This window comes from Rhodovulum sp. HP10, from assembly GCF_047553435.1.
Taxonomy (GTDB): Bacteria; Pseudomonadota; Alphaproteobacteria; order Rhodobacterales; family Rhodobacteraceae; genus Rhodovulum.
On sequence record NZ_CP180201.1, the window covers coordinates 1,689,524 to 2,085,000 of the forward strand.

Genomic DNA, 395,477 nt, shown 5'->3' on the forward strand with positions numbered 1-395,477 from the left:
CCAAGCTAATGATTAGCCAGATAACATATGCGGCAGGGACCGCAAGCAGGCCATGTTCACAAAAGCTCGACAGCCTGACCGTCTCAGCCCGTCCTGCCCCGGCCAGACGTCGTCGCCTCGCGCGCAAGCGTCGCGCGTTCGGCCGCGGCGAGCCGGGCCAGAGCCGCAGCCTCCGAGCCGGTCTCGGCTATCGCCCGGGTCCAGATCCGGGCGACCGAAACTGCACTCCAGGGCAACACCGCCCGCGCCGCCCAGGCCCGGGCCGGGGCGGGCAACCGGTCATGCGCGGCCATCGAACAGCTCCGGCGCCGTCGCCGCAGCCTGCTCGATGCGTTGCCGGTCACGCCGCTTCGCCCCATTGCGGAAACGGATCGGGCAGGCCCGACCAGAGCTCGGGACAAAATCGCGTCTCGGGCACAAGGCAGCGGTCGAGCATGGCCGAGATCCGGTGACAGTTCATGCTGCCGAGCGTGCCGATGAAGACCATCTCCTGGCGGCGGTCGCCGAATTCCCCGGCCACACGCCCGGCCATCCGCTGGCGCGCCTCGGGCGGCCAATGCGCCTCGGGCACGGCGGCCCACCAAAGCCCCAGCCCGCGGACCTCGACCATCGGCCCCGCCATCGAGACCTCGCCCGCCCAATGCGGCCGGGTCGCGATCCAGAAATGCCCCTTGGCACGGATCACGCCGGGCAACGGAGTTTCAAAGAACCCGGCCAGCCGGGCTGGATCGAACGGCCGCTCGGCGCGGTAGACGAAGCTGGTGATGCCGTATTCGGCATCTTCCGGCACATGATCGGCAAAGCCGTAAAGCTCCTTCACCCAGGTCGGGTGGCGATGCGCGGCCTCGAAGCTGAAAAGCCCGGTATCGAGAAGCCCAGAGGCGTCGACGCGACCGTAATCGGTCTCGACGATCCGGGCATCGGTATTCAGCGCACGCAAGATCCTGCGGGCGGCGGCAAGATCGGCCGGAGAGGCTGCGGAGACCTTGTTCAGGATTATCACATCGGCGAATTCGATCTGGTCGGTCAACAGGTCGACCAGGCTGCGCTCGTCCCCGGGGCCGATTTCCTCGCCGCGATCGGCCAGGAAATCGCGGGACGAGAAGTCGCGCAGCAGGTTGGCGGCATCGACCACGGTGACCATGGTGTCGAGGCGGGCGATATCCGACAGCGACCGGCCCTCATCGTCGCGAAACTCGAAGGTCGCGGCAACCGGCAGCGGCTCGGACACGCCGGTACTTTCTATCAGCAGGCTGTCGAAACGGCCCTCTTCCGCGAGCCGCCGCACCTCGACCAGCAGATCGTCGCGCAGCGTGCAGCAGATGCAGCCATTGGTCATTTCGACCAGACGCTCTTCGCCGCGGGCAAGCGTGCTGCCCGCCCGAACCAGATCGGCGTCGATATTCACCTCGGACATGTCGTTCACGATCACCGCCACCCGGCGACCCTCGCGGTTGTTCAGGACATGGTTGAGGACGGTCGTCTTTCCGGCCCCGAGAAAGCCGGACAGAACTGTGACGGGAAGTCGGGCGGACATAAAACACCTGTTATGTTATCATATAACGTCATTTTTAGAATAAAATCCTCTGCGTGGCAAGAGCCCTTCCGATCCCTGCCTCCCCGAGCGGGCTGCGCGTCGATTTTTCGCCGAAAAATCGGAACCTAGGGTCAGCCGACGCCACGCGTGCCGAAAATCGCGCTGCCGACCCGAACATGGGTCGCCCCCAGGGCAACCGCCTGTTCGAAATCGTCGCTCATCCCCATGGACAACCCGGCCAGGCCGTTTCGCGCCGCGATCTTCGCCAACAGCGCGAAATGCAGGGATGGCGTCTCCTCGACCGGCGGAATGCACATCAGCCCCCGGATCGGCAAATCCATCCCGCGGCATTCGGCAATGAAGGCATCCGTCTCGGTGGGCAGCACGCCCGCCTTCTGCGGCTCCTCGCCGGTATTCACCTGGATGAAGAGATCCGGGCAGGCCCCGCGCTCCTGCGCATGATCGGCGAGCCGCCGCGCCAGCTTCGGCCGGTCGAGCGAATGGATCGCATCGAAGAGCTCCACCGCCTGGCGCGACTTGTTGCTTTGCAGCGGTCCGATCAGATGCAGCTCGACCCCGTCGAAGCGCTCGCGGAAGGCGGGCCACTTGCCCGCCGCCTCCTGCACCTTGTTCTCGCCGAAAATGCGTTGCCCCTGCTCCAGCACCGCTTCGACCCGCGCCAGCGGCTGCACTTTCGAGACCGCGACCAATGTCACCGAACCCGGCGCACGCCCTGCCTCCCGCTCCGCCTTCGCCAGCCGCGCGCGAATATCCTCAAGCCCCATTTTCGCCTCCGATCGTATCGCCCAGCGCCTCGGTCAACTCGGCCAGCTCCCCGGCATGCCGCTGCCAGGCCTGCATCGAGCTGGCATAGATCGGCTGTCGCACCTGTGCCAGGCTGAGCGTCGCCACCCGCCGCTCGGTCTTGTGAAAATTCAGGCAGGTGTCCTGCCAGTCGAGACCGCAGGCCGCGACCAGCGCCCGGGCCTCGGCCTCCGGATCGGCAATCAGATCCTCATAGCGGATCTCGTGGAAGCCGCCGGGCAGCTTCCCGCGCCAGAACGCGATCATCTCGAGGAACATCCGGTAGTAAAGCCCCAGATCGCGCAGATTGGTCGAATAGCGATGGGTACCCTCGGCGAACATGTTCTTGTAGATCGACAGGCAGATGTCGCGCGGATCGCGATGCACCACCACGATCTTCGCCTGCGGAAGCGCCAGCCGCACCAGCCCGGCCACCATATAGGTCTGGATCGACTTGTCGCTGACAAGATCCGAGCCCGGAAACCGCCGGGCAAATTCGGCCGCGATGCGGCCGCCCAGCGCCGCGATCTCGGCATCGCCGACCCGTTCGAGCGACCGCAGACCGCCCGATCCGTCCTGCAGCAGGGCCATCGCCTCGCCCGCGACATAGCCGATCTCGCCGCCACCGGTGACCCGCGAATGGCTGGCCACGATCTGCTCGACCAGCGTCGTGCCCGAGCGTGGCATGCCGGTGACGAAGATCGGCGCGCAATCCGGGGCGCCCTCGATTTTTCGCACCGAAAAATCGGTGTCCGCGAAGGCCGTCATCACCGCGTCGATCTCGGCCCGGCGCTCGGAGATGTCATAGGGATGGCGCGCGCGCATCAGGTCGTTGGCCGGACGCAGATAGGTGAAGACCCGATCATGCGCCTTGATCTGCTCCATCGCGCGCGACAGCGCAAAGCCCAGATGCATCCGGCTCTCATCCCCCAGCGCCGGGTCCGCGAACAGGGCCTCCATCCCGGCCAGCAGCGGATCGTCGGGGGTCACCTTGTAGGTCGCCAGCATGGTCCGGTAATGCTCGCCGTTCCGGGGCTCCAGCGCGATGGCCTGCCGGAAATCGGCCTCGGCCGCCGCAAACTCGCCCAGGGTCTGCAGCAGCATGCCGCGCAGGCTGTAGGCCATGGCCAGCCCCGGCTCGGCCGCGATCGCGGCATCGTAATTCGCCTTCGCAGCCCCGGTCCTGCCCTGCTTGGCCTGCGCCTCGGCCAGACGGACGCGGATGATGGCCCGGTCATGGCCTGCACCAAGCGCGGCCTCCAGGGTCTCTTCCGCCGCTGCGGGCGCGCCCGTTTCCATCAGGTGATGCGCCAGCGCCAGACGCGCCTCGAGATAGCGTCCGTCCGCCGCCACCGCCCGGCGGAAGGCCGCCTCGGCCGCGTCCTGCCGGCCCAGCCGCGCCAGCCCCTTGCCCAGCGCCACCTGTGCGGGCGGATGCGCGGGCAGGCGCGCCAGCGCCGCCTCCAGATGGCGCACCCCTGCCGCGGTCTCGCCGGTCTCGACCAGAAGCCGCCCGAGCCCGGCCCGCAACTCGGCATAATCCGGCGCCAGCGCCAGCCCCGCCTCGAAGCTTTCACGCGCCTCGGCGGTCCGGCCCAGCTCGACCCGGGCCGTGGCCAGAAGGTTGAAGGCCAGCGCCGAATCGGGATGCGCCCGGGTCAGCGCCAGCGCCCTCGCCTCGGCCGCCGCGCTGCGCCCGGCCCGAAGCTCGGCCAGAACCGCCTCTGCCGCCTGCGGCGAGGCAGAGCCAAGCGGCGCGCGCCGGGCGCCCCTGGCCGGGGCCTTTGCGGCACCAAGCCGCGCCTCGAGCGCCGCGAGCAGGGCCGCGGGCAACCCCGCCTTGCGGGCCGCCTTCAGAAAGCGGGTAGTCCGGGGCGCATCGCCCAGCCGGGCCAGCGCCTCGGCCTCCATCTGCCAGATCGGGGCCTCGTCGGGCCTTGCCTTGCGCGCGGCTTCGAACCGGGCGGCGGCCTCTTCGACGGCGCCCCGTCCCAGCGCGATCCGGCCAAGCTGGAAGGCCGCCGCCGCAAGGCCGGGCTGGCCGTCCAGCAGGCTGCGATAGGCGGCCTCGGCGGCCTCGATCCGGCCCGCGCGCTGAAGGCGCTGCGCCGCGTCAAGCCGACGCCTCGTCTCGGTCTGGCTGAGCGGCAGCATGGTCTTGCTCCTTCCGGGTCGGTGTCGGGTCGTCGGTATCTGGCCCGGGGTAGCATGGCGCCCCGGCCTTGTCGATTTCGCGCCGGGGGCAGGACGGCGGCAACCGCGACGCCCCCCATAAATGAAAAGAGCGGGCCCAAAGGCCCGCCCTTCCCAATTCCAAGTCCGGTTGGACTTAGAAGTTCATCACGATACCCAGCGAGTAGGTTTCGTAGTCTCTGTCATCGTAGACACCGCTGTCGATGTCCGAGTCGCTGTAGGCCGCGACGACCGAGGCACCGCCGCCCAGATCGTAGGCCGCGGTCAGAGCGTAGCCGTCGGCATCGGCACCCGAGGTGTCGAACTTGCCGTAGCTGGCGCCCAGCGACAGGGCGTTGATGCTGTAGCCCAGGCCGATCGCGTAGTGATCGACGTCCGAGTTGCCAGCGCCGCTCGGGTCGAAGTTGGTGTATTCGAAACCAGCTTTGAAACCGTTGTTGAAGTCGGCCGAGACGGTCGCGGCAATGATGTCGACTTCGGTACCGGCCGCCCATTTATCGCCAGCGGCAAGGAATTTATCCAGGTTGCCCGGCGCCCAGGCAGCGCTGGTTTCCAGGTACTGGTAGCCGAGGCCGAAGCCGAGGCCCACGCCGCCCATGTCGGTTTTGTAGCTGATCGCCAGGGCGTAGCCGTTGTCGACGGTGTCGGTGTCGTCGAGTTCCATCGACGCCGAGAAGCCGAAATCGCCGAAGGCGTAGTCATAGCGCAGGATCTGGTTGTCATAGGCACCGTCACCGTAGGCGCCCTGGAAACCGGCATGCACGGTTTCGTCATCGCCGATCGAGTACTGGCCGATGGCGTTGTTGACTTCGGTCAGCTGCTTGTCGACGGCGCCGTCGATCTCACCCAGGGTCAGGGTGCCGAAGTCGCCCGAGATGAAGACCGCTTCGTTGTCGAGCGCGACGTTGCCGTTGGCGTCCGGCTCGGCTTCGGTCGAGAAGTCGACCGAGATGCCGAAGGACAGGCCGCTGTCGGTCTGGCCCGAACCGACGACGGTCAGGGTGAAGTCGTTGTTGAAGACGGTGTCGGAGCCGTAGCCGCCGGCGTTTTCACCGGTGTAGGAGCTGACGCCGGGGACGTCTTTGCCGCCGCCGACGATACCCATTTCAGCTTGACCGGAGAAGGTGATGTCAGCCGCAGCGAAGCCGGCCGAGGCAACCAGCGCGGTGGTCGCGAAGAGAACCTTTTTCATGGTTTTCCCTCATTCGTTTCTAGATGCACCTCAGACCGGAGCCCCGAACTGAGTATGATGGTGGTGTCGCTCCTCCCCCCCCGAATTGCAAGGAACACGGCCCGGGGCCTCGAACGCTTCGCCCGATTGATGCAGCGATGCCACACAGGGGGCGGCCCCGGCCCGAAGACTCGCGCGCGAGTCTCAAAGGAGCGCGGGCAAAGGGAAAAACCTTGTCGGCTTTCCATGGCTCCGGTAAAGACCCGGAAAGGACCGAAGGGGATAATGCGCATGACCATTTCGAGCTTCTCGCGCGTGGCGCTGATCGCCGTGGCAACGGCCGGGCTTTCGGGCTGCGGCGGCGGCTGGTTCGGCGGCAGCTCGGACCCCGACGCACGGCAGGCCAATCTGGACGCGCAGTACCAGAACACGCCCATGGCAGAGATGCAGCAGAAACGCCGGTCGAAATCGACGGTGTGGGACCTGTTCGACGGCGACGACCCCAATGTGAAGGTCGAGGTCAACAAGTATCTCTGGCAGGCCTCGCTGGAAGTGCTGAACTTCCTGCCGGTGCGCTCGGTCGATCCCTTCACCGGCGTCATCGTCACCGATTACGGCACGCCTCCGGGCGGCGGGCGCGCCTATCGCGCCACCGTCTATGTGCAGGACCCCGCGCTGGACGCGCGCTCGCTCAAGGTGTCGCTGCAGTCCAAGGGCGGCGCGGTCAGCCAGGAGACGGTGCGCGCCGTCGAGGATGCGATCCTGACCCGCGCCCGCCAGATCCGGGTCCGCGACAACAGGCTCTGACCCTTTCATCCCCGGCGTGACGGCGCGGCGCAGGCGACACTGGACGCCCTGCGCGCGGGCGACTATTGACATCGCCGTGCCCCGAAACGACCGCCCCGAACGAAGGACCGCAAGACATGGCGCGCTATACCCCGGCAGAGATCGAGCCGAAATGGCAATCCGCGTGGGAGGAGGGCGGCACCTTCACCGCCACCCGCGACGAGAGCCGGCCGAAATATTACGTGCTCGAGATGTTCCCCTACCCGTCTGGGCGCATCCATATGGGCCATGTGCGCAACTACACCATGGGCGACGTGGTGGCGCGCTACAAGATGTCCTGCGGCTTCAGCGTGCTGCATCCGATGGGCTGGGACGCCTTCGGCATGCCCGCCGAGAACGCGGCGATGGAGCGGGGCGGCCATCCCAAGGACTGGACCTATGGCAACATCGCCGACATGCGCGCGCAGATGAAGCCGCTGGGCCTGTCGATCGACTGGTCGCGCGAATTCGCCACCTGCGATCCGGAATATTACGGCCAGCAACAGGCGATGTTCCTCGACATGCTGGGCGCGGGGCTGGTCTATCGCAAGAACGCGACCGTCAACTGGGACCCGGTCGACATGACCGTGCTGGCCAATGAACAGGTGATCGAGGGCAAGGGCTGGCGCTCGGGCGCGCCGGTCGAGCGGCGCGAGCTGACGCAATGGTTCTTCAGGATCTCGGATTTCGCCGAGGAGCTGCTGGAGGCGCTGGACGGGCTCGACAACTGGCCCGAGAAGGTCAAGCTGATGCAGCGCAACTGGATCGGCAAGAGCCGCGGGCTGCAGATGGGGTTCGATCTGGTCGAGGCGCCCGAGGGGTTCGGGCGGATCGAGGTCTATACCACCCGGCCCGACACGCTGATGGGGGCGAGTTTTCTGGGCATCTCGCCCGATCACCCGCTGGCAAAGGCGCTCGAGGCCGACAATCCCGGGCTTGCCGCCTTCTGCGCCGAGTGCCGCCGCACCGGCACCAGCGAGGAAGATCTGGAAAAGGCCGAGAAGAAAGGATTCGATACCGGGCTGCGTGTCCGCCATCCCTTTGACGAGACATGGGAACTTCCGGTCTACATCGCCAATTTCATCCTGATGGATTACGGCACCGGCGCGATCTTCGGCTGCCCGGCGCACGACCAGCGCGACCTCGATTTCGCGCGGAAATACGGGTTGCCGGTGACCGATACCTTCGTGGCTCTGGACGGCGGCGCCCCGGTCGGAACCGAGGCCTTCACCCCGCCGAAGACCGAAAAGGTGCGCTGGCTGAAGGCCTATGCCTGGGACGAGACCGCCACCGGCGACGAGGCCGTCGAGGCCGCGATCCGGCATTGCGAGGCCAGGGGCCTGGGCGAAGGCGTGACCAAGTTCCGCCTGCGCGACTGGGGGCTGTCGCGGCAACGCTACTGGGGCTGCCCGATTCCGGTGGTGCATTGCCCCGATTGCGGCGTGGTGCCCGAGAAGAAGGAAAACCTGCCGGTCCGCCTGCCCGATGACGTGACATTCGATCAGCCCGGCAACCCGCTGGACCGGCACCCGACCTGGCGCGATTGTGCCTGCCCTTCCTGCGGCAAGCCGGCGAAGCGCGAAACCGACACGATGGACACCTTCGTCGATTCGTCCTGGTATTATGCGCGGTTCACCGCACCCCATGCGGCGACGCCGACCGAGCTGGCCGATGCCGGGTACTGGATGAATGTCGACCAGTATATCGGCGGGATCGAGCATGCGATCCTGCACCTGCTCTATTCGCGCTTCTTCGCCCGGGCGATGCAGATCACCGGCCACCTGCCGAAGAAGGCGATCGAGCCCTTCGACGCGCTCTTCACCCAGGGCATGGTCACGCATGAGATCTACATGACCCGCGACGCCAAGGGCCGTCCGGTCTATCACCTGCCCGAAGAGGTCGAGAACGGCAAACTCAAGGCCAGCGGCGAGGCGGTCGAGATCGTGCCTTCGGCCAAGATGTCGAAATCGAAGAAGAACGTCGTCGACCCGGTCAATATCATCCAGGCCTTCGGGGCAGATACCGCGCGCTGGTTCGTGCTGTCCGACAGCCCGCCCGAACGCGATGTCGAATGGACGGCGGCGGGCGCCGAGGCGGCGTTCCGGCATCTGGGCCGGGTCTGGCGCCTTGCCGAGGCCATTGCCGAAGAGATGAATGGCGGCGGAATCGCGGCTTACGAGGAAGAGGCTCCGGCCGAGGCGGCGCGGTCAGCGAACGGTCCGGGCGCGGCCGAAAGGGGGGGAGACGACCTGGCCCTCCGCCGCGCCCTGCATAAAACCATCCATGATGTGACAATGGGTATCGAGAGCTTCGGCTTCAATAGCTCGGTGGCGAAACTTTATGCCTTCACCAATACCCTGGCGAAATCCAGTGCCACCCTTGCCGCGCGGCGAGACGCCGCGATGGCGATGGCGCAGCTGATGGCGCCGATGACGCCCCACCTCGCCGAGGAGATCTGGGAGATGCTGGGCGGCGACGGGCTGGTGGCCGACAGCCCCTGGCCCGAGGCCGATCCGGCGATGCTGGTCGAGGACAGCGTGACGCTGCCGATCCAGATCAACGGCAAGCGCCGGTCCGAGATCCGGGTGGCCAAGGACCTGCCCAAGGAAGAGGTTGAAAAGCTGGTTCTGGCCGACGATGCTGTGATCAAGGCGCTGGAGGGCGGCGCCCCCAAGAAGCTGATCGTCGTACCGGGCCGCATCGTCAATGTCGTCGTCTGACCGCCGTACCTTCCTCGTTTCGGGGCTGAGCGCAGCCGGGCTGTCGCTGGCAGGCTGCGGCTTCCGCCCGGCCTACGGGCCCGGCGGCCCGGCCGAGAAGCTGCGCGGCCGGATCGCGGTCGACGCCCCGGACAGTGTCGACGACTTCACCTTGGTCGAGCAGCTCGAAACCCGGCTCGGCCGCGCCTCGGCGCCGCGCTGGCGGCTGTCCTACCGGCTCAAGACCGAGAGCGAGGGGCTCGGCGTCACCGCCGAGCAGGACACGACGCGCTACCACATCACCGGCCGCGCCGTCTTCCAGCTGCGCGACATCGACAGCGGCAGCGTGGTGCAGTCGGGCGAGGTCGCCTCCTTCACCGCCTATTCCGCCACCGGCAGCACGGTCGCGACCCGCACTGCCAAGCGGGACGCCTATCGCCGGCTGATGGTGATTCTGGCCGACGAGATGGTGACGCGGCTTCTGGCCGGCTCGGGCGCCTGGGCGGAATGAAGCTCTCTCCGAGCGATGCCGCGGGATATTTCGCCCGCCCCGATCCCGACCGCCCCGGACTTCTGATCTATGGCAATGACGCGATGCGGGTGGCGCTGAAGCGCCAGCAGGTCATCGCCGCCCTGCTGGGCCCGAATGCCGAGGAAGAGATGCGGCTGACCCGGCTTTCGGCCGCCGATCTGCGCGCCGACCCGGCGGCCCTGACCGATGCGGTCAAGGCGCGCGGCTTCTTTCCCGGCCCCCGCGTGGTCTTTCTCGAGGACGCGACCGACGCGCTTTCCGACAAGATCCTCGGGGCGCTGGCCGACTGGCAGAAGGGCGATGCGCAGATCGTTCTGACCGCGCGCCAGCTGGCGCCGAAATCGGCGCTGAGAAAGGCGTTCGAGGCCCATCCCGAGGCCTATGCCATCGGCATCTACGACGACCCGCCCGGCCGGCCCGAAATCGAATCGATGCTGGCGCAGGCCGGGCTAGGCCAGGCCGACCGGGCCGCGATGGGCACGCTTCTCGATCTGGCAACCGCGCTCGATCCCGGCGATTTCCGCCAGACCGTCGAGAAGATCTCGCTTTACAAGCTGAACGATCCCGACCCGCTGAGCCCCGAGGACATCCTGGCCTGTGCGCCCCGCTCGACCGAGGCCGAGGCGGATGCGCTGATCCATGCGGTGGCCGAGGCGAAGACCGTCGAGATCGGGCCGCTGATGCAACGCCTGCAGGCGCAAGGGATGACGCCGGTGACGCTCTGCATCTCCGCGACCCGGCATTTCCGTCAGTTGCACGCTGCCGCTGCCGATGCCGACGGCGCCGCCTCGGGCATCAACCGGCTGCGCCCGCCGGTGCATTTCAAGGCCCGCGACCGGATGGTGCGCCAGGCCCAGAGCTGGGGCATGCACCGGCTGGAACAGGCGCTGGGGATCCTGATCGACACCGACCTGAAGCTGCGCTCGGCACAGCGCGCGCCGCAGATGGCCCTGATCGAACGCAGCTTCATACGGCTTGCGGTGATGGCATCGCGCCGCACTTGACCCTGCCGCAATTTGCTGGAACCCCTGAGGCACGTATCTGGGGGGATATGGCGATGTACCGGGTCATCGGCAGCGGCAACAGCCGTGCATGGCGGGTTCTGTGGATGCTGGAAGAGCTTGGGCTTGCCTATGATCACGTCCCGGCCCTGCCGCACACGGAGGATGTGGTGGCGTTCACTCCCGGCGGCAAGGTGCCGGTTCTGATCGCCGAGGGTGTGCCCCTTCCCGATTCGACCGCGATCCTGAGCTTTCTGGCCGACCGCCACAACCGCTTCACCCATCCCGCAGGCTCGATCGAGCGGGCGCTGCAGGACAGCATGACCCAGTTCCTGCTGGACGAATTCGATTCGGCCCTGTGGATGGCCGCGCGGCACAGTTTCGTGCTGCCCGAAGAGCTGCGCCAGTCGGCGATCAAGGACAGCCTGAAATGGGAGTTCATCCGCAGCCAAGAGGTGCTGGTCGGGCGGATGGGAACCGGTCCCTTCCTGATGGGCGCCGAGATGACGGTGCCCGACATCATCCTGACCCATTGCGGTGACTGGGCGGAAACCGCGCATTTCCCGATCTCGCAGCCGCGGCTGGCCGAGTATCTGGCCCGGATGCGTGCCCGCCCCGCCTACCGGCGCGCGCAGGCAGCCTGAACGCCGGGCAACCCAAGACCCGCCTGACCCCGAAGGCCCAGCGGCCGGGGCCGGGCGACATCAGGGCTCAGTGGCCCAGCCGCGCCGCCGCCTGACGACCCGCCCAAAGCCCGGTCGCAAGGCAGGCGGTCAGCAGATAGCCCCCGGTGGGGGCCTCCCAGTCGAGCATCTCGCCTGCGGCATAGGTGCCGGGCCGCGCGGTCAGCATCAGCCCTGCGTCGAGCGCCTCCCAGCCCAGCCCGCCCGCGGTCGAGATCGCCTCGTCCAGCGGACGCGGCCCGGCATGGGCGATGGGCAGCGCCTTGATCAACGCCGCCAGCGCCGCGCCCCCGGGCAGCGGGCGACCGAATTCCATCAAGAGCGCCAGCCGCGCCGGATCGAGCCCCAGCGCCTTGCGCAGATGGTTCGAGAGGCTCGCCTTGCCGCGCGGCCGGGCCAGCCGTCCGGCGATCCAGGCCGCGTCGCGGTCGGGCAGCAGGTCGGCGAGAAGCGGCGCCCCCTCGCGCAGCGGCCGCGACAGCGCATAGATGCCGCCACCCTCGAGCCCCCGCGCCGAGATCACGAATTCGCCGCGATGCCAGGGCCCGGCGCCCGCCCGCAGCGCCACGCCCTTGACCGGCGCACCGTGATGGCGCGCCATCGGCGCCGACCAGTCGACGCGAAGCCCGACATTGGCGGGCCGGAACGGCGCCAGCGGCAACCCAGCATCGGCCAGCGGCCCCGCCCAGGCCCCGTTCGATCCTAATCTTGCCCAACTCGCCCCGCCGAAGGCCAGAATGGTGACATCGGCCTCGACGCGACGCGGGCCGTCGGGCGTGTCGAAGACCGAGGCGCCGCCCTCCCATCCGGCCCAGCGCCAGCGGCGCCTGAGATGCGCCCCCTGCCCCGCCAGCCGTCCCAGCCAGGCGCGCAACAGCGGCGAGGCCTTCATCGCCCTCGGAAAGACCCGGCCGGTGCTGCCGATGAAGACCGGCTGACCAAGCCCCCCGGCCCAGAGACAGACTTCATCCGGGCCGAAATCCGCCAGCATCGGGCGCAGGCGCGGCGCAGCCTCGGCATAGGCGGCAAGGAAGCTCTCGAACGGCTCGGCCCGGGTCAGGTTCAGCCCCGACTTGCCCGCCATCAGGAACTTGCGTGCGGGGGCTGCCATCGCCTCGGCGATCGCGACCGGCACGCCCGCCGCACCCAGCGCCTCGGCCGCCATCAACCCGGCCGGTCCCGCGCCCACGACCAGCGCCGGCAACCGCTCAGGCGCGGTCCCTTGATTGCGGGCGTCCCCCGCCCCATTCTCACCGCCCATGACCGAGCCTCCGATCTGTCCGCTCTGCGGCCGCCCGATCCCGCCCGGGGCGCGGCAAAGCCTGCATCACCTGACGCCGAAACTGCGCGGCGGCAAGGGCGGAGCGACGGTGCTTCTGCACCAGATCTGCCATGACGCGATCCATGCCCGGCTGACCGAGACCGAACTGGCCCGCGATCATGCCAGCATCGAGGCGCTGCAGGCCCATCCGGGACTTGCGAAATTTCTGGCCTGGGTGGCGAAGCGCCCGCCTGGTTTCCATGCGCGCACGCCCGGGCCGCGCCGCCGCCACTAGAACGCCACCCGGCGGCCGAGGCAGAGCGACTTGATCGCCACGCGGTGCACGGGCGCGGCCGCCAGCGCATCGGCCGTCAGTTCGGCGGTCATCGTCGCCAGATCCTCGCGCGGGACCACCCGGTCGATCAGCCCGAAGGCCAGCGCCTCGGCAGCGTCGAGCTTCGCGCCCCCCATCAGGATCAGCTTCGCCCGCGACGGCCCCACCAGCGCCGCAAGCCGCCCCGGATCCGAGGGCTGCGGCAGGAAGCCGAGCTTCATCACCGGATAGAAGAATTTCGCCTCGGGCACCGCGATCCGGAAATCGCAGGCCAGCGCCATGCCGAAGGCGCCGCCCGCCAGCGTGCCGTTCAGCACAGCCACCGTCAGCGCGTCGAGCCCGGCAATGGCCGCCGAAAGCCGTTCCCACACAGCGTCGGTCGCCAGCCCGGCCCGCGCCTCGTCGAGGTCGGCCCCGGCGGAGAACACCCTGCCCTCGCCGGTCAGAACCAGCGCGGCAACGCCCTCGGCCTGGGCCTCGAGCGCGATTTCCTCGAGCCGGACCAGCATGTCGCGGGTCAGAGAATTGGCCTTCTCGGGCCGGGTCAGGGTCACGGTCCAGAGCCCGCCCTCGCGCCGGAGCCCGATCATGTCGGCAATCCCGCCCGGCGCCGGATCGCGCGTTCGCGCAGCGATACCTGCTGGCCCAGAAACTCGTCGGCATCGGCGCTGCACATCCAGAGCAGGGCCTGCGCCGGCCAGGCCGGCGGGACATGCTCGGACCAGTCGAGCCGGCTGACCGGGTTCACGCCGCTGTCGCGGATGGTCTTCTGCATGTCGGTCGCCACCGTGCCGGGCGACAGCGCCAGCGCCCGCACGCCCTGGGCGCGCCCCTCGTGATCGGCGCATTTCGTCAGCATCGCCACCGCCGCCTTCGAGGTGCAATAGGCGCTCCAGCCCTCCTGCGGGCTGGTCGCCGCGCCCGAGCCGATGTTGAGGATGGTGCCGCCGCCCATCGCCGCCATCACCGGCAGTGCCGCGCGGATGCCATGGAAGACGCCCTTGACGTTGATGTCGATGGCCGTCGACCAATCCTCGGGATCGACCGCGTCGAGCCGCCCGATGGGCTCGATCACGGCGGCATTGTTGACCAGCACGTCGATGCGCCCGAAGGCCTGCACGGTGGCGCGCACCGCATCGGCAACCTGGGCGAATTCGGCCACGTCGCAGCCGATCGCGATGGCGCGGCGACCGGTATCGGCAATTTCCCGCGCAATGGTGGCGATCGCTTCTTCGCTCCGCGCGGCCAGCGCCACATGCGCCCCGGCCTCGGCGAAGGCCCATGCCGCGGCCGCACCAATACCGCGGCTGGCGCCTGTTATAAGCACGCTCTTGCCTGTCATTCCGGTCATCGTCCCCTCCGTCGAACGGGTCTGCGGCCTCAAGATCTAGCCCGACAGGCCGATACAGGCCAGTGGAACGTGCCGTTGACTTGCCCCGACCCAGCACCGATGTATGCCCCAGTTACGCAGACGAAAGGTTCGCCATGACGCTTCTGAAATCGGCCTCTGCCTTGGCCATCGCCACATCGTTCGGCATTGCCCTGCCTGCAGCGGCAGATGTGACAGCCGACGAGGTCTGGTCCTCGTGGCAGGCCCTCGCGGAAGGATCGGGCCAGAGCATGTCCGGCACCGAAAACCGCAGCGGCGACCGGCTGATCGTCGAAAACCTTCAGTTGAGCGCCGCGGATAATGACGGCGGCTCGGTCCGGATCGGGTTCGACCGCGTCGTCTTCGTCGAGCGGGGCGACGGCAGCGTCGCCATCGAATTCCCCAAGAGCTATCCGATGACGGTCGAGATCCGCTCGACCGAGCCCGGCAGGCCGGAGGACAAGGTCACCGAGCTCGACTTCACCGTGACCCAACGCGACTTCGAGATGATCGCCAGCGGCACCCCGAAGGCGCTGGTCCAGGAATTCGAGAGCCCCGAAGTCACGCTGACCCTCGACCGCGTGTCGGGGGAACAGCCGGCCGATATCGAGGCCAGCATGACGCTTGACGGGATGTCCGGCCGCTACACCCAGACCCACGCCGGGACCCGGCTTTTCGAAAGCGACCTGGCGATCGACCGGGTGCGGTTCGATCTCGCGATGGACGGGCGGGCCGAAGACACGCAGGTGAAACTGGTCGGCACCGTGCATGACGTGACCTCGAATTCGGACAGCCGGATGCCGACCGGCATCGACCCGAACGAGTTCGCCAGGATGCTGCGCGCCGGGTTCAATTCGCAGGGCGAACTCAAGCATGGCGCGATGGCCTACGCCTTCGACCTCGTCGAGGATGGCAACAAGACCCATGCCGAGCTTTCCGTCAATTCGGGCCGGATCGGCTTCAATCTCGGCGGCACCGGCGTGAGCTACGAGACCTCGGGCGAGGACACCCGCTTCTCGCTGTACGATCCGCAGCTCCCGGTGCCCCGGATCGAGGCGCAGATGGCCGAAAGCGGGATGCGTTTCGAGATGCCGCTGATCAAGGCCGATGAACCGTCCGATTTCGGGCTGGGGATCCGCCTCAGGGATCTGACCGTCAATGACGAGGTCTGGGCCCTGTTCGACCCGAAAGAACAGCTGCCGCGCGACCCGGCGACGCTGCTGGTCGATCTGGAGGGCAAGGCGCATTTGCTGGCCGACTTCACCGATGCCGACATGACCCAAAGCGACGGCATTCCGGCCGAGCTGGAGGCGCTGAACATCAAGGAGATGCAGCTGAAGCTGGCGGGCGCCGATCTGACCGGCTCGGGCGAATTCACCTTCGACAATTCCGACAAGGTGACCTTCGACGGCATGCCGCGCCCCGAGGGCAACCTGTCGCTGCGGCTGGCCGGGGCCAATGCGCTGATGGACAAGCTGGTCGCGATGGGGCTGGTGCCCGAGGATCAGGCCATGGGGCTGCGGATGATGATGGGCATGTTCGCGCGGCCCGGCGACGGCCCCGACACCATGGTCTCGGACATCACCGTGACCGAAGAGGGCCAGGTCCTGGCGAACGGCCAGCGCCTGCGCTGAACCGGCCAGGCGGGTCGCCCCGGGAGCCTTTCCCGGGGGGGGGGCCGGTCCTGAAGCGCCCTCCCTGGGACACCGTCCCGCAGAGACATGGCACCGCCCCCTTGCAACCTTGCGCAGGGGGGCGGTCCGTATTAGCTCAACCGACAGGCAAGCTCCGGAGGCCGCATGTCCGATGATCCGATCCCGTCGCTGACCGAAGCCCTGCTGGACGCGGCGCGACAGGCCGGGGCCGAGGCGGCCGACGTGCTGGTCACCTCGGGCACATCGCTGTCGATCGACGTCCGCAACGGACGGCTGGAACAGGCCGAACGCTCGGAAGGGATCGAGCTGGGACTGCGGGTCCTCATGGGTCAGCGCCAGGCCTGCGTCTCGGCCTCGGACAGCCGCCCCGAAACCCTGGCCGAAATGGCGATCCGGGCCGTGGCCATGGCGCGCGAGGCACCCGAGGATGCCACCGTGGGACTGGCCGATCCGTCCGAGCTGGCACGGAACCGCGATGCCGCGGCTCTCGAACTGGCCGATCCCGCGCCCGAACCCGACCCGGCCGCGCTCGAGGAGGACGCCCGCCGCGCCGAGGCCGCCGCCCTTGCCGTGCCGGGCGTCGCCCAGGTTCAGTCGGCCAGCGCGGGCTATGGCCTCCGGCGGATGATGCTGGCCGCCTCGAACGGCTTTTCCGGCAGCTATGCCCGCACCAGCCGCTCGATTTCCTGCGTCGCGATCAGCGGCGAGGGCAGCGGGATGGAGCGCGACTGGTGCGCCGAGAGCCGGACCTTCCAGGCCGAACTGCCCCCTGCCGACGAGATCGGCCGGATCGCAGGCGCGCGCGCCGCAGCGCTTGCGGGGGCGCGCCGACCGAAAAGCGGCGCCTTTCCCGTGCTTTTCGACGAACGCATCGCCGCCTCGCTGATCGGGCATCTGCTGTCGGCGATCAACGGCACCGCCATCGTACGCGGCGCGTCCTGGGCGCGCGATCTGATCGGCCGCGAGGTGCTGCCCGCCGAACTGTCGCTGATCGAGGACCCGCACCGCCCGCGGATCGCCGGGTCGCGCCCGTTCGATTCCGAAGGGCTGCCCACGACCCGCCGCGCCCTGGTCGAGAATGGCGTGCTGACCGGCTGGGTGCTCGACCTCGCCTCGGCCCGCAAGCTGGGGCTGAGCAGCACCGGCAATGCGGTGCGCCCGGTCTCGGCCCCCCCCTCTCCGGCGGCGGGCAACGTCACGCTGAGCCCCGGCGCGCTGGACCGCGACGCGCTGATCGCCGAGATGGGCACCGGGCTTCTCGTGACCTCGCTGATCGGCAGCACCATCAACCCGACGACCGGCGATTATTCGCGCGGCGCCTCGGGCTTCTGGGTCGAGAACGGCCGGATCGCCTATCCGGTCAATGAATGCACCATCGCCGGCCATCTGCCCGAGATGTTGCGCCGCCTGCAGCCCGCGAACGATGCCCGGGATCACCTGTCGCGCCGGGTGCCCAGCCTTCTGGTCGAGGGGATGACGCTTGCCGGCGCGTGATCTCGCGCTGCTGACCACGGCAGCTCTCGAGGCCGGGCAGCTCGCCCGCCGCTACTGGCGCTGCGATCCGGAAACCTGGGAAAAGCCCGGCCATCAGGGGCCGGTCTCGGAAGCCGACATCGCCATCGACCGGATGCTGCGGCATATGCTGACCGCCGCGCGACCGGGCTATGGCTGGCTTTCGGAAGAGACCGAGGACGACCCGGCCCGGCTCGGCGCCGAGCGGGTCTTCATCGTCGACCCGATCGACGGCACGCGGGCCTTTCTGCAGGGCGACCCCAGCTTCGCCCATGCGCTGGCGGTGGCCGAGGCCGGGCGGATCTTCGCCGCCGTGGTGTACCTGCCGCTGCGCGACAAGCTCTATTCGGCAATCCGTGGCAATGGCGCCTATCTCAACGGCGCAGCGATCCACGCCAGCACACGCGACAAGCTGGACGGTGCCGCGATGCTGGCGGCGCGCCCCGCGCTCGAGCCCCGGCACTGGTCAGGGCCGGTGCCGCGCCTGAACCAAGGGCTGCGGGCCTCGCTGGCCTATCGGCTGTGCCTGGTCGCCGAGGGACGCTACGACGCGATGCTGGCGCTGCGCGACAGCTGGGACTGGGACACCGCCGCGGGCAGCCTGATCCTCGAGGAAGCGGGCGCCCGCATCAGCGACCGGCTGGGCGATCCGCTGGCGTTCAACACCCCGGTGCCGCTCTCGCGCGGGGTCGTGGCCGGCGCGCCACTCCTGCATGCCGAGATCCTGTCCCGGCTGGCCTGACCCGGGCCGGGCCTGCACCCGATGTGCCCTTCCGCCGCGCCCGGGCTTGGTCTAGGCTGCGCGCGGACCGAAGCGCATCATCCGGAGGCCTACATGACCCAACGCCTGCACCTCGTCTTCGGCGGGGAACTGGTCGATCCGACCCATACCGTGTTCAAGGACGTCAACGACATCCATATCGTCGGCATGTTTCCCAATTACGAAACCGCCTACAACGCCTGGAAGGCCGAGGCCCACCGCACCGTCGACAACGCGCATATGCGTTATTTCATCGCCCATATCCATCGCCTGCGCGACGAGGAGGTCGAGGCCGGCCCGACCGAAGAGCTGGGCGCCTGACCCCGCCCTGCCCCGATGACAGCGCTTCGATGACGCCGAGCAGATGACAGCGAACCGGGCAGAGCGCGATGGCGCGCCGGAGAAGGCTTCGGACAAGGCTTCGGACGGGGGGGGGCCGCTGCTCTGGCTGCACAACCCGCCGCCGGACGAGCGGGCCGCCGCCGCCGAGCTCATCCGCGAACTGGCCCTGGAACGGCCGGATCTGCGGGTCCTTGTCACCGGCCGCGATGCGCTGCCCGGCTGGCCCGCCCATGCCACCGGCCTGTCCGGGGTGAGTGTCGATCTCGTCCCCTCTGACGGGCATCGCGCAAGCCTAGCCTTTCTCGACCGCTGGCGGCCCGAGCTGGCGCTGTTCTATCCCGACCATCTGCCCTCGACCCTGATCTCGCTGGCCGATACCCGGGGCACCGCATTGTTCCTGATCTCCCGCGACCTGCCGCGGTCCTGGCGCAGCCGCTGGCGCGTCGGCATCGCGGGCACCGGGCGGCTTTTGCGCCGGTTCGACCGGATCTTCGCCCAGACCCCCGGCACCGCCGGCGAGCTGCGCGCGCTGGGACTGCCGCGCTGGCAGATCAGCCCCTGCGGCCCGCTGTCGGAAGGCAGCGCCGCGCTGAGCTGCAGCGAGGCCGAGCGCGAGGCCCTGGCCGAGGTGATCGGCGGGCGGCCGGCCTGGCTGGCGGCCGCGACCCGGCCCGAGGAAGACGCGGCGGTGATTGCCGCGCATGCCTGGACCACACGCCATGCCCATCGCCTGCTGCTGATCCTCTGCCCCGAGCCCTTCGGGCGCGGCCGGGCCCTGGCCGCGCGGCTGCGCGCCGATGGCTGGGACGTGGCCCTGCGCTCGGACGACGAGGAACCCTCGACCGAAACCCAGATCTATGTCGCCGATACCGAAGACGAGTTCGGGCTCTGGCTGCGGCTCGCACCGGTCTGCTTCATCGGCGGCACCCTCGCCGCCAATGCCGGGCCCGACCCCTACCGGGCGGCGGCGCTCGGCTCGGCGATCCTGCATGGCCCCGCGACCGGCGCCCATCCCGAGCATTACCGGCGGCTGTCGAACGCGCTGGCGACCCGCACCGTGCAGGACGGCCCCTCGTTGTCCGAGGTCCTGGCCGATGTGCTGGCGCCCGACCGTGCCGCCGCAATGGCCCGCGCCGCCTGGGAGGTCTCGACTCAGGGCACGATGGCGACCGAGCGCGTGGTGCGCCGGATGATCGAGGCGCTCGACATGAAGGAGACGGTCTGATGCAGGCTCCGGCCTTCTGGTATGCCCCGCCCGAGCGGCCCGGCCTGATCGCCCGCGCGCTGAGCCCGCTGGGGCGGCTCTATGCCCGGGCCACGGCGCGGCGGCTGGCGAAGGGCGAGGGGGCGCGGGTGGGCGTGCCGGTGATCTGCATCGGCAACATCAATGCCGGCGGGACCGGCAAGACCCCCACGGTGATCGCGCTGGCAATGCGCCTGATCGCACGCGGCGTCGCGGTGCATGTCGTCAGCCGCGGCCATGGCGGTCGGCTGACCGGGCCCATCCGGGTCGAGGAGCGCCGCCACAGTGCCGCCGATGTCGGCGACGAGCCGTTGCTGATCGCGGCCTTCGCCCCGGTCTGGGTGGCCCGCGACCGCGCCGGGGGGGCCCGCGCCGCGGTCGCGGCCGGGGCAGAGGCGATCCTGCTCGATGACGGGTTCCAGAACCCCGCGCTGGCCCCCGACCTCTCGCTGGTGGTGGTCGATGCCGCCAAGGGCTTCGGCAATGGCCGCACGATCCCGGCCGGGCCGCTGCGCGAGCCGGTCGCTTCGGGGATGCGCCGGGCCGATCTGCTGCTGTCGATCGGCCCCGGACCCGCCCAGCACCAGTTCACCGAAAGCTGGGGCGGCGCCGTGACCGTGCCGCGGATCGCAGGCGCGCTGCAGCCGCTGCCCACCGGCATGGACTGGCAGGGGCTCCGGTCCCTGGCCTTTGCCGGGATCGGCCATCCCGAGAAGTTCTTCGCAACGCTGCGCGGCCTCGGTGCCGATCTGCTGCGGGCCGAGGCGCTGGACGATCACCAGCCGCTGAGCCCCGCGCTGATGACCCGGCTCGAGACCGAGGCGAAACTGCTGGGTGCGCAGCTTGTCACCACCGAGAAGGACGCGGTGCGCCTGCCCGCCGGGTTCCGCCAGAAGGTGCTGACCCTGCCGGTGCGGCTGGAGCTGGACGACTGGGCCGCTATCGACGCGGCACTCGACCGGCTGGGGCTGGGACCGGATCGCTGACCCCGGCCCCGATCTCGTTCCTGATCTCTGCGCCATCCTGATCGAGCCGGGGCGCGGGCCGGTCCAGCGTCAGCTCGGCCTCGGAAAAGCGGATCGGGGTGCGCACCCCCGGCAGGCCGTCATTCTCGACCACAAGGCCGCGATGGCGGATCTGCGGATCGGCAAAGACCTCATCCATGCGGTTGATGGGCCCGGCGGGCACACCCCGAGCCTCGCAGGCGGCCAGCAGATCTGCCTTGCTGCGCCTCCGCGTCGCCCGGGTCAGCGCCTCGGTCAGCGCCTCGCGATGCGCCAGCCGGTCGGCATTGCTGGCAAAGCGCGGATCCGCGGCCAGCTCGGGTAGGCCCAGAAGCCCGCAAAGCCTGCCGAATTGCGCGTCATTTCCAACCGCGACGATGGCATGGCCATCGGCACAGTCGAAGACCTGATAGGGCGCGAGATTGGGATGGGTATTGCCCTGGCGGCCGGGCGGCGTGCCGGTGGTCAGGTAGTTCATCGCCTGATTGGCGGTGATCGCGGTTGCCACATCAAACAGCGCCATGTCGACCTGCTGGCCCCGGCCGGTCTCGGCCCGCTGATGCACGGCGGCGAGAATCGCGGTCGCGGCATAGATGCCGGTGAAGACATCGGCGACCGCGACGCCGACCCTTTGCGGCTGGCCATCGGCCTCGCCGGTGACCGACATCAGCCCCGACATGCCCTGGATGATGTAGTCATAACCCGCGCGATGGGCATAGGGACCGTCCTGCCCGAAGCCGGTGATCGAGCAATAGATCAGCCGCGGATTGACCGCCGACAGCCCGGCATAGTCGAGACCGTATTTCGCAAGACCGCCGACCTTGAAATTCTCGATGACGATATCGGCCTCTGCGACCAGCCCGCGCACCAGGGCCTGGCCCTCGGGGGTGCGGAAATCGGCCGTCACGGAGCGCTTGCCGCGGTTGCAGGCGTGGAAATAGGCGGCCTCGCGGGCGCCATCCTCGCGGGTGACGAAGGGCGGGCCCCAGCGGCGGGTGTCGTCGCCCTCCGGGGCCTCGACCTTGATCACCTCGGCGCCGAGATCGGCAAGGATCTGGCCCGCCCAGGGGCCGGCCAGAATCCGTGCCAGTTCGACGACCTTCAGACCCGACAGGGGCGCAGGCATCGGCTCAGCCGGCCAGCTTCTCGTCGAGGATTTCCTTCAGGCTCTTGTAGCTCATGTTCTTGTAGAGCTGGCCGTCGATCACCAGCGAGGGCGTGCCGGTGACCCCGGCCGCATCGACCGTCTTGTCCGAGTTCTCGCTCAGCGCCTTGGCCAGCGCGGCATCGCTGAGGCACTGGTTCATGGCGTCCTCGCTCAGCCCCGCGGTCTGGCCGATCCGGCGCAGGTTTTCGGCGGTCTTCTGCGGATCCTTCGGGTCGATCCAGTCCTTCTGCTTCTCGTACAGCATCGAGACGATGCCGAAGAAGCGCATCTCGCCGCCGCAGCGCGCCAGCAGGCCGGCCCAGACCGCGTAAGGGTCCCAGTAGACCTCGCGATAGGTGAAATGAACCTTGCCGGTATCGATGTAATCGGCCTTGAGGCGCTTGAAGACGTCATGGTGGAAATTGGCGCAGTGGCCGCAGGTGAAGGAGGCGAATTCCTCCACCTCGACCGGCGCGTTCGGGTCGCCCATGGTGAAGGGCGCCACATCCGGCGTCTCATCGGCCCAGGCGGCAGAGGAAAGCAGCGGCGCCGAGGCCGGGGCAAGGCCCAGACCCAGCGTCGAGAGCGCGGCCAGGCCGAGCGACAGCGTCAGTTTGCGGATCATCGAAGCGGTCTCCTTAACGTTTCGAGCGGGACAGAACCCGTGTCCCGAGATCTTGCAGGGCGGCCCTCAGCCCCTCGTCATGGACTTCGACCGTCAGGTCCGAGGCCACGGCGACGGTGCCGGGATCGGGCGGGGGCGCGACCGGGCGCGGCGCCGGGGCGAAGGCAGCCTGACCTTCGGCAAAGCCGGTCGGCGCGGTCTGGGTCAGGCGGATGCGGGCGATGGCGCCGTAGCCGTAGCAGGCATTCACCTTCTCGCGGATCTCTTCCTTCTGCATCTCGAGCATCGGCGCATGGGCGCCGGTCGTCAGCAGGCTGAGCGTGGCGCCGAAGCCCTCCTTGCGGCCATAGCGCACCTCGACCGGGCGGCAGATCCGCGCGATCTCGTCGCCGACCACCTCGGGCCAGTGCGTCAGAAGCCGCGCGACCGCGAAGCCGCGCTTTTCGCCTACCCGCCGGATCCGTCCCGAAAGCAGCATCGAGGCCCTTTCGAACCCTCGCATGCGCCGGCTGTCCTTCTCGGCTTTTCGCTGCATCCCTGTCATTTCCCTGGCCCTCGCCTACCTTATGCGGCAGCAGGGCGGCCAGCCAGCCAAATGACCGGGGCAGGAGCATAAAGATTGCGTGACGAGACGTTGAGTGCCGAGCTTCTGACCTGGTATGACCGCCATGCCCGCGACCTGCCCTGGCGGGTCGGACCGGCCGCGCGAGCCACAGGCGCCCGGCCCGATCCCTACCGGGTCTGGCTGTCCGAGGTGATGCTGCAACAGACCACCGTCGCCGCGGTGAAGGACTATTTCCACCGCTTCACGAGGCGCTGGCCCGATGTGGGGGCACTGGCCGCGGCCGAGGATGCCGATGTCATGGGCGAATGGGCGGGGCTTGGCTATTACGCCCGGGCGCGGAACCTTCTGAAATGCGCCCGCACCGTGGCCTCGGAGCATGACGGGCGGTTCCCCGACACTCACGCCGCCCTTCTCGGCCTGCCCGGGATCGGTCCCTATACCGCGGCGGCCATCGCCGCGATTGCCTTCGACCGGCCCGAAACCGTGGTCGACGGCAATGTCGAACGGGTGATGTCGCGGCTCTACGCGGTCGAGACGCCGCTGCCCACCGCCAAGCCCGAGCTGACCGCCCATGCCGCCCGGCTGACGCCCTCCGGGCGGCCGGGCGATCATGCCCAGGCGGTGATGGATCTCGGCGCCACCATCTGCACGCCCCGTAGCCCGGCCTGCGGGATCTGCCCGTGGCAGGCGCCCTGCAAGGCGCGCGCCGCAGGGATCGCGCCCGATCTGCCCCGGAAACTGCCGAAAAAGCCCAAGCCCGTCCGCCTCGGCATCGCCTATCTCGGCCGCCGCAGCGATGGCGCATGGCTGCTGGAACGCCGCCCGGCCTCGGGGCTGCTGGGCGGCATGCTGGGCTGGCCCGGCACCGACTGGGCCGAGACCGCGCCCGCGCCCGCCCCGCCGGTCGCGGCCGACTGGCATCCGCTGGGGGCCGAAGTGCGCCATACCTTCACCCATTTCCACCTGCGCCTCGCACTTTGCGTGGCCGAGCTGAGCCCCGACTGCGCGCCCGGGCGCGGTCAGTTCCTTCCGCCCGAAGCCTTCCGCCCTTCGGACCTGCCGACGGTGATGCGCAAGGCCTTCGACCTGGCCCGGACCGCCTTCGCCGCCGCCTGACCCCGCCTGACCCCTCCGGGCCCGCGATCAGCGGGTCAGCACCGGCGCGTCGCGCAGATAGCTGCCATCCTCGGCGGCATGGACGAGGAAATGCGCGACATCGCCGCGCGAAATCAGCCCGTTATGCCAGGTCTCTGGCTCGACATTCACATCATAGGCATGGCTGGGCGCGGTCGAGGTCAGGATACCGGGCCGGACGATGGTCCAGTCGAGCCCGGAGGCACGGATCAGCCCTTCCTGCGCGGTCTTGTCGGCATAGGCCCGCGCCAGCAGCGCATTGAAGCCCAGCTTCTCGACGGTGCTCATCTTCGCCCTGCTCTCGCCCGCACCGAATCCCGTCACCGCCAGCAGACGCTGCACCCCGGCCGCCTTCATCGCGGAAAGCAGCACGCGGGTCGTGTCCGAGAACAGCGTCGTCTTCTGCATCATCGCGGGCAGGGTCTTCGGCAGGCCCAGCGCGACGATCACCGCATCGACCCCGTCGACCGCCGGCCCGACCTCGGCCGCGTTGCGCGCGTCACCGGTCCGCTTGTCCAGCTTCGCATCGTCGATCGCGATTCTATCGGCGCTCCGCGCGAAGGCGCGGACCTCATGACCACGGCCGAGCGCATAGCGCACGGTCTCGAGGCCGATCCCCTTGCTTGCTCCGATCACCAACAGTTTCATGCGTCACCTCCTGACCTACGAGATAGGCCCGGCAGGCCGGCTTCGACAGGAGGGTGGGGAAGGAACAGCGGCAATCCGCCGTCAAACGCCACAGACCGGGGGCGCAGAACGGGATCGCGCAAGCCGGTCGCGGCGGCGCCCGCCCCGATGCCCGACCCGATGAGCGGGCCGGGCGCCGGAACGGCTGTTCGTCAGTCGTGCATCTGGGCGCGGACCTGCTGGCGCAGCACGTCGATCGGCACCATCTGGCCCTCGCGGCGGTAATGCCAGTAGGTCCAGCCATTGCAACTGGGCGCGCCCTCGAAGGCGGCGCCGACCTGATGGATCGAGCCGGTCACCGCCTCGCCCACCAGCGTGCCATCGGCCCGGACCTTGGCGGTCTTGCCGCGCGGCGACATCAGCACCTCGCCCGGGCGCAGCAGCCCGCGCTCGACCAGCTGGCCGAAGGGCACCCGCGGCTCGGCGCGTTTCGAGGCCGAGACGACCAGCGCCTCACGGTCGAACTTGCGCACCTTGGCCAGGCGCCGCTCGGCAACCTTGCGATAGGCCGCCTCGCGCTCGATGCCGATGAAGTCGCGGCCCAGCATCTTGGCGACGGCGCCGGTGGTGCCGGTGCCGAAGAACGGATCGAGCACCACATCGCCGGGATTGGTCGTGGCCAGCAGCACCCGGTGCAGAAGCGATTCGGGCTTCTGGGTCGGATGCGCCTTGTCGCCCTTGTCATCCTTCAGCCGCTCATGCCCGGTGCAGATCGGCAGCACCCAGTCCGAGCGCATCTGCACGCCCTCGTTCAGCGCCTTCAGGGCCTCGTAGTTGAAGGTGTATTTCGCGCCTTCCGATTTCGAGGCCCAGATCAGCGTCTCATGGGCATTGGTCAGACGCTTGCCACGGAAATTCGGCATCGGGTTCGACTTGCGCCAGACCACGTCATTGAGAATCCAGAAGCCCAGATTCTGCAGCTCGGCCCCCATCCGGAACACGTTGTGGTAGCTGCCGATCACCCAGATCGCGCCCGTGGGTTTCAGCACCCGGCGCGCGGCCGCCAGCCAGTCATGGGTGAAGCGGTCATAGGCGGCGAAGCTGTCGAACTGGTCCCAGTGGTCGTCGACCGCATCGACCTTGGAATTGTCGGGGCGGTGGAGATCGCCCCGGAGCTGCAGGTTATAGGGCGGGTCGGCAAAGATCAGGTCGACGGAGCCTTCGGGAAGGCTGTTCATCTCCGCGATGCAATCGCCGGACAAAATCGTGTTGAGCGGGAGCTCGGGCGCCCCCTTGGTCCTGGTCATCGGTGTCACACTGCCTCTGTTCGCGCCGTTCTTCGGCGTCGTTTATGGAGATCCAATGTGAGTCAAAGGCGATTCGCCGTCAATTTCTTTTTTGAATCAGGGGTTTACGCTTTTTCCTTGCCACAAGATGTTGTGCACGGGCTTGAACGAACGCCTATGGTGTGGGCTGACACCAATATCTCGGAGCGCCTGCAGATGCTGCCTGGTGGGATAACCCGCATTCCGCTCCCAGCCATAGCCCGGCCAGTGTTGCGCAAGCTCCGCCATCACCGCGTCGCGGGCGACCTTGGCCACGATCGAGGCGGCGGCGATCGACAGGCAGCGCGCATCGCCCTTGACCACGCACAGGCCCTGGCAGGGCAGCGCCTTCGGCAGGCTGTTGCCATCGATCAGCGCGAGATCGGGCATGGCGGGCAGCGCGGCCAGCGCCCGGCACATCGCCAGGTGGCTGGCTTGCAGGATGTTCATCTCCTCGATCTCGCCGGTGCTGGCCTCGCCCAGCCCGACCATGGCGCGTTCGCGAATCTCGGCGGCCAGCACCTCGCGGCGGCGCGCGCTCAGCGCCTTCGAATCGCGCAGCCCCTCCGGGATGTCCTCGGCGACAAGACAGACGGCGGCGGCCATGACCGGCCCTGCCAGCGGACCGCGGCCGACCTCGTCGACCCCGGCGACAAGGCGCACCCCGCGGGCGAAGGCTTCGGTTTCCAGCGTGAAATCGGGACGAATGAAAGTCATGGCCGCATCATCAAGCGCCAATTGCCTGCGCGGGCAAGCCCGAATCCGGACAGCCGGAACGGGCGGAGGCATCTTGCCGCCCCCTGCCCGGGCCCGGACCGGCTGACGCTCCGCCCGGGCGAGGTCCGGGCCATGTGGCAACGCTGACGCAGGCCCCGGCCCTGCCCGAGACCGCTTGCCGGAGACCGGCGCGACGGCCCGTGACGGGCGCGCCTGACCACGCTGACGACGATGCGAAATGACGGCATGACGGCCGAGCCCCCGCAAGGTGCGAGCCATGTCGGTCCCGTCAGCGACATGGCCGGGCACCGCGCAATGCCGGGGCCTGGGCCGCCGGCATTCTTGCGGACGTCGTCTGCGCGACGCGCTTCGGGCTTGCCCCCGGCCCCTCAGGCAACGCGTTCGATCCCGACCCGACCGAGCGCGCTGTTCCACTCGCTTTCGCCCGCGATCTTTAGGCCAGTGTCGTCGCTCAGCAGGCGCCGCGGCCCCTTGGATCGCCGGGAGGGGATGTTCACCGCCAGGGTCTTCTGCCGGCGGGACAGCATGCAGAAGTCGCGCACCGTCCCGTCGGGACCGACCAGCCGCAACAGGCTTTCGAAGGCCCCGGTCCTCTGCCGGAGCGCCCTGCCGACCAGCTTGCCCCATAAAGCTCCGGGCACGAACAGGCAGAGAATGAAGCCTCCGAAGATGGTATCCGATCGGGAACGAGTCGTCGGACCTTGCCGGGTCAGAGAACGGAATGGGCGCTCAACAGACGTTTGCCCTCGGCCGCCTGCACTTCGGCAATAAGAGGTGGCCCCGAAAACCGGACATCCTGCCACGTTTTCCGTCAACGAAGACGAGGAAGAACGGCGCGGCTGTCAAACGAAAGAATGACGGGGCCGAGGTCAAGGCGATGGTGACGCTTGAAGCCATTCGTGGCGAGATGACAGTCCCGAACGGGTGGCGACGCACAGGCGTGCAGTCGCGCCTACCGAGCATGCCACAGTGGCGAGAGATTTCAGTCTCCGCTGCCCTGCGGGCAGTACACAATTGGAGCGCTCAACGACCGCAATCTGCAAAGGTTGCCATTGAATAGCGGCGCCCGCTCGACCATGCTCCGGGCCATGATGCTGCGTCCTGTCCTCGCCTGTCTCGTCCTAGCCGCGCTGAGCGGTCCCGCCGCCGCCTGCTATGCCGATTACAAGGCAAAGCAGGACAATCCGCTGAAGCTGCATTACGGCGTGATCGAATTGCCCGACAGCGCCTGCGGCAGCCGCGACGCCGCCACCCGCGAGATCGACCGCCGGATCCGCCGGGGTGGCTGGCAGCTTCTGAATGTGATGTCGATCTTCGGCGCCAGCGGACTTGACGAGCGCAAGGCCAGCGCCGGAGGCTATTTCCTGAAGTTCTGACAACGGGCGCAGGGTCGTGGCAGAGCTTCCGGCGCGTGTCGCGAACCAGCCCCAGGGGCGGCCCCGCTCTGTCTGAACCCGACCGTGCCCGAGCCCTCACCCCCAGAACCCAGAACCCAGAACCCAGAACCCAGAACCCAGAACCCAGAACCCAGAACCCAGAACCCAGAACCCAGAAGCTCTCCGTCGCGCTTTGCCCCGAGACAAGGCTCTGGGCCGGGCTCTGGCGGCGCGACCTCCCGCCGGGCACCGGGTTTCGAGGCCACGGCCGCGGATGCCCCCGGATCGGGCGGCTCTGCGGGTCGCGCAACACGCGGATCGTCAGCATGCCTCTGCTCCGGCCCCCGCAAGGCAAACCGCCCGGTCGCGACGGGGGCGGGATCGGGATGTGCCGGCCCCATGCGCTTGGCACTGGACCCGCGCGTCGGGCTTGGGCAGGATCGGCCCATGCATATCCGACCAGGTCTTCTCTGTCTTCTGCTCTGCCTCGTCCCGCTGCGGGGGGCCGCCGAGGATGTGCTGCTGCGCAGCTCGTCGCTGCTGCCTGCCGCATATGACAGCTATCTGGCGCTGAACCTCAAGCTGCCGCCCCAGGACGAGACGCTGCCGCTTGTCGGCGACCGGGGGCTGCGCTCGGGCGGGCAGGTTCTGCGCCATCTGGCCGGGCAGCAGGCGGTGAACGGCTTCGAGGGCGTGATCTACGACAATCGCGACCGCGGCCATTCCAGCCTGCCTCAGGAGCTTTTCCCCCGGCTCGACCGGCTGGTCTATGACAAGACGCTGCGCAAGGCGCGGGCCGATTACGGGCTCGCGGGCAAGATCCTGCTGCCTGCGGTGGTGTTCGGCAATTCCTCGACCTCGGTGACCACGGGCGCGGCCAAGCGCAGCCTGCCGCGGCTGGCGATGACCACGCCGGGCGGCCCCGAGCGAAGCGCACAGCTTTACGAGAACAACCACCTTTACGTCTATCCCGAGCATCGCGACCATGACGAGACCGACCGCTTTCCAGCGAACTGGCCTTATATGCTGATCAGCCAGGGCTCGTCGGGCTCGGACCAGCCGTTTCTCGCCGCGCTGGCGATGACGCTGGCGGCATTCCCGCCCGAGACCTTCGCGGCCCTGCGCGACAATCGCCTGATCGCGCCGACGCTGCAGATGATCCTGCGCCGCGGTTATGCCCCGGTACGCAGCCGCGCGGCCTATTTCACCGCCGCCGCGCATCCGGTCGTGTTCGAGGGCGATGCGCTGCGCCCCGGGCGGATGATGGGCGAGGCGGCGGCAATGCGGCACGATGCCATTCCGCCGATGGTGCGGCTGCGGGTCGAGGAGGACGGCTTCGGCGAGGCCGAGGGGCTGGCGCGGCTGTCCGAGCGGCTGTTCGACACCGAGGGCGCGATTGCGCGGATCTGGCGCAATTTCGACTGGTCGCGCGAGATCACGGTCAGTGCCGCCGCGACCCGAGACCCGAACGGCCGGCCACTGAGCTTTACCTGGGCGCTCCTGCAGGGCGATCCGGCCCGGGTCCGGATCGAGCCTCTGGACCCGGAGGGCAGCCGGGCCCGCATCAGGCTGGCCTGGCACGATCCCAGGACCGTGCTGGTCCGGGACCGGAGCGGCTATCGCAACCGCAGCCTGTCGCGGATCGAGATCGGCGTCTTCGCCTCGAACGGGGTCCATGACAGCGCGCCCGCCTTCGTGACGGTGTTCTTTCCCGATCACCAGAAGCGGGTCTATGCGACCTCGGGGGCGGGCGGCATGCGGCTGGTGTCGGTCGATTACGACGCCATCGGGCGCGACGCCTATTATGACCCGATGCTGTTCTGGTCGGCGCCCTGGACCGACCGCGCCGAGTATGACGGCGCCGGTGCCCGGACCGGCTGGACCCGGATCGGCCATGACGGCAACACCCGGACGCTTCCGCCCGACATCGGCGAGGGGGTCTACCAGATCGAACGGCTCCAGCCCGAGCGGCCCTACCTGATCATGCCCTGAGAGGGCGGCTCAGCCGTTCCAGCAGCTGGCCGGAAGCCGGAAGATGCGGATGCGCTTGCCGCGATAGGCGCCGGTCTGGGGGGCGAGATCGGCCAGCGGCGTCACCCCCTCGGCACAGGCAGGCAGGCTTCCCCCCGCGACATAGAGCACCTCTCCCCCGAGGTCGTCCGGCAGCGCATGGCGCAGCGCGTAATGGTTGGGCGCGCGCCCGACCGGTGGCGGCGCATAGATCGAGACATCCCGATCGCGCCCGGTATAGAAGAGATCGGCCAGCAGGTCGCGATTGTCGGCCAGGATCACGCCCTGCCCCTCGGCCTCGGCGATGTCGAGGATCGTGGTGCTCATATCGGCGCGGCCGAGATAGCGTTCCAGCAGCGGATGACCGCCGAGGCTCGCCACCGGGGCGAAGACCCCCAGTACCGGCAGCGCCAGCGCCACCGTTCCGTTGATCGCGAAAGAGCTGATCCGCCAGCCCCGGCCAAGGCCCGGCAGCACCGCCAGCGTCCCCGCCAGGTAGGCCGCCGCGGCCCAGTTTGCATAGGCCCCGGCGAGCAGCGCCTCGACCGAGACGATGGCCACGACCGGCAAGGCGAAGACCAGCATCAGCCGGCTCGGCGCATCCTGCCGCGCCCAGCGCAGAGCGTTCCAGAGCAGCGCCGCGAACAGCACCGGTCCGAAGACTGCGAACTGGCTGCCCAGAAACTCGGTCAGGCCCGAAATGTCGAACCCCGCCCGTTCGGAGGGCGCGCGCACCCAGTCGGCATTGTCGAGCGTATGCTCGAGCGTGGTCATGCCGTTCTGCAGGTTCCAGATCACATTGGGCGAGATCGTCGCCGCAAAAGCCAGAAGCGCCAGCCCCGCATCGCGCAGCCGGGACCGCGCGGGCGGGATCAGCAATGCCGCGAGCGCCGCGCAGAGCGGATAATAGATCGCCGCGTATTTCGAGAGAAAGGCCAGCCCCAGCGCCAGGCCCGCCGCCAGCGCCCAGCCCGGTCCCGGCCGCGACAGCAGCCTCAGCCAGAAACCCAGCGCCAGCGCCAAAAACGGGAACATGATCGTGTCGGTCGAGATCAGGATAGAGCCAACCGCCACCATCGGCAGCGTGACATAGCCCAGCGCCACCCAGATCGCCGCCCGCGCGCCCCATAGCCCGGCCGCGATCCGGCCGAGAATGAGCGCCGTCGCGGCGTGAAACAGCGGCGCCGGCAAGCGCACCCAGAACGGCGCATCGCTGCCGGCAAGCCCGGTCGTGGCCCGGATCACCCAGCCGATCATCGGCGGCTTCGAATAATAGCCGAAGGCCAGCTCGCGACCCCAGAGCCAGTACTGGGCCTCGTCGACGAAAAGATCCATCCGGTTCAGCCAGAGCAGCCAGACCCGGAGCGCGGTCACGGCCAGAACGACGGCTGCAGCCGGTCCCAGCCATCCGTGACGATCAGGTGTTGCGGCGCCGGTGTGCATGGATCAGCCAGAGATTGCGGGTATAGATGAAGACGCCGGTCACCTGCCCTAGGATGAAGACCGGGTCCTTGCGGTAGATCGCATAGGCCAGAAGGATCAGCCCGCCCGCCATCGAGAAATACCAGAAGGCCACCGGCACCACCGAGTTGCGGGCGCGTTCCGAGGCGATCCACTGCACGAGGAAGCGCGCAGTGAACATGAGCTGGCCGCCCAGTCCGACCGCGACCCACCAGAACTCGGCCCAGCTGTCGACATGCAGCCAGCCGAACAGCGTCTCAATCTGCATGCCGCGGCTCCTCGGCGGCCCGCGCCTTCTTGCGGCGGCGGATCAGCCAGGACACCCCGATCAGGTCATAGGCACCGACCAGCGCACGCTGCAGATTGCTGTAATTCGACGCCCCGGCATGGCGCTCGCGATGGCTGACATCCACCAGAGCGATCTCCCAGCCGTCGCGCCGGAACAGCGCGGGCAGATAGCGGTGCATGTGGTCGAAATAGGGCAGCGTCAGGAACAGGTCGCGCCGGAAGCCCTTGAGCCCGCAGCCGGTGTCGCGGGTGCCGTCCTTCAGCAGCCGGCCCCGGATCGCATTGGCCGCGCGCGAGGCCCATTTCTTCGAGGCCGTATCCTGCCGCCCGACGCGCTGGCCCGCCACCAGACCCAGCCGACCGGTCTCGTCGGCCAAGAGCGGCGCCCAGAGCTTCGGCAGCTCGGCGGGCGGGTTCTGGCCGTCGCCATCGAGCGTGCAGACCACCGGTGCGCGGGCAGCCAGCACACCGCTATGGACGGCCGCGCTCTGCCCGCCCGAACTCGGGTGGCGCAGCAGGCGCAGCGACGGGTCGGTCTTCATCCGCTCGGCGACGATGGCCGCGGTGGCATCGGTCGAGCCGTCATCGACGACGATCACCTCATGGCTGTCGAGCACCGCGCAGGCCTCGGCGATTTCCCCGAGAAGGAAGGCCACGTTCTCGGCCTCGTTCTTCATGGGGATGACGATGGAAACGGCTGGCATGCAGGCCTCTTTGCGGCACCGGGGCGGTTTGCCGCGCTTAAACCTGATCGCGGACGGCTTGTCCACATCTGGCAAGGTCGGCGCGCAGCGTGTCGCCCGGATCGATCCGCGGGCTCAGCGCCACCCGCTCGCCCTTGCCGGGCAGGCCCTTCCCGACGCAATCGGCGATGATCTGCGCCGCGCGACGACCGATCTCGCGGCGCTGGATGTCCATCGTGGCCGGGCGCAGCGGCAGCCCGTTCAGAAGCTCGATGCCATTGAAGCCCGCCAGCCCCAGCTTGCCCGGCACGTCGAAACCGCGCTCCAGACAGTAAAGCAGCCCGCCCGCGGCGATCATGTCGTTGGAGAAATACAGAAAATCCAAGTCGGGGTGGCGGTCCAGAAGCGCCCGCGTCATCTCGCGCCCCTTCTCGAGCCCAGAGCCGCCCGAATAGAATTCCTGGTCGACGACCTCGAGCCCCGCCCGGCCGAGCGCCCCGGTGAAGCCCTCGAAGCGTTTGCGCGCCCGGTGATCCATCGGCATCTTGGTGCCGAGAAAGCCGATCCGGCGATAGCCGGCCGCGGCGATGGCCCGCGCCATCTCGGCCCCGGCCCGGCGATGCGAGATGCCGACAACCGAGTCGATGGGCTCGCCATCGAGATCGAGGATCTCGACCACCGGAATACCCGCGGCCCGCAGCATCGCCCGGGTCGCCTCGGAATGTTCGAGCCCGGTCACGATCAGCCCCGACGGCCGCCAGGACAGCATCTCGAACAGCACCTTCTCCTCATGCGGCGGATCATAGCGCGACAGGCCGAAGACGGGCTGCAACGGCGTATCCTCGAACACCTCGTTGATGCCCGCCAGCACCTCGGGAAAGACCATGTTCGACAACGACGGGATGATCACGCCGACGAGGTTCACCCGCTGGCTGGCCAGCCCGCCCGCGATGCGGTTCGGCACATATCCCAACCGCTTGGCGGCCTCCAGCACCCGGGCACGGGTCTTTTCCGAGACATCGCCGCTTTGCCGCAGCACGCGGCTGACCGTCATCTCGCTGACGCCCGAGGCTTCGGACACGTCGCGCAGCGTCAACGGTCGGCGCGGTCTGTCGGGCGGGTCTGCGGTCACGGCGCGGCGGGTCCTTCGAGGGCTGGTCGCATCAGTTAAGCGGGAATGCCCCGGAAGTCCAAGCCGAAGCGGTCTTGCAACCGCAGCGTTTTCCGGGGAAAAGACGGGACATGGTCCCGTTGCCCGACCGGATGGGCACGCCTTTCTCAGGCGGGTGGTCGGGGCCGGAAGACGTTGAGGAGACCGACGGTCAGGAGAAGGGCAGCCTCGCGCACCCCATGTTCCGAACTGTTCGAAGGTTAAAGACAGGCCCCGTGGCTCAACTGGATAGAGCAATCCCCTCCTAAGGGATAGGTTGCAGGTTCAAGTCCTGCCGGGGTCACCATAAAATCAAAGACTTACGCGGCTTTTTGGTGTTTGCATTCTGGTTCGTCGAACCAGTTTCGGAGCTCCGAACTCCAAAGACCCGGCAGCGCGGCGCAAATGTTCCGGACTGAACCTGGCATAGGTCGAGCGCGTGATGTTCGGATTCGTGTGCCCGAGGTACTCCGCAATCTCCTCGATCGGCACCCCGGCCTCCGCCATGAAGCGGCCAGCGGTCCGGCGCAGATCGTGCGGCGTGCAGTGATCAATTCCGGCACGGGCAACGGCAGCATTGAAACCGGTCTTGATCGATCGCACAGGCCGACCGCCCCACTCCACCACGAAATCCGACACCGCAGCCCGCTCTGCGTCTTGCAACGCCGCCATCAGCGTGTCGTTGATCGGAACAGTTGCACGCCCCTTGCGCGGCCCCAGATCGTTGGCCGCCAACCGGATCGTGCGGCTTGCGAAATCGACCCGGTCCCAGGTCAATCCCAGGATCGCCCCGCTACGCCCTGCGGTCGTCAACATCAGAAGCATCGCAAGCTTGATGTGCGGATCCAGAGCGGCGGCAAGCAGCCGGTCCACCTCGTCACGCGACAAGTACCGCTCGCGCGGCGCCGGGGTCGGCGGCATCTCGATAGGGGGAACCGCGTCGATCAGCCGAGATCGCGGTGTCGAATGCCTTCCGGGCGCGCCCGGATTCCCAGCGTTCATGCAGGGCGATCAGCCGCTCGACAGTCTCGATGCCCGCGCCGTTCGCGACGGCCTGCGAAATCATCCCCATGGGGGTGATCGCGCCGAAGCTGGCCGGGGTCGCGGCGTCCTCCTGCGGGATCTTCGTCAGTTCGCCCATTGGCTCACCTCGCGTCCGTGCATGTCGTGGATCACCTGCCCGATGGCCTTTTGGGCGACGTGGCCGATCAGACCGATCGCGAGCAGGCCAACGGAGGTCCAGGCCAGCCAGCGCGCGGCCCGGGCCGCATCGCGCAAGATCGCCCGGCGGCGGTCGCGGGCCTCGGCCCGGCCCTGCGGCGTGCTGATCGGGTCCAGCGCCTCGGCGGTGCGGAGAGGGCCGATCATGCCGCCATCCCCGCGAGGCGGCCCTCGAGCCCGCGCCACGCCTCGTCCGTGACTTCGGTCATGGCCGGGGTGTTGAAGTCGAGACGGAAGACCCGGGCGGGTCGGTCCTCGTCAGCAGCGGCGGCGAGCTGGTCCAGCGCGTCGTCCCATGTCGCAGCGGGATCGGGTGCGCCGACGCCGTGGGGGCCGAAATCGGTCATCACCAGCCAGTGGGGTCCGTTCAGCGCCAGCATCACAGTGCCCCCCGCAGGGATGCGAGAAAATGGAAGGCCGCGGCGATCAGCCCGAGCTGGGTCCCGGCGATGAACAGCGCGAGGGCGAGGCCGCGCCAGGTCAGCGGATATTCGGTGTTGCTCATGGGAACCCCCTTGCTGTTGTTGCAAGAAGGTATGTAGCGATAATCGCTACCCCTGGCAATACAGTTTGTAGCTTTTTCCGCTACACCCCGCATTCACCCCATCAGTGCCGGGGTGACAGCATGAAAAACCCCGCGCGAGGCGGCGCCGGGATGGCCGCGGAGTGCGGCTTTCTGCGTGGTGGCGCCTTGCCGTTGGCCTGCAGCCGTGCGCTAGGGCGCTTGCTGCCGATAGCGGCCATTCGACGCCTTTGCCGTTGTCAGTTGGCGCATCGCATAGAAAGGTATCCGCTATGATCCATGGAGCTGCTGCCAACCAGCAACGCGGAGGTCTGAGCTACTCCCCATCGGTTGGACAGTATCTGGCGTAATTTAAGCTACTCTTTGCACCTGCTGATCGGGTTTTTTGATATCATTTCTCTGCCAATAAACCAGCGCCGGTGGCTTGCCGCCGAGGGCTGAGTGAGGACGCTGGTGGTTGTAGAAGGTCATCCATTTCCGGATAGCCCCTTTCGTCTCTGATCCGGTCTCCCAGGCATGCAGGTAGACGCATTCGTATTTCAGGGTTCGCCACAGCCGCTTGATGAAGATGTTGTCGAGGAATCGGCCTTTCCCATCCATCGAGATGCGCACACCGGATCGGCGGAGCCGGTCGGTCCAGGCGAAGAACGTGAACTGGCTGCCCTGATCCGTGTTCATGATCTCGGGCGGGCCGAACTTGTGGATGGCCTCGCTCAGTGCTTCGACGCAGAAGTCGGCCTCCAGGGTGTTCGAGATCCGCCAGGATAGAACCTTGCGCGTGTGCCAGTCCATGATCGCTATGAGGTATAGGAACCCGCGGCGCATGGGCAGGTAGGTGATGTCCGAGCACCAGACCTGGTTCGGACGATCCACGTGCAGCCCTTTCAGAAGGTAAGGATAGGTCTTGTGTCCTTTCGCCGGCCTGCTCGTGTTGGGCTTCTGGTAAATCGGCATCAGCCCCATGAGGCGCATTAGCCGGCGTATTCGCTTCTCGTTCACGAGATGCCCGTCATTGCGCAGGTGCCAGGTCATCTGGCGGACACCGAAGAACGGCGTCTCCAGGAACTGCTCGTCGATCTGCCGCATCAGGCCGAGGTTCTGTGCGGTCTCTCCCTTCGGCTCGTAGTAATAGGACGAGCGCGCAATCGACAGCAGCCTGCACTGCTGACCGATGGACAGCTGAGGATGGTCAGGCTCGATCATACCGCGCCTCACTTCCCGCCCCAGGGCTTCAGCTTTCGTTCCAAAAAAGAGTTGGCCACCGCCAACTCCCCGATCTTGGCGTGGAGCTCCTTCACCTGCTCCTCGTCGATCTCGGGTCTCTTGCGGCCACCGCGCTCGAACACGCCGGACGCGCCTTCGAGCAGGGCGCGCTTCCATTGATGGATCATCGTCGGATGCACTCCGAACCGGCTCGCCAGCTCGGCCGCCGTCTCTTCACCCTTCAGGGCTTCCAGCGCGACCTTCGCCTTGAACTCAGGCGCGTGCTGCTTGCGTTTCGACATCTCTGATCTCCTTCTCGTCGAAGATCAGCAGACTGCAAATCGTAGCTTACGTCACTGTCCGAATTTCCGGGGGGTAGCTCACCTCTAGTTGCTTCCCGACGCGCGACACTGCCATTCACGCCGATTATGATATCCGAGCTTAAGCAAGTTAGGTCCTTCGCGACCGAGCGCAGGGTTCCCAAGATATTTTCGGATCTCTCGCGAGCCGCGTTGAGCACAGAAGCCACATCGTCGCCTCCGTTCAGCTTTGAAATTTTCATAGGTCTTCTATCAACTCTTCAATAGAAATACGTTTTGTGAATTTGCTTTGCGTATAACGCGCGTCGAGCTGATCGGGCTCGTTCACCCCCTTATCCGTCCTCACGGTGAAGGCCCGGTCCTTAACTGTCACCTCTTCCTTCATCCAACTGCTCGGGAGATGATCCTTCAAGGATGTCCGTTGGGAAGCTACAAGGCCGAGTACTTCAAACAATTTTGGATGATGCTTACGTAGCGTCACATCACTACGCCCAAAATCAATCGCATCGAACTCGTCGATATTTGCCCTCATGTAGGCTTGCGCGACCGCATCTAGCAGCCGACCACGCGCACCGCAGATCAATAGAGTATAAACGTCATGCTTAAGCGTCCAGAACGCGTCGAACTCCGGAAGTGGAGCACGGCCAGTCTGGGCCCAGTGTCGAACCGCTCTCAGCATGGAGCGTGGCGCCGCACGAGGCTTCATAAATGCCCGGCTGCGCGAGATCCCGTCCAAGGTATCAAAATTGATAGAGCCAGCGAAGAGAAACGCGTCCGGTCCAGAATGATGACCGTCTATCATTGCGAGCACTTCGTCAGGATCAATGTCAGCATCACGCAAAAAAGCCTGGAGATCACGACCGTTGCGCGTTTCTCCGCGCACGATACGGCGTGTCATTGAATGGTGATCAATGTCGAATGCCTCAGCAAACACTGGCTCAAGCGTATGAGACAGCGGTCCATGCCCTACATCATGCAACAGCGCGGCAGCGAGGAGTAGGCGGCGGCGCCTCTCGCTCAGCCCTGCCTCGCGAGCATACGTTTCAGCAAAGCGGGCAACGCCCAAAGTGTGCTCGAGGCGATTATGACGGCGCCTATGTGCGGAGCGCCCTGATCCGTGGCGAATGAAGTCGATTGCACCAAGAAAACCAATGCCAGCAAGACGGCGCACAGGGGCGGACGACAACAGCTCAAGTGTGAAAGGATCATCGAAGATAATCTTCTCATCAGAACGAAACGTAACTTCGGCGGGAGCAAGAGGCATAAGTTCGGACGCATCCGACGAAACCTTGTAGGCCTGCCACCTTCCCATCTCATCCAGCATCCACGATCCTTACTGAAGCCAGTGCTTGCTTTAGGCGCGAGTTTGCACGGCACATACTGAGCTCATACACCGTCTGATCTGATGTAAGTGCTTTTTCTATCCTTGTCCAAAGTTTCAGCGATCAAATAGACGCGGTGCGCACCTTCGGCCGCACCGTATCGCAGCATTCGCGCGTCCCGTAAAGCTCCACTTCGGACCGCACGGATGGAGCGGATCAAGCATGGCTTTCCTCTAAGTCAGGCCTTCCTCTGCACGGTTCGATCGGCCCGGGGCGCTGTCGGTCTGCTTCCTGCAGATACCGTTGAAAACTCGGTTGCGGGGCCGCAGAGTACCTCCTCATAGAACATGGTTCCGTCTTTTTTGCGACCTCGCTTGACAAACAGACCTTTTCTTCCCCTTTGAAGGATAACGCTCCAAACTCAGGCGAACTCTCGTCCTCGGTCGGAGTTTTGCAACACAATCTGCGCTTTGCTGCCGTTCGTCCATGACAGCGCTAACGGCAGCAGTCCGCCCATGTGGCCAACGCCTAGACCCTGCGCGCTAGCTCGGCCGGCCAGTGCAGTTTGATCGGTGCCGCCCACTTGAGCCGGACCCCGTACATCGTCGGCGTCTGGTCGTTGAAGCTGTGAAGGTCGAAGGTGCCATGGTCTCGTCCTGGGCGAACAACCTTCACCCAGCCTAGCCCCTCTTCGCACTCGCAAACGCATCGCTTGCCTACCGCCTCGCTGGGCACGCTTCCGTCCGACCAGCGGGTGTAGAACAGCAGATCGCCGGCCGAATAGACCGGCTCCATGCTGTCGCCCTCGATTTCCACCGCCACGATGTTGTGTGGCGACAGACCCGGCGGACACTCGACCTGCGGCCCGTCTCCCTTCTCATAGGTATCGAAGACGGGCACCCGCGCGCCTGCGCCGACCTTCCCTGCGATGGCTATGGTAGCGATCCGAGCCGTATCGCTAGGAAGGTCAAAGCCAGTGATCTCAGAGATCAACAACATTTCTTCAGCCGAGATCGTTCGCTTGCCCAGTGTCATCTTGTTGATGATCGAGCGGTCGATCTTCTTCTGCACGCGCGCGTCAAGAAGTTCGGCCAAAGCCGACTGGCTCAGCCCGGAGTGATCCAGAGCTTGAATGAGCCACTCGTTAAGGGGCGCTGATATCGGGGTTCGCGGAGCCATTTCAACGAACAGCATATCCGCGACGCCAATCATCATCTGTAACGAAAATCGCTACAAGCCATATTGCGATAGGTAGCTAAAATCGCTACATCAGCTGTATGGAACCGGCTAGCACCATCATTTCGGCCCTCGGCGGCCCCTCCGCAGTAGCGAAAGTCATTGGTATTCACCGAACGCGGGTGTTGATGTGGCAGGCATCGCGCGAGCGGGGCGGCACGGACGGCCTCGTGCCATACAGGCACATTCCGAAGCTTCTTGAACTCGCCGCCGAGAGGGGCGTCCCCCTCTCCCCTGCGGACTTCATCCCCACGCCCACCGAGGACGCCGCCTGATGCCGCGCCCCCGGCCCCCCATTCCTCAAATGAACAATGAAAACGGCTTTGCTCCATGCGCCCAAGGTGCGCGCAGCGCGAGCCCCCCTCAAGGAAAAGGCGTTTCCCATGGATAAGCGGCTCTTCATGCACATGGCCCGGGCCACCATTGCCCGTGTCGGAGGTGTGGACGCCGCCTGCGCCGCCATCGAAGCCGAATATGGCGAGCCGGTTTCGCGCGGCACGATCTCGAAGATCCAGAACGGGCATCTCGACATCACGTTCGCGCAGGTGGTCGCGCTGCAGAAGGCAACGGGTGACATCGCCTTGGACAAACATCCCGAACAGCGTCATCGAAGCGGGCAAGCCGGGCCGCGCGGTCGATGGCCGGGCGCTTCGCGACAACCCCGTCGCCATCGCGGAAGGGGCTCCGGGGGCTCCCGGCGTAAGCCCCGCCGCTTTCATCGACCCGATTGCGGTGCTGGAGTGGTCGGGCAGAGCGCCTCAGACCGTACTTGGTCTAGGCGATACGAAGTGGCTGCGCTTCGAGCTGTATGGCAATTGGACGGGCACGTCGGAGGACTTGGAGATTGAATTCTCTACGGACGGAGGAGCCACTTGGTCTGGCTTCGTAGACTTGGTCAACGACCGTCGGGGCCAGATATCCTGTCGCATCATGATCAACCTTGAGACCGGGAATACCTACGCCGATGGGACGTTTTTGGCTCGGATTGACGACACGCTCTACCAGTATCACGAGGACCTGACCATTACCCTACCCGCTGGTCGGGTGGACGCGATCCGATTGAGGCACAGGGAGATGGATAACTCTTCCACCAGAATCATCATGCAGAAAGTTTGCGGGTACAAGACGGCATGACAAAAGCCGAAAGAACGCCTGCCGACCCCACGTCTCGATCCCCCCGCTTCGGCGGGTTTTTTCATGCCCGGAGATTGGCCATGACCATGATCGGCATCGCCCTCAGCCACTGCGCAGCCCGGAGCCGCCGGGCGCCCGCGGCCGACTTCTGAGCCGCCCAGGAAGGAGCCCGCCATGCAGGAGCTGACCACGCAGATCCGGGACTGGTGGGGGGTGATGCTCTCGCTGCTCGGGCTGGCCGTCTGGTCGGTCCGGCTCGAGGCGCGCGCCCGCACCAATACCGCCGCGCTCGACCGCGAGACCACCCGGCTCGCCGAGGAGATCCGCGCCCTCGAGGCCCGTTCGCAGCGTCAGCGCGCCGAGGATCTCGCCGCCCGCCAGCGCGACCGCGAGGAGACCAACGCGCTGCTGCGCGAGCTTCGCGCCGACATCAAGACCGTCCTGCAGCGCGTCCCGCGCTGAGCCATTCCCCCGAAAGGAGCCCCCCATGCACCTCGTGCCCCAGTGGCGCGCGCTGATCCGGCGTGCCTGGTCGATCCGTCTCATCCTGCTCGCGGGCCTGCTGTCAGGGCTCGAGGCCGGGCTCTCGCTGGCCTCGCCCGATCTGCTGGGGATCCCCCGCGGGCTCTTCGCCGGGCTTTCGGCGCTGGTCACCGCGGCCGCCTTGGCCGCCTGACCGGCGGCGGCATCGACGACGATTACCAGGAGAGCGATCCGGTCCTCATCAAGACCTTCGCCCCCGGCTCGCGGGTCTATGCCCTCGCGGCCGCAGGCGCCGACGCCATCGCCAAGAACGCCCTGCTGGCCTCGGCCGGGGACGGCATCCTGACGAAGACGCCAAAGGCCAAGACCCGCGACGAGATCACGCTGAACCGGATCCAGCCGGTGACTGCGGGGCTGATCCTCTATGGCGAGCGCACTCTCGGCGGCACCATCGTCGCCCGTTCGACCACCGAGGCCGGGGGCAAGCCGCACCGGCGCTATCATTCGGTCATGCCGCTGGCCTGCCACGAGATCGATGGCGCGGTCGAGATCTGGCTGGGCGAAACGCTTGTCTGGACCGAGGCGCAATACCGCCGCGATGCGGCCGCGGGCAGCGGCGATCCGTACCATTGGGGCCAGGTCGAGAGCGATTACCGGGGCCGCGTCCGGCTTCGCGTCCATGATGGCGGCGCGGATCAGGCGGCCGAGGCCCGCTATGTCGCGGCCGCCAGCGAATGGACCGAGGCCCATCGCGGCCGTGGCGTGGCCTATCTCTACTTCGAGGCCGATTACGACCGCGATCTCTTCCCCGGCGGCGCGCCCCAGATCCGCGTCCGCGCCCGCGGCAAGCGGGTGCTCGATCCGCGCGAATGGACCAGCTCGGCACTCGCTTCCGCCCGGGCCGCGCGCCCCATTCCGGTCTGGGCAGGCCATGATGTCGGGGCAATCGGCAGGACTGCGGGCGGCAGATACCCGCTGGGCGAGTCCTCCGCGCCCTGGAATGGCGGGGCCATCGCCGCGCGATTCTACTTCGACCGGCGCTATCCCGGCGGGCTTGAGCCCGAGGCCGGTCTCAGCCCGGATCTGACCGCAATCGATGGCGAAGCCCTCGAATATGAGAAAATGCGAGGGTTCGACGATCTCTTCGCAGCCTTCGATGTCACCTTGCGGATCGTGACGTTCCACCGTCAGCGCGCCCGCATCGGCATAGGCCGAGAGCAGCTCTGTCAGGATCTCGACCACGGTCTTGTTGTGAAAGATCGGCTGGTTACGCCTCAGGTTGGCAAGAAAGGCCTAGGGCCGAAGCCGAAGCCGGTAGCGATGGCCATTGTCGCCCGAGCACAGCCAGCGCGCCTCGGTGACGATGCCGTCGAAGGGGCGCGCGCCGTCGCGGGTGGTGAGGGTGATCTGCCGCTCAGCCTCCTATGTGTTCTGGCTTCGACACTCAATGGGTCTGAAGCCAGAAGGCGGGTTGCGGCAGCGCTGCTGGCAGCGTACCGGAATGCGGGCGGGGGGCGGCCGCGCCGTCGCGGCGCCGTGATCCGGTTTCCGCCAAGACCGCCAGACGATGCGACCGCCGAGGAGACCGCCCGCGATGCCGATGCCCGACAGGACCGAACCTTCCTGCCGCAGCCTTTGTGCCCTGCCGCCGGCCCTTGCGTTGCCAATCCTCTCGGTGGCCCTGGCGGCCTCGGTCTTCCTCTGGATCGGGCTTGGCGCCGGCCTGCTCTGGCTGGGCTCGGGCGGTGGCGGCCATCCGGTCCTGCCCGAACTCTGCGGGCTCGGATTGCACGGTCTGGCGATCTCGGGATCGGCGCTTGCGGCTCTGATCCTGCTCTGCCGGCGGCCGCAGGGCCGGGCCCGAGACTAGCCCCCCACGATCAGAGATCCGAGAAACGGCAGGTCGAGCCCGAAGGCCCCGGCCAGCAGAACCGCGTTCAGGCTGAGCACCATCGCCGCCCCGGCAATGGCCAGCGCGCGCAGCAGCGGCCCGGAGGCATAGGCCCCCATGACGTCACGCCGCCCGGCAAAGACGATCAGCGCGATCATCGGCACCGGCAGCGCGATCGACAGGATCACCTGGCTGACGACCAGCGCCTGGGTGGCGTTGACCCCGGCTGCGACCACCGCGAAGGCGGGCAGCATCGTCACCAGCCGCCGCAGCCAGATCGGGATGCGGATCCTGAGAAAGCCCTGCATGATCATCTGCCCCGCCATCGTGCCGACGACCGAACTGGAAATGCCCGAGGCGATCAGCGACAGCAGGAACACACCCGCCGCCGCCGCGCCCAGAAGCGGGGTCAGGGTGTGATAGGCGGTCTCGATCTCCGAGACCTCGCTATGGCCGCTGTGAAAGGCACTGGCCGCCATCATCACCATCGCGATGTTGACGATCCCGGCCACGGCCAGCGCCGCCACCACCTCGATATCGGAATAGCGCAGCACCTTGGCGCGCTCGGCCTCGCTGTGGATGACGGCGCGGGTCTGGGTCAGGCCCGAATGCAGGTAGATCGCATGCGGCATGACGGTGGCGCCGATGATGCCGACGGCGATGGTCAGAGCGGCGGCATCGGGCATGGCGGGCGTCACGAGGCCCAGCCCCGCCGCGCCCCAGTCGACCGGCGCGATCAGGATCTCGGCCAGGTAGCAAAGCCCGATCACGCCCACCAGCGCGCCGATGATCAGCTCGATCGGCCGGAAACCCCGGCCCTGGACCAGCAGGATCGCATAGGTGACAATGGCGGTGATCGCCATGCCGACGATCAGCGGCAGCTCGAGCAGCAAGGACAGCCCGATGGCCCCGCCCAGAAACTCGGCCAGATCGGTGGCCATGGCCGCGACCTCGCTGACCGCCCACATCACCCCCACCAGCGGTCGCGGAAAGTGGTCGCGGCACAGCTCGGCGAGGTTCTTGCCGGTGACGATGCCAAGCCGCGCCGACAGCCCCTGAAACAGCATCGCGATCAGGTTCGCCAGCAGCACCACCCAGAGCAGCGTATAGCCGTAGCCTGCGCCGGCCTGGATATTGGTCGCGTAATTGCCCGGGTCCATATAGGCGACCGAGGCGATCACGGCCGGCCCCACGAACAGCAGCCGGGCCCGAAGACCATGCCGCTTGCCCGAAAGAAAGTCGGACATTTCCAGGCGGGTACGGTCGCTGGGGCTCATGATATCGTCCTGAGGCAGGGTGGAAACGGATGACGAACGAAACTTAGCCAAGGCTTCATTCCGTGCAAGTGTCTTTATCGTGATGTGCTATCTTCTCTTTCATCAAGAGGCATCATCCGGCTCTGGCCTAGGCGAACCGTCCCGGCTATATATCCGGTCCTGACAGTCCGGCCGGCCGCGGCGCCGGTTCGGGAAAGGAGGCCCGATGCCGCCCGACATGCCCCCGCCCGCCGACCGCTTCCTCCGCGCCCGCGAGGCGCAGGCCGTCGCTCTGCTTGAGGATTATGTCGAGATGATCGGCGATCTGATCGCCGAACATGGCGAGGCGCGGGTGGCCGACATCGCCCAGCGCATGGGCGTTGCGCATCCGACCGCGACCAAGGCGGTCTCGCGGCTCAAGCGCGAGGGGCTGGCGGTCTCGCGGCCCTATCGGGGCGTGTTCCTGACCGAAGATGGCGCGGCGCTGGCCAACCGGGTGCGCCAGCGTCACCGCGTGGTGGTCGATATGCTGGTGGCGGTGGGCGTGCCGCGCGAGGCGGCCGAGATTGACGCCGAGGGCATCGAGCACCATGTCTCGGAGACCACGCTGCACGCCTTCGAACGCTATCTCACGAAAAGCGGCTGAGCGGGCGGCTCACTTCACCCGCAAGGGCAGGCCCGACACCACGAATTCGACCTCGTCGGCAACCTTGGCCACGCGCTGGTTGACCCAGCCCTGGGCATCGCGGAAGGCCCGGGCCAAGGCGTTTTCGGGCACGATGCCCATGCCGACCTCGTTCGAGACCAGCACCACCGGCGATTGCTGGCGCAAGAGCGCCGCGATCAGCGCCCCGGCCTCTGGCTCCCAGTCGCGCCCTGCGAACATGTGATTGGACAGCCAGAGCGTCAGGCAATCGACCAGCCGCGGCCCGGCGCCATCGCTGCGCTCAAGCGCACCGACCAGCTCGAGCGGTTCCTCGATCAATGTCCAGCCCGGCCCGCGCGCCGCCCGGTGCCGCGCCACGCGGTCGCGCATCTCGTCATCCTGCGGCTCGGAAGTGGCGATATAGACCGGCGCGCCCGGCATCGAACGGACCCGCGCTTCGGCATGGCTGCTCTTGCCCGACCGCGCCCCGCCGGTCACCAGAATGATCCGTCCCATCGCGCTCTCCTTCGGTCCCCGGCGCTGCATAGCCCGCAGGACGCCGCGCTGCAATCGCCAGGGTAGAGAAGACCCGGCACGGTTCTTGCTTGGGGTCGCGCCTGGAATTGGTATAAACTTCAGACCGGACAGGACGGCGACGACAGACACCGCCTGAACACCGCGCCGCAGGGAAGGAGACATGCGATGTGCCAGATCTTTGCCGGACAGGACCCCGAACGCTACCAGTCGACCACGAGGCGGCTGCGGCTCAACGGACAAAGCACCAGCATCCGTCTGGAAAACAGCTTCTGGGCCATCCTCGACGAGATCGCGGCCTCGGAAGGCGCAACGACGCCCGCCTTTATCTCCAAGCTTCATGCCGAGGTGCTGGAACGGCATGGCGAGCCGTCGAATTTCACCTCGCTCCTGCGCTGTACCTGCCTGATCTTCCGCGAGACCGCCCCGGCAGGAGGCCCGATGGCGATGGCCGCCGAATAGCCCCCGGCGCAAAGCCTGCATGGTAGTATCGCGCTACTACCCCGGCCCTCCCCGTCCCGCGCTAGGCTCTTTCCGAACGGAAGACCCAGCAAGAAGGGGACCATCTTGGCCAAGGCGATCCACAGCATGATCCGGGTGCTCGACGAAGAGCGGTCGGTGGCGTTCTACGACAAGGCCTTCGGGCTCAAGGTCGCGGAGCGGCTCGATTTCCCGGATTTCACGCTGATCTACATGAGCAACCCGGAAACCGAATTCGAACTCGAACTGACCGTGAACAAGGGGCGGACCGAGCCCTATGACCTGGGCGACGGCTACGGCCATCTGGCGGTGTCGGTCGAGGATCTCGATGCCGAACATGCGCGCTTCGAGGCGGAGGGCCTCGCGCCGCGCAAGCTGGTGGAATTCGCCCCGGCGGGCGAACTGGTCGGGCGGTTCTTCTTCGTCGCCGATCCGGACGGCTACCAGATCGAGGTGCTGGAACGCAGCGGCCGCTTCAAATGACCCGATAAAGAGAAAAGACCGATAACGACAAGAGACAGGGCGGCTGGACCCCGCCCGTCTGTCAAGGGAGGAGACCAGATGACAGACCAGCAAGCCGTCCGGGCACTGACCCGGCGCCAGCTTCTTGCGCGCGCCAGCGCGGCGGGGGCGACTTTGGTGGTGGGGGCAGGCTTCGTCGCAGCCCCCGACGCCGCCTGGGCCCATGAGACCGCGGCGCTGAAACCCGAAACCTTCGCGACCCTCGTGCAGATGGCGCGCGACATCTATCCCCATGACCGGATCGGCACCGAATATTACGTCGTCGCGGTCAAGGGCTACGACACGGCCGAGGCCGCCCCGGCGATCGAGGCGGGCATCGCCGCGCTGGACGAACTGGCGCGCGGTCACGGCTTTCCGACCTACCTTGGCACCGGCTGGGAACGGGACCGCGCCGAGATCCTGCGCGAGATCGAGGACAGCGTCTTCTTCCAGACCATCCGCGGCGGGCTCGTGACCGGGCTTTACAACCAGAAAGCCGTCTGGCCGCTCTTCGGCTACGAGGGCGAGAGCTATTCGAAGGGCGGCTATCTGCACCGCGGCTTCGACGACATCGTCTGGCTCTGAGCCATAGCCAGTCAGGGAGGAACGGATATGGCTGCAAACTTCGACAAGACCGACGACAGCGTGGTCGTCATCATCGGCACCGGCGCGGGCGGCGGGGTGCTGGCCAACGAACTGGCCCAGAAGGGCATCAAGGTCGTGGCACTCGAGGCCGGCGGGCGCTACCTGCCCGAGGATTACATCAACGACGAATGGGAAAGCTTCGGCCAGCTTGCCTGGACCGACCCGCGCACCACATCGGGCGACTGGCGGGTGGCGCGCGACTTCCCGGCCCTGCCCGCCTGGATCGTCAAGGCGGTGGGCGGCACCACCACTCACTGGGCCGGCGCCTCGCTGAGGTTCCAGGAACATGAATGGAAGGGCAAGACCACCTACGGTCCGGTCCAGGGCGCGAACCTTCTCGACTGGCCGATCGACGCGGCCGAAATGGAGAAATGGTACGACTTGGCCGAAAAGAAGATGGGCGTGACCCGCACCAACGGCCTGCCCGGCCTGCCGGGGAACAACAATTACAAGGTCTTCGAGGCAGGCGCGCGAGCGCTCGGCTACAAGGAGGTCAACACCGGCCGGATGGCGATCAACTCGGTCGAGCGCGACGGGCGGCTCAGCTGCCAGCAGACCGGCTTCTGCTTCCAGGGCTGCAAATGGGGCGCCAAATGGTCCACGGCCTATACCGAGATCCCGCATGGCGAAGAGACCGGCAATCTCGAGGTCCGCGAAAAGGCCCATGCCGCGCGCATCCTGCATGACGCCAAGGGCAAGGTGACCGGGGTCGAATATTTCGACGCCGAGGGCAATCTGCAGATGCAGAAGGCGCGGATCGTCTGCGTCGCCGGCAACTCGTTCGAAAGCCCGCGGCTTCTGCTCAATTCCGCCTCGTCGATGTTTCCAGACGGGCTGGCCAATTCCTCGGGCCAGGTCGGGCGCAACTACATGCGGCACATGACCGGATCGGTCTATGCCAGCTTCGAGCAGCCGGTCCGGATGTGGCGCGGCACCACCATGGCCGGCATCATCCGCGACGAGGCGCGGCACGATCCCTCGCGCGGTTTTGTCGGCGGCTACGAGTTCGAGACCCTCAGCCTCGGGCTGCCCTTCATGGCGGCCTTCCTCGATCCGGGCGGCTGGGGGCGCGAATTCACCTCGGCGCTCGATGCCTACGAGACCATGGCGGGCATGTGGATCGTCGGCGAGGACATGCCGCAGGAAACCAACCGCGTGACGCTGAACCACGATGTCACCGACCAGCATGGCCTGCCGGTGGTCGACGTGCATTTCGACGACCATCCGAACGACCGGGCGATGCGCGCCCATGCCTATGACCGGGGCCGCGCGATCTACGAGGCGGTCGGTGCGACCCGGACCTTCCCGACGCCGCCCTATCCCTCGACCCACAACCTGGGCACCAACCGGATGTCGGAAAACCCACGCGACGGGGTCGTGAACCGCTGGGGCCAGAGCCATGACGTAGCGAACCTCTTCGTCTCGGACGGCTCGCAATTCACCACCGGAGCGGCCGAGAACCCGACCCTGACGATCGTGGCGCTGGCCATTCGTCAGGCCGACCACATCGCCCGCGAGATGTCGGCCCGGACCATCTGATGCCGAGCTGACTGCCGACCGGACAGGGCCTCCGGGCGGGCCCTGCCGGAACCGGCGGGCCGGGGCGCACATCCCGGCCCGTCTCGTCATGGCACAAGGCGCCTTTCATGGCGCCGCGCTCCGACGGCATGGCCCCGCCGATGAACCGATCTTCAGCTTGATTTGGCCTGCAAATCCACCAAATTCCTCGGACGTCGCCCCAGCCGGGGCCGCCGCCAAGGAGCCCAACGTGCCGACTGTCCGTCCGACCGACCACCGCCTTGTCAAGAGTACCCTCATCGCTGCCGCCACCTGTATTGCCGCCGTTTTTGCCGCCGCCCCCTTCGCCGCGGCCGATCCGGCTTCGGTCCCGCCTGCACCGGGCCTTTCAGGTCCCGAACTCGGCGCTCCCAAAGCTTTCAGCTTCGACATGCTGGCCTCCCGCGCCGCCGCGCTGGCCGCCCGACCCTATGCGCCGACGCCGGTGCATCAGCCCGACGTGCTGGAAAAGATCGACTATGACGCGCATTGGAAGATCTTCTTCCGGCCCGAGACCTCGCTGATGATCGGCGACACCGCGGCGCAGTTCTTCCATCTCGGCACCTATTTCCGCCAGCCGGTGAAGATCTTCGCGGTCGAGGACGGCACCGCCCGCGAGCTGGTCTACAGCACCGGTTATTTCGACATGCCGGAAGACAGCCCGGCCCATGCGCTGCAACCCGATGCGGGCTTTGCCGGGTTCCGCCTGATGCGGCCCGACATGAAGACCGACTGGATCTCGTTTCTCGGCGCGGCCTATTTCCGCTCGGACGGCGCGCTGAAGCAATACGGGCTGTCGGCACGCGGCATCGCGCTCAATACCGGCATGTCGGTGCCCGAGGAATTCCCGCGCTTCACCGAATTCTACCTCGAGCCGGGTCCGGACGGCCGCACCATCGTCAACGCGCTGCTGGACGGGCCAAGCGTCGCAGGCGCCTACCGGATGGTGCTTGGCGACCAGCCCGGCCAGGGCCAGATCATGGACATCACCGCGCGGCTGTTCTTCCGCGCTCCGGTCGAGCGGCTGGGGATCGCGCCCCTGACCTCGATGTTCTGGTATTCCGAAAGCAACCGCTTCCAGTCGGCGGACTGGCGGCCCGAGGTGCATGACACCGACGGGCTGATGATCGAGACCGGCGCGGGCGAGCATATCTGGCGGCCGCTGAACAACCCCGACCGGGTCGTGACCTCCAGCTATTTCGACCAGGACATCAAGGGTTTCGGACTGATCCAGCGGGACCGCGATTTCGAGAACTACCAGGATGACGGCGTGTTCTACGACAAGCGCCCCGCGGTCTGGGTCGAGCCGACCTCGCCCTGGGGCGCGGGCGCGGTCCAGTTGATCGAGATCCCGACCGATGACGAGATCTTCGACAATATCGTCGCGTTCTGGAACCCCGAGACCAAGCCCCAGGCAGGCGACGAGATGACGTTTTCCTACCGGCTGCACTGGACCGCGACCCCGCCGGTCGAGATGAAGCTGGCCCATACCGTCGCCACCCGGATCGGCAATGGCGGCGTGCCCGGCCAGCCGCGGCCAAAGGACCAGATCAAGGTCGTCGTCGATTTCGAGGGGCCCGCGCTGAAGGGGCTGACCCGCAAGGACGGGATCCTGCCCAAGGTCTCGGCGCCCCAGGGGGTCGTGATCATCAACCCCTTCGTGCTGCCGGTGGTGGGCACCGACCGCTGGCGGATGGTGTTCGACCTCAAAGCCCCGCCCGGAACCGAGACGGTCGACCTGCGTGCCTTCCTGACCCGGAAGGGCAAGCCCCTGACCGAAACCTGGCTCGGCCAGATCCATCCCGACCAGATCGAGCGGCTGCGATAGGCCCCTGCGGCGGGGCGCTCAGACGATCTGCAGTTCGTCGATCAGCGCCCCGACCGCGCTCAGCCCCTCGATCAGGATGCCATTGCCGTCGCCGAAATCGAGAAACACGCCCGCCTCCGTCGCATAGGCCAGATCCGCCACCGCGTCGGAGCCGGGCGCGGCCCCGGCCCAAAGCGCGGCGTCCAGCCGGAGCGTGTCGATATCCTCCTCGAAATCGGCGATCCGGTCCCGGCCGCCGCCGAAGATGAAAAGATCCGCCCCGGCGCCGCCGATCATCAGGTCGGAGCCCGCGCCCCCGTCGAGAATATCCTCGCCCTCCGCGCCGTCCAGCCAGTCATTGCCATCGCCGCCCCAGAGCCGGTCCTCTCCCGCCCCCCCCAGAAGCCCGTCATCCCCGGCCGCCCCCAGCAGCGTATCGTCGCCGCCCAGACCGTAAAGCAGGTTCTGCCCGGCATTGCCCGACACAACCCGTTGCCAGTGCCGTCAAGCGCGGTCGTCCCGGTCAGGGTGAGATGTTCGAGATTGTCCCCCAGCGTCCAGTCGACCGTGGCGTGAACCCGGTCCCGCCCCGCGCCCGCCTTTTCCAGAACGGCACTTGCGGTCGAGACCACCACATAAAGATCGTCGCCCGTCCTGTCCTTCAGCAGATCACCCGCAACGCTGCCCTGCAGCTTGTCATTGCGCGCGCCGCCGCAAAGTGTATCCGAGCCGCCGCCGGTCAGATGACCGTCGCCCGCCCCGCCCAGCATCAGCTCGGCCCCGGCGCCGCCGCTCAGCAGGTCGTCGCCATCGCTGCCCGCAATCGTCGGGGGCGCAACGGGCCGCGGTCAGATCGGCGAAGACACGGCCAACCTCGGTCAGATTGCCCGCCGCGTCGCAAAGGCCGCCGTTCAGATACCAGCCATCGCCGCCCTCATAGGCCGCGAACCAGGCGTGACGCTCGACGAAATCGAGAGCATCCATCATCTCGGCCCCGGTCCGGGCGAAGGCGACCTGTTCGGCGGCGCTGAAGCTGCGCCCGCCGGTCCAGTCGGCCAGCACCCATTCGGTGACCCAAACCGGCTTGCCATACTGGTCATGGACCGCGTTCAGCCAGGCCTCGAAATCGCGAGATCGCCAGTGTCGGAATAGTAATGGACGGCCACGACATCGACCCTCAGCCCCTGCACCGCGGCGCCGTCCATGAAGCGGCCGAGCCAGCTTTCAGCCCCCAGGGTCTGTTCCTGCGAGGCGGCCGGCGAGACGAGCCGGAGCCCGGTCGCCTGGAGCGCGCCCCAGAGCGCGAGCGCCTCCGCAACCTCCCTATCCGCCTGGCGGGCCAGATCGGGTTCGTTGAAGCCAAGAAGCGTGTCGGCCCTGGCGGCAAGGATGCGGTCGAGCGCGGCCTGACCGACCATCCGCTCGTCCCGGGCCATGCCGACGAACTCGGCCGGATCGGGACTCGGGCCGGCGTCGTAAAGGGGCCAGTCGCTCCAAGTGTAGTACCACTCGAAGCCCAGATCGCCCAGCGCACTGCCGCGCGAGTCGCGGTCCCAGGTTCCAAGCCCGATCTTTTCGGGATGCGCGATGCTCATGGTTGCTTGTCACCCGGGTTGCCACCTCTCCTTGCAGCCGCGCGACTAGCAGTGCACCACGCCAAGCCGCCGCTGAAAATGCACCCAAACCATCGAAATCCCTTCGATTTTTAACAGATCCTGCGGGCAACCTCGTCACCGGCGAGGGCGGCATAGCCACAGATTGGCCTTGTCCTTCGCGGCAGGGGAGACAATTGGGAGGGCAAATCGACGACGATCAGGCAGGCTAGCCATGACTGAAAGCACCGACCCCGTGGTGTTGCGCCACCGCCACCTCGAACAGATCGCGATGACCGCGTTGCAGGCGGGCGTTCTTCTGACCGAGACCGGCGGCAAGTCGCTGGTGGTGAGGGACGGCATGCGCAAGATCGCCCTCGGGCTCGGCGCCGAGGACGTGCATGTGCGGGTCGGCTTCGCCTCTCTGGCGCTGACCGTGACCCATGGCGGGAACAGCATCACCCGGATGACCGGCACCGGCGCGCATGGGGTCAACATGCGCATGAACCACGCCATCCGCGATCTCTGCGTCGCGGTCGAACGCGACGGTGCCACTACCGGAGAGGTCAGCGACGCGCTGGCCCGGCTCCGGGCGCAGACCCCGCATCACCCGCGGCTGCTGATCGCATTTGCCGCCGGCATCGCCTGCGCCGCCTTCGGGCGGCTTCTGGGGGTCGACTGGGCCGCCTTCGGGCCGGTGCTGGCGGCCGGCACGGCCGGGCAATGGGTCCGCGTGAGCCTGATGCGCCACGGCGCCAACCCCTTCGTCCTGACCGCAATCGTCGCCTGCCTCGCGGCGACGCTGGCCGGGCTCATGGCGATACCTGCGGGCAGCCACATGGTCGAGACGGCGATGACGGCGGCGGTCCTCCTGCTGGTGCCGGGGGTGCCGGCGATGAATGCCCAGACCGACATCATGGAAGGCCACCCGACCACCGGCAGCGCCCGCTTCGTGACGGTGGGGATGATCCTCATCTTCATCACCGTCGGCATCTCGGCGGCACGGCTTCTGGTGCCCGAGATGCCCGACGCGGTGTTCGAGCCGCAGCGCTCGGTCCTGCATCAGGCGGTGTTCGGCGCGGTCGCGGCGGCGGGCTTCGGCGTCTTGTTCAACTTCGACTGGCTGCGGCTGGCCTGGGCGGCGGCGGCCGGGGCGCTGGCGCTGGCGGTACGCACCCTCGGGCTGGATATGGGCTGGAGCCTCGAGGCCGCCTCCTTCGCCGCCGCGGCCGCGGTCGCGCTGGGGGTCGAGCTCCTGTCGCTGCCCCGGCTCAGGGTGGCGCGGATGGGAACCGCGCTGGCGGTGGCGGGCTGCATCCCGATGATCCCGGGCGGCGCGGCCACGCAATGCATCATCGGCCTGCTGAACCTGACCTCGCAGGATCCGGCCACCGCCGCACAGACGCTGGGCATGACCGCCTCGGCCGGACTTCGCGTGGCTTTCACCATCGGGGCCATCGGCGCCGGGCTGACCATCGTGCGCAGCCTGTTCCGGCGGTCGGATTTCGTCTGAAAGCCGGGCCTATTCGGCCGCCAGCGGCACGTCGTCGGGACGGCCGATCGCGCTCAGCGACGCCACCACCTCGCCCAGCACGCGCCGCAGCGGGTCGAAACCGGCATTGGGACGGATCTCGGCCTCGTCCATGTAAAGCGAGCGGTCGATTTCGACCTGCACCGCATGGCGTCGCCGCGCGGGCAGGCCGTAGCGCTGGGTGATATAGGCCCCGGCGAAGGGCGCGTTGCGCACGACCCGAAGCCCCGCAGCGGAAAAGGCCTGTTCGATCCGGTCGACGATCGCGGCACCGGCCGAGGTGCCGAAACGGTCGCCAAGCACCACCTCGGGGCGCGGCCGCCCACCCGACCGCGCGGTTTCGATCGCCTCGCGCGGCATCGAATGGCAATCGATCAGGATCGACTGGCCGAATCGGGCCATCGCCTCCTCGAGCAGCGCTTCGAGCTGGCGGTGATAGGGTCGCCAGCAGGTCTCGATCCGCGTTTCGGCCTCGGCCAGGGCGATCTTGCCGCGATAGATGCCGCGACCGTTTGCCACAACGCGGGGAATCACCCCGAGCCCCGAGCTGATCCGCGGATTGTGCCCGGTCATCCGGGCCCCCGAGATCACCGCCGGATCGAGTTCCTCGGCGGCCCGGTTGAGATCGACGAAGGCGCGCGGCACCGAAGCCGCGAGCAGCGGCGCGCCCTGCCCCGGCGCATCGGAGAACAGGATATCGATGAAGGCATCCTCGGAAGAGCGGATGGTGCGTTCGTCGAGCACCGTCTGGCGCAGGAACGAACTCGGGTAATCCCGCCCGCTATGGGGCGAGGAAAACACAATGCTGGTGGCCGGCCCGTCAGGCCGGAAAAGCTTGAACGCCTGCACGCCGCCAGGTCCTCCTCCGGACATTTATAATGGCATAATAGAGAAGACCAAAAGCCCTTGCACCCTCCTCCGACTCCTTTTATATACCTGCGGACCGACGCGGTCCTGCCCGCGTCCATTTTCTTTCGGAAGGGCAGGATGGTTTCGGAAACGGGCGGTTAGCTCAGCGGTAGAGCACTACGTTGACATCGTAGGGGTCACTGGTTCGATCCCAGTACCGCCCACCATCGAATTTCTGTCCCCGCGGCGCAAGGCCCGGGGACAGCCCTTGAAACCCACGAGGCGCACGGACGCGCCGCGACATGAGGAGAAGGCCGATGAAGGTCCGCAACTCGCTCCGCTCGCTCAAGCAGCGTCATCGTGACTGCCGCGTTGTGCGCCGCAAGGGCCGGGTCTATGTGATCAACAAGACCCAGCGCCGCTTCAAAGCCCGCCAGGGCTGAGCGCCGCAACAGGATCAGGTCACGTCGTGACCCGAAACGCTCCGGATCTCGGTCCGGAGCGTTTTTACGTTGCGGCAGGATTGTCGCGCCATGGCCCGATTGTTATCGCGGTTCTGACAGGCCGTTGCATCAGACCGGCCAGGGCAGAACGATGAAGAGGCAGGCCATGACCGCACCGAACGGCCATCCGGAATCCGACCATCCCTACGAGACCGCCGACCGGGCGGGCCGCGCGATCCTGGCGCGGATGACCTCGGGCACCTCGCCCAACGCGGCCGTTGCCGCCTGGGCAGACTGGGCCAGCCATCTCGCCCGCGCCCCCGGCCGCCAGATGGAGCTGGCCGAGCGCGCGCTTCACAACGGTGCGAAACTGGCCGCCCATGCCGCGGGCTGGTCGGCCGGGGACCCGCCGTTCCGGCCGCGCGCCGAGGATCACCGCTTTACCCATCCCGCCTGGTCGCGCCCGCCCTTCTCGCTGTGGCAGCAGGCCTTTCTGGCCGCGCAGGACTGGTGGGACGCCGCCGCCGAACCGGCCCGCGGCACCGACCCGCATAGCAGCGACCGGGTCGCCTTCATGGCGCGGCAGATGCTCGATATGCTGTCGCCCTCGAACATGCTGCTGACCAATCCCGAAATCCTGCAGGAAACGCTGCGCACCGGCGGGGCCAGCCTGATGCAGGGGCTGAAACACCTGACCGAGGATCTGGGCGCACAAGCCAAGGGCGATCCCGCCCCCGCCCCGGAGGGCTATGCGGTCGGCCGCAACCTCGCCGTCACCGAAGGCGAGGTGGTGTTCCGCAACGATCTGTTCGAGCTGATCCAATACGCGCCCCGGACCGCCACCGTGCATCCCGAGCCAGTGCTGATCGTGCCGGCCTGGATCATGAAATACTACATCCTCGACCTCAGCCCGGAAAACTCGCTGATCGCCTATCTGGTCGGGCAGGGCTTCACCGTCTTCGCGATGTCCTGGGTGAACCCCACGGCCGATTATCGCGACGTGTCGCTCGACGATTACCGCCGCGAGGGCGTGATGGCCGCGCTCGAGGCGGTCGGCAAGGTCGTGCCCGGGCAGAGGATCCATGCCTGCGGCTATTGCCTCGGCGGCACCATGCTGGCCATCGCCGCCGCCACCATGGCGCGCGAGGGCGACGAGCGGCTGGGCTCGATCACGCTGCTGGCGGCGCAGACCGACTTCACCGAACCCGGCGAGCTGATGCTGTTTCTCGATGAAAGCCAGGTGGCCTTCCTCGAGGACATGATGTGGGATCAAGGCTATCTGGCACAGGAGCAGATGGCGGGCGCCTTCCGGGCGCTGCGCGACGAGGATCTGGTCTGGAGCCGCGCGGTCCGGCGCTACCTGATGGGCAAGGAGAACGAGGGCTTCGACATCTCGGCCTGGAACGCCGATGCGACGCGAATGCCCGCGCGGATGCATTCCGACTATCTGCGGGCGCTGTTTCTCGACAACCGCCTGACCTCGGGCCGGTTCGCGGTCGAGGGAAGGGTGATCGCGCTCAAGGACATCCGGGCGCCGATGTTCGTGATCGGCACCGAGAAGGACCATATCGCGCCCTGGCATTCGGTCTACAAGGTCGCGCTCTTCACCCAGAACGAGCTGACCTTCGTGCTGACCAAGGGCGGCCATAATGGCGGCATCCTGTCCGAACCGGGCCACAAGGGCCGCCATTACCGCATCGGCTGCCGGACGCCCGACACCCGCTACATGGACCCCGACAGCTGGTATGCACGCCACCCGGCACAGGAAGGATCGTGGTGGCAGGAATGGGCGAAATGGCTGGCTGCAAGGACCGGCCCGGCCGAGGCCGCGCCGCCCGGGATGGGCGCCCCCGATGCCGGCCTGCCGCCGCTCTGCCCCGCGCCCGGCACCTATGTATTCATGACCTGAAGCCATTGTTCCGGTCAGGCCTTCCGCCGAGAAGAGCCATCGACGCGGACAAGCCGTGCGCCCGGAGCCGGACAGGACGCCGCCGGGCAGGCGCGGTACAGAGGACAGGCAGACCGATTTGAACACTCTTGGAAACGCACGCGCCCTGAAACTGGCCGGACTTGCCTACCTGGCGGTTCTCTCGTTGTTCCTCGTTCTGAACTCCTACGCCCGCAGTCATCACAACTGGGATGTCATCGGTTACACCGCCGTCGCCTACAGGCTGATGGGAGAAACCGGCACCGACCACCTTTCGACCCGGACCTATGAAGATATCCGCCGCGCGACCGCACCCGAGACCTTCGAGAAGCTGACCACCGGAGGCTATCGGGCGGCTGTCTACCAGGATCCCGAGGCGCTCCGCCAGCAGCTGCCGTTCTATTCCATCCGGCCGCTCTATGTGGCTCTGTCCATCGCGGGCTCGAAGCTCACCGGGACGATCGCAGACGGAACGGCACTGGTCTCGGCCCTGTGCGGCGGGCTTCTCCTGATCCTCGGATGGGTCGCCGTCTCTCCCAGATCGATCGCGGTCGCCGCGCTTCTCCCCTTTGCCCTGTACGAGGCCGGGCTTGGCTGCCTGGCGCGGCTCTCGACCCCCGACGGGCTGGCCGCACTGATCGCGCTTGCGGCGCTTCTGCTCTGTCAAAGGTACCCGCCCCCGGCAATGCTGCTTTTCGCGCTTCTTCCGCTGGCAAGGACCGATTTCGTCATCCTGCTGCCCTTCGCGGCGCTTCTGCTTCATGGTCGGGTTCCGCGCCTGTGGATCGCCGCGATGCTGGGCGCCGGAGCCGCGACCGTGTTCGGCCTGAACGCCGTCTCGGGCAATTACGGCTATCTTCGCGTCTTCGACTTCACCCTTGTCTCGGGACCTCAACCCTATCCCGCGGAGATGGAGCGGACGCTCGGGATGACCGACATCCTGGGGGCCTATGCCAGGGGCTTGCAGCGTCTCGTCTCGAAAGATACGGGAATGGTCGCGCTGATCCTCGGAACGGCAGCCTTTCTCGCCGCGAAGGCGATGCGGGGCCGCCTCGTCCCATTCGACAAGGCGGTCCTTGCCTCCATAGGTTTCGCGCTGCTGCACTTCCTAGCCTTCCCGTCCGGCTTTGCCAGGCACTACGTCCTGGCGGCTTGCCTCTGCCTGATCCTATGGGCGCGGCTGATCGACAGATGGTCGGTACAAAGGCAGCGTCGCAGCCCGGACAACGCAGGACAGCAGGCCGCAAGCTGACAGCCCGGGGCAGGCGAGACAAGGCGGGCGGGACAGGACGGGTGGGACAGGGCTGCGGCCTCAGTCGTAGCGTCGGGTATCCTCGATCACCAGACCGTCATTGGGCAGGCTGCCTGGCGCGACCAGCTCGACCGTTCCTTTCAGCTTCAGCACCTCGGCGACGCTGGCCGCGAAAGGCACGGGGTCGGTTGCCTCGGTCTCGAGCAGCACCGTCATCGTGTCGCGCTCGCCCGCGCGACCGACCACGACCCGTGCCTTCGTCACGTCGGGATGGCGTGCGACGAGATCGGCCACCTGCTCGGGGCGGACGAACATGCCCTTGATCTTGGCGGTCTGGTCGGCCCGGCCCATCCAGCCCCGGATGCGCATGTTTGTGCGCCCGCAGGGCGATTGCCCCGGCATCACCGCGGACAGATCTCCGGTCGCGAAGCGGATCAGCGGATAGTCGGGGTTGAGCGTCGTCACCACGACCTCGCCCACCTCGCCATCGGGCAGCGGATCGCCGGTGCCGGGGCGCACGATCTCGACGATCACGCCCTCATCGACGATCATCCCCTCCATCGCCGGACTTTCATAAGCGATATTGCCGAGATCGGCGGTGGCATAGCATTGCAGGCAGGCGATGCCCCGATCGGCATAGTCCTGACGCAGCGACGGGAACAACGCGCCTCCCGACACGACGGCGCGCCGGATGCGCGACAGATCCATCCCCAATGCGTCGGCCCGGTCGAGCAGCACCTTGAGGAAATCGGGCGTCCCGGCATAGGCGGTCACGCCAACATCGCGGGCGGCGCGCACCTGCAGCTCGGTCTGGCCGGTGCCAGCGGGCAGGACCGCAGCCCCGACGGCACGTGCGCCGTTCTCGAACATCATGCCGGCGGGCGTCAGGTGATAGCCGAAGCAGTTCTGCACGATGTCGCCCTCGCCGATTCCGGCGGCATGCAGGAAGCGGCCCAGCCGCCACCAGTTGGTGTTGACGCAGCCCGGTTCGTAGATCGGTCCGGGCGACTGGAAGACATGATCGAACTGACGCGCCTCCCAGGCGGTATAGCCGCCGAAGGGCGCATCGGCCGATTGCGCGGCGACGAGGCCCGACTTGCGCAGGACAGGCAGCGTCGCCAGGGCCTCGCGCGTGGTCAGGCTCAGCGGGTTCACCTCGGCCAGCGCCCCGGCATAGCCCGGCAGCGCACGGGCGGCCGCGACCAGCGCGGGCAGACATTCGGCCAGAGAGGCGGCGCGCTCGTCTTCCGAGCGGGTCTCGAGAGCGTCGAAAGAAACGGACATCGGTACTCCTTCGGTCACAGATGACAGGCAGCGTCAGCTCAGCCAGCGCTTGCGGCGGCGGTAGGAGCGCACATCGCGAAAGCTCTTGCGGCCCTGATCGGACATGCCGAGATAGAACTCCTTCACATCCGGGTTCTCGCGCAGATCGGCAGCCGGGCCGTCCATCACGATCCGGCCGGATTCGAGGATATAGCCGTAATGGGCATAGCGGAGCGCGACATTGGTGTTCTGCTCGGCCAGAAGGAAGGTCACGCCCTCGTTCTCGTTGACCGATTTCACGATCTCGAAGATCTGTTCGACAAGCTGCGGCGCGAGCCCCATCGAGGGTTCGTCCAGCAGGATCATCTGCGGCCGGCTCATCAGCGCGCGGCCGATGGCGACCATCTGCTGCTCGCCGCCCGAGGTATAGCCCGCCTGGGACTTCCGCCGCTCCTTCAGGCGCGGGAAATAACCATAGACCATCTCGAGATCGGCCTGGATCGCGGCGCGGCCATCGGTGCGGGTATAGGCGCCGGTCAGAAGGTTCTCCTCGACGGTCAGATGCTCGAAGCAATGCCGCCCCTCCATCACCTGGATCACGCCCGCCTTGACCAGATCGGCGGGGTTCAGATCCTGCACCCTCGTCCCGCGATAGAGGATCGAGCCCTTGGTGACCTCGCCGCGTTCCGACCGCAAAAGGTTCGAGATGGCCTTGAGCGTCGTCGTCTTGCCCGCGCCGTTGCCGCCCAGAAGGGCTGTGATGCCGCCCTTCGGCACCGACAGCGACACGCCCTTCAGCACCAGGATGACGTGATTGTAGATCACCTCGATATTGTTGAGCTCAAGCAGGGCCTCGTCCTGCGGCGCGGTATCGAACATGGGCGTTTTCCTCGAAGGCAAGGCCCCCGGCCGGGTCGTGGCCGGGGGCGGCGGGACGTCAGTCGCAGCGCGGCGTGATGCCGTTCTCGGCCGCGAAGGCCGTGGAATCGGCCTCGATGAGCGGCGCGATCACCTCGGCATCGGGGGCGATGAAATCGGTCAGCGGCACCCATTCCTTGTCGCCCGCGTTCCACTGCTGGACGATGGCCATGCCCGAACCGCCGTGATCGGCGCAGCTCACGGTGAATTCGGGGCCGATCCCCGGCATGCCCAGCGCCTCCATCCTGGCGGCGGTCATCTCCAGATGCTCCATCCCCTCGCGCATCATCGCCGCGTCGATCTGGGCGGTGCCGGTCATCTCCTGCGCCGTCTTCGCCGCCTCGACCGCCAGCATCGCCGCATACATGCCGCGGGTGTAAAGCACCGAGCCCACATACGAGCCGTCGCCCGCCGCCAGCCCCTTCTCGACGACATGAGTGCGGATATCGGCGAAGACCGGGTAATCGACCACCCGGTTCATGTTCAGCGCCTTGTAGCCATCGGCGGCCATGCCCGCGGAGGCCACGTCATGCTCGGCCCCGGCCCACCAGTTGCCGATGAAATGGTCCATCGGGAAACCGATATTGGCGGCCTCCTGGATCGCGACCTGGTTCATCACGCCCCAACCCCACATCACCACGACATCGGGCCGCTCGCGCCGGATCTGCAGCCATTGCGACTTCTGTTCCTGGCCGGGGCTGTCGACCGGGATCAGCGTCAGCCTGAAGCCGTGCTTCTTCGACAGCGCCTCGAGCGTCGGGATCGGCTCCTTGCCATAGGCCGAATTGTGATAGAGCAGCGTGATCTTCTTGCCCTCGAGGCTGCCGCCGTTCTCGTCCATCAGGTACTTGATGACGACCGAGGCCCCGTCCCAGTAATTGGCGGGATAGTTGAACACCCATTCGAAGACCTTGCCATTGGCGGCCGAGGTGCGGCCATAGCCCATGGTGTGCAGCGGGATGTGATCGGCCTCGACCTTCGGGATCAGCTGATAGGTGATGCCGGTCGAGAGCGGCTGGTAGATCAGCGCGCCATCGCCCTTGGTGGCCTCGTAGCACTCGACCCCCTTCTCGGTGTTGTAGGCGGTCTCGCATTCCGGCACCCGGGCCTTGACCCCGCCGATGCCGCCATCGCGTTCGTTCACCAGGGTGAAATAGTCTTGATAGCCGTCCGAGAACGGCACGCCGCCCGCGGCGAAGGGCCCGGTGCGGTAGCTGAGATCGGGGAATACCAGATCGGCCGCGGCAGGGCCCGCGGCCAGCAGGACGCCCAGTGCAAGCGGGGCCAGTCGGTTGGTCATGTCGTCACTCCTCCCTTGAAAATGCGTGCCGGGTTGACCCGGTCGGTCGCGCCTGCCCTGCCCGTCAATGCGGGAATGGCCAGAGCCTCAGCTTTTCCTTGCCGACCCGCCAGAGCTGGGCGAGCCCGTGCGGCTCGGCGATCAAAAAGCCGATGATCAGAGCCCCCAGGATCATCAGCTGGACATGGGCGGTCAGGTCGGTGGGCCAGCCGAGGCTGCCCACCAGCACGTTCTTCAGAAGGACCGGCAGCAGCACCAGGAAGGCCGCGCCCGCGAAGCTGCCGAAGATCGAGCCGAGCCCGCCGATGATGATCATGAAGAGGATGAGAAAGCTCTTCTGGATGCCGAAGGCCTCGCCCACCTCGACCGCGCCCAGATAGACCGCGAAGAACAGCGCCCCCGCGATGCCGATATAGAAGGACGAGACCGCGAAGGCCGTCAGCTTGGCCCTGAGCGGGTTCACCCCGATGATCTCGGCCGCGATATCCATGTCGCGGATCGCCATCCAGGACCGCCCCACCGTGCCCCGCGTCAGGTTGCGCGCGGCCCAGGCCAGAACCACGGCGAAGACGAGGCAGATCATGTATTGCGCCCAGGCCTCGACCCCGGCGCCGGTGACCGGCTGGCCGAAGACGCTGCGCGCGGGCGCCGAGATCTGCCCCGAGGCCGAGTAGTTGTAGAACCACGGCACCTTGTTGAAGAGCCAGACCAGGAAGAACTGCGCCGCAAGCGTCGCGACCGCGAGATAGAAGCCCTTGATCCGAAGCGAGGGCAGCCCGAACAGCACCCCCACCGCCGCCGTCACCAGCCCGCCGCCCAGGATGCAGAAGACGATGTTGAGATCGGGAAAGGCGGTCATCAGCTTGTAGCAGGCATAGGCGCCCACCGCCATGAAGCCGCCGGTGCCAAGCGAGAGCTGTCCGCAATAGCCAACGAGGATGTTCAGCCCGATGGCGGCGATGGCATAGATCAGGAAGGGCACGAAGATCGCGCTGGCCCAGTAATCGTCGATGACGAAGGGCACGACCGCGAAGGCCAGCACCAGCACCGCGTAATAGCGGTAGCGGTCGAAGCCTATCGGGAAGGTCTGGCTGTCATCCCGGTAGGAGGTCTTGAAATCGCCGGCCTCGCGGTAGAACATTCAGTCGACCTCCATGGCATCTTTCGGAAAATCCCCTTCGGGCGGCACCAGACAGAAGCGGTGCCCGGTGGGGGCCTGCATCACCACCCAGTCCTTGATCCGCGTGACCTCGACCGCGCCGAGGCCGGTCAGCCGGGCGCATTCGGCCTCGATATCGTCGGTCTCGATATCGAGATGCACGCGCGGGTCGTGACCGACCGCCTGCAGGATCACCTGCGGCGCGGCGGGCGGACCGCTCAGCCGGGCATAGCGCCCGTCCTCGACCAGGGCGCCCTCGCGCCCCAGCGCCGCCGACCAGAAGGCCAGCGCCGGCCCCAGATCGTCGGTCCGGCAGTCGATGCAGAGCCCGCCGATCCGGGTGCGGTGGCTCATAGCGGCCTCCGGACCCGGGCGGCCCCCTTCGGCACGGTCCGGATCACCGGCCGCTTGCCGCGCACAAGCCGCACCCAAGACAGCATCCCGGCAACGAAGCCCGCGAAGGCCAGAAGCCCGTAGGCCACCGACATCCATTCGGCGTCGTTGACCGAGGCCAGCGCGAGATAGGCAAACACATAGAAGACCCCCCAACCGATCACACAGGTAATGGCATAGAGCTTTTGCATGTCAGACCCTTTCGATGATCCTCTCTCCGAACAGGCCCTGCGGCCGGAACACCAGAAACACCAGCGCCAGGACATAGGCGAACCAGTTCTCGGTCGCGCCGCCGATCATCGGACCGATGGTGTATTCGAACAGCTTCTCGCCGACCCCTATGATCAGCCCGCCGACGATGGCGCCCGGGATCGAGGTGAAACCGCCCAGCATCAGGACCGGCAGCGCCTTCAGCGCGATCAGCGACAGGCTGAACTGCACGCCGGACTTGGCGCCCCACATGATCCCCGCGACCAGCGCCACGATGCCCGCGATGGACCAGACCAGCACCCAGATGAAGCGCAGCGAGATGCCGACCGACAGCGCCGCCTGATGGTCGTCGGCCACCGCCCGCAGCGCCCGGCCCTGCTTGGAATATTGCGAGAACAGCGTCAGCGAGATCACCAGCACCGCCGCGACCAGCGTCGCCACGATATCGAGCCTGTCGATGAAGAAGCCGTAGAACTCCTCGCTGCCCCAGCCCGCGGTGGCCTGTTCGAGCCAGGCGCTGCCCCCTTGCGGCAGCCCCACATCCAGCGTCTTGATGTCGGCGCCCCACATGATGTCGCCGAACCCCTCGAGGAAATAGGCCAGGCCGATCGTGGCCATGAACAGGATGATCGGCGCCTGGTTGACCAGATGCTTGAGGATCAGCCGCTCGATGGCGATGGCCAACAGCACCATCACCCCGACCGTCAGAACGATGGCCACAACCGCCGGAAGCTGCCAGCCGAACCGGTGCAGATCGGTGCCGAAGGCCGCGTTGATCAGATGGGCGAAGGGCACCTGCCCCTCCTGCAGCCCGACCAGCGTCAGCGCCGCGAAGAGCGCCAGCACCCCTTGGGCGTAGTTGAAGATGCCGGATGCCTTGAAGATCAGGACGAAGCCCAGCGCCACCAGCGCATAAAGCACGCCTGCCATCAGCCCGTTGATCATCACCTCGACGGCGTAAAGCAGATCAGTCATGGGCCACCCCCAGATAGGCGTCGATCACGTCCTGGCTGGCGCGCACCTCCTCGGGCGGGCCGTCGCCGATCTTGCGGCCGTAATCCATCACCACCACCCGGTCGGAAAGGTCCATGACCACGCCCATGTCATGCTCGATCAGGACGATGGTGGTGCCGAATTCGTCGTTCACATCGAGGATGAAGCGCGACATGTCCTCCTTCTCCTCGACATTCATCCCGGCCATCGGCTCGTCCAGCAACAGAAGCCGCGGCTCGGCCGCCAGGGCCCGGCCCAGCTCCACCCGCTTCTGCAATCCGTAGGGCAGACGGCCCACGGGCGTCTTGCGGATATGCTGGATCTCGAGGAAATCGATGATCTTCTCGACTGCGGCGCGGTGCTCGCTTTCCTCGCGCTCGGCCGGCCCCCACCACAGCGCCTGCGCCAGCAGCGAGGACCTCATCCGGGTGATCCGGCCGGTCATGATATTGTCGAGCGTCGACATGCCGGAAAACAGCGCGATGTTCTGGAAGGTCCGGGCGATGCCCTGCCGCGCGACCCTGTAGGGCCGCATCGGCGGACGGCGCGCGCCCTCGAACCAGACCTCGCCTTCCGAGGGCCGGTAGAAGCCCGAAATCACGTTCAGCATCGAGGACTTGCCCGCGCCGTTCGGGCCGATGATGGCGCGGATCTCGCCCTCGCGGATGTCGAAGGAGATGTCCTTGATCGCGACCACGCCGCCAAAGCGCAGGGTGATGTTCCTCAGCTCCATCAGCACCGGACCGATGGCACGGCCATCCTCGGTAAGCTGACCCTCGTCCGGCTTCGGAGGTGCCATCCGGTTCATACCGCGGCCAGAAGTTTCGTCACCGCCATGCGCAGCCCCGAGCCCAGCACGGTCGCAGCGCCATAGACGAAGACCATGGTGACGAGATTGGCCAGCCCGTAGCGCAGCGCATGCGACAGCGGCGCAAGCCGGCTGCCTTCGGGCATTGCCGGTTCCTGCGGCACCCGGATCTGGGCAAAGACCGCCAGCGCCAGCGAAAAGACCGCGGCCAGCGCCCAGAACCCGGCGCCGAAGGCCACCATCGCGGTCAGCACGGCGAAGCTGATCCAGAGCACATCCTTCTGGGCCCGTCCGAACGGGATCTGCCAGTCGAGCGAAGGCATCGGGATCGTGGGTCGGTTCTCGGTCATTCCGCGGCCACCTTGTCATGGGATTGCACCGGAAAGCAGCGCGCGTCCCGGATCTTGAGGGTGGCCCGGATGCGCCCCTTGCGCCCGTCCTCGTAGGTCACCTCGGTTTCGGTGTGTTTCTCGGCCGAGCCGTCATAGAGCGCGGTCACCAGATCGGCATATTTCTCCTCGATGATGCGGCGGCGGACCTTGCGGGTGCGGGTCAGTTCGCCGTCATCGGCGTCAAGCTCCTTGTGCAGCACCAGAAACCGGCGGACCTGACAGCCCGACAGCATCTCGTCCCCGGCAAGCGAGCGGTTGACCTCCTCGACATGCGACTTGATCGTCTCAAGCACGCGCGGATGCCCGGCCAGTTCCTGGTAGGAGGCATAGGCGATGTTGTTGCGCTCGGCCCAGTTGCCGACCGCGGTGAGGTCGATGTTGATGAAGGCGGTGCAGATCCCGCGCCCGGCGCCGAAGACCACTGCCTCGAGGATGTCGGGAAAGAATTTCAGCTTGTTCTCGACATATTTCGGCGCGAACAGCGCGCCATCGGCCATCCGGCCCACATCCTTGGCGCGGTCGATGATCCTCAGATGCCCGCTGGCCTCTTCGAAGAAGCCGGCATCGCCCGTCGCGACCCAGCCTTCGGCATCCTTGGTCGAGGCGGTGCTTTCGGGGTTCTTGTAATATTCGACGAAGGTGCCGGGGCTGCGATAGAACACCTCGCCATTCTCGCCGATCCTGACCTCGACGCCGGGGCTCGGCACGCCCACGGTGTCGGACCGGACCTGCCCGTCGGGCTGCTGGGTGATGAAGACCGACGCTTCGGTCTGGCCGTAAAGCTGTTTGAGGTTGATGCCGAGCGAGCGGTAGAATTCGAAGATCTCGGGGCCGATGGCCTCGCCCGCGGTATAGGCCACCCGGATGCGCGACAGGCCCAGCGTGTTTTTGAGCGGCCCGTAGATCAGAACCTCGCCGGTGCGATACTCGAAATAATCCCGCAGCGGTTTGGGATAGAGGTTCAGCAAAGGCCCCCGCGCCCGGTAATGCTTTCGCGCCTCCAGCGGATGGCGCAGCCGCACGAGGAAGCCCCGCAGCGCGTTCTCGGCCAGAGTCTCGATCGCGAAGCCGATCCCCATCGCATAGCGATAGACCCAGCGGACGCGGCGCCGCAGCGTCGGCCGCGACTGCCTGCGGCGATAGCGCGGCATCCCGAAGCGTTCGCCGGTGCCCTTGGCGAACTCCATGAAATGCCTGAAAAGCGCGTGTTTCAGATCGCCCGCATCCTCCATCCGGATCATCACGCTGGTCAGCATGGTCTCGAAGATCCGGGGCGGCGCGAAGAAATAGGTGGGCCCGATCTCGCGCAGGTCGGTCATCATCGTGTCCGGGCTTTCGGGGCAGTTGACGCAGAAGCCCGCCACCATGGCCTGACCGATGGAGAAGATGAAATCGCCGACCCAGGCCATCGGCAGATAGGCCAGCACCTCCTCGTCCTGGCCCAGATGGTCGAAGGCGACCGAGGCCTTCGCGGTCTCGATGATGTTGCGGTTCGACAGCACCACGCCCTTGGGCTTGCCGGTGGTGCCCGAGGTGTAGAGCATGACGCAGGTCGTGTCCCAGCCCTGCTCGGCGATGCGGGCGTCAAGCTCGGGTTCAAGACGGCGATGCGCCGCGCGGCCCTCGTCGCCGATATCGTGCAGCCAGTTCAGATGGCTGTGGTCGTATTTCCGCATGCCGCGCTTGTCGTTGTAAAGCACATGCTCGACGCCTGGCGCGCGGTCGCGGATCTCGATGACCTTGTCGACCTGTTCCTGATCGCCGCAGACGACGAAGCGGGCGCCGCAATGGTCCAGCACATAGGCCATCTCTTCGGCCACCGCGTCCTGGTAAAGCGGCACCGGCACCGCGCCGCACATCTGGGCGGCCACCATCGCCCAGTAATGCGCAGGCCGGTTGCGGCCGATCACGGCGACATGGTCGCCCCGCGCCATTCCCAGCGCCAGAAAACCCAGCGCCATCGCCCGGATCTCGTCCGCCGCCTCGGCCCAGGTCCAGGCTTGCCAGATCCCGAATTCCTTCTCGCGATACGCGGGACGGTCGCCGTAGCGCGACACGTTGCGGGCAAGCAGCGCGGGAATGGAGCATAATTCATCCGTCGACGCGCCGCGTGTTGCCAAATTTCATCCTCCCCTGCGTCGGCGGCCGGTCACGCCCGCGTTGATCGCGGATCGGACCGTCTCCGGAGAGGCGGGCCCGGATCGACCGGAGCCCGCGGACCGGGCCGGATATTCCGGCCGCCTCGGCGGCGTATCATGCGCCAGGTTTCCTCATCGCGCTTCGGATAAACGGCCCCTCGGGGCCTCCTCCACACCGAAGCGTCAACGCAGAGTTGCGCATGCCCAAAGGCCGGTCAAGGGAAAGGTTATATAATTGCGCAATGTCTCGCTGCGGAGGAAATTATTCCATAGGCCGCAGCAAGATACGCAAAGGCGGCGCGCTGAGGATTCGGCGCGCCGCGTGACGGATGCCGACAGGCTCCGTCACGCCGTCAGCGCTCGAAGAACTCTTCCTCGACATCGGCCGGGCTGATCCCGATGGCTTCGAGACCGGCTTCGAGATAATCGGCAAAGAGCGGCATGTTGACGAGGTAATCCTCGGTCGGCGAGGTCGCCTCGGCCTTGGCGGTGGTGATCGCTTCTTCAAGCTCGTCCGCCTCGAAGGTCTCGCGGCCGATCCAGGTCAGCGCCACCAGGCTTGCCTTCTCGTCATCGTTCATGGCCGCGATGAAGCCGCGCAGCTCAGCCTCGCCCAGACGTTTCTCGCGGGCCTGAAAGATCACCTGCACCACCTTGCTGGGGCTGATTTCCAAGAGCTCTTGCATGGGTCGTCATACTCCTACGGCACGGGCGCTCAGTGTCGCCCGGGCCCGTCGCAGAGGCAAGGGCAAGTCTCAGCTCCTGCGCCCAAAAAGCGGAAAATAAAGCCAGTCGGGCAGAAGCTGGGCCAGACGCAGAATCCACGAGAACAGGGTCGGGAAGCTGCGCGACATCGCATCCGACATCATCAGCTCGACATATTCATGCGCGGCATCCTCGGGCGACATGATGAAGGGCATCTTGAAGTCGTTCTTGTCGGTCAGCCGGGTCTTGACGAAGCCCGGATTCGCGACCTGGACCTTGACCCCGGTGCCGCGCAGATCGACCTGCAGGCTTTCGCCCAGCGACATCAGGCCGGCCTTGGAGGCGCCATAGCCGATCGCCCCGGGCAGGCCGCGAAAACCCGCGAGGCTGCCGGTCAGAACGATGTGGCCGCGATCGCGCGCCACGAACCAGGGCACGACATGGCCCAGCACCCGGGCCGCGCCCATCAGGTTGACGTCAAGCATGGTCTCGACCTGCTCGGCATTCCAGTCCCCGGCCGTCATCGGCCAGTAGGCGCCCGAGACATAGATCACGCCGTCGATCTCTCCGACCGCCTCGACCGCGGCCTTGACCGCCGCCGCATCGGTCACGTCAAGCGGCACCACATCGGCCTTGCGCGGCAGCGATGCGGCCAGCTCCTTCAGCCGGTCCTCGCTGCGGGCGCTGAGCACGAGAGTGACCCCGAGCGCCCCCAGCCGTTCTGCCAGAGCGCGGCCGATGCCCTCGCTCGCCCCGATGATCCAGTAGCGTTTTCCGATCCAGTCCGTCGTCACGCGGCCTCCTTCGGGCGCATCGTCGCCACCAGCTCGGCAACCAGGAAGCCGAACTTGCGGAACTGGCTGCGATTAATGATCGCCCCGTTTTCCATCAGATACATCCAGTCGGTCACCGCCAGCACATGCCCGCCCGAATCCTCGGGCAGCCGGATGCGGTAGCGGAGGTGTACCCCCGATCCCTGCTGCATTCCATGCCCGGAGCCAACCAGATCGGGAGCATCGGCGGCAATCGTGCCATCATTTGCAAGTTTGAAGGACCATCTGCGACTCTGGGTAGCACCGCTGTCATACCGGAACTCCTCGGTCATCGTTCCCGAATTGCCCTCCCATCGGGCAAGGAAATCTCCGGTGAAGCGCGACACCACCCGGCCGGTCGGCCCGTAGATCACGCCCTCGCAGAGGATCGGCCCGTCCAGATGGCGGCGCAGGTCGAATTCGGGTCCCTCATCCCGGTAATCGGCGGGTTTCTGCCCCGGAAATCCGAGATAGCGGGCCTTGGCCGCGACCAGGGCCAGCGCCAGGGCCAGCCCGAGAACGAATGCGATCATCCGATCGTCTCCCTGTTGAGCGGCGTCGCGACCAGAAGGGCGACCGCCACGAGTTTGAGGACGCAGGGCAGGGCTGCGTAAAGCAGGCTCAGAAGCACCAGCGCCCGCTCCGGAGAGCTCTCCCCTCCGGGCTCGAACCCCGCCGCCTGCAGCAGCGGCAGCACCGCCACGGCCGCGAGGGCGAGGGTGAATTTCGACACGAAGGACCACAGCCCGAAGGCCTGCCCGGCATTGGGCGCGATCCGCGCCATGCGCCCGGCAAAGATCGCGGGCAGCAGGGTCATGTCGGCGCCGAGCGCCGCGCCCGAGGCGACGCAGATCGCCGCGAAGGCCAGCCCGTCGCCGGTGCCCAGGAACGTCGCGAAGCCGAAGGCCAGGATCGACAACCCCATCCCCGCCAGCAACGCGGGCTTCTCGCCGAACCGCCGTGCCGCCCGCCCCCAGCCGGGTGCCGAGGCCGCGGCCGAGAGGAAGAACAGCACCAGAAGCGGCCCCTCCCATCCGGGCAGGCCAAGACGGCTTTCGACGAAGAACAGGAACAGCGTCGAAGTCACGGCGACGGGCGTGGCATTGATCAGCGCCAGAAGCAGAAGCCGCCGCGCCACCGGATCGGCCAGAACCTCGCGCCAGCCCGATGTCTCGGGCGCGGCGGGCAGGGACCAGTCCCGCCACATCGCGACCGTGGCGATTGCCGCGAGCCCGGCAAAGCCCAGCGCGAAGCCAGCGAAGGGCGCGCCGGTCGCCGACAACAGCAGCGTCGGCGCGACGGCGGCGGCCGAAACGCCCAGAAGCCCGCCGGTCTCGCGCCAGGCCGCCAGCCGGACATGGCCGCCCGGCCCCATGCGGCCCGCCCGCGCCACGCCCTGGGCGTAGAAGGTGATGGTGAGAAAACTGAAGGCGGTGAAGAGCCCGGTCAGGCAGAGCGCGAACCACACAAGCGGCGCGACCGGCGGCACGACCGCGAACAGCGCGCCCATCGAGGCCACCAGCAGCGCCACCGCCGCCAGCACCGCGAGCGACCGCCAGCGGTGCAGACGTTCCGACAGCCAGCCCAGCGCCGGGTCCTGCACCACGTCAAGCAGCCGGAGCCCGAACAGCACGCTGCCCAGCGCCGCAAGGCTCACCCCGTACTGATCGACATAGAATTTCGGCGCGTGGATATAGATCGGCAGACCCGCCGCAGCCAGCATCGCGGCAAAGACCGCATAGCCCGGCAGCGGCGCTGCCCGCATCAGCTCAACTCTTCTGCGGGCGGTTCGGGCCGGGTCCGGTATTTCGCGCCCTTCAGGAACAGCACAAGCGCATGCCAGTGGATCAGCACCAGCACCCGGCGCGAGCCGAACGGCCGGCGCAGCGCGCTTTTCAGCATCGACCAGCGGCTGAGCGGCCGACGCGGGCCGGTCAGGGTGGCGTAGAGCCCCTCTTCGGCATCGGCGGAATAGTCGATCCAGATCCCCACCCGGTCGGGCCGGATATCGAAGCGGAAGCGGTAGCCCCCGGCAATCGGCAGGAATGGCGAGACATGCAGGATCTTGGTCGCGGTCAGGATGTCCGAGGGCGAGATCGGGCGCTGGTCGGGATGGCAGCACAGATAGCAATGCCGGTCGCCGAAGGTGTTGTTGACCTCGGCGATCACCGCGCGCAGCTGGCCCTCGGTGTCGTGACAGAGCCAGAAGCTGACCGGGTTGAATTCATGGCCCAGCACCCGCGGCAAGGTCATCAGCTCGATCTTTCCGCGGATCGCGAACAGATCGCGCGCCTTCAGCACCTCGCGCACCCAGGCCGCGCCACGGCCCTGCCCCTTGGGCCCGCCATGATCGCTGTCGAGCACCGCCATCGGCTTGCCGGGCCCCCGCCCGAACCAGCCCGGCGCCTTCAGCTCCTGCGCCTCGGCGTCGAACAGCACGTAATCGACCGTATGGCTCAGCTTGTGCCCGACCCGGCCGCGCCGCTGGTGAAAGGTCTTGCCCCGAATATGCTCTACAATTGCCGTCATGCCGCCACCGCCTCGGGCCGCCCGCCAAGCATGGCCTCGGCCACATCCACAGCGCTGGCCAGCCCGTCCTCATGAAATCCGTTCCGCATCCAGGCGCCGCAGAACCAGGTGCGGTTGGTCCCGTTCATCCGCCGCACCGCCTGTTGCGCCTCGAGCGCGCCCCGGTCATAGACCGGATGCCGGAAGGTCGCCGTGTCATAGATCAACTCGTCGCGGATCGGCCGCCGGCTGTTCAGCGTCACGAAGAGCGGATCGTCCTTCGGGATCGGCTGCAGCGAATTCATCCAGTAGGTCAGGTCGATCCGGTCGGCCCGGGCGCCGGACGCCTCGGCATAGTTCCAGCTCGACCAGACCGCGCGGCGTTTCGGCATCAGCGCCGGATCGGCATGCAGCACCGCCTCATTGGGCTGGTAGCGCACCGCCGACAACGCCGCGCGTTCCTCGGGCGTGGCATCGGACAGCATCGCCAGACTGTCATCGGAATGGGTCGCGAAGACCACCTCGTCGAACCGGTCCCATTCCCCGCCCCGGGCCCGGATCTCGGCGCCCTCGGCATCGCGGCGCACCGCCTCGACGGGCGCGGCCTTGCGGATCTCGACATCGGCTGCGGCCAGCGCCGCCTCGAGCCTGCGCACATATTCGACCGAGCCACCCTCGACGGTGTACCACTGATGCTGCCCCGAAGTGCTGAGCAGCGCGTGATTGTCGAAGAAGCGGATCAGCGCCTGGGCCGGAAAATCGAGAATGCCCTGGCTGGGCGTCGACCAGATCGCCCCCGAGAGCGGCAGCAGATAGCGGTCGCGGAACCAATCGCCGGTGCCGAGTGCGGCCAGGAAATCGCCCAGGGAGACCGACGGGTCGCGGGCCTCTTCCATGGCGCGGGCATTGAAGCGGGTGACATCGCGCAGCATGCCCCAGAAGCGCGGGTTCAGCGCATTGGCGGGCTGGGCGAAGACCGCGCGCAGGTTCTTCAGCCCGTATTCGAAGGCCCCGCCATCGAAGGAGGCGCCAAAGCTCATGTCGGATTTCGCAACCGGCACGCCGAGCTTTTCGAACAGCCGCACCATATGCGGGTAATTCACCCGGTTGAAGACGATGAAGCCGGTATCGACCGCCCGGTCGCCATGGCGCCCGGCCAGAACCGTGCGGGCATGGCCGCCCAGCCGCCCCTCGGCCTCGAACAGCGTCACCCGGGCCGTCCCGGCCAGAAGATGTGCGGCGCCCATCCCCGAGATGCCGCCTCCGATCACGGCGATCCGCCGCCGCCCGCCCGCGCTGTCGATTGGCATGTGACTGTTGCTCCTGTCTGTCCCGTCGGTCGGATATGGGCTTTGGGGCGCCCCTGTCCAGAACCTGTCCGGAACCTGGGCGGCTTTGTCCGACCCGGGGCCGGGCAAGGTGATTTCTGCGACCGGGCATTTTTCCCGCCGAAAGTGATCCGGATCGCCGCCTGCCGCGTAACAATGACATGTTGCACGGCTCGCATGCCAGCCAGAAACCGGATGAAGCCGGGGCGCTACCGCCCTATCCTGGCTTCGATGAGGGACCTGTCAGCATTGCCGAGGCAAGAGTCGTGACCGAAAGACAGACCGCCGACACCCAATGGGTGACATGTGTGGAGAGGATCGGGGCGTCGGGGGATCAGACCGCCTTTGCCCGCCTGTTCGCGCATTTCGCCCCCCGGGTGAAAGCGTTTTTGATGAAATCCGGGGCAGACGAGGCCCTGGCCGAGGAATGCGCGCAGGAGGTGATGGCCACGGTCTGGCACAAGGCGCATCTGTTCGATCCCGAACGGGCCAGCGTGGCGACATGGATCTTCACCATCGCCCGCAACCGCCGGATCGACGTGCTGCGCAAGCAGCGGCGCCCTGAGCCCGAGGATCTTACCTGGGGGCCGGATCACGCCCCCGACCAGGCCGAGACGGTCGCGCTGCAACAGGAGACGGAACAGCTCGGAGAAGCGCTGAAGGCGCTTCCCGAGGCCCAGAGGGTGCTGATCGAACGGGCCTATTTCGGCGAGCTCTCGCATCGCGAGATCGCGGCCGAGACCGGCCTGCCGCTTGGCACGATCAAATCGCGGATCCGGCTGGCGCTGGAGCGCCTGCGCCACGAAATGACATGAGGAAGACGACCCGAGCCATGACCACGCGCATCACCCATCACCTGAACGACGACCTGCTGATGTCCTATGCCGCGGGCAGCCTGCCCGAGGCCTTCTCGCTGGTCGTCGCGACCCATGTCTCGCTCTGCGACGAGTGCCGCGCGCGGCTGGCCGGATTCGAGGCAGTGGGCGGCGCGGTGCTGGAGGCCGAGGAACCGGCCGCCGCCATGGCCGGGGACAGCCTTGCCGCCACGCTCCGGCGGATCGCGGCCATGCCCGAGGACGCGCGCATCGAGGCCCCCGCACCCGCTGCGGCGGCCGGCTCCGTCTTCCCGATGCCGCTGCGCGACTATGTCGGCGGCGATGCCGGGGACGTCAACTGGCGGGCCCTCGGCGGCGGCGTGCGTCAGGCGGTACTGCCCACCGGGAAGGACGCGACCGTTCGGCTGCTCTACATTCCCGCCGGAATGGCGATGCCCGATCACGGCCATGGCGGGATGGAGCTGACGCTGGTGCTGCAGGGCGCCTTCGAGGATGCGGGCGGGCGCTACGGGCGCGGCGATGTCGAGGTCGCAGGCGAAGAGCTCGACCATACCCCGGTCGCGGCGCCGGGCCCCGACTGCATCTGCCTTGCCGCCACCGATGCGCCGCTGAAATTCCGCGGCATCCTGCCGCGCCTGGCCCAGCCCTTCATCGGGATCTGAGGCGAGAGCGGCGCTATTCCGCCGCGCCGGGCAGACGGGGCATCATCTCGCCCTGATCGGCGCCGAGTTCCTCGAAATCGAGATTGTCCAGCCGGGCCGCGCGCTTGCCCGCGCGCTCGGCGGCAAGCCCGATGCCTTCCAGATCGGCGCGCGCCTGTCCGAAATGCGTGGTCAGCCGGTCGACCCGCTCGGCCACCAGCTCGACATCGCGGTGCAGCAGTTTCAGCGTCTTGCGAATCGCCCCGGCCTGATCGCGCATCCGCGCATCCTTGAGGATCGCCCGCATCGTGTTCAGCGTCGCCATGCAGGTGGTCGGCGACACGATCCAGACCCGCGCCTCGAAGCTCTCGCGCACCAGATCGGGGAAATTGGCGTGGAGTTCGGCATAGACCGCCTCGGAAGGCAGGAACATCAGCGCCCCGTCGGCGGTCTCTTCGGCGATGATGTATTTCTGCGAGATCGCCCGGATATGCGCCCGGACCGAGGTCTTGAAGGCGCGCACGGCCTCCTGCCGGTCCCATTGGGTCTCGGCCCGGCGCAAGGCCTCATAGGCTTCCAGCGGAAATTTCGAATCGACCACGATCGGCCCGGGCGGCTTCGGCAGCCGGATCAGGCAATCGGCGCGGCGCCCGTTCGACAGCGTCGCCTGCAGCACATAGCTGTCCTTTGGCAGCGCCTTGCCGACGATATCGGCAAGCTGGATCTCGCCGAAGGCGCCCCTTGTCTGCTTGTTCGACAGGATATCCTGCAAGGATAGCACATTGCCCGAGAGCTTCTCGATATTCTCCTGCGCGCGGTCGATGGTGGCCAGCCGCTGCTGCAATTCGCCCAGCGACAGCGCGGTGCGGCGCGAGGCGCCCTCGAGATTGCGGTTCATCTGCTCGGTGACCGCGGCCAGACGGCTTTCCATCAGCCTAAGCATGTTGGCCTGCGCCGCCGCCTGCGCCTCGGAAACATGGGTCAGCCCGCCCGCCAGCCGCTGCTGCCCCTCGCCCAGCTGATCGACCCGCCGCGTCAGCCGGTCCATCTGGTAGATCAGCGGTGCGGCCATCTCGGCCGAGCGCCCGGCGCGGCGCACCGCCGAGATCAGAAGCCCCAGCACCAGCAGGATCAGCGCCGCCGCCCCGGCCGCCGCCAGCACGACGGGGTCATCCCAGGCATAGGCCGTGCCGAAGACCTCGATCATGTGCGTCCGAACAGCCGCTCGATATCGGACAGCTTCAGCTCGACATAGGTCGGGCGGCCATGATTGCACTGGCCCGAGAGCGGCGTCGCCTCCATCTCGCGCAGAAGCGCGTTCATCTCGTCCGCGCGCATCCGCCGCCCCGAGCGGATCGAGCCATGGCAGGCCACCCGGCTGAGGATCGCGTCCAGCCGCGCCTGCAGGGTCTGGCTGTCGCCCTGATCGGCCAGCTCGTCGAGGATGTCGCGGATCAGCGCCCCGGCATCGACCTCGCCCAGCAGAGCAGGCGTCTCGCGCACCGCGATGGCGCCGGGGCCGAAGGGCTCGACCGTCAGGCCCATGCGGGTCAGATCGGCCTCGTGTTCCATCAGCCGGGCGATGTCGCCCTCGGACAGCTCGACGATTTCGGGGATCAGCAGCGCCTGCGCCGCGACGCCCCGCTCGGCCATCTGGCGTTTCAGCTTCTCGTAAACCAGCCGCTCATGGGCGGCATGCTGATCGACGATGACCATGCCGCGCTCGGTCTGGGCGATGATGTAGTTCTCATGCAGCTGCGCCCGGGCGGCGCCAAGGGGCAGAGCCTCGGCCTCGGGCGCGGGCGCGACGGTCTCGAACCGGGCCGAGGGATCGGCGAAGCCCTGGGCCAATGGCGCCTCGGACGGGGCTCCGGACAGGGCGGGCGGCGTGAGCGGCGCCTGTGCGGCATAAGACATGTTCAGCGCGCGGGGCGAGGGCCGGTCCATCTGGTAGACCCGCGGCGGGCCGGACGGTTCGGGCCGCATCGCGCCCAGCGTGGCGCCCGCCACCGTGCTGGATGCCCGGTGCCCGGCCCCGGCCAGCGCATGGCGCAGCGCCGAGACGATCAGCCCGCGCACGATGCCCGGCTCGCGGAAGCGGACCTCGGCCTTGGCGGGGTGGACGTTGACATCGACCAGATGCGGATCGCAATCGATGAACAGTGCCGCCGCCGGATGCCGGTCGCGGCTGAGCACGTCCATATAGGCGGCCCTCAGCGCGCCCAGAAGCTGCTTGTCGCGCACCGGACGGCCGTTGACGAAGAAGAACTGCGCCACCGCGGCGCCGCGCGAATAGGTCGGCAGGGCGGCAAAGCCGGTCAGGCCGAAACCCTCGCGCTCGGCCTCGATCTTCAGGGCATTCTCGGCAAAGTCGCGCCCCAGGACCGAGACCACACGGCCGTAAAGCGCATCGAACAGATCGCCTGTCTGAGCATCGGCGCGGAACAGCACCCGCCCCTCGCCGCCATCGCTGACATCGCGCAGGGTGAAGCCCACCAGCGGCTCGGCCAGAGCCAGCCGTTTCACAACATCGCCGATGGCCTGGGACTCGGCGCGGTCGCTGCGCAGGAACTTGAGCCGCGCGGGCGTCGCGAAGAACAGATCTCGCAGCTCGACCACGGTGCCGCGGTTCAGCGCCGCCGGCGTCACCGGCCCGGGCGCACCGCCCGTCACCGCGATCCGCACGGCCTCGGCGCCCTCGCGGCGCGAGGTGATGGTCAGCCGCCCCACCGCCCCCAGCGAGGGCAGCGCCTCGCCGCGAAACCCGAAGCTGCGGATATCGAGAAGATCCGAGCCGTCGATCTTCGAGGTCGCATGGCGCGACAGCGCCAGCGGCAGATCCTCGGCCGCCATGCCCCAGCCATCGTCGGTAACGCGGATAAGCCCCTTGCCGCCCTGGGCATAGGCGACCTCGATCCGCCGTGCGCCGGCATCGATGGCGTTCTCGACCAGCTCCTTGACGGCCGAGGCCGGACGCTCGACCACCTCGCCCGCGGCGATGCGGTTGATGGCGGCCTCGTCAAGCTGACGAATTCTGGGGATATCACGGTGAATGTTGGGGGCGGGGGAAGTCATGCCACAATTTCTAGCACGGCCCCCGCCGATTCGACCATGGGGTCAGTTGGGGGCTCAGTTGGTGGTTTCCAGCCCCTGCGGCTGCCCAACCACGACGAATTGCAGATGCGCGGGATCGAGCAATTCGGCCGCCACCCGCCGCACATCCTCGAGCGTCACCGCCCGGATCCTGTCATTGCGGGTCCTCACGTAATCGGGCGTCAGCCCCTCCATCTGCATGCCGACGAGGATGCGCGCGATCGGGGCATTGCCGTCGAAGCGCAGCGGATAGGCGCCGGTCAGGTAGGTCTTGACCTTCTCAAGCTCCTCTTCGGTCGCACCCGCCTCGGCCATGCGCACCCATTCGTCCCGGATCACCTCGACCGCCTCGGCGATCTTGTCATTGCCCGAGGCGACCCCGCCCATGATCAGCGCGGCGTGATCCATCGGCATCAGGTAGGAATAGACGCCATAGGTCAGCCCGCGCTTGACCCGGACCTCTTCCATCAGCCGGGCACCGAAGCCGCCGCCGCCGAGGATCTGGTTCATCACGAAGGCCGCGAAGAAATCGGGATCGTCGCGCTCGAGCCCGCGCTGGCCGAACACCGCCACCGATTGCGGCGTCTCGAAGGGCACCACCTTCACCCCGCCCGCAAGGTTCAGGGGCGCGGGCCCCGGCATCGGTGCGCCGGTCTCGGGAAGGCCCTCGAACAGCCTGTCGAGCAGCCGGCCCAGATCCTCGGCCGAGATGTCGCCCGCCGCAGCCACGAACAGCCGGTCGCGGGCCATCACCCGGTCGCGGGCGGCGATCAGGTCGTCGCGGGTCAGGGCGCCCACGCTCTTTTCGGTGCCGCTGATCGGGGTGGCATAGGGATGATCTCCATAGGCGATGCGGTCGAAGGTCTCGCCCGCGATGGCATTGGGATCGGTCGCGTCCGAGCGGATGCCCGAGATCACCTGCGCCCGTACCCGATCGATGGCATCAGCGTCGAAGCGCGGCGCGACCAGCGCCTGGCGCAGCAGACCGACCGCCTGATCGCGGTTCTCGGTCAGCATCCGGGCGGAAATCGCCAGCGAATCCGCGCCGACATCGAAGCGGTAACTGGCCGCCAGCGCGTCGCGTTCGCGGGCGAAGGCACGGGCATCCATCTCGCCCGCCCCTTCATCGAGCAAACCGGTCATCAGGTTGATGGCACCGCGCTTGCCCGGGGCATCGAGGCTCGCCCCGCCCTGGAAGCGGATCTCGAGCGAGACGAAGGGCACCTCGTGGCTTTCGACCAGCCAGGCATGGAGGCCGCCGGGCGATGTCACCTCCTGGATCTCGACCTCGGCCCGCAGCGGAAGAGCGGCGAGAAGGACGAAGCCAAGGCTGCTGAAGACGGCGCGGATCATTGGGTCACCTCCTGCGAGCCCGTGGGAATCGCCCTGGGCGCGTCGGAAGGCGCGACGCCGGGCGGGGTTTCGAGCCAGCCGGTGACCGAGCTGCGCGGGTCGAGCACGGCGCGCGCGGCCGCCATCACGTCCTCGGGCGTGACCTCTTGCAGGATCTCGGGCCAGGATTGCACATCCTCGACGCTCATGCCCACCGCCAGCGCCGCGCCATAGCGCCGGGCCAGCCCCTGGATATTGTCGCGGGCATAGATTTCCGAGGCGCGCAGCTGGGTCTTGATGCTGTCGAACAGGGCCGGATCGACGCCCTGATCGAGAAACTCGGCCAGGGCCTTGTCGAGCCCGGCCTCGGCCTCGCCCAGCGAGACGCCCTCGGCCGGCATCACGACGAAGCCGAAGGTGGTCTTGTCGAGCGACAGCCCGTCATAGAAGGCCGAGCTGTAGATCGCGGTGCGGCTGTCGAATTGCAGCTTGTCGCTGAGCACCGAATTGGTGCCGGAGCCGCCGAGGATCTCGGCCAGATATGTCAGCGCGGCGGCCTGTTTCTGATCGCCCGGGTCGCGCTCGGGCGCCAGATAGGTGCGGATCACATAGGGCTGGGCGACGCGCGGGTCCTGATAGGTCAGATGCCGGGCGGCCAGCTGCGGCGGCTCCTGCGGGCGCAGCCGCGGCGGCAGGGTCTCGGAGGGCACCAGCGGGCCGTAATGGGCCTCGGCCATCGCCTTCACCGCCTCGGGATCGACATCGCCCGCGACCACCAGCACCGCGTTGTTCGGCGCGTAATAGGTGCGGTAATAGGCCAGCGCATCGGCCCGGCTCAGCCCCTCCATCTCATGGCGCCAGCCGATGATCGGAATGCCGTAAGGGTGGTTGAGATATTGCGCGGCTTTGCGCTGTTCGGAAAACAGCGCGCCGGGGTCGTTCTCGGTGCGCTGGTTGCGTTCCTCGAGGATCACGTTCCGTTCCGTCGCGACATCGTCCTCGGAAAGCTTGAGGCCGGTCATCCGGTCGGCCTCGATCTGCATCATCAGATCCAGCCGGTCGGCGGCGACGCGCTGGAAATAGGCGGTGTAATCCCAGGAGGTGAAGGCATTGTCGGACCCGCCATTCTCCTCGACGATCTTCGAGAACTCGCCGGGGCCGACCGCATCTGTGCCCTTGAACATCAGATGTTCGAGGAAATGCGCGATCCCGGATTTGCCGGGCGGTTCGTCGGCGGCACCGACCCTGTACCAGACCATCTGCACCACGACCGGGGCGCGGTGATCCTCGATCACCACCACCTCCATGCCGTTCTGCAGCGTGAAATCGGTCACCTTCTCGGCACGGGCAATCCCGACCGTCGCGATCAGGGCCAGGACGGCCAGCCGGATCGGCATCATTCGCTTGTCTCTCCTCGGGTCAGCGGTTCGAGGCAAGCTACTGCGGCGCGCCGGGTTTGCAACCGGCGCCACGCAGATGTGAGCGGGCGCTACCGCTAGTCCCTGGGCGGCGCGCTGACATTGCGCACGCCGCGCGCACGCCAGCGTTCAAGCTCGGCATACTGGTCGAGCGACTGGCGGCTGTAGGCGTTGTAATAGACGGTCACGTTGAACCAGCGTTCCAGCAGCCGACCGTCATGCTTGCGGCGATAGTCGAGATCCTCCTGCGCCAGCGTCTGGCGGATCGAGGGATCGACACCGAAGCGGGTGACCTGGGCCATCAGCCCGGGATCGCCGGGCACGCCGCGGGCGATATTGCCGCCCAGCGCGGCCACGGCATCGGCCTCGGGCGTCGGATCGACGAGATTCGAGCCCCCCGGCCTCGGCGCCGGCAGCGAAGCCATGTCCTTGGGCATTTCCAGCGGCTTGTTCGGAACGACCGAGAATTCGTCGGGGCCGCGCTCGGAACCGCGCAGGTGCATCAGTTTCGGCTGATAGTCGTCCCCACGGCTGCAGCCCGACAGCGCCGCCGTCACAGCCACCCCAAGAACCAGTATCCGTGCCGATCGCATGCGCAGTCCCCTTCGTCCGGTCTGGCCCTCTTTAACGCAGCTTGCAGGGCGCGTCACGGGGTCTTGTCCTTCCCGGTGAAAAGCACGAGCCCCAGCGCGCCCGCGAAGATCGCCACATCGGCGACATTGAAGGCATAGGGGTTGTCGATGCCGCAACAGGACATGTTCAGAAAGTCGGCCACCGCGCCGTAACGCACCCGGTCCAGAGCATTTCCCAGCGCCCCCCCGATCAGAAGCCCGGCCGAGACCAGCGCCGCCGGGCGATGCCGCCCGCGCGCCATCCAGATGGCGACGCCGGCCGAGATCGCCAGCGACACCCCGATCAGCAGCCAGCGGGCCAGATCGGCGTCATGCGCGAACAGCCCGAAATTGACGCCCCGGTTCCAGGCCATCCGGAAGGTCAGATATGGCGGCCAGACATCGATGCGCTGATCGAGCGCAAGGCCCATGTGGTGGACCACATAGACCTTGCTGAACTGGTCGAGCAGGAAGACCAGCGCCGCGACAAGCCCGAGCCGCCGCATCGCTCAGTGCCGGAAGTGGCGCATGCCGGTCATGACCATGGCCAGCCCCGCCTCGTCGGCCGCCGCGATCACATCCTCGTCGCGGATCGAGCCGCCGGGCTGGATCACCGCCGTCGCCCCCGCCTCGACCGCGGCCAAGAGCCCATCGGCGAAGGGGAAGAAGGCGTCCGAAGCCACCGCGCAGCCTTTGGTCAGCGGCTCGGAAAGGCCCAGCGCCTCGGCCATGTCCTCGGCCTTGCGCGCCGCGATGCGGCAGGAATCGACCCGGCTCATCTGGCCCGCACCGACGCCGACGGTGGCGCCGTCCCTGACATAGACGATGGCGTTCGACTTGACATGCTTGGCCACGGTCCAGGCGAACAGCATGTCGGCGATCTCGGCCTCGGTCGGCGCGCGTTTCGTCACCACCTTCAGATCCGAGGCCTCGATCCGGCCATTGTCCTTGTCCTGCACCAGCAGCCCGCCCGAGACCTGGCGATAGGTCAGCCCGGCCGCCGCCGGATTGGCCAGCCCGCCGGTGGTCAGCAGCCGCAGGTTCTTCTTGGCGGCGAAGACCTCCTTGGCAGCATCGTCGGCGCCGGGCGCGATCACGACCTCGGTGAATATCTCGCTGATCGCCTTCGCGGTCGGCTCGTCGAGCTTCATGTTCAGCGCGACGATGCCGCCGAAGGCCGAGGTACGGTCGCAGTCGAAGGCGCGCCGATAGGCCTGTTCAAGGGTCTCGCCACGGGCCACGCCGCAGGGATTGGCGTGCTTGATGATGGCGCAGGCCGGGCCGGTCGCGGGCAGGAACTCGCTGACCAGCTCGAAGGCGGCATCGGTGTCATTGATGTTGTTGTAGGACAGCTCCTTGCCCTGCCACTGCCTGGCGGTGGCAACGCCGGGCCGTTCCGATCCGTCGATGTAGAAGGCCGCCTGCTGGTGCGGGTTCTCGCCATAGCGCAGCCCCTGGGCCAGCGCGCCCGCGAAGACGCGGCGGCGCGGCTGGGCATCGCCCAGCGCCTTCGCCATCCAGGTCGAGACGGCGGCATCATAGGCGCCGGTCCGGGCATAGGCGATCTGTGCCAGCTTCTTGCGGAATTTCAGGCAGGTCGCGCCGTCATGGCGGTCGAGCTCGCCCAGCAGCCGGGTGTAATCCTCGGTATCGACGACGACGTTGACGAAGGCGTGGTTCTTGGCCGCCGCGCGGATCATCGCCGGGCCGCCGATATCGATATTCTCGATGCAATCGTCATATTCGGCGCCCTTCGCGACGGTCGCCTCGAACGGATAGAGGTTCACGACCAGCAGATCGATCGGGCCGATGCCGTGCTCCTCCATGGCCATCACATGGGCCTCGTTGTCGCGCAGCGCCAGAAGCCCGCCATGCACCATCGGATGCAGCGTCTTGACCCGGCCGTCCATCATCTCGGGAAAGCCGGTGACCTCGGACACGTCCTTGACCTCTAGCCCCGCCTCGCGGAGCGCCTTGGCGGTGCCGCCGGTCGACAGCAGTTCGACCCCCCGGGCAGCCAGCGACCGGCCAAGATCGGCAAGCCCGGTCTTGTCGGATACGGAAAGGAGCGCGCGGCGCACGGGCACGAGATCGGTCATAGGATCAGTCCTTCGTCATTGAATGGGGGCGAGTCCAGGGGGCTGCTGTATCGTCGAATTCGTCTTCGCGCTCAAGGTCCCGCGGGGCCTGCGCGCCTTCATGGGCCTTGGCCAGCGTCCAGCCGACGACGCTGGCATGATCGGTCACCCGCGCCGACAGCACGATGGCCTGACTGGCGCGGGGAGCGGCGCGGCCGGTTTCCAGATAGACGCTGGGCACCAGCGACAGGCTGGCCGCGCCATCATGGCGAAACACCCAGATCTCGCCGCTTTTCGGCGCCAGCGAGACCGCCGAGCCGCCAAGGTCGAGCGCCGCGTCGATCTCGGGATGCAGGTGGAAGCGGATCGAGAAGGCAATGCCCTCGCCGCCCGAGCGCTCCACGGCACGCTCGAAGGCCGCGCGTTCCTCGGGGGTGAAGGCCGCCAGCGTGTCCTCGCCCGACAGCGCCCGGCCGTCATAGGCCAGGTTCAGCTGGCGCACATGGATCAGCCCATGGGTGGTCGCATAGCCATCATGCCAGGCGGTCAGCGCATGGCCGCCCTGCCCGGTCTCGGCCCGCCAGTCGACTGCGCCCGGGATCTCGGCCAGCAATTGCGGCCGCCCGCGCCGCCGGGGCGCCAGGCGCGACGAGGAAAAGCCCTCGATCGCCAGAGTCGAATGCGACGAGCTCGCCCGTCCAGCCAGCCGCCAGTCCGGCCCGAAGGCGCCGCCCGCGCCGCAATTGACGATCACCGGCCGCCGTCCCGAGGTCAGCTCGAAGGCCAGCGTCGAGGCATGCGCCTCGGCCGAGGCCGGTCCCGAGGGCGGCCGGGCCGCATCGACGATCACCGTGGTGCGCCCCGAGGCCAGCCGGGCATAGCCCATCGCCAGCCCCCTCAGCGGGCGCGGCTTGACCCCGGCCGCCGCCAGCGCCTGATCGAGCCGCCCCTCGGCCCCGTGCCCGCCGCCATGGAACCGCGCCAGCCCGCCATCGGCATGGCGCAGCGCGCGCAGCACCGGCGCGATCCGCTGGATCGCCGCGCGATGCCCCTGCCAAGCGGGCTGCCTGGCCGCTGCCAGCGCCGACTCGGCCCATCCCAGAAGGGTCAGCACCTCCAGCAGCTCTTCGGGATTGCGCGAGCTCAGCGCCCCGTCATCGGCGATCTCGGTGTCGCAGGCTCGCTCGAGCGCGGTCTGGGCCCCTTGCAGATGACGCCCCATCCCCTCGAGGCAGAGCGCGCCATAGATCAGCCCGGCCAGCGCCTCGAAGCGCGCCAGCCCCGGCGGCGCGTTGCGCCAGCGCCGGGCCAGAAACGCCGTCTGCCGGGCCAGCGACAGATGCAGCCGGTCACAGCCGGCCGCGTCGAGCCCGGCCTCGATGAAGCGTGCATGATGGATCATCCGGATCGTCCTGCGCCCGGCCAGTTCGGGCGTCCAGCCCGGCCCGCCGCCGCGCCCGAACCGCTCGATCCAGCCCAGAACCCAGTCCTGGGCCGCCCTCCGCGCCTTGCCATCGGCGGCGGCCGCCAGATCGTCGAGCCAGCCGAATCCCTGCCGCGCCGCCTCGAAGCGGAGGCCCGGGCTTTCGATATCCCAGATCGGGGTGCCGGGCGCCTCGACCGCGCCGCCATCGAACAGGAAGCGGCCTGCGCAAAGCTGCCGTCCCCGCGCGAAACTGCCGACCGAGCGCGGCTCGGGCTGCAGCACCAGACGCAGGGCGGGCCGGCCGAGCGCACTCAGCCGGGCATGGAGACGGTTTCTCCATGCACCGCGCCGCAAGGGCGGGAACTCGATGTCGGTCGGGCCTGCCATGGTCGGGCTTCGTTCTGTCGGGCTCTTGCCTGCCGCCGGACCATACCGGGCCGACTGAGGGGTGTCACCGAAGAATTGCGTCCGAAACGGGGCAGACGTCAGGCAGGTTTGCGAAGCCCGGCGATGAAGAACCCGTCCATGCCGCCGCTTTCGGGCCAGAGATCGGGCCGAAGCCGCAAGGCGCCATGGGCCGCGCGCCAGCCGGGTTCGATCCAGGGCGCATCGAAGGCGATGGCGGACAGATCCGGGTGACGCTCGAGCGCCGCCGCCAGTTGCGCCTCGCCCTCCTCGGGCAGAAGCGAACAGGTGCAGTAGATCAGCCGTCCGCCGGGGGCCAGCAGGCCGAGCGCGCGGTCGATCAGTGCCGATTGCAGCGGGAAGAGCGGCTTGACCGACGCGCCGTCCTTGGCGAGGGGCAGGTCGGGATGGCGCCGGATCGTGCCGGTGGCCGAACAGGGCGCGTCCAGCAGGATCGCGTCGAAACGGGCGTCGCCGCCCCAGTCCAGCGCATCCGCGACCACCAGCTCGGCCTCAAGCTCGGTGCGGGCCAAGTTCTCCTCGACGCGCGCCATCCGCTGTTCCGAGATATCGAGCGCCGTGACCTTGGCGCCCGCCGCGGCCAGCTGCATGGTCTTGCCGCCCGGCGCGGCGCAAAGGTCCAGAACCCGCTCGCCCGGCCGCGCCGCCAGCAGCCGCGCGGGCAGGGCCGCCGCCGCGTCCTGCACCCACCACGTGCCCTCGCCATAGCCCGGCAGCGCCGAGACCTGCACCGGCCCCGCGATCCGGACCGAGCCGGTCGACAGCGCCACGCCGCCGGTGGCCTCGGCCAGCGCCACGGCATCGCCATCCTTCGGCGTCAGATCGAGCGGCGCGCCCGCGGCATGGGCGGCCTCAATCCCGACCACGGCCGCCCGGCCCCAGGCGCTGTCGAGCCGGCCGCGCAGCCAGCCCGGCAGCCGCGGCGGCGGCAGTGCCTGCCAGTCGCTGGCGGGCAGATCGGCCACCTTGCGCAAGACGGCATTCACCAGCCCCGCCAGCGCCTCGGTCTTGCGATCGGCCCGGGCCAGCACGACGGCGGCATTGACCGCGCCATGGGCCGCGGCCCCGCCCTCGAGCATCTCGACCGTCGCGAGCCTGAGGATGGCGCGGACCGGCGGCGGCGGCGACCGGCGCAGAAAGGGTTTCAGCACCGCATCGGCGCGGCCCATATGGCGCAGCGTCGACACCGCCAGCCGCCGGGCACGGGCCCGCTCCGAGGGCTCGAGCGGTTCCAGAGGCCCCTCGGGCCCGGCCAGTTCGGCGATCAGCCGCCGCTCTTCCAGCACCGCGCGGATCAGCTCCAGCGCCGCTGCCCGCGTGCGCTCGGTCCCGCGTTCCCGTGGCTCGTCCATTCCGGCCCCCGCTTGCTCCATGCCGCGCCCCCGGTATATCACCGGATCGCAACCGGCAAGGAGGCGCCCGATGTCCGACGACGCTGAAGACACCCCCCGCAAGGATCTGCCGCCCGCAGCCCGGCGCGCGCTGGCCGAGGCCGCGGAGCGCCGCAAGGCCGCCGAAGCCGCCGCGGCGGCCCGGCCCGTCGAGCTGGGCGGCCGCGACGGCCCCGACCCGGTCCGCTATGGCGACTGGGAAAAGAAGGGCATCGCCATCGATTTCTGAGCCGCGGACCGCGCGACGAGAGCCGATCCGACCGCTCGGAAGCGAACGGGCGGCGACGGATCCGATCCGGGAACCGGCCTCTCGCATCGTCCTTTCGGCAGGCCCGGCAAGCGGGACAGGGCCGTCATTCGCGGCCGTGCCGCCTACATTCTGTCGCGCTCCTGTTTCTCGTAGATGGCTTTCGCGACTTCGCCGAAGGCACCTATCAGCATCAGGAACGATCCGACGATGAACATCCATACCGCCACGGTTTCCCAGTTCGAGAGCGTCGGCAGGAAGAGAACGGAGCCGACCAGAAACAGGACATTCCCTGCCACGGCGACACTGAGATGCCAGTGGCGGTAGGCCCGTACGATCCGCTCGAGTCCTGTCATTCCAACTCCGTCGTCACATCAAGGATCCCGGCACATGGCCCAGGACAGGCCCGTGCAGGGGCTCTGGCGGTTCTATCCGACCGGGGCCGGTTGAACAAAGCGTATGTCGGGACGGGACATCCGGGGGCAGGTCCGCGTCGCGCCTCGGGGGCGGTGATGCCCTTCGCCTTGCCCGAATGGGGGTCTTGGCGACCACCACGGCGAGCGCGGCCGATGAACCTCCGGCCGCTCCGGCATTGCAATGTGATCGGGCCATCGGCCTCGGGCGGCCTGTTCCCCGCTCAGGGCGAGGACGCCCCTGAAAACGGTGCGAGGGCCCGAGGCCCCGGAACATCGGGCCCGTCGCTGTCGCCGGGCGTCGGTCTTCAGGTCTCGCTCTCGAACCGGCAACGCCACTCCCGGCTCAGGGCATCGGCAAGCTTTGCCGTCGGCGGCACGACGGACCGGGCTTGCGCCGGATCGAAATCCAGCGCCGACAGCACCTGCGCCAGGACCTGTTGCGGGCCTGTCGACAGCGCGTCATAGGTGATGCGCAGGGGGTTCAGCCCCTCCTGCCGGAACCATCCTTCCCAGGCCGCATCGAGTGCCTCCTGCGCGGCCATATGGCGCCTGATCGCGGCGGCATCGTATCGCGGCTCCTGCGGAGGGGCGAGGCGTTCCAGTTCCGAGCCGTCGGCATTGCGATGCCACAGGCCGGTCTGTTCGGCCCGCAGGCGCGAGATTGCCTGATCCAGCCGGTCGGGGCGGGACAGATGGATGAACAAGGTTGGGCCGAAGGCCGCTTCGATCCGCTCCGCATCGCTCATCTCGCCGGGCACGAGCAGCTTCAACTGCTCCATGAAGAAGTCGAAACTGCCGCGCTGCATCCGCAAGCCGAACATGGTGGTATCGCCTCTGCCCCGCATCAGGGCGGCCTCGAAGACGGCACGAACCGCGTCCCGGTCGGACGCGAAATCGGCCCGTTTCAGGTCATGATCCGTCAGCCAGCCCTCGAGCGACGGCGCGTGAAAATGCGAATCCGGGTCTCCCGCCACCCCTGTCGTCGCAAGCAATCCGCAAAGCAGCGTGCTTCCGCTGCGCGGGACAGTGCAGATGATGTAGGATCGAAACGGCTTGCCTGTCATGGCTCGATCACTCCTGAAGCGCTGCCATGTCATATCTGCGGGGCCTCTGCCCGTCAAAAGCGACGCAACATCGGCACGAGGGGCGCGCAGATGCCGGAAACGCGCCCCTGGCAGGGCGGCACCCGCGCCGAGGCCGGGGAGCGGAGGAAGCCACAGAATAGGCCCGACCCGTCCTGGCGAACGGCAGAAGAAGGGCACCGCCACCGCTTTCGGAGCGGGCGGGCAGGGGAACACCAAGCTCGGCAGGCCTTTGGCGGCCCGCCGCCAGCCCGGCCCGTCAGACAGTCCAGCCGGTCAGCCGAGCGTCGCGAGAATGCCGGACGTGTCGGTCAGCCTTGCGAAATCGGCCTCGAGATGGGCCATCGTGACATCGAAGATCACCCGGGCCGAGAGCCCGGAACCGGGAAGGTCGAAGCCGATGACCGCATCGCGAACGACGGTCATGTCGAAGCCCAGATCGGCGCCGTTCCGGACCATGCTGTCGACGCAGAAACCGGCCACGGCTCCGGTCACGACCAGTTTCGAAATGCGGTTCTCGTGCAGCCAGGCCGCCAGATCGGTCGAGGCGAAGGCCGATGAGGTCCGCTTGACGAAGACCGGCTCGCCGCCCTGCGCCTCGGCGCAAGGCATCGGGCGAGATCCCCCGGCCTCGGCGGCAAGCGGCGATCCGGGGTCGGCGTCGACGTGGCGGATGTGAACGACCGGCAGGCCTTTCCCGCGGAAGGCCGCGACAAGCGCGGCGATCCGCTCGGGCGCATCGGCGTTCACGCAGTCGCGGCCGGCCCCGATGCGATGCTGCATCTCCATCTGCATGTCGATGATGACCAGGGCTTTCAATCGTCTCTCCTGTCCCGGGGGACTGCCAGCCGCCGAAAGGATGTCGAAACGGATGTCCCGGGCAGAGCGGCAGATGCCTTCCGAGGACCGGGCATGGCCTAAAGCCCCAGCACGTCGAGCATGTCATATTCGCCGGGCTTCTGGTCCTGCCCCCAGAGCGCGGCCTTCAGTGCCCCGCGGGCGAAGATCCGGCGGTCGGTCGCGACATGGCGCAGCACGATCCGCTCGCCCTCACCGGCGAAGATCACGTCATGCTCGCCGACGATGTCGCCGCCGCGAATGGCCGAGAAGCCGATCGCGCCCTTCGCCCGTTCGCCGGTGATGCCGTCGCGGCCGCGCTCGGAGGCCTCGTCCAGCACGATCCGCCGGCCTTCCGCCGCCGCCTCGCCCAGCATCAGCGCGGTGCCCGAGGGGGCGTCGACCTTGTGGCGGTGATGCGCCTCGACGATCTCGATGTCGAAATCGTCGTCGAGCGCGGCCGCGACCCGGCGCGTCAGCTGCATCAGCAGATTGACGCCGAGGCTCATGTTGCCGGCCCGCACGATCACCGCGTGCCGGGCGGCGGCCTTGATCTTCTGCAGATGCTCGGGCGCAAGGCCGGTGGTGCCGATCACATGCACGGCACGGGCCTGCGCGGTCAGGGTCGCGGTCGCGACCGTGGCCTCCGGCGTGGTGAAGTCGATCACCGCCTGGGCCCCGGCGATCACCGCCAGCGCATCGTCGGTGACCTTCACGCCCACGGCCGCGCCCCCCATCGCCTCGCCCACGTCGCGGCCGATCCAGGGATGGCCGGGCCGTTCGACACAGCCCGCAAGCCGGGCCTTGCCGCCTTGCAGCACGGCCCCGATCAGCATCTGACCCATGCGCCCCGAAGCGCCCATCACCACGATGCCCGGCAGGCTGTCCGTCATAACTCTCTCCTTCGACCCGACTGGGCCCGATTTAGCCCATGGACAGGCGGGCGCAAAGCCCCGCTTGGCAAAGACCGTCAGGTGGCCTAGATGCAGCCCATGTCCAGATCCTCCGCCCCGTCCCAAAGACAGCTTCGCGTCGGCGAGCTTATCCGCCGCAGCCTCTCGGAAGTGCTGGCGCGCGGCGACGTGCACGACCCCGAGCTGAACACGATGTCGATCACCGTGGGCGAGGTCCGCGCCTCGCCCGACCTGAAGATCGCGACCGCCTTCGTGCTGCCGCTGGGCGGGCATCATGCCGAGGAGGCGCTGGCCGCGCTGCGCCGCAACCGCGGCGAGCTGCGCCGGGCCGTCGGCAAGAAGACCCAGCTCAAGTTCACACCCGAGCTGCGATTCACCCTCGACGAGACCTTCGACCGGATGGACGAGACCCGGCGGCTTCTGGCCGACGAGACCGTGCGCCGCGACCTGGCCGCCCCCGACGCCATCCCCGACGCCGCCCCCGACGGCGATGAGGATTAGGGCCGCCCTCCTCCTGCTGGCCGTCCTTCTTCCCCTGCCCGCCGCGGCAGAGCCCTCCTGCCATCGCCAGAGCCATGAGGGCCGCGGCTATGTCATCTGCAGTGCCGATCCGGCGAGCGACGAGCTGCGGCTGTTTCTCAGGACCGGCCAGGGCGGGATCTATGGCAGCTTCGGCCGGGTGAACCAGGCGCTGGCGGCCGGGGGCGAGACCCTGGCCTTCGCGATGAATGCCGGGATGTACCATGCCGACCGCCGCCCCGTCGGGCTTTATGTCGAGGATGGCAGGCAGGAGATGCGCGCCGTGGCCCCGGCAGGACCGGGCAATTTCGGGATGCTGCCGAACGGGGTGCTGTGCCTTGAAGACGGCCGGGCCGAGGTGATCGAGACCCGCGCCTATCTGGCCGACCCGCCCGACTGCCGCTATGCGACGCAATCCGGACCGATGCTGGTGATCGATGGCGCACTGCATCCGCGGTTCCTGCCCGACAGCTCGTCGCGCCATATCCGCAACGGCGTCGGGGTCGATGCCGGGGGACGGCTTCACTTCGCGATTTCCGACGCGCCGGTCACCTTCCACGAATTCGCCCGGCTCTTCCGCGACGTGCTGAAGACCCCGAACGCGCTTTATTTCGACGGCAAGGTGTCGAAGCTCTATGCTCCGGATCTCGGCCGCAACGATGCCGGGCTGCCGATGGGGCCGATCGTGGGCGCGGTCGTGCCCGCCCCCGATTAGGCTCTGCCTCCTAAACGGGATTCCCTGACCGCGCTGTCGATGCTTCACTCCCGAAAACGGAAGTGAGCATATCACGTCATGATCTGACCGGCGTCGACCGGCAGGCGATCCGGCCCCTTATGCCGAACAAGCCGCGGGGGGGGCAAAACGCCCTCGCCGCCACCCTCGTCGCCTGTTCACGCCTCATGGCTCGGGTTTCATGAGGACGCGTCCTGCCCCCGACGCCCGCCGGCCAACCCGCCCGGCCCCTGCCCCGCATTGACGGAACGCCCCGGCTTCGCTAGCAGGCGGACCTCGTACAAGCATCCGGGTCGTTCGGACCGCATCGCAGGAGCCAAGGCATATGGGACGCAGCCGCAAGGGACGCGACATTTCGGGCTGGCTGGTGGTGGACAAGCCCGCCGGCCTGACCTCGACCGCCGTCGTCAACAAGGTCCGCTGGGCCTTCAACGCGAAGAAGGCCGGCCATGCCGGCACGCTCGACCCGGCGGCGACCGGGGTTCTGGCGGTGGCGCTGGGCGAGGCCACGAAGACCGTGCCCTTCGTCACCGATGCGCTGAAAGCCTATCGCTTCACCATGCGCTTCGGGGCTGCGACCAATACCGACGATGCCGAGGGCGAGGTGATCGCGACCTCGGAGCAGCGGCCCTCGGATGACGAGATCCATGCCGCCCTGCCCGCCTTCGTCGGCGATATCGAGCAGGTGCCGCCGCAATTCTCGGCGGTGAAGATCGACGGCGAGCGCGCCTATGCGCTGGCCCGCGCGGGCGAGGAGGTCGAGATCGCGGCCCGCCCGCTTTATGTCGAGAGCCTCGAGATGGTCGAGCGCCCCGATGCCGATCACGCGGTCCTCGAGATGATCTGCGGCAAGGGCGGCTATGTGCGTTCGATCGCCCGCGATCTGGGGCAGGCGCTGGGCTGCCATGGCCATGTGCTCAGCCTGCGCCGGGTCTGGGCCGGGCCGTTCGAGGTCGAGGACGGCGTCAGCTTCGATCTGGTCGAGGAACTGGCCCGCAGCCCCGAGCTCGACGCCTATCTGCGCCCGCTCGAAGAGGGTCTGGCAGATCTGCCCGAGCTGCGCACCACGCCCGACGGCGCGACCAAGCTGCGCAACGGCAATCCCGGCATCGTGCTGGCCTCGGATGTGGAATATGGCGACGAGGCCTGGGCCTCGCTCGATGGCGAGGCGGTGGCGGTCGGCATCTACAAGGCGGGCGAGCTGCACCCGAGCCGGGTCTTCGTCAAGGGCTGAGCCGGGCCGCTAGAGATAGCGGCCGACGATCTCGCGCAGGTCGATCCGCGCCCGAAGCCGGCTGGCCAGCAGATACATGCCGCCGAACTTGCGCTGCATGAACAGCGTATCCATCGGCGGCACATGCCAGAAATCGCGATCCTGGCCCAGCGCCATCCCGGCATCCCGCATCCGGAGCGCGACATCGTTCTCGGCGAAATCGAAGGCGCCGGGACGGTTGAGCGGCTCCATCGACATCTCGAACATGTCGATCATCAGCTGCTGGTGGCGGGGCGCTGTGTCCTCGGCGAAGAACCCGATCTCGAGGATCGCCTGCCGGATCGCGGCACGGTCGCCCGCAAGCCCCGCCCGCATCAGGCCCCGGAAGGCCTCGGTCATCTCGGCCGGAAATTCGCGCGAGGCGCCGAAATCCAGCAGCACCACGCGGCCGGTATCGGGCTGATAGCGGTAATTGGCGAAATTCGGATCGGTCTGCATCAGCCGGAACTCGAACAGCTCGCGGAACAGGAGCGAGACCAGAAGCCCCATCACCCGGTCGCGCTCGGCCTGCGGGGCGTCGGTCAGGGTCTCGATGCCGACGCCCTCGACGAAATCCATCGCCAGCACGTTCTCGGTGGTCAGATCCCCGTGCCGCCCCGGGACCACGAAATCGGGCGCCCCGGCCAGCAGATCGGCGAAACGGCCCAGATAATGGCCCTCGCGCGCGTAATCGGCCTCTTCATGCAGCTGCCGCTTGGCCTCGTCCAGAAGCGGCGCGATGTCCATCTCCTTCGGCATCGCCCCCGACAGCCTCAGCAGCGCCGCCACATTGTCGACATCGCTGTCGATCGAGCGGCGCACGCCGGGATATTGCACCTTGATCGCCAGGTCGCGGCCGTCCTTGGTCTGGGCCCGGTGCACCTGCCCGATCGAGGCCGCCGCGACCGGGCGCACGTCGAAGCGGGCAAAGCGTTTCAGCCAGCCCTCGCCCCAATTGGCATTGAGCACCTGCTTGAGCTGGCCGCCCGGCATGTAATGGGCATCGGCCCGAAGCCGGGCCATGATCTCGGCCAGTTCGGGCGGCAGCATGTCGCCCGCATCCATCGAGACGAGCTGGCCGACCTTCATCGCGGCCCCGCGCATATGCGCGAGCCGGTCGGCGACCTTGCGCATGTTGGCGGGTGTCAGGAACAGATCGCGCGCTTTCGGCCGATGCCCCTGCGCAAGCTGCTGCATGCCGTTGAGCGCGGCCGTTCCCGCCAGGTTGGAGGCCAGCCCGCCGAACCGGGCAAGCCGGGCAATGCGGCCTGCGGGCACGGGCAGAGGGCGGGATTCGAACTTGGACTCGGACATGCGGGCAATCCTTTGCAAAACGCTTGCAGATCGCATAGCGACCCGGCCCCCGCCTGGATGTGACATAGGCACAGAGCCCGGCCCGGCAAGCCGCACAACCGCGTGATGAGCCCCCGTGCCCCGATCCACCGCGCCCCGAGCCCGCAGGCCCATTGGTCCGGCCCGATGCCCCGCCCCCATGATCAGGCCCCGTGATCCCACCACGTGATCCGGCCGCATGCCGCGCTAGGTTGAACAGGGCGGGGGCAACACAGGAGGCAGTATGAGCGTAAATGCGATGACCGTGCCGGCCGGCGAGGCACTCGATGTACTGCGTGCCGGATGGGAGGCGCAGAAGGCCGGGCATATCACGGCCTCCTACATGCTGCACGGGCGGCCCGGCGTGGGCAAGACCCAGGTGGTCGAGCAGCTCGCGCGCGAGATCGGCGCCCGGCTCTTCGATCTGCGGCTGACCACCATCGAGCCGCAGGACCTGCGCGGCCTGCCCTATTACGACCACGAGACCCGCAAGACCCGCTGGTATCGTCCCGAGGACCTGCCCGACGACCCGGCCGAGCCCTCGATCCTGTTTCTCGACGAGTTGACCGCGGCCTCGCCGATGCTGCAGCCCACGGTCTACGGGCTGTTGCAGGAACGCCGGGTCGGGCGGCATGTGCTGCCCGGGACCGTGTTCATCGTGGCGGCCGGCAATACCGTCGAGGATGGCGCCATCGCCTATCAGATGAACACCGCGCTCTCCGACCGGCTGATCCATCTGCATGTGCAGGCCGCCGCCGGCGACTGGCTCGACAATTACGCGGTGCCGAGGGGGCTCGATGCCAGTGTCGTGGCCTTCATCAAGACAAGGCCCGACCTTCTGGACACCACCGAGCGCGCGGTGGCCGAGGGCCATCTGATCGCCACCACGCCCCGCAGCTGGGAACGGGTGAGCCAGATCATGGGCGCCGTCGCCGAGCGGCGGCTGCGCAACGTGCTGATCGCGGGCACGGTCGGCGAGGCGGTCGCGGCCGAATTCGCGCTGATCGCCGATGACATCGCGGCGACGGTGCAGGTGCAAGAGATGCTCGAGGCCGACCGCAAGGCGCGGATCGCGCTCTATCCGGCCTCGATGCACGGGCTGAACGCGCTGATCTACGGGCTGATCGGGGTGCTCGATGCGCGCAATGTCCAGCAGGTGATCGACTGCATGGCCGAGATCCGGAACCTGGCCCGCCACCGCCCCGACGAGGCCTTCGCGCGGATGCCTCTGGGCGAGCTTTGCACCTATGGCTTCGAGGGGCTGATCCGGAAGGGGCTCGAGATCGGGCTGGGCGAGCATTTCCTCGGCAACGAGGCCTATCGCGCCTATGCCGCCGAGCGGAAGGCGGCGGGGCTCTGAGATGGAGCCATCGGGCCATTCCCGCCGCGCCACCCGCGCGCTGCAGAAGCTGGCCGAGCAGGACCCGGCCTTCGCCGCGCTGGCGCTGTGGTGCAGCCATCGCGACAGCGACGCGCGCGCCGACGCGGCCTGGACCGACGGCCAGGCGATCCGCTATGGGCCCGGCTTCGAGGCGCTGAGCCTGCCCGAGCAGATCGGGCTCGCGGCCCATCACATCCTGCATGTCGCCTTCCGCCATGCCGCCCGGTCGCAGGCCATGCAGGCGCGGTTCGGCGACCGCTTCGATGCCGAGCTGTTCAACCTCGCGACCGATTCCATCGTCAACGAGACGCTGATGCTGACCGGCTTTATCCTGCCGCGCCCGGCGGTCAGACTGACCGGGCTGCTGAAGACCGCCGCCCGCGAGGAGATGGGCGGCGAAGAGGCGGTGACGCGCTACGATGCCGAAAGGCTTTATCTGCGGCTCTTCGAGGCCGAGGCGCCGCCGCCGCGCAGCCGTCTGCGCCTTGTCGACCGGTCGCCGCCGGGCGACACCGGCCGGGGCGCGGGCGAAGCCGAGGGCAAGGGCCGGGGCACGGCCGGAGACAGCCGCCCCCGGCCCGGCGGCGCGGTGGCCGAGGCGGCGCGCGACTATGCCCGGCAGCAGGGCTTTGCCCCCGATATCGAGACCGCGGGCGACGAGGGCGATCAGGGCGCGGGCAGCGAGGAAGAGGCCGAATGGCGCCAGCGCGTGGCCCGGGCGATGGAGGCCGGGCGGGTCGCGGGCTTCGGGCTCGGCATGCTCGGCCACCGTCTGGCCGATCTGCCCGAGGTCCACACCCCCTGGGAGCGGCATCTGCGGGCGCTGGTCAGCCGCGCCGTGATGGTCCGGCCGGCGCCGCAGACCACCCGCCCGGCCCGGCGCTGGATCGCCCGCGACAGCGATGCCCGCGCGACCGGCGCGCCCGAACCGGCTTTCGAATTCGCCTGGTCCCGCGCCCGCGAGATCCCGCGGATCGTGGTCGGCATCGACAGCTCTGGCTCGGTCGAGCCGGTGCTGCTGGCCAAGTTCGCGGCCGAGGTGGCGGCGATTTCCAAGCGCAGCGGCGCCGAGACCCATGTGCTGGTCTTCGACACCAGGGTCCATGGCCGCCATGTCATGGGCGGCGGCATCTGGGAGGGGCGGATCACCGATGTGCTGTTCTCGCGCGCGGGCGGCACCTCCTTCATCGAGGTGATGGAAGAGGCGCTCGCGCTCGGCCCGTCGGCGGTGGTGATGCTGACCGACCTGATGGGCCCGTTCGGGCCGCCCCCTCCCCGGCGGCTGCCGGTGATCTGGGCGGTACCGGGCGAGCCCCCGCCCTCGGGGGCGCCCTTCGGCCGGGTGCTGTCGCTGGCGCGCTGAGGCTCAGAACGGCAGAAGCGGCGCGTCGTTGCGCAGGTAAAGCGGGTGCTTGGCCGAGCCGTCCTGATTGAGACCGAAGCAGTAAAGCGGCTTTCCGGTCTCGCGCAGCGCGGCGATGATGCCCCCGACCACCCCGGCATAGCGCTTGTGAAGCCGGCCATAGGCCATCACCACCAGCTCGGCCTCGCGGGCCATGGACAGGATCGCGGGCAGGTTCTCGGCGCTGCAGGCAAGGCCCGGGTCCTTCGGCAGGTCCTTCGGGTTGGTGACGCGATAATCCAGCACATTGCCCTTGAGATAGCGGGTGAAGCCCAGCGCCGCGGCGCGCCTTGTCTCCTTGGCGCAGGTATTGTCCTGCACCAGCGCATCGGCGGTCGAGGGGTTCATGCCGCAGAACAGGATGGTGCGGGGGGGCTGGCCCGCCGCCGTCCAGTCGCGCTCGAGCCGGGTCCGGTAGCGCCCGCAGGGCGAAAAGACGGCGCTGCCGCGCATGCCCGGGGGCAACGACCAGCGGGTCTTGCCGCCGGGATCGTGCAGGGTGGAAGGGTCGATCTGGGTCATGGCGCCGGTCTTAGCCGATCCGTCCCGGCAGGGGGAGCGGGTTTTCCCGGAACCGGCTTGCCCCCCGGCCCGGTTTTCCCAAGGGCGGGCCGCCGGGCCTCACCCGGCCTGGCAGCGCGCCTCGGGCGGCATCTCCGGCGGCACGGCCACCCGCCCGCCGGGGGTCAGCAGATACGCCTTGCGGCCCTCTATCGCCACGACAGAGAGCGGCCGGCCATAGCCCGCACCGGTATCGAGATTGACCCGGTTGCCGAAATGGGTGACCCGGTCGACCGGCGTATGGCCATGCACGACCAATGCGCCATGCTCGCGGGTATCGCGGTGAAACTCGCCACGGATCCAGATCAGGTCGGTGACGTTCTGTGCCTCGAGCGGCACGCCGGGCCGGATGCCGGCATGGCAGAAGAACGCCTCGCCATGGCGGAAGCAGGGCAGAAGCCCCGCGAGAAACTCCAGATGCGCAGAGGGCACCGCCGCCCGGGCCTCGGCATGGATCGCGCCGAGCGCGCGATGCGGATCCGCCTCGACACCGTAGGAGGCCAGCGTCGCCCGCCCGCCGACCGCATCCTCGAGCCAGAGCATATCGGGCCGCGCCGGTTCGGGCTCGCAGCCGGGGCGCAGGAAATGCTGCATCCAGCGATCGTGATTGCCCAGCAGGCAGATCCAGGGGCGCCCCACGGCCCGGCCCTCGATCAGCAGATCGAGCACGCCGCGGCTGTCGGGTCCGCGATCGACATAATCGCCGAGATGGATCACCGGCGCCCGGGCATCGCCGACCCGCTCCCGGTCCTCGGCGATCAGCGCATGCGCCGCCTCGAGCCGCGCCCGCTGGCCATGGATATCGCCGATGGCATAGCTGAGTGACATGAAAGCTCTCCTGAAAAGGCAAGGGGCCCGCCGCAGGGTCTGCGGCAGGCCCCCGGACTGTCAATCCGGCGCGGGTCAGCCGATCTCGAATTCCAGCGGGCGCACCTGCTGGAACAGGCCGGTCTTCTCGAGCTCCTCGACCACATGGGCGGGCATCGGCTGGTCGAGATACATCAGCGCGATGGCATCCTCGCCGACCTTGGTGCGGCCGAGCGTGAAGTTCGCGATATTGACCCCATGCGCGCCCATTGCCGCGCCCAGCGCACCGATGATGCCCGGCACGTCGCGGTTGGTGGTGTAGAGCATGTGCTCGCCGATCTCGGCATCGATATTGATGCCCTTGATCTGGATGAAGCGCGGCTTGCCGTCCGAGAACACGGTGCCGGCGATCGAACGTTCGCGCTTGGCGGTGACGACAGTCATCTTGACATAGCCGTCGAAGGTGCCCGACTTGCCCTGGGTCGTGGTCGAGATCGCGATGCCACGCTCCTTGGCGACGATCGGGGCCGAGACCATGTTCACGGTCGGATTGGCCTGCTTCATCACCCCGGCAATGGCGGCGGCGTTCAGGGCGGCGGTGTTCATCTCGGCGGCGAAGCCGTCATAGAGCACGTTGATCGCCTTGACCGGTTCGTCGGTCATCTGGCCGATGAAGGCGCCGATATGGCCCGCGAGCTTGATCCAGGGGCCCATGACCTTCGCCTCTTCGGCGGTGATCGAGGGCATGTTGATCGCATTGGTGACCGCGCCGGTCAGCAGATAGTCGGACATCTGCTCGGCGACCTGCAGGGCCACGTTTTCCTGGGCCTCGGTGGTCGAGGCGCCCAGATGCGGGGTGCAGACCACGTTGGGCAGGTTGAACAGCACGTTGTCCTTGGCCGGCTCCACGGCGAAGACGTCGAAGGCCGCGCCCGCGACATGACCCGATTGCAGCAGCTCGGCCAGCGCCGTCTCGTCGACGAGACCGCCGCGGGCACAGTTGACGATGCGCACGCCCTTCTTGGTCTTGCCGAGGTTCTCGGCCGAGAGGATGTTGGCCGTCTTCTCGGTCATCGGCACGTGCAGCGTGATGAAATCGGCCTTCGGCAACAGGTCCTCCAGCTCGACCTTGGTCACGCCCAGCTTGTCGGCGCGCTCTTCCGACAGGAAGGGGTCATAGGCCAGAACCTTCATCTTCAGGCCGACGGCGCGGTCGGCCACGATCGAGCCGATATTGCCGCAGCCGATCAGGCCGAGCGTCTTGCCGGTGAGCTCGACGCCCATGAAGCGGGATTTCTCCCATTTGCCGGCATGGGTCGAGGCATTGGCCTCGGGGATCTGCCGGGCGACGGCCATCATCATCGAGATGGCATGTTCGGCCGTGGTGATCGAGTTGCCGAAAGGCGTGTTCATCACGATCACGCCCTTCTTCGAGGCGGCCGGGATGTCGACATTGTCGACGCCGATGCCGGCACGGCCGACGACCTTGAGATTGGTGGCGGCTTCGAGGATCTTCTCGGTCACCTTGGTGGCAGAGCGGATGGCGAGGCCGTCATACTGGCCGATCACCTCGAGCAGCTTGTCCTTGTCCTTGCCGAGATCGGGCTGGAAGTCGACCTCGATGCCGCGGTCGCGGAAGATCTGGACGGCGGTTTCGGAAAGCTTGTCGGAAACGAGAACCTTGGGGGCCATCTCGGGCACTCCTCGTGGGAATGGGGGGAAGGGCCGGGCGCGTCTCGCCCGGCCTCGAATTTTCGACGAAAATTCGCGTCAGGCGGCGGCGGTCTGCGCCTCGATCTCGGCTTCGAAGGCCCATTCGATCCAGGGCATCAGCGCCGCGACATCCGCCGTCTCGACAGTGGCACCGCACCAGATCCGCAGACCCGCAGGCGCGTCGCGATAGGACCCGATGTCGAAGGCCACGCCTTCCTTGTCCAGCCGCTTGACGATGGCCTTGGCAAAGGCAGCACCGTCCCTGATCCGCGCGTCGGTGAATTTCAGGCAGACGCTGGTGTTCGAGCGGGTCGCGGGGTCAGCTGCAAGGTTCTCGATCCAGGGCTTCGTGTCGACGAAATCCTGCACCGCCTTGAAGTTCGCGGTCGAGCGTTCGATCAGCTTCGGCAGACCGCCGATCGACTTCGCCCAGTCGAGCGCGACGAGGTAATCCTCGACCGCCAGCATCGAGGGGGTGTTGATCGTCTCGCCGACGAAGATGCCCTCGTTCAGCTTGCCGCCCTTGGTCATGCGGAAGATCTTGGGCAGCGGCCAGGCGGGGCTGTAGCTTTCCAGCCGCTCCACGGCGCGGGGGCCGAGGATCAGCATCCCGTGCGCGCCCTCGCCGCCCATCACCTTCTGCCAGGAGAAGGTCACGACATCGAGCTTGTCCCAGGGCAGATCCATCGCGAAGGCGGCCGAGGTGGCGTCGCAGATCGTGAGACCCGCGCGCTCCGCCGGGATCGCATCGCCATCGGCCACGCGCACGCCCGAGGTGGTGCCGTTCCAGGTGAAGACCACGTCCTTGTCGAAATCGACCTGCGTGAAATCGACGATCTCACCATAGGGCGCCTCGCGCACGGTGGCGTCGAGCTTGAGCTGCTTGACCACATCGGTGACCCAGCCGGAGCCGAAGCTTTCCCAGGCCAGCATCTCGACGCCGCGGGCGCCCAGCATCGACCACATCACCATCTCGACGGCGCCGGTATCCGAGGCAGGCACGATGCCGATCCGGTAATCGGCGGGCACGCCGAGGATCTCGCGCGTGGTCTCGATGGCGGCCTTCAGCTTGGCCTTGCCGATCGCGGCGCGGTGCGACCGGCCGAGCGCGGCATCGGCGAGCATGTCGAGAGAGAAATCGGGGAGTTTGGCACAGGGGCCAGAGGAAAAACGCGGATTGACCGGGCGCGTTGCCGGGGTAGCGGTGACCATCGCTGGTATCCTTCCAGATATTCGCCCCTCGTTGGGGAGGGGTGTCCCGCCGCCGGACATACGCTTCCCCAGAAAAAACAGCAAGTATCAAAAGGGTCTGCCATGCAGATTCTTACGGCTTGCAGCGGAACGATGCGTGAACGGATGCCGATTGCACGTGCAAATTCGGTGCAGTTTGTTCCCCATCCGTCCCGAGACAGCGCCAAAGAAAACGCCGCTGCGGATGGTCCCCGCAACGGCGCTGAAAATGCATGTGAAGGCTTCCGACTTCCCTGCCATTCTAGCTTGAAAGCCGGTGTCTCGGCAACGCTGAAATACGCCTCTGACGCGCACGACCGCGCCTCTCGGATGCTGGCGGCGGCGCTGACGCTGGAAGACTTCGACGCGTGGGCGGCCGCTTCGGCCGTCTGGGCCGCACGGCTGACCGGCCGCGAACGGGCTGCGCTCGCATGGGCGGCCCTTCGGTCGCTGGACGAGGATCAGGCCGAAGACGTGGCCGAAACCGTGATCGGCGGGGCGGGCGCTCCGCTGCCGCCCTTCCTCAGCGTGATGGACGATGCGGCCTTCTGGGCCGCCATGGCATCGGGCCGCGAGCTGGAAGCCTATTGCCTCGCCAGCTTCATGGCCATGCCCCGCCATCGGCAAGCGGCGTTCCTCGCCCATGTGCAGGGGAGGCAAGCCGCGTGATGGCCCGCGATTTCTCCGACATGGAAATGCAGATCAGCGCGCACCGGGCCGAGTTTCCGCGCGAGCGGGCGGATCGCCTGCCCACGGCCTTTGTCTGGCGCGACCCGGCTACGATCCCGCCCCGCCCGTGGGTCTACGGGCGGCACCTGATCCGCAAACAGGTTTCGGTGACGGTCGCCCCCGGCGGCGTCGGTAAGTCGTCCCTGACGATCTGTGAGGCGCTGGCGATGGCATCCGGGCGCGAGCTTCTCGGGGATTGGACGGCCAAGGGCCTCAAGGTCTGGCTCTACAACCTCGAAGATCCGCGCGACGAAATGGAACGGCGCATCATCGCGGCGATGCAGCACCACAACGTCAGGCCCGAGGAAATCGCGGGGCGGCTCTTTGTGGACACGGGCCGCGAACGCGCCTTGAGCACGGCCATTCAGACCCGCGAGGGCGTCCAGATCATCAAGCCGGAACTCGCCGAACTGGCCCGCGAGATCGAGGCGCGCGAGATCGACGTGCTGGTGATCGATCCGTTCGTGTCCTCGCACCAAGCGTCAGAGAACGACAACGGCGCAATCGACCTGGTGGCGAAGGAATGGGCGCGGCTTGCGGATCGGTGCAACTGCGCAATCGAGCTGGTCCACCACACCCGCAAGACCAACGGCGAGGAAGCGACGACCGAAAGCGGGCGGGGAGCGTCCGCCCTGTTGGCGGCAGCGCGATCCGGCCGGGTGCTCAACAAGATGAGCGATGACCTCAAGGCCGAGGCAGGGGTTCAAGGTGACCCTGCCACCTACTTCGCCGTCACTCGCGATAAGGCGAACCTCGCCCCGGTGGGGGATCGGGTCTGGCGGCGCATGGCGTCGGTGCATCTCCCCAACGGCGATAGCGTGGGCGTGGCCGAGGTCTGGGAATGGCCCGAAACCTTCGACGGTGTGACGGTCAAGGATCTGCTGGCCGTGCAACAGGCCATCGAGGGCAAGCACCCGCGCTATTCCGACCAAGCGGGCGACGACTGGGCGGGCGTGATCGTGGCTGAGGTGCTGGGCCTGGACGCCACGAGCGACCGCAAGCGCATTAAGAAGATGATCGAGACGTGGCTCAGGTCCGGCGCGCTGGTGAAGGGCCAGAAGACCGGCCCGATCCGCAAGCCTGTTCCGACTGTGGAGGTGGGTGAATGGGCGACGGAATGATGTGCGTCACCACCCCTCAAACAGGGGTGATGCAGGGTGACGCAAACACCCACGAAAACAGGTGCGTCACCACCACCACCCCTAAAGGGGGGTGGGGTGGTGGTGATGCTGCGTCACCTGCTGCCTGTGGGGTGGCGCAACAGGGCGCCCGGAATGCTTCCAACGAAAAGAGAGCGAGCAGATGAACACAGAACGACTTACGACCCCGGACACGCTGGCCGTCAGCCTGGAAGACGCCAAGCTGCATTGCCGTGTGGATTTGTCCGAGGATGATGCGGCCATCACGCGCATGATCCGTGCGGCGACGCGCGAGGCCGAGGAGCTGGGGCAACTGGCGCTGATCAATCAGACGATCCGCGTCACGCTGACTGCCTGGCCCAAGAGCGGCCGCCTGCCGCTGCCCATCGGTCCGGTGCAAGACGGTGCGGTCGTGACCGTGAAGACCGATGGGGCTCCGCTCACCGGCTTCACGGTGCGGACCGGCCGCCGCCCTGCACTGGAGCTGACCGATTACCTGGGCTCGGCCGTGATCGAGTATCAGGCGGGCTTTGGGCATGAGGCCTCGGCCGTGCCGGAAGACCTCGCGCTTGCCATACTGGATCAGGTTGTCCTGTCCTATGACAACCGTGGCGGACTGGATGACAAGTCGCCGTCCGTCTCGCCTTCCATGGCGCGCGCTGTCGCCCGGCATCGGGGGGTGCGGCTATGATCACGCATCTGGTCCCAATGCCCCGGTTTCTGGGCGGGCGCGCAACCGAGGGTGGGAGTTATGCTTTCGCGTTGTGCCTCTGGCTGGGGTGGCTGGCATGAGCCGGGCCAAGGCATCGACCAAAGCAATCCGCTTCCTTGAGAGCCTCGAAATCCCGCAAGGCCCGATGGCCGGGCAGCGGCTCAAGCTGGCCCCGTTCCAAAAGCAATTCGTCCGGGGCGCGTTGGCCGACGATGTGAACGTGGGCGTGCTCAGCATCGGGCGTGGCAATGCCAAGACGGCCCTGTCTTCGGGGATCGCGCTGGGCGCGCTTCTGGGCGAATGGGACGACCAGCCCGCGCGGGAGATCCTGATCGCGGCCCGGACGCGGGATCAAGCCCGGATCGCCTGGGACTTCGCCGCGCAACTCGCCATGGGGCTACCCGAGGACACGCAAGGCGCGCTGACCTTCCGGCGGTCGCCCCGGCTGGAAATCGAGTACGAGGACGACAAGGGGTCGCACTTCCTGCGCGCGATTGCGGCGGATGGGAAGTCGGCCCTGGGCTCTGCGCCGACGCTGGTGCTGATGGACGAGCGCGGTCATTGGCCTGCGGATCGCGGCGACGACCTGGAACATGCGCTGCTGTCCGGTCTGGGCAAGCGGGGCGGTCGGGCGCTGATCATTTCCACGTCTGCGGCCGATGACACGCACCCGTTTTCGGTGTGGCTCGATGAGGATCAGCCGGGCGTCTACCGGCAGGAGCATCGGCCGGCGCCCGCGCTTCCGGCCGATGATCTGGAAAGCCTCAAGCTGGCAAATCCGGGCGCGTCCTATGGCATCGGGTCTTCGCTGGAATGGCTGCAATCGCAGGCCCGGCGCGCGATCGCGCGGGGTGGCTCCACGCTGACGAGCTTCCGGCTCTACAACCGCAATGAGCGGATCAGCGGCGAGACCCGCGACCTGCTGCTGACCGTGGACGAATGGCTGGCATGCGAAGCGTCCGAAATGCCGCCGCGCGAGGGGCCGTGCGTTGTCGGGATCGACCTGGGCGGCTCTGCCTCGATGACCGCAGCGGCCTTCTATTGGCCGTCGAGCGGGCGGCTGGAAGCCCTTGGCACCTTCCCCAGCGCGCCGACGCTTGCCGACCGGGGCGCGGCCGATGGCGTGGCAGGCCGGTATGTCGAGATGGCCGACCGCGGTGAGCTGTCCACGCTGGGCGACAAGACCGTGCCGGTGGCGGCTTGGCTGATCGAGGTGCTGCGGCATGTCGAGGGCGAGCAGATCGCGGCGCTGACCATGGACCGCTACAAGCAGGCCGAGCTGGGCGAGGCCCTGGACCGCGCGGGCATCCGGGCGCCGATTGTCTGGCGCGGCATGGGGTTTCGGGACGGCAACGAGGATTGCGAGCGCTTCCGGCGGGCGGTCTTCGACGGCCGGGTGCGGACGGTTCCGAGCCTCCTGCTGCGATCCGCCTTCGCGGATACCGTCTGCCTCCGAGACCCGGCGAACAACATCAAGCTGGCGAAAGCCCGGTCCAAGGGCCGGATCGACGCGGCCTGCGCGGCTGTCCTGGCCGTGGCCGAAGGTGTGCGCCAGACCGCCAGACCGCAGAAGAAGGCGAGGATGGCATGGGCATGAAGGACGGCTTCCGCCGCTTCTCGCAGCCGGTCTTGCGGACGAAAAGATGGCGCGCCCTGCGGATGCAGATCCTCGAGCGGGATGGATTCCGTTGTGTCGGCTGCGGGGCGCGCGGTCGGCTTGAGGTCGATCATATCCAGCCGGTGCGCACCCATCCCGAATTGGCCTTCGCTCCGGGCAACCTGCAAAGCCTCTGCCCGGCCTGCCACACGCGCAAGACGCGCGTCGAATGCGGGCACCCCGAGCCCGACCCGCGCCGCAAGGCGTGGGCCAACCTGGTGCGCGAGACGCACCGCAATTCCCCTATCGAGCAATAACAGGAGTACCAAATGCTTGATTCCGTGAAGATCCAACGGCGGCAATCCGAGATCCGCCAAAAGCTGGCCGAGCTGGTGGGCAAGGATACCCCCAGCGAGGACGAAACCCGGTCGATGGAAGGCCTGGACCGCGAATACCGCCAGAACGAGACCCGCTATCGGGCCGCCCTGATTGCGGAAGACACCGAACGCCGCGAGGCCGGGGCGGACCTCGAAACCCGCGCGGGCCGGGAATGGGACGATCTGGTCGCGGGCTTCGAGCTGCGGCAGGTGGCTTTGGCCCTGGACGAAGGGCGCCAGCTCGACGGCAAGACGGCCGAGATCGTGACCGAGCTGCGCAGCGCGGGCGGTTTCCGGGGCATCCCGGTGCCGTGGCAGGCGCTGGAGGTCCGGGCCGGTGAGACCGTTGCCAGCGGCACCCCGAACCCGATCCAGACGCGCCCGATCATCGACCGCCTGTTCCCTGACAGCGTGGCCGCGCGCATGGGTGCGCAGATGATCAACATCGACGCGGGCGCGGTGGAATGGCCGGTCACCACCTCGGCCGTGACGGCTGGCTGGGCTGATGGCGAGACGGCCAATGTGGCCGGGCCGACCACCTATGCCACCACCGACCGCGCCATGTCGCCGGACCACAACCTCGGCATTCAGATGCGCATCACCCGCAAGACCCTCAAGCAGTCCGGCGCGGCGCTGGAACAGGCGGTGCGCCGCGACATGAGCGGCGCCATGGGCGCGGCCATGGATCAGGCGGCCTTCCTTGGCACCGGGGCGAATGGCCAGCCCCTTGGCGTCATCACCGGCGCGGCGACCTATGGCATCACGTCCACGGCGGTGAATGCTCTGGCGAGCTGGGGCGCGTTCCGCTCGGCCGTCACCCGGTTCATGACCGCCAATGCCGCCGGTTCGCCGGACGCGGTGCGGGCGCTGATCCGGCCCGAGCTGTGGGACTTCCTGGACGGCGCGTTGATCGAGGGCACCGCCGTTTCGGAATGGGACCGCCTGGTGAAGAACATCCCTGCGGGCAACATCGCCATGACCCACAACGCCCTGGCCGCGCCCTCGGGAAATCCGCTGGCGACGGCCTCGCTTCTGACCACGGCGGCGGGCGGCGTGGCCCCGATCTTCATCGGCGCATGGGGCGCGGTGGACATGATCCGTGACCCCTACAGCGATGCGCAATCCGGCGGGCTCAGGATCACCGCCCTTGCCACGATGGATGTGACGGTGGCGCGTCCGGCCCAGCTCGAACTGCTGACCGGCCTCGAACTGGACGCCGCGTAATGCTCTGGGGCGCATCTCTCGGGGCGCTGGAGCTGAGGTCCGAGGGCGGGGCAACCCGCCTTCGGGCATTGTTCCCCTATGCGCAGGAAACCGAACTGGCGCCGGGGCGGCGGGAGATCATCGCCCCCCGTGCCTTTGCCGACCGGATCGAGCGGGGCGAGGATATTCACCTGCTGGCCGGGCATTCCTACGACCGGCCGCTGGCCTCGCGCGGCTCGGGCAGCCTGACCGTGCGGGACAGTGACGAGGGGGTCGAACTGGTGGCCGAGATCGACCCCGGCACCAGCTGGGCGCGGGACTTCCTGGCGGCCCACGCGGCCGGGCTGATCCGCGGGCTATCCCCCGGCTTCCGCGTCCAGCCCGGCGGCGAGCGGATCGAGCGGCGCGGCGCGGACCTGGTGCGCACCGTGGCCTCGGCCGCCATCTTCGAATTCTCGGCGGTGGCCCGTCCCGCCTATCCGGCCGCCCAGATCGAGGCCCGTGCCTGGGCGCTGGGCGACCCCGAGGACGCAGGGTTGGCCCGCGCCCTTAACAGATGGAGGGCGTGACCATGTGGCCATTCAAGCGCAAGGAAGAAACCCGGGCGGCGTCGAGCTTCACTGCCGAAGTGATGCGGCTGCGCGAAAACTGGATCGCCGGGGCATCGGGGGTGGCTGAGTTGACCGCGACGGTGCAGACCTGCGTTTCCCTATGGGAACAGGGCCTTTCCCTGGCGGAGGTGAAAGGCACGCCGCTGCTGGACCGCTTCACCTTGGCGATGATCGGCCGGTCTCTGGCCCTGCGTGGCGAGGTTGTGCTTTGGCTGCGCGGCGACAGGCTGGTGCCCGCCTCCGATTGGGATCTGTCCACCCGCGATGGCCGCCCGAGGGCCTATCGGCTGACGATTCCCGAAGTGGGCGGCGGTGCGACCTTCACCGCGCTGGCGGGCGAGGTGCTGCATATCCGTATCGGCGCGGATGCCGCGCAACCCTGGATCGGCTCCGCCCCTCTGCGACGGGCGCGGCTCACGGCCGGGCTTCTGCAGGCCGTCGAAACCGCGCTTTCCGAGACCTACGAAAATGCGCCCATCGGGACGCAGATCGTGCCTTTGCCGGATTCGGACTCTGACGACATGGCGGCGATGCGTGCAGCGTTCCGTGGGCGGCGCGGTTCGGTCCTGGTGGTCGAGGGCGTGGCACAGGCCACCGCCGCCGGGCAACACCCCCAGATCGGCCAGCACCCGGACGACCTTACGCCGGATCTTTCCAAGGCGATGACCAAGGAAACGCTGGACGCGGCACGCAATGCTGTCAGCGGCGCTTTCGGTGTCCTGCCTGGGCTTCTGAACCCGGCGACCACGGGGCCGATGGTTCGGGAGGCCCAGCGACATCTGGCACAGTGGATGCTGCAGCCCATCGCGGCGCTGATCGCAGAAGAGGCGTCCGAGAAGCTGGGGACGGCTGTCACCCTGGACGTGATGACGCCGCTGCAAGCCTTCGACGCGGGCGGCCGGGCGCGCGCCATGTCCGCGATCATCGGCGCGATGGTGCAAGCCAAAGAGGCCGGGATCGACCCGGCGCAGGCGCTGAAACTGGTGGACTGGAACGAATAGGGCGGTCGCGCTTGTTGGGTGGGCGGACGTTTCCTCAGATTGAGGAGAACCCAGATTTGGGGCGTCCGTCCTCCATTGGAGGGCCGATCCAGATTTGGACCGGCCCTCGCCCGGCACTGAACCCAGATTTGGGGCGAGCGAACGACCCGGATCTGGGTTGGTTGCCAATTCCCTCAAATTGAGAAACCGCAGGCTTGGGCTCACTTGTAGGTCTCGCGCTCTTCCTCGCGACCGCGTTCAGTCGGGCGGTATCCTAGCGCGCCATGGTGTCGCTTGCTCGGGCCAGCTTCGATCAAGCCAAGGGCAATCAAGCCATCGAATGTGGTCTTTCCGACACCAGTGCCCAGTTTGCCTGGGATAGCGAAATCGCCCCCGAGGAAGTCGCTCTCACGGACGATGTTCCGTAGTGCTTTTACCTGTCGCGCATTCAGCTTCACGATGCCACCTTCTTCAGCCTGACCCCCGCGCCGCCGCCGTTCTCTGCTATGAACTCAACCCCCGCCGTTTCGAGGGCGGTACAGATTGCATATGCGGTTTCAGCCCGGCCGCCAATCTCGCCGACTGCGGCTTCAAGCCTCTTGATTGTTGGAACGGAAATTCCAGACGCTTGGGCGAGGTCATTCTGAGACCATCGCAGCAATGCGCGCGCAGCTTTCACTTGCTCAATTGATACTTTTGGTATTGACACCTGTGAGGCCTCAGTGTTGATACTTTTGGCATCATAACCCCCGTTAGGAGAACCTGACAATGCCCAAAAACCGCGCCTGCGCGAACGCCTTCGCTTTGCCCAGCCTTGCCCTCTTCCGCCCCGAGCACGACTATCTGACCGGGAACAACCCCCGCGCCCTGTGGCAACGGTTCCGCCTGTGGCGCGCCTACAGCCGCCCCGTTACCTTCCGGGACCTGCGCCGGGTTGCCTATGACGCCAACCGGACCCGCCCGAGCCCCTGCGCTCAGGCCCTGTTCGACAGGATTTGCCGGGAGGCCGAGCGGTCCGTCATAGGATGAGCTTCCTGCCTCAAGCAATGCGGCGGGCTTTCGGGGCCGCCGGAGGTCTTGTGCTTGCGATCTTGGATTTTGGTTTACACATCACAAATCCCAAAATATGGTGGTCTTGCTCGAGTAGAAGGAGACGCCGATGGCCACTGTTTCTGAGATTTGCCAAGCCTTGGCGTCCGAAATCCCGATGCCCTTGGGGGAAGTGAAGAAGTATGCCCGCGCCCTGATCAACTCGGGCGACCTGCCGAAGGCCGTTGGTAGGAATATCCCCCACACCACCATGCAAGACCGCGCCAAGCTGATCCTCGCGATTGCGGCCAGCGAGCGTCCGAGCATGTGTGTCGAGGCGATGCGCGACCGCTTCAACGCCCCGCATTGCTACGATGAATACGGCACGGCGGGTGAAGTGCTGGCCGATCAGCTTCGCGAGATCGTAGAAGGCCATGTGGAGGCCCTTCAGAAGTGGTCCTATTCGGACATTGAAGTTTCCCGCACAGGCAACCCGCGCGTGAAGTTTCGTATCAACGAGCGCGTCCGTCGTTTCGAGAGATTTCAGCATGTTGAACAGCCGGAGTTCATCGGCGGCACTTTCTCCGCAGCTTCCGTCAGCGCCTTGACGGAGGCCGCGAAGGAATATTGTGAATTGGGCCTGCCGGTGTCGGCCTTCATTCCCGGCGACGTCCTGATCGTCCTGGCCTTCGGATCCAAGATGGAAGCCGCGAACGCGCTGATCCCCATCAGAAAAGAGGCGTGGCAGAGGAAGCATGAGGCGCAAGAGCGGGCGATGGAACAGGCCCGTGCCGAAGGCAAGATGGCCATTCGCGGCACCGCTTCCGACATCCGAAAATATCTCGCTGAAAGCGGGGAGAGCGACGATTGATGACTTCGCCCGTGCTCTTCCCTGACTACACCACGCCCGCCGATTTGGCGGCGCATTTCGGTGTGTCGGAGAGGACCATGAAGGGCGAGGCGCGGGCGCTTGGCGCGTTTGCCAAGCTGGGCCAAAAGATGATCCTCTTTCCGGAGCATGTCGAAAAGATCACGGAGGCTATGAAATGTCGCTCAAGCTGTTCCAGCGCAACGGCGCCTGGTACGTCCGAGGGACTGTTGCCGGAAGGAAGTTTTATCAGTCTACAAAAACGACTGACCGAAAAATCGCGGAGCGGATCAAAGCGGAAACCGAAGCCCAAGCGTGGCAACGTCGTTTCGATGGGCCGGGGGCCGGGTTGACCATGGCGCAAGTCTTCACGGCATATTTGGACGCGGATAAGCCCGCACGGTTTCTTCTCAAGCTGGCGGAGCACTGGAAAGACACTCTCGTTGAAGACGTGACACCGGAGTTGATCAGGCAAGCGGCCAAGAAAATATACCCCGATGCGAACGAGCCGACCTGGAACCGGCAGGTGATCAAGCCAACGCAGGCTGCAATAAACCACGCGGCGGGGTTCGGATGGTGCCAACGCATTTCGGTGAAACGCTACACCGAAACGCCCGAGGTGAAGACGCCAGCAACGTTGGAGTGGGTGCGCGCCTTCTCGTCACAAGCTGAGGAAGACGGGCTCGCGCATCTTGGCGCGCTCTGCCTGTTCATGTTCGGCACGGCGGCGAGGGTTGGGGAGGCATGCAACCTGACTTGGCGCTATGTTGACCTCAGCGCGGCAAGGGTGGAGTTGCACCTGTTCAAGCCGACACCTTGGAAGCGCATCGCACATCTGCCGCCCGAAGTTGTGGTCTCGCTAGCGAATATTCCCAGCAACCGGAATCCGGATGAGCCCGTGTTCGGCTACGCCGGGAGGGGCAGCGTTCGGGGGCCTTGGAACAATGTTTGCAAGCGGGCGAAGATCGAGCGCCTTACACCGCACTGCTGTCGGCACGGCTTTGCCACTTCCATGCTGCAAGCCGGTATCGACGTGAAGACCGTGGCGGATATGGGCGGATGGAAGGACGCAACAACGGTGCTGCGCACCTACGCTCACGCGATGAAAGACCCGAGCGTCACCAATGTGCTTTTCGGTGCAAAAACGGTGCAAGAAACGAGCAAGAAGCTATCAGTCATTTGACATATAAGGAGAAAATAGAAATGACAGCGCCCCTCGTTGGGAGGGGTGTCCCGCCGCCGGACATACGCTTCCACAGAGAAAACAGCAAGCCTCATTGAAGCGGATCATGCAGGATGGGGCCGCTTGCCGCGGAACGAGGCGCGGCGCGTGTCGGAAGACTGGCTCATATCCGGCACGATCCGCTCCATGCAGGGCCAACGCAGGGCCACGCCGAAAGACGCCCGGAAATACCCGTCGGGCAAAGGAAAGCGCCGCGGCGACTCACCGCCCAACAGCGCTCCGATGCCATTTCGAGCCCCGGAATTCCGCATGAAGCCAATCATCCAGGACAGGCCGAAACATACCGCGCCGCCCTGCAATCGGGCGGCGCGAATGGCGTGCCGGCCAGCCCGCCGACGGCCGGAGCGGCCGCCGGAAAACCGGCCGGCCCCCTCTGGTCAGCCCTGTTGCAGAAGCCGGGAGGGACGCGTGGACCGGCATCGGAGGCAGGTCGCTGAGGCACCGGCGCGGCGCTCGACGGCCGCGCCGCAACGGCGGCAGGAAACCCGGATGAGAAAGGGTCCGCCGTCAAGGACGTGCCGGCAGCTGGGGCAGCGATGTGCGGCCGCGCGGGGAAGCGGTGCCTTGCAGGACGGGCAGACAGGAGGAAGGGGACGGTTCATGAGAGCCTCTTTCGATGGGAGGTAAGGACGCCAGAGCATTGGCAGTCGATGTCCCGGAAGGAGCCTCCTGGCGTCGTCAACGCATCGCGCGACCCCTTCCGGGCCGGTCATGGGCCTCGGCCAGCCCTCGGGAACAGCGGATCATCCTGCCGCCAGCCCCTCGGCGACCTCTTCCGGCGCGACCCGGAGCACCGTCAGCACCCGCCGCTTTCCGTCCCTGGTATCCCAGGGCAGCGATGCCCCCTCGGCCAGGCCGATCAGCGCGATCCCGATCGGCGTCAGGACCGAGACCCGGCCACTGGAGATGTCGGCCGCCTCGGGAAAAACCGGCGTGACCGTCTTCTCCTGACCGGTCGATTCGTCGCGATAGGTGACCGCGCGGCCGATCGCCACCACGTCCGGGGGCAGTTTCGCGACGGGAACGATACGGGCCCGGCCAAGCTCGCCGAGCAGCCGGTCGGCCAGCTCGGGGTTGCGCTGGATCGCGCCCTGCGCAAGAGCTTCGAGCCTGTCCAGGCTGTCGGCAGAGATGACGACCCTGGGCCGCCGCCCGGTGCCGCGTGAGGGGGTATGTTGCTCGGTCATTGAGCTTTCCTTTCCGCCACTGAGGGCGCTGATATGTCGTGAAACGGCGATTACTCGGTACGCCGGTGGCGGAAGGGCGCTCAGGCCGCGTGGCGACCCGGCGGCAGGCCGACATCCAGCACGACGACCGTCTCGATCCGGCCGTCATCCCGCAAGAGCGGAACCTTCTGCAGCTTCCGCATCCCCATCAGGGTCGCGCCGAGAAGCGACGCAATGGAAAGATACCCCGGCCCCGGCACCGGGCTGATGGTCAGCAGGCCCGAGCGTGCGCCCTCGCCGCTGATCATGTAGGTGACATGGCAACCGGCGACGACAAGCCCGGGCGGTGCCGGCTCGGGAGCCGCGCGCGAGATCCTCAGCTTGTGGCGCAGGAACCCGTTCAGAAGCGCGGGATTTGCCGCATTCCTGGTGCCGTCATGGCGAAGCAGGCGTTCGATGCCCAGCCGGTCTGCAGCCGTGAGAAGAAAACCGGTCTCGACAGCAGAGCGCGGGAACAGCTCCCGAAAGTCACTGCCAGGAGGCAGATGCGTGATCCTGGTGATGGTCATGATGTGTCTCCGAGGGCGGCGAAGGCCGCATTCTCAATTCAAGGATGTGAGAAAGCCCCGGAAGGTCGAAGACGCGCCTAAGCGCAGACCGCCCGGGGACCCGGGCGGTTCAGAAGCAGAAACCGGAAAAAGAGCTCATGCGTGACCATGAGGAGAACCTAGCCATGGAATGCAAACTGTCAATCCTGGAGGCCGGACCCGATCCCGAACGGTGGCCTTTATGCAGCAACCGCCTGCCTGCGGCCTTAAGGCGCCGGGGCGGGATCGCAACGCCCGGCACCCGAAGGCGGTCCTGTAGCGGCGTCCGGGCCTGCTCCGGCCCGATGCTGGCGGCGACGGTCCTCGTCCCGGGTCCCGGACCGAGACACTGCCGCGCACCGGCGAAGGATGCGCGGCCGGGCGATCCGTGCTAGGCTGTATCTTCCGTCCGACCGTGCGGATCCCGGGTCCGCCCTCCGAAAGCGCGCGCATGACCGTCCCCTTCCTCCGCCCGATCCTCGCCCTGGCCTGCCTCGTCGCCGTCGCGGGGCAACCGGCTGCCGCCTGGACGCTCTGGGAGGCCAAGCCCCCCGGCACCCCGCTCGAACAGCATCTCGACCGGCTGATCGAGGGCGGCGAGAACCTCACCGAGTTGCATGACCGCATCGAGGACAGCCGCGCGCAAGGCGGCTTCCGGCTGCTGGGCCGCTCGACCAAGGGCCTCGAACGCGATGTCGACGCGCTGGTGCTCGAGATCGAGAAGGCGCTTCTGCAGGACGGCAATGTCGGCGCCATCGAGGAAATCCGGCGGCTGAGGGCCGAGATCGCCGGCCTCGGGCGCGAGATCGAGGTGCTGCGCCGCGATCTCTATCTCGCCCAGAAGGCCCCCGCCCCCGATCCCGACGAGACCGACCGGATCGAGGAGCGGATCGCCAGCCGCGAGGCCGAGGCCACCGCGCTCGACGGCGAGGTCGCCGCGCGCAAGCAGGCGCTGCAGCAGAGCTTTGCCGAGGCGGGCGCCGCCCTTGGCCCCGACGAGATCGACAGCCTGACCTCGCGCGCCGATGGCGACGACCTGCTGCGGATGTTCGCGGTCTTCGACATCACCCGCAAGATCACCGACGAGCTCAAGGCGCTGATGGCCGAGACCTCGCCCTCGCCGGCGATGCAGATCCAGTATTACGGGGTCTTCGTGGTGATGGCCGAGCTGCAGGTGATGGTGCATCGCGAATACATGCGCCGGCTCGACGAGGAATATCTGCCCGCGCTCGGGACCATCAAGGGCGAGATCGACGCCACCGTCGCCTTTGCCCGCGAGCGGATGGCCACGGCCACGCCCGAACAGCAGGACATCTACGCCAAGAACATCGCCGCCAACGCGCTCTCGCTCGATGTGATCGCACGCTACGAACGGATCCTCGACCGCCAGAAGGCACGCTCGGCCGAGGCGATGGAGAAGGCCCGGTCCTGGCTCGACGTCACCTATTCGACCTATGACACCGCGGTGAACTCGATGAACGTACTCAACTTCATCGACGAGACCGACCGGTTGTTCGGCGAGATCATGACCCGGCAACTGCCCGACCTCGAACCCTTCGACGACACGGTCCTGCGCCAGCGCTTCGAGGAAATCTCGGACCGTGTGGCGGAAATCGTCGGAAATTCCTGAACACGGAACCTGAGGGCAGGCGCGGCCCGACCGCAGGGCGGCGGCACCCCTCGGCCGATCCGGGCGGGGCAGCGCTGGCCGGTTGACCGCCCCCCCTTCGCCCACTACCTGCGCAGGGAGCCAAGGAGTGCCCCATGCCGCCAGCCCCCCAGCCACAGGACGACCGCGCAAGATCGAAACGGATCGGCGCGCTTGCCGCGCTCTGGCCCTTCGTCGCGCCCTATCGGCGGATGCTGGCGGCCGCGCTTGCCGCGCTGGTCCTGACCGCCATCGTCTATCTGGCGATGCCGGTGGCGGTGCGCCAGGTGGTCGACGCCTTCGACACCGACACCGCGGCGCTGCTTGACCGCTATTTCGGGCTGGCGCTCGCGATCGTGGTGCTGCTGGCCGTCGGCACCGCGCTGCGCTACTACCTTGTCACCCGGCTGGGCGAGCGGGTCGTGGCCGATATCCGCAGCGCCGTCTTCGACCGCATGATCGGCATGAGCCCGGCCTTCTACGAAAAGACCATGACCGGCGAGGTGCTGAGCCGGATCACCACCGACACAACGCTGATCCTGTCGGTGCTGTCCTCCTCGGCCTCCTTCGCGCTGCGCAACATCCTCGTCTTCTTCGGCGCGCTGGTGCTGATGCTGGCGACCGCGACCAAGCTGTCGGGGCTGGTGCTGCTGCTGGTGCCCGCGGTGATCGTGCCGATCGTGCTTCTGGGGCGCCGGCTGAGACGGCTCAGCCGCGAGAACCAGGACTGGATCGCGGCCTCGTCGGGCAATGCCTCCGAGGCGCTCTTGTCGGTGCAGACGGTGCAGGCCTTCACCAACGAGGCACGGGCGCGGGCGCAGTTCCGGGGCGTGACCGAGCAGAGCTTCATCGCGGCCCGCCAGCGGATCGGGACCCGGGCGGTGATGACGGTGATCGTGATCTTCCTCGTCTTCGCGGGCATCGTCGGCGTGCTCTGGGTCGGGGCCCATGACGTCCGGGCGGGCGAGATGAGCGTGGGCGAGCTGGTGCAGTTCGTGATCTATTCGGTGATGGTCGCGGGCGCGGTCGCGGCGATGACCGAGATCTGGGGCGAATTGCAGCGCGCCGCGGGCGCCACCGAGCGGCTGGTCGAGCTGCTGACCGCGCAGGACAGCGTGACCGATCCCGAGGCCCCGGCGCCCCTGCCCGAACCCGCGCAGGGCGAGATCCGCTTCGAGAATGTGCGCTTCTCCTATCCGACCCGGCCCGACAGCCCGGCGCTGAACGGCATAGACCTGACCGTCCGCCCCGGCGAGACGGTGGCGCTGGTCGGGCCCTCGGGGGCGGGCAAGACCACGGTCATGCAGATGATCCTGCGCTTCTACGACCCGCAGCAGGGCCGCGTGCTGTTCGACGGCGCCGATCTGCGCAGCCTGGGCCGCGAGGCCTTCCGCAGCCGTCTGGCGCTGGTGCCGCAGGACCCGGCGATCTTCGCTGCCAGCGCCCGCGAGAACATCCGTTTCGGCCGTCCCGGCGCCTCCGATGCCGAGGTCGAGGCCGCCGCCCGCGCTGCCGCCGCGCATGATTTCCTGAGCGCGCTGCCGCAGGGCTACGACACCGAGGTGGGCGAGCGCGGGCTGATGCTGTCGGGCGGGCAAAAACAGCGCATCGCCATCGCCCGCGCCATCCTGCGCGACGCGCCGGTGCTGCTTCTGGACGAGGCGACCTCGGCGCTCGACGCGGAATCCGAACGCGCGGTGCAGGAAGCCGTGGACCGGATGGCCGCGACCCGGACCACGATCATCATCGCCCACCGGCTGGCCACGGTGAAGAAGGCCGACCGGATCGTCGTGCTGGACCGCGGCCGGATCGTGGCCGAGGGCACCCATGACGCGCTGGTGGCCGAGGGCGGGCTTTACGCGCGCCTTGCAAGGCTTCAGTTCACCGCCGGGGTCGAGACCGCCGCCTGAGCCGGATCTCGCCGGCCCGTCCGACCCCGGGGCCGCACCTTCGGCAAGGCACCGGAGACAAGAAACAGAGCGTCGCGGACAGGCAGAATGAGGCCGCTGCCGGTCGGGCGGCCCCGGATCGGACGCCGAGTTGCCGCAGCACGGGCATCTTGCGGAGGGCGGCATTTCGCCCCATCCTTCCGGGCCATGGGAGAGCAGGCCCGATCACAACGGGCCGCATGGGAGGACGACATCTTGAACAGCATGAGCATGGAGGCCGCCAGGAGCGACTGGCTGGCCATTGCCGCCGAGGCGCCGTGGAACGAACGCGACCGGCCGAAGACCATCTATTCCTTCGTCACGCGCACCGCGGCGGCCTTTCCCGACCGCCCGGCAGTGTCCTTCCAGATCCTGTCCGGCCCGAAGGATCCGGCCGAGACGCTGACCTGGACCGAGTTCCGGGGCCGCATCACCCAGGCCGCGAACCTGTTCCGCCGCCTCGGGATCGGCCCGGATGACGTGGTGGCCTATATCCTGCCCAACTGCAACGAAACCGCGGTCTGCTTTCTGGGCGGCGCAGTGGCGGGGATCGTCAACCCGATCAACCCGCTGCTCGAGGCCGAGCAGATCGCCGCGATCCTGCGCGAGACCGGGGCCAAGGTCGTGGTCACGCTGAAATCCTTCCCCAAGACCGATGTCGCAGAGAAGGTCTCCGAGGCGGTGCGGCACGCTCCCAGGGTGCAGACCGTGCTGGAGGTCGACCTGGTCCGCTACCTGACCGGGGTCAAGCGGCTGATCGTGCCGCTGATCCGCAGGAAATCGCCCGGCCACTACCATGCCGACGTGCTGGATTTCCACCGCGCGCTGGCCGCCGAGCCCGCCGACCGGCTGACCTTCGACGACCCCGAGGAAGACCGCTTCGCCGCCTATTTCCATACCGGCGGTACCACCGGCATGCCCAAGGTCGCCCAGCATCGCGTCTCGGGCATGATCTATAACGGCTGGCTCGGCCATACGCTTCTGTTCCGCGAAAACGACACCCTGATCTGCCCGCTGCCGCTGTTTCACGTCTTCGCCGCCTATCCGGTGCTGATGTCGGTTGTCGCGGCCGGGGCGCATTTCGTGATGCCGACGCCTGCGGGCTATCGCGGCGAGGGCGTGTTCGACAATTTCTGGAAGCTCATCGAGCGTTGGGGCGTGACCTTCGTCATCACCGTGCCCACCGCCATCGCCGCGCTGATGCAGCGCAAGGTAGATGCCGATGTCTCGACGCTCCGCTATGCCTTCTCGGGCTCGGCACCGCTGCCGGTCGAGCTTTACAACCGCTTCGAGGCCGCGACCGGCGTCACCATCTGCGAGGGCTACGGGCTGACCGAGGCCACCTGCCTCGTCTCGATCAACCCGCCGGATTCGAAAAAGAAGATCGGCTCGGTCGGGTTGCCCTTCCCCTATACCGAGATCCGCATCCTGAAATGCGACGGCGACGGGACTGTGCAGCGCGAATGCGAGACCGACGAGGTCGGCGAGATCTGCATCTCCAACCCCGGGGTGGTGCCGGGCTCGACCTATACCGAAGAGGCGAAGAATCTCGGCCTGTTCGCCGATGGCTACTTCCTGCGCACCGGCGATCTGGGCCGGATCGACGAGGATGGCTATCTGTTCATCACCGGCCGCGCCAAGGACGTGATCATCCGGGGCGGGCACAATATCGACCCGGCCGAGATCGAGGAGGCGCTGCTGTCCCATCACGACGTGGCCTTCGCCGGCGCCATCGGCCAGCCCGACAGCTTTTCGGGCGAGCTGCCCTGCGCCTATGTCGAGCTCGTCGACGGGGCCAGCGTCACGCCCGAGGATCTGATGGCCCATGCCCGCGTACATATCCACGAGCGCGCCGCGATCCCGAAGCATATCGAGATCCTCGACGAATTGCCCAAGACCGCCGTCGGCAAGGTGTTCAAGCCCGGGCTGCGCAAGCGGGCGATCCAGCGGGTCTATGACGCGGCGCTGGCCGAGGCGGGCCATATGGTGCGGGTGCGCGAGGTGGTCGAGGACCGCAAGCGCGGCCTCGTCGCCCGGCTGGAACGCCAGGGGCCGGTGGAGGACGAGGCGGTCGTGCATCTTCTGGGCAATTTCACCCGCCCCTGGGAATGGACCGACGACTGAGCCCCGGGGCCCCGGCCTCGCCGTCTCCTCGGGTGCCACGCGCCGTCCGCTCCGGATTGTGTTGAAAAACTCTGCGAACCGAAAAATAACTCCAAATCTTGGAATATTGCCCCTGCAGACCGCCCCTTGGCAAAACGCATTTGCTCAGGAGGGGCTTCGCGGGAGGTTGTTCTGCTGATCTGCCCGGTCTCGCCCGTTCAGAGACTTTTTCAACAGTATCTCCGCCCTGCGGCAACAGGAGATCCGGGAGCCCGAAACCGGCCGCGCCAGTCGCCCCCGGAAAGCGCCGCGCCCGACTGGACACGGCCTCGGAGAGGGACACGGGATCCCATGCGACATGACAGATACATGGGGGCAAGATCGACCCGCAGCGCGCCCGAGGCGGGGGCCGGAGAGCCTCCCGCATTGGCCGGCGCCAATCGCCCCCCTCAACCGCCCCGGCGCATTTTCATCCGGCTGTCGCAAGACGGTGACCCGGGCGTTTCAATCTCCGCATAAGGCCGGAGCCACATCCAAATCACACCCGAAGTCATTCAACGCGACGAACAGGATCTTCGACATGAAACGCATTCTCGCGACCCTCTCCCTGGGGCTGATCTCGACCGTGCCCGCCGGGGCCGCCAGCCTTTACAACACCCTCGACGGAAACGCGCCGCTGATCATCGCCCATCGCGGCGCCAGCGGCTACCTGCCCGAACATACGCTGGGCGGCTATGAACTCGCCCTCGAAATGGGCGCCGATGTGATCGAACCCGACCTGCAGATGACCGCCGACGGCGTTCTAGTCGCCATGCATGATGCGACGCTGGCCCGCACCACCAATGTCGAAGCGCTGTTCTCTCCGCGGAACGGCGATTACCGGGTGTCGGATTTCACCCTGGCCGAAATCAAGTCGCTGACGGTCGAGCCCACCGGCGCCACCGCCTCGACCGACTATCCGGGTTTCGCGCCCTCGATGGCCGATCCCTACAAGGTGCCGACCTTTCAGGAGGTGATGGATCTGGTCGCCGCGCATAACGCCGCGACGGGCGCCCAGATCGGCATCTATCCCGAGGCCAAGACCCCCAACAGCCTGGCGATGAACCGGCAGATCCTTCAGGAGATGAAGTCCAACGGCTTCGACGGCTCGGTGCCGAACACCTTCGTGCAGACCTTCAGCCATGAGGGCGCGCGCCAGCTCGCCGCGCTTCAGACCGAGGCCGGCATGGACAATGCGATCGCCGCGCTCGGCTATGCGCTAGATCTGGGCGACGGCTTCGGTGTCTATGACGCGACCACCGGCGAGGTCACCGCGCTCGAGGATCTCGCCGGGTTCGCGGACGGGCTGGGGCTTTATCTCGGCTACGATCTCGATGCCGCCTTCATCGCCGCCGCGCATGAGCTTGGGCTGAGCGTGCATGGCTGGACCTTCCGGCCCAGGACGGACGAGGCCGCCTGGGAGATGTTCCTGCCCTGGATCGAGGCCGGGATGGACGGCTTCTTCACCGATTACACCCTGCGGGGCGTCGAAGTGCTGCAACGCTACGAAGCCGCCGAGGTGCCGGTTCCGGCGACGCTGCCGCTGATGCTGGCGGGTCTGGGCGGGCTCGCCGCCCTGCGCCGCCGCCGCGCCGCCGCCTGATCGGCGATATGGCGGGGGCCGTGCCGGACGCGGCCCCCCGCCAGACCCGGTCAGGCCGGGTGCGCCGCGTCGAGCGCGGGATAATCGATCAGCCCCTCGGCGCCGCCGCCATACATGGTCTCCCGGTTCGGCTCGGCCAGCCCGGCGCCCCGCCGCAGCCGCGCGACCAGATCGGGGTTCGAGATGAACGGACGGCCGAAGGCCACCATGTCGGCCGCACCGCTTTCGACCGCGTCGATCGCCGAGGCCCGGTCATAGCCGTTATTGGCGATATAGGGGCCTTCGAACAGCGCCCGCAGCTCGGGGATGCCGCGGCCCTCGGGCCAGTCGCGCGGCCCGCCGGTCTGGCCCTCGACCATGTGCAGGAAGGCGAGGCCAAAGCGGTTCAGGCCCGAAATCGCCTGCGAGAACACCGCGAAGGGGTCGCTGTCGGAAATGCCGTTCGCGTTCGAGAACGGGCTCAGCCGCAGCCCGGTACGGCCCGCGCCGATCTCGTCCGCCACGGTCTCGACCACCTCGAACAGGAACCTGCAGCGATTCTCGATCGGGCCGCCATAACCGTCGGTCCGGCGGTTGGTGCCGTCGCGCAGGAACTGGTCGATCAGATAGCCATTGGCGCCGTGGATCTCGACCCCGTCAAATCCCGCCGCCATCGCATTCGCGGCGGCCTTGCGGTAATCGCCGAGGATGCGGGAAATCTCGGAGGTCTCGAGCGCACGCGGCGCCGACACCCCGGTAAAGCCCTCGGCGGTGAAGGTCTTGACCCCGTCGGCCGGGACCGCGGAGGGCGCGACCGGGGCCTGACCGCCGGGCAGAAGCGAGACATGCGACACCCGCCCGACATGCCAGAGCTGGATCACGATGCGTCCGCCCGCCGCATGCACGGCGTAGGTGACCTTGCGCCAGCGCTCGACCTGCAGATCGGAATAGATGCCGGGCGTGTCGAGATAGCCCTGCCCCTCGGGCGAGATCTGCGCGCCCTCGGTCACGATCAGCCCGGCCCCGGCCCGCTGGCTGTAATAGGTGACATGAAGATCGGTCGGCGCCAGCGTCTCGCGTTCGGCACGGTTGCGGGTCAGAGGCGCCATCACGACACGGTTCGCCAGGGCGATGTCGCCGACGGCGAAGGAAGTAAAGAGCTTGGGCTGGGTCATTGAAAATGTCCTTTGACATTCGAAGGGGTTGGCTCGGACGTAGGCATCGGCCGCGACCGGGCAAGAGGGCGATGCGGGAACAGAGCCCTGCGCGCTCATGCACAGTCCCGCCTCAGGCCAGCGCCACATCCTCGCCGTCGCCCTGCCGGTCGGGGGTTCGCGCCAGATCGGTGGCGATGACGACGAAGCCCTCGATCACGGCGCCGCGATCGCTGCGCAGGGCCGCCCGGTCGAGCCGGACCGACCCGAACCCCGCCGCGGCCAGTACCGCCCGCAGATGATCGGGCGCATGGGCGAAGCGGCGGCTTTCGCGCAGCGCCAGCGGCCCCTCGCCCGGCGCAGCCGCCTCGACGGTGAAGGCCAGCACGCCCCCGGGCGCCAGCGAGCCCGCGCACCAGCCGAGGATACGCTCGAGAGCGCCGAGATAGACGAAGACATCGGCGGCAATGATCAGGTCGTAGCGCTCGGGGCCGATCTCGAGCGCGGCGAGATCGCCTTTCGCAAGCCGGTCATAGAGCCCCTTGGCCTCGGCCTGCGCCAGCATGCCGGCCGAGATGTCGATGCCTTCGAGACGCTCGCAGATGTCGCGGAACGCCGCCCCCGCCAGCCCGGTGCCGCAGCCCAGATCCATCGCCCGGCCGAAGCGCCGCCCGTCCAGCCCCCGGCGCAGGAGTTCGGGCGCGCAATAATCGAGCCGCTCGACCAGCGCCCGGTCGAAGCGCGGCGCGTAATCGTCGAACAGCGCCTCGACGAAGGCCGCCGGCATGGTCTCGGCCACCGGCGCCGCCCGCACCAGGTCGCGCTTGAGCCCGGCGCCCAGCAGGTCCTGCGGATCGGCCGCGAGCGCGCGGTCCCAAGCCTCGGCCGCCCGCTCGGGCGCGCCCGCCGCCTCATGCCATTCCCCCAGTCGAAACCAGCCGGCCGCCCAGCCGGGCACCCGCTCCATCGCTTCGCCCAGCACCTCGATCGCCGCCGGCAGATCGCCGCCGAGGGCCAACCCCTCGGCGAAATCGAACCGCCGATCCACGATCAGGTCGCCGGAGGAAAGACCTCTCGCCGCCATCATCTGCAAAGTCCAAAAAGGGGCCGTATCGCCGGGGGCAGCCATTGTGCCTCCCTCGGTTTCGGGCTCGGATTTCGGCCGGGTCGAGGCGCTTTCGGGAGGCTCTGTCCCGAAGGCGGCGCCGACCCTGCCCGCCGCTGCATTTAGGGCCGCACCCGCCCTGCGTCAACGGGCGCGTGCAGACCCGCCGACGACGCCCCGTGCGGGCTTTGCGCCGCATGGCTTCAGGGGGCTCTCGACGCGCATTGACCGGGGGCCGGCCCGGCCCCCGCGGGGGCGGAACGGGGGACCGGCTGGAGGCCACCTTCCCGACCCGCGCCCTGTTACCCCGGCCCGGAGAGGCCAGCGCCGGGGAGACAGGGCGGCATTTGCCTGAGCGGGCCGGGTGGCGTACATCCGGGCAGAGCAACCGATCCGGAGGCCTCATGCGCTGCGTTCCGCCCGTTCCGAAAGCCCGTTCCGCCGGTGGCGGGGGCGCTCCCGCCCGTCCTTGCCGCTGCCGCGGCGCCTCCGGTTGGGCCGGGCCGCGCAGCCTGCGGCCGCGCGGCGTCCGCGCGGAGCGGAGGCCGACGCGATGATCCTCGGCATCGGCACCGATCTGGCCAATATCGACCGCATCGCCGCGACGCTTGAACGATTCGGCGACCGGTTCCGGACCCGCGTCTTCACCGAGGCCGAGCAGGCAAAGGCCGAGCACCGGGCCGACGCTGCTGGAACCTATGCCAAGCGCTGGGCCGCCAAGGAGGCCTGCTCGAAGGCGCTGGGCACCGGGCTGAGAATGGGCATTTCCTGGAAGGACATGGCAGTCACCAACCTGCCGACCGGCCAGCCGGTGATGGCACTGACCGGCTGGGCGGCCGAGCGTCTGGCCGAGCTGACCCCGCCAGGCCATGAGGCGATCGTTCATGTCTCGCTGACCGACGACCACCCCTGGGCGCAGGCCTTCGTGGTGATCGAGGCGCGCGCAAAACCGCCGGCCTCCCGCAGGCGATAATCCGCCAGCGCACCGCCACCTGTGCACCGCCACTCCTGGACTGCCGCATCCGGCAGGGTCGGCGCAACAGGACCGGGCCCCGGCCTGGCGCTGACAGGGAGGTTCGAACCCCGCTCCCGGCCGGCCTCGCACTGGCGCGACCATGGCAGATGTCATCGGGCGTTCGACAGAAGGCTTCCACCGTTTTTCCGAAGCCTCCGGGCGGCAGCGGCATCGAGGTTTCCTCTGCATCCGCCGGAGCGACGGCGCCTGCATCTTGCCGGCGGTCATGGCCGGATCCGCGCGCAAGCCCTCCGGCCCCGCTGCCTTGACAGCCCGCAGCCGCGCGCCCATGAAGCGGGGGCATTTTCCGGCGCCGTCTGGCGGCGCAGCTACAAGGCAGGACCGGGCATATGGCGAAGACGGACGAAAAGGCGGGCGGCGGTCTCTGGGAGACGGTCAAGACGATCTTCTGGGCATTGCTGATCGCGGGCCTGTTCCGGACGCTGTTCTTCCAGCCGTTCTGGATTCCGTCGGGCAGCATGAAGGACACGCTGCTGATCGGCGATTTCCTCTTCGTCAACAAGATGGCCTATGGCTATTCGCGCTATTCCTGCCCCTTCGGCCTGTGTCCCTTCTCGGGCCGGCTCCTGAGCTCGGAGCCCGAGCGCGGCGATGTCGTCGTGTTCCGCCACCCGGTCAGCAATTCGGACTATATCAAGCGGCTTGTCGGCCTGCCCGGCGACACCGTGCAGATGCGCGAGGGCGTGCTTTACATCAACGGCTCCCCGGTCGAGGTCGAACCCGCCGGGATCTTCAAGGAGCCCTACGAGAAGCAGGGGCCGATGGGCTATTATCCGGAATGCGAGAACGCGCCGGTCGGCATCGGCGGCACCTGCATGAAGGCACGCTCGATCGAGACCCTGCCCAATGGCGTCAGCCATGGCATCCTGAACATCACCGACCGCGGCGCGCGCGACACCACGCCGGTCTATACCGTGCCCGAGGGCGAATATTTCGTGCTGGGCGACAACCGCGACAACAGCCGCGACAGCCGCTATGCCCAGGCCAATGGCGGCGTCGGCTTCGTGCCCGCCGAAAACCTGATCGGCCGGGCCGACCGGATTATGTTCTCGTCGGCCGGTCGGTCGCTGTTCTTCATCTGGACCTGGCGCGCCGACCGGTTCTTCAAGGCAATCGACTGAACCGTGAGACTTGCTGCAGATCTGATCGCCTTCTCGCAGCGGCTGGGCCATGACTTCGCCCGGCCCGAGCTTCTGCTGCGCGCCGTCACCCATTCCTCTCTGTCGAGCCCGACCCGGCCCGACAACCAGCGGCTGGAATTCCTCGGCGACCGGGTGCTGGGCCTCGTCATGGCCGAGGCGCTGCTGAAGGCCGACAAGGCGGCCTCGGAGGGCCAGCTCGCGCCCCGCTTCAACGCGCTGGTGCGCCGCGAGGCCTGCGCCGATGTGGCCCGCGAGATCGGGCTTGGCGACGTGCTCAAGCTCGGCCGCTCCGAGATGATGTCGGGCGGACGGCGCAAGGAGGCGCTTCTGGCCGATGCGATGGAGGCGGTGATCGCCGCAGTCTATCGCGATGCCGGTTTCGAGACCGCGCGGGACATGGTGCTGCGGCTCTGGGGCGCGCGGATCGAGCAGGTCGAGCCCGATGCCCGCGATGCCAAAACCGCGCTGCAGGAATGGGCCCAGGCCCGTGGTCAGCAGCCGCCGCGCTATGTCGAGATCGCCCGCGAAGGCCCCGATCACGCGCCCGTCTTCACCATCGCCGCGCGGCTTGAAACCGGCGAGGAAGCCACCGCCACCGCCGGCGCCAAGCGCCAGGCCGAACAGACCGCCGCGGCCGCGCTGCTGGCGTCACTGCGCCGCGCGCCGTCCTGACCCTTCCCTCATGCCGCTGCTGCACGAAAGCCGGGCAGCAGACCGGGCGACTGCCTGCCATCTGAGCGCTCGGACCGGTTCGGCCACGGTTCGAGCGGCCCTAAGCCCTGCTGCGACAACCTGCGCGGCTGCGGGCGCGCCGATCCGTCCTACATGCGTCTCGAAGGCGGGGCGCGCCCAGCCCCGGCAACCATGACAGGAAAGGCTGACCTCATGTCGAATGACCAGACCATCAAGGACCTTCAGACCGCGCTCGAGATGGAGATGACCGCAGGCCATCAGTACCAGCTGCATGCGCAGGTGCTCGACGATTGGGGGCTCGATCTGCTGGCCGCCAAGATGCGCGAGGAGATGCAGGAGGAAATCGGCCATTCCGACCTCTTCATGGAACGGATCATCTTCCTCGGCGGCACGCCCGAGATCCGGTTTCAGAAACAGCCGGTGCGGGCCGAGAGCCTCGAACAGATGTTCGAGATGGATGCCGCCGACGAGCAGGAGGCGATCGACGTCTACAGCAAGGCCGCCCAGCGTGCGATGGAGGTGGGCGATATCGGCAGCCGGACGCTGTTCGAGAAGATCGTGCTGGACGAAGAGGGCCACAAGGACTGGCTCGACACCCAGCTGGCGCTGCTCGGGCGTCTGGGTGAACCGGCCTACAGCGCCAAGCAGGTCTCGGGACCGGGCGCCGGCGAGGACTGACGCCCCCTTGCCCGCATCCGGCTGGCGCCGGGAGCACTTATCGCGTAAAGCCCGGGCCTGAGCCGGAGGTTTACACGCATGAGCACACGCAGCGGATTCGTCGCCCTGATCGGAGAACCGAATGCGGGCAAGTCCACCCTGCTGAACCGGATGGTCGGGGCCAAGGTCTCGATCGTCACCCACAAGGTGCAGACCACCCGCGCCCGGATCCGTGGCGTGGCGATGGAGGGCGAGGCACAGATCGTCTTCGTCGACACGCCAGGCCTGTTCCGCCCGCGGCGGCGGCTCGACCGGGCGATGGTCGCCGCCGCCTGGGGCGGCGCCGCCGATGCCGATATCGTGGTGCTGCTGATCGAGGCCCATCGCGGCCGCACCGAAGGCGTCGACGCCATTCTCGAGGCGCTGCACGAGCGCGCCGCCGGGGGCCAGACCGTGGCGCTCGCCATCAACAAGATCGACCGGGTCAAGGCCGAGGCGCTGCTGGCGCTGTCGGCCGATCTGAACGCGGCCTATCCCTTCGCGCGCACCTTCATGATCTCGGCCGAGAAGGGCCACGGGGTCGACGACCTGCGCGGCTGGCTGGCCGAAACCCTGCCCGAGGGGCCGTGGCTCTACCCCGAGGACCAGATCGCCGATCTGCCGATGCGGATGATCGCGGCCGAGATGACCCGCGAGAAGCTGACGCTGAGGCTGCATCAGGAACTTCCCTACGAGCTGACAGTCGAGACCGAGAACTGGGAGGACCGCAAGGACGGCTCGACCCGGATCGACCAGGTGATCTATGTCGCGCGCGACGGCCACAAGGGGATCGTTCTGGGCCACAAGGGCGAGACCGCGAAGGCCGTCGGTCAGGCCGCCCGGGCCGAGATCGCCGAGTTCCTCGGCCGTCCCGTGCATCTGTTCCTGCATGTGAAGGTGCGCCCGAACTGGCTTGAGGAATCCGAACGTTATTCCGAGATGGGCCTCGATTTCCGCGACGGCGACTGAGCGCTGCGAGACGACCGGGCCGGGCAGAAGGACCGCCGGCCATGACCAGGGACGCCCGGGCAGGCCCCGGGTCGCGCCGACGAGCTGCGGGCGGCAGGGAGGGGACATCCCGACTCTCGTCATCGCCGTGGGAACTTATCGCCGCACGGACCGACGGCCTCGGGCGCCGGGTTCGGCGGCTCCGGACTCCCGGGTCCAGGCGTCTCGCCTTCCGGCCAACGCCTTATGGCCGGAGCCCCCCGGCCGGGGGGGCACGGAACGCCGGGCAGCAACGCGGGCGCGGGGGCCGCAGATCTAGCCGCGCGCGGCCTCCATCCGGCGGCGCATCTCCGCGATCGAGTCGCCGAGCCCGAGGAAGACCGCCTCGCCGATCAGGAAATGCCCGATATTGAGCTCGCGGATCTCGGGCAGGGCCGCCACCGGGGCCACCGTCTCATAGGTCAGCCCATGGCCCGCATGCACCTCGAGGCCCAGCCCCTGCGCATGCCGCGCCATCGCCGTCAGCCGGGCAAGCTCGGCATCGCGCTCGGCCAACCTGCCCTCGTGGTGGAAATCGCAATAGGCGCCGGTATGCAGCTCGACCACCGCCGCGCCGACCTCTGCCGCGGCCTCGACCTGGGCCGGATCAGCGGCAATGAACAGCGAGACCCGGCAGCCGGCCCCGGCCAGGGGCGCGATGAAACGCGCCAGCCGCGCGGCGTCGCCTGCCACGTCGAGCCCGCCTTCGGTGGTGCGTTCATCGCGCCGTTCAGGCACAAGGCACACCGCATGCGGGCGATGCCGAAGCGCAATCGCCTGCATCTCGTCGGTCGCCGCCATCTCGAGATTGAGCGGCACCCTCAGCCCCGCCATCAGCGCGTCGATATCGGCATCCCGGATATGCCGCCGGTCCTCGCGCAGATGCGCGGTGATGCCGTCGGCCCCAGCCGCCTCGGCCAGCAAGGCCGCGCGCAGCGGATCGGGATAGGCCGTGCCGCGGGCGTTGCGCAGCGTGGCCACATGGTCGATGTTCACGCCGAGCCGAAGCCCGTTTCCGGTCGCTGTCATTCTCTCTCCTCCCAGCCCCCCAGGAGACCTCTCCGTCCCGGCTCCCTGCCACGGTCTTCAGCCCCGGCCCTGAGCAGCAGTCCTCAGCCCCGGTCCTCGGCCTTGGCCGCGGCACTGGCCCGCAGCTCGCTCAGCTTCTTCTTCAGCCGCCCGCGGCGGCGGTTCTGATAGGCGGTCAGCACCGGCACGCTGGCATAATAAGAGATCAGCCCGGCAACGATACCGAGAATGCAGCCGCCCACCATATAGGGCAGGAACACCTCGTGATAGAAGACCGACAGCCGCGCCCAGTGCGGCACCGCATCGGTGAACAGCGCAATCAGGTTGTTCTTGAGATCCGAGGCCGCCCCGGCGAATTTCGCCACCAGCGTCTCGTCGACATTCTCGTCGAAGCGCGTCCCCAGCAGGAAGTGCCCCAGCTTGAGCGAGGCCACCCCGATCGGCACATAGGTCAGCGGATTGCCGACCAGCGTCGACAGCAGCGCGGCCAGGATATTGCCGCGCATCGCCTTGGCCAGCAGCCCCGCGATCAGGAAATGCAGGCCATAGAACGGGGTAAAGACCGTGAAGACACCGGCGAAGATGCCACGCCCGATCTTGCGCGGCGTGTCCGGCAGCCGGCGCAGGCGGTGCGATATGTAATAGGCCGCCCGCCCCCATCCGCCGCGCGGATAGACGCTGTCGAGCAAGATCTTGCCGACGCTTCTCTTGTCGCGGCGCTTGAACACCAAGCCTTGGGTCCTTTCCAGCGGGTGGCCCCTTACATCGTGCGCGCGGGGTCTCGGTATCTCTCCAACTCGGCCACGTCGCTTTCAGCCTCAAGAGCTGTCATCACGGTGTGAAGATGCTCGACGTCCCGCAAATCCACTTGAACCAGCAAGCGGTAAAAATCGGGCTTCTTGTCGACGAATTCCATATCGGAAATATTGGCCTTCTGTTCGCCGATCAAGGTGCAGATCCGGCCGAGCACGCCGGCATCGTTCCGGATCGTCAGCAGGAAGCCGACATTATGCACCGCCGGATGCTTGCCCGAATGCCAGTGCAGATCGACCCAGCGCTCGGGCTGTTCCTCGAACTTCTCCAGCACCGGGCAGTCGATCGCATGCACGATCACGCCCCGGCCGCGATAGGTGATGCCGACAATGCGCTCGCCGGGCACCGGCTGGCAGCAGGGCGCCCGGGTGAAGGATTCGTCGGGCGAGAGACCGATCACCGCGCGGGTCGCGTCGATCTCGTCACCGGTGGTGTTGGCCAGCTCGGGATAGAGCGCCTCGACCACGTCCTGGGCCCGCATCTCGGCCGAGCCGAGCCGGGCCAGCAATTCGTTCGCGCCGGCCAGGCCGAAGGTCTTGGCGGCAGTGCGCAGCGCCTTGTCGGTCGCCTTCTTGCCCAGATGCTCGAACGCCACCCGTGCCAGTTCGCGGCCGAGCTTGATATAGCGTTCGCGGTCTTCCTCGCGCAGCGACTTGCGGATCGCGGCCTTGGCGCGGCCGGTGACGACGATGTCGATCCAGGTCGCCTGCGGGCGCTGGCCCTCGGCGGTGATGATCTCGACCGACTGGCCGTTCTTAAGCCGCGTCCAGAGCGGCACGCGGATGCCGTCGACCTTGGCACCGACGCAGCTGTCTCCGATCCGGGTGTGGATCGCATAGGCATAATCCAGCGGCGTCGCGCCCCGGGGCAGCTTGATCACATCGCCCTTGGGCGTGAAGCAGAACACCTGGTCGGAATACATCTCGAGCTTCACATGCTCGAGGAACTCGTCATGGTCCTCGGTCTCGAACCGCTCGGTCAGCGAGGCCAGCCATTTCGCCGGATCGACCGCGAACGGGTTCGAGGCCCTGACGCCATCGCGATAGGACCAGTGCGCGGCGACGCCCGATTCGGCCACCTCATGCATCTGCCGGGTGCGGATCTGCACCTCGACCCGCTTGCCGTCGCGCCCCGACACCGTGGTCTGGATCGAGCGGTAGCCGTTCGACTTGGGCTGGCTGATATAGTCCTTGAACCGGCCCGGTACCGCCCGCCAGCGCTGGTGGATCGCGCCCAGAACCCGGTAGCAGTCGCCCTCGCTCTGGGTGATGACGCGAAAGCCGTAGATGTCCGACAGCCGCGAGAAGCCCTGCCCCTTCTCCTCCATCTTGCGCCAGATCGAATAGGGCTTCTTGGCCCGGCCGAAGACATCGGCCTCGATCTCCTCGCGGTCCAGCTCCTTTCGGATGTCCTGGGTGATCTTCTGGATCACGTCGCCCGACTCGCGCTGCAGCGTGATGAAGCGGCGGATGATCGAGTTGCGCGCCTCGGGATTGAGCACCCGGAAGGCCAGGTCTTCCAGCTCCTCGCGCATCCACTGCATGCCCATCCGGCCCGCAAGCGGCGCGTAGATATCCATGGTCTCGTGGCTCTTGCGCACCTGCTTCTCGATCGGCAGCGACTTGATCGTGCGCATGTTGTGCAGCCGGTCCGCGAGCTTGACGAGGATCACCCGCAGATCCTTCGACATCGCCATGAAGAGCTTGCGGAAATTCTCGGCCTGCTTGGTCTCGTTCGAAGTCAGCTGCAGATTGGTCAGCTTGGTCACGCCATCGACCAGTTCGGCCACCTCGCGACCGAACAGCCGCTCGATCTCGGAGAAGGTCGACTTGGTGTCCTCGACCGTGTCATGCAAAAGCGCCGTGACGATGGCCGCATCGTCCAGCCGCTGCTCGGTCAGGATCGCGGCGACCGCGACCGGATGCATGAAATATTCCTCGCCCGACCGGCGCCGCTGCCCGGCATGCATCTCGCGCCCATAGGCATAGGCGCGGCGGATGAGATCTTCGTCCGTGCGGGGATTATAGTTGCGGACCAGCGAGATCAGGTCTTCGACGTCGATCATCTGGCCGCCATCTTGAAGGGGGCGCCACGAGCCGACAGGCCCGCCCGCGCCCCGGCCGTCCTACCTTTGACCCTGGGCTTCCATCAGCGCGCGCAGGAGCTTCTCTTCCGACATGTCGTCATCCGACGGACGGTCGGGTTCGCTGGCCGCACCGCCCATCAGCAGCGCCATCGAATCCTCTTCGGGCTCGTCGACCTCGATCTGGGTCTGATGCGCCTCGATCATCCGCTCGCGCAGATCGTCGGCCGACTGGCTCTCCTCGGCGATCTCGCGCAGGGCGACGACCGGGTTCTTGTCGTTGTCGCGATCCACGGTAAGGCTGGCACCCGAAGCCACCTCACGGGCGCGATGGGCGGCAAGCATCACCAGCTCGAACCGGTTCGGTACCTTGTCGACACAATCTTCGACCGTCACGCGGGCCATGGGTCTCTCCGCTCCATTGGAAAGTTGAACCCCCTATCTATTGGCTTGGATAGGTCTTGACAAGAGCGGATACACCTGACCATGGCCCCGAAAACGGCGAAATGCCCGCGATTTCGGCCGCAGGCAGGGCCGCCAGCATCTCCTGCGCGGTCTGTCCCGACACCGGATGGCGCCAGTCCGGCGCGATCTCGGCCAGGGGGACCAGCACGAAGGCACGATCCTGTATCCGCGGATGCGGCAGGATCGTGCGGTCGGGGACCTCGCGGGCCTGCGCCTCCGGCGTCAGCCCCATCCAGCGCGCCTGCACGGCGACATCGGGCAGCACCGCGCCATCCAGATCGAGCAGATCGAGATCGAGCGTGCGCGGCGCCCAGCGGATACGGCGTTCGCGGCCGAATCGCGCCTCGATCCCGTGCAGGCGAGCCAGCAAGGCCGTGGCGGAAAGATCGGTCGCGATCTCGACCACCGCGTTCACAAATTCGGGTCCCGACCCTTCCGGCATGCTCGGCGTATGATAAAATCTGCTGATTTTCACGATTCGGACCGATTCGGTCTCGAGCGCGGCAAGCCCCGCCGCCAGGGTCGCTTCAGGCGCGCCGGCTCCGGATCCCATATTCCCGCCGAGGGCAATCAGGCCTTTTGGCCATGCTGGTATTGATTTTTCAGGTTGCGGCATATGGCGCGATCCTTACATGTTCATTTGACGGCCCGCAGGACTAAGTTTTTCAAGAATGCCCCCCTCATCAAACCACTCTCGGCGTTCATCCGGCGGGCGCTGACCAGAAGGACCAACGATGTTTTACAGAGACGAGCGCTTGGCGCTGTTCATAGACGGATCGAATCTCTATGCCGCCGCGAAGGCGCTGGGCTTCGACATCGACTACAAGCTCCTCCGACAGGAATTCATGCGCAGAGGCAAGCTGCTCCGGGCTTTCTACTACACTGCGCTGCTCGAGAATGACGACTACTCTCCGATCCGTCCGCTTGTCGACTGGCTGAACTACAACGGCTTCACCATGGTGACGAAGCCCGCGAAGGAATACACCGACAGCCAGGGCCGCCGGAAGGTCAAGGGCAACATGGATATCGAACTGGCCGTCGATGCCATGGAGTTGGCGCCCCGCGTCGATCATGTCGTGCTGTTCTCGGGCGATGGCGACTTCAAGCCGCTGATCGAAAGCCTCCAGCGTCAGGGAGTCCGGGTCTCGGTGGTGTCGACCATCCGCAGCCAGCCCCCGATGATCGCCGACGAGCTGCGCCGCCAGGCCGACAACTTCATCGAGCTCGACGAGCTGAAAGAGGTGATCGGCCGCCCCCCGCGCGAGCCCCGCGCCGAACCGCGCTCGGAAACCGCCCAGAACGACTGAGCCCGACAAGCGCCGAGACCGGCACGGCCCGCCTCCCCCCTGCGTGCCTGAAAGCCGGTCCGACATGCTTGAAACCCGGGCATCGCACCGCATCTCAAGGAAGCGATGCCCGTCTCGCCCCTCGTTCTTCAGCTGTTCGCGCTCTTTGCCGCCGCCTTCGGCGCGGCCACCATCCTGCCGTTCCAGTCCGAACTGGTCTTTGTCGGGCTGCAGCTGGCCGGGCAGATCAGCATCGGCTGGCTGATCCTGGTGGCCAGCATCGGCAACGTGCTGGGCGCGGTCGTGAACTACCTGCTCGGCCGCGGCATCGAGCGGTTCCGCCACCGCCGCTGGTTCCCCGCCAGCGAGGCCCAGCTCGACCGGGCCCAGCACTGGTACGGGCGCTGGGGCGTCTGGACGCTCTTGCTGAGCTGGGCGCCCTTCGGCGATGCCTTCACCGTGGTCGCGGGCATGATGCGCACGCCGATCTGGCTGTTCCTGCTTCTGGTCACGCTGGCCAAGACCGGGCGATATGCCGCGCTCGCCTGGGCCACTGCGGCGGCCTCTGGCTGAGCCCCGGACTTTACGCGCGGCCCGGCCGGGTTTACCTCTGACAGTCGAACAGGAGACAGAGCCCATGACCAAGCCGCCGCTGACTCTCTTTCTCGCCGCCCCCCGGGGCTTCTGTGCCGGCGTCGACCGCGCGATCAAGATCGTCGAGGCCGCCCTCGCGAAATGGGGTGCCCCGGTCTATGTCCGCCACGAGATCGTCCACAACAAGTTCGTGGTCGACCGGCTGCGCGACATGGGCGCCGTCTTCGTCGAGGAGTTGGAGGACTGTCCGCCCGACCGGCCGGTGATCTTCTCGGCCCATGGCGTGCCGAAAGCGGTGCCCGCCGAGGCCCGGCGCCGCGAGATGGTCTATGTCGACGCCACCTGCCCGCTTGTGTCCAAGGTCCATCTCGAGGCCCAGCGCCATCACGAGAACGGCAAGCAGATGGTCATGATCGGCCATCGCGGCCATCCCGAGACCATAGGCACCATGGGCCAGCTGCCCGAGGGCGAGGTGCTGCTGATCGAGACCGCCGACGAGGTCGCGGGGCTCGAGGTGCGCGACCCCGACCGGCTGGCCTATATCACCCAGACCACGCTGTCGATCGACGACACCCAGGGCGTCGTCGCGGCGCTGAAGGCGCGCTTCCCGAATATCGAGGGGCCCCACAAGGAAGACATCTGCTACGCCACCACCAACCGCCAGGGCGCGGTCAAGACCGTGGCGCCGAAGGTGCAGGCGCTGCTGGTGGTCGGGGCGCCGAACTCGTCGAATTCGCGCCGTCTGGTCGAGGTCGCCGCCAATGCGGGCTGCGACTATGCCCAGCTGGTGCAGCGCGCCGCCGATATCGACTGGCGCGCGCTCGAGGGGGCCTCGGCCATCGGGCTGACCGCCGGAGCCTCGGCCCCCGATGTGCTGATCGAGGAAGTGATGCAGGCCTTCCGCGACCGCTTCGATCTGACCGTCGAGGAGGTCGTGACCGCCGACGAGAGCATCGAGTTCCGCCTGCCGCGCATCGTGCGCGAACTGGCCTGATGCTGTCGACGCAGTTCCTGCTGACCGCGCTGGTGGTGGTTCTGGCCCCGGGCTCCGGCGTCGTCTACACGCTGATGATGTCGCTGGGGCAGGGACACCGGGCCGTGCTGCCCGCCGCGCTCGGCTGCACCCTCGGGATCCTGCCGCATCTGGCCGCCGCCATGCTGGGGCTCGCGGCCCTTCTGCATTCCTCGGCACTGCTTTTCCAGATCGTCAAATTCGCGGGCGTCGCCTATCTGATCTATCTGGCCTGGCAGGCGGTCCGGCAGGGCGGCGCGCTGCAGATCGGCGAACGGACGGGGCGCGACGGGGTCTTCCGGATCGCCCTGCGCGGCGCGCTGATCAACATCCTCAATCCCAAGCTCTCGCTCTTCTTCCTGGCGCTCCTGCCGCCCTTCCTGTCGGGCGCCCCGGCCACCGCGACGGCCGAGATGCTGACCCTTGGCGGGGTGTTCATGGGCCTGACCCTTGCAGTCTTTCTCGGCTACGGGCTTTTTGCCGCCGCCGCCCGCGACCGCCTTCTGGCCAGCGCCCGCGCCATGGCCTGGCTCAACCGGGGCTTTGCCGCGGTCTTCGCCGGGCTGGGGCTGAAACTGGCCTTCGAGGCAGCATGACCGACATTCCACGCACACCGCTTCTTCTGGGCCTGACCGCGCTTCTGCCGCTTATCTGGGGCACGCTCAGCGCGACCGTGCCGGGCCTGTTCGACATCGGCATCCAGACCGTCGGACCCCGCTTCATGGGGATCTACCTGCTGAACTTCTACGGCACCGTGCTGCTGGTCTTCATGTCGGGCATTCTCTGGGGCTTTGCCGGCCGGGCCGACGGGCCGGTCGCGGGCCCCGCCTGCGGGCTGTCGGTGCTGCCCGCGATCTGGGCCTTCCTGATGGTGGGGGGCGGCCCCGAAGGCAGCCTCATCGCGCTGATCGCGGGCTATCTGGGGCTCTTGCTGCTCGATTTCTTCTTCTGGAAGCTCGGGCTTGCCCCGGGCTGGTGGCTGCGGCTGCGCCTGCCGCTGGCCGCCGTGGCGACCGGCTGCCTCGCGCTGCCGCTGCTGCTGTGAGCGACGCCGGAACGCTGGCCGTCTACGCGGCCCGGGCCGAGGCCTATTCGGCGATCCATCACGGCCGGGTCGCGCAGGACCGGCTGGCCGCCTTCATCGCCCGCCTGCCCGCGGGCGGTGCGGCACTCGATCTCGGCTGCGGGCCGGGCTGGGCTGCGGCCGGGATGGCGGCTGCGGGGTTGCGCGTGACGGCGCTCGATGCCTGCCCGGAAATGGCCGCCGTCGCCAGGGCCCGCCACGGGATACATGTCGAGGTCGCGGGCTTTGCCGATCTCGAGGCCGAGGCCGCCTTCGACGGGGTCTGGGCGCATTTCAGCCTGCTGCACGCCCCGCGCGCCGCCCTGCCCGCCCATCTGGGCGCCATCGCCCGGGCGCTCCGGCCCGGGGGCGTCTTCGCGGTCGCGATGAAACAGGGCGAGGGCGAGGCGCGGGACCGGCTCGGGCGGTTTTACACCTATGTCACACCAGGAGGCTTCGGCGCCGCGCTGGAGCGCGCGGGCCTCGCGATAGAGGCCGAAGAGACCGAGCCCGGCACCGGCTTCGACGGCAGCCCCTTCGCCAGCCTCTATCTGCTGGCCCGCCGCCCCGACTGAGCAGACCGGCCCGTGCCCCGGGCCGTGACCCGGGCCCGATTGACCCGGCGCGCGACGCGCCCTAAACCCGCCCGACCCTGACCTCTCCGTGGCCAGGAGATCGCCAGACGGCAGCCCAACGGAGGCCAGACGGGACCAGACCAGGAAGGACAGCATCATGGCCGAGCTTTTCGCCTATACCGACGGCGCCTGCAGCGGAAACCCGGGACCGGGCGGCTGGGGCGCGCTGTTGCAGGCTCGCGAGGGCGACAGCGTGCTCAAGCAGCGCGAGCTTTCGGGCGGCGAGGCAGCGACCACCAACAACCGGATGGAGCTTCTGGCCGCGATCAACGCGCTGGAAAGCCTGAGCCGTCCCTCGGAAATCACCGTCGTCACCGACAGCGCCTATGTGAAGAACGGCGTCACCGGCTGGATTCACGGCTGGAAGAAGAATGGCTGGAAGACGGCGGCGAAGAAACCCGTGAAGAATGTCGAGCTCTGGCAAAGGCTCGATGCGGCACAGGCCCGCCACAAGGTGACCTGGACCTGGGTCAAGGGCCATGCCGGCCATCCCGAGAACGAACGCGCCGACGAACTGGCCCGCGCCGGCATGGCTCCCTACAAGCGCTAGGTTCTGTCTGCATTCACCTCGGCAAGTCGAGAGTAGAGGCGAGACAGAGGGCACCCAAGAAGGCGGCGGGACGGATCAAAGCGCGCTGGGTGCGAAGACGGCCTCGCCCATCACTGCCAGGCGACCATCCTCGCCCCGGATCCAGTAGCGGTCGCCCGCCCGGCAAAGCTGCACCGTCTCGAAATCGAAGACCGGTGCATAGGCGCGCATGCTGAAATGCCGGATCGTGCCATGGGCATTGGCCCTCAGCATCAGGAACTGCGCCAGCAGCTGGCCCTGCACCACCAGCCCCGGATAGCCCTCGACCCGCTGGCAATAGTCGCGGTCGTAATGGATGCGGTGACCGTTCAGCGTCAGCGCCGAATAGCGGAAGAGAAGCGTCGGCGTGAAGGTCATCTCGACTGCGTCTTCCCAGGTTTCGGGCGCGGCGGGCGCGGCCGGGCGCGGCCGGGCGGGATCGGGCAGATAGACCAGATCCTCGTATTCCGTGACCCGCAGCATGCCGCCCTCGACGATATCGTGGCGCAGCGTAACGAAGGCCAGCGGCCCCGACCGGCCCTTCTTGATCTGAACCTTCTCGATGGTCGAGGTCTTCTGTGCCGGCAGCCCCTGGCGCAGCGGGCCGTAGAAGGTCAGCCGCCCCCCGGCCCACATCCGCCGCGGCAGGCCCAGATCGGGAATGAACCCGTTGCCGCCGACATGCGGAAGACCGTCCCGGCCAAGCTGGTCGGGACGGTGCACATCCCAGAAATAGACCTGGTGGAAATAGGGCGGCAGCGGATCGTAATGGCCCGGCGGCTTGCCCTCGAGACCGAGGGCGACGAACAGCGCCACGATCCGGGTGGGATCGAGCACATCCGTGGCGACCTGTGACTTCCCGACGGCCTCTTTCGGGGCGTCCGTACCGGGGCCGCTGATGTCGGCGGGCTCTGGCATTCTTCGCGGTCTCTCTTCCGGCCTCTGGACTGACAGGGGCGGTCACGACGACAGCCCGCCTGCGCAGGGACTATGCACGAGACCGATTAACGAGATATTTCCGCCTTCAGAGCCTGCATCAGCGCCTCGAGCGCCTTGAGGTTGATCTCGTTGGTCAGCCGCCCGGCCGCGTCGAACTGCTCCGGGGCCAGCCCCACCAGGACCTCGGGACCGGCCAGAACCCGCGCCCGGAACGGCACCAGACACAGCCTGAGCGCGAATTGCGTCCGTTCGCCCCCGGCCCGGCCGCCCGTCGCCGAGACGATGGCCACCGGCTTGTCGGCCCAGGGCGTGCCTCCGGTCCGGCTGACCCAGTCGAGCGCGTTCTTCAGGACGCCGGTGATGCTCTTGTTGTATTCGGGCCCCGCGATCACCACCGCATCGGCCGCGGCGATCTGATCGGCAAGGCACTGAACCCCGGGCGGAATGCCCGACGCGTCCTCCAGATCCTGATCGAACAGCGGCAGCCTGAGATCGGCCTCGACGAATTCGGCCGGGTCGAAGATCCGCGCCGCCTCGCACAGCAGCATCCGGTTATAGGACCCCTTGCGCAGAGCCCCCGCGATTCCCAACAGCTTGTGATCGGACATCTTCTTTCTCCGTTCCGGTTCCGCCCGACAGTCCTCCGACGCAGTCCTGCACGCGGCGCGCCTTGCTCCTGCCGCAGGCTTGGCGCAGGCTGCTCCCGATGGGGATCGGAGGAAAGGGAAAAACATGCGGCGTCACGGCGGAAAGATCCTGGCCGACCAACTGGCGATCCAGGGGGTCGAGCGGGTGTTCTCGGTACCCGGCGAAAGCTTTCTGGCCGCGCTCGACGGGCTTTACGATGCCGGCATCCCGAATGTGGTCTGCCGTCACGAGGGCGGCGCGGCAATGATGGCCGAGGCCCATGCCAAGCTGACCGGCCGGCCCGGCGTACTGTTCGTCACCCGCGGGCCCGGGTCCTGCAACGCGGCCAGCGGGCTGCATGTCGCACGGCAGGATTCGACGCCGATGGTGGTCTTCGTCGGCCAGATCGCGCGCAGCGACCGCGACCGCGAAGCCTTTCAGGAACTCGACTACCGGCGCTTCTTCGGGCCATTGGTCAAGTGGGTGGCCGAGGTCGACGAGACCCGTCGGCTGCCCGAATACATCTCGCGCGCCTTCCATACCGCACAATCGGGGCGCCCGGGGCCGGTGGTGCTGGCCCTGCCCGAGGACATGCTGAGCGGCATTGCCAAGGTGCCCGACATTCCGGCCCGGATCTGGCCCGAACCCGACCCGACCCCGGCACAGGTGGCCGCCGTCCTGACCGCGCTGGACGAGGCCGAACGGCCGCTGGTCGTGGTGGGCGGGCCGCACTGGTCGGCGCAGGCGGCAACCGATCTGGCGCGCTTCGCCGAAAGCCACGACCTGCCGGTCGCGGTCAGCTTCCGCCGTCAGGACCGGCTCGACAACCGCCACCCGAACTATGTCGGCGATCTCGGTGTCGGCATGAACCCGGTGCTGGGCCAGCGCCTGCGGGATTGCGATCTGGTGATCGCGCTGGGCACCCGGCTGGGCGATACCGCGACCGCGGGCTATTCGCTGATGGACCCGGCCGTGCAGGACAAGCGCGTGGTCCATGTCCATCCCGACCCGGACGAGCTTGGCCGGATCTGGCGTCCCGATCCAGGCATCGCGTTGAGCGCCCCCGACGTGGTCGCGGCCCTGGCCCGGGCGGGCGCGCCCGCAACGCCGCCGCGCTGGTCGGCCTGGACCCGGGCCGCCCGCGCCGATTACGAGGCCTGGACCACGCCCAAACCGACCCCGGGGGCGGTCCGGATGGAAGAGGTCGTCACCCACCTGTCGGAGACATTGCCCGAGACCGCGGTGCTGACCAATGGCGCTGGCAATTACGCCGCCTTCCTGCACCGCTATTTCCGCTATCGCGGCCCCGGCACCCAGCTGGCGCCGACCTCGGGCTCGATGGGCTACGGCTTTCCCGCCGCGATCGCGGCCAAGCTGGCCCGCCCCGGGCTGCCGGTAATCTGCCTCGCGGGCGACGGCTGTTTCCAGATGACCCTCAACGAGATGTCGACGGCGGTGCAACACGGCGCCAATGTGGTGGTGATCGTCGCCAATAACGGCCGCTACGGCACCATCCGCATGCATCAGGAGCGGAAATATCCCGGCCGGGTCAGCGGCACCGATCTGGTCAATCCCGATTACGCGGCGCTGGCGCGGGCCTATGGCGGCGAGGGCGAGACCGTGACCGATCAGGCCGCCTTCGCCCCCGCGCTCGAGCGGGCGCTGGCCTCCGACCGGCCCTTCGTGATCGAACTGCGACTGGACCCCGAGGCGCTGGCCACGGGGCTGACCCTGTCCGAGGCGCGGGCGCTGGGCGAGGCGGCGCAGTCGAAGGACTGAACCGCCCGGCGCCGGGTCTCAGGCGGCCAGCGCCAGGTCCAGCGCGGCCGCGCAGTGAATTTCGGTCGTGTCGAAGACCGGCAGCGGCGCGTTCGCGGCATTGAGCAGAAGCCCGACCTCGGTGCAGCCGAGGATGACGCAATCGGCCCCGCGCTTGGCCAGCCGCCCGGCGATCTCGACATAGCTCTGGCGGCTCTCCTCACGGATGGTGCCCATGCAGAGCTCGTCATAGATGATGCGATGGGTCTCGGCCCGGTCCTCGGGGCCGGGCAGCATCGGCGCGAGCCCGGCAGCGCGCAGCCGGTCGGTATAGAAGCTCTGCTCCATCGTGTAGGCCGTCGCCATCAGCCCCGGCCGCTTCAGCCCCGCCGCACCGATCTGATGCGCAGTGGCGTCGGCGATATGCAAAAACGGGATCGACACCCCTTCCAGCATCGGCTCGACCAGCTTGTGCATGGTGTTGGTGGCCAGCATCAGGAAATCGGCGCCGCCCGCCTCCAGCCGCCTGGCCTCGCGATTGAGAAGCGCGCTCGCCGCCTCCCAGTCGCCCGCCGCCTGCATTTCCTCGACCAAAGCGAAATCGAGCGAGCGGATCAGCAGATCCGCCGAATGCAGCCCGCCCAGCCGCGCCCGCGCGCCCCGGTTCAGGACCTCGTAATACAGCGCCGTCGAGGCAGCCGACATGCCGCCAAGTATGCCAATGGTCTTCATCTGCCCGCTCCTCGGTCTTTTCTCGCATGCTCGCGCCGGGCAGGCCGCGGCGCAAGACGACAGCGGGTCCGGGGCCGCGCTGGCCCGGGGACTTGGCCCGACTGTGGCGCCAATCGCACGTTTACCTTTCGTAAAGGATGTTCGGATGGGATGGGGCGATGCTTCGTATCCTGGCACTTGCCCTGAGTCTCGCCATATCGGCCTGCGACTCGCCCGGACCGGATTATGCCGGCATTCCGCCGGTCAGGGTCGAGGTCGACGGCTCGACCTTCGCCGTCCGGCGCAAGGGCCTTGAGGCTCAGGCCATCCGGCTCAATCGCGAATACCGGAAGGGCGCGATGCTGCGGGCCTTCCGCGCGATCGAGACCGCCACCGGCTGCGCGATCCGGCCCGATACGCTCAGCGGAGATCCGGCAATGGCCTATGCCAGGCTCACCTGCTCCGGGCCCTGACGCGACAACCGCTTTTCCATGAAGAGAGCCGACGCGATGTGGGGCGAACCGCCGAAGGCGCCGCACCCGGCAGAGCCGCATCGCGGCAGCCAGGTCGTGGCCAGTTCGGGACCGGTTCGGGAGCAGTTCGGCGCCGGTTTCCAGCCGCAGCCAGGTCAGCTCCCGTGCCGCCGCCTCGGTCTCGAGCGCGCCCATCAGCACGCGCCCCACGCCCCGCGACCGCGCGCCCTCCCGTCCCCACGTAAAACCGCCTGATCTCGCCATCCCCGTCCCGCTTCAGAAGCGCCACGCATCCGCCAGCCCGGCCGCCGAGGCGCGCCACGAAGACCCGCATCCCGGGGCCGGCCAGATCCCCGGCCGTCATGGGACAGCATTCCTCGGACGGACGGACCTCCGGAAGCGTCGCCGCGCTGCCCGCGATCCGCGCGCGCCTCGGCCGAGGCCGGTTTCGGATTGCGATGCTCAGCCCCATGCCCGCATTCCGCTGTCGACCCTGCCCTCTGTGCGAAGCCCGCGCCCGGCGCGTCAAGGCGCGTGGCGATCACGCAATATCTTGTGGACAACCCTTGGCCTGCCTCGATATCAGGGGCACCCGGCTTGACAGGCCCGGCCCTTGGCCGAAGGATCGCGGCACCACGCGGAATCAGGAGACCCGTTTGCATTTCACCCGGCTCAGGCTGAACGGCTTCAAGAGCTTCGTCGACCCGACCGATCTGGTGATCGCCGGCGGCCTGACCGGCGTCGTCGGGCCGAACGGGTGCGGCAAGTCGAACCTGCTCGAGGCGCTGCGCTGGGTGATGGGCGAGAGCCGTCCGACCGCGATGCGGGGCGGCGGCATGGAAGACGTGATCTTCGCCGGCACCTCGACCCGCTCGGCACGCAACTTCGCCGAGGTTAGCCTGCAGATCGACAATGCCGACCGGCTGGCGCCCGCGGGCTTCAACGACAGCGACCTGATCGAGGTGATCCGCCGCATCACCCGCGATGCGGGCTCGGCCTACAAGCTGAACGGCAAGGACGTGCGCGCCCGCGATGTGCAGATGCTGTTCGCCGATGCCTCGACCGGCGCGACCTCGCCCGCGCTGGTCAGGCAGGGCCAGATCTCGGAACTGATCAACGCCAAGCCGCGGGCCCGGCGACGTATCCTCGAGGACGCGGCCGGGATCGCCGGGCTCTATCAGCGCCGCCACGAGGCCGAGTTGCGGCTGAACGCGGCCGAACAGAACCTCGCCCGGGTCGATGACGTGCTGGAACAGCTGGCCCAGCAACTGGCGCAACTGGCGCGGCAGGCGAAACAGGCCGCGCGCTACCGCGCCATCGCCGGCGATCTGCGCCGCGCCGAGGGCATGCTGCTGTTCCGCCGCTGGCAGGAGGCCGATACCGGCCGGGCCGAGGCCGAGGCCGCGCTGACCGGACATGCCCGCGAGGCCGGCCGGGCCGAGACCGCCGCGCGCGAGGCCGACCGGCTGCGGACCGAGACCGAGACCGCCCTGCCCGCGCTTCGCGAGGAAGAGGCCATCGCCGCCGCCGTGCTGCAGCGGCTGAGCGTGCAGCGCGACGCGCTGGTGCAGGAGGAAGAGCGCGCGCGCCAGTCGATCCGCGCCCTGACCGGCCGCATCGAGCAGATGAGCCGCGATATCGAGCGCGAGGCGGCGCTGAACCGCGACGCGGGCGACACGCTGGAGCGTCTCGAGGCGGAGGCCTCCGAGCTTTCGGCCGAGCATGAGGGCCATGATGCCGGGCTCGACGAGGCGGCCGAGGCCGCCCATGCCGCGGCCGACGTGCTGCGCGACCGCGAAGAGGCGCAAAGCCAGATGACCGAGGATCTGGCCCGGCTGGTCGCCCGCCACCAGTCCGCCCAGCGCCTGCGCGAGGATGCCGCCCGCACGCTGCAGCGCAACGAGGACGAGGCCGCCAAGGCGCGCGCCACCGTCTCGGCGGCCGAGGCGAACCTGTCTGCTGCCCGGTCCGCGATGGAGGAGGCCGAGGCCCGGCAGGACGCGGCCCAGGACAGCGCCGAGGAGGCCGAGGCCCGGCTGATCGCGGCCGATGAGGCCCGGGCCGAGATCCAGTCCCGCGAGGCCGAGGCGCGGGCGCAGAAATCCTCGACCGAGGGCGAGGCCGGGGCATTGCGCGCCGAGGTCGCGGCGCTGGCCCGGCTGGTCGAACGCGACACCACCGAGAGCGGCCAGATCCTCGATCTTCTGGGCGTCGACAAGGGCTATGAAAAGGCGCTGGGGGCCGCGCTGGCCGACGATCTGCGCGCGCCGGTGGTCCGGGACGGGACCGCCTCGGGCTGGCTCGCGCTGCCGCCCTACCCGGCCGAGCCGCCCCTGCCCGAAGGCGCCGCGCCGCTTTCGGACCATGTCGCGGTGCCCGAGGCTCTGATCCGGCGGATCGGTCAGATCGGGCTGGTACCCGATGCCGGGACCGGCGCCCGGCTGCAGCCGGCACTCGGGCCCGGCCAGCGGCTGGTCAGCCCTGATGGCGATCTCTGGCGCTGGGACGGCTTGCGTGCCTCCGCCGCCGACGCGCCCAGCGCCGCCGCGCTCCGGCTGCAACAGCTCAACCGGCTGGCCGAGCTGCGCCGCGATCTCGATGAGGCCGAGATCCGGGCCGAGACCGCCTCCGAGGCCCATGAGGCGCTGTCGCGCGAGCTGCAGGCCGCGACCGAGGCCGACCGCGCCGCCCGCGAGGCCCGGCGCGAGGCCGACCGCGCCCTGGCCGAGCTGGGTCGCGCCCTGTCGCGCGCCGAAGCCGACCGCGAGATGGCCGAAAGCCGGCTTGAAACCGCGCGGATGGCCGTCGCCCGCCACGAGGACGAGGCGACCGGCGCCCGGCTGCGGCTGAGCGAAGCCGAAGGCCAGTTGGCATCGCTCGGCGATCTCGACGCGGCGCGGGCCCGGCTCGACGACGTGCGCACCACCGTCGAGGCCGCGCGGATGACCATGATCGCGCGCCGCGCCGCCCATGAAGAACTGAAGCGCGACGGCGAGGCACGGACCAAGCGGCTGACCCAGATCGCCCGCGACGCCCAGACCTGGCGCCAGCGGCTCGACACCGCCGGAACCCGGGTGGCCGAGCTCGAGGACCGCAAGGCCGCCTCGGAGGAAGAACTCGACCGCGCCGCCGCCCTGCCCGAGGAGATCGCCGAGCAACGCGAAGCGCTGGCCGCCCGGATCGAGACCGCCGAGACCCGGCGCGCCACCGCCGCCGAGACGCTGGCCGCGGCCGAGAGCCGGGCCCGCGAGGCCGATCATGCCGCCCGCGAGGCCGAGCGCCGGGCGGGCGAGCTCCGCGAGGCCCGCGCCGCCGCCCAGGCCCGGGCCGAGGCCGCGCGTGACACCGTGGCCCAGGCCGCCGCCCGCATCGCCGAAGAGCTGGAAACGACGCCCGCCGACCTGCTGGAAAAGCTCGGCGACGATCCCGACCGGATGCCCCCGGCCGAGGCGATCGAGCATGAGGTGACACGGCTCAAGCGTCAGCGCGAGGCGCTGGGCGCGGTCAACCTGCGCGCCGAGGAGGATGCCCGCGCGGTGCAGGAGGAACATGACACGCTGGTGGTCGAGAAGAGCGATCTCGACGAGGCGATTCGCACGCTGCGCGCCGGCATTGCCGGCCTCAACCGCGAGGGCCGCGACCGGCTGTTGACCGCCTTCGAGCAGGTGAACGCGAATTTCGCGCTGCTTTTCACCAATCTCTTCCGCGGCGGCGAGGCCCGGCTGGTGCTGGTCGAATCCGACGATCCGCTGGAGGCGGGGCTCGAGATCATGTGCCAGCCGCCGGGCAAGAAGCTCTCGACGCTGTCTCTGCTGTCGGGGGGCGAACAGACCCTGACCGCGCTGGCGCTGATCTTCGGCGTGTTCCTGGCCAATCCGGCGCCGATCTGCGTGCTCGACGAGGTCGACGCGCCGCTCGACGACGCCAATGTCACCCGGATGTGCGACATGCTGGACGAGATGACCCGGCGCACCGATACCCGCTTTCTCATCATCACCCACCATGCGCTGACCATGAGCCGGATGGACCGGCTGTTCGGCGTCACCATGGCCGAGCAGGGGGTGAGCCAGCTGGTGTCGGTCGACCTGAAGAAGGCCGAGGCCCTGGTCGCCTGATCGGTGCCGCCCGATCCGCCCAGCCCGATCTGCGTTCCCTGATCCGCCGCCTGTCTCGGCAGGAGATCGCCGGCCGCAAGCCCCCGGCTTGACACTTCCGGCCTGCCCCCTCACTCCCCGGCGCGTGCGAACGAACAAGGAGAGAACCGATGAAGCGCCTCGTCCATGCCCTCTGGGCCCTTCCCCTCGCCGCCCAGGCAGCCTCGGCCGATGTGATCGCGTCGGATCCCGACAGCGTGCTGAAGGCGCTTCAATCCAAGGGGCTTGCGGCGACGATGGAGACCGACGATCTCGGCGACCCCAAGATCGTCAGCCACCTGACCGGCGACTCGAATACCGAATTCATCGTTCTGTTCTATGGCTGCACCGACAATGTCGACTGCAGTTCGGTGCAGTTCTATGTCGCCTACGACATGAAGGATCCGGTGACCGCGCTGAAGATGAACCAGTGGAACCGCGAATGGCTGTTCACCAAGGCCACGCTTGACGACGAGGGCGATCCGGGGCTGGAAATGGACGTGATTCTGGCCAAGCCCGGCATCGACAAGAAGCTCTTCATGACCACGATCGACATCTGGCAGCAATCGATCGACGCCTTCGAAGACTATATCGACTGGTAACGCCCCGGCGGCCCCGGAGGCTCCGGGGCGCGCGGTCAGAGCCGGTCGAGAAGCGCCCGGGTCGGCCAGGAATCTGCGGGAAAGCCAAGCCGGATCTGTTCTTTCTGAACGGCTTCGCGGGTTTTCTCGCCGAGAATTCCATCGACGCCCCCGACATCATGGCCGCGCCGCACCAGCTTTTGCTGCAAGACCTTCATCTCGGCCCCCGCAAGCCCCGGCTCGGGCGCACGCGGATCGAAGATCGGGGCGCCCTCGAAGCGGGTCGCCAGATAGGCGGCGGTGGTGACGTAGACGAGGCTCTGGTTCCACTCGAACAGAACCCGGAAATTCGGATAGGCGAGGAAGGCCGGGCCGTTCCGGCCCATCGGCAGCAAGACCGAAGCGCGCAGGCTGGCCGGACCCAGATTGCCGCTGCGCGCCCGCACCCCCAGCCGCGCCCAGTCCGAGACGCGCTTGCCGTGGTCGAGCCCGGTCTCGGCCCAGTCGAGATTTCCGGGAATGACGATTTCCTGCAGCCAGGGCTCGTTCGCGCGCCAGCCAAGCCCCTTCAGCATCTTCCCGGCCGACATCAGCGCATCGGGCGCCGAGCTCTTCAGCCGGACATGCCCGTCGCCATCGCCGTCGACGCCGTTTTCCAGGATGTCGGCGGGCAGCATCTGGACCTGGCCGATCTCGCCCGCCCAGGCGCCGGTGGTTCTGGCCGGGTCGAAATCGCCGCGTTCGTAAAGGGTCAGGGCCGAGAAGATCTGCGGCCGGAACAACTCGGGCCTGCGGCAGTCATGGGCCAGGGTCACCAGCGCGTCCCGCGTGTTGAAGTCCCCCTGCACGGCGCCGAAATCGGTCTCCAACGCCCAGAAGGCCAGCAACACGCCGCGCGAGACGCCGTATCTGCGTTCGACCTCATCGAACACGGCGCTGTAACGGCTGGCATTGCGCTGGCCGTTATCGAGCCGCGAACGGCTGATGAGGCGGCGGGCGAAATCGATGAAATCCCGCTGGAACACCCCTTGCGCCCGGTCCGCCCGGATCACCGCCGGGTCCTGCCGCACGCCCGCGAAGAAATTCCGCACCGCCCCCGCGTCATGGCCCCGGCGCACCGCCTCGTCGCGCAGCCCGGCGACGAAACCGCCGAAATTCCCGCCGCAGGCCGCCCAGGCCCCTCCGGGCACCCCGGAGACAAGGGCCAGCGACAGCAGACAGAGGGCAGGGAGGGACGGCGAAGGGCGCATGAAGGGCTCCGGGACCATTTCAGACAAAAACGATTTACGGCCGCCACCTTACCAAGCCCCAACCGGCAGGCAAGCTGGCTCAGGCGGCTTTCAGCCGGTCGCGCCCATGCGGCCCGGTCCAGTCGATCCGCGGGTTGATCGGGATGATCCGGTTCGGATTGATGGTGTCGTGGCTGTAATGGTAGTGCCGCACGATATGGTCGAAATGCACGGTCTCGGCCACGCCCGGCCATTGATAGAGCTCGCGCGCATAGCCCCAGAGATTGGGCATGTCGATCAGCCGGTTGCGGTTGCACTTGAAATGCAGGTGATAGACCGGATCGAAGCGCAAGAGCGTGGTGAAGAGGCGCCAGTCGGCCTCGGTGAGGCGCTCGCCCATCAGGTAGCGCCGCGTCGCAAGCCGCTCTTCCAGCCAGTCGAGACTGTCGAACAGCGCCCGGACCGCCTCGTCATAGGCTTTCTGCGAGGTGGCGAAACCGGCCTTGTAGACGCCGTTGTTGACGGTGTCATAGACCCGCGCATTGACCTCGTCGATGCCCTCGCGCAGCTCTTCGGGCCAGTAATCGTCGCGATTGCCGGTGATGCCGTCGAAGGCCGAATTGAACATCCGGATGATCTCGGAGGATTCGTTCGAGACGATGGTCTCGCGCTGCCTGTCCCACAGGACCGGCACCGTGACCCGGCCCGACACGTCGGGTTTTGCCTTGGTGTAGATGTCGCGCAGGAAAGGCAGGCCGTAAAGGCCGTCGCCGGTCGTGCCGGGGAAGTCGGTGGCAAAGCTCCAGCCATCCTCGAGCATGTCGGGATGCACCACCGAGAGGCCGATATGCGGCGCGAGCCCCTTGATGGCGCGGAAGATCAGCGCCCGGTGCGCCCAGGGGCAGGCATAGGAGACGTAAAGGTGATAGCGCCCGCTTTCGGCCCTGAACCCGCCCTCGCCCTCGGGGCCGGGCGCGCCGTTTGCCGTGATCCAGTTGCGGAACCCGGAGGTCGAGCGGACGAAGCGGCCGCCATGGCTTTCGGTGTCGTACCAGCCGCTGTCCCAGCGGCCATCGATCAGTTGTCCCATGAACTCCTCCATGTGTTTGATGGAAGAGATAGCGGGATGAGCGGCGGGCGCATCGCCTCTGACCGCGCATCCCCCCTGCGTCAACGCACCGCTATTGCAGATCGGCGAAGGCCGCCTGCAGCCGCTCGACCGCCTCGACGATCCGCGCCCGCGGGGTGGCGATGTTGAAGCGCAGGAAGCTCTCGCCGCCGGTGCCGAAGCTGGCGCCGTGGTTGACCGCGATCTTTGCCTCCTTCTCGACCCGGCGGGTGAACTCGTCGGCGGCCATGCCGGTGCCCGAGAAATCGACCCAGGACAGGTAGGTTGCCTCGAGCGGCATCGAGCGCACCCCGGGGATCGCGGCGATGCCCTCGTCCAGGAGCTTCCGGTTGCCGTCGAGATAGCGCATCAGCGCGTCGATCCATTCGGCGCCGTCGGACGAATAGGCGGCGGTCGCCATGATCATGCCGAAGGAATTGGGCGACATGCCCATGGCCGCGAAACGCCCCGCGAAACGCGCCCGGAGCCCCGGATCGGGGATGATGACATTGCCGTTATGGATACCCGCGATGTTGAAGCTCTTCGTGGTGGCCGAGAGGATCACCAGCCGGTCGCGGATATTGTCATCGACCAGATCCATGACGATATGGCGGTGGCCCGGATAGACCAGGTCGTGATGGATCTCGTCCGAGATCAGCACCAGGTCGTGGCGCCTGGCGAAATCGGCGACGGCCTGAAGCTCGTCGCGGGTCCAGACCCGGCCGCCGGGATTATGCGGCGAGCAAAGGATCACGACCTTCTCGCGGCCGGTCATCTGTGCGTCATAGGCTGCGAAATCCATCTCGTAGCGGCCATCGCGCGTGACCAGCGGGCATTCCACCACCTCGCGGCCCGCGGCACGGATCACCCGGGCGAAGGCGTGATAGACCGGCGTGAACAGAACCACCCCGTCGCCCGGCGCGGTGAAGGCCTCGATGCAGAGCGCGGTTGCGTTCACAAGCCCGTGCGTGGTGAAGATCGCGGCCGGGTCCACCTCCCAGCCATGGCGGGTCTTCATCCACCAGCCGATCGCCGCCTTGTAGGCGGCGTCGTCGCCGAAATAGCCGTAGATGCCATGATCGACCATCGACTGCAGCGCCTTCGAAACGCAGGCCGGCGGGCGGAAATCCATGTCCGCCACCCACATCGCCAGCCCCTCTTCGGGAGAGACGCCATAGATCGGCTCCATCATGTCCCATTTCGAGGAATGGGTGCCGCGGCGGTCGATGATCTCGTCGAAATTCATGGCGGGTCTCCTGTGATGCGCGCGCCAAGCTAGCGTCTTGGCCGCCGGGTGCAAGACACGCCGCATTGCGCGGGCCCCCGGCTTCGCCTAAATCCATCGATCATGAGCATTCGACCGATCCTGATCCATCCCGACCCGCGCCTGAAAACGGTGGCAGATGCCGTGCCCGATATCTCGGACATGCTGCAGAAGCTTACCGAGGACATGCTGGAAACCATGTATGACGCGCCGGGCATCGGGCTTGCGGCGCCGCAGATCGGCGTGCTCTCGCGGCTGATCGTGATGGATTGCGCCAAGGACGAGGGCGCCCGGCCCCAGCCCTATGCGATGTTCAACCCCGAGGTCGTCTGGGCCTCGGAGGACAGGAACATCCACGAGGAAGGCTGCCTGTCGATCCCCGAGACCTATGCCGAGGTCACCCGTCCCGCCGAGGTGATCGTGCGCTGGACCGACCCGTCGGGCGATCCGAAGGAGGACAGGTTCACCGGGCTCTGGGCGACCTGCGTCCAGCACGAGATCGACCATCTCGACGGCAAGCTCTTCATCGACTACCTCAAGCCGCTCAAGCGCCAGTTCATCACCCGCAAGATGGTCAAGCTGAAACGCGAACGGAGCCGGTCGTGAGCGAGCTGCCGATCCTGCGCTGGCCCGATCCGCGGCTGGCGACCCGTTGCGAGCCCATCGGCCATGTGACGCCCGAGATCGCGCGGCTGGCGCAGGAAATGCTCGACACCATGTATGGGGCGCCCGGGCGCGGGCTGGCCGCGCCGCAGGTGGGCGTGCTGAAACGGCTGTTCGTGATGGATGTGAACGGCGCCGCCGGGCCGCGCAACCCGCGCATCTTCATCGATCCGGTGATAGAGGAACGCGGACCCGAAACCATGACAGGCCCCGAGGGCTGCCTGTCCCTGCCCGGCATCGTCGCCGAGGTCGAGCGCGCGATCGAGATCACGCTGCGCTGGACCGATCTCGACGGCACCCGCCGGCGCGAGGTGTTGTCGGGCATCTCGGCGGTCTGCGCCCAGCACGAGATCGACCATCTCGACGGCATCGTCACCCTGAACCGGGTCGATGCCGACCAGCGCAGCGAACTGGAAGCGGCCTACGGCGCATGATCCGGCCGATCCTGCCCTGGCCCGACCCGCGCCTTGCCACCCCGGCCGCGCCGGTCGAAACCGTCACCGACGAGATCCGCGCGATCTGGGCCGACATGATCGACACCATGGAGGCGATGCCCGGCCATGGCGTGGGCCTGGCCGCCAACCAGATCGGGGTGCTGCTGCGCCTTGCCGTGCTCGACTGCAACGAGACCCGCGGCGCGGCCATCCGGCTGGCCAATCCCGAGATCTTGGCGGTCTCGGACGATCTCTCGGCCCATGACGAGGCCAGCCCCTGCCTGCCCGGGGTCGATGCCACCATCACCCGACCCGCCCGGGTCACGCTGCGCTTCCTGAATGAGCAGGGCGAACCCGAGACGCGCGAATTTTCCGGTCTCTGGGCGACCTCGGCCCAGCACCAGCTCGACCATCTTGCGGGCCGGATGTATTTCGACAATCTTTCGAAGCTGAAACGCGACCGCCTTCTGAAGAAGGCCCGGAAACTGGGGGCAGGCCGATGCGGGTGATCTTCATGGGAACCCCCGATTTCTCGGTGCCGGTGCTCGACGCGCTGGTCGCGGCGGGTCACGAGATCGCCTGCGTCTACACCCAGCCCCCTCGTCCCGCCGGGCGCGGCAAGAAGGACCGCCCGACCCCCGTCCATGCCCGCGCCGAAGAGCTGGGGCTTATGGTCCGCCACCCGAAATCGCTGCGCGCGGCGCCGGAACAGACGGCCTTCGCGGCACTCGACCCCGATGTCGCCGTCGTGGTGGCCTATGGGCTGATCCTGCCGCGCGAGGTGCTCGAGGCGCCCTGCCGGGGCTGTCTCAACATCCATGCCTCGCTCTTGCCGCGCTGGCGCGGTGCCGCGCCCATTCACCGTGCGATCATGGCGGGCGACCCCGAGACCGGCGTCTGCATCATGGAGATGGAGGAAGGCCTCGATACCGGACCGGTGCTGTTGCGCGAGAGCACCGCCATCGGCCCCGAAGACACCACGGGCGCGCTCCATGACCAGCTGTCGGCGATGGGCGCGCGACTGGTCGTCGAGGCGCTCGAGCGGCTGCGCGACCTGCCCCGCGAACCGCAGCCCGCCGAGGGCGTGACCTATGCCGCCAAGATCGACAAGGCCGAGGCAAAGGTGGACTGGACCCGCCCTGCCCCTGAGGTCGCGCGCCATATCAACGGCCTCTCGCCCTTCCCCGGCGCCTGGTGCGATGTGGCGGGGGAAAGGCTGAAACTCCTGCGCGCCCGCGCAGTAGAGGCCCGCATGGTGGAGGACAGCGCCGCCCCCGGCACGGTTCTCGACGGGCTGACCATTGCCTGCGGCGAGGGCGCAGTCGAGATCATTGAGGCGCAGCGCCAGGGCAAGCGCCCGATGAGCGCCGCCGAGATCCTGCGCGGCTTTCCCCTGCCCGAACGGCTGGACTGACCCCCACCCCGAAAGCCTTCCCGGCTTTGCAGGTGGTGGTGTCCGCCAATCGGCCCATGCCCCGGGGCGCAGGCCCCGAACAAAACGCGGACAAGGCGCGGGGAAGGCGCCTCGTTCCGCATCCTGACGGCAGGATGGCCTCGCCCTGCCTCTGTCGGGCACCGCCTCCAACAACGTTCATGAATTCGCATCAAGAGCTTGAGCATCACCAAGCCGCGTTACCGATTGCGCGGAGCCTGCCTTGGCAAGACGACACCGCCGGCGCAGTCTTCAGAGCCTCGCCCAGCCGGTGACAGCGCGACCGGGGGCGGTCTGCTGCGACTGACGGACATCTCCCGGCCCGTGCGAGCCGCGTCAGAGCACCCGCGCACCGCCTTTGGAGATCGCGCCCCCAAGCTCCCGAGGCAGCGACGCGTCGGTGACCAGCGTCAGGCCGGGACGGAACGACGTCACCAGATCGCAGTCGGTGCGGCCGATCTTGCTTTGATCGGTCATCACCACCAGCTCGTCGCTCTGGGCCATCATCGCGCGCTTGACGGCGGCAAAGCCCGGCACCGCCTCGGTGACGCCGCTGCAACTGACCGCCGAGGCCCCGATGAAGGCGCGCCCGACATGGAAGCGCCGCAGGAAGTCGACCGTGTCCGGGCCGATCACCGCCGCCTCGCGGGCCAGGAAATCGCCCGGACACAGCCGCACCGTCGCGGCCGCGCTGCGGCCGAGGATCATCGCGACGTTCAGGCTGTTGGTCAGCACGGTGACCGGGGCGCCACCAAGCGACAGCCGCCGCGCCAGCTCCTGGGTGGTGGAGCCGGCATCAAGCATGATCGTGTCGCCGGGCGCCACCAGCGTGGCGGCCTGTCGGGCGATCTCGGCGCGCTCCTGCTGACGGTCGCGGCTGCGCGCATCCACATCCGGGCGCTGCCCCGGCCCCACCGGGATGACGCCACCGAAGGCCTTCGTGACCTGTCCGGCCGCCTGAAGCTCGGCCACGTCACGCCGGATGGTCTCGGTCGCGACATGGAAATCCCGGGCCAGATCGCTGATCCGAAGATGCGATCTCAGCTTGAGCTCCATGAGGATTCTCTCGTGCCGGTCGGCTTTGCGCAGGCGCGGGTTCGGGTCGGTCATGATCTGTCCTCTTGCGCGAGGCTATCACAGTTTGGCAACAAACATATTGCAGTTGCCACAAATTAATGCTGATCATGTGGGAGATGCCACATTTCTCCGGAGGAGCGGAGGGATGAGGACAAGGGAGGAAAACATGTTCGACATCACGTTCCGCGGCCTCGCCGCGGCATCCGCCATCGCCATGCTCGCCGGAGCGGCCCAGGCCCAGGACTGCCCGCGCGGCGATCTCGACCCGATGTATTGCGACCGGGACGGCGATCTGGTCGCCGACGCGCCCGCCGAGGGGCTGCAGGATCCGGGCACGCTGGTCTTTGCCTATACGCCGGTCGAGGACCCGGCAATCTATGCCGATATCTGGGAACCCTTCATCGAGCATCTCGAGGAGGCGACCGGCCGGGACGTCAGGTTCTTCGCCGTGCAGTCGAATTCGGCCGAGGTCGAGGCCATGCGCTCGGGGCGGTTGCATATCGCGGGCTTCTCGACCGGCCCCACGCCCTTCGCCGTCAACCTCGCGGGCGCCGTGCCCTTCGCGATCATGGGCTCGGACGAGGGCGAATTCGGCTACAAGCTGCAGGTCTATACCCGCAAGGACAGCGGCATCGACAGCATGGAGGACCTTGCCGGCAAGCGCGTCGCGCATACCTCGCCCACGTCGAATTCGGGCAATCTGGCGCCCCGCGCGCTGTTCCCCAATCTCGGGGTGACGCCGGACGAGGATTACCAGGTGGTCTATTCCGGCTCGCATGACCAGTCGATGCTGGGCGTCGTCGCCGGGGATTACGATGCCGCCCCGGTCGCCTCCGAAGTGGTCGACCGCATGGCCGAACGCGGGCTCTACGACCCCGAAGAGGTCAAGATCATCTGGGAATCGAAACCCTTCCCGACCACCTCCTTCACCTATGCCCATGATCTCGACCCGGCGCTGGTCGAGAAGATCAGGCAGGCCTTCTTCGATTTCGACTTCTCGGGCACCGCGCTTGGCGAGGAATTCGCCGGGGTCTCGAAATTCGTGCCGGTGACCTATCAGGAGGACTGGGCGGTGATCCGCGAGATCCAGGCCGCGAACGGGGTCCGCTACACCCCCGAGGGCCTTGCCGCCGAATGAGGGCATCAGCCCCCGGGCGGGCCCGCGCGGCCCGCCCGCCGTTTCCCGACCCCCGCCGTCCCGACGGAGCGCATGCATGCTGAAGATCACCGATCTCGTCAAACGATACGGCACCGGCGACCCGGTGCTGAAGAACCTCAACCTGACCATCGAGGGCGAGACCGTCGTCTCGGTGATCGGCTCCTCGGGCGCGGGCAAGAGCACGCTTCTGCGCTGCATCAACAAGCTGGTCGTGCCGAGCTCGGGCAGCATCGTGCTGAACGGCACCGAGCTGACCGGCCTGCATGGCCGCAGGCTGCGCGAGGCGCGGCGCAAGATCGGCATGGTGTTCCAGGGCTTCAACCTCGTCGACCGGCTGACGGTGATGGAGAATGTGCAGTCGGGCCGGCTGGGTTACCTCTCGACCTGGGCGGCGCTGACCCGGCGCTACCCGCGCGAGGAAATCCGCCACGCCTATGAACTGATGGAGCGCGTCGGCATCGCCCATTACGCCGACAAACGCGCCGACGAGCTGTCGGGCGGCGAGCGCCAGCGCGTGGGCGTGGTGCGCGCGCTGATGCAGCGCCCCGAGATCCTGCTGGCCGACGAACCGACCGCCTCGCTCGATCCCAAGACCTCGGAACAGATCATGCAGCTTTTGCGCGATCTGGCGGGCGAGCTGAAGCTGCCGGTGCTGATCAACATCCACAATGTCAACGAGGCCAAGGCCTATACCGACCGCATTGTCGGCATGCGCTATGGCCGGATCATCTTCGACAGCGTGCCGGCCGATCTGACCGATGACGCGATGGACGAGATCTATTCCGGTATCCCGTCGCAAGACCGGGCGCAGGACCGGGCCGCGGAGGCCGCGCCCGCCGCAGACGCGAGGCTTGCCACATGAGTGCGCCCGCCGATCCCGCATCCCTGCCCGACCGCTGGTCGAAGCCACGGATGATCCGCAACCCGCTGCTGCGCTGGGCGCTGTGGCTGGCGGTCGCCGCCTATATCCTAGGCACCATCGCCACGCTGCCGATCGACTGGGCGCGCGTATCGCAGGGCTTCGGCCGGGCCGCGCGGATCTTCGGCGGGTCGATCCCGCCGAATTTCGAGCGCAGCGGGCTGCTGATCGACGGCTTTCTCGAAAGCCTCAAGATCGCGGTTCTGGCCTCCTTCGGCGGGGTCCTGATCTCGGTTCCCGCCGCCTTCATGGCCGCGCGCAACATCGCGCCGCTGCCGGTCTTCTATCTCGGCCGGGCGCTGATCATCGTCGCGCGCAGCTTTCATCCGGTGATCGTGGCCATCCTCTTCGTCAAGGCGGTGGGCTTCGGGCCGCTGGCGGGCGTGCTGACGCTGATCGTCTATTCCATCGGCTTCGTCGCCAAGATGCTGGCCGAGCGGATCGAGGAGATCGATTTCGGCCAGGTCGAGGCGCTGCGTGCCACCGGGGCGCCCTATCTGTCGGTCCTGTTCTACGCCATCTTCCCGCAGATCCTGCCACGGCTGATCGGGCTGTCGATCTACCAGCTCGACAGCAACCTGCGCGCCTCGGCCATGATCGGCATCGTCGGCGCGGGCGGCATCGGCGCGACCCTGGCCAATGCCTTCGGACGCTACGACTACGATTTCGCCCTAGCCATCACCATCGTCATCGTCGGCGCGATCCTCCTCAGCGAGGCAATCAGCGGACAGATCAGGAAGCGGATATGACCGATCAGGACATGACCCGGCCCGCGCCGCTGCGCGAGGCCTTCCCCGAGGACTGGCACCGCTACACGCCGCGACAGCAGATCGCGCGCTATCTCGGCCTGCTTTTCGCCGCGCTGGTGATCGGCTGGTCCATCACCTCGATCGACGTGATCTGGGAATGGGTCTGGGATGCGCCGGTGCAGATGGCCGATCTCTTCGGCCGCATGGTCCCGCCCGATGCCACCAATCTCGGCACCATCCTGCTTGTGCTCTGGGAGACGGTGAACATCGCCACCATCGCCACCATCTTTGCCGTCCTGATCTCGCTGCCGGTGGCCTGGCTCGCGGCGCAGAACACCACGCCGAACCGCGCCACGCTGTGGCTCGGCCGGATCATCCTGGTGTCGTCGCGCTCGATCAACACCATCATCTGGGCGCTGCTCTTCGTGGCGATCTTCGGCCCCGGCATCGTGGCCGGCATCGTCGCGATCATGCTGCGGTCGGTCGGGTTCGTCGGCAAGCTTCTGGGCGAGGCGATCGAAGAGATCGACCCGCGCCCGGTCGAGGCGCTGGAAGCCACCGGCGCCTCGCGCGCCAAGGTGATCCTCTATGCCATCGTGCCCCAGGTCATGCCCACCTTCTGGGCGGTGGCGATCCTGCGCTGGGACATCAACCTGCGCGAATCGACCGTGCTGGGGCTGGTGGGCGCGGGCGGCATCGGCCTCATCCTGCAATCGGCCATCGACACCTTCAAATGGCAGGAGGCGGCGACGGTGCTGCTGTGCATCCTCGGGCTGGTCCTGCTGGGCGAGATCGTCTCGGCCTGGCTGCGGCGGCGCATCCTCTGATGCGGGCCGCGAACCGCCTGCTGACCGATACGCCGGAGACGGACGGCCGCGATGCGGCCTGGGCCTTCGCCGCCTATCAGGCGATCCGGCCCCGACTGCCCCAAGCCCGGGACGCGGGCGCCGCACAGCCGGTCGCCTCGCTCTCCGAGGCGGTCGGCGAGGTCGATCTGGTCCTGCTCGATGCCTATGGCGTGCTGAATGTGGGCGAGACGCCGATCCCCGGCGCCGCGGACCGGATCGGGGCCCTCAGGGCCGCGGGCAAGCGCGTCGCCGTGGTCTCGAATTCGGCCGGCTACCCCAAGCGCCACATGATGGCCCGCTGGCAGCGGCTCGGCTTCGATTTCACCGCCGCCGAGGTCACCTCGAGCCGCGAGGCGCTGCTGGCCACCCTTGCGGGCGACCGGCGGCACTGGGGCATCATGCTGGATGACGGGCATGGTCGCGAGGATCTCGGCGATCTGACGGTCAGCTTTCTCGGCGACGATCCCGAGACCTATGCCGGGGTCGACGGCTTCCTGCTGATCGGTGCCTCGGGCTGGAACGAGTCGCGCCAGAGCCTGCTGGCGCAGGCCCTTGCCGCCCGGCCGCGCCCGGTCTTCTGCGGCAATCCCGATCTGGTGGCCCCGCGCGAGACCGGGCTGTCGCTCGAACCGGGCTATTGGGCTCATCGGCTTGCCGATGCCACGGGGCAGCTGCCCGTCTTCTGCGGCAAGCCCTTCCCCTCGGTCTACGATCTGGCCCGGCTGCGCGCCGGAGCGGGCATTCCGCCGGACCGGGTGCTGATGGTGGGCGACACGCTGCATACCGATATCCTGGGCGCCCGGGCGCTTGGCTATCGCAGCGCTCTGGTGACCGATCACGGCGCGCTGAAATCCCTGTCCTGCCAGTCCTGCTGTCGCGCGGCGGGCATCCATCCGGATTTCGTGATGGCCTCGATCTGAGGCGGGACGGCACCGCTCGCGCGCGCGGTTTCGGGTGTCGGCAGCCGGAGCCTGCCACCCTCTCTCTTATTCGGGCGGAAAGCCCCCCGCGTCGGTTCTTGCGCGGGGGCGCCCCTGTAAATTGTGGCAGGCCTTCCGGAAAGCCCCGTGACGGTGGCATGATGCAGTGTGGCGATCAAAGCCGTCCGGATCTTCCCCTGCCGCAGGGCGGTGCGGTCGAAGGGAATGGCGGGCCGATCCGTCTTCGCCGCGCGTCCCGCCGCGCCGCTCCCGGATCTGCGCAAGGGCTCCGGATCTGTGGCCGGGACAGTGGGCCAGCTCAGCGCCGACAGCCCCGGCGCAGGGACCGGCGGAGGGGATCGGCGGACCGGGGGGCGCGGCCGAGAGACGAAGCGGAAAACGGCAACGCCCGCCACCCGGATGACGACAAGGCCCGGGCAGAGGCCCGATCCCTGCGGATTTTCCCGCGCTTGCGCGACGAGCGAGGGGCGAGGATGGTCTGGACCCCGGGATGGCCGCGGTTTTGCCGCCACACCTGGCCCATGCCGCAGGGCCAGAACCCCGTCTCGCCGCCCGCCTCGGCCCCGGGACCGGACGCGCCATGGCCCGAACAGGGCACGTGTCCGGCCACGCGTCCCGAGGCGCCGTTCGGCGTTCTCAGGAACCGAGGCCGGGGCAGGACGGAATGCGGCCGACCGGGCCAATGTGTCCGGTCCGGGGCGGCAGAAATCCCGCGGGTCCCTGTCCCGGGGCACGGATCGCTACGAACCGCTCTGGCAAACGCCTGGCGCGCGCCCCATATTCAGGCCATGGGCATGGTCTTTCTTCTTATCATCGGGGCTGCGGCCGGTTTCCTTGCCACCCGGATCATGCGGGTCGAGGCCGATATGCTGACGACCGTCGCGCTGGGCGTTTTCGGCGCTTTGATCGGCGGGCTGCTGATCCGCCTCCTGCTGGCGATCACCGGCGCGCTGGCCGGTCTTGTCGGGGCGGTGCTGGGCGCGATGGCCCTGATCTGGGCCTACCAGACCTATATCGGCCGGCGCTGAGGCTCAAAGACTCGCCTCGACCCGGAAACCTTCGGGGATGTCGTCCCGACCCTCCAGAACCAGCGCTGCCATCAGCTCGCCCACCTTTGGCGCCAGTCCGATCCCGATCTTGAAGCCGCCATTGGCCACGAAATGCCCCGGCCGCCCGGGCCAGGGACCCAGCATCGGCGCGATGGTCTTCGCGCGCGGGCGCACGCCCGCCCAGCGCTCGATCACCTCAGCGCCCGCAAGCGCCGGACAGACCGCCCGCGCCCGGTCGATCACCGCGTCGAGCCGCGCATCGGTGCTGTAGGGATCGTCGAACTCGCGTTCCGAGGTCGAGCCCACGGCGACCGTGCCATCGGCATGGGGCACGATCAGCACACCATCGGCATAGACCTGCGGCACCGCGCCCGCATCATGCGCAAGGATCGCCGCCTGTCCCTTGACGCCGCTGCCGACCTGACGGTCGAGATCGGCCGAGAGCGCGGCCAGCCCCGGATAGCCCGTGGCCCAGATCACCCGCCCCTCAATCGGACCCTCGGCACCGCAGGACACCTCGCCTCCCCGCACGCGGATGGCCCCGGCCAGAGCCGCGCAAGCGGCGCGCGGCGCGATCCGGGCCGACAGCGTGTCATGGACCAGCCAGCCCGAGGCCGTCTCGGGCACAAGACCCCCAGCCTCGGCCGCCCGGATCACCCGCCAGGCCGCGCGCCCCTGCCAAAGCGTTTCGGCCTCGACGGCACGGTCCCGGGCGCGGGCCAGCGCTTTTTCATCCGCGAGCGGCTGATAGCGCCCGACCCGGCCATAGCCGGTCTTCAGGCCGCTTTCGGCCTCGACCTCCGCCCAGAATGCCTCGGAGGCGATCAGGCTTTCGAACTGGAACTGCTTCTTGGGGTTCCATTGCTCGGGCACATGCGGGCTGAGTGCGCCGACCGGCGTGCCGCTCGCCCCCGCGCCGGGATGCGACCATTCGACGACGCGCACCCTTGCGCCGCGCCGCGCGCAGGCATAGGCCGAAGAGAGCCCGAACACCCCTGCCCCCATCACAGTTACATCGACCCGTGCCATCCGTTCCGCCCCCTTGCCCCGAAGAATCCGCCAGCGGTCTAGGCGATCCGCTGCCCCGTGACCAGCGCGCCAGGATCGAATGGCGCGAGGGCGGGGTGCCGGTCTCGACCCGCTTCGACGATCCCTATTTCTCGATCGCCGACGGGCTGGCCGAGACCCGCCATGTGTTTCTAGACGGCAACGGCCTGCCCGGCCGCTTCGCCCCGGGCTTTCACATCGCCGAGCTGGGCTTCGGCACCGGGCTGAACCTGCTGGCGGCGCTGATCGCCTGGCGGGCGGCCGGAACGGAAGGCCCCTTGCGCTTTACCAGCTTCGAGGCCTTCCCGATGAGCGCCGAAGAGATGGAGCGCGCGCTGTCGGCCTTTCCCGAGGCCCGTGCCGTGGCCGACCCGCTGATCGCCGCCTGGGCGGAGGGTGCGCGCCGGATCGAGACCGACGGGCTGATCGCCGAGATCGTCGAAGGCGACGCGCGCGAGACCCTGCCCGCCTGGGAGGGCCGGGCCGATGCCTGGTTTCTCGACGGCTTCTCGCCCGCCAGGAACCCCGAACTCTGGTCGCCCGGGCTGATGGCCGAGGTCGCCCGCCACACCGCCCCCGGCGGCACCGCCGCCACCTATACCGCGGCGGGCTTCGTCCGGCGTGGCCTGGCCGCGGCGGGCTTCGAGGTCAGCCGCCGCCCTGGCTTCGGGCGCAAGCGCCACATGAGCGTGGGACACCTGTCATGACCCGGCAGAACACCCGGCTGGGGATCCTTCTGATGATCGCCACGACCTTCGTCTTCTCGGCGCAGGACGTGCTCTCGCGCCATCTGGCGGATCACTACAACATCCCGATGGTGGTGATGATCCGCTACTGGTTCTTCGCGGCCTTCGTGATGGTGCTGGCGCGGCGCAACGCGGGCAGCCTGTCGGCGGCGGCACGCACCCGGATGCCGGTGCTGCAGACCCTGCGCGGGCTGGTGCTGGTGGCCGAGATCTGGGTGATGATCGCGGCCTTCACCCATCTCGGCCTGATCGAGAGCCATTCGGTCTTTGCCTCCTACCCGCTGATGATCGCGGCGCTGTCCGGCCCGGTCCTGGGCGAGAAGGTCGGCTGGCGGCGCTGGTGCGCGATCGGCGTGGGCTTCGCTGGCGTTCTGGTGATCCTCGCGCCGGGCGTGCGGGTGTTCTCGCCGCTGGCGCTGATCCCGCTGGCCGCCGCGACGCTGTTCGCCATCTACGGGCTGCTCACCCGCTATGTCGCCCGCGAGGACAGCGCCGCGACCAGCTTCTTCTGGACCGGCACCACCGGTGCGGTCGCCGCCACCCTCGTCGGGCTCTGGAGCTGGGAGCCGATGACGGCCGCCGACTGGGGCTTCATGGCCGGGCTCTGCGTCTCGGGCGCGCTGGGACATTTCCTGCTGATCAAGACCTATGAGGTGGCCGAGGCCAGCGCCGTGCAGCCCTTCGCCTATCTGCAGCTCGTCTTCGCCTCGGCCTTCGGGCTGGCGGTCTTCCACGAGACGCTGCACGCCAATGTCGTGGCGGGCGGGGCCATCGTCGTGGCGGCGGGGCTTTTCACCGCCTGGCGCGAGCGGGTGCGGGCAGGTCGGGCGGGCGGAGCCGGGCCGGTCTGAGCGCCTGAGCAGATTCGGGGCAGATCCGCGGCAGCACGAAAAACATAACGGCGCCAGCGGGCCGCCCGGCACGATTCACGGGCGATCCAGGAGGGTCTGGCCCTTGCAGCAGACGGACGCCCCCCATGAGGCCATCGTCCCGGCAACTGCGCCCGGGGGCGGCAGCGCGGACCGGGCGCGCGTCAGGCTTTCACGCGTCAGGGCGGGGCAGGGATGCAGAGCCGGCCGGGCAGGAGCGACAGCCCCGCCCGGCACCGCGCCAGACGACCGGCGCTCAGTTCGACTTCAGCTCTTTCGAGAGGCTGAGCGCTCCGGTCCGGCCCGCCAGCCGCGCCCGGTAGATCGGCAGCGATTCCGTGACCCGCATCACGTAATTGCGGGTCTCGGTGAAGGGGATCAGCTCGATCCAGTCGATCACGTCGACCCCGGCCGCGCGCGGATCGCCCTGTTCGGCGACCCAGCGATGCGCCCGGCTGGGCCCGGCATTATAGGCCGCGGCGACCAGTACCGGATTGGACCCGAACTCTTCGACCAGATGCGCCAGATAGGCCGCGCCGAGACGCGCGTTATAGGCCGGATCGGCGGTCAGGGCCGAGCTGGAATAGCGCACCGACAGCTTGTCGGCCATCGCCTTGGCCGTGGTCGGCATCAGCTGCATCAGCCCCAGAGCCCCGGCGCCGCTGGCCACCGTCGGGTCGAACTCGCTTTCGCGGCGCACGATCGACAGCACCAGCTCGGTCGGGACCGGATGGCGGCTGCGGGCGATCGTGGTGACCGGGAAATAGGCCTCGACCATGACATTGCCGGTCTCGGCCGCGGTCTTGGCGATGCGCAGCGCGACATGGTGGTCGTTCAGCTCCAGCGCCAGCCCGGCCAGCGCGCGCTGCCCGGCCGGATCGGCGGTTTCGGCAAGATGGGTCAGGAACATCTCGACGAGATTCTGCTCGCCCGCCTCATGCAGCAGCAAGGCGGCCGCGATCACCGAGCCGCGGGCAAAGGGCTGGGCGCGCCAGTCGGGGTAATGGTCTTTGCCGGTCAGCGAGGGGTCCATGGCGATGCCGCCCCGCTCGGCCGACAGAAGCCCGTAGAAGCTAGTCTGGAACTGCGCCCCCGTCGCATAGGCGGCGCGGGCCTCCTGCGGATGGCCCATCGCCTCGAGCGCGCGCCCCTCCCAGTAGCCCGCCCGGCCAAGGCTGATCGGGGTCCGGACCGCCGCCTCGAAGGCGCGGAAGTGCTTCAGCGCGGTCTCGGGCCTGTCGAGGAAGCGCAGCGCGATGAAGCCCGACAGCCATTCCAGCTCGGCATAGCTTGCCCCCGCGCTCAGATGGTGGCGCGCGGCAAGCCGATAGGCGAGCTTCGGGTTGCCCTCGCGCAGCACCTGATGGGCATAGTACCGACGCCACCCGGCCCAGCGCGCCGGACGGCCGAGGCTTTCGGCCGATCCGCTGCGCTCGTCCAGAAGCGCGATCGCATCCTCGCCCCGGCCCTTGCGGGTGCGCCACATGAAGCGCTCATAGGCCAGCCCCGGATCGTCGCGCAGCGCGGCGGGCACCGCCGCGATCAGGGCATCGACGCCGGGGCTCTGGTTGCGCAGCGCGATCCGTGCCGCGGCAAGCTTCTGCCAGCCCTCGGGCACGAGGCCCAGCATCCGACCGGCCGAAATGTCATGCCCGTCCCAGAGCAGCGTATCGAGCCGGGCCCTGTGATGGCCCGCAAGCGCCGCGCCATAGCGCGCCATAAGCGCCGCCTGCACCGGCTCGGCAAGCGGCAGCCTGCGCCAGGCCGACACCGCGACCTCCTCGGCCTTGCCCCTGCGGCCCAGCGCGGCCTCGGCCTCGGCCAGCCGCAGCGCGCCCTCGCCGGTCACCGGATCGCGGGAGCCGAAAAAGGCCACCACCGCGGCCGGATCGTCGCTGGCCGCGATGACGCCCTCGGCCGCGCTCCGGACCTTGCCGAGCCCCGGCCAGTCGGGATTGCGGGCCAGAAAGGCGCGGTAGTCGTCAAGCCGGCCCTCGCCCGCCCGCAGCCGCCGCCACTCGACGATGTCGAGCGCGACCTGACCGGCCGGGCGTGCCAGCTGACGGGCCTCGGCCCAGCGGTCGGCCCGCACCGCGACCATGGCCTTGGCCAGCGGGCCTGGATCGGCCGCGAGGACGGGAGAGGCCAGCAAGATCAGGACGGTCAGGATCAGGGCGCGCATGTCGGAACCGGTTCGGCAAGAAGGGAGGGGAAAGGTCTCACACGGTGCTCCATGCAGGCGATTCACAAACTTGGCAACGGCCCGCCGACGCTATAGGGTCCGGCGCGCTGCGCGGGCGCGCGACTCGCGCCCCGATGAAACACACAAGTGATAAGGAGCGTGTCATGATACAAGGGTCCCTTCCAGCCCTGGTGACGCCGTTCAAGGACGGCGCGGTGGATTTCGACACGCTCAAGCGTCTTGTCGACTGGCAGCTGGCCGAAGGCAGCCACGGCTTCGTGCCCGTCGGCACCACCGGCGAAAGCCCGACCCTGACCCATGCCGAACACGAGGCGGTGATCGCGGCAGTGGTGAAGACCGTCGACGGCCGGGTGCCGGTGGTGGCCGGCGCGGGCTCGAACAACACCGCCGAGGCGGTGCGCTTCATGCAATATGCCGAAGAGGTCGGGGCCGATGCCGCACTGGTGGTCACGCCCTATTACAACAAGCCGACCCAGGCCGGCATGATCCGGCATTTCACCGAGCTGCATGACTGCTGCACCCTGCCGATCATCATCTACAACATCCCCGGCCGCTCGGTCGTCGACATGACCCCCGAGACCATGGGCGAACTGGCGAAACTGCCGCGTATCATCGGCGTCAAGGACGCGACCGGCGATCTGGCCCGGGTGCCGAAACAGCGGATCACCTGCGGCCCCGATTTCGTGCAGATTTCGGGCGAGGACGGCACCGCGCTGGGCTTCAACGCCCATGGCGGGCGGGGCTGCATCTCGGTCACCGCGAATGTGGCGCCGCGGCTTTGCGCCGAGTTCCAGGAAGCGACGCTTGCGGGCGACTACGCGAAGGCACTGGAGCTGCAGGACCGGCTGATGCCGCTGCATATCGCGATCTTCCTCGAACCCGGCGTTGCCGCGGCGAAATACGCGCTGTCGCGGCTCGGCAAGTGCAGCGACGAGGTCCGCTCGCCGCTGGTCGGGCTGACCCAAGGCACGAAGGATCGGATCGACGCCGCAATGCGCCATGCCGGCCTGCTGAACTGAAGGTCTGCTGAACTGAAGGGGCCGGACGAGTTGCGCCCGGGCGAGGTGGTGGCCGGGGATCCCGGCCCCGCCGAGGGCCCGGCGCTGCGCGTCATCGGCCGGGCCCGGACCCCCTGGGGGCCAGAGGATTGCCCGAGGAATATCTGCCGGGCGCGCGAACGGGGCGCGCCCGCCACCCTCGAGATCGACCCGGCCTTCGCCCCGGCGCTGAAGGGGCTTTCCGTCGGCCAGCCGGTTATCCTGCTGTACTGGATGGACCGGGCGCGGCGTGATCTTCTGGTGCAGGCGCCCCGCCATGTCGACGGCCCGCGCGGCAGCTTCGCCCTGCGCTCGCCGAACCGGCCCAACACGATCAGCCAGTCGACGGTCAGGATCACCACGATCGACGCCGGGGCCGGTCGGGTCGAGGTCGATGCGCTTGACTGTTTCGACGGCACGCCTCTGCTCGACATCAAGCCCTGGCTGGCCTCGATCGTCCTGCCGCCCGGCGAAACCGGCTGAGCCCTATTCGACCGTCACCTCGATCGGCGCGGACATCACCGGCGGGTCATGCGGCACATGGTTCGCGTCGCCCAGAAGCAGCCAGAGGCTATGCGTGCCGGGCGCGAGCTCGACCGTGGTCTCGGTCTGGCCGCCGCCGAAATGGATGTGATGATCGTCGGCGGGGATCGCATGCACGACATCGACCTCGTCCTGCGGCAGATCGACGATCAGGTGGTGATGGCCGCTGGCGGGGGCGTCGGTGCCGGCCGGCACGACCTCCATGCCCTCGATGCCGAAGACCACCGTCACCGGCGACGAGACCGTGGCACCGTCTTCGGGGCTGATGATGAACACCCGTGCCCCCTCGGGCGAAGGCGTGCGGGGATCCTCTGCCAGCGCGGGCAGCGCAAATGCCGTCAGCGCGGCGAATGCCAGAGACGGGACAACGAATGAAACGGCGGGGCGAGCGTGCATGGGGTCCTCCCTTCCAGTGCATTCCGACGGACGATCCGGTTGGCCGGACCGGCCTCCGGACTCGAGCTAGCCCGGAACGGGAGCGGATCAATCCGAGGCGCGATTCGGAAAGGCGGGAGGAAACCCTTGGGGCGCGCCGGTCACACCAACCGTCTGCCACCATTCACATGGCGCGCCCCAAGTAACATTGCACCCGTTACAGGGCCAGATACGCGGCCCTCTACACAGGATCGGCAACACCACGTCGATCCATGACCGCCATATGGCACGTCGATTCGGACTTTGATCGGGAATAATTATGATCAAATTTGAGATGCCTTCTAAGAACCGACGGCCATGACCTTGCGTCACTTCCGGCAGCCATGCCTGCGGCTGGACAGCCGCGCGGGCCGGGGCGCCCTGTCCGGGAGGCCGGCACGCGTCGGCCCCTGAAGCGGCGCGCCCGGCCGGGATGCGGTGCCGTTCCGGCAGCGAAAGACCGCTGCCGATAGCTCCGGCCCACCCCTTCGCGAAATGCGACAGCCGCCTTGAGGACGGATGCGCGCCCTTTCAAGCCGGACCGCGATAGCCTATATCGCCTCCACCATGGCCAAAGCGAAGACAGATCCGAATTACAAGGTGATCGCCGAGAACCGGCGGGCCCGCTACGATTACGCCATCGAGGACGACCTCGAATGCGGGATCGTGCTGCAGGGTTCCGAGGTCAAGTCGCTGCGCGAGAACGGCGCCAACATCGCCGAGAGCTATGCCTCGGTCGAGGATGGCGAGCTGTGGCTGGTCAACGGCTATGTCCCGCCCTTCGAGCAGGCCCGGACCTGGGGCCATGAGGAACGCCGCAAGCGCAAGCTTCTGGTCAGCCGCAAGGATCTGGCCAGGCTCTGGTCCGATACCCAGCGCAAGGGGTTCACGCTGGTGCCGCTGGTGCTGTATTTCAACCACAAGGGGCTGGTGAAGCTGAAGATCGGCATCGCCAAGGGCAAGAAGACCCAGGACAAGCGCGAGACCGAGGCCAAGCGCGACTGGCAGCGCCAGAAGGCCCGGCTTTTGAAGGATCACGGCTGACCCGCCTTGCCTCGGCTCTGGCGCCGTTCTAAGGAAAACGGTGTCTGCGCAGCCGGAGGGGGAGGTCATGAGCTACGACGATCCGAAAACGCTGGTCTCGACCGACTGGCTTGCGGCGCATCTGAACGATCCCGATCTCAGGATCCTCGATGCCTCCTGGTATCTTCCCGGCTCGGGCCGCGATCCTCGTGCCGAGTATCAGGAGGCCCATATCCCCGGCGCGCGCTTCTTCGATATCGACGAGATTTCCGACCAGCGTTCGGACCTGCCGCATATGGTGCCGCCGCCCGAGAAGTTCATCAGCCGGATGCGCGCCATGGGCGTGGGCGATGGCCATCAGGTCGTGGTCTATGACGGCGCCGGGCTGTTCTCGGCCGCCCGGGTCTGGTGGACCTTCCGGCTGATGGGCAAGACCGACATCGCGGTGCTGGACGGGGGCCTGCCGAAATGGCGGGCAGAGGAGCGCCCGGTCGAGGACATGCCGCCGGTCGTGCGCGACCGCCACATGACGGTGCAGCGCCAGGCCGGGCTGGTCAAGGACGTGACCCAGGTCGCCGCCGCCTCGAAGCTCGGCGATTTCGAGATCATCGATGCCCGCGGGCCCTCGCGCTTCGAGGGGACCGATCCCGAGCCGCGGCCGGGGCTGCGCCCGGGCCATATTCCGGGCTCGAAGAACGTCCCCTTCGCCAGCCTGCTGAATGCCGATGGCACGATGAAAAGCCCCGAGGCACTGCGTGCGGTCTTCGAGGCCGCCGGGGTGGACCTGCGAAAGCCGGTCATCACCTCCTGCGGCTCGGGCGTGACCGCCGCCATCCTCAGCCTCGCGCTCGAGGTGATCGGGCATCGCACCCATTCGCTCTATGACGGCTCGTGGTCGGAATGGGGCATGTATGGCGATCTTCCGGTCGAGACGGGACCTGCACGATGCTGACCCGCCTTTCTCCGCAAAGCCCCGACAAGATCATCGGGCTGATGCAGCAGTTCCGCGCCGATCCGCGCGCCGAGAAGATCGACCTTGGCGTCGGCGTCTATCGCGATGCCCAGGGCCGGACCCCGGTGATGCGGGCGGTCAAGGCCGCCGAGGAAACCCTGTGGCGGACCCAGGACAGCAAGGCCTATGTGGGCATCGAGGGCGATCCGGCCTTTCTCGACGCGATCCGGACGCTGGTCCTGCGCGAGGCCGTGCCTGCGGACCGCGTCGCCGCGGTGGCGACGCCGGGCGGCACCGGCGCAGTGCGGCAGGCACTGGAGCTGGTGCGCCTCGCCGATCGCAAGGCGCGGGTCTTCATCCCGGCGCCGTCCTGGCCCAACCATGCCGCCATCGTCAATTTCCTGGGGCTCGGCGAGGCAGCCTACCGCTATTACGATGCCGAGGCCCATGCGCCCGACATCACGGGCCTGCTGGCCGATCTCGAGACCACCGGCCCGGGCGATGTGGTGATCCTGCATGGCTGCTGCCACAACCCCACCGGGGCCGAGCTGACGCCGGCGGACTGGGCCGCGATTGCCGAGATCCTCGGCCGCACCGGCGCGCTGCCGCTGGTCGATCTGGCCTATCTGGGCTTCGGGGACGGGCTAGAGGCCGATGCCGCCGGGCTGCGGCTGCTGGCCGGGGCGCTGCCCGAGATGCTGGTCTCGGTCAGCTGTTCGAAGAATTTCGGGCTTTACCGCGAACGCGTGGGAGCGGTACTGGCGCTGACGCCCGATCAGACGGCGCGCGATCTGGTGCGGGGGAACCTCTCGAACCTCAACCGCCAGAATTTCGCCTTCCCCCCCGATCACGGCGCCCGCGTGGTGACCGCGATCCTCGGCGATGCCGCTTTGCGGGCCGACTGGGCGGCCGAGCTCGAGACCATGCGCAGCCGGATCGAAACCCTGCGCCGGACGCTGGCCGACAGGTTGCGCGAAACCAGCGGGTCGGACCGCTTTGCCTTCCTTGCCGGTCAGAAGGGGCTGTTCTCGCTGATCGGTGCGACCCCTGAACAGGTCGCAATGATGCGCGAGACCCATGGCGTCTATGTGATCGGCGACGGGCGGATCAACCTCGCCGGACTGTCGGAAACCAACATCCCGAAAGTCGCCGGGGCGATGCTGGCCGCCGGGCTCTGACAGGCCCCAGAACACAGGCCCCGGAACACAGGCACCGGGCAGCAAAGGCACAAAAGGAAACGGCGGGGAACTCCCCGCCGTTCGCATTTCCACCCCAGGGCGTCCGGCTCAGCTGTGATAGGCCGCCTCGCCGTGGCTGGTGAGATCGAGGCCCTGACGTTCGCTGTCGGTATCGACCCGCAGACCCACGATCATGTCCACGATCTTGTAGGCGATCAGCGAGACGACGGCGCACCAGACGATGGTCACGAGCACGGCCTCGGCCTGGATGATGGTCTGGCCGATGGTGCCGACACCCTCGGCAAAGCCCTGGCCGCCCAGCGCCTCGCTGCCCAGCAGACCGGTGCCCAGGGCACCGACGATACCGCCCACGCCATGCACGCCGAAGACGTCGAGGCTGTCGTCATAGCCGAACTTGGTCTTCACGGTCGACACGAAGAAGTAGCAGATCGGCGACACGGCGAAGCCGAGGATGATGGCACCGACCGGGCCGAGCTGGCCACAGGCGGGCGTAATGGCGACGAGGCCCGCGACCATGCCCGAGGCAGCCCCCAGCATCGAGGCCTTGCCGCGGGTCAGGCCCTCGACGGCGGACCAGGACAGGATGGCGGCGGCGGTCGCCACGAAGGTGTTGATGAAGGGCAGGCCGGTGAAGGCATTGGCTTCGAGATTCGACCCGGCATTGAAGCCGAACCAGCCGATCCACAGCATCGAGGCACCGACCATGGTCAGGGTCATCGAATGGGGCGCCATGTTTTCCTTGCCGAGGCCGATGCGCGGCCCGATCAGGATCGCGCCGACCAGGGCCGCGATACCGGCATTGATGTGCACCACGGTGCCGCCCGCGAAATCGAGAGCGCCGAGGTTGTACAAGAGGCCCGCGCCGTCCCAGACCATGTGGGCGATCGGGAAATAGCAGAAGGTCGTCCACAGCGCGACGAACAGCAGCACGGCCGAGAATTTCATGCGTTCCGCGAAGGCACCGACGATCAGCGCGGGCGTGATGACGGCGAAGGTCATCTGGAACGCGATGAAGACATATTCGGGGATGACGACGCCATCGGTGAAGGTCGCGGCGGTCGAATCGACGGTGACGCCCGACAGGAACAGCTTGCCGAAGCCGCCCCAGAACGGCGAGGTGCCGCCGCCGAAGGCGAAGGAATAGCCCCAGAACACCCAGATCACCATCATCATGCCGGCGATCAGCGTGCTCTGCATCAGTACCGACAGCATGTTCTTCTGGCGCACGAGGCCGCCGTAGAACAGCGCGATGCCCGGCATGGTCATGAACAGGACGAGGATGGTCGCAGTCATCATCCAGGCGGTGTCGCCCTTGTCCATGATCGGTGCGGCCTCGGCGACCTCCTGAGCCAGCGCCGGAAGCGCCGCGGCCGTCGCGGTCAGCGCCGAAAGGCCGAGAATATGTTTGATATTCGCCATTTTCGTTGTCTCTCTATCCCTGATACGTCCGCGTCACACCGCGTCTTCGTTGGTTTCTCCGGTCCGGACCCGCACCGCCTGGTTCACGTCCAGAACGAAGATCTTGCCGTCGCCGATCTTGTCGGTCTTGGCGGTCTTGGCGATGGTCTCGACGACCTGATCGGCCATGGCCGAGGTCACCACGATTTCGAGCTTCACCTTGGGAACGAAATTCACGGCATATTCCGCACCGCGATAGATCTCGGTATGTCCGGACTGCGATCCGAACCCCTTTATCTCGGTCACCATCATGCCGCGCACGCCGATTGCGGTGAGAGCTTCCCTCACCTCCTCCAGCTTGAACGGCTTGATTGCAGCAATGATGAGTTTCACGTTGTGCCCCTTCCGTTGAGCAGGTCGCCCCTGCGGGTTTCCACAGAGGCAAGGAAGGGCCGCGAAACCGCCGTGAGACAAGCGGATCGAGGCCGCAAACCGGTCGCAAAACGAGAGTTGTTGCACAACTTTTGCACAGATCAGGGTAAGTGCACTTTTTTTGGGCAATTCGCGGACCGGTCACATGACGCCTTCGACCTCCACAATCCGGCGCGGCCGGGATAAGGTGCCGCGAAAAGGCAAATGAGGCAGTCGACAGTTATGGGCAGCACGGGACGCAGGCCGCCGCCCCTGGTGGCGGATCGGCGCTATCCGAAGAAGACGAAACGCAAGCCGCAGCAGCCGCGCAGCCGCAAGCCCCGATCCCGCAATGGCGGCGGGGGCGGGCGGCGCGGCGGCGCCGGGCGCGGCAATCCGATCCTGCGCGCGATCCGGGCCTTCTTTCGCGGACTGTTCCGCTCGCTCCTCGGGACCGGGATCCGGCTTGCGGTTCTGGGCGCGCTCGCGCTTGGCTGCGCGGTCTTCTATTTCTACCAGCAACTGCCCGAGATGACGGCACTTCTGGACGGGCGCAACCGCGGCTCGGTGACCCTGCTCGACCGCGACGGCAAGGTCTTCGCCTGGCGCGGCGAGCAGTTCGGCGGCCAGATCACCGCCACGACCGTCGCCCCGGCGCTGAAGAATGCCGTGGTCGCAACCGAGGACCGGCGCTTCTACGGCCATTTCGGCCTCAGCCCGCGCGGCATCGCCAGCGCGATCCGCATCAACCTCTCCGAGGGCCGCGGCCCGCTTTCGGGCAATGGCGGCTCGACCATCACCCAGCAGACCGCCAAGCTGCTCTGTCTCGGCGTGCCCTATGATTCGACGACCTGGAAGAACGAGACCGCCTACGAGGCCGACTGCCGCCGCACCACGCTGGGGCGGAAGGTCAAGGAGGCGCTCTATGCGATGGCGATGGAGGCCAAGTATACCAAGGACGAGATCCTGACGATCTACCTCAACCGCGCCTATCTGGGCGCGGGCACCCGCGGCTTCGAGGCCGCCGCCCAGCGCTATTTCGGCAAATCCGCGAACCAGGTGAACATCTCCGAGGCGGCGATGCTGGCGGGGCTGTTGAAGGCGCCCACCACCTATGCCCCGACCAACAACCTCAAGCGCTCGCGCGACCGGGCCAATCTCATCGTCGGGCTGATGCAGGAGCAGGGCTATATCACGCCCAAGCAGGCGGCCCTTGCCAGGGCCAACCCGGCGCAGCTTTCCGAAGCCGCCGAAGCCCGCGCGGGCGGGTATTTCGCCGACTGGGTTATGGGGGCGGGGCCCGACTTCCTGACCCGCGACACCACCGAGGATGTCATCATCCGCACCACTTTCGACCCACGCATCCAGAAAGCCGCCGAGAGCGCGCTGAAGGAGGTGTTCGAGACCAAGGTCAAGGAGGGCTCGAAGGCCGAGGCGGCCATCATCGTGATGTCGGCCGACGGCGCGGTCCGTGCCATGGTCGGCGGCCGCCAGACGGCGATCGGCGGGTTCAACCGGGCAACGATGGCGCTCCGGCAGACCGGGTCGGCCTTCAAGCCCTTCGTCTATGCCGCCGCGCTTGATCTCGGCTACACGCCCAATGCGACCGTGGTGGACGAGCCCTATACCATCAACGTGCCGGGTTCGGGGCCTTACTCACCCGAAAACTACGACCGCCGCTTCCGCGGCCGGGTGACCCTGACCGAGGGGTTGCAGCATTCGCTGAACATTCCGGCGGTCAAGGTTTCCGAGGCCGTGGGCCGCGAGAACGTGCGCCGGATCGCGCATGATTTCGGGCTGCAGGCCGATCTGGCCGAAGGGCCGGCCCTGGCATTGGGCGCCTCGGAATCGACGCTGATCAACATGACCGGCGCCTATGCGGGCATCCTCAACGGCGGCTCGAGCGTAACCCCCTACGGGTTGACCGAACTGAAGCTGAAAGGCGACCGCGAGCCGCTGATGGGCCAGGAGGGCGGCATGGGCGAGCGGGTGATCTCGGAGCGCGCGGCCCGCAGCCTAGTCTACATGATGTGGCGCGCCGTCGAGGCGGGCACCGGACACCGCGCCAAGCTGGCCGACCGGCAGGTCGCGGGCAAGACCGGCACCACCTCGGCCGCCCGCGACGCCTGGTTCATCGGTTTTTCGGCCGATTACGTGGCCGGGGTCTGGATGGGCTATGACGACAACACCCCGTTGCGGGGCGTGACCGGAGGCGGGCTTCCGGCCGAGATCTGGCACGAGACCATGCAACGCGTCGAGGACGGCGTGCCGCCGCATCCCCTGCCGATGCTGGTCCCGGAAGAGCCGTCTTCGGCGGTCGCGGCAAGGGGCGGCAGCGATCAGGGCGGCAATGTCGCCGAGAACATCCTGCGCAGCGTGCTGGGCGCCTTCACCGGGCGCAACTGACCCCGGTGAAGGCCGGGGAAGGCCACAAGGGTGGGGGGCAGAAGATGCTCCCTGGCAGAACGGAAAAGGCCCCGCGCACAAGCCGGGGCCTTTCCTGTCTTTCGGAAGCGGAAAGACGCGTCAGCCCGCCGAAGCCAGGTCGCGGGTCAGCGCACCGATATCGCCGCGCCGCTTGTCCAGCATGGCGCCGATCTCGGTCCGCTCGCTGGCCAGCATGTTCACGCCTTCGATGAAGATGTTGAAGAACTTGTCCTTGCCCGAACGGTCGGAGACCAGGAAGACGACCTCGACCGGCGACCGGCCGCGCAGCAGCGCGGTCGTTTTCACCTCGTAGAAGTTCTTCACCTGGCGGGCCTCGTTCACCTTGATCTCGCCGCCGATGAACTCGCGGAAACGACGGCCGTATTTGCGGGCGATATAGCCCTGGAAGGCCTGGGTGAAGGCGTTCAGCTCCGACTGGCTGGCCTGCCGGGCCGCCACGCCCAGCACGGAACGGGCAATCACCGGCACATCTGCATAGCGCGAAAAGATACGTTCGAATTCCGGGAACATCTGGGCTTCGGACTTGCCGGAATTGATCACGCGATTGATATCGCCGATCACGCGGTCGATCAGCTGCGACGCCTCGCCGGTGGTCAGCGCAAGCGCGCGTCCGGATGTCAGGCCGGTCACGGTCAGAGCAGCCCCGGCAGCCAGACCGGTCATCAGAAGACGGCGGCGGGTCGGGGCGGAGGCCTTACTCGGCGTTTGGATCTGCATAGGGGTCCTCGTAGGGGTCGAAATACTCGGTCTCTTGGTTACGGTTCAGCTTGTGCCGCCGGGAATCCAGATAGATCTGGCGCGACTGGGCGTAGCTGTCCGCGCTGTCATATAGGACCGAATCTACGAGATCCGAGTTTTCATAACGTGCATTTGCGCCGCGCAGCACACCGGTGCCCGCCATCACGTTGCGTTCTTCGGAATTGGCCAGCGGCCTGAGCGGGTTCATCGCGAAGTCGACGGCACGGCCGATCATCGCCCGTTCCGTCATCGGGCCGAGCACCGGGAACTCGACATAGGCGCCTTCGCGCATGCCCCAGACATAAAGCGTTTCGCCGAAATCGGTATTGACCTTGGTCGCCCCCATCCGCGAGGCCGGATCGAAGATCCCGCCCAGACCGATGGTGGTATTGATCAGGAACCGCGTGGTGTTCTGCGCCGCGTCGCCCGGGCGGAACTGCAACAGGCTGTTGATCACGGCGCCGGGCAGCGACAGGTTCGAGGCGAAATTGCTGACACCGCTCCGGACCGGGTGCGGCACGGATTGGCCATAGGCGGTCGAGACCGGCCGGAACACGCCACGGTCGAGCGCCTTGTTCGCCTCGTGAATCTGGCGGTTGCGCGCCTCATAGGGATCGCGGATCGTCCCGGGCGCCTCGGGGCGCGCACAGGCGGTCAGAAGAATAAATGAGGAAAGAACCGCGAGACGGCCCGTCCACAGGGTGGCTTTCCGCAAAGACGACACGAGCAGGATCCTGTCTGATATCGAGACTCTGCCAAGGAACCACGCCCGGGCCCGGATCACAAGGGCCCACGGGCCCGGAGCCTCCCGGCCATGGCCCGAATTTTACGGTCTCCGCCCGGCTTTTACGGCTTCCGCCCGGCGCGGCGGGGCGCTAGCCTCGGCCCGAACCCCTGATCCGCACCATATTTTCCTTCGGAGAGACCAAATGAGCGGCAAATACGAGGCCAGACTGGCCGAGCTTGGCGTGACCCTGCCCGACGCCCCTGCCCCTGCGGCAAATTATGTGCCCTATGTGATTTCGGGCAATCTCGTCTTCGTTTCGGGCCAGGTTTCAGCGGCGGATGGCGCGCTGATTCTGGGCAAGCTCGGGGCCGATCTCGACGTCGGGGCCGGTGCCGCGGCAGCCCGGGCCTGCGCGATCTCGCTGCTGGCCCAGCTTCGGGCGGCCTGCGGCGGCGATCTCGACCGGCTGGTCCGTGTCGTCAAGCTGACCGGCTTCGTGAATTCGACGCCCGAATTCGGCGATCAGCCCAAGGTGATCAACGGCGCCTCCGACTTTTTCGTCGAGGCGCTCGGCGATGCCGGGCGGCATTCGCGCTCGGCGGTCAGCGCGGCCTCGCTGCCCTTCGGCGTCGCGGTCGAGATCGAAGGCATCTTCGAGATCGCATGAGCCCGCTGCCCCCGGCCTTCCTGACGGCCCCCCTCGCCCATCGCGCGCTGCATGACCGCGCCGCCGGGCGGCCCGAGAATTCGGTCGAGGCGGTGCGCGCCGCCATCGCCGGGGGCTACGGCATCGAGATCGACATCCAGCCCTCGGCCGACGGCGTGCCGATGGTGTTTCACGATTACGACCTCGCCCGGCTGACGGGCGAGGCCGGCCCGGTCGCGGGCCGGAGCGCCGCCGAGCTGGGCGCGATCCCGCTGAGGGGCGGCACCTTCGGCATCCCGACGCTCGCGCAGATCCTCGAAGAGGTCGCGGGCCGGGTGCCGCTGCTGATCGAGATCAAGGATCAGGACGGGGCGATGGGCGCCGCCGTCGGCCCGCTGGAACGGGCGGTGGCCAAGGTACTCAGGGGCTATGACGGCCCGGTCGCGCTGATGTCCTTCAACCCGCACAGCGTGGCCGCACTGGCCGAGGCCGCACCCGAGCGGCCGCGTGGCCTGACCACCTGCGCATACGAGGCCAAGGACTGGCCGAGCCTGCATGCGCCGGTGCGCGAGACCCTGCGCGAGATCCCCGATTACGACCGGGTCCGCGCCTCGTTCATCTCGCATATGTGGCGCGATCTGGCCCGGCCCCGGGTGGCCGAGCTCAGGGCCGGTGGCGCCGCGATCCTGTGCTGGACGGTGCGCAGCCCGGCCGAGGAGCGTATCGCCCGCAGCGTCGCCGCGAATGTCACCTTCGAGGGCTATGCCGCAACCCGGCCCGCTTGACCCCGGTCCCGCCCGCCCCACCTCAAGGGGAAAGCCGGGGCAGGAGCGATGCGCGCGGATCACGTCGAGGCAGAACAGGTCGAAATCGCGGTATTGAGATCGATCGACCGGATCGGGGCAACCGAATGGGATGCCTGTGCCTGCCCCGAGGCGGCCGATGGCGGGCGCCCGAAAGACCCGTTCACCACCCACCGCTTTCTCGCCGCGCTCGAAGACAGCGGCTCGGTCGGGGCCGGCACCGGCTGGCAGCCGCATCATCTGGTGGCCCGCGACGAAAGCGGCATCTTCGCCGTCGCCCCGCTTTATGCCAAGTCGCACAGCCAGGGCGAATATATCTTCGACCATGGCTGGGCCGATGGCTACGAGCGCGCGGGCGGGCGCTATTATCCCAAGCTGCAGATCGCGGTGCCCTTCACCCCGGCCACCGGCCGCCGCTTCCTGACCCGCCCGGGGCAAGAGATGCGCGGGCGGGCGGCCCTGCTCGAAGGCGCGGTGCGGCTCGCCGCCGAAAACGATCTCTCTTCGGCCCATGTCACCTTCTGCACCGAGGCCGAGGCTGAGTCGGGCCGCGAGATGGGGCTCTTGCACCGCGTCACCCAGCAGTTCCACTGGGAAAACCGCGGCTATCCCGATTTCGAGACCTTCCTCGCCACGCTGTCCTCGCGCAAGCGCAAGAACATCCGCAAGGAACGCGCCACCGCCCGGACCTTCGGCGGCACCATCCGGGCGCTGAGCGGCGACGAGATCCGGCCCGGCCACTGGGACGCCTTCTGGCGCTTCTACCAGGATACCGGCGCGCGCAAATGGGGCAGGCCCTACCTGACCCGCGCCTGCTTCGACCGGCTGCACGAGACCATGCGCGACGACATGCTGCTGGTGCTGGCCGAACGCGACGGCCGCCCCGTAGCGGGGGCTCTGAACTTCATCGGCCGGTCGCGGCTTTACGGGCGCTACTGGGGCTGCGTCGAGGACCATCCCTGCCTGCATTTCGAGCTGTGCTATTATCGCGCCATCGACTTTGCCATCGCCCATGGGCTCGACACCGTCGAGGCCGGCGCGCAGGGCATGCACAAGCTCTCGCGCGGGTATCTGCCGATGCCCACGCATTCGCTGCACTGGATCGCCGATCCGGGGCTCCGCGCCGCCGTCGATCATTTCCTGCGGGCCGAGCGCGAGGCCGTCGCCGAGGAGATCGAGGTGATCACCGCCTACGGGCCGTTCCGCAAGACCGCGAAAGACCAGGAGGAGGAACAGGAATGACCGGAAAACTGACCGAGGACGAACGCAGGCTCGAACTGTCGTCTCTGTTCGCCCATGGCTGGGCCAAGACCGAAGGCCGCGACGCCATCGTCAAGACCTATGAATTCGGCGACTTCGTCTCGGCCTTCGGCTTCATGACCCGCGCCGCGCTCTGCGCCGAGAAGATGGATCACCATCCCGACTGGACGAATGTCTACAAGACCGTCGAGGTCACGCTCTCGACCCATGATGCCGGCGGGCTGACGATGAAGGATGTCGAACTGGCGCGGAAGATGGATGCGCTGGCCTGAAGGCATTGGCCTGGGATGCGGCCTCATGATGCCTCGGCCACAGGCAGGAACAGGCGATGAGCCCGGCAGCGAGGTGGTTTCGCGCAGGTCTCTCGTCGCGCGGGTCGATCTTTCCGAAATGCCTGAGCCTGTTGAAGGCCCTATCGACCAGATTGCGCTGACGACAAAGCGCAGGAATGCCCGAGCTTCCGGCCGGCCGCACCGGATGGGGATATGGCCGCGGGCGTGGTCGCGCCTCATCGCCAGGCGCGGGATCGACCGACAGATCCGCCCCCGCCGCCCTGCCCAAGGCCTGGCCCGGCAACGGTGTGATCTCCAAGGGCAGGCCGCGATGATCGGGCGTGGCGTTGATCCTGATACTCACCCCCGAGAATGGCCAGGGGTGTGATCCGCCCCGCCCTTTCGAGCCGCCGCCTGTCGGTGGGCGCGGATGACCGCGCCGTCGATCAACGACATGTTATCCGGTTGATTTTCTGAAAGAGCTTCAAAGACACTGGCCCAGCCCCTCGCTTTGGTCCGACGGTTGAGGCGGTAACAGATGGTGGTGTGGGGAAACATGCAGTCCCCGGAAATGCCGTTCGGCAGGCGCCGGTCATCCATCCGCGCCATCCCGCGCCGCTTGCCTGGAAGAAAAGCCGGATCTGCCCCCATTCGAAGCCGGTCGGATCAGTCCCCTGTCATGGCAGCCTCTTGCGCTGAAGGCCGTGAAGCGCGCGCCCAGACTACGCGAACCCCATTCAGGGGGACAGACCCCGTGTGCATTGGCCCCGATGCGCCGATCCAAACGCAGGGGCCTGACTATGCCGGATTGAGGACAGCGGGCTGCGTACCGGACCGGGGCCGTGAAAACGCCCGCCCCTGATCGGGGACGGGCGTCATGCGGCGGGCGCAGGGCCCGCCGGCCGCCAGTCTCAGATCTGCCTCAGATCTGCCTCAGATCTGGCTCAGATCTGGCTCAGATCTGCTCCAGCAGGGTCTCGCCGGCCGAGATCGAGCACTCGCCCGGACTCGCCTCGACATTGAGCTTCTTCACCACGCCGTCCTCGACCAGCATGGCGTAGCGCTTCGAGCGCGAGATCAGCCCGGCCGGCGGGGCGTCGAACTCCATGCCGATGGCCTTGGTGAAGCTCGCATCGGCATCGGCCAGCATGGAGATGCCCGCCGCATGCGCGCCGGTCGACTCGCCCCAGGCCTTCATCACGAAGGGGTCGTTCACGGCCACGCAGACGATCTCGTCGACGCCTTTCGCGGCCAGCTTGTCCTTCGCCTTGATGAAGCTCGGCATATGCGCCGAATGGCAGGTCGGCGTGAACGCGCCGGGCACTGCGAAGATCACCACCTTGCGGCCCTTCAGCTTGTCCGACAGGGACACCGCGCCGGGTCCGTCCGCGCCCATTTCGGTAAAGCTCGCCTCGGGCAGCCGGTCGCCTTCGGAAATCGCCATGACTTCTTCCTCCTGATCCATTGCATTGCGTTTCGCGGCTCAGATAGTGTGAAGGCCGCATCGTGCCAGAGCGGAACCCCAAAGCGGAACCCCCATGTCCCACATCGTCATCATCGGCGCCGGCCAGGCAGGCGCGGCGCTGGCCGCGAAACTCAGGGCGCTCGGCCATGACGGGCCGCTGACCCTGATCGGCAACGAAACCGTGCCGCCCTATCAGCGACCGCCGCTCTCGAAGAAATACCTGCTGGGCGCGATGCCGGTCGACCGGCTCTACCTGCGCCCACCGGCATTCTATGCCGAGGCCGGGATCGATCTGCGGCTGGGCGAGCGGGTGACCGGCATCGACCGTACCCGCCGCCGCCTGCACCTTGGCAAGCACGAGATCGCCTATGACATGCTGGCGCTCGCCACCGGCGCCGCGCCCCGGCGCCTGCCCGCCGGCATCGGCGGCGCGCTCGAGGGCGTCCATGTCGTGCGCAGCCTCGCCGATGTCGATGCGATGGCCCCCGACTTCAGGCCCGGCGCCCGGGCGCTGATCGTCGGCGGCGGCTATATCGGGCTCGAGGCCGCGGCAGTGGCGGCCACCCAGGGGCTGCAGGTCACCCTGATCGAGGCCGCGCCGCGCATCCTGCAGCGCGTGGCCGCGCCCCAGACCTCGGACTGGTTCCGCGCGCTCCATGCCGCCCATGGCGTCAAGATCCGCGAGGCGACGGGGCTCGTCCGCCTGCTGGGCAAGACCCGCGTCACCGGCGCCGAGCTGGCCGATGGACGCGTGATCGAGGCCGATTTCGTCATCCTCGGGATCGGCGTCGCGCCGGAAACCGCGCTGGCCGAAGCCGCCGGGCTGGCGATCGAGGCGGGCATCGCGGTCGATGCGATGGGCCGGACCGCGGATCCGGCGATCTGGGCCGCGGGCGACTGTACCAGCCTGCCCTATCGCGACAGCCGGATCCGGCTTGAAAGCGTGCAGAACGCCATCGATCAGGCCGAGGCAGTCGCGGCCAACATGCTTGGGGCCGAGGCGCCCTATGTCCCGAAACCTTGGTTCTGGTCGGATCAGTATGACGTCAAGCTGCAGATCGCGGGGCTGAACTCGGGCTATGACCGCGTGGTGGTGCGCCCTGGCGACCGCGAGGGCAGCGCCAGCCACTGGTATTACCGCGGCAGCGAACTGCTGGCGCTCGACGCGATGAACGACCCCCGCGCCTACATGACCGCCAAGCGCCTGATCGAGGCCGGGCGCTCGCCCGCCCCCGAGACGGTCGCCGCCGGCGATCTCAAGGCCTTGATGGCGGCATGAGGATCGTCGCGGGCCGGTTCCGTGGCCGGGCGCTGGCCTCGGTCGGCAAGGGCGATCCGGCAGCACATCTGCGCCCGACCACCGACCGGGTGCGCGAAAGCCTGTTCAACCTTCTCATGAACGGCGGCTATGGCGATCCGGTCGAGGGCGCGCGGGTGCTCGATCTTTTCGCGGGCACCGGCGCGCTGGGGCTCGAGGCGCTGTCGCGCGGTGCCGCGCATGTCTGCTTCGTCGAGGATGGCAGGAAGGCGCTGGCGCTGATCCACGAGAATGTGGGCCTCTGCCGGGCCGGGGCCGAGTGCACGGTCCTGCGCCGGAACGCGACCCGGCCCGGCCCCGCCCCCGATGCGCCCGCGACGCTGGTCTTTCTCGACCCGCCCTATGGCAAGGGCCTCGGCGAGAAGGCGCTGGCCGCGATGCTCGCGAATGGCTGGATCGCGCCGGGCGCGCTGATCGTCTGGGAAGAGGGCGCGGCCATCGATCCGCCCGAGGGGCTCGCGCTGCTCGACAGCCGCCGCTACGGTGAAACCGCAATTTCCATTCTCGAGGCTCTCTGAGCGGCTTGCCGAACGGATCGTTTCGCCCCATCTGATCGGCCATGACCGACGCTTTGCCCCGCGATGCCGATGCCGCGCTTGTCGAGGCCGCCCGCAGCTATTTCGCGGCGCGGCGCGCCCGCGTGCCCGACTTTGCCCGCCGCCGGTTCGGTCTGGCGGGCACGCTCGCGCTGCACCGCCACGCGCTTGGCTGGGATGTGCTGAAGGCACCGGTCAACGTGCTGCTCTCGCCGGTGCTGATCCTGACCCGGCTTGCCGCCGCGGCCGCCGCAGGAAGCCGCGCACCCAGGCTTGCCGCCTGGCTGCGCGCGCGCCGGATCCTGCTGCCGACCGATGTTGCCACCGCGGCCGAACGCGCCGTGGTGGTGGATCTGCTCGAACTGCCCTGGGAGGGCCCCGGCGGCACCAGCGGCAAGGACGCGCTGGCCCGCGCGATCCTTACCCATCCCGATCTCGCGGCCCTGGTCGAGGCCCGCAGCGATGCCCCCGCGCTCAGCGCCCGCGCTTTGGGCGATTATGGCGGGACCCGCTCGGCCGTGGCCGAAATGACCACGGCCTTCGGCACGATGGGCGCGGGCGCGCTCGCCTTCCAGTCGCTGACACCGGGCATGGTCTCCTTCGCGCCCGGGCTTGCCGCCATCGTCGCGCATCAGGCGGCGATCGCCGCCTTTCCGCTGGGCGGGCTTCTCGGCACCGCCTGGTACGGGATCTTCCCCACCGCCGCGCCCGCCTGGATGACCCTGGCGATCACGCTGCCGCTGATCGGGCTCGGCGCGCTGGTGGCAGCCTTCGCGGGCGTCATCGCCGATCCGGCGCAGGTCGCGCTGGGAATGCATCAGCGCCGCCTCACACGGCTGATCGACGCGATGGAGGATGCCTTCACCGGCAGCGGCCGCCGCGGCTTCGCCGCACGCGAGCATTATTTCGCACGGCTGCTCGATCTGTCCGATGCCGGGCTCGCCGCGATCCGGCTGATGCGGGGCTGAGCCGCTCCGGGGTCCGCGCCCCGTGACAGCTGTCGCGTCATGGGTATTTGAGCCAGGAAGAAGCACGAACGTCTCTTCTTCTTGGTAAAAATACCCCCGGCACGCTCTCCGTCCCGCGATACGGCCGGATCAGACCGCCTGGAACATCGGGAAGGTCACGCCCAGCGCCCATGCCAGGAACAGTCCAAGCCCCAGTCCGACGCCCGCGGGCCGGTTGGTGGCGCGGCCGATCCAGCCGCCCATGGTGCCGAAGAGCAGATAGAAGATCAGGATGATCGGCAGGATCAGCAACAGGAAGAACAGCCTGTGGAAGTCGAGCGCGGTGGCGATCCCGAGCGAGACCAGGAAGGCGCCGCGCGACACAAGGCTGCGCCAGGCCGGCGCGCGGCCGCCTTCGACCATCAGCGCGTCCGACAGCATGTAGGGCACCGCCCCCACCGCCATCGCCGCGATGATGAGGCCGCGGATCGGGATCGGGTAGAACGAGGTCACGTAGCGATCCATGGCGAAGCCGAAGACCCCGATGGTGTAAAGCGCCACCAGCGCCGCCAGCGCTAGGATCCGGCCGGTCTCGCGCCAGCCCGCCCAGCGCAGCTCGCCCCACCAGGCCAGAAGCGCCAGCACCATCGCGCCGTAAAGCGCGAAATGGACGGCGAGGTAATCGGCCACCAGCACCGGAAGGAACTGGGTCCGGAACGGTGCCAGGATCAGCGGCACCGCCACCGCCGGAAGCAGCGCCACGATCAGGAAGCGGCCGCGTGGCAGCGGCGCGGGCCGGGGCGCCACGGTCTGGCCGCGCATCCGCGCCAGAGGCCAAGCCAGCGCCACGATGCCAACGAGCAGAAGCGCGATCCAGCCGCCGATCCCGACCACCGGCCCGCCGCTTTTCCGCCCGAAGGTGGCGTCGAGCCAGGCCCGCGTCTCGCGAAGCGCCGTCGGCGACCAGATCACGCCGATATGCTCGACATCCGGCGCCAGCAGCGCCCGCCGCCCGGTGCCCTTCGCCGGGTCGCCCAGGGTATCGCCCAGCTGCGCCGAAGGATCGGCCAGTCGCAGCGCCTCGAGCGGGGCGTCGGCCAGCCGGGTTTCCCATTCGCCGTTGATCATCAGCAGGTTCGGCGGCTCGGTCGCGGTGATCGAGTCATTCGCGGCCGCGATCCCGATCGTGGCGGCAATGCGCGGGTCCTCGCGCGCCTCGCGGACGGCGATATAGCTGCCCATGGAATGGCCGAGGATCGCGACCCGCCCGTCGGCCCAGGGCTGGGCCAGCGCGGCATCGGTCACCCGCCGGGTCTCTGCCATCAGCAGAAGCGCCGTGCCCTCGGGACTGTCGAGATCGCCCGACATCGGCACCGGGTTGCGGCCATGCCCCTCGTAATCGAAGGCAACCGCGGCATAGCCCGCACGCGCCAGCGTCAGCGACCAGGCCTGCATCAGCTGGCGCGATCCGGCGAAGCCATGCGAGACGATCACCACCGGGGCGGGCGGGGCGTCCTTCAGCCGGTAGACCGTGGCGGGCGTCGTCCCGGTGCCCGGGACCGGCGCGATGACCACGCCCCGGCGTTCGGCCTCGAGCTGCCAGACAGAGACCGCGATCGCCAGAAGCGCCGCGATGCCGACGATCCAGCGCATCGGCGTCAGACGTGCGAACAGTTCGATCATGATCCGCCTCCCTCGCCGCCCTTCCGGCAGCAGATGTTCCGGGGTTGTGGTGCGCCGCGCCGCGCCCCGGAAGGGGGCGGCTCAGCCGAAGGTAGGGTGGAACAGCCCGCCCGGCGAGAGCGTGAAGATCTCGCAGCCATCGGCGGTGACACCGATCGAATGCTCGAACTGGGCCGAGAGCGACTTGTCGCGGGTCACGGCGGTCCAGTCATCGGCGAGGATCTTGGTCTCGGGGCGGCCCAGATTGACCATCGGCTCGATGGTGAAGAACATGCCCTCTTCGAGAACCGGGGTCGGGTCGCGGGTCGGGTTGCCCGAAATCGTGACCTTCCGGCCCTCCTCGTTCAGCCGGAACGGCGCGTAATGCAGCACGTTCGGCGGTGCGTGGAACACCCGGCCAAGCCCATGGCCGCAGAAATCGCGCACCACGCTCATGCGGTGGGATTCCACGAAGGACTGGATGGCCGCGCCGATATCGCCGAAGGTGTTGCCGGGCCGGACCGCCTCGATCCCCTTGAACAGCGAATCATGGGTGACCTGAATCAGCCGCTCGGCCTTGCGCGAGAGCTTGCCCGCCACATACATCCGGCTGGTATCGCCATACCAGCCATCGACGATCACCGTCACATCGACATTGAGGATGTCGCCATCCTTCAGCACCTTGGGTCCCGGGATCCCGTGGCAGACCACATGGTTCACCGAGATGCAGCTGGCATGCTTGTAGCCCTTGTAGCCGATGGTGGCGGACACTGCGCCCTTGGCCTCGACCAGATCGGTGATGACGCGGTCGATCTCGGCCGTTGTCTGGCCGGGGAAGACCAGAGGCGCGATCTCGTCGAGGATCTCGGCCGCGACACGTCCGGCGGCATGCATGCCGGCGAAATCCTCGGGGTCGTAGATGCGAATATTGTCTTTCGTCCGCCTGCCGCGGGTCTTCTCGTCCAATGCCCACTCCTTCATGGTCTGGCCCAGAGATACGCCCCAAGCCCGGCAAAGGCCAGAGGGCGAAGGGACGCGCGGCCAGCCCCCCGCCGCCGGACGCATGAGAGGGCTTTGAAAGCCGCAGGCAGGCTCCTATACCCTGTCCGGGGACAGGACAATCCGGGCAAGGAGAGAGCCATGAGCAATCCCACCGCGGCAATGCTGGTGATCGGCGACGAGATCCTGTCGGGGCGCACCCGCGATGCCAACATGCATTACCTCGCCGGCGAAGCCATCAAGCATGGCATCCGGCTGTCCGAGGTCCGGATCGTTCCCGACCGGCAGGACCGGATCGTGGCCGCGCTGAACGCGCTTCGGACCGATTACGACATCGTCTTCACCTCGGGCGGGATCGGACCGACCCATGACGACATCACCGCCGATGCGGTGGCGGCGGCATTCGGCGTCGGCATCGGGGTGCGCGAGGATGCCCGCGCGATTCTCGCCGATTACTGCGCGCGGATGGGGCGCGATCTGAACGAGGCGCGGCTTCGCATGGCACGCATCCCGGACGGCGCCGCTCTGATCGAGAACCCGATCTCGGCCGCTCCCGGCTTCGTGCTCGACAATGTGCATGTCATGGCCGGGGTGCCCAGCGTGTTCCAGGCGATGGTGGCCGTGGTGCTGCCCCGGCTGGCGGGGGGTGATCCGCTGATGTCGCAGACGCTTTGCGTCGAGCGGCCCGAGGGCGATATCGCGGGCGAGCTGCGCGGGCTGGCCGAGCGCTTTCCCGAGCTTTCGATCGGGTCCTACCCGTTCAGCCGCGACGGCGTCTACGGCACCAATATCGTCGTGCGCGGCACCGAGGCCCGCCGGATCGACGCTGCCATGGCCGCGCTTTGCGAGCTCTTTCCCGAGACGATGGCGTGACGGCCGACCGGCTGTTCGCGGGCCAGGAGACGACCTGGCCGCCGGCCTTCCGTCACATGACCGGGCCCTGGTGCCTGCGCGACGGACAGGGCGGCGGCAAGCGGGTCTCGGCCGCGACGCTCGAGGGCGCCTTCACCCCCGAGGCGATCCCCGAGGCCGAGACCGGCATGGTCAGGCTTGGCCAGACGCCGCTTTTCATGGTGAAACCGGGAGAGGACGCGCTGGACGCCGCGCTGAACGCGCGCGGCTATCTCAGGGTCGATCCGGTGAAGATCCTGTCGGGGTCGGCCGCCGCCATCGCCGCCGAGCCGCCCCCGCCGCTTGCGGCCTTCACGGTCTGGAAGCCGCTCGCGATCATGACCGAGCTCTGGGCAGAGAACGGCATCGGCCCGGCGCGGATGGCGGTGATGGACCGCGTGCAGGGGCCGAAAACCGCCGTGCTGGGCCGCCGCAAGGACCGCGCCGCGGGCACCGCCTTCGTGGCGCTGGAGCGCGACATGGCCTTCGTGCATGCGGTCGCGGTCTCGCCCGGGCATCGTCGGCAAGGAACCGCCGTCAACATGATGCGGGCCGCCGCCCAATGGGCCCTAGATCACGGCGCCAGCACGCTTAACGTGCTGGTCACAGAAGACAATCACGCGGCACTTGCGCTCTATGCTTCCCTGAACATGACCAATGTGGGACAGTATCATTACCGAATGATTGCGCCGCAAAAGGCCTGAGCAGTGACCCATGACATGCCGCGCCCGACGGCGCTCGATCTGCCGATGGTCGACCCGTTGCCGCCCGAGACGCAGAAATATTTCGACCTCTGTGCCGAACGGCTCGGGCTGCTGCCGAATGTGCTGGCGGCCTATGCCTTCGATATCGGCAAGCTGAACGCCTTCACGGCGATGTATAACGACCTGATGCTGGGCGAGAGCGGGCTGTCGAGGCTCGAGCGCGAGATGATCGCGGTCGTGGTCTCGTCGATCAACCGCTGCTGGTATTGCCAGGTCGCCCATGGCGCCGCTGTGCGCGCGCTGTCGGGCGATCCGGCGCTGGGCGAGGCGCTGGTGATGAATTACCGGGTCGCGCAGCTCGAGCCGCGCCAGCGCGCGATGCTTGATTTCGCGGCGAAGCTGACCGAGGCCAGCCACCGGATCGAGGAGCCCGACCGCCAGGCGCTGCGCGAGGCGGGCTTTTCCGAGCGCGAGATCTGGGACATCGCCGCCGTGACCGGGTTCTTCAACATGACCAACCGCGTCGCCTCGGCCTCGGGGATGGAGCCGAACCCCGACTATCACGGCTCGCATAGATGAGGGCCGGGTCCCCGCTGCTGGCGCTGGCGCTGCTCTGGCCGGGGATGCTCTGGCCGGGGCTGGCCGGGGCGATGGTGCCGAAACTGCCCGAGACGGCGACCGTCGTGGCCGATGAAACCGAGGCCGCGTCGAGCCTGCGCATTCCGACCGGCCCCTATGACGGCCGGATCGTGCCGAGCGAACGGGCCGAGGGCGCGATCCGGCGGCTGGTCTGGCAGGCGCCGCTCGAGGGGCGGAGCACGCTGCAGGTGATCGAGCCGCTCAAGGCCGAACTGATCGCGGGCGGCTACCGGATCGCCTTCCAATGCGCGGCAGCGGGCTGCGGCGGGTTCGAGTTCCGCTTTGCCACCGACACCCTGCCAGAGCCCGCCATGCATGTGGATCTGGGCGATTTCCGCTTTCTCGCCGCCGAAAAGACCCGGCCCGACGGCACCGATCACGTCACGCTGATGGTCAGCCGCTCCGAAGAGCGCGCCTTCGTGCAGATCACCCGGGTCGGCCGGGCCGAGCCCGCGCCCGCGGTACAGTCGACCAAATCGCCCGGAGCGGACGCCCCTCTGGGCATCGAGGCCGGGAACGGGCAGGACACCCCCGCCGAGGACGAGGCGGGGCTTGCCGAGCGTCTCGCCCGGGACGGGCATGCGGTGCTGGCCGGGATCGACTTCGCGACAGCCGAGACGACCCTCGGCACCGGCCCCTTCCCCGCGCTTGAGGCCCTCGCCGACTATCTGCGCGCCCATCCCGGCAGCAAGGTCGTGCTGGTCGGCCATACCGACACCCAGGGGGGACTGGCCGGCAATATCGCACTGTCGAGGAAACGGGCCGAAGCGGTGCGCGGCCATCTCGTGGGCAGGCTGGGCATTCCGGCCGCGCAGGTGGCGGCCGAGGGCGTGGGCTTTCTGGCCCCGCTTGCCAGCAACGCGACCGACCGGGGCCGGACCGAGAACCGCCGCGTCGAGGCGGTGCTCGACACGCCCCGGTAAGGCCGGAAACGCCGGTGGGAGCGGGCCTCCGGGCCCGGCTCAGATCATGATGTCGTCGCCCTGGAAATGCGTCAGCAGGAAGTCGATGAAGGCGCGCACCTTGGGCTGGGTGAACCGTCCCGGCGGATAGACCGCATAGATGCCCAGCCGTTCCAGCGGCAGGCCCGGGATCGCCTCCTCGACCAGCCCCTTTTCCAGCGCGTCCCGGAACAGGAAGCTCGGCAGATAGGCGATGCCGAGCCCGGAAATGGCGGCATTCAGCAGCGACTGGCCGTCATTCACCGTCAGCCATCCCGCCGTGCGCACCTGCCGCTTTTCGCCCGAAGGCGCGGTGATCTTCCAGACATTGCCGCTGGCCTGGTTGGAATAATGCAGGAGCTTGTGTTCGTTCAGATCGTCGATCTTCTGCGGACGGCCGAATTTCTCGAAATAGGCGGGTGCGCCGATCATCCGCCTGGTGGTATCGGCCAGCTTGCGGGCGCGCAGCGTGCTGTCTTCCAGCTCGCCCACCCGGATCGCCATGTCGAAGCCTTCCGAGATCAGCTCGACGAAGCGGTTGTTGAGCACCATGTTGACGGTGATGTCGGGATATTCATGCAAGAACTCGCCCAATAGCGGCGACAGGTGATTGACCCCGAAATCGGTCGCGACCGAAATGCGCAAGAGCCCCGAGGGCGCCGATTGCATCGCCGAGACCAGCGCATCGGCCTCGCCCGCATCGTTCAGCACCCGCCGCGCGCGGTCGTAATAGGCCAGACCGATCTCGGTCGGGCTGACGCGCCGGGTGGTGCGGTTCAGAAGCCGCGCGCCCAGCCGCGCCTCGAGCGACGAGACATGCTTGGAGACGGCCGATTTCGAAATGCCCATCTTCCTGGCGGCATCGGTAAAGCCGCCTTGATCCACGACGGTGGCAAAGGCCTCCATCTCGGTCAGTCTGTCCATGCTTTCTTCCTTGCTCGCGGGCCCCTCTCACCACCGTTTCGCAAGTTGCCGCCGGAATAGGGCAGGATTGGGGAAGGCTCCAGACAATACTTTGATAACAGACCGAATCGTCATCCCAATGGAAACAGGTGCCCGGGCCCTGATCAGAGCGTGGCGGCAAGCCGCGCGCCCTGGTCGATGGCCCGCTTGGCGTCAAGCTCGGCCGCCACATCCGCACCCCCGATCACATGATGCGCGATGCCCGCCGCCCCGAGTGCCGACGCAAGGCCACGCTCGGGCTCCTGTCCGGCGCAAAGCACCACGGTATCGGCCGTCACCAGCCGCCGCTCGCGCCGTTCGGGGCCGAGGCTGATCTCGATGCCCTCGGAGGTGATCCGCTCGTAGGTGACGCCCGACAGCATCGTCACCCCCTTCATCGCCAGCGCGGCACGGTGAATCCAGCCCGTGGTCTTGCCCAGCCGACGCCCCGGCTTCTCGGCCTTCCGCTGCAACAGCGTGACCGCGCGGCGCGGCGGCGCGGGCCGGGGGCCTTCGGGCGCAAGCCCGCCGCGATGGAGGGCCGGATCGGCCACCCCCCATTCGGCGCGCCAAAGCGCGGGATCGCAGGTCGGACTTTCGCCCGTCACCAGATATTCGGCAACGTCGAAGCCGATGCCGCCCGCGCCCACCACCGCGACGCGGTCCCCGGCCTCGGCCCCGCCCGCCAGAAGATCGACATAGGACAGGACATGCGGCAAATCCTGGCCCTCGATGCCCGGATCGCGCGGCGAAACGCCGGTCGCCAGCACCACCGCGTCGAAGTTCCGCAGTTCCTCGGGGCCGGGGGCCGTGCCCAGCTTCAGCGCGATGCCTTGCCGCGCGACCATGGTCGCGAACCAGTCGACCAGCCCGTCGAACTCTTCCTTGCCGGGAATGCGCCGCGCCATGTTGAGCTGCCCGCCCAGCGCCCCGGCCCTGTCATAGAGTGTCACCGCATGGCCGCGTCCGGCCGCGACCAGCGCCGCCGACAGCCCCGCAGGCCCCGCGCCCACCACCGCGATGCGGCGCGGAGTCCGGGCCGGATCGTAGCGCAGTTCCGTCTCGAAACAGGCCCGCGGATTGACGAGGCAGGTCGAGACCTTGCCGCTGAAAGTATGGTCGAGACAGGCCTGGTTGCAGGCGATGCAGGGCGCGATCTCGCGGGCCCGTCCCGTCCGCGCCTTGACCACGAAATCGGGGTCGGCAAGCAACGGGCGCGCCATCGACACCATGTCGGCCGCGCCCTCGGCCAGCAGGCGCTCGGCCGTCCCGGGGCTGTTGATCCGGTTCGAGGTCACGACCGGGATACCGACCTTGCCCATCAGCTTTTGCGTGACCCAGGCGAACCCCGCGCGCGGCACCGAGGTCGCTATGGTCGGCACCCGCGCCTCGTGCCAGCCGATGCCGGTATTGAGAATCGTGGCGCCCGCCGCCTCGACCCGCTGCGCCAGCTCGACCACCTCGTCGAAACTGGAGCCATCGGGCACGAGATCGATCATCGACAGCCGGTAGATCAGGATGAAATCGGCGCCGACCGCGGCCCGGACCCGGGCCACGACCTCCAGCGGCAGGCGCATCCGGTTCTCGTAGCTGCCGCCCCAGCCATCCTCGCGCCGATTCGTGCGGCGCACGAGGAACTGGTTCAGGAAATAACCTTCCGAGCCCATCACCTCGACCCCGTCATAGCCCGCCTCGCGGGCACGGGCGGCGGCGGTGGCGATATCGGCGATCTGCTTCTCGATGCCCGCCTCATCGAGCGCCTTCGGTGCAAAGGGCGAGATCGGCGATTTGAGCGCGCTCGGCGCGACGCAATCGGGGCCATAGGCATAGCGCCCGGCATGCAGGATCTGCATCGCGATCCGCCCGCCCTCGGCATGGACGCGGTCCGTCACCCGGCGGTGACTGGCGATGTCGCCGGGCGAATAAAGCCCGGCCGCGCCCGGAAACACGCCCCCCTCGGGGTTTGGCGCCATGCCGCCGGTCACCATCAGCCCGACGCCGCCCCGCGCCCGCAACCCGTAGAATTCGGCCACCCTTTCCCAGTCGCCGCGTTCTTCGAGCCCGGTATGCATCGAGCCCATCAGCACCCGGTTCGGCAAGATCGCGCATCCCAGATCGAGCGGCGCCAGAAGATGCGGGTAATCGGTCGTCATGTCCTCGGTCCTCCCCAAAGCCTGTCACGGGCCGTCTTTCAGGGCCTTCTTGCGGGCCTGTCGCGAAGCTGTCCTGGCATCGCCGGAACGCAGACTGTCGCGCCGCAGGGACGCTGTCACCGGGGACGCGACGTAAGCCCGGTCTCCGCGCGCCCCGGACGAGCCGCCGCCCGGGGCCCGGTTGCACCATCCTATCCCGGCCGGCGGGCGGCGGGCACCCCTCCAGGGCGGCGCGCACCCCGGGACCGGCACGCCCCTCTCCGGCGACGGGCCGAAAGCCGGACGGCCGGCCCAGGCGGGAACGTCCATGCGCGCCAGAGGGGCGGGGCCTGCAGGCCGCGGCGCCGCCTCGTGTCCCGGGACAGGACGGAAAAATCCCCTCGGCATTTCAGCCCTTTCCTGAGGTTGCGGTCGGTCGGAAGCCGGACCAATGTGGCACTCAGGGCAACGGCGGCACAGCGTGACATGGAAAAGGCACGACATCAGCCAAAGAAGGTCCCCTGCGGCCCGGTCCGGGCCCGCATCTGCGCTGGAGGCACGCGTATCTCCCAAGGCACCGCCTCGGCCGGCATCGCGTGTCGGCACAGCTCGGCGAGCGCTGCGAGGATCGCGACCGGGAAGGCGCTGCCTCCTGCCAGCACCAGGTTCCGACGCCACCGGCAGAGGCCAGATGCTCCGGCCCGACAGCGGCGCCGCCCCATCGCGACGGGGCAGCCCGGACCGGGGCGACAACGCACCGCGACCGTTTCCCGGCCGAGTTTCACGGCTCTGAGCGCGGGCGGCGGCTCAGCACCATGTCGGATAACAGGATACGGTTCATACGGGGGCCGTCGAAGAGCAGGTCCAGCCAGATCCTGTCGGCACCACCGTCATGCAGGTCGCTGGCGGCAAGGTCGAAATCGAGCGCGATCCTTGGCTCATCCGGCGATACTGCGCGCACCAGCTGGGCGAAATTCGGTCCATGGCGGATGTTGATCCGGGCGAAGATATCGAGCGGCGCCTCGGTCTCGAGCACGGCATCCAACCGGATCAGATGATGCCGCCCCAGCCCCTCGACCGCACGGGCGGGCAGTTCGAACACGACCGAAACGAAGCCGCCATCGAAGCCCGCCACCTCCAGCGTCAGGCCGAAGGGCGCCCCGTCCCCGGCAGAGCTGTTGGCGATCTGGTGAAACGCGATCTCGGCCCGGCTGGCATCGTGCAACAGCCTCACCTGCGGCCCGAGCCGAAGCCCGGTACCGATATCGGCCAACCCGCAGGGCTTGACCCGGGCCGCGAAGGGCGCGGGCCGGAAGCCCCAGTCCGACCCGAGCGGCAGTCGCGCCGTCGCGGCCGCGGCATGGAACGCCGCGCGCCGTGCATCGACGCCCCGGATCGCCCGGCCAAGCCGGTGACGCAACCGCCAGGCCCGGCCGGGCAGAGCAACGAAATCAGGGGCATCGAGCCGTTCGGCGGCCTCCCCGGCCCGCCCCCAGGCGGCCAGGGCGGCCAGAGCGGACCGAAACAGCAAACGGTCGGCAAGGGAATCGCGCTTGAGCAAGATCGGCATCGGTCCGCTTCGCTGGTTGTGACTGCGACAGCCTAGTCGCGGGCTTCATTCCGCCAGGTTAACGCAACGCCGATTCGCTGCGGAGCGCCCCCGGCTGTCTGAGCCCAGGGTTTGATGCTGCGATCCATTCGGGGGGGATGGAAGGAAGCCCATGCGGCAAGTTCGTCGCGGCTGCGCCACGATCACGCAGGCCGTCAGAGCCGCAATATGAGCCGATGGCAAGCATCGACCGTGGCCGAGAGCCGGAAGTTCGAGATCAATCGGAGGAGGGTCGACAGATAGCGGAAACACGGGACAGACGGGGCCGCAGGAACAGCGCTCACCCTGCCCGGCGAAGCGGAAGAAGCGATGGTCGTTGCTTTTCGGCGCCACATGTTGCCGGCCGCCCGACGACCGTCCTTATGCCTTGCAGCCGACGGCCCCGCACCTGACCCGGTCGACGCTGCATCGGGGCCTTCAGCGATGAGCCATGATGGCCCACCGATTCAAGCTGCAGTGCATCTCGCGCCTGCCCGAGGACGAGGGCGACAAGCCAAAGCGGCAGCGCTTCAAGCGCTATCCCATCGGGCCTCGCCTGTCTCCGAGTGACAATGGCGAGGGGCATCCGCCGAGCAGGCTCGCAACCGCAACACCGGCTATTCCCGACGGATGCGCTTCGACTTGATCTGTGAAGCCAACGGGATCGGGCATCGGCCACCCGAACCCAACCATCCGTGGAGTTTGGAGGATCAGAAGAAGCCCGGGGGGCTTTTCCTGAGCGGCAGCCATGTCGAACGGATGAACCGCACAATCAAGAACGGTGACGCGGATCAGGAGAGGCGCCAGTGGCGCGCCTCGCCGCCGAATGCCAGGCGCATCCATGACGACAGCAACCGCCAGCTCCGCCCCCGCGCAGCAGATTACAGCTTCGCGCGCAGGCTCAAGACCTTCAGCGGTCTCGCTCCCCGCGAGTAGCATTGCAAAGTCCGGACTTCAGAGCCGGACAGATTGATCGCCGATCCGCCCCGCCAGATGCCGGGACGCCCCTAGTCGCTGCGGCCGCCAGGCACCGGAGCCGCACCGGAGGCGGCAGACGGCGCCATCGTCGGATCGGGCAGGCTTGCGGTTGCGGCACGGCTGCGCCCGGCCAGATCCTGCAGGAGGGCGCGGGCGGCCTGATCGCCGATCGGACGCGACGCGAAGCCGGTGGCGGCCGCGGTCACGATCCGCCCGTTGGCCTCGAAGACCGCGCGCCAGCTATCGGGGCGCAGCCCCTCGGCCAGACCCGGCCCCCGGTCTACGGAATGCACCAGGAAAACTGCGCCGCGTGTGTCCGTCCCGAGCAGTTCGACATCGGCAGGGTCGCCGCTTCGCGCCAGCGCGGCGCGGCCGAGTTCGGAGGCGAAATAGCGGCGCAGCACCAGGGCGCGATCCTCGGGACTGCCGCCCGGACCGGGGCTCGGCGCAACGGAAACCGTCAGAATCGCATCCTCGGCCGGCACGGCGGCCTCTGCCCCCCGGGTCAGCGCGGCGCAGCTTGCCAACAGCACGAAAGCGCCATCCTCGTCGTCACGGCTGGCGCTTTCATCGACGCAGAAGCCGTAAGGCGCGACAATCGCGACACGCCCATCGGCCACGATCGTGCGATGCACGCCGCCGCCCTCGGTCACACAGCCCGGCAAGGCCAGCAACACCGCCGCACAAAGCCCGCGCCGCAGGGCCCGCGCGACGGTCCGGCGCGGGCGGAGGATCTCGCGGAGGATCTCGCGGAAGATCTCGCGGAAGATCTCGGGGGTCTGCTCTGGCATCATCTCCTCGGCCGCTTGCTTGCGCCCCGGGATAGAGATGGGCAGACCGCGAGACAAGCCATTGAAGGACAGGCTCCGGCCGGTCTAGGGTCGCGGCGGAAAGGGCCGCCCGATGCGTTACGAACCGCATGAAACGCTTGTCTCGACCGCACGCGGCCAGGCTGGCCTGTGGCGGCTCGCCGCCGGGCTGGCGGTGATCGCGGCGGTGCAGATCGGGCTGACCTACACCGTCTACGGGCTGATCTCGGCGCTGCGCGGGCCGGGCATCGCCGAAGCGGCGTTCCGCGGGGTCTTCGTCACCACCGCCACCGCCTCGGACACGCTCTGGCTGCTGGCGTCCTTCCTCTGCCTGATCTGCGGCACCGCGGTCGCAGCGCAGCTGATGCAGGGCCGCAGCTTCCGGTCGCTGACCGGCCCGCCCGGCGCGGCAATCGGCCAGTTCGTCCGGGTGCTGCGCGCGGTGGCGCTGCTTTACCTGGTGCTCTGGGCGGTTCTGCCCTCCGGCCCCGAACCGGTCCCGCATCGCCCCTTCGGTGCCTGGCTGGCGCTGCTGCCGCTGGCGCTGCCGGCGCTGGCGATCCAGACCTTCGCCGAAGAGCTGCTGTTTCGCGGCTATCTCCAGCAGCAGCTCGCCGCCCGGTTCCGAAGCCCCGTGCTCTGGATCGGGCTGCCCGCCCTGCTCTTCGCGCTGGCCCATTACAGCCCCGACACCGCGGGCGGCAATGCCCTGCCCGCCGCGCTCTGGGCCGCGGCCTTCTCGGTCGCGGCCTCGGATCTGACCGCGCGGACCGGGACGCTGGGCCCGGCGGTGGCGCTGCACTTCGTCAACAACGCCATGGCCGTGCTGATCCTCGCCCTGCCCGGACCGGTCTCGGGGCTTGCGCTTTACACTTACGGCTTCGGCGCCGACGCCCCGGCGCTCGGGCCGCTGATCGCGGTCGATCTCGCCGTGCTGGGCCTGTCCTGGCTGGCGGCGCGGGTGGCGCTGCGGGTCTGAGTTGAAGCCGCTGCCGCAAGGCACTAGCTTGAGCCCCGAAGCGGACATTGCCGACGCACCGCCCACCTTCGCGAAAAAGAAATTACCGAAAAGACATAAAGACGAGAGAGAAAGCGATGCGGTCCCCCCTGTTCGAGGCCTATATCGAGCCCGCCCGGCTCTATCCCGAAACCTGGCGCCTGATCGTCGGCCTGCTGGTGGTCCTGCTGGTCTATGTCGGCGTGTTCTCGACCATGCTGGTCGCGGCTTATCCCGCGCTTGGGCCGATGGCCTATTTCGGCTGGATCATGGGCCTTGCCGCGCCCGCGACCCCGGGCCAGACCCTGTTCGTGCTGACCAGCTTTCTCGGCATGGGCCTTGGCGTCCTGATCGCGACGCCCGCGCTTCACTACCGCGAGCCGGGGTCGCTGTTCGGACCGGCGCGCGACTGGGCACGCGGCTTTTTCGGCGCGCTGAAGGTGCTGGTTCCGGCCTATGCGCTTCTGTTCGGGCTGGCCTTTGCGACGATGCCGCTCGAGGCCAATCTCGACCCGGCCACGTGGGCGCGGGTGCTGCCGCTGGCGCTTGTGCTGATCCTGATCCAGACCGGATCCGAGGAGCTTCTGTTCCGCGGCTATCTGCAACAGCAGCTGGCCGCCCGCTTTGCCTGGCGCGCGGTCTGGATGGGTCTGCCCGCGCTGATCTTCACCGCGCTGCATTACAACCCGGCGGCGGGGCTGAACAACGCGATCAACCTGATCGGCATCCTCGCCTTCGCCCTGGCCGCGGCCGATCTGACAGAGCGCTCGGGCAGCCTCGGCACCGCGATGGGCTGGCATTTCGTCAACAATGTCAACGCGCTGCTGTTCACCTCGCTCAAGGGCACGATCACCGGGCTGGCGCTGTTCGTCACCCCCTTCGACGTCACCGATACCACGACCGCGCCCTGGGCCATGGCGCTCGACCTGATCGCGATCCTGCTGCTCTGGCGGCTGCTGCGCGCGCTGATCTGACCGGGCAGCCCGCGCGCCCCCGCGATTGCAATTCCGCCCCGCGCGGCTTATCTGACGGCCCATCCGTGCGAGAGGCCCCCGATGAACTGGATCAACAACTACGTCCGGCCCAAGATCAACTCGCTTTTCTCGCGTCGCGAGATGCCCGAGAACCTTTGGTCGAAATGCGATGCCTGCGGAACGATGCTGTTCCACCGGGAAATGTCGGACAATCTGAATGTCTGCACCTCCTGCGGCCATCACATGGCGATCCTGCCGCGCGACCGCTTCACCACCCTGTTCGATGGCGGCGTGTTCACCGAGGTCGAGGTGCCGGTGCCGGTTGCCGACCCGCTGCAGTTCCGCGACCAGAAGCGCTATCCCGACCGGATGCGCGGCGCCCAGCGGATGACCGGCGAGAAAGAGGCGATGCTGGTCGCCGAGGGCGAGATCGGCCGCACCCCGGTCGTCGCCGCGGCGCAGGATTTCAGCTTCATGGCCGGGTCGATGGGCATGTATGTCGGCAATGCCATCGTCGCGGGGGCCGAGCGCGCCGTGGCGCTGGGACGGCCCTTCATCCTGTTCTCGGCCGCGGGCGGCGCGCGGATGCAGGAGGGCATCCTCAGCCTGATGCAGATGCCGCGCACGACCGTCGCGGTGCAGATGCTGAAAGAGGCCGGCCTGCCCTATATCGTGGTGCTGACCCATCCCACCACCGGTGGCGTCACTGCCTCCTATGCCATGCTGGGCGATGTGCAGATCGCCGAGCCGAACGCGCTGATCTGCTTTGCCGGCCCGCGGGTGATCGAACAGACGATCCGCGAGAAACTGCCCGAGGGCTTCCAGCGCGCCGAGTTCCTGCTCGAGCATGGCATGCTCGACCGGGTGACGCCGCGTGGCAAGCTGCGCGAAGAGCTGGTCACCATCATCCGCATGCTGATGGGGCTGCCGCCCGCTGTGATCGCCGATTTGCCGCCGCCTGCCAGCTTCTCGCACGGGCCCACGCGGGACGATGCCGATAGCGGCGCCGAGACCCAGCCCGATCTGCCGCATCGCGCGCCCGCGCCGCCCGATGCCGTCGCTCCGGCCGGAGGCGCAAAAGCGTGACCCCGGCCTCCAGCGACGTCCTCCTCGAGCGGATGATGGCGCTGCATCCCAAGGTGATCGACCTGGTCCTGGACCGGGTCTGGCGCCTGCTGGCGGCGCTTGACCATCCCGAGAGCCGGCTTGCCCCGGTCATCCATGTCGCGGGCACCAACGGCAAGGGCTCGACTCTGGCGATGATCCGCGCCGGGCTCGAGGCCGCGGGCGCACGGGTACAGGCCTATACCTCGCCGCATCTGGCGCGGTTCCATGAACGGGTCCGGATGGCAGACGGGCCGATCGCCGAAGCCGCGCTGGCCGCGGTGCTCGAGGAGTGCGAGCGCGCCAATGGCGGCGCCCCGATCACCTATTTCGAGATCACCACCTGCGCGGCCCTTCTGGCCTTCGCCCGGGAGGCGGCCGATTACTGCCTGCTCGAGGTGGGCCTCGGCGGGCGGCTCGACGCGACCAACGTGATCGAGACGCCTCGCCTGACGGTGATCGCGCCGGTCTCGATCGACCATCAGCAATACCTGGGCGAGACCCTGGCCGAGATCGCCGGTGAAAAGGCCGGGATCCTCAAGCGCGGCGTGCCCTGCGTGGTCGGCCCGCAGGAGGAGCCGGCGATGGAGGTGATCGAGGCCCGCGCCGCCCGGCTGGGCGCGCCCCTGATCGCCCATGGCCAGCACTGGCATGTCTGGGAGGAACGCGGGCGGCTGATCTTCCAGGACGAACGCGGCTTGCTGGACCTGCCGATGCCCCGGCTGATCGGGGCGCATCAGGTCGCGAATGCGGGGGCCGCGCTGGCCGCGCTGCGCGCGCTCGGCCGGGACGAGACCGCCTGCGAGGCCGCGATGACCCGCGCCGACTGGCCCGCCCGGCTGCAGCGGCTTCGTCACGGGCCGCTGGTCGACGCCGCGGGCCGGGCCGAGCTTTGGCTCGACGGAGGTCATAACCCGGCCGCCGGAGAAGCGCTGGCAGAGGCCGTGACGCGGCTTTCACCAAGGCCGCTGCATCTCGTCTGCGGGATGCTGAACACCAAGGATGTGACGGGCTTCCTGAAACCGCTCGCGGCTGTTTCCGACAGCCTGACGGCCGTGTCGATCCCGGGCGAAACCGCCACCCTGCCCGCCGAGGCGACCCGTGCAGCGGCCGATGCCTCAGGGTTCCGGGCCGATACCGCCGCGGACGTGGCCGACGCGGTCGCCCGGATCGCCGCTGCCACGCCCGAAGCGCGCATCCTGATCTGCGGCTCTCTTTATCTCGCGGGCCGGGTCCTGCGCGAAAACGGCTGATCCCGACCCCGAATTTTCGTTGAAAATTCGCGCCCCGCGCTTAGCCGCGCGCCCAGTCCGCGCCTTGCATCTCGCGCAGACGGCTCGCCGTTCGCTCGAACTCGAAGGTCCCCTCGCCTTCGAGATAAAGCATCTCGGGCGCCGCCGCTGCCGAGGCGATCAGCCTCACCTTCCCCTCGTAAAGCGCATCGATCAGTGTCACGAAGCGCCGCGCCTCGTTGTAATTCTCCGACGACAGCCGCGGGATGTCCTCGAGGATCAAGACCCGCACCGCCTGCGCTATGGCCAGATAGTCGGCAGGCCCCAGCGGCCTTGCGCAAAGATCCCAGAAGGTCGCCCGCGCCACCCCGTTATGAAACAGCGGCAGTTCGACCGGACGCCCCTGCACCCGCAGCACCAAGGACCGACCCTCGCCATGGGTGAAATCCTCCCAGATCGCCGCCATCCGCGCCCGCGCGGCCCGGTCGGACGGGGTGAAATAGACCTCTTCCCCGGTCAGCCGGTTCTGCCGGTAATCGGTGGCCGAGCCAAGCTCCATGACCTCCAGCCGCTCTTCCAGCATCCGGATGAAGGGCAGGAACCGCTCGCGCTGCAGCCCGTCCTTGTAAAGCTCTCCCGGCACCCGGTTCGAAGTGGTCACGACCGTCACCCCGGCCGCGAAGAGAAGCTCGAACAGCCGGCCCACGATCATCGCATCGGTGATGTCGACGATCTGCATCTCGTCGAAGCAAAGCAGCGTCAGGCCCTCGGCGATTCCGGCCGCGACAGGCTTCAGCGCATCGTCCGCCCCCTTGGCCCGCGCCGCATGCAGTCCGCGATGCACCTCCTGCATGAAGGCGTGGAAATGGACCCGCCGCTTGCCCCCGATCGCGACCGCCTCGAAGAACAGATCCATCAGCATCGACTTGCCGCGCCCGACGCCGCCCCAGAGATAAAGCCCGTGCACAGGCTCGGGCGGAGGCGCCTTGCGGAAGAACCCGCCCCGGGGCGCCGGCGGCGGGTTTTCAAGCGCCTGCCGGATCCGCTCGAGCGGCGCCAGCGCCGCGATCTGGTCCGGGTCGGGGCGCAGATCGCCACGGACCGCGCGCGCATCGTAAAGGTTTCTCAGTGTCTCGCTCATGGCCCGGATCTAGAATGCCGCAACATGGAAGGAAAGCGGAACGCATCGCCTCAATGCGTGCAGGCGGCAGGAATTTCATCCAGGATCGCGTCGACATGGGTGACCGGCAGGCCATGGCCAGCCTCCGGCAACAACAGCTGACGGGCGCCGGGATTGAGCGCGGCCAGCCGCGCGCGCGCCCCCGGCGCGATGACCTCGTCCTGCCCGCCCCAGATCGCCTGGACCGGCACGGCCGCCTCCGCCAGAGCGCGATGCGCGCCCGACAGGTCCTCGGCCAGCATGTGTCGCAGGCTCGACAGCACGGCAGGCAGGAAGCCGCGAAACCGGGTCTCGGCAATCTGGGCCGCGCTCAGGGTCCCGGGCAGACCGTAGGCCCTGTCCGCCGCCCGCGCCATCCGCCGCAGCACGACCCCGCCGATCACCGCCATCAGCCAGTCGCCGATCCCGGGCAGCCGCACCGCCAGATCGGCAAGCCGGGGCGGGGTCTGGCCCAGACCGGCCGGCGCCAACAGCACCAGTCGCCGCACCCGGCCGGGATGGGCCGCGGCAAAGGCGGTCAGGATCGCGCCGCCCATCGAATAGCCGACAAGCGTCAGATCGCCGCCGAGCCCGCGCGCCTCGAGAAGCGCCTCGAGCTGGGACAGGAAAAACGCCCGGTCCTGCGCACCGCGCGGCCGGTCGGAAAAGCCCCGCCCGTAAAGATCGTAGCGCAGCACGCGGTAGCCCCTGGCAGCGAGCCCCCCGGCCAGCCGGTCTAGCATATGGCTGCCGATGGTCAGCCCGTGCAGCAGGACCACGACCGGCCCGTCTGCCGGGCCGTCCCACACAAGATGGGTCCGCCCCTCCGGCAGAGAGCAGAACTCTCCCGGGGCCTCCGAGCCGTCGCGCGCCGCGATCGGGCGGCGCAGCGCCTCGGCCAGCGGCCAGGCCGCCACCAGCAGAACAGCCGTCAGAAGCCCCCAGATCATGCGCCGTACCAGCTGTCGAGGATATGGCGCGCCGTCATCAGGTCGAGATGGGCACCGCCGCCATTCTTGAACAGCGTAATCTCGTCCCTGTCCTCGCGCCGGAACCGGCCCGCAGCCAGATCGTAGTAATCGGCCAGCACATCCTCCGGCCCGATCGCCCCCGAGGCCAGCGGGATCTTCAGCTCGCCGATATGCCCCAGCACGGTCTCGCGGCTGTCGACAAAGACCCGCGCCCGTTGCAGCGCCCGGTCGTCGGCTTCGCGCATGTCGGGCCGGAATGCGCCGATCAGATCGACATGCTGACCCGGCCGCAGCCAGTCGCCGCGGATCAGCGGCTCGGTCGCCATCGTCGCCGAGGTCACGATATCGGCCTCCCGCACCGCCGCCTCGAGATCGGTCGCGACGGCCGCACCGAGCCGCCCGGCCAGATGCCGGGCGCGCGCCTCGGTGCGGCTCCAGATCGCGAAATCCGCCTCGGGAAAGGCGCTCCGATAGGCCTCGACCAGAGACCGCGCCACATTGCCCGCACCCAGCACCAGAATCCGGCGGCTGTCGGGCCGGGCCAGCCGGGTGGCAGCCAGCAGGCTGTCGCCCGCGGTCTTCCATTTCGTCACCAGATGGAAGTCGACCATGGCCTCAAGCCTGCCATCGGCATCGGAATAAAGACAGACCCCGCCATTGACCGCAGGAATGCCACGGGCGTCGTTGCCCGGAAAGATCGTGGCCGTCTTCACCGCAAGCCCCAGCCCGTCGATCCAGGCCGCACGGTTCAAAAGCGTATCCGCTCCGCGATAAAGAAAGCTGTCGGCGATTTCGGCCCGGGGCAGGGCATGGCCCCGCGCCAGCGCGTCGCAAAGCCCCGGCCAGGTCAGGACCCGCTCCCCCTCTTCGAAGCCGATGGTCTCAGGCATCGGCCAGCACCCCCTCGGCCAGAACGGCGGCATCCAGCACGCCTTCCGAAACCAGCCGCGCGGCCCAGCCCCGCGCGCCCTCGAAAAGATGCGTCTTCCAGCCCCGGGCAGCGGCCGCGGCGATGTTCTCGGCCTTGTCATCGGTGAAGATCAGCCGCCCGGGCGCGACACCGCTGTCGGTTTCGAGGATCTCGTAGATCCGGGGAGCGGGCTTCATCGCCCGCAGCCGGGCCGAGACATAGGCCCGGTCGAAAAGATCGAAGAACGGATAGGCGGCGCGGGCGATGTCATAGGTGGCATCGCCGAAATTGGTCAGCGCAAAGACCGGCAGGCCCGCGGCCTTCACCGCCTTCAGAACGGCAACGGCGTCCGGGAAGGCCGGGCTGGCCATCTCGAGCCAGTCATCCTGCCACATCCGGATCTCGGCCTCCCAGGCAGGATGACGCGCCGCCAGCGCCGCGACCGCCTCCCCGATATCGTCGCCCCGGTCGACGCCCTCGTTCATGCCGTAGAGATCGACCTCGGCGAACAGGGCACGGCGGCGATCCGGGCCGATGCGGCCATCGTAGAAGGCTTCGGGCTGCCAGTCGATCAGCACACGACCGATATCGAAAACGACGGCGTCGATGGGCATGATGTCTCCTGTCGGCGGGATCTTGGCGGGCAGCCTAGCCCCGGAGCCCGGATTGTTGAAGCCAGCCGCCGCCGTCTAGCGCCGCGCCACCGCTGTCAGCTGGCGTTCCAGCGCATCGAGAAAACGCGAGCGGTCGGCCTTGCCGAAGCCCTTGCCGCCGCCCTGCCGGAACGGATCGGCGGCGCGCAGATCGGCCATCAGGTCGCGGGTGGCAAGCTTCTGGCCGATATTGGCCGGGGTGAAGGCCTCGCCCGTATGGTTCAGCACCCGCGCCCCCGCCGCCACGGCCTTCGCTGCCAGCGGGATATCGGCGGTGATCACCACATCGCCGGGCCCGGCGCGCTCGGCGATCCACTTGTCGGCCTCGTCGGGCCCCTCGGGCACATAGACCATGCGCGCCAGCGGGTGATCGAGGGGCCGCAGCCCGCCATTGGCGACATATAGCACCTCGGCGCCATGGCGCTCGGCCACGCGCAGCACCTCGGCCTTGACCGGGCAGGCATCGGCATCGACATAGACCGTCACGGCCGCCCCTCCGCTCCCTCAGCGATACAGCGCCTCGGCATGGAAGGCGACATGGTCCTCCATGAAGGTCGAGATGAAGAAATAGCTGTGATCATAGCCCTTCTGCATCCGGAAGACGCCCGGATGCCGGGTCTCGGTCATGGCCGCGGCCAGCGCCTCGGGCATCAGTGCATCGATGAACTGATCGCCGGTGCCCTGGTCGATCAGCATCGGACCGGCAAAGCCGTTGGCGCGCAGGGACAGGCAGGCATCGTGGCGGGTCCAGTCGACCCTGCCCTCGCCCAGATAGGCATGGATCGGCTTCTTCGCCCAGTCGGACTGGCTGGGATGGGCGATGGGGGCAAAGGCCGAGACGGCGGCATAGCGCTCGGGATAGGCCATCGCGAGGGTCAGCGCGCCATGGCCGCCCATCGAATGGCCGCAGATCGACTGTCGCTCGGCGTCAATGGCGAAATTCGCGGTCAGGACACGGGGCAGCTCCTCGGCGATGTAATCCCACATCCGGTAGTTCTTCGACCAGGGCTCTTCGGTCGCGTTGACGTAAAAGCCCGCACCGGTTCCGAGATTGTACATCGGGTCGTCGGCGATGCCCTCGCCGCGCGGCGAGGTATCGGGAAAGACCAGCCCGATCCCCTGCTCGGCCGCCCATTGCTGGGCCCCGGCCTTGGTCATCGCGTTCTCATGGGTGCAGGTCAGCCCCGAAAGATACCACAAAAGCGGCACCGGACCGGTCCCGGCCTCTTCCGGCAGGAACAGCCCGAAGGTCATGTCGCAGCCACAGGCCTCGGACGCATGGCGATAGACGCCCTGCACCCCGTTGTAACATCTGTTCTCGGAAACGGTTTCCATTCGTCATACTCCCCAGGCTCGCTGCCAACAGGGCTAGCGCGGCAGGCCATGCAGGGCAAGCGCGCCGCCGCCCTGCGGGCAAAACGCGCATCGCGGGGCCCGACTTTTCGCAGAAAAGTCGCCTGCGCTCAGCCCGAGCCGATCAGCACCCCGGCGGCGAAGACCAGCGCACCGCCCAGCACCACCTGGAAGGCCGCGCGGAAGAACGGCGTATCCATGTATTTCTTCTGGATCCAGGCGATTGCCCAGAGTTCGCAGAACACCACCGCCATGGCGATGCCGGTCGCGGTCCAGAAATGCGGAATGAGATAGGGCAGCGCATGGCCGAGCCCGCCAACCGCCGTCATCACCCCCGAGGCGATCCCGCGCTTCAGCGGCGAGCCCCGCCCCGAGATCGCGCCGTCATCCGAGGCGGCCTCGGTGAAACCCATCGAGATCCCGGCCCCGACCGAGGCCGCCAGCCCGACAAGGAAGGTCGTGCCGGTATCCTGGGTCGCGAAGGCGGTGGCGAAGATCGGCGCGAGCGTCGAGACCGAACCGTCCATCAGCCCGGCCAGCCCGGGCTGGACCCAGGTCAGCACGAACTGGCGATGGGCGGTCCGGCGCTCGCGCTCGACTGCATCGGTATCGAGCCGGGTGGTGACCAGCCGGTCGGCAACCGCCTCGTGCCCGGCTTCGGCGGCGGCCAGATCGCCCAGCAGCTTGCGCGTCGCCGCATCCGTCGCCCGCCCGGCCGCGCGCAGATAGAAGTCATGCGCCTCGCGCTCCATCCTCTCGGCCTCTTCGCGGATGCGCTCGATGCCGAGATTGCGCATCAGCCAGACCGGTCGGCGCGCATAATAGCCCGCGACATGCTCGCGCCGCAAAAGCGGGATCGCCTCGCCGAACCGGGCGCGGTGGGTGTCGATCAGGCGGCGGCGGTGGTTGTCCTCCTCCCTGGCCATGGCCTCGAAGACCTGCGCGGAGTCGGGATAATCGCCGCGCAGCTGCTCGGCATAGCTGCGATAGATGCGGGCATCATCCTCTTCGGAGGAAATCGCGAGCGCCAGGATTTCCTGTTCGTTCAGGTCTGAAAAGCGGCGGCGCTGGGAAAAGCCGGGGATCATCGGAAGGCTCCAGTTTATAATAATTCTAATCTATAGCAGCAATCCGGGCCCCCGCAAGAGCGGGAATGCCGCAGCCCGTCCATGGGGAACCAGAGCCGCACAGTCCGGCACGCGCCCGAAGGCCCAAGGCCCCATGACCGCCAGAACGGACCGGATCGGCAAGGGACGCAAAGCAGACCAGGGGCCCGAAGGCGTCCGGGAGGGGGCTGCGCGACAGCGTCGCACGCGTCCCGGCAAGGGACCATCGCGGGCAGGAACACTGTCTTGAACGCCACGCTTTACAGTGACGTCCCCGACAAGCAGTGCCTGTTCTTCACGATGCTGCGGACTGAATGCGACCGCCCGGCCGGAGCTGCGCCAGACCTGATCGAGCCGACCTCCCCGGCCGAGACCATGCTGAAGGCGGCGCCCCGGCATATCGTCCCGAACCTGCTCTCCGAGATCAGCCAGTCAGTGTTCCGGATCTGTCTGGTCGAATCGGATCGCCCCCAGGATCTCGGCATGGCCTACCGCTGCTCCGATGCGCTTGCGCAGCGAGAGCGCGTTCGACGCGGCGGGGCGGGTGAAGGCAGGGTGGCGATGATCCCCCTGCGCGCTCCGGGCACAGACCGACGCTGACGGCCGGATCTCAGTCCAGCCGACGGACCAGAAGCTGGTTGCCGACCTGTCTGGTCTCGAAGCGTTTGAGCTCGCGCACCAGGTCTGACAGCTTGCGCTTTCCATAGGTCCGGGTATCGAAATCGGGATTGTCCGCCGTGATGAACTGGCCGATCTGACCCAGCGTGAACCAGTCGTCCTCCTGGTTGATCTTGTCCATGGCGCGGACGATCAGCTCTGAAACTTCATGCGGCGGCCGTTTGCCTGCGGGCGTCGGTGCCGGTTGCGCCTTGTCGCGGGGGGCGGCGGGCGCGGGCTCTTCGACGATATTCTCGATCAGCACGAAGCGGTTGCAGACATTGCGCAGCGAAACCGGCGTCTTGGCCTCGCCGATCCCGATCACGTCCAGCCCGTGTTCCCGGATCCGGCTGGCCAGGCGGGTGAAGTCGCTGTCGGACGAGACCAGCACGAACCCGTCGAAGCGGCCCGAATGCAGAATGTCCATCGCATCGATGACCAGCCCGATATCGGAAGCGTTCTTGCCCTTGGTATTGGCGGTTTCCTGATGCGCGACCAGCCCGAGGGTCAGGACCTTGTCGGCCCAGGGCTTGAGCCGGTCCGAGGACCAGTCGCCATAGACCCGGCGCAGCGCAGGCTCGCCGAAACCGGTGATCTCCTTGAGAATCGGCTCGGCATGGCGGGCAGGGATATTGTCGGCGTCGATCAGGACGGCCAGAAGCGGCGGCTTGGTCTCGGGCATGGCTGTCTCTGGGTCGGGGTTGCGGTCCGGGCGACATATCGCCCGGACCGACCTATAGCCCAACCTGCCCGGAGACGAAAGCAGGGACCGGGTCGGTCCCGGTGCCGGCGGTCAGTTCTTGACGCGGTAATCGTCGTGGCAGGATTTGCAGGTCCTGCCGATCTCGCCGACCGAGTTCCGCAACGCGTCCAGCGAGGCCATATCGGCCGATCCGGCCGCCGCCTGCAATGCTTCGGCCTTATCGGTGAAATCGCTGAAATCTTTCCAGATCGCGGGCTTGGCTTCCGATTCCGGATCGTCGGCCTGCGTCTCGAACAGGCCGGGCACCTTGTCGGCGGTCTCGGCAATGACCGCTGCGGCCGCCCCGGCCGCCTGGGCGTCGAAGGCAGCCTTTCCCTTGGCCATGTCGGCGATGGACTTCATGTTCTTGCCGATGGTCTCCATGGCTTCCTGCCGGGCCTTCACGGTCGGGTCGGTGGCATCGGCCGCATGGGCCAGCGTGGCCGCCGCGGCAGCCAGCGCGAAGATCGTCATTCGGGTCATACGCCTTGTGGTCATTCGGATCCTCCTGATTGACCTGCCCAGCCTAAGCCGGAATTGCGACAAAATCCGGTCACAACGCCGTGGGGTCGGCCCGAAGAAGGAGGGAGAGCGCGGCGGAAGAGGCCCGAGCCTCGGGAGCCCCGACCATTCCGACCCGGCCGCAGCCGGCCGGGTGTCACCGCCCAGATCAAGGGAGGAGCACGAAGGGACCGAAAATTCTTGCAAAGAATTTTCTGCCCGCGGATCGCGATCCGGGACCTGCAAGGCGGATGCGAGGCAGCGCCCGGGATCTGACGGCATGAGGAAGAGAAGCGGTCGACCAAAGGACAAAATTCTTTGCAAGAATTTTGACTTGGCCGACCGGAGTGGGAGGTATTCCCCGGTGCCGCAGGCTGGGTGGGGGCTGTATCGCCGCGGCACCGGGTCTAGCTTTTCGCTATGCCCCTTTATGGACAGGGTTCCGGGCACCGACAGGATGCAGAGAGGCCGAAGCCCGGGTCTTTTCGGGGCAAAACCCGGGCGGCTCTTGATTTGCGCGCCGGGGGGCGGCACCTTCGGGACATGAGCGCCATTCCTCCCATGCCGGCCCCAAGCGAACGTCCCGCCGAACAGGTTGCCTTCCACCGCAGCGAACTGGGGGTCATCCTTCCCCTTTACGGCCGGATGGTTGCCGCGGGCGAATGGCGCGATTACGGCATTTCCTGCCTGCGCGACGCCGCCATCTTCTCGATCTTCCGGCGCACTGCCGAACATCCGCTCTACCGCATCGAGAAGCGCCCGCGCCTGCGCGCGCGACAGGGGATGTATTCGGTGATCGCGATGGACGGCCGGATCCTCAAGCGCGGCCATGACCTGCCCGGCGTGCTGCGGGTGCTCGAACGCAAGCTGATCCGGCCTGTCGACTAGTCCCCGCCAAAGGGCATGCGGCGATGCGCGGTCGGGCGGCCTTCGCCCTGGGCCTCGATCCGGACCACGGCATCGGCGATCCGCTCATAGGCCACCGACATCGTGTGCCCATTGGCATGGATCAGCACCTCGGCATCGACGGCCAGCGCGACATGACCGCGCCAGAACAGCAGATCGCCGCGCTGAAACGGCGTGCCTTCAGGCAAAGCCTCGCCCAATCCCCGTTCCTGCTGGTCGCTGTCGCCCGGACAGTCCAGCCCGGCGGCGCGCCAAGCGGCCTGGACGAGCCCCGAGCAGTCGATCCCCCAGACCGAATTGCCGCCCCAGAGATAGGGCACGCCGAAAAAGAGCTGCGCCACCGTCACCGGATCGCGGAACGGCACGTTCAGCGGCCGCAGATGGACCTTGGGCACGAACCAGCCTTGCGCAGTCTCGAAGAACCCGCCCGCGGCCGAGACCACGCGCAGCTCGGAACCGAAGGACAGCCCCATGAGCTCGGGCCGCTTGAGATCGGGCGCGGAATAGGCGTGGCTGGCCGGCACCGCCACCCGGTGGGTGGGCGCCGGAGCATCGGCGGCCAGCGCCCCGGCCGCGACATAGCCCACGAACCCGTCGCGCGCGGCCCAGCCGAACCCGACCCCGTCATGAACCTCGAGCAGCTCGAAGGCCTCGCCCAGCACAAGCTGGCGCTCGCGCGGGCCATTGGGCGCACGCAGCAGATCGGTCACCGGCCGGATGACCCGCCAGCGCTCGGGCTCTGCATAGCGCGGCGCCTCGACCACGCCCCTCAGCCGGGACGCCGCGACCCGGTCATTCGCGGGCGTCTCGCGCCGGTCGCGGTCCGCCGGACCGCTCACAGCCCCGGACCCTCGGCCCGCCCCCCGGGCAGAATGCCGGGCAGCGCCCCGAGGATCGCGCGCGCGCCCTGCCCGACACCCCCCTTGGGGCGGGCCGGGGCATCGGAAGGCTGCCAGCCATAGATGTCGAAATGGGTGTAGCGCGTCTCGCCGACAAAGCGGCGCAGGAACAGCGCGGCGGTGATCGACCCGGCAAAGCCGCCCTTGGGCGCATTGTCGAGATCGGCGATGCCCGGCTCGATCATCGCCTCATAGGGGGCATGAAACGGCATCCGCCAGACCGGATCGGCCCAAAGCCCCCCCGCCTGGGCAAGCGCCCCGGCCACGGTCTCGTCGCCGGTATAGAAGGGCGCGATATCAGGCCCCACGGCCACCCGCGCGGCCCCGGTCAGCGTCGCCATCGAGATCAGGGCGTCGGTCTCTTCCTCGGCGGCATAGGCCAGCGCATCGGCCAGTACCAGCCGCCCCTCGGCATCGGTATTGTTGATCTCGACCGTCAGCCCGTTGCGCGCGGTCAGGATGTCCTGCGGCCGCATCGCATTGCCCGCGATGCTGTTCTCGACCGCCGGGATCAGCACCCTCAGCCGCAGCGGCAGGCCCAGCGTCATGATCGTCGAGGCCAGACCCAGCACCGTGGCCGCGCCGCCCATGTCCTTCTTCATCAGCCCCATCGAGCTGCCGGGTTTGACGTTCAGCCCGCCGGTATCGAAACAGACCCCCTTGCCGACCAGCGTCAGCCGCGGCCCAGCCGTGCCCCAGTGCAGATCGAGCAATCGCGGTAGCTGGGCGGCGGCGCGGCCCACGGCATGGATCATCGGGAAGTTCCGCGCCAGAAGTGCCTCGCCCCGGATCGCCTCGAGCGTCGCGCCATGGGCTGCGGCCAGCGCGGCCACCGCCTCTTCCAGCGCCTCGGGGCCCATATCCGAAGCCGGGGTATTGATCAGATCGCGGGTCAGCACCTCGCCCGCCGCCATCGCCTCGAGCAGGGCCGGATCAACGCCCGCAGGCGCCTTGAAGCTGGCGCGGGGCGCGGCGGATTGCGCCCGGTAGCGGTCGAAGCGATAGCCCGAGAGCAGAAGTCCCAGCGCCTCGGCCTCGAGATCGGCGCCGGTCAGCGCCGTGTCGAGATGCCAGGCGCCCTCGGGCAGGCGCCCCGCGACCGCGGCAAGGTGGAACCGGCCGCGCGCCCGGGCCGCTGCCGTGCCATGGCCCGCGACCGCCCCCGCGACGGTACCGTCCGGACCGGGCAAGAGCTGGAACTCGCCCAGACCGGCCGCGAACCCCGTGGCGTCGAGCCAGGCCATTTCGGCCTCGGTCCGGCCGGATCGCCAGGTCTCGAGAGCCTCCTCATCGACGACAAAAAGCGGGCGCGACGGCGCGGCGGAGTCGGCAAAGCGGGGGCACATGGAGCGGTCCTTCGGGTCTGGTCGGAATGTGCCCAGAGCCTAGTCTCTTCCGCGCGGCCCGCAAGCCGGTTCAGCCCGAGCGGTGCTGAAGCGCTTCGGCCAGCCGGAACGACCGCACCGCGACCCGCTTGAGCCGCGCCAGCGTGGCGTCGATGGCAACCGGATCGCCCGACTGCGCCGCGCGCGCGACATTTCGCGCGGCCGAGGAAAGACTGATCATCCCCATCGTGTCGCCAAGGGCGCGAATTTGTCCGGTCAGATCAATGCAATCCTTCGGGCATATCTGGCCGACCGCCAGATCGAGCCCCTCGATCAGCGTCTCGAGCCGGTCGATCGACAGGACGATCAGATGAGACGCCCTTACCTCGCCCAAATCGACGAACATGTCAGCCAGGCGCTCGGAATCCAGCCGCAAGGGCTCCTCCTGGCGCATCGTTACGACGTTGGACACCTTGCGCACCCTCCGGTCACCACACCTCTGGCGGGCACCCTCGCGCAGCAGCGTCAAGAAAGCGTTGCCAGCGGCGCGGGAAATAGCTCGAATTCCCGCCAATTGCAGCTTATGCAGCCGGGTAGGAAATCGGGGAGAAGCCGCAGAGATGAAGAACGCACGCCCGCTGCCCAGCTATCTAGTCCAGCGCTATCACGGCTGGAAAGCCACCACCCATGCCGAGAACAAGGCCTGGTACCGTCGCCTCGCCGAGGAAGGTCAGCGCCCGCGCGCGATGATCATCTCCTGTTGCGACTCGCGCATCCATGTCACCTCGATCTTCGGGGCCGACGAAGGCGAATTCTTCATTCACCGCAACATCGCCGGTCTGGTGCCGCCCTGTGCGCCCGATGGCGACCACCACGGCACCTCGGCCGCGGTCGAATATGCGGTGACGGTGCTCAAGGTCGCCAACCTGCTGGTGGTCGGCCATTCCAATTGCGGCGGCGTCCGCGGCTGCCATGACATGTGCGCGGGGCTCGCGCCGCAGCTTGAGGAAAAGACCAGCTTCATCGGCCGCTGGATGGACCTTCTGCGCCCCAGCTACGAGCGTCAGGCCGGTATCGCCGACGAGGCCGAGCGGCTGCGCGCCATGGAGAAGGAAGCGGTGCTGGTCTCGATCGAGAACCTGATGACATTCCCCTTCGTCAAGGCCGCGGTCGAGGCCGAATCGCTGACCCTGCACGGGCTCTGGAACGATATCGGCGAGGGCGCGGTGGAATGCTACGACCCCGAGTCCGGGCGGTTCCTGCCGGTCTGAGCCCGGCGGAACCGGCCCTGCGGGCCTGCCTCGGTGCGGGCCTGTCCTAGTCGAGAACCTTGCCCTCGGGCCAGACCATGCGGTGGCTCAGCGTCACCTCGCGGGTCGCGCCGGGGGCAAGCTCGAAACGCCATTCCAGAATGCCGCGCCGCCCGTCGCGATCGGTCGCCGCAGGTGCCGGATCGGCCTGCCAGGTGATCTTCAGATCCTCCTGTTCCGAATAGGGCACCCGGTCGAGAAGCCGCACCGGCCAGGTCTCGCCGGTCAGGTTCTCGACCACGATCCGCACCGCCTCGGACTGTTCGTTCGACTTCTTCAGAACGCCCCGGTCGCCCTCGTTGCGCTCGCTCACGGTGCGGGTCAGCCGAAGCCCGTCGATCGGGCCGAAGGGCAGGTCGGCCTTGCCGCCCGCCGGGATCAGACCGGTCGGATGCTGGCCGACGAAGCGGCCGTCGAGATAGAACATCGCCTGCGCGCTCGGCAACACGATCTCGTCCGTGCCATTGACGATGGAGGCCACCAGATAGGCGCTTTCATCGCGTTCGGGCACCGCCTCGGCCAGCAGCTCGGCGGGCATCTCCAGATCGTCCAGCGCAAGCCGCAGAGTATCGGCCCCGGTCGCGATATCGACGGCCACCGGATAGTCGTAATGGACCGCGAGCCCGTCGAAGGCAGTCGCCTGGGCCCGCACCGGCGCCGACGCTGCTGCGATCGCCCCCCTGGCCGGTGCCACGCGCATGATGTCGCCGCCCCGAACGACCGACGCTTCGGCCTCGGCCGGATCCGAGATCCGGCGCAAGAGCGGCCAGAGTTCGCTCGGCGCGGTCCTTCCGCCGGGACGCGCGGTCGACAGGCCCAGCGCGACACCTGTCCAGTTCTCGCCGGTCTCCTGCGCCACCAGCGCCCCGCGCTCGATCGTGACCCGGCTTTCCGCGCGGTCGAGCCGGATATCGTAGACCGGGGCCCAGCGCGCCGTGTTGACGGTGTAGCCGACCGTGACCTTGCCCGCGGCCGGGCCATCGCCCGGCCCCTCCGCGGCCGTCACCGTGATCGCCAGCATCGCCCGCGCCCCATCCTCGGGCACCAGCGCGGCCAGCGCCTGCCGGGCCTCGTCCAGCGCCTCGCGAAGCGGCTCGAGGCCCCGCTCGGCCGCATCGGCGCGGCCCCGGGCGGCGATGGAGTCGGTCAGCGCCGTCTGGGTCTCGGACCCGATCATCCGCGCCAGCGCCTCCAGATCGCCGACGGTCATCGCCGCGGAGCCCTCGCCCTGGCCGAGCCGTCCGAGGAAGGCCGCGCGCGCCTCGGCGCCCTGCGCCTCTGCCCGGATCCGCGCCACCCCGGCCTCGGCCGCCTCGAGGGCCTGACGCCGGCGCTCGACCTCGGCCTCGGCCTCCGCGATCTCGGGCGGCGTTGCCGCACCGCGCGGCATCACGAAATCGCGCCGGGCCGAAACGCTGCCCAGCCTGGCGCCCTCGACCGAGACCCGGACCGTGCCCAGCGGCGTGGTTCTGGGCAGATCCGCCAGGATCAGGCGGTGGGTCCCGGCCGGAAGCTCGAAATCCGCGCTGCGCGTCACCGCCGCGCCGTCCGGAAAGAGCGTGACCGCCTCGACCCGGCTGGAAACGAGAATGTCATCGGCCCAGCTCGGAAAGGGGATGAGGATCAGGCAAAGGGCAAGGGCTCGCATCTTGTCGCTCCGAAGGCTTGGGAATCCGAAAGCTGAGGATCTTGGAGGAAGATTGCGGACCGGCGGGCGCGCGCGCAAGCGAAACCCAGGCATCGGCAACGCGCCGCCGGCAAGACGGGCCGGATCACGGCCGCGTCGCGCGCAAGACGCGCCCTCTGTCTGACGCGAGCCCCCTCACGGATGAGACCGGAGGCCTGGCCGCACCACAGGGAAAAGGGATGACACTGTAAGGCGTGGCCGGGCGAGGGCGCGGTATTGCCGGGGCTGCCACCCCGTCTCCGCCCAAGGGCACCATCCCACCAGAGCGTTTGCCGGGGCTTTCGCCCCGGATCGCTTCCTGGCCGGGGCTCCGCCCGTTCGCAGCTCAAACGCCACACAGGGGCGTTTGCCGGGGCTTTCGCCCCGGATCGCTGCTCACCCCTTCTTCAGCACCCGCTGGCCGAGGACTTCGGCGATCTGAACCGCGTTCAGCGCCGCGCCCTTGCGCAGGTTGTCCGAGACGCACCACAGGTTCAGACCGTTCTCGATGGTCGAATCCTGCCGGATCCGGCTGATGAAGGTGGCGAAATCGCCCACGCATTCGACCGGGGTCACGTAGCCGCCATCCTCGCGCTTGTCGACGACCATGATCCCGGGCGCCTCGCGCAGGATGTCGCGCGCCTCGTCCTCGTCGAGGAACTCCTCGAACTCGATATTGATCGCCTCGGCATGGCCGACGAAGACCGGCACCCGGACGCAGGTCGCGGTGACCTTGATCGCGGTATCGACGATCTTCTTGGTCTCGGCGACCATCTTCCACTCTTCCTTGGTCGAGCCGTCATCGAGGAAGACGTCGATATGCGGGATCACGTTGAAGGCGATCTGCTTGGGATAGACCGAGGGCGCGACCTCCTGGCCCGGCACATACATGCCCTTGGTCTGCAGCCACAGCTCGTCCATCGCCTCCTTGCCCGAGCCCGACACCGACTGGTAGGTCGAGACCACGACACGCTTGATCTTCGCGCGGTCATGCAGGGGCTTCAGCGCCACCACCATCTGCGCGGTCGAGCAGTTGGGGTTGGCGATGATGTTCTTCTTCGAATAGCCATGGATCGCGTCGGCATTCACCTCGGGCACGATCAGCGGCACGTCCGGATCGTAGCGGTAGAGCGAGCTGTTATCGATCACGACGCAGCCGGCCTTGGCGGCCTTGGGCGCGTATTCCTTCGTCGCATCCGAACCGATGGCGAACAGCGCGATATCCCAGCCGGTGAAGTCGAAGGTGGCCAGATCCTGGGTGGTGATCGTCTTGTCGCCAAAGCTGCATTCGGTGCCGAGCGAGCGGCGCGAGGCAAGTGCGGCGATCTCGTCCACCGGAAACTCGCGCTCGGCGAGGATGTTCAGCATTTCGCGGCCCACGTTCCCCGTGGCGCCGACGACAGCGACCTTGTAGCCCATCTCTGGCTCCCTTCAGGCAAGTCCTGATTTCAGTGCGTGGGAGCCATACAGGAAAGCCGGATGAGGCGAAAGGCCCGTTCAGGGACGCGCCGCGGCAAGGATGCGGGCCAACGCGGCCGCCTCGATGCGGACGCCCCCCCCGGGCGTCTCCTCGAGTTTCGGATAATAGACCCGGTCGAGATAGCTCATGAAGGCGGCCCGCAGCGCCGGGTCGAACCCGAGATCCCCGGGCGCGGCCAGCAGGGCAGTCAGCGCGGCCTCGCTTTCGGCCGGCGTGGTCAGCCCGGGAATGGCGAAGAAGGCCTCGCCCAGCACGATCACCGGCTTGTCGTGGAAGAAGGCCTGCAGCCCCATCGAGGAATTGATCGTGATGACGGCTTGCGCGGCGGCAAGCTGGGCGAAACTGTCGGTGGCATTGTCGATCACCAGCCTCCCCCGGGCCGCGGCCACGGCCGCGGCCAGAGGCCGGGCCAGCGAGGTCTTCGCCGAGGGATGCTCCTTCAGCCGGATATGCCAGCCGCCGGGCAGCGCCGCCGACGCGCGGGCAAGCGCCGCGATCATGCCCTCGACGCTTTGCACCCAGCCCGCGAACATCGTGATCTGGCTGTCATTGGGCACCTGCAGCGGGCAGAACAGGAACGGCCCCGCCGCGCTCAGGGCTTCGGCGCCCGCCTGCCCGACATCGGCCCGGCGCGAGGCCCGCGCCACCAGCCCCTGCCCCAGCGCGCGCCACGCCTCGCCCTGCCGCGACGGGTCGGCCGCGGCCCAGTCGAGATAGAAGCCGGGATCGCGCGGCAGGCCATTGCGCGCATTGACCCCCACCGGGTCCAGCGTCACCCGCCCCGGAAACGGCGCCAGTTCCGCGAAGATCCGCCCGGCACCGGCATCGGCCGCGCCCTCCATGAACGCCCGGCGCGAGCCGGTCAGCCCGTTCCAGCAGACCGCGAGCCGGTCGGGATGGCGGGTGAAATAGCGCCGCGACCAGTTGTATTGCGCCGCGATAAGGGCCCGCTTCAGCGCGCGGCCCAGACGGCCCTTCGGCTGGCGCTTGGCGACGGCCAGTGCCTCTCTGGTGCGGGCGCGGGTTTCGGGAAAGCCGCGAAACGACAGCCCGATCAGCGGCAGCCGGTGGCCGCCCCCGGCGGCAGCGGCAATGGCGCGGAAGATCGCGTCCTTGCGCCGGGTCCAGCCGGCCAGATAGGCGATCATCGGCCCGGCTCCGGACCTGCGCGTCTGTCGGCTGTCATCGGGGGCCCCCTTTCAGATCCTCGCGCTCCGGGCATAGACCAGCTCTGGCACGGCAGCAAAGGGTTGCGCGCCGGGGGGACGGCTCCGGCGGGACCTGGCGGGCGACGATCCGTCGAAAACGGTCGGGGGGGAATAATCGGGACAGACGATCACCGGGAGACGCAGCGCGGACGCTGGCCGAAGCCCGCGGGCGAACAGATATGCGAGCCCCGTCCCTGCCGGCGATCCAGGGCCAGAGCGGCGGCCTTGCGCGCAGCCTTGCCCGACCGCGGCGGTTCCGGTTTCGATCCCAGTTTCGGCGCGAGCCAGTGCAGGACCGACGTGCCGGCAATGGCCTTTTCCGAACGGAAGCCCTCGGCCGAAGCCGCACCGCCAGGGGCCGAGACCGCCATCCCGATCAGAAGGACCGCGCAAACCGTGAGCCGACCCGCCCTCGACCGTCCCGCCGGGCGCAGGAAAGAAGCCTATTCGCAATGCGACAGGACTCGTCCCCCTTGCCGTCTCGACACCCCTGCCCCGTGGCTTGCCCTTGCCCCCGTGCCCCCTCCGGCCCCTTGACCGTCCCCTCCGAAACAGACAGGCGCGCAGCGCTCCAGACCCGTCTCAAGGCCCAATTGAGGATCCAAGGGCGCGGCATAGACTATCCGGCAAGCGGTTCCTTTCCGTGGCATCGCGAGGGCAAAGAGCGGATCCCGACCGCATCCGCGCGGCTGCCCGGTCGGGTGCGGCGCAACGGGGCCGAACCCAACAAGGACCGACCCCGTCAGATCTTGCCGAAAACGGTGCCTGAACAGGCGGCTGACAGCAATTCAGGGCGCGATGATGCGGTCGCCGACCTTCCAGTCGGGCAGGCCATAATCATCGGGCCAGGGATAGACCTCGATCTGATTGAAATAGATCACCGCCACCAGATTGGGGAATTCGGGAAAGATCTGGCGAACCTCCGAGGTCCATGTCGCGACATAGTCCTCACGCCCCGAATAGCCGAGTTCGGCCACCACCACCGGCTGACCGAAAGGTGCGACACGGGCATGGCGCGGCGCCAGGATCGACCTAAACGACTGTTCCTCGCCGAGGATCGCGGTCTCCCAGGGCTGAAGCCCGAAGACCGAGAGCCCGACGATATCGACATAGTCATCGCCCAGCGGCGACCACATATAGGCCATCTCGGGCGCAGTCTCGCGGCAGATGTCGACCATCCGGCGATAGGCGGCCTTGTAGGTCCCGGGGTCCCAGCCCGCCCAGATAAACTGGCCGCTCGCGTCTTCCATCTCCTGCGCCCAGCGCACGGTGACCGGGCTTTCGAACAGGTTCAGAACCGCGCAGATCGAGGCCATGTAGCTGTCGTACTCGCCCGAGGCGATCCCTTCTTGCAGCATCCCGGGGGTGCTGCGCTCGGACCGGTTCCAGGTCCAGGGCTCTATCGTGGCCAGAACCGACCGGCCACGGGCCCGGGCATAGGCATCGGCATCGATCAGGCTGGGCAGGTACACGTCCTCCCAGGGCAGGAACAGATGCTCGATCGACACTTCGGGATCGTCGGCCAAGGCACCGTCGGGATCGTAGACCCCGAAGGGCATCTCGCCGGGAGGCGCCTCGACCGGGTCGGCCGGCCCGGCCGACGCCGCGACGGCAAGGCCCAGGGCGGCGATCGGGCCGCAGACGGCGATGACCGGGTCAAGTCTCATGGATGCTGCTCCTCATGGTCGGCGGGCTTTGAAGCTGCGCCCGAAATCCACAACATGAAATCCACTACATAATGCAGCCTCTTGCGTCCCCCCTGCCCCACCCCCGAGACGACATGCTGGGCCGAGGTGACCTGAAACCGGCCGAGACCGACAGTCAGGAAATGCAGACTCTCCCCCCCCCGCGCCCAGACTGCGCCCGCATTCAGCACCACCCATATGCCGGCATGGGGGCCATAGAACCGCCATCGCGTTCTCGGCCGGCCCCGGTTCTCGGCCAGGTGATGGCGGAGGATGGCGGCGACGAGGACGACATAGATCCCGCCATTGAGCAGCGACAGGAGATAGAAGCCCGCGGCCTCCTGGACATGCGGCCGCGCAAGCACCGGCTCCCCTAGCAGGAAATAAGGAGCGATCAGCCGCAGCGGCAGCCTTGCCTCGGCCGCCGTCCCCTTGGGCGTGATCCGGCAATCGACGAAGCCGCCCCATAACCGGTCGCGCAGCGCCATCAGCGCGCCCCAGGCCGCACAGGACCATTGCGCGCAGGGAAACAGGATCCTCTCCCATCCCAGCACCGGGGCATCGGCGGGCCGGGAATGCCCGTCGCGGCGCAGCATCGCGGCAATGCCGAGGAAGGTGACCAGGATCGGCAGGCTGTGGCCGAGAAAGGCGGGATAGGTCACGCCGACGAAGCGCATGTCGAAGGCCAGCGCCGCGGCCGGGATCAGGCTTCCGGCCAGCATGAAGGCGACGAGCCCCGGATAGATGCTCTGGGTGAAGAGGAATTGCAGCTTCAGCCGCGGCGGCAGGCCCGACAGGCAACGCAGCGTATGGCGCAGGAGGATCGTCACGAGGCTGCGCGACCACTGGAATTCCTGGGTCAGCATGTCGACGAAACTGGCCGGCCCCGCGCCGATGGCGATGGCGTCGATGGCATGCACGCCGCGCCAGCCCCCGGCATTCATCAGCATCGTGGTGGAATGGTCCTCGGCCAGCTCGGGCCCGAGCCCGCCGATCTGTCTCAGCGCCCGGGTCCGGACCGCGTAATGCGACCCGATGCACAGCGGCGCCCAGCCATTCGAATAGCCCGCCTGCAAGACGCCGTGAAACGCCGCCTCGGCATGAAGCCGGGCCAGGGCGGGCCAGGGCGGGCCAGCTTTCCGCGGCATTCGAGGACCAGATCGAGGGCGCGCTGACATAGCCCACGCGCGGGTCGAGGAAGGGCCGCAGCATCTCGCGCAGATAGCCCGGCTGCGGCACGTGATCGGCATCGAGCTGGGTCACGAAATCATAGCGATCATAGCCTGCGCTGTCGTAGAAGAAGGCAAGATTGCCCTCCTTGCAACGGGTCCGGCGCGGCCAGTCCGGGCGGAGATACTCGGCCCGGCCCGTGCGGGTCGAGACCTGCACGCCATGGGCCGCGCACCAGGCAAGCGTCTCGGGCGCGGGGTCCTCGTCGGCCAGCCAGGTCTCATGCGGCCAGTCCTGGGCCAGCATCGCGCTCAGCGTGTCGCGCAGGATCTCGAAGGGCTCGGAGGGGCTTTTCGTCTCCACCATGGCGACGCGGGCCCCCGCCAGCCCGGCCAGATCGCCCACCGGCCGCCAGGCCTGCAGCAGGAAGAACAGGAAATAGCCCTGCAGGAAAGTCAGCCAGCCCAGCAGCGCCGAGCAGATCGCAAAGCGGATCGCGCCGATATTATGCGCGGGCTAGCCACCAGCCCCAGAAGAAGACGGCAGCGCCCAGCCAGGCCAGCGCCGCCAGACCATAGCGACAGCGTTGCCCGCGGGGAAAGAGTGAGACCAGGAACGGCCCGCCCGGACCGGCCCCGGGCGGCGGGCCGGTCTGTCCTGCCTCAGCTCCTCCGGGCATCGGCCAGGTCCAGTCCGAAGGCCAGCGCCGCATCGCGCAGGATGCCGTCGAGATCGCGATGCCGGGCCTCGAAGCCCAGCGCCTCGCGCGCCCGGGACGGATCGGTCACCAGCGCGGGCGGATCGCCCGGCCCGCGCGGCTGCAGGCTGACCGGCACCGGGCGGCCGAGAACCCGCTCGACCTCCGCCAGCACCTCGCGGACCGACGGCCCGCGTCCCGTGCCCAGATTGAGTTGCAGATCGCCGCCGCCGCATTCCAGGCGACGCAGCGCCAGCGGGTGCCCCTCGGCCAGATCGGCGACATGGACATAGTCGCGGATGCAGGTGCCGTCGGGCGTCGGATAATCGCTGCCGTAAAGCTCGAGCGCGCGCCCCCGCCCGGCCGCCGCGAACAAGGCCAGCGGCAGCAGATGGGTCTCGGGGTCGTGGCGTTCGCAAAACCCGGCGGCCGGATCCGCACCGCAGGCGTTGAAATAGCGCAGCGCGACATGGCGCAGCCCATGGGCATGGCCGAAATCGGCCAGCATCTGCTCGCCGCTCAGCTTGGTCCGGCCATAGGGGTTGATCGGAGCCTGCGGCGTCGCCTCGGTGATCGGCAGCGCCTCGGGCAGGCCGTAGCTCGCGCAGCTCGAACTGAAGATCACACGGCAGAGCCCGGTCTCGGCGCAGGCGCAGAGAAGCCCGGTCATGCCGCCGACATTGTTGTCGTAATAGAAGCCCGGATCGCGCATCGACTGGCCGACATAGGCGGCGGCCGCGAAATGGATGACCGCGACCGGCGCATGGGCCCGGATCGCCCGCACCAGCGCCGCGCTGTCGCGGGTATCGCCCTCGACCAGCGGCCTCCAGCGCACCGCATCGGCATGGCCGGTGCTGAGATTGTCGAAGACGACAGGAAGGTATCCGGCCCCCGACAGGCACCGACAGGTGTGACTGCCGATATATCCCGCCCCACCCGTGACGAGAACGGGTATCGCCTTCGACACAGCGCGTCAGGCTCCGGCAATGGTCAGCATCATCGCTTCTGCGAAGCAGGGTATCGTGCGGTCGAGCCCCGCGTCGAGAGAAATCCTCGGCCCGCCGGTCGACGGCCGCCGACCCGACCCGAGCCTGCCCTCAGCCGCACCGGACCGCCGACCGTATCCCCGGCATGGCAGAAGGCCCGGCTCGGGCGTCCCGCTTCGGCGACAGCACCTGCGCCGCCGATGGGGATCGACCGGCCGGATGCAGACCATCGGAAGGTGCTTGCCACGAACAGATCCTGGAAGCGGCACGGCGATGGGCCGCTTTCGCCTGGGGCACAGGGGGGCGCCCGCCCGCGCGGCGGGCGGGCGATTGCAGGGATCAGGGCCAGCCCTTCATCGCCTGCCCTTCATCCGGGCTGCGACGACAGAAATCCCAGCAGCCGGGCCGTGAATTCATCCGCGGAATCCGCGTTGGAGATATGGGCGGCCCCCTCGATGACGCAGAGCGTCGCCTGCGGCGTCTTTTCCGCCATGCGCCGGCTCAGATCCGGCGGAGACATCCTGTCGAGCGCTCCGGCGATGAAGAGCACCGGCATGGCAAGCCCGGCCATCCGTCCGGAGACGTCGAAACCGGCGATGCCACGCGCGACATGCGCGAGCGAGGGGCCATGCGAGGTCGCGGCGATGCCGTGCCAGACCTGACAGGTCCGCATCCCCTCCGGGCTCTCCCGGAAGGCCTCCGAGACCGAGACCTGCCAGTTCTGCTCGAAACGCATCACCGGGCCATGCGGCTCTTCGAAGAGGCGGGCCCAGCCCTCGCTCATCGCCTTGAATTCCTCGGTGGCAGTGTTTTCGAAACTGTTGGCGACCACGAGGCGCCCTATCCTGGCCGGGTGCCGCAGCGCCAGCTCGAGCGCGACCATCCCGCCGAGCGAAAGCCCCACCACATCGAGCGTCCCGATTCCAAGCCGGGAAAGCAGGTGTTCGGTATCGTCGGCAATATCCGCGACCCCGAAGGGCGCGGTCAGGGGAGCGGAGGCCCCATGACCGGCATGATCCGGGACGATGACGCGATATCCCGCCGCGACCAGTGCCGGAATTTGCGGCCCCCAGGCGCGGCCGGAATTGCTGATCCCGTGCAACAGAAGGATCGGCCGACCTTGCCCGAACTCCATGTAGTAGTTGCTCCGCCCCTGAACCTCATAATAGGCCATAGGAAGCCTCCTCGTGGATTGTTTCAGAATGTGATGCGTTGGCCGGGCCGAAGCCGGACAGCAATCAGCCAGAGCACGAGGCAGAGCCCTGCCATCAGGCCCCAGGCCAGGGTGAGATCGGACAGGTATTCGCGCAGAAGACCCGCGATGAGCGGAAGCGCGGCCGCGACCAGGTAACCGCCGCCCTGGACGAAGCCTGCAATGGCCCCGGCAGCGCTTGCATCGTCTCCGTGATCCATGGCCACGATCAGGCTCAGGGGGAAAAGCGCGCCGATCCCGAGGCCTGCGAAGACCGCAGACGGCCAGGCGAGCGCAAGCGGAGCGAAGATCAGTCCGAGCAGGCCCGCGAACAATGCACCTATGGCGGTGAAGATGGCCGGGCGGCGGTCGGGGGAGCGACCGACCCAGTAGGAGACGGCAATCCCGGCCACGACCTCGGAAAGCGTGACCACACCCAGCATCAGCCCGGCCATTTCCGCCGACCGGCCCAGGCCGGTATAGAAGGGGGGCAACCATGCCAGCACCAGCGTATAGGCCCCTGTCCCCAGCCCGAAGAATGCCAGCAGCAGCCATGCGCGCGGCGCCCGCGAGACCGGAAGACGCGCTCGGTCCTCCGGAACGGTCTCGGCCGGGTCGGTTGCGCGCCACCAGATCAGGCATCCGATCAGGGAGGGGATAGACCAGATCCCCAAGGCCACTTGCCAGTGAGAGGCCTGGGCGATCCAGGGGCCGAAGGTTCCCGACAGGAAGGCGCCTCCCATAATCGCCGTCGAATAGACCCCCATCAGCCCGGCGGCCGCCGCGCCCGAGTGATGCTTGATCATGATCGGCAGCAAGGCCTGCACGATGGCGATGCCGATCCCGCCGAGAATGGCGGTCATCAGCAGCAGGGCGGCGCTCGACCAGTGCCAACGCAGCAGGTTGCTCAGCAGGATGAACAACAAGCCGAGGATGATGCCGTTTCGCGTACCCAGAACGCTTTTCAGCCGGGAGGTGAAAAGCAGGCAGACCCCCATCAGGGCGACCGGCAGGGTGGTCAGCAGGCTGGCCCCCGTATCGCTCAGGCCGGTATCGCGCTGGATGGCATCAAGCATCGGCCCGATGGCGGCCATCGTCGGCCGCAGATTGGCCCCGACAACGACGATGGCGGCCGAGAACAGGAGCGTCTCTGAGAATTTGGACAAGTTACCTCCTTCCGTGGCCGCTTGCCACGGAACAGAACGCCGGATATATCTCTACGTAGAGATATTTTTATCTTGATGTCAAGACAGGTGCCGGAATGGACAGAGCAAGGAAGGCTGCCGAGCAATGGGCCCGGGAGAAGCCGCATCTCGATATCGGGCCGATGGTCCTGCTTGGCCGGCTGGCAGAGGCAGCACTGGTCATATCCCGCGACCGGCTCAACCCGGTCTTTGCCGAGTTCGGCCTTCAGCCGGGAGAGTTCGATGTCCTGGCGACGTTACGGCGAAGCGGGGCGCCCTATGCCGTCACGCCGACCCGTCTTTACGAAGCGGCGATGATCTCGTCCGGAAGCATGACCAACCGGCTGAACCGGCTCGAAGAGGCCGGCCTGGTTAAACGGCAGCCAAATCCCGGGGACAGGCGGGGAACGCTTGTCGCGCTGACACCGGAGGGCCTTGCCCTGATCGAGAAGGCGGTCGACATCCATGTCGCCAATCTGAGCACCATCCTGTCCGGCCTGACGGAGCGAGAGCAGGACCAGCTCTCCGATCTGCTGGAAAAGCTTCTGGCGTCCCAGGGCACCTGACAGGTCGGTCCCCGCAGCGGGCGGCACGGGGACGGGCAGCGAAGCTGTGCCGAGGGGCCTGGCCCTGCGGGCGAGAGCGGACCAAGGCGACCGCTCCGTGGAGGACTGCCCCGACACAAGACGAGCTGCGCAGGATGGGGACGAAGCCGGCCATGGCTGCGGTCGTGGAAATGCCCGGCGAAGGCCGTCTCGATCCTCTGCCGGATCCGCTCGGCCGCCGCCCGGTCCCGTGTCAGCCGACGTCGGAAACGACCCCCGATCGGCGCGGGAAAGACGCCCCTTGCTCACGGTGGTGCACGGCCTCTGACGTGCAGGCTTTCATCTCCGGTCCCGATAATCTCGCGGCGACGGCTTGGGCTGTCGGCAACCCGACCCGACGGCAAAGGCAGCGGCCGCAGGACGGTTGCACCCGAACCGAAGGCGGCGGGACCGCGAGACCGCGGAGGGCACGGCAGCCCCCCAGAGACCGAGCAGACATAGGTGACGGGCCCGGGCGCGCACCGCCTCGAACGTCCTTCGGATCGGCCCCGGCCGGAACGCGGGCGGGGCCCCTGCCGCCATGGCCGGTCCTGTCGCAGGTAAAGACGGCAGCCCGACCGGGGATGTCGCCGGTTGGCCCCACCCGGCCCCGCGACACAGCTGCCGCCGGGTCTTCGCGACCGAAAAGCCCCGTTGCCTGCCCGCCGCCGCAGGGACGACAGACGGCTCGCATGGTCGGCCGCCCTCGACGCGGCATCCGGTGCGGTGCGGGCCTGCCCGCAACCGCGCTGAGGCTCGGCCGCGATGGCTGCGGCATCGACCTGCCCCTCAGGCAGGAAGGCCGGGACCATAGCGCCAGATAATTGACATGACCGCATCGCGGTGAAAAGAAAGTATGAAAATATTTGTCGCTTGTCATACCGGAGAAGGCCGTGCCGTCCCGTCGCTCCCTTCTGGCCTTGCCCCTTTACGGCGCCTGCCTGACCTCTCCGCTGACGGCCCTGGCCGCAGGGCGCGCCACAGATCCCGTGCTGCGCTTTGCCTGGCCGCTGAATGCCGGACCGCTGAACCCGCATCTTTATTCGCCGAACCAGATGTTCGCGCAGAACATGCTCTACGACCCGCTCGTGCGCTACAGGGCCGACGGGCGCATCATGCCCTGGCTGGCCAGCTCATGGATGGTCTCGGAGGATGGCCGGGACTATACCTTTGCGCTGCGCGAGGATGTCGTCTTCTCGAATGGCGAGCCCTTCGACGCGGCCGCGGCAAAGGCCAATTTCGACGCAGTGCTGGCCAACCGGTCTCGCCATGCCTGGCTGGAACTGGCCAACCAGATCGTCGCGACCGAGGTGCGCGCGCCCTTCACGCTGAGGCTGCGGCTGAAGGATGCCTATTACCCCACGCTGCAGGAACTGGCCCTGCCCCGCCCCTTCCGCTTCATTGCGCCCTCGCAATTCCGGGACGGCGGCACGAAGGACGGCATCCTGGCCCCGATCGGCACCGGGCCCTGGGTCCTGACCGAAACCTCGCTGGGCGAACGGGACATCTTCCGCCGCAACGACCGCTACTGGGGCCCGCGCCCGGCCTGTGCCGGGGTCGAGGTCAAGGTCATCCCCGACCCCAATACCCGCGCCATCGCGCTCCGCACCGGGCAGATCGACATGGTCTACGGCACCGACGGACCGCTCTCGCCCGACATGTTCGAGGACCTCGCCCGCTCGGGAGATTTCAGCGCCGGCCTCTCGGCGCCGATGGAGACCAGCTCGCTGGCGCTGAACACCGCGCGGGGCGCGACCCGGGATCTGTCCGTGCGCCGGGCCATCAACCATGCCGTTGACAAGGACGCCCTGATCGCGGCCGTCCTGCACGGCACCGAACAGCGCGCCGATGCGCTGTTCGCGCCCAACGTACCCTATGCCGATATCGGGCTTTCCCCCTACCGCTTCGACCCCGCCGCTGCCGCCGGGCTGCTGGAGGCCGATGGCTGGATCGCGCGCCGCGCCGGGCAGCCCCGGCAGAAGGAGGGCCGGCCGCTGATGCTGGATCTGTGCTTCGTCGGCACCGATGCCGTGGCCAAGGCCAAGGCCGAGATCCTGCAGGCCGACCTGGCCGCCGTGGGCATCGGCGTCAGCCTGATCGGCGAGGAGGAAAGCAGCGTCTATGCCCGCCAGCGCGACGGCCGCTTCCACATGATCTTCAACCGGACCTGGGGCGCGCCCTACGACCCGCATGCCTTCCTCAGCTCGATGCGGGTGCCCGCGCATGCCGATTACCAGGCGCAGTCGGGCCTGCCCGACAAGGCCGAGATCGACCGCCGGATCGGCGAGGTGCTGGTCTCGACCGACGAGGACCGGCGGCAGGCGCTCTATCGCGACCTGCTGGGACGGTTCCATGAGGCGGCGGTCTATCTGCCCCTGACCCATACCACGGCGATGGCCGTGGCCCGGCCCCGCGTCGGGCCGCTGCGCTTCGGGGCGATGTCGAGCGAGATCCCCTTCGAGATGCTGACCCCGGACGCCTGAGCCCATGAAAGCCTTCATCCTGCGACGATTGCTCTTGCTGATCCCGATGCTGTTCGGGGCCTCGCTGGTGATCTTCCTGATGCTCAGGCTGGGCCCGAGCGACCCGGCGCTGGACTATCTGCGCCTGTCGAAGGTGCCGCCGACGCCGCAGGCACTGGCCGATGCGCGCGAGATGCTGGGGCTCGACCGGCCGCTGGCGGCACAATATCTCGACTGGATCGGCCGCGCGTTCAGGGGCGATTTCGGGATCTCCTATGCCCTGCAGCGTCCCGTGCTGCCGGATATCCTGCATTTCCTGCCCGCGACGATGCAGCTGGCCGGGACGGCACTGGCCTTCACCTTGCTGGTCTCGGTCCCCTTGGGGATCTGGGCCGCGCGCTACCGCGACCGCTGGCCCGACCATGCGGTGCGGCTGGTCGCCTTCCTGGGCGTCTCGGTGCCGAATTTCTGGCTGGGCTTCCTGCTGGTGCTGGTCTTCTCGGTCCATCTGGGCTGGCTGCCGCCGATGGGCCGCGAGGGTCCGGCCAGCCTGGTCCTGCCGGTCGTTGCGGTGGCGCTGATGTCGCTGGCCGTGAATGCCCGGCTGCTGCGCGCCAGCATGCTCGAGGTCGCGGGCCAGCGCCATGTCCGCTATGCTCTGTTGCGCGGGCTGCCGCCGCGCATGGTCGAACGCCGCCATGTCCTGCGCAATGCCTGGCTACCGGTCATCACCGCGACCGGCATGCATATCGGCGAGCTTCTGGGCGGCACCCTGGTGATTGAGAGCATCTTCGGCTGGCCCGGGCTCGGGCGCTATGCGGTCACGGCAATCCTGAACCGGGACTATCCGGTGATTCAGTGCTTCACCCTGCTGATGGTGGTCATCTTCGTGTTCTGCAACCTCGTCGTCGACATCCTTTACGCCCTGGCCGATCCGCGCATCCGTCAGGCCACGGAGGCGCCGCAATGAGCCTCGCGCTGCGCCGCCGACAGGCCGGGCCGGTCTGGCGCGGGCTGCGTCTGGGCGCGGCCTGCCTGATCGTCGCGCTGCTGGTTCTGGCCGCGCTGATCGGCCCCGCGCTCGCCCCGTTCCAGCCCGACGCGGTCGACATCGCCCACCGCCTGCAACCGCCCGGCGACGGTCACCTGCTGGGGACCGACCATCTCGGGCGGGACATCTTCTCGCGGCTGATCGCGGGCACGCGGACATCGCTTGGCTGCGTCGCCGCGACGCTCGCGCTGATCCTGGTCATGGGGCTCGGACTGGGCGGGCTGGCGGGCTATGCCGGCGGGCGGATCGACCAGGCGATCATGCGTGTCGCCGACATCTTCATGACCTTCCCGACGCTGATCCTGGCGCTGTTCATGATCGGCATGCTGGGCACCGGGCTGGTCAATGTCATCATCGCCATCGCCCTGTCGCACTGGGCCTGGTATGCGCGGATCGCCCGCGGCATCGTCATGTCGATGCGCCACCGCGATTTCCTGCTGGCGGCGCGCCTGGCCGGGGCGAGCCGCGCCCGCATCTTCGCCGAGCACCTGCTGCCCGCGACCTTCTCGCAGATGATCGTCCTGGCCACGCTCGATGTCGGGCACATGATGCTGCATGTCTCGGGGCTGTCCTTCCTCGGGCTGGGCGTTCAGGCGCCGACCGCGGAATGGGGGGTGATGATCGCCGATGCCCGCCAGTTCGTCTGGACCGCGCCAATGCTGATCTTCTGGCCCGGGCTCGCGCTGTTTCTCACCGTCATGGCCTTCAACATGCTGGGCGACGCGCTGCGCGACCGGCTGGACCCCGGCCTGGTCGGGGAGGCCGCGCATTGAGCCGGGTGCTCTCGATCGAGGGGCTGAGCGTCGCAGCCGACGGCCGCCCGCTGCTGCGGGATCTGACGCTCGAGATCGCACAGGGCCGCACGCTCGCTCTGGTCGGCGCCAGCGGATCGGGCAAGTCCACCGCCTGCGCCGCGGCGCTGGGGGTTCAGGCGGCCAACCTCGCCGTCCGGGGGCGGGTCTGTCTCGATGGCAGGCCGGTGGCGCCCGGGCAGTTGCGGGGACGGGTCGTAGCCTCGATCCTGCAGAACCCGCGCAGCGGCTTCAACCCGCTCCGGAGCATGCGCGACCACATGCGCGAAACCTGCCGGGCGCTGGACCGGCCCTGGTCCGAAGCGGCCGCGCAAGACCTGCTGGCCGAGGTGGGGCTCGAAGACCCCGGGCGGGTGCTTGGCCTTTACGCCTTCGAGATGAGCGGCGGCATGCTGCAGCGCGTGGCCATAGCACTGGCCCTGCTCGGCGGGGCGCCGTTTCTCTTCGCCGACGAGCCGACGACGGATCTCGATCTGGTGGTGCAGGCGCGCATCCTCGATCTCATGGAACGAAGCCGGGACCGGGCGGGGCTGGGCCTCATGCTGATCACCCATGACATGGGCGTCGTCGCGCGGCTGGCCGATGAGGTGGCAGTGCTGGAGGCCGGTGCCCTGGTCGAGCGCGGACCGGTCGGACAGATCTTCCACGCCCCGCGCCATCCGGTGACGCGGATGCTGGTGGCGGCGCATCTCGCCCTTTACGGACAGGAGCTTCCGGCATGAGCCTGCTTGCCGCCCGCGGCCTGTCGCATTGCTATCGCAGCCGTCCGCTGCTGGGTCCGGCCAGAACGCATGCGGCGCTGTCGGAAGTGTCGCTGGAGATCGACGAAGGCGAGACCGTCGCCCTGCTCGGGCGCTCGGGCTGCGGCAAGAGCACCCTCGCGCGGCTTCTCTGCGGGCTGGAGAGGCCCACGACAGGCGAGGTGCTTTTCGAGGGCATGCCGCTGGAGGCGTGCCGCGGCGCAGCGTGGCTGAGGATGCGCCGCGCGGTGCAGATGGTGTTCCAGGATTCGCCCGATGCCACCAATCCGCGCCAGACCATCGGCCGGATCGTCGCCGAGCCGCTGCGCCATCTGACCCGGCTGGACCGCAAGGGCCGCGAGGCGCGCGTCGCCGAGCTGCTCGATCTGGTCGAGCTGCCGCCCCGGATCGCCCGGATGCGCCCCGGCCAGCTCAGCGGCGGCCAGTTGCAGCGGGTCTGCATCGCCCGCGCCCTGGCCCCCGAGCCCCGGCTGGTCATCCTCGACGAGGCGGTGTCCAATCTCGATCTGCATCTGCAGGCCAGCACGCTGGCCTTTCTGGGCGAGATCCGCCGCAAACGCGGCATCGCCTGCCTCTTCATCACCCATGACCTGCGTCTGGTAAGCCGCTTCGCCGACCGCGTGCTGGTGATGGACCGGGGCCGGATCGTCGAGGAGGCCCCTTCCGCGGAACTCGCCACGCTCTCGCATCCCGCCTCGCAGGCCCTCCGCGAGGCCATCCTGCCGCCTTTTCCCGGCCGCCCGACCGTCGGCAAGGCCGCGCCTCTGCCTGAAAACGCAGCCGAAATCCCGCCCGAGGCCCCGACAACGCCTGCCGGCATCTCCGTTATCCCCGTTCCCGGGGGGCGAACGGCCGGGGCGGAGATCCTATCCCCAGAATCTGGGGAAGAACCTGTGGGTAACCCGCGGCAAACGGCATCTTCCTTAACCCTTGCTGGCCTGCCTAAAAATTAGGCGACTTCCGGGAAGCAGCCGCCGACCGCAACCGGACCGGGCCCCTCGCGCCGGACCCTCGCGAAAATCCCGGAAATTCGCCTCGGACGGGCCTCTCTCTGCGCGCCGCAGCGGACCCGCCTCATCCGCCCGTGGGCAAGAAGCGCCCGACCGTTTCCCGACCGGGAAATACAAGTCGACCCGGCCCGCGCCGAAACCGGATATGCTTGAAACGCGGACAGGCCATCGCCATCAGGGTAGGTGAAAAGGTCAGGGCGCGGCCCCGGACCGTTCGAGCCGGAAGGCCGCCAAGATCGCGGCGACAGAAGCCGGGGCTGCGGCGTGATGGCAGAAGCGTCTCGCCCGCCGCCCGACGGTCCTTCGGAACGGCCGCGCAAGGCAGGACCGCGACCCGGCCCGCCCGGGCAGCGGGCTAGGGGGCAAGTGTCCCGGCCGGGTGCGCTCCGCTTTCATCCTTCAGCACGACGCCGGTCCGGCCCAGCTTGCGGGCAGCCGCGATCAGCCAGGCGATGCGCGCGGCCGCCGCCTCGGGCGACAGCCCACCGGTGCGGTGGATATTCGAGACGCAGTTCCGCGCACTGTCCTTTGTGCCGGGCACGGGGTTGGCGGTGAGATAGGCCCCGAGGCTGTCCGAGACGCTGAGCCCCGGGCGCTCGCCGATCAGCATCAGGCACATCGCGGCCCCCATCCGCCGGGCGATGTCATCGCCAAGCGCCACCCGCGCACCCTCGGCCAGGATGACGGGCGTGGCGTCCAGCTCGGGCAGCGCCGCGCGCAGGGCCGCGATCACCGGCGCGGCATGGGCCAGCGCCGGGGCCGAGAGCCCGTCTCCGACCACCACGACGAGCGGAGCGCCGGTGCGCGGCAGATCCACCGGCCCGGCCAGATGGCGGCCCAGATCGGGGCGCCGCAGATAGATACTGCGCGCGACCGCCTGGCTTTGCACCCGGATCGTGGCCAGCGGGGTCAGCGCCGCGGCAAGCGCGTCCCAGTCGGGCCGGGCATGGATCGCGTCGCGGGCGGCGGCATGGGCCTCCTGAAACGCCAGAAGCGCATCCAGCGGTGTCGGGCCCGCCGCCGCATCCAGCCGCACCCGGGCGGGCGTCATCGCCCGCAGCCGTCCGAACCCCGTGCTGACGCTGCCGCTCATGTCGGAATCCCCATCCGCTTGCCCAGCGCCGCCGCATCCGGCAGCGCGGCCGGGCCCGCCGCGCCCTGCGCCAGCCCCGTCTTCGCCAGCCAGGCCTCGAATTCCGGCGCGGGCCGCAGCCCGGTCACCTCGCGCAGATAGCCGACATCCTCGAAGGCGAGGCTCTGATAGCCCAGCATCACGTCATCGGCGCCGGGCACGGTGATCAGGAAGGTCACGCCCGCCCGGGTCAAGAGCGTCATCAGCACGTCCATGTCGTCCTGATCGGCCTCGACATGGTTCGTGTAGCAGACATCGACCCCCATCGGCAGGCCCAGGAGCTTGCCGCAGAAATGATCCTCGAGCCCGGCGCGGATGATCTGCTTGCCGTCATAAAGATATTCCGGCCCGATGAAGCCCACGACGGTGTTGACCAGCAGCGGCCGGAAGGCGCGGGCGACGCCATAGGCGCGGGCCTCCAGCGTCTGCTGATCGACGCCGTGATGGGCATCGGCCGAAAGCGCCGCGCCCTGCCCGGTCTCGAAATACATCAGGTTGTCGCCGACCGTGCCCCGGCCGAGACTGCGCCCGGCCTCCAGCGCCTCGGACAGCATCGCGAGGGTGACGCCGAACCCCTCATTGGCGGCCTCGGTCCCGGCGACCGACTGGAACACCAGATCGACCGGCGCGCCGCCCTCGATCAGGCGGAGCGCGTTGGTCACATGGGTCAGCACGCAGGTCTGGGTCGGGATGGCCAGAGCCGTCACCATCTCGTCCAGCGCCGCCAGCAGGCCCGCGCAATTGCCCAGGTTGTCCGAGGCCGGGTTGATGCCGATCACCGCGTCCCCTGCCCCGAACAGCAGCCCGTCCAGCGTCGAGACCGCGATGCCGCACGCGTCGTCGGCCGGGTGGTTGGGCTGCAACCGGGTCGACAGCGTCCCGGTCCTGCCGATGGTGTTGCGAAAGGCGGTCACCACCTCGACCTTGCGCGCCACCCGGATCAGGTCCTGATTGCGCATGATCTTCGACACCGCCGCGACCATCTCGGGCGTCAACCCCGCTGCGGCCGCGGCAAGGCTTTTCGCATGGGCCGCGGGCGACAGCAGCCAGTCGCGCAGATCGCCCACCGTCATCGCCGCGAAGGGGGCGAAGGCCGCAGGGTCGTGACTGTCCAGGATCAGCCGCGTGACCTCGTCGGCCTCATAGGGCACGACCGCCTCGGTGAGGAACGCGGCCAGCGGCAGATCGGCCAGCGCCCGCCGCGCCGCGACCCGTTCGGTCGCGCTTTGGGCCGCGATGCCCGCAAGCTGGTCGCCCGAGCGTTCCGGCGTCGCTGCGGCCAGGAGCCGGGCCAGACTGTCGAAGGCGAACCGCTCGCCCCCGGCGATGGCACAGTATCGGGGCATGTTTCCCGCCTTTCCCGCTCAGACCGTCCGCAGATGCCCGGGCCAGTCGGCATGGCCGGTGATCTGGCGAAACCGCATCAGCTTCCACATTCCGTATTTGTGAAAATCGAAGGCCAGTCGCGACACCTTGAGCTGCACCATCGACCACAACGCCCATTTCACGTCGGCCAGCGCCTTGTGGACGATGACCCGCGACACGATCTCGGGACGGACCGCGCCGAAATAGGCCTCGATCAACTCAAGTTCCTGCGCGGGGGTAAAGAACATCTCGCCGAACCAGATCCCCAGATCGTAGCAGCGGTCGTTCATCGAGGCATATTCGTAGTCGATCAGCAGGATCGAGCCATCCTCGCCCATCATGAAATTCCCCGGCATCGGGTCGTTGAAACAGGGCACCAGATCCAGCCCCGAGGCCGTCAGCGCCTCGCGCGCCATGGCCTCGTTCAGCATGATCCAGTCATGGTCGCGAAACCGCGGCGCGCCCAGATCGGCGGCCTGGGCGGCGTGTTCGTCGATCATGTCGAAGACGGTCTTGGTCGCGGCCAAGGGCGGCAGCGCGTGCATCCGGCGATAGGCGGCAATGGCCGCGCGGCGGTTTTCGGGAACCGCGAAATCGCTGTGGGTCGAGGGGCGGCGGTCGGCCATGAAATCGTTGATCTCGACGCCCTCGGCGGCCAGATCGTCATAGACCCGGGGGCCGAGCCCCGCCGCCGCCGCCTTCTGCGAGGCCTCGAAGGCGGCCGCGCGGTCGATGAACATCTCGGTGCCGTTGCCGGGGATCTTGACGAACCAGTCGCCACTGCCGTCGGTCGCGGTGACCCGCCAGTTCTCGTTGCTGATCCCGCCCGAGACCGGGCCATAGACCATGCCCGCCCCGCCCCGGAACAGCGGCGCCTTGGCGATCACCGCCTCGATCGCCTCTTCCATCGGATGCGCGGCCTGCCCCAGCGTCTTCATGTTCATGCCGCCCCTCCTGCCAGCCGGATCTTCTGCTCGAATTGCGGATGGTTCAGCGCCATCCGCAGCCGCATCAGCCGCCATTCGCCGTATTTCAGCCATTCGACGCCGCCCCGGACCGAGGTCCGCGCCTTCAGCCGCGCCCAAAGCGCGTGCAGCATGTCATCGACGAAGGACCAGAGCCGGGCGCGGGCAAAGCCCGCGTCGTCGACGCCCCCGGCATAGGCGGCATAGCCCGCCTGCATGTCGCGCTCGAAATCGGTGGCCTCGGCCAGCAGGACCCCCAGATCGTAAAGCGGGTCGTTCATCCCCGCGCGGTCGTAATCGACCAGCAGCACGGTGCCCCCGGGCCCCAGCATCAGATTCGAGGCCGCGCCGTCATTGCGGCAGGGCGCCAGCGTCGCGCCCGTCCGCAGCACCGGCTCGGCCGCCCCGATCAACCGGCGCAGCCAGTCGATATCGTCGGGCAGCGGCGCGCCGATCCGGCCGAATTCGGCGATCTGCGCGTCGATCTGCGCGAAGGGATCGAAGCGGGTGGCGAGCGCGGGCGTCGCGTGCAAGGCCTTCAGCGCGGCCATCGCCCCGGCCAGAACCGGCGGCTCCTGCAAGTCCTTCTGCATCGCGCGCCGCCAGCCATCGGCCTCGGTCAGGGCCTCCATGGCGATGGCGCCCTGCGCGGCGTCCGACCACAGCACCTGCGGCCCGACCCCGGCCGCGCCTGCCTGGTGTGCCAGCGTCATGGCGGCGTCGAGGTCGAACCCCTCCCTCATCTCGGGATGCATGACCTTGAGGAAGACCTCGCCCGTCAGGATCGAGGCGCTTTCCAGCGCCAGATAGCTGGGCGAGGCCAGCGGCGCAGGCCCGGGGCCGGCCCCGTCGCAGGCCAGCCCGGCAGCGGCACAGGCGGCGGCCATCATCTCGTTTGTAACAAGCGCCCCGCTCATGCATTCGCCCCGAGGGCAAGATCCAGATCGCCGCCCGCGCGGTCGATCCGGCGGACCATGTCGGTCAGCACGTCGCCGCCTGCGGCCAGATCCTCGGGGCTCGTGTATTCGTCATTGCGGTGGATCACGCCGCCAACCGAGGGCACCGCGAAAACGAGGCTCGGGAGGATCGCGTTCACCGCCACCGCGTCATGCCCGCCGATGGTGTCGAGCTGCATCCTCGGCAGCCCGAAATCGTCTGCCACCCGCTCGGTCAGCATCGCCAGCCGGGGGTCGAACTTGCCCGCCGGGCGGCGGTCGATGGACATGATCTCGGCCGTGGTCCGCGCCCGTGCCGCCAGTTCCGGCAGGGCCGCGCGCAGGCTGGCCTCGGACCAGTCCAGCATCGCCTGTTCGGGCGCGCGCAATTCGCAGAACAGGATGGCCTTCCCGGGCACGATATTGGGCGAATTGGGCGAGATATCGACCCGCGCGACCGAGGTGAACAGCGTGTCCTCGGCCACATCCGCCAGCCGCCGCACCTCGGCGATGATATGGGCCGCGCCCAGAACCGCATCCTTGCGGTCCTCCATCGGCGTCGGGCCGGTATGGTTCTGCTCGCCCGTGACCTCGATCCTGACCTTCAGCGCGCCCCAATGGCGCAGGAAGGGCGCGATGCGGGCGCCCGCCGTCTCCATCCTGGCATCGCCCTCGATATGGATCTCGAGATACAGATCGGGGCGCGGCGCCGCGTCGGTGCCCTTGTATCCGGTGCGGACCAGTTCCTCGCCCACGCTCTTGCCGTCGCGGTCGTGCCGCGCCAGCGCCCAGTCTAGGTCTAAAAGCCCCGCGAAGACCGACGAGCCCAGAAGGCTGGGCTGGAACCGCGCGCCCTCCTCGTTCATCCAGTCCGCGATGACGTAGTTGCAGCGCGGCGCCGCGCTGGCCTTGCGAAAGCTCTCGACCGCGGCCAGCGCCGCCATCACCCCATAGGCGCCGTCGAACCGCCCGCCTTTGGGCTGACTGTCGAGATGCGAGCCGATCATCACCAGGGGCGCGTCCGGCCCCGCAAGGTCGATCCGGCCGAAGAGATTGCCGATGGCATCGACCAGCACCGTATAGCCGCGCGCGGTCAGCTCGGCCCGGAACCAGTCGCGGGCGGCCTTGTGGGCATCGGTCAGCACCGGGCGGTCGACCCCGCCATCGCCGGTCGATCCGAATTCCGACACCTTTTCCATCAGCTGGTTCAGAAGATCCGCGTCGATGCGGGCAAGGCTCGGGGTCTCAGGCATGGGGCGTCTCCGTGGCGGTTTCATGCAGCGCGATGTCGGGGTCGGGGTTGAGGAAACAGGCGGCCAGCGCGTGATCGCCGCGGGCGCGGAGCGCCGGGTTCTCGGCCCGGCAGCGGTCGAAGGCCTGCGGGCAGCGGCTGGCAAAGGCGCAGCCCGGGGGCAGGTCGATGGGGCTGGGGGGTTCGCCCTCCAGCAGGCAGTCCTCGGGGCGGTAGCGGCGTTCTTCCAGCGTCGGCGCAGCCGACAGCAGCGCGCGGCTGTAGGGATGGCCCGGGTCGAAGAAGAGCCGCTCATTGGGCGCGACCTCGACGGTTTCGCCGAGATACATCACCGCGATCCGCGAACAGACCTGCCGCACCATCGTCAGGTCATGCGAGATGAAGATATAGGTGAAGCCGTGCTGGGCCTGCAGCTTGTCGAAGAGATCCAGCAGCTTGCCCTGTTCGGTCTGGTCAAGCGCCGACAGCGTCTCGTCCATGATCAGCAGCCGGGGTTCCAGGATCATCGCGCGGGCCACGTTCAACCGCTGGCGCTGGCCCGCCGACAGCCCGGTCGGCAGCGCCCGGTACAGACTGTCCGAAAGCCCGACCTCGGCCATCACCGCCCGCGCCCGGTCGCGCCGCTCGGCGGCGTTGCCGATCCGGTGGATCTTCAAGGGCTCTTCGAGGATCGCGCCGATCGCGGATTGCGGCGGCAGGCAGCCGTAAGGGTCCTGCAGCACGAGCTGGAACTTGCGGCGCAGCGCGCGCAGGCGTTTGGGGCTGGCGGCAGCGACATTCTCGCCCTCGAAGAAGACCGAGCCCGCATCGGGCCGTTCCAGCCCGGTCAGTAGCCGCATCAGCGAGGATTTCCCGCAGCCGGATTCCCCCACCACGCCGAAATTGTCGCCCGGGAAGACGTCGAATTCAACATTGCGCACGGCCTGCACCCGTGACACGCCGGCCTGGCCCCGAGCGCGGACCTCATAGGCCTTGGCCAGCCCCCGGACCGACATGATCGCGCGCCGGTTCCGATCGATCCCGCGCCCCGCGCCGGTCTCGCCCCCCTGCCAGAGCGTCGGCAGCTCGGCGATCAGATCCTTGGTGTAGGCATGTCCGGGACACGCCACCAGCGCGGCCGGGGTCTGGCGCTCGACCACCCGCCCCTCATGCAGCACCATCACCTCGTCCGAGGCATCGCAGGCCACCGGCAGCGACGAGCAGATGAACAGGATCGCGGTCGAGAAGTCATGGTTCAGCTCGCGCATCAGCTTGAGGATCTGCGCGGCCACGGTCACATCGAGCGGCTGGGTGATGTTGTCGGCGATCAGAAGCGCGGGATCCGAGATCAGCGCATCGACGATCATCGCCCGCTGCATCATGCCGCCCGAATACTGGAACGGATATTCATGAAACCGCCGCCCGGCCGAGGGGATATGCACGGCCTCTAGAAGCCGGATCGCCTTGTCCCGCGCCGCATCGGCGGACATGTCGGGCCGGACCGCGCGAAGCTTTTCCACCAGCTGTGCGCCCACCGTCATGGTCGGATCGAGCGCGCCCGCCGGGTTGCCGCCAACATAGGCGATCTCGCGCCCGGCAAGGCTGCGGGCATGGGCCGGATCGGCCACCAGATCGCGACCGCGAAACCGGATCTCGCCGCCTGTCACCCTCAGCGGCGCCGACAGCCAGCTGGCCAGCGCGCGGGCCAGTACGGTCTTGCCCGAGCCGCTTTCCCCGATCACCGACAGGATCGAGCGCGGCGCCAGATCGAAGGAGATATCGGTCAGGATCGGTTTCTCGCCCGCCGCGACGCTCAGGCCGCGCACGCAGAGAAGGGTTTCGGTAGCTCCGGTCGTGTCCAAGGCCATCTCACGCCCCTCCATAGATCGCGTTCCGGGCGCGTTCGAGCGCGGCGCCCATCAGGTTGATGCTGGTCAAGGTCAGCACCAGGAAGACGCCGGGCATGGTGGCGATCCACCAGGCGTTCATCAGGTACTTGCGCCCGTCGGCGATGACATTGCCGAAGGTGGGGGTGGGCGGCTGGACCCCGAGCCCGAGGAACCCCAGCACGCTTTCGAAGATCATCATCCGCGCGATATCGAGCACCGCGACGAAGGCCATCGGTGGCAGCACCAGCGGCAGAAGCAGAGTGAACATGATCCGAAGATCGGTCGCCCCCAACACCAGCGCGCCGCGCACATATTCCTTCTTGCGCTCGGCCATCACGGTCGAGCGCATCACCCGCGCATAGACCGGCCAGCCCGCCAGCCCCAGCACCAGGATGATCGAGGGGATGGTGGGCCGCGAGACGCCGAGGATGGTGATCGCGAGGATGATCATCGGGACCGAGAGCTGGGCATCGGTCAGCCGCATCAGCACGGTATCGGTGCGCCCGCTGAAATAACCCGCGAAAAGCCCGATCATCGCGCCCGCCAGCAGCATCAGGACCGTGGTCGAGACCCCGATCAGAAGCGAATAGCGCAGCCCCACGAGAGCCCGCGAAAGCATGTCGCGGCCGAGCTGGTCGGTGCCTAGCGGATGCGCCCAGTTCCAGCCCTCGCCCATGAACAAAGGCGGGGTCAGCTTGGCGCGGATGTTCATCTTGGTCGGGTCGATGCCGCTGAGCTCGGGGTACAAAAGCGCCGCCAGCAGCAGCAGAACGAAGACGGCCAGACCGATCCGGAACTCGACCGAGGCGAAGGCGGTCTGCCAGATCCGGGTCGAGATCCGGCGCCCGGCCTCGGGGCCGGCCGTGGCAAGGGGCATGTCGGTGCTGGTCATCAGTAATCGAGCCTCGGATCGATGGCGGTGGCCAGAAGGTCCACGGCGATGTTGATCAGGACGAAGACGGCGGCGGTGACGATGGCGATGCCCTGGATCAGCGGGAAATCGCGCTGCATCACGGCATTGATGGTCAGAAGCCCGAGCCCCGGATAGTCGAAGATGAACTCGATCACGAGAACCCCGCCCAGAAGCATCGAGAACTGCACGCCCAAGAGGTTCAGAAGCGGCACTGCCGAATTCTTCAGCGCATGGCGAAAGACGATCTGGTTGCGCGAGAGGCCGCGCACCCGGGCGATGTCGATGAAGCTCTGGCCCATCACGCCCGCGACCGAGACGGTCAGGGTGCGGATGATGAAGGGCGCGATCTCTACCGCCAGCACCAGCGCCGGCAGAATGGTGTAGGAAAAGCCCCGATAGCCGATGGCGGGCAGAAGGTTCAGCTTTACCGACAACAGGAGCGCCAGAACGATCCCCAGCCAGAAATTCGGCAGGCTCACGAACAGGGACGAGGTATAAAGCGCCAGCCGGTCGGGCAGGCGCCCCGGATAAAGCCCGCCCCAGACGCCGATCGGCACCCCGATCATCAGCGCAAAGACCATGGCCAGCAGCGCCAGTTGCAGGGTCATCGGCGCGGTCTCGGCGATCAGGTCCAGTACCTTGGCGCGCTCGCCCCGGGTGGAATCGTCGAAGCTCGCGCCTCCCACGGCCGCGCCGCTGGCGGGCCGCACGAAGGATTCGCCCAGATCGCCCTGCAGCACCTTGCCCATGTAGCGGCCGAACTGGACATGGATCGGATCGCGCAGCCCCATTTCGGCGGCGATCTCCTCGACCAGGGTGTCGGGGGCCATGCCCCCCACCATCAGCCGGACCGGATCGCCCGGCACGACGCGCAACAGCGTGAAGATCAGGGCCGAGACCAGAAAGATGATGATCGCGCCCTGCCCCAGCCGTCGCGCGAGGAATCGTAGGATGAACATCGGCAAGCTCCCGAATGCGTGGCAGTCCCGTCAATGGCCGGAGCCCCCAAGGAGGAGTGGGGTGCGGGGGCTCCGGCCGGCCAGTCAGCCGAGGGTCGTCATGGACGCATCGGACTGGCCGTCGGGATAGATGAAGAGCCCGTCCACATTGGCCCGCATCCCGTGGATCAGGACCGAGGTGAACAGGCTCAGCGCCGGGACCTTGTCGGCCAGCATCGGCATCAGGTTCGTTTGCAGGCTTTCCTTGCGCGCCTCAAGCGAGGGCGCATCGCGTTCGGCATCCAGCGCCGCGTCGATCTCGGGATCGACGATGCCGCAGATCCGCTTGGAGCTGGAATGGAAATGCGTGCGCAGGACCAGATCGGGCTCGGGCGAGCCCGTCGACCAGCCGCAATCGACCATATGGCCCGGGCCACCGCCGGGGCGGTCGTAAAGCCGCTCGTTCCAGGCCGCGACCTCCATCACGTTCAGCGTGACCGGGAAGCCCTGTTCCTGCAGCAGCACCGCGATCAGCTCGCCATATTCCTTGGTCTTGGGATAGAAGCCGGTCGAGGTGATGTATTCCAGCTCGGGCAGACCCTCGCCGCCCGGATAGCCCGCCTCGGCCAGCAGGCGCTGGCATTCCTCGGGATCGTATTCGGGGTAATTCTCCAGATCGACATAGCCGAACTTGATCGGCGAGACGAAATTCGACGAGGCCTCGCCGGCCGAGCCCATGATCTCCATGATCATGCTGCGATCGATGGCATGGCAGGCGGCCTTCCTGACGCGCCAGTCATCGAAGGGCGGCTTCGAGCAGCGGAACCACAGGTACTTGTTCTCGACCGAGACCAGCCGCGAGATCTTGATGTCGTCGCGCGCCTCCAGCGTCTCGACCTGTTCGGGCTCGAGCCGTTCGATGACATCGGCCTGCCCGTTCATCAGCGACAGCATCCGCGTCGTCGCATCGCCCACGAAAGAGAAGGTGACGCCCGTGACCTTGGGCGCGCCGCGGAAATAGCCTTCATAGGCTTCCATCACGGTGTCGTTGCCGCGCTGCTCGACAAAGCGGAAGGGGCCTGTGCCGTTCAGCCGCTGGCTGAGCACCCCCTTGGGGCCCTCGGCCACGTCCTTCGCGGACAGGATCGGCAGATAGGAGGCGAGGAAGATGAAGAGCGAGGCGCCATAGCCGCCCTTCGAGGTATCGACGATCACGGTATGGTCGTCGGGGGTCTCGACGGCGAAGGTGTCAGGGCCGCCGGGATAGACCTGCTTGGGCCGGTCGAGCTTTGCGCCGTATTCGAAGGTCGCCTTGACGTCCTCGGAGGTGAAGGGCTTGCCGTCATGGAAGGTGACGCCGTCCCGCAGCCTGATCTGCAACCGGTGGGCATCGAGTTCGGTGATCTCGGTCGCGAGTTCATAGACCACCTTTTCGGGATCATCGGGGCGCATCGGGGCCCGGGTCAGGTACCCCATGACGAAGCCCTCGATATTGGTCTGCGACAGCGTCGTGTGGGCGGTCGGGTCCCAGTTGCCGGTGATGTTCTCGGCCGAGAGAAAGACCAGCGGGCGGGCCTCCTGCGCGAAGGCCGAGCTGAAGAAGAAATCGGGGTTGATCCGCGCCGCCCCCAGCGCCGCCCCCGCCATCGCGCCGTATCGGAGAAAATTCCGCCTATCCATGGTCGTGCACTCCTTGTTGGTCTGTCTGTTGTCGTCATGACGGCAGGCCCCGGTTGATCCGGGATCGCTGCCTCAGGCCGCCTGGCCTGTCCGCAATCTTTCGATCCGCTCCAGCATCGCGCCGTGCAGCCCGGGCGTGGCCGCAGCCAGCACCTCGCCGCTCGAGCCGACGCCAAGCGGCTGTCCCTGCCAGTCGGTGATGACCCCGCCCGCGCCGCGGATGACCTGCACCAGCGGCAGGTAGTCATAGGGCTGCAGCCCGGTTTCCAGCACCAGATCGCAATGCCCCGAGGCCAGAAGCGCATAGGCATAGCAATCGCCGCCGAAGCGCAGCATCCGGACCGTCCGGCGCAGCATCTCCAGCACCTCGGCATCGGGGCCCGCAAACAGCATGGGGTCGGTCGTGTAGGCGAAGGCCTCGGCCGGATCGGTACAGCCGCTGGTGCGGCAGGGCCGGCCGTTCAGGGTGGTGGCCTGCCCCGCGACCCCGCACCAGCGTTCGCCAAGCGCGGGCATGTCGATCTGCCCCAGACAGGGCGCGCCATCCTTCAGAAGCGCCATCAGCCCGCCGAACAGCGGATTGCCGGTGACATAGCTCTTGGTGCCGTCTATCGGATCGACCACCCAAAGATGCTCGCTGTCGGGGCGCAGCGGCGCCTCTTCCTCGCCGAAGATGCCATGGGCGGGGAAGCGCGCCATGATCCGCTCGCGCATCAGCGCCTCGACGGCGCGGTCCGCGAGGGTGACGGGGCTGTCATCGGCCTTGCTCTCGACATCCAGCGCCTGACGGAAATGCTTCAGCGCGATGCGGCCCGCCTCGTCTGCCGTGTCATTCGCGAAACGCAGCGCATCGCCCAACTCGTTCATACCTGCCAACCCCGGTCCTGCAATTCGACTTGTTCCGCCTCCAGCCTCCACAAGCAGGGGCTCGAATGTCAAGAAAAACGCACATGAATCCCCAGAATTCACAAATCGCCCTAGCAGAGAGCACGTTTTACGCCCAGAAGAGCGCGAATTATGCGGCTTTACGGACAGGGAAGCGGCATTTCGCCGCCAAAACACACAAATTTCCCTCGTAAATGTGGCGAATCCCTCAGGACCTGCTAAAACCACACAACCGATACAGGAGACCCGACAGGATGCAGCCTTACGAAAGACATTCGAAGATCCTGGAACGGCTCGGCCATGACCGCCGGGTCTTCACCGCCCAGCTGGCGCGGATGTTCGACGTCTCGCATGAAACCGTGCGCCGCGACCTGCTCGAGATGGAACAGAATGGCAGCCTGACCCGCGTCCATGGCGGCGCCGTCGCGACGGAGCGCGAGATCCTGCCCGAGCCCGCCTTCTCGGAACGCCGCGTCGCCCATGCCGACAAGAAGGCCGCCATCGGCACCTTGGCCGCGACCCTGATCCCGCCGGGCTCGACCGTCTTCATCGATGCCGGCACCACGACCTGCGCCTTCGCCCGGGCGCTGGCGCGGATGGGCGAGATGCGGATCATCACCAATTCCATCGAGATCGCACAGCTCGCGGGCCCCGCCCGGGACTGCGACACGCTTCTGCTGGGCGGACGCCCCCATACAGACGTGCCCGCCACCTATGGCGAGATGACCCTCTCCGAGATCGACCGCTTCCTGGCCGATTACGCCGTGCTCTCGCCGGTCGGGCTGCATGCGGACCGGGGCGCGACCGATTACGCGCTGCACGAGGCCGAGGTCGCCCGTGCCATGATGCGGCGCTCGCGCGACTGCATCATGCTGTGCCATTCCGAGAAGATCGGCACCGAAAGCCGGGTCTCGATCTGCCGCCTCGACGAGATCGACCATCTGGTCACCGATGAGGCCGCCGACCGCGGCCTGCGTCTGCCCCGGGGCCAGGTCCATTACGCGGACACGGGGGCAGGCTTCTGAGCCCGGGCCGGTCGCACCCCCGGCAACAACGCGGAAAATGCCAGAGAGGCCAGGTTGTCGACAGCCCAGGCAGGCGCCCGGCTGTCATCGGACCCGGCCGGTCCGACCGGATACCGCCCCGTTGGCCCTTCGCCGGGTCGGTCGCGTTTCCGGGGACGGGCCGCGCCCCTTCCCAAAACGAAAGGGCCGCCCTGCGGGCGGCCCTTGAACCGTGAAAATCGGACTGAACCCGGTGGCTCAGCCGTTCACGCTGTCCTTCAGGGCCTTGGCGATGGTAACCTTCACCACCTTGTCGGCGTCCTTCTTGAACTGCTCGCCGGTGGCGGGGTTGCGCACCATGCGCTCGGGGCGCTCGCGGCAGTAGATCTTGCCCACGCTGGGCAGGGTCACCGAACCGCCGGCCGCCACCTCACGGGTGATGATCGCGGTGATCGCGTCGAGGGCGGCAGAGGCCGTTTTCTTGTCGGCCTCCATCTCCTCGGCGAGGGCCGCAACCAGCTGGGTCTTGGTCATGGGTTTGGCCATGTATGGTCTCCTCGTTCCTGCCCTCTATGGGGGCGTGTCGCGTGTATTTAACTCAGTATTGCGGACCCACACAACCATTTGTGGGGCAAACAACCGTATTTCATAGCGTTCTGCGACCGTTTTTCCGCCCATCGGCGGCAATGCGCAAGCCGAAGCCGACCGCACCGGCGCTTTTCCCCCGGTTCCCGGGCCCAAAGGCCTCACCCGAAACCGAAAACGACGGCGCATGCGCCCGGACCCGCCCCATCCCGAACCGCATCGCCCGGGCGATGCGCATGGGTCAGAGAAAGGCCGTCTCCTCGAAGCTGCGCAGCTTGCGGCTATGGATGCGTTCCAGCGGCATGTCGCGCAAAAGCTCCATCGCCCGGACTCCGATGGCCAGATGCCGCGCAACCTGGGTCTTGTAGAAATCCGAAGCCATGCCGGGCAGCTTCAGTTCGCCATGCAAGGGCCGGTCCGACACGCAAAGCAGCGTGCCATAGGGCACCCGGAAGCGGAAACCATTGGCGGCGATGGTGGCGCTTTCCATATCGAGCGCGATGGCGCGGGACTGCGACAGCCGCTGCACCGGGCCGGTCTGGTCCGACAGTTCCCAGTTGCGGTTATCGATGGTGGCCACCGTGCCGGTGCGCATGATCCGCTTGAGCCCATAGCCCTCGAGCTGCGTCACCTCCTCGACCGCATCCTCCAGCGCGACCTGGATCTCGGCCAGCGCCGGGATCGGCACCCAGAGCGGCAGATCGTTGTCGAGCACGTGATCCTCGCGCAGATAGCCATGGGCCAGCACGAAATCGCCCAGCCGCTGCGAATTCCGCAGGCCCGCGCAATGGCCCACCATCAGCCAGGCATGCGGGCGCAGCACCGCGATATGATCGGTCGCGGTCTTCGCATTCGAGGGGCCGACGCCGATATTCACCAGCGTGATGCCCTGCCCGTCGGGGCGCTTGAGGTGATAGGAGGGCATCTGCGGCAGCTTGAGCGGCACCGGCAGCTGGGTCTCGGGCGCCCGGATCTCGGCATTGCCGGGGCCGACCAGCGCGGTATAGCCGCTGTCCGGATCGGCCAGCGCCCGCCGCGCCAGCGCCTCGAATTCCTCGACATAGAACTGGTAGTTGGTGAACAGGACATGGTTCTGGAAATGCTCGGGCGCGGTCGCGGTGTAATGCGCGAGCCGGGCCAGAGAATAATCGACCCGCTGCGCGGTGAAGGGCGCCAGCGGCCGGGCCACGCCCTCGGGCATCGACCAGGTGCCGTTGACGATGTCGTCATTGGTCGTGGTCAGGTCCGGAACGTCGAAGAGATCGCGCAAAGGCACATCCAGCGCACCGTCCTGGGGCACCGTGACCCCGGCGCTGCCCATCGCGAAATGAATCGGGATCGGCGTGGTCGAGGGGCCGATCACCACCGGCTGACCGTGGTTTTCCAGAAGCAGGCCGATCTGCTGGCGCAGGTAATTGGCGAAAAGATCGGGCCGGGTGACGGTGGTGACATAGGTCCCGGGCTCGGCGACATGACCGAAGGAAAGGCGGCTGTCAACCAGGGCATGGGTGACGGTGGAAAAGCGGATCTCGGGATAGACCGCGCGGAACCGGACGCGGGGGGCCGATCCGGCCAGCACCTCGTCGAAACGAGCCCTGAGAAAGCCGATTGCGGTTTCGTAGATCTCGACCAGCCGCTCGACCGCCCGGGCCGCATCGGTGAAGCTTTCGGGGGCGGGCAGGCTGGGGCTGGAAAGCGGCAAATCGCTGTGGTCCGGCATGGGCGGGTCTCCGGTCGGCTGGGTCGGGCTCGGGCCAAGTGTCACGCTTTACCCGCGAGGCGCAAGCCTCGCTCTCTGCAAGCCCCGGGCGCAAGCCTCGCTCTCGGAAAGCCCGGGGCACAATCCTTGCCCTTCGCCGATACGGGGCGCTGCGCCGCAGACCCGACCCCGCCCCTTGCCACTGGCGCCGTCCGGGGCAATCTATGGGGCATGACAGGTACCCTTCTTTCCATCGGGCATGGATATTCCGCCCGCGAGCTTGCGCAGAGCCTCGGACCGGGCTGGCGCGTGATCGGCACCAGCCGCAGCCCCGAGGGCGTCGAGGCCCTGCGCCGAACCGGCATCGAGGCCCGGATCTGGCCCGGCGAGGATCTCGGCCCCGATCTGGCCGCAGCCACGCATCTCATGACCTCGGTGCCGCCCGGGGCCTCGGGCGACCCGGTGCTGGCAGCCCTGGGCGAGACCCTGCGCGCGGCCCGCCATCTGCGCTGGGTCGGCTATCTCTCGACCACCGGGGTCTATGGCGATCATGGCGGCGACTGGGTCGACGAGAGTGCAGAGCTGACCCCGGCAACCTCGCGCGGCGCGGCCCGGGTCGCGGCCGAGGCGGGCTGGGCCGCGCTGGACCTGCCGCTGCATATCTTCCGGCTGGCTGGGATCTACGGGCCCGGCCGCTCGCCGCTCGAGCGGGTGCGCGAGGGCCGCGCCCAGCGCATCGTCAAGGAGGGCCAGGTGTTCTCGCGCATCCATGTCGAGGATATCGCCCAGGTACTGGCCGCCTCGATGGCCGCGCCAGATCCCGGTGCGATCTACAACCTCGCTGATGACGAGCCCGCCCCGCCCGACGAGGTGATCGCCTTCGCGGCCGAGATGCTGGGCCTGCCGGTGCCGCCCGCCATCCCCTTCGAGAAGGCCGAGCTGAGCCCGATGGCCCGCAGCTTCTACGCAGAATCGAAGAGGGTCCGGAACGACCGGATCAAGACCGACCTCGGGGTCCATCTGCGCCATCCCGACTATCGTGCCGGGCTGGCAGCCTTGCTGGAGGCCGAACGCGCCGCAATGATCCGCTGATTTCAACGCTTGCATCGGCCCGGGCGCCCGCGTCTGGGCGCCCACCTTGCAAGCAAGGTCTCTGGGCCGATTTTCGCAGGGCTTACTTTCCCGGGTCCTGCTTTCGTCAGGCCCGAAGCGCGGCCTGCGCCGCAGCGCCGGCCAGAACCTGGCGCACCTTGGCCTCGATATCGGCCGCGTTCAGCCGGGCATCGGCATACATCGCCTCGGCGCTGGCATGGTCGATGAAGGTATCGGGCAGCACCATCGAGCGGAACTTGAGCCCCTCGTCGAAGACGCCCTTCTCGGCCAGAAGCTGGGCCACATGGCTGCCGAAGCCGCCGATGGCGCCCTCCTCGATGGTGATCAACGCCTCATGCTCGCGAGCCAGCTGCAGGATCAGCTCCTCGTCCAGCGGCTTGGCGAAACGGGCATCGGCGATGGTGGGCTCGATCCCTTCGGCGGACAGCGCCTTGGCAGCCTCGCGGACCTCCTTCAGCCGGGTGCCGAAGCTCAGAAGCGCGACGCGCTTGCCCTCCTGGACGATGCGGCCCTTGCCGATTTCAAGCGGCACGCCCTTTTCGGGAAGCTCGACGCCCACGCCTTCGCCGCGCGGATAGCGGAAGGCGATGGGACCTTCGTCATGGGCGACGGCGGTCGCGACCATATGCACAAGCTCGGCCTCGTCGGCGGCGGCCATCACCACCATCCCCGGCAGGTTCGCGAGGAAGGCGGTATCGAAGGCCCCGGCATGGGTCGCCCCGTCGGCGCCCACCAGCCCCGCGCGGTCGATGGCAAAGCGCACCGGCAGGCGCTGGATCGCGACGTCATGGACGATCTGGTCATAGCCGCGCTGCAGGAAGGTCGAATAGATGGCGCAGAAGGGCTTCTGCCCGCCCGCCGCCAGCCCGGCCGAGAAGGTGACGGCATGCTGCTCGGCGATGCCGACATCGAAGATGCGTTCGGGGAAGCGCTCGGCAAAGAGGTTCAACCCGGTGCCGTCGGGCATCGCCGCGGTGACGGCCACCACCTTGCGGTCGGCGCGGGCCTCGCGGATCAGCGCCTCGGCGAAGACCTTGGTATAGCTTGGCGCATTGGCGGGGGTCTTCTTCTGGACCCCGGTCTCGATGTCGAATTTCGAGACGCCATGGCCGCAATCGGGCGCGTTCTCGGCCGGGGCATAGCCCTTGCCCTTCTTGGTGATCGCATGGATCAGCATCGGGCCGGTGGCGCGGGTCTTGACGGTGCGCAGGATCGCCAGCAACTGGTCGAGATCGTGGCCGTCGACCGGGCCGACATAGGAAAAGCCCAGCTCCTCGAACAGCGTGCCGCCGACGGTGACCTGCTTGACCAGATCCTTGGCGCGCTTGGCGCCCTCCTGGAAGGGCTCGGGCAGGTGCTTGATCGCACCCTTGGCGATGGACTTGAATTCCTGGAACGGCGCGCCCGCGTAAAGCCGGTTCAGATAGCGCGACATGGCGCCGACGGGCGGCGCGATCGACATCTCGTTGTCGTTCAGGATCACGATCAGCCGCTTGCCCAGATGGCCCGCATGGTTCAGCGCCTCATAGGCCATCCCGGCCGAGAGCGAGCCATCGCCGATCACCGCGATGGCATCGCCCACGCCGGCCTCGGGCGCGGTGCCCAGATCGCGGGCGACGGCAAAGCCCAGCGCGGCCGAAATCGAGGTCGAGCTGTGGCCCGCACCGAACGGGTCGAATTCGCTTTCCGAACGCTTGCAGAAACCCGACAGCCCGCCCTGCTGGCGCAGCGTGCGGATGCGGTCGCGACGCCCGGTCAGGATCTTGTGCGGATAGCACTGATGGCTCACGTCCCAGATCAGCTTGTCGCGGGGGGTGTCGAAGACCGCATGCAGGGCCACGGTCAGCTCGACCACGCCAAGCCCCGCTCCCAGATGCCCACCGGTTTCGGAGACTGCCGAGACCACCTCCTGCCGGAGCTCCTGCGCGACCTGCGCGAGTTGGGCATCCGAGAGCCCCTTCAGATCCGAAGGGCTGGCGATCCCGTCGAGAAGCGGGGTATTCGGGCGGTTATTCACTGGGACAGCCCTCCCTGGGCGTTACCTGGATTATGACTCGCGGGAAATGACGAAACGGGCGGCGGCCTTCAGCGGATCGGCCTGCCCGCCAAAGGAAGAAAGTGCGGCCTCGGCCTCCTCGACCAGGGCGCGGGCCCGGGCGCGGGCACCGTCGAGCCCGAGAAGCGACACGAAGGTCGCCTTGCCGGCCTCGGCATCCTTGTGGACCCGCTTGCCGGTCTTGGCGGCGTCGCCCTCAACATCGAGAATGTCGTCGGCGATCTGGAAGGCAAGGCCGAGCGCGGTGGAATAGGCGGTGAGCGGGCCGGTATCGGCGCCGGCCAGACGGGCGCCCGCCTCGGCCGACCAGCGGATCAGCGCGCCGGTCTTGTTGGCCTGAAGCGCGGTGATCTCGTCCAGCGTCAGCGGCCGGCCGGCGGTCTCGGCGGCGATGTCCTGAGCCTGGCCCAGCACCATGCCGTCGATGCCCGAGGCCTTCGCCAGCGAGGCCACAAGGTCGATCCGCACCGCCGGGTCGGGATGGCAGGCGGGCGCGGCCAGCAGATCGAAGGCCAGCGTCTGCAGCGCATCGCCGGTCAGAAGCGCGGTGCCCTCATCCCATTTGACATGCACCGTGGGCTGGCCCCGGCGCAGGTCGTCATTGTCCATGCAGGGCATGTCGTCATGCACGAGGCTGTAGGCATGCAGCGCCTCGACCGCCGCCGCGGCATCGACGGCCGCCTCGGGCGCGATGCCGTAAAGTGCGGCCGACTCGAGCACCAGGAAACCGCGCAGCCGCTTGCCGCCCGAGACGGCATAGCGCATCGCATGGGTGACGGGCTGGTCGGCGGCCCCCGCAAGCGCCTCGGTCAAACGCGTCTCGATCCGCTCGGCGGCGGATTTCAGGCTGGACTGGAACATCGCTGTCAAAGACCTTCGGCCGGTTTCGTCCCTGTGGGGTTGCCCGACGCGTCAAGCGTCATCGCCTCGATCTTGGCCTCGGCATCGCGCAGCTTGGCTTCGCAATGCTGCCGCAGCTTCATCGCGCGTTCGGAGAGCGCAATCGACTCTTCCAGCGGCACGTCACCGCGTTCAAGCGCGGCGACGGCCTCTTCCAGAGCCCGCATCGCATCCTCGAAGGTCATTTCCCCGATGGGTTTTTCCGTCATGCCCCCCGCTCCATCAGCACCGCCACATGGGCCGCCGCAGAGGCCCCAAGGGCTTCAAGATCATATCCGCCCTCCAGTGTCGAGACCAGCCGCCCCCCCGAATGGGTCTCCGCGATGTCGCAGAGGCGGTGGGTGATCCAGGCGAAATCCTCGACCCGCCAGGCCAGTTCGGCCAGCGGATCGGCGGCATGGGCGTCGAACCCGGCCGAGACCAGAACAAGATCCGGGGCAAAGGCGTCGAGCCGGGGCAGCGCATGGGCCTCGAAGGCCGCGCGGAAGGCCCGCCCGTCGCTGCGGGGGGCCAGCGGCAGATTCAACACGTTCTCCGCAGTGCCGGTCTCGGCCGCCTCGCCGGTGCCGGGATAAAGCGGCATCTGATGGCTCGAGACGAAGAGCGTGCGCGGCTCGTCCCAAAGAACATCCTGGGTGCCGTTGCCGTGATGCACGTCGAAATCGACGACCGCGACGCGGCACAGCCCATGCCGGTCGAGCGCGTATTTCGCGGCGATGGCGATGTTCGAGAACAGGCAGAAGCCCATGGCGCGCGCCGGTTCGGCGTGATGGCCGGGCGGACGCATCGCGACGAAGGCATTGGCGGCCGTGCCTGCCATCACCATGTCGACCGCCCGCAACACGCCGCCCAGCGCCCGGAGCGCCGCCCGGTACGACCCGGGCGAGACATGGGTATCGGGATCGAGCGGCGCCGTGCCCCCGGCCGGGATCGCGGCCCTGACCGCGTCGATATGGGCCTGCGGATGGGCGCGCAGCAGGTCTGCCTCGTCAGCCAGCGGCGCCTCGGCGCGCAGAAGCCCCGCGAAACGCCCGGCCGACAGCGCCCCGGTCACGGCGCGCAGCCGGTCGGCACATTCGGAATGGCCGGGCGGGGTCGCGTGATCGAGCCCGTCCGGATGGGTCAGGAACGCCGTGGTCATGGCCCAAGGCTACGCGGGCACGCCGCCTGCGGGCAAGCCCCGCGCGCAAGTAGCCTCCGCCGGGCCGGAACGGACGCGGGCGGACCGGGCGCCGGGCGGGATTAGTGTCGGGATTCAGTCGGGCGCCAGCATGTAGCCCTCGCCCCGCACGGTCTGCAGATAGCGGGGCTGTTTCGGGTCGTTCTCGATCTTGCGGCGAAGCCGGGTGATCTGCACGTCGACGGCACGTTCCTGCGCCTGCCCGCCATCGCGGCCCAGCTCCTCTACCAGCCGGGTCCGGCTGACCGCCTCGCCCGGACTGGCCGAGAAGATCTTCATCAGCTGGGCCTCGGTCGCGGTCAGCCTGACCCGCTCCTCGCCCTGCCACAGCTCACCCCGGCCGACATCGTAGCGGACCGGACCCAGTTGCAGAACCTGCGGCAGCTCGTTCTCGGGGCGCAGCTGCGGCACCCGCCGCAGGATGGCGTTGATCCTGAGCAGAAGCTCTTTCGGCTCGAAGGGCTTCGGCAGATAGTCGTCCGCCCCGGCCTCGAGCCCCCGGATCCGGTCCGAGGTCTCGCCACGCGCGGTCAGCAACAGGATCGGCGTCGTGATCGCCTGCCGGAGCGCGCCGGTCAGCGCGATGCCATCCTCGCCCGGCATCATCACGTCAAGCACGATCAGATCGAATTCGAGCCCCTGCAACAGCTTGCGGGCATGATCGGCATCGCGTGCGGTGCTGACCCAGAAGCCCTGCCGCATCAGGAACTTGCGCAGCAACTCGCGAATCCGCTCATCGTCATCGACGATCAGAAGGTGAAGCTCGGCCTCGCCCATCATGACCCGCGCTCGGTGATCCGGTGGAAATGGCGGCGCATCTCGGGGTCCATCATCGCCTCGAGCACCTGGCGAAAGCCCGCCACCGCGGCAGGGCCCGCGGCGCGATAGGCATCGCGCATCCGCGCGCGCTGCGCGTCGGAGAGATGATGTTCGAGATCGAGCCCGGCCTCGGTCAGATAGAGGTGGCGTTCGCGCTTGTCGCGATGCCCGACCCGGCTTTCGACCAGCCCGTCCTCGATCAGCGACCGCAGCACACGGTTGAGCGACTGCTTGGTCACGCCGAGGATCGAGAGCAGGTTGTTGACGGTGGTCCCCGGCGCCCGGTGGATGAAATGGACCGCCCGGTGATGGGCCCGGCCATAGCCCCGTTCCTCGAGAATCCGGTCGGGATCGGCGGTGAAGCCGCGATAGGCGAAGAACATCGCCTCGATCCCCTTTCGCAACTGTTCGTCCGTCAGAAACAGCAAGCTTTCGCCGCTCTTCTGGGCAACCGCCGGGGCGATCTGGGCCATCGCAACCTCCCGTCTTTCGCATCGTGACCGAAATTTCAGCAATCTTATGTCAGCCTTGTTGACTTTCCAAGACTCAACTGGTAGCGAGCGGTGAAATTTGCGCAACATTATGTCCGATGCGGACTTAAGGTCAGCAATTTTCAGAAATCAGGACCCCGGAGGGGGAAAAGAAGAGGACGAAGGCCATGACTGGCTACGATGACCGCGACGGCGTTATCTGGATGGATGGGAAACTGGTGCCCTGGCGCGAGGCCAATGTGCACATCCTGACCCATGCCCTGCATTACGCCTCCGCGGTATTCGAAGGCGAGCGGGCCTATGGCGGAAAGATCTTCAAGTCGCGCGAGCATTCCGAGCGCCTCAAGCGCTCGGCCAACATGATCGACTTCGAGATCCCCTATACGGTCGACCAGATCGAGGACGCCAAGGCCGAGGTGATTAAGGCGAACGGGCTGACCGACTGCTATGTGCGTCCGCTGGCCTGGCGCGGATCGGGCCCCGACATGGGCGTGGCCTCGGAACAGAACCCGGTCCGGATGGCGATCGCGGTCTGGGAATGGGGCGCCTATTACGGCGCGGCCAAGATGAAGGGCGCCAAGCTCGACATTTCCAAATGGAAGCGGCCGAGCCCGGAAACGGTGCCGAGCCAGGCCAAGGCGGCGGGGCTGTACATGATCTGCACCATGTCCAAGCACGCGGCGCATGCCAAGGGCTGCACCGATGCGATGATGTTCGACTATCGCGGCTATGTGGCCGAGGCGACCGGCGCGAACATCTTCTTCGTCAAGGATGGCGAGGTGCATACGCCCAAGGCCGACTGCTTCCTGAACGGGCTGACCCGTCAGACCGTGATCGGCCTGCTGCAGGAGAAGGGCGTGACCGTGCATGAGCGCCATATCGAGGCCGCGGAGCTGGAAGGCTTCGAGCAGTGCTGGCTGACCGGCACCGCCGCCGAGGTGACCCCGGTGGCCGAGATCGGCGATTACAGTTTCGAGGTCGGCGCGCTGACCCACGACATCGCCGAGACCTACGAGAAACACGTCCGCGCCTGAGGCGCAGACCGGGCCGCGCGCCTCAGCCCTGGGGGGTGACCCCCTTGCGCGCGCGGCCTCGTTCCAGACCCAGCTGGCGTTCGCGCCAGATGATGACGACGCCGGCCGCGATGATCAGGCCGGCGCCGATCAGCACCATCGGCGTCGGGACCTCGGCGAAGACGAAATAGCCGATCACCAGCGCCAGCAGCATCGAGGCATAGTCGAAGGGCGCCACCAGCCCGGCCTCGGCATAACGATAGGCAGAGGTCAGGCAGATCTGGGCAAACCCGCCGATCAGCCCGGCCAGGATCAGCATCGCCGCGACCGGCACCGAGGGCATGACCCAGCCGAAGGGGATGGTGAACAGCGACAGGACCGTCGCCACCACCGAGAACCAGAACACGATGGCCGAGGTCCGTTCGGTCTGGACCAGCCTGCGCACGAAGACCTGGGCCAGCGCCGCAGAGGCCGCCCCGCCCAGCGCAACCACCGCGCCAAGCGTCGCGCGCGCATCCGTGGCATCGGTGCCGAAGGCGGACAGCCGCGGGCTGAGCACCACCACGACGCCAAGCAGCCCCAGCGCCACCGCCGACAGCCGGAACAGCCGCACCTTCTCGCCCAGGAACATCGCCGCGAAGATCACCACCAGCAGCGGCGCGGAATAGCTGATCGCCGTCGCCTCGGGCAGCGGCAGGATGCCCAGCGCCGCGAAGTTCAGCACCATCGCGGTGCCGCCCACCAGCCCGCGCCAGAACTGGCCCAGCGGGTCCTTCGTTCTCAGCCCCGCGCCCAGCTGCCCGGTCCAGACCAGCCAGACCAGGATCACCGGCAGCGCGAAGAGCGAGCGGAAGAACACCGTCTCGCCGGGCGGGATGCCCTGTTCGGAGGCAGCCTTGATCAGGGCCGACATCACCACGAAAAGCGTGACGGAGGTAAGTTTCAGGCCAATGGCGCGGGACGGGTTCATGAACGGCTCGGGTCTTGAGGGGGGTCGGCCCGTCCATACGCCCCCGCGCGGGTTTTGCAAGACCCGGACCGGGAGCTTCAGGCCGGCGCCGCCCCGCTCAGCCGCGCCAGCGCCCAGCCCGCGGCCTCGGCCACGTCCGGATCGTCATCCGCGCAAAGCGGCCGGAGCACTGCGGCAAGCTCCGGATCGCCCGAATTGCCGATCGCGTAGCAGACGTTGCGCACGAAGCGGCCGCGCCCGATCCGCTTGATCGGCGAGCCCGAGAACCGCGCGCGGAAGGCCGCGTCGTCCAGACCGGCCAGCTCGGCCAGGGGCGGCTCGATCAGATCGGGGCGGGCGGCATATTTCACCTCGGTCGCGGCGACGGCGAACTTGTTCCAGGGACAGCTGCCGAGGCAGTCGTCGCAGCCATAGATCCGGTTGCCCAGAAGCGGCCTGAGCGCGGGATCGACCGGGCCCTTGTGCTCGATCGTCAGGTAGGAAATGCAGCGCCGCGCATCGAGCTGGTAAGGCGCGGGAAAGGCGCCGGTCGGGCAGGCATCGAGACAGGCGGTACACGTGCCGCAATGCCCGGTCTCGGGCGGATCGGCGGGCAGCTCGACGGTGGTGAAGAGCGCACCGAGAAAGAACCAGTTGCCAAGGCTGCGGCCCAGCAGGTTGGTATGCTTGCCCTGCCAGCCCAGCCCCGCGGCCTGGGCCAGCGGCTTTTCCATCACCGGGGCGGTATCGACGAAGACCTTGATCTGGTGGCCCGGCGCCTGGTCCAGGAACCAGCGCCCGATCCGCTTGAGCCGCTTCTTCAGCACGTCGTGATAGTCGCGGTTCTGGGCATAGACCGAGATCGCGGCACGGTCGGACCGGTCCAGCGCGGCCAGCGGGTCATGGTCCTGGGTATAGGGCTCGGCGAACATCACGACCGAGCGTGCCTCGGGCCAGAGCGTCGCCGGATCGCCGCGCCAGGACATGCGCTCGGCCATCCAGCCCATCTGGCCGTGACGTCCCTTTGCCACGAACGCGGCCAGCCGTCCGGCCGCCTCGGGGATCGCGTCAGGGCGGCAGACCCCCATCGCCGCCAGCCCCTCCTCGCGGGCCCGGGCGGCGAGGCGGTCTTTGAGCGCCGCGCTCAAAAGTCGAGATTCGCGTAATGCCTGGGCGGCGGGAAGCCCGGCACCTGATCGGCCAGGATATTGCGGAAGGCCGGCCGCGACTTGATCTTGGCATACCAGTCCTTGACCGCCGCATTGCGGTTCCAGTCGACATCCGAGATGTAGTCGAGGCAGGACAGATGCGCCGCCGCCGCGAAATCGGCCAGCGTCATCACATCGCCCGCCAGCCAGCGCCGCTGATCCAGCAGCCAGCCCATGTAGTCGAGATGGTACTTGATCGCCGTCGCGCCCGCCTTGACGTTGCGGCTGTCGGGATAGCCCGACTTGGTGACCTTCTTGTTCACCCGCTCATAGAGCAGCTTCGAGGTCACCTCGTGGTGGAACTTGTCGTCGAACCAGAATACCAGCCGCCGCGCCTCGCAGCGTTCGGCCGGGCTGCCGGGCAACAGGCAGGGCTCGGAGAAGGCCTCGTCGAGATATTCGCAGATCGCCTGGCTTTCGGCCATGGTGCGCCCGTCCATCCGCAGCACCGGCACCTTTCCGGCCGGATTGCGCCGCATGAAATCGGCGTCGCGTTCCCAGTAACGTTCCTCGACCAGCTCGACCTCGATGCGCTTCTCGGCAAGCACCAGGCGAACCTTGCGGCAGAACGGCGACAGCGGCATGTGGTAGAGGCGGTTCATGCGGACTCCCTGACGGTTGACCTGTCGGTCTTCATGACCTCTCGGCCGCGAATTTTCAATGGTCGAAACAATCCGACCGACCGTCGGCAAGAATCGTCGCAGCGCCCTCCTCGATCTGATCGGCCCGGCGCAACAAGGTCGGCGACAGGTGGTTCGGATCGCGGTCCTTCGGGTTCGGCAGAAGCACCGCCAGCCGCGCGGCCTGCGAGCGCGACAGCTTCGAGGGCGGGATGCCGTAATAATGCCAGGCGGCGGCGTCGATGCCGAACACGCCCTCGCCGAATTCGGCCACGTTGAGATAGACCTCGAGAATGCGCCGCTTGGACCAGGTCAGCTCGATCATCGGCGTCAGCACCGCCTCGAGAGCCTTGCGCGGCCAGCTGCGCCCCTGCCAGAGATAGACATTCTTGACGGTCTGCTGGCTGATGGTCGAGGCGCCATAGCGCCCGCCCGCCTCGAGCGCGCCGCGGATCGCACCCATGTCGAAGCCCCAGTGCCGGCAGAAATTCGCATCCTCGGCGGCGACGGCCGCGCGCGGCATCGCAGGAGCGACATCCCTGAGCCGCACCCATTTCTGGTCGATATCGCCAAGCCGCATCCGCTCGGACATCATGGTGGGCGTGGTCGGCGGGTTGATGAGACCTGGCGCGATCAGCACCAGGGCCACCAGCCCAAGCGCCGCGAGCGCCCCGCGCCGGGCGAGCCGGCGCAGCCTTTGGCGCAGCGGCAGGGGGGCGGCCGCGGCCTTGCTGTCGCGCCGTGCGGTCTTCTTTCCGGAGTTTTTCGCCCCGGCAGACCTGGTCCCGGCAGTTTTCGCCGTCGTTTTCGAGCCGGTCGTTTTCGTCGGTTTCGCCATGCCCGCGTGATAGCCGAGGCCGCGGCGCTTGACCACCGCCCCGCAGCCCCGGAAGACCCCTGAAAGCTCAGCCGGTCCGCGCCCCGGCGTCGCGGCAGGCGGGCCGGATCACTCTGCCGTCGCGTGACCTTTCTCGAGCACCTCGCGCAGCGTCGCCTCGTCTTCCTTCGACAGCGAGGTGCGCAGGATGCGGCCCTCGGCATTGACCTCGCGCAGCCGCTCGATCACGCGGTCGCCGGTGGCCTTGCGCACAAGGACGAACAGCGCCGAACTGCCGGGGGTCAGCTTCTCGCCCAGCTCCTTCATGAAATCGTCCTCGATCCCGATATCGCCGAGCGCGCCGCTGATGGCGCCCGCCCCCGCCCCCACGGCAAGCCCCAGCAGCGGATTGAGGAACAGGAACCCGATCAAGAGCCCCCAGAACGACCCGCCCACGGCGCCAGCCGCGGTCAGGTTCACCGCCTGGTGCAGCTTGACCTTGCCCTCGTCGTTGCGGGTCACGACGACCACATCCTCCATGTCGAGCAGATAGTCCTTCTGCATCCGGACCAGCTCGCCCCGCATATCGAAGGCCTTGCTTTCATCGTCGAAGGCCACGGCAATCAGATCGGCCATATCCCTCTCCTTTCCTGGCTACGGTTACCCGGTAAGGTGGGGAGGCGCGGGCCGCGGAAGAACCCCGCCAGGGTTCAAGAACGAGTGACCCCCGCGCGCCCTTCGGCGGCGGGGGTCGGAGCTTTCAGGCCGGAACAGGCCTTATTCCGCCGGAACCGCGCGTTCCTCGATCCCCAGCGGGTGGGACAGATGCGGCAACATCTCCTTCGGACAGACCTGCAGGAAGTTGCCTTTTTCCAGCTCCCAATGGGTGAGGATGTCGCGCGCCTTGGGGCTGCCGGTCTCGTCGACATGCCGCGCGATCAGCGCCTTCAGCTCGGCTTCCCAATGCTGCACCGTGATCTTGCAGGTGACCAGCGTCTCGGGATTGACCTTCTCGGCAACCGCGCCCTCGGGATCGTAGAGATAGGCCATCCCGCCAGTCATGCCCGCGCCGAAATTGGCGCCGATGGTGCCGAGGATCACCGCGATCCCGCCGGTCATGTATTCGCAGCCATTCGAGCCGCAGCCCTCGACCACCACCTTTGCGCCCGAGTTCCGCACCGCGAAACGTTCGCCCGCCCGGCCCTTCGCGAAGAGATACCCGTCGGTCGCGCCGTAAAGAACGGTGTTGCCGATGATGGTGTTCTCGGAGGCCACCAGCGGCGAGCTGAGCGGCGGGCGCACCACGATGGTCGCCCCCGACAGGCCCTTGCCGACATAGTCATTGGCATCGCCCGCGACGATGATCTTGAGCCCCGGCGCGCCGAACGCCCCCAGCGACTGCCCGGCGCTGCCCGCGAGCTTCACGGTCAGATGGTCGGGCTGCAGCTTGTTGCGCATGCCGAAGCGCTGGACGATGAGGCTGGAGACCCGGGTGCCGATGGTCCGGTCGGTGTTCCGCACCGCGTAGGACACCTGCATCTTCTCGCCATCCTCGAAGAAGGGGGCGGCATCGCGCAGGATCTCGGCATCGAGCGTGTCCGGCACCTCGGTCCGTGACCGGGTGCGGTCGAGGGTCGGGCGGTCATTGGCATCGACCTGGATCAGGAGCGGATTGAGGTCGAGATCGTCAAGGTGGGCCGAGCCGCGGCTGATCTGGTTCAGGAGATCCGAGCGGCCGATGATCTCGTCCATGGAGCGCGCGCCGATCTGGCTGAGCAGCTCGCGCACTTCCTGGGCATAGAAGGTGATGAGGTTCACCACCTTGTCGGCATTGCCGGTGAACTTGCCGCGCAGCTTTTCGTCCTGGGTGCAGACGCCCACCGGGCAGGTGTTCGACTGGCACTGCCGGACCATGATGCAGCCCATGGCGATCAGCGCGGCGGTGCCGATGCCATATTCCTCGGCCCCCATCATCGCGGCCATGACGATGTCGCGCCCGGTGCGCAGCCCACCATCGGTCCGAAGCGTCACCCGCTCGCGCAGGTTGTTCATCGACAGGACCTGATGCGCCTCGGTCAGGCCCATCTCCCACGGGAGACCGGCATATTTGATCGAGGTCGCGGGCGAGGCGCCGGTGCCGCCATTATGGCCCGAGATCAGGATCACGTCGGCCTTGGCCTTGGCCACGCCGGCGGCGATGGTGCCGACACCCGAAGAGGCCACCAGCTTGACCGTCACCTTGCAGCGCGGGTTGATCTGCTTGAGGTCGTAGATCAGCTGGGCCAGATCCTCGATAGAGTAGATGTCGTGATGCGGCGGCGGCGAGATCAGGGTCACGCCCTTGGTCGAGTGCCGCAGACGCGCGATCAGGTCGGTGACCTTCATCCCCGGAAGCTGGCCGCCCTCGCCGGGCTTGGCGCCCTGGGCCACCTTGATCTCAAGCTCTTCGCAATGGTTCAGGTATTCGGCGGTGACACCGAACCGGCCCGAGGCCACCTGCTTGATCTTGGCCGAGGGGTTGTCGCCATTGGGTTCCGGGTAGAAATGCGCCGGATCCTCGCCGCCCTCGCCCGAATCGGACTTGGCGCCGATCCGGTTCATCGCGACATTCAGCGTCTTGTGCGCCTCGGGGGAAAGCGCCCCCAGCGACATGCCGGGCGTCACGAAGCGCTTGCGGATCGAGGTGATCGATTCGACCTCTTCCAGCGGCACCGGCTTGCCCAGCGACTTGATGTCGAGCAGGTCGCGCAGATGGATCGGCGGGGTCGCGCGCATCGCGGCCGAATACTGCTTCCACACCTCGAAGGACGCCGTGTTGCAGGCCTGTTGCAGCATATGCATGTTGCTGGCTTCCCAGGCGTGACGTTCGCCGGTGCGGCGGGCCTTGTAGAAGCCGCCGATCGGCAGCACGTCCTGGCCGCCCTTCCAGCCCAGACGGTGCACCTCTTCCAGCTTGCGCTGGATGCCGGTGACGCCGATGCCCGAGATGCGGCTGTGCATGCCGGGGAAGTATTCGGCGCACATCGCGCGCGACAGCCCCACGGCCTCGAAATTGAGCCCGCCGCGATAGGACGAGATCACCGAGATGCCCATCTTGGACATGATCTTGAGAAGACCCAGATCGATGGCCTTGCGGTAATGGCCGACGGCCTCGGTCAGGCTGCAATCCAGCAGGCCGCGCCTGATGCGGTCGGCCAGCGTGTCCTCGGCGAGATAGGCGTTCACCGTGGTGGCGCCGCAGCCGATCAGCACCGCGAAGTAATGCGGGTCGACGCATTCGGCCGAGCGCACGTTCAGCGAGCAGAAGGTCCGGAGCCCCTTGCGGGTCAGCCAGCTATGCACGGCCGAGGTCGCGAGGATCATCGGCATCGCGACCTTGTCCTCGCCCTGGTGATGGTCGGTCAGCACGATATGGCCCGCGCCCGAGCGCACCGCGTCCTCTGCCTCGTTGCGGATCCGCTGCAGACCGAGGCGCAGCGCCTCGGGCCCCGCGCCCGGCGGGAAGGTGCAGTCGATCTCGGCCATCGGCACCGAGAAATGCTTCACCAGCTCGTCGAACTGGGAATTGCCGAGGAACGGGCTCTCCAGGATCACGATCCGGGTCTGGCTGCCATCCTCGTCGAGCACGTTGCGCAGGTTGCCGAAGCGGGTCTTGAGGCTCATCACCCGGTATTCGCGCAGGCTGTCGATCGGCGGATTCGTGACCTGGCTGAAGTTCTGCCGGAAGAAATGGCTGAGCGGGCGGTATTTCTCGGACAGCACCGCCGAGGGCGTGTCGTCGCCCATCGAGGCCAGCGCCTCCTTGCCGTCCTCGGCCATCGGCATCAGGATCGATTCGATTTCCTCGATCGTGTAGCCGGCAGAGATCTGCCGCCGGCGCAGGTCCGCCCCGTCGAAAAGCGGCTTCTCGGGCAGATCGCCCAGCACCTCGTCGATCTCGGACACGGTGTCGAGCCATTCGCTGAAGGGCTGGCTCGCGGCCATCATGTCCTTGATCTCGCTGTCGCGGAACAGCTTGCCGCTCGCCATGTCGACGCCCAGCATCTGCCCCGGGCCAAGCGCGCCCTTCTCGCGGACGGCGGCTTCCTCGGTCGGAACCATGCCGCTTTCCGAGCCTGCGATCAGCAGCCCGTCGCCGGTGACGACATAGCGCAGCGGGCGCAGGCCGTTCCGGTCGAGCCCGGCGCAGACCCAGCGGCCATCGGTCATGGCCAGCGCGGCCGGTCCGTCCCAGGGCTCCATCACCGAGTTCACATAGGCGTACATGTCACGCCAGGCGGGCTTCATCTCGTCGGTGGTCTGCTTCGAATAGGCCTCGGGAACCAGCATGGTCTTGGCCATCGGCGCGTTGCGCCCGGCGCGGACCAGCACCTCGAACACCGAATCGAGCGCGGCCGAATCCGACGAACCCTGCGCCACGATCGGCTTGATGTCTTCGGCCAGTTCGCCGAAGGCCGAGGAGGCCATGCGGATCTCATGGCTTTTCAGCCAGTTGAGGTTGCCCTTCAGGGTGTTGATCTCGCCGTTATGGGCCAGCATCCGGAACGGCTGGGCCAGCCACCATTGCGGGAAGGTGTTGGTCGAATAACGCTGGTGATAGATCGCGAAGGCCGACTCGAAGCGGTCGTCCTTGAGGTCGGGATAGAATTCGGCGACCTGCTCGGCCAGCATCATGCCCTTGTAGATCAGCGACCGGCAGCTCAGCGAACAGATATAGAGCGAGGGCACCTGCGCGGCGGCGGCGGCCTTCTCGATCCGGCGGCGGATCACGTAAAGCTCGCGCTCGAAGGTCTCCTCGTCGACATCCTTGGAATTCGAGATCAGGATCTGCTCGATCTCGGGCCGGGTCGCGTTGGCCTTCTCGCCCAGAACGTCGGTATTCACCGGGACGTGGCGCCAGCCGTAGATATAGTAGCCCATCCGCAGCACTTCGGTCTCGACGATGGTCCGGCAGACCTCCTGCGCGCTAAAATCGGTGCGCGGCAGGAAGACCTGGCCCACGGCGATCAGCCGGTCGGCATGGGGCTCGTGGCCGGTGCGGCGGATCTGGTCGTAGAAGAACGGCACCGGGATCTGCACATGGATGCCCGCGCCGTCGCCGGTCTTGCCGTCGGCATCGACCGCGCCGCGGTGCCAGACCGCCTTCAGCGCGTCGATCCCGTTCTCGACCACCTTGCGCGAGGGCTTGCCGTCGATGGCGACGACGAGGCCGACCCCGCAGGACGAGTGTTCATCTTCGGGGCTGTAAAGACCGTTCTCGGCCACGAAAGCCCGCTTGGCTTCTTCCCGGGCAACCCAGGCGGCATCGTATTTGGTCATTGCTGTTCTCCTTCGGAGCCCGTCGAGCCCATGCTCATTCCGTCTGCGGCGGCGGCCATCATCTGGGCCTCGGTCAACCGCACGTGATCGCCGGCGAAGGCATAGCCGGCAGGTTTGCTGTCGATATAGACCTCCGAGCTCAGCGGCAGGTCGCGGGTGCCCTCGAAGAGCCCCGCCGAGACGAAGCAATGCCCCTTATGCGCGCCTTCGGCGGTGAAGGCGTACCAGAGCGACGAGCCGCATTCCGGACAGAAGGCGCGCTCGGCCCATTGCGACGAGGCATAGGTCTTGACCGGGCCCTCGGCCCGGATCGGCTGCGTGGTATGGACCGCCATCAGCGGGCCCGAGGTCCATTTGCGGCACATCGCGCAATGGCAGGCGCCAAGCACCTGCTGCGCCGGCTCGATCTCGACCGTGACGGCGCCGCAGAGACATTGCCCCTTCAGGGTGGTGTCGGACATCGCCTGGCCTCCTATTCCGCCGCGACCTGGGCGGGCTGCGCCAGGAAGTCGAGGATGCTGTCGGCCGCCTCGCGCCCGTCGCGGATCGCCCAGACGACAAGGCTTGCGCCGCGCACGATGTCGCCGACCGCGAAGACGCCCGGCAGCGAGGTCTCGTGGCTGCGGAAATCGGCCTTCACGGTGCCCCAGCGGGTCACTTCCAGCTCGTCCTCGCCCCACATCGCGGGCAGGTCCTCGGGCTCGAAGCCCAGCGCCTTGATCACCAGATCGGCGGGCTCGGCATAATCGGCGCCCTCGATCACCTCGGGCGATTGCCGCCCCGTGGCATCCGGCGGGCCAAGCCGCATCTTCTGCACCATGACCGAGCTGACCGGATCTCCGGCAAAGCCCTTCGGCGCCGAGAGCCAGACGAAGCCCACGCCCTCTTCCTCGGCATTCTGCACCTCGCGCTGCGACCCCGGCATGTTGGCGCGGTCGCGGCGGTAGAGGCATTTCACGCTGACCGCACCCTGGCGGATCGCGGTACGCACGCAGTCCATGGCGGTATCGCCGCCGCCGACCACGACCACCCGCTTGCCCTCGGCATTGAGTTCGCCCGACAGGTATTCCGGCACCTCGTCGCCGAAGCTGACCCGGTTCGAGGCGGTCAGGTAATCCAGCGCGGCGACGATGCCCTGCGCGCCCGCGCCGGGGCCGGTCAGATCGCGGCCCTTGTAGACGCCGGTCGCGATCAGGACCGCGTCATGCTTGCCGCGGATCGCGTCGAAGCTGATATCGGTGCCGACATTGCAGTTCAGCACGAATTCGACGCCGCCCTGTTCGAGCTGCGCCACACGGCGCATGACGATGTCCTTTTCCAGCTTGAAGCCGGGAATGCCATAGGTCATCAGCCCGCCCGCCCGGTCGTGCCGGTCATAGACGGTCACCTGCAGGCCCGCACGCCGCAGCCGGTCGGCCGCCGCCAGCCCGCCCGGGCCCGCGCCGATGATGCCCACGCTTTCGCTGCGCTCCTCGGTCGGCGCGATCGGCGGCACCCAGCCCTCGTCCCAGGCGGTGTCGGTGATGTATTTCTCGACCGCGCCGATGGTCACGGTGCCATGACCCGACTGCTCGATCACGCAATTGCCTTCGCAAAGCCGGTCCTGCGGGCAGATCCGTCCGCAGATCTCGGGGAAGGTATTGGTGGCCTGGCTCATCGCATAGGCCTCTTCCAGACGGCCCTCGGCGGTCAGCCTCAGCCAGTCGGGGATGTTGTTATGCAGCGGACAGTGCGACTGACAGAACGGCACGCCGCACTGGCTGCAGCGCGAGGCCTGCTCGGCGGCCTTCTCGGCCGCGAATTCGGCGTAGATCTCGCCGAAATCCTTCGCACGGTCTCCAGCCTCGCGTTTGTCCGGCGTCTCTTTCGCCACGCGGACGAACTGAAGCATCTTTTGCTGCGCCATTGCCTTTCCTTCCAGGATGGGTCGGGACCTTCGGAAAATTTCTATACGGAGGAAGCCCGGCCATGAAAAGTCAGCAATGCTGTCTTATTTGTAAGAAATTTAGGGCTCGCCACCCCTCGGGGCACTGAAAACTGCATTTTTAGGTCAACTATTGTTACCTATAGCGAAGTCTTCCCTTTCCGAATCACGTCCCTATGCTGGGCGCCATCCTGAACCTCCGGGCCATTCCATGACGCTTTTCCACCTGTTTCTGATCGCGGTGATCCAGGGCATCACCGAGTTTCTTCCGATTTCCTCCTCGGGCCACCTGATCCTGCTGCCGGGCCTGACCGGCATGGCCGATCAGGGCCATATCATCGACGTGGCGGTGCATGTGGGCACGCTTGCCGCCGTCGTGCTCTACTTCCGCAAGGACGCGATGCTGGCGCTCGGCGGGCTGACCCGGGTCGCGCGCGGCCAGATCGACACACCCGGCGCCTTTCTCGCGCTGTGCCTGATCATCGCCACCATCCCGGTGATGGTGGTCGGGCTGGTGCTGGAACTGACCGGGCTCGAGGACATGATGCGCAGCATCGCCGTGATCGGCTGGACGATGCTGATCTTCGGCCTCGTGCTCTGGGTCGCCGACACCCGGTTTCCCGCGACCCGAAAGGCCAATAGCTGGACGCTGAAACACGCCGTCATCATGGGGCTCTGGCAGGTGCTGGCGCTGATCCCGGGGACCTCGCGCTCGGGCATCACCATCACCGGGGCGCGGATGCTGGGCTATGACCGGGTGGGTGCCGCGCGGCTGTCGATGCTGATGTCGATCCCGACGATCCTGGCCTCGGCGGTGCTGGTCGGCGGCAAGGCGGCGGCCGAGGCCGACATGGCGGTGCTGCGCGACGGCGCCATCGCCGCCGGCTTCACCTTCGTCGCGGCGCTGGCCGCGCTGGCAGTCATGATGCGGCTTGCGCGGTCGGTCAGCTTCACGCCCTATGTGATCTACCGGGTGATCCTCGGCCTCGTCCTGCTCTGGATCGCCTACAGCTGATCAGGGCTTGAGCCGCCTGGCCGCCTCGCGGATCTCGTAGAACTGGCCCGCGGGGCGGTAGCGCCACAGGTATTCCGGCAGCACCGCCTCCATCGCGGTGGGCTGGATGCCAAGCTCGGCCAGCCCGGGCAGCCCCTCGCCCACGACATTGTCGCGCCCGAGATTGCGGACCTGATCGCGGGTCACGACCTTGTTCTCGAGCAGCCCCAGCGACAGCGACTGCACCAGATCGAAGGCCCACCCCATCGCGGCGCCCAGCGCCAGCGGCAGCGGCAGCACGATCCGGTTCGGGCGACCGATCACCTCGAGCATCTCTTCCATGAGTTCGCCGAAGGTCCGGATCTCGGGACCGCCGAGTTCATAGATGCCGGGCGCAGCCTCGCCCATCGCCGCCGTCGCCGCAGCAGCGGCGACATCGTCGACATAGACCGGCTGGAACCGGGTATAGCAGCCCACCACCGGCAGCACCGGCGAGAACCGGGCCATCTGCGCGAATCTGTTGAAGAAGCGGTCCTCGGGACCGAAGACCAGCGAAGGCCGCAGGATCACCGCATCGGGGAAGCTCTCGCGCACCGCCGCCTCGCCGCGACCCTTGGTCTCGGAATAGGCACTGTCCGAGTCGATATCGGCGCCGATGGCCGAGATCTGCACCAGCCGCGCCACACCCGCAGCCCGCGCCTCCTCGGCGATGTGAAGCGCGCCGTAATGCTGCACCAGCCCGAAGGTGTTGCGCCCCGATTCGGCGAGGATGCCGACGCAGTTCACCGCGGCTTCGGCGCCCTGAAGCGCCTGCCGGACCGAATCGCGGTCGCGGACATTGCACAGCACGGGCTCGACCTGCCCCACCGCGCCATAGGTGCGGACGAACAGCGCCTCGTTGGGGCGCCGCACCGCCACGCGCACCCGCCAGCCGGCGCGCGCCATGCGCCGCACGACATAGCGGCCGACAAAGCCCGACCCGCCGAAGATGGTGACAAGCTTGGACATGGAGAGACGCCTCCCTGGCATATGATGGTATGCAACCGAATATAGGGGCCGGGCGCCCCAAGCAAGAGATCGTATCGAAATGCGAAAATCGTCGTTGACACCGTCTGCGACCCCCTATAGATCACCGCCTCACGACACCTGCCCAGGTGGCGGAATTGGTAGACGCGCTAGCTTCAGGTGCTAGTGTTCGCAAGGACGTGGAGGTTCGAGTCCTCTCCTGGGCACCAACCCCAATAGCCGGGGGATTTCCCCTAAAGTCAGGGGAAGACGTGGCGAATTTCCTTCATAAGCATGACCTGCCCGACGATATCGATCTCGGGTCCATTGTTGCCATCGACTGCGAGACAATGGGGCTCAACCCGCATCGAGACCGGCTCTGCCTCGTGCAGATGTCGGCGGGCGACGGCGACGCGCATATGGTGCAGATCGCCCAGGGCCAGACCGAGGCGCCGAATCTGACCCGGATGCTGGCCGACCCGGACACGCTGAAGCTGTTCCATTTCGGCCGATTCGACATCGCGATTCTCGAACATACCTTCGGCGTGACCACCGCGCCGGTCTATTGCACCAAGATCGCCTCGAAGCTGGTGCGCACCTATACCGACCGGCACGGGCTGAAATACCTGCTGCAGGAACTGCTCGAGATCGACATATCGAAACAGCAGCAAAGCTCGGACTGGGGCGCGGCCATGCTGAGCCCGGCGCAGCTCGACTATGCCGCCTCGGACGTGCTCTACCTGCACCGGCTGAAAGAGGTCCTGGACGGCATGCTGGCCCGCGAGGGCCGGACCGGGGTCGCCCGGGCCTGCTTCGATTTCCTGCCCACCCGGGCCCGGCTCGACCTTTCCGGTTGGCCCGAGACCGACATCTTCGCACATTGAGACCATGACACCCGAAACCTGCCTGTCCATCGGCCGCCGCGTCCTGCGGATCGAGGCCGACGCCGTCCACAGCCTGGCCGAGAGCCTCGACCAGGAATTCACCCGCGCCGTCGAGACCATCCTCGGTGCGACCGGGCGGGTCATCGTCTCGGGCATGGGCAAGTCGGGCCATGTGGCGCGCAAGATCGCGGCGACCTTCGCCTCGACAGGCACGCCCGCGCATTTCGTCCACCCCGCCGAGGCCAGCCATGGCGATCTGGGGATGGTCGCGCGGGGCGATGTCTGCCTCGTGCTGTCGAATTCGGGCGAGACGCCCGAGCTGGCCGATATCGTGGCCTATACCCGCCGCTTCGGCATTCCGCTGATCGGGGTCGCGGGCCGGCCCCGCAGCACGCTGTTGCGCCAGGCCGATGTGGCGCTGCTGCTGCCGCCCGCCGACGAGGCCTGCCCGATGGGGCTGGCGCCCACCACCTCGACGACGATGACTCTGGCGCTTGGCGATGCGCTGGCCGTGGCGCTGATGGAACACCGCCAGTTCACGCCCGAGCATTTCCGCGAATTCCACCCCGGCGGCAAGCTGGGCGCGCGGCTGTCGAAGGTCGCGGACCTGATGCATGCGGGCGAGGATATCCCGCTGGTCGCGACGGGCACCGGCATGGCCGAGGCGCTGATCGTGATGAGCCGCAAGAGCTTCGGCGTGGTCGGGGTGACCGACCCCGAGGGCCGGCTTGCCGGGGTGGTGACCGATGGCGACCTTCGCCGCCACATGACGGGCCTTCTGGAGCGCAACGTCGACGAGGTGATGACCGCCAACCCGCTGACCATCTCGCCCGACGCGCTGGCCGAGAAGGCGGTCGCGCTGATGAACGAGCGCAAGATCACCTGCCTCTTCGCCGTCGGGGCGGACGGACGGCCGCGCGGCATCCTCCATATCCACGACTGCCTGCGCGCCGGGGTCGCATGACGCATGCGGGCCCGTGACAACGCCTATTCCCGGTTCATCGCGGCGGCCAAGATCGTGCTTCCGCTGGCCGCGCTGGGTCTGTTGTCGACAATTTTCATGATCTCGCGCGACCATGGCAAGGGCGGCGAAGACGGGCTGCCGCCCTATGCGAAGGTCGAGATCGAGGGGATCCTGCGCGACCAGCGGCTGGGCGCGCCCAACTATGCCGGCGTCACCCGCGACGGTACGGCGATCTCGGTGCGGGCCGACACGGCCAGGGCCGATCCCGACAGCCCCGGCCGGAGCGAGGCCTCGAACATGCAGGCACGGCTCGATCTGCCCGATGGCAGCTCGGCCGAAATCGAAGCCAGGACCGGTTCGGTCGACACCGCCGATCAGGTGGCCGTGCTGGAGGGCGATGCCCGGATCTCGACCTCGACCGGCTACATCATCGAGACAGACCGCCTGCGCTCGGCCTTCGCGGATACCGATGTCGAGGCCGACGGGCCGGTGAACGCGGACGGGCCGCCCGGCCGGATCGAGGCAGGACGCATGACGCTCCGCGCCGACCCCGATCACGAGGGCAGGTATCTTCTGGTTTTCAAGGATGGCGTGAGGCTGGTATATGAGCCCGAAAACTAGCGGAAAGGATCCGATGTTGTCGGTACGCGCAGGTCTGGCGGCGCTGGCTCTGATCCTGGCGATCCCGGCAGGGGCCGGGGCGCAGGGAGCCGAAATCGCCTTTGGGGCGCTCGAACACGATTCCTCGCTGCCGGTCGAGGTCACCGCCGAGAGCCTCAGCGTCGATCAGGGCGACGGCACCGCCGTCTTCACGGGCGATGTGGTGGTGGGCCAGGGGCAGATGCGCCTCGCGGCCGAACGGATGCTTGTCGTCTATGGCGCGGGCGGCGCTGGCAGCGGCAAGATCTCGCGGCTCGAAGCCTCCGGCTCGGTCGTGCTGACGCTGGGCGCCGAAGCGGCCGAGGCACAGGAGGCCGTCTACGATATCGGCGCGGCGACCGTCGTGATGACCGGCAATGTGCTGCTGACCCAGGATGGCAACGCCATCGAGGGCCAGAGGCTGGTGGTCGATCTCACCCGCGGCACCGGCGCCATGGAGGGCCGCGTGCGCACCGTTCTGACCCCTTCGGGCAAGAAGTGATGGCCGACGGCACGACAGCCTTCGACATGCCCGGCCCCACCGGCGGATTGCGGATCGTCGATCTGCGCAAGAGCTATCGCCGCCGCCCGGTGATCCGCGATGTCAGCCTCCGGCTCGACCGCGGCGAGGTGGTCGCGCTGCTCGGCCCGAACGGCTCGGGCAAGACCACCTGTTTCTATGCCGTGGCCGGGCTGCTGACGCCCGAGGGCGGCAAGGTCCTGCTCGACGGCCGCGACGTGACCATGCTGCCGATGTATCGCCGCGCCCGGCTGGGCATCGGCTACCTGCCGCAGGAGGTCTCGATATTTCGCGGGCTGAATGTCGAGGACAATATCAGGGCCGTGCTCGAGATCGTCGAACCTGACCGCCACAAGCGCCGCGAGCGCCTCGAGGAACTGCTGTCGGAATTCTCCATCGAGCATCTGCGCCGCGCGCCCGCGCTGTCGCTGTCGGGCGGCGAGCGGCGCCGGGTCGAGATCGCGCGCTGTCTTGCCGCCAACCCCAGCTATCTGCTGCTCGACGAGCCCTTCGCCGGGGTCGACCCGATTGCGGTCGGCGAGATCCGTGCCCTGGTCGCCGATCTCAAGACCCGGGGCATCGGCGTGCTGATCACCGACCACAATGTCCGCGAAACGCTGGAGATCGTCGACCGCGCCTATATCCTGCACGACGGCAAGGTGCTGATGAGCGGGACCACCCAGGAAGTGATCCGCGACGAGAACGTGCGCCGGGTCTATCTCGGCCAGAGTTTCCGCATCACCTGACCCCGCCCGCGACCGGATCGAATCATCAGCTTCTGTCTGCCGCAGCCGGGCGCGGCCGGGCGTCGCGCCGGGGATCTGCCGGGGGTCTGCCCGCCTCTCCCGGCCGGCGGCGACGGGCGCTGTTGTCCGGCGGCGACATCGCCGGCCGGCGCCATGGCGGGACCGTTGACATCGCCGGGCGATCTGGCGCCAAATGCGCGTGACGCCAGATCCTTCCGCCATGCGCCGGCCGCAGGCGCGGAACGGCTGAACACGGTGACCGAACTCCTTGTTCCCGTTGACCCCGCCGCGCCCCGGCCTTAACGGAGGGCAACCCTGCGTCTGCAGGCAATCTCAGGAGGAACAATGCTGTACCAGATCAGCGGCAAACAGATCGATATCGGCGAGGCTCTGCAGACCCATGTCAAGGACGAGCTGAGCGCGGCGGTCTCGAAATATGCCGACCGGGCAACCGACGCCAATGTCGTCTTCTCGCGCAACGCCCATCAATATGTCTGCGAAGCGACGGTGCATCTGTCGACCGGCCTGACCGCTCAGGCGAGCGCCCAGGCGACAGAGATCTATGCCGCCTTCGACAGCTGCTGCGACAAGATGGAAAAGCAGCTGCGCCGCCACAAGCGCCGGCTGAAGGACCATCACCGCGACCGCTCGGAACCTGTGGAACTTTCCGGCGGTTCGGCCTATATCCTTGCCTCGACCGAGGAAGGGGACGAGACCGACAGTCTCCAGCCGATGATCATCGCCGAGATGGAAACCCAGATTCCGTCGATTTCCGTGGGCGAGGCGGTCATGCAGATGGAACTGACAAGCGCTCCGCTTCTGGTGTTCCGCAACGAAAAGACGGGCAAGATCAACGTCGTGCACGCCCGCGAAGACGGGAATGTGGGCTGGATCGAGCCCTGACCCGCAGCTGACCAGGCCGCGCCCGTATCCCGGGCGCGGCGCGTCCGAAGCGAGAGTGACATGCAGCTATCCACGCTCATCACCCCCGAAGCCGTCCGCGTCTTTGGCACCATGTCCAGCAAGAAGCGGCTGTTCCAGGAACTCGGAGAGGTCGCCCACGCGGCCTATGCCCTTCCCCCTGGAGACGCGGTCGACGCCTTGCAGGAACGCGAAAGCCTCGGGCCGACGGGTGTCGGCCAGGGCGTCGCCCTGCCGCATGCCCGGCTCTCCGGAATCGACCGGGTCCGCGGCGCCTTCATCCGGCTGGAGAAGGCGATCGATTTCGGCGCCGTCGACCGCCAGCCGGTCGACCTAATCTTCGCCTTGTTCGCGCCGCAGGATTCCGGCGTCGATCACCTCAAGGCGCTGGCGCTGGTCTCGCGCACCCTGCGTGACAGCACGATCTGCGCCAAGCTGCGCGCCAATACAGACCCGGCCACGCTGCATGCGGTCCTGACCGAGGCGGCGGCGTCTCAGGCAGCCTGATCGGCCCGCGGGCCGACCTCTGCCCCCGAAGACCCGGATCGTTGCAGTTAGAGACCGCTGACGATGGCCCCGATCATCGGGGCGAGTCCGGCATGCCTGCCCTGTCGCGCCACGGACCTGGACTGGCGGATTGGACCGCCCGCGGGCCCAGGGGGGCGTCGCATCGCCCGGCCCGCAGGCACCGGATCGGCGCAAGCGGCCCTTACGGGATCGGGGCGACCCGAGCATGCGCGACGAAGCGAAGACGGGGGCACCACCGGCCCCTCGCCCCCCGTGTCAGGTTGCATAGCCTCCGCCGCGGAACCATTTCCAGGCATCCTCGATCATGGTCGGCAGGTCCGAGCGGGTCGGGCTCCAGCCAAGCTCTGTTTCGGCGCGGGCGCTGCCCGAGACCAGCCGCACCGCGTCGCCGCCCCGGCGCGGCCCCTCGGAATGGGGCACCGAACAGCCGGTGACCGCCTGCGCCGCCTCGATCACCTCGCGCACCGAATAGCCGGTCCCGGTGCCGAGGTTGAAGACCCGGCTGCCCTTGCCCGCCAGCAGCCAGCCCAGACCAAGAACATGCGCCGCCACCAGATCGCTGACATGGATATAGTCGCGGATGCAGGTCCCGTCCGGCGTCGGATAATCGGTGCCGTGGATCGTCAGCGCCGGGCGCCGGCCCTCGATCGCCTCGAGCATCACGGGGATCAGATGGGTCTCGGGGTCGTGCGCCTCGCCGACCTCGCCCTCGGGATCCGCGCCCGCCACGTTGAAATAGCGGAAGATCACCGAGTTCAGCCCGTGACTTGCCTCGAAGTCGCGCAGCATGTCCTCGATCGCGCGCTTGGACGCGCCATAGGCGTTCAGCGGCGCCTGGGCGCTGTCCTCGTCCAGCGTCACCCCGTCCTGGTCGCCATAGACCGCGCAGGTCGAGGAAAAGACCATGTCGAGGCAACCCGCCGCCACCGCCGCCTCGATCAGCGCAAGCGAGCCTCCGACATTGTTGCGCCAGTACTTGCCCGGGTCGCGCATCGCCTCGCCGACCTGGCTGAAGGCCGCGAAATGCATCACGCCCACGGGTCGGTAGGCCGCAAAGACCGCGTCAAGCCGCGCCCGGTCGGCCAGATCGCCGCGTTCGAACGGGCCGAACTTCACCGCCTCGGCCCAGCCGGTCGAGAGATTGTCGTAGCACACCGGCACATGGCCCGCGCGCGCGAGCGCCTTGCAGGCATGGGCGCCGATATAGCCCGCCCCGCCCGTCACCAGAACATGCGCCATCGCCCTATTCCGCCGCCTCCGGCCGGGCGAACCGGGCGCGCAGGTAGTCCTCGAACTCGCCCTTCAGCTCGGGTCGCGCCAGCGCGAAGGATACCGTCGCCTGCAGGAACCCGGCCTTCGAGCCGCAATCGAAGCGCTGCCCCGTGAAGCGGTAGCCGTACACCCCCTGCCCGTCGATCTCCTCTGCGATGGCGTCGGTCAGCTGCAGCTCGCCCCCGGCCCCGAACCGCTCGTGGCGCAGGTTCTGGTCGAGATTGTGCAGAACCTTCGGCGTCAGGATATAGCGCCCGATCACCGCCAGGTTCGAGGGCGCCTCCTCGAGGCTCGGCTTCTCGACCATCCCCTTGACCAGCACCCTGTCGCCCATGTCCCGCGCGACATCGAGAATGCCATAGGCCGAGGCCTTCTCGGGCGGCACTTCCATCGCCGCCACCATGTTCGCGCCGGTCTCGCGATAGGCCTCGGTCATCTGCTGCAGGCAGGGCGTCTCGGCCGCGATCACGTCATCGGGCAGGATCACCGCGAAGGGCTCGTTGCCGATCAGCCGCCGCGCACACCACACGGCATGGCCCAGCCCCATCGCCATCTTCTGGCGGATATAGGCGATCGCGCCGCTTTCCATGTCGGTGCTGCGCAGGATCTCCAGAAGGTCGTCCTTGCCCCTCGAGCGCAGCGAGTCCTCCAGATGCGGGGCGTGGTCGAAATAATCCTCGAGCGCGCTTTTGCCGCGCGAGGTCACGAAGATGAAATCGGTGATCCCGGCCGCCCGCGCCTCGTCGATCGCGTATTGGATCAGCGGCCGGTCCACCAGCGTCATGATCTCCTTCGGAATCGATTTCGTCGCGGGAAGAAAACGCGTCCCAAGACCCGCCACGGGAAAAACCGCCTTCGTTACTTGCCGGTTCATGATCTCACTCGCTTGTCGTTTTCATTTCATCCCGACCCATATTGACCGGGCCGGCGCGTAACATCGATATTATTTATTAAAAAACCCGACAATTCGGCGGGGTTATTCCGATACTGGAAACATTTCATGACGCGCGCCGGTTTTCGCGCCATGCGGCGAAGCGGTTGGCAGAATCCTGCCGCACCGGTTCGCCGCCCTGGCCGCCAAGGCGGGCCCCATCTCAGTCGATCCCCATCGCGGCCATCATCGCCTCGATCCGCGGAACGTCCGTGGGGTTGTTCAACTCCCAGAACTGGCGGCCGCGCGCCGCCACCTCGACGCAGAGGACCGGCCGGCCATGTTCGAGGAAGCGCAGCTGTTCGAGCCCTTCGAGCCCTTCCAGCGGCCCCGGCGCAAGCCGAAGGTAGGTCTCGAGCGCCGCGGGACGGTAGGCATAGACCCCGACATGGTGAAAGACCGGCGTCGGCGCGGTGTCGGCATAGCTCTGCCCGGTATAGGGGATGACCTCTTTCGAGAAATAGAGCGCCCGGTTGCCCGCGCCGAAGACGGCGGTGGTGCCGCCGACCCGGCCCGCGCGGCGATCTTCCAGCAACGCGTTCAGCGCCTGCCCGTCGCAGCGCAGCACCGGGGTCGCCAGATCGGCACCGGGATCGGCGCGCAGCCCCGCCACCAGATCCTCGACGAACCAGGCGGGCGTCAGCGGCGCATCGCCCTGCAGGTTGACCGCGATCTCGACCTCGCCACCCAGCACCCCGAGCGCCTCGGCCACCCGCTCGGTCCCGTTGGCGCAGGTCCCGGAGGTCATCACCACCTCGGCGCCGAAAGCCTCGGCTGCGGTGCGGATACGGTCGTCATCGGTCGCGACCACCACCCGGTCGATGCCCGAAACCGCCTGCGCCGCCTCCCAGGACCGCTGGATCAGGCTCTTTTCCTGCCCGGAGGCGCCCTTCAGAAGCGCCAGAGGCTTGCCCGGATAGCGCGACGAAGCGTAGCGCGCCGGGATCACGATGACGACGGACATCAGACGCCTTTCAGCTCGACGCCCGGTGCAAGGGCGATGAAGAACGGGTTCTCGTAGCCCGGCTTGCCATAGCGCAGCGGGCTGTGATCGTCGAAGCGCACGACCTCGCCGCCCGCGCCCGCCAGCACCGCATGCCCGGCCGCGGTATCCCATTCCATGGTGCGCCCGAGCCGCGGGTAAAGATCGGCCTCGCCGGTCGCGACGAGGCAGAATTTCAGCGAGGATCCGGCCGAGGTCATGTCGCGCACGGCATATTTGCCGATGTAATCGTCGGTGGCCTGATCGCGATGCGATTTCGAGGCCACGACCATCAGCGCGCCATTGTCGGGGGTCGAGACAGAGAGCCGCGTGACCGGCCCGACCGTATCGAGCGCCAGATCGCCGGTTTCCTCGACGGTCGCGCCATCGGCCCGGGTATAGAACAGCCGCCCGCGCGCCGGGGCATAGACCACGCCGCGCACCGGAACCCCGCCCTCGACCCAGGCGATGTTGACGGTGAAATCGCCCCGGCGCTTGACGAATTCCTTGGTGCCGTCGAGCGGATCGACGATCAGGAAATCGGCGGCGTGCTCGGCATGGGTCTCGGCCTGCTCCTCGGTGACGATCAGCAGGTCCGGAAAGGCCTGTTTCAGCTCGGCCGTGATCAGCGCATCGGCGGCCTCGTCGGCCTCGGTCACGGGGCTGGAATCGGCCTTGGCGCGCACCTCGAAATCGGGCGCAGCGTAGATTTCCATGATACGTGCCCCGGCCAGAAGCGCTATCTTGCGCATCACGGTTTCAAGCTGAGCGTAATCCAAATTTTCCTCCTGACATCGTCTCGCGCGACGAAACAAATTCGCAGTCACGTTATGCGCGGCTTGCCGGGCGACGGCAAGAACACACGGAAAAGGTGATTTTCCCCGGGACCGCACGAGCGTTTCCTTGCCGGGCGGGACCGGGGTGGAACCGGGGCGGGACTGCGGCGCGACCGGCCGTCAGTCCACCACCCGGAGCGTCAGGTTGATCCGGCCGCCGCCCTCGATCAGGGTCGAGCTGCCGCCCCGCACCCGGTCGATGCCGTGATGGATCAGCCGGGCCGCGCCGCGCATCATCAGAACGTCGCCGGATTTCAGCCAGAGGCTTTCGGTCGGCCCGCCCCGGGTCACGTCGCCGATCCGGAACCGCGCCTCGTCGCCCAGCGAGACCGAGACGATGGGCCAGGAGAAATCGGCCTCGTCGCGGTCCTGATGCAGGCCCATCTTCGCGCCGTCGCGATAGAGGTTCACGAGACAGCAGTCGGGCGCGCGCGCAAGCCCGGTCACCCGGTGCCACAGCGCCAGCACCGGCGCCGGGATCGGCGGCCAGGCCACTCCCGACGGGTGCCGGGTCTCGTAGCGGTAGCCGCGCCGGTCCGAGACCCAGCCGTATTTTCCGGCCGAGGTCATCCGCACGCTCATCTTTCGCCCGAACCGGGTTTCGGGCTGGACCGGCGGCGCCGCGGCAATCACCGCCGCGATCTCGGTCATCAGCCCGGCCCGGGCCGCAGGATCGAGCAGGCCGGGAAATATCTCGACTCCCCGCACCACCAGCCCCGGCACCGGTTCCTTCGGTCTTTCCGTCTCAGACATCGTTCACCACAGCCACATTTCTGCAATAGGCTCCGCTTGCAGGGTCTCACACCCCTCCTTATATACGCCCGAGAAACGGGCCCGGGCGACCGTGGCCCATGGGATCGGGGCGCAGAGGCCTCCTGAGGGTCTGCTCCCCACAACATCGCCGAATGAAGAGGTAAGATATCATGGGTAAAGTCATCGGGATCGACCTCGGGACCACCAACTCCTGCGTCGCCATCATGGACGGGGCGCAACCCCGGGTCATCGAGAATGCCGAAGGCGCGCGGACGACCCCGTCGATCGTGGCCTTCACCGACAACGAGCGCCTGGCCGGCCAGCCCGCCAAGCGCCAGGCCGTCACCAACCCCGAGAACACCGTCTTTGCAGTCAAGCGGCTGATCGGCCGCCGGGTCGACGACGCCGAGGTCGAGAAGGACAAGAAGCACGTCCCCTATTCCATCGTGGACGGCGGCAATGGCGACGCCTGGGTCAGCGTCCGCGGCGAGAAATACTCGCCCAGCCAGATCTCGGCCTTCATCCTGCAGAAGATGAAGGAAACCGCCGAAAGCTATCTCGGCGAGGACGTGACGCAGGCCGTCATCACCGTTCCGGCCTATTTCAACGACGCCCAGCGTCAGGCCACCAAGGATGCCGGCAAGATCGCCGGTCTCGAGGTGCTGCGCATCATCAACGAGCCGACGGCCGCCGCACTGGCCTACGGGCTCGACAAGAAGGAAACCCGCACCATCGCGGTCTATGACCTCGGCGGCGGCACCTTCGACATCACCATTCTGGAAATCGACGACGGCCTGTTCGAGGTGAAATCGACCAACGGGGACACCTTCCTCGGCGGCGAGGACTTCGACATGCGCATCGTCGCCTACCTGGCCGACGAGTTCAAAAAGGAACACGGCGTCGATCTGACCAGGGACAAGATGGCCCTGCAACGGCTGAAGGAAGCCGCCGAGAAGGCCAAGATCGAGCTGTCCTCCTCCAGCCAGACCGAAATCAACCAGCCGTTCATCTCGATGGACCCGCAGGCCGGCACGCCGCTGCACCTGGTGATGAAGCTGACCCGCGCCAAGCTGGAAAGCCTCGTCGGCGACCTGATCAAGCGCTCGATCAAGCCCTGCCAGGATGCGCTGAAGGATGCCGGGCTCTCGACCTCGGATATCGACGAGGTGGTGCTGGTCGGGGGCATGACCCGGATGCCCCGGGTCATCGAGGAAGTGACCAAGTTCTTCGGCAAGGAACCGCACAAGGGCGTGAACCCCGACGAGGTCGTGGCCATGGGCGCCGCGATCCAGGCCGGCGTGCTGCAGGGCGACGTCAAGGACGTGGTGCTGCTTGACGTGACCCCGCTGTCTCTGGGCATCGAGACCCTGGGCGGCGTCTTCACCCGGCTGATCGACCGCAACACCACGATCCCGACCAAGAAAAGCCAGATCTTCTCGACCGCCGAGGACAACCAGAGCGCCGTGACGATCCGGGTCTTCCAGGGCGAGCGCGAGATGGCGGCCGACAACAAGATGCTCGGCCAGTTCAATCTCGAGGAAATCCCGCCCGCGCCGCGCGGCATGCCGCAGATCGAGGTGACCTTCGACATCGACGCCAACGGCATCGTCTCGGTCTCGGCCAAGGACAAGGGCACCGGCCGCGAACAGAAGATCACGATCCAGGCCTCGGGCGGTCTCTCGGATGACGAGATCGACAAGATGGTGCGCGAGGCCGAGGCCAATGCCGAAGCCGACAAGTCGCGCCGCGAACTGGTCGAGACCAAGAACCAGGCCGAAAGCCTGATCCACTCGACCGAGAAGTCGATCGAGGAACATGGCGACAAGGTCGACCCCTCGACCGTCGAGGCGATCGAGCTGGCCGTGGCCGCGCTGAAGGACGTGCTTGAAAGCGACGATGCCGGCAAGATCAAGGGCGGCATCCAGAACGTGTCCGAGGCCGCGATGAAACTGGGCGAGGCGATCTACAAGGCCCAGCAGCAGGACACCCCGGACAACGACGAGCCCGAGGCCCGCGACGAACCGACCGGTGTGGATGACGAGATCGTCGATGCCGAGTTCGAGGATCTGGACGACGATCGCAAGCGCTCGTGACGCGCGACCGGACCCAAAGCGGCCGGTCCGGGAAACCGGGCCGGCCAGCGTGTTTCGGGAAGAGGGTTAGCTGATGGCAAAGCGCGATTTCTACGAGGTTCTCGGGATTGCCCGCGGCGCCTCGGCCGAAGAGATCAAGAAGGCCTATCGCAAGAAGGCCAAGGAACTGCACCCGGACCGCAATGCGGACAATCCCAAGGCGGAAGGGCAGTTCAAGGAGGTCAACGAGGCCTACGAGACGCTGAAGGACCCCGACAAGAAGGCCGCCTATGACCGGTTCGGCCATGCCGCCTTCGAACAGGGCGGCGGGCGCGGTCCCGGCGGCATGGGCGGCATGGGCGGTGGCTTCGGCGGTCAGGGCGATTTCGCCTCGGCCTTCTCCAACGTCTTCGACGACCTGTTCGGCGATTTCATGGGCGGGGCGGGCCCCGGCGGGCGCCAGCGTGCCACGCGCGGCTCCGACCTGCGCTACAATCTCCGCATCACGCTCGAGGAAGCCTATTCGGGCCTGCAGAAGACGATCAAGGTCCCCAGCTCGGTGGCCTGCGATGTCTGCAATGGCACGGGCGCGGCGGGCGGCGCCGAACCGGCCACCTGTCCGACCTGTTCAGGCATGGGCAAGGTCCGGGCGCAGCAGGGCTTTTTCACCGTGGAACGGACCTGTCCGACCTGCGGCGGCATGGGCCAGATCGTCAAGAACCCCTGCAAGTCCTGCGGCGGCGCAGGCCGGATCGAGCGCGACCGCTCGCTCTCGGTCAACATCCCCGCGGGCGTCGAGACCGGCACCCGGATCCGGCTTGCCGGCGAGGGCGAGGCCGGGCTCAGGGGCGGGCCTGCGGGCGATCTCTACATCTTCATCGAGGTGGCGGGCCATCCGCTCTTCGAGCGCGACGGGCTGAACCTGTTCTGCCGGGTGCCGGTCTCGATGACCGCTGCAGCGCTTGGTGGCGAGATCGAGGTGCCGACCATCGATGGCGGCCGGTCGCGGGTGAAGGTACCCGGCGGCAGCCAGTCCGGCAAGCAGATGCGGCTGCGCAGCAAGGGCATGCCCGCGCTTCGCGGCAATGCCCAGGGCGACATGTTCATCGAGCTTGCGGTCGAGACCCCGGTCAACCTCACCAGCCGCCAGAAAGAGCTTCTGCGCGAATTCGAGGAGCTGAGCGAAGAGAACAATCCGGAAGGATCGTCCTTCTTCACCAAGGTGAAAAGCTTCTGGGACGGGATGAAAAGCTGACGCGGGCCCCCGGCCCGCGTTTTCCCTGCGCTTTCGGCGTCACGCTCGACGGCACTCTCGGCGATAGCCCTGCCCTTTAGCCTTAACCTTTCATTCACCTTGAATCCGGTAGCGTCGGATCATGCCGCGCCCGACGCCACCCTCCTCCTCCGAAGATCCGCCACTGCCGCTTTTCGCAGAGGCGCCGGTGCGCACCCTCGCCCCGGGCGAGCGCCTGCCCTCCTATATCCGCGACCATCGCAGGCGGCTCCGCGACCGCTTCATGGCGGGCGGCGCGGCGGCGATGCCCGATTACGAACTGCTCGAGATGGTGCTGTTCCGCGCCCTGCCGCGGCAGGACGTCAAGCCGCTGGCCCGGCTGCTGCTCGACCGCTTCCGCGACTTCAACGGCGTGCTTTCGGCCCCGGTCGCGCGGCTGCAGGAGGTGCGCGGCGTCGGCCCCTCTGTCATCGTCGAGCTGAAACTGGTCGAGGCGGCGGCACAACGGCTGGCCCGGACCCGGGTCATGCACCGGCCCGTGCTGTCGAGCTGGGACGCGCTTCTGGACTATTGCCGCACCGCCATGGCCCATCGCGAGACCGAGCAGTTCCGGGTGCTGTTTCTCGACCGCAAGAACGTCCTGATCGCCGATGAGGAACAGGCGCGCGGCACCGTCGATCATGTCCCGGTCTATCCGCGCGAGGTGGTCAAGCGTGCGCTGGAGCTGAACGCCTCGGCCCTGATCCTCGTCCATAACCACCCGTCCGGCGACCCGACCCCCTCGCAATCGGACATCTCCATGACGACCCAGATAGAGGCCGCCTGCGCCGCGCTGGGGCTGGTGCTGCACGATCACCTGATCGTCGGCAAGGCGCGCGAGCTCAGCTTCCGGTCGGAAGGCTATCTATAAACGGCCCCGCGGCTCAGCGCAGCCAGAGCTCGACCCGGCGGTTGAGCCGCGCTGTCCAGTCATCCGGCACCCCGCCGTGGCTCTGGTCCGGACCGCCACCGTCACCGTCGCCGCCATTGCACATCACCGGCAGCAGGTCGCCGAAGCCCGCCACCTCGATCCGGACCCGGCCGAAATCGGCGGCGGTCGCGGCTGCGCGTATCGCATCGCGCACCGCCTCGGCATCGCGCCGGGCCTCTGCGCCACCGCCCTCCGGCCCGGCCGCCCCGTCGGAAAACCCGGCCAGGATCAGCCTGCGCCCGTCGAATTGACCTGCCTCCAGCGCCGAGGCCACCGCCGCGATATTGGCCCGCACCTGCGCATCCGCGCCGCCGGGAGCGCTGCGGAAGGTCTCGGACAGGCGAACCGCCCCGCCCAGCGTCGCAACCAGCCGCTGCAATTCCCGCAGACCGTCCCCGGGGCGCGCCTGGGCGATGGCCAGGGCCAGCCGGTCGCCCTGCCGGTCAAGCGGGATCTCCTCGCGCAGGAGATCGACAAACCCCGCCCGGCGGATCGCGATCTGGGCGGCGGGAGTCTTCAGATAGTCCAGAAAATCCCGCCCGAACCGGGGCAACCTGGGGCTGCCGAGATAAAGCGACAGCGGCGCCACATAGGGGTAATCGCCGGTCTTCACGGTCTGCGCCGATGCCACAAGCCGCGTGCCGCAGCCATCCGCCAGCGGGACCTGCAGCGCCTCCCCGAGCGTCGAGAGCCGCGCCAGACCGAAGCCCATGGGATCGGCCGCCACCGCCGTCGCGACCGCTGCCGCGCTTTCATGGCGCCGCGCCGAAGCCACCGGTATCCGGCCTTCCGGCACCCGCGCCTCGGGCCACTGGCGCAGCCCCGGCCCCCGTCCCGGCAGATGGATGATGACCGGCGCCGGGGCCCCGCCGAGCCCGGACCACTCGGCGATCTCGCCGCTCAGAAGCCCCAGAATGGACGCGCGCGAAAGCCCGCGCTCAGGGGCACCCAGCCGGCTATCGGGGGCCACCACCGGGATGATGGCGTCAAGCGCAAGGATACGGCGCCGAAACGGCTGTGACAGATCGCCAAGGCCCGCCTCGCGGACACGGGCGATCTCTTCGGGCAGGATCTCGCGGTCGGCCATCACGATCCGGGCCGCGCCGGTCAACAGGTCGGCAACCCCCTCGCCGGTGCTGCCCGAGGCCAGCACGATCTCGGCCCGCGGCGGACCGCCCTCCGGCGCGCGCAGGCGGAACAGCCGGTTCCGCCCCTCGGCCCCGCGCTCGACGACAAGTCCGCGCGCGGCGGCAAAGCCCTCGATCAGAGCGGGCATCAGCCTCTCGCCCAGCACCGGGCTGCCCGACAGCGCGATCCGCGCCACCCGCGCCCCGGGATCCGGACAGGCCGCGCCCTTGCAGCTCACGCCGGCGCCGTCGACCGTCAGCTGTCCGTAGATGGTGTCGAGCCGGTAGAGCTCGCCATCAAAGCCGAGCAGACGACCGCGGATCCCGGCCGCGCCCTCTTCACGCGGCAGCAGCGTCACCTCTCCGGCCGAAGCGGGCCGCGAGGCAGGAGGGAAAAGCGCAGCGCAGAGAAGGACAGCGCCAATGAGAAACCGCATCGCGACCGGACCGGAGTGATTGCCTCTGTTCGGGCCGAGTGTCCGATCTGGCCGCGCCGATTTCAACCGTCCGGCAGGACGGCCGCCCTGCTCAGACCAGTTGACCGTGGCAATGCTTGAACTTCTTGCCCGAGCCGCAGGGGCAGGGATCGTTGCGGCTGGGATTGCCCCAGGTCTCGGGCCGGGTCTCGTCGAAGCCCGACTGCGCTGCGGCCAGGGCCGCGGGCGCGGGTTCGGTTCCGCCCGCGGGCGCCTCGGCATGCGAGGGCTGGGCCTGTGCCGTCGCCTCGGCCAGCCGGGCCTGCTGTTCGGCAAGCTGGCGGATCATGTCGTTGCGCTCGTCCTCGGTCAGCGGCCGGATCTGTGCAAGTTTCTGGGTCACGTCCTCGCGCAGGCTGTTCAGCATCGATTCGAACAGCGCGAAGCTTTCCGTCTTGTATTCGTTCAGCGGATCGCGCTGCGCATAGCCGCGGAACCCGATGACCGAGCGCAGATGTTCGAGCTTGAGCAGATGTTCGCGCCATTTGGTGTCGATGGCCTGCAACAGCATCTGTTTCTCGATATTGCGCATCGCCTCGAGACCGAACTGCGCCGCCTTCGCGGCCATCGCCTCATCCGAGGCCGTGGCAATCCGCTCGGTGATAAGCTCGTCGTCGACGCCCTCTTCCTCGGCCCAGTCCTTGACCGGCAGGTCGAGATTGAGAGTCTCGGCAACAGCGCGCTGAAGGCCCTCGACATCCCACTGATCGGCATAGGAGCGCGGCGGAATATAGGTCTCGACCAGTTCGTCGATCACCTCCTGGCGCATGTCCTGCACGATATCCGACAGGTCGTCCGCCTCCATGATCTCGCGGCGCTGACCGAAGATGACCTTGCGCTGGTCGTTCATCACGTCGTCGAATTTCAGCAGCTGCTTGCGGATGTCGAAGTTGCGGCCCTCGACCTTGGCCTGGGCCTTTTCGAGCGACTTGTTCACCCAGGGGTGGATGATCGCCTCGCCTTCCTTCATCCCCAGCGTGGAGAGAACCTTCTCCAGACGCTCGGAGCCGAAGATCCGCATCAGGTCGTCTTCCAGCGACAGGAAGAAATAGGACCGGCCAGGGTCGCCCTGACGGCCCGAACGGCCGCGCAGCTGGTTGTCGATGCGGCGCGATTCGTGGCGTTCGGTACCCAGGACGTAAAGCCCGCCGGCCTCGAGGACCTTCTTCTTCTCCTCGGCATGCTCGGCCTCGATCCGGGCGCGCACGGCGTCGGGATGGGCGGTCGGATCGGCGTCGAGCGCCTCCATCACCTTGATCTCGGCATTGCCGCCCAGCTGGATGTCGGTGCCGCGCCCGGCCATGTTGGTGGCGATGGTCACCGCGCCGAAGCGGCCGGCATCGGCGACGATCTGGGCTTCCTGCTCGTGGTGGCGGGCGTTCAGCACGTTATGCGGCACACCTTCCGCCTTGAGCATGTCCGACAGCATCTCGGATTTCTCGATCGAGGTGGTGCCGACCAGAACCGGCTGGCCGCGGTCATGGGCCTCCTTGATCGACTCGACGATGGCGGCGTATTTCTCGGCCGCCGTGCGGTAGACGGCGTCATGCTCGTCGATCCGGGCGACGGGGCGATTGGTCGGGATCTCGACCACGCCAAGCCCATAGATCTGCATGAATTCCTCGGCTTCGGTCGCCGCCGTCCCGGTCATGCCCGCCAGCTTGTCGTAAAGCCGGAAATAGTTCTGGAATGTGACCGAGGCCAGGGTCACGTTCTCGGGCTGGATCTGCACGCCTTCCTTGGCCTCGATGGCCTGGTGCAGCCCGTCGGACAGCCGACGCCCGCGCATCATCCGGCCGGTGAATTCGTCGATCAGCATCACCTCGCCGTCGCGCACGATATATTCCTTGTCCTTCAGGAACATCTTATGCGCCTTCAGCGCCTGCTGGGCGTGGTGGACGATGGTCGTGCTTTCAGGATCGTAAAGCGACTGCCCCTCGGGCAGGATGCCCAGTTCATGAAGCCGCTTCTCCATGAAATCGTTGCCTTCCTCGGTGAAGGTCACGTTGCGCATCTTCTCGTCGAGCGTGTAATGCTCGTCGGTCAGATCGGGCACGACCTTGTCGAGGGTCATGTACAGCTCGGACCGGTCCTGGCTCGGACCCGAGATGATCAGGGGCGTGCGCGCCTCGTCGATCAGGATCGAGTCGACCTCGTCGACGATGGCGTAATAATGCCCGCGCTGCGCCATGTCCTTGAGCTCGGACTTCATGTTGTCGCGCAGATAGTCGAAGCCCAGCTCGTTATTGGTGCTGTAGGTGATATCGGCGCGGTAGGCTGCACGCTTCTCGGGTTCGGGCTGCCACGGATAGACGACGCCGGTGGTCATGCCGAGCATGGCATAGACCTTGCCCATCCATTCGGCGTCGCGCTTGGCGAGGTAGTCGTTCACGGTGACGATATGCACGCCCATGCCGGTCAGCGCGTTCAGATAGGCCGGGAAGGTCGCGACCAGCGTCTTGCCCTCGCCGGTCTTCATCTCGGCGATATTGCCCCGGTGCAGGAAGATGCCACCCACCAGCTGGGTATCGAAGGCCCTCAGCCCCAGCGCCCGGCGCGCGCCCTCGCGGCAGTTGGCGAAAGCCTCGGGCAGCAGCTCGTCCAGCGTCTCGCCCTCGGCGAAGCGGCGCCTGAATTCCAGCGTCTTGGCCTTCAGCCCCTCATCGTCCAGCGCCTGGAATTCGGGCTCCAGCGCATTGATGCGGGCGACCAGCGGACGCACCTTCTTGACCGTCCGGTCGTTCCGGGTCCCGAAGACCTTACGGGTGAGTGTTCCGATGCCCAGCATGTTCTCTCCGCGCGGATGCGTATCTGACAGGATCTTGTACGACGGACCGCTTGCCCGCCTGAGAATGCGGCAATAGAAGTGGCCAAGGAAATAAGGCCGACCCCGAGAACCAGTTGCGATGTAAGGGGAGGCCGGAATGGTGTCAACGCCACCAAGCGCCCGCCGAAAGGAGTGCCCATGTCATTTGACCTCAGACCGCTTGCCGTTCTTGCCCTCGGGGCGACGCTCGCGCTGCCCGCGCTGGCCGACGAGATCGGCCCCGACACGGTCGTCGCACGGGTGGGCGATCAGGAGATCACGATCGGCCACATGATCGTGCTCCGCGCCCAGCTTCCGGCCGAATACCAGCAGCTTCCCGATGACGTTCTGTATCAGGCCGTGCTCGACCAGCTGATCCGGCAGACCGCTGTCGGTGAGGCCATCGGCGAGGATCTCTCGACCGGCGCCCGGCTGGCGCTGGAGAACGAGCGTCGCTCCTTCGTGGCGGGCGAGGCGCTGTCGCGGTTGGCCGAGGCCGCGGTGACCGACGAGGCGGTCAAGGCCGCCTATAACGCCACCTATGGCGACGCCGATCCGATCAACGAATATCACGCCGCCCATATTCTCGTCGACACCGAGGACGAGGCCCAGGCGATCGAGGCCCAGCTCAAGGACGGCGCCGATTTCGCCGAACTCGCCAAGGAGAAATCCACCGGCCCCTCCGGCCCGAATGGCGGCGATCTGGGCTGGTTCTCGGAGGGCATGATGGTCCAGCCCTTCGAGGAGGCCGTGACCGTGCTCGAACCCGGCGAGGTCTCGGCCCCGGTCCAGACCCAGTTCGGCTGGCATGTGATCAAGCTCTACGAGACCCGGCTGAAGGATGCGCCGCGGCTTGCGGATGTGCGCGGCGAGCTGGTGCAGCAGATCCAGCGCGACGCGATGGAAGCGGCGCTTGAGAAATATACCGAGGAGGCCGAGGTCTCCCGCACCGAAATCGAGGTCGACCCCGCGATCCTGAAGGACCAGTCGGTACTCGACCGGTAAGAGCCAAGCGAAGAGGGACAGATGGCCAAGGACAAGAAGAAGAAGGTCGAGACGGAAGAGCCCGGCAAGAAGAAAAAGAAGAAGGCCAGGATCAAGGCGCTCAAGCGCGAAGTCGACCGCATGCGCTCGCAGCTTGTGGCGCTTTCCCAGAAGGTCCCGGCCAAGACCCCGTTGATCTCGCCGCTTGCCCCCGCCGCCGGCTTCCCGGCGCTGCCGGTGATCGAGGGCGCCGAATTCGCGGCGGTGGAAGCGGGCGTGCGCTATCAGGGCCGCCTCGACGTGATGCTGGCCCGGCTTGCCCCCGGCACCGCGATTGCGGGGGTCTTCACCCGCTCGGCCACGCGCTCGGCGCCGGTTCTCGACTGCGAGGCAAAGCTTGCGGCGGCCGCCGACCCCGAAGCGGGTGCGGCGATCCTGGTCAATTCGGGCAATTCCAACGCCTTCACCGGGGCCGCCGGTGCCGAGGCCGTCAAGTCGATTGCGGCCGGCCTGGCCAAGGCTGCGGGCGTGCCCGAGGCGCGGATCTTCACCGCCTCGACCGGCGTCATCGGCGAGCCGTTGCCCCATGAGCGGATCACGGCCGCGCTCGGCGATCTGACCGAACGGCTCTCGCCCCAGGCGATGCCGCTGGCCGCGCGCGCGATCATGACGACCGACACCTTCCCCAAGGGCGCCACGGCGACCATCGAGGTCGAGGGCCAGCCGATCCGGATCGCGGGCATCGCCAAGGGCTCGGGCATGATCGCGCCCGACATGGCGACGATGCTGGCCTATGTCTTCACCGATGCGAAGATCGCGCAGCCGCTTCTGCAGCGGATGCTGGGCAAGCTCTCTGACGAGACCTTCAACAGCATCACCGTCGACGGAGACACGTCAACCTCGGACACGCTGATCCTGGCCGCGACCGGCAAGTCGGAGGCCCCCGAGATCACCGATCTGCGCAGCGCCGCCGGGCGCGCCTTCCAGGAGGCGCTGAGGGGCGTGATGCTGGATCTGGCGCATCAGGTGGTGAAGGATGGCGAGGGCGCGACCAAATTCGTCGAGGTCGCGGTGACCGGCGCGGCCAGCCCTGCCGATGCCCGCAAGGTCGCCATGGCCATCGCCAATTCGCCGCTGGTCAAGACCGCCGTCGCGGGCGAGGACCCGAACTGGGGCCGGATCGTGATGGCGATCGGCAAGTCCGGCGCGCAGGCCGAACGCGACCTGATCTCGATCCGCTTCGGCGACATCCTCGTCGCCGAGAAGGGCTGGGCCGCCGAGAGCTATGCCGAAGAGGTCGGCGCGGCCTACATGAAGCGCGAAGAGCTGGTGATCAACGTCGATCTGGGCCTTGGCAAGGGTGCCTCGACGGTCTGGACCTGCGATTTCACCAAGCGCTACATCGAGATCAACGCGGATTACCGGTCGTGAAGATCGTTCTCGTGGCCGCCGTGGCCCTGATCGACGCGGATGGGCGGGTTCTTCTCGCCCAACGCCCCGCAGGCAAGTCGATGGCCGGTCTCTGGGAATTTCCCGGCGGCAAGATCGAGCCGGGCGAAACCCCCGAAGCCGCGCTGAAACGCGAGCTGAAGGAAGAGCTGGGCATCGACACCTGGGAAAGCTGCATGGCGCCGCTGACCTTCGCCAGTCACTCCTATGACGATTTCCACCTGCTGATGCCGCTTTTCGCCTGCCGCAAATGGCAGGGCCAGCCGCAGGCCCGCGAGGGACAGGTGCTGAAATGGTCTCATGCCAAGGATCTGCGCGATTTCCCGATGCCGCCAGCCGACATTCCGCTGATCCCGGTCCTGCAGGACTGGCTCTGATCCCTGCGACCGGCGGTGCGTGACGGCAGAGCCGCAGGTCAGATCGCTTTCTTAACGGCAAACGGAAGCCGCGGACTGGCCGCACCGGACATTCGCGGCCATGCGACCGGGTATCCGCCCACCGATCACACAGGACGAAACGAAAAGAGGCGCCCGCAGCAGCAGGCGCCTCTTTTCATGTTTCCGTTCGGGTCGGACCCGATCAGGCCAGGGTCCGGACGACTTCCTGACGCTCGAAGATCTCGATGACATCGCCGGCACGAATGTCGTCGTAATTCTCGAAGGCCATGCCGCATTCCTGGCCCGACTGGACCTCGGCGACTTCGTCCTTGAAGCGCTTGAGCGTCTTCAGCGTGCCTTCGTGGACCACCACGTCGTCGCGCAGCAGACGCACCCCGGCCGACCGGCGGGCGACGCCCTCGGTGACCAGACAGCCCGCCACCTTGCCGACGCCCGAGACCTTGAAGACCTCCTTGATCTGGGCATAGCCGATGAAGTTCTCGCGGATCTCGTTCGACAGAAGGCCCGAGGCCGCCGCCTTCACGTCGTCCACGAGGTCGTAGATCACGCTGTAATAGCGGATCTCGACGCCCTTCTGGTTCGCGGCGCTCCGCGCCGGTGCATTGGCCCGGACGTTGAAGCCGATGATCGGCGCGCCCGAGGCCTCGGCGAGGCCAACATCGGTTTCGGTGATGGCCCCGACACCGGCATGCAGCACGCGCACGCGCACCTCGTCGTTGCCGATCTTCTCCATCGCCTGGACGATGGCCTCGGCAGAGCCCTGCACGTCGGCCTTCATCAGGATCGGAAGCTCGGCCACATTGGCATCTTCCTTGGCCTTGGCCAGAAGCTGGTCAAGCGTGGTCGCGGCACCGGCGGCGGCGCGCTTGTCCTTGGCGCTGTGCTCGCGGTATTCGGCGATCTCGCGGGCCTGGGCCTCGGTATCGACCACGTTCAGAACGTCGCCCGCCTCGGGCGTGCCGTTCAGGCCGAGCACCTCGACCGGCACCGACGGACCGGCGGTCTTGACCCGCTCGCCCTTGTCGTTGACCAGCGCGCGGACCTTGCCCCATTGCTCGCCGACGACGAAGATGTCGCCCTGCTTCAGCGTGCCGTTCTGCACCAGAACCGTCGCGACCGGGCCGCGGCCCACATCCAGCTGCGCCTCGATCACGGCGCCCATGGCGGCGCGTTCGGGGTTGGCCTTCAGCTCCAGGATCTCGGCCTGCAGCGCGATGGCCTCGAGCAGCGTGTCGAGCCCCTGGCCGGTCTTGGCCGACACCTCGACATCCTGCACGTCGCCCGACATCGCCTCGACGACCACCTCATGCTGAAGCAGTTCCGTGCGGACGCGCTGCGCGTCGGCGGCGGGCTTGTCGCATTTGTTGATCGCCACGATCATCGGAACGCCCGCGGCCTTGGCATGGTTGATGGCCTCGACCGTCTGCGGCATGACCGAGTCGTCGGCCGCGACCACCAGGACCACGATATCCGTCACCTGGGCGCCGCGCGCCCGCATCGAGGTGAAGGCCGCGTGACCGGGCGTGTCGAGGAAGCTCAGCACCGCCCCGCTATCGGTTTTCACCTGATAGGCGCCGATATGCTGGGTGATGCCGCCGGCCTCGCCCGCCACCACCTTGGCGTTGCGGATCGCGTCCAGCAGCGAGGTCTTGCCGTGGTCGACATGGCCCATGATGGTGATGACCGGCGGACGCGGCTTGAGATCTTCGGCCTTGTCCTCGACGGTGTCGATCACCTGTTCGACATCGGCATCGGACACGCGCACGACCTTGTGGCCGAATTCCTCGACGATCAGTTCGGCAGTATCGGCATCGATCGACTGGTTCTGCGTGACCATCATGCCCATCTGCATCAGCGACTTGACCACGTCGGCGGACCGCACCGCCATCCGGTTGGCCAGTTCCTGAACCAGGATGGTCTCGGGCACCTGCACGTCGCGCACGACCTTCTCGTGCTTGTCGGCGCCGCCCATCGCCTTCTGGCGCATCCGTTCCTGCTTGCGCTTCATCGCCGCCAGCGAGCGCTGACGTCCGCCCTCGCCACCGGTGAGCGCCTGGCTCACGGTCAGCTTGCCGGAGCGGCGGTCGCCCTTGCCCGGCGAGGTCTTGCCACGGTTCGGGCGGTCGGCGCCGCCCTCGCGTTCGCGGTCTACCTTGCGCGGAGACGCTGTCTTGGCAGGAGCGCGAGTCTCTTCGGGCCCGGCCGCAGGGAGGGACTTTGCGGGCGCGACGGCTGCGCGTTCGGCATCCGCCGCCTTCTTCTTGGCGGCTTCCTCGTCCTCGCGCTTCTTGCGCTCTTCCTCTTCGGCCTTGCGGCGGGCGGCCTCTTCGATCTCGCGCTGCTCGCGCTCCTTCGCCTCGGCTTCCTCGCGGCGGCGCTGGCGCTCTTCCTCGCGCTGACGCTCGTCTTCCGCACGTTGCCGGGCCTCTTCGGCCTCACGCAGCTTGGCGGCCTGCAGCGCCTTCAGCCGACGCTCCATCTCGGCATCGGAAATCCCGGCCGGGCGCCTGGACGGATCGCCTCCGGCATGCCCGCCCCCAGCCCCGCCAGATTTCGCGGCTCCTGGCTTGGGCACGACAACGCGCTTGCGCTTGGTCTCGACGACCACGTTCTTGGTGCGGCCATGCGAAAAGCTCTGCTTCACCTGGCCGGACCGCGAACCACCGCGCAAACCCAAAGTCTTCTTGCCGTCAGTATCGTCCATAAGGTCTTCAACCCTTTCCGGGGGTCCCTCCCCCGTCCTTCTTGCGCACGCCCGAAAGCTTGGCGGCATCCTCTACTACACGTTCGGTGAGTCCGCCAGCCGCAAGCGCGCCATGTATCACATGTTCCCGGCCGAAAGCCAAACCCAATTCCAGGGCCGTCAGACAGCCGATGAATCCATCGTCTTCGCGGGGCGGGCGAAGCTTGGTCTTGCCCCGTTCCGACCCGTCGCTGGCCTGGATCAGGACCGACGCCTGCCCGCTGTCCAGCCAGCCTTTCACCTTCTCGTAGCCCGCCACCGCGCAGCCCGCCTTGCGGGCCAGTGACAGGCTGTCGACCAGCCGGCGCAACAGCCCCGCCTCGACCTGCGCCAGCAGGTCCACGGGCACCGCCACCGGCCGTTTTGCCGCACGCGAGAACAGGCGCTTCTTCACCGCCATCTCCAACGCGTCGCGGTCGGCCGCGATCCACATGCCGCGGCCCGGCAACTTGCCCAGCAGATCGGGCACCGCCGCATCGCCGGGACCGACCACGAACCGGATCAGCCCCGCCTTCGGCGTCACCTCACCCGTGGCGATGCACCGCCTCTGCGGCTCGTCGGCCGATCTGCCTGCATCTGCTCGGGCCATGGCCGCTCTCCGGGGCCGGGCCTCAGGCCCCGGCCTCCTCCTCGCCGCCCTCTTCTTCCTCGGGCCCGGCTTCCGGCTCGAGCTCGGAGGGATCGACCCAGCCAAGCAGGACACGCGCCGTCATCACGAGGGTCTGGGCTTCTTCCAGAGAGACGTCGAATTTTTCGAGAATACCCTCGTCCTTGACCCGCTCGCCATTGACCGTGGTCCAGCCACCGGCAAGCTCCCAGTCGGCACAGGTCGCGAAATCTTCCAGCGTCTTCACGCCATCCTCGGCCAGTGCCCCGATCATTTGGGGTGTCAGGCCCTCGAAGTCAACCAGGCTGTCCTCGACGCCAAGCTCGCGCGCATGTTCCAGGGCCTTGCGGTTCGCCTCTTCGATATGGTCGCGGGCCCGGGCCTGCAGCTCGCCGGCGGTATCCTCGTCGACCCCGTCGATCACCAGAAGCTCGTCGATGTCGACATAGGCGACCTCTTCGAGATTGGTGAATCCTTCCGAGACCAGAAGCTGGGCGAAGAACTCGTCGAGATCGAGCGTGTCCATGAACAGCCTGGTGCGTTCCTCGAACTCGGCCTGGCGGCGCTGGCTTTCCTCGGCCTCGGTCATGATGTCGATGTCGAGCGCGGTCAGCTGCGAGGCCAGCCGCACGTTCTGGCCGCGGCGCCCGATCGCGAGCGACAGCTGCTCGTCCGGCACCACCACCTCGATCTTGCCGGCCTCCTCGTCGATCACGACCTTCGAGACCTCGGCCGGCTGCAGCGCGTTCACGAGGAAGGTCGCCTGATCCTCATTCCACGGAATGATGTCGATCTTCTCACCCTGCAATTCGTTCACCACGGCCTGCACGCGCGAGCCGCGCATGCCGACGCAGGCCCCCACCGGGTCGATAGAGCTGTCATAGGAAATGACCGCGATCTTCGCGCGCGAGCCCGGATCGCGGGCCACTGCCTTGATCTCGATGATGCCGTCGTAGATTTCCGGCACTTCCATCTTGAACAGCTCGGCCATGAATTCCGGCGCGGTCCGGCTGAGGAAGATCTGCGGGCCGCGGGTCTCGCGGCGCACATCCTTGATATAACAGCGGATGCGGTCGTTCGGGCGATAGCTTTCGCGGCCGATCTTCTCGTTCCGGCGCAGGATGCCCTCGCCCCGGCCGATATCGACGATGACGTTGCCGTATTCCTCGCGCTTGACCTGACCGTTGATGATCGTGCCGGCGCGGTCCTTGAATTCCTCGTACTGGCGGTCGCGCTCGGCCTCGCGGACCTTCTGCAGGATGACCTGCTTGGCCGATTGCGCGGCGATCCGCCCCAGCTCGACCGGGGGCACCTCATCGACCACCGTGTCTCCGATCTGCGGATCGGTCAGGTATTGTTTCGCCTGCTTGACGGTCAGCTCGGCCTGATAGTTTTCCAGCGCCTCGTCCTCGACCACGGTGCGGACCCGGGTGAAGGTGGCGCGGCCGGTCTTGCGGTCGATCGACACGCGGATGTCCATCTCGGACCCGTAGCGCGACTTGGCGGCCCGGGCGAGCGACTCTTCCATCGCCTGCACGACCAGATCGGGGTCGATCATCTTCTCGCGCGCCACCGCCTCGGCGGTCTGCAACAGTTCGAGCTGGTTGGCAGAGGTAATCGCCATGTCTCAGTCCTCCTGCGGGACGGACCCGTCGTCCGTCTCGATCTCGTCAAAGTCGCTCTCGTCGATGAGGCCCGCATCCTTGCGCGCCTTCAGCATCTCGCGAATCAGCTCTTCGGTCAGCACCAGCTTGGCATCCGAAAGCCAGTCATATTGCAGCCCGATGATCACCGGCGTGCCTTCCGGGCCGTCGATCTCGATCAGAACCTCGCCATCCTCGACGCCCTGCAGCACGCCCTTGAAGCGGCGGCGGCCGTCGATCATCTCGGCGGTCTCGAGCTTGGCCTCGTAGCCTTCCCAGGTGCCGAAATCCTTCAGCCGGGTCAGGGGCCGGTCGATCCCGGGCGAGGAGACTTCCAGCGTATAGGCCTCGTCGACCGGGTCCTCGACATCGAGCAGCGCCGAGATCGCGGTCGAGATCTTCGCGCAGTCATCGACCTCGATCCCGCCATCGGGCCGTTCGGCCATCACCTGCAGGGTCTTGGTCTTGCCGCCCATCAGACGGACGCGCACCAGCTCGAAGCCCATCCCCTCGATGGCAGGGGTGAGGATCTCGGCCAGGCGCCGGTCGATGGCGGTCTTGGCGATGAGTTCGGACATGGTCAGCGTTCCAGAAACAAAAAAGCGGGCCAACGGCCCGCACATACCTATCCGGTGGAGGTTCGGGTTTGGACGCCGAACCACCGTTGTTGATCGGTCATATACGCCCGGATCGCGCGGAAGGCAAGGGATAGTCGCGCGGGCGCCGGCTCAGGACGGCTTGCGCGCAATCAGGAACAATACCGGCACCCGGCCGCCCTCGGGGCGCCAGTCCTCGATGACCCCGAAGCCCGCCGCCGCGATCTCGGCCCGGAGCCCGTCGGCCGTCAGCGGGTTGAAGAGCGGCAGAAGCCCGAGCGCATGTCCGGTCCGGATCGCCCCGCGAAACAGCCACGGCGCCCCGGCCGCGCAGGCGGTGGAGGACACGAACACGCCGCCCGGCTTCAGCATCCGCCGGACCCGGGCCAGCGCGCCCGCCCGGTCGGGCAGAAGATGCAGCACGTTATGCGCCATCACCATGTCGAAGGCCGCAGGGCTGTCGGGCATGTCCGACAGATCGCCGACCCGGAACTCGACATTGCCGATACCCGCCTCGGCCGCCTTCTGCCGCGCGATCCCGATCATCGCCGGGGCACAGTCGATGGCGGTGACATGGCCCGCATGGGGCGCGTGCCGCAGGGCCGTCGTGCCGGTGCCGCAGCCGAATTCGAAGACCTGCGCATCCGGCCCAAGAAAGGCCCGCGTCATCGCAAGCTTCTTCTCATAGGCGTCGGGATCGCGAACCGTCATCCGGGCATAGCGGGGCGCCAGCCGGTCCCAGAAGCGGGCGTTGACATGCATGGCTAGAACCCCAGCGCCACGGCGTGACGCTGGACGGTGCGCATGGTGCGCACCAGCTCGGCACTGATTCCCGGCTCGGACAGGGCATGCCCGGCCATCGGAACCATCTTCAGCTCGGCCCGGTCCCAGCGCTCGGCCAGCCGAAAGGCCGAGACCGGCGGGCAGACCATGTCATAGCGGCCCTGCACGATGGTCGCGGGCACATGCGAGATCCGCGACACATCGTCGATGAGCTGACCGTCGCGCTCGAGAAAGCCGCGATTCATGAAATAGTGGTTCTCGAGCCGGGCGAAGGCGCGGGCGTAATCGGCGGGCGCCTCTCCGGCCGGGCCCTCATGCCCGATCGCGGCCAGCGCGTTCTCCCAGGCAGACCAGGCCCGGGCATGGCGGGTCTCGGTCAGAAGGTCCCCTGAAAACAGCCGCCGGTGATAGGCCGCGATCATGTCGGACCGCTCGTCCGCCGGGATCGGGGCCGAGAAGCGGGCCCAGAGATCAGGCCAGAACTGCCCGGCACCGCCGCCATAGAACCAGTCGAGCTCGGCCCCGGTCATCAGGAAGACCCCGCGCAGCGCCATGTAGGCGACCCGTTCGGGATGGGTCTCGGCATAGGCCAGCGCCAGCGTCGCGCCCCAGCTTCCGCCGAACAGGACCCAGCGGTCGATGCCCAGCGTCTCGCGGATCTGCTCGATATCGGCGATCAGATGCCAGGTGGTGTTGTTCTCGACACAGGCATGGGGCCGCGACCGGCCGCAGCCGCGCTGGTCGAACAGCACGATCCGGTATTCCGTCGGGTCGAAATAGCGCCGCATCGCCGGGCTGCAGCCTCCGCCCGGCCCGCCATGCAGCACGATCACCGGAATGCCCTGCGGATGCCCGCATTGCTCGACATAGATCCGATGGCCGTCGCCGACATCCAGCATGCGCTGATCGAACGGGTCGATCGGCGGATAAAGATGCTGCGATGCGCGCTTTTGGCCTGCGGATTTGTCCATGACCCGTCTATATAACTCTCGAAAACCGGCCCCCGAGGGGGGTGCAGACAGAAGACAGGAACGGAGCCCGCGATGCAAGCAGCAGAGACAACCGTCGACCCTTCCGAAGTCGCAAAATTCGAGGCCATGGCCGCCGAATGGTGGGACCCGACCGGCAAATTCAAGCCGCTGCACATGCTGAACCCCTGCCGGCTGGACTACATCACGCGCCAGATTGCCGCGGAGTTCGACCGCGACCTGAGCGCCGAGGCGCCCTTCAGGGGGCTCAGGCTGCTCGATATCGGCTGCGGCGGCGGGCTGCTGTCCGAGCCCATGGCGCGTCTCGGCGCCGAGGTCGTGGGCGCCGATGCTGCCGAGCGCAACATCCCGGTGGCGCGGATCCATGCCGAACAGTCGGGGCTCGAGATCGATTACCGCCACACCACCGCCGAGGCGCTGGCCGAGGCCGGCGAGCAGTTCGACGTGGTCCTGAACATGGAGGTGGTCGAGCATGTGGCCGATCCGCTGGCCTATCTGACCGCCTGCCGCACACTTCTGAAACCGGGCGGGCTGCATCTTTGCTCGACCATCAACCGCAACCCCAAGGCCTTCGTGATGACCATCCTGGGCGCCGAATACGTGATGCGCTGGCTGCCGAAGGGCACCCATGAATACCAGAAGTTCATCACCCCGGACGAGCTGTGCGGCCTGCTGGAGCAGGCCGGGCTGAAACTGCTGGACCGCAGCGGCTTCGTGTTCAACCCGCTGACCTGGGACTGGTCGATCTCGAGCCGCGACCTGTCGGTAAACTACGTCACCGCCGCCCGCAAACCGGCCTGACGCCTTTTTTTGGGGGGGGACCGACCCGCCCCCCCTAGCCTTCCAGCTTCTGGCGAAGCATCCGCAAGACCGTCAGCGCCGCCTTCAGCCGGTCCTCGCCGATATCGGCCACCGCCTCGGCCAGGACCGGTGCCACCGCCTGGATCGCGGCCTCGCGCGCCGCACGCCCCGACGGGCTGATCGAGACCATCTTGCGCCGCGCATCGTCCCAGTCGGGCCGGATATGCACATGCCCCGCCCATTCCAGCCGGCCCAGCGTGTTGGTCATCGCGCCCCGGGTGACATGGAAGGCGGCCGCGAGCTGCGCCGGGCTGCGCTCTTCGTTCAGCCGCGCCAGATGGTTCAGCACGGAAAAGTGACTGATCTCCATGCCCTTGGGCAGGGCCTTCGAAATCCGGTTCCGTGCCAGCTGATCGGCCATGAAGATCTCGCTGAAGAGCGTCACGACCAGGCTCTCGCTGATCTCGGTCACGGCCCCTCGAAATCCCGGTCGTGGAAGATCGAGGGCACCCGCGCCCGCGCCCGGGCCACCTCCTCGCGGTCAAGCTCGACATAGACGATGCCCGGTGCCTCGCCGCCATCGGCCAGAACCTCGCCCCAGGGCGCCACCGCCAGGCTGTGGCCATGGGTTCGCCGCGGCTGGCCTTCCGAGGCCGGATGCAGCCCGCATTGCGCCGGCGCCAGCACATAGCAGCCGGTCTCGATGGCACGGGCGCGCAGGAGCGGCTCCCAATGGGCAGTCCCCGTCACCGGCGAGAAGGCCGCGGGCACGGTCAGGATCTCGGCGCCCGCCTTGGCCATCGCCCGGAACAGATGCGCAAAGCGCAGGTCATAGCAGATCGCCATGCCGACCGCGCCGAACGGCGTCGGCGCCACGACCGCACGCGTGCCCGGCCGGTAGCCGTCGGATTCGCGGAAGGTCTCGGTCTCGCTGATCTCGACATCGAACATGTGGATCTTGTCATAGCGGGCGACGATGCCGCCGCCCGGCTCGATCAGGACCGAGCGGTTGGCAAAGCGGCCATCCCCGTCCGTCGTCTTCAACCCGAGCGAGCCGATCAGCAGCCAGATCCCGAGCGACGCGGCCTCGTGCCGCAACGCCGCCAGGGTCGGATCCGCGGCCTCTTCCGTCAGCACGTCCCGCTGCCAGTCCCGGCTGGTCGAGAGGCAGTTGGTCACCTCTGGGGTCAGGACGAAGCCGGCGCCGCCCGCCGCCGCCTCGCGCACCAGCTCGCGCACCTGGCCGATATTCTCCTCCGGCAGGTCCGAGGAGGTCATCTGGATCAGCGCCGCGCGCATCGCCCTATCCCGCCAGCAGGCGGTCGAGATCTCCCGCCCGGTCAAGGTCATAAAGATCGTCGCAGCCGCCGACATGGGTCCCGCCGATGAAGATCTGCGGCACGGTATGGCCGCCATCGGCCCGCTCCATCATCTGCTGGCGCAGGCCCGGATCGGCGGTCACGTCGATTTCGGCATAGGACACGCCCTTGCCGTCGAGCAGCCGCTTGGCGGCATGGCAGTAGCCGCAACTGGACGTCGTGTAGATTTCAACCGTTTGCATGAGGGCTCCTGAGGTTTTGGCGAGACTATAGGTTTTCAGTCGGCTTTCGCAACGCGGGCCAGAACCAGCACCCGCACCTCGGCGGCGCCGGAGGCCAGACAGGCCGCGGCCGCGGCACCAAGCGTCGCGCCCGAGGTCATCACGTCGTCGATCAGCAACACCGTCCGGCCATGAAGCCTGCCGCGATGGCGCGGCCCGACCGCGATCGCTCCGGCCTGATTGGCGGCACGGGCCTCGGCTGTCATGCCTTCCTGAGGGCGGGTGGCCCGCAGCCGGACCAGCAGGTCGGGGCAATGCTCGGCCCCGGCGCCCTCGGCCACGCCTTGCGACAGCAGCGCCGACTGGTTGTAGCGCCGCCGCAGAAGCCGCCAGCGATGCAGCGGCACCGGCGCGACCAGCATCCCCGGAACGAGGATCGGTCGCCCGGCGCGCAGCATCCAGCCCGCCGCCGCCCGCGCCAGATCGGTCCGGTCGCCATGCTTGAAGGCCAGCACCAGCCCGCGCGCCCGGCCGCGATACAACAATGCCGCCCGCCCCCGCGCCCAGGGCCGGGGCGCGGACAGGCAGTCATCGCACCAGACCGGCTCCTCCGCCTCCTCGCCGGGCAAAGGCAGCCCGCAGGCGTCGCAGACCAGACCGGTCACGAAGTCGAGCTCGCCCCAGCAGCGGGCGCAAAGCGCGTGGTCGCGCTCGACCGGCTCGCCGCAGGCCACACAGCGCGGCGGGTAGATGAGTCGCATCGCGCTTTGCAACATCGTCCCGGTCCCCTACATAGCGCCGGGCAACCCGCCGGAGCCAAGATGACCCGACCGCCCGACCTGACCGACCGCCACGCCCTTGCGCTGCACCGCGCCCGGGCCCTGAAGGCGGGGCCCGCCCTGTTCCTGCACGAGGCGGCGGCCGACGAGATCAAGGAGAGGCTGATCGAGGTTAACAGAACCTTTACGGCCCCGGCCGTGGTCACGCCTTTCGCCGAAGCCTGGCAGGGGCACCTGCCCGGGGCACGTGTCGTTCCGGCCGAAGAGACGCTCGATCTGGCCCCCGGCGCGCACGATCTCGTGATCCATGCCCTGGCCCTGCACTGGGCCAATGATCCGGTCGGCCAGCTGATCCAGTGCCGCCGTGCGCTGAAGCCCGACGGGTTTTTCCTCGGAGTTCTGTTCGGCGGCAACAGCCTGCAGGAGCTGCGCAGGGCCTTGGCCGAGGCCGAGTCGGCAACGCTGGGCGGGCTTTCGCCCCGGGTGCTGCCGATGGCCGAGATCCGCGATCTGGGCGCCCTTCTGCAACGCGCGGGCCTTGCCCTTCCCGTGGCGGATTGCGTAGAGATGTCAGTTACTTACAAAACCGCCTACCACCTGATGCGCGATCTTCGCGCGATGGGAGAGACCAATGCCCTGGCCGCGCGCCACCGTCGTGCCGCACCGCGCGCTCTGTTCGCCGAAGCCGCCCGGCGCTATGCGGAATTCCATACCATGCCGGATGGCCGCATCCCCGCGACCGTCGAAATGATCTACCTTACCGGGTGGGCGCCTGCCGAAACCCAACCGCAAGCATTGAAACCCGGCTCGGCGCGCATGCGCCTGGCCGATGCGCTGAACCGGACCGCACCCGCCACCGGCGAGCGCAACGGCGGTGGTTCCGATTGACCCGCGTTGGAATCCGTATATTTCCGGGAGGATTCAGAGTTTGAGGCTCGACAGAAGCGATACCGGGACCGAGAAAATGTTCGATTCCAAAGAGGGCGGCTCCAGCTCCGCGACCTCCGGCCTGACAGAGGCCCGGCCCCTGCACGGGCCCGAAGACCACCCGCCGGTTCCCCCCGCGCGGATCGGCGTTCTGCTGGCCAATCTCGGCACCCCGGACGGCTATGATTACTGGTCGATGCGGCGCTACCTGAACGAATTTCTCTCGGACAAGCGGGTGATCGACTATTCGCCCTGGATCTGGCAGCCGCTCCTGCAACTGGTGGTGCTGACCAAGCGTCCCTTCGCCTCGGGCGAGAACTACCAGTCGATCTGGAATCACGAGGCCGACGAAAGCCCGCTGATGACGATCACCAAGGCCCAGACCGCCAAGCTCGAGGCCGAGCTGAAAGCGGCCTATGGCGACCGCGTGGTGGTCGATTACTGCATGCGCTACGGCAATCCCTCGACCCGGGCCAAGGTCCGCTCGATGCTGAAGAAGGGCTGCCAGAAGATCCTGTTCTTCCCGCTTTACCCGCAATATTCCGGCACCACCTCGGCCACCGCCTGCGACAGCTTCTTCAAGGCGCTGATGGACGAGAAATGGCAGCCCGACGTGCGCACCGTCAGCACCTATTTCGACAACCCGCATTACATCTCGGCGCTGGCCGCCTCGGTCGAGCGGGCCTATGCCGAGGCCGAGCACGAACCCGACATCCTGGTCTGTTCCTATCACGGCGTGCCGCAGCGCTATCTGACCGAGGGCGACCCCTATCACTGCCATTGCCTGAAGACGACGCGGCTGCTGAAGGAGCGACTCGGCTGGGATGACAGCCGCATCACCACCACCTTCCAGTCGCGCTTCGGCCCCGAGGAATGGCTGCAGCCCTATACCGTCGAGGAAGTTGCGCGGCTGGCAAAATCCGGCAAGAAGCGGATCGCGGTGATCGCGCCTGCCTTCTCGGCCGACTGCATCGAAACGCTTGAAGAGATCAACGAGGAGATCTGCGAGAGCTTCGAAGAGGCGGGCGGCGAGAAATTCACCTATATTCCCTGCCTGAACGATGACGACGCCCATATCCGGGCGCTGAGCGAGATCGTGAAGGTCAATCTGCGCGGCTGGGCCGACTGAGGCCCGCGCGACCCGGCATCCGGGTCAGGACGCGAATGCCCGGCGACCGAACAGGGACGGCGGGCAAGGACAGGAACAACGGAATCGGCAAAGAAAAAAGGCGGTGGCACGCGGCCACCGCCTTTTCCCGTCCTTTCGGACCGATCGATCTCAGTTCGACGCGACAGCGGCGACGAGGATCAGGGCCAGAAGCGGCACGAGCACGCCTTGGGCCGAGGACGAGGTGTCTTGGACGATCACTTCCGGCTCGATCACGGGCTCGGAATAGCCGCCGGCGAAGGCGGTCGAGGCGGTCGCGGCAAAGGCGGCGGCGAGGGCGAGTTTCTTCATCTGTCTCTCCTGTAACAGCAGCGCAGTGGTTTTTCTCTGCGCGGCATCCTACACATGTAATTACTCTTTAAGGGATGGGCCCGGATTTTAGCAATCGGCCGGAACGGCTTGGCCGCAAGACATCGGCGGATGTCGTCAAATTAGCAACACCTGAGTGCCCACCTTGGCGAGACCGAAAAGCTCGGCGATGTCCTCGTTGAAAAGACCGATGCAACCATTCGACGAACGCCGCCCGATCTTGCGGGTGTCATGGGTGCCGTGGATCCGGTAATAGGTCCAGCTCAGATAGAGAGCATGCGTTCCCAGAGGGTTTTCCGGGCCCGGCGGCACGAAGTCCGGCCATTCCGGATTGCGCTGCTTCATCGCCGGGGTCGGCCGCCAGCTGGGGCCCTCGACCTTGCGCACGACGCTGGTGCGCCCGAGCCGGGTAAGGTCCTCGGACAGCGGCACCGAGGTCGGGTACAGCTTGTAGATCGTGCCGTCCTCGGACCAGAAATGCAGCGCCCGCGACTTGATGTCGACCAGGATCGCGCCGTTGTTCAGGCTCGAGAAATAAGGGCGCCAGTCGAGGGCCCTGAAGCTCGAGATGTTGCGGCGCACCATGTCGGTGAGCTCGGGTTCCATCTCGGTGGTATTGGCCAGGGCCGGTCCGGCAGTTACGGCCAGGGCCGTCCCGGCAAGGAAGTTGCGGCGGGTGAGGCCGCGGATCGAACGGGTCGTCATCTTGCGCTCCGCATGTCGCGTCATTTCTGGCAGTCCGGTGCGACCATAAGGTCACGCTCCGGTCTGGGCAATTCAATCCGGCGTCAAGACCGGCGGATCGTCGCGCGAAGCGTTTGAACAGGCATCCCTAAGCCGCTAAAGACCGAAGGAACGTCTCTTGGGGTTTTTCTTATGATACGATCGGCTCTGGGCCTTGTGGCCGTTCTCTTAGCGCTCTCTGCCTGCACGACCGGAAACGAGGTCCGGATCGGACCGGATGGAAAGCCTCTGCCGCAGGTCTACCGGATCTCGCGCACCGACCAGGGCAAGATCCAGTACCGGATGCTCGACTCGATCAACGCGCTGCGCCAGGCGCGCGGGATCGCGCCGCTTGAACTCGATTCCCGGCTGAACGCGGCCGCGGCCACTCATTCGCGCGACATGTCGGTGCAGAACCGGCCCTGGCATTTCGGCTCGGACGGGTCCTCGCCGCTCGAACGCGTGGCGCGGGCTGGCTATCCGGGCCAGCTGCGTGGCGAGGATATCTCGGAAACCTACGAGACCGAGCTCGAGACGCTGGCCGCCTGGATGGAGGAATCCGATACCCGGAACGTCATCCTCGATCCGCAGGCGACAGATCTGGGCTTCGCCTTCTATCAGGAAATGAACGGCAAGATCTGGTGGACGCTGGTCACCGGCAAGCGCGAGGCAGCCGGGTCCGACGCCTGATCGCGGCGTCCCGAGGCGGGGCGGAGACGGCCCCGCCGCCTTCATCCCGCCGTCCCCGTCCCGGCGCCGCGGTCACGGGAAGATGTCGATCACCGTCCCGTCGCGCACCATCGCATAGATGTCTTCCATCTCGCTGTCGCTCACGGCGATGCAGCCCGCCGTCCAGTCATCCTTGCGGCGGCGGTTTTCCTTCGCCCGGCCATGGATGAAGATGTCGCCGCCGGGCTTCATGCCCAGCGCCTTCGCGGTCTCGATATCGGCCTCGTTCGGGTAGTCGATCCCGACCGACAAGTGATACCGGCTGTTGGGGTTGCGGCGGTCGATGTGATAGCGCCCCTCGGGCGTCTTGCCGTCTCCCTCGACCTGTTTCGGTCCCGCGGGCGCATATCCCAGCGAAATCGGATAGGCCTTGAGCACCTGATCGTGATGCAGCAGGTACATCATCCGCTGGCCCTTCATCACCACGACACGGGTGACCTTGGGGCCGTCATAGGTCTTGAATTTCGAACTGCAGCCCGCAAGGGCCGCCATGGCGGTCAGCGTCAGAAACGCGCGTCGGTCGATCATGTGGGTCTGCTCGCGCCCTTGGTGTTTTGGCATAGTCTAGCCGATACGTCCGCGCTCAGAAAGCCGGTTCAGCGCGAGAACTGCGCCACCAGCTCGACATGGCCCGACCAGCGGAACTGATCGACCGGCTGCACCCAGTCGATCCGGAATCCGCTGGAACAGAGCCTTTTCGCATCGCGGGCGAAGGTCACCGGATTGCAGGACACCATCGCCACACGGGCCAGATCCGACCCGGCGATCTCGGTGCATTGCGCCTCGGCCCCCGCGCGCGGCGGGTCGATCGCCACCGCCTCGAACCGGGACAGCTCGGAGGCCAGAAGCGGGCGGCGGAAGAGGTCGCGGACTTCGGTCGTCACCCGTTTCAGCCCCGGCGTGCCGCGCCAGCCACGGTCGAGCGCGGCCAGCATCGGCGCCGATCCCTCGACCGCATGGACCTCGGCGGTGGCGGCCAGCGGCAGCGCGAAGGTGCCGCAGCCCGCGAACAGATCGGCCACCGACCGCACCTGGCCCAGCGCCGCGCCGACCGCCTGCGTCAAGGCCGCCTGCCCGGCCTCGGTCGCCTGCAGGAAGGCGCCCGCGGGCGGCACCACATGGGCGCGCCCCATCGCCTGCCGCGGCGGCCGCCGCTCGGCCAGCTGCTCGCCGTTCCAGCTCAGCCGCGCCAGATCATGGGTCTCGGCAAGCGCCGCCAGATCCATCCGGAGCGCGGTATCGAGCGGCTTTGCATCGGTCACCGCCATGTCGACCCCGTCTTCCGAACGGGTCAGCGCGATCACCAGCGCGCCCTTGCGCGAGGCACCTAGGACGGTCGCGGCCTCGCAGGCAGGGAAAGCCGCCATCAGGTCGGGATGCAGCAGACGACAGTCGGGGATCTCGACCAGCACCTCCGAGGCGCGGGCATGAAAGCCGACCAGCGCGCCCTTCCTGGTCCGCCGCCCGGCCAGCACCGCACGGCGGCGGCTGGCGGGGGGCGAGGTCAGGATCGGCCGCAGCGGCGCCTCGAGCCCCTGCCCGGCCAGCGCCCGGTCGACCACCTGCGTCTTCCAGCCCGCCACGAAGGCGTCCGAGCCGTGCTGCAGCGCGCAGCCGCCGCAGGAGGCGAAATGCCGGCAGGGCGGCCGCACCCGCTCGGCCACCGGCGTCACGATCTGCGGCCGGGCGATGCGGCCATCCTCGGGCACGCCCTCGATCTCTTCGCCGGGCAGAGCCAGTGCCACGGTCAGACCGTCCGCCGTTAGCCCCTCGCCGCGCAGCGACAGCCGTTCCACCAGATGACTCATTCCGCCGCCTCCGTGCCGATGAAGCCCCCCGATTGCCGCGCCCAGAACCGCGCGTAAAGCCCGTCTTTCGCCAGCAACTCGGAATGGCTGCCATCCTCGGCGATGCGGCCGTCCTCCAGCACCACGATCCGGTCCATATGGGCGATGGTCGACAGCCGGTGGGCGATGGCGATCACGGTCTTGCCCTCCATCACCCGGTAAAGCGTTTCCTGGATCACCGCCTCGACCTCGGAATCGAGCGCGGAGGTCGCCTCGTCCAGCACCAGGATCGGCGCGTCCTTCAGGATCGCCCGGGCCAGCGCCACCCGCTGCCGCTGGCCGCCAGAAAGCTTGACGCCCCGCTCGCCGACATGGGCGTCATAGCCTCGGCGCCCCTCCGGATCCTTCAGATCGAGGATGAACTCATGCGCCTCGGCCCGTTTCGCCGCCGCGATCATCTCTTCCTCGCCGGCCTCGGGACGGCCATAGAGGATGTTCTCGCGCACCGAACGATGCATCAGGCTGGCATCCTGACCGACCATGCCGATCTGCCGGCGCAGGCTTTCCTGGGTGACGCGGGCAATGTCCTGACCATCGATCAGGATCTGCCCGCCCTCGGAATCGTAGAACCGCAAAAGCAGCTTGACGAGGGTCGTTTTCCCGGCCCCCGAGCGGCCCACAAGCCCGACCTTCTCGCCCGGCCTCAGGGCCAGGTCGATCCCGTCGAGCCCGCCCGTGCCGCGCCCGTAATGATGGGTCAGAGACCGGAACTCGACCCGTCCCTCGCGGAATTCCAGATCGGTCGCGTCGGGGGCGTCGACCAGCGCGATCGGCTGGGCGATGGTCTCCATCCCCTCGGCAACGACACCGAGCGAGCGGAAGAAGCTCGACATCGCCCACATGATCCAGCCGGTCATCGAGTTCAGCCGGAGCGTCAGAGCCGTCGCCGCCGCCACCACGCCGACGCTGGCCTGCCCCTGCATCCAGAGCGCGATGGCCCAGCCGACGACCCCGACGATCAGAAGCCCGTTCAGCACCACCAGCGCCACATCCATGGTGGTGATGATCCGCATCTCGGCCCCGAAGGCCTTGCGCAGCCCTTCGATCGCCTCGCGGGCATAGGTCAGTTCGCGGTCGTGATGGGCGAACATCTTGACCGAATGGATGTTGGTATAGGCATCGACCACCCGCCCGGTCAGGGTGCTTCTGGCATCCGAAGCGGCCTTCGAGGCCACTCCGACATTCTTCATGGTCCAGCGCACCAGCGCCGCGTAAAGCCCCAGCCAGATCAGCAAGGGCAGCATGAGCCGGAGATCGGCCTGACCCAGCAGCACCAGCGCGCCGCCGAAATAGGCCAGTGCATAGGCAATCGCATCGAAGATCTGGAACACCGCCTCGCCCGCCGCAGGCGGGGTCTGCATCTGCCGGTTGGCGATGCGGCCGGCGAAATCGTTCTCGAACCAACCGACCGACTGGCGCAACACATGGGAATGCGCCCGCCAGCGGATCAGCGCGCCGAAATTCGGCATGATCGCGTTGTTCAGCACCGCCGCGTCCAGAGCCTGTATCAGAGGCCGGAGGATCAGGATGAACAGCGCCAGACCGATCAACGCCGCGCCATGCTCGTGCCAGACCTGCTCGGGCGCGCCCGAAGACAGCATGTCGACCAGCCGCCCCATCACATCGATCAGCCAGATCTCGACGAAGGCGCTTAGCAGCGACAGAACCGCGGCCACCGCGAAGATCTTGCGGAAGGGCCACATATAGGTCGCCAGGAACGGCCATAGCCGGTTGGGCGGCGTGTCCGTCTGCGCATGGGGCGCATAGGGATCGATCAGGTTTTCGAAATACCGGAACATGAGATCAAGCCTTGCGGAAACTCGCCGCACTCTATCCTCGCCCCCGCTCCCGGGAAACCATGTTCCCGGCCCTAGTCGCCGCGCCCGGCCGAGGCGATCAGCGCGGCGCGATCCAGCCCGAAATCCGACGCGATCCACTCCGCCTCGAGCCGCTTCAGCATCTGTCCCAGCGCGGGGCCGGACACCCGCGGCATCAGATCCGCGGCCGCGACCGGAAAGCGGGCCTGGGCGCCGCGCGCGATCTCGTCCCCGAGCCCCGGGGGCAGTTCCGTTCCCAGCGATGCCGCGCGCAGCAGGACCGCGTCCCGCGCAGCCTCGGACCCGATCCGATAGGCCAGAACCGCCGGCCCCTCGCCCGCCGCAGCCCCCTCGGCGAGCCGCCCGAGCCGCCTAGCCTCGGCCTTGCCAAGCCGCAACCGCCCGGCCACGTCCTCGCCGCCCAGCGCCGCCAGCCGCCGGATCGGATCGGGGCCAAGCCCCAGCCCGGCTTCGAGATGGATCATGACCGGCAGCGCCCGCGGATCGGCGCCCGGAAGGCTTCGCGCCAGAACGCCCGCTGCGGCCATCGCCGCAATGCTGGGCCCGGGATCGGGCGCAGCCAGAAGCTTCTTCAGCTCGGCGCCCAGCCTTTCGCGCGAAAGCGTCTCTATTCCGGCCGAATTCGCAGCACAGGCCGCCAGCCCCTCGGCGTCGAGCCCATTCGACGGATCGCCATACCAGGCATGGAACCGGAAGAAGCGCAGGATCCGCAGATAATCCTCGCGGATGCGGGCATCGGCATCGTCGATGAAGCGCAGCCGCCGCGCCCGCAGATCGGCCATGCCGCCCAGCGGGTCCAGCACCTCGCCCGCAGGCGTGGCGTAAAGCGCGTTCATGGTGAAGTCGCGGCGATGGGCGTCTTCCTCGGGGCTGTCGGCAAAGGCCACCACCGCCCGGCGCCCGAAGGTCTCGACGTCGCGGCGGAAGGTCGTCACCTCATGCGGCACCTGCCCGGCGATAACCGTCACCGTGCCATGCTCGAACCCGGTCGGCACCGCCTTCAGCCCGGCCGCCCTGGCCAGGTCCATCACCGTCCCGGGGCGCGCATCGGTGGCGATGTCGATATCGCTCACGGCCGCACCGAGCAGCGCGTTGCGCACGCAGCCGCCGACGAACAGCGCCCGGTATCCGGCCCCGGTCAGAAGCGCACAGACCGCCTGGGTGTGATCGGCGAAGAAGGCCTCGCCCGAGACCCGGATCACGCCGAGACCCGCTCGGCCAGGGCGCGCAGGATGCGCGCGGTCGCGCCCCAGATGTAATAGGGGCCGTAGGGCACGGTGTAGTAATAGCGCCGCTGGCCGCGCCACATCCGGGACTGGATCGAAAAGCGGGCCGGGTCGCTGACATGCGCGAAAGGCACGTCGAACACCTCGTCGACCTCGCCCGCCTCGGGGATACGCGGGAAATCCTCGGCAATCCGGCCCAGAACGGGGGTCACGGTAAAGCCGGTCACGGTCTCGTGCGGCGGCATCGTGCCGAGGATCTCGACGCCGGCCTCGGGCAGGCCGATCTCTTCGCGGGCCTCGCGGAGCGCCGCCCGGGGCGCATCCTCGCCCGGCTCGAGCTTGCCGCCGGGAAAGGCGATCTGGCCGGGATGATGCTTGAGCCGGGACGAGCGTTTCGTCAGCACCAGCCGGGTTCCGCCCGGCGCGGGCCAGAACGCCACCAGCACCGCCGCCGGGCGCAGCACCCGGCCCTCGGGCAGGACGAAACCGGGGTTCAGGTCATGATCCGAGGTCTCGCATCCCGGCCGGGCCAGCGCCGCGGCGAGCGCGTCGAACGGATCACTCGGCATCGGGGTCCTTCTCCGCCTCGAAGCCGAGCGTCGCCGGGTCAAGCTCGTAATGCGCGCCGCAGAACTGGCAATCGGCGGTGACGATGCCCTCGGGCGTCGTCATGTGACCGATATCCTTGGCCGAATAGATCGACAGGCTCTGCCGCACCCGGTCCTCGGAGCAGGTACAGCCGAACTGCACCCGCTGCGGGTCGAAGACGCGGGGCCGTTCCTCGTGAAACAGCCGCACCAGCAGGTCGGTCGGATGCACGCGCGGGCCGACCAGCTCGATTTCCTCGACCGTGTCGAGCAGGATATTGGCGCGGCTCCAGTTCTCGGCCTGATCGCCTTCCAGCATGTCCTCGGCCTGCAGCAGGCCCTCGTCGCCGCTGCCGCCCTCGGGGGTCTGCGGGATCGAGGCCTTGGGCATCATCTGCAGCATCACCCCGCCCGCGCGCCAATGCTCGTCCTTGTCCGCCCCGGGCAGGATCGCGCGGCCGAAGCTGAGCGCGAAACGGGTGGGAAGCTGTTCGGACTGCGCGAAATAGGTCTCTGCACAGGCCGAAAGCGAGCCTCCGGAGATCGGCGTGATGCCCTGATAGGGCACCGTTCCAGCGCCCTGGTCGAGCAGCACCGCGAAATAACCCTGACCGATCTGCGAAAACGGGTCGGCCCCGGCATCCAGCCGGTCCTCGTCGAAACTGGCATAGGCGCGGATCCGCGCCGGGGCACCGTCTTCGGTGGGCGCGTAGTAATCCGTCGCGATCAGCCGCGCCGGGCCGTCGCCGCGCACCTGCAGGCTGAGCTTCCAGCGCAGCTTGATGGTCTGGCCGATCAGCGCGGTCAGCAAGGCGGTCTCGGCCACCAGCGCCTCGATGGCGGGCGGGTAGTCATGTTGGGCCAGCACGCGGTCGAGCACGCCGTCTAGACGGGCGACCCGTCCGCGCACATCGCTGCGGTCAAGCTGGAAGGGCAGGACGGTATCGTCCCAGGCGATCTGCGATCCGATGGACATGGGGTTTCCTTGGGGTCTGGGCCTTGCCATACCCGCCTTATATAGAGGCGGAAAGGCAAGCACAAAGAGGCGGCGATGATCCGGAGATACGGCGAGGCGGCGCAACGCGACCGACGCTACAGGTTCCGGCCCGGCGCCTATGCGCTGCTCGAACGCGACGGGATGCTGCTGCTGACCCATCAACAGGCGCCGGTTCCGGAATACCAGCTTCCGGGCGGCGGCATCGATCCGGGCGAATCGCCGATCCAGGCGCTGCATCGCGAAGTCTTCGAGGAAACCGGCTGGCGGATCGCGCTGCGGCGCAGGCTGGGCGCGTTCCGCCGTTTCACCTTCATGCCCGAATACGAGATCTGGGCCGAGAAGCTCTGCACCGTCTATCTGGGCCGGCCCGTCCGCCCCCATGGCGCGCCGGGCGAGCCCGGCCATACCGCCGTCTGGATGCCGCCCGACCTGGCGCTCGGGCGGTTGGGCAATGCCGGCGACCGCGCGATGCTGCATCGCTGGCTGGCGCAGAGCAGCTAGCCGAACTCGAACAGGACCGCCGAGACGTCATCGGGAAACTCGTCTCGCCCGGCAAAGAAGGTCAGCCCCTCGCGGATCGCATCGAGAAAGGCCGGACCGCGGGCCGCGGCATGGGTCCCGATCAGGTGACGCAGCCCGTCATCGCCCAGTTGCGTCCCGTCCGGAGCCGGGCATTCGGTGATTCCGTCCGACACCATCAGCAGCCGGTCGCCGGGCCGCAGGCGAAGCTCGCAGCGCTCGAATGTGGCGCCCGGGATCAGCCCGAGCGGCAGCCCCCCCTCGCCGATGAAATCGAGGCCGCCATCGGGATGACACAGCACCGGATGCGGGTGGCCCGCCTGGACAAAGCGCATCTGCCCGGTATCGAGCGCCACGATGGCCAGCAGAAGCGTGAAGTAATGCTCGGTCTCGATATCCTCGAGGAACAGACGGTTGAGATGCGCGGCGACATCCTCGGGCGGTCGGGCGCGGTACTGCCCGCCAGGCGCAGGTTCCAGCGCGATGTTCTGGTCTGGCGAGCGCGACCCCAGAAGCCCGGCCAGACGCGCAGTCAGCATGGCCGAGCTGATGCCATGGCCCGAGACATCGGCCGAGAACAGCCCGACCTCGCCGGGACCGGCGGGAAAGAACCCGACCAGATCGCCACCGACATGGCCGCAGGGCCGCAACAGCAGCGACACTTCGGAGGCGCCGAACCGGCGGTGGCGTTCGGGAACCAGCGATTGCTGCAGCTTGCGCGCCTCGGCCAGATCGCGGTCGAGCGCGTCGTAGAATATGCGCAGCTCGGCCAGCGCATCGCTGAGCTGCCGGTTGTTCTCGCGCAGCTGATGTTCGGCCTTTAGGATACGTTCGCCCGAGGCGATACGGGCGCGCAGCTCGCTGGCATTGACCGGCTTGGTAAGGAATTCGTCGGCCCCGACATCGAGCCCGTGGATCATCTCGACGGTTTCGGATTTCGAGGTCAGCAGGATGAAATAGCCGTAGCTCTCGCGCGGCAGCGCCCGGAAGGCCCGGCAGAATTCGGGCCCGTCCATGCCCGGCATCATCCAGTCGCTGATGATCAGGTCGACCGGCCGCTCGCGGCAGATCGCAAGCGCCTCCTCGCCCGAACCGCATTCGACGACCTCATATCCCCAGCGTTCCAGCAAAGCGCGCAGAATGCGCCGCTGCAGGCGGCTGTCATCGACCAGAAGCACCAGCCGGACGAGGCTGGACCCGGTCGGGTCGAGAGGCTGTGACTCTGGTTGGGCGTTCACGGGAGTCCCCGTCCTGATCTGCACATGTTCATAGAGACGCCGACTTAACGCCCCATGAATGCGCGAATTCGACCAATCTGACCGGGTAGTTTCAGGCAGCCGTTAAGCCGTGTTCGTCAGCGTCTTCGCCCGGGGCGGATACGAGAAGCCGATGGAGCAGGTACGCCGATGGAGCAAGTACGATGATTAACTGGACCCGCGTTGACGAATTGCGTTGCGAAGTCGGCGAAGAGGCCTTCGCCGAGGTGCTGGAGCTTTTCCTCGAAGAGGTCGACGAGGTGATCGGTCGTCTGGACCCGGGGCGCGCCCCGGCCGATCTCGCGGCCGACCTGCATTTCGTGCGCGGCTCGGCGCTCAATCTCGGCTTCAGGGATTTCTGCAGGCGCTGCCAGGACGTCGAGCATCAGCTCGCGGAACGCGAAGATATCGATCTGGCCCCTTTGCTTGCGGCCTATGCCAGCGCCAAGGCCGAGCTTCTGGCCAAGGCCTGGATCCGGCGCGACGTCGCCTGAGCTTCCGGCCCCGGTCAGATCAGGAAATCGGCCAGCGTCGGATCGTCGGTAATGTCGCGATAGCTCAGGCCCTGAGCATCCATGCGCGCGAAAAGCGCGGCGAAGTTGCGCGCATCGGCGGTTTCGATCCCGATCAGGACAGTGCCGAAATTACGGGCCGATTTCTTGAGATACTCGAAGCGGGCAATATCGTCCTCCGGTCCCAGCAGGTCGAGAAAATCGCGCAATGCGCCCGGCCGCTGCGGCATCCGCAGAATGAAATACTTCTTCAGCCCGGAAAACCGCTGGGCGCGTTCCTTGACCTCGGGCAGCCGCTCGAAATCGAAATTCCCGCCCGAGGTGACGCAGATCACCGACTTGCCCGCGATCTCGTCGGCAAGCTGGGGCAACACGTCGACCGACATCGCGCCTGCGGGCTCGAGCACGATCCCCTCGACATTCAGCAATTCGAGGATGGTGGTGCAGATCCGGTCCTCGGGCGCGCAGAGCACCTGGGCCGGATCGATGCCGCGAAGCCGGTCGAAGGTCCGCGCCCCGATCCGCGCCACCGCCGCGCCGTCGACGAAGGTGTCGACCTTCGGCAGCGTCACCGGCGCGCCCTCGGCCAGCGCCGCAGTCAGCGAGGCGCCGCCCACCGGCTCGACAAAGCGGAAGCCGATCTCGGGCGCGGTCTCGCGCAGGAACGACACCACGCCGGCCGCAAGACCGCCGCCGCCCACCGGCAGGATCACCATGTCGGGTGTGTGATAGAGCACCGACATCATCTCGACCGCGACCGAAGCCTGGCCCTCGATCACGTCCTCGTCGTCGAAGGGAGCGAGGAAATGACCGCCCGCCTCGCGGCAATACTCCTGGGCCGAGGCCAGCGTGTCGTCGAAATAATCGCCGGTCAGCCGGATCTCGATATTGTCGCCGCCGAAGACCCTCGTCTTGCCGATCTTCTGTTGGGGTGTCGTCACCGGCATGAAGATCACGCCCCGCACCCCGAAATGGCGGCAGGCAAAGGCCACGCCCTGGGCATGGTTGCCCGCGCTCGCACAGACGAAGACCGGCGCCTCGGGCGCACCCGCCAGCACCTTGCGCATGGCGTTGAAGGCCCCGCGCAGCTTGTAGGAGCGCACCGGGCTGAGATCTTCGCGCTTGAGCCAGATATCGGCCTTGTAGCGCTCGGACAGATGCAGGTTGTGCTGCAGCGGTGTGGGCGGGAACAGCGCGCGCATCGCCTTTTCGGCAGCACGCGCCTTTTCGGCGAAATCGGTCATGGCGCAGCATTGGCGCGGATCGGCGCCGGGTGCAAGCGGCGCCGAAGCCCGCAAATCGCGGGTTCCCTTGCCCTGTCGGCGGAAAAGGGCTATCCGCCGCGCGTTGTCCGACAGTCGAAAGGTGGCTCCATGTCCACGCCGAAATCCGCGCCCAAGAAAGTTGTCCTGGCCTATTCGGGGGGGCTCGACACCTCGATCATCCTGAAATGGCTGCAAACCGAATATGGTTGCGAGGTCGTCACCTTCACCGCCGATCTCGGTCAGGGCGAAGAACTGGAGCCCGCCCGCAAGAAGGCCGAGATGATGGGCGCCTCCGAGATCTTCATCGAGGATCTGCGCGAGGAATTCGTCCGCGACTTCGTGTTCCCGATGTTCCGGGCCAACGCGGTCTATGAGGGGCTGTACCTCCTGGGCACCTCGATCGCGCGTCCGCTGATCTCGAAACGGCTGATCGAGATCGCCGAGGCGACCGGCGCCGATGCCGTAGCCCATGGCGCCACCGGCAAGGGCAACGACCAGGTGCGCTTCGAACTGGCCGCCTATGCGCTGAACCCCGATATCAAGGTCATCGCCCCCTGGCGCGAATGGAACCTGACCAGCCGCACCAAGCTGCTGGACTTCGCCGAACAGAACCAGATCCCGATTGCCAAGGACAAGCGCGGCGAGGCCCCCTTCTCGGTCGATGCGAACCTTCTGCACACCTCCTCCGAGGGCAAGGTTCTCGAAAACCCCGCCGAGGACGCGCCCGATTATGTCTATCAGCGCACGGTCAACCCCGAGGACGCGCCGAACGAGCCCGAATACATCGAAGTGACCTTCGAGAAGGGCGACGCGGTCGCGATCAATGGCGAGGCGATGTCGCCTGCGACCATTCTGACGAAGCTGAACGAGCTGGGCGGCAAGCACGGCATCGGCCGGCTCGATCTGGTCGAGGGCCGCTTCGTCGGCATGAAGTCGCGCGGCATCTACGAGACCCCCGGCGGCACCGTCCTGCTGGAGGCCCATCGCGGCATCGAGCAGATCACGCTCGACCGCGGCGCGGCGCATCTGAAAGACGAGCTGATGCCGAAATATGCCGAGCTGATCTATAACGGCTTCTGGTTCAGCCCCGAACGCGAGATGCTGCAGGCGCTGATCGACAAGAGCCAGGAGCATGTCTCGGGCACCGTCCGGCTGAAGCTTTACAAGGGGTCGGCGCGCACCGTCGGCCGCTGGTCCGAGGCCTCTCTCTACTCCGAGAGCCATGTCACCTTCGAGGACGATGCGGGCGCCTATGACCAGAAGGACGCCGCCGGCTTCATTAAGCTGAACGCGCTGCGGCTGCGGCTGCTGGCGATGCGGAACCGCAAGCTCAAGGGCTGAGCCCCTCGCGGGACCGGCCCAACCGTGCCGGTCCCGCCTTCGTGACCTCACGCGCTTGTGGGTTTCACGGCCGATCTCCGGATGCCTATCCTCCGCCCCGAGACGGAAAAGGACGACAGGCCATGGCGATGTCCCTCAAGGCGATGAAACCGGTTCTGCTGATGCTGGCGCTCGTGCTCGGCTACATGGTCAAGGGCGGCAGGGCACAGGCCACAGAGCCCGAAACCGCGATCTTCGCGGGCGGCTGCTTCTGGTGCGTCGAGGCCGATTTCGAAAGCGTTCCGGGCGTGAGCGGGGTGGTCTCGGGCTATACCGGCGGCACCCTGGAAAACCCCACCTATCGCGATGTCTCGCATGGCGGCACCGGTCATTACGAGGCGGTCCGCATCACCTATGATCCGGAGCGGGTCAGCTATCCCGAACTCCTGTCGCTGTTCTTCCGGTCTGTCGATCCGACCGATCCGGGCGGGCAGTTCTGCGACCGCGGAGACAGCTATCGCACGGCTATTTTCGTCTCTGATCCGGCCGAAAGAGAGGCGGCAGAGGCCGCGAAGGCCGAGGCCCGGAGCGCCCTGTCGCAGGAGATCGTGACCCCGGTCCTCGAGGCCGGGCCGTTCTACGAGGCCGAGGCCTATCACCAGGACTACTACCGGCAGACCGGCCTGATCCTGACCCGGTTTGGACCGAAATCGAAGGCCGAGGCCTACAAGCTCTACCGCAAGGCCTGCGGCCGCGACGCCCGGGTCAAAGCCCTCTGGGGCGACGCGGCAGCCTTTTCAGGGTCCTGACGGCTCAGCCGACCTCGCAGGCGGCCAGCAAGGCCATGTTCAGGATGTCGTTGACCGTCGAGACCGTGGAGCAGATCTGGATCGGCTTCTCGACACCTGCGAGGATCGGACCGATCACCGTGGCCCCTGCCATTTCCTGCATCAGCTTGACCGAGATCGAGGCCGAATGCCGGGCCGGCACCACCAGCACATTGGCAGGCCCCGACAGGCGACAGAACGGATAGCGCGCCATCGCGGTCGGGTTCAGTGCCACATCGACCGTCATCTCGCCGTCGAATTCGAAATCGACACCGCGTTTGGCCAGCACCTCGGAGGCACGATGCATCTTGGTCGCCCGCTCGCTGACCGGATAGCCGAAGGTCGAGAAGCTGAGGAAGGCCACGCGCGGCTCGATGCCGAGGCCACGCGCCACTTCGGCCGCATGGACCGCGATATTGGCCAGATCCTCTTCCTCGGGCCATTCATGCACCAGCGTATCGGCGATGAAGACGATCTTGCCCTTGTGAAGAAGCGCGGTGACGCCGACCGCCCCGTCCTGGGCGCGGGCGTCGAAGACGTGGTTGATCAGCTCCAGCACATGGGCCGATTTCCGCGTCGCGCCGGTCACCAGCGCATCGCCATGGCCATGCGCCAGCATCAGCGCCGAGAACACATGCCGGTCGCGCGCGGCAAGCCGGTTGATGTCATGGGTGTCGAAGCCCTTGCGCTGCAGCCGTTGATAGAGGAACGCGCGATAGGACTCGAGATGGCGGGTATTGGCGGCATTGACCACCTCGATCTCGCGATAGGCATCGCCCAGACCGGCCTGTTCGAGCTTTTCCCTCACCTCGGCCTCGCGGCCGACGACGATGGCCTGGCCATAGCCCGCACGGTGATAGCCGACCGCGGCGCGCAGCACCCTCTCGTCATCGCCCTCGGCAAAGATCATGCGCGCCTGTGCGGCCTTGGCGCGCGCCGCGATCCCCGACAGGATCGAGGCGGTGGGATCCATCCGCGCCTTCAGCCGCTGTTCGTACTCGTCCATGTCGACGATGGGCCGCCGCGCCACGCCGGTATCCATCCCCGCGCGCGCCACCGCCGGCGGAATGGTATAGATCAGACGCGGATCGAAAGGCGTCGGAATGATGTAATCGCGCCCGAAGGTCAGTTTCTTGCCATAGGCCATGGCGACCTCGTCAGGCACATCCTCGCGCGCAAGTGCGGCCAGCGCCTCGGCGCAGGCGATCTTCATCTCGTCATTGATCGCCCGGGCATGGATGTCTAGCGCGCCGCGGAAGAGATAGGGAAAGCCCAGCACGTTGTTGACCTGGTTCGGATAGTCCGACCGGCCGGTCGCGACGATGGCATCGGGCCTGACCTCCTGCGCCTCTTCGGGCGTGATCTCGGGATCGGGATTCGCCATCGCGAAGATGACCGGGTTCTCGGCCATCGAGGCCACCATCCCGGGCGTCACCGCGCCCTTTGCGCTGACGCCCAGGAATACGTCGGCGCCCACCATCGCCTCTTCCAGCGTGCGGGCATCGGTATGGGCGGCATGGGCCGATTTCCACTGGTTCATGCCCTCGGTGCGGCCCTGATAGATCACACCCTTGGTATCGCAGGCGATGCAGTTGTCATGCTTCGCCCCCATCGACTTGACCAGTTCCAGGCAGGCGATCCCGGCCGCACCGGCGCCGTTCAGCACGATCCGGCATTCCTCGATCTTCTTGCCCGACAGGTGCAGCGCGTTGATCAGTCCCGCTGCGCAGATCACCGCGGTGCCGTGCTGGTCGTCATGGAAGACCGGAATGTCCATCTCTTCCTTGAGCCGCTGCTCGATGATGAAGCACTCGGGCGCCTTGATGTCCTCCAGGTTGATGCCGCCGAAGGTCGGCCCCATCAGCCGCACCGCCCGGATGATCTCTTCGGGGTCCTCGGTATCCAGCTCGATATCGACCGCGTTCACATCGGCAAAGCGCTTGAACAGGACCGACTTGCCCTCCATCACCGGCTTCGAGGCCAGCGCGCCCAGATTGCCCATGCCGAGGATCGCGGTGCCGTTCGAGATGACGGCGACCATGTTGCCCTTGCAGGTGTAGTCATAGGCGGTCTCGGGCGCATCGGCGATGGCCTGAACCGGCACCGCCACGCCCGGGCTGTAGGCCAGGCTGAGGTCGCGCTGGGTGGTCATGGGCTTGGTCGCCACGATCTCGTATTTCCCCGGCACGGGATCGATATGATAACTCAGCGCCTCTTCGGGGGTCGGGCGGGTCGTCTTGCTCAAGGCGCAGATCCTTATCTAACGGCGCGGAAGGCCGAAAACGCGGTCTTTCGCATCCCAGGTCAATCCGGTCACGCGGCTCGTATCCTCAAAGCGTTTGCACAGGCTTCGCTCGTTGAGGTGGCTGGACCAGGTTCGTAACGGAATTAGATGACTGTCCCCGAGGCCGTCAACAAGCACGAATTGGGGGACCCCGGCCCTCTGACCAAAAAGAATATTGCTCGGGCTCAGGTCATTCGCGCGAACGCGCCACGCAAAGATCCGCCGCACGAAATCGTTCAACAACTCCAGATGGTGCTCCTGGAACTCGTTGCGCAGGATCATCTCGCGCAGGCTGGTGCCCAGGTTTCCTTTCCCATCCGTGATCCGTTCCGCGATCATCCCCGGGCCCAGATCGGTCTGCACCAGACCCCGCAGCTCGACGATCGGCAGGGCGCCGGACTGGCCGGCCTGCGCCAGTTTGGCCGCCAGGTAGCATTTGTATTCGCGAAACAGGAAGCGATAGTTGGTCGAGGGCAAAAAGCGGCGCAGCAAGCGTTTGTACCAGGTCATGTTGGTGCCGCCCTCGCGGGGCAGAACCACCTTGACCACGACATCGGGATAGCCGTCGATGAGAAACAGCGCGCGCTTGTTGCCGCGTGCGACTTGCGGTTTGTCCCGCAGGATAAGGCGCTTTCGATTCAATAGCATACCGGTACCAAATTCATCGTCTCGCTGAGACCGCATGTACCTAACGGACTGACAGACCTGTCACAATATGGAACTGGCTCGCTCCTTCCGGGCGATGGCGCGACCAATCGCTCTTTTCCTCGGTTGTGACGTTCTCTAGGGTGCAGCAGGTCAGCCGAGGGAGAGATCGGGTGAGCGATACGCCCAGCACCGTGACGCCGATGATGGCGCAATATCTGGAAATCAAGCGCGCCCATCCGGGCGCGCTGCTGTTCTATCGGATGGGCGATTTCTACGAGATGTTCTTCGATGACGCCGTGGCTGCGGCCCAGGCGCTGGACATCGCGCTGACCAAGCGCGGCAAGCATCTGGGCGAGGACATCCCGATGTGCGGCGTACCCGTCCATGCCGCTGAAAGCTATCTGCTGACGCTGATCCGCAAGGGGTTCCGGGTCGCGGTCTGCGAACAGATGGAAGACCCGGCCGAGGCCAAGAAGCGCGGCTCGAAATCGGTCGTGAAGCGCGACGTGGTCAGGCTGGTCACGCCGGGCACGCTGACCGAGGAAACGCTGCTGGAGGCGCGGCGCCACAACTTCCTTGCCGCCTTCGCCGAGGTCAGGGGCGAGGCCGCGCTGGCCTGGGTCGACATCTCGACCGGCGCCTTTCGCACCATGGGCTGCCCGGGCGTGCGGCTGGGCGCCGAACTCGCACGTCTGGCCCCGCGCGAAGTGCTTCTGAACGAGGCAACAGAACGCGATTGGGCCGAGATAGTCTCTGAATCCGGCGCCTCGGTCACGCCGCTCTCGCGCGCGAGCTTCGACAGCAGCTCGGCCGAAACCCGTCTGACCGGGCTGTTCTCGGTGGGCACGCTCGAGGGCTTCGGCACCTTCTCGCGCGCCGAGCTGTCGGCGATGGGGGCGCTGGTCGACTATCTGGAGATCACCCAGAAGGGCAAGCTGCCGCTCCTGCGCCCGCCGGTGCGCGAGGCGATGGGCGGCACCATGCAGATCGACGCCGCGACCCGCCGCAATCTGGAACTGACCGCCAGCCTGTCCGGCGGCCGCGAGGGCAGCCTGCTGGCGGCCATCGACCGCAGCGTCACCGCCGCAGGCGCGCGGCTGCTGGAACGGCGGATCTCCAGCCCCTCGCGCGATCTGCCGACGATCCATGCCCGGCTCGCGGCGGTCCGGGCGCTGGTCGAGGATGCCGGGCTTTGCGCCGCCCTGCGCGACAGCCTGCGGAAATGCCCCGATATCGACCGGGCGCTGTCGCGGCTGGGGCTCGACCGGGGCGGGCCGCGGGATCTGGCGGCGATCCGCAACGGGCTGACCCAGGCCGCGGACGTGGCCGGGCTTCTGGACGACGGGCTGCCGCAAACGCTGAGCGATGCGCGGGCGGCGCTGACCGGGCATGACACGCTTTGCGATCTGCTCGACCGGGCTCTGGTGGCCGAACCGCCGCTGCTGGTCCGCGATGGCGGTTTCATCGCCACGGGCTTCGATACCGGGCTGGACGAGGCACGCACGCTGCGCGACGAGGGCCGTGGCGTGATCGCGCGGATGCAGGCGGGCTTTGCCGAAGAAACCGGGATTTCCTCACTGAAGATCAAGCACAACAACGTGCTGGGCTATTTCATCGAGGTCACCGCCACCCATGCCGAACGGATGCTGTCGCCGCCGCTGTCGGATACCTTCATCCACCGCCAGACCACGGCCAATGCGCTGCGCTTCACCACGGTCGAGCTGTCGGAACTGGAAACCCGCATCCTGAATGCCGGGAACCGGGCGCTGGAGATCGAAAAACGGCTCTATGACAGCCTGAAAGGCGCCATTCTTGACTGCGCGGGCCCGGTCGGTCAGGCCGCTGCGGCCCTGGCCGAGATCGACCTTGCGACCGGGCTTGCCGATCTGGCCCGGGGCGAGGACTGGTGCGAGCCGCTGGTCGATGACAGCCGCGCCTTTGACGTGGCGGGCGGACGTCACCCGGTGGTGGAACGCGCGCTGAGGCGTCAGGGCGGCGCCCCCTTCATCGCCAATGACTGCGATCTGGCCCAGGCCGGAAGCGGCGCCGCGATCTGGCTTCTGACCGGGCCCAACATGTCGGGCAAATCGACCTTCCTGCGGCAGAATGCGCTGATCGCGCTGCTGGCACAGGCGGGCAGCTTCGTGCCCGCCGCCTCGGCCCATATCGGATTGGTGTCGCAGCTTTTCAGCCGGGTCGGCGCCGCGGACGATCTGGCGCGCGGACGCTCGACCTTCATGGTCGAGATGGTCGAGACCGCCGCGATCCTCAATCAGGCCGACGACCGGGCGCTGGTGATCCTCGACGAGATCGGACGCGGCACCGCCACCTATGACGGGCTGTCCATCGCCTGGGCGACGCTCGAGCATCTGCATGACGCGAACCGCTGCCGCGCGCTCTTTGCCACCCATTACCACGAGATGACGGCGCTGACGCAAAAGCTCTCGGGCGTCGAAAACGCCACCGTTGCGGTGAAGGAATGGGAAGGCGACGTGATCTTCCTGCACGAGGTGCGCAAGGGCGCGGCGGACCGGTCCTACGGGGTGCAGGTGGCGCGGCTGGCGGGCCTGCCAGACAGTGTCGTCGAGCGCGCCCGGGTGGTGCTTGACGCGCTGGAACGGGGCGAACGCGAGGGCGGGCGGACGCCCTCTGCTCTGATCGACGATCTGCCGCTGTTCTCGGCCGCGGCGATCCCGCAACCGCCGAAGCCCGCGCCCGCAGGTCCCTCGCCTCTGGCAAACCGGCTGTCGGCGATCCATCCCGACGAGCTGAGCCCGCGCGAGGCGCTGGACCTGATCTACGAGCTGAAAGCGCTGGCAGAACCGGAATAGAGCCTTTTGCAAACAAGAACGCCCGACCGGTGGGTCGGGCGTTTCCCGTGAAACGGTCCGCTCTCAGGAGGCGGGTGTCGAGGACACGCCGACCTGTGCCGGACGCAGCAACCTGTCATGCAGCATGAAGCCGACGGCCATCACCTGGATGATGTCGCCGGCCTTGGTCTCGGGGACCGGAGCCTCGAACATCGCCTGATGCAGCTGCGGATCGAATTTGTCGCCCGCCTCGGGGGCCACCCGTTCGATGCCATGCTTGGCAAAGACGTTCAGAAGCTCGCGCAGGGTCAGCTCGACCCCTTCGAGCAGTGCCGCATTCGCCTCGCGTTGCTCGTCGGTGACGACCTCGAGCGCGCGGGAAAGGTTGTCATAGACCGGCAGCATGTCGCGGGCGAGTTTCGAGCCGCCGTAATTCTCGGCCTCGCGGCGGTCGCGGTCGGCCCGTTTGCGCGCATTCTCGGCATCGGCCAGCGCCCGCATGAACCGGTCGCGGAGCTCGTCCCGTTCGGCCTTCAAAGCCTCGATTTCCTCGGCAGTGAGCTCGGGGGGGTCGATTTCGGCTGCGGTCTCGGTCTCTACGTCGTCGAGTTCGGTCTTTTCAGGTTCTGCCATCTTTCATCCCTTGCCGCGGTCGGCGATCAGCTTGCCCACCAGCTGGGCGGTGTAATCCACGATCGGTACGATCCGTCCGTAGTTCAGCCGGGTCGGCCCGATCACCCCCACGGCGCCAATGATCTTCCGGTCAGCGTTCATATATGGAGAGACCACCAAAGAGGAACCCGAAAGTGAAAAAAGCTTGTTCTCGGAGCCGATGAAGATGCGCACGCCCTCGCCCTCCTCGGCCAGCTCGAGAAACTCGGCGATGTCGCGCTTGCGTTCCAGATCGTCGAACAGGCTCCGGATCCGGTCGAGATCGGCGGCCTCTGCCGGATCGGACAGAAGATTGGCCCGGCCGCGCACGATCAGCCGCGCCTGATCATGGCCATCGTTCTCCCACACCGCGAGCCCGGCCTCGACCATGACCCGGGCCAGATCGTCAAGCTCCTGCCGGCGCCGCGCGATCTCGACCTTCATCGTGTCGCGCAACTCGCTCAGCGTCCGTCCTTCGGCCAGCGCGTTGAGGAAATTGGCGGCCTCGCGCATCGAGGAGGGCGTCTGCCCCGGCGATGGCTGGAACAGTCGGTTCTCGACATGACCGTCGGCAAAGACCAGAACCGTCAGCGCCCGGTCGGCGCCGAGGCTCACGAATTCGATATGCCTGATCGGCGCCTCGTGCTTGGGCGCGAGAACCAGGCTGGCGCCATGGGTCGCCCCTGACAGCGCGGCCCCCACCCGGTCGAGAAGCGCACCCACATCGGAGGTGTTCGCCCCGAGCGTCGCGTCGATCTTCTCGCGATCCTCCTCCCTGAGGTCGCGGACCTCCAGAAGCCCGTCGACAAACATCCTGAGCCCGAGCTGCGTCGGGACCCGCCCGGCCGAGACATGCGGACTGTTCAGCAGACCGAGAAACTCGAGATCCTGCATCACGTTGCGGATGGTGGCGGCGCTGACCTTCTCGCTCATCGTCCGGGTCAGCGTGCGCGACCCCACCGGGTCGCCGGATTCGAGATAGCCCTCGACCACGCGGCGAAACACCTCGCGCGAGCGATCGTTCATCTCTTCGAGAATGCCTTGGGTGCTCACCTGCCGCGCCTCCGTCGAAGCGGTGCCATTAAAGGGAAGATCCCGATGTCGTCAATCGGGCCCGTCAACAGGACCATCAATCGGGGTTGCATCGGCGTCCGGCTCATGGGAGCAAAGCTTCAAAACCAATAAAAGGACAGTCCGATGCGCCCATCCCGTCGTGATGTAAGCGAACTTCGTCCGGTTTCAATCGAAACCGGCGTGACCAAGCATGCCGAAGGCTCGTGCCTGATCCGCATGGGCGATACCCATGTGCTTTGCACCGCGACGCTGGAAGAGCGGGTCCCGCCCTTCCTGAAGAATTCGGGCCTCGGCTGGGTCACCGCCGAATACGGGATGCTGCCGCGGGCCACGACCACGCGGATGCGCCGCGAGGCGGCCCAGGGCAAGCAGGGCGGCCGTACCGTCGAGATCCAGCGCCTGATCGGCCGCAGCCTGCGCGCGGGCGTCGACCGCGTGGCGCTTGGCGAACGCCAGATCACCATCGACTGCGACGTGATCCAGGCCGATGGCGGCACCCGCTGCGCCTCGATCACCGGCGGCTGGGTCGCGCTGCGGCTGGCCGTGAACAAGCTGATGAAGACCGGCGAGGTGATCTCGGACCCGCTGGTCGATCCGGTCGCGGCCGTCTCCTGCGGGATCTATGCCGGCCAGCCGGTGCTGGACCTGGACTATCCCGAAGACAGCGAGGCCGGCGTCGACGGCAATTTCGTGATGACCGGCTCCGGCAAGCTGATCGAGGTGCAGATGTCGGCCGAGGGCTCGACCTATAGCCGCGACCAGATGAACGCGTTGCTCGATCTGGCCGAAAAGGGTGTGGCCGAGCTTGTCGCCGCCCAGAAAGCCGCGATCGGAGGCTGAGCCCATGCGCCGGTTTGACGGAAAGACGCTGCTGGTGGCGACCCATAACAGCGGCAAGCTCGAAGAGATCGCAGACCTGCTGAAGCCTTTCGGCATTTCCGTCACCGGCGCGGCCGAACATGACCTGCCTGAACCGGACGAGACCGAGGATACATTCGTCGGCAATGCCCGGATCAAGGCCCATGCCGCGGCGAAGGCCACCGGGCTTCCTGCCCTGGCCGACGATAGCGGGCTTGCGGTCGACGCGCTCGGGGGCGCGCCGGGCGTCTATACCGCCGATTGGGCCGAGACAGGCTCTGGCCGCGACTTCCCGATGGCGATGGAAAAGGTCTGGACCAGGCTCGAGGAGGCGAATGCCCCCGAGCCCCGGAGCGCGCAATTCTGCTGTACCTTCGTGCTGGCCTGGCCCGATGGTCATGACGAGGTGTTCGAGGGCCGCATGCCCGGGCGCATCGTCTGGCCGATGCGCGGCGATCAGGGCCATGGCTTCGACCCGATCTTTCAGCCCGACGGCCATGACATCACCTTCGGCGAAATGGACCGCTGGGAAAAGAACCGGATCAGCCATCGCGCCCGCGCCTTCGAGAAACTGGTGAGCCTGTTTGACCGCTGAAGACTGGCAGGAGGGCGGGTTCGGGCTGTACGTCCACTGGCCGTTCTGCCTGTCGAAATGCCCCTATTGCGACTTCAACAGCCATGTTTCGGCCGAGATAGACACGAAACGCTGGCAGAACGCCTATATTTCGGAAATCCGCCGCCTCGGCGCCGAAACCGGCCCGCGTGTCCTGAACACCGTCTTTTTCGGCGGCGGCACGCCCAGCCTGATGCCGCCCGAGCTGGTCGGCGCCATTCTCGAGACCGCCCGGTCGGTCTGGACGCCCGCAAATGACATCGAGGTGACGCTCGAGGCCAATCCGACCTCGGTCGAGGCCGGACGTTTCACGGGATTTGCCGAAGCCGGCGTCAACCGGGTCTCGCTTGGCGTCCAGGCGCTGAACGATGCCGATCTCAGGCGGCTCGGGCGCACGCACAGCGTGGCCGAGGCCCGCGCCGCCTTCGACATCGCCCGGACCCGCTTTCCGCGGGTCAGCTTCGATCTGATCTATGCCCGGCAAGCCCAAAGCCTCGCGGCCTGGCGCGCGGAACTCGACGAGGCTCTGGCGATGGCGATCGATCACCTTTCGCTTTACCAGCTCACCGTCGAAGCCGGCACCGCCTTTGGCGACCGGCTGGCACGCGGCGGGCTGAAAGGGTTGCCCGACGAGGATCTCGGCGCCGATCTCTACGAATTGACGCAAGAGAGATGCGACGCCGCCGGATTGCCCGCCTATGAGGTGTCGAACCATGCCCGGCCCGGCGCCGAGTCGCGGCATAACCTGATCTATTGGCAGGCCGGCGATTATGCCGGGATCGGACCGGGGGCACATGGCCGCCTGACGCTTTCCGGTCGGCGCCAGGCCACCGAAACTCCGCTGGCCCCCACCGCCTGGCTCGAACGCGTCGAACGCACTGGCACCGGCGAGCTGTCCCGAGCTGCGGTTTTGCCTGCAGATCAGGCTGCGGAATATCTGATGATGGGCCTGCGTCTTGCCCGCGGTCTGTCACTGTCGCGGCAGGAAAGAATGGCAGGCGCGCCACTAAATTCCAATAAAATCAAGGAATTGTCTGAACTCGGCCTGATCGTGGTCGATAACGGTTTCCTGCGGGCCACATCGGCGGGCCGAGCAGTGCTGAATGCGGTGATCCGCGCACTGCTGCCCGATTGAGTCTCAGTCCAGGCTGCCCGACGGCCCGCTCAAAGCGGCACAAAGCCTGTCGAGTTCTTCAAGCGACGCATAGGACAGGACAAGATCACCCGATCCGTCGGCGCGGTGTTCGATCGAGACGCCCACCCCCAGATTGGCCGACAGGTCCTGCTCGAGGGCGCGGGTATCGGCGTCCTTGGCCAGCGGTGGCGGCGGACGGCGCGTTTTCGGCGCAGAGCCTGACTTGGCCAGCTTCTCGGTCGCACGCACCGACAGTTGGCCCTTGATGACCTGCCGCGCCAGCTTCGCCGGATCTTCGGTTGTGATCAACGCCCGGGCATGGCCCGCGCTCAGCCGCCCTTCGCGCAGATAGCCCTGCACCTCGTCCGGCAATTGCAGCAGACGCAGCAGATTGGCGATATGGCTGCGGCTTTTCCCCAGCGCTTCGGCGACCTTATCTTGTGTGTGGCCGAAGCGATCCATCAACTGGCGGTAGCCCATCGCCTCTTCCAGCGCGTTCAGATCGGCGCGCTGGATGTTCTCGATAATCGCGATTTCCAGAACTTCGGTATCGTCCAGCTCACGGACGATCACCGGAACCTCATGTTTCTGAGCCAGTTGCGAGGCGCGCCAGCGACGTTCGCCAGCGACGATCTCGAAATGCCCCTCGCTACGCTTGCTGGGCCGGACAATCAGAGGCTGGATCACGCCCTTCTCGCGGATCGAGTCGGAAAGCTCCTTCAGCGCCTCTTCCGAAAATTGTCGCCGCGGCTGATCGGGATTGGGCTCAAGCAGATCCAGCGCAATCATCAGATCGGCCTTGCTGCGCGGCGCCTCGTCCCGCTCGGCTTCCGGTTCGATACGCACATCGGCCATCAGCGCCGACAAACCACGCCCAAGGCCGCGTTTTTCAGGTTGCTTCATCTTTCGTCCCCCAGTGCCTTAGTGCCTCAGGCGCCCACCGGCACTTTCGGCTCGAGCATTTCCTGCGCAAGCGCGCGATAGGCTTCGGCCCCGCGTGAATTCGGGTCATAATCGAGCACAGGCATCGCATAGGACGGCGCCTCGCTGACCCGGACGTTGCGCGGGATGACCGTTCGGAACACCAGATCGCCCAGATAGGCCCGCGCATCGTTTTCGACGGCTTGCGAGAGGTTGTTGCGCCGGTCGGCCATGGTCAGAACCACCCCCTCGATCCTGAGGCTCGAATTGGCGGTCTGACGCAACTCCCGGATGGTGAGCATCAGTTGCGACAGACCTTCCAGCGCGAAAAACTCGCTTTGCAGCGGCACAAGAACCGAATGCGCAGCCACCATCGCATTGATGGTCAGCAAACTCAGCGCCGGCGGGCAATCGATCAGCACGAAATCGAAGCCATAAGCATCCATTGCCGGCTGACGAAGCGCATCATGCAGCAAGAAGCTGCGTTTCTCATTGGCGACCATCTCGATATCGGCCGAACTGAGATCTGTGGTTGACGGCGCGATATACAGGTTCCCCTTGGGCGATTTGACCACAATATCGGCCAGCGGCGCGTCATCCAGGATCAGATCATATGTCGTCTTGACCCGCGCTTCGGGCGCAATACCAAGCCCCGTCGAGGCATTTCCCTGAGGATCGATATCGACAATCAGAACCGTCTTGCCAAGCTCGGCCAAGGCAGCGCCGAGGTTGATCGCGGTTGTAGTCTTGCCGACGCCGCCCTTCTGGTTTGCCACGGCGATAATTTTCGGGCCTTTCGGGCGCGTGGGGTCAGACACGGGCGATGCCTCCGAGTTTCAGAACAACGGCCTGCGGGTCGGTCTTGCTGGGATGGTTTTGAACCTCGAACCGCCAGGATGCAAGCGCCCGCTTCACTTCATCGGCGTAACGGGCGCCTTTCGGGAATAATGCGGCCCCACCCGGGGCAAGATGCCGCTCTGCAAACCCCAAAAGCCGATCTAGGGGCGCCAAGGCACGGGCCGAAAGCACATCCGCCCCTTGCGGATCCGCGGTCTCGAGGCGCTCATCGATCACCTCAACCCGGTTCAGGCCGATTTCCCGGGCTACGGTCCGCAGGAATGTTGCCTTTCGTTGGTCGCTTTCAATCAGCGTGACCCGAAGATCCGGCGCCCGCTCGTCGGCGAGAATTGCGATCACAAGTCCGGGAAAGCCGCCACCGCTTCCCAGATCAACCCAGTGCCGCGCCTCCCCCGGGGCAAGATCGAAAAGCTGGGCGGAATCTGCAAAATGCCGGGTTTCGAGCTCCTCCAGTGTGGCGCGCGATACCAGATTTATCACAGGGGTCCATTTGCGCAAAAGGGATGCATAGCTGGCCAGACGTTCCGATGTTTCACGTGAAACATCGGTCAAATCTCCTGTTGAAACTGTCATGCCGTCCGCCGCTCCATCTGGCGCAGGCGCGCGAGAATCAGAGTTGCCGCAGCCGGGGTCATGCCGTCGATGCGTGCCGCCTGCCCCAGCGTTTCCGGGCGCACCCGGGAGAGCTTTCCCTTCAGCTCCGACGACAGCCCGTCGAGTCCTTCATAATCGAAGTCGTGCGGAATGAGCTGTGCCTCGTCCCGTCGCATTGCCTCTACATCTTGTGTCTGGCGGGCAATATAATTGGCATATAGCGCGTCTCGTGCCAATTGAACCCGGGTTTCGCTGTCAATCTCAGCAAGCTCCGGTGCAAGCGGGATCAGGTCGTCGAACGTCACATCGGGAAAGGCGAGAAGATCGATACCAGATCGGCGCGTTCCATCGGCGTTCACTTTGATCCCGACCGCAGTCACCTGTTTCGGCGTCACTGAAAGCGCCTCGAGCCGCGCACGGCCAGTTGACAGACGCTCCATCTTCGCCTCGAAAGAGGTCCGGCGCCGCTCTCCAACGCAGCCTATCTCGATCCCGACCGGCGTCAGGCGTTGGTCGGCGTTATCCGCCCGAAGGGACAGACGAAATTCGGCGCGTGAGGTGAACATGCGATAGGGTTCGCTGACACCACGCGTGACCAGATCGTCGATCATTACACCGATATAGCTGCTGGTCCGGCTGAAGATCGCGGGCCTCTGCCCCGCCACGGCCCGTGCCGCATTCAGACCTGCGACCAGACCCTGCGCAGCCGCCTCTTCATATCCGGTCGTGCCGTTGATCTGCCCGGCCAGGTAAAGTCCGGGCACATCGCGCAGCTCGAGAGTCGGCCGCAGCGCGCGCGGATCGACATAGTCGTATTCGATAGCATAGCCCGGTTGCAGGATGGTCGCGTTTTCCAGCCCCTTGATCGACCGGACATAGGCGTGCTGCACCTCTTCAGTAAGCGAGGTTGAAATGCCGTTAGGATAGACGGTCGTATCGTCGAGACCTTCCGGCTCGAGAAATATCTGGTGCGACTCCTTTTCCGCAAATCGGACGATCTTGTCCTCGATGGACGGGCAATAGCGGGGCCCCACCCCTTCTATATGACCGCCGTACATCGCGGAACGGGACAGGTTTTCCCGAATGATATCATGGGTTTGCGAATTTGTATGGGTGATACCGCAGGCAACCTGACGCGCCTCGACCTTGGTCGAGAGGAAGGAGAACAACACCGGTTCGTCATCACCCGGCTGGTGGTCGAGGCGATCCCAGTCGATCGTCCTTCCGTCGAGTCGCGGCGGCGTGCCGGTCTTGAGCCGCCCCAGCGACAGCCCGAATTCGTCGATCCGCTCAGCGAGGCGGACAGATGGGCGGTCGCCGATGCGGCCGCCCGGACGTTGACGGTCCCCGATATGGATGACACCGCGCAGGAAAGTGCCCGTGGTCAGAACAACGGCCCCGGCAGACACTTCGCTTCCATCAGCCAGAACGACCCCCGCAATGCGGCCATCGCACTGAAGAAAATCAGCGGCCTCACCTTCGACTATCTCGAGCCCCGGCATAGCGCCTAGAGCCGTTTGAACCGCCTGGCGATAGAGCTTTCGGTCGGCCTGTGCCCGCGGCCCCTGTACGGCGGGGCCCTTGCGGCGGTTCAGCAGACGAAACTGGATACCAGCTCGATCGGCAGCCCGGCCCATTACCCCGTCCAGAGCATCGACCTCGCGTACGAGATGCCCCTTCCCAAGGCCACCAATCGCCGGGTTGCAGGACATGACGCCGATTCCGTCCCGTCGCAGCGTGACCAGGGCTGTCCGCGCGCCAAGACGTGCCGCGGCATGGGCCGCCTCGGCACCGGCATGGCCACCACCGACCACGAGAACGTCAAAAGCGCGATGTTTCACGTGAAACACTCCTCACTTTCCAAGACAGAAGCGTGAAAAAATCTCGTCGAGCAGAGATTCGACATCTATACGGCCCAGCAAGGTTTCCAGCGCGCGCGCGGCACGGCGCAAATCCTCCGCCGCCAGTTCTGCCGATTCCATGCCGAGAGATAGCCGATTCTGTGCCTCGGCGATAGCACCGCCGGCCCGTCGCATTGCCTCGGCATGACGTTCTCGCGTAGCCGTGACAGTCCGCGAGGCGCGCCCTTCCAGCGTCCTGGATATCCTGGCCACCAGCTCGGCGACGCCCTCTCCGGTACGACCCGATACCCCTTGCCCGGCACCGTCGCCAAGGTCCGACTTGCCCCGCAGGACGATATCTTCGGGTCCGGGCGCCAGTCCCTGAGTCTTGCCGGTATCGTCGAGAAGAAAAACGCGCAAATCAGCGGCTTCGGCGCGGGCAACGGCGCGAGCGATACCGATCGTCTCGATCTCATCCGTGCTGTCCCGTAGACCGGCGGTATCGAGAAAGGTCACGGGAAGACCGTCAAGATCCATCCGGACCTCGATCACATCCCGGGTCGTGCCCGCATGTTCCGACGTTATCGCCGCCTCGCGCCCGGCAAGGTGATTCAGCAGCGTGGATTTTCCCGCATTCGGCGGGCCGACGATTGCAACTTCGAATCCGTCGCGGATACGCTCTGCCACCGACACGCCGTCGATCTCTGCCTGCAGAGATGCCGCAACCTCGGCAAGCAACCCCGTCACTTCCGGGGTCACGTCGACCGGCACATCTTCGTCGGCAAAATCGATGGTCGCTTCCAGAAGCGCAGCCGCCCTGACCAGGGCTTCGCGCCAGCGATCGACCTTCTCCCCGAGCGCCCCTGACAGGACTCGCAAAGCTTGACGCCGTTGCGCTTCGGTTTCCGCCTCGAGAAGATCGCCCAACCCTTCGACCTGCGCGAGATCGAGCACGCCGTTTTCCAGCGCGCGGCGCGTGAATTCGCCGGGCTCGGCCAGCCTCAGGCCATCGATGCGCCCCAGGGCCGAGAGCAGCGCCGAGACGGTTGCCGGGCTACCATGACATTGAAATTCAACGACATCTTCGCCAGTAAAACTGGCACCCTTGGCAAAGCACAGAACCAGGGCCTCATCGAGCGGCACGCCATCGGCATCCGCGAGACGCCGCAGACCCGCCTGCCGTGGTGCAGGCAAAGACCCCGCCAGCGCGCGCGCGGCGGAACAGGCCCGAGGGCCGGAAATGCGGATAACGGCGACGCCCGCTTTTCCGCGCGCCGTCGCCTGAGCGAAGATCGTGTCCAGGGATCACCTCCGGGCGTTGCCGCCTCAGGTGTTCATCGAATCGAAGAATTCGGAATTTGTCTTGGTCTGCTTGAGCTTCGAGATCAGGAACTCGATGGCGTCGGTGGTGCCCATCGGGTTCAGGATCCGGCGCAGAACGAAGGTCTTCTGCAGGTCCGACTTGTCGACAAGAAGATCCTCTTTCCGGGTGCCGGATTTGAGGATGTCCATGGCCGGGAAAACGCGCTTGTCGGCGACCTTGCGGTCGAGCACGATCTCGGAATTGCCCGTGCCCTTGAATTCCTCGAAGATCACCTCGTCCATCCGCGAACCTGTATCGATCAGCGCGGTCGCGATGATGGTCAGCGACCCGCCCTCCTCGATATTCCGGGCGGCACCGAAGAACCGTTTCGGCCGCTGCAGCGCGTTGGCGTCGACACCACCGGTCAGCACCTTCCCCGAAGACGGCACCACAGTATTGTAGGCGCGACCAAGTCTGGTGATCGAATCGAGCAGGATAACAACATCTCGCTTATGCTCGACCAGGCGCTTGGCTTTCTCGATGACCATTTCGGCCACGGCCACGTGACGCGTCGCCGGTTCGTCGAAGGTCGAGGAAATGACCTCGCCCTTCACGGACCGCTGCATGTCCGTGACTTCCTCGGGACGTTCGTCGATCAGAAGGACGATCAGATAGGTCTCGGGGTGGTTGGTCTCGATGGAATTGGCGATGTTCTGCAACAGGACCGTCTTACCGGTCCGCGGAGGCGCCACGATCAGCGCACGCTGCCCCTTCCCGATCGGCGCAACCAGATCGATGATCCGGGCCGAACGGTCGCGGATCGTCGGATCCTCGATTTCCATCTTCAGCCGCTCGTCCGGATAAAGCGGCGTCAGGTTGTCGAAGTTGATCTTGTGCCGGGCCTGTTCGGGGTCCTGGAAGTTGATCTTCGTGACCTTGGTGATCGCGAAATAGCGCTCGTTCTCGCGCGGCGCCTGCATCACGCCCTCGACCGTGTCGCCCGTGCGCAGCGCATGCTGGCGGATCATCTCGGTCGAGACGTAGATGTCGTCCGGACCGGGCAGATAGTTGGCCTCGGGCGAGCGCAGGAAGCCGAACCCGTCCTGCAGAACCTCGAGAACGCCGTCACCCGAGATTTCCCAGCCGTCCTCGGCGCGCTCCTTGAGGATCGAGAACATCATCTCGCCCTTGCGCATCGCCGACGCGTTCTCGATCTCGAGCTCTTCGGCCATGGAGAGAAGGGCCTTGGGGCTCTGGGCCTTGAGATCGGCGAGGTTCAGGCATTCTTGGATCATGGCAAAGCTTTGCGGAAGACGGCGCTGACGGAGTGCGCACACGTTATACGGGAAGCCTCGGATCGGACGACCCGAGTTAAGCCTGCTCCTTAGTCCTGTGCGGCCCGTGAGTCAACTCGCCACCCACGGACCCGCAAGCCGGATCAGAATTTCATCACCACCGAGAAGACGATGACCAGCATCAGGAGGGTCGGCAACTCGTTCATCATGCGGAAGGTGCGACCGGTCCGGGTGTTGCGCCCGGCCACGAAATCCTTGCGGCGCGCGCCCAGCCACATGTGAAACCAGGTCATCGCGATCACGCAGGCGCCCTTGGTATAGGGCCAGATCGTATCCCAGTAGACGATGTTCGGGGTCAGAACCAGAGCCAGGCCGAAGACCCAGACGGCGATGATCGAAGGGTTCATGATGTAGCGGTAGAGCTTCATCTCCATGACCTGGAACAACGCATCGGTCTCGTGCCCCGGGGTCACCTTCTCGGTGTGATAGACGAAGATCCGGGGCAGATAGAACAGACCCGCCATCCAGGTCAGCACCGCAATGATGTGCAGTGATTTGGTCCAAGGATACATGTTGGCCAGAAATTCCGACATCGCCGTGCCTCGCTACGCTAGGTCGCCTACCGCGCCTCTTCTAGAGCAATAGGAAAAGAAAAGAAAAGATGATGATTTTGTAGGGCCTGTGGAGGATGTGGATTACTGCATATTCCACGATCTCATCCACAGCAGGAACGCTTGTGGAAGAAAGTGACGATAACTCGTCAGGATTTCATGGGACGACACGCAGGTAGTTGTACTGCAATTGTTTTTTACCTCTCTGGCCTGCTCACGAGTTGTGGATAACTTCTGAATAATCTGTCTGCGACGATTCGTTCACAGCCAGTGATGAAGACAGTCCACGGTGGATTTGAGGACCCGGATTCTTGACATTTCCACGTATGAACGGCACCCGGGGATGAAAGAGGCTTCTTATCCTGAAACCGTGCAACCGTCTCACCTGGGTTTATCCACAGGGTTGCCCCGAATGCGTGATCCGATGTCCGACCGTGTGATCCTTGCTTCCGGCTCTGCCATCCGCCGCCAACTTCTGACCCGGGCCGGGCTCGTTTTCGAGGCGATGCCCGCGCGCGTCGATGAGGAGGCGATCCGCGCCGCGATGGAGGCCGAGGGCGCCGGACCGGACGACATCGCCGAGGAGCTTGCGGCCTTCAAGGCCAAGCGGGTGGCCGAAAAGCAGCCGGGTGCGCTGGTGATCGGCTGCGATCAGGTGCTGGCCCATCGCGGCAAGGTGCTGGCCAAGGCGGAATCCCGCGAGGACGCACGCGATCAGCTTCGCACGCTGCGCGGCGGCAAGCATCAGCTTCTGTCGGCGGTGGTGGTCTATGACGACATGCGTCCGCTCTGGCGCCATGTCGGCAAGGTCTCGCTGACGATGCGGCCGTTTTCCGATCTCTACCTGGACGAGTATCTTGACCGCAACTGGCCCGCCGTGCGCGATGCGGTTGGAGGCTACAAGCTTGAAGAGGAAGGCGTGCGCCTGTTTTCGGCCGTCGAGGGCGACTATTTCGATGTTCTCGGTCTGCCCCTGCTGCCGCTGCTGACCTTCCTGACGACCCGAGGAGTTTTGATGGCATGAGTGACAGAATCCCGCTGGCCGGCGTCATCGGCTCTCCTATTGCCCATTCCAAGTCGCCGCTGCTGCACCGGCACTGGCTGGAGCGCTACGGCTTGCGCGGTTTCTACGTACCGATGGATGTGGCCCATGCCGATCTGAAACAGGTGCTCGAGGCGCTGCCGCGGATGGGATTCGTCGGCGTGAACGTCACGATCCCGCATAAGGAAGCCATTCTCAGCCTGGCCGATTCCGTGTCGGATCGCGCGGCGCTGATCGGCTCGGCCAATACCCTGATCTTCCTGGCCGACGGCAAGGTCTATGCCGACAATACCGACGGGATCGGGTTCATCGAGAACTTGCGCCAGGGCGCGCCGGGCTGGGATCCGACATCTGGGCCGGCGGCCGTCCTGGGGGCCGGTGGCGCCGCCCGCGCCGTGGTCGCGGCGCTGTCCGAGCAGGGCGTGCGCGAGATCCGGGTGTCCAACCGCACCCGGTCGCGCGCCGAGGCGCTGCGGGCCGAGTTCGGCCCCAAGATCGTGATCCATGACTGGGTGCAGGCGGGGGCGATGATCGACGGTGCCGCGACCGTGGTGAACACCACGTCGCTGGGCATGGTCGGCAAGGCCGAGTTCAAGGTGCCGCTCGATGCGCTTTCTTCCGACGCGGTGGTCTGCGATCTGGTCTATGTGCCGCTCGAGACCCCGTTCCTGCGCGAGGCGCGGGCGCGTGGCTGCGTCGCGGTCGACGGGCTGGGAATGCTGCTGCATCAGGCCGCGCCCGGGTTCGAGCGCTGGTTCGGCCGTCGGCCCGAGGTCGACGACGCCGCCCGCGCGGTGCTGCTCGGACAATGAACCCGCCGCGTCTTCTGGGGCTGACCGGCTCCATCGGCATGGGCAAGTCGACCACCGCCGCGCTGTTCCGCGAGAAGGGCGTGCCGGTCTGGGATGCCGATGCCGTCGTCCATGGCCTGTATGCCGAGGGCGGCGCCGCGGTGAAGCCCATCGGCGATCTCTGCCCCGAGGCCATCCGTCACGGCGCCGTCGACCGCGACGCGCTGAAGGCCTGGATCACGCGCGAGCCCGAGGCCCTGATGCGGATCGAGGCCGTGGTGCATCCGCTGGTCGCGGCCGACCGGCAGGCCTTCATCGCGCGGCACCGCGAGGCGAGGCTGCTGGTGTTGGACATCCCGCTTCTGTTCGAGACCGGGGCCGAGAAATGGCTCGACGCGGTTCTGGTGGTGACCGCGCCGCCCGGGGTTCAGCGCGCCCGGGTGCTGGAGCGTCCGGGCATGACCGGGGCGCAGCTGGACGCGATCCTGGCCCGGCAGATGCCCGATGCCGAGAAACGCGCCCGCGCCGATCATGTGATCGAGACGCTGACGCTCGACCAGGCCCGGGCCGGGGTCGCGGCGCTGATCGACAAGCTGGGGACCGCAAATGCGTGAGATCGTACTCGATACCGAAACCACGGGCTTCGAGCCCGAGACCGGCGACCGGATCGTCGAGATCGGTGCCGTCGTGCTGTGGAACCATCTGCCGACCGGCGAGACGTTCCATGTCTATATCAACCCCGGTCGCGACATGCCCGACGAAGCCTTTGGCGTGCACGGGATCGGGCCCGACATCCTGGCCAACCCGCGACCGGCGAAGCCCGGCGAGGTCACGCTGCGCGACAAGCCGCCCTTTTCCGAGGTCGGGCAGAAATTCCTGGATTTCGTGCAGGATTCGAAACTGGTGATCCATAATGCCAGCTTCGACATGAAATTCCTGAATGCCGAACTGGGCTGGCTCGGCCTGCCCAAGCTGCCGATGAGCCAGGCACTCGACACGCTGGCCATTGCGCGCAAGAAGTTTCCGGGCTCGCCCGCGACGCTGGACGCGCTCTGCCGCCGCTTCGGCATCGACAACACCATGCGCGACAAGCACGGCGCCCTGCTCGATTCCGAGATCCTGGCCGAGGTCTATCTGGAACTGATCGGTGGCCGGCAGCCCGATTTCATGCTGGCGACCCGCTCCCGGGCGTCGCGCGGCGGCTCCGAGACCGAAACCGAGGCCTGGCGCCCGCGTCCGCGTCCGGCGCCCCTGCCCTCGCGTCTGACAGAGGAGGAAGCCGCCGCCCATCGTGCCTTTGTCGAGACGATGGGCGACGGCGCGCTATGGAAAAGCTTCGACTGAACGGTCTCAGGCGGTGCCGCTCGGGGTGTCTTGCTTCTGAAGATCGGCGGCGCGGCGCGCGATTTCCTGACGATACAGCGCGACGAAATCGACCGGCTCGAGGTTGAGCGAGGGGAAACCGCCGTCACGGGTCACGTCCGAGACGATCCGGCGCACATAGGGGAACAGCATCCGCGGGCATTCGATCAGCAGGAAGGGATGCAGCTGGTCCTCGGGCACGTTCTCGATATGGAACAGGCCGGCATAATCGAGTTCCATCAGGAAGAGCTGGCTCTGGTCGGCCTTGTTCTTCGAGGAAACGGTGAACTTGGTGATGATCTCGTATTGATGCTCGGCCGGGCGCTTGCGGGCGTCGAGCGCGACCTGCACCGTCACGTCAGGGGTGACCTCGCCCGAGGCTCCCTTCTGGACCAGAATATTCTCGAATGACATGTCCCGTATATACTGGCCCAGGATCTGCATTCTAACTTGCGGCGGCTGCGCGGCTGCGCCGTTGCCCTCGGTCTCGCTCATGACATGCTCCTGCGAAAGGTTGCGTTGGGTCTTCGCTTAGCAGGTCGCCCCCGGCCGCTCAATGCTGTCGCTGAATGCGGTCCTTCGCTGCCCCTCAGTGTCGGGTCCAGCCAGAGGGCGGCAATGTGCCGTCCTGTCCGTCCTGCTCGTCGCGGGGGGTGAGATCCTCGAAATCGCCGTCGATGATGTCGTCGCGTGCCGGACGCGGCTGCCGGGCCGCGCCGCCAGAGGGACCGCGAGAGGCGCCGGCAGAGGCGGTGAAGCCGGTCGAATGCACGACCACGCGTTTCGACAGCCAGCGATAGGCCGCCGCGCGCACCGGCGGGATCAGCAGCAACAACCCCATGGTGTCGGTGAAGAAACCCGGCGTCAGCAGCATCGCCCCGGCAAAGAGGATCATCGCGCCATGGGCCAGCGGCTCGGTCGGGTCGCGCAATTCGTTGAACGAGCTGCGCACCTGCGATAGCGCCAGCGCGCCCTGTTGCCGCATCAGCCAGGTGCCCGCGGCGGCCGTCGCCAGCACGATGCCAAGCGTCGGCCAGAGCCCGATCAGCCCGCCCACCTGGATGAACAGAGCGATCTCGATCAGCGGGATCGAGAGGAAAAGCAGAAAAAGCCCCATTGCATTACCTCATTTGCGCTTCGGCTGGCCCGGTGGACTTGATTGAAGGCGTGCCTTACATATGTCCGGTGACGCTTCGATACAAACGCTTCCCGCGACCCGCGAGGTTTTCATGAGCTCTGCCATCATTCAACTCCTGGTTCTTGCCGGGATCGCCGTGTTCCTGATCCTGCGGCTGCGGTCCGTTCTCGGAACCCGGGAAGGGTTCGAGAAACCTCCGGTGCAGATGCCCGATCCGGCGGCGCGCCGGGCCGAGAACCGTCCCTCCTTCGAGGTGATCGAGGGCGGTCCCGATACCGACATCACCGATCATGTCGAGGATGGCAGCCCGGCCGCCAAGGCTCTGGCAGCGATGAAGCTGGCCGAGCCGGGCTTTTCGGTCAGCGAGTTCCTGCATGGCGCCCGCGGTGCTTATGAAATGATCCTGATGTCCTTCGAGCATGGCACGCTCGACGAGGTCGCGGGCTTCCTCGCCCCCGACGTGCGCGAGAGCTTTGCCGAGGTGATCCGGCTTCGCGAGGAACAGGGCCTGTCGGTCGATGCCAGCTTCATCGGTGTGCGCGAACTGGTGCTGAAGGATGCGACCTATGACCGCGACAGCGGCGAGGCCGAGCTGACCGTCCGTTTCGTGGGCGAGCTTACCTCGGTGGTGCGCAACCAGAACGGCGAGGTGGTCGAGGGCAGCCCGAGCGAGATCAAGCGTCAGCGCGATGTCTGGACCTTCGCGCGGGTGATGGGCTCGGACGATCCCAACTGGCAGCTCGTCGCCACTGACGCGTGACGCGTCGCGATCATCCGGATCTTCAATCCGGTTTACGGAAGGACGGCCTGTGCCGTCCTTCTTTCGTTTGCGGGGGCATGGATCCCTGTCAGTCAGGCGCGTCGCGGGCCGCCGGAGACCCGCTTCGGCTCAGTCCTTCGAGCGTTCCACATAGGTGTTGTCGGCGGTGTTGATGACGATCCGCGTGCCGACATCGATATGGGGCGGCACCATGACGCGCACGCCGATATTGGTGATCGCGGGCTTGTAGCTCGACGAGGCGGTCTGCCCCTTCACCACCGGCTCGGTCTCGGTCACCTCGACCACCATCTTCTGCGGCAGTTCGATCGAGATCGGGTTGCCCTCGAAGGTCTGCAGGAAGACCCGCATGCCGGGCTCGAGATAGGCGGCGGCATCGCCCACCACGTCGGGCTGGGCCGCGACCTGGTCGAAGCTCTCGGGGTTCATGAAGTGGAACCCTTCGGCATCGTCATAGAGAAAGTCGTATTCGCGCTCGTCGACATTGGCCTTTTCCACCTGTTCGGTGGTCTTCCAGCGCTCGGTGGTCTTCACCCCGTCCGAGATCCGGCGCATGTCGACCGAGGTGGTCGGCGTGCCCTTGCCGGGATGGAAGTTTTCGGCCTTGAGAACGACATAGAGCTGGCCATCCTTTTCGACGACGTTGCCCTTGCGGAGCGAGGAGGCGATGACTTTCACTGGGGGCTTCCTTGTGGAGTGTCGTGGTGCGGTATATCCGCCGGATCGGACAACGCCCCTAGCTGAACTTGGCGCAAAATTCCAGAAGAAAGAAAGGCCGCGCGGATGACCGATACCCCCTGGTGGACCCCCGGGCGCCATGCCGATCGCCGCGCCGCCCTGCTGGCGCGGGGCCGGATTCAGGCCGCGATCCGGGGTTGGTTCGCGGCCCGGGGCTTCGTCGAGGTCGACCCGCCGGCGCTGGTGACAAGCCCGGGCAACGAGACCCATCTGCATGCCTTCGCGACCGAGGCCATCGGCAATGACGGCGCGGCGCGGCGGATGTATCTGCATACCTCGCCCGAATTCGCCATGAAAAAGCTGCTGGCCGCGGGCGAGCCCCGGATCGCGGCCTTTTGCCATGTCTGGCGCAACCGCGAGCGCGGGCCGCGTCACAGCCCGGAATTCACCATGCTCGAATGGTATCGCGCGGGCGAGGACTATGCCGTGCTGATGGCGGATACCGCGCGGATGCTGCAACTGGCCTGCGAGGCGGCGGGCACCCGGAAGCTCAGCCATGCCGGGCAGGACTGCGACCCTTTCGCCCCGGTCGAGCGGCTCTCGGTGGCGCAGGCCTTCGAAAGGCATGCCGGTATCGACCTGTTGTCCACGCTTGGACCCGGAGGCGTTTCCGACCGCGCGGCGCTGGCGGTTCAGGCCGAGGCGGCCGGAATCGGTTTCGCGGCCGATGACGGCTGGTCCGACATCTTCAGCCGGGTGCTGGTCGAACGGGTCGAGCCGCATCTGGGCCGGGGCCGGATCACCGTTCTCGACCGGTATCCGGCCGCCGAAGCCGCGCTGGCAAGGGTATGCGCCGACGATCCGCGCGAAGCCGAACGCTTCGAGGTCTATGCCTGCGGGGTCGAGCTGGCCAACGGTTTCGGAGAGCTCACCGACCCTGCCGAGCAGCGCCGCCGCTTCGAGGCCGAGATGGACGAGAAGGAACGCCTGTATGGCGAGCGCTACCCGCTGGACGAGGAGTTCCTCGCGGCGCTGGCCTTCATGCCGCCGGCCTCGGGCATCGCGCTCGGTTTCGACCGGCTGGCCATGCTGGCCACCGCCGCGCCGCGGATCGAGGATGTGCTTTGGGTGCCGGTCTCCTGAGTCTGGGTTCCGCCTCTGCCCGGATGACCGGGCAGATTTGTTCCGAAAAATGAGACAAAAGCCCGCTTCCCGAAACGGTCTTGCGTTTTCGACGGGGCGCATGTTCAAGTTTTCGTGATTTATTCCGTTTTGAGGGGCAGTCGTGAAGATCGGTTGTCATGGACTGGCACGCTCCGCTGCGCTGGTCCTGTCAGTCTCGGCCTGTGCCAGGCGGCCCGATGCGATTGCGCCCGTCGCGATGCCTGCGGGCATGTATGACCGGATGAGCTGCGCCAGGGCACGCGGGGAACTCATGGACGTCAATGCCGAGATACAGGAGCTGTCGCGCCGGCAATCGGGCGCGGCAACGGCCGATGCGGTCGGCGACAAGTCGGGCAAGCTGGCCGCGGCCAAGGGCAGGAAGCTGGCGCTGGAGGCCCGGCTCGAAGGCTGCGGCTGAGGGCCGAAGGCCTCTGTTTCCAGCGGTTCCGATGCGCGCGTCGGTCTGAAATCGCTCTATCCGCTCTGGGAGTGCCGCGCATTTGGGGCTATCACGGCCCTGCCCCCGACGCGCGCCCGGGGCGTGTCCGCCCCCGGAGGAACTGGCCCCGGGACCGGCCGGAGCGAAGGCGGCGCGACGCCGACCGCGAGGACAGGACCGCCGGTGGAACAGGAAGACGCGAGATCGACCGGTGGCCGTGAGGGCACGCCGTCGCGCGCGGGCCGGATGCGCGGCCTTGGCGCGGCGGTCTGTCTTGCCCTGGCCCTGGGCGGCGGTGCCTCGGCTCGGGCCGCGCCATCGGTCGAGCTGCTCGATTTCGACGATCTCAAGGGCTGGAAGACCGACAATCATGCCGAGGCCCTGGCCGCCTTCCGCGAGACCTGCCCCGACCTGCCGGATCCGTCCTGGACCGCGCTTTGCGCCCTGTCCGAGCGTCAGTCGAACGCCCGCAGCTTCTTCGAGCTGTTCTTCCGTCCGGTCCTGATCGGTGGCGAGCGCCCGGCGCTGTTCACAGGCTATTTCGAACCGGTGCTGAAGGCCGCCTGCGCCCCCGATGCCCGGTTCCGCTATCCGATCTACCGCCTGCCGCCCGATCTGCCGCCCGACCGGCCCTGGTTCTCGCGTCGCGAGATCGCCGAGAACGGGCATCTCGACGGGCTGGGGCTTGAAATCGCCTGGCTCGAAGACCCGGTCGACGTGTTCTTCCTTCAGGTCCAGGGCTCGGGGCGGCTGAGCCTGCCTGACGGGACCCTGCTGCGCGTCGGCTATGGCGGCAGGAATGGCCATGATTACCGCTCGATCGGCAAGGAACTGGTGCGGCGCGGGATCTATCAGGCCCATCAGGTTTCGGCCCGGGTGATCCGGTCCTGGGTCCGGCGCCATCCCGAGGCGGGGGCCGAGCTTCTGCTGCACAACCCCTCCTTCGTCTTCTTCCGCGAGCTTGACAGGCTGCCGCCGGGCAAGGGGCCGCTCGGGGCGATGAACCGTCCGGTCACACCGATGCGCAGCCTCGCGGTCGATCCGTCCTTCGTGCCGCTGGGGGCGCCGGTCTGGATCGAGAAGGGCGGGCGGCATCCGCTGCACCGGCTGATGGTGGCGCAGGATACCGGCTCGGCGATCAAGGGGCCGCAGCGGGCCGATATCTTCTATGGCACCGGGGCCGGGGCCGGGCGGCTTGCGGGCGAGGTGCGCGACCCGGGCCGCATGATCGTGCTGCTGCCGATCGATCTGGCGCTTGCGCTGGTGCCGGGGGGCTGAGCGATGCGCCGCCGCCGCCTCAGCCGCGAGGATCGCGCCCTGTGGGACGATGTCGCGCGCCGGGTTCGCCCGATGCGCGACGCGCCCCCCGATGCCCTGTCCGAGCCCCCGCCCGAAAAGACCTTGCCCGAAAAGACCCCGCCTGCCCCGGTTCCGGCCGCGCCTCTGTCAGTGCCGCCGCCGCAGAAACCCTTCCGGCTGGGCGCGAAGGCGCCCGCCACCGCCGCGCCGACCCCGTCCGGTGCGTCCGCGATCCGGATGGACCGCAAGGCCTTCCTGCGGATGAAGGGCGGTAAGCTCGATCCCGAGGCGCGGATCGACCTGCATGGCATGACTCTGGCCGAGGCGCATCCGGCGCTGATCGGCTTCATACTGCGCAGCCAGGCCGAGGCGCGGCGGCTGGTGCTGGTGATCACCGGCAAGGGGCGCGGGGCGGAATGGGACCCGGCCCTTGCCGACCGGCGCGGGGTGCTGCGGCGCCAGGTGCCGCACTGGCTGCATCAGGCCCCCTTGTCGGGCGCGGTGATGCAGGTCACGCCTGCCCATCGCCGCCATGGCGGCGAGGGCGCCTTCTATGTCTATCTCCGGCGGCCCCGCTAGGCGGGATCAGAGGATATAGCGGGTGACATCGGCCGATTTGGTCAGTTCGCCGAGGTTCTTGTCGACGAAACCGGCATCGACCCTGACGGTGTCGCCGGCCCGGTCGGGTGCGGTGAAGCTGAGCTCTTCGAACACCCGCTCCATCACCGTGTAAAGCCGACGCGCGCCGATATTCTCGATGCTCTCATTGACCCCGGCCGCAACCCGGGCCAGCGCCGCGATCCCGTCCTCGGTGAATTCGACCGCGACCTCCTCGGTGCCCATCAGCGCGGTATATTGCCGGGTCAGCGCATTGTCCGTCTCGGTCAGGATGCGGACGAAATCGTCCTCGGTCAGCGCCCTCAGTTCGACCCGGATCGGCAGCCGGCCCTGGAGTTCGGGCAAGAGGTCCGAGGGCTTGGCGATATGGAACGCACCCGAGGCGATGAACAGGATATGGTCGGTCTTCACCGGCCCGTACTTGGTCGAGACCGTCGTGCCCTCGATCAGCGGCAAGAGGTCGCGCTGCACACCCTCGCGGCTGACATCGGCGCCGCGCATGTCGGAGCGGGCACAGACCTTGTCGATCTCGTCGAGGAAGACGATGCCGTTTTCCTGCACAGCCTCGAGCGCGGTCCGGTTCACGGCCTCGTCGTCGAGCAGCTTGTCGGCCTCTTCCGAAATCAGGATCTCGTAGCTGTCGGCCACCGTCATCCGCTTCTTGACCGTGCGCCCGCCGAAGGCCTTGCCGAAGAGATCGCCCAAGGACATCATCCCCTGCTGGCCCTGACCCGGCGCCATGCCCGGAATTTCCATGCCCTGCAGCGGGTTCGAGGTATCGGCGATCTCGAGCTCGATGATGGTGTCGTCCAGCTCGCCCTTCTTCAGCTTGGTGCGGAACATCTCGCGGGTCTGCTCGCGCGCGTCCGATCCGGCGATGGCGGCGATCACCCGGTCCTCGGCGGCCTTGTAGGCGGCGGCCTTGACGTCTTCGCGCATCCAGTCGCGGGTCTGGACCAGCGCGGTATCGACGAGATCGCGCACGATCTGTTCCACGTCGCGGCCGACATAGCCGACCTCGGTGAACTTGGTCGCCTCGACCTTGATGAAGGGGGCGCGGGCGAGCCTGGCCAGACGGCGCGAGATCTCGGTCTTGCCGACGCCGGTCGGGCCGATCATCAGGATGTTCTTGGGATAGACCTCTTCGCGGATGTCGTCGGCCAGCTGCTTGCGCCGCCAGCGATTGCGCAGGGCCACGGCGACGGCGCGCTTTGCCTCCGCCTGCCCGATGATGAACCGGTCGAGTTCCGAGACGATTTCGCGGGGGGTCAGGTCGGTCATCGGGTAATGCTCTCCACCGTCAGGTTGCCGTTCGTGTAGACGCAGATATCGGCCGCGATCGCCATGGCCTTGCGGGCGATCTCCTCGGCCGGAAGCTCGGTATTCTCGATCAGACCGCGGGCTGCGGCCAGCGCGTAGTTGCCGCCCGAGCCGATGGCTGCAACGTCATGTTCGGGCGCCAGCACATCGCCCGCGCCGGTGATCACGTAAAGCTCGGCGCCGTCGCTGACGATCAGCATGGCCTCGAGCTTCTGCAGGTATTTGTCGGTGCGCCAGTCCTTTGCCAGTTCGACCGCTGCGCGCTGAAGCTGGCCCGGGGTTGCCTGCAGCTTGGCCTCCAGCCGTTCGAGGAGTGTGAAGGCATCGGCCGTCGATCCGGCGAAACCCGCGACGACGTCATAGCCGCCGGGTGACAGCCTGCGTACCTTGCGGGCGGTGCCCTTGATGACGGTCTGGCCCAGGCTGACCTGTCCGTCGCCGGCGATCACCACCTGTCCGCCGCGGCGGACGCCGATGATGGTGGTCCCGTGCCAGCCGGGAAAGTCGCTTTTCGACATGCCGTTCTCCTGCATTTGCCGGGTCCGATATATGCGCCCTGTGCTGCCTCGCAAGCCGGGCATGACAAAGGGGCGCCCGGGCGCCCCTTTGTCTCAGCCGGAACGGGCCGGTCAGACGGATTCCTGAATCCAGTTCTGCAGCGCGGCCTTGGGCGCGGCGCCGATCTTGCTGGAAATGACTTGCCCGTCCCTGAACAGGAAGAGCGCCGGAATGCCGCGCACGCCCAGTTGCGCCGGGCTGGTCGGGTTGTCGTCGACATTGACCTTGACGATCTTCACCTTGCCTTCCAGCTCGACCGAGAGCTCTTCCAGGGCCGGGCCGATCTGCTTGCAGGGGCCGCACCATTCGGCCCAGAAATCGACGACGACGGGAATGTCGGACTGGCGCACCTCGGCGTCGAAGGTGTCGTCCGTGACGGCATGGGTGGGCATCTGGGTCACTCCTTGGAACCTGGGATCGAGGCCGGAAAGTAAGGAGAGGGGCCAGCAGCGTCAAGCCAGCCCGGCCCGCACAAGGGCTGCGCGCCCCAGCTCTCGCGGGATCGTCATCAGCCTGCCCGTCCGGGTCCAGAGAACGGCTGTCCCGACCTCGCGCCCCGGATAGATCAGCGCCAGTGCCACGGCATAGGCCCCCAGCTGGCGCAGGATGCCCTCGGGCGTGTCCTCGGGCCGGTCCGGCACGATGGCGTTGGTCTTGAAATCGACCGCCGTGACCCGGCCGGGCGCAAGGATCAGCCGGTCGACCGTGCCGCTCAGCCGCCCCGGGCCCAGGGGCGCGGTCAGCGGAACCTCGGCCAGCGTGCCGGGCGCGAAGACCGGCGCCAGATCGGGCCGCGCCATCAGGGCCCCGGCCTCGTCGGCAAGGGCCGGGATCGCGGCCTCGGGCGCGGGCGGGTCGGCCGCGGTCAGAAGCGCGCGGGCCAGCGCCGGGCGGTCGGCCGGATCGGTGCCCGGCAGATGTTCCAGCAGAAGGTGCATCCAGGTGCCCCGGGCGCGGACATCCTCGGCCTCGGCGGGCGCCAGCGGATCGCCCGGCAGGGCCTTGGCGCCGCCCAGATCCGAGGGAGACATCGGTTGCGGCGGCCGGTCGGGGCGCGGGGCCTCGCGGAGCGCCCAGTCGGGCAGCGCGGTCTCGGGCGGGGCCGTCTCGGGCGCGACCGCGATCCGCTCTCCGGGCCAGAGCCCGCGTTCATAGCGCAGCCCCTCGCCGAAACCGAAATCATGCGGCACCGGCCCCAGCGCCTCGGTGCCGCGACGGATGCGGCTGTACCAGTCGCTGCCATCCTTCGCGAGCTTTCCGGCCGCCGCCACGATCAGCCATTGCTCGGCCCGGGTCATCGCGACGTAAAGCAGGCGCGAGCGTTCCTCCTCCTCGCGCTGCACCCGCGCGGCATGTGCGGTCGCCAGCGCCTCTGGTCGCTCGTCCGATCCGGTCTTCCAGGCGGGCAGGCCGTTTTCCAGCGTATAGATCTGGTCGCGGATGGTGATATTGCGCTGCGCCGTATGCGGCAGGATCACCACCGGCGCTTCGAGCCCCTTGGCGCCATGCACCGTCATCACCCGGATCCGCCGTCCCGCTGCATCGAGCTGGCGCTTGATCTCGACCTCGCCACTCGACAGCCAGGCCAGGAACCCGGTCAGCGAGGGCACCTCGGTCGTCTCATAGGCCAGTGCCTGGGTCAGCAGCGCGTCGATCCCGTCCTCGGCCTCCTGCCCGAGCCGTGCCATCAGTCTGCGGCGGCCGTCATGGCGGGTCAGGATGCGTTCGACAAGGTCATAGGGGCGCAGGAAATCGGCCTCGTCCAGCAGCGCCTGCAGCACCGGAACCGTCTCTGTTCCGGCCTGATCCGCGTGTCGAAGCGCCTGCCAGAGATAGCCCTTGCGTGGCGCTGCCAGCCGGAAGAGCGCATCCTCCGACCAGCCGAACAAGGGCGAGCGCAGCGCCGAGGCCAGCGACAGGTCATCCTCGGGCAGCGCCAGGAAGGACAGAAGCGCGGTCAGGTCGCGCACCGCAAGCTCGCCGCCGATCTTCAGCCGGTCGGCGCCCGCCACCTCCAGCCGCTCTGCCTTGCAGGCGCGGATGATCTCGTGAAACAGATCGGTCCGGCTCTGCACCAGGATCAGGATATCGCCCTCATGGATAGGGCGGCGCCCCCCGCCCTTGACGGCGATGGTCTCGCCCCGGTCGATCATGGCGCGGATTTCCGAGGCCAGCCGACGCGCCAGCCGCACGCTGTGATGCGAGGCGCCCAGCATGTCGACCGGATCGGCCCAATGGCCGAGATCGGCGGCTTCGCTGTCCTCGACCACGGGCCAGATATCGACCCGGCCTGGCAGGTCTGCATGAAAGGCGCGGTGCCGCATCTCGCGGTCGAGCCCGGCGCGGGCGCCTTCGGGGAAGGTCCGGTCGACCGTGCCGAGGATCGCCTCGGAGGAGCGGAACGAATATTCCAGCGTCAGGGTCGTGAGGCCCCGGTCGACATCTTCCAGCCGGTCGCGGAACAGCGCGCGCATCCGGTCGAACCCCTCGGGATCGGCGCCCTGGAAGGAATAGATCGACTGTTTCTTGTCGCCGACGACGAAGATCGTGCGCTCGACCCCGCTGCGCGCGCCCTCGCCCGCCGTGAATTCCTGCGCCAAGAGTTCGATCACCTGCCATTGCACCGGGCTGGTATCCTGCGCCTCGTCGACCAGGATATGATCAAGCCCGCCATCGAGCCGGAACAGCACCCATTGCGCGACGCCCGGATCGGTCAGCAGGTCGCGCGCCTTCAGGATCAGGTCGTCGAAATCGAGCCAGCCCTGCAGCTGCTTGCGCGCGGCATAGGCGGGCAGGAAGGCTTCGGCGAAGCGGTGGAGCGCCAGCGTGCGTTCGGCCGCATCCAGCGCCAGCCGCCGGGGTCGCGCGGTCTCGACCCGGACCATCAGATCTTCGAGCGGCGCCAGATCGGGGCCAAGCGCGGTCCGGACCGCCTTGGTTGGAAAAGACCCTGTCTTGGCCGAAAACGGCTGTTTCGCGCCCGCGCCGGTCAGCAGGATATCCTCCAGCCCGATCAGCAGGGCACGGTCGGCGCCGCCAAGATCCAACGCGGCAAGCTTGGCGGCGGCGGTCTGATCGGTCTTGCCACCCCCGGCCAGCGCGGTCTTCAGCCGGGTCAGCAGGGCCTCTTCGCTCCCGGTGAAGACGCCGCGCAGCAGAACCGCCCTGTCGTCACCGGGGGCAAGGCCGAAGCTCTTCCAGATCGCCTCCGCCTCGGCGGTAGCCGGAAACCGGTCGCGATGGCTGGCGATCTCGGCGGTCAGTGCATCGAGCTCGGCATCGGTGTGAAACCGCGCCAGATCGGCAAAGCGCCCGGCCTCGGGGCCGTCGGCCAACGCATCGACCAGCTCAGCCCGCAGGCGGCGGGCGCTGCGGTCGTCCATCTCGACGAATTGCGGCGAGACCCCGGCCTCGAGCGGAAACCGCCTCAGAAGCCCCGCACAGAAGGAATGGATGGTCTGGATCTTCAGCCCGCCCGGCGCTTCGATGGCGCGGGCGAACAGGCGCCGGGCCTCGCGCAGGGTGTCCTCGCCGATGGCGGGCTCGACGCCCAGCTCGTGCAGTGCCTTGCGCAGATCGGCATCGGCCAGCATCGCCCAGCCGCCCAGCCGGTCGAACAGCCGGTTCTGCATCTCGCCCGCGGCGGCCTTGGTATAGGTCAGGCACAGGATCCGCTGCGGCGGCACCCCCGCCAGCAGAAGCCGCGCCACCCGGTCGGTCAGAACCCGGGTCTTGCCCGAACCCGCATTGGCGGAGAGCCAGACCGAGCCCGACGGGTCGGCCGCTTGGATCTGCCGTTCGCTCGCCTCGTTCCGGGTCATCCCACATCCTCCGGTTTTGGCGGATCGGTCTCGTCCCATTCGCCAAAGCGCGACAGCAGATCGTAATCGGTGATGTCGCTGCGTTTCTGGACCCGGTTGCGGGCGGTATAGCCCTGTTCGGGATGGGCATAGCGGTCGATCAGCCGCCCAAGCTCGGCCCAGCTGCGCGCGACCAGACCGTCATCCAGGTTGTTGGTCACGGTCTTCGGCGGCTGGCCGAGGCCGATATAGGTGACGTGATCTACGGGCGCGGCCGGGATCTCCTCGAAGCCGCCGCGTTCGGCGATGCAGGCCTCCAGCAGCAGCTGCTTGTCGAAGGCCTCCATCGCCTTCAGGCTGGGCGGCGTGCCGGTCTTGTAATCATAGACGATCAGGCGGCCATCGGGACGGCGGTCGATCCGGTCGGCCTGCGCGGTGAGGGTGAAGCCGTTGTCCAGCCGCGCCGCGCCCGAGCGTTCGCGGGCGATGCAGGCGGCCTCGGCCTGACGTCGCGCCTCGTCGCGCAGGAAGCTTTCGGCCGCGCGTCCGAGCCGCGCCCGCCAGAGCGCGCGGGCGGCGGGCCAGGGCGCGTCGGTCGCAAGAACCTCATCGGCGATGGCCATCAGATCGGCCCGGGCGCGGGCCGGATCGGGGTCGATGGGCCGGTCCAGAAACCGCTCCATCACCTTGTGCAGGACGGTGCCCCGCAGCGGCGCATCGGCGCTGCGCACCAGCGGGTCGAGACGCTTCAGCCGCAGGATATGGCGGGCATAGACGGCATAGGGGTCGCGGATCAGCCGCTCGATCGCCGTTACTGACAGCCGCTCGGGACGCTGCTCGACGGGGGGCCGGGGCGAGGGACGGTGCGCGGCAGGTAGCGGCGCTGTTGGCCGGTCGAGCGCCTGCGCCATCGCAAGCCAGCCTTTCCCCCGCGCCCGCATCGCGGCCAGCGCCTCGGGGCCGCCAGTGCTGCCCAGCCCCTCCATCAGGTTGGTCAGCCGGTTCAGCCAGCGCGCGGGCACGGTCTGGGCCTCGGCGGTGCGGATCGCGCGCGAGATCACCACCTCGGGGGCGCAGATCGCCTGCTGGAAGTCATGCGCGGCCAGTCCGATCTGACGTTCCGGCAGCAACAGGCCCGCCTCGGCCCGCATCTGCCGGTTCAGCCAGGGATCGGGCGGCGGGGTCTCGGGCCAGGTGCCTTCGTTCAGCCCGGCGAGGATCACCAGATCGGCGCCCTGGACGCGGGCCTCGAGCGTGCCCCAGATCATCACCCCCGGATGCGGTGCGACCGCGCTGCGGACCGAACCGTCGCGCAGGACCGAGTCGAGCAGGGCCGAGAAATCGGCCGGGCTCATCTCGCCGCCCGCATCTGCCTCGGCCTCGAGCAGGTCGAGCGCGGCCCGCGCCTGCAGGCCGGCCTCTTCCAGCCAGAGCGCGCCGCTGCCCTCGGCGTCCGGCCCGGCGGCGAGGGTTTCGGCCAACTGACGGTGCCGCGCGACATGGGCGCAAAGCGGCTCTGTTCCGGCCCGATCCGGTCCCTCCAGAGCCTCGGCTAGCCAGGCGGCCCAGGCCTCGCGGCCATCTTCGTGGCCTTCGGCCCAGCCTGTCAGGGCCGGGCCGTCGGGAAAGGCGGGTCCGTGCCGCCGCAGATGCAGTTCAAGCTCGCGGGTCCAGCGCAGGTGATTGGCGCGCAGGCCTGGGCTCGAGGCGGTCAGCGGGTGCTTGAGCAGCGACAGCAGGGTCTCGACCGTCAGCGCCCGGCCGAACAGCGCCGCGACCTGACGCAGGAACCGGCCCGGCGGCGACAGCGGCAGCGGGGTGCCGGCGCTGTCATCGGGCCGGATGCCCCAGCGGTCGAGCGCGGCGGTCACCTGGCGGGTCAGGGTCCGGTCGGGGCTGACCAGCGCAGCGCTTTGCCCGTCCTCGGCGGCACGGCGCAGCCGCAGCGCGATGGCCAGCGCCTCGGCCCGCGGCGAGGGCGCCTCGATCAGCGTCAGCGCCTCTGTCGCGCGGTCGAGCCCGGTCAGACGGGGGCCGTCCTCCATCCACTGATCGGTGACCGGGGCGGGCCGGAGCGCGAGCGAGATCAGCTGGGTGCGCTGCGGGTTCGGAGGCCCGGCCTCGGCGCGCCATGGCTGCACATCGCCCGGCCCAAGCCCGCTGTCGTTGAGGATACGGCGGAAGCGGTATTGCGGGTGGTCCTCGGCCGCCAGCGCATCGTCGAGCCCATCCCAGATCGCGGCGGGCATGTCGAAATCATAGCCGGGCAGGACTGCGGCGCCCTGCGGCAGCCGGGCGGCCTCGCGCAGGAACAGCGCTGTTGCCCCGCGCGAGCCGGTGGTGCCCGCGACGATCACCGGATGGCGGGGCGGATCGGCGCGCCAGCGCTCGGTCAGCCGCTCGACCGCGAGGCGCTGCCGGGCGCCGCCGCCGGGACGCCCCGACAGGTCGGGGCCGAGCCAGGTCTCGACCAGCGTCACGAATTGCCGGGCCCGGGCCCAATGCGCCGAGAGGTTACCGACATCGAGATCGTGCAGCACCCGCGGCGGCACGCCCTCGGCCTGCATCTCATCAAGCAGGGCGACAAGGCTGTCGGCCAGATCGAAGGCCGAGCTGCGCGCGGCCAGATCGGGGGCGCGGTCGAGCAGCGCCCGCACCAGTTGCCCCAGTTCCAGCCGCCGTCTGAGCGGCGAGACCGGTGCCGGAAGATCCGCGAGGATCGGATGGCGTGCAAGGTCGGTCACCAGCCGGATGCGGGGCAGAAGGCGCGGCGGCCCGGCCTGGAACAGATCGACGATCCGGCGCCGCATCCGCTCGGTATTGACCCAGATCTCGACCTCGGCCCAGGCCTCGGGAGGGGCGCCGGACAGTCTCTGTTCCAGCCCGATCAGCAGCTCGCGCGGGAAATCGGCGCCGGGCGGCAGGCCGAACAGGCGGGGCGCCGGTCCTTCAAACATCGCCCTGCCCCGCCAACAGTGCCTCGGCCTCGGCGATACCGTCCGGATGGCCGACATCGCACCAGCCGCCGGGATTCAGGATGCCGTGAAGCCGCCCCCCGGCCAGCATCCGGTCCCAGAGCCGGTTCAGCGAAAAGACCCGTTCGGGGATTTCGGCAAGACCGTCGGTCCTGAGGATCTGGGCGCCCGAATAGACGGCCCCCGGGCCACGCTTCAGGCGGCCCTCCGGGTCGATGAGAAAATCGCCCCGGCCCGAATGGCCGGTCGCTTGCCCGCGCGGGATCAGCAGCAACAGGCCGTCCATCCGGGCCGGGTCCCAGGCCTCGGCAAGCATGCAAAGCGGGTTCGGCCCGGTCCAGACCGCATCGCTGTTCAGCGTGAAGACCGGATCGCCGCCCAGAACGGGCAGCGCATTGCGCAGCCCGCCGCCGGTATCGAGGATGGCGTCGGTTTCATGCAGGACGGTGAGGCCGGGCCGGCCCGCGAGATACGCCGCCAGCTGCCCGGCGCGGTAATGGGCGTTGACAGCGATCTGGCGGATGCCCGCATCCGGGGCCAGCGCCAGCGCATGGTCGATCAGCGGTTTGCCCGCGACCTCGATCAGCGGTTTCGGGCGGTCGTCGGTCAACGGCCGCATCCGGGTGCCGAACCCGGCCCCGAAGATCATCAGCGACGCGGGGCGCATCGGCTTGCGATCCGGTCGAGACACTCGGGCTCGGGCGGCGGCAGCAGGCGCAGCAGCGGCGCGCGCAGTGCGGCCAGCGCGGGATGCGCGAGATCCTTCATGAGGTGACCCCAGACGCGCGGTATCATCGGCAGATAGCCGGGCTTGCCGTCGCGCAGGCAGAGCCGGGCGAAGACGCCCAGGATGCGCAGGTTGCGCTGGGCCCCGGCCACGGCATAAGCGCGCTCGAAATCCGCGGCATCGGTGCCGGTTGCGGCGACATAGCGCGCGCGCATCCGGGCCTGCAGCGCGGGGGGCACGTCGCGGCGCGCATCCTCCAGCAGCGAGACGAGATCATAGGCCGGGTGCCCGATCCGGGCATCCTGGAAATCGAGCAGCCCGACCCGCGCGACCCCGTCCCGCGCGGGCAGCCAGAGCAGGTTCTCGGCGTGATAGTCGCGCAGGATCAGGACCGAGGGCGGGGCGGCTTCGGCCAGAAGCGTCTCCAACCCGGCCCGGATCCCGGCGATCTCGTCCTCGGGCGCGGTGAGGCCCAGCCCGGAAAGGTACCAGCGGCACGGCAGGCAGCCGAGCTCGGCCATCTCGGCGGGGCTGTAGGGCGCGAGGCCCTCGGGCAGCGGCGCCTGGTGCAGCCGGACCAGAAGGTCGGTCGCGGTGGCGTAAAGCGGTTCTTCGAGCCCGGGCGCGCGGGCGGCAATGCGGACGAAAAGGTCATCGCCCAGATCCTCGAGCAGAAGCAGACCCGCGGCGCTGTCCTCGGCGAGGATCGCGGGGGCCGAGAGCCCGAGCGCCGAGAGATGGCGGGCGATGGCGACGAATGGGCGCACATCCTCGCCTTTCGCCGGGTCGGCATCCATCAGGACGGCGGTCGCGCCGGTGTTCTGCGCGAGCCGCTCGTAGCGGCGGTTCGACGCGTCGCCCGCAAGGGCTGCGCGGCGGACTTCGGTCCAGCCGGCACGGGCGAGGAAATCGGTGATTGCGGTGTCACGCATCGGGGGCGGTCCCGGTCTGAGTTTCAGTCTGGAGTTCGGTCAGGATCGGGGACAGGCGGTCGGCCCAGACGGTGCCCGCGGCGGTGAAGCTGGCATGGCGCAGGGTCTCGGTCCCGCCCGGCGCAAGGGCCAGGCGCAGCGCGCCCGGGGGGGCCAGATCGCCCAGCCGGTCGGGCCATTCGATCAGGCAGAGCGCGGTGTCGAAGGCCTCGTCCAGCCCGAGTTCCATCACCTCCTGCGGATGGCCGAGGCGGTAGAGATCGGCATGCCAGATCTCGAATTCCCCGGCCTCGTAGGTCTGGACCAGGGTGAAGGTCGGCGAGGGCACGTCTTCGGGGTCGCGCCCGGCCCGGGCCTGTGCCGCCTGGATCAGCGCCCGGGCGAAGGCGGTCTTGCCCGCCCCGATCGGGCCGTCGAGCAGCAGCGTATCGCCGGGCCCGAGCCGGTCTGCGAGCCGGTCTGCGAGCGCGCGGGTCATGGCCTCGGAGGCCAGCGTTAGGGTGAGGCGGGTGGCGGACATGGGGCCCGTTGTAACGCCTGCCCCGCTTGCCGCAAGCGGGATCAGGCGGAAGAGGCGCGCGGGATGGCGGGTGTTTCGCGCGCTTCGGTCCGGGCGGCGGCCGGACGGAATTCGACCAGCATGCAGCCGCCTGCGATGGGCTTGAGATGACAGTCGAGCCTCTGGCCGTCGCGGCGGAACAATTCGCAGCTCCAGGCCTCGCGCTGGCGGATGCGGCGCGGCAGCTCGGACCCGGCCTCGGACGGGCCCGGCAGGCATTGCGCCTGCCATTGCGCGGTGGCGCCAGAGATGTCGGTATTGCCCATCACAAGCCGCGGGTCCTCGCCCCAGAGTTTGGCATAGGCGCTGTTCGAGAGCGTCAGAATCCCGGCGCTGGAGAACACGGCCATGGCCTCTGGCAGCGAGTCGATCACCGCCTGACCGGTTTCGATCTCGCTGCGGAAGCGCCGGGTCATCGACATTTCGGTGCTGATATCCTCGAACAGGAAGGCCACGGCGCCATCGGGATGCGGCCGCCCGGTCACCCGGTAGACCTGCCCGCCGGGCAGCGTCCAGGTATCGGAATAGACGCCGTCGCAGGCATCGCGTTCCAGCCGCAGGATCTGTTCGCGCCAGGACCGGAAGTTCTTGGGCTCGGGCATCATCCGGGTTTCGCGCAGCCGGTCGAGCAGGTTCAGAAGCGTGGGCCGGCCGGTCAGGAATTCGGGCTCGAGATTGAACAGCTCGGAAATGGCCGGGTTGAACAGCACCAGCTCGCGCGTGCGGTTGAAGACGGCAAGCCCGATGGGCAGCTCGGCGAAGGTCTTGGTCAGGGTCTGGACGAAGTTGCGCAGTGCCGTTTCGGCCCGGACCGTGGCATCGGCCGGAAGCGCGAAATGCAGCGAGGCCCCGTGAGCCTCGACCGAAACGCAATCGAACCAGCGGTCGCGGTCGGCGCCGATGTCGATGGCCTGGCGCCGGGGCGCGCCGCTTTCGCCGAGGTCCTGCGGGAACAGCACCGGCAGCGGCCAGACGATCTGGCCTTCGTCATGGCGGCCGCGCACGATGTCGAGATAGGCGCTGTTGGCCCAGGCCACGCCGCCCTTCTCGTCGCGTTGCCAGGCCGGGGTGGGCATCGCCTCGACCACGTCGCGCAGGGTGGCCAGCTCGGCGGTCAGGGCGGCCAGGCTTTGGGCATCGGTCAGGTCGGCCGGATCGTCGAAGCGCGGCATCCGCAGCGTCAGCCGGATCACACCGTCAAGCCAGACGGCGGTCAGCTGGGCCTCGCCCCCGGCCTCGGCAAGCAGCGCCGAGCCGTCCTTGGGAAGCCGTTCCATCCGTTCGGGAAAGCCGGGAAAGCGCGGCACGATCAGCGCACAGAAGCGTTGCCAGTCGGTCAGGCCCTTCGGCCCGCCGGCCAGAAAGCGGCGGCCATCCGGGGTGGCATCGACGAGATGCTCGCCATCGAAGAGAAACACCATGTCGCCCTGGGCCTCGGCCGCCGGATCGCGGGGCCTCCGGGGCAGAAAATGCAGCACGAACAGTGCCGCCACTGCGCTCGTCAGCGAGATACCCGACAGAACCAGCGCAAATCCCCAGTCGATGTCCATGGTGCGGCGAGAATCCTTCGTTGATCCTGTTCAGTAGGCGGTCACCTTGGTTAATTTCCAGTTAATTCAACCTATGCGTGTTTATCTGGAATTGCTATGGCCTCATGCTTCGATCGGGGCATTCTCGCCAAGTGCCGCAAGCTGGGCCTCGGCGCTGACGCCGATCTTGGAGGCGGGCCATTCGACCTCGACCACGGCGCCGCGCTGGTCCGAGCGCTCGGAGGTCAGCATCGGGTCGCGCCCATTGGCGAAGCTAAGGGTCGCGCCCGAGCGCTCGAGCATGGTCTTGGCGATGAACAGCCCAAGCCCCATCCCTTCATATTCGGGACGTTTCTTCTGCTGTTCCGGGTTCTTGCGCTGCCGGACGAACGGGTCGCCGATGCGGCCCAGCAGATGTGGCGGATAGCCCGGGCCGTCATCCATTATCCGCACGCTGATCTCGGTCTGGGTCCATTGTCCTACGACCCAGACCCGGCTTTCGGCGAAGTCCACGGCATTCTGGATCAGGTTCCTGAGCCCGTGGATCACTTCGGGGCGGCGGTAGATCACCGGCATCCGCGGGCTGCCGCCATGGATCGGATCGAAGCTGAAGATGATCTCTTTGCCGCGGTCCAGATGCGGCTCGGCCGCCTCGTCGATCACCGCCTTCAGCGGCGCGGTATGCATATGCAGGTCGTCCTTGCCCGCGCGGCCCATCGAGCGAAGGATGTCGCGGCAGCGATCCGCCTGCTCTCGCAGCGTCTCGATATCTTCGCGCAGGCCGGGCTTGTCCTCGACCTCGTCCATGAGTTCCGAGCTGATCAGCTTGATCGTGGCCAGCGGCGTGCCGAGCTCATGCGCGGCGGCGGCGACGACGCCGCCCAGATCGGTCAGCTTCTGCTCGCGGGCCAGCGCCATCTGGGTCGCCAGGAGCGCGTCGGACATCTTGTTCATCTCGGAGGTGATGCGGTCGGCATAAAGCCCGAGGAACGAGATCCCGATTACCAGCGCGGCCCAGAAGCCGAACAGGAAGAGATGCGGCAATTCCTGGATCTCGCCCGCGGCATCGATCAGCGGCACATGGTAGAAGGTCATCAGCGTGATCAGCGCGAAGGCGGTATGGGCGATGAACAGCGTCGACATCCGCCCCAGCGCCGTCGCCGAGATGGTGACCGGCGTCAGCAGCATCAGCGCGAAGGGGTTGTTGAGCCCGCCGGTCAGAAACAGCAGTGCCGAAAGCTGCACCACGTCGAACAGCAGCGTCAGCATCGCCTCGTTCTCGGACAGGCGCCGGTTCTCGGGATAGATCGCGACGGCGATCACATTGGCCAGCACGCTGACCCCCACCACCAGCAGGCACAGCCCCAGATCGAGCTGGATATGGAAATAGAGATTGGCAACCGCTATGGCGACGACCTGACCGGCGATGGCGGCCCATCGCAGCAGGATCAGGGTCCGCAGGCGGATCCAGTTGCTGCGCTCCGTCGGCGGCAGCAGGCCGGTTGCGATATCGGACATCGGACCCCCAGGTTCAGGCTTGCCTCTTGTTAATCGGGGCGGGACGGTCGATCAATGCGACATGCACCGGAAGGCCGGCGGCGAAGGAGGCGCGGATGAAACGGATCGTTCTGGCGGTTGCGGCCGGTGTGGCGCTGGCGGCGGTCGCGGTGCCTGCGCTGTTCATCTGGGGCCCCTGGGCGCCCGAGGACCGTTTTGCCGCCTGCCGCAACGGCGGGCCGCGCCCGGGGCTGTCCGAACTCGGCGGTTCCTTCACTCTGACCGACCAGACCGGAACCGTTCTGACCGAGACCGACGTGATCGCCGGGCCGACGCTGATCTATTTCGGCTATACTTTCTGCCCCGATGTCTGCCCGTTCGACAATGCCCGCAATGCCGATGCGGTCGATCTGCTGGAGGGACGCGGCTATGAGGTGCGCCCGGTCTTCATCTCGGTCGATCCGGCCCGCGACACGCCCGAGGCGCTGGCGGCCTTCGCCTCGATGATGCATCCGCGGATGCTGGCTTTGACCGGGACGCCCGAGCAGGTGCGGACGGCAAGCCGGGCCTATCGCACCTTCTACCGCATCCGCGACCCGGAAGACCCCTATTACCTGATCGATCACTCGACCTTCACCTATCTCGCCTTCCCGCAGACGGGTGTGGTCGAGGCCTTCGAGCGGGACGTCACGCCCGAGGACATGGCGGCGCGGGTTGCCTGCTTTGTCGATCGCGTCCGGAGCCTGGACTGAGCCGAAACGAGTTAAATTGACCCTGCCGCGTTAACATTCTAGAACAACCGGAATATTACGCTCACCAGGAGGGTGTCGCATGGCTGAGCAGGAGTATGAAATCGGGGAAGACCCGTCCTTGTTGATTGTCGACGATGACGAGCCTTTTTTAAGGCGTCTGGCGCGGGCGATGGAAAAGCGGGGGTTCCAGCCCGAAATGGCCGAGACGGTCGCGGCAGGAAAGGCCATCGCTTCGGCGCGGCCCCCGGCCTATGCGGTCGTCGATCTCAGGCTTGAGGATGGAACCGGCCTCGACGTGGTCGAGACGCTGCGCGAGAAGCGTCCCGATGCCAAGATCGTGGTGCTGACCGGATATGGCGCCATCGCCACCGCCGTGGCTGCCGTGAAGATCGGCGCGACCGACTATCTGTCGAAGCCCGCCGACGCAAATGACGTCACGGCCGCGCTTCTGTCGAATGGCGAGGCGCTGCCGCCGCCGCCCGACAATCCGATGTCGGCCGACCGCGTGCGCTGGGAGCATATCCAGCGGGTCTACGAGCAATGCGACCGCAATGTCTCGGAAACCGCGCGCCGTCTGAACATGCACCGGCGGACGCTGCAGCGGATCCTGGCCAAGCGCAGCCCGCGCTGAGACCATCGCCGAGATCAAGACCGGGGCCAGGGGCGCGGACCGTCAGGTCCCGGCCTGCGGCCCCGCTGCCTGCCGCAACCAGCCGATGAAGGCGCGCAGCCGTGCAGGATGGTGCCCCGGCCGGGTCACGATGTGATAGCCGAGCCCGTGCGAGTCCTGCTCGAACAGCGCGGCGAGCCTGCCTGCGGCCAGATCGTCCTCGACAAGGGTGATCGGCTGGATCGATAGCCCGTAACCGGCGCGCGTCGCCGCCAGCGACAGGCCGGTCGTCGGGAAGGAGGTGGCGCGAACCCGCGTCCAGCTCAGACCCGCGCTTTCCGCCCATAGCGCCTGTTCCGGGGAATCCTGCGCGGTCAGCCAGGTGAAGCGGGTCAGTTCGGCGAAGCTCTCGGGCCGCGGGTCGCCCGTCAGTTTCGGCGTTCCGACGACGACGAAGCGGGTACTCGTCAGCAATTCGGTCGAAAGCCCGGGCCATGCGCCGGACCCGTAGCGGATCGCCAGGTCATAGCCGCCGCTCCGCAGATCGACCAGCGCGGTCGAGGGGATCAGGGCCAGCTCGATCTCGGGATGCGCCGCCCAGAAGGTGCCAAGCCGCGGCATCAGCCAGTTTTCGGCAAAGGCCGGAGTCAGCGAGATCTTCAGTGGGCTGGTATCCTCCGTTGCCCGTACCGCGTCTACGCCGTCCTGGATCTTCCGGAATGCCTCGCCCAGAGCCTCGGCGAGCCGGGCGCCCTCGGGCGTTGCGGTCATGCCGCGGTTGTCGCGCCGGACCAGAGCCAGTTGCAGATGATCCTCGAGTGCCCGCACCTGCTGGGCAACGGCGGCATGGGTCACATTGAGTGACCGCGCCGCCGCCGAAAAGCTTTCCAGCCGCGCGGTCGCCTCGAAGGCGCGCAGCGCCGTCAGGGGCGGCAGGCGGGTCCAGTCGATATCGGCCATCTGTTAGTTGAACTTACAAGACAAAAGAATTCCTGACTCTCGGATCTTCCCTGCTGAGCTTAACAATAAAGGGGAGAGCTTTGTAAGGGAGGACCCCCGATGTTTGCCATCCTGTCAGATATGCTTCTGCTGGCCTCGCGCCAGGAACACCGGATCAATCACCGTCTGCCCGACCGTCCGGTGGTGCCCGAGGTCCATCTGCCGCGCCGCCGTTCCGTCCCGCGGTGGCGTTAGAAGCGCGCCATCAGCGCGGCATGGCGCGCGGTATAGGCCGTGCGCACCTCGACCGGCGGGCGCAGCCGGATTTCGAGCCCCTCGATCAGGTCCGGCCGGGGCCGGCCGAAAAACCGGTTCGCCTCGGCAGGCTCGAAGCCCGCGATCTGGGTTGCCTCGAGCCAGGCCGACAGGCTGTCGGCCCGCTTGATCCTGGCCTTCACGGTCTTCGGCACCGCGGCGGGCAGGCCGAAGCGGATATGGATCGCCGAGGCCAGCCGGGTGTCGAGCTCGCCATAATTCGGGCCCACGGCGGCCTTCACCGGCGAGATCATGTCGCCGATCACGTATTCGGGCGCGTCATGCAGCAGCGCGGCCAGCCGCCAGCGCACCGGTGCCTCGGGCTGGATCCGGCCGAAGATTTCCTCGACCAGCAGCGAATGCTCGGCCACCGAATAGGGATAGTCGCCCCGGGTCTGGCCGTTCCAGCGCGCGACGAAGGCGAGCCCATGGGCGATGTCCTCGATCTCGATATCGACCGGCGTCGGGTCCAGCAGGTCGAGCCTGCGCCCCGACAGCATGCGTTGCCATGCGCGCGCTTGTTTCATGGTGATCCGTTTCTCCCGGGACGTTCGATTGCCACGGAGCAGTCGCATTGTCGAGCCATCTGCGTGATGGTATGTGCCGTTCTAGCCGACAATTACGAGGAGAGTAGCGCCATGGCGCCGGACTACATTGTCAAGGACATCGCGCTGGCCGGGTTCGGTCGCAAGGAACTCGACATCGCCGAAACCGAAATGCCCGGCCTGATGGCGCTCCGCGAGGAATATGGCGAAGCCAAGCCGCTGAAAGGCGCGCGTATTGCGGGCTCGCTGCACATGACGGTGCAGACCGCCGTCCTGATCGAGACGCTGGTCGCGCTGGGGGCCGATGTGCGCTGGGCGTCCTGCAACATCTTCTCGACCCAGGACCATGCCGCCGCCGCCATTGCCGAGGCCGGGGTCCCGGTCTTCGCCATCAAGGGCGAGACGCTGCCCGAATACTGGGACTATGCCGACAGGATCTTCCAGTTCGGCGAAGGCACGGCCAACATGATCCTCGACGATGGCGGCGACGCCACGCTTTACATCCTGCTGGGCGCGCGGGTCGAGAATGGCGAAGAGAACCTGATCGCCGTCCCGACCTCGGAAGAGGAAGAGGCGCTGTTCGCCCAGATCCGCAAGCGGATGGCCGAAAGCCCCGGCTGGTTCACGAAACAGCGCGACGCCATCAGGGGCGTCTCGGAAGAGACCACGACCGGCGTGCACCGGCTGTACGATCTGCACAAGAACGGCCTGCTGCCCTTCCCGGCCTTCAACGTGAACGACAGCGTCACCAAGTCGAAATTCGACAACAAGTATGGCTGCAAGGAAAGCTTGGTGGACGGGATCCGCCGCGCCACCGATGTGATGATGGCAGGCAAGGTCGCCGTGGTCTGCGGCTATGGCGATGTCGGCAAGGGTTCGGCCGCCTCGCTTCGCGGCGCCGGTGCCCGGGTGAAGGTGACAGAGGTCGACCCGATCTGCGCCCTGCAGGCCGCCATGGACGGCTTCGAGGTGGTCGTGCTGGAGGATGTGGTGTCCTCGGCCGATATCTTCATCACCACCACCGGCAACCGCGACATCATCCGCATCGAGCATATGCGCGAGATGAAGGACATGGCCATCGTCGGCAATATCGGCCATTTCGACAATGAAATTCAGGTGGCCGCGCTGAAGAACCACAAATGGACCAATATCAAGGACCAGGTGGACATGATCGAGATGCCCTCGGGGGCGCGGATCATCCTTCTGTCCGAAGGCCGGCTGCTGAACCTGGGCAATGCCACCGGCCATCCGTCCTTCGTGATGTCGGCCTCCTTCACCAACCAGGTTCTGGCGCAGATCGAGCTGTTCACCAAGGGCGAGCAGTACGAAAACCAGGTCTACGTGCTGCCCAAGCATCTGGATGAGAAGGTCGCCCGGCTGCATCTGGACCGGATCGGCGTCAAGCTGACCACATTGTCGCCCGAACAGGCCGCCTATATCGGCGTGACGCCAGAAGGCCCGTTCAAGCCCGAGCATTACCGCTACTGATCCCCCGCGCGCCTCGCGCGAAGATGGCGCCGTCCGGATTTCCGGGCGGCGCTTTTCGTTATCGGGGGCCGGCGGTACGGCTCAGAGCGCCTCGCCGAAGCCGAAGGTCTCGGTCACATAGTCGATATCCTTGTCGCCGCGGCCAGACAGGTTGATGAGGATCGACTTGCCCGGATTGGCCTTTGCCTCGCGCATCGCGAAGGCCACCGCATGGGCGCTTTCCAGCGCGGGAATGATGCCCTCGCGGCGCGACAGCTCGAAGAAGGCGTTCAGCGCTTCCTTGTCGTCGGCCGAGGTATAGCTCACCCGCCCGGTCTTGTGCAGATGCGCATGTTCCGGTCCGACGCCCGGATAGTCGAGCCCCGAGGCCACGGTATGCACCGGCGCGGGCTCGCCCTTCTCGTCGGTCAAGACCAGCGTCCGGAAGCCGTGAATGTCGCCGTCATGGCCATAGGTGATGGTCGCGGCGTGATCGCCCAGATTGGACGAGGTGCCCGCGGGCTCGACCCCGTAAAGCGCGACGTCATCCTCGATGAAGCCCGAAAAGATCCCCATCGCGTTCGACCCGCCGCCGACGCAGGCCGCCACCATGTCGGGCAGCTCGCCGGTCAGCTCGAGGAACTGCTCGCGCGCCTCGACACCCACCACATGCTGGAAGTTGCGCACCATCATCGGGAAGGGATGCGGGCCCACCACGGACCCGATGGCGAAAAGCGCATGATCGGCCTGGGCGATATAGCTTTCGAAGCAGCTGTCGACCGCCTCTTTCAGCGAGCGCCCGCCGAAGGAGACCGGCACCACCGTCGCGCCCAGAAGCTTCATCCGGGTGACGTTGGGCGCCTCCTTGGCGATGTCGACCTCGCCCATGTGGATCTCGCATTCCATGCCGAAATAGGCCGCAGCCGTGGCCAGCGCCACGCCATGCTGGCCCGCGCCGGTCTCGGCCATCAGCTTGGTCTTGCCCATGAACTTGGCCAAGAGGCCCTCGGCCATGCAATGGTTCAGCTTGTGCGCGCCGGTATGGTTCAGATCCTCGCGCTTGGCATAGATCTGCGCACCGCCGCAAAGATCGCTGAGATTCCTGAGGTAAGAGACCGGCGTCGGGCGTCCCTGGAAATGGGTGCGGATGTAGCGCAGTTCGCGGATGAAATCGGCTGATTTCGAGATCCGGTCATAGGCCTCGCGGATCTCGGCGAAATGCGGCTCGAGCGGCGGCGGCAGCATCGCGCCGCCATAGTCGCCGAAGAAGCCGTCGCGCGTCGGTGTGGTCTTGAGATAGGTCATGTCGTCTTTCCACTCTGTCCTGGGCACTCTTTCCTGGGCTGGGCGCGATCAGACACCCTGTGCCCGTCGGTCTCAAGACGCGAAAGCGACACATAGGGCGGTGCCGGCCCGGATTTTTCTTGCCCGGCGGGCGGGCGGGGCTAGGCTCGAAGCTGGCGAGGAGGCCAGAGGAGGAAGACGGATGGGAAAGCGCGCTGCGTTGATCGAGAAATACGCACAGGACCTCAGGACGAAATGCGGGATGGAGCCCGATATGGATCTGCTGACCAAGGTCACCATCGGCTGCGGTCCGGCGATCTACGATGCCGATGCAGAGCTGGTCGCGGCGGGCCAGCCGGGCGAGATCGAGACGGTGCGGACCAATTTCCTGATCCGCAAGCTGGGCCTGACCGACGGCCCCGATCTGGCCGAGGCGATCCAGGCTGCGATCGAGACCTATGGCGTCTCGAACCCGCACAAGTACCGCGCCGTGCTGTATTACATGCTGGTGCGGCATTTCGGAAAAGAGCACATCTACGGCTGACTTCGCCCCGGTCGGACTGCAACAGATCCGTCCTGCCCCGGCACTGTTTCCAGCAAGTCGTATAAAATGCCGGGAACATTGGGTTTGTGCAAAGGGCGTGGTCGGCGTATGGTCAATTCATGCCCGCCAGGACGGCAGGGCCCTCATAGAATTCACGTGTGGTGCGCCAGGGTGCACGTGGGGTGATGGAGGGTTCTGCGCTTGCGGAACCCTCCATTCATGACCTCCCGCTCCGACTCTGCCCATCGTCTCTGGCGGAACCCTCCGCCCTGTCGGTTGTTCTCGTCCAGGGGGATATGATCCCCCGAAAGACCAGAATTACCGGAGAATTTCCCATGACAGCTTCGCCCGTTGTGACGCCGTTCCACGATGAGGCCACAGGCAGCCTGCAATATGTGATCCATGACCCCGCCACCCTCGAAGGCGCCGTGATCGACCCGGTGCTCGATTTCGATCCGGCCGAGGCCCGGGTCACGACCGCGAATGCCGACCGGATTCTCGACCATGTCCGGGCCGAGGGGCTGCGGATCGGCTGGGTGCTCGATACCCATCCCCATGCCGATCATTTCTCGGCCGCGCATTACCTTGGCCGGGCGCTGGGCGCGCGGCGGGGCATCGGCGCGCGGGTGATCGAGGTGCAGGCGCTCTGGCGCGATCTTTACAACCTGCCCGAGGCTTTCCCCGCCGGGGCGCGCGACTGGGACCGGCTGTTTCGCGAGGGCGACGAGATCGCGCTGGGCAATCTGACGCTGCGGGTGCTGGCGACGCCGGGCCACACGCTGGCCTCGGTCAGCTATCTCGTGGGCGATGCCGCCTTCGTCGCCGATACCTTTCTGCGGCCGGATGCCGGGACCGCGCGGGCGGATTTTCCGGGCGGCAGCGCTTCGGTCCTCTACGACTCGCTCGGGCGGCTCTTGTCGCTGCCGGACGAGACGCGGCTGTTCATCGGCCACGATTATCCCGACGAGGGTGCGGCGGTGCAGCCGATGGCGACGGTGGCCGAGCAGCGCCGGAACGTGCATCTGGATGGCGTGACGCGCGAGGCGTTCATGGCGACCCGGCAGACGCGCGATGCGACCCTGTCCCTGCCCGACCGCATGCTGGCCGCGCTGCAGGTCAACCTGCGCGGCGGTCGCCTGCCAGAGCCCGAGTCGGACGGGCATTCCTATCTCAGGATCCCGCTGAACCGGTTCTGAGCGTCGGGCGGGTGCTCAGAGCCCGCCCATCTCGCAGACGATCCGCCATTCCTCGTCGGTCACCGGCTGCACCGAAAGCCGCGAATTGTTGACCAGGACCATGTCCTTCAGCCGCGGCTCGGCCTTGCACATGTCCAGCGTGACGGGCCGGGGCAAGGGCATGACCGCCTGGATATCGACGCACTCTCAGCGCGGATCGTCGGCCTTGCTGTCGGGATGGGCCTCGGCGATCACCTCGACGATGCCGACCACGGCTTTCTCGCTGAGCGAATGGTAGAAGAAACCCCGATCGCCGATCTTCATGGCCCGCATGTTGTTGCGGGCCTGATAGTTGCGCACGCCGTCCCATTCCTCGCCGACCGCGCCTTTCGCGACCTGATCGTCCCAGCTCCAGGCGTTGGGTTCGGATTTGAACAGCCAGAAGGCCATCAGCCGACGACCTTCTTCCAGGCCTGCACAGAGACGCTTTCGAACAGGCCCGCCCCGGCATAGGGGTCGTTCGCGGCCCAGGCCTCGGCCGCCGCCTTGTCCGCGACATCGAGGATCACCAGCGAGCCGCACATCTCGCCCGCCTCATCCAGGAACGGCCCGGCATGCACCACCACGCCGGTCGCGGCGACATAGGCCAGATGCGCGTCGCGATTGGCCTTGCGAGTCTCCAGATGGCCGGGCTTGTCCCGGCAGATCAGCGCGAAATACATGGTCATTCCTCCTTCAGGGGGCGGCTCAGCAGGATCTTGACCGCCTCTTCGATGCTGCGATGGCCATCGATGACCTGGGCCACGCTTTGGGTCACCGGCATGTCGATGCCGCGTGCCCTGGCGATGGCCGCGACGGCGCGGGCGGTGGCCGCGCCCTCGACGGTCACATCGGGGTCGAACCAGGCATTCCGCCCCAGCGCCACGCCATAGCCGAAATTGCGCGATTGCTGCGAAGTGCAGGTCAGTACCAGATCGCCGAAGCCCGACAGCCCGGCCAGCGTCTCGGGCTCGGCGCCATAGCTCTGGGCAAAGCGCTGCATCTCGGCAAAGCCCCGGGTGATCAGTGCGGCCCGCGCGCTTTCTCCAAGGCCGGTGCCGATGACGATGCCCGCGGCGATGGCCATCACGTTCTTCAGCGCGCCGCCCAGCTCGGCGCCCACGGTATCGGTGCTGCGATACAGCCTGAGCGTCGGCGTCGACAGCCGTTCCTGCAGCGCGAGCCCTGCATCGGGATCGGCGCAGGCCAGCGTCAGCGCGGTCGGCAGCCCGCGGGCGATGTCGGCGGCAAAGCTGGGGCCGGTCAGGACGGCAGGCACCACCCCGGGACAGGTTTCGGCGATGATCGCGCCGGGGCCCCGCCCGGTGGCCAGATCGACGCCCTTGCAGCAGGCGACCATGTGGCGGGCCTTCAGCACCGGGCCATGGGTTTCGAGAACGCTCGCCAGCGCCTGCATCGGCGTGGTCAGCAGCAGCAGGTCGCAATCCGCGATATTCGCGATCTCGGAGGTGACAGAGAGGTCTTCGGGCAGGGTGACGCCCGGCAGGCGCGGGTTTTCGTTGCCGTTTCGGATCTTGTCGGCAAAGTCCGCCTGATGCGCCCAGATCGTCGCCTTGCGTCCGGATTGCGCCAGAACGACGCCAAGCGCCGTGCCGAAGGCCCCTGCCCCTGCAATTCCGATTCCCCTCATGCCTTGGCTCCTTTCTTGCCGGCCCCGATCAGCGCGGGGCTTCTTTTGTCAAGCGGCCAGCGCGGCCGGGCGGCAAGCGCCATGTCGTCGCGGGCGCCGAGGCGAAAGCGCTCGAGCCCGGCCCAGGCGATCATCGCGGCATTGTCGGTGCAGAGTTTCAGCGGCGGCGCGACGAAGGGCAGCCCGGCCGTTCCGGCCAGATCCTCCAGCGCGGCCCGGATCGCGCGGTTCGCGGCGACCCCGCCCGCGACGGCCAGAGCCGTCGCCTCGGGACAGGCCGCCAGCGCCCGGGCGGCCTTGCCCGCCAGCACGTCGCGCACCGCCGCCTGAAATCCTGCGCAGAGATCGGCGCGGTCCTGCACCGTGATCCCGCCCTTTTCGGCGATGATGCGGTCGCGGGCGCGCAGGAGCGCGGTCTTGAGGCCCGAGAACGACATGTCGCAGCCCGGCCGGTCCATCAGCGGGCGCGGGAAGGCAAAGCGCGCCGGATCGCCGGTTTCGGCCGTGCGTTCCACCGCCGGGCCGCCGGGCTGGGGCAGGGCCAGCAGCTTGGCGGTCTTGTCGAAGGCCTCGCCCGGCGCGTCGTCGATGGTGCCGCCGATCCGTGCAAAGTCTTCGGGGCCGGAAACGGCAAGAAACTGGCAATGCCCGCCCGAGGCCAGCAGCATCAGATAGGGAAAGTCCAGCCCGTCGGTCAGTCGCGGCGTCAGCGCATGCCCGGCCAGATGGTTGACGCCGACCAGCGGCAGCCCGGTCGCGGCGGCGATGCCCTTGGCGACCATCACCCCCGACAGCACGCCGCCGATCAGCCCGGGCCCGGCCGTCACCGCCACCGCGTCGAGATCCGAAAACCCCAGCCCGGCCTCGGCCATCGCCCGCTCGACGCAGAGATCGAGCCGTTCGGCATGGGCACGCGCGGCGATCTCGGGCACCACGCCGCCGAAGGCCGCGTGCAATGCGGTCTGGCCCTCGACCACCGAGGCCAGGATTTCGGGGCGCCCGTCGGCATTCTGGCGCACCAGGGCGGCGGCCGTATCGTCGCAGCTGCTCTCCAGCCCAAGGATCGTGAGTGTTTCGGCCATGGCTCCGCCGTTGCGTACCCGTCGGTCGGCAGGTAACACCACCGGGACCACAGGCACAATCCCGCGAGGAGGTTCGCCTTGCCCCAGCATTCCCCCCTGCTTCTGCTCACCCGCCCGCGCGTCCAGTCGGCCCGCTTCGCCGGGGATTTCGTCCAGCGGTTCGGTCCCGGCATCGCGATCCGCACGGCGCCGGTTCTCGACATCGTGCCGCGCCCCGATCCGGTGTCGCTCGAGGGCTTCGCGGGGCTGCTGTTCACCTCGGAGAACGGCGTCGCCGCGCTGGCGGCCGCCAACCCGGCGCGGGATCTGCCCGCCTATTGCGTGGGCGAGCGCACCGCCGATGCCGCCCGTGCCGTCGGGTTCCGCGCGACCGCGGCCGAGGGCACCGCGGCCTCGATGATCGCGCATTTCACTGCCGATCCGCCCAAGGCCCCGCTTTTGCACCTGCGCGGCGAACATGCCCGGGTCGAACTGGCCGAGGCGCTCAGCGCCATCGGCCTCCCGACCGAAGAGCGCATCGTCTATGCGCAGGAGGCCCTGCCCTTCCCGCCCGGCATCGCGGCCGAGATCGAGGCCGCGCCCCTGACACTGCTGCCGCTGTTCTCGCCTCGGTCGGCTTTGCTCGTCGCCGAACGGCTGCGCGGTTCGGGCGGCCGGTTCGCGCTGGTGACGATGAGCCCGGCGGTCACGGCCTCCTGGGACGGGCCGCAGCCCATTGCCCTGATCGAGGCCGAACGGCCCGATGCCCAGGCCATGATGGACGGTCTGGCTGCGGTAATGGGTGCCGTTGGCGTGCCTTGAGGACGTAACGGCTAGTCTTTAATGTGCGAGGGGGTGCGCGACGCGCGGTCTCAGACAAAGCGAATCGAAAGGCGGGTTCCCGTGGCAAAAACCGAAGACGAAACCGATTCCGAGGACACCAGGACGTCGCAACCCGAAGGCGGCGGAGAGACCGGCGAAGGTCGGCTGGAAACGGCGATCCGCACGGCGCGCGACCGCGACGAGACGGACGAGGACGCCAATACCGAACCGCCGCGCGACGAACCGGCGGCCGAAGACGACAGGCCGGCCGAAGAGGTCCCTGACACCGGGCCCTCCGAACCGGCAGCGCCGCTTTCCCCGGCGGCGGCACCGGTTCCGCCGAAGCGCGGCCCTGGCGGGATCGTCGCACCGGTGCTGGGCGGCGTTCTGGCGGCCGGGATCGGCTTCGTCACCGCGCAATACATCCAGCCCGAGGGCTGGTCCTTCCCCGGCACCAGCGCCGGGCTTGGCGAGAAGGGGCTGGCCGTGCTGACCGAGACCGGTGCGCGGCTCGACCGGATCGAGGCGGCGCTGGCCGAGCGCCCTTCCGGGACCGGGTCCGACGATACCCTCGCCCCGCAGATCTCTGCCCTTCAGGAGCAGATCGGCAAGATCGCCGATCAGCTTGCCGGGATCGACGCCCGCGTGACCGAGCTTGCCGAGGCGCCTGCTGCGGCGGCCAGTGGCGAAGCGGCGGCCGCGCTCAAGGCCTATGAAGACCAGATCGCGCAGATGCGCGAGCAGAATGCCGAACTCAGCGCCTCGGTGCAGGAAGTGGCCGAAAAGGCCCAGGCCGATATCGGTCAGGCGATGGACCGTGCAGCCCAGGTCGAGGCCCGCGCGGCATTGATGCGGATCGACGCGGCGCTGGCCGATGGCGCGCCCTTCGACAGCGCGCTGGGACAGTTCGGTGCGATCGAGGTACCCGAGGCCCTGACGGCGGTGGCAGCCAAGGGCGTCGAGACCCTGCCCGAGCTGCAGGATTCCTTCCCGGCCGCGGCGCGGGCCGCACTCGAGACCTCGCTGAAGGAACAGGCGGCGGGCGGCGCCGGCGACAAGTTCAAGGCCTTCCTGCGCAGTCAGCTCGGCATGCGTTCGCTGACCCCGCAAGAGGGCGACGATGCCGATGCGGTCCTGTCGCGGGCCGAGGCGGCACTGCGCGAGGGCAATCTCGACGCCGCGCTGTCCGAGCTTGACGGGCTCGATGACGATGCCCGGGGCGAGATGGCGGGCTGGATCGACGCGGCCCGCGCCCGGGCCGATGCCGTGGAGGCCGCGCAGAGCCTCGAGCAAACGCTGAACAGCAACTGAGGACGCGCGAAACATGCTCTGGTCTCTTCTCAAGATCCTCTTCTTCGTGATCCTCGTCGCGGCGCTGGCTTACGGTGCCGGTCTCCTGATGGAGACGGGGCCGGGCCTCAGGGTCTCGGTCGCGGATAAGGAATTCGTGCTGGGCCCGCTGCAGGCGGTGATCATGGCGCTCCTGACCGTCGTCGGCGTCTGGCTGCTGCTCCGGATCGCGGGGTTTCTGGTGGCGCTGCTGCGCTTTCTCAATGGCGACGAAACCGCGATCAGCCGCTATTTCAGCCGCTCGCGCGAGCGCCGCGGCTTTCAGGCGCTGGCCGACGGCATGCTGGCCCTGGCCTCCGGCGAGGCCCGGCTGGCGATGTCGAACGCGGCCAAGGCCGAGCGCTTCCTGCGCCGGCCCGACCTGACCAACCTTCTCTCGGCCCAGGCGGCCGAGATGCTGGGCGACAAGGGCCGGGCGCGCGACATCTACAAGAAGCTTCTGGGTGACGACCGCACCCGGTTTGTCGGCGTGCGCGGGCTGATGAAGCAGAAGCTGGCCGAGGGCGACAGCGAGACCGCGTTGAAGCTGGCCGAGAAGGCCTTCGCGCTGAAGCCGCGCCATGCAGAGACCCAGAATGCGCTGCTTCAGCTGCAGGCCAGCGCCGAGGACTGGAAGGGCGCGCGCAAGACCCTTAACGCCAGGCTTCGCCATGGCAATATCCCGCGCGATCTGCACCGGCGCCGCGACGCGATCCTGGCGCTTTGCGAGGCGCGCGATCTGATGGTCGATGGCGACGAGCCGCGCGCGCGCGATCTGTCGATGGAGGCCAACAAGCTGTCGCCCGATCTGGTCCCCGCCGCGGTGATGGCTGCGCGGGCCTATAATGCGCAGGGCCGCGACAAGCAGGCGGTGCGGGTGCTGCGCCGCGCCTGGGAGGCACAGCCGCATCCCGATCTGGCGGCCGCCTTCGCCGAGCTCGTGCCCGAAGAGACGCCGCAGGACCGTATCCAGCGTTTCGCCCCGCTGACAGAGCTGCGCCCCGACGATCCCGAGACCCGGATGCTGTCGGCGGAACTCGCGATCGCCGCCGAGGATTTCCCGGCCGCCCGCAAGGCGCTGGGCGATCTGGCCGAGACGGCACCCACGGCGCGCGCGCTGGCGCTTATGGCGGCGATCGAGCGTGGGCTCGGCGCCGATGACGAGGTGGTGCGCGGCTATCTGGCCAAGGCCATCGGCGCGCCGCAGGGCCCGCAATGGGTCTGCGAGAGCTGCGGGACGGTGCATTCGGCCTGGACGCCGGTCTGCGCTCCGTGCAGCGGCTTCGACACGCTGGCCTGGAAGCCGGCCGCGGCAGGTCCTGCCGGGCTTGGCGGTGCGTCGGACATGCTGCCGCTGCTGGTCGGCGGCGGGGCCGAAAAGCCGGCGCAATAGAACGGAACGTGGCTGTCCTCCCTGCCGGGAGGGCAGCGCGCCGAACCGCCGGTGTCGTCCGTCCGGCAGGCTACGCCATGCGTGAGGGCCTCTGCCGCGAGACAGCCGGGCATCGGGCCGCAGAGATCTGAGTTACCCGCCCCGCCAGCGCATAGAGGCCCTGCTGTCTTGCAGCCCGTCGTATGACGGATGCCCAGCCCACCCTGCGATCTGGATCATACCCGGCCGGCGAGATCGTCCGCACGCGCATCAGATAGCCCCGGTCAGAGCGGCTTTCGCATTCTTTTTCGGCGCGCAATATTGCCCGACAATCAGGTGATCCGACGATGCAGGGAGTGGTGCCTCAAGAGGGACTCGAACCCCCGACCTTGTCCTTACGAAGGACCTGCTCTACCAGCTGAGCTATTGAGGCGGACCGAGCGTGCGTTTAACCGGATCGCCCGAGCCGTTCAAGTGGAAACAGGACGGCCTGTCCTCTTCCGTGCAGAAGATTGTGCCAGCTCTTTTCCGCGAGACCTCGGGTTCTCCGCATCTGCGAACCGGTCCTCGTCGCCCCGGACGCAGGGTCATCTTCCGGAGAGTGGCACGCTCGGCTTTCCCGGTCATGACCTGCCCCCTGCCGGTACCTCATTCCTGGCGAGAGTCTGCAGGTTTGATTTTGGTATTCTGGTGCCTCGTCGGACGCAGGCGCGCCGGGCGCGGAGTCCTCAAATTGCTCAAGCGCTCGGCGCGCTTGTTGCGGTGTCTGAGCTACCCGCGGAGCGCCAGAAAGCCGAATCTAGGCGGCCAGACCTAGGAGGCTAAGCGGCAGATCTGGCGCGGCTCGGGACGCCGGAAATCTCTCCCTTATGGCTTCTGCGGACGAGCTCGACACCTGATCTTGCCAAGGCTCAGTCTGGTCCCCTCATCAGCCTCGCCACTCTGCCAATCGGCATGATGCTGCCGGTGGGGCTGAGCCCTTCAGCGCAAGCAGCTGCGTGGGGTTGCCAGCAGAGGACCTACCTCACTACCTTGGCGGGAATTCGAGAGGGTATTTCATGAGTGGCTTCTTTCGTCGGGACGCCCGCATGGGCCGGAGTCCCACGGTGCTGGGGCAGGACGTTCTGGTGCTGCGCCGGTTTGAAGGCACCGACCATCTGAACGCGCTGTTCGACTGTTCCGCCGATTGTCTGGCCGCCCCGACCGCTGTCGATTTCGACCGGCTGATTGGCACCCACGCCACCATTACCCCCACCGCCCGCGAGGGAGAACGGCCCTTCGATGGCATCGTCACCGGGGCCCGCTGGCTAGGCTCGGACGATAATGGCCATCGCTACCGGCCGCGTCCCAGGGCGTTCCTTGCGAGCCTCCGCCGTAACCAGCTGATCTTCAGCAACAAGACCGTGGTCGAGATCCTCACCGAGCTGCTGTCGGCCTCTGCCCATGCGGGCGCGCCGCGGACGAACGCGGCCAGGACCACAGCTTCGAGGCCGAGGGAGATATCGCGACGCTCGGGGCGGGCAGCCAGGTGGTGCTGGAGGGCGATCCGGTGCCGGGAACCGGCGGCGAGGACCCGTGCCTCAGCGCGCGGCATTCCGACCCGGCCGCCAATTCCCGCTTAAAGACGAAGTATAATCATGGCCGGTGTAACGATAAGTCAGATTTTATCATCCAAAGACTCTCCCGCATGGCTTGTTCTGGATGGGGTGAATTGTCCCGATCTCCCGCAGTTTCTTGAGGGAACCGAGCACTGTTGCTTTTATCGCGAAACGGGTCAGAAGCAGCCCCTCCATGCCCCGTGGATGATCCAGATGGATGACAGAATCTCCGAGATGGCGTCTTTCCTGCCAAACGATACGCATTGGGGATTCATCTTCACATCTCACTGGCCAATGCGAGATTTGCGCGCACATTTTCGACGCTACACGATGCTGAAGACTCCGCAGAATGAGGCTCCGGTTTATTTCCGTTTCTATGATCCTCGCGTGTTGTTCGATCTTGGTCATGCGCTTGAGGCAGATAAACTCCGGATGTTCATGCGCCCGTTCGGCAGGCTTGCAATTCCGTTGTCACCTCTTCTCGGTGAAAGATGCGGGCTCTCGCCCTTGGCCCATCATGATTCTTTCCGATCAAAATTTTTGACGCTCCCTACCCCGCCAGAAGAGCCGCCCGGAAAGGGTTCTCAGAGCTTTCAGATCGGAATGGTTGAGTATCGGCGCTTTGAGAATCTGCAAGCCAGAAGAGCCGAACGAAAACTGGCGCGTGAGTTGCATTTCACTGCCAGACACAGGTCAGACGCCGAAATTCTTGACATCGCAGCGGAGGCTGCTTCGCGCGCCGAAAGATATGGCCTGACGTCCGTGCGTCAAATTAGGCTGTTCGCGAAATGCATGCTGAAATTCGGCCCCACCTTCGACGAAACTCATCCGGGAGCGCGAGAGGTTTTGACGCGAAGGCGAGTCTCGGTTCGTGAAACATTTATCGCTTTGCAAAACTGGTACACGACTGCAGGCGACAAACCATTTCCCGCAGACGCCTCCCAGGACTTGGACATTTGGAATCGATTGTAAGGAGTGCGCGTTTCATGAAATATTATGTTCCGACAATAGATGATATTGAAGCGTTGGTCGGCGCGCATCCTGGCAAATTCTCTTCCCCCCTGCAAACCATGCGGTCGATTGCCAATGCCCGTGCCCAGGGCGAAACGGTCAGCCAAATTACGGCGCAGAATCAGTATCAGGATTACCTGTCCAACGGCGGCGAGCCGATGAGTTCGGATGGCGCCATTCCGCCAGCTGAAGCGGTGCACGATCAGCCCCAAGGCAAAGCGGGATGCGATTGTGCGGCGGCTATGCCTTGCTGCGTGAACTCGATAACGCTTGGCTGCTCGCATAGCGACGCGCGCCTCACCCTACCTCAGGAGGAAAAGGCGAATGGGCAAACGAATTGCAAGCTCGTGCTTGTTGCAGACCAAGGTGGCTCCTCTGGATACGATCTATTGAAGGTGACACTCGACAGGACGCCCCATGGCGACTGCATCATGCCAAAGCAGATGCCGAAATCGCTGATCAAAATGGAAGGTGGTGAGACCGAAGAGAAGACCGCAGAAGACTATGAAATCAAGCTTGCCTACCCCGGAGATACAGATCTGGGCCAGACGGACATTGAAAGATTTGTCAACGCCACGAAGTACACGCTATTGGGGGATCTGGAGAAGATTGGAACAAACTATTCATTGAAGCTCAACACCTGCAGTGGCGAGACGACGTTCAACAGTGTGCTTCAAGTTTATCCCAGAATCGAGTGGACGGCTGCAAGTTTTGGATACGAGATCAAAGGCACTTACTACACGGACTTTACCTTTGTTCCCAGCGTTGCCCTGACAGGAAAACTCGACGGTACCTTCGGGGCAACGACCTTTTCCATCGAGGGTGAGGGAGAGAGCAAAACCGATCCAGAAAACCATTCCCGATCCCTTGTTCCGTTTCTCGACAAAACGCTCTCCAAACTTCAAGGCCTAACTGGTGAGGGCTCGAGAACCAGCGAAAATTCCACACATTCTTCGATCTCCGTGTTCCACAAGGTCGATCTTGGAACCAGCAAATTCAAACTGGTCGAGCATCCCTCCGACCCGGCGGCGGTTGGAATCGACGCGGATGTCACAATGGGCTTTGCCCCTCTGATTGGTATTGAAGCCAAGCTCGACATCATCGACGCGCTTTTGACTGCGGCGCGGGCAAGCGCAGCATCCGGCCTTGCGGCAGCTTTGCAGAAAGCCCGTGATGCTGCGGCCAAAGGGGTTGGGAGTAAAGATGGCCCGGCACACTTTGTTGCGAAGGCTGGCGTCACTTTGGAAATCACAGGTCAAATAGGGATCGGAACAGTAGATCTGAAGCGGACCGTCAATTCACCTAAATGGGATGGCGCGGGAGAAGTCGGCGGATCTCTGGGATTGGCCGTCGTGGCTATCGTAGAGGCAGAAGGGCGGATTTACAGAATAAGCGGTTCCTTAAGTGCTTCTGGAAAAGCTGCCTCTTCAATCAAGGTCACACTCAAAACACTGACAGCACAACAGAAAGAAAATATGAAAGACAGCAAGCTGAATGTGAAGTCGGAGTGGGATGGTATTAAAATCACCTACACCTCACAAGCAAAAGCAATGTTTTATAGCTCCCGTGCGGTAAATGGTGAGGTCGTCATTCGCAGGCCGGAGGTGTTGTATGAAACATATTTTTAAGGTTATTTTCATCTTTATAATCAGTGTCATCGGAGGTTCAGTAATGGCAAGCGAACGTGACCCGACCCAAACCGCACTTGGAATGGACATTTCTCTTGCTGGTGTGAAGCTTGACTTGCGGGTGAATGATGTCCCTATCTCTGATCCGTCGTTCCCACTCGGATCAGACGGGCCGTTTTCAACGGTCATGACGCTGAACAGTGCATTCGCTTCGGGCAAGAATTCGGTCACTCTGTCAGTTTCCCCGGAAGCCGAAGTATCGCCTGGCTGGGACCGACATGTCCATGCGCGGTTTGGATATTGGCCAGCAGCCGATTTCCCGATGCCTTTTGATGATCGCGCTTTTGCGATAGATGTCCAATATCGCTTTGGAGAGGATGCGCCGGAAGGAGACTTCTCCGTCACATATGCAGGTCAAGAATGGCTTGCAGCATCTGAGGTCGGGACGATCACGTCCACCGACGAACAGAACATGTTCGGCATGTCTCTCGAAGTCGGACTGGACTTGCCTCCCCTTGCATGGATGCAGGGGCAATACCTGAATCCGAACATAAACATGAAACGTGAAATTGTCGAGCAATATGCAAAGCTACATTCACAGGTTTCGGGAGGATTTGACGGTTTGACTGCCGCCCTCGCTCCTTATTTTTCACGGCAAGCTGGGGCGTTCGGGGTCAGCTTGGAACAGTTCATTGAACTGAACGTTCTCCCAATGTTCGGGCCTGAAAGCAGCACAGAATTTCTCCCGTTAGATACATCGAAATCTGAACTGCGCCTCTATGGTAATGGTCGTCTTGCCGCACTTGTTCCAATGCCATTGACCTATCGAAATGGAACGTACGGTGAGGAGGGTGTGTTGCTTATTTACTTCTGGAAGGACCAGGCGGGGCAGTGGCAAATCATTCATTGAGGACCTTGTGCTCGTTTTGGTCAGGGACGCAATGTGATTGATCGCTCACGTGTCCACTTAACCTTCTTGACTAACGAATGACATGACGGTTTCGATGGGTCTGCGGCCCATGTTTCGGTAACCCAGATGCGGGCGCTCGGTGTTGTAGTGGACGAGCCAGGCGTTGAGATCGGCCTGGAGGGCCGCGACAGTCTCGTAGAAGGTCTCGCGCATCTTCACGCGGAAGAACTCCTCCAGCACCGTGCCATTGAACCGCTCGACGAAGCCGTTGGTCTTCGGCGTGCGGACCTTGGTGCGGCGATGCTCTATTGCGTTGAGGTCGAGATAGAGCTCGTAGGGGTGACGCTCGGTGCCGCAGAATTCGCGGCCGCTCGCCATTGGGCTCGAACCAATGGCGCCTTCAATGGCTCGCTCGGTCAGCACCGCTTTCACCGGCAGGTCCAGGGCGCGGTAGAAGGGCAGGACGTCGTTGTGCAGGACCGCGACCGCCGCCTCGGGCTGCTTGGAAACGTGCAGGAAGCCGAAGGCGTAGCTGCCGAAGGTGTCGACGACCGCGTGCAGATAGACCTTGCCGATCCCCTTCAGCATGCCGACGAAGAACGTGTCGGCCGAGAGCAGCTCGCCGGGAGTGCCTGATTCCACGTGTCGTTCCCGGAAGCACGGGTTCTGCTTCTCGAGGAAGGCGGCCTGTTCGGCAGTGATCTCGATGGTCTGGCCCGCATGGGCGTCCTCGAGCGCCAGCCAGCGGTCGTAGCGCGTGCCCAGGCCGTCGCCAGCGGGCTCGAACCGGTGGCGCCACGCTGGCGATCGTTCAGGATCTTCTGGATGGTGATCGAGGAGACCCGCACGCCCTCGAGCGCCAGCATCGCCTCGAAGCGGTTGCAGCCATAGGCCGGATGTTCGAGCGCCAGCGCCTTGATCCGCTCGACCGTCTCGGGCGGGGTCGTTTGAGGGTGGGTCTTGTGGATCGGCGGCAGGTCCTTGAGCCCCTCGAAGCCCGTTCTCGGGCTTACGCGGCGCCACCGGCGCCACGGTCCCTCAAACCCAAAACCGACGTTTCCACTCGTAGAAGCTGGTGCGGTCCATGCCGCGCTGGCGACAGGCCTCGGCCACGTTGCCGAGTTCTTTCGCCAGTTCCAGAACGCTCATGCGGGTTTGCGCGATCTTGGTCTTCGCGTCACGAGCCTTGGGTTTCGTCGCTTTCGGTGTTCCATCCATGGCGGGGTCCTCCGTTCCCAAAATAGCATGGAAAGAAGGTTAAGTGGACAGCTCACGCAACTTTCCTGTTCCGCCATTTGGCGTTGCACAGACTGAGGTCATAAGGCTCAGTGTTTTCTTCTGACCGCTTCGCCGATCCGCCGCCCGATCTCGCCGGGCGAGGGCGCGATCCATCCGATCAGGGCGACCAGCACGATCCAGGCGGGGATGACATTGACGATAACGGTGTCGACGCGGTCGGCTCGGAGGTGGTTCTCGGATTGCTCCTGGCGGATCTCGCGGGCGCGGGGCCGAAGGATGGAAGGGGCGTTCTCGACCTTCACACCTTGCACGTTCTCGGCCCCGGCCTGGACATTGGCGGCGACCTGCGGCCCGAGCGGGACCGGCAGCCCGCCGCACCCGGCCATCAGCAGCACCAGGAGGAGCGCCCTCATGCGCCCGACCAGCGGAACGGCACGTCGGCCGGCACGCCGTCGAGCCCCTCATGGCAGAGCTGGCGGGCCTTGTTGCGGCGGATCGCGAGGCCGCGCACGCCCTTGCCGCCTGCAAAGCGCCAGCGCGGAAGCTCATCGCAGGCGCCACGCAGATCGCCCGCATTGAGCTTGCGGATGAGCGTCGAGCGCGCGGCCGCGCCGAGGCCCACGTTATAGGCCCAGTCGAGGATCGCGACATAGGTCCGGTCGGGCATGCGCCGCGCCTTCGCCGCGCGGGGCCATGATGTCTGGTCCTGCGACCTGCTGCCCGCCGAGGATCGATCGAACCGGCACATGATCTGCGATATCCGCGAGGTCCTGCACCTCGGCTGGGACCTGCTCGCGGTGATGCACCCGCCTTGCACGCGGCTCTGCCGATCGGGCAGGCGCTGGATGTCGGGCCCCGGCAAGTGGACGCCCCCGAAACAGCTCCCGAAGGGGCGCAGCTGGGAGGACATGCGGGCGGAGTTCGAAGAGGGCGTCGCCCTGTTCGCGGCCTGCTGGCGCGCCCCGGTCGAACGGGTTGCCATCGAGAACCCGGAAATGAACGATCTGGCGCGGGACCGCATGCCGGCCGATCTGCCGAGGCCCCAGATCGTCCAGCCGTTCTGGTTCGGCGAACCCGCCTACAAGGCGACCGGCTTCTATCTCCGCGGCCTGCCGCCGCTGACCGAAACGAACCGGATGCCGGAGCCCGAGCGTGGGTCCGACGAATGGAAACGCTGGAACGCTGTGCATCGCCAGCCGCCCGGCCCGGACCGCTGGAAGATCAGATCCCGCACCTTCGAGGGCGTGGCCCAGGCCTGCGCCGATCAGTGGGGCGGGCAGGAAATGAAGGAGGCTGCGTGATGGCTGAGCCCCAGCGCCCCTACACGCCCGACATGCTGGCCGAGCGGTGGGGCTGTTCCGGAGAGACCGTGCGGGCAATGATCCGCGAGGGGAGGCTGCCCGCTTTCCGAGTCGGGGGGGGGCGCCTTCTCAGGATCGCAGCGCAGACAGTGAAGGATTTCGAATGCGGGACTATAGAATCGGCCGCCTCAAGGGCCGACATGTCGTCATCTGGACCGACGACGAGGGCAAACGTCGACGCTATCGTCTTGAGGCGAACACGGCCCGGGAGGCCGAGCGGGAAGCGCGCGACCTCATCCTGAGGCTGGATGCGCCGCCTGCGGGCATGACTGTTGCGCAGGTATGGGGCGCATACCGCGCGGAAATGGGCGACCGCCGCCAGGGTGAGAAGATGGATTTCGCGGCCAAGGTGATCCTGCCTGCCTTCGGGCAGCTGTCCGTGGACCAGATCACGGTCGCCGATTGCCGCGGCTATATCGCGAAGCGCCGCACGGCGGGGCGCAAGGACGGAACGATCCGGTCAGAGATGGGCTGTCTCAGATCGGCTCTGCTGTGGGCGCAGAAGTCGCGGCTGATTCCGCAAGCGCCCACTGTGGAGATGCCGCCAGTTCCGGCCCCGCGGGACCGATACCTGACGCTGGATGAAGTGGATCGGCTGCTTGCCGGTGCGGTGGACCCTCACATCAGACTGGCCATGCTGCTGATGCTGACAACCGCCGGCCGAAAGGGTGCCATACTCGACCTTACATGGGACCGGGTCGACTTTAAAAACAGGATGATCCGGCTCGCCACGGCGGACATATCGCCCCGCAAGAAGCGCGCGCTGGTGCCGATCAACGATACACTGATGGCAGCGCTGCAGGAGGCGCGGCAAGCTGCAGTTTCGGACTATGTCGTGGAATGGGGCGGACGGCGCGTCGGTTCAATCAAGACGGGCTTCAACGCAGCCGTCAAGCGTGCGGGGATCGCCCATTGTACCCCGCATGATCTGCGCCGTTCGGCGGGCCGTTTCATGGCCGAGGCTGGCGTTCCCATCGAGGAGATCGCCGAATACCTAGGGCACACCAACCCGAACATCACGCGCTCGACCTATGCTCGGTTTAGCCCCGACTATCTGCGCCACGCGGCTGGCTCTTTGGAGCTCGGAAAGCCGAAATTGGTTCAACGAACCAAAGTGCAATCCTCAAGTGGCCGTGTAAGTGATTGATTTTATGGTGCTGCTGGACAGGATTGAACTGTCGACCTCTCCCTTACCAAGGGAGTGCTCTACCACTGAGCTACAGCAGCACTCTGACGGCAACGGTGCTCCCTGAGGCCCGTCATGTGCCGGTGGGCGGCTCATTAGACGCAAATTTCAGAGGAAGCAAGCGGTATCTGGACGGTTTTTTGCCCCTGCGCTACTAGGGACGCCATGACAGGCAAAACCCCCAAGCCGGGCGCGCGGGAGCCGTCCGGGACGCGCGAAGAGCGCCTCAAGCAGGCGCTCAAGGCCAACCTCGCACGCCGCAAGGCCCAGGCCCGGGCCCGCGAAGACAAGCCCAAAGGGCAGGAAGAGCAGAACTGATGGACCAGATCATGATCCGGGGCGGGGCACCGCTGAAGGGCGAGATCCCGATCGCAGGCGCCAAGAATGCCTGCCTCGCGCTGATGCCGACGACGTTGCTGACCGACGAGCCGCTGACCCTGACCAACGCGCCGCGGCTGTCGGACATCCGCACCATGACCACGCTGCTGCAATCGCTGGGGGCCGAGGTCTCGGCGCTGCACCGGGGCAAGGTGCTGGCACTGTCGAGCCACAGGCTGACCAGCCACCGCGCCGACTATGACATCGTCCGCAAGATGCGGGCCTCGATCCTGGTGCTGGGCCCGCTGCTGGCGCGCCATGGCCGGGCCGAGGTCTCGCTGCCCGGCGGCTGCGCCATCGGCGCACGCCCGGTCGATCTGCATCTGCAGGCGCTCGAGGCGATGGGTGCCGAGCTGGAACTGCGCGAGGGCTATGTCCATGCCGAGGCGCCGGGCGGGCTGAAGGGCGCGGTCGTCGAATTTCCGAAGGTCTCGGTCGGGGCGACAGAGAACGCGCTGATGGCGGCGACGCTGGCCAAGGGGACCACGGTTCTGAAGAATGCCGCGCGCGAACCCGAAATCGTCGATCTCGCCCGCTGTCTGCGCGCGATGGGGGCCCGGATCGAGGGCGAGGGCAGCGACACGATCACCATCGAGGGCGTCACGGCCCTTGGCGGCGCCACCCACCGGGTCGTCACCGACCGGATCGAGCTTGGCACCTACATGCTGGCGCCCGCGATCACCGGCGGCGACGTGACCTGCCTTGGCGGCCGGCTCGAGCTTCTGCCCGCCTTCGCCGAGACGCTCGATGCCGCGGGCATCACCGTCGAGGAGACCGAACGCGGCCTGCGCGTCGCGCGCAGGAACGGCCGGGTCTCCGCGGTCGATGTCACCACCGAACCCTTCCCGGGCTTTCCGACCGACCTTCAGGCACAGATGATGGCACTTTTGTGCACCGCCGAGGGCACCAGCTGCCTGGAGGAGACGATCTTCGAGAATCGCTTCATGCATGCGCCCGAGCTGATCCGGATGGGGGCGCGAATCGATGTCGCGGGCGGCACCGCCACGGTGACCGGGGTCGACCGGCTGCGCGGCGCGCCGGTGATGGCCACCGATCTCAGGGCCAGCGTCTCGCTGATCCTGGCCGGGCTTGCCGCCGAGGGAGAGACCGTGGTCAGCCGAGTCTATCATCTCGATCGCGGCTACGAGAAGGTCGAGCAGAAGCTGAGCGCCTGCGGCGCGCATATCGAACGGATGAGCGCAGAATGACGGAAGATGCCCGGTTCGAGGACGGCGCCGAGGCGCCGCTCCATCTGATGGCGGTGACGCAGGCCGATCTGGAGGTGATCTCGGCGTTGGTGCAGGATGCGGTCCTGCCCGCGACGGAAATGCACTGGGACCGGCCCCGGCGCCGTTTCGCGGTCCTGATCAACCGCTTCCGCTGGGAAGACCGGGATGCCGCCGAGCGCCGCGGCCGCCCGTTCGAACGGGTGCAGGCGGTCCTGACCGTCGAGGATGTGACCCATGTCGCAAGCCAGGGCATCGACCGTGCCGATCCCGATCTGGTGCTGTCGCTGCTGTCGGTCGGCTTCGAGCCGGGGGCGGATGGCACCGGCCGGGTCGTTCTGACGCTGGCGGGCGACGGCGCGGTCGCGCTCGATGTCGAATGTCTCGAAGTGACGCTGACCGACGTGACCCGTCCCTATGTCGCGCCCTCGGGCAAGGCACCGCGCCACAGCTGACACAGTCCCGCGCCCTTATGTTCGGGGAGGTTCACCCGCCGTCAAAATGCGGCTATGCAGCATTGTGAAGCTTGCGAGGACCCCAATGCCGGTATTCCTGGACACCACATCCGCCGATTTCGAGGCGCAATTCTCGGCTCTTCTCGGCGCCAAGCGCGAGGACAGCCCCGATGTGGACGACGCCGTCGCGGCCATCATCGCCGATGTGAAGGCGCGTGGCGATGCGGCGGTGATCGAGCTGACCGCGAAATTCGACCGGCTGGAGCTGACCCCCGAGACGCTGGCCTTCACCTCCGACGAGATCGACGCCGCCTGCGCCGCCGTCAGCCGCGAGGAACGCGCGGCGCTGGAGCTCGCGGCCGAACGGATCCGTGCCTACCACGTCCGCCAGATGCCCGAGGGCGCGCAATGGACCGATCCCGAGGGGGCGACGCTGGGCTGGCGCTGGACCCCGGTCTCGGCGGCGGGGCTTTACGTGCCGGGTGGGCTGGCCTCCTACCCGTCCTCGGTCCTGATGAACGCGATCCCGGCCCAGGTGGCGGGGGTCGAGCGGCTGGTGATCTGTGCCCCCACCCCGGACGGCAAGGCCAATCCGCTGGTGCTGATGGCGGCGCGGCTGGCCGGGGTCGAGAAGGTCTACCGGATCGGTGGCGCGCAGGCGATCGCGGCCATGGCCCATGGCACCGAGACCATCGCCCCGGTCGACAAGATCACCGGACCCGGCAATGCCTATGTGGCGGCGGCCAAGCGCCGGGTCTTCGGCAAGGTCGGCATCGACATGATCGCGGGCCCGTCCGAGATCCTGGTCATCGCCGACCGCGACAACGACCCCGACTGGGTCGCCATCGACCTGCTGTCGCAGGCCGAGCATGACGAAAGCGCGCAATCGCTACTGTTGACCGACGATGCCGAATTCGCCCGCGCTGTGGCGGCGGCGGTCGAGCGGCGGCTCGAGACGATCGAGCGGCGCGCCATCGCGGGGGCGAGCTGGCGCGATTTCGGTGCCGTGATCGTGGTGCGCGATCTCGACGAGGCGGCCGCGCTCTCGAACCGGGTCGCGCCCGAGCATCTGGAACTTTGCGTCGCCGATCCCGAGGCGCTGTCGAGGAAGATCACCCATGCCGGCGCGATCTTCCTCGGGCAGTGGACGCCCGAGGCCATCGGCGATTATATCGGCGGACCGAACCATGTCCTGCCGACCGCGCGTTCGGCCAGGTTCTCGTCGGGTCTGGGCGTGCATGATTTCATCAAGCGGACGACACTGGCCAGGATGACGCCGCAGGCGCTGAAGGCCATTGGCCCCGCGGCCGAGCGGCTGGCAATCTCGGAAAGCCTCGAGGCGCATGGCCTGTCCATCCGCGTCCGGCTCGACCGTCTGAACGAGGATGCACCATGATGACGGCCCGCCTCTGCCATGTGGAACTCGACGATTCGAACCTGCCGCCGCCGACGCCCGAGATCGAGCAGGAACGGAAGGTGGCGCTGTTCGACCTGATGGAGGACAATTCCTTCGCCCTGCCCGGGCGCGAGGACCGACCGGCCCCGGCGGGCCCGTTCCGGCTGACGCTGTCGATCCGGGAAAAGCGGCTGGTCTTCGATGTCCGGACCGAGGCCAGCGACCCGGCGGCCGAATTCCATCTGTCGCTGTCGCCGTTCCGGCAGGCGGTGAAGGATTACTGGCAGATCTGCGAAAGCTATTTCGACGCGGTCAAGCGCCTGCCGCCCAGCCAGATCGAGGCCATCGACATGGCCCGTCGCGGCATCCATAACGAGGGGGCCCGGCTGCTGCAGGAACGGCTCGAGGGCAAGGCGGATCTCGATATCGACACGGCAAGACGACTTTTCACCCTGATCTGCGTCCTGCATCACGGGGGATGAGGTGACCGGGCAGCTGCCCTCCTCGGTACTTTTCTGTTGCGACCACAATTCCGTCCGCTCGCCGATGGCCGAGGGACTGATGAAGAAGTTCTACGGCCAGCGCGCCTATGTGCAGTCGGTCGGCGTTCATAACGACCGCGAGATCGATGGCTTCACCGTCAGCGTCTGCGACGAGATGGGGGTGAAGCTCGACCGCCACCGGGTGCGCTCCTTCGACGAGATGGAGGACTGGGGCGACGATCTGTCGGGCTTCGACCTGATCATCGCGCTCAGCCCCGCCAGCCTGCGCCGGGCGCAGGAGCTGACGCGCTATTACCATCTCGAGGTCGAATACTGGCCTGTGCTCGACCCGACCGGGCTGGGCGAGACCCGGCCCGACAAGCTTGCCGCCTATCGCCAGACCCGCGACCAGATCGTGGACCGGCTGACCGGCCGTTTCGGCCCCCCGCGCACAGGAAATGCGCCATGAGCCGCTGTTTTCCGGCCTTCAACGCGGGCGCGACAGAGGATGTCGGCCCTCATGGGGCCGAGGGCCGGGTCCGCGGGGCCCCGTTCGCCGGGGCCTGTGCCCGCAGGTCGCGCTGCCATCGCGAGCGCCTGACCGGGCCGGTGATCTGCCCCGGCGACTGGGAGGGCCGTGCCGTAGCCGAATTGGTCGTGCACTGCACATATCCGGAACCCGATGCGGGCCTGCCCGCGGCCCGGGGCCAGCGCGACCGGCTGTCCGCCGGGGTCTTCCTCTCCCCGAGGCAGGGCCGCATTGCCTTCTGCGACAACCTCGTCGACGAAGCGGGGCTGGTGCGATGAGCCTCGATATCCGGACCCTGACCGGCGCCGGGATCGAGGCTGCCCTGGACGATCTCGCGCGGCTTCGCATCGCGGTCTTCCGCGACTGGCCCTATCTCTATGACGGCGATCTCGATTACGAGCGGCGCTACATGGCCAGCTATCGCGACAATCCGCGTGCGATCCTTGTCGGTGCCTTCGCCGGGACCTGTGCCGGGGACCGGCTGGTCGGCGCGGCCACCGGTACGCCGATGGAGGATCATGCCGAGGGCTTTGCCAGTGCCTTCGCGGGCAGCGGGTTCGATCTGTCCGACATCTTCTACTGCGCCGAAAGCGTGCTCTTGCCTGACTGGCGTGGCCAGGGCGCGGGTCATGCCTTCTTCGAGGCGCGCAAGGCGCAGGGCCGGGCCCTTGGTCGCCGCTACAGCGCCTTCTGTTCGGTGATCCGTCCCGAGGACCATCCGCGCCGTCCCGAAGGCTTCCGGCCGCTTGACGGGTTCTGGCGCAGGCGCGGCTATGCGCCCCTGCCCGGCATCGTCGCCGAATTCGACTGGAAGGATCTCGACGACACCGCCCCGACCCGGCACCGGCTGCAATTCTGGATCCGAGAGCTATGACGCCGGACGTCATGAAGATCGCCGCCGCCGCCTATCCCATCGACCGGCTCGACGACTGGTCGGGCTACGAGGCCAAGCTGACTGCCTGGGTTGCCGAGGCTGCCGGCCAGGGCGCCGATCTGCTGGTCTTTCCCGAATATGGCGCGATGGAACTGGCCATGCTCGACGGTGCGGCTGCCGCGGCCGGTCTCGAGGCCTCGCTGGTCGCGGTCTCGGCCCGGATCGGGCAGGCCTCGGCCCTTCACGCCCGGCTGGCGCGCGATCATGGCGTCCATATCCTCGGCGCCAGCGCCCCGGTCTGGCAGGGTGCGCGTCCGGTCAACCGGGCACGGCTGTTCGGGCCGCAGGGCGAGAGCGGGCATCAGGACAAGCAGATCATGACCCGTTTCGAGCGCGAGGAGTGGGACGTGCATCCGGGTGGGGGGCTTGCGCTGTTCGACACCGCGCTCGGCCGGATCGGCGTGCTGATCTGCTATGACTGCCAGTTCCCGCTTCTGGCCCGGGCTCTGATCGAGGCCGGTGCCGAGGTCCTGCTTGTGCCCTCCTGTACCGACACGCTGGCGGGCTACTGGCGGGTCAGGGTCGGAGCCATGGCCCGGGCGCTGGAAGGGCAATGCGTCGTGGTCCAGTCGCCGACCGTCGGCGCGGCACCCTGGTGCCCGGCGGTCGACGTCAATATCGGCGCCGCCGCCATCTATGGCCCGCCCGATGCGGGCTTTCCGCCGACCGGTATTCTGGCCGAAGGCGCGTTGAACGCACCGAGTTGGGTCTATGCCGAAATCGACCGCGCGGCCATCGCCCGGGTCCGCGCCGCAGGTCAGGTCCTGAACCGCGCCCACTGGCCTGAACAGAGCCTTCGCAGCGCCCCGGTGGCCCGGGTGCCGTTTCACGCATTTACGACTTGAATTATTGCGTGATCGGGCGCATGTACATGCGCGCCCGGAACCCTTCCGGGCTTGCCCCTTTTTGGAGTGACCATGGCCAAGGAAGAAATGCTCGAATTTCCCGGCGTCGTGAAGGAACTCCTGCCGAATGCGACGTTTCGGGTCGAGCTGGAAAACGGCCATGAGATCATCGCGCATACGGCAGGAAAGATGCGCAAGAACCGCATCCGCGTTCTGGCCGGCGACCGGGTTCAGGTTGAAATGACCCCTTACGATCTGACCAAGGGTCGGATCAATTACCGCTTCAAGTAAGCCTTGAGGCTGATCCTAGGCTCTCAGAGCCCGCGCCGGAAACAGCTTCTGGCGCAGATCGGGGTTCTCCCCGATGACGTGCGTCCCGCCGATATCGACGAAACGCCCCATCGGGGTGAGCTTCCACGCCCCTATTGCATCCGGCTGGCGGCTGAGAAGGCCCGCGCCGTCGCGGCCGGCCCCGACGAGTTGGTGCTGTGTGCCGATACCACCGTGGCGCTGGGGCGGCGCATTCTCGGCAAGCCCGCCGATGCGGGCGAGGCGGCGGCCTTTCTCTATGCGATGTCGGGCCGGCGGCACCGTGTGGTGACGGCCGTTGCGCTGCGTCTGGGCGAGCGGATCTGGGAGCGCGACGTCGTGACCCAGGTCCGCATGAAGCAACTGAACGATGCCGAGATCAACGCCTATCTCGCTTCGGGCGAATGGCAGGGCAAGGCGGGCGGCTATGGCATCCAGGGGCGCGCCGGGGCCTTCGTGCCCTGGATCGGCGGGTCGTTTTCTGCCGTTGTCGGCCTGCCGCTGGCCGAAACCGCGACGCTTCTGCGCGCGGCTGGATATCCTCTGGACGCGGAGCGCATATGAACGGACGCAGCATCCTGCTTGACGAGATCGGCGGCCGGAAAGCCGCAGCCCTGCTTGAGGACGGTCGGCTCGAAGACCTGCTGATCGATCCGCCGGACGGGCGCCCGGTGCCGGGCGCGATCCTGCGCGGCGTGGTCGATCGCCAGATGAAGGGCCAGGGCGGGGTCTTCCTGCGGCTGCCCGAAGGTCGTGCCTTCCTGAAACAGGCCCGCGGGCTGCGTCCGGGCCAGGGCCTGCTGGTGCAGGTCACGGGCTTTGCCGAAGAGGGCAAGGCGGTGCCGGTCACGCCGCGTTTCCTGTTCAAGAGCCGCTATGCGATCCTCACCCCCGAGGCGCCGGGTCTGAATGTCTCGCGCGCGATCCGCGACGAGGAGGCCCGCGACCGGCTGCTGGAACTGCTGCATGACGGCATGGCGACTGCGCCCGAAGGGCTTGGCGCGATCCTGCGCTCGGCCGCCGAGATCGCCGATCCCGAGGCCGTCGCCGAGGATATCGCAGCGCAGCTGGCGCTGGCCACCGCGATCCTTGCCGAACCCGCCGATGGGGCGCCCGAGCTTTTTCTCGACGGTCCCGATGCCCATGCGCTGGCCTGGCGCGACTGGCCCGGCCCGGATGAGCTGGATGACAGCGCCGGATGTTTCGCCGCGCGCGGAGTTCTCGAGGCGATCGACGCGCTTTCCGGCTCCGAAGCCCTGCCGGGCGGCGGATCGGTCCATGTCGAGCCCACCCGCGCGCTGACCGCGGTCGATGTGAATACCGGTTCCGACAGCTCGCCCGCGGCCGGGCTCAAGGCCAATATCGCCGCTGCCCGTGCCTTGCCGCGCCTCCTGCGCCTGCGCGGCCTTGCCGGCCAGGTGGTGGTCGATTTCGCGCCGATGCCCAAGAAGGACCGGGTGGCGCTGGAACAGGTGATGAAGGCCGCTTTCCGCGCCGATGCGGTCGAGACCACTTTCGTCGGCTGGACGCCGCTCGGCCATGCCGAACTGACCCGCAAGCGCGAACGCCTGCCTCTGAGCGAGACGCTGCCAAGATGACCTGCCCCGTCTGCAAGAAGCCCACCGACCCGGCCTACCGTCCGTTCTGCTCGCGCCGCTGTGCCGATGTCGATCTGGGGCGCTGGCTGACCGGTGGCTATGCCCTTCCCGGCGATCCCGCCGAGCCTATCGAGCCCGATGACGCTCCCCCGCCCTCGCCGTCCTGGCGGCATTGACAGCGGTCGGCCGGAGGTCGCGAAAAAATACCCCGAAATCCTGTCGGACCCTCTGGACAGCCCCCCGCCTGTCGCCTAAACACCTGCCACCCGAAGCCGCGCGCTTCACCCATGCCCGGGTAGCTCAGGGGTAGAGCAGTGGATTGAAAATCCTCGTGTCGGTGGTTCGATTCCGCCCCCGGGCACCATTAAAACTCTTGTTATGATTGGCTTTTTCTGTTTTCATGTCGGGAAAGCCTCCTAGGGTTTGACGCTTTTCTTGAGGGGTTTGACAGTTTCTGATCGCCGTTCGTTCTCCTTTTCGAGGACTTCGAGCGTTAGCCGGTTGCGCTCCGCAAGGTTGGCAGAGCGGGAATAGTGTCGTGCCATCGCAGGGGTCTTCTGGCCCAGCAGATCCGCAATCTGCCGTTCCTCCATGCCTGCTTTGCGCAGGGTCGTGGCGACGGTGTGGCGTAGGCCCTTGCCCCTCCTGCTGAATGCCGAGATCAGCGAGAAGCAGGCGCGCTCAATCAAATACCAGATGACGATCGCCAAGCTGCCGCTGGCGAAAGAGGTCGACGAGTTCAGCTTCGAGGAAACGCCGGTCAACGAGGCCTTGGTGCGCGATCTGGCCGCCGGTGAGTTCCACGAACAGCAGCGCAATGTCGTGCTAATTGGTTGCACCGGGACCGGAAAATCCCACCTTGCCGTGAGCATCGAACGAGCCTGCATCCGACGCGGCAAACGGGGGCGCTTCTTCAATGTCGTGGACCTCGTGAACAAGCTCGATGCCGAAGCCCGTGCCGACCGACAAGGGCGCACGGAAGACCTGCTCTGCCGCCTCGACTTCCTGATCCTCGATGAGCTCGGCGATCTCCCCTTCGCGCAGACCGGCGGCCAGCTGCTGTTCCATCTTATCAGCCGCCTCTACGAGCGCACCCCGATCATCGTGACGACCAATCTCGACTTCGGGGAATGGCCTTCGGTCTTCGGCGACGCAAAGATGACCACTGCGCTGCTCGACCGCCTGACCCACCACTGCGACATCGTCGAAACCGGCAACGAGAGCTGGCGCTTCAAGACCCGTGAATGACCAAGACCCCGCTGGCCCGATACGGCTGCGCTGTGTGAGGGCTACACCGCATCGGGCCAGCTACCGGAGCACTACAAGGGGGTCAAGATTGCCTGCCGATTGACACTTTCGCATTCGTCTGCTTCTTCAGAGTTGGTGCAGACGCTAGATTGCGGTGAGGGACCGGCAGGGGGCAGGTCACCTATCACATGAAGGTGACACGCTTCCCGACCTACAAGGATCTGCCCAACTTCGACTTCTCGTCCAGCGAGATGAACGAGGCGACGGTGCGCCAGTTGCATCGCGGCGAGTTCATGGAACGGGCGCAGAACGTTGTGTTCATCGGCGACCCCGGGACCGGGAAGACCCACGTTGCAACCGCGCCCAGCATTCATGCCATCGAGCTTCACCGCCGGAAGGTGCGCTTCTTCGCGGCCATCGAACTCGTCAACGCTCTCAAGCAGGAGAAGGCCAAGGGAAAAGCCGGACACATCGCGGAGACCCTCACCCGCCTCGACCTGGTGATCCTGGACCAGATCGGATACCTGCCGTTCAGCGCTTCAGGGGGCGCCTTGCTCTTCCATCTGTTGAGCAGGCTCTAGGAGCGCACCAGCGTAATCGTCACCACGAACCTCAGCTTCAGCGAGTGGGCCACCGTGTTCGGTCACGCCAAGATGACCACCGCGCGCCTCGACCGGCTGACCCATCGCTGTCACATTCTCGAGACCGGAAACGACAGCTCCGCTTCAAGGACAGCGCGTCTGCAGCAACGCGGAAAAAGAGGGAGGGAAGCCATGTCTTGACCCAAACATGACCCGCTCAGCATAATCCAGGGTGGGGCCGTTCTGGGTGGAAATCAACAGTTATGGGCCATGGCGATGTTCCCGGCCGGGATATTCTTCACCAGGGGGTCCCTTTCGAGATGGCGGTGCCCTCGATCAGCGCGCCGTCCAGGAAGTCCCACAGTTCGGGCCGGATCAGCGCCCGCACCGCGCCGGGCGATCCGGCGGTGTTGGCGGTCATGAAGCGGGTCACGGCCGAGCGGAACGCGCCCCGGCCCTGACTGCGTCAGACCATGGGGTTGCGGACAAGCGCGCAGAGTCTCACCTGATTTATGCCACTTTTTTGGATTAAGCCCCCGTTCATGTCCGCGTTCTAAAGCTGGGGGCGGGTGAAAAGAGGTGGTGCTATGGCCGTTGGAACCAACGCGCCAGTCATCATCAAACGGAAGAAGGTTGTCGGAGGCGATGGGCACCATGGCGGTGCCTGGAAGGTCGCGTACGCTGACTTCGTGACGGCCATGATGGCCTTCTTTCTGCTGATGTGGCTGCTGAACGCGACGACAGAAAAGCAACGCAAGGGGATCGCGGATTACTTCAATCCGACAATTCCGGTGAACCGCGTGTCCGGCGGCGGCGAAGGCGCGTTCGGCGGCGATTCGATCTTTTCCGAGGAGACGCTTGCCCAGCGCGGCACCGGGGCGAGCCGTCCCAGCCCCACGCCCGACCGTCAGGCCAAGGGCGAGATCGGCAGCGGTCCGTTGGTGCAGAAGGATGACGAGAGCGCGTCCGCTGCCAAAGCCGAGGCCGAGAACGAGGTGCTGAGGCAGGTCGAGGACATGCTCAATGGCAAGAGCGGCGAAACGGTCCTGAGCGAACAGATGATGCGACATATCGTGACCCGGCTCACCGATGAGGGCCTCGTCATCGAGCTCTTCGACATCGAGGGCGTGCCGCTTTTCGACGATCGCGACCGTCCGACCGAGATCCTCGGCCGGCTGATGGAGGTGATCGGGGCCGCCTTCGCCATCGTGCGCAACAAGGTGTCGGTTGCCGGTCACGTCAGCGCCCGGCCCGTCGTTCTGGTCGACAATCCGGTCTGGGACATTTCTACCCTACATGCCCAGATCGCCCGCAAGATGCTTGAAGATGTCGGTGTGGCGCCTGCGCGGATCGAGCGGGTCACCGGATTTGCCGATCGCAAACCCGCGATCTCGCGGCCGATGGCGGTCCGCAACAACCGGCTCGAACTGACACTCCTGAGGTCGGACCTGAGAAACTAGAGAAAATTTTGAATGTTAGGGCCCCGTTAAAGACAAAGGCCGTACCTCTGGTGCAACGGGAATAGCAGCAAAGAGGCGCCCCCCAAATGACGATTTCTTCTTCGCTTAACGCAAGCGTGGCCGGTCTCGCGGCAAACGCTACCCGCCTGGCGACGATTTCCGATAACATCGCGAATTCCTCGACCTATGGCTACAAGGCGGCCGAAGCCGATTTCCACTCGATGGTGATCAACGGATCGCGGGGGACCTATTCGGCCGGCGGCGTGCGCACCACGACCACGCGGATGATTGACCAGGCCGGTGCGCTTCTGACCACCGCCAATGCCACCGACCTTGCGGTCCGTGGCCGCGGCTTCCTGCCGGTAATGACGGAATCGGAACTGATTTCCAATGTCGGCAACTACACGATGTACATGACCACCACCGGCTCCTTCCGGACCGACGAGGACGGATATCTCAAGACCACGACGGGCCTTGTGCTGATGGGATGGCCAGCCGATGCGGACGGCTCCATTCCGTCCTATTCGCGCGACACCACCGATGATCTCGTGCCAATCCAGATCCAGACCAACCAGTTCGCGACCGAGCCGACGACCGAAATGACGCTCGGCGTCAACCTGCCCGCCACCGAGACCGCCTACGATGCGAGTTCGGCCACCGGGGATCCGCTGTCCCTGTCGATCGAGTATTTCGACAATCTCGGGACGTCGCAGAGCATCGACGTCGTCTATACGCCTGACACATCGGCCCCGGGCCTCTCCAACAGCTGGAACATGACGCTGACCGACTCGGCGACCGGAGCGGTCGTCGGCGATTACGATCTCGTTTTCGATGACAGCCAGCAATATGGCGGGACACTGATCAGTGCGACCAACAATATCGGGGGCGCCTGGAACCCGGCAAGCGGTATCCTGACGGTTCAGGTCGGTCCGAACGGGGACAACATGGACATCAATATCGGCGCTTTCCAGAGCCGGTCGATCACCACCCAGCTGTCGGACAGCTTCGCGCCCACCAGCATCACCAAGAACGGCTTTCCGGTGGGCAACATGACCTCGATCGAGATCGACTCGAACGGATTCGTCCGCGCGAACTTCGATACCGGGATCACCCGTACCCTCTATCAGGTGCCGATTGTCGATGTGTCGAACCCGAACGGTCTCTATACTCATGACAACCAGTGCTACAGCCCGTCGGATACCAGCGGCTCGTTTTTCATGTGGGATGCGGGCGACGGGCCGACCGGCGATGTGGTGAGCTTCGCGCTGGAGGAGTCGGCAACCGACGTTGCTGGCGAACTGACGGACCTGATCCAGACCCAGCGCGCCTATTCGTCGAATGCGAAGGTCATCCAGACCGTCGACGAGATGCTTCAGGAAACGACGAACATCAAACGGTAATCCGCGCGTCGGCAGCGGGAAGAGGAGGTGACACATGAGCCTGAGCGCCAGCCTGGCCAACGCCCTATCCGGCCTCAATGCCGCTTCCCGCGGCGCCCAGGTCGTCTCGTCGAACGTGTCCAACGCGCTGACGGAAGGCTACGGACGGCGCGTTCTGGAAACCACACCGAACACCGTTTCCACGTCAGGCAGCGGTGTGAAGATCGTGGGAGTGCGTCGCGACGTAAACCAGCAACTGATCGGCGACCGACGCTTGGCCGATGCGGCTTCGGCCGAGGCCGAGACACGTGCCGATGGCCTCTCGAAACTCGAGGCCGCCTTCGGAATTTCAGACAGTGCCGACTCTATTTCCGGCAGCATTTCCGCTTTCGAGTCGGCTCTGGTTGCGGCATCCAGCCGACCCGACAGCGATGCGCGGCTTGCCAATGTGCTGACGGCCGCACAAAATCTGGCCGGACGGATCAAGGAGGCGGCAGATGATATCCAGCAGTCGCGGATGGATGCCGAAGCGGGTATCGTCTCGAATGTCCGGACCCTCAATGAGACACTTCAGCAGGTCGCGGACCTCAATACCGAAATCCTCAAGCAGTATTCCTATAACAACGATGCCAGTGCTCTCGTCGATCAGCGTCAGATCCTGATCGACAAGATCGCGGGGATCGTTCCCCTTCGTGAAATCGCGCGCGACAACGGCACGGTCGCTCTCTATACCGAAAACGGTGCCGCGCTGATTGACGGCCCGCCGGCAGAGTTCGAATTCGCCAGCGCCGGGGTGATCGTTCCGGAGATGACGCTCGAAGGCGGCGCGCTGAACGGTCTGACCATGAACGGCAAGCCGGTTCGGGTGTCCGGGACATATGCCGCGATGGGCGGGGGCAGTCTCGAAGCCCTGTTCGGGCAACGAGACATAGCTGCGGTCGACGCGCAGACCGAGCTTGACGCGCTTGCTCGCGACCTCATCGAGCGTTTCCAGAATCCGGCGGTCGATGCCTCGTTGGGGGCAGGAGATGCGGGGCTGTTCACGAATTTCGGTGCTGCTTTCAATCTCGTTTCCGATCCTGACGCCGAAACCGGGCTGTCCACCCGGATCGGGGTGAACCTCGTCGCCGATCCGGATCAAGGCGGTGCACTTTGGCGCCTTCGCAGCGGGCTGATGGCGGGGGCGCCGGGCTCGGTGGGAGATGCGAGTCTTCTCAATGCCATGGGTGACGCCTTGACCGCGAGCCGGGTTCCGAGTTCGGGATCCTATATCACCCAATCCTTCACCATGGCTGATCTCGCCTCCGAAGTCGTCTCCGGGATTTCGGTTCGGGCGCAGTCCGCGATCGAGCAGTCCAGTTTTAGCTCTGCCCGCGCTTCGGCGCTCAGCGAGGCCGAACTCGCCGACGGCGTCGATACCGATTACGAGTTGCAGATGCTGATGCTGTTCGAGGAGGCCTATGCCGCAAATGCGAAGGTGATGCAGACGATTGACGAACTGATCAACATGTTGCTGGAGATCTAGGTCATGTCCTTAATTTCAATGGGAGATCTCGCTCAAGGACTCGGACTGCGCATCCGCAATGCCGAAGTGAAGGCACAGTTTGCGCGCCTCACCGAAGAGCTCATCAGCGGGGTCACGGCCGATCCGGCTGCCCGTGTGCGCGGTGATTTCCGTCCTCTCGGGGCCATCGACCGCAGCCTGACCCTGCTCGACGCTTATGATCTTGCTACATCCGAGACCAAATCGACCGCCCAGGTGATGCAGGCTGCGCTCGGAGTGGTCAGCGATACCGCGAAGGAAATCGGTTCGAGCCTGATCAATGGATCATCGGGACAGCATGGAAACATGATCGTCGCGGCGGGTCAGGAGGCCGAAGAGCAGTTTCGTCAGGTGGTCGCTGCGTTGAACACCCGCTTCGCCGGTCGGGCGCTGTTCGCTGGCGATGCGACCGATACTTCAGCGCTCGCCAGTGCCGACACGATACTCTCTGCTTTGGGGGCGACGATCAGTGGTTTGACGAGTGTCACCGATATCGAGACTGCCATCGACGACTGGTTCAACACCCCCGGTGGCTTCGACACCGTTGCCTATCAGGGATCGACGACCCCGGTCGGATCGATCCGCCTCAACGAGACGGAGACTGTCCGTCTCGATGTCACCGCGCTGGATCCGGCGGTTCGTGACGTCTTGAAGTTTCTGGCTACCGGGGCGTTGCTGGCCGATGAAACCGTCTTGTCAGGTAATCCGGTGCTGCGGTCGCTGCTGGCCCAATCCGCGGGCGAGGGCCTTCTCTCTGCCGATAGCGCTGTTACCGAGCTACGGGCGTTGCTGGGGGTGCGCCAGGAAAAAATCGAATCTATCGAGACCGAGAACGGCGCAAACCGGACGATGCTGTTGCTCGCCCGCGAGGGGGTCCTTGGCGTCGATCCCTACGACACCGCAACCGAGATGGATGCTGTCGAGGCACAGATCGAAACGCTCTACAAGGTCACCGCGCGCCTGGCGCGCCTTAGCTTCACGAACTATATGCCATGATCCGTCGTCTGTCTCTTCTCCTCGCTGTTATGCTTGTCGCATTTCCGGCGTCCGCAGCCCCGATCCGCATCAAGGACCTGGTGGAGTTCGATGGCGTGCGCGGCAACGATCTCGTCGGATATGGTCTGGTCGTCGGTCTCAACGGTACCGGTGACGGTATCCGGAATGCGCCCTTCACCGAAGAAATCATGTCCAACATTCTCGAGCGGCTCGGTGTTAACGTTACCGGAGAGCAATTCCGTCCCAAGAATGTTGCAGCCGTTCTTGTGACGGCCAGCTTGCCACCCTTTGCGCGGTCCGGCTCCCAGATCGACGTCACCGTCTCGGCGATTGGTGATGCCAAGAGCCTGTTGGGCGGAACGCTTGTCATGACGCCTCTCAACGCCGCCGATGGACAGATCTACGCCGTTTCACAGGGGACGGTTATTGCAGGAGGCGCGTCTGCGGAGGGTGACGGAGCAAGGGTGGTAGAAGGTGTTCCCACATCGGGCGTTATTCCTTCCGGAGCGCGGGTCGAGCGTGAGATCGATTTCGACTTCACATCGCTCAGACGGCTTCGCCTGGCGCTTCGTAATCCCGACTTTACCACTGCGGGACGGATCGAGGCTGCGATCAACAACGATTACGGTCGCGGGGTTGCACGCATGCTCGACTCCGGCACTGTCATGCTGGATATCGCTGCGACCCGCGCTCCCTCGCCGGCACATGCGCTGCAACGCATCGAAGGTATTTTGGTCGAACCTCAGCAGAAGGCCACAGTCGTGGTCGATCAGAGGTCGGGCACTATCGTGATGGGCGAAGATGTGCGGATTTCGCGCGTGGCGGTATCTCAAGGCAATCTGACTCTGCGGGTTCAGGAAGAACCTCTCGTGATTCAGCCGAATCCCTTTGCGCAAGGCCAGACGGTTGTCGTTCCGCGCACACGGGCCGCGATTGAAGAAGCACCGGGGACCGGCCTGGCCGAGATCAACGAGGGAACTTCGCTTTCCGAGGTTGTGGCCGGACTCAATGCCCTCGGAGTTTCGCCGCGCGACATGATCGACATTTTGAAAAGCATCAAGGCTGCAGGTGCGCTGCACGCCGATTTCTTGGTTCGCTGACGAATCCCAGGCCGCATCTCGCTCCGGTGAGCGTCCCATATTTGGTTGCTGGCGACAAGATGAAGGACTTCGGGTACATGGCTTGTGTAGCGCTTGAATCGTTGACGCTTCAGCTTGTCGCCGTTGACATCAGACAGGCGCGAGATGCATTCGCCATGGCGCTTGAACCACTGGCGCATCGTGGCTCATCGCTGAAGACACCGATGAAGTGCTGACCGGGTCAGATGCGGGATCGTCGGCTGCAGGGCATAGAGGCAATCATCGAGCGGCAGCAGCGTGTGCCGCCGGAACGCGACAACCATTGCTTCCTCGGCTTCGCTGAGAACGCTGGAGCGCGGCTCTTTCGGCCCTGTCTTGCGATCTTCCACCGTCTCGCGCTTGCGCCACTTGGCCACCGTCTTCGGATTGATCCCGAGCTCCCGGCTCAGCGCCGCGGTCGAAGCTTGTGATCGCTGTATTGCTGCTCTGACGGCGTGCGTGGTCGTGGCGCTGCCGTGACGAACCTGTCCCATAGTGCTTCCTTCCATTCCGACGAATGGATCGCACCATCAAACCGTGGGATCAAACAGCCCCGTAATCGAAAAAATTGATGGCCGGACTGCTCCGGGGCCGTAACCGGAAAGCGGTTTGTCGATGCGAGGTCGGTTAAGAAATGCGCAGCGATTATGGGGTAACGTTACGTAATATGCTGTCATAGTTCGCGGCTTGCGGTCGATGTTCAATCAATGAGGCTTTCCATGCGCGCAGTTCGCATCGTGTATCTTGTGCTTCTTGTCGGTGGCCATGGTTGTGCCGTCCAGGCAGGTGAATTTGATGCCCAGATGCGGGCCTTCTACGAGGCCTCCGTTTCGCCTTGGTCCGGCGCGCCGCAGATCATTGATGCGATTGTCGCGCAGAATGCGCGCACCGTCGACCTGACACAGGAGGATATCGAACGGCTCGACAAGCAATGGGTTGCTGAAATCGGTGCCGTTTCGGAGCCGCTGATCGAGTCCGTTACCGGCAATACAGTGTCGGACTTTTTGCGGCAGAAACTGATGTTCCTGGAAGGGGCGGTGACAGAGATCATCGTGATGGACGCCCGCGGTCTGAATGTGGCGACATCGAGTATTCCATCCGACTACTGGCAGGGCGACGAGGCCAAATACCAGAAGACGTTCGGTGTCGGCCCGGAGGGTATGGATTTCGGCGAGGTCGAATTCGACGAGTCGAGCATGAAATATCAGGCACAGATCTCGTTCACGCTTGTCGACCCTGATTCCGGAAAGCCCATCGGCGCGATGACTGTCGCGGTCGATGCGGAAGAGTTCCTCTGATCCGCCTTTCGAAGGAGAGTGAAGGTGCAAGCCAAGTCCCCCCGCGCACGGACGAAGTCTTTCGGCTCGTCGGTTTTCGTCCGGATCGCCGGTCTGATTGCCCTGACGGTCGTTATTGTCGCGGCGCTCCTCATCGCCTTGTCGGTGCGTTCGACTCTTCAGCTCGTGGACCGCTCGGTCGACCGGCTGATGACGCAGATGACGCAGGCCAGTTCCGAAGCTCTAGGCGGTCATATTGCATTCCGCAACGAGGCCGAGATCGCGGCCGAGATGGCACAATATGTCCATGGGGCAGGCGAGGAACTGGACCTGGTGAAAGTCACGGCGGCTGACGGGACCGTTCTGGCCGAGACGCGTGACGGTCCGAGCGCAGATCAGGATTTGCTAAAGGTATTGAGCGCCCGCGCGATCGAGAGCGGTGCCGTGGTCTATTCGGATGATGGCCTAGCCATCGCCGCTCCGGTTCGCTACGGCAAGAGTGGCCGTGTCGTCGGGGCGTTCGCGGCGATCTGGTCGCAGGAGGCGATGATTGGCTACTTCCTGACGGAGATGGCTCCGGCGATGGCAATGATCGTCGTTTTGTTCGCTCTTCTCCTGATCGGGGCGACTCTCCTACTGCGTTGGATGATCGGCCGTCCGCTCGATGAGGTGAGCGAAGCAATGGCCATGGTCGCTGACGGCAGTCTGGACCGCCAGGTGCCCGATACCGAACGCGGCGACGAAATCGGAGTGATTGCCCGCAGCCTCGAGGCGCTTCGCGGAAAGCTTCTCGAAGCCAAACATGCTGAAGCGGAGCGCGACGTTGATCGGACCGATCAGAAACGGGCGGTTGATCTCCTGGGGCGCGGCCTTACGGCGCTGGCTTCCGGAGACCTGACCTTTACCATCGAGCAGGATTTCGGGGGTGCCCGCGACCAGCTTCGCTCGGATTACAATGCCACCGTGAAGACGCTGAATGCACTGATGGGGGCTGTGGTCGAAAATGCGACCGAGATCACCACGCGTTCGGAGGAAATCAGTGGGGCCTCCGACAACCTGTCGCGGCGGACCGAAAACCAGGCGGCGACACTGGAAGAGACTGCCGCCGCGCTCGACGAAATGACAACCAGCGTCCGCTCTGCTGCAGATAGTGCAGCGCAGGTCGAGACCGTGGTTCGCGATGCACGCGGCAATGCCGAACAATCCGGTCGTGTGGTCAAGGAAGCCATCGGTGCGATGTCCGAGATCAAGCGCTCTTCCGATGGGATCGGTCAAATCATTGGTGTCATCGACGATATTGCCTTCCAGACCAATCTGCTGGCTCTGAACGCGGGCGTCGAGGCCGCGCGGGCGGGTGAAGCCGGGCGCGGCTTTGCGGTCGTGGCCTCGGAGGTGCGGGCCCTGGCCCAGCGGTCCTCAGAAGCGGCCAAGGAAATCAAGTCTCTGATTTCGAAAAGTTCCGAGCAGGTCGAATCGGGTGTCGCCCTGG

390 protein-coding genes, 6 tRNA genes and 8 pseudogenes (1 of these 404 cut by a window edge) are annotated in these 395,477 nt (G+C 67.3%); 191 read left to right on the forward strand and 213 right to left on the reverse strand.

The window, feature by feature from the left end; all coding sequences use genetic code 11:
• Positions 1 to 83 precede the first annotated feature (83 nt).
• The 5 genes from ACK8CO_RS07760 to ACK8CO_RS07780 form a co-directional block, all read right to left on the reverse strand.
• Entirely contained in the window at positions 84 to 293 is a 210-nt protein-coding gene (locus tag ACK8CO_RS07760; protein ID WP_414898743.1) for a DUF6525 family protein, read from the reverse strand.
• A 47-nt stretch (positions 294 to 340) separates the two neighbouring features.
• Positions 341 to 1,537 (reverse strand): GTP-binding protein, encoded by a 1,197-nt coding sequence (locus ACK8CO_RS07765; protein ID WP_414898744.1) that lies wholly within the window; start codon positions 1,535 to 1,537, stop codon positions 341 to 343.
• 131 nt (positions 1,538 to 1,668) lie between these two features.
• Positions 1,669 to 2,322, reverse strand: a complete 654-nt coding sequence (locus ACK8CO_RS07770; protein ID WP_080615030.1) for a YggS family pyridoxal phosphate-dependent enzyme — start codon at positions 2,320 to 2,322, stop codon at positions 1,669 to 1,671.
• Positions 2,312 to 4,495, reverse strand: coding sequence for a tetratricopeptide repeat-containing sulfotransferase family protein (locus ACK8CO_RS07775; protein WP_414898745.1), 2,184 nt, complete (start codon positions 4,493 to 4,495; stop codon positions 2,312 to 2,314). Before ACK8CO_RS07775 ends, ACK8CO_RS07770 begins: the two co-directional genes overlap by 11 nt.
• 175 nt (positions 4,496 to 4,670) lie before the next feature.
• Complete coding sequence (locus ACK8CO_RS07780) at positions 4,671 to 5,726, reverse strand: porin (protein ID WP_414898746.1); 1,056 nt, start codon at positions 5,724 to 5,726, stop codon at positions 4,671 to 4,673.
• A gap of 270 nt (positions 5,727 to 5,996) precedes the next feature.
• Here ACK8CO_RS07780 and ACK8CO_RS07785 point away from each other — a divergent pair, with 270 nt between their 5' ends.
• The 5 genes from ACK8CO_RS07785 (at position 5,997) to ACK8CO_RS07805 (ending at position 11,406) form a co-directional block, all read left to right on the forward strand.
• Positions 5,997 to 6,512, forward strand: a complete 516-nt coding sequence (locus ACK8CO_RS07785) for a DUF3576 domain-containing protein (protein WP_080617912.1) — start codon at positions 5,997 to 5,999, stop codon at positions 6,510 to 6,512.
• Positions 6,513 to 6,628: 116 nt separating this feature from the next.
• A complete protein-coding gene (gene leuS, locus ACK8CO_RS07790; RefSeq protein ID WP_414898747.1) occupies positions 6,629 to 9,250 on the forward strand; it encodes a leucine--tRNA ligase in 2,622 nt (873 codons plus the stop codon).
• Positions 9,237 to 9,740, forward strand: coding sequence for an LPS assembly lipoprotein LptE (gene lptE / locus ACK8CO_RS07795; protein WP_414898748.1), 504 nt, complete (start codon positions 9,237 to 9,239; stop codon positions 9,738 to 9,740). Before leuS ends, lptE begins: the two co-directional genes overlap by 14 nt.
• Positions 9,737 to 10,765 (forward strand): DNA polymerase III subunit delta, encoded by a 1,029-nt coding sequence (holA, locus tag ACK8CO_RS07800; RefSeq protein WP_414898749.1) that lies wholly within the window; start codon positions 9,737 to 9,739, stop codon positions 10,763 to 10,765. The genes lptE and holA overlap by 4 nt, the downstream gene beginning before the upstream one ends.
• Before the next feature lie 53 nt (positions 10,766 to 10,818).
• Positions 10,819 to 11,406 (forward strand): glutathione S-transferase family protein, encoded by a 588-nt coding sequence (locus ACK8CO_RS07805; protein ID WP_414898750.1) that lies wholly within the window; start codon positions 10,819 to 10,821, stop codon positions 11,404 to 11,406.
• Positions 11,407 to 11,473: 67 nt separating this feature from the next.
• Here ACK8CO_RS07805 and ACK8CO_RS07810 read toward each other — a convergent pair whose 3' ends face one another.
• Positions 11,474 to 12,706: a TIGR03862 family flavoprotein gene (locus ACK8CO_RS07810; RefSeq protein ID WP_414898751.1), complete on the reverse strand. Its 1,233-nt coding sequence runs from the start codon at positions 12,704 to 12,706 to the stop codon at positions 11,474 to 11,476.
• On the opposite strand from ACK8CO_RS07810, the gene ACK8CO_RS07815 reads away from it, so the two are divergent.
• A complete protein-coding gene (locus tag ACK8CO_RS07815) occupies positions 12,705 to 13,001 on the forward strand; it encodes an HNH endonuclease (protein ID WP_414898752.1) in 297 nt (98 codons plus the stop codon). The two genes, ACK8CO_RS07810 and ACK8CO_RS07815, sit on opposite strands and share 2 nt — an antisense overlap.
• Here the strand turns inward: ACK8CO_RS07815 and ACK8CO_RS07820 are convergent.
• Positions 12,998 to 13,630: an enoyl-CoA hydratase/isomerase family protein gene (locus ACK8CO_RS07820; RefSeq protein WP_080615022.1), complete on the reverse strand. Its 633-nt coding sequence runs from the start codon at positions 13,628 to 13,630 to the stop codon at positions 12,998 to 13,000. The genes ACK8CO_RS07815 and ACK8CO_RS07820 overlap by 4 nt on opposite strands.
• Positions 13,627 to 14,391, reverse strand: a complete 765-nt coding sequence (locus ACK8CO_RS07825; protein ID WP_080615021.1) for an SDR family oxidoreductase — start codon at positions 14,389 to 14,391, stop codon at positions 13,627 to 13,629. The genes ACK8CO_RS07820 and ACK8CO_RS07825 overlap by 4 nt, the downstream gene beginning before the upstream one ends.
• A 134-nt stretch (positions 14,392 to 14,525) precedes the next feature.
• On the opposite strand from ACK8CO_RS07825, the gene ACK8CO_RS07830 reads away from it, so the two are divergent.
• The 6 genes from ACK8CO_RS07830 (at position 14,526) to lpxK (ending at position 20,907) form a co-directional block, all read left to right on the forward strand.
• Entirely contained in the window at positions 14,526 to 16,043 is a 1,518-nt protein-coding gene (locus tag ACK8CO_RS07830; RefSeq protein ID WP_414898753.1) for a DUF2125 domain-containing protein, read from the forward strand.
• 165 nt (positions 16,044 to 16,208) lie between these two features.
• Positions 16,209 to 17,558, forward strand: coding sequence for a TldD/PmbA family protein (locus ACK8CO_RS07835; protein WP_414898754.1), 1,350 nt, complete (start codon positions 16,209 to 16,211; stop codon positions 17,556 to 17,558).
• Entirely contained in the window at positions 17,545 to 18,318 is a 774-nt protein-coding gene (locus ACK8CO_RS07840) for an inositol monophosphatase family protein (protein WP_080615018.1), read from the forward strand. Before ACK8CO_RS07835 ends, ACK8CO_RS07840 begins: the two co-directional genes overlap by 14 nt.
• A gap of 93 nt (positions 18,319 to 18,411) precedes the next feature.
• The gene (locus ACK8CO_RS07845) at positions 18,412 to 18,657 is read left to right on the forward strand and encodes a DUF4170 domain-containing protein (protein WP_080615017.1); all 246 of its coding nucleotides are present in this window, start codon (positions 18,412 to 18,414) and stop codon (positions 18,655 to 18,657) included.
• A gap of 43 nt (positions 18,658 to 18,700) precedes the next feature.
• Positions 18,701 to 19,903, forward strand: coding sequence for a 3-deoxy-D-manno-octulosonic acid transferase (locus ACK8CO_RS07850; protein WP_414898755.1), 1,203 nt, complete (start codon positions 18,701 to 18,703; stop codon positions 19,901 to 19,903).
• Complete coding sequence (gene lpxK / locus ACK8CO_RS07855) at positions 19,903 to 20,907, forward strand: tetraacyldisaccharide 4'-kinase (protein ID WP_414898756.1); 1,005 nt, start codon at positions 19,903 to 19,905, stop codon at positions 20,905 to 20,907. The genes ACK8CO_RS07850 and lpxK overlap by 1 nt, the downstream gene beginning before the upstream one ends.
• Here the strand turns inward: lpxK and ACK8CO_RS07860 are convergent.
• From ACK8CO_RS07860 to ACK8CO_RS07870, 3 genes are read right to left on the reverse strand one after another with little or no spacing between them, the layout of a single operon-like run.
• Entirely contained in the window at positions 20,861 to 22,051 is a 1,191-nt protein-coding gene (locus ACK8CO_RS07860; protein WP_414898757.1) for a CaiB/BaiF CoA transferase family protein, read from the reverse strand. The genes lpxK and ACK8CO_RS07860 overlap by 47 nt on opposite strands.
• Positions 22,052 to 22,055: 4 nt before the next feature.
• Positions 22,056 to 22,697 carry a DsbA family protein gene (locus ACK8CO_RS07865; protein ID WP_414898758.1) on the reverse strand — a complete coding sequence of 214 codons (642 nt, stop codon included), beginning with the start codon at positions 22,695 to 22,697 and terminating at the stop codon, positions 22,056 to 22,058.
• 13 nt (positions 22,698 to 22,710) lie between these two features.
• The gene (locus ACK8CO_RS07870; RefSeq protein WP_080617910.1) at positions 22,711 to 23,199 is read right to left on the reverse strand and encodes a DUF721 domain-containing protein; all 489 of its coding nucleotides are present in this window, start codon (positions 23,197 to 23,199) and stop codon (positions 22,711 to 22,713) included.
• A 117-nt stretch (positions 23,200 to 23,316) separates the two neighbouring features.
• Between ACK8CO_RS07870 and mutY the strand changes: the two genes are divergently transcribed.
• On the forward strand, positions 23,317 to 24,378 hold the full coding sequence (gene mutY, locus ACK8CO_RS07875) for an A/G-specific adenine glycosylase (RefSeq protein WP_414898759.1): 1,062 nt from the start codon (positions 23,317 to 23,319) through the stop codon (positions 24,376 to 24,378).
• Positions 24,379 to 24,405: 27 nt separating this feature from the next.
• Here mutY and ACK8CO_RS07880 read toward each other — a convergent pair whose 3' ends face one another.
• The 4 genes and pseudogenes from ACK8CO_RS07880 to ACK8CO_RS07895 form a co-directional block, all read right to left on the reverse strand.
• On the reverse strand, positions 24,406 to 25,044 hold the full coding sequence (locus ACK8CO_RS07880; RefSeq protein ID WP_414898760.1) for an NAD(P)-dependent oxidoreductase: 639 nt from the start codon (positions 25,042 to 25,044) through the stop codon (positions 24,406 to 24,408).
• Positions 25,045 to 25,235: 191 nt separating this feature from the next.
• Positions 25,236 to 26,330, reverse strand: a complete 1,095-nt coding sequence (locus tag ACK8CO_RS07885; RefSeq protein WP_080615010.1) for a site-specific DNA-methyltransferase — start codon at positions 26,328 to 26,330, stop codon at positions 25,236 to 25,238.
• A 96-nt stretch (positions 26,331 to 26,426) separates the two neighbouring features.
• Positions 26,427 to 27,065: a ribonuclease HII gene (locus ACK8CO_RS07890; RefSeq protein ID WP_414898761.1), complete on the reverse strand. Its 639-nt coding sequence runs from the start codon at positions 27,063 to 27,065 to the stop codon at positions 26,427 to 26,429.
• Between the two features lie 425 nt (positions 27,066 to 27,490).
• A pseudogene (locus ACK8CO_RS07895) lies at positions 27,491 to 27,703 on the reverse strand (transposase); the annotation flags it as partial.
• Positions 27,704 to 28,174: 471 nt separating this feature from the next.
• Here ACK8CO_RS07895 and ACK8CO_RS07900 point away from each other — a divergent pair.
• Both ACK8CO_RS07900 and ACK8CO_RS07905 read left to right on the forward strand, forming a co-directional pair.
• A complete protein-coding gene (locus ACK8CO_RS07900) occupies positions 28,175 to 28,462 on the forward strand; it encodes a hypothetical protein (RefSeq protein ID WP_080617908.1) in 288 nt (95 codons plus the stop codon).
• Positions 28,463 to 28,909: 447 nt separating this feature from the next.
• Positions 28,910 to 30,454, forward strand: a complete 1,545-nt coding sequence (locus ACK8CO_RS07905; RefSeq protein ID WP_414898762.1) for a hypothetical protein — start codon at positions 28,910 to 28,912, stop codon at positions 30,452 to 30,454.
• Positions 30,455 to 30,463: 9 nt separating this feature from the next.
• On the opposite strand, the gene ACK8CO_RS07910 is transcribed toward ACK8CO_RS07905, so the two are convergent.
• The 4 genes from ACK8CO_RS07910 to ACK8CO_RS07925 are packed head-to-tail and all read right to left on the reverse strand — an operon-like array spanning position 30,464 to position 34,036.
• Positions 30,464 to 31,915, reverse strand: a complete 1,452-nt coding sequence (locus ACK8CO_RS07910) for an ArnT family glycosyltransferase (protein WP_414898763.1) — start codon at positions 31,913 to 31,915, stop codon at positions 30,464 to 30,466.
• Positions 31,890 to 32,201, reverse strand: a complete 312-nt coding sequence (locus tag ACK8CO_RS07915; RefSeq protein ID WP_080615006.1) for a lipid-A-disaccharide synthase N-terminal domain-containing protein — start codon at positions 32,199 to 32,201, stop codon at positions 31,890 to 31,892. Before ACK8CO_RS07915 ends, ACK8CO_RS07910 begins: the two co-directional genes overlap by 26 nt.
• Positions 32,191 to 32,925: a glycosyltransferase family 2 protein gene (locus ACK8CO_RS07920; protein WP_080615005.1), complete on the reverse strand. Its 735-nt coding sequence runs from the start codon at positions 32,923 to 32,925 to the stop codon at positions 32,191 to 32,193. Before ACK8CO_RS07920 ends, ACK8CO_RS07915 begins: the two co-directional genes overlap by 11 nt.
• Positions 32,926 to 32,962: 37 nt before the next feature.
• The gene (locus ACK8CO_RS07925; protein ID WP_155773889.1) at positions 32,963 to 34,036 is read right to left on the reverse strand and encodes a LacI family DNA-binding transcriptional regulator; all 1,074 of its coding nucleotides are present in this window, start codon (positions 34,034 to 34,036) and stop codon (positions 32,963 to 32,965) included.
• Between the two features lie 248 nt (positions 34,037 to 34,284).
• On the opposite strand from ACK8CO_RS07925, the gene ACK8CO_RS07930 reads away from it, so the two are divergent.
• Positions 34,285 to 34,361, forward strand: a tRNA-Arg gene (locus ACK8CO_RS07930).
• Between the two features lie 5 nt (positions 34,362 to 34,366).
• On the opposite strand, the gene ACK8CO_RS07935 is transcribed toward ACK8CO_RS07930, so the two are convergent.
• The 8 genes from ACK8CO_RS07935 to ACK8CO_RS07970 all read right to left on the reverse strand — a co-directional run bounded on the left by ACK8CO_RS07935 (position 34,367) and on the right by ACK8CO_RS07970 (position 39,858).
• On the reverse strand, positions 34,367 to 34,942 hold the full coding sequence (locus ACK8CO_RS07935) for a site-specific integrase (RefSeq protein ID WP_414898764.1): 576 nt from the start codon (positions 34,940 to 34,942) through the stop codon (positions 34,367 to 34,369).
• The gene (locus ACK8CO_RS07940; protein ID WP_414898765.1) at positions 34,932 to 35,195 is read right to left on the reverse strand and encodes a hypothetical protein; all 264 of its coding nucleotides are present in this window, start codon (positions 35,193 to 35,195) and stop codon (positions 34,932 to 34,934) included. The genes ACK8CO_RS07935 and ACK8CO_RS07940 overlap by 11 nt, the downstream gene beginning before the upstream one ends.
• Entirely contained in the window at positions 35,183 to 35,422 is a 240-nt protein-coding gene (locus tag ACK8CO_RS07945) for a hypothetical protein (protein ID WP_414898766.1), read from the reverse strand. Before ACK8CO_RS07945 ends, ACK8CO_RS07940 begins: the two co-directional genes overlap by 13 nt.
• Entirely contained in the window at positions 35,419 to 35,655 is a 237-nt protein-coding gene (locus ACK8CO_RS07950) for a hypothetical protein (RefSeq protein WP_414898767.1), read from the reverse strand. Before ACK8CO_RS07950 ends, ACK8CO_RS07945 begins: the two co-directional genes overlap by 4 nt.
• On the reverse strand, positions 35,655 to 35,780 hold the full coding sequence (locus ACK8CO_RS07955) for a hypothetical protein (protein ID WP_414898768.1): 126 nt from the start codon (positions 35,778 to 35,780) through the stop codon (positions 35,655 to 35,657). The genes ACK8CO_RS07950 and ACK8CO_RS07955 overlap by 1 nt, the downstream gene beginning before the upstream one ends.
• 369 nt (positions 35,781 to 36,149) lie before the next feature.
• Positions 36,150 to 37,303 (reverse strand): IS3 family transposase gene (locus ACK8CO_RS07960; RefSeq protein ID WP_414898769.1). Its coding sequence is split into 2 segments (ribosomal slippage): positions 36,150 to 37,051 and positions 37,051 to 37,303, totalling 1,155 coding nucleotides; the frame shifts between segments, so codons are not numbered across the junction.
• 256 nt (positions 37,304 to 37,559) lie between these two features.
• Positions 37,560 to 38,645: an HD domain-containing protein gene (locus ACK8CO_RS07965; protein ID WP_414898770.1), complete on the reverse strand. Its 1,086-nt coding sequence runs from the start codon at positions 38,643 to 38,645 to the stop codon at positions 37,560 to 37,562.
• 526 nt (positions 38,646 to 39,171) lie between these two features.
• The gene (locus ACK8CO_RS07970) at positions 39,172 to 39,858 is read right to left on the reverse strand and encodes a S24 family peptidase (RefSeq protein ID WP_414898771.1); all 687 of its coding nucleotides are present in this window, start codon (positions 39,856 to 39,858) and stop codon (positions 39,172 to 39,174) included.
• A 591-nt stretch (positions 39,859 to 40,449) separates the two neighbouring features.
• Between ACK8CO_RS07970 and ACK8CO_RS07975 the strand changes: the two genes are divergently transcribed.
• The 4 genes from ACK8CO_RS07975 to ACK8CO_RS07990 all read left to right on the forward strand — a co-directional run bounded on the left by ACK8CO_RS07975 (position 40,450) and on the right by ACK8CO_RS07990 (position 43,366).
• Entirely contained in the window at positions 40,450 to 41,013 is a 564-nt protein-coding gene (locus ACK8CO_RS07975; protein ID WP_414898772.1) for a hypothetical protein, read from the forward strand.
• A 174-nt stretch (positions 41,014 to 41,187) separates the two neighbouring features.
• A complete protein-coding gene (locus tag ACK8CO_RS07980; protein WP_414898773.1) occupies positions 41,188 to 41,475 on the forward strand; it encodes a hypothetical protein in 288 nt (95 codons plus the stop codon).
• Between the two features lie 25 nt (positions 41,476 to 41,500).
• Complete coding sequence (locus ACK8CO_RS07985) at positions 41,501 to 41,689, forward strand: hypothetical protein (RefSeq protein ID WP_414898774.1); 189 nt, start codon at positions 41,501 to 41,503, stop codon at positions 41,687 to 41,689.
• A 1,401-nt stretch (positions 41,690 to 43,090) separates the two neighbouring features.
• The gene (locus tag ACK8CO_RS07990; protein ID WP_414898775.1) at positions 43,091 to 43,366 is read left to right on the forward strand and encodes a hypothetical protein; all 276 of its coding nucleotides are present in this window, start codon (positions 43,091 to 43,093) and stop codon (positions 43,364 to 43,366) included.
• On the opposite strand, the gene ACK8CO_RS07995 is transcribed toward ACK8CO_RS07990, so the two are convergent.
• Positions 43,363 to 44,664 (reverse strand): Nramp family divalent metal transporter, encoded by a 1,302-nt coding sequence (locus tag ACK8CO_RS07995; protein ID WP_414898776.1) that lies wholly within the window; start codon positions 44,662 to 44,664, stop codon positions 43,363 to 43,365. The genes ACK8CO_RS07990 and ACK8CO_RS07995 overlap by 4 nt on opposite strands.
• A gap of 205 nt (positions 44,665 to 44,869) precedes the next feature.
• Between ACK8CO_RS07995 and mntR the strand changes: the two genes are divergently transcribed.
• Positions 44,870 to 45,289, forward strand: coding sequence for a manganese-binding transcriptional regulator MntR (gene mntR / locus ACK8CO_RS08000; protein ID WP_414898777.1), 420 nt, complete (start codon positions 44,870 to 44,872; stop codon positions 45,287 to 45,289).
• Between the two features lie 9 nt (positions 45,290 to 45,298).
• On the opposite strand, the gene cobU is transcribed toward mntR, so the two are convergent.
• Positions 45,299 to 45,805: a bifunctional adenosylcobinamide kinase/adenosylcobinamide-phosphate guanylyltransferase gene (gene cobU / locus ACK8CO_RS08005; protein WP_414898778.1), complete on the reverse strand. Its 507-nt coding sequence runs from the start codon at positions 45,803 to 45,805 to the stop codon at positions 45,299 to 45,301.
• Positions 45,806 to 45,991: 186 nt separating this feature from the next.
• Here cobU and ACK8CO_RS08010 point away from each other — a divergent pair, with 186 nt between their 5' ends.
• From ACK8CO_RS08010 to ACK8CO_RS08030, 5 genes are all read left to right on the forward strand, one after another.
• Positions 45,992 to 46,285, forward strand: a complete 294-nt coding sequence (locus tag ACK8CO_RS08010) for a ribbon-helix-helix domain-containing protein (protein ID WP_080614998.1) — start codon at positions 45,992 to 45,994, stop codon at positions 46,283 to 46,285.
• A gap of 105 nt (positions 46,286 to 46,390) precedes the next feature.
• Positions 46,391 to 46,786: a VOC family protein gene (locus ACK8CO_RS08015; protein WP_042457259.1), complete on the forward strand. Its 396-nt coding sequence runs from the start codon at positions 46,391 to 46,393 to the stop codon at positions 46,784 to 46,786.
• A gap of 78 nt (positions 46,787 to 46,864) precedes the next feature.
• On the forward strand, positions 46,865 to 47,389 hold the full coding sequence (locus ACK8CO_RS08020) for a twin-arginine translocation signal domain-containing protein (RefSeq protein ID WP_414898779.1): 525 nt from the start codon (positions 46,865 to 46,867) through the stop codon (positions 47,387 to 47,389).
• Between the two features lie 27 nt (positions 47,390 to 47,416).
• Positions 47,417 to 48,988, forward strand: a complete 1,572-nt coding sequence (locus ACK8CO_RS08025; RefSeq protein ID WP_414898780.1) for a GMC family oxidoreductase — start codon at positions 47,417 to 47,419, stop codon at positions 48,986 to 48,988.
• A gap of 229 nt (positions 48,989 to 49,217) precedes the next feature.
• A complete protein-coding gene (locus ACK8CO_RS08030; RefSeq protein WP_414898781.1) occupies positions 49,218 to 50,834 on the forward strand; it encodes a glucan biosynthesis protein in 1,617 nt (538 codons plus the stop codon).
• A gap of 18 nt (positions 50,835 to 50,852) precedes the next feature.
• Here the strand turns inward: ACK8CO_RS08030 and ACK8CO_RS08035 are convergent, their stop codons facing one another.
• The 4 genes and pseudogenes from ACK8CO_RS08035 to ACK8CO_RS08050 form a co-directional block, all read right to left on the reverse strand.
• Positions 50,853 to 51,299: a calcium-binding protein gene (locus ACK8CO_RS08035; RefSeq protein ID WP_414898782.1), complete on the reverse strand. Its 447-nt coding sequence runs from the start codon at positions 51,297 to 51,299 to the stop codon at positions 50,853 to 50,855.
• 221 nt (positions 51,300 to 51,520) lie between these two features.
• A pseudogene (locus ACK8CO_RS08040) lies at positions 51,521 to 51,637 on the reverse strand (peptidylprolyl isomerase); the annotation flags it as partial.
• A 94-nt stretch (positions 51,638 to 51,731) separates the two neighbouring features.
• Positions 51,732 to 52,034, reverse strand: a pseudogene (locus ACK8CO_RS08045) (glycosyl hydrolase); the annotation flags it as partial.
• Positions 51,923 to 52,408: a glycosyl hydrolase gene (locus tag ACK8CO_RS08050; protein ID WP_414898783.1), complete on the reverse strand. Its 486-nt coding sequence runs from the start codon at positions 52,406 to 52,408 to the stop codon at positions 51,923 to 51,925. The gene ACK8CO_RS08050 and the pseudogene ACK8CO_RS08045, both read right to left, overlap by 112 nt.
• A gap of 232 nt (positions 52,409 to 52,640) precedes the next feature.
• On the opposite strand from ACK8CO_RS08050, the gene ACK8CO_RS08055 reads away from it, so the two are divergent.
• On the forward strand, positions 52,641 to 53,918 hold the full coding sequence (locus tag ACK8CO_RS08055) for a threonine/serine exporter family protein (protein WP_414898784.1): 1,278 nt from the start codon (positions 52,641 to 52,643) through the stop codon (positions 53,916 to 53,918).
• A 9-nt stretch (positions 53,919 to 53,927) separates the two neighbouring features.
• Here the strand turns inward: ACK8CO_RS08055 and ACK8CO_RS08060 are convergent, their stop codons facing one another.
• On the reverse strand, positions 53,928 to 54,785 hold the full coding sequence (locus ACK8CO_RS08060) for an N-formylglutamate amidohydrolase (RefSeq protein ID WP_231119195.1): 858 nt from the start codon (positions 54,783 to 54,785) through the stop codon (positions 53,928 to 53,930).
• A 152-nt stretch (positions 54,786 to 54,937) separates the two neighbouring features.
• On the opposite strand from ACK8CO_RS08060, the gene ACK8CO_RS08065 reads away from it, so the two are divergent.
• The 4 genes from ACK8CO_RS08065 to ACK8CO_RS08080 all read left to right on the forward strand — a co-directional run bounded on the left by ACK8CO_RS08065 (position 54,938) and on the right by ACK8CO_RS08080 (position 58,407).
• A tRNA-Val gene (locus ACK8CO_RS08065) sits at positions 54,938 to 55,012 on the forward strand.
• Between the two features lie 90 nt (positions 55,013 to 55,102).
• A complete protein-coding gene (ykgO, locus tag ACK8CO_RS08070) occupies positions 55,103 to 55,228 on the forward strand; it encodes a type B 50S ribosomal protein L36 (protein ID WP_010141322.1) in 126 nt (41 codons plus the stop codon).
• A 166-nt stretch (positions 55,229 to 55,394) separates the two neighbouring features.
• Positions 55,395 to 57,137, forward strand: a complete 1,743-nt coding sequence (locus ACK8CO_RS08075; protein WP_414898785.1) for a PHA/PHB synthase family protein — start codon at positions 55,395 to 55,397, stop codon at positions 57,135 to 57,137.
• 118 nt (positions 57,138 to 57,255) lie between these two features.
• Positions 57,256 to 58,407 (forward strand): hypothetical protein, encoded by a 1,152-nt coding sequence (locus ACK8CO_RS08080; RefSeq protein ID WP_414898786.1) that lies wholly within the window; start codon positions 57,256 to 57,258, stop codon positions 58,405 to 58,407.
• 60 nt (positions 58,408 to 58,467) lie between these two features.
• Here ACK8CO_RS08080 and ACK8CO_RS08085 read toward each other — a convergent pair whose 3' ends face one another.
• From ACK8CO_RS08085 to ACK8CO_RS08160, 16 genes are all read right to left on the reverse strand, one after another.
• A complete protein-coding gene (locus ACK8CO_RS08085; protein ID WP_414898787.1) occupies positions 58,468 to 59,691 on the reverse strand; it encodes a phenylacetate--CoA ligase family protein in 1,224 nt (407 codons plus the stop codon).
• 33 nt (positions 59,692 to 59,724) lie between these two features.
• Positions 59,725 to 60,549: an ABC transporter ATP-binding protein gene (locus ACK8CO_RS08090; RefSeq protein ID WP_080614985.1), complete on the reverse strand. Its 825-nt coding sequence runs from the start codon at positions 60,547 to 60,549 to the stop codon at positions 59,725 to 59,727.
• Between the two features lie 58 nt (positions 60,550 to 60,607).
• On the reverse strand, positions 60,608 to 61,888 hold the full coding sequence (locus ACK8CO_RS08095; RefSeq protein WP_414898788.1) for an ABC transporter substrate-binding protein: 1,281 nt from the start codon (positions 61,886 to 61,888) through the stop codon (positions 60,608 to 60,610).
• A 64-nt stretch (positions 61,889 to 61,952) separates the two neighbouring features.
• Positions 61,953 to 63,029, reverse strand: a complete 1,077-nt coding sequence (locus tag ACK8CO_RS08100; RefSeq protein ID WP_080614983.1) for a branched-chain amino acid ABC transporter permease — start codon at positions 63,027 to 63,029, stop codon at positions 61,953 to 61,955.
• Complete coding sequence (locus ACK8CO_RS08105; RefSeq protein ID WP_080614982.1) at positions 63,030 to 63,401, reverse strand: VOC family protein; 372 nt, start codon at positions 63,399 to 63,401, stop codon at positions 63,030 to 63,032.
• Positions 63,398 to 63,631: a hypothetical protein gene (locus ACK8CO_RS08110; protein WP_080614981.1), complete on the reverse strand. Its 234-nt coding sequence runs from the start codon at positions 63,629 to 63,631 to the stop codon at positions 63,398 to 63,400. Before ACK8CO_RS08110 ends, ACK8CO_RS08105 begins: the two co-directional genes overlap by 4 nt.
• A gap of 1 nt (position 63,632) precedes the next feature.
• Positions 63,633 to 64,625, reverse strand: coding sequence for a branched-chain amino acid ABC transporter permease (locus ACK8CO_RS08115; protein WP_080614980.1), 993 nt, complete (start codon positions 64,623 to 64,625; stop codon positions 63,633 to 63,635).
• Positions 64,618 to 65,442, reverse strand: a complete 825-nt coding sequence (locus tag ACK8CO_RS08120; protein ID WP_414898789.1) for an ABC transporter ATP-binding protein — start codon at positions 65,440 to 65,442, stop codon at positions 64,618 to 64,620. The genes ACK8CO_RS08115 and ACK8CO_RS08120 overlap by 8 nt, the downstream gene beginning before the upstream one ends.
• Before the next feature lie 5 nt (positions 65,443 to 65,447).
• Positions 65,448 to 65,801 (reverse strand): hypothetical protein, encoded by a 354-nt coding sequence (locus ACK8CO_RS08125; RefSeq protein ID WP_080614978.1) that lies wholly within the window; start codon positions 65,799 to 65,801, stop codon positions 65,448 to 65,450.
• Entirely contained in the window at positions 65,798 to 67,963 is a 2,166-nt protein-coding gene (locus tag ACK8CO_RS08130) for an AMP-binding protein (protein ID WP_414898790.1), read from the reverse strand. Before ACK8CO_RS08130 ends, ACK8CO_RS08125 begins: the two co-directional genes overlap by 4 nt.
• A gap of 371 nt (positions 67,964 to 68,334) precedes the next feature.
• Positions 68,335 to 68,667 (reverse strand): DUF3775 domain-containing protein, encoded by a 333-nt coding sequence (locus ACK8CO_RS08135; RefSeq protein ID WP_414898791.1) that lies wholly within the window; start codon positions 68,665 to 68,667, stop codon positions 68,335 to 68,337.
• A 69-nt stretch (positions 68,668 to 68,736) separates the two neighbouring features.
• Positions 68,737 to 69,480, reverse strand: coding sequence for an SDR family NAD(P)-dependent oxidoreductase (locus tag ACK8CO_RS08140; RefSeq protein WP_231119193.1), 744 nt, complete (start codon positions 69,478 to 69,480; stop codon positions 68,737 to 68,739).
• A complete protein-coding gene (locus tag ACK8CO_RS08145; protein WP_080614975.1) occupies positions 69,477 to 70,031 on the reverse strand; it encodes a DUF3833 domain-containing protein in 555 nt (184 codons plus the stop codon). The genes ACK8CO_RS08140 and ACK8CO_RS08145 overlap by 4 nt, the downstream gene beginning before the upstream one ends.
• The gene (locus ACK8CO_RS08150) at positions 70,028 to 71,263 is read right to left on the reverse strand and encodes an MFS transporter (RefSeq protein WP_414898792.1); all 1,236 of its coding nucleotides are present in this window, start codon (positions 71,261 to 71,263) and stop codon (positions 70,028 to 70,030) included. The genes ACK8CO_RS08145 and ACK8CO_RS08150 overlap by 4 nt, the downstream gene beginning before the upstream one ends.
• Positions 71,263 to 72,027 (reverse strand): DUF1365 domain-containing protein, encoded by a 765-nt coding sequence (locus ACK8CO_RS08155; protein ID WP_414898793.1) that lies wholly within the window; start codon positions 72,025 to 72,027, stop codon positions 71,263 to 71,265. Before ACK8CO_RS08155 ends, ACK8CO_RS08150 begins: the two co-directional genes overlap by 1 nt.
• On the reverse strand, positions 72,024 to 73,316 hold the full coding sequence (locus ACK8CO_RS08160; protein ID WP_414898794.1) for an NAD(P)/FAD-dependent oxidoreductase: 1,293 nt from the start codon (positions 73,314 to 73,316) through the stop codon (positions 72,024 to 72,026). The genes ACK8CO_RS08155 and ACK8CO_RS08160 overlap by 4 nt, the downstream gene beginning before the upstream one ends.
• A 179-nt stretch (positions 73,317 to 73,495) precedes the next feature.
• Between ACK8CO_RS08160 and ACK8CO_RS08165 the strand changes: the two genes are divergently transcribed.
• Positions 73,496 to 74,149: a sigma-70 family RNA polymerase sigma factor gene (locus ACK8CO_RS08165; protein WP_414898795.1), complete on the forward strand. Its 654-nt coding sequence runs from the start codon at positions 73,496 to 73,498 to the stop codon at positions 74,147 to 74,149.
• A gap of 17 nt (positions 74,150 to 74,166) precedes the next feature.
• Positions 74,167 to 74,832: a ChrR family anti-sigma-E factor gene (locus ACK8CO_RS08170; RefSeq protein ID WP_414898796.1), complete on the forward strand. Its 666-nt coding sequence runs from the start codon at positions 74,167 to 74,169 to the stop codon at positions 74,830 to 74,832.
• A 13-nt stretch (positions 74,833 to 74,845) separates the two neighbouring features.
• Here the strand turns inward: ACK8CO_RS08170 and ACK8CO_RS08175 are convergent, their stop codons facing one another.
• The 9 genes from ACK8CO_RS08175 to ACK8CO_RS08215 form a co-directional block, all read right to left on the reverse strand.
• Complete coding sequence (locus ACK8CO_RS08175; RefSeq protein ID WP_414898797.1) at positions 74,846 to 76,018, reverse strand: DNA recombination protein RmuC; 1,173 nt, start codon at positions 76,016 to 76,018, stop codon at positions 74,846 to 74,848.
• Positions 76,015 to 77,886, reverse strand: coding sequence for a DNA mismatch repair endonuclease MutL (mutL, locus tag ACK8CO_RS08180; RefSeq protein WP_414898798.1), 1,872 nt, complete (start codon positions 77,884 to 77,886; stop codon positions 76,015 to 76,017). Before mutL ends, ACK8CO_RS08175 begins: the two co-directional genes overlap by 4 nt.
• 54 nt (positions 77,887 to 77,940) lie before the next feature.
• Positions 77,941 to 79,257 carry a M16 family metallopeptidase gene (locus ACK8CO_RS08185; protein ID WP_414898799.1) on the reverse strand — a complete coding sequence of 439 codons (1,317 nt, stop codon included), beginning with the start codon at positions 79,255 to 79,257 and terminating at the stop codon, positions 77,941 to 77,943.
• On the reverse strand, positions 79,254 to 80,633 hold the full coding sequence (locus ACK8CO_RS08190) for a M16 family metallopeptidase (RefSeq protein ID WP_414898999.1): 1,380 nt from the start codon (positions 80,631 to 80,633) through the stop codon (positions 79,254 to 79,256). Before ACK8CO_RS08190 ends, ACK8CO_RS08185 begins: the two co-directional genes overlap by 4 nt.
• Positions 80,634 to 80,731: 98 nt before the next feature.
• Positions 80,732 to 81,247 (reverse strand): DUF3035 domain-containing protein, encoded by a 516-nt coding sequence (locus tag ACK8CO_RS08195; protein ID WP_414898800.1) that lies wholly within the window; start codon positions 81,245 to 81,247, stop codon positions 80,732 to 80,734.
• Positions 81,248 to 81,300: 53 nt separating this feature from the next.
• Positions 81,301 to 81,771 carry a signal peptidase II gene (gene lspA / locus ACK8CO_RS08200; RefSeq protein ID WP_414898801.1) on the reverse strand — a complete coding sequence of 157 codons (471 nt, stop codon included), beginning with the start codon at positions 81,769 to 81,771 and terminating at the stop codon, positions 81,301 to 81,303.
• Between the two features lie 3 nt (positions 81,772 to 81,774).
• Positions 81,775 to 83,364: a bifunctional phosphoribosylaminoimidazolecarboxamide formyltransferase/IMP cyclohydrolase gene (gene purH / locus ACK8CO_RS08205; protein WP_414898802.1), complete on the reverse strand. Its 1,590-nt coding sequence runs from the start codon at positions 83,362 to 83,364 to the stop codon at positions 81,775 to 81,777.
• A 4-nt stretch (positions 83,365 to 83,368) separates the two neighbouring features.
• Positions 83,369 to 85,156 carry a heparinase II/III family protein gene (locus ACK8CO_RS08210; RefSeq protein ID WP_414898803.1) on the reverse strand — a complete coding sequence of 596 codons (1,788 nt, stop codon included), beginning with the start codon at positions 85,154 to 85,156 and terminating at the stop codon, positions 83,369 to 83,371.
• Positions 85,157 to 85,254: 98 nt separating this feature from the next.
• Positions 85,255 to 86,547, reverse strand: a complete 1,293-nt coding sequence (locus ACK8CO_RS08215; RefSeq protein ID WP_414898804.1) for an RsmB/NOP family class I SAM-dependent RNA methyltransferase — start codon at positions 86,545 to 86,547, stop codon at positions 85,255 to 85,257.
• Positions 86,548 to 86,617: 70 nt separating this feature from the next.
• Here ACK8CO_RS08215 and ACK8CO_RS08220 point away from each other — a divergent pair, with 70 nt between their 5' ends.
• Positions 86,618 to 86,815: a DUF1674 domain-containing protein gene (locus ACK8CO_RS08220; RefSeq protein WP_080614961.1), complete on the forward strand. Its 198-nt coding sequence runs from the start codon at positions 86,618 to 86,620 to the stop codon at positions 86,813 to 86,815.
• 143 nt (positions 86,816 to 86,958) lie between these two features.
• Here ACK8CO_RS08220 and ACK8CO_RS08225 read toward each other — a convergent pair whose 3' ends face one another.
• The 4 genes from ACK8CO_RS08225 to dapB all read right to left on the reverse strand — a co-directional run bounded on the left by ACK8CO_RS08225 (position 86,959) and on the right by dapB (position 90,061).
• Complete coding sequence (locus ACK8CO_RS08225; protein ID WP_080614960.1) at positions 86,959 to 87,189, reverse strand: YrhK family protein; 231 nt, start codon at positions 87,187 to 87,189, stop codon at positions 86,959 to 86,961.
• Positions 87,190 to 87,554: 365 nt separating this feature from the next.
• Positions 87,555 to 88,517: a Stf0 family sulfotransferase gene (locus tag ACK8CO_RS08230; protein WP_414898805.1), complete on the reverse strand. Its 963-nt coding sequence runs from the start codon at positions 88,515 to 88,517 to the stop codon at positions 87,555 to 87,557.
• 90 nt (positions 88,518 to 88,607) lie between these two features.
• Positions 88,608 to 89,150, reverse strand: a complete 543-nt coding sequence (locus tag ACK8CO_RS08235) for an isochorismatase family protein (protein WP_231119191.1) — start codon at positions 89,148 to 89,150, stop codon at positions 88,608 to 88,610.
• 98 nt (positions 89,151 to 89,248) lie between these two features.
• Positions 89,249 to 90,061 carry a 4-hydroxy-tetrahydrodipicolinate reductase gene (gene dapB, locus ACK8CO_RS08240; protein ID WP_080614959.1) on the reverse strand — a complete coding sequence of 271 codons (813 nt, stop codon included), beginning with the start codon at positions 90,059 to 90,061 and terminating at the stop codon, positions 89,249 to 89,251.
• 99 nt (positions 90,062 to 90,160) lie between these two features.
• Here dapB and rbfA point away from each other — a divergent pair, with 99 nt between their 5' ends.
• From rbfA to truB, 3 genes are all read left to right on the forward strand, one after another.
• Positions 90,161 to 90,583: a 30S ribosome-binding factor RbfA gene (rbfA, locus tag ACK8CO_RS08245; RefSeq protein WP_414898806.1), complete on the forward strand. Its 423-nt coding sequence runs from the start codon at positions 90,161 to 90,163 to the stop codon at positions 90,581 to 90,583.
• Complete coding sequence (locus ACK8CO_RS08250) at positions 90,573 to 91,316, forward strand: phosphodiester glycosidase family protein (protein ID WP_414898807.1); 744 nt, start codon at positions 90,573 to 90,575, stop codon at positions 91,314 to 91,316. Before rbfA ends, ACK8CO_RS08250 begins: the two co-directional genes overlap by 11 nt.
• Before the next feature lie 343 nt (positions 91,317 to 91,659).
• On the forward strand, positions 91,660 to 92,568 hold the full coding sequence (truB, locus tag ACK8CO_RS08255; protein ID WP_414898808.1) for a tRNA pseudouridine(55) synthase TruB: 909 nt from the start codon (positions 91,660 to 91,662) through the stop codon (positions 92,566 to 92,568).
• 9 nt (positions 92,569 to 92,577) lie between these two features.
• Here truB and ACK8CO_RS08260 read toward each other — a convergent pair whose 3' ends face one another.
• Positions 92,578 to 93,900 carry an ABC1 kinase family protein gene (locus ACK8CO_RS08260; protein ID WP_080614956.1) on the reverse strand — a complete coding sequence of 441 codons (1,323 nt, stop codon included), beginning with the start codon at positions 93,898 to 93,900 and terminating at the stop codon, positions 92,578 to 92,580.
• A gap of 262 nt (positions 93,901 to 94,162) precedes the next feature.
• Here ACK8CO_RS08260 and ACK8CO_RS08265 point away from each other — a divergent pair, with 262 nt between their 5' ends.
• The gene (locus tag ACK8CO_RS08265) at positions 94,163 to 95,278 is read left to right on the forward strand and encodes an AAA family ATPase (RefSeq protein WP_080614955.1); all 1,116 of its coding nucleotides are present in this window, start codon (positions 94,163 to 94,165) and stop codon (positions 95,276 to 95,278) included.
• 1 nt (position 95,279) lies between these two features.
• A complete protein-coding gene (locus ACK8CO_RS08270; protein WP_414898809.1) occupies positions 95,280 to 96,662 on the forward strand; it encodes a DUF2201 family putative metallopeptidase in 1,383 nt (460 codons plus the stop codon).
• 3 nt (positions 96,663 to 96,665) lie between these two features.
• Here ACK8CO_RS08270 and ACK8CO_RS08275 read toward each other — a convergent pair whose 3' ends face one another.
• The 4 genes from ACK8CO_RS08275 to ACK8CO_RS08290 form a co-directional block, all read right to left on the reverse strand.
• On the reverse strand, positions 96,666 to 97,223 hold the full coding sequence (locus tag ACK8CO_RS08275) for a DUF1643 domain-containing protein (RefSeq protein WP_414898810.1): 558 nt from the start codon (positions 97,221 to 97,223) through the stop codon (positions 96,666 to 96,668).
• A gap of 99 nt (positions 97,224 to 97,322) precedes the next feature.
• Positions 97,323 to 98,090 carry a metallophosphoesterase gene (locus ACK8CO_RS08280; RefSeq protein ID WP_414898811.1) on the reverse strand — a complete coding sequence of 256 codons (768 nt, stop codon included), beginning with the start codon at positions 98,088 to 98,090 and terminating at the stop codon, positions 97,323 to 97,325.
• Positions 98,091 to 98,165: 75 nt separating this feature from the next.
• Positions 98,166 to 99,761, reverse strand: a complete 1,596-nt coding sequence (gene serA / locus ACK8CO_RS08285; RefSeq protein WP_080614951.1) for a phosphoglycerate dehydrogenase — start codon at positions 99,759 to 99,761, stop codon at positions 98,166 to 98,168.
• 78 nt (positions 99,762 to 99,839) lie between these two features.
• Positions 99,840 to 100,994 (reverse strand): phosphoserine transaminase, encoded by a 1,155-nt coding sequence (locus ACK8CO_RS08290; RefSeq protein WP_414898812.1) that lies wholly within the window; start codon positions 100,992 to 100,994, stop codon positions 99,840 to 99,842.
• 102 nt (positions 100,995 to 101,096) lie between these two features.
• Here ACK8CO_RS08290 and ACK8CO_RS08295 point away from each other — a divergent pair, with 102 nt between their 5' ends.
• The 8 genes from ACK8CO_RS08295 to ACK8CO_RS08330 all read left to right on the forward strand — a co-directional run bounded on the left by ACK8CO_RS08295 (position 101,097) and on the right by ACK8CO_RS08330 (position 108,381).
• Positions 101,097 to 101,681 (forward strand): hypothetical protein, encoded by a 585-nt coding sequence (locus ACK8CO_RS08295; protein ID WP_414898813.1) that lies wholly within the window; start codon positions 101,097 to 101,099, stop codon positions 101,679 to 101,681.
• Positions 101,681 to 102,862 carry an AAA family ATPase gene (locus ACK8CO_RS08300; RefSeq protein WP_414898814.1) on the forward strand — a complete coding sequence of 394 codons (1,182 nt, stop codon included), beginning with the start codon at positions 101,681 to 101,683 and terminating at the stop codon, positions 102,860 to 102,862. The genes ACK8CO_RS08295 and ACK8CO_RS08300 overlap by 1 nt, the downstream gene beginning before the upstream one ends.
• A gap of 181 nt (positions 102,863 to 103,043) precedes the next feature.
• Positions 103,044 to 103,571 carry a head-tail connector protein gene (locus tag ACK8CO_RS08305; RefSeq protein WP_414898815.1) on the forward strand — a complete coding sequence of 176 codons (528 nt, stop codon included), beginning with the start codon at positions 103,044 to 103,046 and terminating at the stop codon, positions 103,569 to 103,571.
• Positions 103,501 to 105,189: a terminase large subunit domain-containing protein gene (locus ACK8CO_RS08310; RefSeq protein WP_414898816.1), complete on the forward strand. Its 1,689-nt coding sequence runs from the start codon at positions 103,501 to 103,503 to the stop codon at positions 105,187 to 105,189. Before ACK8CO_RS08305 ends, ACK8CO_RS08310 begins: the two co-directional genes overlap by 71 nt.
• A complete protein-coding gene (locus tag ACK8CO_RS08315) occupies positions 105,180 to 105,506 on the forward strand; it encodes an HNH endonuclease (RefSeq protein WP_414898817.1) in 327 nt (108 codons plus the stop codon). Before ACK8CO_RS08310 ends, ACK8CO_RS08315 begins: the two co-directional genes overlap by 10 nt.
• A 12-nt stretch (positions 105,507 to 105,518) precedes the next feature.
• Positions 105,519 to 106,790, forward strand: coding sequence for a phage major capsid protein (locus ACK8CO_RS08320; protein ID WP_414898818.1), 1,272 nt, complete (start codon positions 105,519 to 105,521; stop codon positions 106,788 to 106,790).
• Positions 106,790 to 107,338: an HK97 family phage prohead protease gene (locus tag ACK8CO_RS08325; RefSeq protein ID WP_414898819.1), complete on the forward strand. Its 549-nt coding sequence runs from the start codon at positions 106,790 to 106,792 to the stop codon at positions 107,336 to 107,338. Before ACK8CO_RS08320 ends, ACK8CO_RS08325 begins: the two co-directional genes overlap by 1 nt.
• A 2-nt stretch (positions 107,339 to 107,340) precedes the next feature.
• On the forward strand, positions 107,341 to 108,381 hold the full coding sequence (locus ACK8CO_RS08330; RefSeq protein WP_414898820.1) for a phage portal protein: 1,041 nt from the start codon (positions 107,341 to 107,343) through the stop codon (positions 108,379 to 108,381).
• 200 nt (positions 108,382 to 108,581) lie between these two features.
• Here the strand turns inward: ACK8CO_RS08330 and ACK8CO_RS08335 are convergent, their stop codons facing one another.
• Together ACK8CO_RS08335 and ACK8CO_RS08340 are read right to left on the reverse strand one after the other, a co-directional pair.
• Positions 108,582 to 108,818: a hypothetical protein gene (locus ACK8CO_RS08335; protein ID WP_414898821.1), complete on the reverse strand. Its 237-nt coding sequence runs from the start codon at positions 108,816 to 108,818 to the stop codon at positions 108,582 to 108,584.
• On the reverse strand, positions 108,815 to 109,069 hold the full coding sequence (locus tag ACK8CO_RS08340) for a helix-turn-helix domain-containing protein (protein WP_414898822.1): 255 nt from the start codon (positions 109,067 to 109,069) through the stop codon (positions 108,815 to 108,817). Before ACK8CO_RS08340 ends, ACK8CO_RS08335 begins: the two co-directional genes overlap by 4 nt.
• Positions 109,070 to 109,128: 59 nt before the next feature.
• On the opposite strand from ACK8CO_RS08340, the gene ACK8CO_RS08345 reads away from it, so the two are divergent.
• From ACK8CO_RS08345 to ACK8CO_RS08355, 3 genes are all read left to right on the forward strand, one after another.
• Positions 109,129 to 109,389, forward strand: a complete 261-nt coding sequence (locus ACK8CO_RS08345) for a hypothetical protein (protein ID WP_414898823.1) — start codon at positions 109,129 to 109,131, stop codon at positions 109,387 to 109,389.
• A 130-nt stretch (positions 109,390 to 109,519) separates the two neighbouring features.
• A complete protein-coding gene (locus ACK8CO_RS08350) occupies positions 109,520 to 110,260 on the forward strand; it encodes a hypothetical protein (RefSeq protein ID WP_414898824.1) in 741 nt (246 codons plus the stop codon).
• Positions 110,261 to 110,435: 175 nt separating this feature from the next.
• The gene (locus ACK8CO_RS08355) at positions 110,436 to 111,440 is read left to right on the forward strand and encodes a tyrosine-type recombinase/integrase (protein ID WP_414898825.1); all 1,005 of its coding nucleotides are present in this window, start codon (positions 110,436 to 110,438) and stop codon (positions 111,438 to 111,440) included.
• 803 nt (positions 111,441 to 112,243) lie between these two features.
• On the opposite strand, the gene rnk is transcribed toward ACK8CO_RS08355, so the two are convergent.
• Complete coding sequence (gene rnk, locus ACK8CO_RS08360) at positions 112,244 to 112,687, reverse strand: nucleoside diphosphate kinase regulator (protein WP_080614938.1); 444 nt, start codon at positions 112,685 to 112,687, stop codon at positions 112,244 to 112,246.
• 80 nt (positions 112,688 to 112,767) lie between these two features.
• Positions 112,768 to 113,235: a hypothetical protein gene (locus ACK8CO_RS08365; protein WP_414898826.1), complete on the reverse strand. Its 468-nt coding sequence runs from the start codon at positions 113,233 to 113,235 to the stop codon at positions 112,768 to 112,770.
• Positions 113,236 to 113,704: 469 nt separating this feature from the next.
• On the opposite strand from ACK8CO_RS08365, the gene ACK8CO_RS08370 reads away from it, so the two are divergent.
• From ACK8CO_RS08370 to ACK8CO_RS08385, 4 genes are all read left to right on the forward strand, one after another.
• Positions 113,705 to 114,883 carry a hypothetical protein gene (locus tag ACK8CO_RS08370; protein ID WP_414898827.1) on the forward strand — a complete coding sequence of 393 codons (1,179 nt, stop codon included), beginning with the start codon at positions 113,705 to 113,707 and terminating at the stop codon, positions 114,881 to 114,883.
• 134 nt (positions 114,884 to 115,017) lie between these two features.
• On the forward strand, positions 115,018 to 116,811 hold the full coding sequence (locus tag ACK8CO_RS08375) for an ABC transporter transmembrane domain-containing protein (protein ID WP_080614935.1): 1,794 nt from the start codon (positions 115,018 to 115,020) through the stop codon (positions 116,809 to 116,811).
• Between the two features lie 243 nt (positions 116,812 to 117,054).
• Complete coding sequence (locus tag ACK8CO_RS08380) at positions 117,055 to 118,953, forward strand: acyl-CoA synthetase (protein WP_414899000.1); 1,899 nt, start codon at positions 117,055 to 117,057, stop codon at positions 118,951 to 118,953.
• A gap of 559 nt (positions 118,954 to 119,512) precedes the next feature.
• The gene (locus ACK8CO_RS08385) at positions 119,513 to 120,574 is read left to right on the forward strand and encodes a glycerophosphodiester phosphodiesterase family protein (protein ID WP_414898828.1); all 1,062 of its coding nucleotides are present in this window, start codon (positions 119,513 to 119,515) and stop codon (positions 120,572 to 120,574) included.
• A gap of 50 nt (positions 120,575 to 120,624) precedes the next feature.
• Here the strand turns inward: ACK8CO_RS08385 and ACK8CO_RS08390 are convergent, their stop codons facing one another.
• Both ACK8CO_RS08390 and ACK8CO_RS08395 read right to left on the reverse strand, forming a co-directional pair.
• Positions 120,625 to 121,728, reverse strand: coding sequence for an alkene reductase (locus ACK8CO_RS08390; protein ID WP_414898829.1), 1,104 nt, complete (start codon positions 121,726 to 121,728; stop codon positions 120,625 to 120,627).
• A gap of 112 nt (positions 121,729 to 121,840) precedes the next feature.
• The gene (locus ACK8CO_RS08395; protein ID WP_414898830.1) at positions 121,841 to 122,794 is read right to left on the reverse strand and encodes a methyltransferase domain-containing protein; all 954 of its coding nucleotides are present in this window, start codon (positions 122,792 to 122,794) and stop codon (positions 121,841 to 121,843) included.
• A 571-nt stretch (positions 122,795 to 123,365) separates the two neighbouring features.
• Here ACK8CO_RS08395 and acpS point away from each other — a divergent pair.
• The 5 genes from acpS to era all read left to right on the forward strand — a co-directional run bounded on the left by acpS (position 123,366) and on the right by era (position 127,348).
• Entirely contained in the window at positions 123,366 to 123,785 is a 420-nt protein-coding gene (gene acpS, locus ACK8CO_RS08400) for a holo-ACP synthase (RefSeq protein WP_080614932.1), read from the forward strand.
• 392 nt (positions 123,786 to 124,177) lie between these two features.
• On the forward strand, positions 124,178 to 124,969 hold the full coding sequence (gene lepB, locus ACK8CO_RS08405) for a signal peptidase I (RefSeq protein WP_080614931.1): 792 nt from the start codon (positions 124,178 to 124,180) through the stop codon (positions 124,967 to 124,969).
• Positions 124,970 to 124,972: 3 nt separating this feature from the next.
• Positions 124,973 to 125,662, forward strand: coding sequence for a ribonuclease III (gene rnc, locus ACK8CO_RS08410; RefSeq protein ID WP_080614930.1), 690 nt, complete (start codon positions 124,973 to 124,975; stop codon positions 125,660 to 125,662).
• 213 nt (positions 125,663 to 125,875) lie between these two features.
• Entirely contained in the window at positions 125,876 to 126,361 is a 486-nt protein-coding gene (locus tag ACK8CO_RS08415) for a bacterioferritin (RefSeq protein ID WP_414898831.1), read from the forward strand.
• Between the two features lie 78 nt (positions 126,362 to 126,439).
• Positions 126,440 to 127,348, forward strand: coding sequence for a GTPase Era (gene era, locus ACK8CO_RS08420; RefSeq protein ID WP_080614928.1), 909 nt, complete (start codon positions 126,440 to 126,442; stop codon positions 127,346 to 127,348).
• Positions 127,349 to 127,642: 294 nt separating this feature from the next.
• Here era and ACK8CO_RS08425 read toward each other — a convergent pair whose 3' ends face one another.
• From ACK8CO_RS08425 to folK, 5 genes are all read right to left on the reverse strand, one after another.
• On the reverse strand, positions 127,643 to 128,395 hold the full coding sequence (locus ACK8CO_RS08425; protein ID WP_414898832.1) for a pyridoxine 5'-phosphate synthase: 753 nt from the start codon (positions 128,393 to 128,395) through the stop codon (positions 127,643 to 127,645).
• Positions 128,396 to 128,478: 83 nt separating this feature from the next.
• Positions 128,479 to 129,123, reverse strand: a complete 645-nt coding sequence (locus ACK8CO_RS08430; protein WP_369822851.1) for a DUF2062 domain-containing protein — start codon at positions 129,121 to 129,123, stop codon at positions 128,479 to 128,481.
• A gap of 32 nt (positions 129,124 to 129,155) precedes the next feature.
• A complete protein-coding gene (locus ACK8CO_RS08435) occupies positions 129,156 to 131,273 on the reverse strand; it encodes a RelA/SpoT family protein (protein WP_080614925.1) in 2,118 nt (705 codons plus the stop codon).
• Between the two features lie 60 nt (positions 131,274 to 131,333).
• Positions 131,334 to 131,696, reverse strand: a complete 363-nt coding sequence (gene rpoZ / locus ACK8CO_RS08440) for a DNA-directed RNA polymerase subunit omega (RefSeq protein WP_080614924.1) — start codon at positions 131,694 to 131,696, stop codon at positions 131,334 to 131,336.
• A 37-nt stretch (positions 131,697 to 131,733) separates the two neighbouring features.
• A complete protein-coding gene (folK, locus tag ACK8CO_RS08445; protein ID WP_414898833.1) occupies positions 131,734 to 132,372 on the reverse strand; it encodes a 2-amino-4-hydroxy-6-hydroxymethyldihydropteridine diphosphokinase in 639 nt (212 codons plus the stop codon).
• A 118-nt stretch (positions 132,373 to 132,490) separates the two neighbouring features.
• Between folK and ACK8CO_RS08450 the strand changes: the two genes are divergently transcribed.
• The 7 genes from ACK8CO_RS08450 to rnhA all read left to right on the forward strand — a co-directional run bounded on the left by ACK8CO_RS08450 (position 132,491) and on the right by rnhA (position 136,896).
• A complete protein-coding gene (locus ACK8CO_RS08450) occupies positions 132,491 to 133,063 on the forward strand; it encodes an NYN domain-containing protein (RefSeq protein ID WP_080614922.1) in 573 nt (190 codons plus the stop codon).
• 105 nt (positions 133,064 to 133,168) lie between these two features.
• The gene (locus ACK8CO_RS08455) at positions 133,169 to 133,615 is read left to right on the forward strand and encodes a YqaA family protein (protein WP_414898834.1); all 447 of its coding nucleotides are present in this window, start codon (positions 133,169 to 133,171) and stop codon (positions 133,613 to 133,615) included.
• Between the two features lie 64 nt (positions 133,616 to 133,679).
• The gene (gene ispH, locus ACK8CO_RS08460; protein WP_414898835.1) at positions 133,680 to 134,630 is read left to right on the forward strand and encodes a 4-hydroxy-3-methylbut-2-enyl diphosphate reductase; all 951 of its coding nucleotides are present in this window, start codon (positions 133,680 to 133,682) and stop codon (positions 134,628 to 134,630) included.
• Complete coding sequence (locus ACK8CO_RS08465) at positions 134,630 to 135,244, forward strand: LysE family translocator (protein ID WP_414898836.1); 615 nt, start codon at positions 134,630 to 134,632, stop codon at positions 135,242 to 135,244. Before ispH ends, ACK8CO_RS08465 begins: the two co-directional genes overlap by 1 nt.
• On the forward strand, positions 135,241 to 135,693 hold the full coding sequence (locus ACK8CO_RS08470; protein WP_414898837.1) for a DUF3429 domain-containing protein: 453 nt from the start codon (positions 135,241 to 135,243) through the stop codon (positions 135,691 to 135,693). Before ACK8CO_RS08465 ends, ACK8CO_RS08470 begins: the two co-directional genes overlap by 4 nt.
• A complete protein-coding gene (locus ACK8CO_RS08475; RefSeq protein WP_414898838.1) occupies positions 135,690 to 136,286 on the forward strand; it encodes a class I SAM-dependent DNA methyltransferase in 597 nt (198 codons plus the stop codon). Before ACK8CO_RS08470 ends, ACK8CO_RS08475 begins: the two co-directional genes overlap by 4 nt.
• 157 nt (positions 136,287 to 136,443) lie before the next feature.
• Positions 136,444 to 136,896 carry a ribonuclease HI gene (rnhA, locus tag ACK8CO_RS08480; protein ID WP_414898839.1) on the forward strand — a complete coding sequence of 151 codons (453 nt, stop codon included), beginning with the start codon at positions 136,444 to 136,446 and terminating at the stop codon, positions 136,894 to 136,896.
• A gap of 75 nt (positions 136,897 to 136,971) precedes the next feature.
• Here rnhA and ACK8CO_RS08485 read toward each other — a convergent pair whose 3' ends face one another.
• Both ACK8CO_RS08485 and ACK8CO_RS08490 read right to left on the reverse strand, forming a co-directional pair.
• A complete protein-coding gene (locus ACK8CO_RS08485; protein ID WP_414898840.1) occupies positions 136,972 to 137,832 on the reverse strand; it encodes an acyl dehydratase in 861 nt (286 codons plus the stop codon).
• An 86-nt stretch (positions 137,833 to 137,918) separates the two neighbouring features.
• On the reverse strand, positions 137,919 to 138,461 hold the full coding sequence (locus tag ACK8CO_RS08490; protein WP_414898841.1) for an NADPH-dependent FMN reductase: 543 nt from the start codon (positions 138,459 to 138,461) through the stop codon (positions 137,919 to 137,921).
• A gap of 124 nt (positions 138,462 to 138,585) precedes the next feature.
• On the opposite strand from ACK8CO_RS08490, the gene ACK8CO_RS08495 reads away from it, so the two are divergent.
• The gene (locus ACK8CO_RS08495; RefSeq protein ID WP_414898842.1) at positions 138,586 to 140,259 is read left to right on the forward strand and encodes a thiamine pyrophosphate-binding protein; all 1,674 of its coding nucleotides are present in this window, start codon (positions 138,586 to 138,588) and stop codon (positions 140,257 to 140,259) included.
• A gap of 18 nt (positions 140,260 to 140,277) precedes the next feature.
• On the opposite strand, the gene ACK8CO_RS08500 is transcribed toward ACK8CO_RS08495, so the two are convergent.
• Positions 140,278 to 140,970, reverse strand: coding sequence for an aspartate/glutamate racemase family protein (locus ACK8CO_RS08500; protein ID WP_414898843.1), 693 nt, complete (start codon positions 140,968 to 140,970; stop codon positions 140,278 to 140,280).
• 158 nt (positions 140,971 to 141,128) lie between these two features.
• On the opposite strand from ACK8CO_RS08500, the gene ACK8CO_RS08505 reads away from it, so the two are divergent.
• The 3 genes from ACK8CO_RS08505 to ACK8CO_RS08515 all read left to right on the forward strand — a co-directional run bounded on the left by ACK8CO_RS08505 (position 141,129) and on the right by ACK8CO_RS08515 (position 146,157).
• On the forward strand, positions 141,129 to 141,422 hold the full coding sequence (locus ACK8CO_RS08505; RefSeq protein ID WP_080614912.1) for a hypothetical protein: 294 nt from the start codon (positions 141,129 to 141,131) through the stop codon (positions 141,420 to 141,422).
• Between the two features lie 656 nt (positions 141,423 to 142,078).
• Complete coding sequence (smc, locus tag ACK8CO_RS08510; protein WP_414898844.1) at positions 142,079 to 145,537, forward strand: chromosome segregation protein SMC; 3,459 nt, start codon at positions 142,079 to 142,081, stop codon at positions 145,535 to 145,537.
• Positions 145,538 to 145,686: 149 nt separating this feature from the next.
• Positions 145,687 to 146,157: a YbjN domain-containing protein gene (locus ACK8CO_RS08515; protein WP_080614910.1), complete on the forward strand. Its 471-nt coding sequence runs from the start codon at positions 145,687 to 145,689 to the stop codon at positions 146,155 to 146,157.
• A gap of 35 nt (positions 146,158 to 146,192) precedes the next feature.
• Here the strand turns inward: ACK8CO_RS08515 and ACK8CO_RS08520 are convergent, their stop codons facing one another.
• The 3 genes from ACK8CO_RS08520 to ACK8CO_RS08530 form a co-directional block, all read right to left on the reverse strand.
• A complete protein-coding gene (locus ACK8CO_RS08520; RefSeq protein ID WP_414898845.1) occupies positions 146,193 to 147,386 on the reverse strand; it encodes a lytic murein transglycosylase in 1,194 nt (397 codons plus the stop codon).
• A gap of 79 nt (positions 147,387 to 147,465) precedes the next feature.
• A complete protein-coding gene (locus ACK8CO_RS08525) occupies positions 147,466 to 148,455 on the reverse strand; it encodes a glutathione S-transferase family protein (protein WP_414898846.1) in 990 nt (329 codons plus the stop codon).
• A gap of 91 nt (positions 148,456 to 148,546) precedes the next feature.
• A complete protein-coding gene (locus ACK8CO_RS08530; RefSeq protein WP_414898847.1) occupies positions 148,547 to 149,719 on the reverse strand; it encodes a MalY/PatB family protein in 1,173 nt (390 codons plus the stop codon).
• A 102-nt stretch (positions 149,720 to 149,821) separates the two neighbouring features.
• On the opposite strand from ACK8CO_RS08530, the gene def (ACK8CO_RS08535) reads away from it, so the two are divergent.
• Genes def (ACK8CO_RS08535) through fmt form a run of 4 tightly spaced genes read left to right on the forward strand, consistent with a single transcriptional unit; the run spans position 149,822 to position 152,248 of the window.
• Positions 149,822 to 150,343, forward strand: a complete 522-nt coding sequence (gene def, locus ACK8CO_RS08535; protein WP_414898848.1) for a peptide deformylase — start codon at positions 149,822 to 149,824, stop codon at positions 150,341 to 150,343.
• Positions 150,340 to 150,834 carry a peptide deformylase gene (gene def / locus ACK8CO_RS08540; RefSeq protein WP_080614905.1) on the forward strand — a complete coding sequence of 165 codons (495 nt, stop codon included), beginning with the start codon at positions 150,340 to 150,342 and terminating at the stop codon, positions 150,832 to 150,834. Before def (ACK8CO_RS08535) ends, def (ACK8CO_RS08540) begins: the two co-directional genes overlap by 4 nt.
• Positions 150,831 to 151,343, forward strand: a complete 513-nt coding sequence (def, locus tag ACK8CO_RS08545) for a peptide deformylase (RefSeq protein WP_414898849.1) — start codon at positions 150,831 to 150,833, stop codon at positions 151,341 to 151,343. The genes def (ACK8CO_RS08540) and def (ACK8CO_RS08545) overlap by 4 nt, the downstream gene beginning before the upstream one ends.
• Positions 151,334 to 152,248 (forward strand): methionyl-tRNA formyltransferase, encoded by a 915-nt coding sequence (gene fmt / locus ACK8CO_RS08550; protein WP_414898850.1) that lies wholly within the window; start codon positions 151,334 to 151,336, stop codon positions 152,246 to 152,248. The genes def (ACK8CO_RS08545) and fmt overlap by 10 nt, the downstream gene beginning before the upstream one ends.
• A 354-nt stretch (positions 152,249 to 152,602) precedes the next feature.
• On the opposite strand, the gene ACK8CO_RS08555 is transcribed toward fmt, so the two are convergent.
• Positions 152,603 to 153,376, reverse strand: a complete 774-nt coding sequence (locus ACK8CO_RS08555; RefSeq protein ID WP_414898851.1) for a DeoR/GlpR family DNA-binding transcription regulator — start codon at positions 153,374 to 153,376, stop codon at positions 152,603 to 152,605.
• 133 nt (positions 153,377 to 153,509) lie between these two features.
• On the opposite strand from ACK8CO_RS08555, the gene phnD reads away from it, so the two are divergent.
• The 6 genes from phnD (at position 153,510) to ACK8CO_RS08585 (ending at position 158,987) form a co-directional block, all read left to right on the forward strand.
• Positions 153,510 to 154,481 carry a phosphate/phosphite/phosphonate ABC transporter substrate-binding protein gene (phnD, locus tag ACK8CO_RS08560; RefSeq protein ID WP_414898852.1) on the forward strand — a complete coding sequence of 324 codons (972 nt, stop codon included), beginning with the start codon at positions 153,510 to 153,512 and terminating at the stop codon, positions 154,479 to 154,481.
• A gap of 76 nt (positions 154,482 to 154,557) precedes the next feature.
• Complete coding sequence (gene phnC / locus ACK8CO_RS08565; RefSeq protein WP_080614900.1) at positions 154,558 to 155,364, forward strand: phosphonate ABC transporter ATP-binding protein; 807 nt, start codon at positions 154,558 to 154,560, stop codon at positions 155,362 to 155,364.
• Positions 155,361 to 156,170: a phosphonate ABC transporter, permease protein PhnE gene (phnE, locus tag ACK8CO_RS08570; protein ID WP_080614899.1), complete on the forward strand. Its 810-nt coding sequence runs from the start codon at positions 155,361 to 155,363 to the stop codon at positions 156,168 to 156,170. The genes phnC and phnE (ACK8CO_RS08570) overlap by 4 nt, the downstream gene beginning before the upstream one ends.
• Complete coding sequence (phnE, locus tag ACK8CO_RS08575; RefSeq protein ID WP_196774305.1) at positions 156,167 to 156,997, forward strand: phosphonate ABC transporter, permease protein PhnE; 831 nt, start codon at positions 156,167 to 156,169, stop codon at positions 156,995 to 156,997. The genes phnE (ACK8CO_RS08570) and phnE (ACK8CO_RS08575) overlap by 4 nt, the downstream gene beginning before the upstream one ends.
• Positions 156,997 to 157,938, forward strand: a complete 942-nt coding sequence (locus ACK8CO_RS08580) for an HAD-IIA family hydrolase (RefSeq protein ID WP_414898853.1) — start codon at positions 156,997 to 156,999, stop codon at positions 157,936 to 157,938. The genes phnE (ACK8CO_RS08575) and ACK8CO_RS08580 overlap by 1 nt, the downstream gene beginning before the upstream one ends.
• Positions 157,939 to 158,747: 809 nt before the next feature.
• Positions 158,748 to 158,987 carry a hypothetical protein gene (locus ACK8CO_RS08585; RefSeq protein WP_080614897.1) on the forward strand — a complete coding sequence of 80 codons (240 nt, stop codon included), beginning with the start codon at positions 158,748 to 158,750 and terminating at the stop codon, positions 158,985 to 158,987.
• A 3-nt stretch (positions 158,988 to 158,990) separates the two neighbouring features.
• Here ACK8CO_RS08585 and ACK8CO_RS08590 read toward each other — a convergent pair whose 3' ends face one another.
• Entirely contained in the window at positions 158,991 to 160,037 is a 1,047-nt protein-coding gene (locus ACK8CO_RS08590) for an NAD(P)/FAD-dependent oxidoreductase (RefSeq protein WP_414898854.1), read from the reverse strand.
• 50 nt (positions 160,038 to 160,087) lie between these two features.
• Here ACK8CO_RS08590 and mnmD point away from each other — a divergent pair, with 50 nt between their 5' ends.
• Together mnmD and ACK8CO_RS08600 are read left to right on the forward strand one after the other, a co-directional pair.
• Positions 160,088 to 160,762, forward strand: coding sequence for a tRNA (5-methylaminomethyl-2-thiouridine)(34)-methyltransferase MnmD (gene mnmD, locus ACK8CO_RS08595; RefSeq protein WP_414899001.1), 675 nt, complete (start codon positions 160,088 to 160,090; stop codon positions 160,760 to 160,762).
• Entirely contained in the window at positions 160,759 to 161,652 is an 894-nt protein-coding gene (locus ACK8CO_RS08600) for a DMT family transporter (protein WP_414898855.1), read from the forward strand. Before mnmD ends, ACK8CO_RS08600 begins: the two co-directional genes overlap by 4 nt.
• 274 nt (positions 161,653 to 161,926) lie before the next feature.
• Here the strand turns inward: ACK8CO_RS08600 and ACK8CO_RS08605 are convergent, their stop codons facing one another.
• Positions 161,927 to 163,852 carry a lytic transglycosylase domain-containing protein gene (locus ACK8CO_RS08605; protein ID WP_414898856.1) on the reverse strand — a complete coding sequence of 642 codons (1,926 nt, stop codon included), beginning with the start codon at positions 163,850 to 163,852 and terminating at the stop codon, positions 161,927 to 161,929.
• A 164-nt stretch (positions 163,853 to 164,016) separates the two neighbouring features.
• On the opposite strand from ACK8CO_RS08605, the gene dapA reads away from it, so the two are divergent.
• Positions 164,017 to 164,892, forward strand: a complete 876-nt coding sequence (gene dapA / locus ACK8CO_RS08610) for a 4-hydroxy-tetrahydrodipicolinate synthase (RefSeq protein ID WP_080614893.1) — start codon at positions 164,017 to 164,019, stop codon at positions 164,890 to 164,892.
• Positions 164,893 to 164,922: 30 nt separating this feature from the next.
• Positions 164,923 to 165,393, forward strand: coding sequence for a TrmO family methyltransferase (locus ACK8CO_RS08615; RefSeq protein WP_414898857.1), 471 nt, complete (start codon positions 164,923 to 164,925; stop codon positions 165,391 to 165,393).
• Between the two features lie 3 nt (positions 165,394 to 165,396).
• On the opposite strand, the gene ACK8CO_RS08620 is transcribed toward ACK8CO_RS08615, so the two are convergent.
• Positions 165,397 to 165,849, reverse strand: a complete 453-nt coding sequence (locus ACK8CO_RS08620) for a DUF4399 domain-containing protein (RefSeq protein ID WP_414898858.1) — start codon at positions 165,847 to 165,849, stop codon at positions 165,397 to 165,399.
• 585 nt (positions 165,850 to 166,434) lie between these two features.
• On the opposite strand from ACK8CO_RS08620, the gene smpB reads away from it, so the two are divergent.
• From smpB to ACK8CO_RS08635, 3 genes are all read left to right on the forward strand, one after another.
• Positions 166,435 to 166,911, forward strand: coding sequence for an SsrA-binding protein SmpB (gene smpB / locus ACK8CO_RS08625; RefSeq protein WP_080617898.1), 477 nt, complete (start codon positions 166,435 to 166,437; stop codon positions 166,909 to 166,911).
• 67 nt (positions 166,912 to 166,978) lie between these two features.
• Complete coding sequence (gene sseA / locus ACK8CO_RS08630; protein ID WP_414898859.1) at positions 166,979 to 167,842, forward strand: 3-mercaptopyruvate sulfurtransferase; 864 nt, start codon at positions 166,979 to 166,981, stop codon at positions 167,840 to 167,842.
• Complete coding sequence (locus ACK8CO_RS08635) at positions 167,836 to 169,020, forward strand: aromatic amino acid transaminase (protein ID WP_414898860.1); 1,185 nt, start codon at positions 167,836 to 167,838, stop codon at positions 169,018 to 169,020. Before sseA ends, ACK8CO_RS08635 begins: the two co-directional genes overlap by 7 nt.
• Before the next feature lie 108 nt (positions 169,021 to 169,128).
• Here ACK8CO_RS08635 and ACK8CO_RS08640 read toward each other — a convergent pair whose 3' ends face one another.
• Together ACK8CO_RS08640 and ACK8CO_RS08645 are read right to left on the reverse strand one after the other, a co-directional pair.
• On the reverse strand, positions 169,129 to 170,460 hold the full coding sequence (locus ACK8CO_RS08640; protein ID WP_080614888.1) for an ammonium transporter: 1,332 nt from the start codon (positions 170,458 to 170,460) through the stop codon (positions 169,129 to 169,131).
• A gap of 33 nt (positions 170,461 to 170,493) precedes the next feature.
• A complete protein-coding gene (locus ACK8CO_RS08645) occupies positions 170,494 to 170,832 on the reverse strand; it encodes a P-II family nitrogen regulator (RefSeq protein WP_075784302.1) in 339 nt (112 codons plus the stop codon).
• Positions 170,833 to 171,075: 243 nt separating this feature from the next.
• Between ACK8CO_RS08645 and ACK8CO_RS08650 the strand changes: the two genes are divergently transcribed.
• Complete coding sequence (locus tag ACK8CO_RS08650) at positions 171,076 to 173,256, forward strand: transglycosylase domain-containing protein (RefSeq protein WP_414898861.1); 2,181 nt, start codon at positions 171,076 to 171,078, stop codon at positions 173,254 to 173,256.
• 120 nt (positions 173,257 to 173,376) lie between these two features.
• Here the strand turns inward: ACK8CO_RS08650 and ACK8CO_RS08655 are convergent, their stop codons facing one another.
• Positions 173,377 to 174,015 (reverse strand): phospholipid-binding protein MlaC, encoded by a 639-nt coding sequence (locus ACK8CO_RS08655; protein WP_414898862.1) that lies wholly within the window; start codon positions 174,013 to 174,015, stop codon positions 173,377 to 173,379.
• Entirely contained in the window at positions 173,993 to 174,760 is a 768-nt protein-coding gene (locus tag ACK8CO_RS08660) for a VacJ family lipoprotein (RefSeq protein ID WP_231119186.1), read from the reverse strand. The genes ACK8CO_RS08655 and ACK8CO_RS08660 overlap by 23 nt, the downstream gene beginning before the upstream one ends.
• A 205-nt stretch (positions 174,761 to 174,965) precedes the next feature.
• Between ACK8CO_RS08660 and ACK8CO_RS08665 the strand changes: the two genes are divergently transcribed.
• The 4 genes from ACK8CO_RS08665 to ACK8CO_RS08680 are packed head-to-tail and all read left to right on the forward strand — an operon-like array spanning position 174,966 to position 177,744.
• Positions 174,966 to 175,430, forward strand: a complete 465-nt coding sequence (locus ACK8CO_RS08665) for a RidA family protein (RefSeq protein ID WP_414898863.1) — start codon at positions 174,966 to 174,968, stop codon at positions 175,428 to 175,430.
• Positions 175,427 to 176,194 carry a glycerophosphodiester phosphodiesterase family protein gene (locus ACK8CO_RS08670; protein ID WP_414898864.1) on the forward strand — a complete coding sequence of 256 codons (768 nt, stop codon included), beginning with the start codon at positions 175,427 to 175,429 and terminating at the stop codon, positions 176,192 to 176,194. Before ACK8CO_RS08665 ends, ACK8CO_RS08670 begins: the two co-directional genes overlap by 4 nt.
• A gap of 48 nt (positions 176,195 to 176,242) precedes the next feature.
• The gene (locus ACK8CO_RS08675; RefSeq protein WP_080614883.1) at positions 176,243 to 177,454 is read left to right on the forward strand and encodes a GNAT family N-acetyltransferase; all 1,212 of its coding nucleotides are present in this window, start codon (positions 176,243 to 176,245) and stop codon (positions 177,452 to 177,454) included.
• A complete protein-coding gene (locus ACK8CO_RS08680) occupies positions 177,451 to 177,744 on the forward strand; it encodes a 4a-hydroxytetrahydrobiopterin dehydratase (protein ID WP_080614882.1) in 294 nt (97 codons plus the stop codon). Before ACK8CO_RS08675 ends, ACK8CO_RS08680 begins: the two co-directional genes overlap by 4 nt.
• A 955-nt stretch (positions 177,745 to 178,699) precedes the next feature.
• Here ACK8CO_RS08680 and ACK8CO_RS08685 read toward each other — a convergent pair.
• The gene (locus tag ACK8CO_RS08685; RefSeq protein ID WP_414898865.1) at positions 178,700 to 179,188 is read right to left on the reverse strand and encodes a peroxiredoxin; all 489 of its coding nucleotides are present in this window, start codon (positions 179,186 to 179,188) and stop codon (positions 178,700 to 178,702) included.
• Between the two features lie 94 nt (positions 179,189 to 179,282).
• Here ACK8CO_RS08685 and ACK8CO_RS08690 point away from each other — a divergent pair, with 94 nt between their 5' ends.
• The 3 genes from ACK8CO_RS08690 to ACK8CO_RS08700 are packed head-to-tail and all read left to right on the forward strand — an operon-like array spanning position 179,283 to position 182,031.
• Positions 179,283 to 180,488 (forward strand): NAD(P)/FAD-dependent oxidoreductase, encoded by a 1,206-nt coding sequence (locus ACK8CO_RS08690; protein WP_414898866.1) that lies wholly within the window; start codon positions 179,283 to 179,285, stop codon positions 180,486 to 180,488.
• Positions 180,485 to 181,045 (forward strand): 16S rRNA (guanine(966)-N(2))-methyltransferase RsmD, encoded by a 561-nt coding sequence (gene rsmD, locus ACK8CO_RS08695; protein WP_080614879.1) that lies wholly within the window; start codon positions 180,485 to 180,487, stop codon positions 181,043 to 181,045. Before ACK8CO_RS08690 ends, rsmD begins: the two co-directional genes overlap by 4 nt.
• Positions 181,046 to 181,086: 41 nt before the next feature.
• Positions 181,087 to 182,031, forward strand: a complete 945-nt coding sequence (locus ACK8CO_RS08700; RefSeq protein WP_414898867.1) for a DUF6635 family protein — start codon at positions 181,087 to 181,089, stop codon at positions 182,029 to 182,031.
• A gap of 129 nt (positions 182,032 to 182,160) precedes the next feature.
• Here the strand turns inward: ACK8CO_RS08700 and ACK8CO_RS08705 are convergent, their stop codons facing one another.
• Entirely contained in the window at positions 182,161 to 183,693 is a 1,533-nt protein-coding gene (locus tag ACK8CO_RS08705) for a dienelactone hydrolase family protein (protein ID WP_414898868.1), read from the reverse strand.
• Positions 183,694 to 183,774: 81 nt separating this feature from the next.
• Positions 183,775 to 184,638, reverse strand: a complete 864-nt coding sequence (map, locus tag ACK8CO_RS08710; protein WP_414898869.1) for a type I methionyl aminopeptidase — start codon at positions 184,636 to 184,638, stop codon at positions 183,775 to 183,777.
• Between the two features lie 174 nt (positions 184,639 to 184,812).
• Here map and ACK8CO_RS08715 point away from each other — a divergent pair, with 174 nt between their 5' ends.
• From ACK8CO_RS08715 to ACK8CO_RS08730, 4 genes are read left to right on the forward strand one after another with little or no spacing between them, the layout of a single operon-like run.
• A complete protein-coding gene (locus ACK8CO_RS08715; RefSeq protein ID WP_414898870.1) occupies positions 184,813 to 185,544 on the forward strand; it encodes a competence/damage-inducible protein A in 732 nt (243 codons plus the stop codon).
• The gene (locus ACK8CO_RS08720; protein WP_414898871.1) at positions 185,541 to 186,266 is read left to right on the forward strand and encodes a GNAT family N-acetyltransferase; all 726 of its coding nucleotides are present in this window, start codon (positions 185,541 to 185,543) and stop codon (positions 186,264 to 186,266) included. The genes ACK8CO_RS08715 and ACK8CO_RS08720 overlap by 4 nt, the downstream gene beginning before the upstream one ends.
• 15 nt (positions 186,267 to 186,281) lie before the next feature.
• On the forward strand, positions 186,282 to 186,845 hold the full coding sequence (locus tag ACK8CO_RS08725; protein WP_080614874.1) for a peroxidase-related enzyme: 564 nt from the start codon (positions 186,282 to 186,284) through the stop codon (positions 186,843 to 186,845).
• A complete protein-coding gene (locus ACK8CO_RS08730) occupies positions 186,842 to 187,828 on the forward strand; it encodes an OmpA family protein (protein ID WP_414898872.1) in 987 nt (328 codons plus the stop codon). Before ACK8CO_RS08725 ends, ACK8CO_RS08730 begins: the two co-directional genes overlap by 4 nt.
• 39 nt (positions 187,829 to 187,867) lie before the next feature.
• On the opposite strand, the gene ACK8CO_RS08735 is transcribed toward ACK8CO_RS08730, so the two are convergent.
• The 3 genes from ACK8CO_RS08735 to ACK8CO_RS08745 form a co-directional block, all read right to left on the reverse strand.
• On the reverse strand, positions 187,868 to 188,770 hold the full coding sequence (locus ACK8CO_RS08735; RefSeq protein WP_414898873.1) for a LysR family transcriptional regulator: 903 nt from the start codon (positions 188,768 to 188,770) through the stop codon (positions 187,868 to 187,870).
• Positions 188,771 to 188,913: 143 nt separating this feature from the next.
• A complete protein-coding gene (locus tag ACK8CO_RS08740) occupies positions 188,914 to 190,941 on the reverse strand; it encodes an FAD-dependent oxidoreductase (protein ID WP_414898874.1) in 2,028 nt (675 codons plus the stop codon).
• 760 nt (positions 190,942 to 191,701) lie between these two features.
• Positions 191,702 to 192,490, reverse strand: coding sequence for a DUF6478 family protein (locus ACK8CO_RS08745; RefSeq protein WP_414898875.1), 789 nt, complete (start codon positions 192,488 to 192,490; stop codon positions 191,702 to 191,704).
• A gap of 648 nt (positions 192,491 to 193,138) precedes the next feature.
• Between ACK8CO_RS08745 and ACK8CO_RS08750 the strand changes: the two genes are divergently transcribed.
• Positions 193,139 to 193,444, forward strand: coding sequence for a hypothetical protein (locus ACK8CO_RS08750; RefSeq protein WP_414898876.1), 306 nt, complete (start codon positions 193,139 to 193,141; stop codon positions 193,442 to 193,444).
• Positions 193,445 to 193,515: 71 nt separating this feature from the next.
• On the opposite strand, the gene ACK8CO_RS08755 is transcribed toward ACK8CO_RS08750, so the two are convergent.
• On the reverse strand, positions 193,516 to 194,277 hold the full coding sequence (locus tag ACK8CO_RS08755) for a hypothetical protein (protein WP_414898877.1): 762 nt from the start codon (positions 194,275 to 194,277) through the stop codon (positions 193,516 to 193,518).
• 112 nt (positions 194,278 to 194,389) lie between these two features.
• On the opposite strand from ACK8CO_RS08755, the gene ACK8CO_RS08760 reads away from it, so the two are divergent.
• From ACK8CO_RS08760 to ACK8CO_RS08775, 4 genes are all read left to right on the forward strand, one after another.
• Positions 194,390 to 195,274, forward strand: coding sequence for a lysostaphin resistance A-like protein (locus tag ACK8CO_RS08760; protein ID WP_414898878.1), 885 nt, complete (start codon positions 194,390 to 194,392; stop codon positions 195,272 to 195,274).
• Positions 195,275 to 195,390: 116 nt separating this feature from the next.
• Positions 195,391 to 196,266, forward strand: a complete 876-nt coding sequence (locus tag ACK8CO_RS08765; RefSeq protein ID WP_080614865.1) for a CPBP family intramembrane glutamic endopeptidase — start codon at positions 195,391 to 195,393, stop codon at positions 196,264 to 196,266.
• 81 nt (positions 196,267 to 196,347) lie between these two features.
• Positions 196,348 to 197,352: an acetyl-CoA carboxylase, carboxyltransferase subunit beta gene (gene accD / locus ACK8CO_RS08770; protein WP_080614864.1), complete on the forward strand. Its 1,005-nt coding sequence runs from the start codon at positions 196,348 to 196,350 to the stop codon at positions 197,350 to 197,352.
• Between the two features lie 32 nt (positions 197,353 to 197,384).
• Complete coding sequence (locus tag ACK8CO_RS08775; RefSeq protein WP_414899002.1) at positions 197,385 to 198,623, forward strand: bifunctional folylpolyglutamate synthase/dihydrofolate synthase; 1,239 nt, start codon at positions 197,385 to 197,387, stop codon at positions 198,621 to 198,623.
• A 40-nt stretch (positions 198,624 to 198,663) separates the two neighbouring features.
• Here the strand turns inward: ACK8CO_RS08775 and zapE are convergent, their stop codons facing one another.
• The 7 genes from zapE to mbfA all read right to left on the reverse strand — a co-directional run bounded on the left by zapE (position 198,664) and on the right by mbfA (position 204,736).
• Positions 198,664 to 199,743, reverse strand: a complete 1,080-nt coding sequence (zapE, locus tag ACK8CO_RS08780) for a cell division protein ZapE (RefSeq protein WP_414898879.1) — start codon at positions 199,741 to 199,743, stop codon at positions 198,664 to 198,666.
• A 50-nt stretch (positions 199,744 to 199,793) separates the two neighbouring features.
• Positions 199,794 to 200,711: an alpha/beta fold hydrolase gene (locus ACK8CO_RS08785; RefSeq protein ID WP_414898880.1), complete on the reverse strand. Its 918-nt coding sequence runs from the start codon at positions 200,709 to 200,711 to the stop codon at positions 199,794 to 199,796.
• On the reverse strand, positions 200,708 to 201,622 hold the full coding sequence (locus ACK8CO_RS08790; protein WP_414898881.1) for an ornithine cyclodeaminase family protein: 915 nt from the start codon (positions 201,620 to 201,622) through the stop codon (positions 200,708 to 200,710). The genes ACK8CO_RS08785 and ACK8CO_RS08790 overlap by 4 nt, the downstream gene beginning before the upstream one ends.
• Positions 201,615 to 202,256 carry an HAD-IA family hydrolase gene (locus ACK8CO_RS08795; protein ID WP_414898882.1) on the reverse strand — a complete coding sequence of 214 codons (642 nt, stop codon included), beginning with the start codon at positions 202,254 to 202,256 and terminating at the stop codon, positions 201,615 to 201,617. The genes ACK8CO_RS08790 and ACK8CO_RS08795 overlap by 8 nt, the downstream gene beginning before the upstream one ends.
• 75 nt (positions 202,257 to 202,331) lie before the next feature.
• Positions 202,332 to 202,781: a YaiI/YqxD family protein gene (locus ACK8CO_RS08800; RefSeq protein WP_414898883.1), complete on the reverse strand. Its 450-nt coding sequence runs from the start codon at positions 202,779 to 202,781 to the stop codon at positions 202,332 to 202,334.
• A gap of 18 nt (positions 202,782 to 202,799) precedes the next feature.
• The gene (gene fghA / locus ACK8CO_RS08805) at positions 202,800 to 203,630 is read right to left on the reverse strand and encodes an S-formylglutathione hydrolase (RefSeq protein WP_414898884.1); all 831 of its coding nucleotides are present in this window, start codon (positions 203,628 to 203,630) and stop codon (positions 202,800 to 202,802) included.
• Positions 203,631 to 203,758: 128 nt separating this feature from the next.
• On the reverse strand, positions 203,759 to 204,736 hold the full coding sequence (gene mbfA, locus ACK8CO_RS08810; protein WP_414898885.1) for an iron exporter MbfA: 978 nt from the start codon (positions 204,734 to 204,736) through the stop codon (positions 203,759 to 203,761).
• 264 nt (positions 204,737 to 205,000) lie between these two features.
• On the opposite strand from mbfA, the gene ACK8CO_RS08815 reads away from it, so the two are divergent.
• Positions 205,001 to 205,354, forward strand: a complete 354-nt coding sequence (locus ACK8CO_RS08815; RefSeq protein ID WP_414898886.1) for a hypothetical protein — start codon at positions 205,001 to 205,003, stop codon at positions 205,352 to 205,354.
• Positions 205,355 to 205,364: 10 nt separating this feature from the next.
• Here the strand turns inward: ACK8CO_RS08815 and ACK8CO_RS08820 are convergent, their stop codons facing one another.
• Positions 205,365 to 206,093 carry an NYN domain-containing protein gene (locus ACK8CO_RS08820; protein WP_080614854.1) on the reverse strand — a complete coding sequence of 243 codons (729 nt, stop codon included), beginning with the start codon at positions 206,091 to 206,093 and terminating at the stop codon, positions 205,365 to 205,367.
• Positions 206,094 to 206,204: 111 nt separating this feature from the next.
• Complete coding sequence (locus ACK8CO_RS08825) at positions 206,205 to 206,651, reverse strand: c-type cytochrome (protein WP_414898887.1); 447 nt, start codon at positions 206,649 to 206,651, stop codon at positions 206,205 to 206,207.
• 546 nt (positions 206,652 to 207,197) lie between these two features.
• Between ACK8CO_RS08825 and ACK8CO_RS08830 the strand changes: the two genes are divergently transcribed.
• Positions 207,198 to 207,542 (forward strand): DUF2794 domain-containing protein, encoded by a 345-nt coding sequence (locus ACK8CO_RS08830; protein ID WP_414898888.1) that lies wholly within the window; start codon positions 207,198 to 207,200, stop codon positions 207,540 to 207,542.
• On the opposite strand, the gene ACK8CO_RS08835 is transcribed toward ACK8CO_RS08830, so the two are convergent.
• The 3 genes from ACK8CO_RS08835 to ACK8CO_RS08845 all read right to left on the reverse strand — a co-directional run bounded on the left by ACK8CO_RS08835 (position 207,539) and on the right by ACK8CO_RS08845 (position 210,313).
• Positions 207,539 to 208,399, reverse strand: a complete 861-nt coding sequence (locus tag ACK8CO_RS08835) for an NlpC/P60 family protein (protein WP_414898889.1) — start codon at positions 208,397 to 208,399, stop codon at positions 207,539 to 207,541. The genes ACK8CO_RS08830 and ACK8CO_RS08835 overlap by 4 nt on opposite strands.
• Positions 208,396 to 209,805: a leucyl aminopeptidase family protein gene (locus ACK8CO_RS08840; protein ID WP_414898890.1), complete on the reverse strand. Its 1,410-nt coding sequence runs from the start codon at positions 209,803 to 209,805 to the stop codon at positions 208,396 to 208,398. Before ACK8CO_RS08840 ends, ACK8CO_RS08835 begins: the two co-directional genes overlap by 4 nt.
• Positions 209,806 to 209,875: 70 nt before the next feature.
• On the reverse strand, positions 209,876 to 210,313 hold the full coding sequence (locus tag ACK8CO_RS08845) for a hypothetical protein (protein ID WP_414898891.1): 438 nt from the start codon (positions 210,311 to 210,313) through the stop codon (positions 209,876 to 209,878).
• A gap of 91 nt (positions 210,314 to 210,404) precedes the next feature.
• Here ACK8CO_RS08845 and ACK8CO_RS08850 point away from each other — a divergent pair, with 91 nt between their 5' ends.
• Entirely contained in the window at positions 210,405 to 211,055 is a 651-nt protein-coding gene (locus ACK8CO_RS08850; RefSeq protein ID WP_414898892.1) for a carbonic anhydrase, read from the forward strand.
• A gap of 46 nt (positions 211,056 to 211,101) precedes the next feature.
• On the opposite strand, the gene ACK8CO_RS08855 is transcribed toward ACK8CO_RS08850, so the two are convergent.
• The 8 genes from ACK8CO_RS08855 to ACK8CO_RS08890 form a co-directional block, all read right to left on the reverse strand.
• Positions 211,102 to 212,742 carry a DUF4139 domain-containing protein gene (locus tag ACK8CO_RS08855; protein WP_414898893.1) on the reverse strand — a complete coding sequence of 547 codons (1,641 nt, stop codon included), beginning with the start codon at positions 212,740 to 212,742 and terminating at the stop codon, positions 211,102 to 211,104.
• Positions 212,743 to 213,156: 414 nt separating this feature from the next.
• Complete coding sequence (locus tag ACK8CO_RS08860) at positions 213,157 to 214,179, reverse strand: aspartate-semialdehyde dehydrogenase (protein WP_414898894.1); 1,023 nt, start codon at positions 214,177 to 214,179, stop codon at positions 213,157 to 213,159.
• A gap of 78 nt (positions 214,180 to 214,257) precedes the next feature.
• Complete coding sequence (locus tag ACK8CO_RS08865; protein WP_414898895.1) at positions 214,258 to 215,388, reverse strand: capsular biosynthesis protein; 1,131 nt, start codon at positions 215,386 to 215,388, stop codon at positions 214,258 to 214,260.
• Between the two features lie 848 nt (positions 215,389 to 216,236).
• The gene (locus tag ACK8CO_RS08870) at positions 216,237 to 217,115 is read right to left on the reverse strand and encodes a glycoside hydrolase family 26 protein (RefSeq protein WP_414898896.1); all 879 of its coding nucleotides are present in this window, start codon (positions 217,113 to 217,115) and stop codon (positions 216,237 to 216,239) included.
• The gene (locus tag ACK8CO_RS08875) at positions 217,112 to 218,281 is read right to left on the reverse strand and encodes a glycosyltransferase family 2 protein (RefSeq protein ID WP_414898897.1); all 1,170 of its coding nucleotides are present in this window, start codon (positions 218,279 to 218,281) and stop codon (positions 217,112 to 217,114) included. The genes ACK8CO_RS08870 and ACK8CO_RS08875 overlap by 4 nt, the downstream gene beginning before the upstream one ends.
• A gap of 684 nt (positions 218,282 to 218,965) precedes the next feature.
• Positions 218,966 to 219,967, reverse strand: coding sequence for a UDP-glucose 4-epimerase GalE (galE, locus tag ACK8CO_RS08880; protein WP_414898898.1), 1,002 nt, complete (start codon positions 219,965 to 219,967; stop codon positions 218,966 to 218,968).
• A 386-nt stretch (positions 219,968 to 220,353) separates the two neighbouring features.
• Positions 220,354 to 221,160 (reverse strand): alpha/beta fold hydrolase, encoded by an 807-nt coding sequence (locus ACK8CO_RS08885; protein WP_414898899.1) that lies wholly within the window; start codon positions 221,158 to 221,160, stop codon positions 220,354 to 220,356.
• A gap of 23 nt (positions 221,161 to 221,183) precedes the next feature.
• Complete coding sequence (locus ACK8CO_RS08890; protein WP_414898900.1) at positions 221,184 to 222,344, reverse strand: MFS transporter; 1,161 nt, start codon at positions 222,342 to 222,344, stop codon at positions 221,184 to 221,186.
• A gap of 95 nt (positions 222,345 to 222,439) precedes the next feature.
• On the opposite strand from ACK8CO_RS08890, the gene ACK8CO_RS08895 reads away from it, so the two are divergent.
• From ACK8CO_RS08895 to nikE, 6 genes are all read left to right on the forward strand, one after another.
• On the forward strand, positions 222,440 to 222,928 hold the full coding sequence (locus ACK8CO_RS08895; RefSeq protein WP_414898901.1) for a MarR family winged helix-turn-helix transcriptional regulator: 489 nt from the start codon (positions 222,440 to 222,442) through the stop codon (positions 222,926 to 222,928).
• A 911-nt stretch (positions 222,929 to 223,839) separates the two neighbouring features.
• Positions 223,840 to 225,429: a nickel ABC transporter substrate-binding protein gene (nikA, locus tag ACK8CO_RS08900; protein ID WP_414898902.1), complete on the forward strand. Its 1,590-nt coding sequence runs from the start codon at positions 223,840 to 223,842 to the stop codon at positions 225,427 to 225,429.
• A gap of 4 nt (positions 225,430 to 225,433) precedes the next feature.
• On the forward strand, positions 225,434 to 226,378 hold the full coding sequence (gene nikB / locus ACK8CO_RS08905; protein ID WP_080614839.1) for a nickel ABC transporter permease subunit NikB: 945 nt from the start codon (positions 225,434 to 225,436) through the stop codon (positions 226,376 to 226,378).
• Complete coding sequence (nikC, locus tag ACK8CO_RS08910) at positions 226,375 to 227,232, forward strand: nickel ABC transporter permease subunit NikC (RefSeq protein ID WP_414898903.1); 858 nt, start codon at positions 226,375 to 226,377, stop codon at positions 227,230 to 227,232. The genes nikB and nikC overlap by 4 nt, the downstream gene beginning before the upstream one ends.
• 5 nt (positions 227,233 to 227,237) lie before the next feature.
• Entirely contained in the window at positions 227,238 to 227,993 is a 756-nt protein-coding gene (locus tag ACK8CO_RS08915; protein ID WP_414899003.1) for an ATP-binding cassette domain-containing protein, read from the forward strand.
• Entirely contained in the window at positions 227,990 to 228,985 is a 996-nt protein-coding gene (gene nikE / locus ACK8CO_RS08920; RefSeq protein ID WP_414898904.1) for a nickel import ATP-binding protein NikE, read from the forward strand. Before ACK8CO_RS08915 ends, nikE begins: the two co-directional genes overlap by 4 nt.
• Before the next feature lie 412 nt (positions 228,986 to 229,397).
• On the opposite strand, the gene eutC is transcribed toward nikE, so the two are convergent.
• The 10 genes from eutC to hisN all read right to left on the reverse strand — a co-directional run bounded on the left by eutC (position 229,398) and on the right by hisN (position 240,957).
• Positions 229,398 to 230,135 carry an ethanolamine ammonia-lyase subunit EutC gene (gene eutC, locus ACK8CO_RS08925; protein ID WP_414898905.1) on the reverse strand — a complete coding sequence of 246 codons (738 nt, stop codon included), beginning with the start codon at positions 230,133 to 230,135 and terminating at the stop codon, positions 229,398 to 229,400.
• Positions 230,132 to 231,520 (reverse strand): ethanolamine ammonia-lyase subunit EutB, encoded by a 1,389-nt coding sequence (locus ACK8CO_RS08930; protein WP_414898906.1) that lies wholly within the window; start codon positions 231,518 to 231,520, stop codon positions 230,132 to 230,134. Before ACK8CO_RS08930 ends, eutC begins: the two co-directional genes overlap by 4 nt.
• Before the next feature lie 18 nt (positions 231,521 to 231,538).
• Positions 231,539 to 232,483: a phosphotransferase gene (locus ACK8CO_RS08935; RefSeq protein ID WP_112316134.1), complete on the reverse strand. Its 945-nt coding sequence runs from the start codon at positions 232,481 to 232,483 to the stop codon at positions 231,539 to 231,541.
• A complete protein-coding gene (locus ACK8CO_RS08940) occupies positions 232,480 to 233,421 on the reverse strand; it encodes a phosphotransferase (protein ID WP_414898907.1) in 942 nt (313 codons plus the stop codon). Before ACK8CO_RS08940 ends, ACK8CO_RS08935 begins: the two co-directional genes overlap by 4 nt.
• Positions 233,418 to 234,692, reverse strand: coding sequence for a Zn-dependent hydrolase (locus tag ACK8CO_RS08945; protein WP_414898908.1), 1,275 nt, complete (start codon positions 234,690 to 234,692; stop codon positions 233,418 to 233,420). Before ACK8CO_RS08945 ends, ACK8CO_RS08940 begins: the two co-directional genes overlap by 4 nt.
• Positions 234,685 to 236,538, reverse strand: coding sequence for an ABC transporter ATP-binding protein (locus ACK8CO_RS08950; protein ID WP_414898909.1), 1,854 nt, complete (start codon positions 236,536 to 236,538; stop codon positions 234,685 to 234,687). Before ACK8CO_RS08950 ends, ACK8CO_RS08945 begins: the two co-directional genes overlap by 8 nt.
• 1 nt (position 236,539) lies before the next feature.
• Entirely contained in the window at positions 236,540 to 237,451 is a 912-nt protein-coding gene (locus tag ACK8CO_RS08955) for an ABC transporter permease (RefSeq protein WP_080614830.1), read from the reverse strand.
• Positions 237,451 to 238,431: an ABC transporter permease gene (locus ACK8CO_RS08960; RefSeq protein WP_080614829.1), complete on the reverse strand. Its 981-nt coding sequence runs from the start codon at positions 238,429 to 238,431 to the stop codon at positions 237,451 to 237,453. The genes ACK8CO_RS08955 and ACK8CO_RS08960 overlap by 1 nt, the downstream gene beginning before the upstream one ends.
• 84 nt (positions 238,432 to 238,515) lie before the next feature.
• A complete protein-coding gene (locus ACK8CO_RS08965) occupies positions 238,516 to 240,090 on the reverse strand; it encodes an ABC transporter substrate-binding protein (protein ID WP_414898910.1) in 1,575 nt (524 codons plus the stop codon).
• Between the two features lie 72 nt (positions 240,091 to 240,162).
• On the reverse strand, positions 240,163 to 240,957 hold the full coding sequence (gene hisN / locus ACK8CO_RS08970) for a histidinol-phosphatase (protein WP_080614827.1): 795 nt from the start codon (positions 240,955 to 240,957) through the stop codon (positions 240,163 to 240,165).
• A 272-nt stretch (positions 240,958 to 241,229) separates the two neighbouring features.
• Between hisN and ACK8CO_RS08975 the strand changes: the two genes are divergently transcribed.
• Entirely contained in the window at positions 241,230 to 242,000 is a 771-nt protein-coding gene (locus tag ACK8CO_RS08975) for a DeoR/GlpR family DNA-binding transcription regulator (RefSeq protein WP_414898911.1), read from the forward strand.
• Positions 242,001 to 242,237: 237 nt separating this feature from the next.
• On the opposite strand, the gene ACK8CO_RS08980 is transcribed toward ACK8CO_RS08975, so the two are convergent.
• Both ACK8CO_RS08980 and ACK8CO_RS08985 read right to left on the reverse strand, forming a co-directional pair.
• A complete protein-coding gene (locus ACK8CO_RS08980; protein WP_080614825.1) occupies positions 242,238 to 242,525 on the reverse strand; it encodes an HU family DNA-binding protein in 288 nt (95 codons plus the stop codon).
• A 280-nt stretch (positions 242,526 to 242,805) separates the two neighbouring features.
• On the reverse strand, positions 242,806 to 244,284 hold the full coding sequence (locus ACK8CO_RS08985) for an AMP nucleosidase (RefSeq protein ID WP_414898912.1): 1,479 nt from the start codon (positions 244,282 to 244,284) through the stop codon (positions 242,806 to 242,808).
• 210 nt (positions 244,285 to 244,494) lie between these two features.
• Here ACK8CO_RS08985 and ACK8CO_RS08990 point away from each other — a divergent pair, with 210 nt between their 5' ends.
• Positions 244,495 to 245,355 (forward strand): SDR family oxidoreductase, encoded by an 861-nt coding sequence (locus ACK8CO_RS08990; RefSeq protein ID WP_414898913.1) that lies wholly within the window; start codon positions 244,495 to 244,497, stop codon positions 245,353 to 245,355.
• 106 nt (positions 245,356 to 245,461) lie between these two features.
• Here the strand turns inward: ACK8CO_RS08990 and dxs are convergent, their stop codons facing one another.
• From dxs to ACK8CO_RS09020, 6 genes are all read right to left on the reverse strand, one after another.
• The gene (gene dxs, locus ACK8CO_RS08995) at positions 245,462 to 247,393 is read right to left on the reverse strand and encodes a 1-deoxy-D-xylulose-5-phosphate synthase (RefSeq protein WP_414898914.1); all 1,932 of its coding nucleotides are present in this window, start codon (positions 247,391 to 247,393) and stop codon (positions 245,462 to 245,464) included.
• A 30-nt stretch (positions 247,394 to 247,423) separates the two neighbouring features.
• A complete protein-coding gene (locus ACK8CO_RS09000; protein WP_414898915.1) occupies positions 247,424 to 248,293 on the reverse strand; it encodes a polyprenyl synthetase family protein in 870 nt (289 codons plus the stop codon).
• Between the two features lie 5 nt (positions 248,294 to 248,298).
• On the reverse strand, positions 248,299 to 248,541 hold the full coding sequence (locus ACK8CO_RS09005; protein WP_414898916.1) for an exodeoxyribonuclease VII small subunit: 243 nt from the start codon (positions 248,539 to 248,541) through the stop codon (positions 248,299 to 248,301).
• The gene (locus ACK8CO_RS09010) at positions 248,538 to 249,473 is read right to left on the reverse strand and encodes a histone deacetylase family protein (RefSeq protein WP_414898917.1); all 936 of its coding nucleotides are present in this window, start codon (positions 249,471 to 249,473) and stop codon (positions 248,538 to 248,540) included. The genes ACK8CO_RS09005 and ACK8CO_RS09010 overlap by 4 nt, the downstream gene beginning before the upstream one ends.
• 114 nt (positions 249,474 to 249,587) lie before the next feature.
• Positions 249,588 to 250,289, reverse strand: coding sequence for a response regulator (locus ACK8CO_RS09015; RefSeq protein WP_080617893.1), 702 nt, complete (start codon positions 250,287 to 250,289; stop codon positions 249,588 to 249,590).
• A complete protein-coding gene (locus ACK8CO_RS09020) occupies positions 250,289 to 250,804 on the reverse strand; it encodes a MarR family winged helix-turn-helix transcriptional regulator (RefSeq protein WP_080614818.1) in 516 nt (171 codons plus the stop codon). The genes ACK8CO_RS09015 and ACK8CO_RS09020 overlap by 1 nt, the downstream gene beginning before the upstream one ends.
• A gap of 185 nt (positions 250,805 to 250,989) precedes the next feature.
• Here ACK8CO_RS09020 and ACK8CO_RS09025 point away from each other — a divergent pair, with 185 nt between their 5' ends.
• Positions 250,990 to 251,856 (forward strand): branched-chain amino acid aminotransferase, encoded by an 867-nt coding sequence (locus ACK8CO_RS09025; protein WP_080614817.1) that lies wholly within the window; start codon positions 250,990 to 250,992, stop codon positions 251,854 to 251,856.
• A 22-nt stretch (positions 251,857 to 251,878) separates the two neighbouring features.
• Here the strand turns inward: ACK8CO_RS09025 and ACK8CO_RS09030 are convergent, their stop codons facing one another.
• The 8 genes from ACK8CO_RS09030 to ACK8CO_RS09065 form a co-directional block, all read right to left on the reverse strand.
• Positions 251,879 to 252,805 carry a DMT family transporter gene (locus ACK8CO_RS09030; RefSeq protein ID WP_080614816.1) on the reverse strand — a complete coding sequence of 309 codons (927 nt, stop codon included), beginning with the start codon at positions 252,803 to 252,805 and terminating at the stop codon, positions 251,879 to 251,881.
• A 77-nt stretch (positions 252,806 to 252,882) separates the two neighbouring features.
• Positions 252,883 to 253,932, reverse strand: coding sequence for a tRNA epoxyqueuosine(34) reductase QueG (gene queG / locus ACK8CO_RS09035; protein WP_414898918.1), 1,050 nt, complete (start codon positions 253,930 to 253,932; stop codon positions 252,883 to 252,885).
• Positions 253,929 to 254,594, reverse strand: coding sequence for a glutathione S-transferase family protein (locus ACK8CO_RS09040; protein WP_414898919.1), 666 nt, complete (start codon positions 254,592 to 254,594; stop codon positions 253,929 to 253,931). Before ACK8CO_RS09040 ends, queG begins: the two co-directional genes overlap by 4 nt.
• Positions 254,595 to 254,649: 55 nt before the next feature.
• Positions 254,650 to 255,486 (reverse strand): monofunctional biosynthetic peptidoglycan transglycosylase, encoded by an 837-nt coding sequence (gene mtgA / locus ACK8CO_RS09045; RefSeq protein WP_414898920.1) that lies wholly within the window; start codon positions 255,484 to 255,486, stop codon positions 254,650 to 254,652.
• Positions 255,487 to 255,558: 72 nt separating this feature from the next.
• Positions 255,559 to 256,065, reverse strand: a complete 507-nt coding sequence (locus tag ACK8CO_RS09050) for a DUF1269 domain-containing protein (protein ID WP_080614813.1) — start codon at positions 256,063 to 256,065, stop codon at positions 255,559 to 255,561.
• A gap of 141 nt (positions 256,066 to 256,206) precedes the next feature.
• A complete protein-coding gene (gene gltB, locus ACK8CO_RS09055) occupies positions 256,207 to 260,748 on the reverse strand; it encodes a glutamate synthase large subunit (protein WP_414898921.1) in 4,542 nt (1,513 codons plus the stop codon).
• Positions 260,745 to 261,209 carry a GFA family protein gene (locus ACK8CO_RS09060; RefSeq protein WP_196774303.1) on the reverse strand — a complete coding sequence of 155 codons (465 nt, stop codon included), beginning with the start codon at positions 261,207 to 261,209 and terminating at the stop codon, positions 260,745 to 260,747. Before ACK8CO_RS09060 ends, gltB begins: the two co-directional genes overlap by 4 nt.
• Positions 261,210 to 261,220: 11 nt before the next feature.
• Positions 261,221 to 262,654 carry an NAD(P)-dependent oxidoreductase gene (locus tag ACK8CO_RS09065; RefSeq protein WP_414898922.1) on the reverse strand — a complete coding sequence of 478 codons (1,434 nt, stop codon included), beginning with the start codon at positions 262,652 to 262,654 and terminating at the stop codon, positions 261,221 to 261,223.
• 229 nt (positions 262,655 to 262,883) lie between these two features.
• Between ACK8CO_RS09065 and ACK8CO_RS09070 the strand changes: the two genes are divergently transcribed.
• Entirely contained in the window at positions 262,884 to 263,687 is an 804-nt protein-coding gene (locus tag ACK8CO_RS09070) for an undecaprenyl-diphosphate phosphatase (RefSeq protein WP_080614810.1), read from the forward strand.
• Here ACK8CO_RS09070 and ACK8CO_RS09075 read toward each other — a convergent pair whose 3' ends face one another.
• Positions 263,688 to 264,674: a complex I NDUFA9 subunit family protein gene (locus tag ACK8CO_RS09075; protein WP_414898923.1), complete on the reverse strand. Its 987-nt coding sequence runs from the start codon at positions 264,672 to 264,674 to the stop codon at positions 263,688 to 263,690.
• Positions 264,675 to 264,814: 140 nt separating this feature from the next.
• Between ACK8CO_RS09075 and ACK8CO_RS09080 the strand changes: the two genes are divergently transcribed.
• From ACK8CO_RS09080 to ACK8CO_RS09115, 8 genes are all read left to right on the forward strand, one after another.
• Positions 264,815 to 264,901 (forward strand) — tRNA-Leu (locus ACK8CO_RS09080).
• A gap of 42 nt (positions 264,902 to 264,943) precedes the next feature.
• Entirely contained in the window at positions 264,944 to 265,555 is a 612-nt protein-coding gene (locus tag ACK8CO_RS09085; RefSeq protein WP_414898924.1) for a ribonuclease D, read from the forward strand.
• 4 nt (positions 265,556 to 265,559) lie between these two features.
• Positions 265,560 to 266,519, forward strand: coding sequence for a KpsF/GutQ family sugar-phosphate isomerase (locus tag ACK8CO_RS09090; RefSeq protein WP_414898925.1), 960 nt, complete (start codon positions 265,560 to 265,562; stop codon positions 266,517 to 266,519).
• 3 nt (positions 266,520 to 266,522) lie between these two features.
• On the forward strand, positions 266,523 to 267,140 hold the full coding sequence (lptC, locus tag ACK8CO_RS09095; protein WP_414898926.1) for an LPS export ABC transporter periplasmic protein LptC: 618 nt from the start codon (positions 266,523 to 266,525) through the stop codon (positions 267,138 to 267,140).
• Between the two features lie 13 nt (positions 267,141 to 267,153).
• The gene (lptA, locus tag ACK8CO_RS09100) at positions 267,154 to 267,660 is read left to right on the forward strand and encodes a lipopolysaccharide transport periplasmic protein LptA (protein WP_414898927.1); all 507 of its coding nucleotides are present in this window, start codon (positions 267,154 to 267,156) and stop codon (positions 267,658 to 267,660) included.
• Positions 267,660 to 268,424 (forward strand): LPS export ABC transporter ATP-binding protein, encoded by a 765-nt coding sequence (lptB, locus tag ACK8CO_RS09105; protein ID WP_414898928.1) that lies wholly within the window; start codon positions 267,660 to 267,662, stop codon positions 268,422 to 268,424. The genes lptA and lptB overlap by 1 nt, the downstream gene beginning before the upstream one ends.
• Positions 268,425 to 268,769: 345 nt before the next feature.
• Entirely contained in the window at positions 268,770 to 269,327 is a 558-nt protein-coding gene (hpf, locus tag ACK8CO_RS09110) for a ribosome hibernation-promoting factor, HPF/YfiA family (RefSeq protein WP_080614805.1), read from the forward strand.
• Positions 269,328 to 269,387: 60 nt separating this feature from the next.
• The gene (locus ACK8CO_RS09115; RefSeq protein WP_080614804.1) at positions 269,388 to 269,852 is read left to right on the forward strand and encodes a PTS sugar transporter subunit IIA; all 465 of its coding nucleotides are present in this window, start codon (positions 269,388 to 269,390) and stop codon (positions 269,850 to 269,852) included.
• A 276-nt stretch (positions 269,853 to 270,128) separates the two neighbouring features.
• Here the strand turns inward: ACK8CO_RS09115 and galE (ACK8CO_RS09120) are convergent, their stop codons facing one another.
• The 5 genes from galE (ACK8CO_RS09120) to ACK8CO_RS09140 all read right to left on the reverse strand — a co-directional run bounded on the left by galE (ACK8CO_RS09120) (position 270,129) and on the right by ACK8CO_RS09140 (position 274,647).
• Complete coding sequence (gene galE, locus ACK8CO_RS09120; RefSeq protein ID WP_080614803.1) at positions 270,129 to 271,112, reverse strand: UDP-glucose 4-epimerase GalE; 984 nt, start codon at positions 271,110 to 271,112, stop codon at positions 270,129 to 270,131.
• Positions 271,113 to 271,116: 4 nt separating this feature from the next.
• Positions 271,117 to 272,019 (reverse strand): UTP--glucose-1-phosphate uridylyltransferase GalU, encoded by a 903-nt coding sequence (gene galU / locus ACK8CO_RS09125; RefSeq protein WP_414898929.1) that lies wholly within the window; start codon positions 272,017 to 272,019, stop codon positions 271,117 to 271,119.
• Positions 272,020 to 272,239: 220 nt separating this feature from the next.
• Positions 272,240 to 273,040, reverse strand: a complete 801-nt coding sequence (locus ACK8CO_RS09130; protein ID WP_414898930.1) for a 3-deoxy-manno-octulosonate cytidylyltransferase — start codon at positions 273,038 to 273,040, stop codon at positions 272,240 to 272,242.
• Positions 273,040 to 273,837 (reverse strand): 3'(2'),5'-bisphosphate nucleotidase CysQ, encoded by a 798-nt coding sequence (cysQ, locus tag ACK8CO_RS09135; RefSeq protein ID WP_414898931.1) that lies wholly within the window; start codon positions 273,835 to 273,837, stop codon positions 273,040 to 273,042. Before cysQ ends, ACK8CO_RS09130 begins: the two co-directional genes overlap by 1 nt.
• A 177-nt stretch (positions 273,838 to 274,014) precedes the next feature.
• On the reverse strand, positions 274,015 to 274,647 hold the full coding sequence (locus tag ACK8CO_RS09140; RefSeq protein WP_414898932.1) for an alpha-ketoglutarate-dependent dioxygenase AlkB family protein: 633 nt from the start codon (positions 274,645 to 274,647) through the stop codon (positions 274,015 to 274,017).
• A gap of 170 nt (positions 274,648 to 274,817) precedes the next feature.
• Between ACK8CO_RS09140 and dnaK the strand changes: the two genes are divergently transcribed.
• From dnaK to radC, 3 genes are all read left to right on the forward strand, one after another.
• Positions 274,818 to 276,740: a molecular chaperone DnaK gene (gene dnaK, locus ACK8CO_RS09145; protein WP_080614798.1), complete on the forward strand. Its 1,923-nt coding sequence runs from the start codon at positions 274,818 to 274,820 to the stop codon at positions 276,738 to 276,740.
• 73 nt (positions 276,741 to 276,813) lie between these two features.
• Complete coding sequence (gene dnaJ, locus ACK8CO_RS09150) at positions 276,814 to 277,974, forward strand: molecular chaperone DnaJ (RefSeq protein ID WP_080614797.1); 1,161 nt, start codon at positions 276,814 to 276,816, stop codon at positions 277,972 to 277,974.
• Between the two features lie 121 nt (positions 277,975 to 278,095).
• A complete protein-coding gene (gene radC / locus ACK8CO_RS09155) occupies positions 278,096 to 278,863 on the forward strand; it encodes a RadC family protein (protein WP_080614796.1) in 768 nt (255 codons plus the stop codon).
• Between the two features lie 13 nt (positions 278,864 to 278,876).
• Here the strand turns inward: radC and ACK8CO_RS09160 are convergent, their stop codons facing one another.
• On the reverse strand, positions 278,877 to 280,409 hold the full coding sequence (locus tag ACK8CO_RS09160) for a substrate-binding domain-containing protein (RefSeq protein ID WP_414898933.1): 1,533 nt from the start codon (positions 280,407 to 280,409) through the stop codon (positions 278,877 to 278,879).
• A gap of 169 nt (positions 280,410 to 280,578) precedes the next feature.
• Positions 280,579 to 283,314, reverse strand: coding sequence for a preprotein translocase subunit SecA (secA, locus tag ACK8CO_RS09165; RefSeq protein WP_414898934.1), 2,736 nt, complete (start codon positions 283,312 to 283,314; stop codon positions 280,579 to 280,581).
• 177 nt (positions 283,315 to 283,491) lie between these two features.
• Between secA and ACK8CO_RS09170 the strand changes: the two genes are divergently transcribed.
• The 3 genes from ACK8CO_RS09170 to mutT all read left to right on the forward strand — a co-directional run bounded on the left by ACK8CO_RS09170 (position 283,492) and on the right by mutT (position 286,142).
• Complete coding sequence (locus ACK8CO_RS09170) at positions 283,492 to 284,337, forward strand: peptidylprolyl isomerase (RefSeq protein WP_080614793.1); 846 nt, start codon at positions 283,492 to 283,494, stop codon at positions 284,335 to 284,337.
• Positions 284,338 to 284,457: 120 nt separating this feature from the next.
• Entirely contained in the window at positions 284,458 to 285,747 is a 1,290-nt protein-coding gene (gene argJ / locus ACK8CO_RS09175; protein ID WP_231119325.1) for a bifunctional glutamate N-acetyltransferase/amino-acid acetyltransferase ArgJ, read from the forward strand.
• Complete coding sequence (mutT, locus tag ACK8CO_RS09180) at positions 285,744 to 286,142, forward strand: 8-oxo-dGTP diphosphatase MutT (protein ID WP_080614791.1); 399 nt, start codon at positions 285,744 to 285,746, stop codon at positions 286,140 to 286,142. The genes argJ and mutT overlap by 4 nt, the downstream gene beginning before the upstream one ends.
• Positions 286,143 to 286,344: 202 nt before the next feature.
• On the opposite strand, the gene infB is transcribed toward mutT, so the two are convergent.
• The 6 genes from infB to pip form a co-directional block, all read right to left on the reverse strand.
• Complete coding sequence (gene infB / locus ACK8CO_RS09185; protein WP_414898935.1) at positions 286,345 to 288,867, reverse strand: translation initiation factor IF-2; 2,523 nt, start codon at positions 288,865 to 288,867, stop codon at positions 286,345 to 286,347.
• A gap of 7 nt (positions 288,868 to 288,874) precedes the next feature.
• Positions 288,875 to 289,495: an RNA-binding protein gene (locus ACK8CO_RS09190; protein ID WP_414898936.1), complete on the reverse strand. Its 621-nt coding sequence runs from the start codon at positions 289,493 to 289,495 to the stop codon at positions 288,875 to 288,877.
• A 22-nt stretch (positions 289,496 to 289,517) separates the two neighbouring features.
• Positions 289,518 to 291,137 (reverse strand): transcription termination factor NusA, encoded by a 1,620-nt coding sequence (nusA, locus tag ACK8CO_RS09195; protein WP_080614788.1) that lies wholly within the window; start codon positions 291,135 to 291,137, stop codon positions 289,518 to 289,520.
• Positions 291,138 to 291,140: 3 nt separating this feature from the next.
• Entirely contained in the window at positions 291,141 to 291,734 is a 594-nt protein-coding gene (gene rimP / locus ACK8CO_RS09200; protein WP_196774301.1) for a ribosome maturation factor RimP, read from the reverse strand.
• 150 nt (positions 291,735 to 291,884) lie between these two features.
• The gene (locus tag ACK8CO_RS09205; protein WP_414898937.1) at positions 291,885 to 292,514 is read right to left on the reverse strand and encodes a class I SAM-dependent methyltransferase; all 630 of its coding nucleotides are present in this window, start codon (positions 292,512 to 292,514) and stop codon (positions 291,885 to 291,887) included.
• 2 nt (positions 292,515 to 292,516) lie between these two features.
• Positions 292,517 to 293,506, reverse strand: a complete 990-nt coding sequence (gene pip / locus ACK8CO_RS09210) for a prolyl aminopeptidase (protein ID WP_080614785.1) — start codon at positions 293,504 to 293,506, stop codon at positions 292,517 to 292,519.
• A 72-nt stretch (positions 293,507 to 293,578) separates the two neighbouring features.
• Between pip and ubiG the strand changes: the two genes are divergently transcribed.
• Positions 293,579 to 294,325 (forward strand): bifunctional 2-polyprenyl-6-hydroxyphenol methylase/3-demethylubiquinol 3-O-methyltransferase UbiG, encoded by a 747-nt coding sequence (gene ubiG, locus ACK8CO_RS09215; RefSeq protein WP_414898938.1) that lies wholly within the window; start codon positions 293,579 to 293,581, stop codon positions 294,323 to 294,325.
• Positions 294,326 to 294,359: 34 nt separating this feature from the next.
• On the opposite strand, the gene ACK8CO_RS09220 is transcribed toward ubiG, so the two are convergent.
• The 4 genes from ACK8CO_RS09220 to ACK8CO_RS09235 are packed head-to-tail and all read right to left on the reverse strand — an operon-like array spanning position 294,360 to position 296,626.
• A complete protein-coding gene (locus tag ACK8CO_RS09220; protein ID WP_369822849.1) occupies positions 294,360 to 294,746 on the reverse strand; it encodes a MarR family winged helix-turn-helix transcriptional regulator in 387 nt (128 codons plus the stop codon).
• Between the two features lie 47 nt (positions 294,747 to 294,793).
• Positions 294,794 to 295,624 (reverse strand): carbon-nitrogen hydrolase family protein, encoded by an 831-nt coding sequence (locus tag ACK8CO_RS09225; protein ID WP_414898939.1) that lies wholly within the window; start codon positions 295,622 to 295,624, stop codon positions 294,794 to 294,796.
• Between the two features lie 4 nt (positions 295,625 to 295,628).
• A complete protein-coding gene (gene grxC, locus ACK8CO_RS09230; protein ID WP_080614781.1) occupies positions 295,629 to 295,886 on the reverse strand; it encodes a glutaredoxin 3 in 258 nt (85 codons plus the stop codon).
• A 35-nt stretch (positions 295,887 to 295,921) separates the two neighbouring features.
• Positions 295,922 to 296,626: a double zinc ribbon domain-containing protein gene (locus tag ACK8CO_RS09235; RefSeq protein WP_231119182.1), complete on the reverse strand. Its 705-nt coding sequence runs from the start codon at positions 296,624 to 296,626 to the stop codon at positions 295,922 to 295,924.
• Between the two features lie 60 nt (positions 296,627 to 296,686).
• Between ACK8CO_RS09235 and ACK8CO_RS09240 the strand changes: the two genes are divergently transcribed.
• Together ACK8CO_RS09240 and hemH are read left to right on the forward strand one after the other, a co-directional pair.
• Complete coding sequence (locus tag ACK8CO_RS09240) at positions 296,687 to 297,532, forward strand: methyltransferase domain-containing protein (protein ID WP_414898940.1); 846 nt, start codon at positions 296,687 to 296,689, stop codon at positions 297,530 to 297,532.
• A 76-nt stretch (positions 297,533 to 297,608) separates the two neighbouring features.
• Positions 297,609 to 298,700: a ferrochelatase gene (gene hemH / locus ACK8CO_RS09245; protein ID WP_196774300.1), complete on the forward strand. Its 1,092-nt coding sequence runs from the start codon at positions 297,609 to 297,611 to the stop codon at positions 298,698 to 298,700.
• A gap of 150 nt (positions 298,701 to 298,850) precedes the next feature.
• Here the strand turns inward: hemH and ACK8CO_RS09250 are convergent, their stop codons facing one another.
• Positions 298,851 to 299,030 carry a hypothetical protein gene (locus ACK8CO_RS09250; protein WP_414898941.1) on the reverse strand — a complete coding sequence of 60 codons (180 nt, stop codon included), beginning with the start codon at positions 299,028 to 299,030 and terminating at the stop codon, positions 298,851 to 298,853.
• A gap of 135 nt (positions 299,031 to 299,165) precedes the next feature.
• Positions 299,166 to 299,753, reverse strand: coding sequence for a L,D-transpeptidase (locus ACK8CO_RS09255; protein ID WP_080617888.1), 588 nt, complete (start codon positions 299,751 to 299,753; stop codon positions 299,166 to 299,168).
• A 171-nt stretch (positions 299,754 to 299,924) separates the two neighbouring features.
• Between ACK8CO_RS09255 and ACK8CO_RS09260 the strand changes: the two genes are divergently transcribed.
• Entirely contained in the window at positions 299,925 to 300,461 is a 537-nt protein-coding gene (locus tag ACK8CO_RS09260; RefSeq protein WP_414898942.1) for a CAP domain-containing protein, read from the forward strand.
• A 72-nt stretch (positions 300,462 to 300,533) separates the two neighbouring features.
• Here the strand turns inward: ACK8CO_RS09260 and ACK8CO_RS09265 are convergent, their stop codons facing one another.
• The 6 genes from ACK8CO_RS09265 to ACK8CO_RS09290 all read right to left on the reverse strand — a co-directional run bounded on the left by ACK8CO_RS09265 (position 300,534) and on the right by ACK8CO_RS09290 (position 306,974).
• Positions 300,534 to 301,028, reverse strand: a complete 495-nt coding sequence (locus ACK8CO_RS09265) for a L,D-transpeptidase family protein (protein WP_414898943.1) — start codon at positions 301,026 to 301,028, stop codon at positions 300,534 to 300,536.
• 68 nt (positions 301,029 to 301,096) lie between these two features.
• A complete protein-coding gene (locus ACK8CO_RS09270; protein WP_414898944.1) occupies positions 301,097 to 302,308 on the reverse strand; it encodes a class I SAM-dependent RNA methyltransferase in 1,212 nt (403 codons plus the stop codon).
• Positions 302,305 to 304,146, reverse strand: coding sequence for an ABC transporter ATP-binding protein (locus ACK8CO_RS09275; protein WP_414898945.1), 1,842 nt, complete (start codon positions 304,144 to 304,146; stop codon positions 302,305 to 302,307). The genes ACK8CO_RS09270 and ACK8CO_RS09275 overlap by 4 nt, the downstream gene beginning before the upstream one ends.
• Before the next feature lie 71 nt (positions 304,147 to 304,217).
• Positions 304,218 to 305,384 carry a CCA tRNA nucleotidyltransferase gene (locus ACK8CO_RS09280; protein ID WP_414899004.1) on the reverse strand — a complete coding sequence of 389 codons (1,167 nt, stop codon included), beginning with the start codon at positions 305,382 to 305,384 and terminating at the stop codon, positions 304,218 to 304,220.
• Entirely contained in the window at positions 305,384 to 305,980 is a 597-nt protein-coding gene (locus tag ACK8CO_RS09285) for an NUDIX hydrolase (RefSeq protein ID WP_202251597.1), read from the reverse strand. Before ACK8CO_RS09285 ends, ACK8CO_RS09280 begins: the two co-directional genes overlap by 1 nt.
• Complete coding sequence (locus tag ACK8CO_RS09290; protein WP_042457881.1) at positions 305,970 to 306,974, reverse strand: Hsp33 family molecular chaperone HslO; 1,005 nt, start codon at positions 306,972 to 306,974, stop codon at positions 305,970 to 305,972. Before ACK8CO_RS09290 ends, ACK8CO_RS09285 begins: the two co-directional genes overlap by 11 nt.
• A 75-nt stretch (positions 306,975 to 307,049) precedes the next feature.
• On the opposite strand from ACK8CO_RS09290, the gene ACK8CO_RS09295 reads away from it, so the two are divergent.
• Entirely contained in the window at positions 307,050 to 307,496 is a 447-nt protein-coding gene (locus tag ACK8CO_RS09295; protein WP_414898946.1) for an NUDIX hydrolase, read from the forward strand.
• Here ACK8CO_RS09295 and ACK8CO_RS09300 read toward each other — a convergent pair.
• On the reverse strand, positions 307,493 to 308,752 hold the full coding sequence (locus ACK8CO_RS09300) for a PP2C family protein-serine/threonine phosphatase (protein ID WP_414898947.1): 1,260 nt from the start codon (positions 308,750 to 308,752) through the stop codon (positions 307,493 to 307,495). The two genes, ACK8CO_RS09295 and ACK8CO_RS09300, sit on opposite strands and share 4 nt — an antisense overlap.
• 182 nt (positions 308,753 to 308,934) lie before the next feature.
• Between ACK8CO_RS09300 and ACK8CO_RS09305 the strand changes: the two genes are divergently transcribed.
• Complete coding sequence (locus ACK8CO_RS09305; RefSeq protein ID WP_080614771.1) at positions 308,935 to 309,264, forward strand: Hpt domain-containing protein; 330 nt, start codon at positions 308,935 to 308,937, stop codon at positions 309,262 to 309,264.
• 14 nt (positions 309,265 to 309,278) lie between these two features.
• Here the strand turns inward: ACK8CO_RS09305 and ilvA are convergent, their stop codons facing one another.
• Positions 309,279 to 310,526: a threonine ammonia-lyase IlvA gene (gene ilvA / locus ACK8CO_RS09310; protein WP_414898948.1), complete on the reverse strand. Its 1,248-nt coding sequence runs from the start codon at positions 310,524 to 310,526 to the stop codon at positions 309,279 to 309,281.
• Between the two features lie 129 nt (positions 310,527 to 310,655).
• Between ilvA and ACK8CO_RS09315 the strand changes: the two genes are divergently transcribed.
• Complete coding sequence (locus ACK8CO_RS09315; protein WP_414898949.1) at positions 310,656 to 311,888, forward strand: argininosuccinate synthase; 1,233 nt, start codon at positions 310,656 to 310,658, stop codon at positions 311,886 to 311,888.
• 161 nt (positions 311,889 to 312,049) lie between these two features.
• Positions 312,050 to 312,676: a peptide-methionine (S)-S-oxide reductase MsrA gene (msrA, locus tag ACK8CO_RS09320; protein WP_414899005.1), complete on the forward strand. Its 627-nt coding sequence runs from the start codon at positions 312,050 to 312,052 to the stop codon at positions 312,674 to 312,676.
• A 4-nt stretch (positions 312,677 to 312,680) separates the two neighbouring features.
• Here the strand turns inward: msrA and ACK8CO_RS09325 are convergent, their stop codons facing one another.
• Both ACK8CO_RS09325 and ACK8CO_RS09330 read right to left on the reverse strand, forming a co-directional pair.
• Positions 312,681 to 314,939, reverse strand: a complete 2,259-nt coding sequence (locus ACK8CO_RS09325) for an NADP-dependent malic enzyme (protein WP_080614768.1) — start codon at positions 314,937 to 314,939, stop codon at positions 312,681 to 312,683.
• Positions 314,940 to 314,954: 15 nt separating this feature from the next.
• Positions 314,955 to 315,626, reverse strand: a complete 672-nt coding sequence (locus ACK8CO_RS09330; protein WP_414898950.1) for a YrbL family protein — start codon at positions 315,624 to 315,626, stop codon at positions 314,955 to 314,957.
• Positions 315,627 to 315,826: 200 nt separating this feature from the next.
• On the opposite strand from ACK8CO_RS09330, the gene mutS reads away from it, so the two are divergent.
• A complete protein-coding gene (gene mutS, locus ACK8CO_RS09335; RefSeq protein ID WP_414899006.1) occupies positions 315,827 to 318,457 on the forward strand; it encodes a DNA mismatch repair protein MutS in 2,631 nt (876 codons plus the stop codon).
• Between the two features lie 63 nt (positions 318,458 to 318,520).
• Here the strand turns inward: mutS and ACK8CO_RS09340 are convergent, their stop codons facing one another.
• The gene (locus ACK8CO_RS09340; RefSeq protein ID WP_080614766.1) at positions 318,521 to 319,069 is read right to left on the reverse strand and encodes a nucleotide exchange factor GrpE; all 549 of its coding nucleotides are present in this window, start codon (positions 319,067 to 319,069) and stop codon (positions 318,521 to 318,523) included.
• A gap of 3 nt (positions 319,070 to 319,072) precedes the next feature.
• The gene (gene hrcA, locus ACK8CO_RS09345) at positions 319,073 to 320,113 is read right to left on the reverse strand and encodes a heat-inducible transcriptional repressor HrcA (RefSeq protein WP_231119324.1); all 1,041 of its coding nucleotides are present in this window, start codon (positions 320,111 to 320,113) and stop codon (positions 319,073 to 319,075) included.
• 171 nt (positions 320,114 to 320,284) lie between these two features.
• On the opposite strand from hrcA, the gene rph reads away from it, so the two are divergent.
• From rph to hemW, 3 genes are read left to right on the forward strand one after another with little or no spacing between them, the layout of a single operon-like run.
• Positions 320,285 to 321,001, forward strand: coding sequence for a ribonuclease PH (gene rph, locus ACK8CO_RS09350; RefSeq protein ID WP_414898951.1), 717 nt, complete (start codon positions 320,285 to 320,287; stop codon positions 320,999 to 321,001).
• Between the two features lie 4 nt (positions 321,002 to 321,005).
• On the forward strand, positions 321,006 to 321,614 hold the full coding sequence (gene rdgB, locus ACK8CO_RS09355) for an RdgB/HAM1 family non-canonical purine NTP pyrophosphatase (RefSeq protein WP_080614764.1): 609 nt from the start codon (positions 321,006 to 321,008) through the stop codon (positions 321,612 to 321,614).
• A complete protein-coding gene (gene hemW, locus ACK8CO_RS09360) occupies positions 321,604 to 322,767 on the forward strand; it encodes a radical SAM family heme chaperone HemW (protein WP_414898952.1) in 1,164 nt (387 codons plus the stop codon). Before rdgB ends, hemW begins: the two co-directional genes overlap by 11 nt.
• A gap of 3 nt (positions 322,768 to 322,770) precedes the next feature.
• Here hemW and ACK8CO_RS09365 read toward each other — a convergent pair whose 3' ends face one another.
• The 7 genes from ACK8CO_RS09365 to ACK8CO_RS09395 all read right to left on the reverse strand — a co-directional run bounded on the left by ACK8CO_RS09365 (position 322,771) and on the right by ACK8CO_RS09395 (position 330,172).
• Positions 322,771 to 323,670 carry a ParB/RepB/Spo0J family partition protein gene (locus ACK8CO_RS09365; protein WP_414898953.1) on the reverse strand — a complete coding sequence of 300 codons (900 nt, stop codon included), beginning with the start codon at positions 323,668 to 323,670 and terminating at the stop codon, positions 322,771 to 322,773.
• Between the two features lie 26 nt (positions 323,671 to 323,696).
• Entirely contained in the window at positions 323,697 to 324,506 is an 810-nt protein-coding gene (locus tag ACK8CO_RS09370; protein WP_414898954.1) for a ParA family protein, read from the reverse strand.
• Complete coding sequence (gene rsmG, locus ACK8CO_RS09375) at positions 324,499 to 325,119, reverse strand: 16S rRNA (guanine(527)-N(7))-methyltransferase RsmG (protein WP_414898955.1); 621 nt, start codon at positions 325,117 to 325,119, stop codon at positions 324,499 to 324,501. Before rsmG ends, ACK8CO_RS09370 begins: the two co-directional genes overlap by 8 nt.
• Positions 325,116 to 326,990 (reverse strand): tRNA uridine-5-carboxymethylaminomethyl(34) synthesis enzyme MnmG, encoded by a 1,875-nt coding sequence (gene mnmG, locus ACK8CO_RS09380; protein WP_414898956.1) that lies wholly within the window; start codon positions 326,988 to 326,990, stop codon positions 325,116 to 325,118. Before mnmG ends, rsmG begins: the two co-directional genes overlap by 4 nt.
• Positions 326,991 to 326,993: 3 nt before the next feature.
• Positions 326,994 to 328,283, reverse strand: coding sequence for a tRNA uridine-5-carboxymethylaminomethyl(34) synthesis GTPase MnmE (gene mnmE, locus ACK8CO_RS09385; RefSeq protein WP_414899007.1), 1,290 nt, complete (start codon positions 328,281 to 328,283; stop codon positions 326,994 to 326,996).
• A 24-nt stretch (positions 328,284 to 328,307) separates the two neighbouring features.
• Complete coding sequence (gene rho, locus ACK8CO_RS09390) at positions 328,308 to 329,576, reverse strand: transcription termination factor Rho (protein WP_196774381.1); 1,269 nt, start codon at positions 329,574 to 329,576, stop codon at positions 328,308 to 328,310.
• 146 nt (positions 329,577 to 329,722) lie between these two features.
• The gene (locus tag ACK8CO_RS09395) at positions 329,723 to 330,172 is read right to left on the reverse strand and encodes a CopD family protein (RefSeq protein WP_080614756.1); all 450 of its coding nucleotides are present in this window, start codon (positions 330,170 to 330,172) and stop codon (positions 329,723 to 329,725) included.
• A 442-nt stretch (positions 330,173 to 330,614) separates the two neighbouring features.
• On the opposite strand from ACK8CO_RS09395, the gene ACK8CO_RS09400 reads away from it, so the two are divergent.
• From ACK8CO_RS09400 to dnaQ, 4 genes are read left to right on the forward strand one after another with little or no spacing between them, the layout of a single operon-like run.
• On the forward strand, positions 330,615 to 331,214 hold the full coding sequence (locus ACK8CO_RS09400; protein WP_414899008.1) for a Maf family protein: 600 nt from the start codon (positions 330,615 to 330,617) through the stop codon (positions 331,212 to 331,214).
• Positions 331,211 to 332,044: a shikimate dehydrogenase gene (locus ACK8CO_RS09405; RefSeq protein ID WP_080614755.1), complete on the forward strand. Its 834-nt coding sequence runs from the start codon at positions 331,211 to 331,213 to the stop codon at positions 332,042 to 332,044. The genes ACK8CO_RS09400 and ACK8CO_RS09405 overlap by 4 nt, the downstream gene beginning before the upstream one ends.
• Positions 332,041 to 332,637 carry a dephospho-CoA kinase gene (gene coaE / locus ACK8CO_RS09410; protein WP_414898957.1) on the forward strand — a complete coding sequence of 199 codons (597 nt, stop codon included), beginning with the start codon at positions 332,041 to 332,043 and terminating at the stop codon, positions 332,635 to 332,637. The genes ACK8CO_RS09405 and coaE overlap by 4 nt, the downstream gene beginning before the upstream one ends.
• Entirely contained in the window at positions 332,630 to 333,367 is a 738-nt protein-coding gene (dnaQ, locus tag ACK8CO_RS09415; protein ID WP_414898958.1) for a DNA polymerase III subunit epsilon, read from the forward strand. The genes coaE and dnaQ overlap by 8 nt, the downstream gene beginning before the upstream one ends.
• A gap of 6 nt (positions 333,368 to 333,373) precedes the next feature.
• Here dnaQ and secB read toward each other — a convergent pair whose 3' ends face one another.
• Both secB and ACK8CO_RS09425 read right to left on the reverse strand, forming a co-directional pair.
• Complete coding sequence (gene secB / locus ACK8CO_RS09420; protein ID WP_080614752.1) at positions 333,374 to 333,880, reverse strand: protein-export chaperone SecB; 507 nt, start codon at positions 333,878 to 333,880, stop codon at positions 333,374 to 333,376.
• Between the two features lie 94 nt (positions 333,881 to 333,974).
• Complete coding sequence (locus ACK8CO_RS09425; protein ID WP_414898959.1) at positions 333,975 to 334,502, reverse strand: FxsA family protein; 528 nt, start codon at positions 334,500 to 334,502, stop codon at positions 333,975 to 333,977.
• A gap of 112 nt (positions 334,503 to 334,614) precedes the next feature.
• Here ACK8CO_RS09425 and ACK8CO_RS09430 point away from each other — a divergent pair, with 112 nt between their 5' ends.
• A complete protein-coding gene (locus ACK8CO_RS09430) occupies positions 334,615 to 335,283 on the forward strand; it encodes a Tim44/TimA family putative adaptor protein (protein ID WP_414898960.1) in 669 nt (222 codons plus the stop codon).
• Between the two features lie 129 nt (positions 335,284 to 335,412).
• Here ACK8CO_RS09430 and efp read toward each other — a convergent pair whose 3' ends face one another.
• Entirely contained in the window at positions 335,413 to 335,979 is a 567-nt protein-coding gene (gene efp / locus ACK8CO_RS09435) for an elongation factor P (protein WP_414898961.1), read from the reverse strand.
• A gap of 105 nt (positions 335,980 to 336,084) precedes the next feature.
• On the opposite strand from efp, the gene epmA reads away from it, so the two are divergent.
• From epmA to ACK8CO_RS09455, 4 genes are all read left to right on the forward strand, one after another.
• Positions 336,085 to 337,122, forward strand: coding sequence for an EF-P lysine aminoacylase EpmA (gene epmA / locus ACK8CO_RS09440; RefSeq protein WP_414898962.1), 1,038 nt, complete (start codon positions 336,085 to 336,087; stop codon positions 337,120 to 337,122).
• 142 nt (positions 337,123 to 337,264) lie between these two features.
• The gene (locus ACK8CO_RS09445) at positions 337,265 to 337,561 is read left to right on the forward strand and encodes a hypothetical protein (protein ID WP_414898963.1); all 297 of its coding nucleotides are present in this window, start codon (positions 337,265 to 337,267) and stop codon (positions 337,559 to 337,561) included.
• Positions 337,562 to 337,828: 267 nt separating this feature from the next.
• On the forward strand, positions 337,829 to 338,860 hold the full coding sequence (locus ACK8CO_RS09450; protein ID WP_414899009.1) for a murein transglycosylase A: 1,032 nt from the start codon (positions 337,829 to 337,831) through the stop codon (positions 338,858 to 338,860).
• Between the two features lie 3 nt (positions 338,861 to 338,863).
• Positions 338,864 to 339,460, forward strand: coding sequence for a Smr/MutS family protein (locus ACK8CO_RS09455; RefSeq protein WP_414898964.1), 597 nt, complete (start codon positions 338,864 to 338,866; stop codon positions 339,458 to 339,460).
• Between the two features lie 6 nt (positions 339,461 to 339,466).
• Here ACK8CO_RS09455 and hslU read toward each other — a convergent pair whose 3' ends face one another.
• The 10 genes from hslU to regB all read right to left on the reverse strand — a co-directional run bounded on the left by hslU (position 339,467) and on the right by regB (position 353,417).
• A complete protein-coding gene (hslU, locus tag ACK8CO_RS09460; RefSeq protein ID WP_414898965.1) occupies positions 339,467 to 340,780 on the reverse strand; it encodes an ATP-dependent protease ATPase subunit HslU in 1,314 nt (437 codons plus the stop codon).
• Positions 340,777 to 341,337, reverse strand: coding sequence for an ATP-dependent protease subunit HslV (gene hslV / locus ACK8CO_RS09465; RefSeq protein WP_080614745.1), 561 nt, complete (start codon positions 341,335 to 341,337; stop codon positions 340,777 to 340,779). The genes hslU and hslV overlap by 4 nt, the downstream gene beginning before the upstream one ends.
• A 111-nt stretch (positions 341,338 to 341,448) precedes the next feature.
• On the reverse strand, positions 341,449 to 341,769 hold the full coding sequence (trxA, locus tag ACK8CO_RS09470) for a thioredoxin (RefSeq protein WP_414898966.1): 321 nt from the start codon (positions 341,767 to 341,769) through the stop codon (positions 341,449 to 341,451).
• Between the two features lie 60 nt (positions 341,770 to 341,829).
• Positions 341,830 to 345,198 (reverse strand): double-strand break repair helicase AddA, encoded by a 3,369-nt coding sequence (addA, locus tag ACK8CO_RS09475; protein ID WP_414898967.1) that lies wholly within the window; start codon positions 345,196 to 345,198, stop codon positions 341,830 to 341,832.
• The gene (gene addB / locus ACK8CO_RS09480) at positions 345,195 to 348,134 is read right to left on the reverse strand and encodes a double-strand break repair protein AddB (RefSeq protein WP_414898968.1); all 2,940 of its coding nucleotides are present in this window, start codon (positions 348,132 to 348,134) and stop codon (positions 345,195 to 345,197) included. The genes addA and addB overlap by 4 nt, the downstream gene beginning before the upstream one ends.
• On the reverse strand, positions 348,127 to 348,819 hold the full coding sequence (locus tag ACK8CO_RS09485) for a nucleotidyltransferase family protein (RefSeq protein ID WP_414898969.1): 693 nt from the start codon (positions 348,817 to 348,819) through the stop codon (positions 348,127 to 348,129). Before ACK8CO_RS09485 ends, addB begins: the two co-directional genes overlap by 8 nt.
• The gene (locus ACK8CO_RS09490; protein ID WP_414898970.1) at positions 348,801 to 349,811 is read right to left on the reverse strand and encodes an aminoglycoside phosphotransferase family protein; all 1,011 of its coding nucleotides are present in this window, start codon (positions 349,809 to 349,811) and stop codon (positions 348,801 to 348,803) included. Before ACK8CO_RS09490 ends, ACK8CO_RS09485 begins: the two co-directional genes overlap by 19 nt.
• Positions 349,804 to 350,331: a tRNA (adenosine(37)-N6)-threonylcarbamoyltransferase complex ATPase subunit type 1 TsaE gene (tsaE, locus tag ACK8CO_RS09495; RefSeq protein WP_414898971.1), complete on the reverse strand. Its 528-nt coding sequence runs from the start codon at positions 350,329 to 350,331 to the stop codon at positions 349,804 to 349,806. The genes ACK8CO_RS09490 and tsaE overlap by 8 nt, the downstream gene beginning before the upstream one ends.
• Positions 350,332 to 350,372: 41 nt before the next feature.
• Positions 350,373 to 351,920: a PAS-domain containing protein gene (locus ACK8CO_RS09500; protein ID WP_414898972.1), complete on the reverse strand. Its 1,548-nt coding sequence runs from the start codon at positions 351,918 to 351,920 to the stop codon at positions 350,373 to 350,375.
• A 102-nt stretch (positions 351,921 to 352,022) separates the two neighbouring features.
• Positions 352,023 to 353,417 carry a sensor histidine kinase RegB gene (gene regB / locus ACK8CO_RS09505; RefSeq protein ID WP_414898973.1) on the reverse strand — a complete coding sequence of 465 codons (1,395 nt, stop codon included), beginning with the start codon at positions 353,415 to 353,417 and terminating at the stop codon, positions 352,023 to 352,025.
• Positions 353,418 to 353,512: 95 nt separating this feature from the next.
• Here regB and ACK8CO_RS09510 point away from each other — a divergent pair, with 95 nt between their 5' ends.
• Both ACK8CO_RS09510 and ACK8CO_RS09515 read left to right on the forward strand, forming a co-directional pair.
• The gene (locus ACK8CO_RS09510; protein WP_414898974.1) at positions 353,513 to 354,148 is read left to right on the forward strand and encodes an SCO family protein; all 636 of its coding nucleotides are present in this window, start codon (positions 353,513 to 353,515) and stop codon (positions 354,146 to 354,148) included.
• Positions 354,149 to 354,227: 79 nt separating this feature from the next.
• Positions 354,228 to 354,779: an ActR/PrrA/RegA family redox response regulator transcription factor gene (locus ACK8CO_RS09515; protein WP_080614735.1), complete on the forward strand. Its 552-nt coding sequence runs from the start codon at positions 354,228 to 354,230 to the stop codon at positions 354,777 to 354,779.
• Between the two features lie 42 nt (positions 354,780 to 354,821).
• On the opposite strand, the gene ACK8CO_RS09520 is transcribed toward ACK8CO_RS09515, so the two are convergent.
• Positions 354,822 to 355,718 carry a LysR family transcriptional regulator gene (locus tag ACK8CO_RS09520; RefSeq protein ID WP_414898975.1) on the reverse strand — a complete coding sequence of 299 codons (897 nt, stop codon included), beginning with the start codon at positions 355,716 to 355,718 and terminating at the stop codon, positions 354,822 to 354,824.
• 99 nt (positions 355,719 to 355,817) lie between these two features.
• Between ACK8CO_RS09520 and ACK8CO_RS09525 the strand changes: the two genes are divergently transcribed.
• Complete coding sequence (locus ACK8CO_RS09525) at positions 355,818 to 355,952, forward strand: hypothetical protein (protein ID WP_255377938.1); 135 nt, start codon at positions 355,818 to 355,820, stop codon at positions 355,950 to 355,952.
• Here the strand turns inward: ACK8CO_RS09525 and ACK8CO_RS09530 are convergent.
• Positions 355,949 to 356,539: an HD domain-containing protein gene (locus tag ACK8CO_RS09530; protein ID WP_414898976.1), complete on the reverse strand. Its 591-nt coding sequence runs from the start codon at positions 356,537 to 356,539 to the stop codon at positions 355,949 to 355,951. The two genes, ACK8CO_RS09525 and ACK8CO_RS09530, sit on opposite strands and share 4 nt — an antisense overlap.
• 111 nt (positions 356,540 to 356,650) lie before the next feature.
• Between ACK8CO_RS09530 and ahcY the strand changes: the two genes are divergently transcribed.
• Positions 356,651 to 358,045 carry an adenosylhomocysteinase gene (gene ahcY, locus ACK8CO_RS09535; RefSeq protein WP_414898977.1) on the forward strand — a complete coding sequence of 465 codons (1,395 nt, stop codon included), beginning with the start codon at positions 356,651 to 356,653 and terminating at the stop codon, positions 358,043 to 358,045.
• Between the two features lie 81 nt (positions 358,046 to 358,126).
• On the opposite strand, the gene trpB is transcribed toward ahcY, so the two are convergent.
• Positions 358,127 to 359,329 carry a tryptophan synthase subunit beta gene (trpB, locus tag ACK8CO_RS09540; protein WP_080614731.1) on the reverse strand — a complete coding sequence of 401 codons (1,203 nt, stop codon included), beginning with the start codon at positions 359,327 to 359,329 and terminating at the stop codon, positions 358,127 to 358,129.
• 181 nt (positions 359,330 to 359,510) lie between these two features.
• Here trpB and ACK8CO_RS09545 point away from each other — a divergent pair, with 181 nt between their 5' ends.
• Both ACK8CO_RS09545 and ACK8CO_RS09550 read left to right on the forward strand, forming a co-directional pair.
• Entirely contained in the window at positions 359,511 to 359,852 is a 342-nt protein-coding gene (locus ACK8CO_RS09545) for a DUF2853 family protein (RefSeq protein WP_080614730.1), read from the forward strand.
• A 335-nt stretch (positions 359,853 to 360,187) separates the two neighbouring features.
• Positions 360,188 to 361,048 (forward strand): MBL fold metallo-hydrolase, encoded by an 861-nt coding sequence (locus ACK8CO_RS09550; protein WP_414898978.1) that lies wholly within the window; start codon positions 360,188 to 360,190, stop codon positions 361,046 to 361,048.
• 15 nt (positions 361,049 to 361,063) lie between these two features.
• Here the strand turns inward: ACK8CO_RS09550 and ACK8CO_RS09555 are convergent.
• The 4 genes and pseudogenes from ACK8CO_RS09555 to tsaD form a co-directional block, all read right to left on the reverse strand.
• Positions 361,064 to 361,477: pseudogene (locus ACK8CO_RS09555) on the reverse strand (EVE domain-containing protein).
• Entirely contained in the window at positions 361,477 to 361,749 is a 273-nt protein-coding gene (locus ACK8CO_RS09560) for a YciI family protein (RefSeq protein WP_414899010.1), read from the reverse strand. Before ACK8CO_RS09560 ends, ACK8CO_RS09555 begins: the two are co-directional and overlap by 1 nt.
• Before the next feature lie 2 nt (positions 361,750 to 361,751).
• Positions 361,752 to 362,717, reverse strand: a complete 966-nt coding sequence (locus tag ACK8CO_RS09565; protein ID WP_414898979.1) for an NAD(P)H-dependent glycerol-3-phosphate dehydrogenase — start codon at positions 362,715 to 362,717, stop codon at positions 361,752 to 361,754.
• Positions 362,714 to 363,799 carry a tRNA (adenosine(37)-N6)-threonylcarbamoyltransferase complex transferase subunit TsaD gene (tsaD, locus tag ACK8CO_RS09570; RefSeq protein WP_414896480.1) on the reverse strand — a complete coding sequence of 362 codons (1,086 nt, stop codon included), beginning with the start codon at positions 363,797 to 363,799 and terminating at the stop codon, positions 362,714 to 362,716. Before tsaD ends, ACK8CO_RS09565 begins: the two co-directional genes overlap by 4 nt.
• Positions 363,800 to 363,877: 78 nt before the next feature.
• On the opposite strand from tsaD, the gene ACK8CO_RS09575 reads away from it, so the two are divergent.
• The 3 genes from ACK8CO_RS09575 (at position 363,878) to ACK8CO_RS09585 (ending at position 367,322) form a co-directional block, all read left to right on the forward strand.
• Positions 363,878 to 364,600 (forward strand): uroporphyrinogen-III synthase, encoded by a 723-nt coding sequence (locus ACK8CO_RS09575; protein WP_414896481.1) that lies wholly within the window; start codon positions 363,878 to 363,880, stop codon positions 364,598 to 364,600.
• An 81-nt stretch (positions 364,601 to 364,681) separates the two neighbouring features.
• A complete protein-coding gene (locus ACK8CO_RS09580) occupies positions 364,682 to 365,911 on the forward strand; it encodes a COG4223 family protein (protein ID WP_414896482.1) in 1,230 nt (409 codons plus the stop codon).
• A 13-nt stretch (positions 365,912 to 365,924) separates the two neighbouring features.
• Positions 365,925 to 367,322, forward strand: coding sequence for a heme biosynthesis protein HemY (locus ACK8CO_RS09585; protein WP_414896483.1), 1,398 nt, complete (start codon positions 365,925 to 365,927; stop codon positions 367,320 to 367,322).
• A gap of 336 nt (positions 367,323 to 367,658) precedes the next feature.
• Here the strand turns inward: ACK8CO_RS09585 and ACK8CO_RS09590 are convergent.
• Positions 367,659 to 367,734: transfer RNA gene (locus ACK8CO_RS09590), tRNA-Thr, on the reverse strand.
• 655 nt (positions 367,735 to 368,389) lie between these two features.
• Here ACK8CO_RS09590 and ACK8CO_RS09595 point away from each other — a divergent pair.
• The 4 genes from ACK8CO_RS09595 to ACK8CO_RS09610 are packed head-to-tail and all read left to right on the forward strand — an operon-like array spanning position 368,390 to position 372,448.
• On the forward strand, positions 368,390 to 368,923 hold the full coding sequence (locus tag ACK8CO_RS09595; protein WP_414896484.1) for a contractile injection system protein, VgrG/Pvc8 family: 534 nt from the start codon (positions 368,390 to 368,392) through the stop codon (positions 368,921 to 368,923).
• Between the two features lie 15 nt (positions 368,924 to 368,938).
• A complete protein-coding gene (locus ACK8CO_RS09600; protein WP_080617744.1) occupies positions 368,939 to 369,871 on the forward strand; it encodes a DUF4123 domain-containing protein in 933 nt (310 codons plus the stop codon).
• A gap of 14 nt (positions 369,872 to 369,885) precedes the next feature.
• Positions 369,886 to 371,538: a hypothetical protein gene (locus ACK8CO_RS09605; protein ID WP_414896485.1), complete on the forward strand. Its 1,653-nt coding sequence runs from the start codon at positions 369,886 to 369,888 to the stop codon at positions 371,536 to 371,538.
• A complete protein-coding gene (locus ACK8CO_RS09610) occupies positions 371,522 to 372,448 on the forward strand; it encodes a hypothetical protein (RefSeq protein WP_414896486.1) in 927 nt (308 codons plus the stop codon). Before ACK8CO_RS09605 ends, ACK8CO_RS09610 begins: the two co-directional genes overlap by 17 nt.
• Before the next feature lie 57 nt (positions 372,449 to 372,505).
• Here ACK8CO_RS09610 and ACK8CO_RS09615 read toward each other — a convergent pair.
• The 3 genes and pseudogenes from ACK8CO_RS09615 to ACK8CO_RS09625 all read right to left on the reverse strand — a co-directional run bounded on the left by ACK8CO_RS09615 (position 372,506) and on the right by ACK8CO_RS09625 (position 374,354).
• A pseudogene (locus tag ACK8CO_RS09615) lies at positions 372,506 to 373,666 on the reverse strand (integrase core domain-containing protein).
• Between the two features lie 107 nt (positions 373,667 to 373,773).
• Positions 373,774 to 374,100 (reverse strand): bacteriophage spanin2 family protein, encoded by a 327-nt coding sequence (locus ACK8CO_RS09620; RefSeq protein WP_414896487.1) that lies wholly within the window; start codon positions 374,098 to 374,100, stop codon positions 373,774 to 373,776.
• Positions 374,097 to 374,354 carry a glycoside hydrolase family protein gene (locus ACK8CO_RS09625; protein ID WP_414896488.1) on the reverse strand — a complete coding sequence of 86 codons (258 nt, stop codon included), beginning with the start codon at positions 374,352 to 374,354 and terminating at the stop codon, positions 374,097 to 374,099. Before ACK8CO_RS09625 ends, ACK8CO_RS09620 begins: the two co-directional genes overlap by 4 nt.
• On the opposite strand from ACK8CO_RS09625, the gene ACK8CO_RS09630 reads away from it, so the two are divergent.
• Genes ACK8CO_RS09630 through ACK8CO_RS09640 form a run of 3 tightly spaced genes read left to right on the forward strand, consistent with a single transcriptional unit; the run spans position 374,353 to position 376,195 of the window.
• Positions 374,353 to 374,988 carry a hypothetical protein gene (locus ACK8CO_RS09630; protein WP_414896489.1) on the forward strand — a complete coding sequence of 212 codons (636 nt, stop codon included), beginning with the start codon at positions 374,353 to 374,355 and terminating at the stop codon, positions 374,986 to 374,988. The genes ACK8CO_RS09625 and ACK8CO_RS09630 overlap by 2 nt on opposite strands.
• A gap of 32 nt (positions 374,989 to 375,020) precedes the next feature.
• Positions 375,021 to 375,290 (forward strand): excisionase family DNA-binding protein, encoded by a 270-nt coding sequence (locus ACK8CO_RS09635; protein WP_414899011.1) that lies wholly within the window; start codon positions 375,021 to 375,023, stop codon positions 375,288 to 375,290.
• Entirely contained in the window at positions 375,197 to 376,195 is a 999-nt protein-coding gene (locus ACK8CO_RS09640; RefSeq protein WP_414899012.1) for a tyrosine-type recombinase/integrase, read from the forward strand. The genes ACK8CO_RS09635 and ACK8CO_RS09640 overlap by 94 nt, the downstream gene beginning before the upstream one ends.
• Positions 376,196 to 376,200: 5 nt before the next feature.
• Here the strand turns inward: ACK8CO_RS09640 and ACK8CO_RS09645 are convergent.
• Positions 376,201 to 376,275 (reverse strand) — tRNA-Thr (locus tag ACK8CO_RS09645).
• A gap of 124 nt (positions 376,276 to 376,399) precedes the next feature.
• On the opposite strand from ACK8CO_RS09645, the gene ACK8CO_RS09650 reads away from it, so the two are divergent.
• The 14 genes from ACK8CO_RS09650 to ACK8CO_RS09715 all read left to right on the forward strand — a co-directional run bounded on the left by ACK8CO_RS09650 (position 376,400) and on the right by ACK8CO_RS09715 (position 384,750).
• Positions 376,400 to 376,552 (forward strand): hypothetical protein, encoded by a 153-nt coding sequence (locus tag ACK8CO_RS09650; protein WP_196774293.1) that lies wholly within the window; start codon positions 376,400 to 376,402, stop codon positions 376,550 to 376,552.
• Complete coding sequence (gene murA / locus ACK8CO_RS09655) at positions 376,552 to 377,820, forward strand: UDP-N-acetylglucosamine 1-carboxyvinyltransferase (RefSeq protein ID WP_414896490.1); 1,269 nt, start codon at positions 376,552 to 376,554, stop codon at positions 377,818 to 377,820. The genes ACK8CO_RS09650 and murA overlap by 1 nt, the downstream gene beginning before the upstream one ends.
• Positions 377,817 to 378,293, forward strand: a complete 477-nt coding sequence (locus ACK8CO_RS09660; protein ID WP_414896491.1) for a DUF2948 family protein — start codon at positions 377,817 to 377,819, stop codon at positions 378,291 to 378,293. Before murA ends, ACK8CO_RS09660 begins: the two co-directional genes overlap by 4 nt.
• Before the next feature lie 85 nt (positions 378,294 to 378,378).
• Entirely contained in the window at positions 378,379 to 379,689 is a 1,311-nt protein-coding gene (gene hisD / locus ACK8CO_RS09665) for a histidinol dehydrogenase (RefSeq protein WP_080617850.1), read from the forward strand.
• Positions 379,689 to 380,171 carry a UPF0262 family protein gene (locus tag ACK8CO_RS09670; RefSeq protein ID WP_369822846.1) on the forward strand — a complete coding sequence of 161 codons (483 nt, stop codon included), beginning with the start codon at positions 379,689 to 379,691 and terminating at the stop codon, positions 380,169 to 380,171. The genes hisD and ACK8CO_RS09670 overlap by 1 nt, the downstream gene beginning before the upstream one ends.
• 1 nt (position 380,172) lies before the next feature.
• The gene (locus ACK8CO_RS09675; protein ID WP_080617848.1) at positions 380,173 to 380,640 is read left to right on the forward strand and encodes a low molecular weight phosphatase family protein; all 468 of its coding nucleotides are present in this window, start codon (positions 380,173 to 380,175) and stop codon (positions 380,638 to 380,640) included.
• Positions 380,637 to 380,978, forward strand: a complete 342-nt coding sequence (locus ACK8CO_RS09680; protein WP_414896492.1) for an isopropylmalate/homocitrate/citramalate synthase — start codon at positions 380,637 to 380,639, stop codon at positions 380,976 to 380,978. Before ACK8CO_RS09675 ends, ACK8CO_RS09680 begins: the two co-directional genes overlap by 4 nt.
• Entirely contained in the window at positions 380,975 to 381,574 is a 600-nt protein-coding gene (locus ACK8CO_RS09685) for a GNAT family N-acetyltransferase (RefSeq protein ID WP_414896493.1), read from the forward strand. Before ACK8CO_RS09680 ends, ACK8CO_RS09685 begins: the two co-directional genes overlap by 4 nt.
• A gap of 11 nt (positions 381,575 to 381,585) precedes the next feature.
• Positions 381,586 to 382,479, forward strand: coding sequence for a carbon-nitrogen hydrolase family protein (locus tag ACK8CO_RS09690; protein WP_414899013.1), 894 nt, complete (start codon positions 381,586 to 381,588; stop codon positions 382,477 to 382,479).
• 72 nt (positions 382,480 to 382,551) lie between these two features.
• Positions 382,552 to 382,770, forward strand: coding sequence for a translation initiation factor IF-1 (infA, locus tag ACK8CO_RS09695; protein WP_037209844.1), 219 nt, complete (start codon positions 382,552 to 382,554; stop codon positions 382,768 to 382,770).
• 3 nt (positions 382,771 to 382,773) lie between these two features.
• Positions 382,774 to 383,352: a Maf family protein gene (locus ACK8CO_RS09700; protein ID WP_080617845.1), complete on the forward strand. Its 579-nt coding sequence runs from the start codon at positions 382,774 to 382,776 to the stop codon at positions 383,350 to 383,352.
• Positions 383,349 to 384,386, forward strand: a complete 1,038-nt coding sequence (locus tag ACK8CO_RS09705) for a ribonuclease E/G (protein WP_080617844.1) — start codon at positions 383,349 to 383,351, stop codon at positions 384,384 to 384,386. Before ACK8CO_RS09700 ends, ACK8CO_RS09705 begins: the two co-directional genes overlap by 4 nt.
• On the forward strand, positions 384,383 to 384,562 hold the full coding sequence (locus ACK8CO_RS09710; RefSeq protein WP_414896494.1) for a DNA gyrase inhibitor YacG: 180 nt from the start codon (positions 384,383 to 384,385) through the stop codon (positions 384,560 to 384,562). Before ACK8CO_RS09705 ends, ACK8CO_RS09710 begins: the two co-directional genes overlap by 4 nt.
• Positions 384,563 to 384,675: 113 nt before the next feature.
• A tRNA-Phe gene (locus ACK8CO_RS09715) sits at positions 384,676 to 384,750 on the forward strand.
• A gap of 52 nt (positions 384,751 to 384,802) precedes the next feature.
• Here ACK8CO_RS09715 and ACK8CO_RS09720 read toward each other — a convergent pair.
• On the reverse strand, positions 384,803 to 385,096 hold the full coding sequence (locus tag ACK8CO_RS09720) for a hypothetical protein (RefSeq protein ID WP_414899053.1): 294 nt from the start codon (positions 385,094 to 385,096) through the stop codon (positions 384,803 to 384,805).
• Between ACK8CO_RS09720 and istB (ACK8CO_RS09725) the strand changes: the two are divergent.
• Positions 385,032 to 385,634, forward strand: a pseudogene (gene istB / locus ACK8CO_RS09725) (IS21-like element ISPkr1 family helper ATPase IstB); the annotation flags it as partial. The gene ACK8CO_RS09720 and the pseudogene istB (ACK8CO_RS09725) sit on opposite strands and share 65 nt — an antisense overlap.
• 176 nt (positions 385,635 to 385,810) lie before the next feature.
• Positions 385,811 to 386,427: pseudogene (gene istB, locus ACK8CO_RS09730) on the forward strand (IS21-like element helper ATPase IstB); the annotation flags it as partial.
• An 86-nt stretch (positions 386,428 to 386,513) separates the two neighbouring features.
• Here istB (ACK8CO_RS09730) and ACK8CO_RS09735 read toward each other — a convergent pair.
• Positions 386,514 to 386,636, reverse strand: coding sequence for a hypothetical protein (locus ACK8CO_RS09735; RefSeq protein WP_414896495.1), 123 nt, complete (start codon positions 386,634 to 386,636; stop codon positions 386,514 to 386,516).
• 166 nt (positions 386,637 to 386,802) lie between these two features.
• Between ACK8CO_RS09735 and ACK8CO_RS09740 the strand changes: the two genes are divergently transcribed.
• The 5 genes from ACK8CO_RS09740 (at position 386,803) to ACK8CO_RS09760 (ending at position 392,693) form a co-directional block, all read left to right on the forward strand.
• On the forward strand, positions 386,803 to 387,675 hold the full coding sequence (locus ACK8CO_RS09740; RefSeq protein ID WP_414896496.1) for a flagellar motor protein MotB: 873 nt from the start codon (positions 386,803 to 386,805) through the stop codon (positions 387,673 to 387,675).
• An 86-nt stretch (positions 387,676 to 387,761) separates the two neighbouring features.
• Entirely contained in the window at positions 387,762 to 389,075 is a 1,314-nt protein-coding gene (locus ACK8CO_RS09745) for a flagellar hook protein FlgE (protein ID WP_080617840.1), read from the forward strand.
• Between the two features lie 34 nt (positions 389,076 to 389,109).
• Positions 389,110 to 390,579 (forward strand): flagellar hook-associated protein FlgK, encoded by a 1,470-nt coding sequence (gene flgK / locus ACK8CO_RS09750; RefSeq protein WP_414896497.1) that lies wholly within the window; start codon positions 389,110 to 389,112, stop codon positions 390,577 to 390,579.
• 3 nt (positions 390,580 to 390,582) lie between these two features.
• Positions 390,583 to 391,593 (forward strand): flagellin, encoded by a 1,011-nt coding sequence (locus ACK8CO_RS09755; RefSeq protein WP_080617838.1) that lies wholly within the window; start codon positions 390,583 to 390,585, stop codon positions 391,591 to 391,593.
• A complete protein-coding gene (locus tag ACK8CO_RS09760) occupies positions 391,590 to 392,693 on the forward strand; it encodes a flagellar basal body P-ring protein FlgI (RefSeq protein WP_414896498.1) in 1,104 nt (367 codons plus the stop codon). The genes ACK8CO_RS09755 and ACK8CO_RS09760 overlap by 4 nt, the downstream gene beginning before the upstream one ends.
• Positions 392,694 to 392,779: 86 nt before the next feature.
• Here the strand turns inward: ACK8CO_RS09760 and ACK8CO_RS09765 are convergent.
• Positions 392,780 to 393,205, reverse strand: a pseudogene (locus tag ACK8CO_RS09765) (IS481 family transposase); the annotation flags it as partial.
• A 225-nt stretch (positions 393,206 to 393,430) separates the two neighbouring features.
• Here ACK8CO_RS09765 and ACK8CO_RS09770 point away from each other — a divergent pair.
• Together ACK8CO_RS09770 and ACK8CO_RS09775 are read left to right on the forward strand one after the other, a co-directional pair.
• Entirely contained in the window at positions 393,431 to 394,009 is a 579-nt protein-coding gene (locus ACK8CO_RS09770; protein ID WP_414896499.1) for a hypothetical protein, read from the forward strand.
• Positions 394,010 to 394,033: 24 nt separating this feature from the next.
• Positions 394,034 to 395,477 carry the 5' portion of a methyl-accepting chemotaxis protein gene (locus tag ACK8CO_RS09775; protein ID WP_414896500.1) on the forward strand. Its footprint extends 389 nt past the window's final position, so only the first 1,444 of its 1,833 coding nucleotides appear in the window; its start codon is at positions 394,034 to 394,036; its stop codon lies beyond the right edge, outside the window.

What these genes read in the sequence shown, in the direction of transcription:
- ACK8CO_RS07760 (WP_414898743.1), bottom strand. Translation starts at nt 293, where the DNA reads ATGGCCGCGCATGACCGGTTGCCCGCCCCGGCCCGGGCCTGGGCGGCG.
- ACK8CO_RS07765 (WP_414898744.1), bottom strand. Translation starts at nt 1,537, where the DNA reads ATGTCCGCCCGACTTCCCGTCACAGTTCTGTCCGGCTTTCTCGGGGCC.
- ACK8CO_RS07770 (WP_080615030.1), bottom strand. Translation starts at nt 2,322, where the DNA reads ATGGGGCTTGAGGATATTCGCGCGCGGCTGGCGAAGGCGGAGCGGGAG.
- ACK8CO_RS07775 (WP_414898745.1), bottom strand. Translation starts at nt 4,495, where the DNA reads ATGCTGCCGCTCAGCCAGACCGAGACGAGGCGTCGGCTTGACGCGGCG.
- ACK8CO_RS07780 (WP_414898746.1), bottom strand. Translation starts at nt 5,726, where the DNA reads ATGAAAAAGGTTCTCTTCGCGACCACCGCGCTGGTTGCCTCGGCCGGC.
- ACK8CO_RS07785 (WP_080617912.1), top strand. Translation starts at nt 5,997, where the DNA reads ATGACCATTTCGAGCTTCTCGCGCGTGGCGCTGATCGCCGTGGCAACG.
- leuS (WP_414898747.1), top strand. Translation starts at nt 6,629, where the DNA reads ATGGCGCGCTATACCCCGGCAGAGATCGAGCCGAAATGGCAATCCGCG.
- lptE (WP_414898748.1), top strand. Translation starts at nt 9,237, where the DNA reads ATGTCGTCGTCTGACCGCCGTACCTTCCTCGTTTCGGGGCTGAGCGCA.
- holA (WP_414898749.1), top strand. Translation starts at nt 9,737, where the DNA reads ATGAAGCTCTCTCCGAGCGATGCCGCGGGATATTTCGCCCGCCCCGAT.
- ACK8CO_RS07805 (WP_414898750.1), top strand. Translation starts at nt 10,819, where the DNA reads ATGTACCGGGTCATCGGCAGCGGCAACAGCCGTGCATGGCGGGTTCTG.
- ACK8CO_RS07815 (WP_414898752.1), top strand. Translation starts at nt 12,705, where the DNA reads ATGACCGAGCCTCCGATCTGTCCGCTCTGCGGCCGCCCGATCCCGCCC.
- ACK8CO_RS07810 (WP_414898751.1), bottom strand. Translation starts at nt 12,706, where the DNA reads ATGGGCGGTGAGAATGGGGCGGGGGACGCCCGCAATCAAGGGACCGCG.
- ACK8CO_RS07820 (WP_080615022.1), bottom strand. Translation starts at nt 13,630, where the DNA reads ATGATCGGGCTCCGGCGCGAGGGCGGGCTCTGGACCGTGACCCTGACC.
- ACK8CO_RS07825 (WP_080615021.1), bottom strand. Translation starts at nt 14,391, where the DNA reads ATGACCGGAATGACAGGCAAGAGCGTGCTTATAACAGGCGCCAGCCGC.
- ACK8CO_RS07830 (WP_414898753.1), top strand. Translation starts at nt 14,526, where the DNA reads ATGACGCTTCTGAAATCGGCCTCTGCCTTGGCCATCGCCACATCGTTC.
- ACK8CO_RS07835 (WP_414898754.1), top strand. Translation starts at nt 16,209, where the DNA reads ATGTCCGATGATCCGATCCCGTCGCTGACCGAAGCCCTGCTGGACGCG.
- ACK8CO_RS07845 (WP_080615017.1), top strand. Translation starts at nt 18,412, where the DNA reads ATGACCCAACGCCTGCACCTCGTCTTCGGCGGGGAACTGGTCGATCCG.
- ACK8CO_RS07850 (WP_414898755.1), top strand. Translation starts at nt 18,701, where the DNA reads ATGACAGCGAACCGGGCAGAGCGCGATGGCGCGCCGGAGAAGGCTTCG.
- lpxK (WP_414898756.1), top strand. Translation starts at nt 19,903, where the DNA reads ATGCAGGCTCCGGCCTTCTGGTATGCCCCGCCCGAGCGGCCCGGCCTG.
- ACK8CO_RS07860 (WP_414898757.1), bottom strand. Translation starts at nt 22,051, where the DNA reads ATGCCTGCGCCCCTGTCGGGTCTGAAGGTCGTCGAACTGGCACGGATT.
- ACK8CO_RS07865 (WP_414898758.1), bottom strand. Translation starts at nt 22,697, where the DNA reads ATGATCCGCAAACTGACGCTGTCGCTCGGCCTGGCCGCGCTCTCGACG.
- ACK8CO_RS07870 (WP_080617910.1), bottom strand. Translation starts at nt 23,199, where the DNA reads ATGCGAGGGTTCGAAAGGGCCTCGATGCTGCTTTCGGGACGGATCCGG.
- ACK8CO_RS07880 (WP_414898760.1), bottom strand. Translation starts at nt 25,044, where the DNA reads ATGAAACTGTTGGTGATCGGAGCAAGCAAGGGGATCGGCCTCGAGACC.
- ACK8CO_RS07885 (WP_080615010.1), bottom strand. Translation starts at nt 26,330, where the DNA reads ATGACCAGGACCAAGGGGGCGCCCGAGCTCCCGCTCAACACGATTTTG.
- ACK8CO_RS07890 (WP_414898761.1), bottom strand. Translation starts at nt 27,065, where the DNA reads ATGACTTTCATTCGTCCCGATTTCACGCTGGAAACCGAAGCCTTCGCC.
- ACK8CO_RS07900 (WP_080617908.1), top strand. Translation starts at nt 28,175, where the DNA reads ATGATGCTGCGTCCTGTCCTCGCCTGTCTCGTCCTAGCCGCGCTGAGC.
- ACK8CO_RS07905 (WP_414898762.1), top strand. Translation starts at nt 28,910, where the DNA reads ATGCATATCCGACCAGGTCTTCTCTGTCTTCTGCTCTGCCTCGTCCCG.
- ACK8CO_RS07910 (WP_414898763.1), bottom strand. Translation starts at nt 31,915, where the DNA reads ATGCACACCGGCGCCGCAACACCTGATCGTCACGGATGGCTGGGACCG.
- ACK8CO_RS07915 (WP_080615006.1), bottom strand. Translation starts at nt 32,201, where the DNA reads ATGCAGATTGAGACGCTGTTCGGCTGGCTGCATGTCGACAGCTGGGCC.
- ACK8CO_RS07920 (WP_080615005.1), bottom strand. Translation starts at nt 32,925, where the DNA reads ATGCCAGCCGTTTCCATCGTCATCCCCATGAAGAACGAGGCCGAGAAC.
- ACK8CO_RS07940 (WP_414898765.1), bottom strand. Translation starts at nt 35,195, where the DNA reads ATGGGCGAACTGACGAAGATCCCGCAGGAGGACGCCGCGACCCCGGCC.
- ACK8CO_RS07945 (WP_414898766.1), bottom strand. Translation starts at nt 35,422, where the DNA reads ATGATCGGCCCTCTCCGCACCGCCGAGGCGCTGGACCCGATCAGCACG.
- ACK8CO_RS07950 (WP_414898767.1), bottom strand. Translation starts at nt 35,655, where the DNA reads ATGCTGGCGCTGAACGGACCCCACTGGCTGGTGATGACCGATTTCGGC.
- ACK8CO_RS07955 (WP_414898768.1), bottom strand. Translation starts at nt 35,780, where the DNA reads ATGAGCAACACCGAATATCCGCTGACCTGGCGCGGCCTCGCCCTCGCG.
- ACK8CO_RS07965 (WP_414898770.1), bottom strand. Translation starts at nt 38,645, where the DNA reads ATGCTGGATGAGATGGGAAGGTGGCAGGCCTACAAGGTTTCGTCGGAT.
- ACK8CO_RS07970 (WP_414898771.1), bottom strand. Translation starts at nt 39,858, where the DNA reads ATGATGATTGGCGTCGCGGATATGCTGTTCGTTGAAATGGCTCCGCGA.
- ACK8CO_RS07980 (WP_414898773.1), top strand. Translation starts at nt 41,188, where the DNA reads ATGCAGGAGCTGACCACGCAGATCCGGGACTGGTGGGGGGTGATGCTC.
- ACK8CO_RS07985 (WP_414898774.1), top strand. Translation starts at nt 41,501, where the DNA reads ATGCACCTCGTGCCCCAGTGGCGCGCGCTGATCCGGCGTGCCTGGTCG.
- ACK8CO_RS07990 (WP_414898775.1), top strand. Translation starts at nt 43,091, where the DNA reads ATGCCGATGCCCGACAGGACCGAACCTTCCTGCCGCAGCCTTTGTGCC.
- ACK8CO_RS07995 (WP_414898776.1), bottom strand. Translation starts at nt 44,664, where the DNA reads ATGAGCCCCAGCGACCGTACCCGCCTGGAAATGTCCGACTTTCTTTCG.
- mntR (WP_414898777.1), top strand. Translation starts at nt 44,870, where the DNA reads ATGCCGCCCGACATGCCCCCGCCCGCCGACCGCTTCCTCCGCGCCCGC.
- cobU (WP_414898778.1), bottom strand. Translation starts at nt 45,805, where the DNA reads ATGGGACGGATCATTCTGGTGACCGGCGGGGCGCGGTCGGGCAAGAGC.
- ACK8CO_RS08010 (WP_080614998.1), top strand. Translation starts at nt 45,992, where the DNA reads ATGTGCCAGATCTTTGCCGGACAGGACCCCGAACGCTACCAGTCGACC.
- ACK8CO_RS08020 (WP_414898779.1), top strand. Translation starts at nt 46,865, where the DNA reads ATGACAGACCAGCAAGCCGTCCGGGCACTGACCCGGCGCCAGCTTCTT.
- ACK8CO_RS08025 (WP_414898780.1), top strand. Translation starts at nt 47,417, where the DNA reads ATGGCTGCAAACTTCGACAAGACCGACGACAGCGTGGTCGTCATCATC.
- ACK8CO_RS08050 (WP_414898783.1), bottom strand. Translation starts at nt 52,408, where the DNA reads ATGAGCATCGCGCATCCCGAAAAGATCGGGCTTGGAACCTGGGACCGC.
- ACK8CO_RS08055 (WP_414898784.1), top strand. Translation starts at nt 52,641, where the DNA reads ATGACTGAAAGCACCGACCCCGTGGTGTTGCGCCACCGCCACCTCGAA.
- ykgO (WP_010141322.1), top strand. Translation starts at nt 55,103, where the DNA reads ATGAAGGTCCGCAACTCGCTCCGCTCGCTCAAGCAGCGTCATCGTGAC.
- ACK8CO_RS08075 (WP_414898785.1), top strand. Translation starts at nt 55,395, where the DNA reads ATGACCGCACCGAACGGCCATCCGGAATCCGACCATCCCTACGAGACC.
- ACK8CO_RS08085 (WP_414898787.1), bottom strand. Translation starts at nt 59,691, where the DNA reads ATGTCCGTTTCTTTCGACGCTCTCGAGACCCGCTCGGAAGACGAGCGC.
- ACK8CO_RS08090 (WP_080614985.1), bottom strand. Translation starts at nt 60,549, where the DNA reads ATGTTCGATACCGCGCCGCAGGACGAGGCCCTGCTTGAGCTCAACAAT.
- ACK8CO_RS08095 (WP_414898788.1), bottom strand. Translation starts at nt 61,888, where the DNA reads ATGACCAACCGACTGGCCCCGCTTGCACTGGGCGTCCTGCTGGCCGCG.
- ACK8CO_RS08100 (WP_080614983.1), bottom strand. Translation starts at nt 63,029, where the DNA reads ATGTTCTACCGCGAGGCCGGCGATTTCAAGACCTCCTACCGGGATGAC.
- ACK8CO_RS08105 (WP_080614982.1), bottom strand. Translation starts at nt 63,401, where the DNA reads ATGAGCCACCGCACCCGGATCGGCGGGCTCTGCATCGACTGCCGGACC.
- ACK8CO_RS08110 (WP_080614981.1), bottom strand. Translation starts at nt 63,631, where the DNA reads ATGCAAAAGCTCTATGCCATTACCTGTGTGATCGGTTGGGGGGTCTTC.
- ACK8CO_RS08115 (WP_080614980.1), bottom strand. Translation starts at nt 64,625, where the DNA reads ATGACTGATCTGCTTTACGCCGTCGAGGTGATGATCAACGGGCTGATG.
- ACK8CO_RS08120 (WP_414898789.1), bottom strand. Translation starts at nt 65,442, where the DNA reads ATGGCACCTCCGAAGCCGGACGAGGGTCAGCTTACCGAGGATGGCCGT.
- ACK8CO_RS08125 (WP_080614978.1), bottom strand. Translation starts at nt 65,801, where the DNA reads ATGACCGAGAACCGACCCACGATCCCGATGCCTTCGCTCGACTGGCAG.
- ACK8CO_RS08135 (WP_414898791.1), bottom strand. Translation starts at nt 68,667, where the DNA reads ATGCAAGAGCTCTTGGAAATCAGCCCCAGCAAGGTGGTGCAGGTGATC.
- ACK8CO_RS08145 (WP_080614975.1), bottom strand. Translation starts at nt 70,031, where the DNA reads ATGATCGCATTCGTTCTCGGGCTGGCCCTGGCGCTGGCCCTGGTCGCG.
- ACK8CO_RS08150 (WP_414898792.1), bottom strand. Translation starts at nt 71,263, where the DNA reads ATGCGGGCAGCGCCGCTGCCGGGCTATGCGGTCTTTGCCGCGATGCTG.
- ACK8CO_RS08155 (WP_414898793.1), bottom strand. Translation starts at nt 72,027, where the DNA reads ATGACGGCAATTGTAGAGCATATTCGGGGCAAGACCTTTCACCAGCGG.
- ACK8CO_RS08160 (WP_414898794.1), bottom strand. Translation starts at nt 73,316, where the DNA reads ATGCCAATCGACAGCGCGGGCGGGCGGCGGCGGATCGCCGTGATCGGA.
- ACK8CO_RS08165 (WP_414898795.1), top strand. Translation starts at nt 73,496, where the DNA reads ATGTTGCACGGCTCGCATGCCAGCCAGAAACCGGATGAAGCCGGGGCG.
- ACK8CO_RS08170 (WP_414898796.1), top strand. Translation starts at nt 74,167, where the DNA reads ATGACCACGCGCATCACCCATCACCTGAACGACGACCTGCTGATGTCC.
- ACK8CO_RS08175 (WP_414898797.1), bottom strand. Translation starts at nt 76,018, where the DNA reads ATGATCGAGGTCTTCGGCACGGCCTATGCCTGGGATGACCCCGTCGTG.
- mutL (WP_414898798.1), bottom strand. Translation starts at nt 77,886, where the DNA reads ATGACTTCCCCCGCCCCCAACATTCACCGTGATATCCCCAGAATTCGT.
- ACK8CO_RS08185 (WP_414898799.1), bottom strand. Translation starts at nt 79,257, where the DNA reads ATGATCCGCGCCGTCTTCAGCAGCCTTGGCTTCGTCCTTCTCGCCGCT.
- ACK8CO_RS08190 (WP_414898999.1), bottom strand. Translation starts at nt 80,633, where the DNA reads ATGCCGATCCGGCTGGCCGTCCTGGCCCTGATCGCGACGGTCGGGATT.
- ACK8CO_RS08195 (WP_414898800.1), bottom strand. Translation starts at nt 81,247, where the DNA reads ATGCGATCGGCACGGATACTGGTTCTTGGGGTGGCTGTGACGGCGGCG.
- lspA (WP_414898801.1), bottom strand. Translation starts at nt 81,771, where the DNA reads ATGCGGCGGCTCGGGCTTGTCGCGGCGCTGGTCTTCCTGCTCGACCAG.
- purH (WP_414898802.1), bottom strand. Translation starts at nt 83,364, where the DNA reads ATGACCGATCTCGTGCCCGTGCGCCGCGCGCTCCTTTCCGTATCCGAC.
- ACK8CO_RS08210 (WP_414898803.1), bottom strand. Translation starts at nt 85,156, where the DNA reads ATGGCAGGCCCGACCGACATCGAGTTCCCGCCCTTGCGGCGCGGTGCA.
- ACK8CO_RS08215 (WP_414898804.1), bottom strand. Translation starts at nt 86,547, where the DNA reads ATGGACGAGCCACGGGAACGCGGGACCGAGCGCACGCGGGCAGCGGCG.
- ACK8CO_RS08220 (WP_080614961.1), top strand. Translation starts at nt 86,618, where the DNA reads ATGTCCGACGACGCTGAAGACACCCCCCGCAAGGATCTGCCGCCCGCA.
- ACK8CO_RS08225 (WP_080614960.1), bottom strand. Translation starts at nt 87,189, where the DNA reads ATGACAGGACTCGAGCGGATCGTACGGGCCTACCGCCACTGGCATCTC.
- dapB (WP_080614959.1), bottom strand. Translation starts at nt 90,061, where the DNA reads ATGACGGACAGCCTGCCGGGCATCGTGGTGATGGGCGCTTCGGGGCGC.
- rbfA (WP_414898806.1), top strand. Translation starts at nt 90,161, where the DNA reads ATGTCCAGATCCTCCGCCCCGTCCCAAAGACAGCTTCGCGTCGGCGAG.
- ACK8CO_RS08250 (WP_414898807.1), top strand. Translation starts at nt 90,573, where the DNA reads ATGAGGATTAGGGCCGCCCTCCTCCTGCTGGCCGTCCTTCTTCCCCTG.
- truB (WP_414898808.1), top strand. Translation starts at nt 91,660, where the DNA reads ATGGGACGCAGCCGCAAGGGACGCGACATTTCGGGCTGGCTGGTGGTG.
- ACK8CO_RS08260 (WP_080614956.1), bottom strand. Translation starts at nt 93,900, where the DNA reads ATGTCCGAGTCCAAGTTCGAATCCCGCCCTCTGCCCGTGCCCGCAGGC.
- ACK8CO_RS08265 (WP_080614955.1), top strand. Translation starts at nt 94,163, where the DNA reads ATGAGCGTAAATGCGATGACCGTGCCGGCCGGCGAGGCACTCGATGTA.
- ACK8CO_RS08270 (WP_414898809.1), top strand. Translation starts at nt 95,280, where the DNA reads ATGGAGCCATCGGGCCATTCCCGCCGCGCCACCCGCGCGCTGCAGAAG.
- ACK8CO_RS08275 (WP_414898810.1), bottom strand. Translation starts at nt 97,223, where the DNA reads ATGACCCAGATCGACCCTTCCACCCTGCACGATCCCGGCGGCAAGACC.
- ACK8CO_RS08280 (WP_414898811.1), bottom strand. Translation starts at nt 98,090, where the DNA reads ATGTCACTCAGCTATGCCATCGGCGATATCCATGGCCAGCGGGCGCGG.
- serA (WP_080614951.1), bottom strand. Translation starts at nt 99,761, where the DNA reads ATGGCCCCCAAGGTTCTCGTTTCCGACAAGCTTTCCGAAACCGCCGTC.
- ACK8CO_RS08290 (WP_414898812.1), bottom strand. Translation starts at nt 100,994, where the DNA reads ATGGTCACCGCTACCCCGGCAACGCGCCCGGTCAATCCGCGTTTTTCC.
- ACK8CO_RS08295 (WP_414898813.1), top strand. Translation starts at nt 101,097, where the DNA reads ATGCAGATTCTTACGGCTTGCAGCGGAACGATGCGTGAACGGATGCCG.
- ACK8CO_RS08300 (WP_414898814.1), top strand. Translation starts at nt 101,681, where the DNA reads ATGGCCCGCGATTTCTCCGACATGGAAATGCAGATCAGCGCGCACCGG.
- ACK8CO_RS08305 (WP_414898815.1), top strand. Translation starts at nt 103,044, where the DNA reads ATGAACACAGAACGACTTACGACCCCGGACACGCTGGCCGTCAGCCTG.
- ACK8CO_RS08310 (WP_414898816.1), top strand. Translation starts at nt 103,501, where the DNA reads ATGACAAGTCGCCGTCCGTCTCGCCTTCCATGGCGCGCGCTGTCGCCC.
- ACK8CO_RS08315 (WP_414898817.1), top strand. Translation starts at nt 105,180, where the DNA reads ATGGGCATGAAGGACGGCTTCCGCCGCTTCTCGCAGCCGGTCTTGCGG.
- ACK8CO_RS08320 (WP_414898818.1), top strand. Translation starts at nt 105,519, where the DNA reads ATGCTTGATTCCGTGAAGATCCAACGGCGGCAATCCGAGATCCGCCAA.
- ACK8CO_RS08325 (WP_414898819.1), top strand. Translation starts at nt 106,790, where the DNA reads ATGCTCTGGGGCGCATCTCTCGGGGCGCTGGAGCTGAGGTCCGAGGGC.
- ACK8CO_RS08330 (WP_414898820.1), top strand. Translation starts at nt 107,341, where the DNA reads ATGTGGCCATTCAAGCGCAAGGAAGAAACCCGGGCGGCGTCGAGCTTC.
- ACK8CO_RS08345 (WP_414898823.1), top strand. Translation starts at nt 109,129, where the DNA reads ATGCCCAAAAACCGCGCCTGCGCGAACGCCTTCGCTTTGCCCAGCCTT.
- ACK8CO_RS08350 (WP_414898824.1), top strand. Translation starts at nt 109,520, where the DNA reads ATGGCCACTGTTTCTGAGATTTGCCAAGCCTTGGCGTCCGAAATCCCG.
- ACK8CO_RS08355 (WP_414898825.1), top strand. Translation starts at nt 110,436, where the DNA reads ATGTCGCTCAAGCTGTTCCAGCGCAACGGCGCCTGGTACGTCCGAGGG.
- rnk (WP_080614938.1), bottom strand. Translation starts at nt 112,687, where the DNA reads ATGACCGAGCAACATACCCCCTCACGCGGCACCGGGCGGCGGCCCAGG.
- ACK8CO_RS08365 (WP_414898826.1), bottom strand. Translation starts at nt 113,235, where the DNA reads ATGACCATCACCAGGATCACGCATCTGCCTCCTGGCAGTGACTTTCGG.
- ACK8CO_RS08370 (WP_414898827.1), top strand. Translation starts at nt 113,705, where the DNA reads ATGACCGTCCCCTTCCTCCGCCCGATCCTCGCCCTGGCCTGCCTCGTC.
- ACK8CO_RS08375 (WP_080614935.1), top strand. Translation starts at nt 115,018, where the DNA reads ATGCCGCCAGCCCCCCAGCCACAGGACGACCGCGCAAGATCGAAACGG.
- ACK8CO_RS08380 (WP_414899000.1), top strand. Translation starts at nt 117,055, where the DNA reads ATGAGCATGGAGGCCGCCAGGAGCGACTGGCTGGCCATTGCCGCCGAG.
- ACK8CO_RS08385 (WP_414898828.1), top strand. Translation starts at nt 119,513, where the DNA reads ATGAAACGCATTCTCGCGACCCTCTCCCTGGGGCTGATCTCGACCGTG.
- ACK8CO_RS08390 (WP_414898829.1), bottom strand. Translation starts at nt 121,728, where the DNA reads ATGACCCAGCCCAAGCTCTTTACTTCCTTCGCCGTCGGCGACATCGCC.
- ACK8CO_RS08395 (WP_414898830.1), bottom strand. Translation starts at nt 122,794, where the DNA reads ATGATGGCGGCGAGAGGTCTTTCCTCCGGCGACCTGATCGTGGATCGG.
- acpS (WP_080614932.1), top strand. Translation starts at nt 123,366, where the DNA reads ATGATCCTCGGCATCGGCACCGATCTGGCCAATATCGACCGCATCGCC.
- lepB (WP_080614931.1), top strand. Translation starts at nt 124,178, where the DNA reads ATGGCGAAGACGGACGAAAAGGCGGGCGGCGGTCTCTGGGAGACGGTC.
- ACK8CO_RS08415 (WP_414898831.1), top strand. Translation starts at nt 125,876, where the DNA reads ATGTCGAATGACCAGACCATCAAGGACCTTCAGACCGCGCTCGAGATG.
- era (WP_080614928.1), top strand. Translation starts at nt 126,440, where the DNA reads ATGAGCACACGCAGCGGATTCGTCGCCCTGATCGGAGAACCGAATGCG.
- ACK8CO_RS08425 (WP_414898832.1), bottom strand. Translation starts at nt 128,395, where the DNA reads ATGACAGCGACCGGAAACGGGCTTCGGCTCGGCGTGAACATCGACCAT.
- ACK8CO_RS08435 (WP_080614925.1), bottom strand. Translation starts at nt 131,273, where the DNA reads ATGATCGACGTCGAAGACCTGATCTCGCTGGTCCGCAACTATAATCCC.
- rpoZ (WP_080614924.1), bottom strand. Translation starts at nt 131,696, where the DNA reads ATGGCCCGCGTGACGGTCGAAGATTGTGTCGACAAGGTACCGAACCGG.
- folK (WP_414898833.1), bottom strand. Translation starts at nt 132,372, where the DNA reads ATGCCGCAACCTGAAAAATCAATACCAGCATGGCCAAAAGGCCTGATT.
- ACK8CO_RS08450 (WP_080614922.1), top strand. Translation starts at nt 132,491, where the DNA reads ATGTTTTACAGAGACGAGCGCTTGGCGCTGTTCATAGACGGATCGAAT.
- ACK8CO_RS08455 (WP_414898834.1), top strand. Translation starts at nt 133,169, where the DNA reads ATGCCCGTCTCGCCCCTCGTTCTTCAGCTGTTCGCGCTCTTTGCCGCC.
- ispH (WP_414898835.1), top strand. Translation starts at nt 133,680, where the DNA reads ATGACCAAGCCGCCGCTGACTCTCTTTCTCGCCGCCCCCCGGGGCTTC.
- ACK8CO_RS08465 (WP_414898836.1), top strand. Translation starts at nt 134,630, where the DNA reads ATGCTGTCGACGCAGTTCCTGCTGACCGCGCTGGTGGTGGTTCTGGCC.
- ACK8CO_RS08470 (WP_414898837.1), top strand. Translation starts at nt 135,241, where the DNA reads ATGACCGACATTCCACGCACACCGCTTCTTCTGGGCCTGACCGCGCTT.
- rnhA (WP_414898839.1), top strand. Translation starts at nt 136,444, where the DNA reads ATGGCCGAGCTTTTCGCCTATACCGACGGCGCCTGCAGCGGAAACCCG.
- ACK8CO_RS08485 (WP_414898840.1), bottom strand. Translation starts at nt 137,832, where the DNA reads ATGCCAGAGCCCGCCGACATCAGCGGCCCCGGTACGGACGCCCCGAAA.
- ACK8CO_RS08490 (WP_414898841.1), bottom strand. Translation starts at nt 138,461, where the DNA reads ATGTCCGATCACAAGCTGTTGGGAATCGCGGGGGCTCTGCGCAAGGGG.
- ACK8CO_RS08495 (WP_414898842.1), top strand. Translation starts at nt 138,586, where the DNA reads ATGCGGCGTCACGGCGGAAAGATCCTGGCCGACCAACTGGCGATCCAG.
- ACK8CO_RS08500 (WP_414898843.1), bottom strand. Translation starts at nt 140,970, where the DNA reads ATGAAGACCATTGGCATACTTGGCGGCATGTCGGCTGCCTCGACGGCG.
- ACK8CO_RS08505 (WP_080614912.1), top strand. Translation starts at nt 141,129, where the DNA reads ATGCTTCGTATCCTGGCACTTGCCCTGAGTCTCGCCATATCGGCCTGC.
- ACK8CO_RS08515 (WP_080614910.1), top strand. Translation starts at nt 145,687, where the DNA reads ATGAAGCGCCTCGTCCATGCCCTCTGGGCCCTTCCCCTCGCCGCCCAG.
- ACK8CO_RS08520 (WP_414898845.1), bottom strand. Translation starts at nt 147,386, where the DNA reads ATGCGCCCTTCGCCGTCCCTCCCTGCCCTCTGTCTGCTGTCGCTGGCC.
- ACK8CO_RS08525 (WP_414898846.1), bottom strand. Translation starts at nt 148,455, where the DNA reads ATGGGACAACTGATCGATGGCCGCTGGGACAGCGGCTGGTACGACACC.
- ACK8CO_RS08530 (WP_414898847.1), bottom strand. Translation starts at nt 149,719, where the DNA reads ATGAATTTCGACGAGATCATCGACCGCCGCGGCACCCATTCCTCGAAA.
- def (WP_414898848.1), top strand. Translation starts at nt 149,822, where the DNA reads ATGAGCATTCGACCGATCCTGATCCATCCCGACCCGCGCCTGAAAACG.
- def (WP_414898849.1), top strand. Translation starts at nt 150,831, where the DNA reads ATGATCCGGCCGATCCTGCCCTGGCCCGACCCGCGCCTTGCCACCCCG.
- fmt (WP_414898850.1), top strand. Translation starts at nt 151,334, where the DNA reads ATGCGGGTGATCTTCATGGGAACCCCCGATTTCTCGGTGCCGGTGCTC.
- ACK8CO_RS08555 (WP_414898851.1), bottom strand. Translation starts at nt 153,376, where the DNA reads ATGACCGACCCGAACCCGCGCCTGCGCAAAGCCGACCGGCACGAGAGA.
- phnD (WP_414898852.1), top strand. Translation starts at nt 153,510, where the DNA reads ATGTTCGACATCACGTTCCGCGGCCTCGCCGCGGCATCCGCCATCGCC.
- phnC (WP_080614900.1), top strand. Translation starts at nt 154,558, where the DNA reads ATGCTGAAGATCACCGATCTCGTCAAACGATACGGCACCGGCGACCCG.
- phnE (WP_080614899.1), top strand. Translation starts at nt 155,361, where the DNA reads ATGAGTGCGCCCGCCGATCCCGCATCCCTGCCCGACCGCTGGTCGAAG.
- phnE (WP_196774305.1), top strand. Translation starts at nt 156,167, where the DNA reads ATGACCGATCAGGACATGACCCGGCCCGCGCCGCTGCGCGAGGCCTTC.
- ACK8CO_RS08580 (WP_414898853.1), top strand. Translation starts at nt 156,997, where the DNA reads ATGCGGGCCGCGAACCGCCTGCTGACCGATACGCCGGAGACGGACGGC.
- ACK8CO_RS08585 (WP_080614897.1), top strand. Translation starts at nt 158,748, where the DNA reads ATGGGCATGGTCTTTCTTCTTATCATCGGGGCTGCGGCCGGTTTCCTT.
- ACK8CO_RS08590 (WP_414898854.1), bottom strand. Translation starts at nt 160,037, where the DNA reads ATGGCACGGGTCGATGTAACTGTGATGGGGGCAGGGGTGTTCGGGCTC.
- ACK8CO_RS08600 (WP_414898855.1), top strand. Translation starts at nt 160,759, where the DNA reads ATGACCCGGCAGAACACCCGGCTGGGGATCCTTCTGATGATCGCCACG.
- ACK8CO_RS08605 (WP_414898856.1), bottom strand. Translation starts at nt 163,852, where the DNA reads ATGCGCGCCCTGATCCTGACCGTCCTGATCTTGCTGGCCTCTCCCGTC.
- dapA (WP_080614893.1), top strand. Translation starts at nt 164,017, where the DNA reads ATGATACAAGGGTCCCTTCCAGCCCTGGTGACGCCGTTCAAGGACGGC.
- ACK8CO_RS08620 (WP_414898858.1), bottom strand. Translation starts at nt 165,849, where the DNA reads ATGCACGCTCGCCCCGCCGTTTCATTCGTTGTCCCGTCTCTGGCATTC.
- smpB (WP_080617898.1), top strand. Translation starts at nt 166,435, where the DNA reads ATGGCCAAAGCGAAGACAGATCCGAATTACAAGGTGATCGCCGAGAAC.
- sseA (WP_414898859.1), top strand. Translation starts at nt 166,979, where the DNA reads ATGAGCTACGACGATCCGAAAACGCTGGTCTCGACCGACTGGCTTGCG.
- ACK8CO_RS08635 (WP_414898860.1), top strand. Translation starts at nt 167,836, where the DNA reads ATGCTGACCCGCCTTTCTCCGCAAAGCCCCGACAAGATCATCGGGCTG.
- ACK8CO_RS08640 (WP_080614888.1), bottom strand. Translation starts at nt 170,460, where the DNA reads ATGGCGAATATCAAACATATTCTCGGCCTTTCGGCGCTGACCGCGACG.
- ACK8CO_RS08650 (WP_414898861.1), top strand. Translation starts at nt 171,076, where the DNA reads ATGAGGCAGTCGACAGTTATGGGCAGCACGGGACGCAGGCCGCCGCCC.
- ACK8CO_RS08655 (WP_414898862.1), bottom strand. Translation starts at nt 174,015, where the DNA reads ATGCAGATCCAAACGCCGAGTAAGGCCTCCGCCCCGACCCGCCGCCGT.
- ACK8CO_RS08665 (WP_414898863.1), top strand. Translation starts at nt 174,966, where the DNA reads ATGAGCGGCAAATACGAGGCCAGACTGGCCGAGCTTGGCGTGACCCTG.
- ACK8CO_RS08670 (WP_414898864.1), top strand. Translation starts at nt 175,427, where the DNA reads ATGAGCCCGCTGCCCCCGGCCTTCCTGACGGCCCCCCTCGCCCATCGC.
- ACK8CO_RS08675 (WP_080614883.1), top strand. Translation starts at nt 176,243, where the DNA reads ATGCGCGCGGATCACGTCGAGGCAGAACAGGTCGAAATCGCGGTATTG.
- ACK8CO_RS08680 (WP_080614882.1), top strand. Translation starts at nt 177,451, where the DNA reads ATGACCGGAAAACTGACCGAGGACGAACGCAGGCTCGAACTGTCGTCT.
- ACK8CO_RS08685 (WP_414898865.1), bottom strand. Translation starts at nt 179,188, where the DNA reads ATGGCGATTTCCGAAGGCGACCGGCTGCCCGAGGCGAGCTTTACCGAA.
- ACK8CO_RS08690 (WP_414898866.1), top strand. Translation starts at nt 179,283, where the DNA reads ATGTCCCACATCGTCATCATCGGCGCCGGCCAGGCAGGCGCGGCGCTG.
- rsmD (WP_080614879.1), top strand. Translation starts at nt 180,485, where the DNA reads ATGAGGATCGTCGCGGGCCGGTTCCGTGGCCGGGCGCTGGCCTCGGTC.
- ACK8CO_RS08700 (WP_414898867.1), top strand. Translation starts at nt 181,087, where the DNA reads ATGACCGACGCTTTGCCCCGCGATGCCGATGCCGCGCTTGTCGAGGCC.
- ACK8CO_RS08705 (WP_414898868.1), bottom strand. Translation starts at nt 183,693, where the DNA reads ATGATCGAACTGTTCGCACGTCTGACGCCGATGCGCTGGATCGTCGGC.
- ACK8CO_RS08715 (WP_414898870.1), top strand. Translation starts at nt 184,813, where the DNA reads ATGAGCAATCCCACCGCGGCAATGCTGGTGATCGGCGACGAGATCCTG.
- ACK8CO_RS08725 (WP_080614874.1), top strand. Translation starts at nt 186,282, where the DNA reads ATGCCGCGCCCGACGGCGCTCGATCTGCCGATGGTCGACCCGTTGCCG.
- ACK8CO_RS08730 (WP_414898872.1), top strand. Translation starts at nt 186,842, where the DNA reads ATGAGGGCCGGGTCCCCGCTGCTGGCGCTGGCGCTGCTCTGGCCGGGG.
- ACK8CO_RS08735 (WP_414898873.1), bottom strand. Translation starts at nt 188,770, where the DNA reads ATGGACAGACTGACCGAGATGGAGGCCTTTGCCACCGTCGTGGATCAA.
- ACK8CO_RS08740 (WP_414898874.1), bottom strand. Translation starts at nt 190,941, where the DNA reads ATGACGACCGATTACCCGCATCTTCTGGCGCCGCTCGATCTGGGATGC.
- ACK8CO_RS08745 (WP_414898875.1), bottom strand. Translation starts at nt 192,490, where the DNA reads ATGCCGATCTTGCTCAAGCGCGATTCCCTTGCCGACCGTTTGCTGTTT.
- ACK8CO_RS08750 (WP_414898876.1), top strand. Translation starts at nt 193,139, where the DNA reads ATGCGCTTCGACTTGATCTGTGAAGCCAACGGGATCGGGCATCGGCCA.
- ACK8CO_RS08755 (WP_414898877.1), bottom strand. Translation starts at nt 194,277, where the DNA reads ATGCCAGAGCAGACCCCCGAGATCTTCCGCGAGATCTTCCGCGAGATC.
- ACK8CO_RS08760 (WP_414898878.1), top strand. Translation starts at nt 194,390, where the DNA reads ATGCGTTACGAACCGCATGAAACGCTTGTCTCGACCGCACGCGGCCAG.
- ACK8CO_RS08765 (WP_080614865.1), top strand. Translation starts at nt 195,391, where the DNA reads ATGCGGTCCCCCCTGTTCGAGGCCTATATCGAGCCCGCCCGGCTCTAT.
- accD (WP_080614864.1), top strand. Translation starts at nt 196,348, where the DNA reads ATGAACTGGATCAACAACTACGTCCGGCCCAAGATCAACTCGCTTTTC.
- ACK8CO_RS08775 (WP_414899002.1), top strand. Translation starts at nt 197,385, where the DNA reads ATGATGGCGCTGCATCCCAAGGTGATCGACCTGGTCCTGGACCGGGTC.
- zapE (WP_414898879.1), bottom strand. Translation starts at nt 199,743, where the DNA reads ATGAGCGAGACACTGAGAAACCTTTACGATGCGCGCGCGGTCCGTGGC.
- ACK8CO_RS08785 (WP_414898880.1), bottom strand. Translation starts at nt 200,711, where the DNA reads ATGATCTGGGGGCTTCTGACGGCTGTTCTGCTGGTGGCGGCCTGGCCG.
- ACK8CO_RS08790 (WP_414898881.1), bottom strand. Translation starts at nt 201,622, where the DNA reads ATGCCTGAGACCATCGGCTTCGAAGAGGGGGAGCGGGTCCTGACCTGG.
- ACK8CO_RS08795 (WP_414898882.1), bottom strand. Translation starts at nt 202,256, where the DNA reads ATGCCCATCGACGCCGTCGTTTTCGATATCGGTCGTGTGCTGATCGAC.
- fghA (WP_414898884.1), bottom strand. Translation starts at nt 203,630, where the DNA reads ATGGAAACCGTTTCCGAGAACAGATGTTACAACGGGGTGCAGGGCGTC.
- mbfA (WP_414898885.1), bottom strand. Translation starts at nt 204,736, where the DNA reads ATGATCCCCGGCTTTTCCCAGCGCCGCCGCTTTTCAGACCTGAACGAA.
- ACK8CO_RS08820 (WP_080614854.1), bottom strand. Translation starts at nt 206,093, where the DNA reads ATGCCCGAGACCAAGCCGCCGCTTCTGGCCGTCCTGATCGACGCCGAC.
- ACK8CO_RS08825 (WP_414898887.1), bottom strand. Translation starts at nt 206,651, where the DNA reads ATGACCACAAGGCGTATGACCCGAATGACGATCTTCGCGCTGGCTGCC.
- ACK8CO_RS08830 (WP_414898888.1), top strand. Translation starts at nt 207,198, where the DNA reads ATGAGCGCCATTCCTCCCATGCCGGCCCCAAGCGAACGTCCCGCCGAA.
- ACK8CO_RS08840 (WP_414898890.1), bottom strand. Translation starts at nt 209,805, where the DNA reads ATGTGCCCCCGCTTTGCCGACTCCGCCGCGCCGTCGCGCCCGCTTTTT.
- ACK8CO_RS08850 (WP_414898892.1), top strand. Translation starts at nt 210,405, where the DNA reads ATGAAGAACGCACGCCCGCTGCCCAGCTATCTAGTCCAGCGCTATCAC.
- ACK8CO_RS08855 (WP_414898893.1), bottom strand. Translation starts at nt 212,742, where the DNA reads ATGCGAGCCCTTGCCCTTTGCCTGATCCTCATCCCCTTTCCGAGCTGG.
- ACK8CO_RS08860 (WP_414898894.1), bottom strand. Translation starts at nt 214,179, where the DNA reads ATGGGCTACAAGGTCGCTGTCGTCGGCGCCACGGGGAACGTGGGCCGC.
- ACK8CO_RS08865 (WP_414898895.1), bottom strand. Translation starts at nt 215,388, where the DNA reads ATGATCGCCTATCTGGCCGGCTGGACCCGGCGCAAGGACGCGATCTTC.
- ACK8CO_RS08870 (WP_414898896.1), bottom strand. Translation starts at nt 217,115, where the DNA reads ATGAGACTTGACCCGGTCATCGCCGTCTGCGGCCCGATCGCCGCCCTG.
- ACK8CO_RS08875 (WP_414898897.1), bottom strand. Translation starts at nt 218,281, where the DNA reads ATGCCGCGGAAAGCTGGCCCGCCCTGGCCCGCCCTGGCCCGGCTTCAT.
- ACK8CO_RS08885 (WP_414898899.1), bottom strand. Translation starts at nt 221,160, where the DNA reads ATGGCCTATTATGAGGTTCAGGGGCGGAGCAACTACTACATGGAGTTC.
- ACK8CO_RS08895 (WP_414898901.1), top strand. Translation starts at nt 222,440, where the DNA reads ATGGACAGAGCAAGGAAGGCTGCCGAGCAATGGGCCCGGGAGAAGCCG.
- nikB (WP_080614839.1), top strand. Translation starts at nt 225,434, where the DNA reads ATGAAAGCCTTCATCCTGCGACGATTGCTCTTGCTGATCCCGATGCTG.
- nikC (WP_414898903.1), top strand. Translation starts at nt 226,375, where the DNA reads ATGAGCCTCGCGCTGCGCCGCCGACAGGCCGGGCCGGTCTGGCGCGGG.
- nikE (WP_414898904.1), top strand. Translation starts at nt 227,990, where the DNA reads ATGAGCCTGCTTGCCGCCCGCGGCCTGTCGCATTGCTATCGCAGCCGT.
- eutC (WP_414898905.1), bottom strand. Translation starts at nt 230,135, where the DNA reads ATGAGCGGCAGCGTCAGCACGGGGTTCGGACGGCTGCGGGCGATGACG.
- ACK8CO_RS08930 (WP_414898906.1), bottom strand. Translation starts at nt 231,520, where the DNA reads ATGCCCCGATACTGTGCCATCGCCGGGGGCGAGCGGTTCGCCTTCGAC.
- ACK8CO_RS08935 (WP_112316134.1), bottom strand. Translation starts at nt 232,483, where the DNA reads ATGAACATGAAGACGCTGGGGCAGGCCGCGCATCCGATGGAAGAGGCG.
- ACK8CO_RS08940 (WP_414898907.1), bottom strand. Translation starts at nt 233,421, where the DNA reads ATGAGCGGGGCGCTTGTTACAAACGAGATGATGGCCGCCGCCTGTGCC.
- ACK8CO_RS08945 (WP_414898908.1), bottom strand. Translation starts at nt 234,692, where the DNA reads ATGCCTGAGACCCCGAGCCTTGCCCGCATCGACGCGGATCTTCTGAAC.
- ACK8CO_RS08950 (WP_414898909.1), bottom strand. Translation starts at nt 236,538, where the DNA reads ATGGCCTTGGACACGACCGGAGCTACCGAAACCCTTCTCTGCGTGCGC.
- ACK8CO_RS08955 (WP_080614830.1), bottom strand. Translation starts at nt 237,451, where the DNA reads ATGACCAGCACCGACATGCCCCTTGCCACGGCCGGCCCCGAGGCCGGG.
- ACK8CO_RS08960 (WP_080614829.1), bottom strand. Translation starts at nt 238,431, where the DNA reads ATGTTCATCCTACGATTCCTCGCGCGACGGCTGGGGCAGGGCGCGATC.
- ACK8CO_RS08965 (WP_414898910.1), bottom strand. Translation starts at nt 240,090, where the DNA reads ATGGATAGGCGGAATTTTCTCCGATACGGCGCGATGGCGGGGGCGGCG.
- hisN (WP_080614827.1), bottom strand. Translation starts at nt 240,957, where the DNA reads ATGAACGAGTTGGGCGATGCGCTGCGTTTCGCGAATGACACGGCAGAC.
- ACK8CO_RS08975 (WP_414898911.1), top strand. Translation starts at nt 241,230, where the DNA reads ATGCAGCCTTACGAAAGACATTCGAAGATCCTGGAACGGCTCGGCCAT.
- ACK8CO_RS08980 (WP_080614825.1), bottom strand. Translation starts at nt 242,525, where the DNA reads ATGGCCAAACCCATGACCAAGACCCAGCTGGTTGCGGCCCTCGCCGAG.
- ACK8CO_RS08985 (WP_414898912.1), bottom strand. Translation starts at nt 244,284, where the DNA reads ATGCCGGACCACAGCGATTTGCCGCTTTCCAGCCCCAGCCTGCCCGCC.
- ACK8CO_RS08990 (WP_414898913.1), top strand. Translation starts at nt 244,495, where the DNA reads ATGACAGGTACCCTTCTTTCCATCGGGCATGGATATTCCGCCCGCGAG.
- ACK8CO_RS09000 (WP_414898915.1), bottom strand. Translation starts at nt 248,293, where the DNA reads ATGTTCCAGTCCAGCCTGAAATCCGCCGCCGAGCGGATCGAGACGCGT.
- ACK8CO_RS09005 (WP_414898916.1), bottom strand. Translation starts at nt 248,541, where the DNA reads ATGACGGAAAAACCCATCGGGGAAATGACCTTCGAGGATGCGATGCGG.
- ACK8CO_RS09010 (WP_414898917.1), bottom strand. Translation starts at nt 249,473, where the DNA reads ATGACCACGGCGTTCCTGACCCATCCGGACGGGCTCGATCACGCGACC.
- ACK8CO_RS09015 (WP_080617893.1), bottom strand. Translation starts at nt 250,289, where the DNA reads ATGGGCGAGGCCGAGCTTCACCTTCTGATCGTCGATGACGATGAGCGG.
- ACK8CO_RS09020 (WP_080614818.1), bottom strand. Translation starts at nt 250,804, where the DNA reads ATGGCCCAGATCGCCCCGGCGGTTGCCCAGAAGAGCGGCGAAAGCTTG.
- ACK8CO_RS09025 (WP_080614817.1), top strand. Translation starts at nt 250,990, where the DNA reads ATGACTGGCTACGATGACCGCGACGGCGTTATCTGGATGGATGGGAAA.
- ACK8CO_RS09030 (WP_080614816.1), bottom strand. Translation starts at nt 252,805, where the DNA reads ATGAACCCGTCCCGCGCCATTGGCCTGAAACTTACCTCCGTCACGCTT.
- ACK8CO_RS09040 (WP_414898919.1), bottom strand. Translation starts at nt 254,594, where the DNA reads ATGAACCGCCTCTACCACATGCCGCTGTCGCCGTTCTGCCGCAAGGTT.
- ACK8CO_RS09050 (WP_080614813.1), bottom strand. Translation starts at nt 256,065, where the DNA reads ATGGCCGATCTGATTGCCGTGGCCTTCGACGATGAAAGCAAGGCCTTC.
- gltB (WP_414898921.1), bottom strand. Translation starts at nt 260,748, where the DNA reads ATGACCAAATACGATGCCGCCTGGGTTGCCCGGGAAGAAGCCAAGCGG.
- ACK8CO_RS09060 (WP_196774303.1), bottom strand. Translation starts at nt 261,209, where the DNA reads ATGTCCGACACCACCCTGAAGGGGCAATGTCTCTGCGGCGCCGTCACG.
- ACK8CO_RS09065 (WP_414898922.1), bottom strand. Translation starts at nt 262,654, where the DNA reads ATGGCGCAGCAAAAGATGCTTCAGTTCGTCCGCGTGGCGAAAGAGACG.
- ACK8CO_RS09070 (WP_080614810.1), top strand. Translation starts at nt 262,884, where the DNA reads ATGACGCTTTTCCACCTGTTTCTGATCGCGGTGATCCAGGGCATCACC.
- ACK8CO_RS09075 (WP_414898923.1), bottom strand. Translation starts at nt 264,674, where the DNA reads ATGTCCAAGCTTGTCACCATCTTCGGCGGGTCGGGCTTTGTCGGCCGC.
- ACK8CO_RS09090 (WP_414898925.1), top strand. Translation starts at nt 265,560, where the DNA reads ATGACACCCGAAACCTGCCTGTCCATCGGCCGCCGCGTCCTGCGGATC.
- lptC (WP_414898926.1), top strand. Translation starts at nt 266,523, where the DNA reads ATGCGGGCCCGTGACAACGCCTATTCCCGGTTCATCGCGGCGGCCAAG.
- lptA (WP_414898927.1), top strand. Translation starts at nt 267,154, where the DNA reads ATGTTGTCGGTACGCGCAGGTCTGGCGGCGCTGGCTCTGATCCTGGCG.
- lptB (WP_414898928.1), top strand. Translation starts at nt 267,660, where the DNA reads ATGGCCGACGGCACGACAGCCTTCGACATGCCCGGCCCCACCGGCGGA.
- hpf (WP_080614805.1), top strand. Translation starts at nt 268,770, where the DNA reads ATGCTGTACCAGATCAGCGGCAAACAGATCGATATCGGCGAGGCTCTG.
- ACK8CO_RS09115 (WP_080614804.1), top strand. Translation starts at nt 269,388, where the DNA reads ATGCAGCTATCCACGCTCATCACCCCCGAAGCCGTCCGCGTCTTTGGC.
- galE (WP_080614803.1), bottom strand. Translation starts at nt 271,112, where the DNA reads ATGGCGCATGTTCTGGTGACGGGCGGGGCGGGCTATATCGGCGCCCAT.
- galU (WP_414898929.1), bottom strand. Translation starts at nt 272,019, where the DNA reads ATGAACCGGCAAGTAACGAAGGCGGTTTTTCCCGTGGCGGGTCTTGGG.
- ACK8CO_RS09130 (WP_414898930.1), bottom strand. Translation starts at nt 273,040, where the DNA reads ATGTCCGTCGTCATCGTGATCCCGGCGCGCTACGCTTCGTCGCGCTAT.
- ACK8CO_RS09140 (WP_414898932.1), bottom strand. Translation starts at nt 274,647, where the DNA reads ATGTCTGAGACGGAAAGACCGAAGGAACCGGTGCCGGGGCTGGTGGTG.
- dnaK (WP_080614798.1), top strand. Translation starts at nt 274,818, where the DNA reads ATGGGTAAAGTCATCGGGATCGACCTCGGGACCACCAACTCCTGCGTC.
- dnaJ (WP_080614797.1), top strand. Translation starts at nt 276,814, where the DNA reads ATGGCAAAGCGCGATTTCTACGAGGTTCTCGGGATTGCCCGCGGCGCC.
- radC (WP_080614796.1), top strand. Translation starts at nt 278,096, where the DNA reads ATGCCGCGCCCGACGCCACCCTCCTCCTCCGAAGATCCGCCACTGCCG.
- secA (WP_414898934.1), bottom strand. Translation starts at nt 283,314, where the DNA reads ATGCTGGGCATCGGAACACTCACCCGTAAGGTCTTCGGGACCCGGAAC.
- ACK8CO_RS09170 (WP_080614793.1), top strand. Translation starts at nt 283,492, where the DNA reads ATGTCATTTGACCTCAGACCGCTTGCCGTTCTTGCCCTCGGGGCGACG.
- argJ (WP_231119325.1), top strand. Translation starts at nt 284,458, where the DNA reads ATGCGCTCGCAGCTTGTGGCGCTTTCCCAGAAGGTCCCGGCCAAGACC.
- infB (WP_414898935.1), bottom strand. Translation starts at nt 288,867, where the DNA reads ATGGACGATACTGACGGCAAGAAGACTTTGGGTTTGCGCGGTGGTTCG.
- ACK8CO_RS09190 (WP_414898936.1), bottom strand. Translation starts at nt 289,495, where the DNA reads ATGGCCCGAGCAGATGCAGGCAGATCGGCCGACGAGCCGCAGAGGCGG.
- nusA (WP_080614788.1), bottom strand. Translation starts at nt 291,137, where the DNA reads ATGGCGATTACCTCTGCCAACCAGCTCGAACTGTTGCAGACCGCCGAG.
- rimP (WP_196774301.1), bottom strand. Translation starts at nt 291,734, where the DNA reads ATGTCCGAACTCATCGCCAAGACCGCCATCGACCGGCGCCTGGCCGAG.
- ACK8CO_RS09205 (WP_414898937.1), bottom strand. Translation starts at nt 292,514, where the DNA reads ATGCATGTCAACGCCCGCTTCTGGGACCGGCTGGCGCCCCGCTATGCC.
- pip (WP_080614785.1), bottom strand. Translation starts at nt 293,506, where the DNA reads ATGGACAAATCCGCAGGCCAAAAGCGCGCATCGCAGCATCTTTATCCG.
- ubiG (WP_414898938.1), top strand. Translation starts at nt 293,579, where the DNA reads ATGCAAGCAGCAGAGACAACCGTCGACCCTTCCGAAGTCGCAAAATTC.
- ACK8CO_RS09220 (WP_369822849.1), bottom strand. Translation starts at nt 294,746, where the DNA reads ATGGCCGATCAGCTGGCACGGAACCGGATTTCGAAGGCCCTGCCCAAG.
- ACK8CO_RS09225 (WP_414898939.1), bottom strand. Translation starts at nt 295,624, where the DNA reads ATGCGCGCGGCGCTGATCCAGATGACCTCCTCGGACCTGCCGGAGGAG.
- grxC (WP_080614781.1), bottom strand. Translation starts at nt 295,886, where the DNA reads ATGCAAACGGTTGAAATCTACACGACGTCCAGTTGCGGCTACTGCCAT.
- ACK8CO_RS09235 (WP_231119182.1), bottom strand. Translation starts at nt 296,626, where the DNA reads ATGCGACTCATCTACCCGCCGCGCTGTGTGGCCTGCGGCGAGCCGGTC.
- ACK8CO_RS09240 (WP_414898940.1), top strand. Translation starts at nt 296,687, where the DNA reads ATGACCCGACCGCCCGACCTGACCGACCGCCACGCCCTTGCGCTGCAC.
- hemH (WP_196774300.1), top strand. Translation starts at nt 297,609, where the DNA reads ATGTTCGATTCCAAAGAGGGCGGCTCCAGCTCCGCGACCTCCGGCCTG.
- ACK8CO_RS09250 (WP_414898941.1), bottom strand. Translation starts at nt 299,030, where the DNA reads ATGAAGAAACTCGCCCTCGCCGCCGCCTTTGCCGCGACCGCCTCGACC.
- ACK8CO_RS09255 (WP_080617888.1), bottom strand. Translation starts at nt 299,753, where the DNA reads ATGACGACCCGTTCGATCCGCGGCCTCACCCGCCGCAACTTCCTTGCC.
- ACK8CO_RS09260 (WP_414898942.1), top strand. Translation starts at nt 299,925, where the DNA reads ATGATACGATCGGCTCTGGGCCTTGTGGCCGTTCTCTTAGCGCTCTCT.
- ACK8CO_RS09265 (WP_414898943.1), bottom strand. Translation starts at nt 301,028, where the DNA reads ATGATCGACCGACGCGCGTTTCTGACGCTGACCGCCATGGCGGCCCTT.
- ACK8CO_RS09270 (WP_414898944.1), bottom strand. Translation starts at nt 302,308, where the DNA reads ATGAGTCATCTGGTGGAACGGCTGTCGCTGCGCGGCGAGGGGCTAACG.
- ACK8CO_RS09275 (WP_414898945.1), bottom strand. Translation starts at nt 304,146, where the DNA reads ATGTTCCGGTATTTCGAAAACCTGATCGATCCCTATGCGCCCCATGCG.
- ACK8CO_RS09285 (WP_202251597.1), bottom strand. Translation starts at nt 305,980, where the DNA reads ATGCCGAGTGATCCGTTCGACGCGCTCGCCGCGGCGCTGGCCCGGCCG.
- ACK8CO_RS09290 (WP_042457881.1), bottom strand. Translation starts at nt 306,974, where the DNA reads ATGTCCATCGGATCGCAGATCGCCTGGGACGATACCGTCCTGCCCTTC.
- ACK8CO_RS09295 (WP_414898946.1), top strand. Translation starts at nt 307,050, where the DNA reads ATGATCCGGAGATACGGCGAGGCGGCGCAACGCGACCGACGCTACAGG.
- ACK8CO_RS09305 (WP_080614771.1), top strand. Translation starts at nt 308,935, where the DNA reads ATGATTAACTGGACCCGCGTTGACGAATTGCGTTGCGAAGTCGGCGAA.
- ilvA (WP_414898948.1), bottom strand. Translation starts at nt 310,526, where the DNA reads ATGACCGATTTCGCCGAAAAGGCGCGTGCTGCCGAAAAGGCGATGCGC.
- ACK8CO_RS09315 (WP_414898949.1), top strand. Translation starts at nt 310,656, where the DNA reads ATGTCCACGCCGAAATCCGCGCCCAAGAAAGTTGTCCTGGCCTATTCG.
- msrA (WP_414899005.1), top strand. Translation starts at nt 312,050, where the DNA reads ATGCTGGCGCTCGTGCTCGGCTACATGGTCAAGGGCGGCAGGGCACAG.
- ACK8CO_RS09330 (WP_414898950.1), bottom strand. Translation starts at nt 315,626, where the DNA reads ATGCTATTGAATCGAAAGCGCCTTATCCTGCGGGACAAACCGCAAGTC.
- mutS (WP_414899006.1), top strand. Translation starts at nt 315,827, where the DNA reads ATGATGGCGCAATATCTGGAAATCAAGCGCGCCCATCCGGGCGCGCTG.
- ACK8CO_RS09340 (WP_080614766.1), bottom strand. Translation starts at nt 319,069, where the DNA reads ATGGCAGAACCTGAAAAGACCGAACTCGACGACGTAGAGACCGAGACC.
- hrcA (WP_231119324.1), bottom strand. Translation starts at nt 320,113, where the DNA reads ATGAACGATCGCTCGCGCGAGGTGTTTCGCCGCGTGGTCGAGGGCTAT.
- rph (WP_414898951.1), top strand. Translation starts at nt 320,285, where the DNA reads ATGCGCCCATCCCGTCGTGATGTAAGCGAACTTCGTCCGGTTTCAATC.
- rdgB (WP_080614764.1), top strand. Translation starts at nt 321,006, where the DNA reads ATGCGCCGGTTTGACGGAAAGACGCTGCTGGTGGCGACCCATAACAGC.
- ACK8CO_RS09365 (WP_414898953.1), bottom strand. Translation starts at nt 323,670, where the DNA reads ATGAAGCAACCTGAAAAACGCGGCCTTGGGCGTGGTTTGTCGGCGCTG.
- rsmG (WP_414898955.1), bottom strand. Translation starts at nt 325,119, where the DNA reads ATGACAGTTTCAACAGGAGATTTGACCGATGTTTCACGTGAAACATCG.
- ACK8CO_RS09395 (WP_080614756.1), bottom strand. Translation starts at nt 330,172, where the DNA reads ATGTCGGAATTTCTGGCCAACATGTATCCTTGGACCAAATCACTGCAC.
- ACK8CO_RS09400 (WP_414899008.1), top strand. Translation starts at nt 330,615, where the DNA reads ATGTCCGACCGTGTGATCCTTGCTTCCGGCTCTGCCATCCGCCGCCAA.
- ACK8CO_RS09405 (WP_080614755.1), top strand. Translation starts at nt 331,211, where the DNA reads ATGAGTGACAGAATCCCGCTGGCCGGCGTCATCGGCTCTCCTATTGCC.
- coaE (WP_414898957.1), top strand. Translation starts at nt 332,041, where the DNA reads ATGAACCCGCCGCGTCTTCTGGGGCTGACCGGCTCCATCGGCATGGGC.
- dnaQ (WP_414898958.1), top strand. Translation starts at nt 332,630, where the DNA reads ATGCGTGAGATCGTACTCGATACCGAAACCACGGGCTTCGAGCCCGAG.
- secB (WP_080614752.1), bottom strand. Translation starts at nt 333,880, where the DNA reads ATGAGCGAGACCGAGGGCAACGGCGCAGCCGCGCAGCCGCCGCAAGTT.
- ACK8CO_RS09425 (WP_414898959.1), bottom strand. Translation starts at nt 334,502, where the DNA reads ATGGGGCTTTTTCTGCTTTTCCTCTCGATCCCGCTGATCGAGATCGCT.
- ACK8CO_RS09430 (WP_414898960.1), top strand. Translation starts at nt 334,615, where the DNA reads ATGAGCTCTGCCATCATTCAACTCCTGGTTCTTGCCGGGATCGCCGTG.
- epmA (WP_414898962.1), top strand. Translation starts at nt 336,085, where the DNA reads ATGACCGATACCCCCTGGTGGACCCCCGGGCGCCATGCCGATCGCCGC.
- ACK8CO_RS09450 (WP_414899009.1), top strand. Translation starts at nt 337,829, where the DNA reads ATGCGCGGCCTTGGCGCGGCGGTCTGTCTTGCCCTGGCCCTGGGCGGC.
- ACK8CO_RS09455 (WP_414898964.1), top strand. Translation starts at nt 338,864, where the DNA reads ATGCGCCGCCGCCGCCTCAGCCGCGAGGATCGCGCCCTGTGGGACGAT.
- hslU (WP_414898965.1), bottom strand. Translation starts at nt 340,780, where the DNA reads ATGACCGACCTGACCCCCCGCGAAATCGTCTCGGAACTCGACCGGTTC.
- hslV (WP_080614745.1), bottom strand. Translation starts at nt 341,337, where the DNA reads ATGTCGAAAAGCGACTTTCCCGGCTGGCACGGGACCACCATCATCGGC.
- trxA (WP_414898966.1), bottom strand. Translation starts at nt 341,769, where the DNA reads ATGCCCACCCATGCCGTCACGGACGACACCTTCGACGCCGAGGTGCGC.
- addA (WP_414898967.1), bottom strand. Translation starts at nt 345,198, where the DNA reads ATGACCCGGAACGAGGCGAGCGAACGGCAGATCCAAGCGGCCGACCCG.
- addB (WP_414898968.1), bottom strand. Translation starts at nt 348,134, where the DNA reads ATGTTTGAAGGACCGGCGCCCCGCCTGTTCGGCCTGCCGCCCGGCGCC.
- ACK8CO_RS09485 (WP_414898969.1), bottom strand. Translation starts at nt 348,819, where the DNA reads ATGCGCCCCGCGTCGCTGATGATCTTCGGGGCCGGGTTCGGCACCCGG.
- ACK8CO_RS09490 (WP_414898970.1), bottom strand. Translation starts at nt 349,811, where the DNA reads ATGCGTGACACCGCAATCACCGATTTCCTCGCCCGTGCCGGCTGGACC.
- tsaE (WP_414898971.1), bottom strand. Translation starts at nt 350,331, where the DNA reads ATGTCCGCCACCCGCCTCACCCTAACGCTGGCCTCCGAGGCCATGACC.
- ACK8CO_RS09500 (WP_414898972.1), bottom strand. Translation starts at nt 351,920, where the DNA reads ATGGACATCGACTGGGGATTTGCGCTGGTTCTGTCGGGTATCTCGCTG.
- regB (WP_414898973.1), bottom strand. Translation starts at nt 353,417, where the DNA reads ATGTCCGATATCGCAACCGGCCTGCTGCCGCCGACGGAGCGCAGCAAC.
- ACK8CO_RS09510 (WP_414898974.1), top strand. Translation starts at nt 353,513, where the DNA reads ATGAAACGGATCGTTCTGGCGGTTGCGGCCGGTGTGGCGCTGGCGGCG.
- ACK8CO_RS09515 (WP_080614735.1), top strand. Translation starts at nt 354,228, where the DNA reads ATGGCTGAGCAGGAGTATGAAATCGGGGAAGACCCGTCCTTGTTGATT.
- ACK8CO_RS09520 (WP_414898975.1), bottom strand. Translation starts at nt 355,718, where the DNA reads ATGGCCGATATCGACTGGACCCGCCTGCCGCCCCTGACGGCGCTGCGC.
- ACK8CO_RS09525 (WP_255377938.1), top strand. Translation starts at nt 355,818, where the DNA reads ATGTTTGCCATCCTGTCAGATATGCTTCTGCTGGCCTCGCGCCAGGAA.
- ACK8CO_RS09530 (WP_414898976.1), bottom strand. Translation starts at nt 356,539, where the DNA reads ATGAAACAAGCGCGCGCATGGCAACGCATGCTGTCGGGGCGCAGGCTC.
- ahcY (WP_414898977.1), top strand. Translation starts at nt 356,651, where the DNA reads ATGGCGCCGGACTACATTGTCAAGGACATCGCGCTGGCCGGGTTCGGT.
- trpB (WP_080614731.1), bottom strand. Translation starts at nt 359,329, where the DNA reads ATGACCTATCTCAAGACCACACCGACGCGCGACGGCTTCTTCGGCGAC.
- ACK8CO_RS09545 (WP_080614730.1), top strand. Translation starts at nt 359,511, where the DNA reads ATGGGAAAGCGCGCTGCGTTGATCGAGAAATACGCACAGGACCTCAGG.
- ACK8CO_RS09550 (WP_414898978.1), top strand. Translation starts at nt 360,188, where the DNA reads ATGACAGCTTCGCCCGTTGTGACGCCGTTCCACGATGAGGCCACAGGC.
- ACK8CO_RS09560 (WP_414899010.1), bottom strand. Translation starts at nt 361,749, where the DNA reads ATGTATTTCGCGCTGATCTGCCGGGACAAGCCCGGCCATCTGGAGACT.
- ACK8CO_RS09565 (WP_414898979.1), bottom strand. Translation starts at nt 362,717, where the DNA reads ATGAGGGGAATCGGAATTGCAGGGGCAGGGGCCTTCGGCACGGCGCTT.
- tsaD (WP_414896480.1), bottom strand. Translation starts at nt 363,799, where the DNA reads ATGGCCGAAACACTCACGATCCTTGGGCTGGAGAGCAGCTGCGACGAT.
- ACK8CO_RS09585 (WP_414896483.1), top strand. Translation starts at nt 365,925, where the DNA reads ATGCTCTGGTCTCTTCTCAAGATCCTCTTCTTCGTGATCCTCGTCGCG.
- ACK8CO_RS09595 (WP_414896484.1), top strand. Translation starts at nt 368,390, where the DNA reads ATGGGCCGGAGTCCCACGGTGCTGGGGCAGGACGTTCTGGTGCTGCGC.
- ACK8CO_RS09600 (WP_080617744.1), top strand. Translation starts at nt 368,939, where the DNA reads ATGGCCGGTGTAACGATAAGTCAGATTTTATCATCCAAAGACTCTCCC.
- ACK8CO_RS09605 (WP_414896485.1), top strand. Translation starts at nt 369,886, where the DNA reads ATGAAATATTATGTTCCGACAATAGATGATATTGAAGCGTTGGTCGGC.
- ACK8CO_RS09610 (WP_414896486.1), top strand. Translation starts at nt 371,522, where the DNA reads ATGAAACATATTTTTAAGGTTATTTTCATCTTTATAATCAGTGTCATC.
- ACK8CO_RS09620 (WP_414896487.1), bottom strand. Translation starts at nt 374,100, where the DNA reads ATGAGGGCGCTCCTCCTGGTGCTGCTGATGGCCGGGTGCGGCGGGCTG.
- ACK8CO_RS09630 (WP_414896489.1), top strand. Translation starts at nt 374,353, where the DNA reads ATGCGCCGCGCCTTCGCCGCGCGGGGCCATGATGTCTGGTCCTGCGAC.
- ACK8CO_RS09625 (WP_414896488.1), bottom strand. Translation starts at nt 374,354, where the DNA reads ATGCCCGACCGGACCTATGTCGCGATCCTCGACTGGGCCTATAACGTG.
- ACK8CO_RS09635 (WP_414899011.1), top strand. Translation starts at nt 375,021, where the DNA reads ATGCTGGCCGAGCGGTGGGGCTGTTCCGGAGAGACCGTGCGGGCAATG.
- ACK8CO_RS09650 (WP_196774293.1), top strand. Translation starts at nt 376,400, where the DNA reads ATGACAGGCAAAACCCCCAAGCCGGGCGCGCGGGAGCCGTCCGGGACG.
- murA (WP_414896490.1), top strand. Translation starts at nt 376,552, where the DNA reads ATGGACCAGATCATGATCCGGGGCGGGGCACCGCTGAAGGGCGAGATC.
- ACK8CO_RS09660 (WP_414896491.1), top strand. Translation starts at nt 377,817, where the DNA reads ATGACGGAAGATGCCCGGTTCGAGGACGGCGCCGAGGCGCCGCTCCAT.
- hisD (WP_080617850.1), top strand. Translation starts at nt 378,379, where the DNA reads ATGCCGGTATTCCTGGACACCACATCCGCCGATTTCGAGGCGCAATTC.
- ACK8CO_RS09670 (WP_369822846.1), top strand. Translation starts at nt 379,689, where the DNA reads ATGACGGCCCGCCTCTGCCATGTGGAACTCGACGATTCGAACCTGCCG.
- ACK8CO_RS09680 (WP_414896492.1), top strand. Translation starts at nt 380,637, where the DNA reads ATGAGCCGCTGTTTTCCGGCCTTCAACGCGGGCGCGACAGAGGATGTC.
- ACK8CO_RS09685 (WP_414896493.1), top strand. Translation starts at nt 380,975, where the DNA reads ATGAGCCTCGATATCCGGACCCTGACCGGCGCCGGGATCGAGGCTGCC.
- ACK8CO_RS09690 (WP_414899013.1), top strand. Translation starts at nt 381,586, where the DNA reads ATGAAGATCGCCGCCGCCGCCTATCCCATCGACCGGCTCGACGACTGG.
- infA (WP_037209844.1), top strand. Translation starts at nt 382,552, where the DNA reads ATGGCCAAGGAAGAAATGCTCGAATTTCCCGGCGTCGTGAAGGAACTC.
- ACK8CO_RS09705 (WP_080617844.1), top strand. Translation starts at nt 383,349, where the DNA reads ATGAACGGACGCAGCATCCTGCTTGACGAGATCGGCGGCCGGAAAGCC.
- ACK8CO_RS09710 (WP_414896494.1), top strand. Translation starts at nt 384,383, where the DNA reads ATGACCTGCCCCGTCTGCAAGAAGCCCACCGACCCGGCCTACCGTCCG.
- ACK8CO_RS09735 (WP_414896495.1), bottom strand. Translation starts at nt 386,636, where the DNA reads ATGACCGCCAACACCGCCGGATCGCCCGGCGCGGTGCGGGCGCTGATC.
- ACK8CO_RS09740 (WP_414896496.1), top strand. Translation starts at nt 386,803, where the DNA reads ATGGCCGTTGGAACCAACGCGCCAGTCATCATCAAACGGAAGAAGGTT.
- ACK8CO_RS09745 (WP_080617840.1), top strand. Translation starts at nt 387,762, where the DNA reads ATGACGATTTCTTCTTCGCTTAACGCAAGCGTGGCCGGTCTCGCGGCA.
- flgK (WP_414896497.1), top strand. Translation starts at nt 389,110, where the DNA reads ATGAGCCTGAGCGCCAGCCTGGCCAACGCCCTATCCGGCCTCAATGCC.
- ACK8CO_RS09755 (WP_080617838.1), top strand. Translation starts at nt 390,583, where the DNA reads ATGTCCTTAATTTCAATGGGAGATCTCGCTCAAGGACTCGGACTGCGC.
- ACK8CO_RS09760 (WP_414896498.1), top strand. Translation starts at nt 391,590, where the DNA reads ATGATCCGTCGTCTGTCTCTTCTCCTCGCTGTTATGCTTGTCGCATTT.
- ACK8CO_RS09770 (WP_414896499.1), top strand. Translation starts at nt 393,431, where the DNA reads ATGCGCGCAGTTCGCATCGTGTATCTTGTGCTTCTTGTCGGTGGCCAT.